We start from the raw sequence: 452,573 nt of genomic DNA, 5'->3' as shown, positions 1-452,573 counted from the left end.
ACAGAACAAGGCCGCAATTAAAAGGAGTTGCGCGTCGTAACGTTATTGCCGAATGCGCCAACCCGTCTTGAAGATCCACCAGACCGCCCCCAAGCACAGCGAAGTGAACACTGCGATGGCCACCAGGGATGTCAGTATCGGCACATCCTCGACACCGAAGAACGCCCAGCGGAAACCCGAGATCAGATAGACAACTGGATTGAACATTGAGATCGTCTGCCAGACCGGCGGCAACATCGAGATGGAATAAAACGACCCGCCAAGGAACACGAGTGGGGTCACGATCAGCAGCGGCACCAGTTGTAACTGCTCGAAGTTGCCCGCCCAGATGCCGATGATAAAGCCAAACAGCGCAAAGCTGACGCAAGTCAGGATCAGAAATGCGATCATGGCCGCGGGGTTTTGTATCTGGATATCTACGAAGAAAAACGACGTGATCAGGATAATAATCCCGATAAACATCGCCTTGGTGGCGGCCGCCCCGACATAGCCCATCACGATCTCAAGAAAGCTGATGGGTGCCGAGAGCAGCTCGTAAATTGTCCCGATGAACTTGGGGAAGTAGATGCCGAAGGACGCGTTGGAAATGCCTTGGGTCATCACCGTCAGCATGATGAGGCCGGGCACGATGAACGCGCCATAGCTGACGCCCTCGACCTGATCTATACGGCTGCCGATGGCGGCGCCGAACACCACAAAGTAGAGGGATGTGGACAGCACAGGCGAAATGAGGGATTGCGCGATGGTTCGGAAAAAGCGCGCCATTTCAAAGACGTAAATAGCACGGATCGCAGTCCAGTTCATGCCATCTCCTCCGGCTGGTTGACCAGTGAGACAAAGATATCTTCAAGGCTGGATTGACGTGTGACAACATCACGAAGCTGTAGGCCCGATGCCTGAACGTCATTCAGCAGTTTGGTGATACCGGTGCGTTCTGCATTCACGTCGTAGCTGTAGATCAACGTCCAACCACCATCACCCAATCTCAGGTCATAGGCCGCCAACACATCGGGCACGGCGTCCAGTTGCGTTGTCAGTTGAACATCCAGTTGCTTCCTACCCATACGGGCCATCAGGGTGTCCTTGTCTTCGACCAACAGGATTTCGCCTTTGCTGATGACACCGACCCGATCCGCGATGGCTTCGGCCTCTTCGATGTAGTGTGTGGTCAGGATCGTGGTGACGCCATCCGCCCGCAATTGCTCGACAATTTCCCACATGTCCTTGCGCAGCTCAACATCGACACCCGCCGTGGGTTCGTCGAGAAACAGCACCCGGGGTTCGTGGGCCAATGCCTTGGCGATCAGTACGCGACGTTTCATGCCACCGGACAATTCGCGGATCTGGTTGTCCCGCTTGTCCCACAAAGACAGGCGTTTCAGGATGTCTTCGACCGCGCTGTCCTTGCGTCCCTTCCCAAACAGGCCACGGGAAAAGCGCACCGTGTTGACAACCTTTTCGAACGGCTCCAACGCGATTTCCTGGGGCACCAAGCCGATCAGGCTACGCGCCTGCCGGTAATTGTTGAGGATGTCATAGCCCGCAACTGTCACCGTCCCCGAGGTCGGCATTGTGATGCCGCAAACCGTTGAAATCAAAGTCGTCTTGCCTGCGCCATTGGGGCCAAGCAGAGCAATGATCTCGCCTTCTTCAATGTCCAGATTGACGCCCTTGAGCGCCTCGAAACCGCCTGCATAGGATTTACGCAGGTTCTGGATACTCAGGATCGTCGCCATGAATACTCCGGCTCATTTCGGATGGATCAAAACTATTGGATGGCGCAGAATTATGCTGCGCGGGAACGCGGCGCCAGCGCGCCCACGCACAGCCGCATGTGCACCGCTATTCTTTGCCCGTCAGGCGGCCAAGCCAACCCTTCTTTGGCGTATCTTCTGCTTCGGCTTCCGCTTCGGGTGCGGCCGGCCCTTCCAATGCGTCCTGCAGGTTGCTGAAGAACTGATCGGCCATCTTCTTGGCAAAACCGTCGATGATGCGACTGCCAAGCTGGGCCAGTTTGCCGCCCACTTTCGCCTCAACATCATAGGACAGCTCTGTTCCGCCATCGACCTCTGTCATGCGCACCTCGGCGCCGCCCTTGGCAAAGCCAGCGGCACCGCCCTTGCCTTCACCAGTGATTGTAAGGCTTTGATTCTCAATCATTTCGGACAAGGTCACTTGACCTTTGAAAGTCGCCTTAACCGGGCCGACCTTTTGGGTCACGGACGCTTCGAACCCGTCTTCGGGGGTCCCTGTCACCTCGGTCGCGCCGGGCACGCATGCCTTGAGCACTTCGGGGTTCAGAAGGGCTGCATAGACCTCGGACGGGGTGGCTGCGATCTGGCGGGTATCGGACATTTGCATGAGGAGGCTCCCTTGCTCTTTGGCCCGTGATACCGCAGCGCATGCATTTGCGCTATGCGCTATTCGCAAGCCATTCGGTTCCATGCTGTGATAGGGCTGGAAATATGGACAATGCACGTCAGAACATCGCTGGGCTGGGCATTTTATGCGTGCTGATCGCTGTATTCTGCATCTCGATAAATGACATGCTTATCAAGCAGTTATCAGGGGACTATCCACTGCATCAGATTGTCTTTGCCCGCTCTGGCATCGGCATTCTGTTCAGCCTGATCATCGTTCAGTACGAAGGTGGCTTTGGCATTCTGCGCACCAACACCCCATGGCAGCACGCGCTGCGGGGCATTTTGATCGTCATTGCCAACATGACTTTTTTCGTGGGGCTGGCGGTGCTGCCACTGGCAGATGTGACGGCCCTGTTCTTTGTCGCGCCCCTGTTTATCACATTGTTATCTATACCAATTCTGGGTGAACGGGTTGGTGTCTTGCGACTGTCGGCGGTGGCCGTTGGATTTGCCGGGGTTGTCATCATGCAACGCCCCTGGGCGGATGCGGGTACGCTTGAGGTGAGCCGGGTTGTGTTGCTGCTGCCGGTGCTGGCGGCCTTGACTTATGCGTTAAATCAAATACTTACGCGGAAACTGGGTGTGGCCAGCAAGGCCAGCGCGATGGCTGTTTATATCCAGGCGACCTTTGTCATCGTATCCTTGGGCTTTTTCGCTGTCGCCGGTGATGGGCGGTATGCCGAAGGCGCGACAAACGGATCGGTGATCTTTCTGCTGCGGGCTTGGGTCTGGCCGCAAGGTGCTGATATATGGGTCTTTTTCGGACTGGGCGTAAACTCGGCCATCATCGGATATTGCCTGAGCCAAGCCTACCGCCTGACCGATGCGGCAACAGTTGCACCCTTCGAATACGTTGGTCTGCCCCTGGCCGTGTTCTGGGGCTGGGCGGTATTTGGGGATTTGCCGGTACTTGAGGTCTGGATCGGCATTCTTCTGATCCTGGGCGCAGGTCTGTTTGTGTTTCTGCGGGAACAACAAAAAGCGCGGGGTGGCGACCGGCGGCCTGTCCGGGGACGCAATGGTTAAGGCACCGCGCGGTGCGCTGATGCCGCAAAACTGCGCATTTTGAGGCGGAAACCGCGTATTTTACACCCCGCGAAAACAGGGGGTTCGAGCTTGTTTCCAGAAAACCGCGCATTTTGCGGCCAAAACTGCGCATTCTCCTCGCGCAGAGTGCAGTCACACCCTGTTAACTTTGCTGCCGCGTTAAGGTTTGCGCGGGTCCGATAACTTTTGGGTAAGATCTAGCCGTCGACCTGGATCACGACCTTGCCCGTCGCCTTGCGTGTCCGCAGCAGGTCGAGCGCTTCGTTCGAGCGGTCCAGCGGCAGCACATGGCTGACATGGGGTTTCAGCTTGCCTTCGGCATACCAGCCAAAGAGCACCTTGAAACTGTCGGTCAGCACCGATGGGTTCACCCGCATGTAGCCGCCCCAATAGAAGCCGAGCACATGCAGGTTCTTGACCAGCAGGTAGTTGGCGGGGATTTGAGGGACGGTGCCAGAGGCGAAGCCAAGGGGCAGAAGGCGCGCCTCGGGGTTGCAGGCGCGCAGCGCCGCATCAAAGAGGTCGCCGCCGACAGGGTCATAGACCACATCCGCACCTCCCAGAGCTTTCACATCCGCCTTCAGATCACAGATGTCGCTGTCGAGCAGGTGGTCGGCCCCTGCATGAGACGCAATTTTCAGTTTGTCGGCGCCCCGGGCGCAGGCGATCACCTCTGCCCCCATCAGCTTGCCCAGCTCGACGGCGGTGAGGCCGACCCCACCCGACGCACCGAGCACGAGCAGCCGTTCACCCGGTTTCAGGTGCGCCTTGTAGTCGAGCGCGACGTGGCTGGTGCCATAGGCCACGAGGAAGGCTGCCGCATCCACCTCGGTCATGTCATCGGGGATGGGCACGCAGATGTTGGCGGGCAGCGCCGCGTATTCGCCCAGCCCGCCAAAGCCCGCATAGGCGGCGATGCGTTGGCCCTTGGTCAAGTGCGTGACGCCCTCGCCCAATGCCTCGACAGTGCCGCACATTTCCATCCCGATGGTGGCGGGGAGTTGCGGTTTTTCCTGATAGGTCCCCTTGACGATCAGCGTGTCGCCGAAGTTGAGACCGCAGGTGTGGATGCGCACCAGCACCTCGCCTGCCTTGGGGGTTGGCGTATCGATCTCGCGCAGTTCGAGCGGCTGCCCGAGGGCGGTGACTTGCATGGCGCGCATTGTGGTTCCCCTAGTCTATTGGTCGTCCCGACCGATTTGCCAGACCACATAGCTGATCTGCACGGCCCCGAACAGGAGGCCATGGAAGAACCAGAGGATGAAGAGGATCAGGAACGCATCGTCACTGCGTGCGGCACGTGTGTGAATGCCCGCAATGTCAAGCAACCAGATGCCCGTGACGAACACGGCCGAAAGCGCAAATCCCACAGCGGTGCTGTTCAGGAACAGGCGGATCAGGGGGTTGGGTTGCTCAGGCTGCATATCCCAATGGTAGCGCGTTTCGTCAAAGACGCCAATCCGGGACACTGCCGCATGGGCGCCGCCTTGCCAATACGCAAGGCGGCCAGGATGTTTCGCCCCCTGCGGGATCAAACCATCATTGGCACCTGTCCCTAGTTCGCTTCACCGTGGGCAGAGCTGAACAGTTTCGGGTTGAAGCCCAGTGTTACTTTGCGACCCAGCGACCACAACGCCATCTGGAACACCCTGTAGGGCTTGTTTACCTTGATCTCGATCGTTCTGACGCCCGCGAAGTTTTTGCCGTAGCGGATGTCATCGATATGTTCGGATGCGATGTGCAGGCCATAGGGCAGCACCTTAATGCCCGCGCGATCAATCCTGATCTCTTTGAAGTTCCGGGCGAGGCTGTAGGTCGTCAACGCCAGGATCGGGCTGAGCAAAAGCGCAATCAGTGCCTTTATGTTTTGCATGTCAGAACTGGACGGATCCGCAAAAACATGGACCGTCGCCAGCGGCGTCAGCATCGCCACGCCGAAAAAACACCAGGATATGAAGGTGAAGACACGGTTGTAGTGATAGCGCCCCGCCTCTTGTTCAAGGAACATATCGGGCGTTGTCTTCGACGTTGGGTCTGTGGCCATCTTGCATTTTTCCAGTCAGCAATGAGCGTGTTGCAGACGTGTTACCGCGGAAAAAAGACAATTGTTTGGCGAAATTTTCCCGTTTGATTAGAAAACTGCGCTGTGGCGCATGGAGCGGTCGGTGGGAAATGACGGGCCGGGCCCCTGAGTCCTTGACGCTTGCTACGCCAACCCCAACTGTGGCTGCATGTTTCCAATCCGTGACCACAACCCTTCCGGACGCACGCCCTATGTCACCTACGCGCTGATGGCGATCAACGTGGTGGTGTTCCTGAGCTATGTCAGCCTGTTTGCCGATGAGCGCGCGCTGAACCGTTTCTTTTTTGACTATGCCGCGATCCCCGCGCGCATCTTGTCCGGGGACGGATTTTCGACGCTGCTCACCTCCATGTTCCTGCATGGCGGTTGGTTGCATCTGGCAGGCAACATGCTGTTTTTGTACATCTTTGGCGACAATGTGGAGGACGAGATGGGGCATATGCCCTTCCTTGGTTTCTACCTGACCACCGGAATCGCGGCGAGTGCGATCCACATCCTGTCTGCCCCGGGGTCGGTGGTGCCAGTTGTGGGTGCGTCGGGGGCCATTGCCGGTGTGATGGGCGGGTATTTGTTGCTTTTTCCCAAGGCGCGTGTCGACATTCTGCTGATCCTGATCATCATCTTTCGCATCTTCCCCATTCCCGCCTGGATCATGTTGGTCATCTGGTTCGGCATGCAGTTTGTGGGTGGCGTCGGCAGTGATCCGAACGGCGGTGGTGTGGCGTATTGGGCGCATGCAGGCGGCTTTGTCGCGGGCATCCTTCTGACCATTCCGGTCTGGCTGAGGCGCGGCGGGCCCGCATTCTGGCAGCGCACGGAGGGGCACCCGCCCCATCCCGAGGCCCGTTATGCCATGTCTCGCATCCCCAAGGTGCGGCGATGAGAGCGTCATGCCATTGCGGTGCCGTCGTGCTTGAGGTCACGTTGAGCGACGGTTTGGCGAGTGCCGGGCGGTGCGATTGTTCCTTCTGCCGCCGCCGGGCCGCGCCCGCCGTCACCGCGCCGAAGGATGGCGTCAGGATCATAAGGGGCGCGGAGAACCTGACGACGTATCAATGGGGTACGAAAACGGCCAAGCATCACTTTTGCAATGTCTGCGGCATATACATGTACCACAACCGCCGCTCGAACCCCGACGAGATCGGGGTGAACATGGGTGCGCTTGACGGGGTGAACCCGGCGGACCACGAACCGATCCCGTGGCATGATGGGGTGAATCACCCGTCGGATGCGGCTCCGGATAAGAAGCCGGAGAGCCGCTAAACTGAGGTCCGATCGACGCGCGACTTTAAAGTCTTAAACGCGAATGATCTTGGCCAGGGGTGCGAACATGTGTTCGTTGGCACAGATGATCTCGCCATCTTCTAGGATGCTGCCGCCTTCGGTCAGAGGCTCGACCAGCCCACCCGCTTCACGCACGATCAGCAAGCCAGCGGCCAAATCCCACGCGTTCAGGCGCCGTTCCCAATAGCCGTCATAGCGACCCGCCGCGACATAGGCCAAATCCAGCGCTGCCGAGCCAAAGCGACGGACCCCGGCGCAAGTGGGCATCAGGCGTGCCAGTTCCTTCAGTGTCTCGGGCAGATCGGACCGCCCGCCAAAGGGCAGCCCGGTGGCAAACACGCTCTCGATCAGCTGTCGCCGCCCCGACACGCGCAACCGGCTGTCGTTCATGAAGGCACCGTTGCCCTTTTCGGCGAAGAACATCTCGTCCTTGGCCGCGTCATAGACGACGCCCGCCACGACCTGACCCTTGTGTTCAAGCGCGATGGATACGGCCCAATGCGGCAGACCGTGCAGGAAGTTCGTGGTGCCATCCAGCGGGTCCACGATCCAGCGGCGCGTAGGGTCTTCGCCGTCTTCCTCGCCGCCCTCTTCGGCCAACCAGCCATAGTTCGGACGTGCGGTGCGCAGCTCTTCCTTCAGGATCTCTTCGGCGGCGAGGTCGGCCTTGGACACAAAATCGCCCGCGCCCTTCATCGACACCTGCAGGTTCTCCACCTCGCGGAAGTCCTTGACCAGCGAACGGCCTGCCTTGCGCGCGGCCTTCATCATGATGTTGAGATTTGCGCTGCCTTGCATCGGGATGCTCCGGAGATGGGAAAGATCAAGGGCGCGCTATACGCCGCGGATACACGGTTGCCAAGGGGGCACGGGACTGATCGACTGATGCCAACAGGAAAGGATACACAATGCCCGACCAAATGCAGCACATCACACTCACCAGCCGCCCCACGGGTGCCCCGACACCAGACAACTTCGCCCTTGAAACTGCCCCCATCCCGGAGCCTGCGCAAGGTGAGGTTCTTGTCCGCGTCCACTACATGTCACTGGATCCGTACATGCGCGGGCGCATGGACGACGCCCAGTCCTACGCGGCGCCTGTACCGATCGGCGGCACGATGGAAGGCGGCGGCGTGGGCGAAGTGCTGACGTCCAACGCTGACGGCTTTACGCCCGGCGACATGGTCTTGGGCATGTTCGGCTGGGCCACACATGCGGTGGCTGACGCCAAGATGCTGCGCAAGTTGGACCCGAACATGGGCCCGCTCACCGCAGCCCTCGGCGTCCTTGGCATGCCGGGCTTCACCGGCTGGCACGGACTGATGGAATACGGGCGGCCCAAACAGGGCGAAACGCTCGTGGTCGCAGCCGCCACAGGCCCCGTCGGCTCCATGGTCGGCCAGCTTGCCAAATCCCTTGGCCTGCGGACCGTCGGCATTGCAGGCGGCGCAAATAAATGCGCACTCGCAACTGACACGTTCGGCTTCGACGCCTGCATCGATCACCGTGCTCACGCAGATGCCCGCTCGCTCCGCGCCGCGATCAAGGACGCAGCCCCCAAGGGCATCGACATCTACTTCGAAAACGTGGGCGGCAAGGTTCTGGAAGCAGTCATGCCACTAATGAACCCACATGGGCGTATCCCAGTCTGCGGTATGATCTCGTGGTACAACGCCGGGGGCTTGGGCGCCGGGGCCGACACACCGCTGTCCGCCCCCGCACTCTGGCGGCCCATCCTTGTCAAATTCCTGTCCGTCAACGGCTTCATCATCTCAAACCATTGGGACCGGCTGCCAAGCTTTTTGAAAGAAGTCGCCCCCAAAGTCCTGAATGGCGAGATCAAGGTTGTTGAAGACATCGCCGAGGGGCTGGAAAACGCGCCTGCGGCTTTCATCGGTCTGCTCGAAGGAAAAAATGTCGGCAAACAGATCGTCAAACTTGTGTGACACGGATTGTTGGGTCGGTGGGTGGGCGCATTTGCGTAGCAAACAGTGCCAGCCCCGACCTCACGCTGCCTGCAGTTTCCGTGCTTCAACACGCGCCAGATCAAGCAACTTGTCCATATAAGGTTTGCCCAGATCATCATCTCTCACCGCTGCATATAGACGCCGGGTCAACCCTTCCCTGGTCAGCGGGCGTGTGACGTAATCGCTCGAATACTTCACCTCGCGCACCACCCAATCGGGCAATACTGACACGCCGCGATTGGAAGCGACCAACAACAAGATAACAGCCGTCAGTTCAGCCTGACGCACAGCCGCCGGTTCGACCTTTGCGGGGATTAGCAATTGACTGAACACATCCAGCCGGGTGCGTTCCACCGGATAGGTGATCAAGGTCTGATCCCGAAAGTCCGCCGCATCAACATATGGTTTCTGTGCCAGCGGGTGGGATGATGCAGCTACAAAAACCGGGGCGTAATCAAAGAGTTCGACAAAGGTCACCCCAGGCAGATTTTCAGGGTCCGAAGACACCACCAGATCCACCTCCTCCTTCATCAGCGCGGGCAGTGCATCAAAGGCAAGGCCCGGGCGAATATCGACATCCACATCCGGCCAGCTTTTGCGAAACATTTCGAGCACCGGGAACAGCCACTCGAAACAGGCGTGACATTCGATGGCGATATGCAAGCGACCCGACGACCCGTCGCGCAAGGAGGAAAACTCCGCTGCCGCTGCCTCGACCTGCGGCAAGACCTGTTCGGCCAACCGCAGCAAGCGCAGTCCGGCCGCTGACAGTTTCAATGGCTTCGAGCGGCGCACGAACAGCTCCACACCGGCCTGATCCTCCAGCCCCTTGATCTGATGGCTCAGCGCTGACTGGGTGATGTGCAACTGATCCGCGGCACGTGCCAAGCCACCGGCTTCGTGAATGGCCTTGATCGTGCGCAGATGGCGAAACTCGATATGCATACGGAACTCATGTTTATCTTGAGAGTTATGAATTTGCCTCAAGATACGCGTCAGGGCATTGTACAACAAGCCCAAAGGAGCCTGCCGCATGCCCACGCCCAATGTCGCCCTGTCGTTCGAGACGTTTCCACCCAAATCCCTCGACGCTTCATTCCACCTGTGGGACACGGTGCAGGCGCTCACCCCCCTGAACCCGCGCTTTGTCTCCGTGACCTATGGCGCGGGTGGAACGACACAGTCGCTGACACAGGAAGCCGCCCGGACCCTGCGCAAGACATCCGGCCTGCCGGTTGCAGCGCACCTGACCTGCACGGGTCAAAGCCGCGACGACGTTCTGCGTACCGCAGAGAAATATGCGGCCAGCGGGGTTAAGGACATCGTGGCCCTGCGCGGCGATGCACAGGGCGGCGGCGCCTTCGCACCGCACCCAGACGGCTTTACGGACAGTGTCGACCTGATCCGCGCCTTGTCGGGTATGGGCCAGTTCACCATCCGCGTGGGCGCCTACCCCGATAGCCACCCGGACGCGGCCTCGGCCCAGCAAAACATTGACTGGCTGAAGGCCAAGATTGAGGCAGGCGCGTCCGAAGCGATCACCCAGTTCTTCTTTGAGGCCGACAGCTTCCTGCGCTTCCGTGATGCCTGCGCGGCTGCCGGCATCACCGCGCCCATCACTCCGGGTATCTTCCCCGTGGCCAACTGGACGCGCGCGCGCAGCTTTGCAGAAAGATGCGGCACGCCCATTCCGGTGGCGACTGCAACCGCGTTTGACCGGGCCGACCGCGAAGACCGGGCACAACTCTTTGCCCTGACCCACTGCGCCGATCTGTGCGATACGCTCATCACCGAAGGTGTGGACAAGCTCCATTTCTACACGCTCAATCGTCCCGACCTCACGCTCAAAGTCTGTCGCGCGCTTGGCCTCGTTCGGCCCAGGCAAATGCGCAACGTCGCCTGATCGACTTCGTCTCGCCAAGTCAACTCCCGTGGCGTCCGCAAAGCGGGGGCTGACCCTTTCCTTCACTTGCCACTAGACCAATCGGTCTGATCGCACTACCGTCTCGGCAAAACAAGCCGGAGACAGACATGCCCCGCCTCGCCCAAAGCATCACGGACCTGCCCAGCCAGGACGAGCTCCTGTCGATGTCTGGCCTCGACTTCATGCAGGGCATTCTGGACGGCACCGTTCCCGGACCACCCATCGGCCACACGTTGGGATATGCCCTACATGAAGTACAGGACGGCCTGGTCACCTTCCGCGGCACGCCGGAATTCGACGTGACCAACCCGATGGGAACTGTCCATGGCGGTTGGTACGGCACGCTTTTGGACAGTGCGATGGCTTGCGCCGTGATGACCAAGGTGCCCGCCGGATCGGTCTACACAACGCTTGAATACAAGATCAATCTGACGCGCGGCATCCCATTGGGCATGGAAATCGCCTGCACCGGGCGTGTCGATCACGCGGGGCGCAGCACAGGTGTCGCGACGGGCGAAATTCGCGGTGTCGACGATGGCAAGCTTTATGCCACGGGCTCCACAACCTGCATCATCATGAAAATGCGCTGACCCACCTGGGACGGTGGGCCGGGCGAATTTGATCCGCTCAGGATCAAAGAGCGTCGGCCCCCGTTCCACGCAGATCGGCCACCCATTCCGACCAGGATCGTGGTGATGGGGCCTGCGTCAAAGAGGGGTGAACACGCTCTGACGGGTCCAGCCCAGCGCGGCGCGGTTTTCGGGTGACAAACCATTTGCCGAAGCCCGCAAAGGTTCCCATGGATGGCGCTTCGGCATCTTGCGGGAACCGCGTGGCCCACCCTTCGGGCAAGGGCAAGCCACAGGCGTCCGCCTGTTCCAGCATCCAGACCAGCGGGATATTGGCCAGCGGGCGCGATGCGCGCCGCCCCGAGAGATGCCCGCCAATGTCGCCATGCACACCGCGAAACCACATCTGGACCAGGTGCCCGTCCCAGTCCCGGGTGGTGTCCCACATCACGGGAGCATAGGCGACGCGGGTTTCGTTCCGGGCCACCGCGTGAAACCCGTGTTTCACGGACCTGCCCAGTTGATGGTCGTGAAACGCATGACGCGGCGCACTCAGCCGCCACAGGAACGGCATGTTCAGGCCAAGGGATTTCACGGTATCCCATACCCCGATCATCTCGATCTCGACCTGCGCATGGCAATTGTTTCGCGCGAAAATACGCGCAGCATCGCCGTCAGGGCTGCACTCGTAGTGGCGGTAGACGTCGCGAATGTTACGCTCCGTTGCCGCCTCTGGCTTCAGCAACCCCACACGATCAATGATGCCCGCCAACGACCGCACGGCATAGGCCCCGCGCGAATATCCAAGCAGGAACACCTTGTCGCCAGGCCGGTAGCGCGAAGAAAGATAGCCATAGGCGCGCCGGATTTGCCGATTGATCCCGCGACCGAAGATCACGTCACCCGCCTTGCGCCAATGCGACCATTGCAGGCCCGGCTCGTAATAGAGCGACACCTCGCTGCCCATCTCTCCGAGCAGCTTGGCCGTCAGTCCGGCGTTGGTTTCATCGCCGGGTTCCAGCGTCGACATGGTGCCATCGATGATGATGACATGGATCGTCTGGCCCCGCGTCGGCGGGGCCACTTTTGGCAAGCCTGCCCCGAACCGGTTCTTCAACCAGTTCGAGATGGCATTATTCAGCCGCGATCCGAGCATCTTTCATCAAGTCCCAAACCTTCATCGGTGTGAATGGCATATCCGCCTGCCGCACGCCGTGCTCCCACAGCGCGTCCTGCACCGCGTTGGACACCGCAGCCAACGCACCGACCGTGCCAGCCTCGCCACATCCTTTCATGCCCATGACATTCGCGGTTGACGGAACCGGCTCTGACGTAAACCCGATGTAAGGAACGTCATCGGCGCGGGGCAAGGCATAATCCATGAACGTTGCCGTGAGCAATTGGCCGTCCTCGTCGAACTGAACATGCTCTGTCAGCGCCTGTCCGATGCCTTGAACAACCCCGCCATGCACTTGACCTTCGGCCAGCATCGGGTTGATAAGATTGCCAAAATCGTCAACGACAGCATAACGGTCCACGGCCACGACACCCGTGTCGGGATCCACAACAACCTCTGTAACATGACAGCCGTTGGGGAAGCTGCGCGCCTCGAGCTTGGTGCGCTGTTCATGCACCAGCATGTCCTCGCGCCCCTTCTCGCGGGCCATCTCGGCCACCTCGAGCATGGTCGGCGTCATGTTCGACCCCTCCATCCGGAACTGCTCATCATCAAAGGAGATATCGGAGGCAGGCACCCCCTCTTCCTCGCTCAGGAACGCGACAAACGCCTCGCGCATCACATCCACCGTCGCCAGTGTCGCGGTGTTCTGCACGGTCACGGACCGGGACCCACCCGTGCCGCCACCCTGCTTGATCCGGTCACTGTCCCCTTGCACCACGTCGATCATGTCCACCGGGATTCCGGTCTGATCAGCAAGGAACTGGGCATAGACCGTCTCGTGCCCCTGCCCGTTCGATTGGGTGCCGACATAGATGTTCACACGGCCCTCTTCTGTGAATTCGACCTTCGCACTTTCGGCAGGATCACCCAGAATACTTTCGATATAGTAACACAGGCCCAGACCGCGCAGGCGTCCCTCTGCCGCATCGGCAGCTTTGCGCGCGGCAAAGCCGGGGATATCCGCCTCTGCCTCGGCGCGGGTCAGCACCTTGTCGAAATCGCCCACGTCATAGGTTTCACCGACCAGCGTGTCATAGGGGAACTGCGCGGGCTTGATGAAGTTGATGCGGCGCAGTTCAAGCGGGTCCACACCCAATTCACGCGCTGCCCGATCCATGGCACGCTCAAGAATATAGATCGCTTCGGGCCGCCCCGCGCCCCGGTAGGCGTCGACCTGTGTGGTGTTGGTGTAGTAGCCGACAGAGCGCAGATACGCGGCGGGCATGTCATAAACCCCGGTCAGCACGCGGCTGAACAGCTGCGTCTGAATGGCTTGCGCATATTGCGAGTTGTAGGCGCCCATATTCGCTTCGGTGAACACGCGGTAGCCGATGATGCGATGGTTTTCGTCAAAGGCCAGTTCGGTCAGCGAAGTCAGATCGCGGCCTGCATTGTCCGACAACATCGCCTCGGTCCGCTCGGACATCCAGCGCACGGGACGCTTCAGGGTGCGGGCGGCATGGGCCACGACGAAATATTCCGGGTACATCATCCCCTTCATCCCGAAACCGCCGCCGGTGTCCGGGTTGGTCACGCGGATATCGTCTGCTGGAACGTTCAGCGCCTTGGCCAATTGGTCTTTCGGCCCCCACACGCCCTGCCCGTTGATGGCCACATGCACGCGGTTCCCTTCGGGCTCTGCATAGCAGCCGCGCGGCTCCATCGAGTTCACGATGACGCGGTTGTCCCCCACATCCAGCGACACGATGCGCGCCGCTGCGTCAAAGGCCGCCTGGGTCGCCGCCTCGTCACCCATATGCCAGTCATAGGCCACATTGTCCGGTGCTTCGGCGTGCACCACCTCGCCACCTGACGCCATATCCATCTTGGCGGGCAGATCATCATAGTCGAGCATAATCATCTCGGCCGCGTCACGGGCCTGTGCCAGCGTATCAGCCACGATGACGGCAACAGGCTCGCCCACAAAGCGCAAATGGCCGCGCGCCAGAATGGGCCGCTCAGGTGCAGCACCATCCGTGCCGTTGCGATTCTTGACCGTCGCACCCTGCATTCCAACGTTCATGCCTGCCGCTTCGAGGTCCACCAGAACATAGACGGCATGCACTCCGTCGGCCTCGCGCGCGTCGCTCACATCCAGTTCGGTAATCACAGCATGCGCGACCGGCGACCGGAACACGAAGGTCTGCAAAGCGTTCGCCGGGGCAATGTCATCCACATAGCGCCCCTCTCCGGTCAAGAACCGCACATCCTCGCGGCGTTTCACGGGCTGGGATTTGCCAAATTTTTCCATGGGGACACTCCTGTCTGCCGAGGGGCATTGTCACGGGCGAACCTATCGCGTGCACGCGCAGTGTCCAGCACCAGTTGCGACGCCGATTTGCCCGCATCCGGCACCGTAGAGGCCCGCGCGCGCCGACATCGCCGACCCAGCCCCCGTGGCCCTTGCTGTCGCGAAACAGCTCGATCTTTGATCTCGGCGGATACCCCAACGCGACATTCGGCTCCGGCACGGTCAAGATCACGGGTACCCACGGCTTCGGCGACTATCAGGTCACCAAACGCAACAACATCCCGATGGGCGCGACGGCGCACATGCCCTCCAACGGCAAGCCCAGTATCAACGAAGCCACCTACGCCCGAGTATTCGACCAATGTCTGATCTTGTTGCACCCGATCACATCCTTAATCATCGAAAACCTGTGACCGCAAAAGGCGCGGTCCAAGCACCTGATCCACGCCAACGGCTCCACCTTCACCGCCGATCTGGTCAACAGTGAAGCCGACAGATAACTCAACTGGGTGATCAAACTGATTGAAGCCATCCGCTTCGCCCCCGCGCAAATTCATGTGCCCGCCAGTGCTAATATTCCTCGCCTACTCAAAGGGTTCGAGCCGCAGATCCAAACCTCCTAAACACGCAAAAAGGCGCGCCGTCAGCGCTTCGCCAGGCTCAAAACGGAGACACAAGTCTCCCCAAAGGCACCATCGCGCTCACCGCCTCCGGCGACACCTTCGGCCTGCCCATCGCTGACGTCATCGACGTGGGCGAAAAAATCACACCTCAAAAACTCCAAGGAGCCCCCACCCGCCTCAAAGAACTCTGATCCTTCTTCATCTTGCCAGACAAACTTCGGGGGTTTGGGGGCAGAGCCCCCATTCAAAAAAAATCGCGTCGCGGCTTGCCCGCGCCCGCAAGAAAATGGGCCGACCCGGGATCACCCCGGATCGGACCTTTGCTTCAGTCCTCCAGCCGGACGATGTCCCGCATCAGCCCCTCGGCCCCGTTGTGTACGGTCAGCCGCTCGACCTTGCCGGCAATCGTTTCCAGCGCTTCCAGCTCTTTCAGTCGCAGCATGACGGGATGTTCCGCCATGACCTTGGCCGTGTTGAGCAGCGACCGTGTTGCGTTCGTTTCCTCGCGCCGCCGGATCACGTTGGCCTCGGCCTCTTTCTGGGCCGCAACCACCTGGTTCAGGATGTCCCGCATCTCGCCGGGCAGAATCACGTCCTTGAGCGCGATCTCACCCACCTCGATGCCCAGGGCCGCCATGTCGGTCCGCACCTGAGCCGCGGCATCCGCGCTGACCGACACCTTGTCGGCCAGCACCTCGTCCAGCGTCAGCGCCCCAAGAGTTTTCCGGAACGCCAGCTGCAGCGACAGGTGCAGCGCACCGACAAAGTCCCGCGCCTCTGCCACCGCCCGCATAGGGTCGGTCACCCGGTAGTCGGCCGACAGGTTCACCCGCAGCGACACCCGGTCCCGGGTCAGGATCTCCTGCCCGCCGACCTCATGAGCCTGCCACCGTGTGTCAACCAGCTTGACCCCGTGCTTCCGGCCCAGCATCCAGAACCAGTGCGTGCCCGAGGGCAGCTGCCGCGTGACAACCCCGTCGATCGACAGGATGCCCACATGACCGGCCGACACCTCGGTCGAGGTCAGCGCCCGGGTCAAACCCGACCGCATGAGCCGCTGCGCCAGCGCAACAGGCACCTCGTGACCCTCAGTCAGGTCAATCCGATCCACCGTCCACGGCCCTGCATCGGTCCAGACAAAGGTCCGCTGATCAGGTGTCACCACCTCGAACGCCCGGCCATCCCGGTTCAGGATTGCCACCTCATCGGTTCCGGTCCGCACCTCAGTCAGGTACGCATGGGCCAGATCGGGCCGCGTTTTCACAAGCGCGTCGATATAGTCCGACTTGAAGTGAGGCTCCGACATGTCGAACCGCAGTATGTCGGTGTTGCGCCATGCAATACCGTGCCGTCCGGGCCCGAGAATGGTGTCAAACCGGCCCTTGCGCATCACCAGCGCCCGCTCGGTTTCCGTCAGGGTCAGCATCCGCCGCCCCATCACAAAATCTATCAATGTCATGTCGTGTCTCCTTCATATCTTTCGGATCATCGTCGTCGCAAAGCGCGAACTCCTTCTTGGTTTCAGAGGGTTGCAGCCATCATGGCTGACAGGTGTGAAGCCCGGTCACGGGCGGGAAAGACCCGGAGCCGCCCCGCGCCAAAACCAAAGGTGGGGCCGCAACGAGAGGACGTCTGAACACCGGTCGGGGCATGGGGTGGATCGAAATCCACCCGGCCTGGACCTGCGCCCGCGCGCCATCAGTCACGTGCCCGACCCGAGGTCAGAGCAGGTGCGGATACCTTGGCGCAATGCCCGAAGCCATCATGCCGCGAGGTCCGCCCTGCTGGGGCAACCCCGGATCCAAAAGTGTGAGAGCCTTTGACAGCCCTTGTGGGAGTCGAACCCAAAGTGTTTCCACTTTACCCATGGTCGTTGTGACGGGAGTCGAACCCAAGACACTCAGATTCGCAGTCTGATGCTCTACCGATTGAGCTACACATCGTGCGTGGACCCAAACCACGTCCCTTGGGTCAACCCGGCCCTGGTATACGAGGTCGGCAGCGCCGCCCGCACCGGAAGAGTGATCACCTCTTGCCGCTAGGGTCCGACCTGAACTGTCGGGAGGCGCTGTATCCATGGGATGCAGGATTCGCTCAACAGTGGAAATGACGCTGCGGAAACCCTGTGGCCGCAGCGCAACAATATTGCGCACTTGCGCAACAAATGAAAAGGAAGGGGTGAGATTGTGGCCTCATAGCCCTGCAAACGCCCCTGACCACAGCACAAGATTTCGTCTTGCTCGACAAGATCCAAAGATCGCGCCGCTCCTCGGTCACACGAGGCGCCTTTGCCCCACCATTCAAAGACAAGGCCGACCGGCAGGCAAATCGCCGCATCGTTTGGTCCTTCCGGGCGGTGCCTTACACACCACGTCCAGAGCGTTTTTGGATGATCCGCCGCAAGGTCAGCCCCTCGCCCATCGTGCTGGAAATGTGGGTACAGTGAACGCCCCGAGACTTTCCATCGCTTGCGTGGTTTCAAAGCGGTAAGGTCGCCTTGCAGCATTCGACATTCGACCACCCCCTGTTTCAGGGCTGAAAGGGCGCAGCATGGCAAAGAGCTTCGATCCACCCAATATCTGGAGCCCGTTCGGGGCCTTCTCACAATCCGTCATCTCGGGTGGCGGAAAGACGATTTACCTCAAAGGACAGGTCGCACTCGACCGTGACGGCGAGATTGTCGGTGACGGTAATATGTCGGCTCAGGTGACACAAGTCTTGCACAACGTGGCCGACATCCTTGGCGCGATGGGTGGACAGATGAGCGACATCGTGTCCCTTCAGCAATTCACGACGGATATTCAGGCGTTCATGCAGTGCGGCGAGATCAGGGCGAACTTCTTTGAAGCGCCCTTTCCTGTGACAACCACTTTGGAAGTGTCGTCCCTTTATGATCACAGACTGCTGATCGAGATCACCGGTATCGCAGAGATCCCTCAGGACCGCTTCATCATGCCTGAAACCACGCAGGAGATGCATCGATAACTCAATTGAAAGCGCGATCCGGCTTTCAGTTTTGCCGAAGTCGAGCGCCACAGCATGTGTCGAACGCACCAAGCGCGTGCTTCATTCAGTTGCTACACGCCTGTGGATCACCCGGCTGACAGGTGCCCAATGATCAGAATGTCTGACAGGCGGCACTTGCATCGCGCCATTCATCCGCATGCAACCAAGGAATATCCGCCCCCGCGCCTCAGGTTTTGAACACAGGTGGCCGTTTCTGCATCTGCGCCGCGACAACCTCCATCTGCTCGGGCGTGCCCATCAGTCCCGCCTGCGCGCGGCTCTCTTCCAACAGGATGTCGTCAGGCGCGTGCGTCTGTGCATATCCGATCAACGCCTTGGCCGCCCGCAAGGCAGCTGGTGATTTCAACGTCAGCGCCTCAGCCAGTGCCATCGCCGCTGCCAACGGATCATCCGCCAGTTCAGTGACCAGGCCCCAAGCCTCTGCCTGCTCGGCTGAAATCGGCTCTGCCGTGTAGGTGAGCTTGCGCATCACATCCGACCGCAACAACCGTGGCATCAACACCATGCCGCCCATATCCGGCACGATGCCCCATTTCATCTCCATCACCGCGAACCGCGCATCGGGTGCCGCGATCCGAATATCCGCGCCAAGCGCCAGCTGCATCCCGGCACCGAAACACACGCCGTGCACAGCGGCAATGACGGGCATGGGCACGCGGGTCCAGACCATGGACACCTCTTGCCACTGGTTGGTGGTTCCGTCCCCATGGGTGCGCGGCATCATCAAATCAACCGGGTCCTTGCCGATCATGGCGCCCAAGCCGCCGATGTCGATGCCTGCGCAGAAGCCTTTGCCCTCGCCTGAGATCACGCAGACGCGGGCGTTGCTGGCCGCCACCTCGTTCCCGGCGGCGATGATCCCGTCAATCATGGCCTGATCCACCGCGTTCATCTTGTCCGCGCGGGTCAGGCGCACATGGGCGATGTGGTTTTCGTAGGTAACGGATACACGATCTGACATGGGCAATCTCCTTTGACAGCGAGAGAAGCGCAAACCGGCATCCCATACCAGCAGAACGTAAGGGCATTGCCCGCCATGGCGTGCCGCGCTACCCCTCTCGATATGACCGATCTTCGCCTGACCCCGCTCGCCGCCAGCCTGCCCTCTACCGTGCCCTTTGTCGGCCCCGAAGCACAGGAGCGCGCACGCGGTGCCGCGTTCGAAGCGCGGCTGGGCGCCAATGAAAGCGTCTTTGGCCCCTCGCCCAAGGTTGCCGAAGCCATGGCGGCAGTGGACCTCTGGAAATACGGCGACCCGGAAAATCACGATCTGCGTCAAGCACTTGCCGCACATCACGGGATCGATGCGCAGCATATCATGGTGGGCGAAGGGATCGATGGCCTGCTGGGCTACCTCGTGCGCCTTTTCGTGGGGCCGGGTGACCATGTCGTGACATCGCTGGGTGCCTACCCGACCTTCAACTACCACGTTGCGGGCTATGGCGGCACGCTGCACACCGTCCCCTACAGCGACGACCATGAAGACCCCGAGGCGCTGTTTGCCAAGGCAGCAGAGACCGGCGCGAAGCTGGTTTACCTTGCCAACCCGGACAACCCCATGGGCACGTGGCATGATGGAAAGACGCTGGAACGGGCGCTGGATCGATTGCCCGATGGCTGTGTTCTTGTTCTGGACGAAGCCTATATCGAATGCGCGCCACCGGGCACGGCGCCGGAGATCGATCCGGGCGACCCGCGCGTGATCCGCATGCGCACCTTTTCCAAGGTCTATGGTCTTGCGGGCGCGCGCGTCGGCTATGCCATCGGGGCAGCCCCCCTGATTGATGCGTTCAACAAGGTGCGCAACCATTTTGGCATGAACCGCGCCGCACAGGCCGGAGCGCTGGCCGCGCTGCAAGATCAATCCTATTTGGGCCATGTCCAGGAGCAGATTGGCGGGGCGCGCGATCGCATTGCCCGGATCGCAAGCGACAACGGGCTGGCCGCCCTGCCCTCGGCCACCAACTTTGTCGCCATTGATTGCGGTGCGGATGGCGCTTTTGCCAAGGCCGTTCTGGACGGGCTGATCGCGCGCGGCATCTTTGTTCGCATGCCCTTTGCCGCGCCCCAGAACCGCTGCATCCGGGTCAGTTGTGGCACGGCTGAAAACCTCGATGCCTTTGCCACGGCGCTCCCGACCGCTCTCAATGACGCGAGAAAGGGCTGACAGGGCGGTTTGCCGTATTATAGTCGATGGGGAGAACCCGGAGGCCGCAGTGGACGATCACAACATCGGAACCGCGCCCAACTACAAAAACGCCTGCATCGTGATGTTCGGGGTGAACATTACGTGGATCCTGGTTGCGATCTGGGCGATCTGGGGCCTGATTGCGGCAATGCTGCTTGGTCTGGGTGTGAACCATCTGATTGAGCGTGGCAAAGTCTGGGCCGCGCAGCGACAGGCGGCGTCCATCCGCAGAGGCAAACAGATCTGAAGACCGCGCAGCGCACGCGCGGTGCTGTCCGGGTTGGCTAGTCCAGCCTTTTTAGTTCTAGAATGATCTCGGGGCTGCGGTCGTCAAATGCTTCCCCGTTCCAGTCCCCGCTTACCGAATGAACGGACAGGCCCGTGCGCGCTGCCAACCCCTTGATGGCAGAGAGAGACAGAAACCGAAGGCAGCTTTGCGTGGACAGCGCCTCGTGCCCGTTTTGGAACGCGTAGCTCTCGGAAAAGGTGACGAACTCACCTTCGACCGATTGGACATCATGGGTAACTTGCAGAATGCGCCCGTCCGCAAGTGTCTTGGGCGGCCCGGCATGTTCCGGGGTCCAGCGCAGCCAGGGCTTTGCCGCCGGGTTCCGGGTTTCGAACCAAAACGAAGCACCCGGTGCCAGACGTTGCGCCATGTTTTGAAACAGGCCCATGATCTGATCGTCGCGCAGCAGACACTGGAACGCATGCCCGGTCATGACGACAGCATCGAAGCGCATGTCTGGATCCAGATCGGACACCTCACCCACAACCCAACGCACATCTTCAGCCCCCGGTTTGGCCCGTGCGGCAGCAATCATCGCGCCGGCCGGATCGATGCCAGTGACAGCGTAGCCTGCAACCGACAGTTCGATCGCGAACGTCCCTGTGCCGCATCCAACATCAAGGATGCGGCTTGGCGGGTCGGGCAACTGCGCGCAGTAGAAATCAAAATCATTCCGCGACGCGTTCACGGTGTCATAAAGCTCTACGAGCGTCTGTTCCTTGTAGTGTTCATCCATATGCTTTGCCTGACCATCGGCCTGTTGCTGTTGTACGCTTTGCCCGGGGCGTCCGCATTCAGACGTCAGCGATCACTCCAGCCGCAGCGTCCAATGCGCCGCGCCCATGTGGAACGCCCAGAGCCGACAACCCGGCCTCGATCCCGCCGAGCAGGCCCATGATCATGTGTCCGTTCACATGCCCCATGTGGCCCAAGCGGAAAAAGCCGTGCCACGCCGGGTCACCGGGAGGTGCCATGCCCAGCCCGATCCCAAGTGTCAGCCCAAGGTTTTGTTCGGTCCAATCACGCAGCGCGGTGGCATGTGGGCTTTCCAGCCGCAGGGCCGTGACGGCACAGCTGCGGTGCGCGCGATCCACGACGTTCAGCTCAAGCAGGCCGTCCTCGCCCCACGCCTCGCATGCGGCCCAGATTGCGCGGGCCAGTTTGGTATGGCGCGCCCATATCGCCTCCATCCCCTCGGCATGGATCATGTCCAAAGCGGTGCGCAGACCGTAGAGGTGATGCGTGGGCGCGGTGCCATTCCAATACATGTAGAATTCTTCGGGATTGGCCCGGGGTGACCAATCCCAGTATTTGCTGACACGTGGCATCGCGCGGCGCATCGCGTCAGCCTTATCATTGAAGAAGACGAAGGCCATGCCCGGCGGGACCATGAGCCCCTTTTGACACCCCGCGACCATCACGTCAGCGCCCCAGGCGTCCATCTCGAATGCGTCGCACCCCAGTGACGCAATGCAGTCGGCCATCAACAGGCCGGGATGCCCGACCTCATCCATCACCCCCCGCAAGGCGGCAACATCGTTGCGCACCGAGGTCGAGGTATCGACATGAACGGCCAGGACCGCCTTGATCTTGTGCGCTGTGTCCGCGCGCAACGCCTCGGCAATCTGATCCATGTTCCACGGCGCGCGCTTGCCGAAATCGAGGATTTGCGCCGTTGCGCCCAGCCCCTCGGCCATTTCAGCCCATCCATGCGCAAAACGGCCCGTTGCGGGCACGAGCACGGTGTCGCCAGGCGCAATCACGTTGGCCAGGGCCGCCTCCCATGCCGCGTGGCCATTGCCGATATACATGGCCAGGTGCCCCTGGGTTCGGGCCACGGCTTTGAGATCTGGGACCAGACTGGCCGCGATATCCACGATCTCGCCCGCGTAAATGTTCGGCGCGGCGCGGTGCATGGCCTGCAAGACCGCGTCGGGCATCACCGAAGGGCCGGGAATGGCCAGATATTCGCGCCCCGAACGACCTTTGGATGGTGATGTCATGAATGCTCTCCGCCATGTAATTGACCGGCGCACCGTAGCGCGCAGCGTCCCGGCGTCAATCGGTCTGCTGCGCTTGCCCCCCAGCGCGCGCCGCGCTAGAGCTTCCATCCAACGTCCCTTACCGGAGCGCGGCGTAACGCCGACAGACACCACGCGTGACAGAGCCCAAAGCCCCCTTCACCCCCACCGAAGATTCCCGCGAGCTTTTGAGCTGGATCTGGCGCGGCTATCTGAAGAAACACAGCGGCCTGATGAGTGTGGCGGTTATGTTCATGCTGATCGAAGGATCCATGTTGGGTGCCCTGAGCTACCTGATGCAGCCCATGTTCGATCAGGTATTTGTTGAGGGTGATTCAGCCATGCTGGTCTGGGTCGGCGCTCTTGTCGTCGGCATCTTTATCGTGCGGGCCACGTCATCGGTTATCCAAAAGCTGATCCTGACCCAGGTGGCGTTAAAAACATCGGCCGCTCTGCGTATGGACCTTCTGGACAGGATCATGCTGCAAGACGGCGCATTTCACCAATCCCATCCACCGGGCTATCTGATCCAGAGGGTACAAGGTGATGTTGGGGCTGTGGGCAATGTGTGGCGTGCGATCATCACCGGCGCGGGGCGTGATTTCCTGGGACTGATCGTCCTTCTTGGCGTAGCAATCAGCGTCGACCCGATCTGGGCGATGCTGGCGCTGATTGGTATCCCGGTTCTGGTGCTTCCAGCCGCGATGGCCCAACGCTATGTGCGTAAACAGGCACGTAAGTCACGTGATCTGGGTGCCGGTCTTTCGACCCGTCTGGACGAAGTTTTCCATGGGATCGTTCAGGTCAAGCTGAACGCCCTTGAAGCCTATCAGGCGCGACAATATCGTGGGCTCACCAATCGGTTCATCAGAACCGAAACACGGACCGCATTTGGTGGGGCCGCCATTCCTGCGATGATTGACATGATTTCGGGCGTCGGGTTCATGGCTGTGATCCTGTACGGCGGGTCCGAGATCATCTCGGGCGACAAGACCATCGGCCAGTTCATGACATTTTTTACAGCAATGGGGTTTGCCTTTGACCCAATGCGGCGACTTGGGGCAATTTCAGGTCTGTGGCAAGCGGCTGCGGCGTCCATTGAACGGGTCAAGGAATTGATGGATACACCGTTGGCGTTGACATCCCCGCCGAACGCCAAACCTGCACCGGCTGGTGTTCCGGAAATCCGCCTTGAGAATGTCGAATTGTCTTATGGTGAGGCACCGGTTTTGCGTGGTGTTTCTTTGATAGCCAAGCCCGGAGAGACAACAGCTCTTGTGGGTGCATCCGGTGCCGGAAAATCCACCGTCTTTAATGTGCTGACGCGGCTAATCGATCCGCAGTCTGGTACCGTCTATGTCGGCGACACTCCGACAACCGAAATGGACCTTGAAGCCCTGCGTAGCCTGTATTCGGTGGTCACGCAGGAAGCACTGCTGTTCGATGAATCCCTGCGGGAAAACATCCTGCTTGGGCGCACCGACGTGAGCGACGAACGCCTCAAGGAAGTATTGGATGCCGCGCATGTCACCGACTTCGTGGAAAAGCTACCTGACGGATTGGAAACACATGTCGGCCCACGCGGATCGGCTTTGTCTGGCGGGCAGCGGCAACGGGTGGTGATTGCGCGCGCCCTGCTGCGCGACACGCCCGTCCTGCTGCTGGACGAAGCAACCTCGGCGCTTGATGCGCAATCTGAAAAAGTGGTTCAGGACGCGCTTGATCGGTTGTCCGCAGGGCGCACGACATTGGTGATCGCTCACCGGCTTTCGACGATCCGCAGCGCGGATCAGATCATCGTCATGGATCGCGGCGAGGTTATGGACACGGGAACCCATCAAGAGCTGCTGGACCGCGGCGGCATCTACGCTGATCTCTACCGCCTGCAATTTAAGGATGGCAAAACAATCATCGACGCACCGCTGTCTGACGTGCTGGGCGATCGGGACGAGAACAACGCATCAAAGGGCCTGTTCATGCGGCTGAGGTCGCGCTTGTTCGGCTAACGTCGATAAGCAGCTGCCAGCACCTCGGGATCAGCACCAGCCAGGTATCGGGTCAGCGTCCAGAGATTGCGTGCCCCGCGGCGCACCCACCCTTGACGGCGGTACTTCTCGGCACTGGTCACGGCTGTCGCGTCAAGCGGGACAAGCTGGCCGCGCAAGGCACGGGCGAGTGCCACATCCTCCATCAGCGGAATGTCGGGATAGCCGCCCACACGGGCGTAGAGATCGCGGCGGATCAACAGGCCCTGATCCCCGTAAGGCAATCCAAATAGGCGTGCGCGCAGGTTGGCCCACGCGGCCACCGCGCGGCCGCCCCGATCAAAGCGCAGCTTGAAGTACGCCGCGTCCCGTTGGCCCAAATGGGCCGACACAACCTCGGACCAGCCAGGCGACAGAACGGTGTCTGCGTGCACCACCAGGAACCATTCTGCCCGGGCAGCCTCGCATCCGCGACGTAGCTGTCCGCCCCGCGACGATGGACCCGTCACGATGTTGCCCCCCCAGGCATCCGCGCGTTTCAGCGTGTCATCGGTTGAACCGCCATCGCTCACAACCAGCTCGGCAATAAGGCCTCCATCCACACCCTCCATCAAGGCGGCAAGGGTTGGACCCAGTGCAGCCTCGGCATTCAGTGTCGGAATGATGACGGAGATCGGCGCAGGCACTTCGGCCCCTTTCGGATGGAGTTCGCGCTGCTATATGACAAGAGGAAGATCGAAAAGGAACACCCATGTCGCGCCGCCATATCTTTCGCCTGTCAGGGCCTGACACGCACAGCTTCCTGCAGGGGCTGGTGACCAATGATGTGGATGGGCTGGCCGACGGATTGGTCTATGCCGCCTTGCTGACGCCGCAGGGCAAATACATCTCTGATTTCTTTCTGGCCGCCGACGGGGACAAGGTGCTCCTGGATGCGCATGAAGATCATGCCGATATGCTGCGTCAGCGGCTGAGCATGTACAAACTGCGCGCGAACGTCACGCTGGAGGATACAGCGCTGCACCTGCACCGCGGGCTTGGGGATACTCCAGAAGACGGGCTCGCAGACCCGCGCCACCCCGATTTGGGTTGGCGCGCCTATCGTGATGCGCCACAGGCCGAGGACGACACGGATTGGACAGCGCTGCGTGTTGCGCACCTGATCCCTGAAACAGACGTGGAGCTCACGTCCAACACATTCATCCTTGAGGTCGGGTTTGAGGCCTTGCACGGCGTGGATTTCCGCAAAGGTTGCTATGTCGGACAAGAGGTGACCGCCCGCATGAAACACAAGACGACCCTGCGCAAAGGTTTGGCACAGGTGGATGTGACCGGGGATGCCGCGCCGGGGACCGAGATTTTGGCGGATGGCAAGGCTGCCGGGACGCTGTTGTCACGGGCCGGAGATCGGGCCATCGCTTATCTGCGTTTTGACCGGGCCAAAGGCACCATGCAGGCCGGGGAAGCCACCGTTACGCGCAGCGACGGCTGAAGCGGCTTCTTTCAAGTCTGGCGTATCTGCTGCAATGAACCAAGCCTGCGGGTCAGAAACGCGTCGATCTGCACTCGCACGGTCTCTGGCATTTCCAGTGGCAGGTTATGCCCTCCATCAAGCTCTAGCAATTCTGAATCGACGATCCCTGTTGCAAGCGCGTTCATACCCCGACGGGTGGCGCGGTTGCGCGTGCCGCGGACCAGAAGTGTTGGAGCCGCGATTTTACTGAGCCGACCCCGCCCGTCATAGGCCGCAGCGGCGCGCATCTGATCGGCAATCGCATCAGCGCCCCAATGCGGGATTTGCGCACGCAATTCCCGAGCGACGGTTTTTGGCTCACCTACCCCGGTCAGACCGGCGAGATGGCGCGGCGGGATGCGTTTTAGGACCGCCGGAAGGACACGCCCTGCAAGTCGACCCGCAAACGTATCGACAACCGTTGGGACAGCTTCGATCAGGATCAATGCCGCAGGCCGGGTGCGCGCGGCCAGTTCCAAGGCGACCATCCCCCCGAGAGAGTGCCCAACGAGTACAGCTCCGTCGGGTGCGAGGGGCTGCAACATGTCGGCATATGCTTCGACGCGCGCATCCGTTTCGACTGCGGGCAAGTTCGGTGTCTGGGCCAGAGGCAAACCATCAATGACCTTCCGCCAGGTTGCACAGGTCAGGCTGGCACCATGTAACCAGAGGCTTGGCCGTATCATGAGAGGGGAGTGCGCTGCGTGCGTCATGGACTGTTTTCGGGACACCGTTCTGAAATGGCCAGGCTCATGTTGGTGATGCGTGCCCCGCAACTGCATTGCGTGCAGCTATTGCAGGCTTTTCGGGATGATCAACGACCTTGAGCAGCTGTGGCAGATACCCGCGCAGTGAGTTGTCAAAGCGACCGCGTCTGGAAACGAACGGCACAAACAGAAGGCGGGGCGCAATGCGCCCCGCCGAACCGTCTATAAAGACTGATGCAAACGCCTCAGGCGCGTTCCGCGTATTCCATCGTTTCGGTGTTCACGATAATGTCTTCGTCCTGTCCGACAAAGGGCGGCACCATCACCTTGACCCCGTTGTCGAGGATTGCGGGCTTGAACGAGTTCGCCGCAGTCTGGCCTTTCACAACCGGCTCCGTCTCGACGATCTTGCAGGTGACTTTCTGCGGTACGGTCGCGTTCAGCGCTTCTTCCTCGTAGAATTCGACCACGATGGTCATGCCGTCCTGCAAGAACGGGCGCCGGTCGCCAAGAAGTTCGGCAGGCAGTTCGATCTGTTCGTAGGTGTCGGCATCCATGAACACCAGCATCCCGTCATTCTCGTACAGGAATTGCTGGTCCTTCTGCTCCAGCCGGACCCGTTCAACCTTGTCGGCGCTGCGGAAGCGTTCGTTCAATTTCGATCCGTTGCGCAGGTTGCGCAGTTCGACCTGGGCAAAGGCCCCACCCTTGCCGGGCTTGACATGATCCACCTTTACCGCGGCCCATAGACCATCGTTGTGCTCAAGCACGTTTCCGGGGCGGATCTCGTTTCCGTTGATTTTTGGCATGTGGCAAAACCTTGACGAAAGGTTGATGAAAAGTTGTTGGTCCCTATATCTCGCGTAGTGGGTCCCGGCAAGACAACGAAATACTGTGCTGCGTCAGCAGCTAGGCATGCATTTCATGCAGGGCAGCCATGCAAAAACAGGGTATCCGAATCGGAGCAGTTCGTCCATAACGGGCGCCACGCCGGAAAGACAAGAGCAAGAATAAAGGAAGGACGACGAATGAAAGATTTCGTTGACGGCACTGCCTTTAACAATGAGCAAGGCAACCGTGCACGCAAACTATTCGCAGCCGTTGTGTTGGCTGCACTCGACGATGCAATCGCCGACGACAAGAAATATGGCAACGGGCCAGAGCAGATCGCCCGCTGGGCACGCTCGCGCGACGGGCGCGAAGTGCTGAGCTGTGCGGGTATCGACCCGAACGAACGGGTTGTGGAAGGCCTGATGGAATTCGTGGGCAAAGGCGTCCGCACATCTGTCGCCCTGAGCCGCGAAGAATCAGAGCGCCGCAATGCGGCACAACAGGCCGAAGCGGCCTGATCGCAGCCATCGCTGCTATAAAGAGAGCGCGCCCTACGGGGCGCGTTTTCTTTTGCTCATCCGTTTGAAAAGAAGAACAGCCACTGGCGTACAACCCAAAGCTCGGCGAGCAACAGGAGTACGACACACGCAATGCCCCACGCTGGCAGCCCCCGACGCCAAAGGATCACGGCAGAAAATGTGGCAAGCGCGGCTTCGATCGGCGCAATCCATGCGGCACCGTGGCCACGGTCCCAGTAGCTGATGGGGCTTTCGAACACCCACCAACTGAATGGCCAGAAATGCGGTCGACCATCGTCGTGGTGCAGTGGGAAATCCAGGAACACATGCAGCAAGGCCGCACCGGTCAAAGCGACAGCCCATGGTGTCCGATGCCAGCAGGCCAAACCGAACAATACCCCCCAAACGACAAACGAATTGTCGACGGCAAACACAGTTTGCCACGTGTTCGAGAAGTAGAGATCGTTAAAGACAATCGTTGGCGGAATCCCCAGCACGAACAGGGATATACCTGCCATAACATAGAGCGACAGGTCCGGCAGGATTGCCCCAACAAAGGCAGCGACAAGGATTTTGTGGTGCGTGCGTCCACCAAATACAGCAGCGCCAACAAGTAAATGAGCTGGCGTATTCACGACCGCTCCGGACAGCGAAATAGGCTGAACGCTGGCAACTCTATTCCAGGTCTTGCGCGGCAAGTGCCCTGTGAATCTCACGCCGAACCAGTTTGCGCACATTGCGTGTGATGCGTTCGCCCAATGCGCCCTGCAGCTCTTCGCGCACAATGTCACTCACCAAGTCACGAAGTGCCTCTTCATCCAGCACATCTTCGTCGCTGGAGAATATCTGCGCGCCCTCGACATTGGCAGTCTCTGTATCCGGTTCAACGTCAACATGCGGAGACGGATCCGGGTTGCTCACCTCTTCATCCGCATCTTCCCAAGCAAGAGCGGGTGGCTCCGTGCCCGCATTCTCTCCATCCCCAGCCATGTCCGGCTCGAATTCGTCAGTCTGTCCGGCAATCAGCGTCTCGAGCGCTGCAATCTTTGCGCTGAGTGTCGTCGCCTCATCGTTCAATGTCGGCTCGGCCTCTGCTGTCGCAAGTGCATCCTCGTCATCGACATCGTCAAATGCATCCTGAATGGACATGAGCGTGTCCTGATCCAGATTGACCGCATCAAGTGCTATGGGATGTTCTTCGGGCGCAGAGGTGTCTTCGTGCTTGTCCTCAACGTCATCAAGAGTGGTTTCATCGCCATCATCACTGCCCTCGTCAGGGGCCTCATGCGTCAGTTCGAACGCAGGCGTTTCGTCCTCAGGCAGATCATCCTGTTGGGCTTCCGAAACCTCTTGGTCAGCGATATCGGTGACATCATCGGCCGCGGCCTCGTCCACACTGTCGCGTTCCTCTTCGACATCGTCGGTCACGCGCAGCGCAGGCGTCAGGACCAGCCTGTCGGATGACGCTGCCGCTTCGCTCTCCGGCGCTTGCCGGTTGTCATCGGACACCAGACGACGAATAGACGCCAAGACGTCCTCCACCTCGGTGTTGGTCATTGGATCAGACATGTCAAAGTACCACTCTCAACCTCGGCCTCAGCTTACCCCGCGGGTGAGAGTCGCACAATACTATGCTGAAAACCTTAATCGTCTACTTGAAGTGCCCGAAGTACCCGGTCCAGTTGCCTACCCTGCCTCGATCGCTTTGCAGGACCGTCTTTGACCAGGTTGTAGTAGGCCGCCGGATCATACAGCTGCACCGGAAGCTGCAGACGTTGCGCTGTCAACAGCCCCATCGATTCCAAAACCGAATATGCAGCGATGTATTGATCAGCCTGCGCCGCGATGCGGTTGGTTTCCGCATCAAGCAGGTCCTGTTCGGCGTCCAGAACGTCAAGCGTTGTCCGGGCCCCCAATGTTGCCTCTTCGCGCACACCTTGGAATGCGATGCGGGCCGCGCGAATTTGGCGTTCGGATGCGGCCAGGCTGGCCCGTGCCGCTTCCAGATCCGAAATGGCATTTACAACGTCCTGCTGCACGCCATGACGCACATTGTGGAGGTTCCCGCGGGATGCATCCCGTGATGCCATTGCCTGTCTCTCGAGCGCCGAAAGACTACCGCCCTGATAGATTGGACCGGTCACCTCAACCCCAATCGATCCGGTTCTGCCACTGTCCGGATTGCCGAAATCTTCTTGAACCCCCAAAGCTCCCTCTAACGACACGACCGGCAATGTATCTTTGACGGCCGCTGTGACGAGCAACTCACTCGCAGACACTTGCCGACGCGCGGTCTCCATGTCCGGGTGGTTGCGCACGGCCACAGCTTGGGCTGAAGCAACGTTTGTCTCGGTACGCGGCAGTCCAGGCAGTGGCGATAGCTGTGACGGGCGCCGCCCAACAACATTGGTGTATTCTGCCTGCGCCTGGATCAGATTGCGCTGTGCATCCGCTAGGTTGCTGCGTGCCTGTGCCACGGCAGCCTCGGCCAAGGACACATCGGTACGCGTCACTTCGCCCACTTCGAAACGGTCATTCGCAGCACGCAGTTCTTCCTGCAAAAGGCGCAGGTTGTTCTGGCTCAGAGCGACGAAATTCTGCTGTCGTCCAACGTTGATGAAGGCGGTCGCCGCGCGCAAAAGCAGCCCCTGTTCGACATTCAACAAGGATGCGCGGGTGGCAAGTACTGTCTCTTTTGTCGCCTCGACCCGCGCCCGGTCGGCACCGCCGTCGTACAATTGCAATGATGCACTCAATGCCAGAATGACATCTGTGGATTCCGCACTTCCCGAGATGCCGGCCTGGCTGGTCACATCCCCAAATTCCTGCGTGATGCTGCCGGTCCAATTTATGATGGGACGCAGTGCCGACAGTGCGATCGGCACATCCTCGTCCGCCGCACGCAGCAAGGCACGGTTCTGATCAAGCAACCCGCTGTGCGTGTATGCACCAACCATGGCGTCCGCAAGCGTATCGGCGGTCACCTGTGCAGAACCAAGACCCAGAACAAGTGTTCCTGTCACCGCTGTTGTACTCAGAAATCTCCGCGCCAACTTGCCTATCATCTCAACCTGCCTCTTGGTGATCCAACTGCCCGATGTTTTTCGGACTAGAGCGTAAATGCGTCTTGTTTTTCAAACCCCGGTAGAACCGGAGCCCCTGCGTTAAATGCCCGGCGCCACGACATCGCACCGTCTATCTTGTATCCGATCCGAACCTCTCCCAACGGACCGTCCATGAACAGGGCCGCAATGCGTCCACCGTCTTTCAGTTGAGAGAGTAGTTCACCCGGCACTTGGGTCACCCCCCCTTCAACAACAATTACGTCGTAGGGACCGTGTTCTGCTGCGCCAACTTCCAACGCCTCGACATGCGTGATGACGTTGTCGATACCCGCAGACATCAGCGCATCTTGCGCCTCCGTCGCCATGGCTTCGTTGTCTTCCAGCGCGACAACGGCCTGCGCCATATGGGCAATAACGGCAGCCGAGTAGCCAAGCGCGGATCCAACATCCAGCACCAGCTCGTCAGGAGCAATATCCAGCGCATCCAGTATCTTAGCCAAAGTGCGCGGCTCAAGCAGAACACGCCCTTCCCCAAGATCAATGTTTTCACCCATATACGCGGTCTCGCGCTGCGCGACCGGAACAAAGTCCTCGCGCTGGACAGTCAGCATTGCGTCAATGATCGGAAACTTCGTCACATCAGAGGGACGGACTTGCGTGTCTACCATCATGGTGCGCCGGGTCGAGAAGTCGGGCATTACAGCTAAACTCATTCGTTCAGGTTCTTTTGCTTACATGTGCCACAGTCAGCGCGCGTGGGCAACGCAGCAGGTGGCCAATGGCGTAGAATTCCGGCGCATCGTGGCCAGACAGCCTTGCACGGCCCGTTTTAATGGTCTATCGCCGCTCACACACCATGGACGGCGAGTTGGCGGAGTGGTGACGCAGCGGATTGCAAATCCGTGTACACCGGTTCGATTCCGGTACTCGCCTCCATTTATTTTCAAGCACTTAGCTTTCTCCTATGTTGTGCCGCTGCAGGGCGTTTACAGTTGCGTTTACAAGTTCACAGAACTCTTACGTCCCATTGCCGCTTGCAACTTAGGCAAAACGGCCATCGACTCACTCGGCGAGACAGTTGCACAGTATTCAATAACTTGAGCGGCATAGCGAACGGACCACCCCATGTAGTTTGCGATCTCAGCCAGCGTCAGGCCTGCGTTGAGCAACCGTGTCGCGGCAGTCCCGCGAGTATCGCTTAGGGTTTTTTCACGACCATCTTCCGCCGGTAAGACCCCAGCGATGCATCGCCACTCAGTGATCTTGTTAGATGCCCACCGTGCCGACAAGGGCCGTCCAGTTTCTAATACCAATAGGAATTGCTGACCTTGATGCCCAGCCGATCCTGCAGCTCCTGCTCCCCCGAGTGAAAGGGTGACGTTTCGCGATCCCAACCTGCCAGTTCCATTGGCTCATCCTCTTTTCTGAAACCTGACACGACGGTGCCAGGGTTATCCAAAAGGTATGAGATGGCGGTTGTCAGCTAAATAGAGTTTGTACGGAATAAGTGTCAGCCAAATGCGAACGATCTAAACGCGCTATACTGAGATGTTCTGATGCGCCAACTCCAAGAAACGCTTAAGCGCATTTGAGCGCACGCGGTTTGGCGGTGTCACGGTGTACACGCCACCCTTCATCAAAGACCAATCCGGCAGCAGACGTTTCAACCGCCCTTGTCGCAAGTCGTCTTTCAGCAAAAAGTCCGGAAGCACGGTATAGCAATACCCGTTCATGACATGGGCAACCATTGCCAGTGTGATGTTGATCTCAGAAATGACGTTCGGAGATACAGCTTTGGATTGAGTGTCTTTCTCGAACACCCATTCTGTTCTTCCGGACATGACGCTGCTCTGGACGAAGGGAATCTCTGATAGGTCCTCCGGTTCGCGGATATTGGCACGCGCGGCTGTTGTGGGCGAACAGATGGCGATCACTTCAAAGTCCAGCAATTTGCGCGCCAAGTTGCTAGAGTCGGTTAACCAACCAATTCGAAAGGCAAGATCGAAACGGTCTTCAATGATGTCGACAAGACCATCTGACAAATGCAGATCCACCATGACTTCGGGATAGGTGTCCTGGAATTTGGCCAGAAACGGAGCAACATAAGAGACCCCAAAATCCACTGGGGCCGTAATGCGTAAAGTGCCCTTCGGTACCCTGTCCCTGTCTTGAACACGTTCAAAGGCATTGTTGGCCTGTGTCAACGCTGATTTTGCATCCTCATAGAACTGCCGCCCCGCCGCGGTCGGTTGAAGGTGACGTGTATTGCGCAAGAGCAGTGGTGTTCCGACATCCTCTTCGAGCCGCTGAAGCTGTTTGCTGACCACAGCTTTGCTGATCCCAAGCGCCTCAGCGGCACCGGTGATTGTGCCAGCATCTACAGTGGCTACGAAGTGACTTAGGCGATTCAGGTTATATCGACGGCTCATACCAAACTGTTAGCTTTTCACTGACAGTGCTTCAATTCACTTTGCCTTATGTTGACGAAAGCAGCGGGTTACCTGTGGTGAGAACCAGACAGGAGGCTCCGATGCCAGACGAAAAACTCATAGTGATTTACGACACATTCTGCGGCTGGTGCTACGGCGCATCCCCCGTTTTCGACGCCTTGATCGAGACGGATGCTGAGGTGGAAGTTTTGCACCGTCATCTTTTTCAAGGTGCGTCTGCTCCCAAGATGAGCGAAGGAAAAGGCGCGCAGATCCTGCAAACCATTCCTCATGTCCAGGCACTGACCGGACAGGTGTTTTCGGAAGCGTTCAAATCAAAGATCGCTCTTTCAGAGACCGAAATACTGGAATCCGGGCTGCCAGCACAGGCAGCTGCCTTGATCCATGACCAAGGTCCGCAAAGAGAATTTGCCCTTAGGCGCCGCTTGGAAAATCTGCACTTTGGCGAAGGCATGTCCTCGTCCAATCGGCAGGCCATCGTGGATGCCTTGATCGCAGAAGGTGTTCCAGCCGATCAGGCCGAGCGTGTCGGTACACCAGAACTCGCCGCCGAAGCCGCTAAGATTTCTGCCCAAGCGCAAGCATGGATGAGCGCGGTTGGCTCACGCGGCGTCCCGACAGTCCTCAGAGTAGCAGATGATGACGTCACACAGGTTGACCATCAATCGTTTTACGGCCGGGCAAAGGCCGTCCCCTCAAACCCCAAAGAACTAGAAACCGTCTAGCGACAATCGAAAGGAGCAAGATATGACTTCGTCAACCACCAAAACCGTCGCCATCTTCGGTGCAACCGGCGCTCAAGGTGCCCCCGTTGTCCGCGAAGCTTTGGCCAAAGGCCACACCGTCCGTGCGATTGCGCGAGATGCGGAAAAGATCAAGGCCACCCACCCCGATGCCATCGCCGTTGCCGCAGATCTGGCTGATGAAAATGCTGTTGCAGAAGCCCTTCAAGGTGTTGATGCGGCATTCCTGCATTTCCCAATGCCCAGCGGTCCAGACGACAGCCAAAATTGGGCTGCGGCGTTTTTTGGCGCAGCGCACAAGGTTGGGCTGCCCCTGCTGGTCTTCGTAACCGGTGGTCCGTCGGGCGACCGCTTCCCCTCTTCGGTCATTGTCGATGCCACAACCCAAGGAATGGGTGCGGTATTGAACTCCGGCATTCCTTCAATTGTGCTTCAATCCGCAGTGTATCTGGAGAACCTCCAGCCCGAGATCTTCCTGCCGCTCCTCCGCTCAGAAGGCAAATTGGATTATCCGCCCGTCGGCCCCAACATGAAGATGCAGTGGACCTCTCAAAAGGACCAGGCGACTTTGGCTGTGGCGGCCCTTTCCCGTCCTGATCTGGCCGGACAATCGTTCGAGATCGGCACACCCGATGCGTTGACCGGTACCGAGCTGGCAGGCCTGATGGGGAACTGGCTGGCGCGCGACGTCACATTCGACCCCATGACCCCGGAGGAGTTTGGCCAGCGTGTTGGCGACGCATTAGGCAGCCCAGGCGCTGCATTTGCCCTTGGCGATCTTTATGGAGCAATTGCGAAACTCGACGGTGACACAATGGCCATCGATACGAAGGCACTGGAAGCCACCTTTGACGTGAAACTCACCAGCGTCGCGGATCACATCAAAAGTTGGGGCTGAGCGGCGGCCGCTTCCAAATTGTTTCGAAAGTCTGCGAAGACTGACGGCGCAGGCTCCCCCCTGCCCCGTCACACGCCCAGCGGATGTGCCTCCCCCAAGTTCTGAATTCGCGATCTCTCGTAAGCGAGCCAGCCAGAATGCGGCCAAAACTCCGCAAATAACAGTCACACGGCGAAATAAAGCAGTTCACGAGCCGCATATTATTTTGCCGTCAAGCTTCATTATCTCGAACTCGAACCGCGCGATCTGCGCAAATGATACTAAGAAAGGAAGTCCCAATGTCACGCATACCTACCCCCGCAACCATCGAAGATGCTCCCGCAGGCAGCCAGGAGCTGCTGAACGGTGTCAAGCAAATGCTCGGCTCTGCACCGAATGGATTTCGCCTGATTTCCAACAGTCCCGCTGCGCTGGAGGGATACCTTGGCCTTAACGGCGCTCTTGGTAAGGGTGAACTTGACGCAGCGACGCGTGAGCGCATCGCCCTCGCAATCGCGAACCACAATGGCTGTGACTACTGCAACAGCGCGCACACATATCTGGGCAAGAACCTTGTCAAATTGGATGAAGACGAGCTTGCAGCAAACCGGAAAGGTTCATCCAACGATGCGAAAGCCGACGTGGCTGTGCGTTTCGCGCTGAAGGTCGCGCAAAACCGAGGTCAGGTTGACGCACGCGACGTCGATGCTGTTCGCGCGGCCGGATATTCCGATGGCCAACTCGTCGAGATTGTCTCTCATGTCGCGATCAACGTCCTGACCAACTACATGTTCGAGGTTTTCGACGTCGAAGTCGACTTCCCGCACGTGAAAGCGTCTCGGGCAGCCTGACGCGCATGCACTTGCGTCTATGAAAAAGTGTACGCGGCCAGATCAAATTGACCGCGTACACATTCCACTCGGCCCAAGCTCGATTTGAGACAAGCCATGAAACGTTGCATTGTCCCCGGGGTCCGTACATCGTTCGTCAAAGCGGGTGCAGAATTTGCAACCCAAAACTCCCCCCCGCTGTCGATCCCCGTTTTGCAGGCCATGGCGCAGGGTGCGACACCCGACTTCGTCGCTTGGGGTCAAATGATCCCAAGCGCGTCTGTGTCAAATATCGCACGGGAAGCATGGCTCGAAGCCGGGCTTGATCCAAGTGTACTCGGCTTCTCTTCCGTGCTGGTTTGCGCTGCCTCGATGATGGCAGAAGCCCCGGGTTCTCATGCCATCGTATCGGTCTGCGCGGATGGCGGCCAAGGGTCGGTCATCCTGCTTCGCAAGCCGGATCTTTGATACTTTGTCCACATACCCAAACCGAGGGTTCCTCATACAAGGGAGTACCAGACATGTCTGACCTGAAGACTGAAAATACGCCGCGTGCGGTACAAGTCCAAGCTTTGGAAGAAACCGTCATAGCGCAGCGCAAGGAGATTGCCTTTCTCAAAGACCAGATCGAGACACTCGAACGCGGTCATTGGGTCAATGAGGCATGTGGAGATGATTTGTGGGATCTTTGATGCTGCGGGAATGAGCGGCTCAGATCGCCATTTGAATCTGTGAGGCTCCAGAGATTGCAGACGCTTTGCCTCTAACCTCGCGGCACGCTCCGAACACAACGAGATATGCAGCCAAATCGAGATTTGGCTGCATCAGATCATGACACCAGGCAGTGCGCACGGTCGAGAAAAGCTATTCGATGCCGCGTGCTTTCAGAAATTCGATGGTTGTCTCGGCGATGAAAGGTCCATCTTCTTCCAATGGAAAATGTCCGGTGTCCAGCATGTGTATCTCGATGTCTTTCACATCACGTGCGTACCCTTCGGCACCGGGAGGCGTGAAGAACGGATCATTTTTGCCCCAAGTCACCAGAACTGGCGGTTGGTGTTCCCTGAGATACGCTTGCCATGCCGGATAGGCCTCGATGTTGGAGGTGTAGTTCGTCAGCAAGTCCAACTGGACCTTATACTGCCCCGGGCGCTGAACACGCTCGTAATCCATCAGCCAATTGTCGGGGAGGATGCTCTCGGGGTTACGCGTGCCATGGGTGTATTGCCACTGTAGCGCCTCGACCGTGAACAGATTGGCCGCGACCATTGCGTCAGCCTCGTCGGTCCGGTTTTCCCACAGCGCCTGCAAAGGTTCTGTTGCAGCCTGGCTTACGCCCTCGATGTAGGCATTGCCGTTTTGAACCAGCAGAGCGGAAACTCTCTCGGGGTGTTCTAAGGCGATCCGGAACCCAACAGGCGCGCCATAGTCGTGCATGACAAGTGAGTATTCTTCGATGCCACGTTGCTCAATGAACGTATCCATGACGTCAGCAAGGTTGTCGAAGGTGTAGGTAAAAGTGTCGGGCGTTGGGAAGTCGCTTGAACCAAAGCCCGGATAATCAGGTGCGATGACATGATAGTCGTCGCTGAGGTCTGTGATCAGATCCCGGTATTGGTGAGACGAACTTGGGAAGCCATGCAACATGACGATGCTGGGTTTCGAAGGATCGCCTGCCTCACGATAGAAGATCTTGATGCCCTCCACGTTCTCATAGCCATAGCTTGTCGGAGCCGCATGTGCAGACCCGGCGGTGATCATCATGGTAAAGGCGAGTGCAGCGCCCGTCATGCCCCACCCTGCGATGGGCAGCGTCTGGAGCACGGTGGCGGTCTTACTGTGTGAAGCGATGGATTTCATGGTCTGTCTCCTCGTTGGATCTGTGTATTGAGCCCAAGGATAAAAGCCCCTATTGAATGGGTATATAGAACATACTGAAACATAATGATCGGATTTCAGATCAATGAAGCGGAACGAAATGAGCGACATCTCGATCTTTGTGGAGGTCGCTCAAGCGAATGGGTTTCGTGCGGCTGCTGAACGACTTAACCTCGGTGCCGGTTCGGTAAGCGAGGCGGTCCAGCGCCTTGAAGATCGCCTTGGTGTCCGCCTGTTCGATCGTACCACTCGGAAAATCTCCCTAACCACCCTAGGTCAGCAACTGTTTGAGGACAGTTTGCCAGCGATCAACGATCTGGAAAGCGCCCTTCGCTCACTTGATGATGCGAAAGGAACGGTTGGAGGTGTCCTGCGCCTCAATGCGCCCAAGAGCAGTGGGCCGTTTTTCCTCGACAAGCTGGTGTGCGAATACTGTGCCCTCTATCCCGATGCGAGTGTTGAACTCACATATGATGACCGGAAAGTGGATCTTGTCACATCCGGGATCGATGCAGTCATCCGCTTTGAGCATATGCTGGAACTTGACACTCATGCCGTGCCAATCGGACCTGACCTCGACATGACCGTGGTTGGAGCCCCTGAATATCTCAACACACGTGGCACGCCGCACGTCCCTGATGAATTGCTGGAGCATGACGGGCTTTACTTTGCGATCGGGAGCGCACGAAATCCGGCACCATGGGTTTTCGGTAACGAAGGAGAAACTTATTCGGTTGCGCCGAAACGACGGGTTGTTGTGAACAACATCAACACGCTCATAGACTACGCCAAGTCAGGCATCGGACTTGCCTACACTTACACATTCCCCGCCAGGCCTTTGATTGAAACAGGACAGCTTGTTGAGGTTCTGAAAGGCATGGTACCTCCCCGCCCAAGACACACGATCAACTACCTTACAAAGCGTAATATGCCGATGAGGCTCCGGGCGTTCATCGATCTGGCAAAGAACGCAAAGTAGTTCAGTACAAAAATATTGTCAGACCTTTCGGAAACTCGGCTCAGACTGATGGTCCAAACGTTTCGAAGTGAATGTTTGAAGCTGGCACGCCGCCGGCCTCCAAATCGCGTTTGATCTCGGACAGGAAGCGCGCTGGACCGCACAGCATGTAGTGCGCGTCAGATCCAACTCCCAATTCCAGCAGCGAACGACCGGTGATACGGCCCCGCTTGTCAAAGCTGTCTCCATCCTCTGGTCGGCTGTAGAACACCTGTTGTTGCGCCGCCGGGTAGTCCGCGAGAAGCGCATCGACATCCTCGCGCAGGGCATGTTCTTTGCCATTCCGGGACCCATGGACAAACCAGACAGGGCGCGACCCGTTTGCCGCTTTGGCGGCGTGCAGCATCGCAATCATCGGCGTCACACCAACACCGGCGCTGACAAGAACCAAAGGACATTTGCCGCACGGAATGACAAAATCACCCGCAGGTTGTGAGGCCTGAATGAAACTTCCCTCCCGGATCTGCTCGTGGAAGAAACGGGATACGAGCCCCTTGTCCTCGCGCTTGATACTCAGGCGATACCCGTCGCCCGCGCCGGGCTCACCGGACAGCGAATAGCTGCGTTTCGAAACGCCGACCTGACCGGGGACTTGAACTTCGATAGGCAGATGCTGTCCGGCCTCAAACGGAGGCAGGCGTTGGCCGTCGGCAGAGCTCAAATAGAACGACGTGATGTCATTTGATTCCGCCACACGCTTCTTGACCCTCAGGCGGTGGAGCAGATGATCCTGCTTCGTCCACCTCAGCGCAACGGCTCCAGGGCGCTCGACGACTGCATCAATCTCGACATTGATCATGCGCCACGCGTCGAAATCATGTGAATTTCGAGGTTGCCAATCGACGGTCGCGCGACCCGTGACGTGCAAGAGGGTCCCGGTTTCGAAATCGACGAAGACAAGGCCGATCCGTGGATCGATCAACAGATTGCCGATTGTATTGAAGAAGTTGTTGCCCGCGTAGTCAGGGATATGCAGGTGACCCGAGTCAGAGACACGTACGAAACCCGGCGCACCGCCACGGTGCGAGGCGTCATAGCCGCGCGAAGGGACGTCGTCGCCACTTTGATGACCAGATCCAATGAACAACGTATCCGCGCTTTGAATCAAGGCGACCTGCGAAGGGGTCAGTGTCGTGCCTGCAATCGAAAGTCCGGGCGCGCCGCGCTCGACACGGGTCCAGGCCCGTTCATGGATGTACTGAGGGCAATTACCAAAGGTCTGACTGATGTCGATCTTGTAACCACTCTCCGATTTTCGGGCACGCCCGCTGAACCGGTTCCGGCGGCGCGTCGCAAGCTCAATCCCGATCACACCGATATCCGTTCCCGCCTCAAGCGCTGCTGCCAGCGGATCGCCGTCGTCCACGTCGGTCGCCAGGGTCAGTGACTTTGCATCGGGCGATTGGATGAACCCATCCTCACCGTCAACCAGTGTTACCCAGGTCCGACCTTCGGTATCCGCCCCTGCCATGACCAGAAAAGGCAGTGACGTGTGGAACGCGCGATGTTGCTCGGGCAGGTGGTCACGGATAAACCCGCCTGCCCATTGGGCGACGTCCTCTACCCCGGCCCTCGATTGGGCCTCTATCTCACCTGCGTGAAATGGATTTTCAGAGATGATTTCAACCATGACACAGACCTTTCTCGTGAAGGATGGCAGCTGGCGTAGGACACGCCAGCCAGCGGCGGTTACGCCAGTTCGGGAATGGGCGATGTCGCCATGCTGACGAACTTCGGCTCCGCCTCAACCCGTGCCAGCCAGGCACGTACGTTCGGATAAGGTGCCAGGTCAACGCCCCCTTCAGGGGCATGCGCGATATAGCTATAGCCTGCCACATCCGCGATGGTGATCGCCTCCGTCACCAGCCAATTTCGACCGTCCAGATGGGCGTCCATCATTTTGAACAGGTCGTGCGCTTTCGTCACGGCTGCGGAGTGATCCAGATCCACGCCAAAGACCTTGACCAGACGGGCCGCGCAAGGTCCGGAATAGATATTGTCCGCAGCTACCGTAAGCCAACGCTGCACCTCGGCCGCCTGTTTCGGACCCTGCGGCATCCACTTTGACTCCTTTGCATAGGTCTGCACGAGGTAGACCAGGATCGCGTTGGAGTCGGCCATCGTGTAACCACCATCATCGATGGCAGGGACAAGCCCGAACGGGCTGATCTTGAGATATTCCGGAGCCTTGTGGGCGCCGTTAGCCATGTCCAGATCGATGGTTTCATAGGGCAGGTCCAGAAGCGCCAGCATCAGTTCGACGCGATGGCAATGACCGGATTTCGGATTGCGATAGAGTTTGATGGGGGTCATTTTCTTTCCAGTTCTTCTTCAAGACTAAAGGCCAAGGTCGCTCAGACCCGGGTGATCATCGGGGCGACGGCCAAGCTGCCAACGAAACTTTCGCTCTTCTTCGGTGATAGGCTTTTCGTTGATCGAGGCGTGACGACTGGCCATGTAGCCGTCCTCGTCAAACTCCCAATTCTCGTTGCCATAGGCACGAAACCAGTTGCCGCTGTCGTCGTGATATTCGTAGGCGTAGCGCACAGCGATGCGGTTGTCGGTATAGGCCCACAGCTCTTTGATCAGGCGGTAGTCCAGTTCCTTGTTCCACTTGCGGGTCAGGAACTCTTCGATCTCAGCGCGCCCTTGCGGAAATTCCGCCCGGTTTCGCCATTTACTGTCAGGTGTGTAGGCCAAAGCGACCTTCGATGGATTGCGTCCGTTCCAACCGTCTTCGGCCAGTCGAACCTTTTCGATTGCCGTCGTTTTGCTGAACGGTGGAAGCGGATGGCGGGGTGGTTCCTGCGTCATGGGGTGATCTCTCTATCTCAAATGCTCATAGCGCTGAGCTGCGCTTACACTCTTGATAAAACATGCCAACTGTCGAATTAATGCGTTAAATGTGAAACTCATTATTTCGCAAAATGACATATATCTGTAGGAGCCTTGCCCCATGGATCGCATCCAAAGTCTTGAGGTCTTCATTGCTGTCGCGGAGGCAGAAAGCTTTGCGGAGGGTGCACGGCGTGTCGGGCTCAGCGCCCCATCGGCGACTCGTGGCATTAACTCATTGGAAGCCCGGCTCGGCGCGCGGCTCTTTACCCGCACGACACGCCGGGTCCGGCTGACAGAGGTTGGACAAGCCTATCTTGAAGATGCGCGGCATATCCTTGACCAGATGCAGGCCGCAGACGATGCAGCAAAAGGGGCCGCCACGAATCCGGTGGGCAAGCTCCGGATCACTTGTTCCAACGAGTTTGGTCGCATCTACGTCGCACCAATCCTTACCGAGTTTCTAGACACCCATCCGGGGGTCAGCGCGGATGTTCTCATGGTCGACAGGATTGTGAACATGGTCGAAGAAGGGTTTGATTTGGCCGTGAGGATCGGCGAGTTGCCCTCGTCCGGACTTGCAGCCGTGCGTGTTGGCCAGGTGCGGCGGATCGTCTGCGGAACACCAGGCTATTTTGAAGCGAACGGCATCCCTCAAACGCCTGCGGATCTGCAAAAGCATCAGATCGTTGCAGCCTCGCCTGTCAGCCCGACGAATGAATGGCGCTTTGGCCAAGACATGCAGGACGGCGTTCGGATCAGTCCGCGCCTGACAGTCAGCAGTGTCGCCACAGCCATATCGGTGACCAAACGGAGCTGGGGGATATGCCGTGTCCTGTCCTACCAGGTCGGCCCGGATCTGCAGGACGGCACATTACAAACCGTGCTGGAAGAATTCGAACCCGCGCCCCTCCCGATCCACCTTGTGCATGTCGAAGGGCGTCGGGCGCCTGCCAAGATCCGCACTTTCATCGAACTCGCGAAAGATCGCTTACGGGCGACCTCAGTACTGAACTGACTATCGTGCGTGTTGGACCACCCTCACAATAAGGTTCCCGTCTTCCCAATGTTCAACACCCCGCCGGCGGCAACTTCGACATAGACACCCATATCCATATGGCCGAGCTCTTTGCGGAGCAGATAGGGAACCTTCACGTCGCGTTCAGCTGTCTTTGGATTCACCTCGGTCGCCGCGCAGCGCTTTGTTCGGGACAGGATACGAAACGTCACATCTCCAAACGCCAATGTTCTGTCGACAGCGTCCAGTTCCGCATAGGGTGGCAATCCATCAATCACAACATTTGCCCGGAAGCGGTCCGGGTGCAGCTCCGTGCTGATCCGTTTTTCCATGTCGCGCAAAGAGTTGAGGTTCAAGACAGAGATCGCGTTCATCATCTGCGGAGAGACAACGGATACGTCCGTAAATCGATGCGGGGCGGACGATACGAATGTGGGCGGTTCTGCGTCGGGCAAAGCCAAGTGATCGTGCAAAAAACGGGCAGCGGCCTCCGCCTGTGCCGGATCTCTCATGTCGAACGTCTTAGGTGATTGTCCGTCGGAAACATCCAGTACTTCGTTCTCATCGTCGAAGGCGGTCTTCAATCCCGCAAGTCCCGCGACCTTTAGCAGAACGATGAAGCGATCTTTGGGCAGGGGCTTGGGGTGTTTGGGATCAAAACCGGAATTGAACCGAGCAAACCCAAACAGGCGATCACCAGGGAACCCTTCACCCGCACTTAGCGTGACGGTTTGCAGTCGCTCCGCCGACAGACCTTTGACCGGATATCTGTTCAATTCTTTGATCGTTACATCTGCGTCGGGCATCGTGCTCTCCATCGTATGAGGCGCAGGCACCCAAAGCGCCTGCGCCTGAAAACCCTATGAGATCATAGTTCAGTTCCGGTCTGCCTGTGACAAGCGCTTCGACAAGAAGTTCCGAATGCGCAGGGCGATGACGTCACCATCCTCTTCGAGCGCGAAGTGCCCTGTATCAAGGATATTGTAGTCCACATCGACAAGGTCGCGCTGATAGCCTTCGGCACCGGCAACCGGGAAATACGCGTCATTCTTGGCCCAAACGATCAGCGCAGGCGGCTGGTGTTCGCGCATGTATGCCTGCCATTCAGGATATTTGGCGACGTTGTTACGGTAGTCGTAAATCAGTCCAAGCTGGACGTCATGCATTCCGGGCCGACTCATGGCCTGGTGATCCAGCAACCAGTTGTCCGGCAGGATTCCATCGGGATTGCGAGTGCCGTGGGTATACTGCCAGCGCAACCCTTCAACACTGAAAATGTTCGGGATCAGCGTTTGCTCGTATTCCGCATCGCGCCCGTTTTCCCAAAGGTAGGTCACAGGCGCCCATGTCTCCGGGTTCACACCCTCTTCATAGGCGTTCCCGTTCTGAATGATCAGAGTCTCGATCCGTTCGGGATGGACGGTCGCGATGCGAAAACCGACCGGAGCACCGTAGTCCTGAAGATACATCGAAAAGGTGTCGATACCCTTTTGCTCCAGGAATGTGTCTACTGTTTCGGCAATGTTGTCGAACGTGTAGGTGTAGCTGTCAGGTGACGGAAAATCGCTCGCGCCGAAACCGGGATAGTCGGGCGCAATCAGGTAGTAGTCATCAGACAGTTCGTCCAACAAATGGCGGTACTGGTGTGAAGAGCTTGGAAAGCCGTGCAAGAGGACAATCGCAGGGTTTTCCGGGTTTCCCGCTTCACGATAGAAGATCTTGACGCCGTCCACCGTCTCGTAGCCGACCTGCACGTCGCCGGCGAAAGCGGGCGACGTCATCAAGCTTGCAAGCGCGAGGCCCGCTGCCGTGAGTGTATGTTTCATAATATTCTCCTTTGGCTGGCTCGTTTTCCGTACCCAACGCAATGGGGTTGGCAGTCAGAAGAACGAGCGGTTCTGTCATGCCAAAGAAGATATTCTTATTGCTTTTAGAAACTATCGGGATAATTCGAATTTCATTATTTTGCATTTTGCTAGTATTTGGTCACCACCTTATCAGCTTGGCTTTTCTAAATTGCGCTACGCCTCGACATCACAACATCAGTCGGTTCGCGGGACGTGGCCCTGCCAGATATCTTGGCGGTGCCACATGCTGCCTGAAGTAACGGGCCGTACCAGAATGGTCCGCTGTCACTCCAGCCCACATGTCTGGACTTCGATCTAGGTCATGAGCGCACGAATATGATCTACCGTCTTGGACATCACAATCTGTTTGAATTCTGCCTCAAAGGTCTTGAGATCGTACACGGAGTCGATTTGACCCAATAGCTTCCCCTCATTCGTTAGGACGAGAATTGTCGGATAGGATTGAATGCCAAGCGACGCGGATAGCGCGTAACTCTCCGCGACCAGAGAAGTGTCTTCGGTGGCGCCGACGATTGCATCGGTATCCAGCCTGGGAAACCCGTGTGTTGCGCAAATCTGGTCATAGGTTTCTGCGACATTGAGGTCCCTACCCTCCAGGAAATGCACATCCTGAATGGCATGTGCAAATTCCAGCGTCCGATCGGGCGCCAACGCTTTCATTTGAAGGATGGCATGGCTGGGGGGCGCCGAAATGCTCAGCGGAGCATCCTCACGGTGCAACATATCCCGGAACGGTTGCCCGATGGCGCGTCCCGTGACCCGGGTCATATCAACCTCGGCTTGGGCGATGTAATCGGCCATGTCGGCATAGCTGCCCACACGTTCCCCTTTGACCAACCCACCCGGAACAACGTCGATATCAACATCCGGGTGTGCCGCAGCAAAGGCATCCAACGTTGGCGTGAAACCAAAGCACCAACCACACAGGGTGTCGTGCCCATAGATGATCTTGATCTTGCTCACGAGAATCTGCTCCGCTCTGGAACAGCCTTAGGCGGCTGTTCCCATGATTTCGGCAACGGACTGGATTTTCGGGAAACCTTCCAAGGCTTCCAGACGTGCCAGCCATGCTTTGACATTGGGGTAATCCGCCAATGAAACACCTGCTTCCTCGACAGCAGCAATGTAGCCATAGTTCGCCACATCCGCGATGGTCGGCGCGTCTCCTACCAGCCAGTCATGCTGGGCCAGGCGCGGCTCGAACATGGTTTTCATCAGGCTATTTGTCTTCTGAACGGCGCCGTCATAGTCGATTGGCACACCAAAGAATTTCGAGATGCGGGCGCCACAGGGCCCTTCGAACACTTCCTTAACGCTTGTGGCCAGCCACTCCTGGATCAGGGCAGCTGTGACCGGATCAGTCGGTAGCCATGTGCGGTCCGCGTCGTATTTCATGGCAAGATAGGTCAGGATCGATGTGGAGTCGCGCAAGATGACATCGCCATCGACCAGCGCGGGCACCTGACCCAGCGGGCTGATTTTCAGGTAGTCGGGTTGCTTATGGGCGCCGCTTTGCAGGTCCATGATGACGACGTCGTGCGCGACATTCAGCAGTGAAAGCATCGCAGTAGCCCGGTGGGCGTGGCCGGACAGAGGGTGAGTATAGAGCTTCATGAAACTATCCTTGTTGGGTGAAGTGAAGGCGATGATCTGACACCCAGTCGGCAAAGGATGTCAGTTTGAGATCGAAGCGGGCCTCGATCTCCGAGGGGTCGGTCAGAAAACCGGGTTGGAACTGATCCGGGTTGGCCTGCACGCCGCCATACATGCCCGCGATCATGCCAGCGACACGCGCTCCGGCCATAATCGAAAGCTGGGCCTCGAACGCAGCGGGCGTCATGACGTCATAGGTCAGGTCCCGCCGCAGCGCCTCGCCCATGATGCGGGCCAGATCATCGCCGTCCAATGCAGCAGGCCCGCCAAGGCGCAAAACCTCGTTGGGCAGGTCGCCTTGCAATGCTTTATCCGCGACGCGGCCAAAGTCGGCGGCAGCACCCCATTGCATCTTAAAAGGCTCCGGGGTCGGATAGAGCAGCTTGCCCTGCCTCAGCCCTTCCATGGTCCAGGGCCCCAGCAGGTTTTCCATATAGGTGATCGGCACCAGCCCGAGGAAGGAAAACCCATCCTCTTGCAATGTGCGCCACAGCACAGCCCCGGGATCGGTGGTCGAGGACGGATCCATGATCGGCCCGCCGGTATTCCAGACAACCCGCGTGATCCCTGCGTCCTTGGCGGCCCGCAGCGCATTCAGACCATAGGCGTTGCGGTCATCATTTGGGTCGGTGATCAGGGGTACGTGCATAAACAGAGCGTCCTGCCCTTCGCTGGCGCGGCGCAGCGCATCCAGATCGGCCATGTCGCCCGTGAACGCATCAACCCCTGCGGCTTGCCAACGCTCTGCCCCCTTGGGGGAGCGTGTGAATGCGCGGACCGCATGGCCTGCGTCGACCAGCGCTTGGGTGCCTGCGGACATCTGGGCGCCGTTCGCGCCGTAAGCGAGGATTTTGAGAGGCATTGCTCGGCTCCTAGTGCTGGCTCAGGTCGGGACTGACGGGCGATGTTTCGATGAATTGCCACCTCAGCCCTGTGGCGGCCTTGCGGCGGGTCACACTCGTGATTGTGACCTGCAACAGACGCAAGGCACCGGGATGGGCTGCGGCTGCGTCAGAATCTTCGATCAGCGCAGCCGTGCCGTGCATGTGCAGCTGGTCGCCCGTTTCAAAATCGATGAACAACAGGGCCGCATCCGGGTTCAGCAGCAGGTTGCCAAAGGTGTTGTAGAGATCGTTGCCGCGGTAGTCGGGGATCGTGATCTGGGTGGCACTGTCCACGGACACAAAGCCCGGCTGCCCGCCACGGTGATTGACATCGACCCCCTCATAGGGCGCGCCAGAGCCGTCCTGCACATAGGATGCGATGAAGAAGGTGTCCGACTTCCCGATCAAGTCGATATCGGCGGCTTCCAACAGAGGCCGCGGCGTCGCAGTGGCCGGTGCAGGGGCCAGGTTACGGACAGAGATATCCCGCAGACTGATGTATTTCGGACAATTGCCATAGCTCTGAACAACCGTGATGCTGATCTGCCCATCATCTATCGCTGACACGCGCCCGTGCATCCGGTTGCGCCGCCGGTTCGACAAATCCAGCCCCAAGACACCGACCGGCTGGCCGATGGCAAGCCCATCAAAGGCAGGCAAGCCAGTGCGGTCGTCTGTCCTGATGGTCAACGTCTTGGGGTCAGGGGAGGATGCAAACCCTTGGGGTCCAGTCAGGATCGTGGCGTGGGGCAGGCCCGCCTGATCCACCGTGCCCAGAAAGATATATTCCAGCCCTTCGAAAAATTCGCGGTGTTGATCCGGCATGTGATCCCACATCAGGTGCTTGGTCAGCACATCGATCTTTTCGCGCATGCCAACCTGGTTTTGCAGGCGCAGCTCACCTTCGTGGAAATGTTTGACGGTCATGGCAATCCTCCGGTCGTGTTGTGATCAGGACAATGCGGGCGGGCCGTTCGGGCAATCGATCAGGTAGCCCCAGCCGCCGTTTTCGAGCTTTTTGGCGACTTCTGTGGACTGCCCTTCGGCCATGAGCGAGCCATCTGGCGCAACAACACTCCAATTGGCGCGCAGCAGGGCGACGTCGCCATTGATCACCTCGCAGAACACATCGCTTTTGATGGCCGGCTTGAGCTCAATGAACTCCTCAAACGCTTTGCGTGCACCGCTCAGCCCCGTGAGTGGTGGTTGATCAGGCGGAAAGAAGATCTGGCAGTCGGGGTGAAACATGGTGGTGATACCGTCAAGATCGCCTTCCTGGAGATAGGCGCTGACGCAATCCGCGATGTCGCGGGGACGTTTTGCGATATATTGGGACATGGGGAAGCCTCTGGTTGGTTTGGATTAAAAGTCGAAGGAACCGGTGTCGCGCACGTTATCGGGCAACCAGGTTTCCTGAATGTGCAGCCACGTGACAGGGCTGGTCATTTTCATCAGAACGCTGGTGACGCGGGCATTCTTGTGGGCCGACTGCGTGGCGCCGACCTGCCATTCGGTATAGGTCGCCATGACCAGATCCCCGATTTCCTGCCGGATGGTGACATCGCAGATCTGGATGCGGAAATCGGTGTTCGAGCCATAGCCGCTGTCGAACCCGCCCTTGAGCATCTCACCCGTCAGGATGTGTCCTTCTGGCGGGATGAAGATGACGTTGTCATCCAGATGCGACAGGAACTTGGGGGCAAGCTGTGCACGGTCCACGGTGCCGTTGAACCACCGGGTGAAGAAATCATGCAAATCGACGATTTCCTTGGTGACGATCTCAAGCGCAGACATCTCGAACTCCTGTGAAATTCCGGCTGGGCGGAGAGAGGCGGCCGCGCCTTGTCTGGCGCGGCCAGCGCGGTTCATTGGGGACCGTTGTTGTCCATGTCGAGGATCATCTTCCACGCACCGTTTTCATCCCGCTGGTAAACCAGAGCCAGACGGCCTTCGGGGCTGCGCACATCGCTGGTGTCGCGCATCTTCATGGTGCCATAGAAGCGGCCCACGACGACAACGGTGTCGCCAAATTCGGTCAGGGTTTCGATGTCGAAACCGGATGTGATTTCCGCCGCCGCGATGCGGGGGTTGTATTTGTCACGGATGGCTTGTGCACCGACAGTGACGGGTTGGCGTTCATTCACGGTCACGGTGTCGGGGTGAACAGTGCTGACCATCTGCTCGATGTCGCCGCCGTCCAGGCCGCCGTTCCAGGTGTTGATGACGGCTTCGATTTCTGTACGTACGCTCATGGGTCTACTCCGTTGTCTGAGGGTTGTGAGCTTTGAAAAACTGGCCAACGATGATTTCGTCAATTTCGGCCAGAAAGGCTTGGGTTGCGGACCGCTCTGCGAATTGAGGGGTCACGTGTTTGGCGGTTTCATGATCCGGGAACGTGAAGATGTCGGTGTAAAGCGTCGGTTTGTTCGGATCGACGGACACCAGCGTTTCCCAAGACGTGACACCGTCCAATGCCACAAAATCCGTGCGCGCAGCCTCGCGGACCGCATCAACATGCGCGCCGTCCTTCATCTTCAAAACGAAAATCTCAGTAGTGGCTGTCATGGCAAGCTCCTTGTTTCTGTGGCTTGCCATGAAGTTAGGGGACTGGTAGCGTAAGGATAACCCGCCCTTTTCCTTACATAGTGATCGGAAAAACAAACAATGAGTCGGAACAGCTTCGGAGATATCCGCGTATTTGTCGAAGTTGCTCGTCGTGGTGGTTTCCGCGCCGCCGCAGAACATCTGAACCAAGCCCCCGCGTCCGTTAGCGAGGCCATTCAGCGTTTTGAAGACCGGCTAGGTGTCCGGTTGTTCGAACGATCCACGCGCGCGGTCGCGCTGACGCCAATCGGCGAACAGTTCTATAAACGCAGCCTGCCCGCCGTTACCGATCTTGAAGGGGCGATCAACGCCTTGGACGAAGAAAAGGGCAAGGTGAGTGGGACATTGCGGATTTCAGCCCCCTATAGTGCGGGGCCGTTTTTCCTCGACGATCTGATTGCCCGTTTTGCAGCGGCCTATCCGACCGTTCAGACAGAGGTCATCTACGATGACAAAAAGGTGGACCTGCTGACATCCGGCATTGATGCGGCGATCCGATCCCAAACCATGATGGCCCCGGATACGCACGCGGTACCCGTTGGACCAGAATTGAACATGACAATTTTGGCCGCCCGCAGCTATTTGGAGCAACGCGGGACCCCGATGCATCCGAGCGATGTGATGGAACACGACACCATCTGTTACGCCTTTGGACAAGGTGATCGGTTGGCTCCATGGGGCTTCAAGGGACCGGATGGATCATTCGTTGTTCAGCCAAAGCCAAGGCTTGTCGCAAACGATATGCGCTCACTTCTGCACTATGCCTCACAAGGATTGGGGCTGGCTTATGTTTACCGCGAAATTGCTGCGCCTTACATGGCGAACCATGACTTGATCGAGGTGCTCAGATCTCATCTCGCACCGATGCCTCGCTATTCGATCAACTACCAAAGCAAGCGACATATGACGCGTCGATTGCGGGCATTTATCGATTTGGCAAAGGCTGGAACGTCTTAGCCCGAAAAGCAGATGACGCAAATCAGTGCGCGTCAATATGTGGGCGGTGACCTTACCTCAATTGGCTCAGCAGAGCGCGGGAAACCGGGCAACTGGCGCAAAACGCAACTCTGCTAACCAGGCACTCGATAGAAGAAAATTTCTTCGAATGGTCCGACAAGCCTGCCCTGTTTTGCATGGGTTGGCGTCGGCCGGAGTTGCGTATCCATTTCACTGTCGGCCTGCGGTATTACTATTGAAAATACTGCGGCATCTCTCTGGGAATACGCAGCGCCGGATAGCGACGATCGTAACGATGCATGCGTGCGCAGCAGAAAACTCGAATTCACAGGTTGGGTTCAACGCCGACCTTGGTGGCATAGCAGGATACCAGCCGCCGACTATCTCCAACGATGTCATTCTTCGGCCCCAGGACGACCTTGAACACTGCGTCAGATTGCTGCGATGCGGCCCGTCACACCGGACATTCGCTGCGTCCGCAAAGCCGAATACCAAACGAACCTGCCAAATGCGGACGAAGTGCCAATTCGCTGCGCTTGCGCCAATGGCCGCAAAGGGAAGCGAAAGACAGATGTACTAGTTGTGTGAAGCCACAACAACGGTCGGCCTTATACCCCAGGCACAAGGCTATCTCGGTTCACTTTCTGACCTTTTAAACATCTTGATCATTGCAGGAGCGATTGATCCCAACATGATCGGCAAAAGCTCAAGTCGTAAATATCCGTAATACCAGACCCAGCTAGACAGCGAAAAGTTGTGCCGCACATACTCGCTGATCAATAGAGCGACAAGACTAGCACTGATTATGCCCCAACGTGCCAACTTTGTTTCATCTTCTGAAAAAACCGTTTCGCCACTGTCACCAGCGAACAGGTGGACTTTCTTTAGCACTAATCCGACGCATTGCTCCAAACCGGACAGCACACACCAAGCACTCGGAATAAGTTGAAAGTAGATGAAGTTCCCGGTGCACAACGTTAATATCGCTCCGATCGGTAAAACGGATAGTCGCAAATCCGCGCTTGACCGGGTTTTCCCTGTGTAAAGCCCGAAGCAACGAAGGATCAACCATATAGCTAGCGCAAAGAGGACAGCCGCCTCAAATCCGAACTGATAAAAGGCGAAGATCACCGGAACAGGCCGAAGCAACAGGCTTGCCAGTGTCAAAAGACAACCGCGACGTGCTGGTTCAGAATCCTGACCCTCACTTTGGTGGGTGGATGCGAATTTGAAACTGAAAAAAGCTAAGCCACTCAAAATGAAAAACATGACGATAGGAATAATGAGATAGATCATTTTTTGTGTTCTACAGCCCTGACCGTTTGAGTGTCCCCAACCTTTAGTGGCACATCAATATCTTTGCCAGTTCCAACACAATGCTGACATTTATGGGTATCGCAGCATCGGTGAGTTTGGGCTCAAAGCCGCCGTTCAAGCATTTCGTAGCCAGCGCTCCCTAGAGCCCAAATCACTCCCAAATTCTGCATCGCAAGGACTATCAGATGCGTTAGCGTGCTTTGCCTGAACTAAGCGCCTTGAGATCCTCACCAAGCATGTCGATAAAACGACGGACACGCGGCTCCAGCAGACGCTTGTGGGGATAGAGTGCGAGGATTGGAATCTGGCCATGGCTGAGCCGAGGCAGAACCCGCTCAAGACGGCCCTCTGCAATGTCGGACCCAACCAGAAGCCGCGGTAGCAAAGCGATACCGAGACCATCCAAAGCCGTGGCACGCAGCGCTTCGGCACTGTCGAGTCGTAGGCGGACCTGACCCTGGGCGCGGACGCAGGTGCCGTCTTCCTCTTGCAGATGCCAGCCCTGCCGCTCGCCGCGGCTGGCAAACTGAAGCAGATCGTGACGCGTGAGCTGTTCGATGTTCAAGGGACGGTCACGCCCATCAAAATAGTCCGGGGCCGCACATAAGATCGCTTCATCCCGCATGAGTGTCCGCGCAATGAACCCTTGGTCGGGCGCGCTCACACCGATCCGGATCGCAAGATCAAAGCCCTTCTCGATGATGTTGTCGACCCGATCCGACAGCGCCATCTCGATCTGTGTCTCAGGCCAGGTTTCCAGATACCGGCGCACCGTCGGCAGCAACAGTCTGCGTCCCAAAGCGTCAGGCGCCGTAATGCGCAAAACACCGCGCGGGACCCCACTGTCACTGGCGATACTGTCGTCAGCGGCCTCGATCGCCTCACGAATGGCCTGCCCATGTTCGTAGAGGCGCTTTCCCTCCTCGGTGAGATCCAGCGCGCGTGTATTCCTGTTCAAAAGCCGGGCGCCATATCCTTCTTCAAGACGTGCTATGGCCTTCCCGGCAGTCGAGCGCGATAGCCCGAACATCTTGCCCGCTCCAACGAAGCTTCCGGTCTCAACCACCGAAAGAAAGAGGAGGATGTCATTCACCTTCGATCCGATCATGTTCAATTGTAGCATTTTGATCGGGACTGGGGCGAACACAATTCGCCACTCGCAATGTCTAAGTCTTTTGCCATGACAACCAGCAAAGGAGGCAGATATGTCCGCTTCAATTGATCGTATGAACCCACCAGCCCTGCCGGACACCGGGAAGGTCGGGTACTCGCAAATCTCGATTGTGCGTCCGGGCGCGCTGGCCTTCGTGTCAGGTCAGGTGGCCTGGCGACCTGACGGAACACCCCCACCGGCGTCTTTGGCCGAACAGACCGCTATCGTCGTCGAGAACCTGAAAGGAGCGCTCGAAGCCCTTCAGGCATCGACCGACGACATCGTCCAGATGCACATCTATTTGACCGATCTGCGGGACGATACCCAAGACAGCGCCATGGGTGGCATCCTGCGGTTCCTCGACGGCGCACAACCAAGCCTGACCGGCATCGGCGTGGCCGCCTTGGCAGGTCCGGATCTTCAGATCGAGGTGGAAATGGTGGTGCAAGTCGCGGCATGATCAGAGCCTGGGAAACGCGTACCCCTGACATCCCGTACACGCGACCAGCCCGTCATCGAAGTGACGCGGGTTTGGCCTGAGCCGATATGCGCTTTTGGAAGGGTGTGATGATCCATAGCCCGCCAACGACTGCATCAAAAGGGAGCTGTCACGTACTTGTAAATTCAGTGAGCGGCCAAGCTAGTGCGGCGGGTTACGGTTGGCATGCATCTCTTGCACCCGCTCAGGCCATGTTGATCTGATGTAAGCCAAAATGTCCCAAATCTCGTCGTCAGAAATGACACCTTTAAAGGCGGGCATACCGCTGTTGAAATCAGTCACGCCCCGGGTTGCCAGAGCACCTCGACCTCCAAGCTTTGTGTATTCAAACAGAAGCTGATTGTCGTGGTGCCAGGTATGCCCTGTCTCGTCATGAGGCGGGGCCGGCAATACGCCATCATCATTCGGTGATCGCCAATTTGGCTGCCCTTCAAGGTTCGCTCCATGGCACGCGGCGCATTGCGCTTGGTAGAGCGTTTGACCCGCGATGATATCGCGGTCCAACAACTCATGATCGGCAAATCCCGGAGTTCCCAACACCAAAAAAATTGCCGCCAGCCGTCTCATACGACCTCCACCCATGTTCGCATGCCCCCGACTGCGTGACTGAGCATATGACAGTGCAGCATCCACTTGCCCGGGTTGTCGAAGGTACAAAGGATGTCGCGGCTCTGGTTGGGAAATACCAGCGTAGTGTCTCTGAGATCTCCTGAGCTGCCGTCTTCACCCAACTCATAGAAATGGTGACCATGTAGATGGATGCCGTGCGGGAAGGACGTGTCGTTCACCAATGTGAACTTTGCCGTCTCGCCTCGTTTGAATGCCCCAAAAGGCGCAGATTGGAGATCAGAAACATCGTTGAAAGCCCAGATGTTGTCACCGCCGTGACGCCCACCCATCGCACCGCCCATCATGCGCAACGTCAGATGCTTGCTGGGATCAGCGGCCACGGGAATTGCATGTGAAGGCAAAGCAGCGATGGGTGCAGGTTGACGGGCCGCATTCATTCCTTCGGCTTCAATAGTGCCAAGCTCATAGGGGCCTTGCCTGCTCATCATGTCCAGCTTCACCGCACCTGACACATCGAGAACAAGATCGACCCGCTGCGCGGGCGCCATCATGATTTGGTCGAACGCGCGTGGTTCAGGCAGGGCCATACCGTCCAAGGCAACGATGCGGCCCGTGGCCCCGGTCACCGCAAGTGGAAAGATCCGGTTCGTTGCTGCATTGATGAGGCGAAGTCTGATCCGATCGCCAACCCTGACGTCGCTGGGCGAGAAGAACGCCCGGGCAAATGTGCCCAGAAGCCCCGCATGGGCGACACTGTGGCGGTCTGCATATTCCTCGATCAGAGCACCGTCCCGCTCTATCAACCAGTCAGAGAGTATGGCCGTGATGTCATGATCCACATCGACCGGTTCATCGTCTTCAACGATCAGCGGCCCCATCATCCCCCGGGCGACTTGTTCGTGAGAGATGTAGTGAGAGTGATACCAGAACGTGCCAGCATCAGGCGGCACGAAGCTGTAGGTTTTGGTATCGCCTGGATCAATGATGTTCTGGGTGAGGACCGGCACCCCGTCCATGCTGTTTTCAAGCCGTATGCCGTGCCAATGAACAGCGGTGCCTTCGTCCAGGCCATTTTCGACATCGATGGTCACCCGTTCGCCACGTCGCACACGAAGTTCCGGACCCGGCATTGAGCCGTTGAAGCCCAACATGCGTGTTGTTCCGTCGCCGGCTGGCAGGACCTGACTTGTGACCTCCTCGGCCCGCAGGCGATACATCGACGATCCCGCAATGGCTTGACGCGGCAGCAGCCCAATGGCGGCGGAACTTGCAAGAAATTGGCGGCGGTTCATGGCAATCCTCACGATGGCAACGTCAGTACAGATGTCAGAATGGCGGTCGTCAGCAGGATAGCAACGACCGCAATCCACTCAAAAGAGATGGAGCGGGATAGATGTTCAGAGGCCTGGGCTTCACCCGCCATCAACTTGGGAACAAAGCGCACCTTGTTTAGGGCTGCGAGGCTGAGCAGAACACCCACCAGCAACACTTTCACGATCAGGGCCTGCCCATATCCCGTGCCGAGAAGCGCATTGATTGATCCAACGAGGATATAGCTCATCACCAGCCCCATCAGAATGAGCAGGGGGACAAAAAGCATAGCCAGACGGCCAAAGCGTTGGCCGAGGTCAGCAGTCTCTGATGTAGCCCCGACATTTGCCAGCCGTCTCAACGGTGTCAGGATGCCAACCCACATTGCCATGGCGATCAGATGGATCAGCAGGAGGGCATCCAACCAAAGCAGTTCGCGGTCGGGAATATGCCCAACAATGGCGAATGACCAAAGTGCGAGTAGACCACCCAGCGCCGACGCCCAAAGGCCGGGATGACCAAGCGGAAGTCCGACGATCAAGAGTGCCAAGCCAACGAAACGATAGGCCAGCGCCGTTCCTACAGGGGTCGCCCAGAGCAATCCCAGCATCTCTGGATCGGTCATGCCACTGGCATCACCCGTCAGTGCGGCTCCGCCCAGCAAAAACCCAAGCACCGCTGCGACCAGACCAACAGCAGCAAAGATGCTGGCAAAGGCCCTGACGCCCGAAATTTTGAACATGATAACAGCAAAGACTGTCCCTGCGGATGTCAGCACCCCAAGGTACAGCAGAAACTTCGTGGCCATCGCGGCCAAACCCCAGATGTCCGGCACTATTCCTCTACCGTAAAGCTGAAGGTCCCATTCATGGTATGACCATCGTCACCAAGGCCACGCCATTCGATCTGATAGGTTCCTGCACCCATGGATTGCATCGGGATTGTGTAGTCAGAAACGAACCCGTTGAAGCCATCCAGGTCGAGGTCAGCTTCATGCGCTGCGTGGGTCAGCGTTACACGGGTGAGACGAACGTTGCCTTTGAAGTCCAGGACGATCTCACTTGGGACTTCTTCAACAACGGCCTCATTCACTGGGACGGTAGATTCCAATGGTGAATGCGCAGCCGCTGCAGTTGCCCAGATCAATGTGATACTGGTCAGGAAGGTCTTCTTCATTCTTGTTCCTTTCAGAGCCATCAGTTGATGCCGTTGGCCCGTTGTACTTCACGAATATACGCTGTGATCATCGTAACGTCTCCACGGTTGAGACCTTCGATCGGAGGCATGCTTCCGAAGGGCCAATGATGCCCTCTAACGCCCATGGCGACGGCCCGTTGAAAGCTCTCATCACCGTGGTGGCTTGGTTCATAGATGATGTGAATCAATGGAGGCGCGACGCCATCCTGACCAACTGCATTGGTGCCATGACAGGCCGCACAGTTCGCGTCGAAGCCACGTTTGCCGATCTGTGCATTCACAGAGAGAGTGTCTGGGAGGACGATGTCCGCCAACGCCTTGTCAGCGACAGCAACTTCGACTTCTTGCGATGACGTGGGTTGGTCGGTGCCAGGCCAAAGCACGTATCCCACGACACTGATGGCGATAGCTGCTGTGATTGAGAGGGTTGTCTTCATTATTTTTCTTGCTTCTTGCTCGTCTTCCCATGGCTACACCTTCCAGTCAGTGGAGGGTCAAACGGTATCAGATCACAGTTTTGAGAGCATCCAGAGTGCCATGCCGACCTTCATCAATGCAGCGACAGAGAAAAGCGCCACAGGTTTATGAATTGTGGCATCTTTCGCTTTGGGCGGCTTGCCCACATCCGCACTCAGATCATCGAAACCACCAATGCGTTCCCCATCGAGGACTATCTGCGGCCTAGTCTTGATCCCATGTTGTGGGAACCCAATCCTTCCAGTAACTGGAATGTCAAGCATCGCCCCGAATGAACATTTCCGCAGCATCCAAGCAACTTGAAGAGATCAAAGAGAAGCAACGGGAATTACAGCCATTGCACGACAAGCTCACGTATCTGGTCGCGTCATGCCAAGGTGATCACCGACCAGATTGCCCGATAATCGACGACTTGGGATAATTCCCTGAGAGACAAAAATGTATTTTGCATCAATCATTTGAATGTTCGCTCTCAGGGCCCAATGGCTGCCACTTCCCCTCGTCCGAATGCGATGTAAACCACTTCACGACGTCCAACACAGCCCCGTTGTGTTTGGCCGTGCGCTGCATGAGGAGGTAAAAGTCGTTTCCTCCGGCGGTCCACGCCTCTCCAACTTCTAACAAACGACCCGCCTCAAGGTCATGCGCCACCAGAAAACGGCTCACCAAGGCCACGCCTTGCCCAGCGATGGCAGCATCAACCGCAAGCGACGTTTGGCTTAGTCGAAGACCTCGGGACGCCGCGTCGTGAAGACCCATACTGGCAAGATACCTCGGCCAAAGATCATGGGTATCATGTATCTTCGGTTGTCCTGAGAGGATATCGGGATCAAGCGGCTCCTGTCCGTCGCCCGCAAGCTGAGGCGCGGCAACTGCAACCAGTTCCTGTTTGAACAGCCTGGTAACCTGCAGCGCAGCACCAAATGGTGGCGATCCTTGGCGAATGGCCAAGTCTATCCCATCACTGTGGAAACTGGAGACTTTCTCGGTCGCCATGATCCGCAGGTCGATATTTGGATGGGCTTCGGTGAAGCGCGGCAAATTTGGGATCAACCACTTGGCTGCAAAGGTCGGCGTGACACTGATCAGAACTTTATCCGGCTCCGGCTTCAGGTCAGCCGTTGTCGCGCGGAGCTCTGCAAAGACGGCTGCAATGCGGGCGTGATAGACACGACCGATTGTCGTGAAAGCCAAACCCTTTGGCACCCTGTCAAACAAGGTGACACCAAGATGCGCTTCGAGGTGACGGACGTGCTGCGCCACAGCGCCTTGCGTAACGCCAAGCTCGTCAGCAGCTGCACGAAAGCTGAGCCGGCGTCCGGCAGCATCAAAGGCGCGCAAACCATTCAGCGGGGGAAGTTCGGACATGTGGCAATAGTATTTCTACTGCTACGAAATATCAAATCTAATTCGATCTCCCTTTTCCGCCGAAGTAGATATCGCAAGGCGAAACAGAGGAGCACGAGATGTCTGTAGTAAAAGTAGCGCTGGTCACGGCAGGCGGGAGCGGCATGGGCGCGGATGCCGCACGCAAACTCGCGGCAGACGGCTTCATGGTCGGCATCCTTTCTTCTTCCGGCAAGGGGGAAGCGCTTGGTATCGAACTTGGCGGCTTTGGTGTCACAGGCTCCAATCTCGATAGTGATGCGCTCACCCAGTTGGTCGAGGGTGCCATGGACCGTTGGGGGCGCATTGATGTGTTGGTCAACTCTGCTGGTCACGGTCCGAAAGGCCCGGTCTTGGAAATCAGCGACGAAGATTGGCATCACGGGATGGAAGTCTATCTGATGAATGCGATCCGACCGACCAGGCTCGTCACGCCGGTGATGCAGGCACAAGGCGGCGGTGCGATTATCAACATCTCGACATTTGCGGCGTTCGAACCCGATCCGCTTTTTCCCACATCAGGAGTGTTCCGGGCCGGACTGGCAGCATTTACGAAGCTCTATTCCGACAAGTACGCTCCAGACAATATCCGCATGAACAATGTCCTTCCGGGCTTCATCGACAGCTTGCCGGAAACCGAAGATCGCAAGGCGCGTATTCCCATGGGACGATACGGGCATGCGGCTGAAGTTTCCTCTTTGATCTCGTGGCTTGCCTCTGAGAACGGGACCTACATGACAGGGCAAAACCTGCGCATCGACGGCGGGCTGACCCGTGCCGTCTGAAGCCGTTGTCATTGGTTTGTCCCGGGATCGGCTTGTTTTTGCAGTCAAATGGGGGGCATCCGCTGTTCAGATCATGGGCTACACTGCCACCGGGTTCGGTTGGACGCCTTGGAATCTGTATCTGTTCCTCGTTGGTGTCATCGGCTGGTTTGCTGTCGGAGCACTGTGGAATGACAAAGCGCTCATGCTCGTCCACCTCGTTGCACTTGGTGCAATGATCGCGGGCATGACAAGCGGCTAGAACGCAAAAGCGGCCATTCGACCCAAGCACAGCATTCAACACTTTGGGATGCTATGCGGCCCAGCACCTAAGCGGCGCAAAACTGGCGTTCTGCACTCAACCTGAAATGTGGTTCAGGAACGCAAGCACCTCCCCCAACAAACGCCACGAAACCGCCGATAGACCCACGCGGTCTTTGCACAACCTCCTCCACAGGCTACCCTCTGCTCAGCAGTCAATAAAAAAACAGGCAACCCATGCATCTCACCCGCAGAACTGCCCTTCTCGGTCTTGGCGCCGTGACCCTCTCCGCCTGCGCCACAACCACCACGGCGACACGCATCGGCAGCAGCAGCACGGGCCTACCAGCAGACCTGCGCCCCACCCCCAACGCCGCCTACGACGCATGGGTCGCCAGCTTCCGCGGCAGGGCCGCGAGCGCAGGCATTTCGCAGTCCACGCTCAACGCAGCGTTCCGTGGCACCGGCTATCTCCCGGGCGTTGTGCGGCGCGACCGCAACCAGACCGAATTTACCCGCACGCTCGAAGACTACCTGTCCATCGCCGCCTCGGACGAACGCGTGTCCAAGGGCCGTGCCGCCTATGCCCGCCACCGCAGCACTCTGAACGCGGTCGAGGCGCGCTATGGCGTACCCGCCAACATCGTGACCGCGATCTGGGGGTTGGAGAGCTTCTATGGCGAACGGCGCGGCGATGTGCCGGTGATCTCGGCCACGTCCACCCTCGCGTTTGATGGGCGCCGTGGGGCCTTCTTTGAAAAGCAATTGATCGAGGCGCTGCGCATCCTGCAATCGGGGGATGTGAGCCCGGCCAACATGACCGGCTCCTGGGCCGGAGCCATGGGGCACACACAATTCATCCCCACGTCTTACCAGGCCTTTGCGGTGGATTTCACTGGCGACGGGCGGCGCGATATCTGGTCGGATGATCCAAGCGACAGCCTTGCTTCCACCGCTGCGTATTTGTCGCGCAACGGTTGGCAATCGGGCCAAAGCTGGGGACGCGAAGTGACCGGCGACGCTGCGGGCACCGTGATCCAGCCCCAACCCGGTGGACCACGCTTTGCCGTCACGCGCAATTTCCGGGTCATCAAGACTTACAACAACTCCGACAGCTATGCGATTGGCGTGGGCCATTTGGCTGACCGCATCGCTGGCGGCGGTCCCTTGCGTGGCAGTTTCCCGCCCGACCGTTACGGGCTGACCAAGGATGACCGCGTCGATCTGCAACGCCGCTTGACGGCACAAGGGTTTGACACGGACGGTGCAGATGGGGTTTTGGGGCCAAAGTCCCGTGCGGCAATCACCGCCTACCAGACCAGCCGCGGTTTGCCGGCCACAGGCGATCCATCGGTTGAGTTGCTGCGGTCATTGGGCGGCTAAACCGCGCCGCCCGTCCTCGGCACCAGCATGGGCCGCGCGTGGTTAATTTCTGCTTGTGCGACAGTGCGTTACCACAAGCCCTTGAAAGGGCGCGTGGATCACGGACCGATTGAAATCCCGTGGATTGACCGAACAGGCTGTCCCCGCGGGGACAGATCAACTTGCTGTTGTAACGCGCGCACTCAACCGCAACGCATGGGATGCGTCATTGGCCGCAACTGGCATCACCGGGTCATAGGCCGCCCGGATCAACGTCGCGATGTCGGGCCGCAACACCGTCGCCTCCCCCGCCACAGCCAGCGGCGATCGGTCCCGGAAGGCCAAATCGGACCACAGCAGCATCGACTGCACCACCTGGCTCAGGGCCAGCGTCTCCGCGGGGACCTTGCTCAGATTCTGGTCCATCCGCAGGAACACAAAGCAGGCCTTGATCGCCCCCGCCTCATCAAACCGGAAGATTCGATATTGGTTCGCGTCGGCCCGTTGCAGCCGCGCCACCAACGGCTCAAGATCGGGTACAAGCCTGTCCAACCCCGGAACCTCGGGCAACTCGGCCCAGTCGGAAAAGAAGAACCACATGAAGTTCGACCCCAGTTCGGGATCCGTCTCAGCCGTCTCGTGCCCGGCCAGCTGGCACACCGCCTCAACCGCGCCCTTGATCGTGCCAAGGGTTTCGTCCTGCACCCCAAACACCACAGGTGCAATCGGACGACCCCAGCGGGCAAAGGCATAATCACCGCTTTCCCGCCTGAACAGCGCTTCAATATCATCTGCTTTCATATGCATATCCTAGTCGAACAGGTCGCCCGATGATTTCGGCGCCTCAAGCCCCAGATGCCGCCACGCCCGCTGCGCCAGCATCCGTCCCCGCGGGGTCCGTTGGATCAGACCCTGCTGGAGAAGATAGGGTTCGATGACCTCTTCCAAAGCATCGCGGCTCTCACTCAGCGCAGCACTCAGGGTTTCGACGCCTACAGGGCCACCGCCATAGTGGTCCGCCATGAGTTGCAAGTACCGACGATCCGCACCATCCAAACCAAGATGATCTACCCCAAGACGCGTCAGCGCGGCATCCGCCAACTCCCGCGTCACCCGACCATCCCCGTCTACCACGGCAAAATCCACGACCCGGCGCAGCAAGCGTCCAGCAATCCGCGGCGTGCCGCGCGCACGACGGGCGATCTCGCGGGCGCCGCCTTCATCGGCAGGGGCACCGAGGGTGCGGGCGTTGCGTTCAACAATCGTGAACAATTCGTCTTCGGTGTAGAACTGCAACCGAGTCGGAATGCCGAACCTGTCCCGCAAGGGCGTCGTCAGCAGACCCATGCGGGTGGTGGCCCCCACCAAGGTAAAGGGCTGCAACTCAATCCGAACCGTCCGGGCGGCCGGGCCTTCACCGATCACGAGGTCTAGCTCGAAATCCTCCATCGCGGGATAGAGGACCTCTTCGACCGCCGGGTTCAGACGATGAATCTCGTCGATGAACAACACATCACGCGCTTCGAGATTGGTCAGGATGGCAGCCAGATCACCGGCTCTGGCCAGCACCGGGCCGGAGGTCATCCGAAAGTTGACGCCCAACTCGCGCGCCATGATCTGCGCCAACGTCGTCTTGCCCAGACCGGGCGGGCCGTGAAACAGTGTGTGATCCATCGCCTCGCCCCGCTGCTTGGCGGACTGGATAAAGACACGCAGGTTGGCGCGGGCCTCGGCCTGCCCCACGAAATCCTCAAGAAGCTGTGGACGCAGTGCACGGTCGAAACCACCCGCATCATCGTCAGGCAAAGGCGCTCCGCGCAGGGTGGGATCAGAGGCGTCGGTCATCATCTTCCTTCGTAAGGCGGACGTGTCGTCCGCCCACCCCTACCCTTTCGGTGCCAGAAGTTTCAACGCCGCACGGATCAGGGCGGGCGTGTCCGCGCCCGGGTCCTCTCCGGCAGCTTGGGCCACGGCGGCGGCCGCATCGGACGGGCCGTAGCCAAGATTGCCCAGAGCCGAAAGCGCATCCGCCTGTGCAGAGGAGGGCGGAGCAGAAGCTGGCATGGGTTCAATCACCTCGGCGGCAGCTTCGGCAACGGCATCGCCGGTTGCTTCGGCCACCGTGCCGCCCATAGCCATGACCGACGGAGCCTTGTCCTTGAGATCCAATACAATCCGTTGCGCAATCTTGGGGCCGATCCCCTTGGCCGCTTTCACCGCGTTCCAGTCGCCCAAGGCGATGGCACGGCTGGTACCGTCCGTCCCAAGCGTGCCGAGGATGGCGAGCGACGCCTTGGCCCCCACACCCTGCACGGACATGAGCAGGCGGTGCCATTCCTTTTCCGCAAGCGTCGGGAAGCCAAAAAGCTGCATCAAGTCCTCGCGCACCACGAGGTCTGTGAACAGCGCACAGGCCTGACCTACCGGTGGCAGCGCCGCCAGCGTCCGGTCCGAGCAATAGACTATGTAGCCCACGCCGCGCACGTCGATCAGGATGTGATCACTGGCTTTGTAGTCAATCCGACCCGAGAGTTTTCCGATCATGCACGCGCCCTCGCAACGGCAGCGGCTAGCCCCTGCCCCGCACCGTGATGAGCGTGACAGATGGCAATGGCCAGCGCGTCGGCTGCATCCGGGCCCGCAATGTCGACGCCGGGCAGTTGCACCCGAACCATATGTGCCACCTGCCGCTTATCGGCATGGCCCACGCCCACAACCGTTTTCTTGACCGCGTTCGGGGCGTATTCGCCCACCGACAACCCTGCACGCGCCGGGGCCAGCATGGCGATGCCCCGCGCCTGCCCCAGCTTCAAGGTGCCTGCGCCATCCTTGTTCACAAAGGTCTGTTCGACGGCTGCCGCCTGCGGGGCATGGTCGGCGATCACGGCGCTGAGTTGGTCAAACAGACTGAGCAGGCGCAAGGACAGGTCATCGCCCGTCGAATGGCAGATGCCGTTGGCAACGTGGCGCAAGCGCGGACCGTCGCAATCGATGATCCCCCAACCCATGTGGCGCAAGCCAGGGTCGATCCCCAAGATTCGCATGATGTGCTGCCCTCGCCCGATTTGTTTTGGCTTTTGCCTGTCAGTAGCACGAAACGCGAACATCCGCCAAGAGGTAAGGCGCACGTGCCGTGCGCCGTGTCCGTCAGTAAAAGCTTTGCGGATCGATATCGACAGCCAGCCGCAAGTCACCCCTGAGCCGCAGCTGCCCCACCCATTGCGCAATCGCCCCTTGCAGCGCGACACCCTTGCCCGCTTTGACCAGCAGCCGCACCCGGTGCCGTCCACGAACGCGGGCAATGGGCGCAGGCGCAGGGCCAAAGACCTGCGCGCCCACTCGGGTCAACGGGCTTGTGTTCCGTGCCAATGCGTTTGCGGCGTCGAACACTTGTGCGACGTCCGGACCGCTGAGGATGATCCCCGCCATCCGGCCATAAGGCGGCACGCCTGCCGCCTCGCGTTGCGCGGCCTCAGCCCGCCAGAACCCTTCCTCGTCCCCCGCCAGAATGGCGCTTATCACCGGGTGTTCCGGTTGATAGGTCTGCAACAGTGCCGTGCCCGGCTTTTCTGCACGGCCCGCCCGGCCAGCCACTTGCCGCATCAGTTGGAATGTCCGTTCCGCGGCACGTAGGTCTGACCCTTGCAGGCCAAGGTCTGCATCGATCACACCCACCAGTGTCAGGTTCGGAAAGTTGTGCCCCTTTGCCACCAGTTGCGTGCCGATAACAACATCAGCAGCGCCTTCGGCGATCCCTTCGATCTCGGCCTTGAGCGCGCGGGCCGAGCCGTACATGTCCGAGCTGAGCACCGCCACGCGGGCGTCTGGAAACAATTCGACCGCTTCCTCACCCAGTCTTTCGACACCCGGGCCGACGGGGGCCATCCGATCCTCGGCCTCGCAGGAGGGGCAGACAGTTGGCATCGGTTTCGTCTCGCCACATTGGTGGCACATCAGACGCTTGAGAAACCGGTGTTCGACCATGCGCGCATCGCATTGATCACAGCCCACCTGATGTCCGCAGGCACGGCACAGCGTGATCGGGGCGTAGCCGCGCCGGTTCAGAAACAGCATGGCCTGTTCGCCTGCCGCCAGCCGCGCCTCGACCGCGCGTTTCAGTTCTTCGGAGACCCATCGGTTCGAGGGTAGTTTTTCAGCCCGCATATCGATGGTTTGCATCGTCGGCATGACCGCGGGCCCAAAGCGCGCTTCGAGGTCCAGCCGCGTGTACTTGCCACTTTCAGCGTTCGCCCAGCTTTCGAGCGACGGCGTGGCCGAGGCCAGCACCACCTGCGCCCCGAGCAGCGAGGCCCGCAGCACGGCCATGTCGCGCGCGTTGTAGAGTACCCCGTCTTCCTGCTTGTAAGAGGTGTCGTGTTCCTCATCCACGACGATCAAGCCGAGGTTCTGATAGGGCAGGAACAGGGCTGAACGCGCGCCGATCACCAGTTGCGCATTGCCCTGGCCCACCATGCGCCAGATACGCCGCCTTTCGGTCATGGTCGCACCCGAGTGCCATTCGGCGGGGCGCGCACCGAACCGTTCCTCGACCCGTTTGAGGAATTCGGCAGTCAGGGCGATTTCCGGCAGGAGGACAAGCGCTTGCCGTCCTGCGCTCAGGCAGGCGGCGACAGCTTCGAGGTAAACCTCGGTCTTGCCCGATCCGGTGACACCTCGCAGGAGCGTTGTTCCGTAAGCACCGGATTGCACGGCCTTGGCGATATGCCCTGCTGCCCTTGCTTGATCCTCCGTCAACTCTTTGCCCGGTCGGGCGGGGTCCATGGGCGGGAATGGCAGATCACGGGGGCTGTCTTCCTCGGCGACAGCGCCTTGCTTCACCAGCCCCTTGATGACGGAGGATGTGACGCCCGACAGCTCTGCGAGCTCTTTAAGTGTGAATGACAAATCACCGTATTCGCTAAGGAATTCTAGCACGCGGCGGCGAGCATCCGTCATCCGATCGGGTTCGGATGGACCGCGGCGGTAGACCTTGCGCATCGACGGCGGATCGCCCAGCCCCGGTGCGCGGGTGGCGAGCCGCAGCATGGCGGGCATGGGTGTGAGCGTGTAAGCTGCGGCCTTTTCCAGAAAAGCGCGCATCTCGTCCCGCATGGGGGCGGCGTCCAGCACCCGCAGGACTGACCGCACCTTGTTGTAGTCATAGTCGCCCTTGCCGGGTCCCCACACCACGCCCAGCACTTTGCGCGGGCCAAGTGGCACTTCGACGAAGGCGCCCAGGTGACAGCCACCTTCGGGCGCCTTGTAGTCAAGCGCCCGGTCCAGCGGCTGCGTGGTCATCACGGCCAGCAACGCGCCTTCGTCATAAAACGAGGGCGTCATGTTAGCGCCAACATATGAGGGGTTCAGTCTTCACCCGCCATGAGGTAAAGCCATCACAAGCAAACGCCAAGCCATCAAGGGGACCGCACATGAAATTCTTCGTAGATACTGCCGAGATTGATGCCATCGCAGAACTCAACGACCTTGGAATGGTCGACGGTGTCACCACGAACCCTTCGCTGATCCTGAAATCAGGGCGCGACATTCTGGAAGTGACCAAGGAAATCTGTGACCTGGTCGATGGCCCTGTCAGCGCGGAAGTGGTCGCGCTGGAAGCCGACGCGATGATCGCTGAGGGGCGCAAATTGGCCGAGATCGCTGAAAACATCACCGTCAAGCTGCCGCTGACATGGGACGGGCTGAAGGCCTGCAAAGTACTGTCGGGCGAAGGCAAGATGGTCAATGTCACGCTCTGCTTCTCGGCCAACCAGGCGCTGCTGGCGGCTAAGGCCGGGGCAAGCTTCATTTCACCCTTCATCGGACGGCTGGATGACATCCATATCGACGGTCTTGAGCTGATTGAGGACATCCGCACCATCTATGACAATTACGGGTTCGAGACGGAAATCCTTGCCGCATCGATCCGGTCCGTAAACCATATTCAGGATTGCGCCAAGATCGGTGCCGATGTCATCACCTCGCCCCCGGATGTCATCAAGAAGCTGGCGAACCACGTTCTGACGGACAAGGGCCTTGATGCCTTTATGAAGGATTGGGCCAAGACGGGTCAGAAGATCCTTTAACTCAGATCTCTCTGGCCCGTCTCAGCATCACCCGAAGCGCATCCGGTCCCAAGGGAAAAATCTCGGGTCCGGATCCGTGAGTGGTGGCTTCGCGTGTGTGTTCCATGGGGCGGATATGGACGGACAAAAATTCCCGTTCACGGGGAGAAAATCATGCCCCTTCCCCGGTCGTAGCGTCACTTGGCAACATCACGCTGCCTTCTGAACAATTATTCCAAGTTCAGGGCAGATTTCGCGAATCCGCTGTGTTATGGAAGCGGCCAAGAAAAAGAACAGGTACGGTATGAGCAGCCAGCCCAAGATTGACGACGCCCTGCGAGAGGCGATCATTACGCGTCCGGACGTCATTCTGGACGACAAGGATTTGATGCATGCCCTGATCGCCGCGAACGAACGTGCGATGGGTGGCAACATTGTCGATCTGCGTGGACTGGCGATGGAACGGCTTGAGGCGCGATTGGACCGTCTTGAGGATACGCACCGTTCGGTCATTGCTGCCGCCTATGAAAACCTGGCCGGAACCAATCAGATCCACCGCGCGATCCTGCGGATGCTGGACCCGATGGAATTCGAACCCTTCCTGCGCGATCTGGGTGGGGAAGTGGCGGAAATTCTGCGCGTGGACGCCGTCAAACTGGTGCTCGAATCCGTGCAGAACGACAACGACCCTGCCGTTCAGCGCCTGGGCGAAGTCCTGAGCGTAGCGGAACCCGGTTTCATCGACGACTACCTGACCGATGGGCGTGGCGGCAATGTGCGGCAAGTCACCCTGCGCCAAGTGCAGGACGCGGATCCCGAAATTTATGGCGACGACGCAACCTGGATCCGATCTGAAGCGTGCTTGAAGCTCGATTTTGGCGATGGCCGCCTGCCCGGCCTTTTGGTCATGGGTGCCGAAGACCCGCACATGTTTGGCCCGCAACAAGGCACCGACCTTCTAGCCTTTTTCACCGGGGTCTTCGAACGGGCCATGCGGCGCTGGTTGGGATGAGCCTGATTTCCCCCGCCGCCCGCGACGCGCTGGAAGGTTTTCTGGCGCATCAACGTGCGATCAAGGGGGCGGCCGAAAACACCGTCACGGCCTATGGCAATGACATCACCGAATTCCTTGCTTTCATGACCGAGCATTCGGGCCAGACACAGGGCCTTGGGGCCTTGGCGCGCATTGATACGCGCGACATGCGCGCATGGATGGCCCGCACACGCGCGGGCGGGGTCGGCGCGCGGTCGCTGGCGCGCAAGCTGTCTGCGGTCAAGGCGTTCTACAAGTGGTTGGCTGCGCGGGAAGGGTTTGAACCCACTGCGGTACTCAGTACGCGGGCTCCGAAATTTACCAAAAAGCTGCCGCGCCCACTGGACGAGTCGGCGGCGCGCGAGTTGTTGGACATCACCCCACTGCAATCGGACAAGCCGTGGATCGGAACACGAGATACCGCTGTTCTGACCCTGCTTTGGGGCTGTGGATTGCGCATATCCGAGGCCTTGTCCCTGACGGCGGGTCAAGCGCCCCTGCCCCAAGTCCTGCGCATTGTGGGTAAAGGCGGCAAAGAACGGATTGTGCCGGTGATTGATGCGGCCCGTGACGCTGTTGAGGCGTACATGTCCGCCTGTCCTTATGACCTGCCCGCTGACGGACCACTTTTTCGCGCTGTTCGCGGGGGTGCACTGGCCCCGCGCGCCATTCAGAAGGTGATGGCCAATGCCCGCATGCAATTGGGTCTGCCAGCCAGTGCGACACCTCACGCCATGCGCCACAGCTTTGCCACGCATCTGTTGAATGCGGGCGGCGATTTAAGGGCCATTCAGGAACTTCTGGGCCATGCGTCGCTCTCGACCACGCAAGCATACACGGCGGTCGATACGGTTCGGCTGATGGAAGTCTACGCCAAGGCCCATCCGAAGGCGTAGGCGCCCCACCCTCACGGTAATGTGCATAAAAGGTGATCGCCCCTAGGCTATGCGCGGGGCCGTCCTTCCGTCAGCATGCCGTGGCATACAAAATCAACACGGAGGGGACGCGGAACATGCTACGCAAGCTAACATACGCAGCCGTTTTTGCGATAACTGCTGGAGCCGCCAGCGCAGAAGAATGTACAGCCATTACCGTTGAGGACGCTTTTGACCTGACCGAGGATCAGATCGGCGTTCTTTACGACTGCCTTCAGGAAAAGATGGCAACCGGCTATGCCAAGGAAGGTGACGAGATCGGTTCGAACTACCGCAGTTGGGCCGCAACGGCATCGCGCCCAGCCGTGGCTGGACCGCATGGCAACCGCCTTCTGAACACATATGCCAATGACGTGGCCGCCGAACAGTATCTGAAGTTCGAGGAAGAAGGCTTTGAAATGCCGGTGGGGTCGATCCTGGCCAAGGAGTCGATCACGGTTTCGATCAAGAAGAAGGCCGCGCGCCCTGGTCCGCTGTTCATCATGACCAAGGTGGGTACTGACGAAGCGCCCGACACCGCCGGATGGCTTTATGCCGGGCTGCAACCAAATGGCAAGGTGATGAAGGTCAAGCAGAGCTTCTGCCATGACTGTCACGCAGGCTGGGAAGCGCAGGACTATCTGGGTTACCCCCTCGAAGAAGTGCGCCTGGGCCAGTAGCCGGCACACGGGCTATTTTTTGGCCTTGCACCTGACCGCGCCGACCCCTTCGGCGCGGTTTTGCATTTGCAACCCTGCGCATCATGCAGCATGACAGGCAAATGACACTGCAAATGCGCGCGTTGAGCGTTCACCTTCTGACGGCCACCGGCGCCGTGTTCGCAATGCTGGCCATGCTGGCTGCCGTCGAGGCGAAATGGGACCTAATGTTCCTGTGGCTTGTCGTGGCCTTTTTCGTGGATGGTATCGACGGCCCCCTTGCCCGGAAATACAATGTAAAGACCAATGCGCCCGAGTTCGACGGCGTCTTGCTTGATCTGATCATTGACTATCTGACCTATGTTTTCATCCCGGCATTTGCGCTTTTTGCCTCGGGCCTTATGGCAGGTTGGACGGGCTGGGTGGCCATCATCCTGATCACCTTTGCTTCGGCCATGTATTTCGCCGACACCCGCATGAAAACAAAGGACAATTCGTTCTCGGGCTTTCCGGGGTGCTGGAACATGGTTGTGCTGGTCATCTTTGCCCTTGAGCCGAATTTCTGGGTCTCGCTGGCCCTTGTGAGCGTGCTGGCTGTCGGGATGTTCCTGCCGATCAAGTTCATCCACCCGGTGCGGACCGAACGCTGGCGTTGGTTGAGCTTGCCGATGGCGCTGGCGTGGACCTTCTTTGCCGGTTGGGCGGCGTGGGTCGACTTCCACCCCGAAAGCTGGGCGCATTGGGGTCTGGTGATCACGTCACTGTATCTGGTCTTTGCCGGTATGGCGCAGCAGTTAATCCCGCAACGCTAGATCAAGTACCCGCCTTCGTGGCGCAGAAGGGCCACCTTGGTTTCAACCCCTCCTGCCCCGGAAAACCCGGTCAGCCCCTTCGCCCCCATCACCCGGTGGCAGGGAATGATGACGGGAATGGGATTGCCACCGCAGGCCTGACCGATGGCCTGAGCAGGCACCCCGAGCGTCTTGGCAATGTCACCATAGGTCATGGTCTGGCCAAAGGGGATCTTGGACATCTCGGCGCAGACATCCCGCTGCAGTTGCGAGCCGCGCACGGCGATTGGCAGATCGAATGTCTCCAACTCACCGGCATCATAGGCTTGCAGTTGCGCGACCGCGGCGTCCAGCGCCTCTGAGCGATCGGCACAGCCGGACACGCCCCATGAGACGCGAATGATGGCGCCCTGATCCTCGGTTACTGTCAGGTCCCCGAATTGGGTATGCACGTCCGCCTGTTTCATGCGTGTAATGTGGTGCAGTCAGGGACGTCTCGCAATCCGAAGCTTGCGGAAACCTCACGTTAGAGGGCACTGACCCTGGTACGTTGAGAGTAGGTAGGCGGAGATGCGCCCTATGGGCCACACGCCGTCAACGTGAAATGTGCGCGCCACCCCGAGAAGGGATGGCGCAGAGACTTGTTATCGCTTGAGCGCGCCGACACCCGAGAAACGGAACGCTTCCTGTTCCAGCGCGTCGATCTCTTCCGCGCTCATCTGATCATGGGCCACGGTGATCCGGCCCAGGAAGACGAAGGGCAGCTCATCCGCGCGATCCTCAAGATCAGCCTTGATGGCTTCGGCCGTTGCGGCGCCCACGTCGTCCCCCATACGCATCGGTGTCGCATCCAGCTCGCCACGGCGAATGGCGTCCAGCTCAAGGCCCGTGCCGCCCCAACCGGTCGAGAAGATCTCCTTCTCTTTGCCAACTGAAACCTGCGCCTCAACCGAGCCCATCGCCATCGCGGTGTTCGCGTTGTGGATGATCGTGGCTTCCGGATAGGATTGCAGGATCAGCGATGTGCCGGCAAAACCACCTTCGCGCTGATACTCGCCATAGTGTTCATACACCGTGGTCCAGCCCGCCTTTTCTTCGACGCAGGCTTTGAAATCACCTGAACGCTGGTTGTCGGTGATTCCGGGGATGCCGCGGTTCATCGCCATGGTCACGCCTTCGCCCAAGCGCCCGATCATGTAGTCGCACATGGTCAGGGCACCGGCAGCAGACGAGAAATCGAACCATGCTGCAGGTTGATGCGCGAGGTCTTTCAGCGGGGTGTGGAACGCCCAGACATAGGTCGTCAGGTCGTCTTTTTCCGCCGCCAGTTTCGCGATGTTGTCGCCCTGAATGGCCAGTTCCGACGGGCCAAAGACGACATAGTCATAGATGTCTTTGTCCAGCACCACCTGGTTGGCATAGGTCGTTTGCAGCGAGTGTTCGATCTGGCGTGACGCAAACTCGGTTGTTTCGTACTGAATGCCCAGCTGGTCGAGACGCTTGGTCATCGCCAGATAGTTGCGCGCCCAGAAGTCAGAAGTGTCCGACGAAGGGTAGATCAGGGCGATCTGAATGGGCGCTTCTTGCGTCCCGCTGAACTTCACCGCTTCGCCGCCAACGACGGCTTGCATGGCTTCCAGCTTGCCTTCGGCGTTCACCTCGTCAGGCACCCAGTGGTCGCGCTCTGCGATATCCGGCAGTTCCTTCAGCGGCAGGGTTGCGTGGCCGTCGGCCAGTGCCATTCCGGTCATCGCTGTTGCCACGAGGGCTGTGGTTGCTAAAAATCTCATCTTGGTTCCTCCCTTTGCAATGAGAGCGGGGCCATCGGCCAGGTCGGGGCTGCACCCTCGGCCTGGCCACCCCGCATTGGCCGGTTTATCCGCTTGGTGCGATATCCCCGGCAAAGACGCCTCCGATAGCCAAAAGGGCTATCAGTGCGCCGATCAGTAGCGCAGAAAAGCGCACCAATTTCTGACCTTCGGCTGTTTTGAGATCGGCAAACCAGCCGCCTGCACCATCGCGGTCCTTCTTCTGGATCCAGGCATAGAGCGCGACCGAACTGATAATCACAAAGCCCGACGCTACCGGCTGCCAGAAAAACTCGATGCGCAGCGTCACCAAAGCGTTCAGCATCATGGCAAGCAGCAGCACCCCCGAGAACGATCCGATGATGGACGCGCGGCCACCGAACAGGGATGTGCCCCCCACAACCACCGCCGCGATGACGTGCAGATTGAAGAACGGTGCCATCGTCGCCTGAATGGCGTTCTGTTTGCCGGTCAGCATCAGACCCGCAAGCGCGGCGCAGGCTCCGCACAACACATAGGCATAGACCTTGTGACGCTTCACGCCGATGCCTGTCAGTTCCGCCGATTCCGGGCTGGAGCCGATGGCGACCGTGTAGCGGCCAAAATGCGTGCGTTGCAGGATGTAGTAACCCGCCACCATGGTCAGAATGCCGATCACCGCCGGTGTGGGGATGAAGAACGGCGTCTGACCACGACCCATTTCCGTCAGGATGTCGGGGAAACGTGCCAGAACCAGACCTTTGGCCAACAGCAGCGCAAGACCTTTGTAGACAAGGTCCATTGCCAGTGTGCCGATCAAATCAGGCACGTTGAAGCGCGTGATCACAAGACCGTTGATCAGGCCCAGAAGGGCCCCGATGGTCAGGGCAATCGGAATGCCGACATAGATCGAAAAGCCGTATTGCTTGACCAGAAACGCCATGATGATGGCCGAAAGCACGGCCACCGACCCAACGGAAAGGTCAATGCCGCGTTGGGTGATGACAAAGGTCATCGCCATCGCCATCGGCATATAGAGGGCCGCGTCCTGTAGGATCAGCTCAAGATTGCTGATCCGATAGAACCGATCGGGCGAGGCTACGGCCATGAACAGAAAGATGGCGGCAATCATTGCCATCGGCGCGATGACCGCCATGTACGGCTCAAGCCGTTCGCTCAGCGGTGGCTTGTAGTCTGTGTCAACTGCGGTGTTCATGCGGCGTCCTCCTTGGCACCAACGATCATGCCCAACACTTCCTGGGTCGAGCTTTCAGCGGTGAGTGCCACGCCCACGCATTGGCCGCGGCGCTGCACGTGAACACGGTCCGCAACCTCGAACACATCATCCAGCGAGTGGCTGATCAGGATCACCGCCAAGCCTTGGGCTTTCAGTGCCTTGATCAATTTCAGGGTCCGCGCGGTTTCCTGCGGACCCAAAGCGGCGGTGGGTTCGTCCATGACCAGAACCCGCAGCCCCTCGTGATAGACGGCGCGCGCAATGGCAACGGCCTGACGTTGGCCGCCCGACAGGCTGTCGGTGGGCGCATCCAGCGACTTCAGGCGCACGCCCAGACGTTCCATCAAAACGCGCTCGGTCTCCGATCGCATCTTCTTGTTGTCGAGCACGGTGACGCCCAACACCTTCTTGGTCAGTTCATTGCCCAGGAACATGTTGGCGGCGGGATCAAGGTGGTCGGCCAGGGCCAGCGTTTGATAGACGGCGTCGATCCCTGCCCTAGCTGCGTCTGCGTGGTTGGAGAACTCGACTTTTTCGCCGTCGATATAGATGTCGCCCTCGGTCGGCTGGTAGACGCCTGTCAGCACCTTTATCAGGGTCGACTTCCCGGCGCCGTTGTCGCCGACGATCGCCAGCACTTCGCCCGCATAGGCGCTCAGGTCGACATTCTGCAGCGCGGTCACGCCGCCGAACCGTTTGGTTATTCCGCGCATCTGCACGAGTGGCGTATCAGCCATATCTCTTTCCTCCGGTGGCTCGGATAGATCGGGCTGCGCACGCGCCCAAAATATTCGGATTAAGGTGCGGGGCCAGACCTTGCCGTCCGACCCCGCGGGGGAGAACTATTTGCCCCAGATCGTGGCGTAAGCGTCCCGGTAGGGGATGTCGGGGTCGAACTGGTTGCTGTCGCCCAACTTGGCCAGACCTTCCGGCGTCACAAGCGCAGGTGAGGTGACATAGCCCGAGCACGCCTCGCCCTGGATGGCGCGGTTCAGCTCGTCCACCAGTTGCCAGCCTTGCAGGTTCAGAGGCTCGGCCACGGTGATGGCTTGATAGCCGTTGGACCGGATACGCTGGAACGCAGCCTCTGATCCGTCACCGGCGGAACCGGCTTGCGGGCCTGCATCAGGCGCAAGGCCCGCAGCGGCCAGCGATGGTCCCATGAAGTCAAAATACAGGTCATTGATCGCCAGCGCGTGGGTCCAGCTTTCACCGTATTTCTGCAGCAGCGACGTGGTCAGGGGGCCCATGCGGGTCGATGTGTCCGCAATCGGCGTGTCCACGTATTCCAGCACCTTGCCGCCCGCTGCTTCGACCGTCTCTTTCAGCCGGTCGGCCTTGTCGATAGCGATCTGGTACGTGCTGTCGGTGAAGATCACCACGCCAATCTCTTCGCCCGCAGCCTTGGCATCATCGATGGCCCATTCGGCGGCCACTTCGGACACCGTCATGGCGTCGGTCGATACGTTGGCAAAGATACCGCCAGGCGCGTCACATCCGATAACGGGGCCGGAGTGCCAAGCAACCATGGGTACATCTGCAGATACCACGCCTTCCAAGGCGGCCTGCTGTTCCACGGCGTCAAAGCCGTTGATGATGATGCCGTCGGCCTTCAGCGCCAGCGCTTGACCAATCGCGGCTGTACGACCCTGAATAGAACCGGCGCCGTCCAGCACGCGAACTTCCCAACCGATTTTCGCTGCGGCCTCTTCAACACCTGTGGTCACGCCCAGGATACCGCCGTTTTTCAAATCACCTGCAACGACAACGATGGATTTGCCGTCCGCCGCTGCGGGTCCGGTGGTTGGGCCATCCCAATCTGCTGCCAGTACCGGCACGGCAGTCATCATTGTCGTGGCCATCAATCCGGCCATGAATGTACGTTTTTGCATAGTTTCCTCCCTTTGCAATTTTGTGCTCAGCGCTTGTCTGCACCTTTTTTGCGCTGAGCGTATCCTGCGATGCCGATGGCAACCAGCAGGGTAACTCCGTTAAAAAGCGGCTCGACCCAGAAGGAGCCGCCGAATTGTTGAATGCCTGAAATACCCACGGCCAGAATGACGACACCCACAACGGTGCCCCAGACATTGACCCGTCCGGGTTTGATCGTGGTTGAGCCCAGGAAGGCCCCAACGAGCGCGGGCAGCAGGAACTCGAGCCCCACCGACGCCTGTCCGATCCGCAGTTTCGCGGCCAGCAGCACACCGGCCAGAGCGGTCATGGAGCCGGACGCGACAAAGGCGCCAATCACGTATTTCCGCGTGGGAATGCCGTTCAGCTGTGCTGCCCGCTGGTTCGCACCAATGGCATAAAGGTACCGACCCACAGGCGTGTATTCGAGGACGATCCACATCACGACCGTGATCACGACCAGGTAGTATGCGGTGATGGGCAGGCCAAAGACGAAGGTGGTGTTCAGGGCATAGAACCCGTCGGGCAACAGCCCCACCATCTGCCGACCGCCCGTGTGCCACAGCGCCAGCGCATAAAGCACTGTACCGGTGCCCAGCGTGGCGATGAAACTGTCAATCTTGGCGACCTCAACCAGCAGCCCATTCAGGAACCCGGTCAATGCCCCCAGCAGAAGCACAATCGCAACGGCTATGGGCCACGGAAGGCCCAGCATGGTTTGCAGGCTGATGGCAAGGATGTGCCACAGAACGATACCGTAGCCCACGGTCAGGTCGATCCGCCCCGCTGCCATGGGGATCATCGCCCCAAGCGACAAAAGCGCGATGATTGCTTTGTCCGAGATGATGGACCGCAGGTTCAGCATCGTCGGGAACGTATTGGGCAACAGGACCGAGAACAGGCCAATCAGGAACACTGTCAGAATGACCAGACCGTAGACCGGCAGGAACCGCATCAGACGCTTGCCCATGGGCAGTCCTTTGAGTTCGGCCTTGGTCGGCTCGAGTGCGCTGGATTCAAGCGACTGCATTCGCACCGCCCCCTTCTGTCTTGATATTCCCGGCCGAAGCCGACTGGATCAGGTTTTCAGTTGTCAGCCGTGTGCCGCTGAGTTCATCGACAATCGCCCCTTGGCTAAACACGATGGCCCGGTGGCAAATTGAGGCGATCTCTTCGAAATCGGTGGACATGATCAGGATCGCGACCCCGTCACCAAGCGCACGGTTAAGAAGTGCATAAATCTCGGATTTGGCCCCCACGTCCACACCCGCCGTCGGATCCTCGCAGATCAGAAGTTTGCGCTTGGTGGCAAGCCAGCGGCCAATGACGACCTTCTGTTGGTTGCCGCCAGACAGCGCCTCGATCGCGAGGGTCGGATCATTCGGTGACAGGCCCAACTCGGCCCCGATGATGGCGGCCTGTTCGGCTTCGACCCTCGGGGACAGCATGTTGAGCAGTTTGCGGCCAATCCCATCGGGGTTGAGAAAGGTGTTTTCCCGGATCGAAAGGCTCATGGCCACGGACTCTTCGGTCCGGTCCTTGGCGACCAGCCCGACACCGGAATGCAGCGCTTTCTGCGGGTTCGACAGGTCGGGTTGCACCCCACCCAGCGTCACCTCTCCATCGAAGGGCACAAGTCCAAAGAGCGCACGCGAGATGGCCTCGTGCCCTGCACCACGCAGGCCCACAAGGCCCAACACTTCGTTCTTTTGCAGATCGAAATCCAGTTTCTGCATCCCCGCCACTTCGAAGTTGCGCAGGGACAGCACCGCTTCGCCAATCGCATCCGTCGCCTTGACTGTTTCACGGGTCTTGCGGCCTACAATTTTCTGCACCAGCTCTTCGGGCGTGGTGTGGTCGATGCTGCGCACGCCCACCATCGCACCGTCGCGCAACACGGCCACGCGATCTGCGATCTGAAAAATCTCGTCCAAGCGGTGGGACACATAAATCATCCCGACGCCCTTTTCACGCAGGGGCCGGATGGCCGCGAACAGCCGCTCCACCTCATCCGCGGGCAGCGATGCGGTGGGCTCGTCCAAAACCAGAAATTCGCTGTCTACAGCCAGCGCACGGGCAATCGCCACCAGCGATTTCTCGGTCCGTGTCAGGTCTTCGACCCGCGCGGTCGGATCAAATTCGGCGTCCACCTTGAGGAGCGCTTCCACGGCAAAGTGTTCGACATCCTTCCAACGGATCAGCCCATTCTTGCGAGAGAAGCCCAGAGCGAGGCCGATGTTTTCGGCCACCGTCATCCACTCGATCAGGCCAAGATCCTGGTGGATGAAGGCCACCTTCTGCCGCTCGCCAAACCCTGCCGGTTTGTGCTGGTACGGCTCACCATCAATCAACACGCGGCCAGCGTCTGCCGTATGGATGCCACCAAGCACTTTGATCAGGGTCGACTTGCCTGCACCGTTCTCACCCAGAAGGGCAACGATTTCGCCTCGCCCCACCGTCAACGAAACATCCTTGAGCGCATAGGTGCCGCCAAAATGCTTGTCGATGCTGTCAAAAAACAAACCTGACTGCAGGTCTGGCATGGCGTCTCCTCCGGGATGCCGGGCCCCAACCTCCCCGTTGAGTTACCCGTAACATTCCGCTAGCATCAGGTCAGAGCACACGCTCTGTCAAGGCTTAAGTTACCCGTAACGTAAGATGGCGTGAAACGTGGAAAAGAGCAGTAAAAACAATAAAGTAAGCCTGTCTGAGGTCGCACAGGCTGCAGGTGTGTCGAAGATGACTGCCAGCCGGGTTTTGCGTGGTGAAGGTGGGTATTCGGAAAAAACGCGTGTCAAGGTGATGGAGCAGGTCGACGTCCTTGGCTACCTACCGAATCGTTTGGCAACCGTGTTTGCGGGCGATCAGAACTCGACCTTTATCGGCGTGTCGATCCCGGATCTGGGAAACGAGGTTTTTGCCCAGGTCCTCGAAGGGATCGACCGCAAGTTGGGCACCTTTGGATACCAATCCGTTCTGGGGCTCACGCAGCACACCCAGCAAGAGGAAGAAAACTGGATCAGGACGGTTTTGTCGTGGCAACCGGCGGGCCTCATTCTGACCGGTCGCTACCACTCGCCCCGCGCGACGGACATGTTGCGGAACGCGGGTATTCCTGTGGTCGAGATTTGGGATTTGAACTCCAGCCCCCTCGACATGAGCGTGGGCATCAACCACTTCGACAGCGGTTTTGATATGGGGCGCTACCTGACATCGCTTGGCTATCAGAATATCGGTTATGTGGGGACGTCGCATGACACCGCGAACGCGGCAACTGAGCGACTGAATGGCTTCTGCAAGGCGGTCGAGGGTGCCGGCGGAGCAGTGGTAAAGCAGCTTTGCCTGCATGATACAGCCACCTACTACCCGGGCTTTTACGGAACAGAGCAGTTGCTGGCCGCCGCCCGCGATATCGAGTGCATCTTTTATCAGAATGACGCGATGGCCTTTGGCGGTTTGCAGTATTGCGCGGCCAAGGGGCTATCGGTGCCGGATGACATTGGTATTGCCGGATGGGGTGACCTGCCGATTGCATCGGTGATGAACCGGCGCCTCACCTCGTGCCACGTGTCACATCTGAAGCTCGGCCAGAAAGCGGCCGAGATGATGATGGGGCGCCTGACGGACGAACCCGTACCGACCTGCACCGATATTGGCTTTCGCCTGATCCCCGGATCGACGGTTCGCAACAGCGGGGTTTAGCGCCACATTGGACGGCACGGGTATTCGCTGAATGCCCGCACCGCCCCTTGCGGTTCGACTACGCGGCCCGATCAACCTGAACCTTACCATTGTGCAGGAAGCAGACTTTGTCGAAGGCCGACAGATTAAGTGGGTTGGGCAAACGTACATCTGATGCGTCCGGCATGGGTTTGCCGCTCAGGTCGAACGATCGGTCGATTTGTGAGATCACCACGCAAATCGCACCGGTGGCCTTCACATAAGTCCGCAGTGAAGCGATCTGGTCCGGCAGGTTTGGATTGGTGCGCCTTTGATCAAGGAGTTGAAGGTAGTCAATTACGGCCACAACAGGTGTGTGGCAGCGCTCAAGCCGGCTGACGACATAGCCGCCCGATATTTCATCCGACGTATCAACTTCCACGGTCTTCTGCGCAGATACCTGGTCAATGCCTAAATCTGCAAACCGATCTGCAACGGCTGGCTCGTGGTAATCGAGGGTAAAGAAAAACCCCTTCCGGCCCAGAGTTGCTGCCATTGATGCCAATTCCAGGCCAAGAAGCGTTTTGCCGTGTCCGGGCCGCGCACCCAGGAGCATGAGGTCGCCTGCGTGGAGCTGGGGCAAGACGATTTCGGCGGCACGCCCTTTTGGCAAGGATGAAGTCAGATGCCCCCAGCTTTGGAAGCCTTCGGAAGTTGCGATCTGGTCCAGCGCTTTGTTCAACGGCGTACCAGTCTGGCGGGCCAACAGTTTGGCCTGTCGCTTCAAATGATAGACAGGAGCGGAAATGTGCATCTTTAGTCCTCCTCTTTCGAGCTGCTTCCGCAATCCCTCCTTATGCACGCGCTCGAACGAGACAGGTTAAAATGACTTCGCTCTACATGACAAATGCTTCCCAGATGGAGGGTGGAGGCCCGAGCAAGGCCTGATCCAACTGTGTCCCAACAGATCGCAGAATTCAACATCGTAAGGGTGCTCGACTGGGACATCATGCAGCGCATGAGGCAGACCTTGGGGTTGCTGCGGCCAAGTCCGTTCTGATCACTGTTGCGCGCGCAAAAAACCCACCGGACCTTTCCGCGCAGATTGCTTACAAGCAATGCTCAAGGATTTGATCCACCACCTCATCAAGCGCTGCGGTGCCATCGATGACGGTACCAAACGCGGGGATGTCCTGTTTCGTTTTGTGCAGTGTCAGGATGTACTCTTGCTCCTCCGTCCGCCCGCCGAACGCGTCGCGATCGCGTAGCGCAAGCCGTCGTTGCAAGGTTTCTTGATCCACGTCCAGCACAAAGACAGCATCAAACAAATGGATGACATCGGCGTAGTTCCGGGAGCCACCGCAGAAAAATGACATTTCAGAACCTTTGGATGCCGCTTGAGATCTGACCTTGTCCACATCCCATACATGCTGGCCATGTATCCATGCCGCGCGCTCGACACTGCCCTCGGGACCGGCTTCGGCCAACGACGACTGTTGTAAGCGTGTTTCGTCAGGGATCAACTCTCTGTCGCCGTCAAGCGCATGATATCCGCGCCTGCGCAGTTCGTGGCACACAGACGTTTTGCCGCTGCCCGAGACACCTTCGATCAGATAGTTACGTTTCCCCATGCCTACGACATATCCTGTGATGCGGGGATGAAAAACACATGTGCTCCCGCGCACATACCATGCCCTCGCCAAGGCCGTGCAAAAGGCGTAATGGCAGGTTATGGCCCAGCACATTACCCTTGACGACGCAAGCAGTCTGCCCGCTTGGCGTCGGCCCATTGCGCTTTTGTTCCTGATGGCTTTTGCCATGCCCATCGGGTTCTCTGTCTGGCTGGCGCTGCTGAACAACTTTGTTGTGGATGCAGCCAACTTTGACGGGGCCGATATCGGTCTGTTGCATGCGATCCGGGAGATTCCGGGCTTTCTGGCCGTCGGTGTCATCGTCGTCATCATGTTCATGCGCGAACAGGTACTTGGGCTGATGTCACTCGTGATGCTGGGCGTTGCCACCGCCCTGACGGCGCAGTTCCCGCAAATGGGTGGTATTCTGGCACTGACCTTTATCAGTTCGATTGGCTTCCATTACTACGAAACGGTGAACCAGTCGCTGCAATTGCAGTGGCTGCCCAAGGATCGCGCCCCGCAGATGTTAGGCTGGCTGCTCGCTGCCGGATCAACGGCCACGTTCCTCGTTTACTTCGTCATCATGGTTCTGTGGGAGCCTCTTGGGCTGACCTACAGCGTTGTCTACATGGTTGGTGGCGGGATCACGGCGGCCATCGCAGTCTTTGCCATGCTGGCCTATCCCCAGTTCGAAGCCCCTACTCCGCAACTGAAAACCTTCGTGTTGCGCAAGCGATATTGGCTGTACTACGCCCTGCAATTCATGTCGGGCGCACGGCGGCAGATCTTCATGGTCTTTGCAGGTTTCATGATGGTCGAGAAATTCGGCTTCCAGGTGCATGAGCTGACAGCGCTCTACCTTATCAACCTGATGGTCAACATCCTGGTTGCACCGGTTCTGGGGCGCATTGTGGCACGCTTTGGCGAGCAAAAGGCGCTGGTGTTTGAGTATACCGGGCTTGTGTGCGTGTTTCTGGCTTACGGCGGTGTCTACTTCATGGGGTGGGGGTTGATGATCGCTGCCGCCCTCTATGTTCTGGACCACATCTTTTTTGGGTTGGCGCTGGCGCTCAAAACCTATTTCCAGAAGATCGCGGACCCGGCAGACATCGCGCCGACGGCGGCCGTGGCCTTTACGATCAACCATATCGCTGCCGTGGGCCTGCCGGTACCATTGGGCCTTTTGTGGCTATTGTCGCCCGGGGCGGTGTTTCTGCTGGCTGCAGGCATGGCCGCAACGTCGTTGTGCCTCGCCCTGCTCATTCCGCGCCACCCGGTGCCTGGCCATGAAACCCGACTGGGCGTCAAACTGCCCGCCCCTGCAGAGTAGCGCGCCACTTGCCGCCTGCCATGGTCGGCGCTAAGGCTCCGGCAACAGACGGAGACTGACATGACCACATGGACCGCCCTCACAACGCTTGAAGGCAAGGCACAGGCGGACGCGCTTGGCGCGGCCCTTGAGAACATGGCACCGGAACCAACCGGCGTCGGTGTGTTCGAGGTCGAAGATGGCAGCGGACTTTGGGAAGTGGGTGCCTATTTCAAGGACCAGCCGGATGACACCGCCCTTTTACTGCTCACCACCGCCCTCGGCGCAAAGCCGTTCACAGTTTCGGAACTGCCGGAAACCGATTGGGTGGCCCATGTGAAGCGCGAGTTGGCGCCAGTCGAGGCTGGTCGCTTCTTCGTCTATGGCTCGCACGATGCCGACCAGGTGCCCGCAGGCAAGCACGCCCTGTTGATCGAGGCGGCGATGGCCTTTGGCACCGGACACCACGGCACAACGCTGGGCTGCCTGAAAGCGCTGGATCGGTTGGCAGATGGCGGATTTCGGGCAGAACGCGCGGCCGATATCGGCTGTGGCACCGCTGTCCTCGCCATGGGCGCTGCAGCGATCTGGGATGCGGACATCATTGCCAGCGACATTGATGCACAGGCCGTCGACGTGGCGCGGGCCAACCTGAAAGCCAACGGGATGGAAGCCAAGGTCAAACTGGCCGAAGCGGCAGGCTTTGATCACGCGGACCTTTCTGGTCCATTTGATCTGGTCTTTGCCAATATCCTCAAAGGGCCGCTGATCGCATTGGCACCAGAGTTGAGTGCCCGCCTCACCACAGGTGGATATGCGATTCTGTCCGGAATCCTCAACGAACAGGCTGACGAGGTCGCTGCGCACTATATCGATCACGGAAACAGTCTGGCGCACAGGGAAGAGATTGGAGAGTGGACGACCCTCACCCTTCACAAAAAGCCATGATTTGTCAGAATTTTTAGCGGCTTTTGACGCATTTGCCCAGATTTCGCCACAATTGAGGCGCACCGTCTACGCCGAAATCGGTGGGGGCCATTTCGATGTACGAGGCTGCCATGGTTGAAACTCGCCAAAACTTTGAAGAGCGCTTGACCATACTTGGCCGCAAACACGCGGCCTTGGGAAATGGGTATACGACAACACTGCGGGGCGATGGGCTGATTGTTCTCAAGCCCAAGCGCCGTCTGGGTCGCGGTTTTCCGATCAGAGGGCTGCTCGCGCTTGTGACAGGGTTCTTCGTGTTCAAGGGACTGATGCTCGCCTCTTTGGGCGACATCACGTACAACGAGCGCGTTGCAAAGCTGCAGCAGGGCGGTCATCTGGAACAGTTCAGCTCTCATTTGATGCAGATAGACCCGGTGACACAGTTTGCTGCAGGCTTTCTTGAACCCTTCGTAGACTGAATTAAAAGCCCCTCCAAAAGAAAAGCCGCGGTGCCTGCTCTCAGGCCCGCGGCTTTCGCTCTTGTCAGAGCGCGTCCAAAGGGGAGGATTGGAACGTCTTAGTGGCGGTTTGCCACGTCATCGATGTCGCCACGGACCAGACCGATGTCTTCAAGCTCACGGTCAGTCAGGGCGTTCAGGGCGTTGCGGGTCAAGCGGGCATGGTTCCAGGCGGCCACTTGGGCAACCAATTTGGAAAACAAGCCGGAGAATTGGCCTGCAACAGGTGCAGCGCCATATGCGGGGCGGGTGGTGTCGAAAGCAGCCATTGCAGCAGTCCTTTTTTCGATAGATTGTGCTGATCTTGTCAGCGTTGTGCTGCTCATTTAGGCGCGAAAAAAACACCGTTCAAGCGGTGAAAAGTCATATGTGGTTTGCGTTTTTTGCATGTCGAAGATTTAGACGTAACACATTGAAAGTATTTCCAATAAAATAACACTGCAGCCAAACATGGGAAGCTGACGACGGAATCGGGCTGCAAAAAGGCCGTCCGATGGAGTTGCACAGCTCCTTGGAACAGTCGGCTTCGCGAGTTGGTATGTGGAAAATCCAATCTGCGATCCCGAGGGATGCTTCATCCAATCACGGCGTAGTTGCAGATGTGCAAATCAATGTGCCTGTCGCCGCGACCATCCTTCATTGCCGATCCAGACAGTTGAAAAACTCGTTGCGAACTCGTAGATTTATGGCATCGAATTGGAGAGTTTATGTCCCGGTAAGGCGGGGAGGCAGCAGTCCTCCCAATGCAAAATCAGCGACCATCTTGTTTCGCCAACCTCTGGCGGACCGATGTTGATGTTTGCCCGCATTTTTCCCTTACCGCTTAAAATCATGCCCCGGCATGATCGAGACATGGAACTCCTTCACAATGACACGCGACTATTCACAGTTTTTTCCCCCATCGTCCGACCTGAAAGCCGAAAAACGGCCTCAGTCCCCCCTCGCCTTGCTTGGCTGGCGACACTTTTTCGCCCAACAAACAGATGTTGACGAATTGACGCAAAGCCCCCCTGTTCGGGTCGTCGAAGTCCATCGAAATGCGCTGCATGTTGTCGGGGACGGCCTTGATGAGGTCATACCGCCCACCGAAGGCATCACCGTCGGCGACTGGTTGATGTTTGATCACGATCATCCGAAATCCAGTCGGGTCTTGCGACGCAAGAGCTTGATCAAGCGGCGTGCGCCCGGCACGGATCGGCGCGAACAGTTGATCGCGGCCAATGTCGATACGGCCTTTGTTGTCACGTCCTGCAATCAGGATTTCAATGTCGCGAGGCTTGAACGATACATCGCGCTTGCCTTTGAGGCGCAGATCACGCCGGTCATCCTCCTCACAAAATCCGATCTCACGTCCGATCATCAACACTACATCGACGCGGCGCGCGCAATTTCCCCTGACGTGGCAGTTGTCGCGCTGGACGCGAGAGGCGACGCGCCGCGATCCAAACTGGCGGACTGGTGCAAACCGGGGGCGACTGTCGCGTTTCTGGGATCATCCGGTGTTGGCAAATCGACCTTGACCAATGCGCTTTTGGGAACCGAAACGATCGAAACGCAATCCATTCGGGAAGATGATGCGAAGGGGCGGCACACGACGACACGGCGGCAACTTTTTGCGACGCAAGATGGATGTCTGGTTCTGGACACCCCGGGCATGCGAGAGCTGCAACTGACCGACGCCGCGTCGGGTATTCAGGACGTGTTCTCGGACATCAACAATCTGTCCACCCAATGCCGATTCAACGATTGCAAACACGAAACGGAACCCGGATGCGCTGTGCTGCAAGCGATGGAAAACAATGAGATCGACGCCGCGCGGCTTGGACGGTGGCGCAAACTCGTGGCCGAAGACGCATTCAATTCGGCCACCCTGTCCGAGCGCCGCGCCAAGGACAAGGCATTCGGAAAGATGGTGCGCGAGATCACGAAGCAGATAAGCAAGAGGAGGTAGTCGGATGCCACAAGACAAGTCTGGTCAGATCGTCTGGCACGATCTCTTTTCGACTGACCGACAACGTTCAATGACTTTTTATGAACGTGTCGCCGGGTGGTCCTTTGCCGTCGAACATGCCACCGATTTTGCATGGGGTGGCGGTCAGGTGGACTTCGTTTTGGCGATGTTGGCAAACGAAGCCGGGGCTGGCTTTATTGAAACCCCCAAAGGAATGTCAGGCGGCTGGCTTGCCTATGCAGAGGTTCCGAATGTGGATTCTGCCAGCAAGTACGTGGAATCACTTGGCGGTGAAGTTGTCCGCGCCCCGTTTGACGTTCCCGGTGTTGGACGAAATGCGCTTGTGCGTGATCCGTTGGGCGCCGTGGTCGGGATCTCACAGTCTCAACATGCGTTTCCGATACCTGCGCGACAGTTCGGCAACGAAATCTATCTAACTGGCACGTCCGAGTTCCCAACGCAGTTCTATTCGGAAGTTTTTGGTTGGTCAGTGAGCCAACCGCGCGATCCGCAAAGGGGCGGCGCGGTGATCTCTAGTCTGTCAGGCAAAGCTGTTGCACATCATCTGCCGGGACTGTCCCAGACGGATGTGCAGGCATCGTGGGTGCCTTGCATCAACGTGGTCGACACGGCCACTGCGCTGCAAGCGGCCGAGGCGTTGGATGCCAGCCAGCTTTCAAAATCGGTATTAGAAAGCACGGGGGAGTGTCGCTATCTAATACGTGACCCAGACGGCGCTTTATTTTGTCTGTCGGCAGGTGGATAGGACCTCAAGCATCACGAGCCGCCAAAATCTGCGAGGACTTTCGCAAGGTTGTACGGACACAGGGGCCTTTCCCTGTGTCCGCAAAAGGTCGTCGGTGTCCAACGTGGATCTGCGAAGATCCATCGCGCACAAGGCAAAGCGCTTTTCGCCTATCCCAGAGCGTCCTCGCACCGCCCACAGACACCTTCGTGCCCATGCGTGCCCACGTCGGGCAGCACTTTCCAGCAACGGGCGCATTTCGCGCCGTCTGCCTTGGCAAAGACCACCGCCACGTCGGGCACTTCGGGCAAACGGAATGCGTCTGACGGCGCGGGATCCGTTATCACGTTGATCTGCGACGTGATGCAGATATCTGCAAAGGGCAACGCGGTCAGAGACGCCGCGAGATTCGCATCCTCGACATAGACAACCGGGGCAGCTTCGAGCGATGCGCCGATGACTTTGTCCGTGCGCTGGATTTCCAGAGCCGCCGTCACCACACGCCGCGCGCTGCGCACGCCCGTCCATTTCACGGCCAGCGCATCGTCGCGCCATGCGGTCGGCGTTTCCGGGATATCGGTCAGGTGGACCGAGCTATCATCGCCGGGATAACGCTCCAGCCAGACCTCCTCCATCGTGAACACGAGGATTGGGGCCAGCCATGTTGTCAGCCGGTGATAGAGCAGATCAAGCACCGTGCGCGCCGCACGCCGTTCGGCCGTATCACCGTCGCAGTACAGCGCATCCTTGCGGATGTCGAAGTAGAAGGCCGACAGGTCCACGGTGGCAAAGGTGAAGACGGCGGAGAAAACGCGCTGGAAGTCGAAGGCCGCGTAGCCCTCGCGCACCGTCTGGTCCAGTTCGGCCAAGCGGTGCAGCACCCAGCGTTCGAGTTCCGGCATATCGGCGGCGTCGGTCCGGTCCGCTTCGGTAAAGTCCGAGAGCGAGCCCAGCATGAACCGCATCGTGTTGCGCAGGCGGCGGTAGCTGTCGGCCACACCTTTCAGGATCTCCGGCCCGATCCGCTGGTCGGCGGTGTAGTCGGTCTGCGCCACCCAAAGCCGCAGGATGTCGGCGCCGTACTGTTTGACCACCTCGTCCGGCACGATCGTGTTGCCGATGGACTTCGACATCTTGAAGCCCTTCTCGTCCAGCGTCATGCCGTGTGTGACCACGTTGCGGTAAGGCGCATGGCCCGTGGTGCCAACCGATTGCAGCAGGGACGAGTGGAACCAGCCACGGTGTTGGTCGGTGCCTTCCATATAGACATCGGCCACGCCGTCCTCTGTGCCGTCCTTGCGATCACGCAGGACAAAGGCGTGGGTGGACCCTGAATCAAACCACACATCAAGGATATCTGTCACCTGCTCGTAGTCGTCGGGGTTCACGACGCCTTCGAGGAAACGCTGCTTGGCATCTTCGTCGTACCAGGCGTCGGCCCCTTCCGCTTCGAATGCCGACGTGATGCGGCGGTTGACTTGCGGGTTGCGCAGCAGGAAGTCTTCATCCGTCGGCAGCGCGCCCTTCTTGGTGAAGCAGGTGAGCGGTACGCCCCATGCCCGTTGACGCGACAGCACCCAATCCGGGCGCGCCTCCATCATGGAGTGCAGACGGTTGCGGCCCGAACGGGGCGTCCAGTTCACATTGTCGATCTCGGTCAGCGCGCGTTCACGGATCGTGGTCCCGTGCGTGTCCTGCCCGTCGCCCACAGGCTTGTCGATGGCCGCGAACCATTGCGGCGTGTTGCGGTAGATCACCGGCGCTTTCGAACGCCAGGAATGCGGGTAGCTGTGCTTGATCTTCCCACGCGCCAGCAGCCCGCCCACTTCGGCCAGCTTGTCGATGACGGCGGCGTTGGCGTTACCCTCTTTACCGTTGGGTTTCAGGATCGCCTTGCCGCCAAAGAACGGCAGGTCGTCCCGGAACCGCCCATCGGGGTTCACGTTGTAGGTGATGACCTGTTCGAGCATGCCCAGTTCACGATAGAGTTCGTACTCATCCATCCCGTGGGACGGCGCGCAATGTACAAATCCGGTGCCTTCCGTGTCAGTAACGAAGTCGGCAGCCCGGAAGTCGCGGATGTCGTCCCATTCGCCATTTGCATCCTCGGCGCCCTTTAATGGGTGGGTCAGGCGCACTTGGCTCATCTCGTCGGCCGTGACATCGCGCAGGCGGCGATACATGGTCTCATCAAGCCGCGCGCGACCCAGCACATCCGACGCGAGGTTGTCGGCAAGGATGTAGCGATCACCGATGTTTGCCCAGCATTCCTCGGGCCGACCCGTGACTTCGTACAGGCCGTAAGAGATGTCGGGACCATAAACGACCGCCTTGTTCGATGGCATGGTCCAAGGAGTCGTGGTCCAGATCACGACATGCGCACCTTCCAGATCGCCCAAAGGTGCGACGTGACCCTTGGTGTCGTCCAGCGTGACCGCTGGCAGGTCTTGTCCCGCCACCACCTTGAACTTCACCCAGATCGTGAAGCTGTCTTTGTCGTGGTACTCGACTTCTGCCTCGGCTAGGGCCGTTTGTTCGACAGGCGACCACATAACGGGCTTCGATCCCTGATAAAGCGTTCCGTTCATCAGGAACTTCATGAACTCCTCGGCAATCACCCGCTCGGCATGGAAATCCATGGTCAGATAGGGTTCGTCCCAGTTGCCGGTGATGCCCAGCCGCTTGAACTCTTCGCGCTGGATGTCGACCCAACCGGCGGCGAAATCGCGGCACTCGGCGCGGAATTCGTTGATCGGCACCTCGTCCTTGTCGCGGCCCTTCTTGCGGTACTGTTCCTCGATCTTCCACTCGATGGGCAGGCCGTGGCAGTCCCAGCCGGGGATGTAGCGTGCGTCGCGGCCCATCATCTGGTGAGACCGCACGATCATGTCCTTGATCGTCTTGTTCAGGGCGTGGCCGATATGCAGGTGGCCGTTCGCATAGGGCGGACCATCGTGCAGGGTGAACGGTTCCCGTCCCTCCTTCTCCCGCAGACGGTCATAGACACCGATCCGCGCCCACCGCTCCAGCCATCCGGGCTCGCGCTTGGGCAGACCCGCACGCATCGGAAAGTCGGTCTTGGGCAGGTTAAGGGTGTGTTTGTATTCAGGCGTGTCGGCGCACATGGGTGGCGTCCTTTATCGGTCGTATATCGTGCAAAGCGGAGAGGTGCGGTGCGAGTGGCCTCAAGCACCTTTACCCGGCGTCTCAATGGTTGGTCAGAGCGCCGGGGATATAATTCGCTGAATGATGATCTTCCGCATCATAGCGGCCTTATAGGCGGGGTCTGCGGAAGCGTCCAGTGGGCCAAGATGCCTCATTTCCTGCAAAGCGCAAATCCCTAGGGTGACGCAAACAGGCGTCAAAACGGAACCGGAAATGAAGATCGCAATTGCAGGGGCGGGCATCGGAGGCCTGGCTACGGCAATCCTGCTGCGTCAGCGCGGCGCCGAGGTGTCCGTGTTCGACCAGTTTATTGCACCCGAGCCTGTGGGATCAGGGCTGGTCATTCAACCTGTCGGACAAACCGTTCTGGAGGCTTGCGGCGTGCTCGACCGGGTCATGGCGACCGGCAACCGGGTGAGCCGGATGCTGGGTCATGAGGCCGAAAATGGGCGGCGCGTGCTGGATGTCTGGTATGATCGGCGCAATGGCAAAGATGTGGGGCTGGCCCTTCATCGCAATGCTCTGTTTTCGGCGCTGTGGGAAGGGGCCGCTGCCGCAGGTACCACGATGCACCTGAACGCCAAGGTAACGGGTGCAGGCGGCGGATGTCTGGAGCTTGAGGGTCGGGAGAATGCCGCAGGTTTCGATCTGGTTATTGATGCGCTTGGTGCACGTTCGCCCCTGACGCCGATACGCTCGACCCAGCTGCCCTACGGCGCATTGTGCGCAAACGTGCCATGGGCGGATGGTACCGATCTACCAATGGATCAGTTGCGCCAAACCTATCGCAAGGCCAGCAACATGGTTGGTGTGCTGCCCATTGGCACACCACCCGATGCGACCGGACCGATGGCTGCCATCTTCTGGTCCTTGCCCAGCGACGGATACGCCGCATGGCGTGCCACGGGTCTGGATGCATGGAAAGAACAGGCGTCCGGGCTTTGGCCAGCTTTTGCTGCCTTTGCCGATCAGATCACTGATCCCGATCAGTTCACCATGGCGCGGTACGCGCATGGCACACTCAGGGTGCCTTATGGGCGTGGCGTGGTGCATATCGGGGATGCGGCGCATCGCGCCAGCCCGCAACTGGGCCAAGGCGCAAACATGGCGTTGCTCGACGCCTATGCACTCGCCCAAGCCATTGAGGCGCACGGGCCGGAAGCCGCCCTGCCCGTCTATGCCAAGGCGCGGCGCTGGCATGTGCGCGCTTACCAGACGATGAGTTGGGCCTTCACCCCGCAATACCAATCCGACAGCCGGTGGTTGCCGGTCTTGCGTGACCGAGTGTTGTTTCCGGTGTCGATGATCCCGCCAGTACCGCGCATCCTGTCCCACCTGGTGTGCGGCACGTTGCTGCCTGCATTCTCAAAGGGTGATCCGCTGCGCTAATCCGCTGGTTCGGATTTGCCCTGTGCCCAACGATTGAGCCACGCGAGCCCGGACAGCGACAGGCCCAGAACCACAAGGGACAACACGCGGGTCAGCCCCTCAAGCCCGGAAATGTCGATCAGGAACACCTTGGCCACCGCCAGTCCAATCACGGCCAAACCCGCGCGACGCAGGGCCGTCGCATTACGGGCAAGCGATTGATAGAACAGCACGGCGCCCGTCAGCAAGATCGCAACCGTGTAGCTGTAAAGTTCCGGCTGCAGGAAGCCTTTGTCCAAATCCATCCCCTGCGCGCCCTGCCAAAGATGGCGCACGGTCGCAAAGGCCCAATACACGGCGACACCGACCGCCACGGTTCCAAGCCCCCAGCGCAACACCCGATGCCGCAAGCGCCACGCGCCAAAGGCCAGCACAAGTGCGGGAAGCAGGTAGGCCGGGATCAACGTGTTCAATACCGGTGGCCCCGCCACATCATCACCCCATGTATTCAGAAGTGGCGACAAAACGGTCAAGCCAAGCGCCAATGCACCAAAGCCGATCACACCAAACACAAGCGCCAACCCACCGCGAACCAACGCCAACACCCCGCCCAAACCTTCGACGCGCAGAAGCTGCACCAGCATCAGGCCCAACCAGATCACTGCAAACAGACCCAACGCCCAATGGGTGTCGGTGTTGTGGCCGGGCAGCACATCATCGAGGAAGCGGATGAGCAGCAATGACACCAGCATCCCTCCGGTCGACCATGCCGCCGTGTCCAGGATGAGGGTTGCGGTTTTTCGTTCCATCCCGCGCAAAAACACCATGGCCGCGACAAAGGCAGCCAGTGAACCGGCATAGGCCAACACCATTTCCCAAAGCGGGGCGTCCAGCGCCCAGAACAGCCCCGGATCGCCGACCAACCGCGCACCGACCGCCGCAACGCCAATTGCGATGAAAACTTGCATGAGTGGCAATTTGAACTGCCGATCCAGCCAGGCGGCGACCAGCACAGTCACTGCCAGCGCAACGGTCAGCGCGGCCAGCGACAGGATCAAGACAATAGCGAAGGTGATCGAAGCCAGCGCGGACAACACAAATATGGAGGTCCGTGTGCGATCCGGTGCGTCAGCACGGGCAAAGCGCAAGGCAAAGCTTACCATCATGGCCGCCATAACAATGGCATGAAGGGCCCAGGCATATGCCCCAATTGTCTCGGCGGGCCTCCATGTCAGTTCCAGTACAACCGCAAGAACCGGCGCGACCAACGCACCTCCCATCCCCCAGGCGAGGGACAGGCCCGGGCGCATGGCTCTTTGCGCTGCAACCGCACTCAGCACCATTCCAACACCCCACAGAAGCGAGACCGCGAGCGGGAAATCAGCCTCTGGGTTCGTGTCATAAGTGGCTAGGAACGCGGTGATGACTGGCCCCAATTCGATCCCTTCAATCGCGATCACGGCAATGACTGCCGCAACCGGAAGCAGCACCAACTCCTGCAGCGCAGGTGCAGACAACGTCCAGTAGACAATCGCGATCGCAAAGATCGTGAGGATGACGACAGCCATCCAGAATGGTTCGGTACCCGCGCTCGCGCTCCAACCCACAGAGCCGGATGTGACAAGCACGGCTGCAAGCGCAAGCAATGTTGGGAACTCTGGGCGGTCACCTTTGGGGTCCAGCAGGAATGCCGAAACAAGGGTGCCGCCGTGATCGGGCCGGAACGACCGCGCCGGGACCAGGATCGCCAACACGGCGAGGATCGCGACATAGGCCTGAAAACCCAGCACCATGGACTCGTCACCGCTCAAAACGGTCAGCCACCCCATTGCAAAGCCAAGGCCGACACTCAGCACCGATACCCAAGCCCAGCGCCGGATCGTATCAATCCCAAGCCCGACCGCAGCAGTGACACAAAAGTAAACGTAGAGCCAGGGGGTCGCAGGCACGGTGCTGCCCACCAGAAGCGGGGCCGTGAACGCACCGATTACACCAACCGCTGCCAAAAGCGGACCGTTCAGCCAGCCCAGTCCAACACCCAGAAGCCCAACCGCGGCCATACCCGCAAATGCAACCTCGACCCCGATCAGTTCATAAAGCAACCGCGCGGCGGCAATGCCGCCGAACAGGGACACAAGCCCCGCCCCGGAGAACACTGATGGAATATAGGCCGTGGCAACATCCGGGCTGTCCCCGAACCGTCGGCGGATCACCTCGCCCCCGGCGATCAACGCCCCGCCGAACGCAAGGGCCGCAAGCACGCGGGCGGTTGGCGGGAACAGGTCGTTTTCAATCCCGTATTGCACCAGAAACAGCCCCGCCAACGCCAGCGAAACCGCAGATACGGCGTAGAACCAGTTGGCGATCAGCCACGATCCGAACAGTTGCAGAGGCGTCGGCCCTGCAGGTTCCACAGGTTTAGAGGCCATCTGGGCCTTCCGTTCTGCGACAACCCGCGCGGCGGCTGGTTCCGCTGATTTCGGTTCGGGCTCAGTGGTCTCGGCGGTGTCCACGTCGGACTGGTCAGCGCCCTTCTCGGGTGCCTCCCAAGGCGATGGCCCGGTCTGTGCCGTGCCCGCTCTGGCCGGGATTGGAGCTTCGGGTGACCGACCTGCCAGCGCACTCTCAAGATCAACGATCCGGCTGCGCAGGCCGCTGACGGCGACCAAGAGATAGATAACCGCAATTGGAATCGCGAGGATTATCAACCCTCCGAGGACAAGCATCCCTTCCATATCCATCCCTCACACCCATTTTGGCATGAGGATAGACCACAGTCGCCCGACACAAAAGGCAAGGTTTTCCAGACCTTTGCAGGTCGGCCTTGCATCACCATGGAACGCTGTTGCGTCAGTCGTCCGCGATATGGGCCCAAACAGCAGACATCACCACAGATCCTTCACCCACGGCGCTCGCCACCCGCTTGACAGAGCCTGCACGCACATCGCCGACCGCGAAAATGCCAGGGCGCGAAGTTTCATAACCGGTGACAGCGCCCACATCCGATCCGGTTTTGACAAAACCTCTGTCGTCCAACTCGACCAGATCAGACAGCCAATTGGTGTTGGGCGCGGCCCCGACCATGATAAACAGCGCCTTGGTGTTCAATTGCCAGCTTTGACCACCGCGCCGGTCATGGATGGTGATGGAATCCAGCCGATCATTGCCATGCAACTCCTTGACCTCGGTGCACAAGTGGATGGTGATCCTCGGGTGGCTTTCCAAACGTTGCAGGAGGTAATCCGACATTGAGGATGACAGGGTTTCACCACGCACAAGCACATGAACGTGCTTGGCCGTCCGCGCCAGGAACATGGCGGCCTGACCCGCTGAATTGCCGCCACCGATCACGGCCACTTCGGCGTCCTTGCAATAGCGTGCTTCCACATCGGTGGCCGCGTAGTAGACGCCATTGCCTTCCATCTCTTCAAGCCGCTCAAGCGGGAGACGGCGGTATTGCACACCCGTCGCCACAACGAGCGACTTGGCCGATACCCAGTCGTCATTGTCTAACTTGATGTGGAACAGATGCTTTTCACACTGCATCAGCTCGGTCGCACGGACGGGCACGGCAAAGCGTGTGCCGAACTTCATCGCCTGCACCTCGCCCCGGCCCACAAGGTCACCGCCCGAGATGCCGGTGGGAAAGCCCATGTAATTCTCGATCCGCGACGAGGTGCCTGCCTGACCCCCGATTGCGAGGTCTTCCAGCACGACGGCGCACAGCCCTTCGGCCCCGGCATAGACCCCGGCCGCCACGCCAGCGGGCCCACCGCCCACAATGGCCACGTCATAGACGTCTTCCTTGCGCAGCGACATATCAAGGCCCAGTGTGGCGGCGACCCCACGGGGTGTGGGCGGATCAATCACCTGATGCTTGGCAAAAACCACCGCCGGATGGGCGCGATTTATACTGCATGTGTTGGCAAGATCGTTACCCTCGGTGCTGTCAATCTCGACCTCAACAAACGGAATGCGATTGCGCGAGGCGAAGCTGGCAATGCGTCGCACATCGCGGTTCACCTCGCCACCGATCAAGGTCAGCCCGCCTTCGGACATGTCCAGCATGCGGCGGCGCCGCGCGGCAAAGACAGTAATGACGATGTCCGACATCTCGGGAACGTCCGACATGAGTTTCAGCATCTCGTCGCGCGGAACACAGAGCAACTGCGTGTCTTGCACCGCGCGCGCGCCCATGAAAGCATGACCGCCGTTCAGAAACGCCAGTTCGCCAAAGAACTGACCGGGACCAAGCGTTGCATTCCCATACCGTTTGCCACTGGACGAATTTACCGCCTCCGTTTCTCCAGACAAAAGATAGTGGAAAGTGTCGATACGCTCACCTGCCCGTTGGAAGTATTCGCCCGCCTTGACCTCCATCACGGTTCCAACACGGCGCAGCGCATCCACATGCTCATCGGTCAGTGGTGTGCGCACCATTGTGGCAAGGTCGGGGGCAAAAGTTTCCATTGTCAGTCGTTTCCTTTGTCTCTCTGGCTCTGAAATAGACCACCAAGCGCCTGTTTCACGAGGCGGCGTGCCTTGGGCCTGTCACCGGGGAGATAGGTCAGTGGCCGGCACACTTCCATGGCGGCCACACCGACACGGGCTGTCAAAGCGCCGTTTACCAGGCCTTCGCCAAATCGGCGGGACAATTTGCCTAAAATTGAACCACCTAAAACGGGTTCCAGCATATCATCGCCCACAGCAACGGCCCCCGTTGCAACCAGATGCGCCATCACGGCACGGGTCAGGCGCCAACTGCCCAACACCCCCCCGCGCCCGCCGTAAATCTCGGCAATGCGCCGGATCATGCGCAGGTTGGCGGTCAGCGCCGCGACCACGTCGGCGAGTGCCAACGGCACCAAGGCTGTGACCGTGGCAACCTGACGTGCAGCAGCTTCAACTTCCCGCTCAGCAGCCTTGTCCAACGGGGCCACAAGCGTGTCTTCGGCCAATTTGAGCAACCCGGTCGCATCCATCTGGTCGCCACGCAACTCGGCCAGACGCGCGCGTCCCCATTCCGTATCCGGCCGCGCGCGATACAGCCCATCAAGCCGGTCGACCACCACGCGGGCGGCGGCAAGATCGTTCTGTTCGGTTGCCTGCGCGGCCGCGTGGCGCAAACCGTCCAGCCGTGCAAGCCGCCGAAGTGCCGCCAGCTCCCGCAAGCAGATGATAAGTAGGGTTAGGACAAAGGCCCCCAACAGCCCGGTAAAGGCCCAGCCCACAATTGGCGCGCGGGCAATCCAACCCGTCACGAACTCCCAAGCCGCGGCGCTCAGAACCGCCGTCAGCACTGCGCCCGCCAACCCCCAGAACAAACGACCAAGCCGCGAAGGTTTGCGCGCTGCGACACGGGCGGCCATTTGCATCGCCTCGCCCCGCGGAGTGGCGACGGGGATGGGGTCGGGCACAGGTGGCGCCTCTGCCACTTTCGGAACAGGCTCCTCATCGATCTCGATCAGTACCGGACCTTTGGCCATCACGTATTCCTTTTGTGCCAGTCGTAGCGAATGTCGGGCAAACCTTCGTCGTTGCGTGCGCCGTCGGTGCGTTCCGTCTCGGCAAAGCCGTGCCGCAGATAAAACCGTTGCGCACCCGTGTTGGCCTGAAAGGTCCAGAGCGTCAGATGATCCGCGTCGGCTTGCATCCGCGCCAGTAGATCAGCACCAATGCCCTGCCCTTGTGCACTCACATCAACATACAGTGCATGCACATCGGCCCCGTTGCGCGCCGAAAAGGCGTGGACCTGCCCACCGCCTTCAGCCACTGTGACCCAACCCTGTTCGATCATATGTCCGGCAAAAGAAAGGTCCTCGGCCCGCGTATGAATGCGTGGCATCCAATCTGTACCATCGATGAAGCCCGACAGGATCGCCCCAACCGCGCCTGCATCCGTTGGCTGGGCCGCCCTGAGCAACACACTCACAGCCTGTCCCCGAACAGGAACTGTGCGGCGCGGTCGAGCCGGATGTGCGGCGGGCCATCGCCCGGGCGCAAAGTCAGAGGCGCCGGGGCAAACCGCATCACCTTGTAATCACCATCCAGCCAATCCTGCGCCCCATTCGCTGCCGGCGAAAGGATATGCGCCGGGTCATCCGGCAACGCACCGGGGTAGAAGGCTGCCTGTTTTCCGTTTTCGAGCAAGGTACCCCGCACAACGTCGAGAGGGCTGCCATCATGTTGCACGGTCTCTTCCGTCGTGGCACGCAGCGCAGCAAGTGCCAATGCCTGCGTGTCTGCCCCGGCAAAGCGCGCACGGTCGCGCGCCTCGCGGGTCAACGCCTCCATGATGGCCGTCAGGCGGGCGTGTTGGCTGTGATGCAAATGATCGGCCTTGGTCGCGGCAAACAGGATTTTCTCCACCCGTTTGCCCCGAAACAGTTGGCTCAGGAACGCATTTCTGCCGGGGCGGAAGGCAGCCAGGATTTCGGACATGGCGGCCCGCATGTCTTCGACCGCAGCTGGTCCGTTGTGGATGGCACCAAGCGCATCCACCAGCACGACCTGGCGGTCGATGCGAGCAAAGTGATCACGGAAGAATGGGCGCACCACCTGCGACTTGTACGCCTCAAAGCGCCGTGCCATTTCACGCCGCAAGGACCGCCGGGGCGCATCCCCGGGCGGCAGCGGCGCAAAGGTCAGGACCGGAGACCCGGCCAGATCGCCAGGCAGCAAGAAGCGACCGGGCGTGCAATCGTAGTACCCTGCGGCGCGGGCCGCGTGCAGGTATTCTGTGAAGGCGGCGGCAAGTGTTTTGGCCTGCACCTCGTCCAGTTTGCCCCCGCCATCCACAGGGGCAAGAACCGCGCGAAAGTCGGCGGCGCTGTCGCGTTTTTCAAGGCGAGACAACACGGACGCGGACCATTCGTCATAGCTTTGATCCAGAAGCCCAAGATCCAGAAGCCATTCGCCCGGGTAGTCGATGATATCGAGATGCACGGTCCGGGGGCCCTGCAACCCCGCCAGCAAACCGTTTGGCTTGACCCTCAGCGACACCCGCAACTCGCTGACAGCACGCGTACTATCGGGCCAGCTGGGCGGATTGCCGGTCAGCGCGCCCATGTGCGCCTCGTAATCGAAGCGCGGCACCGTGTCGTCGGGTTGCGGTTGCAGATAGGCGGCGGCGATCCGTCCTTCGCTGGCGGCCAGCAAGTGCGGCATCCGCCCCTGATCCAACAGGTTCGCAACGAGCGACGTGATGAATACCGTCTTGCCTGAGCGTGCTAGCCCGGTCACCCCCAGCCGGATGGTCGTGTCACCAAACAGGTTCGCCCCAGTATCGTAAATGCCCTGGGCCACATCTAGCACGCCATCGGCAATTGTCGTCAGAACCACGTGCGGCCCCCTTCATGTCTTGGAGCCTATGTAAGGTGTTGCACGGTCCTGCACCAGTTCAGTGTCGCTAGGGGTGTGAGTTCGGGAGCCTCCGGCGGGGATTTTTTGGAAACAGGGAAGGCAGGACCAGATGCGCGCCGTTGCAGGAGACTGTGTTTGGAGTTAGGTGGGCTTTCATGCCGCGCTATGCCCTCAAAGTCGAATATCATGGTGGTCCTTTTGCCGGGTGGCAGCGACAGGCGGATCAACCGTCTGTGCAGGGCGCGATTGAAAGCGCGCTGGCTCGGCTGGAACCCCGGGATCACACCATTGCCGCTGCCGGGCGTACCGATGCGGGCGTCCATGGGCTGGCGCAGGTCGCACATTGCGACATGGAAAAGGACTGGGAACCGTTTCGCCTGTCCGAAGCGCTGAACCACCATTTGAAACCGCACCCGGTTGCGATTGTCGCCTGCGCCCTTGTGGCGGATGATTGGCACGCACGCTTTTCTGCCGTTGAACGCCGCTACCTGTTCCGCATCCTGATGCGCCGCGCGCCTGCAACGCATCTGCGGGGGCTGGTCTGGCGTGTCAACAACCGTTTGGACGCAGATGCCATGCAGGCCGGAGCGGACCACCTGGTCGGGCGGCATGACTTTACCACCTTCCGCTCGTCCATTTGTCAGGCAGACAGCCCGCTGAAAACGCTGGATCGGTTGGATGTCACCAAGGTGGACGGCGTACATGGGCCCGAGGTTCATTTTGATGTGCGGGCGCGATCCTTTCTCCACAACCAGGTGCGCAGCTTTGTTGGCACGTTGGAGCGTGTGGGGGCCGGAGCGTGGCGTCCCGATGACGTCAAGGATGCACTTGAGGCATGTGACCGCGCCGCGTGTGGACCGGTCTGCCCGCCGGATGGGCTGTATCTGGCCGGGGTCGGCTATCCGGACGATCCGTTCGCCTAGTCCAGTTCCATCAGCCCGGCACCCGCACCGCCAGATCGCGACGCATCACTGTCAGGCACATACGTCTTGGCGGCCAGAACATCCAACTGCTTCGAAAGAGATGGATCGAGGTGAAGCCGTTCCGGGCGCGTCCGTGCACTGGGTTCGGACAGCGAAAGACTGATCCGCACCTTTGGCCCCGCGATATCCAGTTCAGCCTTGCAGGGCAAAGCAGCCAGCCAGCTGACCAGCATGGCGCGGGTTCCGGCATCCTCTTCCATTGCGTCGACGGGTCTGGCCGTCACTGACGCCGCTTCGACGATCGTTTCAACCCGGTGTGCCAAGGCAACGATTTTCTCGGGCTTGGACAAAGCCGCAGCGACAGCGCCCTGCGGACCTTCATCAGCGATATGGCGGGCCAGCATTGCGCCAAAGGCCAGCGCCTGGGCGGGCGGCACCCCTGCTCCGCTGGCGGCTTTGACCCCCAGCGTCTGTACTTCGGTCCATGACATGTTCATCGCTCCATCGCCGGAAGCCACCAATCATCCATCTCGGGACGTAGTTCATCCCCAAGGGGTGCGCCCTGTGCCAGCGTGATGCGGGTCCACAGGTCGGACTTGGGATCGAACTTTGTCGCACCAAAGAAACTGAGCTTGCAACGCAGCATATCAATGGGGCGACAGGTCGCAGCAATCAGATTATCGTGGATTTCTGCGTAAGAGTAGCGGTTTAGAAGGGCGACCCGATTGATGGCATGGGCGTGATCAGGATGTTGTGCCGTGAATTCCGACACCGGCAGCGCGGCAGTTGGAAGATCGGCATAAAGCTGTGCAACACGGCGCGCGATATCCAAAGGCGTTTCCAACTCGGCTCCGGGTTCGGCAAAACGGTCGCCCAGTCGCGGTTCCAGCTTGGCCTCGCTCACGTACCAAAACCGCCGGCATTGGTCGGCGTCCTCATAGTCATGGGCAAGCGCCCAGCCCCATTTGGCTTCGATGGCAGACTTGAGTGCTTCAGTATCCGCAAAAGGCACGATCAGAGGCCCGAACCTATCCCCCATATCTTGCGCCAGGTCATCCACATCTTCCGGGCAGACTTCGATCAATAGCGCGGCTAGAAGTTCTTGTAGCGTGTCACTTTCACCTGCCGCTGCGTTCCAAAGCGCGGCAAAGGATCGCTCTGCATGCACCGCATCAAAATGATGGGCAAACAATGCCCAATCCTCTTCCAGCTGCCGCAGAATGCGATTGTGATCCTCGGCCGGGACAATCCAATCCGCCAGATGGTGCTGCGCCCGCATCGCGAGCATTCTCAGCCGCGTGGCCTGCGCTTCGGTCATCGTCTCGCGCGCCAACACGCGGGCCAGAGCCGTTTCACGCGCTTGCATCCAATTGTGCAGCAGGACCGGGTGGTTAACCAGGAAAGGTGCCATGCCCAGCCCGGTCGCATTGCCGATACCGATGTGCCGCGCAAGGTTCGGATCAAGCGTTCCGCCGCCCACATGCTGCACCAGATCAAGCGTGAAGTGCCGGATCAGGTAGACGGTCAGCATTTCGGCGGCAAATGGGCCCTCAAGCCCGGGGCGATCCGCAACCAACGTGCGATCTGCAATGCCGAACTTGCCATTGCCATAAACCGCCGTCGTGCGCATCAGGTAGCCGATGTCACAAATCATCTGGGGGTCGGGTTGTTCCCCTGCCCGCAGGGCTGCAACCGTTGAGTCCCACATGCGGACAGATTTGTTGGCCCGGCTGAGTACAAGGTCACGCGGGCTGAAACGTCCCGCCTCTTGCTTTGGGGCCTGTATGGCAATGCGCGCGATGTCATCCGATGAAGCGATCCCGTCAAAGAGGACAAAGGCGGCATCCCATGCCGTTGCGATCACCCGATCACTGCGTTGGTCTGCAGGCAGGTCGTTCGAGATTGCGACCAACGAATAGGTGCTACCACCCAAATCAACGGCATAGGCGGCCTGACCATGGCCTTCATCCGACACATTCCAATGAATGCGCCGAACAGCAGCGCGCTCTGTGCACAACCGCCGGACTAGCACGCGCAAAAAGCTGAGCCTTGTGGGCATCATTTGTCCCATGCGCGCAAGGCGCATCACCGTTTCAGGTGGGCGCAACGGCTCTGTATGTGGGACATGATCTTTCATGCCTTCAATAGGGCCAAGAGTCGGCCTTGTGGCAAGTCATTTTGCGCAATTCGGCCCGTTCATGCAGGCCGCGGCATGGCTCTGACAATCACATCGCCTGTTGCGTGTATTTCTTCAGCTCGGCCCGGGCCACCTGACGGCGGTGCACAGCATCCGGCCCATCAGCCAGACGCAACGTGCGTTGGTGCGTCCATGCAATGGCCAGCGGTGTGTCCTGACTGATCCCCTGCCCGCCATGCATCTGCACCGCTTCATCGATGACCTTAAGCGAGACACGCGGCGCAATCACCTTGATCTGGCTGATCCATGGGGCGGCGGCACGCGCATCGCCCTGGTCCATCATCCACGCGGCCTTGAGGCACAGAAGCCGGGCCATTTCGATCTCCATCCGGCACTCGGCAATGATGTCGTAGTTGGCACCCAGCTGGGCCAGTGGCTTGCCGAACGCCTCCTTGGACAGCGACCGTCTGCACATCAGCTCAAGTGCTCCTTCGGCCTGACCGATGGCACGCATGCAGTGGTGGATGCGACCCGGCCCAAGGCGGCCTTGTGCAATCTCGAACCCCCGCCCTTCACCGAGAAGGATGTTTTCGGCAGGCACGCGCACATTCGTGAACCTGATATGCATATGCCCGTGCGGTGCATCGTCATGGCCGTAAACCATCATGGGGCGCAGCACCTCGATCCCTTCTGTCCCCGCGGGGACAACGATCATGGACTGGCGCTTGTGCTTGGGCAGGTCATCACCGCCGGTTTTCACCATGACGATATAGACCTTGCAGCGCGGGTCCCCCGCACCGGAGGCCCAATACTTTTCGCCGTTCAGCACGTAATCGTCGCCATCACGCACGCAGGACATCGAGATGTTGGTGGCATCGGACGAAGCCACATCGGGTTCCGTCATTAAGTAAGCCGAGCGGATTTTCCCTTCCAGCAGGGGCGCCAACCAGTCGGATTTCATCTTGTCGGTGCCGTAGCGCTCGAACACCTCCATGTTGCCGGTGTCGGGGGCGGAGCAGTTGAAGACCTCGGCGCCAAGCGGTGTCTTGCCCATCTCCTCGGCGAAGTGGGCGTATTCGACGGTCGAAAGCCCAAACCCCTTGTCGCTGTCGGTCAGCCAGAAATTCCAAAGCCCTGCGGCCTTGGCCTTGGCTTTCAACCCTTCCAGGATCTCAGTCTGCCGGTCGGTGTATTGCCACCGATCCCCCTTGGCGACTTCGGCTGCGTATTCTTCTTCGAGCGGCATGATCTCATCCCGGATCATGGCGGCCACCCTGTCCAGGAGGTCACGGTTCTCGGGGCGTAGCGTGAATGACATATCCATGATGATCTCCTCCTGATGACTGGCAGGGTGGCGGATCAACCGGACCGTGTCCACCGGATCATGGACGTGACGCTAGGGCAATTTGATCACGCGGCCCGCAAACCAAGGATCGCACGGGCCTGCGTTGGGGTCGCGACGGGGCGGTCATGCTTGGCGCAAACATCAACCAACCGGTCGACCAACGCCGCATTCGAGGGCGCGAGGGTCTGCTTGTCGAGACGCACATTGTCCTCAAGTCCCGTGCGCGCATGTCCACCCGCGGCAACGGCCCATTCATTCAACACGATCTGGTTCGCCCCGATCCCCGCCGCACACCACGGCGCGTCCGGAAACAGGCGCTGAACGGTTTGCACATAAAAATCAAAGACATGCCGATCTGCAGGCATCGCATTCTTAACCCCCATCACGAACTGGACGTAAGGCGTATCCTTGATCTGACCCTTGGCATGCATCTCTGCCGCCTTGAGAATATGGCTCAGATCAAACGCCTCGATCTCGGGCTTTACATCATAGGTGATCATCTCGGCCGCCAGCCAATCGACAAGGTCCGGCGGGTTCTCGTAAACCCGCGTCGGAAAATTGTTCGACCCCACAGACAGCGATGCCATGTCCGGGCGCAGCGGCAGCATTCCGCCACGCACCTGTCCCGCACCAGACCGCCCCCCGGTCGACAATTGTACGATCATACCGGGACAGTGCTTTTCCACGCCCTCTTTCAAAAGCGCGAACTTGTCGGGATCGGATGTTGTGGAGCCATCGTCATTCCGCACATGCGCGTGACAGATGCTCGCCCCCGCCTCAAACGCGGCATGGGTGCTTTCGACCTGTTCCGGCACCGTGATCGGCACTGCCGGGTTGTCCGATTTCTGGGGGACCGAGCCCGTGATAGCGACACAGATAATGCAGGGGTCGGACATGAGGCGCCTCGTTCGGAATGCTTCGCAACATCGTCCCTGAAACCCGGCGAAACGTCCAGTGCGTGCGCGCACTGAAACTGTGTGCCAAGTGTGGCCCACTCTGGCGTGAGAAGCACAGTTGGCACAGCAAACGCCTGATTATTCGACAGGATTTCACATGAAACCCGCCAATTGCGTCGTTTTTGTTGCGACATTGCGTGGAATATGCAGGCTAAAGGTCATGTCTGGAAGACCCACGTATTTCGACGAGATGTTTGGCCACGGCACAGCCGCACGTGCCCCCTATGCCGATTACTCCAAATGGTTCGCGGACGAAGACACCGCCCGCCTACTCTCCAAGTCAGAGGAAGCCGAAGCGCTGTTCCGATTGATCGGCGTGACCTTCAACGTCTACGGCGATCCAGACGCCACCGAACGGTTGATCCCTTTCGATCTGGTGCCGCGCATCATCGCCGCCCGCGAATGGGCCAAGGTGGCCAAGGGCATCGAACAACGCGTGCGCGCGCTCAACGCCTTTCTGCACGACATCTACCACCGACAAGAGATCGTGCGCGCAGGCCGCCTGCCTGCCGAAATGATCGCGCGCAACGATGCTTTCCTGCCTGAGATGATCGGCGTCTCGCCCCCCGGCGACATCTATACCCATATCGTCGGCACCGATCTGGTGCGCACCGGAGACGACGAGTTCTTTGTTTTGGAAGACAACGCGCGCACCCCTTCGGGTGTGAGCTACATGCTCGAAAACCGCGAGACGATGCTGCACATGTTCCCGGAGCTGTTCAGCAAGATCAAAGTGCAATCTGTCGGCCAGTACCCACGATCATTGCGCAAATCGCTTTCAGCCTGCGCACCGGATGCCTGCAATGGTCGCCCGACCATTGCCGTCCTGACACCGGGCATCCACAACTCGGCCTATTACGAGCACGCGTTCCTTGCCGATCAAATGAGCGCCGAGCTGGTTGAAGGGCATGATTTGCGCGTCGTGGACGGGCGTGTGGCGATGCGGACCACACGGGGCTACAAACCTATCGATGTGCTTTATCGCAGGGTGGATGATGAATATCTCGATCCGATGAACTTCAACCCGGACAGCGTTTTGGGTGTACCCGGCATCATGGACGTCTATCGCGCCGGCGGGATCACGATTGCCAACGCACCCGGCACGGGGATCGCGGACGACAAGGCGATCTACAGCTACATGCCGGACATCGTCGAATTCTACACCGGCGAAAAGGCAATCCTGCAAAACGTCCCGACGCATCGCTGTTCGGAACCGCAGGCCCTGAAATACGTGCTCGATAACCTTGCCGATCTGGTGGTGAAGGAAGTGCATGGCTCGGGCGGCTACGGGATGCTTGTCGGCCCTGCGGCATCCAAGAAAGAGATCGAGGACTTCCGCGCCAAGCTGGAGGCCGCCCCCGGCAACTACATCGCCCAACCAACCTTGGCCTTGTCCACAGTGCCTATCCTGACGGATGCGGGCCTTGCGCCGCGCCACGTGGATTTGCGCCCCTTTGTCCTTGTCTCGCCTGACCGGATCGACATCACGCCCGGTGGGCTGACACGTGTGGCCCTTACCGAAGGGTCGCTTGTCGTGAACTCATCGCAGGGTGGCGGGACCAAGGACACTTGGGTGCTGGAGGAGTAGCGCGATGCTGGGCAAGACCGCAGGCGGGCTCTTCTGGATGTTCCGCTATCTCGAACGGGCCGAGAACACCGCACGTATGATCGACGCGGGGCTGCGCATTTCGCTGACGCGATCGAGCGCTGCGGAAAGCGAATGGACGTCAATCCTGTCCTCAACCGGCCTGAGCGCAGCATATTCCGAGATACACGGCGCGCCCGATGGCCCAAAGGTGATCGACTTCCTGCTGCGCGACCCGAACAACCCCGGCTCGATCATGGCAGGGATCGAAGCCGCGCGCATGAATGCCCGGGTTGTGCGCACTGCGCTCACCCGAGAAGTGTGGGAGGCGGTGAACGAGTGCTACATGGTGCTGAAGCGACTGTTGGCTCAGCAAGTCCAAGACCGCGATCTGCCGCGGGTGCTGCAAGTGATCCGTCAACGCAGCGCTTTTGTGCGCGGGGCGCTGCACGGCACGATGGTGCGCAACCACATCTACAACTTTGCCCGGATCGGCACCTTTTTCGAACGGGCTGACAACACGGCGCGCATCCTTGATCAGAAATACTATATCCTGCTGCCCTCGGTCCGGCTGGTGGGCAGCCCATCCGACAACGTGCAGTGGGACACGATCCTGCGCGCCACATCAACGACACGGGCCTACCAAACCCTGCACGACGGAGAGGTAGACCCCAAAGCGATCGCAAAGTTCCTGATCCTTGACGGTCGTCTGCCGCGCAGCCTCGCCTTTTGCTATGGCAAGATCGGCGACAACCTCGGCTACCTCGAGCAGGAATACGCGACCCGGCACACCTGCCAATCCCTCGCCGACGCGCTTTGTTCGAAATTCAAGGCGCACGACATGAACGCCATCTTTGACTATGGTCTGCACGAATTCATCACGGATTTCCTGCGGGACAGCGCGGCCCTGGGTCGCCAGATCGAAATTGACTACCGATTTATTGAATGACTCCATGCGCCTGAACGTTCTTCACAAAACCCACTACACCTACGACGCGCCTGTTCCATACGGGCTGCAGCAGGTCCGCCTGCGTCCCAAGTCCCGCCTTGGTCAATTGGTCGAAGAATGGCGTATCGATGTGACCGGGGGGCAGGTAGAGGTGTCGTTCGAAGATGAGCACGCAAATGCAGTTGATCTGGTCAGCTTCGCGTCGGGCCAGACCGAGATTGAGATCACTTGTGCCGGCATTGTCGACGTCGAAGACAAGGCGGGCATTGTAGGACCGCAAGGCGGATATGTTCCCTTGTGGCTGTTCCGGCGCAGTACGGTGCTGACCAAACCGGGTGAGCACGTGCAGGCGTTGGCAGACAGCGCGCCCGCAAACTGCAGCGATCTGGATCGGCTGCACGCCCTGTCCGCCCATGTTCTTGAACAGGTGCCTTACTCAACTGATCAGACGGCCTCTGACCTCACGGCGGAAGCCGTGATGGAGGCAGGTCATGGTGTATGCCAGGACCATGCCCATGTGTTCATCACGGCGGCCCGCCTACTCGGGTTTCCTGCCCGCTATGTCTCGGGATACCTGATGATGGATGATCGGGTCGATCAGGACGCCAGCCATGCCTGGGCAGAAGCGTATGTGGAAGGCTTGGGTTGGGTGGGGTTCGACATTTCCAACGGCATCTCGCCCGACGCACGTTACGTGCGTGTCGCCACGGGCCTTGACTATCGCGGGGCCGCCCCGATTTCCGGTTTACGCTATGGTAACGCCGGGGAAGATATGTCTGTGACCTTGCAGGTGCAGCAGCAATAGCGCAGATTTGCCGCGACTCGGGGCGGGGACACACAAGATATGACCTATTGCGTAGGGATGCGGTTGGATGCCGGACTGATTTTTATGTCCGACACACGCACCAATGCGGGCGTCGACAACATCTCGACCGTGAAGAAGATGCACACTTGGGAAATGCCTGGTGAGCGCGTCATCGTGATCATGACAGCCGGAAACCTTGCGACCACGCAATCGGTGATCTCGCTGCTGGACGAACGGTCAAAGGCTCCCGAAGATCGCAAGCCATCGATCCTCGAAGCGCCATCTATGTTCCAGGTTGCACGCGAAGTGGGCCGGACGCTGAAAGAGGTGATCCAGTCCAATGCCACAACAGGAATGGAGGCCGACGGCGCCTTTGGCGCAACGATGATCATCGGTGGACAGATCGCAGGGTCAGAGCCGCGTCTGTTTCTGGTGTATCCAGAGGGAAATTTCATCGAAGCTTCTGAGGACACGCCCTTTTTCCAGATCGGTGAGGCAAAATACGGCAAGCCCATCATCGTGCGTGCCCACGATCCCGCCATGCGGTTCGAAGAGGCGATAAAGTTGTTAATGGTCAGTTTCGATTCGACCATCAAATCCAACCTGTCGGTTGGCCTGCCACTTGATTTTGTGACCTATGATATGGACAGTCTGTCCATCAGCCATGCAGAACGGATCGAAGCGGACGATCCTTATTTTCAGACGGTGTCGAATGGCTGGGGTCATGCACTGAAAGTTGCCTTCGATCAGCTTCCTGAGTTCGCCTTCGAATGATCCCACGGACGCTGCGCGACGACATTTTCTAGGGGGCGCTGCCCCCGTCCTGCGGACTCCCCCGTCGTATTTTCAGTCAAAAGAAATCTCTAGTGCATCTCCGGCGGCAGGTAGTTGCGGATCGAACTGGTTTTGCGGCTATGGTTCGGGTCGATCTCTCGAAGTTCAAGTGACAGCATGAAAGGGTGATGCGCCATGTGATCCGCGGTAAAGGTCTTGGCCGCCTCAAAGACAGTATCTGCTGTCAGGGTCTTCTGGTCCTCGGTCCGCCCCGCAGCCAACCGGATCACAATGTCGATGAAGCCGTGTTTCTTGTCGCCATCCGCGATCACACTGTGATGTGCAGCATGTGCGCGCACCCGAATGCCCGCCGCGGGAAACACACCTGTCGCCGCCGCTGCATCCTTTAGCGCAAGGCAAAGGCCGTGCATGTCCAGTTGATCATCAAGATTGGCGGAATAGTCGATCACGATATGAGGCATGTGCGAACTCTGTGCCCCCGCCCTATCGTGCGCAAGCCAAAAGCGCGTCGATATCAAGATGGGTTTCGAGATGGTCCGCCAATGCATCGAGCGTGACCTCCACGGTATCAGCGTAGGATGCGTTGCCGTGGTTCAGTCCGAACCTCGCAAGCCAAGCCCGCCGAAAGCCATCGTCGCGAAACATACCGTGCAGATAGCTGCCCGCAATCCGTCCATCCGCACTGATCGCACCTTCGTTCTGACCAGCAACCTGCGCAAAGGGACGCGCGCGGTCAGGTCCTTCGCTGCGTCCGATGTGAATTTCGTATCCTTGAAAAGCTTGCCCTGTTGGCACATGGACCGCCTCGATGGTGGTCAAACGCTTGTCATCGGTCATCATGGTCTGGACATCCAGCAATCCGATCCCATCCGTGGCGCCGGCCGGCCCTTCAATGCCTTCGGGGTCATCTACCACGCGACCCAGCATCTGGAACCCGCCACAGATCCCTAAGACAGCCCCACCGCGCCGCGCGTGGGCACGGATATCCTCGTCCCAGCCCTGGTCCCGCAGAAATTGTAGATCGCCCCGCGTTGACTTGCTACCCGGGATGATCACCACATCCGTGTCCGCAGGCAACGGTTGGCCCGCATGCAGCATGGTCAACCGCACCCCCGGCTCCTGTGCCAACGGGTCAAGATCATCGAAATTCGCGATACGGGACAGCTTGAGGCACACGATGTGCAGGCCATCCGGGCGGCGCGGTGTCGCGATATCCAGCGCATCCTCTGCTGGCAGTTTCCAGGCATCCGAAAACCAAGGCACCACGCCAAAGCCACGCCATCCCGTGTGCTGTTCGATCAAGGTATAACCATCGTCAAACAGGCGCGGATCACCACGAAAGCGGTTGATCAGGAACCCCTGGATCAACGCGGCATCTTCGGGGTCAATAACCGCCTGCGTACCAACAACCTGCGCGATCACACCACCCCGGTCGATGTCACCGGCCAGGATCACCGGGCAGTCGGCGGCGCGGGCAAAGCCCATATTGGCGATGTCGCCCCGGCGCAGGTTCACCTCGGCCGGGCTGCCCGCCCCTTCGACGAGCACTAGATCGTGTTCCTGCTTCAACCGACCAAAGCTGTCTAGAACATGCTCCATGAGCTGCGGCTTCAACGCCGCGTATTCGCGGGCCTGTACGGTGGTCACGCGCTTGCCCTGAACCACGACCTGGCTGCCCACATCCGTCTCAGGCTTCAGAAGCACCGGGTTCATGTCGGTATGCGGCTCAAGCCCACAGGCCATGGCTTGCAGCGCCTGGGCGCGACCAATCTCGCCCCCATCGGTCGTCACGGCGGCATTGTTCGACATGTTTTGCGGCTTGAAAGGGGCGACGGACAGGCCTCGGCGCTTTGCCGCGCGGCACATACCCGACACCAGCATCGACTTGCCGACATTCGAGCCCGTGCCTTGAAACATGAGGGCTTTCGCCATGATACCTCCATCCTGACAACCCAGAAATGCCAGATTCGTCGCGCATGCTGATGCGACGATCACTTACATGACACCACACAAACGAAACGGAAAGATCATGTTGGATTTCACAAACACACCCGAACGCCGCAAGCGCGCGGCCAAGGCGCGGGCACGCAAAACGATGATCCTGATGGGGCTGGCTATTGCAGTGCCAGCCGCTGCTTGGGCCATTGACCTTGATACCGTGGCAGCACTTTTGAGCTAAGCCCTTGCTGTCCGATGGGCAGCATCAGAATTCCACCCCTTTCTGCGCTTTGACGCCCAGATCCTTGAAGGGGTGTTTCACCAGCGTCATCTCGGTCACGAGGTCCGCCGCCTCGATCAACTCAGGCTTCGCGTTCCGGCCCGTCAGCACCACATGCGTCATCTCGGGCTTTTCTGTCATCAGGAAATCCACAACCTCGTCGATATCCAGATAATCGTAGCGCAACGCGATATTGATCTCGTCCAGCAAGACAAACTGGATCTCGGGATCGAGGATCTGCTCCTTGGCAATCTTCCACCCATTCTGCGCCGCCGCGATATCCCGCTCCCGGTCCTGGGTTTCCCATGTGAACCCTTCTCCGGATACAAAGAACCGGCACTCATCGGCAAAGCGATCCCGTAGGAACGTCTTTTCCCCGGTGTCCCAATTGCCCTTGATGAACTGAACCACCGCACACGGCATACCATGCGAAATGCAGCGCATGATCATCCCGAACCCGGACGAGGATTTGCCCTTGCCCGGTCCGGTATGGACCATGATCAGGCCCTTTTCCTCGGTCTTGGTCGCCATCATCTTGTCACGGGCGGCCTTGATCTTTTTCATCTTGGCATTGTGGCGTTCGGTGATGTCGTCCATGGCGTCCTCCGGTATATGTCGGCCAAGTGGTGCCACTATTTGACCGGCGCGACCAGAGGCGTTTGTGCAGACCAGGTCAAGCGATCCAGAAACGGCCCAAGACCAGCACGCGTGTTATCGGCAAAATGGTAGGCGCGCCAGCCACGCGCTTGTGCTGCGTCAGCATTCCGTTTCGAATCGTCCACCAGAACATGGGACGCAGCAGGTGCGCCCGTCCAATCCTCGATCTGCGCAAAATAGGCATCCTCGGGTTTCGCACAGCCCATGCGACCGGAGGCAAAGACCCGTTCAACCCGATCGGCAAACCCCATCTCTGTCTCGATATACGCTGCCCGGCGCGCCTCGTTATTTGTGCCGATCACGTGGCGAAACGCCAAACGCTCCAAGTGCGGCAGGACAGCCGGGTCAGGACGGGCATCCTTGGCAAACCAGTAGGCAAGAAAGGCGTCCACGTCGACCTCTTGCTCCAACCCGGCGATCCACTCGGACAGGGCGTCGCGCAGGTCTCGCTCGCCTCGCATGATAGAGCGCATGCGCTCGGGCCGGAACAGATGCGATTGCAAGGCGTCCAGCCGCACACCCCAATCGTCAAACAGAGCATCCGCCCAGACAAATCGTCCGTCCACAATGTTGCCGTTCAGAACACCATCGAAATCCCAAACAATGACCTGTTCCATCATGGCAAGCTCCGCTCACTCAAACGAGCCCCACCGTAACGCAACGCCCCATTGTTCACCATTGCGTTCCCGCTTGACTCTGTATCGCCGCCCGCGCACTACGGTTCTGCTGGTGCCCGGGGTCCGCTTCGGGTGAAAAGGGAATGCCGCGCAGGAATTTTCGAGTGAAAATTCTTGTCAAAGCAGCCGCCCCCGCGACCGTGACCGGAGAGGTCCCCCCACGCCACTGGCCAAGCGCCGGGAAGGCAGGGTGGCCGATGAGGCCCGCTCTCAATGGAGAGGCGCCTCGAAATCCGCAAGCCGGGAGACCTGCCAGCGAGAGAAGACGAAACCGGACGGGGTGTGCCGGGTGTCGGGAACCAACGGCCCCCTCGCCGCCCGCCATCTGCCATGCTGTCCTCTGACAGGGAAAGAACATGGCCGATTTGCCCCCCGTGGAACTCTTGGTCTGCGTGAAATGCCGCCGCGAGTTGGAGGTGCCTGAGGACGGCACCCGCCCTGGCGAAGCGCTACATGCCGAGCTTGCCAATCGCACCATGCCCGAAGGCGTGACCCTGAAGGCCGTTGAATGCCTGTCCAACTGCTCCTCCGGCTGTTCGGTCGCCGTGCGCGGCGGGGCACAGCGCTGGACCTATGTCTACGGCAACCTGATGGAAGACCGCGACGCCGACATGGTGGTTGAAGGCATCGGCAAATATGCCGCCACCTCCGATGGCATCGTGCCGTGGCGCGAGCGCCCCGAACATTTCCGCAAAAACTGCATCGCCCGCATCCCACCGCAGGAGTTTTGATCCATGGCAAACCTGAATAAAGTCCCCGTCACCGTCATCACCGGCTTTCTCGGCTCGGGTAAAACGACCCTTGTACGCCACCTGATGCAGAACCCGCAGGGCAAGCGCCTTGCCGTCGTGGTCAACGAGTTTGGCGACGTGGGCGTCGATGGCGAGATCCTCAAAAGCTGCGCCATTCCCGACTGCCCGGCCGAGAACATCATGGAGTTGGCCAACGGCTGCATCTGCTGCACCGTGGCCGACGACTTCATCCCGACAATCGAGGCACTGATGGCACTCGACCCGCAGCCCGAACACATCCTGATCGAAACCTCCGGCCTCGCTCTGCCCAAACCGCTGCTCAAGGCGTTCGACTGGCCCGATATCCGCAGCCGCATCACGGTGGACGGTGTTATCGCTTTGGCCGATGCCGAAGCGGTGGCCGCGGGCCGCTTCGCCCCGGATGTGGCGGCCGTCGACGCCCAGCGCGAAGCCGATGACAGCCTTGATCACGAAACTCCCCTTTCGGAAGTGTTCGAGGATCAGATCAGCTGCGCCGACATCATCCTGCTGACGAAACCCGACCTTGCGGGCCCCGACGGCATCGCCAAGGCCAAAGAGGTGATCGCCGCCGAAGCGCCCCGCACCTTGCCTGTTGTGGAAGTCGCCGAAGGGGCAGTCGATCCCCGCGTGATCCTTGGGCTGGAAGCGGCTGCCGAAGACGACATGGACGCGCGCCCGTCCCACCACGACGGGCATGACGACCACGAACATGACGACTTTGAAAGCGTCATCATCGACATCCCCGAAGCCAGCGATCCGGCGGAACTGGTTGCCCGCATCGAAGCGATGGCCAAGACGCAGAACATCCTGCGGGTCAAAGGCTACGCCGCCGTCGCTGGCAAGCCCATGCGCCTACTGGTCCAGGCCGTCGGTGCCCGTGTCCGCCACCAGTTCGACCGCCCGTGGGGGCCGGACGAGGCGCGGCAGGGCCGTTTGGTCGTGATTGCCGAACATGACGACGTGAACGAAGCAGCCATTCGCGCCGCCCTGGTCCAAGTCACCGAAGCCGCCGAGTAACGAAACCGCCCCAAGGCCCCAGCCATGCATGTCGTCTTCCGCGAAAGCCACGGGCTCGAAGAGACCGAGACACCCACCGATCTGGGGCAGACGCCTGCGGATCTGGTGGTGCTGTCGTTCTCGGACAGCGACCTTGGCGCCTTCGCGGCGGCATGGCACCGGGCGGACGGCAAGCTGCCCACGGTACGGCTCGCCAATTTGGTGGGCCTCAAGCACCCTCTGTCCGTCGACACCTATGTCGAACAGACACTTGAAGGGGCCAAGGGCATCCTGATCCGCCTGATCGGGGGTGTGCCCTATTGGTCCTACGGGTTGCAACAGGTCGAAGCACTGTGTCGCGCCAAGGGCATCGCGCTGGCTGTCCTGCCCGCCGATGGGCGGCCCGATACGCGGCTGGATGAAATCTCGACCCTCCCCGTATCCACTCTCCGACGCCTCGCGCATCTCTGTGACACTGGCGGCGCAGTCGCGGCGCAAGCAGCACTTGCACAAATGGCGTTGGCCTCCGGTCTATACGCGGGTCCCGTCAAAGGCTCCAAGGCACTGCCAACCGTCGGCGCATGGACACCCGAAGATGGCGTGACCTGTCCGCTGGTGCATGGCGCCGATACCCGCCCCCTGATCATCGCGACTTTCTACCGCGCCTATCTGTCCGCTGCGGACCTGTCACCGATCAAGGCGACGTTCCAAGCCCTGCGTGCCCGTGGCTTCCGCGTGCTCGGCCTCTTCGCGCCTTCGCTCAAAACCCCGGACGCGGCAGCTTGGATGGCCCGCCAGATCGCACATCAGAAACCCACCGCCATTGTCAACGCCACCGCCTTCTCCGGCATCGGCGCAAACGGCGCGTCACCCCTTGATGCGGGCGATGTCCCGGTTTTCCAGATCGCACTCGCCACGTCCACCCGAGAGGCCTGGGACGAGGCAGAGCGCGGCCTTTCCCCCACCGACCTCGCCATGCACGTGGTTCTGCCCGAGGTGGATGGCCGCCTGTTTGCCGGTGTTGCATCGTTCAAAGAACCGCAGCCGCGCGACGACGACCTGCAATTCGCCCGCTATGCGCACAAGGCCGACACCAAACGCATAGAGATGGTTGCGGACCGGGTAAAAGCGTGGACAGACCTTGCCACGACCCCGGCAAAGGAACGCACCCTCGCGCTTGTGCTCAGCACTTACCCGGGCAAGGACTGGAACATGGCTCATGCCGTGGGTCTGGATGCGCTCGCCTCGACCGATGCGATCCTTGCCGACTTGCAAAACACGGGCCACAATACCGACCTGACACCCGTCACAAGCGCACTCGAAACTGAGACGATCACTTGGCCGCTCACCGACTACAAGGCAGCGCTGTCAACTCTACCCCAATCACTACGAGACGATCTCTATGCTGCATGGGGCGGCCCCGACGATGACGCTGACAAGGGACACTTCCACTTCCCCGCCACCCGCCGGGGCAACGTCCTGGTCGCCCTGCAACCAGAACGCGGCACACCCGACGCGCGGGACGACGACTACCACGATCTCAGCCGCGTCCCCCGCCACGCCTATGTCGCTTTCTACCTCTGGCTCCAAAGCCAAACCCAAGCCCTGATCCACATTGGCGCACACGGCACTCTCGAATGGCTGCCCGGCAAATCCGTCGCCCTATCAGAAGAATGCTGGCCCGAGGCGCTGACCGGCACCCTGCCTGTCATCTACCCCTTCATCGTGAACGACCCGGGCGAGGCTGCCCAAGCCAAACGCCGCATCGGGGCTGTCACACTTGGCCACCTGCCCCCTCCGATGAAGGACAGCGCCACACCCGACAGGTTCATCCGGCTCGAAACCCTGCTCGACGAATTCTCGAACGCGGACGGCCTCGACCCCAAGCGCCGCGACCGTCTGCAAGACGACATCCGGGCTGAGGCGCAGGCCATTGGGGTCGAAAATGACCTTGGCCTCCACCGCGCCAGCTGTTCGGCAGAGGCGATCACCCGCATTGACCGCTTCGTCTGTGACATCAAGGAAAGCCAGTTCGGCGACGGTTTACACATCTGGGGTCAAGGGGCTGACACCGAGCGCAGCGCCTTGATCGACGCGCTCAATGGCAAACGCATCGCCGGTGGCCCCTCCGGCTCCCCCCACCGCGGGCGGAGCGACGTGCTGCCCACGGGCCGCAATCTCTACACCACCGACCCCCGTTCGGTCCCAACCCGCGCCGCATATGCCCAAGGCGTCAAGCTGGCCGAGGAGTTGGTCCGCCGCCACTTGCAGGAAGAAGGCGACTGGCCCCGGGGCCTGATCGTCGACCTTTGGGGCTCCGCAACGATGCGCACGGCGGGTGAGGAATTCGCGATGGCCCTGCACCTTCTGGGCGTGAAACCAGTCTGGGACCAGGGTTCCGAACGCGTCTCCGGCATAGAAGTGCTGCCCATTACCGACCTTGACCGTCCCCGGATCGACGTCACCCTGCGCGTCTCCGGCCTCTTCCGCGACGTATTCCCCACGCTCTCGGCCCTCTTTGCCCAAGCCGTCCGCGCGCTCAGCCAACGCGACGAGGCTCCCGACTGGAACCCCTACGCCGGCACGGTACCGGATGCCCGCGTCTACGGCCCCGCCCCCGGTAGCTTTGGCCTTGGTATGGGCGGAGACATAGAGACGTTCACCGAAGACGCCCGGGCTGCCGCAGGGCAAGCGTGGCTCGCAGCCAGCGCCTATGCCCTTGACGGCTCAACCGCGACGAAGGACGAAGATGGCATCCGTGCCCGCGTCGCCGCAGCCGACAGCTTTGTCCACCTGCAAGACTTGCCAGAGACAGATGTCCTGCTCGCCTCGGACTACGCCGCGCATGAAGCCGGGTTCGCTGCTGCCCAAGCGGTGACCGGAGGCAAGGCAGCCCTCTACCACCTCGACACGACGCAACCCGACCGCCCGCGCGCGCGCACCCTGCCCGAGGAAATCGCCCGCGTCGTTCAGGCCCGCGCGACGCAGGCCCAGTGGCTGCGCGGCATGATGCGTCACGGCTTCCGCGGCGGAGCAGAGATCGCCGCCACGCTCGACCACATGGCCGCCTTTGCCCATCTCGCGGGGGTCGTCGGCCCCCACCTCTTCGACGTGTACCATGACGCCACCCTCGGTGACCCCGAGGTGGCAGCCTTCCTGCAAGACGCCAACCCCGGCGCATACCAGGCGATGCAGGACCAGTTCGCAGCACTCGACGCCGCAGGCCTCTGGCACACCCGCCGCAACTCGATCCGCGCTTCGCTCGAGGCGGCACAATGACCGTCAAAGGCTGGTGCCCCGGCGCATGGCGCCCGATGATGTCAGGTGACGGGCTGATCATCCGTATCCGCCCTCGTTTGGCACGCCTTACCCGTGAGCAGGTCCTCGGCCTCTGCGCCCTGTCGCTAAGCCATGGAAACGGCATCATCGACCTCACCAGCCGTGCCAACTTGCAGATGCGCGGTATTGCGGAAGACCAGCACGGCAACGTCCTGACAGCCCTCCAACACCTCAACCTGCTCGATGCCACGGCCGAAGACGAATCCCGGCGCAACATCGTCGTCACGCCCATGTGGCAAGCGGGCGACCTTACCACACGTTTGCACGCGGCCTTGCTCAATGCCCTGCCCGACCTGCCCGACTTACCTCCCAAGATGGGCGTTGCCATCGATGCGGGAACGGGCCCCGTTCTGTCCGACACGTCCGCCGATTTCCGGTTTGAACGGGCGGACACAGGCGATCTCATCCTGCGCGCTGACGGTGCACACAAAGGCAAGCGCGTCTCGGAACAGAACGCCCCGACAGCGCTGATCGAACTGGCGAAATGGTTCGTCGCATCCGACGGTTTCGCCGCGGGCCGGATGTCCAAGCATCTGAAAACAAAAACGTTTCCAGACACGTGGCAGGATACTAAACCATCGCCCGCCACGGGTTCCATCACCCCCGGCGCGGTAACCGGCGGATTTGTCTATGGCGCGCCTTTTGGCAGCATCGACGCGCGTGCCATGACCAGACTAATCCAGGACAGCCAAGCGACCGCCCTTCGCGTCACCCCCTGGCGCACCTTCCTGTTGGAAGACGCACTGCCCTGCGATACGCACGGATTTGTCACCAGCCGCACCGATCCGCTCCTGCGCATCCACGCCTGCCCCGGCGCGCCCGCCTGCAGTGCCGCGACAGTCGATACACGCGCCCTTGCCAGACAACTCGCGCCGCATCACAGCGGAACATTCCACATCTCGGGCTGCTCAAAAGGCTGCGCCCACCCGCGCCCCGCCACCACTACGCTCGTAGGTCGCGACGGCGCGTTCGACCTTGTAGAGAACGGCCATCCATGGGATGCCCCCCGCCAACGCGGCCTCACGCCAAATGACCTCCTGACCACGGCGAGCTAATATGCCCTACGAATACGAAACCGATGGCGCGGCCATCTACCTGCAATCCTTCGCCACGATCCGGGCCGAGGCCGACCTCGCCCACTTCGACAAGGACGAGGAACAGGTCGCTGTCCGCATGATCCACGCCGCAGGCATGGTTGGCCTCGAACAGCACTGCCGCTTTTCGCCCGGTTTCGTCCCTGCCGCCCGCGCGGCATTGGAAAACGGCGCACCGATCCTTTGTGACGCGCGCATGGTCAGCGAAGGGATCACACGCCCGCGCCTGCCCGCTCACAACGAGGTGATCTGCACACTGCACAATGACGGCGTCCGCGAACTGGCCGCAGAAATGAGCAACACCCGTTCCGCCGCCGCCCTCGAGCTTTGGCGCCCCCATCTGGCAGGCGCAGTTGTCGCCATTGGCAACGCCCCCACTGCGCTGTTTCATCTGCTGAACATGCTCGAAGCCCCCAACTGCCCGCGCCCCGCCGCCATCATTGGCTGCCCCGTGGGCTTTGTCGGCGCGGTGGAATCCAAAGATGCCCTCTGGGCCGATCAACCCGTTCCCTGTTGCATCGTGCAGGGACGGCTGGGCGGCAGTGCCATCACCGTCGCCGCCGTCAATGCCATCGCGAGCCGGAAAGAATAATGGCCGCCGCCCCCGGAACCGTTCACGGCGTGGGCCTTGGCCCCGGCGCGCAGGACCTGCTCAGCGTCCGCGCGGACCGGCTGGTGCGAAACGCCCAACACGTGGCATTCTTCCGCAAGGCAGGCCGTCCGGGTCAGGCACGCACCATTGTCAACGGCATGCTCGCCAACCATGCCGTCGAGTTCCCCATGGAGTACCCGGTCACCACCGAAATCCCGCTGAACGACCCACGCTACAACGAAATCCTCAGCGCATTCTACGCAGACTGTACCGCCCACCTGCGCCAACTCGCCGAACAAGGCGAGGATGTGGTCGTGCTGTGCGAGGGCGACCCGTTCTTCTACGGCTCCTTCATGCACCTCTACACGCGGCTCGAACCACATGTGCCAGTGCAGGTCGTGCCCGCCATCACCGGCATGTCTGGCGCTTGGACAGCCACCGGTGCGCCGATCACATGGGGCGACGACATCCTCACGGTGCTGATGGGTACGCTGGACGAAGACACTCTTGTATCTGGCATGGAACAGGCTGATGCCCTGGTGGTGATGAAGATCGGGCGCAATATCGACAAGGTCTGTACCGCTCTGCGCCGTGCTGGCAAATACGAAGATGCCTACCTCGTCGAGTACGCCGCCATGCCCGAGCAAAACGTTCAAAAACTGTGCGAGGCCGAGGGGAAAGTGACCCCTTATTTCTCGATCATCGTTGTGCATGGACAGGGCCGCCGGCCATGACAGGCTGGGTGCGCATCGCGGGCCTTGGGCCGGGGGATGACGCCCTGATCACGCCCGAAGTCACGGATGTGCTGGCCAAGGCTACAGATGTGGTGGGCTACATCCCGTATGTTGCGCGTGTCGCGGAACGGCCCGGCCTCACCCTACATGCCACTGACAACCGCGTCGAAATCGACCGCTCTCGCCACGCGCTTGAAATGGCGAGCGAAGGCAAGAACGTCGTTGTCGTCTCTTCAGGTGATCCCGGCGTTTTCGCCATGGCCGCCGCCGTTTTTGAGGCGGTCGAGGACGGGCCCGAACACTGGCGCAATCTCGACATCTCGGTGCTCCCTGGCATCACCGCCATGCTCGCGGCCTCCGCCCGCTGCGGCGCGCCGCTGGGCCACGACTTCTGCGCGATCAACCTGTCCGACAACCTCAAACCATGGAGCTTGATCGAAAAGCGCCTGCGCCTCGCTGCCGAAGGTGACTTTGCCATGGCCTTCTACAATCCCCGGTCCAAATCCCGACCGGAAGGGTTCGTACGCACGCTCGACGTTTTAAAAGAGGCATGTGGCGATGACCGTCCGGTGATCTTCGCCCGCAACGTAACGCGCCCCGATGAAGAGATCAAAATCGTGCCTCTGTCCCTAACCACGCCCGATATGGCGGACATGCGGACCATGGTCATTGTGGGCTCTTCCCGCACCCGGATCATCCCGCGCGATGGGGCACCTATCGTCTACACGCCCAGGTCGACGCCCGAATGACGCAGCCAATCCATCACCTGCGCCACGGAATGCGCCTCTTGTCGGTCCGGCACAGCCGGTCGGTCGATCATGATGACCGGCAGGCCCAAGGCGCGCGCGGCAGCGATCTTGGCGTAAGCGCCTGTCCCGCCTGCGTTCTTGGACACAACCAGATCAATGCGATGCTCCTGCATCAGTGCTCGGTCGTCAGCTTCGGTGAACGGTCCACGCGACACCAGCACGCGGTGATCGGGAAAGGGCGGCAGGTCTTTGGGCGGATCGACCAGACGCAGAAGATAGAAATGCTGCGGATTCGGCGCGAACTCCGCCAGATGCATCCGACCGACGGCCAGCATGACGCGGACGGCGGGTTGGTCCAGGGCGGCCACAGCACCCGGAATGTCAGGCACACGGGTCCAGGCATCTCCGGCCTGCGCACTCCACGGCTTGCGGGTCAGTGCGATCAGCGGAACGTCAGCCTTAGCGCAAGCCTCCACCGCATTCCGACTCATCTGCGCGGCAAAGGGGTGGGTCGCATCAATCACATGGGTGATCTGTTCATCGCGCATGTGCGCAACCAATCCGTCGACCCCGCCAAATCCGCCGATACGCTGGGGCAAAGGTTGGCGCTTGGGCCTCTCGACACGGCCCGCAAAGCTGACCATACCGGCCAGCCCCGCTTTTGCGGCAGCGTTGGCAAAGGCGGTGGCTTCGGTCGTACCGGCAAGGATCAGGAGGTTGGCGCGCATGTCTGACCCTTGGTTGACGATCATAGGAATAGGCGAGGATGGGGTTGCCGGTCTGAGTTCCGCAAGTCAAGCCGCACTGACTGAGGCGGAGGTTATCATGGGACCTCAACGACACCTCGATCTTGTGGTTAACAACCCCTTAAGCACAAGTGTCCCCGCGGGGACAGATCTCATCCCATGGCCCGTTCCTTTCGCGGATGGCATAGCCATCCTTGCATCCCTGCTTGGAAAACAAGTGGTCGTGCTGGCCTCGGGTGATCCATTCTGGTTCGGCGCAGGCTCCGTCATCGCACGCAGCTTCGGCCCTGACGAATGGATCGCCCTGCCCGGCCCCTCCTGCTTTTCCCTCGCTGCTGCACGGCTCGGCTGGCCGTTGGAGAACACCGCGTGTCTCGGCCTGCATGCCGCGCCGATGGCCCGGATGCGACCACATCTCGCCCGGCGCGCACGCCTGATCGTGACGCTGCGCGATGGGGATGCCGTGCCAGCGCTTGGCAACTACCTGGACACGCAAGGCTTTGGCGACAGTATTCTGCATGTGATGGAGCATTTGGGCGGGCCACAGGACCGCCTTACGCAACACCGCGCCGACACGATCACCGGCACATTCGAACACCCGCTCTGCGCTGCTGTCGAAGTGGCGGGCGATGGCCCTGCTCTTACAGCCGCATCCGGCCAACCCGACGATACGTTCCAAAGCGACGGGCAAATCACCAAGCGCCCGGTGCGCGCCATTACCCTGTCCACACTGGCCCCGAAACCCGGCGAACATCTGTGGGACATCGGCGGCGGCTCGGGGTCCATCGCGCTGGAGTGGCTGCTCGCGCACCCAACAACCACCGCGACCACTGTAGAACCCCGCGCCGATCGCGCCGCGCGGATTGCACAGAACGCACTGGACCTTGGTCTCGATCACCGGCTGACGGTGATTGAGGGCGCCGCACCCGACGCGCTCCCGGGTCTGAAGGAAGCACACGCAATCTTCATTGGTGGGGGTCTGTCCAAACCCGTGCTCGATGCCGCCGTTGCCACCCCGGCCCGCATAGTCGTCAACGCTGTGACACTCGAGGGCGAGGCCCTGCTGAGCGCGGCGCAGGCTATCCACGGCGGCGACCTGATGCGCATCGCGCTCGGCCACGCCGCACCTTTGGGCCCGAAACGGGGTTGGGCGTCCGCCTACCCCGTTGTGCAATGGAGCCTCGACCGATGATTGTTGCAGGGTTCGGGTTCAGCACACAGGCGACCACAGACAGCTTTGCCGACGCGTTGGCACAACACGCGGATGCCCCCGATGCGCTGGCGACTCTGGCAGAAAAGGCGGACAGCCTGACCGCATTTGCGAAATCTATGAACCTGACCGTCATCGCAGTCACCCAACACCAGGCCGCAGGCCAGACAACGCGCACCCAGTCGGTTCGCAGCAGCGCCGAGAAAGGTACGCCCAGCGTGGCCGAGGCCACCGCCCTTGCCGCCGCAGGCCCCGGCGCGCGGTTGATCAGCACCCGCTCCATATCCCAAGATCGCATGGCCACCTGTGCCATAGCCGAAGGACCAGACACATGACCGTACATTTTATTGGCGCAGGCCCTGGTGCCCCCGACCTTCTGACCCTGCGGGGACGCGACCTGATCGCGTCCTGCCCGGTGTGCCTCTATGCCGGGTCGCTGGTGCCGGAGGCGATCCTCGGTCACTGTCCCGAGGGCGCAAAGATCGTGAACACGGCCTCCATGGACCTTGATGCCATCATGGCCGAAATCGAAGCCGCACATGCGGCAGGGCAGGACATCGCGCGGCTGCATTCGGGTGACCTGTCGGTCTGGTCTGCCATGGGGGAACAGCTGCGGCGGATCAAGGCGGCGGGCATCCCGTTCACGGTGACGCCAGGCGTGCCCTCTTTCTCTGCGGCGGCGGCAGCATTGGGCGCGGAACTGACACTGCCTGGCGTCGCCCAATCCGTTGTGCTGACCCGAACACCGGGGCGGGCGACATCCATGCCAGACGGAGAGACGCTGACAAACTTCGCCGCCACCGGTGCAACACTGGCCATCCACCTAAGCATTGGCAATCTGGATCAGGTCATCACCGACCTGACGCCAGCGTATGGCGCAGACTGTCCTGTCGCGGTGGTTTACCGCGCAAGCTGGCCGGACGAGCAGATCATCCATGCCACGCTGTCCACCTTGAAAGACGCCATGAACGACGGCATCAGCCGCACTGCCCTGATCCTTGTAGGCCATGCCATCGGGGCTGAGTGGTTTGACGAAAGCTGTTTGTATTCAACGGACTACGACCGCCGCTACCGCCCACAAAGCGCGGACAGTCCATGGGCCAGCTGGAGTCACGGCGATGACTAAGGGGCTCATGATATCAGCCCCGGCCTCAGGCACGGGCAAGACGACTGTGATGCTGGGCCTGCTGCGGGCCCTGCGGGATGATGGCATGGTCGTGCAGCCCTACAAGAGCGGGCCAGACTACATCGACCCGGCATTCCATCTTGCAGCCGCCGGGCGTGCCTCGTTCAACTTCGATACATGGGCGATGGACGGCAACCTGCTGGGCGGCGTCGCGGCGCAATCGCAGGGGGCCGATATCTGCGTGGCCGAAGGATCCATGGGCCTGTTCGACGGTGTAGCCACACGCGGTCAGTCGGGCTTTGGGTCCAGCGCGGAAACCGCACTTGCCATGGGCTGGCCCGTCATTCTGGTCATCGACGTGGGCGGACAGGCACAATCGGCGGCGGCCACAGCGCTGGGGTTCAAAAGCTACAACCCAGACCTGCCTTTTGCCGGTGTGATCCTGAACCGGGTCGCCAGTCCCCGGCACGAACGGCTGACCCGGTTGGGAATGGAACGCGCAGGGGTGAAGGTGCTGGGCTGTCTGCCCCGGCGCGGCGATCTGAAGCTGCCCGAGCGCCACCTTGGACTTATTCAAGCGGTTGAGCATCCCGATCTTGAAGCAGCGATCGCGGGATACGCCGACTTCCTGCGCGAAAACGTGGACCTTGATGCGATCAAGGCCGTGGCGCAAGCCGGTCCAGCCCTTGATACGCATCCGCTGCCAACACCACCCGCGCAACGGATCGCATTGGCCCGCGATGCCGCGTTTTCCTTTACCTACCCGCATCTGCTGGAAGGGTGGCGCGCAGCGGGGGCCGAAGTGCTGCCCTTCTCTCCGCTAGCCGATGAAGCGCCTGCGCCAGACGCCGATCTGGTCTGGCTGCCCGGCGGCTACCCCGAATTGCATGGTGGCACACTGGCGACGGCACACACGTTCCTTTCAGGATTGCGCAAGCACGCCAAGACCAAGCCGGTTCACGGTGAGTGTGGTGGTTATATGGTTCTGGGGGCCGGTCTGACCGACAAGGACGGCACGCGGCACGAGATGGCAGGTCTGTTTGGCCTTGAAACCAGCTTTGCAAAGCGGAAGTTCCACTTGGGCTACCGCCGCGCGGTGCTGGACGCGCCCATGCCTGGCTTTGCCGCCGGTGCAGCGCTGCGCGGGCACGAGTTTCACTACACCACGATCCTTGACGAACCCGATGAGCCATTGGCGCAGGTGTCTGATGCGGACGGCAACCCGGTGCCTGAGACCGGGTCGCGGCGTGGCCATGTCACCGGCACGTTCTTTCACCTGATCACCGGGGAAACGGCATGACCGGGTTTGTCAGCTTTGTGGGATCCGGTCCCGGCGACCCCGAGCTTTTGACGCTCAAGGCCGTGGATCGGCTGAAGCGCGCGGATGCTGTGCTGTTCGATGACCTGAGTGCGGGTCCCATCCTCGGCCATGCGCGCAGCGGTGCAGACCTTGTGGGTGTGGGCAAACGGGCCGGACGCCCATCGCCCAAGCAGCACCATGTCAGCCAGTTGCTCGTTGACTACGCAACCGAGGGTCAGCGCATCGTCCGGCTGAAATCCGGCGATGGCGGCACGTTCGGGCGGTTGGAAGAAGAAACAGAGGCTCTGAAGGCCGCAGGCATCCCATTCGAGATCATTCCCGGTGTGCCGTCAGCCTGTGCGGCTGCGGCGGCAGCAGGCATTCCGCTGACCCGGCGGCTGACAGCGCGTAGAGTTCAATTTGTCACCGGCCACGATGTGCGCGGCGCCTTGCCCGAGGACCTGAACATGGCGGCCCTTGCCGACGCGCAGGCCACAACGGTTGTGTTCATGGGTCAGCGCACCTTTCCCAATTTTGCGGAAATGTTGATGCAGGCTGGGCTGCCCGCTGATACACCCGCGCTTCTGGCCGAGGGTGTGTCCACCGACGCGCAGAAGCTGCACCGCACAACGGTTTCGGAACTGGCCGAGGAACTGGGCCGGGGTGTTAGTGATGCCCCTGCCCTGATCCTGTACGGCGCGCTTGCGGAAAGCTGAGCGCGCCCTTTCCGCGTCGTCAAATGCCGCTTCCGGACTTGTCCCGCTGGGGAATCATTGTAAACGTGGATTGACGATGGTGGCCCCGAAAGGGGTCTGAAAAGGGAACCGGGTGAAAGTCCCGGACTGCCCCCGCAACTGTGACCGGCGAGCGGCCCGGCATGAACCACTGGCCCCAAGATGGGGTTGGGAAGGTCCGGCCCCGCAGCGACCCGGCAGTCAGGAGACCTGCCATCGACAAATGAAACTTGCCGGGTCACCGGCCATAATGCCGCCGGGGTTGGTGGCGAGGAGACAGAGAGATGCATATCGAACCGGGCGTCGTGGATGGCGCGAAAATGGCACTGGCCTACGGCACTGCCGCAGCTGCCGCGGGCTATTCCTTCAAACTGGCCGCCGAGGACCTGAAACAGCACAGCGTGCCGTCCTTCATTTTGCGCGCCGTAATGGCGACCGTGGGCACGTTCGTGTTCTTCGAAGTGCTGCCGCATTTCGCTGTTGGCGTCTCTGAGGTGCACTTCATCCTTGGCACAACCCTGTTCCTGCTGCTCGGCCCTGCCGCCGCTGCCTTCGGCCTTGTGTTCGGCCTGCTGATGCAGGGCACGTTCTTTGCCCCGTCCGACATGCCCATGTTCTTTGTCAACATGACCACCCTGCTGTTCCCGCTGTTCGCTGTACACGCGCTGGCCAAGCGCATTGTACCGAACGCCACGGCCTATGTGGATCTCGACTATGCCCAAGTGCTGAAGATGTCCGCCGTGTACCAAGGCGGTGTTGTGGCCTGGGTCGCGTTCTGGGCGATCTACGGCCAAGGCGTCGGTGCCGAGAACATCCAATCTGTACTGGCCTTCGGTGGTGCCTATCTGCTGGTCATCCTGATCGAGCCCATCGCCGATCTGGCCGTTCTGGCGGGCGCCAAGGCGCTGCGCGGCACGCAAGGCAGTGGCATCTTCACCAACCGACTGCATGACGCGGCTTGATCCCGCAACATAGGAATAAGGAAGGGGCCGCCACCGCGCGGCCCTTTTTACACCATGACCCAGCTTTTCTTGATTGGCATCGGCACCGGCAATCCCGATCACCTGACGGGAGAGGCCCGGCGCGTGATGGCTGAGGCCGATCTGTTTTTAATTCCGCACAAGGGGGACGGCAAATCCGATCTGGCCGATCTGCGGACACAGATCATTGCCGATCTGCGCGATGACGCGCCTATCGCTCTCTTTGACATGCCTGTTCGGGATGACAGCCTACCCTACATCGCCCGCGTCGACGCTTGGCATGATGAGATTGCAGCGCTTTGGACCGCCACTATGGCGCAATATCCCGCCGCCCGGAAGGTCGCGCTGCTGGTCTGGGGTGACCCTTCGCTTTATGACAGCACCCTGCGCATCGCTGCCCGATTGGACCCAATGCCGGAGGTCCGTGTGGTGGCCGGGATCACATCGATACAGGCCCTGACAGCGGCTCATGCCATTCCGCTTAATACCCTGAACGCGCCTGTCACGATCTCGACCGGGCGGCGTCTGCGCGACCATGGCTGGCCTGACGGGTGCGAAACGCTGGTGGTGATGCTGGATGGCGATTGCACCTTCCAGACCCTCGACGGCGACGCCTATGATATCTGGTGGGGGGCCTACCTGGGCATGCCGGAACAGATCCTTGATCATGGGCGATTGGCCGATGCCTCGGATCGCATTGTGGAGCGCCGCGCCACGGCCCGCGCGGCCCACGGCTGGATCATGGATACCTATCTGCTGCGAAAACTGCCCGAAAAATAGGCGATCCGCACAGGAATAGAACGCAGGTCGGGGTCAGAGGCTGGCCGAACACGTTTCGCAATGGTCATATCGAAGGGTATGAACGACCACGAAACCGAATGACTGCCCACCTGCCCCTGACTGCTGCCACAACCTGCGCGCAACCACGCGCCATCGGGTCAGTGCGCCTATCGACCAAGCCGGTGGGAGGGCAAACGGTCATTGACGGACTGTACCAGAAAGGCGCGGCCAAGGTGGTCTTTCCGCGCGCCACCCGCGGTTTGACGGCGGTGCTGTTGAACACCTCCGGTGGTGTGACGGGCGGGGACAGGTTTGACTACGCAGCCACTGCCGGGGCGGGCACGCATCTTACGATGACCACGCAGGCCTGCGAACGCGCCTACCGCGCGCAACCGGGCGAGGTCGGGCGGGTCGAGACCCGCCTTACCGCCGAAGACGACGCAACGCTTTGGTGGTTGCCGCAGGAAACGCTTGTGTTCGACGGCTGCGCGATTACCCGGCGGCTGTCCTGCGACCTTGCCCCAACCGCCCGCGCGCTGATCGTGGAACCGATGTGCCTGGGCCGTATCGCCATGGGCGAAGACGCAGTGCAAGGCCATTTCGCGGACCGCATCTCGATCACCCGCGATGGCACGCCTCTGGTGCTGGATGCGTGGACCCTATCCGGGGATATGACCGCGCAGATGTCCCGGTCCGCCATCGGCGGTAACGCTACGGCGATGGTCAGCCTGACCTACATCGCGCCGGATGCCGAGGCGCACCTGGCCACTATTCGAGCCCATTTGCCCGACACCGGTGGGGCCAGCCTGCTGACCGACGACACGCTTGTTCTGCGCGCCCTCGCCCTCTCGGGTTATCACCTGCGCAAGGCGCTTCTGCCCATTCTGGACCACCTCACCGGTGGTCACCTGCCCATCTGCTGGAGACTGTAATCCAATGCAACTCACCCCCCGTGAAAAGGACAAGCTGCTGATTTCCATGGCTGCCGAAGTGGCGCGCAAGCGGCTGGCGCGCGGCGTCAAGCTGAACCACCCGGAGGCCATCGCGTTGATCACCGATGCGGTAGTGGAAGGTGCACGCGACGGGCGCAGTGTGGCCGACATGATGGAAGCCGGTGCACAGGTCATCACCCGCGACCAGTGCATGGACGGCGTGCCAGAGATGATCCACGACGTGCAGGTCGAAGCCACCTTTCCCGATGGCACCAAGCTGGTCACCGTCCATAATCCCATCCGCTGACAATCCCCAAAGGAAAATCCATGAAGACTCCGCTTGCCCCCCTCGCCGCCCTGCTGCCCATGGCCACACCGGCCTTGGCGCACTCAGGCGCTCACGCGCACCCGCATGGATCGGAGCCCTGGATCGTTGCCATGGGCCTCGCGCTGATCGTCGGGGCGGCATTGGCGGCATGGAGGCGCAAATGATCCCCGGCGAAATCATCACGGCAGACGGGAATATCGAACTGAACACCGGTGCACAGGCCATCACGCTGCATGTGGCCAACACCGGCGACCGTCCCGTGCAGGTCGGCAGCCACTACCATTTTGGCGAGGCCAACAGCGCGCTGGAGTTTGACCGCGAGGCCGCACGCGGTATGCGCCTGGATATCGCGGCGGGCACCGCAGTGCGGTTCGAGCCGGGACAGGCCCGTGACGTACAGTTGATCCCGATCGGCGGTGCGCGCAAGGTATACGGGTTTAACCAGCAGGTGATGGGCGACCTTTGAGCAGGGCAAACCCTTAGGGAGGAAAAGACGATGTGTGATGTATGTGTGATGAAAGCGGTGAAAGAGCGGATGCTCTCGCGCCGGGACTTTTTCAAGACCAGCGCCGCAGTGGGCGCGGCAGCGACAGTGGGCATGACCGCCGCACCAGCGGCCATGGCTGCGGGCCATGGCGGTGTGGTCGATATGTCCCACAAGCTAAGCCCGGACTTTCCCACCTTCTTCGGCGTGCCCGGCATTTCGATGGAGCAGCAATTCAACTTTGCAGAACACGGCTTCAACCTGATGAACCTGGCCATCAACGAACACACGGCGACCCATATAGACGCGCCGCTGCACTTTTCCGCAGATGGCACATCGGTGGACGAGATACCGGTGAGCGATCTGGTCATCCCACTCTGTGTCGTGGATATCGCGGCCAAAGCGGCAGAGGATGCCGATGCCCAGGTGACACCCGATGATCTGAAGGCATGGATAGCGGCCAATGGCGACATCCCGGACAAGGCATGCATCGCCATGCATTCAGGCTGGGCGGCCAAATCCGGTGATGCCACGGCCTATGTCGGAAACGACGCCGATGACGTCAAACATTTCCCCGGCTTCCATATCGAGGCCACGCAAATGCTGCTTGAGGAGACCACGGCTGTGGCCATGGCTGTGGACACCCTTTCGCTTGACCATGGGCCGTCTCCTGATTTTGCCACCCATTATGCGTGGTTGCCGTCAGGCCGTTACGGGATCGAGAACCTGGCCGGTCTGGACAACGTGCCCGCTGCCGGAGCGACGCTTGTGGTGGGTGCGCCCAATCACGTGGGTGGCACAGGTGGTCCCGCCCGCATCTTTGCGATGGTCTGATGGCAACCCTGCCACTCATATCGGACGAGGAGGCCAGCGCCGAGGTGCTGGCCGTTTTCGACGACATTCGTGCAACCCGTGGCACGGATTACATCAATAACTTCTGGCGGGCGTTGGCCAATGATCCGGCGCTGCTGGCGTCCACTTGGGCGCGGTTGAAAGAGGTGATGGGTCCGGGCGAGCTGGATCCGCTGGTCAAGGAGATGCTGTATATCGCCGTGTCCGTGGCGAACGGGTGTGAATATTGCATCCACTCCCACACGGCTGCGGCCAATGGAAAGGGGATGACGCTGGCGCAGCACGGCGAGTTGCTGAGCGTGATCGGCATGGCGATGCAGACCAACGGGCTGGTGACAGCGATGCAGGTGCCGGTGGATGAGGTTTTCCAAGTATGATCTGTCACACACCGAACAGAGGATCACGCCCGGCCCGAGGGTGGGCGTATCACGCCCGCCCTGGGGGGCGGGTCGGGCGTGATCCGGTCCGCTGCGCGGCCCGGGCGTCTGCATTGCTTGCCATTCCTTTGATCGCTGCATGCACTCCAAGCACAACTGTTCAAGGCCCGTCAGGCATGGCCTTGCTCGAAGTGCGGCGCGGCACTTGCTTTGTTGGATGCAATGTACGCGCGCAACTGCCCGACGGCACAAAGTGCGGCGGTTATACAATTGCAATGGAGTATGGGCGCTCATTGTTGGCCGATATCTATTGTCCGGGCAAGCCAACAGCCACACTGCTTGTTGAAGACGTCAAACGAGACGGCGTCTCTATCGGAACGCTAACACCTGACACATCCCTTTTTGCGAGCGAGCCAGTCGACATAGACGCGATCATCGCAAAACATGTCCCAAGCTCGGAGACCTGACATGCCCACATCCATCTCCCGCCGCGACTACGCCGCCATGTTCGGCCCCACCACGGGCGACAAGGTGCGGCTTGCCGACACGGACCTGATCATTGAGGTTGAGCGTGACCTGACCGCCGAGGCAGCGGGCCAAGCCTCCACCGGCGGCAGCGGTGACAACGCCATGCTCTATGGCGAAGAGGTCAAGTTCGGCGGTGGCAAGGTCATCCGTGACGGGATGGGGCAGTCTCAAGTCACACGGGCGGACGGCGCTGTCGATACCGTCATCACCAACGCGCTGATCGTGGACTGGACGGGTATCTACAAAGCGGATGTGGGCTTGAAAGACGGGCGCATCGCTGCCGTGGGCAAGGCGGGCAATCCCGACACGCAGCCGGGCGTCAACATCATTATCGGGCCGGGAACCGAAGCCATCGCGGGCGAGGGCAAGATCCTGACGGCCGGGGGCTTTGACAGCCACATCCACTTCATTTGCCCGCAGCAGATCGAGGATGCGCTGCATTCCGGCCTCACCACCATGCTAGGCGGCGGCACCGGCCCAGCGCACGGTACACTCGCGACGACAGTGACCCCCGGGCCTTGGCACTTGGGCCGTATGTTGCAGGCCGCTGATGCCTTCCCCATGAACCTCGCATTTGCGGGCAAAGGCAACGCCTCCCTCCCCGCCGCCTTGGAAGAACAGGTCAAGGCAGGCGCCTGTGCGATGAAACTACACGAGGATTGGGGCACCACCCCTGGCGCCATCGACTGCTGCCTGTCAGTCGCAGACGACATGGACGTACAGGTGATGATCCATACCGATACATTGAACGAAAGCGGCTTTGTCGAAAACACCGTCGCCGCCATGAAAGGCCGCACCATCCACGCCTTCCACACCGAGGGCGCAGGTGGCGGGCACGCGCCGGACATTATCAAAATCTGCGGGGAGGAACACGTCCTCCCCTCCTCCACCAACCCAACGCGCCCATTCACCGTGAACACGCTCGAAGAGCATCTAGACATGCTCATGGTCTGCCATCACCTCGACAAATCCATCCCAGAGGATGTAGCCTTTGCCGAAAGCCGCATCCGGCGCGAGACCATCGCCGCCGAAGACATTCTGCACGACATGGGCGCGTTCTCGATCATCGCATCCGACAGTCAAGCCATGGGCCGCGTGGGCGAGGTGCTGATCCGCACCTGGCAAACGGCTGACAAGATGAAGAAACAGCGCGGGCCGCTGCCCGAAGAAACCGGCGACAACGACAATATGCGCGTGCGCCGCTACATCGCCAAATACACGATCAACCCGGCGATTGCGCACGGGATCAGCCACGAGATCGGGTCGATCGAAGTCGGCAAACGCGCGGACCTGTGCCTGTGGAACACCGCGTTCTTCGGGGTGAAGCCCGAGATGGTGCTGCTGGGCGGCACCATCGCATGCGCCCAGATGGGGGATCCGAACGCATCCATCCCGACGCCGCAGCCGGTCTATACCCGTCCCATGTTCGGGGCCTATGGCCGGTCGGTCGAACGCTCCGCCGTTACGTTCGTGTCCGCCGCCGCGCAAGCCGAAGGGATTGGCGCTTCGCTGGGTTTGGCGAAGGACACGGTTGCGGTCCAGAACACCCGGAACATCGGTAAGAAGGACCTCAAGCTGAACGATGCGACACCGCATGTCGAGGTACATCCTGAGACTTACGAGGTGCGGGCGGATGGCGAATTGCTAACCTGTCAACCGGCAGAAGTTTTGCCGATGGCGCAGCGGTATTTCTTGTTTTGAGGCGAACCAGCCCTTATCCGTCACGCCCGCCCATGGGGGCAGCCCCCGACCGCCCCCATGGGCGGGAGCTACTCTGCTACCCGCGGCCGGGGGCTACCCTCGCCACGCTGAAGAAATCTGAAATCATGCGCCTCACGAAATGCGGCTATGCGTGCGCGCATCTGACCGCGCAGCAAAACATCGCCTACATGCCAGAAGGAGAAACAAAACAGGTGCCCCATGACCCTCTTTCAGCGACTCGCCGCATTCCTAAGTTCCATCAGCCTGCCGCACGGCGCGCTGGCGCAAACACAGGCGGTCTACGCCCTGACGGATGCGGAACTGAAAGCCCGTGGAATAAAGCGACGCGATGCGGCGCATCAGATCATGATCAACGGGGATTGGTCGTAAGCACGGGGGCCACCCCATGCTGACAGCCCAACACTACCACAGTCACACTCACGGTCAGGTGAGCGACCACGTGTCGCTCACCTACGAAGACCGCTTTCTGCGGCGCAAAGTCCTGACACTTGCCTCCGGTGCTCAGCTCTTGGTTGACCTGCCCCAGACCACATCGCTCGACCATGGCGGTGCGCTCATCGCCACGGACAAATCCGAGATCATGATCGAGGCCGCCCCTGAGCCTCTTCTGGAAGTCACCGGCGAAAGCCTGCACCGTATCGCGTGGCACATCGGCAATCGCCACACCCCTTGCCAGATCGAAGCGGATCGCCTGCTGATCCGGCGCGATCACGTCATGGCCGACATGTTGGCCAAGATCGGGGCAACCACACGCGAAGTGGTGGAACCGTTCACCCCCGAGGGCGGTGCCTATGGCCACGGGCGCACCCACGGGCACGATCATTCACACAGCCATACATGAGCCACGCGCTGACACTCATGCAATGGCTGTCGCCCGCCTTCCCGGTGGGCGCATTTGCTTATTCGCATGGGTTGGAACAGGTCATCGCGGATGAGACGGTCACGGACGCCGAAACACTGCAAGACTGGCTGGAGGCGCTGCTCACCCATGGCTCTGGCCGTGCGGATGCGATCCTGCTGTCCGCAGCTTATGACGCGGACACACCGGCACATGTCGATGCAACGGCCCGCGCTTTTGCCGCCAGTGCAGAACGGCTCAAGGAAACCGACCTGCAGGGCGCGGCTTTCTGTGACACCGCCCGCACCGTCTGGGGGATCAAGATCACGGGCCTCACTTATCCCGTTGCCGTCGGCACTGCCGCCCACGCCATGGACATCCCGCTGGCCGATGCCCTGCCGCTTTATCTGCACGCCTTCGCATCGAACCTCGTTTCGGTCACCCAACGCGCCCTGCCCCTCGGCCAAACTGACGGCCAGCGGGTGCTGGCAGCCCTTGCCCCCACCATCGCTGCCACCGCAAGAGACGCGCAAGTGACGCCGCTTGACGCGATCTCCTCCACCAGCTTCGCCGCCGACATCGCGGCCATGCGCCACGAAACCCTCCAGCCTCGGATCTTTCGCACATGACACAACTCAACGGCCCCCTTCGCATTGGCATCGGCGGTCCCGTGGGCGCGGGCAAGACAACGCTGACCGCCGCCCTTGCCGCCGCCCTCAAGGACCAGCATTCCATTGGTGTGATCACCAATGACATCTACACACAGGAAGATGCCGAGGAACTGATGCGTCGCCAAATCCTGCCACAAGACCGGATCATCGGCGTTGAGACCGGAGGCTGTCCGCACACGGCCATCCGCGAGGATGCATCGATCAACCTTGCCGCCGTGGCGGAGATGCGGGACCGGCACTCGGACGTCGAAGCGATCCTGATCGAAAGCGGTGGCGACAACCTCTCGGCCACCTTCTCGCCAGAGCTGGCCGACATCACGCTCTATGTCATCGACACTGCAGCGGGCGAGGAAATCCCACGCAAAGGCGGGCCTGCGATCACCAAATCCGACCTGTTGATCATCAACAAGACGGATCTTGCACCCCATGTGGGGGCCTCGCTTGAGGTTATGGAACGGGACGCAAAGCGGATGCGGGGCACGCGGCCTTTCGTCTTTGCCGCCCTACGCCATGGCAAGGGGGTGGAGGATATCATCACGCATATTCGCGCCCTGTCAGGCTTGGGGCTGACGCCAGCGTAACGTGCACTGTTTCGGCGCGGGACATGCTGACAATGCCCAACCGCTCACCTGAGTGAGCCGTAGAAGGCACTGACGCTTCGAGGCGATCAGTGCCTTCGGGTGTCAGGACAGCTTCGACAGTTTGTCCTGCAACTCGGCCAGTTGTTTCTTGATGGCGTCAAGGTCTTCGCCACCATCCTTGTCCTCGGCTTCAGGTGCAGGTCCGGACGCGCCCCAGCCAGTGCCCAACCCACCTGTCATGGCCTTCATGAATGCCTCCTGCTGCGCCTGCATCAAATCGAAGCCAGGCATCTTGGCCATGGGGTTCATGGCATTCATGTTTTCCATGACCTTGCTTTGCCCATCGCGCAGCATTTCAAACGAGGCTTGCAGGAACTGCGGCACCACGGACGCCCCACCGCCCATGTAGCTGCGCACCAGGTCGTTCAACACATCCACCGGCAGAACGCTCTCGCCCCGGCTCTCGTGTTCGGCGATGATCTGCAGCAAGTATTGGCGGGTCAGGTCATCCCCGGTCTTGAGGTCCACAATCTGCACCTCGCGTCCGTCGCGGATGAATCCCGAGATATCCTCGAGCGTCACGTAGTCGCTTGTTTCAGTGTTGTAGAGCCGCCGACTGGCATAGCGCTTGATCAACAGTGGTGCTGGTTTGTCTGTCACGTGCCTGTTCTCCCCGGTGCCGCGTGCTGCAACGCAGCTTAGGCGCGGCATCGGAAAAAAGAAAGGGTGTGTGCACCTGCGGCAATTCAGGCAGTGAAAAGCCCCTAAACATACGGATCCGTACTTTCAGTCAGATACACAGCAAGGGCCTTCTCAACCGGGGTCGCCTGAAACTCCGGCAACGCAGCATGCAGCTTGGACCCATCGATCGCATGCGGCCTGCGCCACAGGTATCTCATTTCGAACACTTCCCGCATCAACGGAGACCAGAGGCCCATCACCCAAACCCCGATCCACGGCAATCGAGACACGCGCATCGGTTTGCACATAATTCTTTCAACATGCGCGATCAGCGCATCGCCCGTCAGCGCGTATCCTTCAAAGGAGAATTCCTCGAACGGGCTGAACTGATCCCGTTTCTCCGCAAGGCCCACCATGGCCCGCGCCATGTCCGGCAAAAACGCCCAGGCATGTACGCAGTCCCGCGGGCCGGGATAGGTCAGCTTGCCCTGCGACGCCTTGGGCGCAATGTAGCTTTCGAACCAATTCCCCGACTGCTGGGTATCGATGAAATCGCCGCCGCGCAGCACGATGGTCCGGACCCCACTGTCACGATAGGTCTGCTCCATACGAATGCGAATCCCGCCCTTTCGCGTATTTGCGATCCACGGCGTGTCCTCCCGCAGCACAGGCGGCAAGAGACGTCCGTAGTTATAAATGTTGCCCGGGATCATCACGGTCGCCCCAACAGCACGGGCCGCCGCAATCACCGCATCGGTCAGCTTAGGAATGGTCCGCATCCATTGATCATAGGGCGGGTTCACCGCGTTCACGATCACATCCTGCCCCACGCAGGCCTCCTGCAGTGCCTGTGCGTCCGTCGCGTCCACCTCAACACAATCCGCGCCGCTGAGACCGCGACCGGCCCGTGTTACTGTCCACCCCGCCTCTGCAAAGGCCTGCGCAGCCGCGCGCCCGAACCGACCCTTTGCACCCAAAATAATGACTGATGCCATGTGTTCGTCCTCTCGATTTCTGAACTGGACCCTATCTAGAGGAACGAAATTCGAATATGATCCACGTCAATTCAAAACAAACCATCCATAAATGAATAGATGACCCAACCAGACTGGTCCCAGATCCAATCCTTCGCCGCGGTCGCTGAACATGGCTCACTCTCCGCCGCAGCAAGGGCACAGAACAGCAGCCAACCCACGCTCAGCCGCCACATCGCCCAGCTCGAAGCGACCTTGGGCACCCGCCTTTTCGATCGCTCAAGCGGCGGTATGGTCCTGACGGATGAGGGCACCGACCTGCTGGCACATGCCACAACGATGGCCGATGCCGCCGCCCGCTTTGGGACGGATCGCGATGGACATGGAAAAGAGATTGCAGGCACCGTCCGACTGACGGCCAGCCATGTTGTCGCCAACTTCATCCTTCCCCCGATCCTGTGCGAATTGCACGCCACCTATCCTGGGATCGAGATCGAGGTGATTGCGTCCGATACAACCGAGAACCTGCTGCGACGCGAGGCGGATATCGCATTGCGCATGTACCGCCCCACCCAGCCCGACGTGATCGCCAAACACATCGCGGACCTGCCGCTTGGCGCATATGCCGCCCCCAGCTACATCGAAAGACACGGCGCGCCAGACACGCTCGACGACCTGATGCACCACAGCATGATCGGCTATGACCGCAGCTCCCTGATCATCGATGGCTTTGCCCAGCGTGGGTTCAAGGTAGGCCGCGACTTCTTTGCCTTCCGCAGCGATGACCAGGTCCTGTGCTGGCACATGGTGGTGGCCGGATACGGCATTGGGTTTGGTCAACGCCGCGTGGGCGACGCGGATCCACGCGTGGTTCGAGTATCAAAGGATATGGATGTGGGCAGCATGCCGCTCTGGCTCACAGCCCACCCGGACCTGCGGCGCATCCCGCGTGTGCGGCGGGTCTATGATTGGCTGGCGCGCGTATTGCCCACCTGATCCAGATGGGCGCACACCACGTTCAGGACGGGGTGAAAGAGCGGATGGAACACGTCCAGCGCATCGCCCATCCGCACCCAGATCACGTCAAAGACATGGCGGCGTTCCTCGTCACTGCCCGTGGGCGCGTGCCTCCACGTAGGGGGCAACCCGGGCGGCGCATCGGCAACAAAGACATGCCAGATCGAGGTAGGGTCGGGACAGATCCATTGACCCAGCGCAAGCAAGGGCTCCGACAGCACCACCCCCACCTCTTCGAACACCTCACGCCGCGCCGTCTCCTCCGGAGACTCGCCAAGCTCACGCGTGCCCTTGGGCAATTGTACCCCCGCCTGCGGATGGCGAAATGCAAGCACGGTAAATTCGCGCACAATCGCAACAACCGATTTTTCAACTGTGCAGGGGACGGTCATCGCAGCAGCATGGCACGGGCCAGGGCAAAGAAAAAGGCGGGCCACTTGGGGCCCGCCATAGTCACCGCGCCTTTCAGGGAGGAAAGTTGGCGCGATATATCGTGTGCGACTTACTTCGCAGCAGCAGCTTTCTTGGCAGCGGCGGTCATGTCACCGGTCGCTTTTTTCACTACGGCTTGCGCGTCTTCGCTGATGTCTTTGCCTGCGGCCATCATCAGTTCAACCGTGTCCATTTGGACTTTCTTGGCAACCTCAGCGAAAGCGGCCATGTGCTCGGCTGTCACTTCAGCGTAGGACGACGCGAAGTCGGTCATCGCTTTGGCGTAGTCGGCAGGCTCTGCTTTGGCTTTGGACATGTCGCCCAGTTTCGCCAGAGTTTCTTTGGTCCACTTCGAGGATATTTCGGTGGATTTTTCGGCCGCGTCGATGGCGACGTGGCTCAGTTTTTCGTTCAGCGTGGTCGCTGTTTTGAATGCGTCTTCCATTGCCGCTGTGTCGACGGGGAATGCACCCATCATGTCTTTGAACATCGCGGTCATGTCTTGTGCTTGCTTGGCCATTGTCTTCAATCCTTGTGAGCGCTGCGGGCCCATCCCCACGTTTCTGCGTCTGCACAAGATATACATGCTGCAGTGCAGCAAATCAACCCTTTTGCTGCACTGCAGCAAAAATAGCTTTCCGTTGCGGAAAGGACGTGGGAAATCAGGGTCTTGCTTTGACAGTCACATAGGATCCGGGGGCATCTTCCAGCACGGGATGGGCAGAATCACCCGGCTTACGTGCATTCACCATCGCCCCACCCCGCTTTTTCAGCCAGGCGCCCCAACGCGGCCACCACGACCCTTCGTGGAAATCCGCAGCCTTCAACCACGCCTCGTGATCCAGGCTCATATCTTCATTGGTGTAGTGCCCGTACTTGTTCTTGCTGGGCGGGTTCACGATCCCCGCGATGTGACCCGATTGGGTCATTATGAACGTCTTGTCCTTGGACCCCATCTGCTGCACGCCGCGATAGCTGTCTTTCCAGGGTGCGATGTGATCCGTCTCGCACGCGATGGCGCAAAGCGGCACATCAACATCGCCCAGTTCAAGGTGATGCCCCATCAGGTCGAACCCGCCCTCAGCCAGCTCATTGCGCTGACATAGACCGCGCAAATACTGCATGGCCATCTTGGCTGGCAGGTTGGCCCCGTCCCCGTTCCAATAGAGCAGATCAAATGCAGGTGGCGTTTGGCCCATCATGTAGCTCTTGATCGCGGGCGTATAGACGAGGTCGGTGGACCGCAGGAAAGTGAATGTTCGCGCCATGATGACCGAGGGCAAAATACCCTTGTCCTTTGTCTCCGCTTCGATCCCGTCAATAAAGTCATCGGTCAGGAACGGCGTGAACTCTCCCTGATCACCGAAATCAGTCAGCGCAGTAAAGAACGTGGCGGACTTGATCGACTTGTCCTTGCGCTGTTTCAGCAGGCTGAGGGTCAGGGACAGTGTGGTGCCAGCGATGCAATAGCCAATGGCATTGACCTGCTTCTGGCCGGTGATGCCCTTGGCCTCGCGGATCGCGGCCAGATATCCGTCCTCGATGTAGTCTTCCATCCCGACCCCGGCATAGGTCGCGTCGGGGTTCACCCAGGACACGACAAACAGCGTGTGCCCCTGTTCGACAATCCACTTCACCAGCGAATTCTGCTGTTTGAGGTCCAGGATGTAGAACTTGTTGATCCATGGCGGGAACAGCACCACCGGTGTCTTGTGCACCTTCTCGGTGGTGGGCGTGTACTGGATCAGCTCCATCATCCGGTTGCGGTAGATGACCTTGCCGGGCGTGGTGGCGATGTTGCCGCCCAGCTCGAACGCCTTGTCGTCAGCCAATTTCACGATCAGTTCGCCGTTATTGGCCTCCAGATCGGAAATCAGGTTCTCAAGCCCGTCGATCAGGCTTTGACCCTCGGTGGCCACTGCCTTTTCCAGCGCATCCGGGTTGGTCGCCAGAAAATTCGTGGGCGCCATCATGTCAACGATCTGACGCGAGAAATAGGCGAGGCGCTGCTTCTCCTTCGGATCGAGGTCCGACACGCCCTCGACCGCTTGGGTAACGGCGTCTGCGTTGATCAGGTATTGCTGCTTGACGTAGTTGAAGTAGGGATGCGTGTCCCACAGCGGATTGGCAAAGCGGCGATCCTTGGGGCCGGGATCGACCGGGGCTTGCAACTTGCCCGATGCCAGCGCTTGCTGCGCCTCGACAAAATGGGTCACGGATTTCGACCAGAACTGCAACTGGTGCTCCAGCACCTTGGCTGGATCGCGGAAGGCTTCGTGCCAGTACGCGGTGGCCGCCTTTGTGAACAGCTCCTGATTCGGCCCGTCGAGTGCAGCATTATGCGTGCTGCGGTGCGTCAAAACCTGGGTGAGTCGTTGCGTCAACTCCTCAACCTTACGGAGATTACTATTCAATTTATCGAGGTTTTCCCCCGAGACAGCACCACCGGTTGTGTCGTTGGTTGTCATGTTAAGGTCTTCCCCGTAGTGTTCGCACGTGCAGCAATGTTTGCACGCGGCAGTCGCCGCTTATCTATGGTCGCATGTTTCAGGGGGCAAAGCGACAAACCGTCCGACGCGGGATCGTGCGTACCCGCCCCAAAGTGAAGGAAAGCGCCATGCGCTACATGATCAGCTACGACTTCATGGAAACCATGCGGAACACGAACCAGTGGCTGGGCGCCACGGCCCGTGCAATTGGTGCCTACCCCGCCTTTGCCGCCCTGCCCAACCCGGCGCTGCAAATGATGTCTGCCTGGGGTGAGGTGACGGAACGTACTTTTGAACGAATGGTCGCCAAACCCGACTGGGGCATTCGCACCTTCACATGCGAAGATGGCCGCGATCACCTTGTGAGTATCGACAAGGTGGTTGAAAAGCCCTTTGGCGATCTGATCCACTTCAACGTGTCCGGTCGCGAGACCCAGCCGCGGAAGATCCTGCTCGTGGCCCCCATGTCAGGCCACTACGCCACGCTGCTGCGCTCGACCGTCAAATCGCTGCTGGTCAATTGCGAGGTGTATATCACCGACTGGCACAACGCCCGCGACATCCCGGTCAGCGCCGGCAAGTTCGATGTCGAGGATTATACGCTCTACCTTGTCGACTTCATGCGCGAACTTGGCCCCGACACGCACGTGATCGCCGTCTGCCAGCCCGCACCGCTGACGCTCGCCGCCACCGCTTACCTGGCCGAGGAAGACCCAAAGGCGCAACCGCGTTCCCTGACCCTAATCGGCGGTCCCATCGACCCCGACGCCACGCCGACGGAGGTGACCGACTTTGGCCGCCGCGTCACCATGGGCCAGCTTGAGGAAACGATGATCCAGCGCGTGGGCTTCAAATACCCGGGCGTCGGACGAATGGTCTATCCGGGCCTTCTACAGCTGGCCTCGTTCATGTCGATGAACGCCGAAAAACACTCCAAAGCCTTTACAGACCAAATCGGGCGCGCCGCGCGGGGCGAAACAAGCGACCACGACAAGCACAATCGCTTCTACGACGAATACCTTGCCGTGATGGACATGACGGCCGAGTTCTACCTGTCCACCGTCAACCGCATCTTCAAACGCTGCGAGATTGCCAAGAACATCTTTTCCGTAAACGGCAAGCAGATCGACATCGGCAAGATCACAACTGTCGCGGTCAAAACCGTCGAAGGCGCGAACGACGACATCTCGGCCCCCGGCCAATGCGTTGCCGCGCTCGACCTTTGCACGGGCCTGCCGGACGAGAAGAAGGCGAGCCATGTGGAACCCGGCGCAGGCCACTACGGCATCTTCGCGGGTAAAAGCTGGCGCAACAACATCCGCCCCCTTGTGCTTGAGTTCATCGACGCGAACTCCCCCAAGACACCTCCGAAGAAGGCGGCCAACAAAAACAAAGCAGCGTAAGCCATGGCAGGCGCGGATATTCCCTTCGCCTGTGACTGTGGGACATTGCGGGGCACTCTTCTGGGCGTGTCCCCCACAAACGGCACCCGCGTCGAATGCTATTGCCACGATTGCCGTGCGACCGAACTTTATGCCGGTCAGCCCGACCCGGCACCGGGCGGTGTACAACTGTATCAAACCGTGCCGGACCGTGTGCGGTTCGACGCGGGCAAAGACCAGCTCGCCGTCTTCTCCCTCTCTGACAAGGGGCTCCTGCAGTGGCAAGCCCGCTGCTGCGGCGCCATCCTGTTCAAAACGATGCGCACCCCCAAGATGCCCTTTGCCTCGTTCCGCACAGATCGGCTTGAGGATGACAGCGCACTTGGGCCAGTCGTGGCCCGGGCATTTGTCCGCAAACCAAACGGCAAACGCGGGAATGAAGGTGGTCTGAAATTCATGTTCGGTTTCGCCAAACGTGCGCTATCGCGGCGGATCACGGGCCTATGGAAACAGACACCGTTTTTTAATGCAGACGGAACGCCCGTCCGGAACATCCACGTGGTGTCGGATAAGGAACGTGCCGGACTTTATCCCAACCGGGGTTAACTCTTTCTAGAAACCCCTCATGCGTGGCCATGATTGGTGCACCGCAGACATGAATTTGAGGTTCTGCTTGTCGCCTCCGCGGCGGCTCCCCTTGTCGGATAACAGCCTAAAACCACAATTCAATCACTGAACCACATTGTGGTAAGCAGGCGCCAAACTGCCCGTCAAACTCTTCTGCTGTCGAAGAGTAAGGGGGCGGCCAAACATCCACTGACGTTAAGCTGTGTTACGGGTCAACGGGTCACGCCGGACTGCTCGACGCAAAAGGCACACCACGATAGGCGCAGCGGCCGGCCACCCATGTCCCCTGCACGGCCGGAACAGACGCTTCCGGCCAGTCGACCAGAACAAGGTCGGCACGCTTGCCGATTGCGATCTCGCCGCGGTCGTTCAACTTCATCGCTCGTGCCGGACCGGTTGAGATCAACGACCAAAGCGCGTGGCGATCCGCACGGCGCTCTTCATCAAGCTTTGCAATGGCGGCCAGCATGGCAGGGTAAAAGTAATCCGAGGCCAGTGCATCACACAGACCCGCCTCGACCATATCGCCGGCACTGAGAGAGCCGATATGGCTGCCGCCCCGCGCCGCGTTGGGTGCGCCAAAGATGATCGGGTCGCCGCCTGCGCGTGCGGCTTCTGCGGCTTCCAACACCATCGGAAATTCGGCCACATCGGCGCCAAGTGTCCGGAAATAAGCACGGGTTTCGTCGCGCGTGTCGTCATGGCTCAGCATCGGTGCGCCCACCGCGCGGCCCATCTCGGCCACCTTGGCGATCATATCGGGAACCGCGCTGCGCCGGGTCCAAACCTCGCCCAGAAGCGCGATGTAGTCGTCCTCGCCCAACCCTGCACGACGGGCCTTTGCAACGGTGCGCACCTTCATGCGGTCATCATCCAACGCGGCAACCGAGAATTCGGGGGACAGTTCGAACGCCCGTTCCTGGATCGGGACATCATAGCCGCGCATCACCATTGATGTGTGATCGTTGAAGGCGATCGATGGCAACAGCGGTCCCGCAAGTGCCCATTCGATCACGTCCAGCGCCTCGAACGCAAAGGTTTCCCACCGCAACTGCACCCGGTTTTCCACCGTCAGCCGGGGGGCCAGATCGCGCATGGCTTGCATCAGATCGCGTCCACGATGCACATCGCGCAGGCCGGGTTCCCACCCAAGGGTGATTGCGTGGTAAGCCGTCGCGATGCCATTCGTGGCCAGCTGCCGGTCGGTATCAATCACCGCGGTTGCGGTCGGAAAGTACACACCCGGGCGCGGCATCAACTGCCGCTCGAACGCATCGCCATGCACGTCGATCAAGGCAGGCGCAAGGATCAGGCTGCGCGCATCAATCACCGCGCCTTGCGCGGGGCCGCCGATCTCGGCAATCCGCCCTTCGTCGATTGTTACACTGGTTTCCGCGATACCATCCGGCAGATAGACCTGCGCGCCTTCAAAGGTGATCATCTACAGCCGTTCCATAGTCAGGTGCCAATGGTATGAACCCAGTTTCTCGGGCTCGCGGTCTTCCAGCTTGCGGCACGCAAGGCCCAAGAACAAGCTCTCCCGCCCCTCCTGTCCCCGCCCTGCTTGGCGCGGCCGCCGGATTATTGAGCATATGAGGTGTGCCGGACGCAGTACGCGTCCAGACAAATTAGGTTCTGCACAAAATGCACGCAGAATTTGGCCGATACTGCACCGTCTTGAATACAACCAGTTGGAGAAAAAATCGGCCTCCGATACTGTCGCTCTATTGTTCAAAAACTTTCACAGTTTGATGCGAACACAACACCCAAGAGTCTTCCTAAAGGGGAATCGATATGAGCCGCCACTATCGTAACTTTGAATTCGGATCCTGGAGAGATGATGTCCTGACAGGCACCGATGGACGAGACTACATCTTCGCATTTGGCGGAAGCGATACCATCACGTCGGGCGCTGGAAACGACCGGATCTTTGCCGGTTTCGGAAATGATGTCATTGACGGCGGCGCCGGAAACGATCGGATCTTTGGTGGCCTTGGGTTTGATACGGCACAGTATGCCGGATCAATCGACGACTACTCCATCAACGTACGCAGTTGGTGGGGCCCAACCACCGTAACCTCCATCAACCCGAGTGTTGAGGATGCGGGCCGCGACACGCTTTACAGTGTCGAGGCCCTCTATTTTGCGGCAGACGACTATACCCTTTTCCTGAACGGCGAGAACAACGCCGTTCTTGCAGGCGACGACGAAGTTGCGACTTTGGAAAACACGACCTTGACCATCACGGCCAACGCGCTCTTGGACAACGATCGCGAGTTCGACGGCGATATGATCGAGATCACCTCCGTTTCGGCCGTCAGCGCAGCCGGTGCGCAGGTCACGTTCAACGATGGCGAAATCAGCTATGATCCGGGCACAGTCTTTGACTATTTGGGCGCAGGTGAAACGGCCACGGACACGTTTACTTATGTCGTCGATGATGGAAATGGCGGAACGGACATGGCCACCGTCACAGTTACAATCACCGGCGAAAATGATCCGGTCATCGCAGGTGATGACACAGCAACCGTCAGCGAAAGCGGCGTCCTGACCATAACGACGGCTGCCTTGCTAGCCAATGATACGGACGCGGACGGTGATGCGCTTGAAATTACGGCTGTTTCGGAAACCAGCGCCTCCGGCGCCACGGTCAGCCTCGTTGACGGCGAGGTGACGTATGATCCGGGTTCGGTGTTTGACAGCCTCGGTGCCGGAGAAACCGCAACCGACACATTCACCTACATGGTCACTGATGGCAACGGCAGCACAGTAACGGCGACAGTCACCGTCACCATCGAAGGTGAAGGCGAAGCGCCAAACCTGCTGGCCGTCGACCAGATCTGCTTGATCGAAGGCAACAGCACGTTCCAAGCCGTCATAAGCGCGGACGATCCCGACGGCGACACGCTGAGTTTTTCGCTGTCAGGCGACGATGCCGAGTTGTTCACAATCGATGCAGAGACCGGAGCCATCAGCTTTGTCGCACCGCCAGAGGTGGACAATCCGCTCGACGCAGGCGGGGACAACATCTACGACCTTGATCTGACAGTGTCCGATGGCACCGAAACCACCACCCGCAGCGTCGCAGTGCAAGTCATCCCCGCCCCTCAAACGGGCGGCAGTGGAACCAGCACGATTGCATTTGACATGGTCGGCAGCGCATCGCTGGGCCTGCTCGATTTCGTCAGCTCCGCGCCGACTTTCACTAGCGCCGGAGACGGGTTTGGCTTCTTTGAAGCAGGGTCAGGCTCTGTACCTTTCAGCCTTGTTGATGACAGCGCCGGCAGCTTCCCAAGCGACAGCCTCGGCATCATCGACAGCAACAGCAACACCGATGTCTTCTTTGGCGCCACCGATACGCAAAACAACGACAATGATGGGGATGTCACAGCCACATGGTCGTTCAACATCGCCGGCGAAAGCGATCTCAGCCTGAGTGTCGACGCGGGCGCCATGGGCGACTTCGAAAGCTCCGACAGCTTTGTCATCAGCTACAACATCGATGGCGGCGCAGATGTCGTGCTGTTCGAATTCGTCGCGGATGAGGATGCTACGCTGGATTACACGCTAGCGAACGGCAACGTCGAAACGCTGGATGACCCGCTGACCGTGGCCGGAACGGGTGAGGTACTGTCCAATGTTCTGCAAACGCTCAGCGCCGATCTGGCCGGCACAGGGTCCGTTCTCAACGTCACTCTGACGGCCAACACGGATGGCGGATCAGAAGCGTTTGCCATCCAGAACCTCGTGATCGAAGCGGCGACACCCGCTGGCCCCCAAGTGGTTGCGTCGACCCTGACGGGTGGTGCGGATGTGAACCTGATTTCCTTCACAAACAACGCGCCAGACTTTTCCAGCGCCGGGGACGGATTCGGGATCTTCCAGGTGGGCACAAGCGGGTCCATACCGTTCAGCCTTGTGGATGACAGCGCCGGAAGCTTCCCAAGCGACAGCCTCGGCATCATCGACAGCAGCACCAACACCGACCCGTTCTTTGGCGCAACAGATACGGTCAACAGCGACACATCCGGTCCGGTGTCCGCCACATGGGCCTTTGACATTTCCGGCTTCAGCGACCTGATGCTGTCGATTGACGCGGGCGCCATGGGCGATTTCGAAAGCTCCGACAGCTTCACCTTCACCTACAATATCGACGGCGGCACCGAGATGTCTCTGTTCGACTTCGTCGCCGACGAAGCAGCGTCACTCGACTACACCCTCGCGGGCGGAAGCGTCGAAACGCTAAGCGACCCTCTGACCCTTGCCGGATCGGGCGAGGTTCTGTCCAACATGTTGCAAACCCTGACCGGATCGATCGAAGGCACCGGGTCCACCCTGAACCTGACCTTCACCGCCGAAACCGACGGCGGGTCCGAGGCGTTTGCCTTTCAAAACCTCGTCATCGAGGGGACCGGCGGAACAGGAGAGCCCGAAGCCCCCACCTATTCCATTGCCGCGCTGAGCGGCGACGTGTTTGAAGGCGACGACGGCGTGACCGAAGTCAGCTTTGAAATCACACGCGACGGCGACGTGTCCGAGGCAGGCAGCGTTGAGTTCACCATCGGCGGCGATGTCGATGCAGAGGATTTTGGCGGCACCCTCCCGACCGGCACCGTGGAGTTTGCGGAAGGCCAAACCTGCGCCACGGTCACATTTGAAGTGACGGGCGACACGGTGATCGAAGACGATGAAACCTTCACCGTGACCCTCACCAACCCAGTGGGCGGTGACATCGTGATCCCAACGGCGTCGGTCGAAGTGTTGGACGATGACGACCGGGTGCTGATTTCCGACATTCAGGGTGAAGGCGCTGAAAGCGAATTGGTGGATCAGGTCGTCACGGTCGAAGCGATCGTCACCTACGTGACCGAGAACGGGTACTTCCTGCAGGAAGAGGACGCTGATGATGACGGCAACGCCCTGACCTCGGAGGGGATATTCGTTTTCACCGGGGGAGAGAACCAACCGGCTGTTGGCGATCTGGTCGTGACACGCGGCGTGGTTGACGAATTCTTTGGCCAGACACAACTGTCCCAGGATCGGATACAAGTCGTGTCATCGGGCAATGCGCTTCCAACCGCAGCCACCGTCTTGCTCAGCGGTGCCGCGCAGAACTTTGAGGCCATCGAAGGCATGCGCTTTACACTCGACAGCGGTGTCGAAGGCGAAAACATCACGGTGATCGAGAACTTCAACCTTGACCGCTTTGGTGAAATCACCGTCTCGGCGGGCATACAGACCCAACCAACCCAGATTTTCGATGCGCAAACCGAAGCGGCAGACGTTGCGGCCCTGGCTGAAGAGAATGCTAATAACCGGCTGCTGATCGACGACGGTGTGTCAGAGCAGAACCCGGACGAGTTCCAGTACATTGCCAACACGACAGATGGCGACAATGGCAATGGTTTCCTTGATTCAGGCGACACCTTTACCGAGGATGGACCGACTTTGCGCCTTGGCGCAGAGCTTGACGGGCCGACCACCGGCGTCATGAGTTTTGGCTTTGGCGAATACCGCATGCTGGTCGAAGGGACGCTGGATATCGACGAAAGCACCAATTCCGGCGCGCGTGAAGAAACAGCACCGGACGTTGGCGGAAACATCCAGGTCGCATCGGTCAACGTGCTGAACTACTTCTCTACCTTGCGTGGCGAAGGCGGCTCTGGCCCGAATGGTCTGGACCCGCGCGGGGCCTCAACCGAGGCCGATCTTGAACGGCAGACCGACAAGCTGGTGGACGCCATCACAGGGACCGGGGCAGAGGTTTTCGCCCTGCAAGAGATCGAGAACGGCGGTTTCGGAGCGGACTCGGCCATCGCGACCCTGGTCGATGCGCTGAACGTGGAAGCGACGGACACCGGATCAGGCGCCAACTACGCCTTTGTCGATCCAACAACCGACGCAGGCTTTATCGGAACCGATGCTATTACAACCGGCATCGTCTATGACGCCAACGCTGTGTCGGTTGTGCATTCCGAATTCCTCGCGTTCGACGAAAGTTCAGCCGCGACAACCTTTGCCCTGGCAGAGGTTCTGAACGCTGTGGTGCCGTCAGATGCTCAAGTTGGTGATTTCCAACGGAACCGCCCTGCGGTCGCGGCCACGTTCGAAGACAATGAGACTGGCGAGACGTTCACCATCGTTTCAAACCACTTCAAATCGAAAGGCCCAAGCGGGTTGGACGATCTGGTCGAAGCCGCGCAAGACTATCTGGACGGCGGTGGCACGGACATCACGCAGGCCGATATCGATGCGCTGATCAACGACCCCAATTACGACCAGGGGGACGGTCAGGCGTTCTGGAACCAGGTTCGCGCCGACGCCGCGGCCGAGGTCCAGACCTGGATCGAAAATGACTACATGGGCGGTGGTGTGTCCAACTTCATCATCATGGGCGATCTCAACGCCTATGCACAGGAAGATCCGGTGCAATCGCTTGCCGATGATCCCGGTCTGGTGGACCTGATTGATCAGTTCATCGGCCAAGACGAGGCATACAGTTTTGTCTTTGACGGTCAGCGGGGTTCTCTTGATCATGCCATCGCCTCGGATGACATGGCCGGATGGATCACCGGTGCAGCCGAGTGGCACATCAACGCCGACGAACCAGACCTCTTGAACTACAACTCGGCATTCAACAACGCGAACTTCTTCGAAGACAGCCTGTTTGCGTCGTCCGATCACGATCCGCTGATTATTGGTATCAACACCAATCCGGATGACATTCTGGTTGGGTGAGCCAACACTTTGACGCGTGCGCCTTGCAGTCTTGGCGCACGCGCTTGCTAGACCACGAAGTTTGGCAACGGTCTTAAAGTAAAGTGCGATGCCTCTTCGACGGATTTGAGCAGAAGAGGCATCGCTTCTGCGCATTGGCATTTGATGTGCGATCACCCGCACCTGCAGCAGTCATTTGCGCTGCGAGGGCACGCAATGCAAAGCCGCAATGATTCAGATGGGCTCGGAGAGACACTCAGCCGGATTGCACAAAACCCGCGTCTGGGCATACCAACTTAACAGTCCAATGTGGGGTCTTTGCGACAGACTTAATTCCAGCCGTCACAATGCCGCCCCCCCTCCGAGGGTCAGTCTGCCTCGCCACCGGTTAACATGCACATATCACACCGTGCGCAGGGCCAACCCTCTCTTTCTCCACGACAATCCCGAAGTCATTGAGAATTCGTCTCTGAACCGAACAGCTTGTCCCCGCGGGGACAAACCCGTTCTCACCGCAAGATCAGCGGCTGTTTCAACCAGTCTCGCAGCGCTTGTGTCGTCTCCGCTGGCATCTCCAGCGTCGGCAAATGCCCCGCGTCGTCCAACACTTTCAGCTCGGCTCCCGGGATCAGCTCTGCCATGAACGTATGCCGTTTGACCGGGCACAATTCATCATGCGCACCACACAGAACCAAGGTCGGGACCTTACATTTCCGCAGCGTGCCCTGCTGGTCCCGGCGGCGTTGCAAGGCGCGGGATTGGCGCATGAAAACCTCCGGCCCAAGGGCAGACGCCATGTCCATCACGAGATCGAGGATCTCGTTCACATAAGGTCCGGGCGCGAGGTAGTTGGGCTTCATCTCATCCCGCATCACCTCTTGCATCCGCCCCGTCCGGACCTTCACGATCTGAGGCTCGCGGGCCGCCGCGACCTGCGGCGTTTCAGCCAGCGGGTTGGTGTCCATCAGCGCCAGTCGGGTGACGCGATCCGGAGCGCGGCGCAGGATTTCCATTGCGACGATCCCGCCCATGGATAGACCTGCCAGCGCGAAACGTTGGGGAAGTTCGTCGAGCAGGCCGCTTGCGATCTCCTCGATCCGTTCCCCGCGGGTTACAGGCGACACCATCACCGAAAATTCGGAAGACAATTCAGCAATCTGCGGACCAAAGAGCCGCGCGTCGCACATCATTCCGGGAAGAAAAACAAGGGGCTCAGCCATGCCCCTGCCCTGCCATTCGCGCCATCTGCTGCCTGCTGATTAACGTTTTGTTTACCATGGCCTGCCGCGCGGGCGGCGGCAAGCCCTGCCGGTCGATCAACTCTTGATCTGATCCCAAAAGAGCGCAAGGTGTCGGCTGACAATCTCGTTGTAGCGGTCGCTTTGCTTGAGTTTCGCCAGCCCTGCGTTGAAGCGATAAAGATGCGCTGTTCCCCGCCAGTGCTTCTTGGAAATCAACACATGCAACCCCTCGATCGACACGGGCCGGGACAAAGGTGCCACCTTGTCCGTCAGCCCCATCTCGAACATCTTTTGCACGCCAAGAAATTCATTCAAGGCCACGGCGTCCACGTCACCCGCCACAAGCATCTTGAAGCAATCGTCAGGTGTGGCGGGTTGCGCCAGCGTGACCAACCCATCGCTCAGCCAACGCCGGTCGGCGCGATCCAGATCATGGGTAAAATACCCGGCAGGCCGACACAGGGTTTTCCCGTGCAAGTCCGTGTCCTGCGCAAACGTGAACCGGTCCTCGGCTCGAGCAAACAGCAGGATGACCAGATCGACAAGCGGTTCGGAGAAATGGAAATTGGCGCAGCGTTCGTTTGACGGATTGCCCGCGCAGTCCGGTTTGAACCACGGGAACCCCATGTCAAACTCCTTGCTGTCGAGCATTGGAAAGAGATGCTTGGACCAGTCATTTTCCCATTCGATGGAATAAGTCAGCGGGTTCGGCGTGGTTTCAAACGCAGCGTTGACCAATTCGGTCAGCATCCCCTGCCCCGGCCAATCCAGATCGGTGAATGGCGCATAGTTCGAGGCGGTAACCAGCTTGATCTCGGCTTCGACCTCTTGCTGCAAGGGTTTGGGGTCCGCCTGCACTGTCGGTGTTGGTGCTTGGGGTTGTGCAACCACATCCGGGCACGGAATGGACAACACGGTGCCCGCAGGCAGGTCCAGCAGGCTGCCCCCCTGAATGTCCGGGTTGTTGTAGAAGATCAGCGACCAGCGTGACAGATCGCCAAGCTGCTCTTCGGCAATCGAAAACAGCGTATCACCCGGCGCCACGACCAGAGAAGGCTGGCATGCCATGGCCGCCGAGCCAAACCCGAGGCACGCAGCCGTCGAGAGAACGAGACGACGCAACATCAGAAATCAGCCCAGATCTTTGACATATGCCGGTCAATCACCTGCTGGTATTCGCCGGAAAGCTTGATCGCATCCAGCCCACCGTTGATGGTCGACAAGAGCGCGTCTGCATTGGGGTGATCCTTGTGGACAAGGACGTGCAACCCTTCGATAGACACCGGGCGGCCCTGCACCACTTCGACCTGATCCTTTAGGCCCAGATCCTTGATCGCGGCGCGGCCCGTGAATTCGTTCATCGCAACGGCGTCCACCTCACCTGCGACCAGCATATCAAAGCATCCCTTCACGGTCTGAGGCTGCTTCAAAGTGATTTTGCCATCGGTGATCCAACGCCGGTCAGCGCGGTCGAGATCATGGGTGAAATACCCTGCCGGACGGCAAAGTGTGCGCCCCTCGATATCGCTGTCCTGCGCAAAGGGGATGGGCCGGGTTTTGTCCACAAAGAGCAGGATCAGCATCTCGAACATCGGGTCCGAGAAGTGGAAATTCGTACAGCGGTAATTGTCCGGGGAGCCTGCGCAATCGGGTTTGTACCAGGGAAAAGCCATGTCCATCATGGCGTTGGTCATCAGCGGATCGAGGTGCGATGACCAGTCGTTGACCCAATGCACACGGTAGTTGTCATTCGATTGCGAGCTGCGCATCGCCGTGTGGACGACATCCGTAATGAGCCCTTCGTTTTCAAGGGCTTGGTCGGTGAAAGGGGCAAAGTCACCTGCCGTTACGATATTGATCGACTGTTCGAGTTTGCGCCGTGTGGGGGCTGTCGTCGCCGTCTGTATGACGGGTGCAGTGGTTGTCGTCGCGCCGGGCAGTCCGACCGGCAGACCGTCGATACAGCCCAGGCGCAACTCCATTCCGACCAGTAGGGCATTGGGGTTCTCTCCAATGACAGACAGGTTATTGCGGTGCACCTCTGTCCACTTGGTCGCGTTTTTGTATTGCTGGTCAGCGATCACGGACAGGCTGTCGCCCCGTTCTACCGTGTAGACGCCGCCGCATGCCTGTGCCGCAGCCGTCGTGGCCGACGCAGCCAATGCCAGCGCCGCCGCTCCCAAGAATCGTTTCATTGCCTGTCCCCCCAGGTGTATTGGGGCGCAAAATCCCTTATTTTGCTGGGCTACGTCAACTCACAAACCAGATATTGGTGTAAAGTATACAGGTTGACACATATTGCATCGCACCCACTGCATCAAGGGTAGGCGATTCCGCGAAATGGTGGGAAATCGGCATAGCGACGCTGTCTTTGCTCCAACGGCTCGGCGGGGTCGTCCCCGCGGCGCAGGAGCAGACCCTTGGGCGCGATATAGCTGCCAATCATGCGGTGTGGTGTTGGGCGCCAATCAAGGTTGAAGGCGCAGAGTTTTGGAAAGAACCACATGCCGGAATAGGGCAAATGGTCGTGAACCCACCATGCCAGATCGCGCCAGTCACGCCCCTGTTCGTATTGGTCGGTGAACCATGGGATCGCGAGTGATGTGCCCGCGATAGCCGCATCCCGCTGCCCCCAATCCCAGATGTGGCATTCAATGGGATTGTCGTTACGGGCGCAGTTCAGCCTGTTTTCATTGCCGTACCGGTTGAGTTCAGGCGAGCGGTAGCCGGAGCGTATGGCAAGCCTGCCAAAGGTTTCTTCGAGCGGGTCGAGCAGTTGGGTGCAGAGCTGCTTTCCATTGGCGATGGCGAGGTCCGGGTCGCGCGGAAGGTTCTGGATTTCGTGGTAGTTGCCGATTTCCGAATAGAGGAAGTCGCGCATGTAGAAGTGCTTGGACAGTCGCACGCGGCCAAGGTTTTCAAGGCTCCACATGCTGCCGGGGCGGCGCATTCAAGCTGCCCCGTTCCATTGGAATTCGCCGTTTGGCCCAAGCGGGGAGAACGGGTTGTGGGCGACTTCCCAAATGTTTCCTTCGGGGTCGGCAAAGTAGCCGTGATGCCCACCCCAGAACACGTCCTGGGCCGGTTTCAGGATGTTGGCCCCAGCGGCCGCGGCCTGCGCAAGGAGCGGAGCGACATCGGACTTGTCCGGGACATTGTGCGCGAGGGTTATGGCCCCGCGCCCCAGTTGATCGATGGGCAGTCCGATCTCGTCCGCGAGGGCCTGAAGCGGGTAGAGCCCAAGCGTCTGCCCGATCAGGTCAAAGGCGATGACCCCATCGGGGCTGTCGACCCGTTGCCAGCCCAGCGCCTCGTAGAACGCCGCCAGCTTGTCCATGTCGCGGGCACCGAGCGTGATGAGCGAGACGCGTTGGTCCATGTCAGTTCTCCAGCGTGGCAATCCAGTCGAGCATACCCTGAACTGTCGCGTCTGTCTGGCCGGGAGACATGATGTTGCCCGAGATGACGTGGGATTGCGGGTCGTCCTGCGCACCCATGGTCGGGTTGACTATGTGGGTGGGGGCGCCCCATGCCTGTACGACTTGGGCTGTCAGGTCCGGGCGGACGACTTCGTCGGCTTGCGCGTACCAGAAGAGCGCCGGGATCGTTTGGGTACTGTGATCCATGTCAGCGACCGCGTCAATCAGGGCCGCCATCGGCATGACGGCGACGCTTGGATACTCGGTTGTCCAGTATAGCCCATGTTCTTCGCTTCGGGGTTTGAAGCTGCGCCGGTCTCCGGCCAGTGGCGGCAGCCAATAGCGGGCAGCGGGCCAGCTGAGCAGTTTGGCGAGCGGGTTGCTGAGCCCGTAATTGGGTGAAACGAGGATGATGCCCGCAACGTTTTCCATGAGGTCTGCGTCTTGGGCCGTGGCGGTGACGAGTGTGGCCCCGGTGGAGGTGGAGAGGATCAGTACCTTGGTCCCAGCGGCGCGCGCGGCGGTCAGCCCTTCGGCGAGATCGTTGACCCAGCCTTGGACCGTTCCTTCGGCAAGCGCGTCGCTGCTGCGTCCGTGGCCTTGAAGCCGTGTGTAGATCAGGTTTGCGCCAAGAGTTTCAGCGATGCGGTCGGGGACGGGGCGGATTTCTTCGGAGGTGGCGGAGAAGCCGTGGATATAGAGAATGGACCAGTCGGTTTGAGCGCCTGCGTCACCGGCCCAGACGATCCGCTTTTTCGTGCCGGGGGTGATATCGTCGAACCGGCTTTCGACAGTTGCGAAATGTGCGTCGAGGTCCTCACCTATCTCGGTGATCGTGGGGGTCAGCGGCGCCTTTTCGTAGGGGCCGAAAAGCCAGAGGCCCGCGATCAGCAGGACGAGGATGAGGAGGATGCGGCCGAGCGCCTTGCCGAAGGTTTTCATGCGCTCTCCAGAATGTCAGTGATGGCGTCTTCGATCAGGCCGAGGCAGGGACCGTCGGAAAAGCGGTGATCGGCGCCTTTGACCAGGTTCAGCCGCATGTCGGGGCTGTCGGCATGGTTCAGAAGGCGGACAGCGGTTTCGGTGGAGACGGCGGTGTCGGCGGTGCCCTGGAGGCAGCGCACGGGGAACGGCAGCGGCAGCGGGTCGCGCAAAACGAGGTTGTTAAGCCCGTCTTCGATCAGGCGCTTGGTGATGATGTAAGGCTCCATGTAATCCGACGGCATAGCGATCTGGCCTTCGGCTTCCAGCGTTGCTTTTTGCGCGTCGGTGAAGGAGGCCCAATAGCCATCTTCGGTGAAGTCGGGGGCGGCGGCAATGGTCACCAGCCCCGCCACCCGATCCGGGTGCGTGCGGGCAAAAAGTAACGATTGCCAGCCGCCCATGGAACTGCCCACCACGATCAACTTGCCGTCGGTCAGGGTGTGCATGGCGTAAGCAGTGTCTTCGGCCCAGTCGCCAATACACCCCTCTTCGAAGGTGCCGGAGCTGATCCCGTGACCGGAATAGTCGAACCGCAGGAACGCGCGGCCCTGGGCACGGCACCAGGCTTCGAGGTGGATGGCCTTGGTCCCTTCCATGTCGGATTTCAGTCCGCCAAGGAACACGACCCATGGCCCCGTTCCTTCGCTCCGATGATAGGCGAGCCGCCGCCCTTGTGGCGTGTCGAGATAGTCTGGTCCGCTCATGTCCCCTCCTCTTCGTTTGGCGGATCATCTGCAAGCACGCCGCATCTGTCCATCCTGACGCTGGGGGATTTTTATACGTGACCATCTTGTCACGTGACTAAATAATCACATATAGGACTCCCATGGATGATCTGTTCAAAGCCTTGTCAGACCCCGCCCGCCGCACGCTGCTGGACAGCCTGCGCGACCGCGACGGTCAGACCCTGCAGGATTTGCAGGGGCTGCTCGACATGACCCGGTTCGGTGTCATGAAGCATCTGGGTGTTCTGGAAGAGGCTGGACTGATCACCACGAAAAAGGTGGGGCGCTTCAAGCACCACTACCTCAACGCCCTGCCCCTGCAGGAAGCGATTGACCGCTGGATCGACCCCTATCGGGTCAAACCTGCGGCCCGAGCGGTACTCGACCTCAAATATCAGCTTGAAGACGAAGGAGACCCCGAGATGTCGAAACCCGATTTCGTGATGGAGACGTATATCAAGACCACGCAGGACCGTTTGTGGGATGTGCTGCTGGATGAAGATGCGATCCCGCATTACCACTTCATCTGCAGCAAGGCGACACGCAACGGTGATGCGATCACCATGCACCTTCCCGATGGATCGCCCATGCTGACCAACCGGCTGCTGTCATCCGACCCGAAAAGCCGCCAGGAATGGACATTCGAGCCGCATTGGGACCCCACCGCAGACATTCCCGCCAGCCGCGTCATCTATCTGCTGCGGAACGAAGGGGAGTTCATCCGTCTGACCATCGAGCATTATGATCTGGGTGTACCTGCCGTGCCCGGCGAGGGTGTCGCGGATGGATGGGTGCGCTGGGCGGCTGGCCTGAAAACCTGGCTTGAGACAGGCGAGGATGCCCATATCGGCCCCATGGACGCGGCGGAGGCGTAGGAGATGGCAACCGAGCTTATCATCCTGGGCGTGCTGGCCGTGATGGCAGCGTCCCTGTGGATTCCGTACATCATCGGGGTCAATACAGCGCCCGAAGGGTCAATCCCGGCAGATGCGCCCGATGGCTTCATCATCCCACCGGATCCGAATGTACACCGCCCCTGGGTCCGCCGTGCGTACCGAGCTCATCTGAACCTGCTTGAGCAATCGGTTCCCTTTGCCATCCTGGTGCTTCTGCTAGATCGGGTTGACGGCTTCACCGCCCTGACAGTGTGGACAAGCGTGGCATTCCTGCTGCTGCGCGTGGCCCATGCGGTGGGATACATCACCGGAACGGCCGGTTTCCCGGCCCGACCGCTGATCTTTACCGGCGGCTGGCTGTGTTGCCTAGTGATGGCCTGGGCATTTTTTGCCGCTTAATGCCGGTCCGCGCCCTTGACGGGCGCGGATTTGCCGGTTTCAGTGCCCCCATGATCAACCGCATTGCACATCAGTATTACTATGGCACGCATTCCCTGCGTGCTTTTGGTGTGCCTGCTTAGCCCACCCAAAGCCGCGTTCGAGCGGCTTTTCCCCTGCCTTCCCGAACGCGGCGCGTTTGAAAGGAAGGAGGCAGAGATGCCCATCACCATACGAAAGATGACCGAGGACGACGTGCCGGAGGTCGTGACCATGATCAACGGCTTGGCCACGTGCCACGACGATGTGCCGGATATTGACGCGGAACGCTTGGCCCGCGATGCGCTGGGACCACACCCATGGGCCACAGTTCTGGTGGCCGATGGCGGATCGCAATTATTGGGTTATGCCGCTCTTTTGCCCATGGCGCAATTGCAATTCGGCGTGCGCGGAATGGACATGCACCACCTGTTTGTTTGCCGAGATGCACGGGGCAACGGTGTCGGCGCAGCGCTTGTGCGCGCCTGTCAGGCAGAAGCGCGAGAGCAAGATTGCAGTTTCATGACCGTGGGCACGCATCCCGACAATCGCAAGGCCGGACGCTTCTATGAACGCGAGGGGTTCCTGCGCCGCAGTGGCACAGGCCCACGTTTCAGCCTGCGGCTGGATCAGCCGCCGACATAAGGCCCTTTGGCGGGGCGGTAGAATGTCTTTTGATTGTGCAACCGCCCCAACAGATCATGGATCTGGCGGACGTTGTCATTGGCGGCCTTTTCGGCAAGGTCGTCATTGATAGAAGCGTTTTTGGACGCGCGCAACGCATCCTCGATCAGGTCCAGGTCTTCAACGGACAACTCAAACGTCTTGTTGTACTTGGGCACTGCGCGTTCCTCTCGCGATCAGAAGTTTCCGATAGTGAACACCCTTGTAATTAAGGATTCGCGTCCGCGCGTCCAGTGCAAACCGTCGCAAATCGACAGTTTTTTGTCGTTTTCTCGGCATGCCTTTGTATGCCGGACAAATGGCGCCTCAAAATGTGGCGGCGCTTGCGCCATGAACCTTGACGACATCGGCCCACCCTGTCACATCGCCTTATGACATAACCTAGCAACCGGGCGTTCCGTGGGCGCCAAACTGACGAGGATGCCGATATGGCCAAAGATCAGCACCAGATTTCCCTTACCTTTCCCGATGGCAATGCGCGCGCCTATGACGCGGGCGTAACCCCTGCCGCCGTGGCCGAGAGTATTTCCAAGAGCCTGTCCAAGAAAGCCATCAGTGCGACCGTCGATGGTCAGCACTGGGACTTGCAATGGCCCATTGATGCCGATGCACAGGTCGCCATCCACACCATGCAGGATGAAGCGCAGGCCAATGAGCTGGTCCGCCACGATCTGGCGCACATCATGGCACGTGCCGTGCAGGAAATCTGGCCCGACACCAAGGTCACCATCGGGCCAGTGATCGAGAACGGCTGGTACTACGATTTTGACCGGGAAGAGCCGTTTACCCCGGATGACCTCGGCCTCATCGAGAAGAAGATGAAGGAGATCATCAACAAGCGCGATCTCGTCACCACCGAGGTTTGGGACCGCGATGTGGCGATCAAGTATTACGAGGACCGGGGCGAGCCCTACAAGGTCGAGCTGATCGAGAGCATTCCGGGTGATGAACCGCTGCGCATGTACTGGCATGGCGACTGGCAGGACCTGTGTCGCGGGCCGCACTTGCAGCACACCGGTCAGGTGCCGGGTGATGCATTCAAGCTGATGTCCATCGCAGGTGCCTATTGGCGCGGGGATTCCGACCGTGCGATGTTGCAGCGCATCTATGGCGTGGCCTTTACCGGCAAGGAAAAGCTGCGTGCCCATCTGAACATGCTGGAGGAAGCCGCCAAGCGCGATCACCGCAAGCTGGGCCGCGAGATGGACCTGTTCCACATGCAGGAAGAAGCCCCCGGCCAGGTTTTCTGGCACCCAAACGGCTGGACGATCTATACCGAGTTGCAGGACTACATGCGCCGCAAACAACGCGCAGGTGGCTATAGAGAGATCAACACGCCCCAAGTCGTTGACCGCAAGCTCTGGGAAGCTTCGGGGCACTGGGACAAGTACCAAGAGCACATGTTTATCGTCGAGGTCGAAGAGGAACATGCCAAGGAAAAGGCGGTCAACGCGCTCAAGCCGATGAACTGCCCCTGCCATGTGCAGGTGTTTAATCAAGGTCTCAAATCCTATCGCGACCTGCCGCTGCGGTTGGCCGAATTCGGATCATGTTCACGCTATGAACCTTCGGGTGCGCTGCATGGCATCATGCGCGTGCGCGGTTTCACGCAGGATGATGGCCACATCTTCTGCACCGAAGATCAGATCGAAGATGAATGCGCCAAGTTCATCAATTACCTCGCCGAGGTCTATGCCGATCTGGGTTTCGAGAAGTTCGAGATCAAATTCGCCACACGCCCCGAAAAGCGCGTTGGCAGCGATGAAAGCTGGGATCACGTCGAAGGCGCGCTTGAAGGTGCGATCAAGGCGACCGGTCGCGAGTTTACGCCGGAGCCGGGTGACGGGGCTTTTTATGGCCCCAAGCTGGATTTCTACCTTACTGACGCCATCGGACGGGTCTGGCAGTGCGGCACGTTCCAGGTCGACCCGAACTTGCCCGAGCGACTAGGAGCCACCTATATCGCCGCCGATGGCAGCAAGCAGCGCCCCTATATGCTGCACCGCGCCTGCCTTGGATCCTTCGAACGGTTCGTGGGCATCATGATTGAGGAACACGCGGGCAAGCTGCCCTTCTGGCTGGCCCCGCGCCAAGTCGTCGTTGCGTCGATCACGTCTGAGGCGGACGATTACGTGGCAGAGGTTGTCGAGACCTTGCGCGCGGCGGGCGTGCGGGCCGAAGCCGATATTCGCAACGAAAAGATCAACTACAAGGTCCGCGAACACTCTGTCGGCAAGGTGCCGGTCATTCTTGCTGTCGGTGCGCGCGAGGTCGAGGAAAAGACCGTGTCCGTCAGACGCCTAGGCGAGAAGCGGACAAGTGTGCATCCTTTGGCAGAGGTTGCGGCGCAACTTGGCGTCGATGCCACGCCACCGGACATGCGCTGACACCTGCGTCTGCAACATCTGCACACCGCATTGCAACAATTGGGCCGAAATCTGCGTGGATTTCGGCCCTTTTTCTAACAAGTGATAACGGCTCTGTGACACACCGGCTCGTGAGTGGTAACTTCCATCCAAGCCGACCTATGTAAGGCTCACGACCGTACTGTAACCGATATCCGAAAGGGACGTTGAAGATGTCGAAGACGATGAAATCCGTTGCGATTGTTGGCGCAGTTGCTGCCGCAATGACCGCACATTCCACAACCACTGCATCCGCTGCAGGCAAAGAGAAATGCTATGGCATTTCGCTGGCTGGCGAAAATGACTGTGCCGCAGGCGCTGGAACCACCTGCGCCGGCACGTCGACTGTAGATTACCAGGGCAACGCCTGGACACTTGTTGACGCAGGCACATGTGCCGAAATCGAGCTGCCCGCACTGGCCGACGGCACACCGCGTCAAGGTTCGCTGGAAGAACTCAGCCGCGACCTGCCCGCATAAGGCGACGTCACACGCCTTCGCCGGACCTAAACAGGTCCGGCGCATCTGTTTCCAACGACGTTCTGGAGGCTCAGACATGCTGGATGCGACATTGACACCGCCTCGCCTGCCATCCGCCCCCGGCGTTGGCTACAAAGCCCAGCATTTCACCGAACTGCGCACCGCCCCCGGCCCCGTCAAGTGGCTCGAAGTGCACGCAGAAAACTACATGGGCGACGGTGGACGCCCACATGCTCAATTGCGCGCACTACGTGATGACTTTGCTATCTCTGTGCATGGCGTGGGTCTGTCGATCGGTGGCGAAGGCCGCCTTGATCCGGATCACCTTGCCCGTTTGAAACATCTTGTCGGCTGGCTGGAACCCGCCAGCTTTTCCGAGCATCTGGCGTGGTCCACCCATGGTGCCGAGTTTCTGGATGACCTGCTGCCCCTGCCCTATACCGACGCGACCCTGACCCGCGTTGCGGATCACATCGACGAGGTGCAAGAGGCACTGGGCCGCCGGATGCTGCTTGAGAATCCGTCGAGCTATCTTGCCTTTGCCGAAAGCACGTGGTCCGAGACGGATTTCCTTGCTGAACTGGTGCGCCGCACAGGCTGTGGCCTGCTGCTGGATGTGAACAACGTGTTCATCTCGGCCACCAATCTGGGTTACACGCCGCAGTCATATCTGGATGCCTATCCCCTGTCAGCTGCCGGCGAAATCCATATTGGCGGCCATGACGAAGACGAGGATGATCATGGCGCGCCACTGTTGATCGACAGTCATGGGCGCGAGGCCGCAGAGCCTGTTTGGGCCCTGCTGGATCATGCACTGTCAGGCACGGGTCCTGCCCCTGTTCTTGTTGAATGGGACAATGACGTGCCAGAATGGCCCATCCTGCGCGCCGAAGCCGACCGTGCCGCGGCCGCGCTGGCCACGATCAACGCCGGGTAGCGCCATGGCATCCTCGCAAACCGACTTTCGCGCGGCCATCCTTGATCCGGACCGTCCGGTGCCAGATGGCCTGACTGACGGAGATGGGCGCCCAACGACCCGCCGCTTTTCGGTGTATCGCAACAACGTGACGGTCGCCCTGATCGATGCAATGCGCACTGGTTTTCCGGTTCTGGTGAAGCTGGTGGGCGATCAGAATTTTGACCAGCTGGCCCGTCTGTTTGCGCGTGCACATCCGCCTGCGTCCCCGCTGATGATGTACTATGGAGATGTGTTGCCTGCGTTTCTCGACAGGTTCGAGCCGCTGGCCCATATCGGGTATCTTTCGGATGTCGCAAGATTGGAGTTGGCGGTGCGCCAATCCTATCACGCGGCGGACAGTACACCGCTGGACGCGGCCCGACTGGGGGCAATCGCCCCCGATGTCTTGATGCGCACCCGCCTTAGGCTGGCCCCAGCCGTGCAGGTGTTGTCGTCCCGCTGGCCGATCCTTGATATCTGGCGCTACAATATGGAAGACGGCGCACAGAAGCCGCGCGGGATTGCCCAGTCTGTATTGGTGACCCGCACGGAATTCGACCCGGAACGCCATGCTATCTCGGACGCGCAATTCGCATGGCTGAGTGCCATCCGTGCAAATACCACATTGGAAGAGGCCGTAGATGCGGCCACGGAAATGGACCCCGAATTCGACCTTGGCCCGCTGCTGACCCTTCTGATCCAGCACAACGCCCTTACTGACATGATCACCCCAAAGGAATGACCCAATGACCGCCCTTTCCCGTCTACATACTGCGATCTTTGGCCCGCTTGAACGCGCTGACTGGTTGCTGCCGACGTTGGCCCGTTTCCTGTTTGCCGCAGTGCTTGCTGTGTATTTCTGGGTCTCCGGGATGACAAAACTGGGCGACGGGATCTTTGGCATCTTCCAGCCTTCGCTGGGCGCCTATGCACAGATCTTTCCCAAGGTAATGGAGAATGTGGGCTACGACGTGACCCAGCTGAGCCTGTATCACTGGGCTGTGGTCACGGCAGGCACGGTTGCAGAATTCGTATTGCCCTTGCTGATCATCGCGGGTTTGCTGACGCGCCTCGCGTCGCTTGGGATGATTGGCTTCATCGTGGTGCAATCGCTGACCGACCTGAATGGCCATGACAAATGGGGCGACGGGCTGGTTTTGGGGGCGTGGTTCGATGCGCCATCAAACAGCCTGATCATGGACCAGCGTTCATTGTGGGTGTTCCTGCTGCTGGTGCTGGTGGTCAAGGGGGCCGGGCCGCTGTCCTTTGACCGCGCCCTTGCCCCGAAACCTGCGCTTGCCGAAGCCTAGGCCACGCCGAGCGCCGCCTGCACATCTTTGGTCCATCCAAGGTGCAGAGTGTCGCCATCAGCGACCAACGGCCGTTTCATCAATGTAGGGTGTGCTCCAAGCAAGTCTTGCGGCGTACCCTGGCGTTCAGCATCCGACAGACCGCGCCATGTGGTGGACCGCGTATTCACCAACTTGTCGCCAAACGTGGCGAAGGCCGCAGCCATCACATCGGTCGGTACGCCATCGGCCCGCACGTCCACAAAACGCGCCTCTGGAAGCGCCTTGATCACCTTGCGACAGGTGTCGCATGTTTTCAATCCGTATATTTCCATATCCACCTCTGCCCTTTGCGTTGAATTAAGCGGCAACCCGCGCGGATTACACCCCTCAACCTTGAATTTCGCGCCATAAGTGCAATCTCATTAAGTGGCGGCAGCGTCTGGATATTGCTGGCGCGATGACGGCCCCTGGCACGATGTTCCGCGTTTGGGGGAGACTGCAAGGTAAAGGAGGCACGGGAACATGCCAACTGGCACCGTGAAGTGGTTCAACACCACGAAAGGCTACGGATTTATTGCTCCGGATGAGGGCGGCAAAGACGTTTTTGTACATATTTCAGCCGTCGAACGGTCCGGGCTTACCGGGCTGGCCGACAACCAAAAAGTCAGTTTCGAACTGCTGGAAGGCAGGGATGGGCGCCAGATGGCTGGCGAGCTGAAACTGCTCTGACCCCCTGATACACACGACAAAGCGGCGCACGAGCCTATCCTGCGCCGCTTGCATTGATGTACGCGGTGATCAGTTGAACGTGCAGCCCTTGGTGCCAACCGGGCAGCTGCTTTGACGGACGCGATGCCGTTTCTTGGCCGCTGCGTGGGCCAGTGCCTGTTGGTAGCTGATGTCCTGATTTGGACGGCCACAGCAGATGGTGCCATCGATTGTCACGGGTTGCAGACCGGTTGGGCAGTAATTGTGCTGGCTGTGAAAGGCGTAAATCTTGGGGCCGGCTTGATCCTGCGCCAGAGCCGCCCCTGCCCCGAGAAGCACAAAGGCCGCAGCGGCTGTCATCACTTTGGTGAATGGCATATCTTCCCTCGTTCCTTCAACACACCACGAAATCTATGCAAACGATGCCGTTTGGCTGATCACAAGTCCAGTTTTTTTGCGGATCACACCACCGCACGCATGATTTACTCGGAATTTGCCGGTTTGTGGCTAGGCTGGCAACAGTCACTACAACCTGCGGGTATCCCGATGACCGAATTGATGCGGCTGCTGTCCCTCTACTACGCGTGCCAAGTGTCGGCCGAGACGCAATTCCCGTCGCCCACCGAATGGGCACGCTGCATGAGCCATTACCATGCGGTTAAGGCGCATTTTGCAGGTGACCTCACCGGACCCCGGGCGCAGATCGAAGGGTATCGGGCATGGAAAATGTGGGAAGAGGACAACGGCGCGCTGGTGGCCCAATTGAGGGATCGTGCTGCACCCTAGGCCGGGTTTTTCACCTCGGACCAGTGTTCGCCCATGGCCACGATGCAGGACGTGCCGCTGGCATACCGCACCACCATGGTCCAGTCGCCACGGCTGTCCGTCCACACCTCCATCATCTCTTCGGGACTGCGCATGCCGGTTGCGGTGCGCGTAGTGCCGAATTGCTGTTTCAGCCTGGCTTGCATCTGGTTGGTGGGGGCGCAGATCACCTCGGCTATCGGGTTGGCCGCGAGGGGTGTACCGAGCAGGAGAAAAGGGATGAATTTCCACATATCCCAAAGATAGCAGCTTTCAGGCCATGTGACAGTTTTATGACGCGCTGTGGATAAACCGCTTCTAACCGCGCGTGCAATCGAGACAGCGGGGAATGGTCGGGTCCGCCATCAGGCGTTTAGCTTCGACGGGCTCACCACAATCAGTGCAATAGCCATATTCATCGTCATCGAGCCGCTTGAGGGCAGCGTGGATGCGCTGGCGTTCGGCATTGCGCATCCGGGCCTGGGCCTGCGCCATGGCCTGGTTCTGGAGGGCGTCCATGCGGGAGAGACGGCCCACGGCTTGCTGATCAAGTTCCACGGTGGCCTGGGCGTGTGCGCCTGCTGCATCCTCGGCATCGAGGGTTCCGAGGCGGGCGTGGAGTTGGGTGCGCGGGTCCATGGGGGAGCGTAGGCTTTGGAGGGTCCATGGCGCAAGGCCGTCCCCGGTGAGGCGATGCGCGGCGCAATTGGTCGAGGTTTCGGCGGGGTGAGCACCGGTCCGGGCAATGCCCGGCAAACGATCCGGGGGATCGTTTGAGTTGCGAACGGGCGGAGCCCCGGGGCGCGTTTCAATTAGGCGCTGAGCCGCGGCAGCGCCGGACCGCGGGTTGGCGCAGCACCGGTGATACGGCGCGGTTTATGGTTGTGGTGTGAGTAAGTTTGGTGGGGCGGTGCGTTGGTGGTCATGTAGCGCCGGCCCGAGTGGGGTGATTGCCGATTCACGCAGTGACAAACGATCCGGGGGATCGTTTGAGGCCATCACGGGCGGAGCCCCGGGGTCGGCGCTGGCACGGCGGCCTTTGGCGTTGATTCCGCGCTGTTACATGTTCATCCTGAACCGAAGAATTCGGTTCACCGCCGAGAAAAAAGCCTGTTCGTCTAACCCCAAACGGCAGCCGTACCAGTATCATAAAACGCCACCTCCAGAGGAGGTCGATTTCTCATATCCGCGATCGCCCGGGCTTTTTTGACGATTGCTTGATTGGAACTCGAGCTGGGATCCCCGTGTAGTCCGACAAAGAGTCTTGGATACTTTCCCGCTCCCAGAAGCCTCAAGAAGTGATCATCGCTTTCCGCCAACGAATGCCCGTGAACAAAAAACGAAGCGCGAGTTTGCGTTACGGCACTTTTGAAGGCTCGATATGCTTGATGCAGATAACCACTATGCATAATCTTATTTTTCTTTGATTCTGAAGTGCCTTCAGCAACAAATAATGGTAAAGCGCCCTGCTCTATTGCCTGCCAGGATTGGTCTTTCAATCTCTTGTCTGTACGCACCCATGTAAACTTTTTTAATTGAGAACCATCGTCAAATAGATGGAGGGCGCCGTGCAAGTAATAAATCGACGCCCGAGCACGCGATCCTGCCTCACTTTGCCAAACCACATAGTCTTCTTTGACATCTGGGTCGTCATCACCAAATCCATCACGCGCAATGAGTTCAACATAGTCGCCATCTGAGAACTCAGTATGCATTACTGTCCAATACAACAGAAGATCATAGTTAAGCGTAAAAACCTTTCCTTTATCTGTACCAATGAAGTTCGCTAAAAATTGACGACAAGCAAAGTATTCCTCTTCGCTAATGTCAAAAGGACCATCTGGATGATTTTTTGTAACGGTAGAAATGAGAATTTTCTTGAGAGCTTTGGCGTCTGCCTGCATTTCTTGTGACGCGGTGATGGAGTCTTCGTCGTAAATGGGTATTAGACGACTGGAGCGCTCAAGAGCATTGATTACAAGCTCGAAGTCCTGTGTTTCAAGTTTCTTAAATACTTCTGGCAGCTTTGGGTTTTGGCTAAAGTCCGCTTTGCTGTACAGTGAACCATAGGTGAAAATCTTCGGTTTGCACGCGATACTAAAACCATTTCCCAGAAGTAAGTGGCGTGGATGGCCTTCGCTCGCATCGAGCGCTTCCTCAAAAGTCAACAATCTACTCATTACTCAACCTTTACTACTAATCAATTACAGAACAAAACTCCCGCCATTCCCCCTTGGACATGCCGGAATTCTCCTGCGTTACCTCTTCACCTTTCAACATTCTCTGAATACACGCAAGAGCTGTAGCGCTTAATGTTGCACCACCCATGCGATAGTCCTCGAAAGCTTTATACGCCGCAGGCACCCAATCCTTGACCATCTCGCAGATCGCATCCGCATAAACGCGGATTTCGTATTGCGCGTGCGCATCCGCCCGCAGCCGCAGGAAATGGAACAGGTTGTGCAGGTCCACTTTCCAATACCATTGGGTATAGATGTTCGCGGGCAGGTTCATGCGGGCGAGTTCGCGGGCGAGGCCGGACTGCCCCTCCTGACTGATCATCGCCTCGTAATTGTCATAGGCGCGGGTGCTGTCGGCCTTGAGGATTTCGAGGACGCGGGCGGCTTCTTGGCCCTGCAGCATCTCGCCCCTGCCCTGGTTGTTGACGACCGATTGGGCGGCAAGCGCGTCGGGTTCGGGGATGTAGAATTCGCGGTCGAGGATCGAGTAGCGGGCCGAGTATTCGTTCACGTTGGCCGTGCGGTGGCGGATCCACTGGCGGGCGACGAAGACGGGCAGTTTGACGTGCAGCTTGATCTCGCACATCTCGAAGGGCGTCGAGTGCCAGTGGCGCATGAGGTAGCGGATCAGCCCTTCGTCATTCTGGACGGATTTGGTGCCCTTGCCATAGCTGACGCGTGCGGCCTGGCAGATGGCGCTGTCGTCGCCCATGTAGTCGATGACGCGGACAAAGCCGTGGTCGAGCACAGGCTGGGCTTTGTAGAGATGCGCCTCCATCCCCGGGACGGTGGCACGGAGCGTGGGCTGCGTGTGGCTGCGCAGCTCTTCGATTTCGGCAAGCTGTTCGGGGCTGAGCGGCATGGGGCGCGTCCTTTATCCACAGAATCTATCAGGCCTACACCTTATATTGTGGATTGGCTGATGAGAACCGCTAGATCGGGGTCGTTTTTTGGCAACGGTTCACGGGCGGTGCGAATCAGTACGACCACGAAACCGTTGACTTCTGGGGGGTTACGGCGCTTTCTTGCCACAAAAGAGGCAGGACATAGACCGCAAAGGTTTTCAGGCATGAAACGGATAGTAGCAGTGTGCGCACTGACCGCTCTGGTGGCGGCATGTGGCAATGGCCCTCGAGAAGAGAGTGATACGGACGGAGGTGGCGGCACGCCAACCGATCCGCCAACCGACACTGGCGTTCCTGACGCCATCGCTGGCGATCTGGGCTCTATTAATTTCAACGCAGCGACAAATACGCTGACCGTCACCGGTCTGTCCCAAGACGGTACGCCCGTGGTGAACGAATACACACGCGTCGCGACGAGCTTTGTGGATGGATATGAGACCTTTACAGGTCAGAATGACCCGCTGGGCCGCCACGCAACGGCTTTTGTCGCCAGCCGGGATGGTGTTCAGGCAGGCGTGGTTATGACCGGGCCGCAGTTCAACACCTTCTTTGGCGGTTCGTTCTTTGAACGTACCGGCGCATACGTGGCCCCTACGGCACCGGAAAGCCGCTTTGACGTTACCTATTATGGCAACTACGCCGCTGGTCTGAATGGGGCGGGTCCTGTTACTGACCTACTCCCGACGCCCGGTGTGGACCCGAGCGTGGATACACCCAGCCAGACTGCGTATATCCGCGGGTTGATGTTTGTGAACGTTGACCTGAACGACCTGTCGGTTGAGGGGGAGATTTACAATCGGCTTGCAACCACCGCTGGCGGCGACATTGATCTACCGGACCTCGTCTTAGTCGATGGCACTTTGACCGACGATGGCACGTTCAGCGGCAACATTGAGCAAGATGAAAGCGACCCGGATTTCCCGATCAGCGACGCAAGCGACATCGGTGATTTTGCCGGTGTAATTGGTGGGCCATCGGGTGAATTTGTCGCCGGCGGCACTCGCGTCACCGACTTCACCGACAGCTTTGAGGGTGAAATCGAGCACGGCGTTTTTGTCCTCGACTTGTGTGTCGCGGGGAACACTGATCCGATCTGTGTAAACGCTCTGCAGCCATAAGGCCAATGAAACGAGCGCTTTTTGCAACTGCGCTGTCGCTGTGGGCGTCGGTGGGGCTGACGGCCCCCGAAACCCAAGACAGTCAGACGCTTACCATGGAACAGGCGCGCGTTCTTGCGCGCCAAGCGCTTTACGCGGGCCGCTTCGATCTGGCGCGAGATGTAGCCGCAGTGCTTGTGCGTGCGGATCCCGAGGATGCCTACGCCTATGGCGTGTTGGCCGCTGCGCATTCGCGACTGAATGACCCCAAGGAGGCTCGTTCAGCGGCCCGCCTGTCCTACAAACACAGTGAAACGTCCGCGCAAAAATTTGGCGCGGCCCGCACGGCTGCGAGTATCGCCTTTCAGCAGGAACGTCCAACGGCATCGCAGATCTGGTTGCGACTGGCCGCGACGCATGCCGAAACGCCCAGACAGGACGAGGTGCTTTCGCGCGACTATTCCAGAGTGCGCGGGGCCAATCCGCTGCGGTTCAACATCAATCTGTCGGTGGCCCCGTCGAACAATGTGAACGGCGGAACCGACAATGTGCTGGAAGTCAACAATGGCATTCCGACAGGCTCGGGCATTCAAGCGGGTTCACGTGCCCTTGATGGCACTGTTGGAACACTTGACGTCCAATTGCGTTATCGCCTGGCCCAGAGCCAGAAAAGCAGAACGACAGCGTCAGGACGCCTGTATGTCAGACGGGTCAAACTGTCTGCAGAATCAGAACGGGAATTGCAGGAGGACGCGGCAAGTCGCCGGGACACACCGCTGACAAATTCAAACTTCGACGAGACCTATGCAGACGTCGGTCTAGAACATACGTTTGCTCTAGGCGCGCCCGGCAACTCGGTGAGCGTGGGTGCGACACTTGGGGCAAAGTGGGCGAACGACACGCGGATTTACGATTCGACGAAGCTTACGGTTTCCCGGGGTCTGAAGCTGTCCGAGGCAACTCACTTGCGGCTACACAGTGGGTTCGAAAGACGGTTTGGGGTCATCAGTGACGCCAGAGACGCCAATATCCTGTCCATTGGCGGCACGATCAGCCACAATCTACGAGGCGGTGACAAACTGAGTGTAGGCCTGAGGGCCCAGGAGCAAAGCTCGGACTTCGTAAACGGTAACTCCACGACTGCGAGTCTTCGCGCCAATTACGTCTTTGGCAAACAACTTGGTCCGGTTCAGATTTCGACCGGTCTGACCCTTGGCTATACAGACTATGATGAGTTCTTCGTTTCAAATGGTTTGATACCGGGGCGCCAAGACGAAAGCCTTTACGGCGACGTTTCCTTTTTCTTTGCCGATTACGACTTCGCGGGCTTTGCCCCCAATCTGCGCATTCGTACGGGCCGCAAGGCGTCCAATGTGAACCGGTTCGAGACCGACGAAACCACAATCACCCTGGGTATCCAATCAAAGTTCTGAGAGGCTCTGGCCCCTTTTGGGCCGTATGCTAGGTTAGGCGCGACACCAACCCCTGACGGAGACCCCGCACATGGCACTGACCTATCTGCATACAATGGTCCGGGTGAAAGACCTGGACGCCTCGATGGCATTTTACAAACTGTTGGGCCTTGAGGAGACGCGGCGCCATGACAGCAAAGGCGGTCGGTTTTCGCTGATCTTCATGGCCCCACCCGAACAGCCGGAATGCCCTGTCGAGTTGACCCACAACTGGGATGGCGATAAAGGCTTGCCCGATGACAGTCGTCATTTCGGACACCTCGCCTACCGCGTCGATAATATCTACGAGACGTGCCAGCACCTGATGGACAATGGTGTGACCATCAACCGGCCGCCGCGCGATGGGCACATGGCCTTTGTCCGGTCGCCTGACAACGTGTCGGTCGAGCTGTTGCAGGCCGGCGATCCCCTACCCCCGGCCGAGCCATGGGCCAGCATGGAAAACACAGGCCATTGGTAAGAATTTCGGCCGTTTTGGCCATCTGCGTCGCCGCATCCCCCGCGGCGGCGTGTCGGCTGGCGTTGCTGTTGGCCCTTGATGTGTCATCATCCGTCGACGCGACCGAGGACCAGTTGCAGCGGGGTGGCCTGGTGGCTGCCCTGACGGCCCCCGAGGTGCGCGCAGCTTTCTTTGCCGTTGATGCGCCCGTGGCACTGGCCGTGTACGAATGGTCGGGGCGGTACAATCAGGAGGTTGTGCTGGACTGGACCCTGATCGACAGTCCCTCGGCGCTGCTGAGCGCTGCCGAAACCGTCGCCGCGAGCAAGCGGTCCCACAACGAGTTCCCTACGGCGATGGGCTATGCTCTTGGTTTCGGGGCCGAGATGCTGGGGCGTGCGCCGTCCTGCCTGTACCGCACCATTGATATGGCCGGAGACGGGCAGAACAACGAAGGCTTTGGCCCCCAACTTGCCTATCGCGAGTTTGCCTTTGACGAAGTGACGGTGAATGGTTTGGTTGTGAATGCAGCCGAATTTACATCGGAGACCATGTTGATCGAGTTCTACAAGCGTGAGGTGTTGCGTGGCCCCGGTGCCTTTCTGGAGGTGGCGCAGGGCTTTGAGGACTACGAGCGTGCGATGCGCCGGAAACTTGAGCGCGAGCTGACGCCGCCCGTGATCGGTGTGCTTGACCTGCACCGCAGCGACGGATGATCCGCGCGGCACTTATCTGGGCCGCGTGCATGGCCGCAACAAGTGCCGGGGCCGAGACGGCCTGTCGTCAGGCACTGGCGTTGGGGCTGGATGTGTCGGGATCGGTCGATGCCCTGGAGTATCGTTTGCAGATGGATGGGTTGGCGGCTGCTCTGGACAGCAGCAAGGTGCGCCAGGCCCTGTTGCAGGTGCCGTCCGCGCCTGTGCATCTGCTGGTCTATGAATGGAGTGGGCCGGAAGACCCGGAAGTGATCCTGCCCTGGACAGCGATTGACAATACGGCAGTTCTGAATGCTGTGATCGGTCAGTTGCGGGCGACCGAGCGGCGACAGGCCAGCCCCGGCACGGCGCTTGGTCTGGCCATGCGCGAGGGCGCGGCGCATCTGGCGGAACGTCCGGACTGCTGGAAGCGTACGTTGGACTTGTCGGGGGATGGCAAGTCGAACCTTGGTATCCGCCCCGTGGATGTGAAACCTGAATTGGAAGATACAGGCATTACCATCAATGCCCTGGTGATCGGGGTGGATGCGCCGGGCATGGGCGATGTGCAGCAAGGCGAAATCTCAGCGCTTTCCACCTACTTCCAGAACAATGTGATTGTCGGATCGGACAGCTTCGTCGAAACCGCGCTGGGTTTCGAGGATTACGCCGCTGCCATGGCCCGCAAGCTGGAACGGGAACTGGAAACGCTGATCCTTGGGGCAGCGTCCCCACCGTCAGGGCCCGGTATTCCGGGCCAAGACGATCAATAGATATAGCGGATCTGGTCTGTCCAATACCGTTCCATGCGCTTGAGCGACGCGGTGATATCAATAATCCCTTCGGGGCCAAGCACGCCCTTGGATTGCAGGCCATCTGCATGGCGCAGGAACAGTTCGTTCACCACGTCCCGGATCTTGCGCCCCTTTTCTGTCAGGCGCACCCGGACAGACCGGCGGTCAATCTCGCACCGCTGGTGGTGCATGTAGCCCATTTCGACCAGCTTCTTGAGGTTGTAGCTGACATTCGAGCCCTGGTAATAACCGCGGCTTTTCAATTCGCCTGCTGTCACCTCGTTGTCGCCGATATTGAACAGCAGCAGCGCTTGGACCGCGTTGATTTCGAGCACACCGACCCGTTCGAATTCGTCCTTGATCACATCAAGCAGCAAACGGTGCAGCCGTTCGACCAGCGATAGCGCCTCAAGGTAACCCACCATGAAGCCTGCGTTGGAAGCCGTTTTGTCGGCCATGCCTGGGACCTGGCCGATAGGGTCCTGAATGCTCATCCGTTTTTCTCCGACATCATCTGCTCTGGCCAGAAGATGCGGTTGATTCGGAAATATTCAGTTAAATGCGCCGGGGCCCTTATTTTTCGGGCTGAAACGTGCGTGACACCGCACCGACCAGATCAGCGAGATGTGTTGGCGCAGCCTCTTGCCCGGTCACCCACCGATACAGATCCTGATCGTTCTCGTTCAGCAGGGTGTCATACACGTCCAGTTCGGCATCCGTCATACCCGCCAGATGGCGCCCGGCATAGGTTGACAGGATCAGGTCCATTTCCTTGATCCCGCGGCGCATCGATCGCATGTGCAGCCGCTTCAAGCGATGTTCACGCGGCTCGTCAGACATCGGTTGGGGTCTGCATCGCGACGCGCAGCTTTTTCTCAAGCCGACCCAGTTGTTCGGCGCGCGCCAGCATGTCCGAACGCATGTCGCGCACCTCGGTCAGAAGATCACGCATATCGGCGGTCAGCGGCTCTTCGACCACGGGCGCATCGAGGCCTTCGCCTTCGCCATTGATCAGCCACATCATCGAAACATTCAGCAAGCCCGCCATCATCGACAGACGGTTGGCGCGCGGCTCACTCAGATCGTCTTCCCAAGCACGCAGTGTCGCCAGCCGCACGCCAAGACGCTTGGCAAGCTGCTTTTGGGTCATGCCGGCCTGCTCGCGTGCGCCGGCCACTCGGTCACCGAATGTTGCCGCTTCGGCGCTGTACCAGTCCTGCTGATCGTCCATGGGATTGCTCTCCTTCTCGGCGCTGGCGCTTGATCGCGCGGGGTACGCCGCCTATGAGGGTCTCGATAACCTCCTAACGCCCCGAGGCCAACATGACATTCCTTTCCGCGACACTCGACCGCGTTAAACCGTCCCCGACTGTCGCCCTGACAGGCCAGGTGGCTGCGCTGAAAGCGCAGGGCAAGGATATCATCGGCCTTGGTGCTGGTGAGCCGGATTTTGACACGCCGCAGAACATCAAGGATGCGGCCGTGGTGGCCATCGCGCTTGGCAAGACGAAGTATACTCCGGTTGACGGCATTCCAGAGCTGAAGCAGGCGATTGTCGAAAAATTCAAGCGCGACAATGGTTTGGACTATAGCTCGGCACAAGTGACCGTTGGTACGGGTGGCAAACAGATCCTGTATAACGCGCTGATGGCGACGCTGAACGAGGGCGATGAGGTGGTAATCCCTGCCCCTTACTGGGTCAGCTACCCAGACATGGTTCTGTTGGCAGGTGGCACGCCGGTCATCGCCGAGGCATCGCTTCAGACCGGGTTCAAGCTGACCGCCGATCAGCTGGAATCCGCCATCACCGACAAGACAAAGTGGCTGATTTTCAACTCGCCCTCTAACCCGACCGGTGCGGGCTATACCCGTGAGGAGTTGAAAGAGATCACCGACGTGCTGATGCGTCACCCCCATGTCTGGGTGATGACGGACGACATGTACGAACACCTTGTCTATGACGACTTCGAGTTCACGACCCCAGCCCAGATCGAACCGCGCCTCTATGACCGCACTCTGACCGTCAACGGGGTCAGCAAAGCCTATGCCATGACCGGCTGGCGCATCGGTTATGCCGCGGGACCCGAAGAGCTGATCAAGGCGATGCGCAAGGTGCAGTCGCAATCCACGTCGAACCCCTGTTCGGTCAGCCAATACGCCGCAGTCGAGGCCCTGAACGGCACGCAAGAGTTCATTGCGCCCAACAACGACGTGTTCAAGCGCCGTCGGGATCTGGTGGTCGAGATGCTGAACGCCGCAGAGGGCATCGCCTGTCCGGTTCCGGACGGTGCGTTCTATGTCTATCCGTCCATCGCGGGCTGCATCGGCAAGACATCGGCCGCAGGCGCGAAGATTGTCGATGACGAGGCGTTTTGCACAGCGCTGCTAGAAGAGACCGGCGTTGCGGTCGTGTTTGGTGCCGCCTTTGGGCTATCGCCAAACTTCCGCGTCAGCTACGCTACGTCGGACGAGGCCCTGAAAGAGGCCTGCACCCGCATCCAGACCTTCTGTGCGGGGCTGAGATAACGAGGGTTGGCATATGGGCGCGGAGCTTCCTGACTATTACTTCCGTGTACGCGAGAACGGAGCGGCGGTGTTTCGGGTGGATACCGAGAACCGGCAACGCCGGATTGAGATGGACCAGATCGCGGTGGTCAACATCCGCAATGGCGAGATCAAGCCCCATGGCGATCGCACCCTGTCGTCCGACGACCTGGCGCGGATCGAGGCATGGATGAAAAACCGGGCCCAGGTGCTGGCCCATCGCGACATTGACGACATTCACCGCGCGATTGATTACCTGAACCTGACCACCCATTGGGCGCAAAGCCGCGCGACAGAGGATCAGTTGGAAGACGTGACTGACGCCCTGCTGCTGGCGATGCACGATCTGAGATCCGTACTGGTGCGCAAGAAGGCAGACCGCCTGATGAAAGGGACGAAAGGCTGACACAGTCCGTCGCATCCGCTCGGCGGATAGGCACTGAAATTATGTAATTTTTTAGGATAAATTTGATCACTTTCCGCCGACGATATGCGGCGGTGTAGGTGATGCTAGGCAATGGAACGGCTTGGCGGCACTGGCTGGATCGATCAATCAGCCAGGAGACATGCAAATGCCCCAGCCACCCATCGCGCCGATCACACCCAACGGTCTGGAGACCATTGCAGAGCTTGTTGAGACAGAACCGGGCCTGATCGTAAACATTTATCCCGAGGACATCCAAGGCGGCGCAGACGCCGCGCGTCAAATGAACGAAGTGTTCGAAACGGCGATGACCGCCACCGACGTCAATACCGATGGCATTTTGACACCTGAAGATTTGTACATCCTGTCCGCATACATTCAGAACAACGCTGCCCTTTATGCGGCGTTCATTGAGGGGCACGGCGACGACGAGGGCAACGAGGAAACCGGGTTTCACCTTGTTCAAGGTGATGGCGGTGCCTTGGAGTTCCGGGGGCGCGACTTCATCGATACAGTGGCTGACGCGATCTACCACCTCGGTTTCGACATCGTTGATGGCCGGTTCGAAAATGAAGACGGCAATGAGAACGAGCGCGTCACCGATGTTGCGGGGTGGATGAATTATTTCGTCAACGGCGAAAGCCGGGTGTACGGCACGGACGCCGCCGAAACCCTGCGATCCGGCGACTACAGCTTTGCCTTGGCAGATGCGGCACATGAAATTTTTACCGCGGGCGCTGGAAACGACCAGATTTGGGCAGGGGCTGGCGATGACACGGTGTTTGGCGGCGGTGGCAACGACACCTCGGCCGGTGGTGACGGCGACGACTATCTTAATGGTCAGGTCGGATTTGATGAGATGTGGGGTGAAGGTGGCAACGACACCCTGCTTGGTCAAAACGGCGAAGACAGGCTTGGCGGCGGTGAAGGCGATGATTTCGTCAACGGCGGTGCGGGTAATGATCGCTTGTATGGCAACGAAGGTGACGACACGATCTGGGCCGGCATAGGCAATGACGTGCTGTCTGGCGACATAGGCAATGACAGTCTGCGTGCGGATGGCGGCAACGACACCCTATGGGGCGATGAAGGCAACGATGTGCTGTTCGCTGGCCGCGGCGCGGACAATGCCCATGGTGGCAGCGGCAACGACACTGTTCTGGCTGGCGCGGGGAACGATAGTGTCACTGGCGGTGATGGAAATGACGCGTTGCGGGGTGCAGGCGGTTTCGACACCTTGCGCGGAGGCGAAGGCGACGACGACATCAACGGCAATGGTGGCAATGACTCTATCAGCGGCGATGAAGGCAATGACCTGCTGAGAGGAGAAGCCGGGCAGGACACGCTGCACGGCGGAGAAGGTAACGACACAATTTACGGTCAGGGCGGCGATGACAGCATCCGCGGCAACGACGGGAACGACCGGTTGATCGGGTCCGGCGGCAACGATGACATGCACGGCGGCGATGGGATCGATGTTTTGTCGGGTGGCACAGGCAACGACACCGTATCTGGCGGCGATGGAGCAGATCGCGTCGCGGGAGGCGCCGGGGCTGACCTGATCCTTGACTACGAAGACGTCGAGGCACGCGATGTATTTGTCTTCAACCCGGGCGACAGCGGCACGACAGATGGCACGATGGATGAGATCAGGGGTTTTACCTCCATCATCGACAAGATCGACCTGACCGCCTTTGGGGGTCTGACATTCGTTGAGGGTAACACGTTCTCGGGCACACGGGCCGAGGTGCTGTTTGACGGCGATTTTGTGCAGATCGACAGTGATGGTGATGGCGCAGTCGACGAGATGATCGAATTGGTCTGGGTCAATGCGGTCGAAGCGGCGGATTTCATTCTTTAGACACAGTGGAATTGAGAGAGGAACGGGGCTTGCTCACCGCCCTGTCCTTTTTCATTGGGCTGAGACAGATCTCTGTCCGGTAATGCGTCCCAGTCGCGGCACGGACACCGTCCAGAACCGCAGCATGAGCGCCACGCCGGCGCAGGCCAGCCCAAGCACAAGGCCCAGCCAGATGCCCGGACCACCCCAATCCAGTACGAACCCAAGAATGTACGAGGCAGGCATCCCAACCAGCCAATAAGACACCCCGGCAAGCACCATGGGCACCGTTGTATCCTGCACTCCGCGCAACAGGCCCAGCGCGATCACCTGCGCCCCATCCACCAGCTGGAACAGTGCAGCAAGGGCCAGCAGCAGCACTCCGATTTCGAGAATCTGGTTCCGCGCGGGTTCATCACGGTTCATGAACAGTGAGATCAGCGGTTCAGGCAGCGCGATGAACAGGACGATCGTGGCAACGGCCATTCCAAGGCTCATCACGATGACGGTGCGGGCGCCGCGCAGCATGTGGTCCAGATCGCCGCGGCCATAGGCGTTGCCCGCCCGGATCGTTGCAACATTGCTGAGCCCGAGATGCACCATGAAGGTGATGGATGCCAGCTGCAGGGCGATGTTGTGCGCGGCGAGCGGAATGGTTCCGAGCCAACCCATCATGAAAGCAGAGGCGGCGAACAGCCCGACCTCGCTGAGGTTGGTGAGACCGATGGGCAGCCCAAGGCGAAACACTTTGCCCAACATCTCCCAATCTGGACGCCAGAGCCGTTTGAGCAGTTGGTGTTCGGGAAGCACGATCAGCGCATAGCCGATAACACCGATCACCATGACGAATTGCGTCACCAGCGATGCCACCGCCGCTCCTGCGATCCCCCATGCCGGGGCACCCCAGTTTCCGAAGATGAACGCATAATTTGCCAACGCGTTGGTCAGCGCAGCCGCCAGGGTGATCCAAAGGACAATCTGGGTCCGTTCGAGCGCGGCCAGATAGCTTTTGAACGTCATGACGAGCAGGGCCGGAATGATCCCCCAGCCCGCGATGCTCAGGTATTCGGCCCCGAGGGCCGCCACCTGTTCGGTTTGTCCCAGCGCCAGCAACACGCTTTCGGCCATGACCATGACCGGCAAGGCCAGCACCGCAAAGCCCAAGCTCAACCACAGCCCCATGCGCGTGGCACGGCGCAAGTTGGTTTCGTCCCGCTCGGCATGGAACGATGCGACCATGGGCATCACGGCCCAGGCAAAGCCTGAGCCCATGAGGAACAAAACAAAAAACAGGCTGCCTGCAACGCCCTGGGCCGCGAGTTCCTCGACCCCGTACCAGCCCAACATGACCGTGTCGGTCACGCCGATTGCAATCTGTCCGAGGTGCCCACCGATCAACGGCAGGCCAAGGGCAAGGATTGCACGCGCGTGCGCGCCATATGACATCTTTTGGGTGGACATGTCCCACCCTTACGCCTGCTTTTTGTGCAAGAAAAGCCCCAGCGTCACACGGGTGACGGGATGCCGCCCTTCCCCCTTAGAGCAACGGCCAAACGAGCGTTGTCGCAACGAGTGCGATCAATGCGCCGGCCATGATCTCGATCACACCCATGGCGCGGATGCTGCCTGCACCCGACCAGCCCGAAAACGCCGATTCCCGTGCGCTGACCGCGACAAGTGCCACAAGGACCGTGACGCTGGCCGTCCCCAACCCCATGACCAAAGCCCCCGCGACCCCTGCCCACGGGATGCCGAGACCAAAGCATAGGATCAACAGGAACACGGCCCCGGTGCAGGGCCGTATGGCGATAGAGCCGATGATGGCAATCGCATCCCGCCATGAAGACACCGAAGCCGCCTGATCGACGCTGGGTCCATGTGCGTGACCGCAACTGCTGCAATGCCCATTCTCGTCAATGGAATGCACAACGACACTGCGCGCACGGCGCATGCCGCGCACCATCAGCCAGAGCCCGACGAGCGCAATCGCCATGTAACTGGCGGGGGCCAGCACTTTTTCGGCCGCGTCCGTCAATTCGCTGCGGCCCCATCCCAGAACCCATGCCCCGAGCGCCACCAGCAGCACCGCCATCAGCGCCTGCGCCAGGGAAGATGCCACCGCCAGCCATGACAAGCGCCACGCGGTCACCTGCTCGGCAGCGCCGTAGCCCCCGATTACCAGCTTGCCATGTCCCGGCCCGGCCGCATGAAAGAAACCGTAGGCTGCGCAAACGCCCATCAGGGCAAACCATGCGCCCGGCTCCCCTGCCCGGACGGCGCGCAGACCACCCGCAAGCGCCGTTTGCGTTTCACGCTGCTGGGCGGCGGCCCATTGACCGATATCTGCCATGCCGCCAAAGCCAAAGAGCCAGAGAAGCGCTGCGGCACAGGCCAGAAGAACGCCGATCCTTAGCCCGCGCATGACAGCGTGACCGTGTCAGCAAAGGACTCACCGACTTCCGGATAAGACTCTTCGGCCTGAGCCGTTGGCGTGGCGTACAACAGCTCTTCCACCAGCGTATACGCCGCATCAAGGTCAGCGGGCTGGATTGTTGCGGTACACGGGCCATCCATGGCGACCGGACCGATCAAGTGATACGCCGTGTAGAATGTCGGATCATATGCCTTGAGGATGACCCCCTCGGCCGGACCTCGGGCGGGTCGAAAATGCGCGGACGTGATCCGCCCATCGCTGACCGAGACGCCCCGTCCGGACGGCTTTCCAAGCGCCACGGAGGTTCCGTTGCGCGTCGCGTAGCTGTCCCCTTCAAATCCTTCGATCCATTGCAGGTCGAAACCATTCAATCGGGCCAGCTCTGCATCCGTGAGTTCGGCATCACCATCTGGATCCAGTCCAAGATCTGCCATCAGAAGCAGAGAATAGAACTCGTCATAGGTCCAATGCACCTCGACGCCTTCCAAAGTGCCATCGGCACTGACCACAACTTTCAGTTTGGTATCGACGAACACGTGCGGATGGGTCGACGCCGCATTGGCGGACAAGACCAAAGCCGCGGCAACGGCAAGAGATCGACGAAATGACATTGCCCAGATTTAGGCAAGGCGGTGCGCCGCCTCAACCCCGATTTGCATATTGCGCGACAGCCCGCCCGGAGAAGAGGCATTGCGACACAGATCACCACTTGCACCTGCGAGTGGCTCTGTCACAGTAGGAAAAGCATTACCATAGGTTGAATCTATCCAAAGGATGCCTCCATGACTCTCTCACGCGCAATAGGTCCGGCGCTGGCCGCAACCCTGACCACGGCTGGCGCTTGGGCGAACTCGATTGATCAAATTCGCCCGGACGCACCTGCATTGGCGCAGTACGGTGCCTTCCCAATCGGTGTGCAAACCCTTGACGTGACAATTCCCGACAGCATCGATGTCGTGAATGTTAAGGGCAAGACCATGCCCACCTATGATCGCCCCCTGACACTGGAAGTCTGGTATCCGGCAGCGGAGGGGACAGAGCAAGGCGGCACATACACCGCCATCCTGCGTGACGGAGCAACCGAGGTCACGTTGAACGGTCGCGCCGCGCGAGATGCACAACCTGCAAGCGGCGCCCGTTTTCCCCTGGTGATCATCAGCCATGGGTATCCCGGGAACCGTTTCCTGATGAGCCATTTGGGCGAAAACCTTGCATCCAAGGGGTATGTCACTGTGTCGATTGATCACACGGACAGCACCTATTCCGACCAAGCCGCCTTTGGATCGACCCTGTACAACCGCCCGTTGGACCAAGCCTTTGTGCTGGATCACATGGCTGAATTGCAGGGGCCGTTGGGCGACATCATTGATGCCGATCATACAGGCGTCGTGGGCTATTCCATGGGTGGCTATGGTGCGTTGATCTTTGGGGGTGCGGGTGTCACCCAAGCCTCGACCGAGTTCAGCTGGGGGGCGCCGAATGATCTGCTGGAGGCGCATCTGGCCATGTCCGACAGTCACGAGGCCCTGATGGATGACCGCGTCAAAGCGATCATCGCCATTGGGCCTTGGGGCAACAACGCGGGGTTCTGGGATACAAGCGGGACGGCTGGCCTGCGCGTGCCCACGATGTTCATGGCAGGCGGGGATGACGATGTTTCCGTCTATGACGCCATGCGTGAGCTGTTTACCGGCGCGGTGGGCGCGGATCGTCATCTGTTGACGTTTGACTATGCCAATCACAACGCCGCGGCCCCGATCCCGGCCCCCATAGAAAGCTGGGAGCCTGTTGAGGGTCTCGATTTCCTTCCCTTCGAGCACTATGCCGATGCGGTGTGGGATACGACGCGAATGAATAACATCGCCCAGCACTTCGCCACGGTGTTCTTCGATCTGCACCTCAAGGGTGATGCGGCCAAGGCCGAGTATCTTGAGCTGGTGCCCGATTCCCGCAACGGGCTGGTTGACCTTGATGATGCGGGCAACCCGACCGAGGATCACACCTATTGGCAGGGATTTGCGCCGCGCACGGCCAAGGGTCTGCGGTTCGAAACGCTGCCAAAGGGTCAGTGATGGACGTCACCACACGCGAACTTGGCGGGCACACGTTCACGGTGAGGACATGGGGGGACTCGGCGCATCCGATGATTTTGATGCTGCATGGGTTTCCCGAATATGGCGGCGCGTGGGATGAGATCGCGACACGTCTGTCTGACCGCTATTATTGCGTCGCCCCCGACCAGCGTGGGTACGGTGCGAGCTATGCGCCCGACGATGTCGGCGAATATGCGACGTCGAAACTGGTTGGTGACATGGTGCACCTTATCGCCGATCGCGGTCCCGTGATTGTCATGGGCCATGACTGGGGCGCCTCTGTCGCCTATGGCCTGGCCATGTTCCGACCCGAACTGGTGTCGCACCTGATCATTGCCAACGGTGTGCACCCGGTCCCCTTTCAGCGCGAGATGGCGGCGGGTGGAGCACAATCCGAGGCATCCCAGTACATCAACTTCCTGCGCAGCGAGGGGTCCGAGGATACGCTTGCCGCAGATGATTTCGGGAAGCTTCTCAAGCTGTTCTCGGCCAAGATGGACATGAGCTGGCTCGCAGGCGACCGGCTGAACGCTTACAAGGCCGTGTGGCGACAATCGGGGCTGCGCGGCATGATCAACTGGTACCGCGCCTCGCCTCTGATCGTGGCTGACCCCGGCGTGCCCGTAGAAATGCCCGACCTTCCCTTGGATCGGTTGCAGGTGGGCTGTCCGCATTTGCTGATCTGGGCCGATGGCGACACGGCGTTGTTACCTGTTTCGACGGAAGGCTTGGAGGATTTTGCGCCGTCACTGACCCGTGCGCATGTTTCGGATGCCGACCACTGGTTGCTGCACCAGCAGCCCGATGCCATTGTGGAGATCATGAACAACTGGCTTGGCTGATGTCTTCCCAAGTGGCTTTGAGCGCGTCATAGTTGTCGCATTTCAAAGCACGGAGATATTTTCATGAGCCATAGATACGATATCAAGCTGGCCGCGCAGATGGCCGAAGCCTCTTACGCGGGCAGAAGCAATGCCTCATTGGCCAACGCGTGGCGGGACGGTCTGGACGAAAATGACGTTCAGGCGATCTTCCTCAAAGGAGACATTCTGCTGATCCCCGGATCGAATTCTGTGATGGATTACCTCAAGTACAACCTGCGCGTTCTGAACATCGGCGGCAAGCGATACCGGCTGGCGGATGATGACACGGAAAAGGGCGCGTCCGGCACCGTGTGGCATCAGGGATTTCTGGCCCATGCCAAGGGGATCTTTGACTGGCTGCAAAAGAAGAACCACCGCCCGAAATACATCATCGGTCATTCGCTTGGGGCGGCTGCGACACAAATCCTTGTGCGCACCTATGGTGTGCCCGGTATCGGGTTCGCCGCCCCACGCCCGCGCCGCAGCCCCGGTGCCATCAAGCATTCGAACCTGTGCCTGTGCATCAACCGCGACGATGACGCCGTGTGCGATCTGCCGGGGTCGTTTCACCATATGGGGCACGTGCATAAGGCCCGCGCACGCCGGTCCGTCTTTGGCCCGGATCACAGTATGAAGCACTACCGTAAGGTTATCGACGAACAGCAGACGTCGGGGCATCTACGGGCACACTGGCCGGGTTGATACGCTCTTCCCCCGTCTGACCGGCTCTGGCATAGTGCGCTGCAACCAACAAAGAGCAGCAGCCATGTCCGATCTTCTTGCCGGGGCCAGTGGGCCTTCTGACTACGATGCCTCCTCCATTCAGGTGCTGGAGGATATGGAGCACGTGCGCCTGCGCCCAGGCATGTATATCGGGGGCAAGGACGACCGCGCACTGCACCACATGGTGGCCGAGATCATCGACAACTCGATGGACGAGGCGGTCGCCGGACACGCCACGTGGATCGAGGTGGAGCTGCACGAAAACGGCCATGTGTCCGTGCGTGACAACGGCCGCGGCATTCCAACCGATCCGCATCCCAAGGACCCGTCCAAAAGCGCGTTGGAAATCATTTTTTGCACGCTAAACGCGGGCGGCAAATTCTCGGGCGACAGTTACGAGACATCGGGTGGTCTGCATGGGGTCGGGTCCTCCGTCGTCAACGCCCTGTCCGACCATCTGCGCGTTGAAGTGGCGCGCAATCGCGAGCTGTTTGCCATGGAGTTTTCCAGGGGCGCCCCACAAGCGCCATTGGCAAAGATCGGTGCCGCCCCCAATCGGCGCGGCACGTCCGTTACCTTCCATCCCGATCCGGAAATCTTTGGGTCGCTGAAACTGAAACCCGCCCGCCTGTTCAAGATGGCGCGGTCCAAGGCCTACCTGTTCTCAGGCGTGGAAATCCGCTGGAAGTCGGCGATCGCCGATGGCGACACGCCGCAAGAGGCGACATTCCACTTTCCCGGCGGGCTGTCCGACTATTTGACCGAAGCGTTGGGTGGGGCCACCACCTATTCCGACGCCCCTTTTGCCGGGTCGGTGTCCTTTGAGAAGTTCAAGGTGCCGGGCAAGGTCGAATGGGCGATCAACTGGACGCCCAGCCGCGACGGTTTCATCCAATCCTACTGTAACACCGTGCCCACGCCCGAGGGCGGTACGCACGAAGCCGGGTTCTGGGCTGCGATCCTGAAGGGGATCAAGGCCTATGGCGAGCTGGTGAACAACAAGAAAGCCAACACAATCACGCGCGAGGACCTGATCACAGGCGCGGGCGCGCTGGTGTCCTGCTTTATCCGCGAACCTGAGTTCGTGGGACAAACCAAGGACCGCCTTGCCACGGTCGAGGCACAACGGATGGTCGAAAACTCGGTCCGCGACCATTTTGACAACTGGCTGGCCGCCGACACGAAATCCGCCGGCGCCATCCTTGATTTTCTGGTCCTGCGCGCCGAGGAACGGCTGCGCAGGAGGGCCGAGAAAGAAACACAACGCAAATCCGCCACTAAGAAACTTCGGCTTCCCGGCAAATTGGTGGACTGCTCTTCATCAACACGCGATGGCACGGAATTGTTCATTGTCGAGGGCGACTCGGCTGGCGGGTCGGCCAAGATGGCGCGGGACCGCAAGACCCAGGCCCTGCTGCCCCTGCGCGGCAAAATCCTGAACGTGCTGGGCGCGGCTTCGTCCAAGCTGGGCTCGAATGCCGAGATTTCGGACCTGACGCAGGCGCTTGGCGTGAGCCTTGGGGCCAAGTTCAACATCGATGATCTGCGCTACGACAAGGTCATCATAATGACGGATGCGGATGTCGATGGCGCGCATATCGCGGCGCTGCTGATGACGTTCTTCTACACCCAGATGCGGCCCATGATCGATGCCGGTCACCTGTATCTGGCCTGCCCGCCCCTGTTCCGGCTGACCCAAGGAGCCAAACGGGTCTATTGCCTGGACGAGGTTGAGAAAAACACGCTGATGGAGAGCGGTCTGGGCGGCAAGGGCAAGATCGACGTGTCCCGCTTCAAAGGTCTGGGCGAGATGGACGCGAAGGACCTGAAAGACACCACCATGAACCCCGCGACGCGCAAGCTGATCCGCGTGTCGATTGACGAGGATGAACCGGGCGAGACCGGAGACCTTGTGGAGCGCCTGATGGGCAAGAAGCCGGAGATGCGGTTTCAGTATATTCAGGAGAATGCGCGGTTTGTGGAGGAGTTGGATGTTTGAGGCACTGGGCATCGCCTCGGATCTAAGGCCCGCGCTGGTTGGTGCGGCCTTTGGCACACTGGCCACGATTCTGGTTCAGTACATCACCCACCGCTATAGACTTTTTATGTCATTCAAGCGCTTCAAACATGACCTGCGCAATCTTGATCGGCACATCCACGCATCCATCGAAAGCCTTAAAGTTCCTGATGGCAGTCCCCGCTACCTCATTGCAGCGCGCTTGCGATTTTGCAAATTCATGGACGGAATGCGTTCAATCGAACAGCTGGAATGGCTGACCCAGCGCCGCGATTCTGATCGCATATTGCCAACCTTGCTTGCGATCCGAAACAGCGACACGTTTATGGAAGAAATCGCCCGCCGCATCGACAGTATGACCGATGACGAGGTTGATGAAGCGCTGCGCCAAGGACAAATCAATATGTCTTTTCTGCATAAGGCCGCGGAGAAGCTGGGTTACGCCAATAGTATGAGTCAGAACTCGGCATACAAGGTTCCCGTTAAAGAGATACTGGACGAGTTGAACGACAAATAGATGAGTTGAGAAGCACATTTCAACAACGGCGAATTCGACAAAGGGGTAGGCCACCTCATCGACGTGCCGCGGAGCGGTGATCTGACCTCTCCGCAGCAGTGCGTTATGACTGCCACGTACATCTTCGATCTGAACGACGCGCATACGCCAACCATATCGCCGTGCCGGGGGGCGGCCCGGCCCCTCTCGCGCATTGCTACGCAATACGCTGCCGGTCTACGCGCCTGCCTTGCAGGCGCATGGATGGGGCGGCGCCTGCGGCTTGATTCCGCCCTTTGGTGCGCTGTTCGGACGGCCGCGTGGGGCAATCCTATTGTGCTTCACAGAACGATGCTCTGCTGGACGACGTGACGAATCCATAAACCCGGCTCCTCTCGGCATCTTTTCTTCGAAAAGAGCCTGCCGGGCGACGCGCCCGCTGTGCGGGCGCTGGGAAAAAGCGGAGGCTTTCGCCTCCGCCACCACTCGATACGCGAAGCGGGATACATCTCGATCCGCTTCCTCCTTGATATGCCTCGGGTCGGGTTAACGAGCGCTTACTCAACCAAGGCGCTTTCTGGGCGTTGTAACGGCGGCGGAGGGCCGACTTGTTAAAAGGGGGAACCAAAAGGGCCCTCCGCCGCGCTGATCCACCCCCGGGACGTCCAGATCACCGGGGGCAGGAACGTCTTAGACCGTGGCGCCGACGATGACCCACAAGCTCATCATGGCGGCAAAGCCAAACACGGTCGGAATGATAACCTTTTCCATCACTACTCTCCTTTCCAGGCAGGCCGGGAACACGTGAGTGGTGGCCTGCGGTGCGATCCGCGGAGAAGGCCCCCGCGATGATAGGAAAGAGGTGGGCGCGGAGGTTTGACACAAAAACCCCCTGCCCCATCACCTCTGATCACGGAGATGCGACAGCGGCGCGAGGCATCGCGTGGTTTCAAGCCTTGATCCCGGCCCCTTTCTGCCCCCTACTGCGGGCATGATCCTGCGCCTGTTTCTGATCCTGAGCCTGCTGGCCGCCTGTGGCCGTACGCTGACCGATGCCGAACGTGCTTTCGCAGACAGCATCCATGGCGATCAGCTGAACCATCAGCGGGTGCGCCTGATTGACGGGGCGCCGACCCGCGCCGTTACGTTCAAGCGCAAAGCCCGGCCCCGGACCACCTGCCGTGAGCGTATCCTACCGCCCCCGACCAGCGACACGATCACCGCAAAACCGGCGGCTGTTGCCCTGTGGCAGAACGTTCTGTTCGACAAGGACTGGTATCTGGACGATTACGTCCCCGCCTATCCGCAAGAGATCAACCTGATCGCAGCCATGCTGTTGGCCCATGAGTTGACCCATGTGTGGCAGTGGCAGAACCGGGAGATCACTGGATACTCCCCTCTCAAGGCCGCGCGCGAGCATCGGTTCAGTGACGATCCCTACCTCTTTGACGTGTCGGCGGAGCGGAAGTTCCTCGACTTTGGATTTGAACAGCAAGGGTCCATTGTCGAGGAATTCGTATGCTGCCGGGCGCTGGACCCTCAAGGCGGGCGGACACAGCGCCTGCACGCCCTGATCTCACAAGCGATGCCCGTCTCCCCCCTGCCGCAATCCCGGCAACATGACGTGCGCTTGCCTTGGGATGGCGTGCAGGTGAACGGGATTTGTGCGTAATCCAAATCAGAAAGATGGAGGTGCCGGAATGGCCCAATATGCCGTGATCATGCTGCTGGCCGGTATCGGCATCCCAGTCTTGGCTGCGCTGAATGCTGCGCTTGGCACGCGATTGGGCAGTCCGGCGGCCGCCGCAACGGTTCTGTTTGTCATCGCCTTCGGGACGGCAGCGGTCGTGTTCGTCCTGACGGGCGCGCAGGGGCTGTCCAAGTTGTCCACGGCGCCAAAACACCTCTTTCTAGCGGGTGTTCTGATCGCCTTCTACGTGCTTAGCATTACCTACATCGCCCCACATTTTGGCATTGGGAACGCCGTATTCTTCGTGCTGCTGGGCCAATTGATCTCAGCCGCGGCGATTGACCATTTCGGGTTGTTTGGCGCGCAGGCGACGTCCCTTGGCATGGCCCGCATGGGGGGCATCGCCCTTATGGCCCTGGGCGTCTGGTTGACCCAGCTCGCCTGATTCAGTCCGTGATACCAGCCAGTTCTTGCGCTTGGGCCCATGCGACCGGATCCACGTCCACGGGATCAGCCAAAACGCGGTTCTGGCCGGGCAGACGACCGGCGCTGTCTTCGGCGAGAAGCCCTTCGAGCTGCGCAAGGCGGTCCATAAAGGCGCCCGATGTGCTGGGATCGATCAGGATGTAGTACTGCCCAAGATCATGCGGTGGCCCTTCGGGCGCTTTAAGCGGCTTCACATCCCGGCTGAGCACACCACCCGTCAGACCGGCAGTCAGCAGTTCAGCCATCAGCCCAAACCCCCAACCTTTGTATCCGCCGGTCGACACAAGCGAACCGGCCAGTGCAGCCTCAGGGTCGGTCGTAGGATTGCCATCCGCATCGACGGCCCATCCCTCGGGAATGGCCTCACCGGCGGCCTTGGCCATGGTGATCTTGCCCAGGGCAACCGTTGTGGTCGATTGATCGAACTGCATGGCCAGGCCGCCCTGCCCGTCCGGTACAGAAAAGGCAATCGGGTTGGTCCCGATCATGCGCGTCTTGCCCCCGGGCGGTGCCACGATGGGGGAGGCATTTGTCATGCCCAAGCCGATAAATCCGGCGCGGGCGATCTGTTCGGTGAAGTATCCCAGCGCGGTGCAGGTGTGGGCATGGCCGACCGCAAGGCTCGCAATCCCGAATTGGCGCGCTGCGTCCAGCGCAGGGGCCAACCCGTATGCAAAAGCGGGTTGGGCAAATCCCATCAGTGCGTCAACGTAGATGGCGGCCGGGCGCGGTGCACTCACCACTGGCACGACGTCGCCTTTGACGCGCCCGGTGCGCAATTGCTGGCAATAGCTCTCCAAATAATAGAGGCCACAGATCCGGTTCCCTGCCGCTTCGGCTTGTGCAACAGCACGTGCCACCTCTGCCGCCGGAAAGGCCCCGGCGCCATGCGCCACCAGTGCCGCTTGCACGGTGCGCTCAATCTCTGCCGTCGAAACTCCCGGCATCTTTCTTTTTCCCCCACGGTCATTGCCGCGGGATCAAGACAGAGCAAACCCGAACGCAGCCGTCAAGCTACGGTTTTCATTCCGGCTTTCTGAAACCGTTTTGAAAAGAAACAATTGGTCGCTGTTTAGAGAAACACGGTCATGATGGCGTAGCCAAGTGCCCGGCGTCCAGCCGAACCGTGCGGTCCATACGTGAGGCCAATTCCAGATTGTGCGTTGCGATCAAGGCAGACAGCCCCGTGTCCCGCACCAGCGTCATCAGCGCATCAAAGACCTGATCCGATGTGGCCGGATCAAGGTTGCCCGTGGGTTCATCCGCCAGCAGCAGGGCCGGACCATTGGCAAGCGCCCGGCAAAACGCAACGCGCTGTTGTTCGCCCCCGGACAACTCGGCCGGACGGTGCGTGGCGCGCTCGGCGATGCCGACCTTGTCCAACAGCGACAACGCGCGCACCTCTGCATCCGTTCTGGACGTTCCCGCCGCCAATTGGGGCAACGTGATGTTTTCAATGGCCGAGAATTCAGGCAGCAGATGGTGGAACTGGTAGATGAACCCGACCTCGGCCCGCCGGGCCAGCGTTCTGCGCCGGTCCGATTGCCCGGTCATGTTCTGGCCGTTCAGAGTCACAGTACCGGTATCGGGCGTGTCCAGCATGCCCGCGATGTGCAGCAGTGTGGATTTCCCGGCCCCCGAGGGGGCGACAAGGGCAACCACTTCGCCTCGCTGCAGATCAAGGTCCACACCGCGCAAGACATCGACCTGACCCGGAAGGCCAGCATTGTAGGTCTTGGTGATACCGTTCAGCGACAGGACTTGATCACTCATAACGCAACGCCTCGACCGGGTTCATGCGGGCGGCACGCCGCGCCGGGAACAGCGTCACAAGCCAGCTCAGCGTCAGGCTCAGCACCGCTGCTGACAGCACATCACCCGCCGATAGAACCGCAGAGGGAAAGATGAACCCCCGGCCTTCCAGATCTGTGACCCCATTGCCGGTCAACATGTTCACCAAGCGGTAGACATGTTCGATGTTGGCAGAAAAGAGTGCCCCCAGCGCGATACCCAGCACCGTGCCAACCGTGCCGACCCATGCCCCACACAGAAAGAAGATACGCAGGATTGATCCCTGGCTTAGCCCCATTGTGCGCAGAATACCGATGTCGCGCCCCTTGTTCTTGACCAGCATGATCAGGCCCGAGACGATGTTGAGCGCGGCAATCAGCACGACGATGGCAAGCACGATGAAGATCGCGTTGTTCTGCAGTTCAAGCGCGCGCAGCATCCCGCCAAAGCGGTCCTGCCAGGTCCAGCTGTAGGCGCGGTCACCGGCCACCTCACGCAAGGCATCCACTACAGGTGTCAGGTTTTCCGGCTCAGCAAGGCGCAGGTCGATCTGGTCCACCACACCTTCCCGATTGAAAAAGCTCTGTGCCTCGGCCAGCGGCAGGTACATACGCGACTGGTCCATGAAGGGCTGCCCGGTCGAAAAGATGTAGACAACCTCATACGCCGAAATGCGCGGCGTGATGCCAAGCGCGGTCCGCGCACCGTCAGGCGAGATCAGTTTGACACGGTCGCCGATGCCTATGCGCAGCTGTGCGGCAAGCTGCGACCCGACGGCCACCCCTTCGTCAAAGCGGTCGAGCGTGCCCTGTTGTCCTTCCGCATTTGCCACAAGCGGGTATTCGAGCAGGTCAGCGCGGCTGATCCCATAGACATCCGCCGGCGCATTGCTGCCCCGAAAGCTGCCCATGACCTGCGCGCGGACCAGCGGCGCCACATCGTCGACACCTTGCAGCGCCTCGATGCCGGGCAGGATGTCACTATAGTTGGGGATCGTTGTATCCGGCGCACGCCCGTCTTCTTGTACAGCGACATAGCGCAGTTCGATATGGGCGTTTCCGCCCAGCATCGCATCCACGAAATCTGCGCGCAGGCCCGCGCGCACCGCAAGGGTCGCAACAAGCGCAAAGACGGCGAGCGTGATGCCGATCAGGCTGATCCAAGTCATGGTGCTGACCCCGCCTTCGGCGCGCCGGGCACGCAGGTAGCGCCAGGCGATCATCCACTCGAATGGGGCAAAGGGGGCTGTGGGTTTGGCCATTTACGGCTCCTGCTCGGGTTGGGACGAGATGTGGCGGGGTCCGCCCCCAAGGTCAAGTCCCGCGCGCAGGTTGCCGCCGTCCGAAGGGCCACAGCAAGAGCTTGAGCGCCGCCCAAACGGTCACGAGTCCGGTGAGAAGGCCGGTTGCAGCAAAGATCCCCCCGGCCGCCGTCAACGGCACCGCAGGTTCGAAACTGGACAGGGCAGCCGTGGCTACTTCGGTATCTGTTGATCGGGCCACATGATAGGTGCGCAACAAAGGTCCGGCCCCGTTCAGCACAACCAAATCCGACCGCAGTTGGTCATAGCGCGCAAATGTGCGGGTCATGTCCGCCCTACGGCGATCCAGAAACGCGGTGCCATGCATCTGTGCAAGCGCCGCCGTTCGGGTCAGTCCCTCGGCTTGGGCAGAGGCATCGAAATCTGCCACCACTTGGGCCAGTGCATCCACTGCTCCGCCAAGACGTTGGCGGTATTGCTGTGAAAACTCGGGCAATTGCGACGCGAGCGTACCGCCTACTACGCCGCCCGCCAGCACAAGCACGCGCAGGATCATGGACGCTTGCCATAGACAGCGGCACTGAGCGCCATGTCCAAGCTCCCCATGGCGTCCCCGTCCAAACAGGCGTCATAGAGAGCGATCACGCTGACCTTACCCTCCCAAATGACGGCAAAGCTGCCGATGTTGAGACGTCCGGGAAAGCACAAAGCCCCAAAGTGCCAGAAGTTGTGACCATCCTGGAAGGGCCGGAACACCATGCCCATGCCGTAATAGGCACCGCCGCCCAGCGCGACATGTGGCAGGGCAAAGGGATCGTTGGCAACGCGGCTGCCCGGTCCGAAATGCGTCTGGAGGAATGTCAGGTATCCGTTGGGGTCCGACGCCAGACCACCCCAAGGCTGGAACACGCCGGCACGGTCTCCGGGTTGAATGCTTGCGGGCAAGCCCAACAGGTCGCGACACGCGTCGAAATAGGACATGCCCGTGACGCCTTCGATCACCAGCCCCAGCAGCGCGTAGTTCTCGTTGTTGTATTCGTATGCGCCACGGGTTCCGGTCTGCGTGGGCCGGGCATTCACCAAATCCAAAACTTGCGCGCTGAAATGGCCATTCTGCGCCGCGGTCTGACCAAGCCACCCGAGCATGGCCAATTGGGTAACATCAGGAGCCAGGCCCGACGTGTGCGTGAGCAACTCTGCCACCGTCACATCCGGCGCGGGACTGACGAAATCCCGCAGGGAGTCGGACCATTCCAGACGTCCCTCATCCACCAGATGCATAACGCATATGGCAGTTATGGACTTGGATACGCTTGCCAAGTCGCCCGAACGGATCACGCCGTCAGCAGTGTCGTTGTACAGATCGACGTTCCAGGTGCCGTCTGCCCCGACCACGCCAGATGCCATCATGCCGGACGTACCCTGCGCGGTCAGCCAGTCTGCAAAGGCGGACTCAAGTTTGCGGTGAACGGAAGCGGGTGTGGCGTCATCGCTGCTGGCAAGCGTGGGCAGTGCCAGCAGCGCCGCATATAAGACCAACCTGAAAAGAGCCTGCATTTGCATCAGGTTATCACAACCCCGCGTAAATCTCCGCCACTTTCTTCACGGCTTCTTCTGGCGGCAACTCTTCGCTTTCGCCGGTCCGCCGCGAGGTCAACTCGACCACGCCGTTCTTGAGACCACGCGGCCCAACAGTGATCCGCCACGGCAGACCGATCAGGTCCATGGTGGCAAACTTGCCGCCTGCCCGCTCATTCCGGTCATCATAGAGCGGCTCAAGCCCCAGTGCCGTCAGGCTTGCATACAACGCATCACAGGCAGCGTCCGCTTCAGCGTCACCCTGTTTCAGGTTCACAATCCCGCAGTGATAGGGCGTCACGCCTTCGGGCCAGATGATGCCGTTGTCATCATGGCTGGCTTCGATGATGGCGCCCACCAAGCGGCTCACACCAATTCCATGGCTGCCCATATGCACCGGTACCTGCTTGCCATCCGGGCCTTGAACAACCGCATTCATTGCTTCGGAATACTTGGTGCCGAAGTAGAAGATCTGCCCAACCTCGATGCCCCGTGCCACGCGTCGGCGGTCTTCGGGGATTGCATTGAACAGCGCTTCGTCATGGGTTTCGTCCGTGCGCGCGTATTTCGAGGTGAACTCCTCCAGCACCGATTGGCACTGTTCCACGCTGTCATAGTCGATCTCTCGATCACCAAAGGTCAGGTCAGTGACAGCGCTGTCATAAAAGACCTCACTCTCGCCCGTATCAGCCAGAACAAGGAACTCATGCGTGTTGTCACCGCCGATGGGGCCGCTGTCTGCGCGCATGGGTATGGCTTGCAGGCCCATGCGTTCATAGGTGCGCAGGTATGTGACCAAGTGACGGTTATAGGCGTGCAGCGCATCCTCTTTCGTCAGGTCGAAGTTGTAGCCGTCTTTCATAAAGAACTCGCGACCCCGCATCACGCCGAAACGCGGGCGGATCTCGTCGCGGAACTTCCACTGGATGTGGTAGAGCGTCAGCGGCAGGTCTTTGTAGCTGCCGATATGCGAGCGGAAGATGTCTGTGATCAGCTCTTCGTTCGTGGGACCATAGAGCATGTCGCGGTCGTGCCGGTCCTTGATGCGCAGCATTTCCTGACCGTAGTCATCATACCGTCCGCTTTCGCGCCACAGATCCGCCGATTGCAGCGTGGGCATCAGCATGGGGATGTGACCCGCGCGCACTTGTTCCTCGTGCACGATGTTTTCCAGCTTGCGCAGCACCTTGAAGCCCATAGGCAGCCAGGAATAGATACCTGCGCTTGATTGCTTGATCATCCCTGCGCGCAGCATCAGGCGGTGGCTGACGATCTGCGCCTCGCTGGGGTTTTCCTTCAGCACGGGCAGAAAATAACGGCTCAAACGCATATGCGCGCTCCCTCACAAGATTTCGACCTGATTAGGACAAAGGCGGCACACCCGCAACGGCCCCTTGGACCGTTTGGGAAAATCCTGACGCGTCGCGCCATTCCATCGCATGCATCAAAGCACGCAACCGCCCCCTTGAAGAAACGCGCAAAACCCCGCATCTGTTAGCACAACTCAAGGAACGGAACACACTATGGCACTGCCCGTCCGCGAACAATTCAAGTATTGGGGGATCGCGGCGGCGATCTTCTTTTTTCTGCTTTATGCGCTTGGGGACCAACTGTTGCCGTTCTTCCTGGGGGCGGCCATCGCGTATTTTCTGGATCCGGTGGCGGATTGGCTTGAAGCGCACGGGTTCAGTCGCGCCATCGCAACGGGCATCATTACCATCAGCGCCATTATCATCTTTGTGGTTCTGGCCTTGCTGGTGATCCCAACACTGATCGAACAGGCAATCCAACTGTTCAATGCTGTGCCGCAGCTGGCCCGAGACCTTGGTACATTCCTGACCGAACGTTTCCCAAGCCTGTTGGACGAAACCTCGACCGTGCGGCAAAGCCTGAATTCACTGGGTCAGACGATCTCGGAACGAGGAGGGCAATTGCTGGAAACGGCGCTTACGTCCGCGGCCAGTCTGATCAATGTCATCGTTCTTTTTGTCATCGTTCCGGTTGTCGCGGTGTATCTGCTGCTGGATTGGGATCGGATGATTGCCCGTGTGGACGAATTGCTGCCGCGCGACCACGCGCCGGTCATCCGTCGCCTCGCTGGTGACGTGGATAAGACTCTTGCCGGGTTTATCCGGGGGATGGGAACCGTCTGTCTGATCCTTGGCGCCTATTATGCAATAGCGCTGATGCTGATCGGATTGCAGTTTGGTCTGGTCGTGGGGTTCGTTGCAGGCTTGCTGACGTTCATTCCCTATGTCGGTGCTATCGTTGGTGGCTGCCTTGCGGTTGGGCTGGCCCTGTTCCAGTTCTGGGGCGAATGGTGGTGGATCGTGGCTGTGGCCGTGGTGTTCCAGATCGGCCAGATCGCCGAGGGCAACTTTCTGACCCCGAAACTCGTGGGCAACAGTGTGGGCCTGCATCCCGTCTGGCTGATCCTGTCGCTGTCTGTTTTCGGAGCGTTGTTTGGCTTCGTCGGCATGCTGGTTGCTGTCCCGATGGCCGCGGCCCTTGGCGTGCTGGTCCGCTTCCTGATTGAGCAATATCGAAACAGCAGGCTTTACACCGGCGTAAGTGGTACATCCGAACCAGAGGCCGAGGAATAGTCCAATGGCCCGACAACTTGGGTTTGACCTGCCGGTGCGTGTCGCACTGGGGCGTGACGATTTCCTGGTTGCGCCGTCCAATGCCATTGCCTTGTCCATGGTCGACGCGTGGCGCAACTGGCCGCTGAACAAGCTCGTCCTGACAGGACCCGAAGGGGCAGGTAAAACGCATCTCACACATGTGTGGGCCGCGGATAGTGGCGCGCAGATTGTTGCAGCCGCAGCATTGGAAAATGCCACCGTTGACGCACTCTTTGACGGCCCCGTCGCCGTCGAAGATGTCGATCAGATTGCACAAGACATCGACCGGCAGACTGCTCTGTTTCATTTGCATAATGCACTCCAGGCATCGGGCCATCCGCTGCTGATGACCGGGGTGACCGCCCCCAACCTGTGGCGTTTGTCCCTGCCCGATCTGCAAAGCCGCGTGGACGCGGCAGGACACGCAGCGCTTGATGCGCCGGACGACAGCCTTCTGGGTGCAGTTCTGGCAAAGCTCTTTTCTGACCGTCAGCTCACACCTCGACCGGACGTGATCCCCTATCTGGTCACACATATGGAACGCAGCTTTGCCGCTGCCCGCCAAATCGTTGCAGACCTAGACACAGCCAGTCTTGCGGAGAAAAAGCCCATTACGCGAAACCTCGCCGCTGCGTGTCTGGACAATCGGGGGTGATCCGGCGGATAGTGTCACTCATCCTTTACACCCCGTCGACATAACCCGCGCATGACCAACGCCGATTTTCTCGGTTCGGACTTTCCCGAGCCGGTTTCCCTGCCAGACCTTGATACAACCGGCCCCGGCCGCTTCTTCAACCGTGAGCTCAGCTGGCTTGGCTTCAACTGGCGGGTCTTGGAAGAGGCTGAAAACCCGCGCGTCCCGCTTCTGGAGCGGCTGCGTTTCGTGTCGATCAGTGCGGGTAACCTCGACGAGTTCTATACCGTGCGTGTTGCGGGCCTGCGCGAGTTGGCCATCGCGGGCAGCACGACGCCCGCGGCCGATGGTCTTACGCCCGCTGAACAGTTGGTTCTCATCAACGAAAACGCGCGTCAGCTGATCCTGCATCAAACCAAGGTTCTGGCCGGCCTCACGGCCGAGATGGAAGAGCGCGGTATTTCAATTCTCACGCGCGATGACCTGACCGAAGATGACACTGAATACCTGTCAGAGGTGTTTCTGAACCGGGTCTTTGCTGTTCTGTCCCCGCTGGCGATTGACCCTGCACACCCGTTTCCGTTCATCCCCAACACCGGACACGCCCTTGCCCTGCAACTTGAGCGCGCCAAGGACAAGCGTGCCCTGCAGGCGCTGCTGCCCATTCCCGGACAGATTGACCGTTTTGTGGCGCTGCCGGGTCAGGGTCATCGGTTTCTGCCCCTTGAGGAACTGCTTGTTCTGAACATCCCAAGCCTGTTTCCCGGCTACAAACTGAAATCCCACTTTGGGTTCCGGGTGCTGCGCGACAGTGATCTTGAGGTCGAGGAAGAAGCCGAAGATCTTGTCCGTGAATTCGAAGTCGCGCTCAAACGCCGTCGTCGCGGCGAAGTTGTGCGTCTGACCCATTCGGCTGGCGCACCCGAAGCCCTCAAAGCGGTCATCATGGAAGAGCTTGGCGTCAGCGACGCCGAAGTGATTGAGGTTGAGGGTATGCTGGGCATGTCCGACCTCAGCGAGCTGGTGCTTGATGATCGGCCGGACCTGCTCTGGCCCTCGTTTACCCCCCGCGTGCCCGAACGGGTCACTGATTTCGAAGGCGATATGCTGACGGCCATCCGGCAAAAGGACATGCTGCTGCATCATCCGTATGAAACCTTCGACATGGTGGTGCGCTTTCTTCAGCAGGCGGCGCGTGACCCAAATGTCGTGGCGATCAAGCAGACCCTTTATCGCACGTCCAAGAAATCACCCATCGTCGAAGCCCTGTGCGAAGCAGCGGAGGACGGCAAATCCGTCACTGCACTTGTGGAACTGAAGGCCCGCTTTGACGAAGCGGCCAACATTCGCCAGTCGCGCCGCCTGGAACGTGCGGGCGCTCATGTCGTCTATGGGTTTCTCGACCTCAAAACCCATGCAAAGATCAGCACAGTCGTTCGGCGGGAAGGCAAGGAGCTGGTCACCTACACCCACTACGGAACCGGCAACTATCACCCGATCACGGCACGCATCTATACCGACCTTTCACTGTTCACCTGCGATGCCAAGCTGGGGCGCGATGCAACCAAGGTGTTCAACTATCTCAGCGGCTATGCCCCGCCCGAAGGACTGGACAACCTCGCGATTTCACCGACGACGCTGAAGCCACGCCTTTTGGAGATGATCGCCGCCGAAGCTGAGTATGCACGCGCAGGCAAACCGGCTGAAATATGGGCCAAGATGAATTCGCTGATCGACAGTGAAGTGATTGACGCGCTTTACGCCGCCAGCCAGGCGGGCGTGAAGATCAGCCTTGTCATCCGGGGCATCTGCGGGCTACGTCCAGGCATCAAAGGGTTTTCCGAAAACATCCGGGTAAAATCCATTGTCGGTCGCTTCCTCGAACACAGCCGTATCGTGTGCTTTGGCAATGGTCGTGGACTGCCATCAAAGAAGGCCCGGGTGTTCATTTCCTCCGCGGATTGGATGGGGCGCAACCTGAACCGGCGTGTAGAAACTCTGGTCGAGATCGAGAACAACACCGTCAAGGCACAGATCGTGAGCCAAGTGATGGCGGCCAACCTTGCCGATGTCGCGCAAAGTTGGGTGATGGCACCTGACGGCACGTTCAAACGCCCAGACTTGCCCGCTGGCACCTTCGCGTTCAATTGTCACCGGTTTTTCATGGAAAACCCGTCGCTCTCCGGACGGGGATCAGCGGGTGCCGCGGACGTGCCAAAGCTGACCCACACCGAAGATTAACGCTCCCAAGGGTCGGTGGGTGGGCGCTTTTCGGCGCAAGCCGAAACAGAGTCACCCAGCCGACCAGATCATTGACGCACGTAGCAAGCTGGTCCATCAACGGGCGTAAACAGATGCCACGGGGGGGCCATGAACGTTTCTGTTTCGCCAGACGCAGGCGACGGTGGCCTTTTTGGTCGCCCGCTGTTTGACGACCCGTCCGCTCGCGCCCTGTCCCGAGTCGGTGTAGTTGATGTCGGATCAAACTCTGTCCGCCTTGTGGTTTTTGACGGGGCAGCCCGGTCCCCTGCCTATTTCTACAATGAAAAGATCATGTGTGCCCTCGGCGCTGGACTGTCCGACACCGGGCACCTGAACCCCGAAGGACGGGTGCGCGCCCTCGAATCCCTCAGACGCTTCCAGCGCCTTGCCGAAGGTATGGGCCTGTCCGACCTGTCTGTCGTTGCAACTGCCGCGGTGCGCGATGCCACCGACGGTCCTGACTTCTGTGCGGATGTACTGCGCGAAACCGGATTGAATGTCCGCGTCATCGACGGACGCGAAGAAGCTCGATTGTCGGCACAAGGCGTCCTTTTGGGATGGCCAGGCTCCTATGGCCTTGTCTGCGATATCGGCGGCTCTTCCATGGAACTGGCAGAAATCTCGGACGGGATCGTGGGCAAGCGTGTCACCTCTGACCTCGGCCCCTTGAAACTGCAAACAGTCAAGGGCGGAAAGAAAGGGCGGCGTAACCATATCAAGGCCGTCATGGAACATCTGCAAACCGAGATGGGTCCGCAACGCGACCGCCTGTTCCTTGTGGGAGGCTCATGGCGGGCGATCGCGCGGATCGATATGCATCGGCGCGGCTACCTTTTGAACGTACTGCACGAATACCGGATGTCACCGCAATCCGTGCAGCGCACGGTGAAATACATCAAGGAACACGACAATCACGATGCGCTGCGGGGCGCATGTGGCATCTCCTCTGCCCGGATGACCCTGGTGCCATTGGCCGCCGAAGTGCTCGCCCGGCTGGTCAAAGCGTTCCACCCCAAGGACATCGCCGTTTCAAGCTACGGCATCCGCGAAGGGATGCTATATGAACAGATGCCGCAGCGTCTGCGCGACCGTGACCCCTTGATCGAAGCGTGCCGCTTTGCCGAGGCCAAGGATGCGCGCATGCCGGGTTTTGGCAAGCTGCTCTACCAGTTCATCGAGCCGATCTTCAAATCAGCCCCCCTGCCCCGCAAACGCCTGATCAAGGCCGCGTGCCTTCTGCACGACGTCAGTTGGCGGGCGCATCCTGACTATCGGGCCGAGGTCTGTTTCGACAATGCCACACGCGCCAATCTTGGTGGGCTCAAACATTCGGAACGCATTTTCCTCGGTCTCGCCCTCCTGCACCGATACACCAACAAGCGCGAAGGCACCCATTTCGAGGGGCTTTACGATCTGATCGACGAAAAGATGCAGCGTGACGCAGAGATACTGGGCAAGGCCATGCGCTTTGGTGCCATGCTGTGGATGGAGAAAGACGCCGAGCGGGGCGAGTTTCGGTGGTTTCCCAAGAAACGGGAATTGGAGCTACGCCTGTCCCCCGACGCCATGCCCCTGTTTGGCGAAGTGGCCGAGGCCCGGCTGAATTCGCTGGCTTCGTCACTAAGTGCCAATGTCACGGTGAAAAAAAGACGGCAGCCCTAAATGTCGATCTGGGCGTCGGGGTCGGGTTCAACCTTCAGTTCCTGCGGCGTTTTGCGACGGATGATGATATCGCCGTTCTCCAGTATCTCGGGCGGGTGATAGACGCTCCAGTCTTCGACCTCTTCAAGAAGATCGCGCAAGGCGGGTCCCATCTGGGCCGTGAAGTCACGCAAGGCAGGGCCAAACTCTTCGGCCATATCCTGCAGCCCTTCCATCGCAGGCTCCATCTCGCGCATCAGCCCTTCCATCAGCATCTGTGCGCCGCGTTCCATCAGCGATAGACCACGGTCCTCTTCGGTTTCCTGGGCAGAAACGGAAGTGGCGGAGATGACCAGACAAAGGGCAACACTGATGTGTTTCATAGGCCTCATATGGGCACTATAGCACGATATCCAAACTCACCGGAAAATGATCAGAGGCGGTGACAAGCGCATCCCGGAGTGCTGAGTGTGCCCAACAATCCGGGTCATCAAGCGGATGCCAGATACGCCAAACCGGCTCGTGCCCCGCGAGATCGGGCGAAACCATGATATAATCCAGCAGCGCCTGAAGATACCGCTGCTCGGGTCTGATCCAGAAACGGGCCGTTGTCGGCATTGCCCCCAAACGGCGTTGCAATGCTTGACGCGCGTGGGGGTCAAAAAGAGCGGTATCACCCGTTCCCATGATGATTTCTACCGACGAACGGCCAAACAGGTTCTCGTATTCGTCCAACCCTGGCCCGTCGTTCAGATCACCCATCAAGACCACCGGATGCCCATCCGCGAGCAGTCCATTGATCCGCGCGCGTAACCAGATTGCTTGCGCCAGCTGTTTGCGCCTGTTGGCGATCGATATGCGCATGACCTCATCGCGATTGTTCGCACCATGCGGGGCCTTGGACTTCAGATGTGCACCGATCATACGCAGCGACAGACCTTGCGCCGTTTCAACCTCGAGCTCAAGCGGCGGTTTGGAAAACACAACGTCGTCCTGTGTCGCGTCGATATCCAGATCGATCCTGAAGCGCTCATCGAACCGGGGTGCATCCTGATGGATCAATGGATCATGAAGCACAGTCAGCACATCAGGATCATAGAGCAGCGCAATCTCCTGCTGCGTGTCATTCGAAAAGCCAATGACTGCCTCGCGGGCGCGTAAATCCGCAAACCGGGCAAAGGTCTGGAGCGCTTTGATCGTATCCCTGTTGCGGCTGTTGTCAGGCGCCTCAATGACCATGACGGCATCCGCATCAAGGGCACGGAACACAGTGCGCAACGCATCCGTTTGGGCCGCCCGCGTTACATCATGGCGCGACGACCAACCGTCATCGTTGAGAAGCTGCCCATCCTCATCGAACAGGCTGTTCATCCACTCAACATTGTAGGTCGCGAAACGCATCAATCACTGCTGCCCAAAATCTCTTCCCAGGCACGATTGATATCCATCATACGCTTTTCGGCCAAGCGCACCGCTTCTTCGGGCACTCCACGGGCCATCATGGCGTCGGGATGGTTTTCGCGGACCAGCTTGCGCCATGCCTTGCGGATATCTTCAAGTGCCCAACCGGGATCAACCCCAAGGACCGAGTAAGGATCAGGCGTCGCATCCGGCACAAATCGCGCCCGAAGTGCACGAAAATCAGAGTCCGAAATGTTAAAGATATGCGCCACTTCTTCCAGAAACGCATCTTCGTTCGGATGATAGAAGCCATCCGCCATAGCAATGTGAAACAGACCTTCGATCAGGTCGGTCAGCGTTTCGGGTTGGCTTGAGAACATCGCGTGGATGCGCGTGGCGTAGTCTTCGAACCCGGCCACGTCCTGCCGGGCAAGGTTGAAGACCTTTGCAGCCCCCGCTTCGTCCTTGTCAGCGATGTGGAACACTTCGCGAAAGGCAGTGACCTCGTCCCGCGTCACCTGGCCGTCCGCCTTGGCCATCTTTGCGCCAAGCGCAATCACCGCAATGGCAAAGGCCACGCTGCGTTCGGGTGGCGCGCGCAGCTTGTCAAAAACCTCCGCCAGACCTTCGCCTGCGGTCAGCGCTGCCAGCGCGTCTGATATGCGAGCCCATAGAGACATTGGGCGAGCCTATACCCTATCCTGCGGCTTGGCGCTGGCACTCACGGTCGCACCCAGTTGCTTTTGCATCAGGATCAAATCCAGCCAGATACCGTCCTTGCGGCCGACCTCGGGCATTCTGGCAACCGTGTCGTATCCCATGGCTTTGTGGAATGCGACGGCCGCCGGGTTTACGCTGCTGATCGCAGCCACCGTCACATGATGACCAGCATCGCACGCGCGGCCTTCCAAGGCCGACAGCAATGCCCTGCCCCATCCCTTGCCACGCGTGTGCTTTGCCAAAAAGACGGTGTGTTCAACCGTCGCGGCGTATCCGGGACCACCGCGAAACTCACCATAGGTGGCAAATCCGCCCTTCTCCGGCAGCACCAGCACCACGCGATCCCGGATCATGGCTTCGATCTCGGCCACGGTTTTCAGTGTCGTGGTGAACGTGATGTGCGTGTGCGCGATCACGTCATTCCAGATGTCCGTGATCCAGCGTGCATCGTCTGGTGTTGCATCTCGGATCACAGCGAACGTGGCCCATTCGGCGTATCAAAGGCCGCATGCAAAGCAACCGGTCCAACCTCTACCGCAACCCGATCATCGCTCAGGTGCCGGGCAAGCGCAGCTGCCAAAGCTTCACCATCAGGATGCACCAATGTGAACCGGCGCAGACGCACACCCGTTGGTTTCAGGTTGGCGGCGGGATGTACGCCCTCGGGCCATTCGATCAGGGCAGGCCACAGATTGTCGAATGGGGTTGTGCCATCCGCCGACACTGCCATGCGCCACGACAGTGCGTCGCGGCTGACCGGCACCGGCGCCCCTGCCCCGTCCGGCATGTCGGCAAGGGCCGCGTCCATATCCTGCACGGCACAGGCCCAGTTGGACAGGGCGGCATCACCCACATACCGATCCAGATCATACCACCGTGGACGGATGGGTGCGGACACCGCCGGGTTCGGCGCGATGGCTTCAAGATAGAGCCCGTCTTGCAACCCCATCAGCGCGTTATGCGTCTGAAACACCGCATGCGCACCGCCGGGCTGCATGCAAACACCCAGCGCATCCTCCACATGGGCACGCGCGGCGCCCAGATCAGTTGATCCGACAACAAGATGGTCAAACAGCATCAGGGCCTCCTGCTCCGCATTGGCGGACCGCATATCGGGTTCCAAGAGTCGATGTATTGCAGCCCTGGAAACGGAAATGAAGGGGCTTCGCCGTTCGATGGTGAGTGGTTTACATATGCCTCGAACAATCGGCCCGGTGCCGAGGTTATCAGCGCCCGCTCAGAAAACAGAAGCAACGGCCGCCTCGTGCGAGGCGGCCCTCATAGATCAGGCGGCAGCCTCACCACCCTGCAGGATGTTCAGGATATGTTGCGCGGCATCCGGGATGTTGGTGCCCGGACCAAAAATCGCCTTGACGCCTGCGTCATAGAGATACTGGTAGTCCTGCTGTGGGATCACCCCGCCGCAGATCACGATGATATCCTCGGCGCCCGCGTCCTTCAGCGCCTGCACCAGTTGCGGGGCCAGCGTCTTGTGCCCGGCGGCCTGCGAGGAAATCCCAACAACGTGCACGTCGTTGTCGACTGCATCCTGCGCCGCTTCAGCCGGGGTCTGGAACAGCGGGCCGACATCCACGTCAAAGCCGATATCGGCAAAGGCCGTCGCGATCACCTTGGCGCCACGGTCATGCCCGTCCTGACCCATCTTGACCACCAACATGCGCGGGCGGCGGCCTTCGACCTCCGCGAAGTCCTCCACCGATTTCTGGATGGCAGCGAACCCTTCGTCGCCCTCGTAGGCAGCACCATATACACCAGCGAGTGTTTTCACCTCGGCCCGGTGGCGCCCGAATTCTTTTTCCATCGCCATACTGATTTCTCCCACCGTTGCACGTGCCCGCGCCGCGTTGACTGCGGCCTCTAAAAGGTTGCCGTCTGCTGCAGCCACGGCGCTCAGCGCATCAAGCGCGGCTTGGCATGCCTCTTCGTCCCGCTCCGCCCGGATGCGCGTCAGACGCGCGATCTGGCTGTCCCGCACGGCGGCGTTGTCGATATCGAGGATGTCGATCTCGTCCTCTTTCTCGAGGCGGAACTTGTTAACGCCCACGATCACCTCGTCACCGCGGTCGATCATTGCCTGACGCTTGGCCGCGGCTTCTTCGATCCGCAGCTTGGGCATGCCGGAGCCCACGGCCTTGGTCATGCCGCCCATCTCCTCGACCTCTTCGATCAGCTTCCAGGCCTCCTCCGCCAGATCGTGGGTCAGTTTTTCGACATAGTAGGACCCGGCAAGCGGATCGACGACATTGGTTACGCCCGTCTCGTTCTGCAGGATCAACTGCGTGTTCCGCGCAATCCGGCTGGAAAACTGCGTGGGCAGTGCGATGGCTTCGTCAAAGCTGTTGGTGTGTAGCGACTGTGTGCCGCCCAACACGGCACTCATCGCCTCGAACGCGGTACGCACCACGTTGTTGTACGGGTCCTGTTCCTGCAAGCTGACGCCGCTGGTCTGGCAGTGGGTGCGCAGCATGGAGGACTTGGGATTCTTCGGTTCAAACTCGGACATGATGCGGTGCCACAGCAGTCGCGCGGCGCGCAGCTTGGCCGCTTCCATGAAGAAGTTCATGCCGATCGCAAAGAAGAACGACAGACGGCCCGCGAACTTGTCAACGTCCATGCCACGGGCGATGGCGGCGCGCACGTATTCACGGCCGTCGGCAAGGGTGAAGGCCAGCTCCTGCACGAGGTTCGCGCCAGCCTCTTGCATGTGGTAGCCCGAGATGCTGATCGAGTTGAACTTGGGCATGTCGTTCGAGGTGTATTCGATGATGTCCGCGATGATCCGCATGCTTGGTTCGGGCGGATAGATATATGTGTTGCGGACCATGAACTCTTTCAGAATATCGTTCTGAATGGTCCCGGACAGGGCCGCACGGTCCACGCCCTGCTCCTCGCCCGCAACGATGAAGTTGGCGAGGATCGGAATAACCGCGCCGTTCATGGTCATCGACACCGACACCTTGTCAAGCGGGATACCGTCAAACAGGATCTTCATATCCTCAACGCTATCGATGGCCACACCGGCCTTGCCGACGTCGCCCACAACCCGTTCGTGATCGCTGTCATAGCCGCGGTGGGTAGCAAGATCGAAGGCAACCGACACCCCTTGCTGACCCGCATCCAGAGCGCGACGGTAAAAGGCGTTGGATTCCTCGGCCGTGGAAAAGCCCGCGTATTGCCGGATGGTCCACGGACGACCCGCATACATCGTGGCCTTGACCCCACGGGTGAACGGGGCCTGACCGGGAATGGTGCCAAGGTGATCGACATCGGTCAGATCATCCTCGGTATAGATCGGGGCGACATTGATGCCTTCGAGCGTCTCCCACGTCAGATCATCGACCGGACGGCCGCGCAGCTCGCCCTCAGCCAGGTTCTGCCATTCGTCTTTCTTGGTCGTCATGTCCTTGTCCTCTTGTCAGCGGGCCATGCGGCAGGGTTTGCCCTGCTCCTCTGTGGCCCAAATCCTCTGTCAGTGTTGCTAGTCCGTCGGCACCGGCGGTGAGCCAGTGGATGTCATCCATATATGCCTCGCGCAGTGCTGCTGCGGCGGCGGGATCAAAGGGTGTCCATCGGGGTGACAACCCACTGATCCAGTCCGGGTTGTCGCCCCGGTCTGCAAGTATGCTGCGCAGTTCCGGCGCAGTGGGCGACCGGTTCAACCACGTCTCTGCCGCGTTGCGCGGACCGTACAGGCCGGTTGCAGCACGGAACATGGCATCCGGTCGACCTGCCGTGCGTTCAAACGGCACGACGACAATTTTTGCGCCCGGTACTGCGCAGGCAACGTCAGCGATCACATCACGCCACGTGCGCGGGCCGAACGCCACACGAACCAATTGATCAGGCGCCGGCACGGAATGACCCCGAGCGACGCAGTAGGACGCGGCGGAACGCCAATAATGGTTCAATGCGCGCACCGACAAAACGACGGTGTCTATCTGTCCGTCAAAGGCAGCAGCATAGCGGGACATGCGCTCACCGACATCGTTGTACAACGACCGAGCACGCATATTGCGGCGCATCGTGCCGAGCATGTTTTCATCGGAAACGATGAGTGTCGTGGTCCCATTGCATTCAGCTTTGTTCATCTGCAGCAAGACGCGCCCGCGTGCCCGACGTGCCGACCGCGTTCCAACGCCGGCACCGGGCTGAATACCTGAAAACAACCCCTTACGAGTGCGCAACGGGCCCCAGAAACCGATATGACGGGTGCGCATGAAGTCGCAATTTCGGCGGACATAAGCCTGGAAAGAGGTGGTTCCGGTGCGATGTGCACCGATATGCAAGATGACCTTCATGCCGTTCGTGTCCTTTTCCATGGCCGCACATCGCCCGGCAAAACCCCGGCGATCATGGTTAAGGCGTCGCACGCAAAGGCTTGCCGAGCGATTAAAGCTAAAATTGACGCGAGCAGCCGTCGTAATTGCCGAAAAAGCCGCTACATTGGGGAAGGCAGGAGGGCAGATGAAACACGTATTACCCATTGTTCTGGTTGGTCTTTTCGGCGGCTCGGCTGTCATTGCGGAAAGCGGAGATACGGCCGCATCTTCCATCTTCATCACAACAGATGTGCAGGATTTGAACGAATTCGTCTGGGAAAACCGGCCTATCGTCGTGTTCGCGGACAGCCCAAATGACCCGAACTTCCGGCAACAGATAGAGTTTCTGGAAGAACGCGCCGACGAGTTGGCTGAGCGCGATGTGGTTGTACTCACGGACACCGATCCGTCGAAAGACAGCGCCTTGCGCCAGAAATTGCGCCCGCGTGGTTTCATGATGGTGCTTGTCAGCAAGGATGGCAGCGTGTTGCTACGCAAACCTTTCCCCTGGAGTGTACGCGAACTGATGCGCAGCATTGATCGATTACCGAGTCGGCAACGCGAAATCCGCGAAAGACGGGAGTCTGACGGCTGAGCGATTTGGCCCGGTGCTGTGAGGTTTCGAATGTCACAATCAACAGGCCTGCGGAAAGCACATGCATCCCACGGCTTGGCTGAAGACCAGCCAGTTATGTGGGACGCACAATTCACTCGAATTCCATGATCACATCATCAACGGCCAGGCTGTCGCCCGCGCCCGCGTTGATCTTGGACACGATGCCCTTCTTCTCGGCGCGCAGGATATTCTCCATCTTCATCGCCTCGATGGTGCAGAGGGCCTGCCCTTCCTGCACTTCGTCGCCCTCGGCCACATCGACCTTCACAACAAGGCCCGGCATGGGACAGAGCAGCATCTTGGATGTGTCCGGCGGCGTTTTCTCCGGCATCAGGCGAGCCAATTCAGCCTGGCGTGGCGAGCGCACGTGAACCTTCAGGTCCGCACCGCGGGTGCGGATGCGGAAGCCCCCCGACACCTTTCCGACTTTCAAAACCAAAGGCGCGCCATCCACCGTCATCTCGGCCAATTGATCACCTGGTGTCCATGCACCGGACACACGCAGGGCCGACCCGCCCTCGAAGGCCACCGTTGCACCCTCGTGGTCTGCGTCGATAACGACGTCATAGGACAGACCTTGGAGGCTGACATTCCAGTCCTTGCCCACCTTGCGCTCGTGATTGTCCATGCGGCCCGACACGCGTGCGCGCCGGATCTCGGCCACGCGGTGCATGGCAGCACAGGCAGCCGCGACACGGCGCAGGTTCTCTTCACCCAGTTCGACCCCTTCGAAACCATCGGGATACTCTTCGGCAATGAAGGCGGTTGTAATGTCACCCGATACAAACTTCGGATGGTCCATGACAGCGCTCAGGAATGGCAGGTTATGGCCAATGCCCTCAACCTCGAAGCTATCTAGCGCAACGCGCATTGCTTCGATCGCTGTGGCCCGGTCCGGACCCCATGTGCACAGCTTGGCGATCATGGGGTCGTAATACATGCTGATCTCGCCGCCTTCGTAGACGCCGGTATCGTTGCGCACCACGATGCTGTCCGGCGTTACACCGGGAGTGTAGCTTTCGGTCTCGGCGGGCGGACGATAGCGCGTCAAACGGCCAATCGAGGGCAGGAACCCGCGATAGGGATCCTCGGCATACAGCCGATTTTCGATGGCCCAACCGTGCAGCTTGACGTCATCCTGTGTGATCGACAGCTTTTCGCCAGCCGCGACGCGGATCATCTGTTCCACAAGGTCAACGCCAGTGATCAGCTCGGTCACCGGGTGCTCCACCTGCAAGCGCGTGTTCATCTCAAGGAAGTAGAAGTTCTTGCTGCCATCCACGATGAACTCGACTGTGCCCGCACTGGCATAGCCCACGGCATTGGCCAGAGCCACGGACTGTTCGCCCATGGCCTTGCGTGTGGCTTCATCCAGGAAAGGCGACGGGGCCTCTTCGACCACCTTCTGGTTCCGGCGCTGGATCGAACATTCGCGCTCTCCCAGATAGATGCCGTTCCCGTGGCTGTCGCACAGCACCTGAATTTCAATGTGACGTGGCTGGGTCACGAACTTTTCGATAAAGATACGGTCGTCACCAAAGCTGTTGGCCGCCTCGTTCTTGGACGACTGGAACCCTTCGCGGGCCTCCTCATCGTTCCACGCGATCCGCATCCCCTTGCCGCCGCCCCCGGCCGAAGCCTTGAGCATCACGGGATAGCCAACCTCGTTCGAGATCTTCACAGCTTCGTCGGCATCTTTGATCAGCCCCATGTAGCCTGGCACCGTGCTGACACCGGCCTCCTGCGCGATCTTCTTCGAGGTAATCTTGTCGCCCATTGACTCGATCGCACCTTTGGGTGGGCCAACAAAGGCGACACCAGCAGCATCCAAGGCCTCGGCGAACTTGGCGTTCTCGGACAGGAACCCATAGCCGGGGTGCACAGCCTCAGCGCCCGACTGCTGGATCGCATCCATGACTTTGTCGATGACAATATAGGACTGGTTCGCAGGCGGCGGACCGATATGGATGGCTTCGTCGGCCATCTGGACATGCAGCGCCTGCGCATCCGCGTCGGAATAGATCGCAACGGTGGGAATACCCATCTTGCGCGCAGTCTTGATCACGCGGCAGGCGATCTCGCCCCGGTTGGCTATCAGGAGTTTCTTGAACATGGGGCCTCACTTCTTTGGGTCCTGGAACGCAAAACACCGCCCTGCCCGAAGACAGGACGGCGTTCCGCGTGTGATCTGAAACCGCGCGTCAGACGCGGGAAAAACTTAGCAGCGGCTTGGGTATCGGTCGCAATAAAGCACGTTTGCACCGGCACCAACGGCTGCGCCTGCAATCGCGTTGCCTCCGAGCACTGCGCTTCCGACGCCACCGGCGGCACCGCCGAAAACAGCCTGCTCGCCGACTGTGTCACCACAGGCCGCCAGCCCAAGGGCCGCGGCAGTGACAAGAACAAGGGCTTTGATACGCATGTTGGTCTTCCTTTGTTTGACACCTTCTTGGTGTGACAAACGCCATATGGGATCAACGATCCCGGACAAGACTCGGAAGAATGCGCATCGCATTGCCGAAACGCGCGGGTGTTGGCGCGGGGTTGCCGACGATCACGTGCACTTGCGTTGCACGTCGTGATATCACGCCCCGTGTCCGCGCGATGCAGCAAAAAAAAGGTGGGCAGCATAATGTCTTGCGACATTCGCTGCCCACCAGGGGAAGGGGTACGGAAATGGTACACGTCGCCGCAGATAACCTGGGGAAGCAGCTCCGTAACTGTACGGTTGCATGGTTTTTTATCACGTAGGAAGGGCGAGGATGGCTCTGGGCGGAAATGAGCCGGGTTTCGCCAATAACGGGAACTAGATGGCGAAAAAGCGCCGACAGTTGCACGATTACCCATCGCAATGCTCCCCGAATGCGTCAGGAAATGAAGCACGAGCAATACCTTCGTCGATCTGCAAAAGCGCTTCATAATCAGCGGGATCAAACGGATCTGTGGCCGGAATCACCTCGCGACCAAACAGCCACGACAGCCGACCGGCATCCAGATTTCCGCGCTCGAACGGTTCAGCCCCAAAGTGCGTCCAAAGGGCAGCCATAAACGCCACATCGGCCCGCCGATCAGCGGGTTTGCGATCGGCAAAGCGCTCGCGCCGCTGAAGCGGTGTCACACCCTTGGGGTTCGGACGACGAATGGTGAATTGGAAATCAGTGCCCGTCAAACGACCGGGAAAACCGCGATGTTTCAGCATGTGCTGCCCCCCGCGGCAAAGGGGTATGTCAGGGCGGGCTGAAACGCCCGCCCTGTAGAATTACTTGAACTTGCCGGTGTGGACAGGTTCTTGGCTGATGGGCTCAGGCTCGACAACCACGAAATCGTCGTCGTTGTTGTTGCGGCCGCAGGCTGCAACCAGAACCATGAGGCTAACCATGCCCAAAACTTTGATGCTCTTCGACATCTGTCTCTCCTGTAGTCAACTTCCAGGCACGCGAAAAAACGCACCCGATGCGAGGTAAGGCGATCATAAAGACCGCTTGTTCCGCCTATACGTGATTTTCCGGGCGAATGATATGGTGGCACACAGGCTTGCGCGGGTTGTGGCCTCAATGCCGCATATGCAAAAATCCGCCGGTGCATCAAAAAGCCTCCCAAACACATCCATCCGCCCCGGGACGGAACGCTTCGAAAAACTGAGTCGCGTCTGGATCAGACGTTCCAAACGGCACCGGACGGTCCATCAGCGAAATGACCACTACGTCAGCCGTCAACTCGAAATCGGTCATGTAAGTGAGAGCAAAGCCATCGCACAATGCCTGAAAGTCATCCTCGGCTTTTGCGTAGCTGACCGTGCCCACATCCTTGGCAATCTCCGGTGCGATGAACCGGAACCGCACCCAGCTTTCCGCTCCTACAGCATCCAGCAGAACCTCGGACAACGACACGGGCTGGCCCGACGGCACATCTTGGGCAGAAGCAGATGTTACAGACAAACACACGGCGTATACGCAGCCCCGGACCCATCCCCGATTGCGGGTCCGGGCTCCTCCCTCCGGGGCTGCTGTGCGTGCGGTGATAACCCGTCGCACTGTGCTATTCAGCGGCCGTCCGCGCATCATCGTGCATCTTCTTCTTGCGTTGTAAAGTCTGCAGGCGACGTGATTTCAATCAATTCAAGGTCGTCGGAGTGCCGAACTTCACGATGCACGATGCCCGGGGGTTGCAAAACGCAAGAGCCTTCGCGCAGCACATGCTCGCCCTGCCCTTCATATTCAAAAACCACCCAGCCGCGTGTGACATAGACCATCTGAAAGTCCAGCTCATGGCTGTGCCACGTTCCCGGACTTTCCATACTCGGCACGGCTCGGATGACATGGGCACCGTAGGCGCCCTTGGTCGCCTCAGCGATACCAAGCTGACGATACTCAAAGAACGGACGCAGCCCAGCGCCTTCGAACGCACTGTTATCTGCATGACTGATGGCAAACGCCTGGTTTTTCCAGAGACTCATTTTGCACACCCTGCGGAACGCACCCACCGGGCACGGTTACTTGGGTCATCCAGAACGGCTTGGGCACGCGCGGTGACCGCTGTGGTGACAGGAACAGCAACACGCCCACCCGCTATAACCTGCCAACCCTCGGCGATCTGCTCCAAGCGCACCACAGGCGAAAATCCTCGCAGCATCTGAAGCGCTCGCCACAGATCTTGTCGAATCTGATGCGCCAGTCGAACGGCTCGACCACTCGGCAGCACCGTACTCACCGTAAAATCAAACCGCGGCGGAAGATGACGACACAGGGTCACGCCCGCATCGGCCTTCAGGATATGCCAACCAGACCGAGCCATCAGAGCGGGATGTTATCGTGTTTCTTCCACGGCATTGGCGTCTTTTTGTTGCGCAATGACGCAAAGGCGCGGCTGACACGTTTGCGCGTGCTGCGCGGCTGGATCACCTCGTCGATGAAACCGCGTTCGGCTGCCACAAAGGGGTTGGCAAAACGATCTTCGTAATCCGCTGTATGCTGCGCAGTCTTCTCCGCATCCCCCAGATCGGCGCGGTGAATAATCTCGGTCGCGCCTTTCGCGCCCATCACCGCAATCTCGGCCGTGGGCCAGGCATAGTTGAAGTCGGCCTGCAAATGCTTGGACGCCATCACCACATAGGCGCCACCATAGGCCTTGCGCGTGATGACCGTCACCTTGGGCACTGTCGCCTCACCGTAAGCAAAGAGCAGTTTCGCACCGTGCTTGATCACGCCACCATATTCCTGCGTGGTGCCGGGCAGGAAGCCGGGCACGTCGATCAGCGTCAGGATCGGAATGTCAAAGCAATCACAGAACCGGACAAAACGGGCCGCCTTGCGGGCGCTGTCAATGTCCAGCACACCCGCCAGCACCATCGGCTGGTTCGCAACGACACCCACGGTGCGCCCCTCAAGGCGGATGAAGCCTGTGATGATGTTCTTGGCAAACTCTTCCTGCAACTCGTAGAAATCGCCCTCATCGGCCATCTTCACGATCAGCTCTTTCATGTCGTACGGCATGTTCGGATTGTCCGGCACCAGCGTGTCGAGACTGCTTTCGATCCGGTCAGGCTCGTCAAAGAATGGACGTACCGGCGGCTTTTCCCGATTGTTCAGCGGCAGGAAGTCAACGAGGCGGCGCACCTCGGCAAGTGCTTCAACGTCGTTGTCAAAGGCCGCGTCAGCCACCGACGACTTCTTGGTATGGGTCGAGGCGCCACCCAACTCTTCTGCTGTGACCTGTTCGTTGGTCACGGTCTTGACCACATCAGGGCCCGTCACGAACATGTAAGAGCTGTCTTTGACCATGAAGATAAAGTCGGTCATCGCCGGGGAATACACCGCGCCACCCGCACACGGCCCCATGATCACGCTGATTTGCGGCACCACGCCCGAGGCCATGATGTTGCGCTGGAACACCTCGCCGTAGCCAGCCAGACTATCCACGCCTTCCTGAATACGCGCACCACCCGAGTCGTTGATGCCGATGACCGGCGCGCCATTCTCAACCGCTTTGTCCATGATCTTGCATATCTTGGCCGCGTGGGTGGCCGAAACAGAGCCGCCCAGAACAGTGAAGTCCTGCGAGAACACATAGACCTGCCGCCCGTTGATGGTGCCCCAGCCGGTCACAACGCCGTCGCCTGCGGGTTTTTGGTTTTCCATACCGAAATCGGTGCAGCGGTGGCTGACAAACATGTCGAACTCTTCGAACGAGCCCTCGTCCAGCAGCAAATCAATCCGCTCGCGCGCCGTCAGCTTGCCACGCCCGTGCTGGGCATCGATGCGCTTTTGTCCGCCGCCAAGACGCGCGTCCGCGCGCCGTGCTTCCAATTCGGTCAGAATATCTTTCATGCTGTCCCCGCTGGTGATTTCGGGCCTTATACAAGTGCAATAGCCGTCGGTTGAAGCGTCAATCAGAATATTTGCAAACTTTTCGCAATAGCCTTTGTGCAAATTGCAAATCAGCAAATCACATCACCCTGTGCGCAGCTGCACTGGACAGTTCACTTTCCCGCGCATACCTCAACCGACATGCAAGCGCCGCCCAAGGTCCGCTTTCTGGACCGCACAACCCCGCCTCATATCGCAACGCTGATCCTGCTGGCCGGGGTCTCGGCCATGGTCATGAACATGTTCCTGCCCAGCTTGCCAAATATGACAGCGTATTTCGACACCGAATATCGGCTGATGCAGCTGTCGGTCGCGCTGTATCTTGCCGTGTCCGCAATCATGCAAACCATCATTGGACCCATCTCGGACAACCTTGGTCGGCGCAAGGTGCTTATGTGGGGCATCGGACTGTTCATGCTGGCAACACTGGGCTGCATCTTTGCCCCGAATGCCGAGGTTTTTCTGTTCTTCCGTATGTGTCAGGCCATCATCGCCGTCGCCATGGTGCTCAGCCGCGCCATTATCCGCGATCTCTATGACCAGGATCACTCCGCCTCGATGATCGGATACGTCACCATGGGTATGGCAGTTGTGCCAATGATTTCGCCGGGAATAGGTGGCGTTCTGGACGAGGTGTTCGGTTGGAAATCCGTCTTCTGGTTCTTCTTCCTGACCGGCGGCCTGCTCTTTTGGCTGGTGCACTCTGATGTGGGCGAAACGGCTCAACCCTCTTCGAAATCTCTCGTCGGTCAGTTCAAGGAATACCCCGAGCTTCTGCGCTCACCCCGCTTCTGGGGCTATTCACTGGCGGCTGCCTTCTGCTCGGGATCGTTCTTTGCCTATCTGGGCGGCGCCCCCTTTGTCGGAACCGAAGTGTTCGGGATGTCACCGGCACAGCTTGGCTTCTTCTTTGGCGCACCCGCCATCGGCTACTTTATTGGCAACGGGCTCAGCGGCCGGTTCGCCACACGGTTCGGCGTGAATCGACTGGTCCTGTGGGGGACGCTGGCCAACGCAGTGGGTACATTCCTGTCACTGGCCATTTTCCTCGCTGGTGCAGGCACGCCCGTGTCATTCTTCGGGATGATGACCTTTGTGGGCCTCGGCAACGGCCTGGTGATCCCCAACGCAACCGCGGGCATGCTCTCTGTCCGCCCGCATCTGGCGGGCACAGCATCAGGTCTCGGCGGGGCGATCATGATCGGCGGCGGGGCCGCGCTGTCTGCGCTCGCCGGTTTCCTGCTAACGCCTGAAACCGGAGCATACCCGTTGCTCTACATCATGTGTATCACGGGCATCTGCGCCCTGATCGCCATCGGCGCAGTCTATCGTCGCGAGCGTCGTTTGACCCACGCATAGTGGTTGCGCTGAGCACTTTGCAAAACTAGCCTACGCCCACTGCAAAACTGCAAAACGGACACATCATGGCCGCCCCCAAACTCTATGCCGGAGCAAAACTGCGCGAGGTACGCACGCGCGTTGGACTCACGCAAAAGGATTTTGCAGCCAAGTTGGGCGTGTCCCTGCCCTATCTCAACCAGATGGAAAACAACAACCGGCCCGTCAGCACCACGGTCCTGCTGAACCTCGCGCAGGAATTCGGGCTCGATGTGACCGAGCTCAGCTCGGGTGACGGCGAACGTCTGGTGTCGGACATGCGTGAGGCATTGGCAGACCCTGTGTTCTCCGGCGACATGCCGCCCCTGGCCGACCTGCGGCTTGCGGCGTCCAACGCACCAGCCCTAGCGCACGCCTTCCTCGATCTGCACCGCGCCTACCGGCAAACCCACGAACGGCTTGCGTCACTGGACGAGGCACTGGGCCGCGAGGACGCCCGCGCCCGCCCGTCGCCCTGGGAAGAGGTGCGCGACTTTTTCCACTATTGCGACAACTACATCGACGCCGTGGACCGGGCGGCCGAGCATTTTGCCAATGCCGAAGGCACGGATCACAGCATTCGACAAGTTGCCGTGGCCGCACTGGCCCATATCGGGGCCGACGTCACCTTTGACGACACGGACACCCTGCGCCACTACGATACCGACAGCAAAACGCTGACCATCTCGAACCGTGCCAACCAGGAAAGCCAGACCTTCCAAATGCTGTTGCAGGTCGCCCTGCTGCAACAGGACAAGCTGCTCGAAGCAACGCTCGACTTCGCCCGTTTCCAAACGGACGAGGCACGCTCCATCGCCAAGATCGGCCTCGCCAACTACTTCGCGGGGGCCGCGCTCATGCCCTACACCCGCTTCCTGCAGGCGGCACAGGACACGCGGCATGACCTGGAACAACTTGCAACCCGGTTCGGAGCCTCCATCGAACAGGTCTGCCACCGGCTGTCGACCTTGCAGCGCCCGGGGGCCAAGGGCCTGCCCTTCTTCTTCGTACGGGTCGATCAGGCAGGTACGATCACCAAACGCCACTCTGCCACGCGCCTGCAATTTGCACGTTTCGGCGGCGCCTGCCCGCTCTGGAACGTGCACCGCGCTTTTGAACAGCCGGGGCACTTCCTGCGCCAATTGGCCGAAACACCGGATGGGGTGCGCTACATCAGCCTCGCGCGCGACGTATCCAAGACCGGAGGACGGTTTGGAGCGCCCACACGCCGTTACGCAATTGCACTGGGTTGCGAGGTCAAGCACGCGGGACAACTGGTCTATGCGGACGGGATGGACATCACCCGCACCGAAGCTTTTGAGCCCATCGGCATCTCATGCCGGATCTGCGAGCGCAAGACCTGCCACCAGCGCTCCGTCCCGCCTCTGGAACGGCAATTGTCCGTCGATCCCGATACCCGCGGTCTGCTGCCCTACACAGTGAACTAGGGGCGGTTGGCCTCAACCCTCAGTACGACGCTGCGCGCCACCCGGCCCGCAATGCCGCCGCTTCGGAACAGAACCACCGCTCCCCGCTGGCTTCGTGGATCTCTGTCTGCTGATAAAACCTCTGGCCCGGCATATGGAAAACACGCCCATTGTCGGAAATGTTGCCCTTGATCGCACAGGACGGGTGCGGCGGCACACGGCCTTTCGCCTGTGCCTGCCGAAACTGCGTGGGCGATTGCAACTGGAACGCATGCAATCCCCGGCCCGCGACATACGCGACCTTTTCGTCCAGATCGTAGTCCAGACCGTAGGCACGCGCGGCAAAGGCCCATCCCTCGCGTACGATATGCCGGCCCATATCCACGCCTTGCATCGAACATCTGGCCACCACCCGTCCGTAGCGATCCCTGTCCACATGATCACACGTGGCGCGCCGCCCCTCAAAGGCTTCCACAACCCGCGCCGTGGCCCAAGCACCGCAAGCAAAATCGGCACCTTGATCGGTCTGGCAAAGCTGTTCCTGCTCCGGCGCATCAATGGCGTGAAGCCGGACCCGGGTCTCTCCCACATCCACGGTGTCCGCATCAATGACACGCACCGCACCACGCAGATCGGCCCACGTCAACGCGGGCCATACCAAGAGAACAAGCACCGAACAAAGTCTTAACATTCCCTTTACTTGGAGATGTCACGCCCAGACTTCAAACGGTTTGTTCAGCAATACTTAACGCTGCGCAGTCTCCCACTCGGGATGCACCCAAGGCACGTCATTGCTGCGCGGCAGATGACGCCCAAGGATATGGTCACTCATCTTTTCACCGGTCACGATCGACGGCCCGTTCAGATTGCCATTGGTGATGCGCGGAAAGACCGAGCTGTCGACAACGCGCAGGGCATCGACACCAATGACGCGCCCCTCGGGATCGACCACGCTCATCGGATCATCGGCGCGCCCCATCCGGCACGTCCCGCAGGGGTGATAGGCGCTCTCGGCATGTTCCCGGATCGCGTCGTCCAGCTCGTCATCACTCTGATACGCAGCACCCGGCTGAATCTCGTGTTTCACGAACGGCGCAAAAGCGTCCTGAGCGAAGATCTCGCGCGTGAGGCGGATGCAGGTGCGAAACTCGTCCCAATCCTGCTCCGTGCTCATGTAGTTGAACCGGATCACCGGATCGTCGGCAGGGTTGGCAGACCGCAAGGTCACAGCCCCGCGCGACGGCGACCGCATCGGCCCCACATGGGCTTGGAATCCGTGCCCCTCGGCCGCCGCCTGCCCGTCATAGCGCACGGCCATGGGCAGAAAGTGGTACTGGATATCCGGATACGCGATGCCTGCCTTGCTGCGGATGAAAGCAGCACTTTCAAACTGGTTCGACGCGCCCAGCCCCGTGCCGGTGAATAGCCACTGCGCGCCAATGAACGCTTTGGAAAACAGGTTCCAGTGCTTGTAGAGCGTGATCGGCTGTTTGGAGGCGTACTGAATGTACATCTCCAGATGATCTTGCAGGTTTGCCCCGACACCCGGGCGATCCGCCACAACGTCAATCCCATGCTCGGCCAGATGGGCAGCCGGACCAATCCCCGACAGCATCAGGATCTTGGGCGAGTTGATAGACGACGCAGCCAGGATCACCTCGCGCCGGGCCCGTACCACCTTGCCACTCGCAAGGGCAACGCCCACGGCCCGTTCGTCTTCCATGACCACACGTTCGACCAGCCCACGCACCAGATCGCAGTTGGGCCGCTTCAGCGCGGGCTTGAGATACGCATTCGCCGCCGACCAGCGACGCCCCTTGTGCACCGTCTGCTCCATGGGACCAAAGCCTTCCTGCTTTTGCCCGTTGTAATCATCGGTGACCTCGTAGCCGGCCTGCCGCCCTGCCTCGACAAAGGCGCGGAACAGGGGGTTCTTGCGCGGCCCCCGTGTGACATGCAGCGGCCCCTCGGCGCCGCGCCATCCCGCATCGCCGCCATGACCATTGCCGTTCCAGCTCTCCATGCGTTTGAAATACGGCAGCACATCGGCATAGGCCCAGCCATCGGCCCCGCTCTCCGCCCAATGATCATAGTCCAGCGCATGCCCGCGCACATAGACCATGCCGTTGATGGACGAAGACCCACCGACCACCTTGCCCCGCGGACAGACCAGCTGGCGTCCACCCAAATGCGGCTCCGGTTCCGACTTGTAGCCCCAATCGTACCGCTTCATGTTCATCGGATAAGACAGCGCCGCAGGCATCTGAATGAAGGGCCCGGCGTCAGTACCACCATGCTCGATCACAAGCACCGATTTTCCGGCCTCCGCCAGCCGGTAGGCCACAGCACAGCCGGCCGACCCGGCACCTATAATGACATAATCTGCTTCCATGTCTCACCTTCCGTGATTCCGCGGTGGGTCAAGGATGCGCAGCACCGCGCATGCGCGCGGCTTGTCCTTGAGGCATCGGGGAATCGCATCTCATCATCGAACAGGTGTCTTGAGGCGCAGATCGCGCCCTCAAGCACCTCTCAGCAAAAATCCTTCACATAAACACGCATGCCCAGGTCACCCCCTGCCCACCCTTTTTCGGCAAGACGGGGTGGGTGGGTGGGCGGCTTGCCGAAAAAGGGCGTTCTCAAAACGGCGCCTCGAGATCGCCCATGCGCACATAGACAGATTTCACCTGGCTATAGTGCTCAATGGCCGCTTTGGAATTTTCGCGCCCCACACCCGACGCCTTCACCCCGCCGAATGGCGCTTCGACCGGCGCGTCATTGTACGTGTTGATGTAACAGGTGCCCGCCTCGAACCCGGCAGCCACACGGTGCGCGCGCGCCAGATCACGGGTAAAGACGCCTGCGGCAAGACCAAACTCGGTGTCATTGGCACGGGCCATCACATCACCCTCATCCTCGAAATCCAGCACCGCCATGACGGGGCCAAATATCTCTTCGCGAGCAATGGTCATGCCATCGGTCACGTCGGCAAACACCGTTGGTTCCAGAAAGAAGCCATCACGCTGCAGCCGATTGCCACCGCAGACCAGCCGTGCGCCTTCATCCTGCCCCTTGGCGATGTAGCCCTGCACGATCTCCATCTGGCGTGCGCTGACCATCGGACCAAAACTTGTCGCAGGGTCCTGCGGATCGCCAATCACCGCCTGCCCCAACCGCTCGGACAGCCGCGCCAGAAATGCCTCCTTGATGCCTTTCTGAACAAACACCCGCGTTCCGTTGGAACAGACCTGCCCCGAGGAATAGAAGTTGCCAAGGATCGCCCCCGATACCGCATTCTCAATATCGGCATCGTCAAAGACGATCATCGGGGACTTGCCCCCCAACTCCATGGTGACATGCTTCATCTCGGCCGCCGCAGCAGCGTAGACCTTACGCCCAGTCGGCACCGAACCGGTCAGCGACACCTTGTCGACACGGGCGTCAGATACCAGCGCCGCGCCCACGTCGCCCAAGCCCTGCACCACGTTGTACACACCCGCAGGTGCACCCGCTTCATGCAGGATCTCGGCGACCTTCAAGGCACAGAGCGGCGTCGTTTCCGAAGGCTTGAACACCATCGTGTTGCCGCAAGCCAGCGCAGGCGCGCCTTTCCAGCTCGCAATCTGGGTGGGATAGTTCCACGCCCCGATGCCCACACACACACCCAAAGGTTCGCGACGGGTATAGACCCAGTCCTCACCCAACTGGATGTGCTCGCCGGTCAGGGTCGCGGCCATGCCGCCAAAATACTCAAGCGCATCCGCGCCCGAGGTCGCATCTGCAACGCTCGTCTCCTGATACGGCTTGCCGGTGTCATAGGTCTCCAGCACCGACAGCTCATGGTTGCGTTCGCGCATGATGTCGGCGGCACGGCGCAGAATGCGGCCCCGCTCGGTTCCAGTCATGGCCGCCCATGCTGCCTGTGCGCCGCGTGCAGCCTCCAGCGCGCGATCGACGATGGCCGGTGTCGCGGAATGCACCCGGCCAATCACCTCGCCGGTCGCCGGATAGATCACGTCGATTGGTTTTCCGGCCGTGTCTTCAACATATTCGCCGCCAATGAAATGGCTCGCCGTCGGTTGGGTTTGCATTCAAATCCTCATGTGTTGAATGGGGCGGCGGGACAGGCCCGCCGCCCCCGCGATGTCTATTCTGCCGGGGCCGCGTGCACGCTGCTCAGGTCATCCAGCGTGTCACGGCGCATCAGCACCCAGGCAAGGCACGCCAGGTAGATGCCAATGACGGCGGTGCCGACCCACTGGATCTGCAACCACTGGCCTTGGAACAGCAGGGTCAGCACGAACAGCAGGGCGGCATTGCCCAGCACGTATTGCACCTTGCCAAAGCGGTCGGCGGTAACATTCAGGTTGTCGGTGTAGAGCCGGATCAACGAGTCAAACGAGTTGATCACGAACAGGATACCCACAACGGTCATCGACCAGTTGACCAGCCCGGTCATGTCGATGGCGTTCAGGTGATACCAGTAGGCCACCGTGAACCAAACACCCAGCGGGATCGACGGGAAGATCAACAACGCCCCCAGCAGCTGCCACGTGGTCAGACCGCCTACGAAACGCGACGTGAACTGCCCGATCATGATCGACCATGCGAACCACCAGAACAGATAGAACTCGTGATAATCCGTCAGCGGGATGATGAACTTGTGGATGTTGGCGAAGTAGCCGCCGATGTTGCTGCCCGTGGACAGGAACTCACCAAAACCCATCCGGCCGTTGACCCACATGCCCGCGATCAACGCAAAGAACACAAGGGTCGATGCGACGGACAGAATCTTCACATATTTGATGTCCGTCGATGAATACGATGCAGCAAGGATGACACCAAAGCAGATGATATAAAACGCCGGGATCACCGTTTCGCCGTCGCCAACTTCGGGAATGTAGTAGGGCATGTAGATCAGGAACAGCGCACCGGTGAAGGCACAGGTCGTGATGATGACCAGGTTGTTGATCAGCTTGACCAACCCGTTCTCAAAGAACTTCACCCGCGGCTCGATGGCGCAGAAATAGAATGCCGTCAGGAAGTAGAACGCCCAGATCAGAAAGCCCCAGAACCCGAACTCAAGCGCCAGCGGGTTCGTGAAAGCATAGGCAGGTTCCGTCGCCGTGTCGGCATAAAGCGGGAAGTCAAAGGCAATCGGAAACATGATCAGGCCCACATCAAGGCCCGAGGTGAACAGTATTGCAATGAACACGAACAGGCTGACGGGCTGCGGCCCGGTCAGGCGCACATTCCAGTATTTGATCGTGATGAATGCCACCAGCACAAAGGCCAATAACACCCCGAAAGATATAATCGTCGTGAGCATAGGTAAGGTCCCTCCTTGTTGACCCGTTGGCTTTGGCGCCTTTTTGTTGATCCACCGCCGCCCCGCACCAAGGGCCTTCATGCGGTGGTTTATTCTCCGCGCGGAAAGCGCTGATTTTCCTCTAGAACATTCAAATCCATGTGGTTGCGCATGTAACGCTCAGACGCCTGCTGAAGCGGTTGGTAGTCCCATGGATAGTAGCCACCCTCGCGCAGCGCCTCGTAGACCACCCAGCGGCGGGCCTGACTGGCCCGCACATCTGCGTCGAAACGGTCCAGATCCCAGCGCGCGTCCGCCTTGGCCTGCAACTGGGTCAACGTGCCCTGATGGGCCGGCACATGCGCAAGGTTAGTCAACTCATGCGGATCGGCCTCAAGATCAAACAGTTGATTGGGGTCCAGCGTACAGCGGTTGTACTTCCACTTACCATAGCGCAGCGACACCATAGGGGCGTATGACGCCTCGGCCGCGTATTCCATCGCCACCGGTTCGGTGCGCTCAACACCCTGCCCCTGCGGGACCAGCGATTGCCCGGCGGTCCACGGCATCACCTCGGACATGTCCACGCCCGCCAGATCGCACAAAGTGGGACACACATCGATATTGCTGACTGGATCTGCCACCAGTCCCGGTGCCATCGACGGGGCCGAGATCATCAGCGGCACCCGCGACGATCCTTCGTAGAAGGACATCTTGAACCACAACCCGCGCGCACCCAGCATGTCACCATGATCGGACACGAACAGGATGATCGCCTCCTGCCGTGTACCCTCCAGCGCCTCCAGAACCTCACCGATCTTGTCATCGAGATAAGAGATGTTAGCGAAATAGGCGCGGCGCGACCGACGGATATCCTCGTCCGAGATGTTGAAGTTGTCGCGATCATTGGCATCAAGGATGCGCTGTGAATGCGCGTCCTGATCCTCGTAGGGAATCGCGCCGACCTCGGGCATCAGATGCGCGCAGTCTTCGTAGAGATCCCAATACTTCTTGCGCGCCACATAAGGGTCGTGCGGGTGTGTGAAGCTGACAGTCAGACACCATGGGCGCGGATCGTGCCCACGGCCCAGATCATAGATCTTGCGGGTCGCGTGATAGGCAACCTCGTCATCATATTCGAGCTGGTTGGTGATCTCGGCCACACCCGCACCAGTGACCGATCCCATGTTGTGATACCACCAGTCGATCCGCTCGCCCGGCTTGCGATAGTCCGGCGTCCAGCCAAAGTCGGGCGGATAGACATCGGTGGTCAGCCGTTCCTCAAACCCGTGCAGCTGGTCGGGACCGACAAAGTGCATCTTGCCGGACAGGCATGTCTGGTAGCCCGCGCGGCGCAGATGATGCGCATAGGTCGGGATTGACGACGGAAACTCGGCCGCATTGTCGTAGACGCCCGTGGCACTTGGCAACTGGCCAGACATAAATGCAGCACGTCCCGGCGCACAAAGCGGCGAGGCGGTGTAAGCATTGCGAAAGCGGGTCGACCGGGCGGCCAATTTCTTAAGGTTGGGCGCATGCAACCAATCCGCAGGGCCATCTGGGAAAAGTGTGCCGTTCAGCTGGTCGACCATGAAAATCAGAATGTTAGGCCGAGTCATTGATGTGGTCCCGTCAGCGTATCAAGGGCCCGCAGCGCTGTCGCCTTGGCAGAGTCGCCCGTCTCATCCTTGGCCAGTGCCGCCCGCAGGTACAGACCATCAATCAGCGCCCCCAACATCTCTGCATCATTGCATGGGTCCGCGCCGATCCCGCGCAACGCATGGGTCAGGTTCGACCGCAGGCGCTTCTGATACAGCATCAAAAGGCGATACGTCTCGGGATGCGTGGTGGCATGAGCGTACAGCGTCATCCACGCAACAACGGTGGCCGGCGCAAAACTGGATGGGGCAAAGCTGGCTTCAATCAGCGCTTCGGCCCGCGCACGCGGCGTGCGAGCTTTGGACAGGGCTTCCAGCACCTCGGCTCTATAGTCGAGTAGGATCTGCCCCATGGCAGCAAGGAAAATCTGGTGCTTGCCGCCGAAATAGTGATGCGCCAGCGCCGACGACATGCCCGCCCGTTTGGCGATTTGGCTCACGGTCACATCCAGCGACCCGGCCTCTCCGATCTCGGCGATCGTTGCCTCTACCAGCGCCGCACGGCGGATCGGTTCCATCCCCAGTTTCGGCACGCGCATCCCCTTTTCCAAAGATGCGACGCAAGTTGCAAGTTTTTTATTGATCAGTCAATCAATAAAAATATCAGAGCTTGGTTGCGGGGCTAGGCGGGGTGATCGGGCGGCGCTTCAACACGGCCTCACGCCACGTGATGAATGACACAGCCGCCAGGATCAGCGTCCCGCCAAGGATCACCCAAATGTCCACCGGCTCGGCAAAAACCACAGCCCCCAGCAACACGGCCCACACAAGCTGCAGGAAGGTCACAGGCTGCGTCACGGTCACAGGTGCCGCGGCAAAGGCCATGGTCATCGTGTAGTGCCCCGCAGTCGCAAAACAAGCGACCAGAAACAGCAGGCCCAACTCGGTCGCCGTGGGCATGACCCAATTGGTCAAAGCGAAAGGCGCCAGACATACGGTCACCACGATCGAGAGCATGGCAACTACCACCGCAGGCTTCGCCTCATCCGCCATTATCTTGGCCAACAGATATGAGCCCGCAAAGCTCACCGCGCAAAACAGCATGGCGATGTGGCCCGGCGCGACCTCGCGAAATCCGGGGCGCAGGATTACCGCCGTCCCGATCAGGGCTACGACGATGGCCGCGATCCGGCGCAGGGCGAGGCGTTCGCCCAGAAACAGCGCCGCACCGATGCTGACATAGACGGGGGCAAGGTAGTTCATAGCCGTCACCTCGGCGATGGGAATGCGCGTCATGGCAAAGAACCACAGGATCACGCCGCCGGTGTGAAAAACACCCCGCAAGGAAAACAACCGCCACTGCCGGGCCGTCAACCGCGCCTCGCGCAAGGAGGGCAGCATGGGCAGCAGAAACACAAGACCCAGCAGATAGCGCAGAAACGCCGCCTCAGCCGGTGGAATACGGTCGCCCATATATTTGACCAACGCGGTCACAGCGACAAAGCAGAACCCGGTCACCAGCATCCAGAAGATGCCAACCAGCGGACGAGAGGGGGCAGAGGTCATTCGCGCATGAACCCCGAAACCCGCGCCAAGGGCAAGCCGCTAAAGCAGCAGAAGCTTGAGCGCGATGGCCCACATGGTCAGAGCGATGATTCCGTCCAACACCTGCCACGCGCGCGGGTTTGCAAAAAGCGGCGCCAGCAGCCGCGCGCCATAGCCCAGAGAGAAGAAAAACGTAAAGCTGGCCAGAACCGCCCCGACGCCAAAGATCAACCGGTCCGGGTACTGGGACGAGATCGACCCGATCAGAACAACGGTGTCCAGATAGACATGCGGGTTCAACCAGGTCAGGGCCAGCACGGTCAGAATCGCGGCACTCAGGCTCTGGGTGTTTTCGCCTGCAACGTCCAACACTGCGCCCCCTTTCCATGCAGACCGCGCATTTTGCCAGCCATACCAGATCAGGAACGTCGCTCCGCCATATCGCATCAACGGTTCGAACCACGGCACCGCCTCTGCCAAGGCACCAAAACCCGCCACCCCGGCAACAATCAGAACCGCATCACAGGTCGCGCAGGTCAGACACACCCAGAACACGTGCAGGCGGCGCAAACCCTGCCGCAGCACAAACGCATTCTGTGCTCCGATCGCTAGGATCAACGACAAAGACAGAAAAAAACCGGGGAGGAAGGACGCCATGTGACTGCTCAAATTGCAAGACGTCCAGACGTAGCCAAATCAACTGCAGTGCGCAAGCCTGCCCGAGCTATACACTTTTTGCACATCAGCCTTGCAAAAATGTGCAGAGCATATTGCGGAAACAGTCCCTATGTCACTCCGACCGGCGTGCAACGACATGCCTTACTACTGCCAGCAGGTGTCAACTGATGCGGGTATCACGTTGATCTGATCTTTGATGATTGGCGTATGACCTTACAGACCCCATATGCTGGTCAACGATAACAAGGATGAAATCCGATGCTTGACGATACACATACCGTCGATCTGACCAAGCAGGACCTCGAGTTGATCGAGGCCGCGCTCCAAACACAGGAAAAGATCCTGTCGGTGCAAAGCCGCGCCGGCGGTGCCGCTGCGCGTACGCGCTTGAATGATCTCAAAGGGCTGATGCGCCGCCTGCGCCGTCAGACCCCGGCCCCACACGCCGACAGCTCCCAAAGCTGGAGCCAGGTCGCCCGCCAGCTGTTTTTCTGATCCTCAGAAGAAAAGCCCAAAAGGCACACGAACAACGCCGCCCCAGCGACTGGGCGGCGTTTTGCTTTTCTGCAGGGCCGTAACCCTCCAAACAATCGGGTACGCCATATTGATCTATTGCATGTAGTAAACGACCGTGGCGACCAGCAAACAACACACTGTCCGAAGGGTTTAGAATTGACCGTCACGATCCGCCCGCCAAAATCTTGCGACAAATCCGCGTGGCAGGATCTATGGCGCCAATATAATGCCTTCTACGGACGGGACGGCGACACGGCCCTTTCCGAGGCCGTCATCAACTGCACCTGGGCACGTCTACTAGATCCCGACGAGCCGGTGATTGGGTGTTTCGCTGAACAGGATCATGACGTTGTTGGGTTGGCACACATAGTCTTTCATCGCAACCTGATTCAGATCGCTGACACGTGCTACCTGCAGGACCTCTTCACCGTGCCTGAGGCGCGCGGTGGTGGGGTTGCACAGGCCCTTATTCACGCCGTGGGCGACCTGTGCCAGGCGCGGGGCGTGTCAGATATCTATTGGCATACGCACAGGGACAACAGCGCTGCACGAACGCTCTATGACCGATTGGCAACGAATACGGAATTCATAGTCTACCGAACGCATGCGTGAATCGCGCAAAAGAACCGAGGCCACCTGTCAGCACACCGATTAGCCGTCCAGCTGCGCCATCACCTCGTCATTGGCTTCGAAGTTGGTCGTGACGTTCTGCACGTCATCATCATCTTCCAGCGCATCAATCAGCTTCATCAGCTTCTGCATGCCTTCCAGATCCATCTCGGTCGTGGTGGTCGGGCGCCAGATCAGCTTGCTGGACTCGGACTCGCCCAGATCCCCCTCCAGCGCGTTCGACACCTCATTGAGGTCGGTATCCGCACACCAGATCACGTGACCGTCCTCGGTGCTCTCTACATCCTCGGCTCCAGCCTCGATGGCAGCCATCATGACTGTATCCGCGTCGCCCGCCTCAACCGGATAGCTCACAGCACCCTTGCGCTCGAACATGAAGCCCACGCTCCCGGTCTCGCCCAGGTTCCCGCCATTCTTGGTAAAGGTCGAGCGCACGGTCGATGCCGTCCGGTTTCGGTTGTCGGTCATCGCTTCGACAATGACAGCCACGCCGTTTGGACCATAGCCCTCATAGCGGATTTCTTCGTAATCCTCGCCCTCGCCCGCAATCGACTTCTTAATCGCGCGGTCGATGTTGTCCTTGGGCATCGACTGCGACTTGGCCTCTTTCACCGCCAGACGCAGGCGCGGGTTCTTGTCGGGATCGGGATCGCCCATTTTGGCAGCGATGGTGATCTCTTTCGACAGTTTCGAAAACAGCTTGGCGCGCAGCTTGTCCTGACGCCCCTTGCGGTGCTGGATGTTTGCCCATTTTGAGTGGCCGGCCATGCGCGCCTCCTGTCTCGCAAATTCGGTGGTCCGAGCGTCTATAGGACATTGCCCGAGGGCGGGGCAAGGCCACCCTGTGCACCCGCGCAGCCCACCCGTGCGTGGCGCCCCTTCTGAGCCATGCTAGCTTACGATCAAACAGGACGGAGACGACAATGGGCGTGATGATCGAAGGCGTGTACGCGGCCGAAGACCCCGGCCCCGGCACCACAAAAAACGGCGCCTATGAACGCGCGAAAAGCACGCTGCGGAACTGGATCACGACAGACGGCCCCTTCACCCCGGACGCGGGCCGCTATCACCTCTTTGTCGCGTGGAATTGCCCATGGGCACACCGGACCTTGCTGGTCCGGGCCGTGCTGGGCCTGCAGGACGCAATCAGCATCAGCATCGCAAAACCGCGCCGCACCGATCAGGGTTGGGTGTTTGATAGTGAAGGAGAATACGCCGACACCGAACTAGACGCACAAGCGGTGCATCAGGTCTACGCCCGCCAGCGTCCGGCCTACACGGGCCGCATAACGGTGCCAGTGCTCTGGGACAAAGACACGCAACAGATCGTCTCGAACGAAAGCGCGGACATTGTGCGCATGCTCGCAACGACGTTCGACACCAACCGCCAACTGTGCCCGCCACAACATGTGGCCGAGATCGACCGCTGGAACACCCTGATCCACGCAAAGATCAACAACGGTGTCTACCGCGCGGGTTTCGCCCGCACGCAAGAGGCTTACGACATAACCGTGACTGACCTCTTCAACACGCTGGATGATCTGGAACAGCACCTCTCAGCGCACCCCACGCTCGTGGGCAACAAACTGACCGAAGCTGACCTGCGCCTCTTCCCCACCCTCACCCGCTTTGACGTCGCCTACCACTATGCGTTCAAATGCAACCTCGCCAAACTCAGCGACTACCCCGCGCTCTGGGACTATGCCCGCGCCCTCTACACCCTGCCCGGCGTGGCCGAGACGGTCAAACCGGACATCTACAAGGCGGGCTACTTCTCTCAGTCCGAACTGCGAAACCCGCTCGGCATTGTCCCCGCGGGGCCAAAGGTCGACTGGTCAGAACCAGCAACACGCAAAATCACCCTTGGCCGCCCCACATAGCAATACGTCATAATCAAACTGCTTCATCTTGCCAGATAAACTTCGGGAAGTTTGAGGGGCAGAGCCCCTCATTCAGTTAATCGCGTCGCGCAGCATCCTTTGGATCACCGAACGTTGCGTTAACCCGTGCCCCACCGCCCGATGGGGGTGTACAGGGGGTGTACGGATGCTGCACGCAGGGTGACACCCGGTCTATGACGTCAATCTCCATGAAAACAAAGTAAATGCGCGCACTGAATCGCGCCCCTCAGAAACAACTGGCACCCCCGCCCCCGCGCCCCTAACGTGCCCTGCATGACCACAGACCAGATTATCCTCTTCTCCCTCTTCGGTGCCGTCTTCGGCCTGCTGCTCTGGGGCCGCTTCCGCTATGACATCGTCGCCTTCTCCGCGCTCATGCTGGGCGTGGTACTCGGGGTGGTCCCAAGCGATGATGCCTTCTCCGGCTTCGGCCACCCGGCCACTCTGGTGGTGGCTCTGGTTCTCGTTGTCTCCGCTGGCCTGGTCCGCTCCGGCGCGGTCTTCCTGATCACCCGCACCCTCGTCGATGCCAGCCGCTCGCTGGGGGCGCATATCACGCTCATGGGCGCCATCGGCGGCGTGCTCTCGGCCTTCATGAACAACGTCGCAGCGCTCGCCCTGCTCATGCCTGTGGATATCCAGACCGCGCGTAAAGCCGGGCGTTCCCCCGGCCTTAGCCTCATGCCTTTAAGCTTCGCTACAATCCTTGGCGGCATGGTCACACTGATCGGAACACCGCCCAACATCATCATCGCCTCCATCCGCGAAGACAGCCTTGGCGAGCCTTTCCGCATGTTCGATTTCGCCCCGGTGGGCGGCGTTGCTGCCATCGCTGGGCTTGCCTTTGTGGCCCTGATCGGATGGCGCCTGATCCCCGCCCGGGCCGATGCCACCGCCGAACTTGAGGATATCGGAAGCTACATCGCCGAACTGGTTGTGCCAGAGGACAGCAAGCATATCGGCAAGCGGTTGGCTGAATTAGAAACAGATGCGGACAAGGCCGACGTGGCCCTTGTTGGCCTCTTGCGCGACGGCAAGCGCCGCTACGGTCGCGCCCGCAACTCCGAACTGCGCGCAGGCGACGTACTGGTGATCGAGGCCACGCCAGACGCGCTGGATGAATTTCGCGCCGCCATCGGCCTTGCAGTGGCAGATGCGGATCGGGAAGAGAAGTTGAATGCCGCAGGTGAAGGTGTTGAAATTATTGAAGTTGTCGTGACCGACAGCAGCCGTCTGGTGGGCCGCACTGCGCAATCCGTGGGCCTCGCCTGGCGACACAATACCGTGCTGCTCGGCTTGTCGCGGGCAGGTGTGCGTGTAACCCGGCAGATCCGCCAGACCGAAATCCGAACCGGCGATATCCTACTCCTGCTGGTCCCGCGCGACACCGGAAATGATGTCACCAACTGGCTGGGCTGCCTGCCGCTCGCAGAGCGGGGCTTGTCGGTCACGGCAGATGACAAGGTTTGGCTCGCTATCGGGCTCTTTGTCGGCGCGGTGGCCGCCGCCAGCGTCGGCCTGCTCTACCTGCCCATCGCCCTTGGACTTGTTGTGGTCGCCTATGTGCTGTCGCGCATCGTGCCCCTGTCAGAACTCTATACCCATATCGAATGGCCCGTCGTCGTGCTGCTGGGGTCCATGATCCCACTGGGGGCGGCCCTTGAAAGCTCGGGCGGAACGGAACTGATCGCAGGGTGGCTGGTTAATCTGACCGAAGGTCTGCCCGCATGGGCCGTCCTGACAGTGCTGATGGTGGTCACGATGAGCCTGTCGGACGTACTCAACAACACCGCAACCACCATCGTGGCTGCCCCCGTGGGCATTCAGATGGCGCAGACCCTCGGTGTGTCCCCCGACCCCTTCCTGATGGCGGTCGCGGTCGCAGCCTCGTCGGCTTTCCTGACCCCAATCGGACACAAGAACAACACGCTGATCCTTGGCCCCGGTGGTTACCAGTTCGGCGATTACTGGCGTATCGGCCTGCCGCTCGAAGTGATCGTGGTGGCTGTATCTATCCCGGCCATCCTCGTGTTTTGGCCGCTTTGAACACACGCCTGACAACGGCTGACCAAGGGTCAACGTTGCACGCTGCGGACGCACGCGTCTAACGTGTCCCGCAGGGAGAAAGACTATGGACATATTGATTAACGTGGTGCTGCCACTGTCGCTCGCCATCATCATGCTGAGCCTCGGCATCGGCCTGACCTTTGGCGACTTTGGACGTGTGTTGCGCACCCCAAAAGCCTTTACAATCGGTGCGGTGGCGCAAGTCATTTTGTTGCCCGTGGTGACCTATATCACCGTCCGTGCCTTTGGCCTGCCCCCCGAAATTGCCGTGGGATTCATGCTGCTGAGTTTCTGCCCCGGCGGGGTGACATCAAACATGATCTCGCGTCTGGCCAAGGGGGATGTCGCCCTATCGGTATCTCTGACCGCCGTGATCAGCCTCCTCAGCATCATAACCGTACCTGTGCTGGCAGCATGGTCCGTCGTGCACTTCATGGGTGACGATGCGCCCGACGTGTCCGTCACGTCGCTGGCCATTGCCATGTTCCTGATCACAACCCTGCCGGTTCTGATTGGGGTTCTCATCCGCCACTTCGCCACCAGTTTTGCCACGCGCATAGAACCGCTGCTGACCCGGATCGCAACCGTCTTGTTTGTTGTCATCGTCCTCGCTGCCCTCGCAGGCAACTGGCAGCTGTTCGTCGATAACCTCGGCACGTTGGGCCCGGCCCTGATCATCCTGAACGCCCTCCTGTTGGCCTTGGGTCTTGTCCTGGCGCGCGCAGGCGCCTTGCCGTGGGGCCAGTCCAAGACCATCTCGATTGAAACAGGTATCCAGAACGCCACGCTGGGCATCACTCTGGCCGCCCTGATCTCTGGCCAGTCTGAAGGGTTCAGCGCCATGGCTTTGCCCTCAGCCGTGTATGGCATCACAATGTACATTGTCGCCGCGCCGTTCGTGGCGTGGTTCCGCAGCCGCTAAGGGAGAGAGTGATGGATCAGGCAGACGCCATTGTTGTGGGATCGGGCCTTGCCGGTTTGGCCGCCGCTGCCGAGTTGGGCGACCGGGGCAAGCGGGTCATCATCGTGGATCAGGAGCCCCGCAGCTTTCTGGGCGGTCAGGCCTTCTGGTCCCTTGGTGGTCTCTTTATGGTCGACACCCCCGAACAACGGCGCATGGGCATCCGCGACAGCCGCGAACTGGCCCTGAACGACTGGATGGGCAGCGCCCAGTTCGACCGGGACGAAGACGCAATGCCCCGCAAATGGGCCGAGGCATATATCGACTTTGCGGCAGGAGAGATGCGGCCCTGGCTGCATTCCATGGGCCTGCGCTGGTTTCCCATTGTGGGCTGGGCCGAACGGGGCGGCAGCTATGCCGACGGACATGGCAACTCGGTCCCCCGCTTTCACATCACGTGGGGCACGGGCCCCGGCATCATCGAACATTTCGTGCGTCGTTGCGAAGAGCATGAGAAATCGGGCCTGATCCAATTCAACTTTCGACACCAGGTCGACCGGATCGACATGGAAAACGGCACGGCCAAGGGGGTCAGCGGCACAGTTCTGGCCGAAGACGGTGCGGAGCGTGGGCAGAAGACCAACCGCGATGCGGTGGGCGAGTTTGCCCTACGGGCACCGTCGGTCATTGTCACTTCGGGTGGGATTGGCGGCAATTTCGACATGGTGCGCAAGGTATGGCCCACCGACCGTTTGGGACCCGCGCCCGAAGACATGGTAGCCGGAGTCCCCGCCCACGTGGACGGCCGCATGATCGGCATTTCCGAGGCCGCAGGCGGGCATGTGATCAACGGCGATCGCATGTGGCACTACACCGAAGGGGTCAAGAACTGGGACCCGATATGGCCCAGCCACGGCATCCGCATTCTGCCCGGTCCCTCATCGATGTGGTTTGACGCGGAAGGCAACCGGTTCGCGCCCCCCGCCCTACCCGGTTTCGACAGCATGTCGACCCTGCGCGATATCCTGGCAACGGGCTATGACTACAGCTGGTTCGTGCTGACCCAGAAGGTGATCAAGAAAGAATTCGCGCTGTCGGGCTCTGAACAGAACCCGGATCTGACGTCCAAGAAGTGGTCCGAGGTGATCAAGCAACGCGTGCTGTCCGGCAAGAACGCGACAGCTCAGGTTGAGGCGTTCAAGGAGCGCGGCGAGGATTTCGTTGTCGGCAATGACCTTGCGACCCTCGTGCGTGGTATGAACCAGGTGGCAGGCGGCAACCTGATTGACGAGGCGAAACTGCGCGGCCAGATCGAAGCGCGGGATGCGCAGATCGACAACCCGTTTTCCAAGGACGCCCAGATGATGGCGATCCACGCCGCGCGGAACTACCGCGGTGATCGGTTACTGCGGACGGCCAAACCCCACAAGTTCCTTGATCCCGCCAATGGTCCCCTGATTGCCGTCAAACTGCACGTTCTGACACGCAAGACGCTGGGTGGGCTGCATACCACGCTCGACAGCCAGATGATCGGGGCCAATGGGCAGCCCGTGCCCGGCCTGTTCGCCGCGGGTGAAGTGGCGGGCTTTGGCGGTGGTGGCTATCACGGCTACAATGCACTTGAAGGCACGTTCCTTGGCGGCTGCATCTTCTCGGGTCGCAACGCCGGCAGGTCGCAGTCAATCGCCTGACGGCCCACCAACCCTTGCTCTGTGTGCGGGGTGCAAATGCACCGGCGCTTCGCCAAAGAGATGCGCAACGCCAGCGTCATCGAACATGGCCCAGCGGGCCGCGACAAGTTGAAAATACCGCGTCTCGCACCCCCATGCATCGCGTGAAAAGCGCGACCGCCAAACCCCTTCTACCCGCATGGGCAACTGGATCGTATCGATCCCCTCTTCACGCCAACCAGGGGTTTTCGACCGCGCCTGAAACAACATCGACCGCAGCCGCGCCTCAAGCCCCTTGGCCTGTTTGGCCCTCCGCCCGGCAAATAGCACCTGAATGGCAGCCCCATCGCGCACAAAACCACGCACGACCAGATCCTGCCGGTTGTTGCGGTGAATCTGTGGCACAAGCCCAACGGTGATCCGACGCACAGGCGAGCGGAACAGCCCGTTATCCTCGTAAGCGGGGGTGATGAGATTTGAGGGTCGGCGAAGGTCAGGCATGCGGCACCTATGGTGGGGTCCACAGGTCATAACGCCCGTGGCTTAACAGCGTCTTTCCGGAGTTCATGTAGAGCCGATATCAGCCCTGCCGGTCACACCGCTTCTGCAATCGCTTGCGGTTCCATCTGCGCAGCAGCTGTACGATGCCACCGCGTTGGAGGTCGACGCGGGCGCGCAGGGCATCTTTGACGGATTGCGTACCTACGGCAGAATAACGCACTGCATGTTCGTTCCACACCTGACGCAACAGACCTGTGCGTATGCTACGACAGGACGCGGCGGCGTCCGGAATCGGACGTGTTTCGGAGCGCACCAGACGCACGCAGAATTCGACACCGTGTGTTTCGCCCACTTCGGCAACCTCGAATGCAGTCAATCCCAAGGCACGGCACTCTGCGATCAGCAAGTGGAACGAGGATGGCGTAAACACGGAACAGTGTGTATCGACATAGGCCGCTTCTGCCTTGCCGGCGCACCAATCATCCCATTGTTTGGAAATCTCACGCTCGATTTCGATGGCGTTGGTCGGGGTCGTTTCGCTGACTGCCGTGGGACCCGAGATGCCGGCATGCTCAGTAGTGGCAATAGACGCATAAAAGGCAAACACCTGGCGTCCATTCGGCTGAACACGGTCTTCCAGATAGGCCTCCAGCCACTCGCTGATATCCGTATGGGCGCGAAAGTAATCAAAGCAGCTGCGCCCATCCGGCAGGACCATGATCAGCTGCCCTCCGGGCTTCAACAACGCCTCGCAGCCTTGAAGAAACTTAATCGGGTTTGGAAGGTGTTCGAAATTGTGCGAACTGACCACGTAGTCAAAGGCCCCGTGGTCTGACGCGTCGACAAGTGACGCAATCTCGGTCGCGCTGCCGACATAGTCAACAGCTTCCAGACGATCATAGGTTTCGGGCAGGACGGTTGGGTCAGACTTCGCACGTGCCATCAGCTGCTGATCATCGAACACGTCGAGGGTGCGCACGTTAAAGCCGGCCTTGCGCGGGGCGATAGGGTTGAACCATGGCGCGACTTCCAGACCAAGCATATCTTTGGTCACGGATGCAAGCAGGCTATCTCTGACTAGGGTCATCAGGTGTTTCCGTATTGAGGTGTGTCGAACATCGTATGCCGTGCCATCACAGTGGCCAGATCAACGGAATAACCGCCGAAGCAAGCAACCCAACGCTCAGGTTCAGTGGAATCCCGACGCGCATGAAATCCGTAAATTTATAACCACCGGGGCCATAGACCAACATGTTGGTCTGATAGCCAATGGGCGTTGCGAACGACGCGGACGCGGCCACCATCACAGCCACAACCAATGGACGTGGATCAATCCCGAGGGCCGAAGCGAGCCCAATCGCAATCGGCGTGACGACAACGGCAACGGCATTGTTGCTGACAAGCTCGGTCAGAACCGAGGTCAAAAGGTACACGGCCCATACAATCAGGAAGGGCGGCAGAACCATCAGGCCGGGCGCAATGGCATCGACAATCAAAGAAACCGCCCCCGTCGCCTCGAGCGCCGCCCCTATTGCCAGCATGGCAAAGATCAGCGCCAGCAAGCGGCCATCGACAAAGGAAAACGCCTCGTCCGCGTCAATGCAACGGGTGATCAGGACGACAGCCACCGCCAGAACCGACAACATCAGGATTGGTGCCACGCCAAACGCGGCAAGCACGACGATACCAAGCAAGGCCAGAAGCGCGATGGGCGCATGGCTCCGCCGAAACTCGCGCTGCGAGGGTTTGGAGACATCCACCATGTCCATGTCTGCCGCCAAACGCTGAATGTCTTCGGGCGCCCCTTCCAGCAGCAGCGTGTCGCCCACCTTGACCACCAATTCATCCAGCTGCCGCCCGATGTTCTGGTTCCGGCGATGCACGGCCAAGGGATAGACGCCATAGCGGCGGCGCAAACGCAATGTTCCCAGCGACCGACCCACCATTCTGCACCCCGGCGTAATCAACACCTCAACCGTTGTGGTTTCGACCGCACCAACCTGATCAATGCGCTTGAGTTCCTTGTTGCGTTGCAAGCTCAGAAGCTCGGTCATTTGCGTGCGCAGAACCACGCGATCCCCAACCCGCAACTCCACCCCCTGCAGGTTGCGACGCAAGGATTCGTCCCCGCGGATCACATCGACCAGACGCACGCCATCGCGCTTGAACAGCTGAACGCCCGTGACCTCGCGCCCCACAAGGTTGGAGTCCGGCGGGATCACCGCCTCGGTAAAGAACTTCATTCGGCTGCGGTCACTCAATAACCCCGCCATACTGTCCCGATCCGGCAGCAGCATGGGACCAAAGAACCGAAGATAGATCATGCCCCAGATCACCAGAATAATGCCCAGCGGGGTCACTTCGAAAATCGTAAAGGGCTCCATTCCCTGGGTCCGGGCCACCCCGTCCACCAGCAAGTTGGTCGAGGTGCCGATCAGAGTAAGCGTGCCCCCGAGTATCGCCGCATAGCTGAGCGGAATCAGCATCTTGGACGGGTTCAGCCCCATTGTCTTGGCCAGCTGGATGATGACCGGAATCATGACCACAACCACCGGCGTGTTCGACACGATGGCCGAACTGAAGACCACAAAGGTCATCAACAGGACGACGGCAATCGCCGGGTTGGTGCGGGCCTTCCGATCTGCCAGCCCTGTAAAAGCATCAAGCGCACCCGTGCGCACAAGCGCACCCATGATGATGAACATGGACGCAATGGTCCAAGGTGCCGGGTTCGACAGCACCGCAAGCGCATCATCGTAAGGCAACGCACCCGTCGCCAGCATCAGGGCCGCCCCCCCAATGGCCACGACTTCTGTTGGAAAGACTTCGCGCAAAAACAGCACGAACATCACGCCGACGACCACCAGTGTCAGAATGGCATTGCCTGTTTGCGAAAGCTCGATCAGCCCCATAGGCACGGCCCCTGTTCTTGCGCATGTCAGCGCGCACTGTCCCCCAAGGGACCAGCCTCTGCAACCCGTGCGCGACGTGGTTGGACCAGAAACATACCCACCATCATCAAAGCGAGCGCGCCCCACACTGTCGGGGCATAGGCTTCGCCAAGGATCAAGCGCGCCCAGAACACGCCGAAAAGCGTCACGAGAAAGCTGACCTGAACCGCAAAGACGGGTCCTGCGCGCCCCACCAGCCAGACATATCCGGCATAGACCAGCACATGCGTCGTTGCACTGATGGCAAGCGCGATATCCGCGGCTGCAAAGGGTGGGCGCGGATCAATCCACTGCCCGCTGAACAGGGCCAGCGGCAAGGCGATGATGGCACCGACAATAGACGCGCCCCACAAAACCTGTATGGCGTCGAGGCCCGCAGTGCCCCAGCGCGCGACATAGTTGCCCTCGAACGCGTAAAACAGACCTGCGATCAGCCCTACTCCGACCCAAATGACAGGGATCGCACCCGTCATCGCGGCGTTGGGCAGCACGATCACAAGCACAGCGGTCAAACCGATCAGCAACCCGGCAAATCGCCGCCACTCAAACCGGTCCAGCCCAAGGGTCAGCGCGATGGGAAAAGCCCAGATCGGAATCATCGACAGCAGGATTGACATGATGCCCGATGGCAGGTGCACCGCAGCCTGGTAGCTGGCCGAGTTCGGCAACACGGATCCAATCAAGGCGATGACAAGATAGACGCGAAGATGCGCGCGACCCCGCGGCAGCCGCACACCGCGAAGTAGCCCCAGCATCGTCATGACCACGACGCCAATCGCCAATTGCCAGAACAAGAGGCCAAAATGCTGGTAGTCGGTGCTCACCGCGATCTTGGTCAGCGGCATGGTCAGGCCCCACCCTGCCCCTAACAGGATCAGGACGGCGGTAAAGCCCAGCGCGGCCTCGCGTGTCATGGACGGCTGGTTTGCAGCAGACCACCCTCGCGCACCATTTCGATACGCGTGGCCCGGCCGTCATTCCCGGTTTCGACATACACACCCGACAGGGTCGCGGAGCCAAGGGCGGGCTGAAACCGTTCCTTGGGCATGCCGGTGATGAAACGGCGCAGCGGCTCGTCCCGTTGCATGCCTATGACCGAATTGTAATCGCCACACATGCCTGCATCGGTCAGATAGGCGCAGCCTTTGGACAGGATCATGGCATCAGCGGTGGGCACATGCGTATGGGTACCAACCATCAGGCTCGCGCGCCCGTCGCACCAATGGCCCATCGCCATCTTCTCGGACGTTGCCTCGCAATGGAAATCTATGATGATCGCGTCCGCCTGCCCGCCCAGCGGATGAGTGCGGAAGACGGTCTCGAGCGCTGAAAACGGATCATCAAATGGGCGCTTCATAAAAACCTGCCCCAAGGCCTGCGCCACCAGAACCTTCTTTCCGTTCCGCGCCGTGAACAGGCGCGCGCCCTTGCCCGGTGCCGCCTTGGAAAAGTTGAGGGGCCGGATGATGCGCGGCTCTTCCTCGATGAAGCGCAACATGTCCTTCTGGTCAAAGGCATGATCGCCCAGGGTCACGCAATCTGCACCGGCTTCGAGCAGCAGCTTGGCATGGGCACCCGACAGGCCCATGCCAGAGGTCGCGTTCTCTCCGTTCACCACGACAAAATCGAGGTTCCAATCGGTGCGCAAGCGCGGCAGATGGTCGGTGATCGCCTGTCGGCCAGCCCGGCCCATGACGTCACCCAAGAAAAGCAAATTCATACGGCCCCATATGCCTCCATATGGCAGAACGGCAAGTCCAAAGGCACGACCTGTCCCATTCCCTGTTTCCCCAAAATCCCGGGGGGCGGCGCATCAGCGCCGGGGGGCTGGCCCCCTCCCCACCTCAATCACTTCCGTCTCCGTTACGATCATGTCGAGCGTTTGGTCCGTAGGCTCCAATGGCAGGTTTATCATTTCCTGCGCACCATAGGCGAAACCGATGGCCAGGATTGCCCGTGTCGCACGCAAGCCTTCAAGTGTGCGGTCATAGAACCCGCCACCATATCCCAACCGCCCGCCCGCGCGGGTAAAGGCCACCAAAGGCACAATGACAATCTCAGGCTCGAACATGTCTTCGACCGCAGGGATCTGTGCCCCGAACGGCCCCTCCGTCATGGCACACCCGGGCGTCCACTTCGAAAACACCAACGGCAGTCCCGCGCCCCGAATGACCGGCACAGCCACAGGGCCATGCGCAGCCGCCTCCGCCATCACGGGCAGCGGGTCAATCTCGGATCGGATCGGCATGTAACCGGACAAAGGCACTCCGCGATACCCCGCCAACACGGATGACAACAGGCCCGACGCCCCCCCGGCGTCGAGGTCAAAGGCCGCCTTGCGCGCAGCAAACGCCTGTTTCCGGATCGCGGCCTTGTCCTCGGTCAACGACATGAAGGGCCTCCATCGGGACGGTGGGCGGGGGGTCTTTGCCGCAGGCAAACAGCGTCCGCCCCCGTCACAACAACACCAAAGCAGCAAGCCCAAGGAAGGCAAAGAACCCGACCACGTCCGTCACGGTGGTCACGAACGCACCCGATGCCAATGCCGGATCGATACCCACGCGGTCCAGGACGATCGGAATGCCGGTCCCGGCCAGACCCGCCACCACCATGTTCACCACCATGGCCGCTGCAATCACATAGCCCAGCGCAGGTGAGCCGAACCAGATCACCCCGACAATCCCCATCACAACGGCAAAAACAGCGCCGTTGATCAACCCCACCAGCACCTCGCGTCGGATCACGCGCCACACGTTCGCACCGGTCAAATCTTTGGTGGCAATGGCCCGAACCGCAACCGTCAAGGATTGCGTCCCCGCATTCCCACCCATGGACGCCACTATGGGCATCAACACGGCCAGCGCCACGATCTGGGCAATCGCCATCTCGAATTGAGCAATGACCATCGACGCAAGGATCGACGTGACAAGGTTCACAGCCAACCACGGGATACGCCGTTTCGTAGTCTCGCGCACACGGTCAGACAAAGCGGACTCTTCGCCCACCCCTGCCAGACGCAGAATATCTTCCTCATGCTCTTCGTCCAGCACGGCCATCGCATCGTCGATCGTGATCAAACCAACCAGCCGCCCCTCGTCATCGACAACCGGGGCCGAGATCAGGTGATACTGGTTGAAAGCATAAGCCACGTCGCTTTCATCCTGACTGGCCGGGATCACCTGAAAGGTCTCTTCCACCAAATCGGCCAGTGGTACCTCCCGGCGCGACCGCATCAACTTGCCGAGGGTCACATTGCCCACCGGATGCAGGCGCGGGTCAATCAGCACGATGTGATAGAACTGCTTGGGCAATTCCTCTTCGTTCGCACTGCGCAACCGATCAATGGCCTCGCCGACCGTCCAATGCTCGGGCGCCATGACAACCTCCCGCTGCATGAGACGACCGGCGGAATATTCGGGAAAGGCCAGCGACTGCTCAACCAGCGCCCGATCCGTGTCTTCCAGCACATCCAGGATCTGTTCCTGCTGCGCGTCGTCCAGATCTTCGATCAGGTCGACCACGTCGTCACTGTCCAGATCGCGCACAGCGTCAGCCAGAACAGTGGGCTTCAGGACGGCAATCACCTCTTCCCGGATCGACTCGTCAAGCTCGGACAGGATGTCACCATCGAACTCGCGGTCATACAGACGGATCAGGCGCGACCGGTCAAAGGCGTTGATCTGTTCCAGAAGGTCGGCGATGTCCGCCGCATGCAGCGGCTCCATCAACTTGGTCAGTTGGTCGCGGTCCTCGATGTCGACGGCGTAAAGGATCGCAGAAACATCCTTGCGTTCAAGGACATAGGCATTGTCGTCTGCTGCGGGATCGATCACGTCGGTCTGATCTGACATGGCGTGCGTCTCCCTTTCCGTCGCGTCGTGGGCGACCATAGGGGGCGGCCCTTGTACTGACAATGGCCCGGATTTCGCTTTGCGCCCTCAGCAAGCCCCCGGCATAAGACAGCCATGACAGATGCATATCTTTTGACCGGCCATGTGCTGACCTTCGACGGCGATCCCTTTGTTCAACCATGGGTCGAAGCCGTCCACGTTCTTGAAGACAGTGCCTTACTGATTGAGGGTGGCAAGATTGCTGCCGTCGGCAGCGCGGCACTGACGCAAGGCGCGCAGGCAACACGCCATGACTATCCCGGTCACCTGATCTGCCCCGGTTTCATCGATGCTCATGCGCACTATCCCCAGACCGCCATCATCGCATCATGGGGCAAGCGCCTGATTGATTGGCTGAACACCTATACGTTCCCCGAAGAGATGCGGTTTGGCGATGCCACCTATGCCAATGAAACTGCGGATCGCTATCTGGACCTGCTGCTTGATCACGGCACCACATCAGTCGCAAGCTTCTGCACGATCCACCCTGAAAGCGTCGATGCCCTGTTCACCGCTGCCGCCGCGCGCAACATTGCCGTGGTCGCGGGCAAGACCTGCATGGACCGCAATGCCCCGGACGGGCTGCGGGATACGGCGCAGACAGCCTATGACGACAGCAAGGCATTGCTGCAGAAATGGCATGGTCAGGGCCGCGCCCGCTATGCGATCACACCGCGCTTCTCTCCCACCTCGACCGAGGATCAACTGGCCGCCCTCGGCGCCTTATGGGCCGAACACCCCGACGCGTTGATGCAAACCCATCTGAGCGAACAGGTCGACGAGATCGAGTGGGTGCGTGGCCTCTACCCGCAGGCGCGCGACTACCTCGACACCTATGAACAGCACGGGCTTTTGGGCGAACGTGGCCTCTACGGTCACGCGATCCATCTTGAGACGCGTGAGGTTGACCGACTGCGCGAGGTGGGGGCGGGTCTCGTTCACTGCCCGACGTCCAACACCTTTATCGGCTCAAGCCTGTTCGATCTCATGGGCCTTGCCTCTGGCGGCGTGCGCACGGGCCTCGCGACGGACACAGGCGGTGGTTCATCCTTCTCAGTGCTGCGGTCCATGGCCGCTGCATATGAGATCGCACAGTTGCGCGGGACCGCCGTGCATGCTGCACAGCTTCTGTGGCTGGCGACAGCAGGATCGGCCCGCGTGCTGCACCGCACGGACGAGATTGGCAGCATCTCCCCCGGACTGGCCGGTGACCTGTGTATCCTCGACCTCGCCTCGACCCCAGCCATTGCGCAGCGTCATACACGGGCCGAGAGCATTTGGGACGCAGTGTTCCCGACGCTCATGATGGGCGATGACCGCGCTATCGCGGATGTCTGGGTGGGCGGCACGCGCCGCAGCTAGCAGGGCGCTGCCAGCACCATAACCCACAGGTTGCCCGGTCCGCGGGCCAGGCCGACTGCCTGCGCTTTGCGATGCAGGATGTTGCGCCGGTGCCCGCGTGACCCCATCCATGACGTCATCACCTCGGCCAAACTGCGTTGACCCGCAGCAATGTTCTCCGCGCCAAAGCAATAGCGATAGCCGACACGATCCAACCGCTGACCAATGTCTGATCCATCCGAACCTGTATGCGCAAAGAAACCAGCGGTCGCCATGTCTTGTGCATGTGCACGGGCCGCGGCCTCAAGCGTGCTGTCATAGATAAGTGGCGCGCGGTTTTGGGCGTCACGCTCGGCGTTGATGGCGGCCAGCGCTGTCGGATCGGCAGCTGCGGCGGCAGCCATCAGGATCAGGGCAATGAACAGCAAAACATGTTTCATAAGGTGGCGCTCAGGTTTCGGGCCATCTCATTCTGCCGCGCGATGACCTGTGACAGATCAATCGTCGTCATCTGACCATCCCGCACAACCTGTCTCCCTTCAACAAACAGATCACGCACCGTCGTTGGCCCGGCCAGCAGCAAAGCCGCCGGGTCCCAACTGCCCGCCGCTTCGATCCCGCTGACATCCCAGACGGCGACATCCGCGCGACACCCAACCTGCAGCCGCCCGCACTCAGGCCGTCCCAGAATGTCGGCCCCGCCCCGCGTCGCAATCTCCAGCGCTTCCTGCGCGCTCATCGCATCCGCACCCTTTGCCACCCGTTGCAACAACATCGCCTGCCGCGCCTCGGCCACCAGATTGCCCGCATCGTTGCTGGCCGATCCATCAACACCCAGACCCACGGGCACGCCCGCATCCCGCATCGCCCGTACCGGCGCAATACCGGACCCAAGGCGGCAGTTCGAACACGGGCAATGCGCAACACCCGTACCCGTCCGGGCAAACAGGTCGATTTCTTCGGCATCCAGCTTCACGCAATGCGCATGCCACACGTCCGGGCCGACCCAGCCCAGATCCTCGGCATATTGCCCGGGCCGACAACCGAATTGCGCGAGCGAATAGGCAATATCTTCGTCATTCTCGGCCAGATGGGTGTGCATCATCACGCCCTTGTCACGCGCCAACAGCGCCGCATCGCGCATCAGCTCGCGGCTGACAGAGAACGGTGAACACGGGGCGACGCCCACCCGGCACATGGACCCCGGCGCGGCGTCGTGAAAGCTGTCGATCACCCGCATCATGTCGTCCAGAATGGCTACTTCATCCTCGACGAGCATATCCGGCGGCAACCCTCCCGCACTCTCACCAATGCTCATGGCACCGCGTGTCGGATGGAAGCGCAACCCGACTTCACGCGCCGCGGCGATCGTGTCTTCGAGCCGAACGCCATTTGGATAGAGGTACAGATGGTCAGACGACAATGTGCAGCCGGACAGGGCCAATTCGGCCAACCCGATCTGCGCTGACGTGAACATATGGTCAGGCGTGAAGCGCGCCCATATGGGATAAAGGGCCTGCAACCAGCCGAATAAAAGCGCGTCCTGCGCCTGCGGCACCGCACGGGTCAGGGTCTGATAGAGGTGATGATGCGTATTGACCAGGCCAGGGGCGACAACACAGCCCGCCCCGTCAACGATCTCGGCCGCTGCCTGAAGTCCATGCCCGATCTCGGCCACCTGCCCGTCCTGCAACAACACATCGGCATCGCGCAGAATGCGACGGTCATTGTCCATGGTCACGACATATGCCGCGCACCTGATCAGGGTTGCCGTCACAGGTGTCCCGCCAGAATGTCCAGCGCCGCGCGGTGAATATTGGCATTCGCTGCAGCAACCACGCGGCCACCCTCATGCACAGGCTGACCGGACCAATCCGTGACAATCCCCCCGGCCGCCTCAATAAGACCGATGGGCGCCTGAATATCATAGCTGTTCAATCCGGCCTCGATCACCAGATCGATCTGACCCGCCGCCAGAAGAGCGTAAGCGTAACAGTCCATCCCGTAGCGCACCAGCTTGATGCCCCGCGCCACGGCCTCGAACCCGGCACGTTCCGCTTCGGTACCAACCTCGGGGAACGTTGTGAACAGAACCGCATCGGTCAACGGACGTGACGCCCGCGTCGCAAGCGCGTGTTCCCCCAGCGGGCCGCGCATCTGCGCACGTCCGTCAGCCCCCCAGAACCTTTCTCGAATGTAGGGCTGGTCGATCATGCCAAGAAAAGGGCCGGTCACGTCCCCAACAGCAATCAGAACCCCCCAAGTCGGCGTCCCCGATACAAACCCGCGGGTGCCATCAATCGGGTCTAACACCCATGTCAGACCACTAGAACCGGAATGCGCACCAAACTCTTCACCTAGAATAGCATCGTCCGGACGTCTGTCCGCCAACACCGCGCGCATCGCCTGCTCTGCAGCGCGATCGGCAATCGTCACCGGATCATACCCATCAGACGCTTTGTTTTCGTCATCAAGGTCGCGTGCCCGAAAGTGCGGCAGAATGGCATCGCCGGCCGCATCAGCCATGGCATGGGCCACTTCAGTTAAGTCAGAAATCAGAATGCTCATGCCAATCGGGTGCCAGAGTGGCACCCGTGACGCAAGCCCGGACTACAATTGAAGGGGTCAGGCGACGTCGCTCAGAACCCGTGCAAGCTCGAACAGGCGGCGGCGCTGTGCTTCGGGGATCGCGTAGTATGTACGGACCAACTCCATTGCCTCTTTGTCGCTGAGCATATCGGCGGGAACAGCCCCGGTCGCCGCAGCCTGGCTGACATCTTCCTTCAGACCTTCGAAGAAAAAGGCAGCAGGAACGCCCATCGCTTCTCCGATATCCCACAGACGGGACGCGCTGACGCGGTTTGCACCGGTCTCGTACTTCTGAATCTGCTGAAATTTGATGCCAACCATGTCAGCCAGCTTTTGCTGGGTCATCCCGATCAGCCACCTGCGCTGCCGGATACGCTTGCCGACATGTACGTCAACCAAATGTGCCATAATGTTCCCAACCCTGTGATGTCGCTATGGGCGCGCTTTGCGCCCATCAGAATGGCGCATGTTGTTCTCTCGCGCCGTGTTCAGTGGCAGTATACTACGTATCACGCACGCAATTTTCAATGAAAGATACCCGCTTGACGGGAATTTCGTGCGCGGCTTTCAGCCATAAGGCGTGTCGCCATAAGTGAAATGCTGACCAAGGAGTGCATGCGCATCGAGGGATGCCAAACGGTGCCAACGTCAAAATGAAAATCAAATTCTCTTTACTTTTCAAAACACTAAACCAAAATACTTACAGTTTCCGTCGATCCGGCAGCGCGGTAACGCGTGATGATTGCCAAAGTAACCACAATTTTATCTACGTCAGCAGGAACGACAGACATGCGCTTCGATGGGCCGAATTCCGCCCAATCGCCCCCGATACGCCCCGATGTCAGCGGTTCGCGACCGCGCGCAAGGCCGTGGCATCTGGTGCCGCAAAAGCGCGACGCAGGAAACCGACAAGCGCGTCATGCACCTCGTTCACAGCCCCACCTGCACCATACAGATTGATGCTGTGCATCGGCAGGTCAGGCAACGCCCCCCCGTGTTCGATCCGATCCAGATGCGGCGGTTCAGTCCCTTCGATCATGGTATGCACGGCAAGATCCGCGCTGACTGTGGCCTCGATCGTGCGGTCACTTTCAGTTTCGACAACGACGTCCCAGGGGATGTCCGCGGCGTCCAATCCTTCAACGACCCGCGGGCGGAACGTGCATTGCCGCCCAAACGCCAATTTCAACGGCCGTTGCCGCCACGCGGACCCCCCCGGGGCCCCGACCCAGCACAATGGCTTTGTGCACAGCTGTTCCCCTCCGGCATCCATACCCGTTTCCGTCGTCAGGATGATGTCACAGGCACCCTTGGCGAACTCGGCTTTCAAACGTCGTGTATAAGAGCTGTCCAATTGCACCTTCACACGCGGGAAAGCCGCATGGAACTGCTTCAACACGCGGGGAATGGCCGGGTAGACGATGTCGTGCGGCACACCCAGTGTGATCTCACCTTCATAGGCCTGATCGGTCAGACGGGTGATCACCTCGTCGTTCAACGCCACCATGCGGCGGGCAAAGACCAGCAACTGCTCGCCCGAGGCGGTCAGCGCGATGGTCCGACCGGATCGGTCGAACAGGTCAAGGCCCAACAATTCCTCCAACCGCTTCAACTGCATCGAAACCGCCGATTGGGTCAGATGCAAAAACCCCGCAGCACGGGTTACACCGCCGCTTTCGGCAACGGCGACAAACGACCGAAGCGTCGTGATGTCCAAGTTTCTCACATCACACTCCTTGATACTTTATATCAAAAACATTCGCTTTAAGAATGTGCCATATTCCCCCATATACATCAAGACACTTGATTTGACCCTGGTCATTCATCACGGAATTAGAAAGGACAGCCCGATGGCATTTACCGACATCACCACCCGTCACACCAATATGAAGCCTGCGGCACGTCGCCTTCCGACGCTGAGGATGATCCTTGATGTTTGGAAATCCCGCCGCGCCCTTGCCCGCCTGGATGCACAACGCCTGGACGATATCGGCATCAATTCAGAGCGCGCCACACGCGAAAGCGCAAAGCCGATCTGGGACGTTCCTGCCACATGGCGGGACTGATCAATTGACGCGGTACACGTGAAGTGTGCGGCATTTATGACAAAATTGGTCGGAATGTCGCATCCAACCAGCAGGAAAGCCCTTAAAAACCCTTGAATGAAAGGGAAACTGACCCGATATTTAGCACAACGCGGGCGTAAATCCGCGACCGGCGGATCAGCCGCCGGAATTGGTATCAATTTGGAGGTCAGTCATGGCTGAGTTGAATACGATCCGGTCCGCGGCCGGTACACGCGCCGCCCAGATCGATGCGGGCCTACGCGCGCATATGAACAAAGTGTATGGGACCATGTCGGTCGGCATGCTCATCACCGCATTGGCGGCATGGGCCATTGCTGGCCTCGCTGTCACATCCGACCCGACAGGTGCAACCGTTGCCCTGCGAGAAGGCCAGTACCTGACAGGCCTCGGCACAGTGCTGTACACCACCCCGCTGCGCTGGGTCGTCATGTTTGCACCACTCGCCTTCCTGCTGTTCGGCTGGGGCGCGCTGATGCGTCGTGGCTCTGCAGCCGCCGTGCAGCTTGGCTTCTTCATCTTCGCCGCCGTCATGGGCGTGTCGATGAGCTCCATCTTCCTGGTCTTCACGCCGTTCTCGATCACCCAGACCTTCCTGGTCACCGCGATCGCTTTTGCCGGTCTGAGCCTCTATGGCTACACCACCAAGAAAGACCTGAGCGGCATGGGCACCTTCCTGATGATGGGTGTGATCGGCCTGATCGTGGCGATGATCATCAACCTGTTCCTGCAATCGGGCGTTATGATGATGGCAATCTCAGCCATCGGCGTTCTGATCTTTGCCGGTCTGACAGCGTTCTATACCCAGGACATCAAGAACACCTATGTGGCACATGCCGCACATGGTGATCAGGATTGGCTGGACAAAGCCGCCATTGATGGCGCGCTCAGCCTCTATATCTCGTTCCTGAACATGTTCCAGTTCTTGCTCATGTTCATGGGGCAGCAGGAATAACCTGCATGCACAGACAGACGAAAAGGCCGGTCCAAGCGACCGGCCTTTTTTATTTCGGAAGGGGGATACATGACAGTGATCAAGCGCGGCACAGCCCGCACGGACCGTGGCAAAGCCGACGACCCGCTGGGGCCTTACACCGCCGAGTTGATCAGCGATACGGGCGGCCTTACACAGTTCGGGGCGTTCATCGAGACGCTGCCACCGGGCTCGTCCTCGTCCTACAACCATTGGCACGCGACCGAGGACGAGATGATTCTCATGTTATCAGGCACCGTCACGTTGATCGAGGACGACACCGAAACCACGCTCACGGAAGGGGACGCCGCGACATGGGCCGCAGGCACGCCCGTGGGCCACAACCTGCGCAACGACAGTCGCGCCGACGCGCGCTATGTCGTGATTGGCACGCGCGCGCCACAGGACCGTGTCACATATCCCACGCTGGACCGTGTCCTGATCAATGACCGGACAAGTAACAGCCGCCGCTACGAAACGCTCGATGGCACGCCAAGCACCAAACCAGGCTAGGCGGCTACAAATCGCGCAGCATTCGCACAGACGGAAACACGATCCCGCTCTGCAACTGCACGTCGATGGGTCCAGCTTCCACGAACCCGACGGCTGCATAGAACGGCACCGCCGTCCGCGTGGCCCAGCATTCCATCCGTTTGACCCCGGCGGCGCGCGCTACATCAAAGCAATGTGACATCAGCCGCCGCCCCACCCCACGGCGCAGCGCCCGATCATCGGTCACAACGTGGCGGATATGGCCCAGGCGCCGATCACGTTTGTCGCGCGTCCATCCACCGGCCCCAAGGACCGCTCCGTCCTCCTCGACCACGTAATACGTGCCGCACACCAACAGCTCTGGCCGCGCGCGGCTGATGATGGGCAAGGCTGTCACAAGCACAGAGGGCGGATAGTCCGCCTTGAGCAGCTTTGGATAGGTCCGCGCCAACAGCGCATCGACAGCAGCCATGTCCGCCTTGGTCGTGGGTCGGATAATCACGTGAGCCTCCAGAAAAGAAAAAGGCCGCGTCCTTGCGGCGCGGCTTTGGAAATCACGAAGGATGGGGCGATCTTACTTGATCTTGCCTTCCTTGTATTCCACGTGCTTGCGCGCCACGGGATCGTACTTCCGTACGACCATTTTCTCGGTCATGGTGCGCGCGTTTTTCTTGGTCACATAGAAGTGGCCGGTGCCTGCGGTCGAGTTCAGGCGGATCTTGATCGTGGTTGGCTTGGCCATCTGGTGTCTCCTGCATCGCCAAATAAGCCAAGTCGGCCCGCTGGCGGGAAATTCGTCTAGAGGTGGGCTTTTACCCGCGTGCCCCCCCGAGTCAACCCCGCGCAGGCCGGGAACGTAGGGCGAGGTCCGATTTTTCCGTATCCCCCCATCTCACGGGCAATATCCCGGTTGATTCCACTCCGAAAACCCGCCCGCGCATTCACTTTAGTGTGCCGATCGTTCCAACTGCTGGACAGGTGGGTCGCTGCATGCCCATCTCAGAACCATGCTTGACCCACTCAGCGATATCCTGACCCGACTCACGCTCAAGGGCACCTTGTACTTTCGGACGTCCTTCACCCCACCCTGGGGTGTGGCCGTGCCCACGCACGAGAAGGTCGCGCGCTTTCACTTCGCCCATCGCGGGGAGTGTCGCGTCCGGATCAAACCGTCTGGCACGACTGTCTCGCTGGCCCAAGGCGACCTGATCATCATTCCGCACGGTGCGGCCCATGATCTTTTCAGCGGGCGGCATGACAAGGATACCGTTCTGCCACTGGAAACGGTGCTGGAAAGCTCGGGCTACAGTGGTGAAGGTGTCCTGGTCTATGGCGGCGTCGAGGATGACAGGGACACACAACTCATCTGCGGCCACTTTTCGCTGGCGGATCACGCATCGCATATGTTGCTGAACCAATTGCCGGACTACATCCTGATCCCCAATTACGGGGAAAGCGCCGGGCGCTGGATGGAAACATCGCTGCGGCTGATTGCCGACGAAACCGGGCAGGACAAGCTGGGCAGTGACTTGATCGCCCAAAAAATCTCCGAGGTGATCTTTGCCCAAGCCCTGCGTACCTTCATCGAAACAGATGCCGCCACGCAAACGGGCCTCGCCGGGTTTGCCGATCCGCACATCTCGCGCGCACTCATGGCGTTTCACAAGCAACCCGCCGAAGGGTGGAGCGTCGAAAGCCTCGCCCGCGCTGCCGGACAGTCGCGCACCGGGTTCGCGGTGCACTTCGCGCAAAAGATGGGCGTGACGCCGCTGCAATACCTGACGGACTGGCGGATGCAGATCGCACAGCAGGACCTGATCACGCAGAACAAACCCATCGCCGAGATTGCGCGGGATGTCGGGTACGCTTCGGATTCCGCATTCGCACGTGTCTTCAAACGCGAAGTTGGACAAAGCCCAGCCGCATTTCGGAACGAACACATCGAAAAAGCGCGCCAGATCGCCAGCTAGTCCAGAAATCCGAACGATTGGTCAAGAAAGCTGAACGTTCGAAAATGGAATTCAGGGGCAGAAACGCACATTTTTCTTTCATCACAGCGGCACAGATCGCCGCATCGATTTCGAAAGGAAAACTCATGTCATTGCGTTTTGTCAGCAAGGAAATCCACGCCTATCTCGACTATCCCGTGGCCATTGGCCTGATGGCCATGCCGGGTCTTGTGGGCTTGGGTCAATCGCACCCTATGGCCTTCTGGCTCTCTGTCATCACCGGTGTCGCGGCCTTTGTCCTGACGGTGCTGACCGATCATCACCTCGGCCTGATCCGGGTCCTGCCCTACAAACTGCACCTCACCGTCGATGGTGTCGTTGGTGGCGCATTCCTCGCTGCACCGTTCCTCTTCGGGTTCTCCGGTCTCGACGCCGCTTACTACTGGGTCTTGGGCGCAACCGTGGCTGTGGTGGTGTCTCTGCACAAGGCTGATACCGCCGAGCCGGGCCTGCTCTAAGGCCTCACCCCAAAAACCTTCTCTCCCTCTCAGAAACCTCCTCTTTGGCATGGCAGCTGCTGCGCCAAACCAACCGGGCTATGCCCAACACCCCTCGAAACGAAAGGAAAACCCATGTTTCGCACTCTCACACTTGCCACCATCATCGCAGGCGCCGCAGCGCTGTCCTTCACCTCGCAAGCCATGGCCGCAGATGAATACAATGTCTCGACCGGTATCACGGCTGCCGGTGCTCCCCTTGGCCTGCACGGTGTCGATCCCGTAGCCTTCATCGCATCGGGTGATCCCATCGAAGGTGTTGCCGCACACACGGTCGTCCATGACGGCGTTGCCTACCGCTTTGCATCCGAAGCCAACCTGAAGACATTCAAGGCCGCACCGGCAGAGTACCTGCCGCAAAACGGGGGCTTCTGCACCTTCGGCGTGTCCGTGGGCAAAAAGTTCGACGGCGATCCCGACTATGCCGCCGTGATCGACAACAAGCTCTACGTTTTCCTGAACGCCGACATCTTCGAAGCATTCAACAAGGACCGCGCCGGAACGATCTCCAAGGCGGCAACGCAGTGGACGGACATCCGCAGCACGCCGGTCGAAGAACTCTGACAGAGCGTTCAATTCCAGTCGGACCCGGTCGTGTTCGGATTGGATTGAATACCGAGGGCAAGTGCGCAGGCGCTTGCCCTTTCTTCGTGGCAGATGATCGTGCGCGGAGGGGCTGTAAGCCGGATTCTGTCTAGGCAGGTTACCCTGCCCGAGATGACCATTCATCTTGGGATGCTGTTGCCAACATCCCTCTAGCTGCCAACCCGGACCTGCTGGGGCAGAAGCGGCCCCGCTGGTTGCCCAGCGCGCGGTCCCTATTTGGCATTGCTCCCGGTGGGGCTTGCCGTGCCCGGTCTGTTGCCAGCCCGGCGGTGGGCTCTTACCCCACCGTTTCACCCTTACCCCGCATGTGGGGCGGTTTGTTTTCTGTGGCGCTGTCCGTCGGGTTGCCCCGCCCGGGTGTTACCCGGCACCGTTGCTTCTGGGAGTCCGGACTTTCCTCGACATCTCTGCCGCGGCCATCCGCCCCTCCGCGCCGGTTGCCCTTACGTGCGGGAGCGGGGGCGCGTCAATGGGGTCCTTGGCCCATGTTGTCGGTGTGGGAGCCTCCGGCGGTGGTATTTTCAGTCAGAAGAAACATGGAGCTCAAGTCCACATAGCCCTGTGTCCGATCGGAGTGAAGTCTTCCGGCTCGATTGGGCCAGCCTTGAAGGGCCTGAAGCGCAAGCGCACAGCCGCCAGCAGTGTTTCGGGATCGGTATCAGCGGTGTAACCGGCCAATCTGGCCAGCTTTGCAAAACTCTCAAGGTCTGGATCGCCAGGGCCACGATCATGTCCCCGCCGTGCGGCAAGCCCCTGTGTCTCAAGGCGCGCCCAATCGAACCAGGGGCCGGGGTCGAACTTGCGGCCCGGCGCCATATCCGAATGACCGATGACATTGGCGCATGGGATATGCCAACCTTGCAAGATCATGCGCAACAGCACCTCAAGGCTTTGCATCAGCGGTTCGGAAAATGGCCCCCGCCCGTCATTGTCGAGTTCAATACCGATGGAGCGCGAGTTCATGTCAGAAAGGCCCTGCCACTCCCCTTCCCCCGCATGCCACGCGCGCAACCCTTCCGGCACCAGCTGAGTGACACGCCCAGACTCGCAAATCACGTAATGCGCCGACACCTCGGCTTCGGGGTCGCACAGGCGTTCAATTGCAGTCTCCGCCGTTTCCATCGCCGTATAGTGCAACACGACAAAGCGCGGCGTCAGACCGTCACGCCGCGGGCCGCAATTCGGCGAAAACTGCCAGTGGCGGATCAGTTGCCAGCCGCCCGGCGGAACGGCGCCGGGTCCCAACCGCAGGCATAGCCATCCCCATCGGGATCAATGCCGCGGCGGTCACGCTCGGGTCCACCACGGGCCAGAAAGTCAATCTGCGCCTCGTCGGCAGAGCTGTATTCGGCACAATTGCGCTGGAACTTCGCAGCAGAGCCGACGCTGAACCGGCGATGCACACGGGTGCCTTTGGGGTGCCGGGTCTGCAACGCGTATTGCACCACATTGGGCTGCGCGCTGCTCGCACGTGACGGCAACGCGGTTGGTTGCACCACCTGGTACTGTTGGCGGTTCGCCTCCAGACGCGCAGCATCGCTTTCGATACTTTCGCGCGATGCCACGGCATCAAAACTGTTCTCGTCCGAGATACCGGGATTGTTCAGGATCACGGGTGCCGCATTCGACGGGCTGGCATTGAGTACCGCCTGTCCAGAGTTGCCACGTGCCGCTGCCGCATCATTCTGCGCTGCGATCTGCGCCAATTCCGCATCCAGGCTCGCCGGGTTTGACACCGCGCGTGGCGTTGTGCGCCCTTGCGCTGTGGTTGCAGGCGCAGGGCGTGTAGCCGCCGCAGACGGCGTACCAGATGCTGGCGGCAGCGATTGAGTGCCCACTGCCGGGGCCGCGGGCACCGCTGCCGACGTCAATTGCGCATCACGTGCCTCGCGCGCCGCCAAGGTGTTGGGATTGTCGAAACCAACGCCGCGGCCTGGATCAACAACGCCGCCCCCGCTGTCGGGGACAACAGGCTGACAGGCCGATACAGCGACTGCGGCGCCGAGGATCAGGAAACTGCGAAATAGTATCATCTGCTCTACACTTCTTTGGTACAGTCGAAGTGGACTACCACCATTTCTGCGGTTTTGCCACAAACCCGGCTCGGGCCTCCAGCGCATAAGCGGTGTTCAGCAAATCACCCTCTTCCCATGGGCGGCCAATCAGCTGCAGGCCCAGGGGCAGCCCTTGGGCATCTGTCCCCGCGGGGACAGCGATGCCCGGCAGGCCCGCCATGTTGACTGTGACAGTGAAAACATCGTTCAGATACATCTGCACAGGATCATCCGACACCTCGCCCAAACCAAAGGCCGCCGACGGCGTCGCAGGGGTCAGGATCGCGTCGATCCCTTGGGCGAACACATCCTCGAAATCCTTCTTGATCAGGGTCCGCACCTTGCGCGCGCGGTTGTAATAGGCGTCATAGAAGCCTGCCGACAGCACGTAAGTGCCTATCATCACACGGCGTTTCACCTCGTCACCAAACCCTTCCGCACGGGTCTTCTCATACATCTCGGTGATGCCATCGCCCTGGTCCAGCTTGGCACGATGCCCATAGCGCACCCCGTCATAACGGGCGAGGTTCGAGGACGCCTCGGCCGGGGCAATCACATAGTAGGCAGGCAGCGCATACTTTGTGTGGGGCAGCGAGATATCAATAATCTCCGCCCCAGCATCGGCCAGCATCTCGCGACCCTGCGTCCACAGCGTCTCGATCTCTTCGGGCATCCCGTCCATGCGGTATTCCGCCGGTATGCCAATCTTCTTGCCCTTGATGTCGCCGGTCAGCATCGCTTCGAAATTCGGCACCGGCAGATCTGCGCTGGTCGAATCCTTTGGGTCATGGCTGCACATGGCCTCCAGCATGATGGCCGCATCACGCACCGACTTGGTCATCGGCCCCGCCTGATCGAGGGACGAGGCAAAGGCCACCACCCCCCAGCGTGAACACCGCCCATAGGTCGGTTTGATGCCCGTGATGCCAGTAAGGGCAGCAGGCTGGCGGATGGATCCGCCCGTGTCCGTACCGGTCGCAGCAAGGCACAGGTCGGCTGCCACGGCGCTGGCCGACCCACCCGACGACCCACCGGGGGTCAAGGCTGCATCATCATTGCCGCGACGCCACGGATTCACCGCGTTGCCATAAACGGACGTCTCGTTGGACGAGCCCATGGCAAACTCGTCCATGTTCAGCTTGCCCAGCATCACCGCACCCGCATCCAACAGGTTGCCGCTTACAGTGCTTTCGTACTCAGGCAGGAACCCTTCCAGAATGCGCGACCCGGCCTGGCTCGGCACACCTTTGGTGCAGAACAAGTCCTTGATGCCAATGGGCAACCCGCACATATCCGGCGCATCGCCCGCCTTGATCCGCACGTCCGCCGCCTTGGCCTGATCCCGCGCAATCTCGGGCGTGTTGTGGACAAAGGCGTTCAGCGCACCCGCGCCGTCGATCTCGGTCAGGCATGCCTCGGTCAACTCGACAGACGTTACATCGCCGTTGCGCAGCGCGTCACGGGCTTCGGCCAGCCCCAGCTTGTTCAATTCAGCCATTACTCAACCACCTTCGGCACAGCAAAGAACCCCTCACGCGCATCAGGCGCGTTGGCCAGCACCTTGTCCTGCTGCCCGCCATCGGTCACCTCGTCCACACGGCGCTTCAGGCGCTGCGGGGTCACGGATGTCATGGGCTCCACGCCCTCCACATCGACCTCGCTCAGCTGCTCGATAAAGCCAAGGATGGTGTTGAATTCGGACGCCAGCGCCGGAAGCTGGTCTTCCTCGACCTTGATCCGGGCCAGTTTCGCCACGCGGGCGGCGGTGCTTTGATCAATGGACATGAAACCCCTCGTGTTCTCGTCTTGTCGGGCAATAGCGAAGGGATGGACCACCTTCAAGCCTTGGCCCTTGCCCCACCGGACCAATCACCTCAGATTTGAACAGGAAGGAGGCCCCATGAAGCTCAAACTACACCATGTGAACCTTGTGACAGACGATGTGGCGCGGATGGACGCGTTCTATCGCGACATCCTCGGGCTGGACCGGGAAACCGACGGCCTGCCCACGCTGGAAAAGAAAAAGGGATATGCGGGCGACGTTGCCTTTGTCACCGACGGGGCCATCCAGACGCATCTTGCGCAAAAGGATCCGCTGGCGGGGTTCCGGTCAGGGCAGATGGTCAACCCGGTCAGCCACGGCCACATCGCCTACCGCACCGACGATCTCGCGGCGTTCAAGGCGCATCTAGACGCACAGGGCATTCCCTATGCCGATTGGGGCCATCAAGCCGTGGAAGGCTGGGACCAGATCTTTTTCTATGACCCGGACGGCAACGTCATCGAAGTGCATCAGGTGTCGGACACGACTTGATTGCGTCCAGCTATGGACGACACGTAACGGCGGTACACCTCGATCATCCAGCCCAACATGATCCCGTTCAGGATATGCCACAGGAAATGGGTGCCCAGCGGGATCTGAGCACATAGCATTTCATCCACAGACCGTGCCGTCAGGGACAGGAACAGGATCACAGCGCCGATGACAAAACCCCGCGCCAAGACCGGGGCACGCCGCCACAACAATACGGCGTAGATCAGGATCAGCACCGGAACAGGGATGTATCCCGCCGACACGCCCAGCACAGGCAACCCCTGGAACACCGGCACGGTCAGCGCGGCATAGGGGATGAACGCCGCCGTGGCCGCTCCGGCCACCCAAGGCCGCATCCCCCAGACATCCCGGTTCACGGCAAACAGATAGACCAGAATGAACACACCGATCGGCGCCACATCTGCAATCGCCGCCCAGACCTGCGCATGGGTGTGAAACAGGTAACTGCCGATCCCGATCAGGCCCAGAACAACCGACAAAGCCCGGGCCATCGGCACACCCGCACTGCGCCGCCACATCCAAAGCGCCGCAATGACAAAGGCCGCATTGGTCACCGCGTTCACCGGTTCAGCCCAATACCCCGGACCCAACCGCTCGCAATACCCGTCGATCTCACGCAACAATTCCATGACCCGTCACCTACGATGCCCCGCCAGCAGGTCAAGAGACAAAGCAGGAGAGCACGGCAATTGGTTATGCCTCATAATCAATGCCCGCGTTCTTGAAACGGTGTGGCCGTTCAAGGCACCGTGCGTTGCGTTAACCCTACCCCTACCGCACGTTGGGGGTGTACAGGGGGTGTACGGATGCTGCACGCAGGGTGACACCCTGCCATACGTCCTTAACCTCCATGAATACCGGGTAAACCCCGGCGCGAATCGGCCCCATCTTCCCTGTTTCAAAAAAATCCCCGCCGGAGGCTCCCGCACTCTCAATTCGGCGCTAAACTCGCCCCAAAGGGAGGACACGTTATGAACATCATCTGGCTTGGCCACGGCAGCTTCCGGATCGAGATTGGGGATCAGATCCTGCTGATCGACCCATGGTTCAACGGCAACCCCATGCTGACCGAAGACCAACATGAGGCTGCCATCGACGGCGCAACCCATATCCTCGTGACACATGGCCATTTCGATCATACGGCAGATATCGTCGGGATCAGTCAGAAGACGGGCGCGCCGGTGTCAGCGGTCTACGAGTTGGGCAAGCTGCTCTTTGCCCAGGGTGCGATCGAAGGGCACGCCTTTGGCCGTGGCGGAACAATCAGTATCGGAGATGTCACGGCAACCCTCGTTCCGGCATCGCACTCCTCCTCCATCGGCACGGACGACACCATGCGGTATGCGGGCCAGGAATGCGGGTTCATCCTGCGCGGAGAAGGCAAGACCATCTACGTCTCGGGTGACACCGACATCCACGCCGACATGAGCTGGATCGGGGACTACCACAAACCCGATATCGGCATCCTGTCTGCGGGCGGATACTTCACCATGGACATGGCCGGGGCCGCCTATGCCGCGCGCAAATACTTCCACTTCGACACTGTAATTCCCTGTCACTACAAGACTTTCCCACTTCTCGAACAATCCGCAGAGGTGCTGCGCAACGGCCTGCCGGGTGTGAAGGTAATCGAACCCGAGGTGATGCAGCCCATCACACTCTGAGCCGGAAAACACCTAGCGGCGCATTGCAAAGAAGTCCTTCAGCAAGGCTTCGGCCTCCGGCGCTCCGATGCCGTCATAGACCTCGGGTGCATGGTGCGCCTGCGGATGTGAGAACACCCGCGCACCATGGGCGACCCCACCCGACTTGGGATCAGAAGCCGCATAATACACACGCCCTATCCGCGCCGCAGCAATGGCCGCCGCACACATCGCACAGGGCTCAAGCGTGACATACAGGTCATAGCCCACCAGACGCTCTGACCCTGCTTCAGCGCAGGCCGCGCGGATGGCCAGTATCTCAGCATGCGCAGTTGGGTCCGACATTTCACGCGTCCGGTTCCCAGCCCGCGCCAAGACCTGTCCCCGCGGGGACACCACGACGGCGCCCACGGGCACCTCGCCCCGCGCACCTGCCGCGCGCGCCTCCTCCAGCGCCTGATCCATGAACGACCGAAACTCCATGCCTTCCCCTGCCACGCCGCTTGCCCCGCGCGCAACCCACCGCTATGGCCTGCCCATGACCCAAGACACCCCCAAAGGCGATCGCATCGCCAAGGTTCTGGCCCGCGCGGGCATTGCCAGCCGCCGTGGCGCGGAAGAGATCATCACTGCCGGACGCGTCAGCGTAAACGGCAACCGCATCGATAGCCCGGCCCTGAATGTCACGCCTTCCGACAAGATCACCGTGGACGGCAAGCCGCTGAGCGCGCCCGAGCCCGAGCGGCTGTGGCTCTACCACAAACCTGCGGGCCTCGTGACCACCACGAAAGACGAACAGGGCCGCAAGACCATCTTTGACGCCCTGCCCGAGGACATGCCCCGGGTGATGAGTGTCGGTCGGCTCGACCTCAATTCCGAAGGCCTCTTGCTGCTGACCAATGACGGCGGGATCAAGCGCAAGCTGGAACTGCCCTCAACCGGTTGGATGCGCCGCTACCGCGTGCGGGTGAATGGCCGTCCCACCGACCCGCAGCTTGAACCACTGCGCAAGGGCATCACGGTTGACGGCGAACGCTTTCAGCCCATGCAGGTGACGCTCGACCGGCAACAAGGCGCCAATGCATGGCTGACCGTGGGCCTGCGCGAAGGCAAGAATCGCGAGATTCGCCGTGCCATGGACAGCATTGGCCTTGCCGTGAACCGCCTGATCAGGGTCAGCTATGGCCCGTTCCAGTTGGGCGAACTGAAACAAGGGACTGTCGAAGAAGTGCGCCGCCGGGTGATGCGCGACCAATTGGGCATGGAACCGGAACCGGCCGCGCAACCGGCCAAACCACGCGGCAAACCGCGCCGGACACGCAAGCCGCGGTAGACGTCCACCATTTGCCGCTCCCCATTTGTGACGCGAGACTCAAATAATTCCCCTTGCGCCTGTCATTTGCGCGTCACACCCCTGTTGCAATGATGGACATGCGCGCGCCCCTAGTGCTGCATCCGCAAACCGGCTATATGTCTCATAGCCAACAGGGACTTACGGGATGGAGCCAACCGCTTTTCAAAAGATCGCATTCGCGGTTCTGATCGCGCTGATGTTCGGCGTGACAACAGGCTTGCTTGGGGGGCTTTGACGATATGGCGCAGCGCTATGGCGGCAAATTCAGCCCCGATCCCAAAGACACGCCCACATCCAAAGACCGTCCCGCCTTTGACAAGGCGCGCGTTGACCCCGTCGGTGCCCGCGCGAACCTGATGTTTCTGCCCGCCGTCCCCATGGTTTTCCTGGCTCTGAATGACGGGGCGACCGGGCTGATAACGGCCCTTACCTCTGCCGCCGTGCTGACCGGCGGCGCGTTCATGCTGCGCGAGGGTCTCAAGGCCGAAGCGGCGTATGTCGCCCGCAAGGTGGCGCGCCGCCCTGCCCTGCCCCGCAAAATCCTTGCCGCCCTCCTCGTGGGCCTCGGAATCGCGCTGGCCGCCTACCGGTCGGAGCCAGGGATTGTCGCGCCTGTGCTCTATGGCCTCGCAGCCCTTGGGCTGCATCTGGCGGCTTTCGGCATCGATCCCTTGAAATCAAAGGGTATGGAAGGTGTCGACACCTTCCAGCAAGACCGCGTGGCGCGTGTCGTCGATGGCGCCGAGGAGCTGTTGACCGACATGCGCGATGCGATGAAACGTGCACAGGACCGCAAGATGGAACTGCGCCTTGACCAGTTCCAGACCACCGTTCGCGACCTCATCCAGACGGTCGAGGAAGACCCCCGCGACCTGACCGCCGCCCGCAAGTATCTGGGCGTCTACCTGATCGGCGCACGCGACGCGACGGTCAAGTTTGCCGATATCTACGGCCGCAGCCGCGACACGCAGGCCCGCGTCGACTATGCGGCCCTGCTGGACGATCTCGAGGAAAATTTCGCAGCGCGCACGCGCAAGCTGCTCACCGAGGATCGCACCGACCTCACGATCGAAATCGACGTGCTGCGCGACCGATTGCAGCGCGAAGGCGTGCGCGTGTCGCCCGCCGATGACATATAAAACCAAAGGGGGCATAAATGTCCGAAACAGTTCGTCAAAAAGCCGAAGCCGCACTTGCGCAGGTTGAAGAGGTGACAGCCGTCGTGCTGCCTGAACCGGCCGAGGCCACCGCCATCGTACCGCTGGAACAGGCCGACGCGCCCGTGGGCGCAGAAATCCGCGCCCGTATGGACGAGATCGACATGGAGGACACGCAATCCATCGTGTCCTTCGGGTCCGCCGCCCAAGCCGAGTTGCAGGAAATCAGCCAGGCCATGTTGCAGGACGTCCGCAACAAGGATGTCGGTCCGGCAGGCGACAGCTTGCGCACCATCGTCACCACTATCCGTGGCTTCTCGGTCTCTGAACTGGATGTGCGCCGGGAACGCAGTTTCTGGGAAAAACTGATCGGTCGCGCTGCACCTTTCGCCAAGTTCACTGCCAAGTTCGAAACTGTGCAGGACCAGATCGACCGCATCACTGACGACCTGCTGGCCCATGAACATACGCTCCTGAAGGACATCAAGTCCCTCGACCTGCTCTATGAAAAGACGCTGCAATTCTATGACGAGCTGGCGCTTTACATCGCGGCGGGCGAAGAGAAGATCAAGGAACTGGACGACACGATCATCCCCGCGAAAGAAGCCGATGTGCAGGCCGCAGCCGAGGATGATCAGGTCATGGTAGCACAGGAACTGCGCGACCTGCGCGCCGCCCGAGACGATCTGGAGCGCCGAGTGCATGACCTCAAGCTGACGCGGCAAGTGACGATGCAATCCCTGCCCTCGATCCGGTTGGTGCAGGAAAACGACAAGTCGCTGGTGACCAAGATCAACTCGACCCTCGTCAACACCGTACCGCTGTGGGAAACGCAGCTGGCACAGGCCGTCACGATCCAGCGCAGCGCCGAAGCGGCCGCCGCCGTGCGCGATGCCAACGACCTGACCAACGAATTGCTGACCGCCAACGCGGCCAACCTGCGCGAAAGCAACAAGATGATCCGCAAAGAGATGGAGCGCGGCGTCTTTGACATCGAAGCCGTCAAGCAGGCCAACGCGGACCTGATCGGCACCATCGAAGAGTCGCTGCAGATCGCTGACGAAGGCAAGGCCAAGCGCGCTGCAGCCGAAGAAGAGCTGAAGAAGATGGAAACCGAACTGCGCGACACGCTGGCCTCGGCCAAGGCCCGCAAAGACGGGGTTGGCGACAACGCTGGCACCGCCGTTCCGGGCTGATTTCGCCACGATGGCAGGGGCACAGACCAAAAGCAGGATCAAAGCATGGGGCGGCCTTGTCGCCCTGGGCCTGCTTGCGGCTTGCGATGTGTTCATGCCGGTGGAACCCGTGCTGACGCCCAAGGTGCGGCCAGCCGGTCTGGTGCCCCCGCCGGTACCCGACGTGCAGGCCACATCACAGGAAAGTGCCGCTTTGCGCGCCTACCTCGCACAGGTGCAATCCAGCCAGTTGACGGCTGGATTGCTACGACAGGATGGCGGCGGGCCCGACACGCCCTTTACCTCTGACATGCTGGCCCGCAACTTCGAAGAGATCGTGTTCTTCAACGAATACGCCGGACCCGGCATACGCCCTGGATCGTCCAGCGCCCTGCGCCGCTGGTCTGAGCCCGTGCGCATCGGGATCGAGTTTGGCGCATCAGTGCCACCCAGCCAACGCACGCGCGACACCAATGACGTGATCGCCTATGCACGCAGGCTGTCGCGGGCGACGGGCCACCCGGTGTCGGTCTCCAACAACCCCAACTTCCTCGTGTTCTTCGTCTCGGAAGATGATCGAACCGAGACACTGAACGCACGGGCAACAGACCTGTCGGGTGTGAACCGGATCAACCTTGGCCCAGTGCGTGACCTGCCGACCGACGCCTATTGCGCAGTGGCTGCTTATGCCAGCGGGCCGGAACGGTCGACCTATACGGCTGCGGTCGCCGTGATCCGGTCCGAGAACCCCGATCTGCTGCGCCTGTCCTGCATTCATGAGGAACTTGCTCAAGGGCTGGGCCTCGCCAATGACAGCCCGGACGCGCGCCCCTCGATCTTCAACGACGACGACGAATTTGCGCTGCTCACCGACCACGATGTGCACCTGTTGGGGATGCTCTACGACGACCGCCTGCGCCCCGGCATCGGCCTGACCGAGGCGCGCCCGATCGTGCGCACCCTCGCCCGTGAGGTAACGGAGCCTGGGCTGTGACAATCCGAACCGCTGCCCTTTTCATCCTTCTACCCTTTGCCACCCAAGCGGGCCCGGGCGCTGTGGACTGGATCACGACACATACGCAACAGCCCCTGAAAGAAGCACGGATCGGAAGCTACGATCCGGATGGTCCGATCATCGGAGTGGACAGCCTGACTTACGAACCAAGCTATTCCTGGCCATACATCGATGTGCCCGACGGGCCTGCGGATTTTCACGTCTTTTATGATGACGAAACCGGACGCGTGTCCAAGGCCGCCCTGATTTTTTCGGATGCGGATCCCAGCTGCGGCAAGGATCTGGCAACCATGCCAGTGGACACAGGTACAGGTGCCTTTCTGGATCGCAAGGCCGCCGAAGCACTCGACAGGATCGCAACAGAAACAGGTGACCTCTATGGCGGCTTCATGGAGCCGCAAATCGACGGCACTCACAGCTTTGCCAAATTCCTGAAATTGCCCGGTGGCCATGTTTTTCCGGCCTTTCAGACCGGGTGGGGTGACGGCGGTTATCCAGTGGCCAGCTTGCGCGGATCGGATGGTGCGATGGTTGCGATTTACGCAGATTTCATGGGCAAGGATGCGGATGGCAACTGGTTGCTGCCCACCCCTTGCGCCCCAACAGAGGGCAGCGAATGAGCTGGCCTCGTTTCACCAATCACCCCCTCAAGGCCACGTATCCTTGTGGGCAACACAGGCAGGAGTAATCCAATGGGCATTTTCGACTTCCTCTCCGGCGAATTCATCGACGTCATCCACTGGGTGGACGACAGCCGCGACACCATGGTCTGGCGGTTCGAGCGTGAGGGCCACGAGATCAAGTACGGCGCAAAGCTGACCGTGCGCGAAGGGCAATCGGCGGTCTTTGTCCACGAGGGGCAACTGGCCGATGTGTTCACCCCCGGTCTCTACATGCTTGAGACCAACAACATGCCCATCATGACGACGCTGCAGCACTGGGATCACGGTTTCAAAAGCCCGTTCAAATCCGAGGTGTATTTCGTCAACACAACCCGGTTCAACGATCTGAAATGGGGCACCAAGAACCCGATCATCTGCCGTGATCCTGAATTTGGCCCCGTGCGTTTGCGCGCCTTCGGCACCTATTCGGTCAAGGTGGCTGACCCCGCCCGCTTCCTGGTCGAGATCGTCGGCACCGATGGTGAGTTCACCATGGACGAGATCAGCTTCCAGATCCGCAACATCATCGTGCAGGAAATGTCGCGCAGCCTTGCCAAATCGGGCATTCCGGTGCTCGACATGGCCGCCAACACCCGCGAGCTGGGGCAACTGGTCGCCAAGGAAATCAGCGCACAGATCGCTGAATATGGCCTGACCCTGCCCGAGCTCTACATCGAAAACATCTCGCTCCCCCCGGCGGTCGAAGAGGTGATGGACAAACGGTCCTCCATGGGGGTGATCGGAAATCTGAACGAATACATGCAGTTCCAGGCCGCCGAGGCGTTGGGCCGTGAAGGTGGCGATGCCAGCGGTGCAATGCAGGCCGGTCTTGGGGCGGCGATGGGGATGCAGATGGGCCAGATGGCGTCCAGCGGTCCGTGGGGCGCACGTCAACCTGCGGCAGCCACACCACCCCCTCCGCCGGTCGAACATGTCTGGCACGTGGCCGAAAACGGCGAAACCAAGGGGCCGTTTTCCAAGGCGCAGTTGGGACGCATGGCAGCCGCAGGTGAGCTGAGCCGTGAGACGTATGTCTGGACGGCGGGTCAGGACGGCTGGATGAAAGCCGAGGACGTGACCGAGCTTGCCCAGCTCTTCACCATTCTGCCCCCGCCCCCTCCGCCCGGCGCGTAAGAAACGATCCTAGCCGCGGTCGGCAACGCGCGCTTGATACGAATCAAGTTCGCGGATCAAACCCAGACCGGTTGGGCGGTCGCTGCGACGACAGAATTCGGACCAGATATCGCCAAATGGCAGGTCCTTGAATTCCTCGGTCATGGTCAGCCGCGTCGTGAAGTCGAGCGCGGTCTCTGCCTGACGCAAGCGGTCCATGGGCGTCAACAAAGCCCGCAACAGCGCCTTTTGCATGTTGCGTGTGCCAATGACCCAAGCCGCCGTCCGGCTGATCGTGGCATCAAAGAAATCCAGCCCGATACGCGTCCGACCCAGCAGGTCGGCACTGACCAATTCATGCGCCATGGTCAGGATATCGTCGTTCAGCAGGATCACATGGTCACTATCCCACCGCATTGGGCGCGACACATGCAGCAGGATTTTATCCAGCGACAGTGCCACCGCACTCAGCTTGTCGGCTATGTTCTCGGTCGGATGAAAGTGCCCCATATCAAGGCACAAGAGCGTGCCCTTGCGTATCGCATAGCCCAGATAGAATTCGTGACTGCCCACGGTACAAGCCTCGACCCCGATCCCGAACAGCTTTGATTCCACCGCGTCGCGCATACCTGACAGCGGCTGCGCCAACATCTCATCCAGCGACGTCTCGAGCCGTGCCCGCGCAGCCATGCGATCAACCGGAACATCCTTGTACCCGTCAGGCACCCAGATGTTGTTGATGCACGGTGTCCCAAGAGCCGCGCCAATCTGCGCTGCGATCTCTCGCGTGCGGCGCCCATGTTCGATCCAGAAATCGCGGATACCCTGATCGGGGTGCGAGAGGGTCAGGTTATCGTCCGCCTTCTCATGCGCAAAAAAGGTCGGATTGAAGTCGAGGCCAACCCCCTGCTCCATTGCCCAATCAACCCAGGGCGCGAAATGACGGTATTCAATCGCGTCCCGGTCGGGTGCCTCATCCGTGTCCATATACATGGCATGCAGGTTCAGACGGTGCTTGCCGGGGATCATCGCATAGGCAAATTCCAGATCGGCCCGTAACTCGTCGGGCGTACGCGCGCGACCGGGGTGATTGCCCGTGGCCTGAATGCCGCCACCGGATGTGCCTGTCTTGGGTTCGAACCCAACCACATCATCCCCCTGCCAGCAGTGCATGGAAATCGGGATGGTCGTGAGCTGGCGGATCGCCGCTTCGGTATCAACACCCCACTCGGCAAAGGCGTCCCTTGCGCTGTCGTACCCCATCTGCCCCTCCTACCGCGTGAACGCCTGCACGTTGCCCGCATCCACGTTCAGGATGTTACCCGTGGATTTCGACGACGTATCGCTGGCAAAGAAATAGCACGCCTCGGCAATGTCCTCGGGCAGAACCGAGAGTTTGAGCATGGAGCGTTGCCGGTACATCTTCTCAAGCCCCTCCTTGTCGGTACCATAGGTATCCGCCCGCTGCTCCAACCACTCGCCTTCCCAGATTTTCGAGCCGCGCAATACAGCATCGGGATTGACGACATTGACCCGGATACCGGCCTCCGCCCCTTCCAGCGCAAGACATCGCGCCAGATGGATTTCCGCCGCCTTCGCCGTGCAATAGGCCGAGGCGTTGGGCGACGCGGCCAAGCCATTCTTGGACGCGACAAAGACGATTGAGCCCCCCATGTCCTGCACGCGCATGAGCTTGAACGCTTCACGGCTGACCAGAAAGTAACCGGTGCTCAGGATATCCATGTTCTTGTTCCACAGTGCGAGTGTCGTCTCTTCCACCGGTGCGGATGACGCTATGCCTGCGTTTGATACCAGAATGTCGATACCACCGAATTCCACGGCAGCGTCCGCCATGGCGCGGATCACGGCCGCCTCGTCCGTGACATCCATGATCGTCGCGCGCACCACATCCGCACCGTGGGATTGGACAAGCCGGTCCTTGACCGCCTCCACCCCGTCGGCATTGATATCGGCCAGCATCACGCACGCGCCCGCGCGCAGATACCGCTCAGCCGTGGCTGCCCCAATACCGCCCGCACCGCCGGTGACCAGTGCCACACGTCCCGCCAGCGATTTCGGCTTCGGCATACGCTGCAGTTTGGCCTCTTCCAAAAGCCAGTATTCGATGTCGAACGCTTCCTGCTCAGGCAGACCCTGATAGGTGCTGACCGCCGACGCGCCCCGCATCACGTTGATCGCGTTGATATAAAACTCACCCGAAATGCGGGCCGTGGCCTTGTTGTTGGCAAAGGTGATCATGCCAACCCCGGGGACCAGGTAGACAACCGCATTGGGATCGCGCATGGCCGGACTGTCGGGACGTTTGCACCGGTCATAATAGGCAGAATAGTCATCGCGGTAGGCTGCGATTTGTGCAGGCAGGCCCGCCAACACCTCGTCCACATTCCCCTTTGCCGGATCGAAATCGATCACCAGTGGGCGGATCTTGGTGCGCAGAAAGTGGTCAGGACAGGATGTGCCAAGCGCCGCAAGTGATGGCGTGTCATGTGCGTTGACTAAGTCCAACACGGCATCACTGTCGTCGAAATGCCCAACCATATGCTGATTACCGCTGACGAAACCGCGGATCGCGGGCATCAACTGCGCGGCGACGGCATGGCGTTCCAGCGCGGGCAGACTGTCATGCCACGCGCCACCAAAGGCTTGCACGCCTTGCATCTTTTTGTTCAACCAAGTCGTCGCGACATTGATGATATCAATGGTCGTGTCGTAGCAGGCCCGCGCCGTATCGCCCCAGGTAAAAAGCCCGTGGCTCTCAAGCACAACGCCATCAGCCTCCGGGTTGTCCTTGCAAAACGCCTCAAGCCACAACCCAAGCTCATATCCCGGCCGCTTCCACGGCAGCCAACCAATCCGGTCGCTAAAAATATCCTGCGTCAGCGCCTTCGAATTCTCGGACGCGGCAATCGCAATGATGGCGTCCGCATGTACGTGATCGACATGCGTGCGCGGCACATAGGCGTGCAGCGGCGTGTCGATCGAAGCAGTGCGCGGGTTCAGGCGGAACGTGCAATGGGGCAAGTAGCCAACCATTTCGTCCTCGAAATCAACCCCGCGATATAACGACTTCAAGGCGTGCAGCTTGTCCATATACAGGGTCGCAAAATCGTCGCGCGTCATCGACCCGATGTCACCGCCCGATCCCTTGACCCAAAGAACCTCAACTTCCTGCCCGGTCAGCGGGTCCGTTTCCATGACCTTCGCCGAGGTGTTTCCGCCGCCGTAATTCGTCACGCGCTTGTCTGCGCCAAGGATATTCGACCGATACAGCAGCAGCTCGGATTCGCTCAGCCCCGCCGCCGCATTGTTGTCCCAACGGTTTTCAAGCAGCTGATCTTCGAAGGTTTTCAGCACGACATCCTCCCGGTTCTGCGGCCTGCAGGCAGATCACCACCCATAGCGTGTGTGATCAGGTTGCGACAGTATGTCAATCATTTTCAATCATTATCAATCTCAAAATGCACATTAATGACTGCTATTGATTGTTTGTGATTGACAGAATCTTCGAATCTGCACAGGCTTTGTCAACGGGAGGCATCATGCACGAAAAAGAACGGCATAGGATCATTCTGTCCGCAGTGCAGGACAGGCCCGTCGCAACGGTTGTTGAACTCTGTAACCTGACGGGCGCGTCCGAGGCGACCATCCGCCGGGACATCGCCACGCTTCACATTCAACAGAAGCTGCGACGCGTGCGCGGCGGCGCCGAGGCGATCAATCCGCCACAGTTTGTCGGGCTGGCCGGGCGCACCTTTGCCGTCAACGAAACCATGCGGACCTCGGAAAAGCAGGCCATTGCCCGGGCGGCGGTGGACCTGTGCGAAGACGGCGATTCCATCATTATTAATGGCGGCACGACCACCTTTCAGATGGTGCACCCGCTCGCGACGCGCCGCTGTCAGGTGTTCACCAACTCGTTTCCGATTGCCGAACATCTGCTAAAGCATTCGAAAAACACGATCATGCTGTCCGGCGGAACGATCTACCGCGAGCAAAACATCATCCTGTCCCCCTTCGACAATGATGTGACGCGCAATTTCTATGCCAAGCGGATGTTCATGGGTGCGCAGGGGCTTGGTCCGCTTGGCCTGATGGAAGCCGACCCGCTGCTGATCCAGGCGGAACAGAAACTGATTGGGCAAGCGGACGAGTTGGTCGTGCTTGCCGACAGCTCGAAATTTGAACGGCGGTCAAGCCTCGTGCTCTGTCCGCTCAACCGCATCACCACGGTCATTACGGACGAAGGCATCTCGGACAAGGCGGCAGCCATGCTGGACGCTGCGGACGTGACGTTGGTCGTCGCCCAACCGGGCAACGGTCAGGAGGAGGTCTCTTAATCGGCCTCGTGCAAAAGACAATTTGGGAGGATTGAAATGAAACGTAGGACATTTACGTCGCTGGTTGCGGGCCTGAGCTTGGGCGCAAGCCTGTTGGGCACAAGCGCCATGGCGCAAGACAACATGCGTATTGCTTTGGTGGTCAAAGCGCTTGGCATTGGGTTCTTCGAAGCCGCTGCCGAAGGCGCGGAAGAGGCCGCAACCGAACTCGGCAATGTCGAGATCATCTATACCGGCCCCACCGACACAACGGCCGAAGGCCAGATTGAGGTGATCAATTCCCTGATCGCGCAAGGCGTCGATGCCATCGCGATCTCAGCCAATGACCCCGATGCACTTGTGCCCGCCCTCAAACGCGCCATGCAGCGCGGGATCACCGTGATCTCTTGGGACTCCGGTGTGGCCGAGGACGGGCGGCAGATGCATCTCAACCCGTCATCGAACGCCCTGATCGGCAACATGATCATCAAGCTGGCCGCCGATCACCTGCCCGATGGCGGTGAAGTGGCTGTGCTGTCAGCCTCTGCCACGGCAACGAACCAAAACATCTGGATCGAAGAGATGACCAAGGTGATGGGCAACTATCCCGGCATCAACGTGGTGAGCACTGTCTACGGCGACGACCTGGCCGACAAATCCTATCGCGAGGCGCAGGGCCTGATGCAGTCCCACCCCGATCTGGATGCCATCATCGCACCCACAAGCGTCGGGATCGTCGCCGCCGCGCAAGCCGTCGCCGATGCTGGCAAGGCGGGTGAGATCAACGTGACGGGCCTCGGCCTGCCCTCGGAGATGGCGGGCGCCATCGAGTCAGGCGCGTCCAAATCGTTCGCGATCTGGAACCCGATCGACCTGGGCTACTCGGCCACGATGATCGCCCACGCGCTTGCCACCGAAGCGGCAACCGCCGAACCGGGGTCCGAGATCCCAATGGGGCGCATGGGATCGGTCACGCTGGACGACACAAACGCGGCCGCCATGGCGGATCCGTTTGTCTATGACGCCTCGAATATCGACCAGTTCAAGTCGATCTTCTGATACTCCCCCTGGTCCCGGCCCGGTGCAGCACGCATCGCGCCGGGGCATTTTCCGGCGGACCCCAGACCCGATGCTGATGCAATCAGAAACCGATCTTTCCGGTCCATCGAAGGGCAACGCCATTCCGGTCATCGCACTTGAGGGCGTGACCAAGCTGTTTCCCGGTGTCAAAGCCCTGTCCGACGTATCGTTGCGCCTCTATCCGGGGCAAGTGACGGCCCTCGTTGGCGAAAACGGCGCGGGCAAATCCACGGTGGTCAAGATCCTGACGGGCATCTATCAGCCCGATGGGGGCAGCATCACGCTGGATGGCACGGCCATCGCCTTTCCAACACCGCAGGCCGCCGGGGCGGCAGGCGTCACCGCCATCCACCAGGAAACTGTCCTGTTTGACGAATTGTCGGTGGCCGAAAACATCTTTCTCGGCCATGCGCCGCGCGGCCGGTTCGGCCTGATCGACACCGCCGCCATGATGGATCAGGCGGCGGATATCCTGCGCGGCATCGGCGCTGCAATTGATCCGACGCACAAGCTCAAGGATCTGGGCATCGCCAACAAGCACCTTGTGGCCATCGCACGCGCCCTGTCCATCGACGCCCGTGTGGTGATCATGGACGAACCCACCGCCGCCCTTAGCCAGAACGAGATCGAAGAACTCTACGCCCTTGTCGAAACGCTCAAGGCGCAGGGCAAGGCGATCCTCTTCATCAGCCACAAATTCGATGAGATTTTCCGCATCGCAGATCGCTACACGGTCTTCCGCGACGGTGAGCTGGTTGGAGACGGCATGATCAGCGCTGTCACCGAAGCCGAACTGGTCAAGATGATGGTGGGCCGGGATGTCAGCCAGATCTTCCCGACCCGGACACCGAATATCGGAGACGAGGTTCTCGCGGTCAAAGGATACGCGCACCCGACTGAATTCGCTGACATAACCTTCACCCTGCATCGCGGTGAAATTCTTGGGTTTTACGGCCTTGTCGGGGCCGGGCGGTCCGAGTTCATGCAGGCGCTGTTCGGGATCACCCGCCGCTCTGGCGGAACTACAACAATCGACGGTACGACCATCGACATCCGCTCACCCGCTGATGCGGTCGCAAACGGCATCGTCTACGTCCCCGAGGATCGCGGCAGGCAAGGCACCATCGGTGCGCTGCCCATTTTTCAGAACGTCACCCTTCCCTCTTTGGGCCGTACATCCCACTCCGGATTTCTGCGCCTTGCCGAAGAGTTCAAACTGGCGCGCGACTACACCGAACGGCTCGACCTGCGCGCGGCCTCCCTCGACACGCCCGTGGGCAACCTGTCGGGCGGCAACCAGCAAAAGGTCGTGATCGCCAAATGGCTCGCCACCCAGCCCAAGGTCATCATTCTGGACGAACCGACCAAGGGCATCGACATCGGATCGAAGGCGGCGGTGCACGCCTTCATGGCTGAACTGGCCGCTCAAGGGCTTGCCGTCATCATGGTCAGTTCCGAAATCCCCGAAGTCCTTGGTATGTCGGATCGCGTGATCGTCATGCGCGAGGGTCGGATGGCCGCAGAGCTCGACGCCGATGATATGACCCCCGAAACGCTGGTGCGCCACGCGGCCGGGATCAAAGAGGCGCCGCCATGCTGAAACGTCTACTCATGTCGCGCGAAGCGCTCTTGGCCGGGGCCATCCTTCTGTTGCTCGCGGTCATCTCCACACGGTTCCCCGCCTTCGTGACACCGCAGAACCTGGGCAACGTGTTCAACGACACATCCCCGCTGATCCTGCTGGCCATCGGGCAAATGATCGTCATCCTGACAAAATGCATCGACCTCAGCGTAGCGGCCAATCTGGCTTTGACGGGGATGTTTGTGGCCATGCTCAACGTGGCCATGCCCGGCCTGCCCGTCCCGATCATCATCACCATCGCCATTTCACTGGGGGCAGTCTTGGGCATGGTGAACGGCATCCTTGTCTGGAAACTCGCCATTCCACCCATCGTCGTCACGCTGGGGACAATGACGATTTTCCGTGGTCTGATCTTCGTGATTTCCGACGGGAAATGGGTGAACAGTCACGAGATCGGCGACGGGTTCAAAGCCTTCACCCGCGCCACATTCCTCGGCCTGCCGACCATGAGCTGGATCGCCATCCTCGCCGTTCTCCTGTTTTCGATTGTGATGGCACGCACGACGCTGGGCCGGGCATTCCATGCCGCTGGGGGCAATCCCCATGCCGCGACCTATGCAGGCATCGACGTTGGGCGGACGCAGTTCTGGGCCTTCACCATCTCGGGCGCTCTTGCCGGGCTGACCGGCTATCTCTGGGTGTCCCGCTACGCGGTGGCCTATGTCGATCTTGCAGGCGGATTTGAACTGGACGTTGTCGCCGCCTGCGTGATCGGTGGCGTTGCAATTATGGGCGGGATCGGCACCGTGATGGGGGCCATGCTGGGGGCACTGTTCCTCGGGGTCATCAAGAACGCGCTGCCCGTCGTTGATATCTCGCCCTTCTGGCAGCTCGCCATCTCGGGTGGCGCGATCATCATCGCGGTGGCGCTCAATGCGCAGGCCAACCGGGAAAAGGGGCGCATCATCCTGAAACGCGCCGAACACGCCACATGACCGACAGAACACGTTTCATACCGGACCGGCTGCAATCGCCGCTCGAACGGCACCTGAAAAGCTGGGAAAGCCTGCTGATCCTTGTGGCCGTCGCGGTGTTCATCGCCAACAGCTTTGCCTCCCCCTATTTCCTCAACGCCTGGAACCTCAGCGACGCGACCTTCAACTTCACCGAAAAGGCGATGATCGCCCTTGCCATGGCGCTGCTGATCATCTCGGGCGAGATTGATCTGAGCGTTGCATCCATCATCGCGCTCGCCTCGACCGCCATGGGAGCGGCCGTGCAGTTCGGGGTGGATACGCCGGGTCTTGTGCTGATCGGGCTGGGGGTCGGGCTGATCTGCGGGGCCTTCAACGGTTTCCTAGTGACGGTGATGGGCCTGCCCTCCATCGTTGTGACCATCGGCACGATGAGCCTGTTTCGCGGCATCAGCTATATCATGTTGGGCGATCAGGCCTATCGCGGCTATCCACCCGATTTTGCCTTTTTCGGGCAGGGCTACGTGTTCTGGGTGATCTCTTTTGAATTTGTGCTGTTCGCCATCCTCGCCGTGATCCACGCCATCCTGCTGCACAAGACGAATTTCGGGCGGGCCGTCTATGCCATCGGCAACAACCCAACCGGCGCGCTGTTTTCCGGTATTCGCGTGGCCCGCGTGAAATTCATCCTGTTCCTACTGGCCGGTCTGATGGCCGGCATCGCCGCAATCTGCCTGACCTCCCGGCTTGGCTCGACCCGTCCCTCCATCGCCTTCGGGTGGGAGCTTGAGATTGTCACCATGGTGGTCTTGGGCGGCGTCAGCATCCTTGGCGGTTCAGGTTCCATCCTCGGCGTGGTGATCGCAGCCTTTGTCATGGGATTGGTGACCTTTGGTCTGGGTCTGCTGAACGTGCCGGGTATCGTGATGTCCATCGTGATCGGCGCGCTCCTGATCTCGGTCATCGCGCTGCCACGGCTCTGGCAGACATGGAGAGGGTGAATGGAGAAATACGCCTTCAGAATGCGCCTGAACACCGGTTGTCGGGATGAATACATCAAGCGACATGACGAGATCTGGCCGGAACTTGTCACCCTGCTGAAACAGGCAGGCATCTCGGATTATTCGATCCATCTGGATGAAGAAACGAACTGCCTTTTCGGCGTGCTCTGGCGCAGGGATGATCACCGAATGGATGCCCTGCCTACCCATGACATCATGCAACGATGGTGGGCGCATATGGCCGATATCATGGACACCCATCCCGACAACGCGCCGGTCGCAGTGCCCCTGACGCCCATGTTTCATATGCCATGACCCGCACCCACGTCGCCGTCATCGACATCGGCAAGACCAACGCTAAGCTGGCCCTTGTCGATCTGGACACATTGACAGAACTGGCCGTGGTCACCCGCCCAAACACGGTGATCCCCGGACCGCCCTGGCCGCATTTCGACGTGGACGGACATTGGGGTTTCCTGCTGGACGCGCTTGCCCGGTTTCACGCGACGCACCGCGTTGACGCGATTTCGATAACGACCCACGGCGCGTCCATCGCCCTGATCGGACAGGACGGCGGGCTCGCTGCCCCGATCCTCGACTACGAACATACCGGCCCGGACGCCCTGAACGAGGCGTATAATGCAATTCGTCCCCCCTTCGCAGAAACCGGCACCCCAAGGCTCAGCGGTGGTCTGAACATCGGCGCACAACTGTTCTGGCAGTTCGATACAGATCCCGGACTGAAGGCAAGGACACGCCACATCGTGACCTATCCACAGTATTGGGGCTATCGGCTGACAGGCATTGCCGCAACGGATGTCACGTCACTTGGGTGCCACACCGACCTATGGAACCCGTTCAAAGGACAGCCATCATCCCTGGTCGCAAGGCTTGGGATCGAACGGCAGCTCGCCCCCACCCGCAAACCAAACGCGGTGCTTGGGCCCATTCTGCCTTCCATCGCACAACGGACCGACCTGCCGCAAGACACCCCAGTCTATTGCGGCATCCACGATTCCAACGCCTCGCTTCTTGCACATCTGGTGGCACGCACCCCACCGTTCAACGTTGTGTCAACCGGTACATGGGTGATCTGCATGACCATCGGCGGGGACACGGTCACACTCGACCCCACCAAGGACACGCTGGTCAACGTGAACGCCCTTGGTGACCCTGTGCCGTCGGCCCGGTTCATGGGGGGGCGCGAACACGACATCCTGATGCAAGGCAACAGCGTTGAGCCGGATGACACAGACATCGCGACCGCACTCAACGAAGGCCCCATGCTGCTGCCTGCCATCGTCTCCGACACCGGCCCGTTCCAGGGCATGTCGGCCCGCTGGGTCGGCACAGAGCCTGCGCCCGGAACAGGCCTGCGCAGCGCCTGTGTCAGCTTCTACCTGGCACTGATCACCTCCCACTGCCTGACACTGACCGGACACCAAGGGCCGGTGTTCGTGGAAGGACCGTTCGCAAGAAACACAAGCTACCTGAAAATGCTGACCTCGGCGACCGGAACGACCGTGCAAGCCATGACCAGCATCACCGGCACTAGCGAAGGGGCGGCCTTGCTGGCCCGCATGACGGACAGCCCGACCGAAGCGTTGCAGGAAGAACCAACCATTTCCGCCTCCAAAGACCACGCTGCCTACGGGCGCAGATGGTCCGACCTAGTCGGCGGGCACTAGGTCCGGAACACAGGCCCCACGCCCAAAGACCCCACATCAACTTTCACGGAGAGAACGCCGCTTGCATGTAGCGTTCCTGATCCGGCAGCATTACGCTGGCCGTGAAACACCGAACGGTCGATGGCGCAGCCCACGCACCGTTCCACTTGAAGGAACAGACATGCGCCGAAAGGCCACGATTGCGCTTCACTGGCTCACCTTGGTGCTGCTGATCCTGCTGGTGGCGGGCGGGCCAATCCCCGTCGTGGCATGGGCCTTTGCCCTGTCCGGTCTGGCCATGTGCCTGCTGGCCGTGGCGCAGGGAGTGATGAACGGTCCAGGCCCAAAACTCGAAGGGGCCCTGCGCCGCGCACATCCATGGCTCAGCCGCGCCATGTACGCCGCCCTTGGCGTCGTGGCTGCGCTCACCGCGTGGTCGCAACTGGGCGGCACATGGTCAGGTCCATCCCTGCCCAACCTCTATTTCTACCTCATGTCGGCCTCTGCCCTGCACGCCATCTTTCACCTCTGGCGGCACACGGCGCTTGGCGATGGGGCCTTGCGCCGGATGACACCAACTTCAATGCACAAACTGCTATGACCGATCTTCACGACCTGGGCGGCCCCGCCGGACTCGCCGACCACCGCTTTCCCTGTGACAATTGCGGCGCGGACTTCCGCTTTGATCCCGGCGCGGGGCAGCTGGTCTGCGACCATTGCGGCAACACTGCACATATGGACAGCAACGCCCCCCGAACAATCGCGCCCATTGCCGAACTGGACTACCGTGCCGCCCTGAACGCCGACCTGCCCGCGGCAGAGATTGAGGAAACGCGCGTCTCGAAATGCCCCAACTGCGCGGCACAGGTCGAATTCAACGCCGACATCCACGCCACCGAATGCCCGTTCTGCGCCACGCCGGTGGTGACGGACACCGGCGCACACCGGCATATCAAACCACGCGGCGTTCTGCCCTTTGCCATGACCGAAGCGCAGGCGCGCAAGGCCATGACCGACTGGCTGGGTGGGCTGTGGTTTGCCCCGAACGGGCTGCAGAACTATGCCCGCAAGGGCCGCGCGATGCAGGGCATCTACGTGCCCTACTGGACCTTCGACGCCGACACGCGCAGCGCCTATACAGGCGAACGCGGCACCGTCTATCACGAGACCAAAACCGTGATGCGGGACGGCAAGCGCCAACAGGTGCGCGTGACCAAGGTGCGCTGGCGGCGCACACGGGGCAAGGTTGCCCGCTTCTTCGACGACGTGCTTGTGCTGGCGTCCAAATCGCTGCCCAAACGGTTCACCGACGCGCTTGAGCCATGGGACCTGAGCGCGCTTGAACCCTATGCGCCCGAATTCCTGGCCGGGTTCCGCGCGGAAGGCTACGCCATTGAGTTGGAAGAAGGGTTTGAAGAGGCACTCGCGCGGATGGACCGGGTGATCGCCCGGGATGTGAAGTTTGACATTGGGGGCGACCGCCAACGCATCCATTCCATCGACACGAAACTGGGAGCCGTGACCTTTAAGCATATCCTGCTGCCCGTCTGGCTCGCCGCGTACAAGTACCGCGGCGAAACCTACCGCTTCGTCGTCAACGGGCGCACGGGGCGCGTGCAGGGTGAAAGGCCATGGTCCGCGGGCAAGATCGCCGTCGCGGTGATCGTGGGCCTGATCGTGGCCGCAGCCATCGGCGCAATTGTGGCTCTTCAACAATGACCCAATACGACACCCTGAACGACATTCTGTCGGACCGCTTTTCGTGCCGCGGCTTTCTGATGGACCCTGTCCCGCAAGACACAGTTGCCCGGATCATCTCTGCCGCGCAAAAGGTGCCAAGCTGGTGCAACGCGCAACCCTGGCAGCTGATCGTCACGTCAGGCGCCGAAACAGACCGGTTCCGCGATGCGCTCTATGCAACCGCCAGCACAACCGCCCCGGCCCCCGACATGCCGTGGCCCGAAGGATACCCGAACATCTATGGCGACCGCCGCCGCGCCTGTGGCTTCCAGCTTTATGATGCGGTCGGGATCGAAAAGGGGGACCGCGCCGCCTCTACCAAACAGATGATGGAAAACTACCGGCTGTTCGGCGCGCCGCATGTCGCCATTGTGACCAGCCCCAAGGTGCTCGGCCCCTATGGCGCCATGGACACGGGCGGCTTCGTCACAGCCTTTTGCCTTGCCGCGCAGGCCTTGGGCATTGCCACGATCCCGCAAGCGGCGATTGCCGCACAGGCCCCCTTTGTCCGCAGCCATTTCGACATTCCCGAAGATCGCCAGATCCTCTGCGCCATCTCCTTCGGCTATGCCGATCAGAACCACCCGGCCAACAGCTTCCGCACAGACCGTGCGGACGTGGCTGACGTCATGGAGTGGAAGGAATGAGGGCGCTTCTGCAACGTGTGTCCGAAGCCTCCGTCACCGTGGACGGCGAAACGGTTGGCAGGTGCGGCCCAGGTCTCCTGATCCTTGTCTGCGCGATGCCGGGCGACACCTATGACACGGCCAAGGCGCTTGCGGCCAAAGTGTCCAAACTACGCCTGTTCAAGGACGAGGCAGGCAAGATGAACCTGTCGATCCTCCAATCAGGGGGCAGTGCCCTTGTGGTCAGCCAGTTCACGCTGGCCGCCGACACGTCACGCGGCAACCGCCCCGGGTTCTCGGGCGCGGCGAAACCGGATGAGGCGGAAACGCTCTACCTGCAATTTGCCCACGCGCTGCGTGACCTTGGGGTCGAAACGGAAACGGGGCAGTTCGGCGCAGATATGTCCGTGGGTTTAACAAATGACGGGCCCGTGACAATTTGGCTGGACACTAAGGCTGGTTAGCTTGAAATCGTCCGCGGTGCGGGACAGAGCGCTATTTCACCGCGTTCACTCGAAGGTCTGCTCCGGCAGAATTCGCAATTGCGGCAAGGCAATATCTCCTAGTTCCAATGGGGGTTCTGCCATTCCATGATCAGTTGGCAGGGAGCGTTGTTGTAGGCGGCTTCCTTTGGGTCCGCCGGTTGCAGAACTGCTGGCTCATCGAAGTATCTGAGCGTCATGCCTCGCTCCAATAGCTGGGTCATGTAGAAGGACAGCGGCCGATGCCAGTTAGTGACGGCGATACCTTTCCACTCTACGACTAAAGAGTGAGGCTCTAAAAAGCGGTGCATGACGAATTCACGGCTGCCGTCAGGCAAGATGCGTCAACCACCACCCTTGATGTCACCGGCGGTTGCGAAACCTGTCAGGTTTGCAATCTGAAACTGCCCACTAAGGCGTAAGACACGGACAACCTCGTCGAGCGCGGTTTCGATGCCCTAGATGTCCAGAAGGCTGAGATAACTCACAACCAAGTCGAAGGTATCTGCGTCGAAACGCAATGCCTCTGCGGCATCCTGCGATACGATTGACCAGCAACACCGGGGTTTGGTTGCGGGAGCCCATGGCGGATTGCAGGATTAGTTGTGGAAACATCAAACTTATCTGCCATTCATGCGCTCGGCCCAGCTTTGAACAAGGATCATCGGCCAGACACGACCGCTGAATCCGAAGCACACGTGGACAATTCGGGTTCGACTTGAGCTAGCCGACAATCATCGCGATCTGGCGCTGTTCAAAGTGGCAATCGACAGCAAGCTCCGAGCCAGTGATTTGGTCATACAAGAATGGACAGCATGGTCCGGTATCTCGGTGCTGAGCTTGGTGTGACGTTACCTGATGCGTGTCCTTGCTATTGATCGAGAAGAGAAGGCCCACATTTGTAACTTCGATGGCCGATACGGAGCGTATTGCAACCCAAATGCCGGCAAAGGATGTCTTAGCAACCGCTTAACAGTACCCACGCCTTGCTTACTTTGCCCGCCGTTTCGGAACAGCATTCCCTCCTTTTGATGCTTTCGCCGCTGTGGCGCGTGCCCGGTTCTTCTTGCTGCTGGGCTTGCCCTTCGGAGGAGGAGGCCCTTTTGGTGCATCGCCCCGTGATTTGGCACCGCTATCTTTGCGTTTGTCGCCACGGGTTTTCTTGCCAGGGTCAGTTGCTGCATTGTCGGTTGCCGCTGTGGGTCCACGTCGCCGTGCCGGTCCGTGAGCCGAGGTGTTTGAACCGTCAGCCTTGGTTTGCTGGTTCGCCGGTTTTGCAGGCTTGCGATCTTCGGGCTTGGGTTTCCGACGGCGCGGCGTTGGCGCGTCATTCCAATCTACTGGCGCAGCGTCGTTTTCGGCAGGTCGTGGTTTGTTCTTGAACGAGCGGTTGGATTTTGGCCGTTCAAAGGTGGGCAGGTCCGGTGCGCCATCCAGGCGTACAACGTCCTTGGAACCTTCGATTTTCATGTCGGGGCCAATGGCCGCCAAGAAGCCCGCAACACTGCTGTCCCGGATTTCGACATAAGACACATCATCGGCAATGCGGATTGCGCCGATGTCGTCCTTGGTGATGTCGCCCGCCTTGCACAGCATGGGCAGCAAATGCCGCGGCGATGCGTTTTGATTGCGCCCTTCAGAGACCGAGAACCAGATGCTGGGGCCAAAGGCAGCGCGCGGTTTCGGTGCCTCAGCTTTCACATCTCCCAGCTCTTCGGGGGCGGAGTGGCGTGTTTTGTACTGGCGCAAGTAAGCCGCCGCGATCTGTTCGGGTGTGAACTTTTCGACCAGTTGATCGACTGATGTACGTTCGCTGTCCGCAATCTCTGCGTGCCAGTCATCAGCGGCAAACATGCGTGCCATGTCGCGCTCAGTGACCTCTTCGGCAGACGGGGCGGTGCCCCAATCCGCGGTCAGCTTGGCAAGCTTCAAAATACGCTCTGCTTTCTTCCGCGAGGAAGGCACCACGACCAGTGCACTGACCCCCTTGCGCCCCGCACGTCCTGTCCGGCCAGAACGGTGCAGAAGGGTTTCGTGAGTCTTGGGCAGCTCTGCGTGGACCACCAGATCAAGGTTTGGCAGGTCGATCCCGCGCGCGGCGACATCAGTGGCGACGCACACCCGGGCGCGTCCGTCGCGCATGGCTTGCAAGGCGTTCGAGCGTTCGCCCTGGCTCAACTCTCCGGATAGGGCGACAACTAAAAACCCGCGGTTGGACAGACGTGCCGTCAGACGTGCCACCATGGCCCTCGTGTTGCAAAACACGATCGCATTTGGTGCCTCATAATAGCGCAGGACGTTTATGATCGCGTTTTCGCCATCACGCGGGGCTACCATCATTGCGCGGTATTCAATGTCGGCGTGTTGGGTCCGTTCGCCAACGGTGCTGATCCGTTCCGCGTCCCGTTGATAGCGTGTTGCGAGGTTGGCAATCGCGCGCGGCACGGTGGCCGAAAACAGGAGGGTTTGGCGCTCTGCCGGTGTCTCATCCAGAATGAATTCCAGATCCTCGCGAAACCCGAGGTCCAACATCTCGTCGGCCTCGTCCAGAACCACGGCGCGGATGGCAGACAAATCAATGGAGCCACGCATGATATGATCGCGCAACCGCCCCGGTGTCGCCACAACGATATGTGCACCCCGCGCCAATGCGCGTCTTTCGTCACGCATGTCCATGCCGCCAACACAGGATGTCAGGAAGGCGCCTGCGTCTGCGTAGAGCCAACCAAGCTCCCGTTTCACCTGCAGTGCAAGTTCCCGCGTCGGGGCAATCACCAAGGCCACCGGCGCGCCAGATGGCCCGAATGTGTCCTCTGGCCCCAGCAGTTCAGGCGCAATGGCAAGACCAAACCCGATGGTTTTTCCCGAACCGGTTTGCGCCGAAACCAAAAGGTCGCGACCAGCCAATTCAGGTTCTGTGACGGCCTGCTGGACCGGGGTAAGCGTGTCGTAACCCTTGCGGGCCAGCGCGTCGGCGATGGTTTGTTTCACGGCGGCGTTTTCTTTGTCTCGGCCCGGCGATGTGAGTGCTGCGGTATTGCAGGCGGTGCATCAGCCAAGGTTAAAGACCGCCCCTTATCGGGTGTCCGTTCCATTGTATAGACGCGCGGACCCGATTGCGATGGATTGACGCCACGTGCCGATGTCGTACGTCTCCGGCCCATTTTGTCGGGCCGGAGACAAGTCATCTGGATTTCGGGACAGCTAGGTCCATGCCCCGACGGTCAACGCGACCGTGCCAGAGCTGATATTGTATGTGGTCTTTGATGGCACCTGTGGACCGGAATATGTACCCATCGGGGCTTCATCCATGGAAAAGCCATAGGCTGCACCGCCCAGCATGATGGGTTCTGTGCCCTTCGTCCGATGATCGTCACCGTTCACGTCACTGCAATGAAGGAATTTTGCATAAAGGTGACTGGGGGCAGAATCGCCATACCACGTGGTAGGATTATTCCAGGCCGTGGTGCTGAATTGCGCGTCCTCTGTAAGGAAGGCGTCGGCATATGTGCCATTCATAACGACGCCGCGACAGATGGCTTCCCAAATCGTATCCTGAACCAGCATCGCTTCGCTTTCGCCGATGATGCCGGGCGTCAGCGTATCGGTGAAGGCCTGTTGGAACACGTACTGCGCGCCCTGAAGGTCATTGGGGGAATTGATAGGCTCGGCGCCCAGCGGGTTGTAGAAGTAGTATGTCTTGTCACCTTTGGAATTGGTCAGTTTGTAGGCCAACATCTCTGTGTTTGTGTGCGGGTTGGTGTGGGTGACGCAGGAGCCAGAGTAGATATTGCCGGGATCGCCGGCGACCGGGACGCTGATGGCCAGTGTGTTCCCTGCGGCAAAGAAGGCTTGCAGCGTAGAGGTCCAATAAGTTTGCAAGCCGCTTGTGGTGGAATTAACATAGTTCCCGGTGCTCGCTGCCAGAAAATCGTTGGGATCTGCAATGGCAAAGAATTGGCTGTCCATCATGGGCGGTGTGTATGTGCTGTTTGGCATCGCGCCATCGTACAGCAGATCGGAAAACGCAGAAGCCCCCGGAATGCCGGATTGATTGGCAAGAAATGCGGCGAATGCCTCTCCCATCTGTTTGCGAGTTACACCGCTTTGTGCGCCATAGCTTTGTGCCGGGTTGTTGCCATTCGCAGGTACGGAGAAGCGCAAGTTCAACCCAAAGCCATTTACAGACGAAAGGTCAAAGGCTGCGTTCATTCCGAATTCGAACACGTCATACGGACCCCCGGGGGCGACGCCGGGTGCCGGAAGATAGGGGTACTGCGTGTACATCATGACGTCGTCATAGACGCCACTGCTGTTAGCGATGAGGTCCAGCGCGGCCGGAGCGTTTGGGCAGGCTGTGAACAATAGCCGATCATTGCCGTTGGTGCTGTCAGTCAACACAACGGAAGGGATACTGGAAACTTCGTAAAACGATAGTGTCGTGGCACCGGACGTGAGCGGAGCGAATGTGCCGTCGCTGCCCAGAACCTTGAAATCTGCGCTGCCGCCATTGATCCAGCCAGCGACATAAACAGTGCCGGTTGGCGCGGTCAGGCCAGAGTTATCTGTAAGGGTGATTGTGATACTCGACATAATATCCTCGGAACTTGTTAACAAAGAAGCCTGTTAAAGACATCTTGGATACGTGGATCACACTGGCGGACAGCACGTCAATCTGAAGTTGAATTGCATGTTTAAAAGTGGAGCAATGGACATTGCCAATTGCAGGAATGTATGCCGCTGCTGGAAGTCCCCCTAAATCTGAAGCTGGCGTGCCAACCAATCAATGGGCCAGTGTGATAAGGATACACATTGGTCAGCGGTTGCTTGCGTCATTGCCGCCGAAGCGAATGACTGCTTTCCGCCCATTCTGCAGAAAAACAACGTGTTGCTGGCGCAAAAAAAGAGGCGCATCTGTAGCAAAGTGGGTGGCACGCGTTGGTCAAAACCGGCGCGATACTTGAAGCCTCCGCGCTTCTGGCCAAGACTGTGTTGCTGAGTAGAGATGATCGTCGAAATCTGCTGCAAACTCAGAAAATCCAAGTGCTTTGTATCGGCAGGCAACGAATTCTGAAATTGGCACTGCTGCGTTGTTCTTAGCGGGGATGCCAGTCGCTACCATAGTAAGCAAATGAAGCTGGCAGTGCCAAACAGCCATACAAGAAAAAGGTCAGATTGACCCGCGCTAGCGTTGCAATTGCGAGAACAACCAACTTGTTTCCCGTTGAACCAAGCGGAAATGTTGGAACCAGAATGGCTGGGAATCCCGCGTTACAACAAAGGTCAGCTGCAGAAAGCTCGGGACTGCAGTGGCACCGGTCGCCTAAGCAAGTTGCGGCACACCGAGAGGTAAATGACCAGATCTGATTGAACCTCTTGTGTGACCTACCACATCTTACTGAGTTGCCTGTTCAACCCTCCCTTCATGCTGCACATGGCTTTGAGTCTGCAAAGCCAATGGACAAGCGCGGACTGCACTTCAAGCGTATCCATCAAATCGCGAACACGGATGGACAAAGGTTTCGAGACAAACTCATGCGCGCTAAGCAGATCACAAAACCCTACGCCGGCTGACAGCGTCGCATCGTGTCCTCTGGTCTCCAAACTGCTTCCGATGGCGACGTAGGGTTGGACATTACCTCAGGTTCCGAAAGTCAGGATCAAGACTTTCGCCACTGCTTGCACCTCAAATGAAACTGCTCGTTCGACCGGCACGCTACGATTGTCAGCTGGGGTCGTTCCACTCGATCTCAACTGGTAGTGAGGACGCGGTTTGCAATCCTGTGGCGTCGCCATCCTCCCCAACGACTGTAACACTTACAGTGCCCATAGAGGCGGACACATAGGTGATCTGCTCGTCAGGTTGGAGAAACCTCTTGGATTCCAACTCATCGCGAATAAAGGAATTGACCACACCTTCGTATCCTGAAGTTCCGTTCAGAAACGCACCGGACCAAAGGTATCGAATGATCCCCCGGGTCATCTGCCGCCAGCTCGGAGGCATGAAAATAACTCCTTCGGGTGTACCTGACATCAAAACCTGACCCCGGGCTATCCTGCGATCCTCTATCAGAGTATTAGCGCGTCCCTGATAGACGAACCGGGTCGACGTCGCATCTGCCAGCACCCGTTCGGTCAGTTGACGAAAGTCGAGGATCATTTCGCCTCCGCGTGCATCCTGACGTAGTTGACCGTTGCGGAAGGTGACGATCCGTTCGTTGTCGACAAAGCTTTTCCAATCATTGGGCACCACCAGAAAGCCGCCGGTGGGAAAGAAATCAGGCCCGCTTTTGGCATCGCTGAACCCCGAACCTGAATCGAAGTTGTCGACGTCGATCATCCGGGACAACACCGCGCGATCGGTAAAATCACCGCAAAGAAACAGACCCTTTTCCGCCTCGTCAAAGTCATCAATGGTGGCAATGCTGCGGTCGAATAGCATGCACAGCTCAACCTCGTAATCGAGCAGCACTCCGGAGGCGTGTGTCACTTCCGTGACTGGCGGGGTCGGTTGGCCGAACTTTGGAAAGTTAAAGACGGATTGGCTTTGGGTTTCCTCCGCGTGCTCTACAAAATTGGTGCCTGACGCCACATGCCGGTTCTCGGAACCGGCAACAGACAAAAGCCCGTCGAACCCATAGGATTTTGTCAGATCGGCGTTATTGGGTTCTTGCGCCTGACGAAACAGGATTGCGAGCTGCCGCTCTCCAACGTCCCGCATCGCACCAAGTAGATCTTTGGTGTTTTCTGCACCGTGCTCGGTCAGATCAATCGCGGAAATCTCTGCTCCGGACAGGCTCGTGACCAAAAGCGGAGCGGGCCTCCCTGCCTCGTCTTGTGTAAGCGCAAGTGTAAAGCCTTGGGTCACGGGCAAAATGGCGGGCTTCAACATCTCTGCTTCCGCCGAGATAGGGTTGGTGCGCTCAGGGTCGTCCTGGATGCCGAAGACAAGCGCGATCGGGATTAGAGCTGCCAAAACAGGGATGTACAGAACAGGTCTCATGTCGAACCTCGATGTATGTCATGGAATAATTGGCGTCGGATGCGGCGACCGTTTGACCCGCCGCACCAACCAGTGATCAAAAGCGAAAGAAAACGCCGGTCGAGATCCCTGTCTGAGCGTTGTCGAAGGAAATCGGGCTGTCCTTTGCGTCGCCCAGCAGTTGAGAGTGCTCCACACTCACAAAAAGCCCGGTTCGGGATGTCAGGCTATAGGAGGCTTGCAGTTCAATCCCGACGCGCTCAAAACCCGACCCGGCATCATAGGCGGTAAATGAGGATGCCGCAGCCTCTTGCCCGCTGACACCATAAAATGCGCTGGCATATGATGAATCGGACCAAACCAGAAACGGTTTGGCCGAGAGCTGCAAGCGCTCTCCAAGTGTCCGGCCAAACTCTGCTCCAACGATGGCGCGGGTTCCTTCATGTCCGTCGCTGCTGATCCCATGGTTGATTTCCAGTTCAACAGCAGCAACACCCACTTGGAATTCCATGTGCGCCGATATGAACGCGCCAGCTTCCACATCCCGCAGACCTGTCAAGCGAGCGTCGTCCTCTGCCAATCGTTCGTTGAAATCGTAGCCAACGGAAAAGCCAAGCGACAAATTCTGTGGCCCCGAATTCCTGAGCGCATAGAACCCAAGCCCACGTTCGTTCAGAAAGTAGCGGTCACGCCAGGTCAGATCGATGATCGGAATGATGCTCGTCTCGTCTTCGTCCGATCCAGAAAACTCCGGTGCCGAGCTTAACCCGATACCGATCACACCTGACAGGTCACGTCCAGTTTCATCTGCAAAAACCTGCTGCCCGTACAGTGCTGCCAACACCAGCGCGCTGTAAAACGGCAGCGAAATTTTGTAAGGTCCCGACATGGGAGCATCCTCTTCTTAGTGTTTGATTTGTCTTGCGATACGTCCAAGCAATTGGCGCGCGCTCAAACAGCGAAAGATGGAGGGGCTTGAGAACAACAAGTTCTCGAAGTCGGCCGAAAAATGCGTCAGCGGTCGGCAGCCATTCACGAACGGTCGTTTTGTTACCGTTCGCGAATTTGCCATTCTAGCTTGCGTGGCGACTCCGTACGTTGGGCGAATTGAACCGCCAGATGAGAACCAAGTGCGATGCAAAACAGCGACAACCAAATTGATAGGGACGTACGCCAGCTTTCAGCAGTGTTGCTGACGCTTTTCGGCTCGCAAGACACCTCGTGGCGGCAGCTCACCAAATACTGCGTGGCGTTTTCAGCCATTGGTGGGCTTGTGATTACAAGCCTTGATCCTCTTGTAACCGCACAATTTCCGCTTTGGCTGTCGGCGGTGCATTGGTTCACCCATCTTTTTGTGGCTGCTTGCTTGCTTGCAGGTACGACGGCGCTCGGCGTTCTGTTGGGTGCAAAGATGCCATGGCCACTGATCCTTGCCGTTTGCATTTTGCCATTTCTACTCGTGCCGTTTTCCTTGGCTGCCGAGGCCCTGCTTGAAGGTGTGCGCTTTACTGGTATCACGGCGGCTGGTGCTGGTCGCCTCTACCTGTCGGAACTCGTGGCTTTGGCTCCGCCGTCTCTGGGACTCTCCGCCCTGGTCGCAATATTTGCCTATCGCGCAGCGGACATTGCTGAGCGATACCGGAAAGTCCTGCGATCCCGACATCTTCCCGAGCCCACATTGCGCAGCGTCTTGCCCTCTGTTCCCCACCAACTGGGTGATGACATCATGCAGGCCGAAGCCCAGGATCACTATGTCACCATCACAACCACCCAAGGAACTGCGACACTGAAACTGGCCTTTGCTGATTGCGTGAACGCACTCAGTACCTTCCGAGGGATACAATGCCATCGGTCGCATTGGGTCAGGTTCAAGCACATCAGAAAAGTTCGTCGCTCTGGCAGCGCTTATGTCTGCACCCTCGACGATGGCACCGAAATCCCGGTCAGTAGGCGCCGCTACGGAAATCTAAAGAAGATGCTATAGAGGGAACCACTCTTTACAAAGGATGAGTGACCGTGGATCAAGGATCACTCCGGCGAGCGGTATCAAACAACAAGGCGTTTGCCGCGGACATCCGACAAACACCCTTTCAAAACTTGTGATCTGCTACAAACGCCCTGAAACTTGTCACTTTCAGATCGGATTTGCGGTTGTAAGGAATGCACATATGGAGCGCGTTGGAGGCAAATGCCGCGTTTGGGAAAAGCTCAACAAGTCTGCCCGAATGAATGTCCTCATCCACGAGTTGATTGGGAAGCTGAGCGATACCTTCTCCGGCCAGGGCGGCGCTGTGAATTTCTGCAACATCCGTCGAGATGAAATTCCCGTTGAAGTTCTGAAAAACGGCTTCGCTTTCCATCATGTGTCGCCACTGAAAGATCGAGTGATCAGATGGAAACCGGAAGTTGAGGCAGTTGTGATCTGCCAATGATGCGATCGTGTTAGGTACTCCAAACATCTCGATGTATTCAGGTGACGCCACGGTTCGAAAATATATATCCATCAGTTTTATCGCGATCATGTCCAGATGCTTGATCCGTCCGGTGCGAAAATACAGATCAACCTCGCCTGTTGTGACGTCCGGCGCGCTGTCATTCAAACGCAGATCAACGCTCATCTTGGGATATGCGCGCAGGTACTTGCGCACCATTTCGGCCAGATAAAGCCGCCCGAACAGGATCGTCGACTCGATAGACAACACGCCAGACGGTTCCGCGCGATACTGCGAGACCGCGCTTTCGGCGCTTTCGATCTGGTCAAGTGCGGACTTGACGCCCTGCACATACGTCTCGCCCGCTTCGGTCAAAGACATGTTGCGCGCGTTTCTATTCAAGAGCTTTACACCCAAGGCGCTTTCCAGAGCGGCGATATTCTTGCTGGCCCCACTTCGCGTGATGTTCAGCGCTCGTGCCCCGTTGGCGATGCTACCACCTTCGACAGCAGCAATCAGGGTACGCGCAAGGTACACTTTCGTTTTCAGCGCCATTTCCAGCCCCTTTGTCAACCAAATCGATACCTTTGAGTGAACAACCCGCGTCTTCTTTGTCAACGTTCGCCGATCTACTTTTCTGCAGCAGCAAAGTGAGAAGGGAACCTTGCCATGCGGTACTACGCACTTGCGCCGGTCGGTAGCATCAGAAACCTGACGATGCGGCATGGGGACATTCCAGCTCCCAAAGACGAAACTGATGTGATCGTTAAGATCGAAGCCGCAACTTTGAACTACAAAGACCTTGTCTTAGCGCGCGGTGTACTGCCTCTCGACAACGGCGGTGCCGAGCATGTGCCGCTGTCCGATGGCGCCGGGCGTATCGTTGCAAAAGGCCCTGGCGCAATCGGACTGGAGATTGGTGAACGGGTTGTAGCAGCGTTCTTTCCAGATTGGCGCGATGGAGACCCAAATGGCGATGAGAGATCGCTTGGGCACCAACGCCCCGGCATGCTGAGTGAATTTGTCAGGCTGCCCGCGCATGCTGTTGTCAGAATCCCGTCAACTCTCAACTTCGCCGAGGCAGCGTCGTTCCCATGTGCCGGGGCAACCGCCTGGAATGCGTTGGTTGAAAAGGCAGCATTGCAGCAGGGCGATACTGTATTGACCATGGGCACCGGCGGCGTTTCGATGTTTGCGTTGCAAATCGCGAAAGCCATGGGTGCCACCGTTGTATCGTTGACCGGCAGCAAGATGAAGGAAACCGTTCTGAAAGAAACCGGAGCGGATCACGTCATCAACTACAGACAGGTCAAAGACTGGGACCGTGCAGTGCTCGAACTAACGGGAGGGGTGGGTGTGGATGTCGTTGTCGAAGTCGGTGGCGCTCCGACGTTTCAACGGTCCCTAAACGCAGTTGCCTTCGGGGGGCGTATCTCGGCAGTCGGGGTTCTTGCCGGCGTCGAAGGTGCGGTAGATCCGACAAGCATCATCTTCAAATCCGTCACGTTGAACGGCATTTATGTTGGAAGCGCGCGCATGCTCAGAGACACAATGGCCTTCTTCGACAGCAATGGCTTACACCCCGTTCTGGACAAGCAACGATTTGATTTCGAGGACGCGCGAGCCGCATTTTCGCGGCTCGACGCTCAACAGCATATCGGCAAGGTTGTCATTGACGTTGCTGGTTCAAACACGGCCAAAAAAGAAACCATTGCAAAACACCCAACTGAAGTTTGAGCCGAACCGGGAAGCCTGAGGAAGCAAAGCTCACGAAAATAGTCGAGACCCAATCACATGATCAAGGAGCATGATCTCATGACGACCGGACACATAATGATGGCGATGACCCTAGACGGCTTTGTGGCTCGCAAAGACCATTCACTCGACTGGTTGATGAAGCAGAAAACTGACGGAGAAGATCACGGCTTTGCAGAGTTTCAGAGAAGTATCGACGTCATTGTCATGGGCAGCGGTTCGTTCAGAACCGTTCTGGATTTTGAGCAGTGGCCATACGAAAAACGGGTCATCGTGCTCAGCAAAACACTTGATCAGCGGGATATTCCCTCGCCACTAGCAGAAAAGGTCGAGATCAGTAGCCATACGCCCCAAACACTTATGAGCTCCTTGTCCGCGCGGAATTTCAAACGTGCCTACGTCGATGGCGGCGCCGTGATCCAATCCTTTCTCAAGGAGGGGCTCATTTGCGACATGAAGATTACGATCGTCCCAATCTTGATTGGCGAAGGGATCCGAATTTTCGGCGACCTCCTGCACGATATCGATTTGACTCTCGAGGGTTCAAAGCAATTTCAGTCCGGTTTGGTGGATCTGACCTACAGCATACAAGACCGCAGAACATGACGGATAGCGCTTGAGCGCTTCAATCGGCTACACGGCCGAGATCAAAGAGCTGATTGTTACAGTTCAATCGAAGCCTGCAATGATCGTGCCGCGGACAAAACAGGACGTTCGACCTTGGTCAATCTTAAATGCGTGGCGTGCGGTTTGACGAAACAGCAACGTCGACCGCAGTGAATGCGGTTCACATCGCGAGATGGTTATTCTCCCTCGTCCCTTGACCGCCTTTGCTTCCAAACTCCGAAACGATTGCCGATGACCAACCCCAACCCGAGGCCAAGCGCGATCCACGTGCTGGCGTCGCCGAAAGCAGCGCCGCCGAGGATGCCGAAACACGCCCCGAAGGCAACTTCGAGGCGTGTGTAGTAGGATATCTCTTTCCTAGGGCCGCAACTGTTCATCGTGCATTTCCTTAGCTGGCCTGAGCAGTTTACTTGGGCCAAACGCCGGGCCTGATGATCGGAGCCATGCCCGCATCAATTTGTTTTTTCCTGATCAAGTGCATTAAGATCCTGCAAAATCGCCCGTGTGATGCCCTTGCGCTTGAAAGCGTCGTCACCCCCCTGGGGCATTTCAATGTTGAGCGCGAAGAACACCGCCCCTCTGGGCGTTTCAACCCAACCGACCCACCAGCCGAGGTTCCCACTCGATCGTACACCCCAACCTGTTTTGGCGCGCAGGACCCAGTTCAAACCAGCCTCATTGATCATCAGAGCCTTAACAAGACGCTGATCAGCCACCGAAAACGGCAGTTCGTTGTGGTAAAGATTGCGCAGGAATGCCACCTGCTCCAAGGCCGAGATACGCAGCGTGTCATCGATCCAGAATTCATCCACCTTGCTGCCGATGGTTGCATTGCCATACGCCGCGCGCTGTAGGTATTTGCGCTCCTGTTCTGCTCCGATGTCTCTGGCAAATTCCTGATATAGCCACAGGGCGGAATGCCGCATCGCAGACCTCAGATCTTGATCGGCATTCCACGCGTCATACCACCGCTCTATGCCATCCCAGGGAAAAGTCTGAAACTCATCCTCGATGACACCGGCATCCAGAGCAAAGAGCGTATGGGCGATCTTAAAGGTCGACGCCGGTAAGAATTGCTGCTTCGCGCGGTCTGCATTGTGAACAAAAACAGCTCCTTCCTCCCGCTCGTCAATGACGGCAATGGTTCCGGTGACACCTGCATCCGAAAAGAAGGCTGCCCAATCGTCGCGTTCTTCTATCACCTCTGACGCAGCGGCGCTGGCAGCCTGGAAGACCAGAATGACCATGGCCAATACCTGTAATCGCATATCAATCTCTCCTTTTTCTGACATAGTTAATTCGTTGGATCGCTGTGACGGTATCTTGCGAGGACGACGGCTATCCTGATGTCATCGTGCATCCATGATGGCGGTATGAACGATCTGCCAACCCTGCCTGTCGAGGTTGAGTACGAGGTGAATATGCGTGCGACGCAGATCTTCGCCCGGATTGCGCGATGCGCCGCGCCTGCTATCGGCATAGAGATGCAAGACCGCTGCGTATTCGCCGAGATAGCGGATGGAAATGGGTTTCAGCGTCTGCATCTCGGTTTGGGAAACCTCTGACCCGAAGGTTGGAAAGAGACTGTCGCGCAGGAAATTCATGAGAGGCGCGCGTCCCTGAAAAATGCGCGCATAAGCGTTGGTCCACTCAGTATCGGAGGCATGCAGCCTGGTGAGCGCATCGATATCCTGACCAGCCCAAGCGGTCCTGAACGCCGCAAGGAACTGGACGATACTGTCCGCATGGGCCTGATCCGACACCGCACCATATGTCCGAAACGGCGGGACCTCATGCCGATCCTGTGCAAGCGATGTATCTTGACCGACAAACGGGATGGCGCAGGCAATAGCTGCAGCGAGGGCGATGGGTTTCATGTTGAGCAGGCTTCTATTGACCCTTTGAGGGTGCGCGCAAAGGCACTGATCCGTGAGGCGGAAATCTATCGATGCTGGCGACTAACCCGCCCAATGCGAGTTGCGAAAGCCCGAGGGGCGCCAAATGTCATCTCATGTCGCGAACGGTCACCGCGGGCGGGGCGGTACGCGCTCTTTGGTGCGGTGACCTAATCGCTCCCGGGGCTGTCTGGCTTGGGTAGAAGTCCGTGATCTTCAAACAGCGCCCGCAAATAGCTTTCGTCTTCGGTGACATTAATCAGTTCTTTGGGCTGAACCCCGGCCGCATGGGCCAAAGCAGCCACCCGCCCCTGGTTGTGGAACAGCGTGTCGGGCTGCTGATTTGCAATGTCGTCCTCGTAAGCGTCGTCCACGGAAATGATGGTCCAACCCAATTCCCTTAGGCGGATCACGAGGTCATCGACAAAAAGCGCTGCCAGATCGTTTTCATGTAGGAGAAGAATGTGCCGTGGCGATCGACCCAGAACGCGCTTTGCGACAGCATCGTAGAACTCGACGGCATCAACAAGGACATCCACGTAGAGCTGTCCCAGAGCCGCGCGATCCAGCGGGTGCCCTGCGCTGACCGCCTCGTCGACCAAGGCCTGCAGATACCAGTCATAGTTATCAACGGTCACATAGGCATTCCGTAGCCCCCTGTCCGCAAGCCCGTCGCGCACTGCTACGTGTTTTTCCGTCGTGTCACCTTCGCGCAGATAGGGAAAGCGGAACAGGTCAATAGAACCACCGAACTCCGACAGCACCTCCGCGGCCAAGTCGACATCCGCCAGGAATGCGTCGGCCTCCGTCCTGTTGAGGGACGGATGTGTGTGCGTGTGATTGGCTAGCACATGGCCCGCCGCTTGATAGGCTGCGATACGTTCTGATCCGCCGTCGGTCTCAGCAATTTGCCCCGTCAGAACGAAAAACCCCGCTCCCTCGACACCCGCTCTCTCCAGCGCCTGGATGAGCATGACGGTTCTTGTACGCCCGTCCAGCAACTGGCCGTCGCCTCGTGGTGCATCATCAAAGCTCAGCGCAATCTCGCGTTGAGGTAGAGGCGTCTCAGCTACATCTTTTGACAAGAGCGGCTGCGGTGTGGTGCTGAATAAGACCAGCGCGGCGGCGATCGGGCGGATAACCAACGACGGGCTGGCGAAATATCTTCGAAATGCGATCAACAATGACACGGCTCCATTTTGGGTGATGTGTCTCGGGACGCAGGCGTCCGTGTTTTTCGCACATGGACGACTGGAGGCCGGAGACGCGAGGTATAATGACGCAAGCTATCGCTAGAGGACGCGCAGAGAGAACATCAAAGGCGTGAAGTGTCTGCAATTGTCGTGACATGCCCGGCACGGGATGGGCAGTTTGTCGCCAGGCCGGTGGCGACCACCCCATCTTCCGGACAAACTGTTGCGACGCGCCCTTCGAGAATCAGGATGGGCAGATGTCATAGCCCCCGTCATGGATGACCGCCCGCGCGTCTTGCATCCGAGCCAGTAGCGAGTTTTTCGCGTCGTTGATGTGCTGTTCCAACAGCGAACAGGCTTGATCTGCATTGCGCGCAAAACATGCTTGCAAGAGCTCGCGATGCTCGTCATGGGACCGCGCAACGTAATCCAATGTCGTCACGGCATACGACAAGTAACGCTCGTTGAGATCACTAAGGCTGGCAAGATGCGCCAGCAGCCGGGGCCGGTTGCATGGCGCAACAAGGCTGGCGTGAAATGCCTTGTTCAGGTCCGAAAATGTCTCGACCGAGGCCGTCTCCGCTTTGGCCTGAATTCTCTCTGCCACCTCAAGGTGCCGGTTCGTAAGGTTGGGAATGGCGTGCCGCAGTGCCAAAGGTTCGGCGAGCGCCCGCATCTCCGAAATCTCCGCAAAATCATCTGCGTTCAGTAGGGTGACCTCCGCGCCCTTGTTCGTGGGCACAGAGACAAGGCCCTGCCGTTCCAGCAGACGCAGGCTGTCCCGGATCGGCGTTCTGCTTGTTTCAAACCTCTTGGCCAGGTCTTCCTGTCTAAGGACCGTACCGGGCGCCAACTCGCCACGGACAATGCTTTGCCTGAGTTCCTCTGCGATCTGGAGCGTGCGCGCTCCATTGCGTGTGCTTGTTTTGGCCATGATCCGCTCACTAAGTCATTTCGCAGCCTTGCACGAGGGATAAAATGTCTTCAATAAATATTTTTGTATACAAAAATTAAAATAGGATTCTTATGTCAAAAAGTATCAAACGCGTTCACGATGCCGCCCACTCCCTCGGTCTCGATCTGACTGTGCGACGAATGGCAGAGACAACACGAAGTGCTGCGGATGCAGCTCTGGCTTGTGACTGCGAAGTCGGACAGATCGTAAAGTCGCTGGTCTTCGAGGGGACACAAAGCTCAGCACTCAAGTTGGTCCTTGTCAGTGGTTGCCATGATCTCGATCTGAACCGATCCACCGCAGACTTCGGCGAACCGCTCAAGCGGGCAGATCCAAAGCGAGTGCGGTCCGAGACCGGGTTTGCCATTGGCGGAGTTGCACCGATTGGGCATCTGTGTGCGTTGGACACTTGGATGGACAGTGCGCTCCTAAAGTACAACGAAGTATGGGCGGCGGCCGGAGCACCAAACGCTGTCTTTCGTGTCGATCCAAAGAGCCTCGCGCGCCTGCCGGGTGTCAGGCTTTTTACCAACAACACGCGTTAACGCAGAAGCCGCGCCAACGCGCGGAACATGTTACACGCTGTTCCCGCTCGAAAGGATGGACGATTTGGGCCGACATACTCACTTGTCAGAGCAACCAGTCGGCGACGTGCACTATGCCGATCATCCGGACCTTCGGGAGATCCCTCGCTCGCGTGCAGCTGCGCGAAACTGTGTAGTGCTGTGCAGTTTGATGGCGTTGTCGCTTGCGCTTTTGTTCTCGGTGGCAGGTGCCTATGACACCGGTGAGCTTGGCCTCGATCATCGCCTGATCCTATGGACGACAATCAAGGTGCTTGTCGTGGCACAGGCGATCCTGTTCAGAGCTCTCATTTTATGGGCCATGTCGGATGGATGGATTTCCCAGACACTGGCTGCACTCGGTTCGATGCTGGCGACAAACATCGTTGCCGGATTTGAAATTCATGGCATGAAGGTTATCGGTCTGCTGCCAAAAGACCCTGATCCCATGCTGGAATTCATCGTTTTTCTTTCTCCAGCGGTGCTGCCATTGGCTGGTGTGACGGTCTTGATCTGGATCTTGTTCGATCAGAGGCGTGACAGCCCCGAAAGACTTGGCAATGAACGGCAAGTCGAGGCTCATATCAGCATAGACAAGAATTTGGGTGCATCAGCCACGTCGGACTGGCCAAAATCGGGGGTGATGGCTGTCAGGGCTTACGATCATTATCTGGAGTTCAGATTGGAAGAGGGGTGCTGTCTTGTCAGAGGGCGGATGAAAGACGCCGTTGCTCTCCTGGCGCACACGTCCGGCCTGCAGGTTCATCGGTCATGGTGGGTTTCGCCAGAGGCAGTTGTGCACATCAAGACGAGAGGACGCGACAAGGTAATAGTTCTGTCAGATGGCGAACAAGTTCCAATTGCCAGGTCTCGTTTGTCCGTGCTGCGTGAAAACGGTTGGATCTGATATGATCGCTAGACAACAACCTCGCATGTTTGCTCGGGCCTGGATTGCAAGACGTTCTGGGCGTGTTGAGGGCCGATCTGCGTTGATTGGATGTGGCCTGCAAATCGCATTCATCGACCAGTTCGCGCCGCAGCTTGTACAAAAGCGGGACGAAGTTAGCTTTCGCTGCAGCTACCCCAATGTCGATTGTTCGGCGGCAAGCTTGTTAAGAAGAGCTTTGCTGTCATTGCTGGACCTAAGTTCAACACAGTTTGCGATGTCTTTTGCAGATCGTAGGATCGCCTGATCCTTATCCCCAAAGACTTTGTCGTATCTAAATGTCCAAAAAAGCAGGGAAAACTTCGGACCATCTCGGCGCAAAACTCTTATGAAACGACGCAAGACTGGAGGGTGCAGCCTTATGATGAGGTGTGATCTCAACGCCCGTTCTTCATATGTACGTGTGTTGCCACCCTCAATGATCCACCGCTCTTTAGAGATCTGTGAGCGGACCAGTGCATCTATTGTCGTTTCCGGTCTCAAATTGCCGTCGCAATCCCAGACCGCGTCATCAACAGAGTAGACAGGCAGATCCAGTTGGCTGCTCATTCGCTTAGCTAACCAGGTTTTGCCTGAACCTGGCCCACCAATGATCATCACTCTGGAAACAGACATGATCGATCATACAATACAAGAAAGCCTAGGTGAAAGCAGACCTTCATGCGTCGCACAGCATTCGCCACCTTAGGTTCTAAGCTGACCCGACCCTACGGCTCCCGGAACGCCTCGCGTGACTTGTAAAGCGGCTTCATCAGGTATTGCAGCACCGTCTTCGACCCCGTGTGCAACTCGACCTCGGCCTGCATGCCCGGACGGATAGACACAGATTTCTGCCGCTCCGTCAGGGCCGACATATCCACGCGCACTGTCACCTTGTAATGCGGATCACCATCCGGCTTGCGCTCGTCTTTGAACGTGTCGGCCGAGATCAGCTTCACCTCACCCTTGAGCGCACCATAGATCGTGTAGTCATAGGCGCTCAGCTTCACGCTGGCCTCCTGCCCCGGACGCACCCCTGCAATATCCTTGGGCGATACACGTGCCTCCACAAACAATTCTTCATCCAGTGGAATGATCTGCAAAATTTCCTCGCCCGGACGCACGACACCACCGATGGTCGTCACACTCAGATTGTTCACGATGCCCCGCATCGGGCTGACCAACACGGTCCGGTTCAACTGGTCCTGCGCCGATTTGTAGGTCTGGCGCAATGTGCCCAGCTCTTTCAGTGTGTCCGAATAAGTCTGCGCGCGTTCCAGTTCAGTCTGAGTGATGATCTCATCCAGTTTGATCCGGGCATCCGCATGGGCCTTGCGGGCGCGGGTCACTTCGATCAGAGCCACGATCTTGCGCTCCAGCAGGTCCTCCAGCAGCGCACGTTCCTTGGCCGCCTGATCCAGCACGCGTTGCGCCCCTTCGCGGCGGCTCAAAAAGTCAGTCTGGCGGGCGTTCAGAAGCGACCGTTCAGACGCAACTAACCCCGGCATCTGTCGTTCCAGCCCGCCGGGCACGGCGAAGTCGAACTGCCCCGCCAACTCGGCCTCAAGGCGCAACTGACGCACGGCCAGTGCCGTGATCTGGTCCTGCAGATCATCCGCCTGGCTCTGAAACTGGGTGCCCTGCAAACGGGCCAACACATCGCCGCGCTCGACGATATCGCCCTCGGCCACGGCCAGTTCAGCCAGAATACCCCCTTCGAGGTTCTGAATGATCTGCGGACGCGAAGATGAAATCATCTCGCCCGACCCGCGCACGATCTCGTCCACCCACGCAACGGCTGCCCAAAGCACAAACACCAAAACGGCGCCCGCGCTCAGCCACACCACCAGCGACGGGCCGCGCATATCGGCCTCAAGCTGACCACTCAGATTGGTGCCCGCGATGCTCATGCGATCTTGCCCCTCAGTGGACCGGTCTTGCCGATATGGCTCAGCACCTCGTCACGCGGGCCGTCCACGGTCATGCGTCCGTTCTGCAGGATCAATGTGCGGTTGGTCAGCGACAGGATCGGCACCCGGTGCGTGGCGATGATGGCCGTGCGGCCATTCATCCATGTCTCCAACCGACTGACCAGAGTGCTCTCAAGCATCTGATCCAGCGCGGCGGTGGGTTCGTCCAGCAGGCAAATGGCCGGGTCCTGCAACCACAGCCGTGCCCAACCAATGGACTGTCGCTGCCCGATGCTCAGGCCCTGCCCACCATCAAGGATCTCCAGATCAAGCCCCTTGTGGTGCGCCTTCACAAATGGACCAAGTCCCGCAAAGTCCAGTGCGGCATAGAGGCGGTCATCGTCGCGCTCCAGCAAAGTCAGGTTCAGGTTGTCGCGCAGCGTGCCCGAGAACAGGCGCACATCCTGCCCCAGATAGCCGATCAACCGACGCAGGTCGCGCGGCTCGATCTGGCTCATATCCGTGCCGTCGATCAGAACACGGCCCTTGGTCGGCGCATAGACCCCAGACAGGATCTTCAAAAGCGATGACTTGCCCGCCCCGTTCGATCCCAGAACGGCCACACGCTGCCCCGGCATGACCTGCACGCCCGGAATATCCAGCGTCGGCGCGCCGTCGTCTTCGTACTGAAACTGCACCTCGCGCAGCTCGAAATGGCCTTTCAGGCTGTCCCGGCGCAGATAGGTCCGGCTTTCATCCACATCCTGCGGCGCCTCGGCAATGGCATCCAGCCCATCCAGTGCTGCCTTCACGTTGCCCCAGCGGGCCATGGTCCCCGCCAATTGGGTCAGCGGCGCCAGTGTACGCGAGGTCAGAATGCCCACGGCAATGATCGACCCCACAGTGAACTGCCCTGCAAAAACCAGATAAGTGCCCGCAATCACCGCAGCCACATAGGTCATCTGCTGCATGCCCTGTGACCAGAACGTCAGAACGGACGCCAGCCGCCGCTGTTCGGACGACTTCATGGCCGACAGCGTCGTCAACTCTTGCCACAGACGCATCACACGGTCCTCGGCGCGCTGCGTCTTGACCGTATCCCGCTCAAAGATCGCCTCGTGCAACAGGCGCGACGACTTGGCAGAGGCCCCTTGCGTCTCTTGTGTCAACCGCAGCATCCGCTTTTGCAGGAAGAAACCCGGCACCACCATCAGGATGCCACCCAGGATCAGCACCCACACAACCGGCCCGGCGATGGACGCCACCAGCAGCAAGAAAACAAAGATAAACGGAATGTCGGCAATGGTGCCGATGGTCGACGCGGTAAAGAATTCGCGCACGGAGCCAAACTCGCGCATGGCCGAAAAGGTCATCGAGGGCGACTGCCCGCGCACATCCGACCGCATGCCCATCACACGCCGCATCAGCAACGTCAGCACCGACCGCTCGATCTGCCGCCCCGCCCCGTCCATCAACCGAGCACGGGCAATCTTGATGAACGCCTCAAGCAGCAGCGCCAGACATGCGCCCGCGGCCAGAACCCACAATGTCGCCTCGGACTGATGCGGGATCACGCGGTCATAGACCTGCAAGGAAAACAGCGCCACGGCGACGGCCAGCAGGTTCGCGACAAAGGATCCCAGCGCGATCTCGGCCAGCGCCTTGCGAAAGCGCGGGAACTGCCCCCAGAACCAGTGGTTTGTCACCTTGAAGGTCTTGTGCACCTCGGCCACACGTTCAAGCGGTGCCTCAGCTTTGACCAGCAAACCCTTGAAAAAAGGTGTAAATTCCGTCAGCGGCACATGCGCCCGGTTGTCCGGGCAGGTCTTGTCAAAAATGACCAGATCATCCCGGTCCTGGCCGACGACAAGCACGACCTGACCACTGGTCATATAGGCCAGCGCGGGCCAGTGATCAGACCCAGGCGTCTGGACCGATTGGACCTGAGCCCGCAATCCAGCGGCCTGCAAACAGGTTGCAATGGCGCTGGCCTCGACCTTGTCGCTGGCCCCTTCTCGCGATTGCAGCGACAGCGTCTCCACCATGTCGGACCGGGCCGAGGACACGCCAAGCAACCCCGCATAGGCGACCGCCATATCCGCCCGCGCATTCAGTCGATCGGCTATCCGGTTGGTGTTGTCCGCACGCGGTGCCTCCTTGACCGGGGCTGCCTTGATCTGCGCGCGGTTGCCATTGGTGACGGTCAGGGTAAAGGGCCGCTTGTCGGTCAAATCTGCTCTCCATCGGCAAGGACACCCTGCACGCGGGCCAGTTCGACCTGCAGCCTGATGGCCTCGTATTTCAGCAGCACTTCCGACACCTGGCGCGCGGCAAAGGTTTCATAGACGCCCACCACGTCCATGACCTGCCGCTGCCCGGCCTGATATTGTTCCTGGAACAGGTCCAGGTTCGCCTTGGCCTGCGCGGTCAACCCGCGCGCCTCACCTGCTTGACGGGCGGTCGCAGCAACCTCTCCTTCAAGCCGTCGCAATGTGCGGTTGGCATCCTCATTCGCCTGCGCGACCTGTCGGCCAGCGGCTTCCTTGGCGGCCTCGATCGCCCGCAGGCGCGCGCCGGTGCCAAGGCCAAGCGACATGCCCCCCGCCGTGATCCCCGCCCCGCTGTTTTCGCCAACGGTGGCCTGCGCGTTGATGCCCGGCAATTGGCTGGCGCGATCAATCTGGGCCTGCGCGATGCTGCGCTCTTTCTCAGCTTCGGCGCGGGTGACGGACAGGGGTTGAGAGGCTGTGCCGCTGACGGTCAACGCTTCCAGCCCGCGCACATCATCAAGCGGCTGGATCGACATCGCGTTCAACTCTGCAATGGCCGTGTTCGCCGCTTCATCGCTGGCAGCGATAGCGGCCCGGATCTCAGCCAATTTCTGGCGGATCACGTTCAGGTCCGACATGTCGGACACGCCACCCCGGACGCGCTCAGACATGATGTATTCGAAATGCTCCATCTCGCGCAGGGTCGCGCGGTGGACGGCTGCACTCTCGCGCGCTTCTACGGCGTCCAGATACAGACCAAGCCCGGTGGCCACCCGGGCGTTGGTGTCTTCGGCCAGTGCCACAGCCGCCACTTCGACATCGGCTTTGGCAAAGGCGCGTTCACCCTTCTTGCGGCCATTGTCGAAAATCACCTGATCCACAACGATCTGCGTGATCACATCGCCCAACGAATTCAGCGACACGCGCGGTCCAATGGTTGGCAACCAGTTCTTCGACGCCGCCGACGCACGCAGGCGCGCGGCCCGCAGCTCTGTTTCAGCCGCCCGTGCATTGACGGCCAAGACTGACGTGGCAACTGTTTCATAGGCACTGCCCACAGGCAGCACGGACTGGCGCTCCAGCAAGCCCTGAATGACAGGGCTTTCGGTATTCAGTGTTTCATCATGTTTCGTGGGTGTCGCCCGCAACGCGGCCTGGGATACGGGCGCCGCAGTGTCAGCCACGCCCGTGTTCAATCGGGAAACAAAGGGCACGTCGCCCATATACTCTGTACACCCCGCAGTCAGCGAGACGGCGGCGAAAAACGCCGCAAACTTGATACCACCTTGCCCCATAGTCCTGTCCCGTTTCGGGTTTTTATCGTTGGGTTGTGTGGGCGCGGTTACGGAACCCGGTCCGCGCCTCATATCGTTCTGGAGTGTGCTCGATTGTTTTTTGTAGTTGCTCTTGCCCAGTGAAAATTTCGTTTTGTCAGTGTCCTAGACGACGCCCGTGTTGACTGCGATATCGTCGTCCAGAATAATCGTGCCTTCGGTCCCAAGGCTGTAGATGTCGTAGGCCTGCCCATCCACGGTGGTCGATCCCGTGCGCGTGGCCCCTGCGATGGTCACCGTGTCGTCGCTGCCGCCATGAATGGTCAGCGTGTTGGTGCTGTCCGACAGCCCAAGCAGCTGCGCTTCGGTGATCGTCAGGTTGGCCTCTTCCGCGAATTGCAGCTCAACCGCTTCGATCTGGTAGTTGCCCAAAGCCGGGTTGCCCAGATTGACGGTGGAATTGGCACTTTCATCGTCCAGCACCACGTAGGTGCCAACGGTGTTGCCCGCCGCATCCGCGCTGCTCACCACAAGGTGCGAGCCATCTGGTACATCGGTCTGGAACTGGAAGTTCGTTTCGCCCAGCACATCAATATCGATCTGCGTCGCAGCCACGTCAGTGATCGACCCGTCCGCGTTGACCTGCGCCACGGCCAGATCCCCATCGCTTTGCTCGGTCGAGATGCCGCGGATACCGTCCGCATCACGGGTAAAGCTGGCGATGACAGGACCATCAGGGGCGTCTGTATCGATGCGGACCGTGTCGCTGAGGGTTTCGGTGTTGCCTACAGCGTCTGTCGCCATGACAGTGATCGCCGCGTCATATTCCCCGCTGGGGATGGCCGATGGCGGAATATCCAGTGACCAGTTTCCAGCCACATCTACGGTTGCCGCCAGAACAGTGCCATTGAAATCAACCATGACGGTCGAGCCGGGCTCGACCTGTCCGCCAAGGTTGATGCCCTCGCGGGCCTCAGCCCCGCTGACCACATCGTCAGCGGTCACGTTGTCCTGGATATCAAGCTGGTTGACCAGCGTGTCGACCCGCACGGTGTCCGACACCGTGGCCACGTTGCCCGCAAGGTCGGTCGCGGTGACAGATACGCTTGTCGTGTATTCGCCCTCGGGAATTTGCGAGGCCGCGAAGGGCGCGTGCCAGTTCCCGTTGGCATCCACGATGGCCTGCACCGTCTGGCTGCCCAAGGTGACTGTTACGGTCGATCCGGGCTCTGTCGTTCCATTGACGACAACCCCGTCGGCCCGTTCAGCCCCGGAAATCACGTTGTCGCCTTCGATCACATCCGCCGCGACAGACAGGTTGTCGACGCGCGTATCCACGTGCACCGTATCCGTCACCGTGGCCGTGTTTCCGGCGGCATCGGTTGTGGTTGCAGTGACCTGCGCATCGTAGGTGCCTTGCTGCACTTCGGTCGCATTGAAGAACGCCTGCCAAACACCGTTGGTGCCTGCAACGGCCTGATGCGTGACACCGTGCAACGTCACGTTGACCAGCGCACCGGGATCAGCGGTGCCCGACAGGACCACCCCGTCGCTCGCCTCGGCCCCGTTGATGATGTCATCCCCCTCAACCGGACCGTCGAGCGTCAGAACGCTTGCCTGCGTGTCGACATTCACCGATTGGGTCACGCTGCTGGTATTGCCCGCAGCGTCGGTGGCTGTTGCCACCATGTCTGTCGTGTAGGTCCCGGTCGGCACCTGCCCCGGCGCAAAACTTGCGGTCCATGTGCCATCCGCAGCAACCACGGCATTCGCAGTGACACCGCCCAGAGCTACGACAACAGTCGATCCAGGCTCGACGATGCCCGTGACCACCAGGCCCGACGCCGCCTCAGCCGCGTTGATTGTCCCGTCTCCGCCCGCGGTGGAGGTGTAGCCCAGCGCATTGACCAACGTATCCACAGTGACCGCCCCGGTTGCCGTTGCACTGTTCCCAGCGGCATCCGTTGCCACAGCCGTCACGGCAACCTCAGTCTCACCCGCCGGAATTTCAGAGGCAACGAAGACCGCCGACCAGTTGCCCGCAGCATCCACCGCTGCGCTACGCGTCACGCTGCCAAAGGTCACCTCGACCGTCGATCCGGGCTGCGCCGTGCCGGTCAGTGTCACGCCATCCGAGGCTTCTGCCGCGTTGACAACACCGTCCGTCTCGACCGTCGCAGTCTCCATCGTTACCGAAGCAACAGTGTCAACGACCAGCGTATCGCTGACGGTCGTGCTGTTGCCAAAGGCATCCGTCGCCACGATGGCAATATCGGTTGAATATTCCCCGTCGGCAATCGTGCCAGGCTGCCAAGTGGCCTCCCAAGTGCCGTCCTCGGCCACAGTCACCGTGCGCGTGACACCCGCAACGGTGATGGCGACGGTTGCACCTGCTTCGCCGGTGCCTTCAAGTGTCACACCACCCGACAGCTCCGTGCCGTTCACGATATGACCGACCGAGTCGACCCCTTCGGTCACGGCCACTTCGGGCGGGGTTGTGTCGATGACAAACGCCGGACCGGCAATTGTGGTCGTCCCGCCACCCGCATGGGTAAAGAGCGCCGACGTCTCCACTGTTCCATCCGCCGGGAACGTGCCATCGGCAAACTCGACCGACCATGTGCCGTCATCGGCGATGGTAACAGTTTGAACCTGCCCACCAGCCGTCACCTGAACGGTATCACCGGGTTCACCAGTGCCGGACACGGTAAAGCGGTGGGTTGACGTGTCGTCGCCACCCACATTCGTAGATGTGCCCACATTGTCTACGGTCGGGTCCGCCGGAGTGTCAGCTGGCGTACCAACACCGCCGCCGCCGCCTCCACCGCCGCCGATGACGGCAGCACCGCCAATCACAGCGGCAGCCGCCGCAGCGCCACCCCCCAAAAGACCACCACCAAGAAGGGTCGCGCCCAACATCGACACACTTTCTTCGTCAGCGACAGCGGCCTGAGCCACCTCCGTGCGGCCCAGATAGATCAGGTCGTCCGACGGGCTCCACTTGCCCCACTGCTCAGTCGGCCCGAACTGGGCAAACAGCTCACCGTCAGCGGTCTCGACAAACGCAACCTCGTTCAGGTAGCCATCGGCAGAGATGAACAGCCGGTTCGCATCGCCAGCATCATTGAAATAGTTTTCCAGAGTGATCTGGCGCCCATCAACAAGGGTGATGATCAGATCGTCGCCGCTGCGCTGCTGACCTGCCAGATCTACTTGCCGCAGGTTGAACGAAATCTCCTGCCCGCTTGCCAGTGAAACCGTTGTAGCGCCATCAATGGGCACGACTCCACGCTGCAATGCGCCCGCGCCATCGCGGACGACGAAATCAATCGCCTTCATCTCAGTACCACCACTCTCGCCCCAGACCGCTTTGGTGCAGTCCCTTCAGGTAACGCGCCGCCGACATTGTTTGCCGTGCTGACCACTTGTTCTGCAGGCAGTGATAAGCGAATCATGATTCTAGGGCTAGAGTCTTTTTTTCAACCGATCACAATTTCCAGCGTTTCCAGGTACATATTGTGTTGATTCGGACTCACTTACTGCCGCAACGAGGTCACCCCATGCCCAAGTCACCTGATCTTCTCAACCTCTGGTATACGGGTGTGAATGCCGTCGGGGGGGATGCCGCCGTCAGCCGAACAATTGCCGCCGGAGACGTGCAGGCACCTGATAGGATCATAGCTGTCGGCAAGGCCGCCGCCGCCATGGCGACCGCCGCGGCACGAACCTGGCCTGATACGCCTTGCCTGATCGTCACAAAATACGGCCACGCCGAAACAACACCGACCGGGGCGCAAGTGATCGAGGCCGCCCATCCGGTGCCGGATGCGGCCTCCGTAACGGCGGGACAGGCCCTGATCGATGCGGTTCAGTCCTGCAAACCCGGCAGTCATCTCCTCATGCTTGTTTCAGGCGGGGCGTCCTCATTGGCAGAGGTTCCGACAGGCGACATGACACTGGACGCACTCAAGGCCGAAACGCAGGCACTTCTGGCCTCCGGCGCGCCGATCGGAGACATGAACGCGCACCGCACGTCCCGGTCACAGATCAAGGGCGGCAAACTGCTGGCCCGCTTCAAAGGGGCACATGTCACAACGCTGGCGCTGTCGGATGTAGAGGGCGACAGCCTGGGCACCATCGGCTCCGGCATCGGGGACGCGCCATCCGATCCTAGCTTTACCTTCGCACCGCACATCATCGCCAGCAACGCCATCGCGCGGGAGGCGGTGGCAAAGGCCAGCCCCGTGGCCGTGCTGACAAACAGCGAAACACTCTATGCCGATGTCACGGACCTCGCGCCGCGCCTCGGCCGGATGTTGCGAGATGCCGCACCCGGCCTGCATATTTTCGGCGGTGAGCCCGTCGTTCAACTGCCCGACAATCCGGGACAAGGCGGGCGCAACATGGCACTGGGTCTCGCGCTTGCCCGAGAGATCGCCGGGACCCAAGGGTTGCGCATCCTCGTGGCGGGCACAGATGGCACGGACGGCCCCACCGACGCGGCAGGTGCCCTGATCGACGGCACCACATGGGCAGACAGCGGCGCAGACGCACTTGCGCGCGCCGACGCCTATCCCTGGCTGAAAGACCGCGGCGGCCTTGTCATCACTGGCCCTACGGGCACGAATGTCATGGACCTGCTCATCGCATACAAGGCGTGATCCAAAGGCCGCTGCGCGACGACATATTTTCAGGGGGCGCTGCCCCCGGCCTATGGCCTCCCCCGAGGTATTTTGGGCCAGAAGAAGAAAGGGGAAGGCGCCCGGCCCTCCCCTCATGAAGAAAGGTAACCCCTTCTCCTGGCACGGCCATCGGCGCCTCCGCCTGTACCGTATGCGCTACATGACCTGTTCAGGTTAACAATCTCTTTCTTCTGGCCCAAAATACCTCGGGGGTGAGCGCGTGAGCGCGAGGGGGCTGGCCCCCTCTGCCGCTTGACAGTCTCGCAAGGCGCGGCTCACCGTGCGTCCATGAAAAACACACTCCGCGAGATCGAAGAGCAGCCTGATCTGGGCATCACCCTCGCCGACGGGACCCGCTTGTCCGCCCGAATGCGGTGCCCGATTGATGCCGTTGACGATCCGGTCCCGGTGATCCTCGAATACCTGCCCTACCGCAAACGCGATGGGACCTGCGCCCGCGACGCGCTCACACATCCCTACTTCGCCCAGCGCGGCTATGCCTGTCTGCGCGTCGATATGCGAGGCAATGGCGACAGCCACGGGGTGATGGAAGATGAATATACGCAACAGGAGCTTGACGACGCGGTCGAGGTAATCAGGTGGGCGGCGGCCCAGCCGTGGTGCAATGGCAATGTTGGCATGATGGGGATCAGTTGGGGCGGCTTCAACAGCCTTCAGGTCGCAGCGATGGCGCCGGAGCCGCTGAAGGCCATCATCACGCTGTGTTCCACTGTCGACCGTTTTGCAGATGACATCCATTACAAGGGCGGCTGTCTGCTCAACGAAAACCTCGGCTGGGGCGCCACGATGTGGAGCTATTCGTCCCGCGCCCCCGACCCGGCCCTGCGGCCCGACTGGCGCGAGATGTGGCTGGAGCGGCTCGAAAACGAACCCTTCCTGCCCAGCACATGGCTACGTCACCAGACACGGGACGACTATTGGAAACACGGCTCGGTCTGCGAGAGCTACGACACGATCAAGGCCAAGGTGCTGGCCGTTGGCGGTTGGGGCGACGCTTACAAGAACGCCGTGCCGCAGATCGTGCAGAACCTGCCCGGCGCGAAGGGCATCATCGGTCCATGGGTGCACAAGTACCCACATTTCGCCGTCCCCGAACCGCGCATCGGCTTTCTGCAAGAGGCGCTGCGGTGGTGGGATCGCTGGCTGAAAGACGCGGACACCGGGGTCGAAGATGACCCGGACCTGCGCACTTACCTCATGGACGGCATTCGACCGGCCACTTGGTATACCAACCGGCCTGGACGATGGCTTGCAGATGCGCAAACTGAAACACAGCATTGGTACATGACCGACACCGGCCTCGGCCCGGAGCAAGGCACAATCCAGCGCGAGATCGCATCGCCCCAAGACACCGGCGCCGATGCTGGGGAATACTGCGCCATCTGGCTGGGTCCGGAATTGCCCGGAGATCAGAGGCGCGACGATGCACTGAGCGCAAGCTTTGACAGCGCGCCGCTGGGTGCAGAACTCGCAATTACAGGCGCCCCGGTCATTCGCCTGAACCTGAGCGCTGACAAGCCCGTTGCCCATATCGCCGTGCGGCTGAACCACATACATCCCGACGGCGCCTCTACGCGCATCACTTATGGCCTTCTCAACCTCGCAGACCACCTGGGCAGAGCATTGGCGCCCGGACAGCGAGAAGCCGTTTACCTTCATCTGGATCACATTGCGTATTCTGTACCGGCAGGCCACCGCATGCGCGTTTCTGTGTCCACGGCCTATTGGCCCCTGATTTGGCCTGCGCCCGAAGCGGCCACCGTCACGCTGCACGCGGGTTCACTGTCGATTGACGCATTGACTGACGCTGACACCTGCCACTTCGAACCACCGGACGCTGCAGCACCTTGGCAAACCGAAGAACTTCGCCTCGAAGCTCACACCCGCCGTCAGGAAACCGACATGGTCACAGGCGTCACCTCCCTGATCATCGAAGACGACTTCGGCAAGGTTCGCGATCTGGACCACGGCCTGGTCCACGGCTCTATCGCCCGCGAACGGTGGGACATCCATCCCGATGATCCCTTGTCTGCAAGGGGTACTTGCCACTGGACGGACGAAATCGAACGCGATGATATTCGCCTGCGCACCGAGGCGCAGTGTGCAATGTGGTCCGACACCACCCACTTCCACCTCAACGCAAAACTGGACGCGTTCGAGAACGATATACGTGTTTACGAACGCGAGATAACCGACAGGGTTCCGCGGCGGAACCTATAGGCGCTGCATGCCGCTGACGCTCACAATGCTGAAAACATTCCCGGATTACCCCTTGCGGGGTGTCATCAAATGGGTACGCTAACGGCGCAAACAAGAAACGCGCCGCCAAGGCGCAGGGGACCAACCGGGAGAAATTGATGTCAAATGAACTGGAACACCTGTCAGCCAAGGTGGCGGCAGGCAAGATGACGCGACGTGAATTCATGGCGCGCGCCGCAGCCCTTGGTGTCACGGCGGCCGTTGCATCCTCGATGCTCGCCACCGAAGCCAAGGCCGCACCGGTCGCGGGCGGTACATTCAAGATGGGTATTCAGGGTGGTGAATCCACCAACAGCCAGGACCCGGCCACGTGGGCCTCCGATGTCCCGCTTGCTGGCGGTTTCCTGTGGGGTGAACCCCTGGTCGAACTGGTCGCCGACGGCAGCCTCAAGGGGCTGGTCGCCGAAAGCTGGGAAGGTTCGGACGACGCCACAGTCTGGCGGTTCAAGATCCGCAGCGGCGTCGCGTTTTCGAACGGCGCGGCGGTCACCGCCGACGACGTGCTCAAGACAATGGAACGCCACTCGAACGAGGAATCGAAATCGGGCGCACTTGGTATCGTGCAGGGCATCGAAAGCATGCGCACCGACGGCGACGTGTTCGAAGTGACGCTGGGCGTCGGCAACGCCGACCTGCCCTACCTCATGGCGGACTATCACCTGATCATCCAACCCGGCGGCGGCTTTGACGACCCGGCAGCGGCCATCGGCACAGGCCCCTACACGCTGGAAACGGATGAGCCCGGCGTGCGCATGACCTTCGCCCGCAAAGCGGACTACTGGGGCGGCGACCAGACGCAAGTGGCCCACTACGACGCAGTCGAAATCATCGTGCTGAACGATGCCACCGCGCGCACGGCAGCCCTGCAATCGGGTCAGGTCGACGCAATCAACCGCGTGGAACCCAAGATCGCCAAGCTGCTGGACCGTGCCCCGACCGTCAACGTGCTGTCGACCCAAGGACGCGGCCACTACGTCTTTATCATGCACGTGGACACCGCGCCGTTCGACGAAAACGAACTGCGGCTGGCCCTGAAACACGCGCTCAACCGCGAGGAAATGGTCGAAAAGATCCTGCAAGGCTATGGATCCGTCGGAAACGACATGCCGATCAATGCGGCTTATCCTTTCTTTGACGAAACGATCCCGCAGCGCAGCTTTGATCTGGAAAAAGCGGCAGAGCACTACAAGAAGTCCGGCCACGATGGGTCGCCCATCATCCTGCGCACCGCCGATGGCGCCTTTCCCGGCGCGGTCGATGCCGCAGCCCTCTTCCAGCAGTCCTGCCAGGCGGCAGGCATCCCGCTGGAAATCAAGCGCGAGCCCAATGACGGCTACTGGTCCGAGGTCTGGAACGTGCAACCATTCTGCTGCTCCTACTGGGGTGGTCGCCCCGTGCAGGACCAGATGTACACCACGGCCTACCTGTCCACGGCAGACTGGAACGACACACGCTGGAAGCGCCCTGAATTCGACGCCATGCTCCTGGAAGCCCGCGCCGAGATCGACGAAGGCAAGCGGAAAGAGATCTATTCCCAGATGGGTCGCATGATGAACGAAGAGGGCGGCGTGATGGTGCCCATGTTCAACGATTTCGTGGATGCGGTCTCCGCATCGGTCCAGGGATGGGAACCGAACCCGAACGGCCCGCAGATGTACTGGAAAACCGGCAAGTACACCTGGAAAGCCTAAGCCCACATCACACCGCGCCCGCACACAAACGGGCGCGGTTTTTCAATTCACGGCCCTACGCACGCCCTTAGCCGGGCGGCATCGGTCCCATCAGGACCCGACCATATGCACCCCATTCTAAAACTTGTCGCAGAGCGCCTCGCCCTTGGTGTGTTGTTGCTGTTCGCGGCCTCTGCCCTGATCTTCGGCCTGACCGAGATCCTGCCCGGCGATGCGGCACAGGCCATTCTGGGCCAATCCGCCACGCCCGAAAGCCTCGCCAACCTGCGCGAGGAAATGGGGCTGAACCGCCCCGCCGTCACCCGTTACGTCGAATGGCTGGGCGGCATCGTCACCGGGGATATGGGTGTGGCGCTGACCAACAAACTGCCCATCGGTGAACAGATCGCGCGCCGCATGTCCTCCACCCTGTTCCTTGCCTTCTGGGCGGCCATCATCTCGGTCCCGCTGGCCATCCTGCTGGGCCTCATCGCCGTGCGCTTCCAGAACCGCTGGCCGGACAAGCTGATCTCGGGCATCACGCTCGCCTCGATCTCGCTGCCCGAATTCATGATCGCCTACATCCTGGTGTTCTTCTTCGCGGTGAAACTCTTCTGGGCGCCATCGTTCGCCTCAGTATCGCCGGGCATGCCGCTGCTGGATCAGTTGCACGCCATCTCACTGCCCGTCGCAGTGCTGACGATGGTGGTTCTGGCGCACATGATGCGCATGACACGCGCAGCCATCCTGAACGTGATGCAATCGGCCTATATCGAAACGGCTGAACTGAAGGGCCTGACCACGTTCAAGGTCATCTACCGCCACGCTTTCCCCAACGCCATCGCCCCCATCGTCAACGTGGTGATGATCAATCTCGCCTACCTTGTGGTGGGTGTCGTCGTGGTCGAAGTGGTCTTTGCCTATCCCGGCATGGGCCAATACCTTGTGGACGCGGTGGTCAAACGGGACGTACCGGTCGTGCTGGCCTGCGGTGTGATCTTCGCCGCCGTCTACATCATCCTGAACATTGTCGCTGACGTGGTGAGTATTCTCGCCAACCCGCGTTTGAGGCACCCAAAATGAGTTTTTCACCGAGAAAACTCATTTCGTGCGACCAAGCGTCTTTGCAAGGCAAAGGCGCGGGGAGGCACCCGGTCGCTATTCTGGGAACATAACATGCTAAAAAACATCCCCCTCTCCGCCGCCATCGGCCTTCTGATCACCGGCACCTACTTCCTCGCAGCCCTCTTCGCGCCGCTCATCGCCCCCTACGGCATGGCCGAAACCGTGGGTGACGTGTGGGAGCCCTCCTCCGCCGCCCACTGGCTTGGTACCGACCAGATCGGACGCGACCTGCTCACCCGCATGATATTCGGCGGCCAAACGACGATCTTCATCGCCACCGCCGCCACGATCCTCAGCTTCACGACCGGCTCTGTTCTGGGCTTCCTCGCTGCTGTTTCGGGCGGGTGGGTCGATCAGGTGATGAGCCGCCTCGTCGACCTCTTCATGTCGATCCCGTCGCTCATCCTCGCGCTGGTGATCCTGTCGAGTATCGAGGCCACGGTGCTGACCCTGATCGTCATCATGGGCCTTCTGGACTCCACACGGGTCTACCGCCTCGCCCGCGCGGTGGCCGTAGACATCAGCGTCATGGACTACGTGGAAGCTGCCCGGCTCAGGGGCGAAAAACTCGGCTGGATCATCTTCCGCGAAATTCTGCCCAACGCGCTCTCACCGCTTGTGGCCGAAATGGGCCTGCGCTTCATCTTCATGGTGCTCTTCATCTCTACACTGTCCTTCCTCGGCATCGGCGTGCAGCCTCCGCTCGCGGACTGGGGCGGCATCGTGAAAGAGAACAAGGAAGGGATCAATTTCGGCATCGGCGCCGCGCTCTACCCGGCGGTGGCCATCGCCACGCTTGCCATCAGCGTGAACCTCATTGCCGACTGGATCCTGAACCGCACCACCTCACTCAAAGGGGGCCGCGGATGACCCAAACCCTTCCTTTCTTCTGGCCCAAAATACCTCGGGGTCCGGGGCAGAGCCCCGGAGATATGCCAACATGACAACACCACTGCTCAAAGTCCGCGGCCTCAAGATCGGCGCCACCGTCTATCCGCCCGGCGAAAAACCCCACGACATCGAAATCGTGCACGGCGTCGACTTCGATGTCGAAGCGGGCAAGGTGCTTGGCCTGATCGGAGAGTCGGGCGCAGGCAAATCCACCATCGGCCTTGCCTCCATGGCCTATGGAAGAGGTGGCGTAAAACTCACCGCAGGCTCTGTCGAAGTGAACGGGCGCGACGTACTGAAGGCACCGCTCAAGGACATCCGCAAGCTGCGCGGGGCCGAGGTGACATATGTCAGCCAGTCGGCCGCTGCCTCGTTCAACCCGGCCAAGCAGATCATGGAACAGGTGATTGAGGCGTCCGTGGGTCAGGGCAAGTTCTCCAAGGCCAAGGCACAGGCCCGCGCCGTTGAACTCTTCACCAAGCTGGGCCTGCCCGACCCCGACACCATCGGTAACCGCTACCCGCACCAGGTCTCGGGCGGACAACTGCAACGCTGCATGACGGCGCTCGCGCTCTGCCCCGAACCCGACCTCGTCGTGTTCGACGAACCCACCACGGCCCTCGACGTCACGACCCAGATCGACGTGCTGAAAGCGATCAAGGACGCGATCCGCGACACCGGCGTCGCCGCCCTCTACATCACCCACGACCTCGCGGTCGTAGCGCAAGTCAGCGACCACATCATGGTGCTGCGACATGGGGAAAAGGTCGAATACGGAACAACAGACCAGATTATCAACACCCCCCAGGAAGAGTACACCAAGGCTCTCGTCTCCGTCCGCTCTATCGAACACGAGGAAAAGCAACCCACCGAACCGGTCCTGCGGGTGGAAAACATCACCGCCCGCTACAAAGGCACCAATTTCGACGTCCTGCACGATGTCAGCGTCGACATCAGCCCGGGACAAACGCTGGCGGTGGTGGGCGAATCCGGCTCCGGCAAATCCACCCTCGCCCGCGTGATCACCGGCCTCTTGCCGCCCACGGCAGGCAAGATCACCTTTGCCGGCCGCACGCTCAGCCCCGACCTCCCCTCGCGCAGCATCGAAGACATGCGCGAGTTGCAGATGATCTACCAGATGGCGGATACCGCCATGAACCCGCGCCAGACTGTGGGCACGATCATCGGGCGTCCACTCGAATTCTATTTCGGCCTCAAAGGCGCAGAGAAACAAAAACGCATCCAGGAACTTCTGGACGAGATTGAACTCGGTCAAGGCTTTCAGGACCGCTACCCGGCAGAACTCTCCGGTGGACAGAAACAACGGGTCTGCATCGCCCGCGCCCTCGCGGCGAAGCCCAAGCTGATCATCTGTGACGAGGTGACATCGGCACTCGACCCGCTGGTGGCCGACGGCATTCTCAAACTGCTGCTCGACCTGCAAAGGATCGAGGATGTCGCCTACCTCTTCATCACCCACGATCTGGCCACGGTGCGCGCCATCTCGGACAGCATCGCCGTGATGTATCAGGGCAAGGTCCAGCGCTACGGCACCAAGTCCGAAGTGCTGACGCCCCCGTTCGACGACTACACCGACCTCCTGCTCAGCTCTGTGCCGGAAATGAAACTGGGCTGGCTCGAAGACGTCATTGCCAATCGCAAGATGGAAAGCGCAGGCAACTGAAGGACACCCCAAAATGGATGGTGGGCGGGGCGTCTTTGCCATTGGCAAAGCGCGTCCGATCCGGCCCATCTTTCAATTCTGCAACCTGACCTGCGCAACAACGTCTTGGTGCCGACATATCCCTATGCCTACAGTGCCCCGACACGAAGGGACCGGCCATGACACACAAACTCCTGCTCATCATTCTTGACGGCGTACCGCTCAGAAACTTCCGCCGCCTCTTCGGCAATCTCGAAGGCTGGGTGGACAGCGGCGACGCGCAGACGTGGACACACCGCAGCGTCATCCCGTCAATCTCCGCCTCCTGCTATGCGTCGATCCACACCGGGGTCACGCCCGCCGAACATGGCTGCACCGGCAACGGCAACGTGTCCCGCCTGACCCACCCTGACGTGTTCGGGCAGGTCCGCAAGGCAGGCGGCACCACGGGGGCCGTCGCCCATTCCTTCTGGTCCGAGTTTTTCAACCGCGCGCCCTTCGATTTTGTCCGCGACATCGAATATGACGAACCAGCCAGCGACACGATCAACCACGGTCGCTTTCACACAATGACAGGCTACGGCGCCAACAACCAGATGACACCGTCCGACGTGGACCTCTTCGGCACACTCACCAGCCTCTGCACCCGGTTCGACCTGACCTACGGCATGCTGCACACATGTACGCTCGACAGTATGGGGCACCGGTTCTTCCACGATTGTCAGGAAATGGATCAGGCCTGTTTTGTCATGGACGAGATGCTGGCCCCCTTCATCCCGCGCTGGCGCGACATGGGATACCAGGTGATCGTGACCGCCGATCACGGGCAGGATGACCGCGGGCACCATGGCGGGCGTGGCGCATTGCAACAGGAAACAGCGCTCTACTATTTCGGAGAGGCTAAGGGCCCCGACACAGGCACCGTGATCGACCAGTTGCAACTGGCCCCCACGATCCTGAACCGCCTCGGTGCCGACATCCCCGACACGATGAAGGGCAAAACTTTCCTGAGTTGAATCCAAGCCGTGCAAGTGGTGGCCCGTGGGGTGCCGCTCTATCGCTCTTTCAGCGCACTTTATCGTGGTCATTTGCCTATGACAGGTCCACAGCGCGCCAACGGAAACGTAGCGGCAGCCCGCCGGGACGGGCCGCCACTGGCACGGCGCCTTCGGCTTGATTCCGTGCCCAGGTCCTCAGCTCAGGCCGTCGCCTTGTAATCTGCAAACACCTCGACCAAAGCCGAGGCTTGCTGCATCCCCTGCACCCTGCGCTGCAATTCACCCTGCCCGTCAAACAGCAACAGCGTCACATGCGGTGAATTGAACCGCCGGGCAAAGGCAGCGCCCTCGGGCGTCTTGATATCGGCAACAAGGTACACCAATCCGCAATCGTCAAAATCGCGCAGCGCCTTGCGTGTTTGTTTTTGTAAAGCCGTGCAAGTGGGACATTGCGGGTCATGGACCTGCACGATCGCCAGGTCGCCTTTGCCCACGCGGGTCAGATCATGCTCAGCCGCATAGCTCCGGAACGAACTCACCCCCCAAAACCCACCACCCAGAACCACGGCCGAGGCAGCCGCGCCACCGCCCATCACCGACCGGCGTGACAACCCACTTTTCTCCGACTTCGATGGTGCCGCCTTCACACGTTTTTTCGACTTCGGCATCTTGTCCCCTTTTCCGACATCTCTTGGCAGAACGATAGGACAGAACAAACAGACATGCGGTCACGTCTCCGTCAGGTCTGAGCGACCCATGAACGCATCGTTAACGCGGGTCACCAAAGGTTAACTGTACGGCGTTGGTAAAGCGCAGATTAACAGGCGTTCGGGGGCAAAATGCGCAGTTTCCCGGCAAAAATGCGCGGAATGCCTCGAACATCCCGAAATCAATGCAAATACAGGGGTCCAAAGATCGCAAAAGGCGCGGCAAACTTCGCAGTTCCGCGCCTTTCACGTTGTCAAACCGCACCGCACGGTGCGTTAGGATTTACTGGGCTGCCATCGCCTCGGACGCCATGTCCCACGGACGGACAAAGTCACCCAAAACGGTCTGGATCGCTGTCTCGCCCTCGCCATTGGCGGCGACCTGCGCGACCAAACCACGCTTCTTGTCATCCGTCACGGCCACAACCTGCGCCTTCAGCCCTGCCTCGCTCAGCGCCGCGTTGTAGACACGCGTGATCGCCTCCTTGCGCAGATCGGGTTTGAAGATTTTTCCGACAGCGGTCTTTGGCAGCTCGTCCATGATGGTCATGTGTTTGGGCTGTGCCGCCCGCTCGTGGACATGTTCCTTGCAAAACGCCATCAACTCATCCGGTGTCACCGTCGCACCGTCGACCAGCTCGACATAAGCGCACGGCAGCTCACCCGAATGCTGGTCAGGCTGACCAATCGCACCGGCAAAGGCGACGGCCTCATGACCCAGCAGCGCCTCTTCGATCTCGGCCGGATCGATGTTGTGACCGCCACGAATGATCAGGTCCTTGGCGCGGCCCGTGATCCACAAATACCCGTCTTCGTCAAAGCGGCCCAGATCGCCCGTCCGCAGGTATTTCTCGTTGTAATACAAGTCTTTGTTCTTGTCGGCCTCGGTATAGGTGTTGCCCGCCCAGACGCCCGGATTGCTCACACAAATCTCGCCAATCTCATCCACACCGGCCTCAATCGGACCATCCGGTGTACCCTTGTAGATTTTGACGTCCGTATAGGGGAACGGGATGCCAACAGAGCCGATTTTCTTTTCGCCGTCGATGGGGTTGCCGGACACAAGGCAGGTTGCCTCGGTCATGCCGTAGCCCTCAACGATCTCCACGCCTGCAGCGCTCTCATAGCGTTTGAACAGCTCTTGCGGCAGCGGGGCCGAACCCGAGAATGTCGATTTCACGGTGCCGATATCCGCATCAATCGGACGCTGCATCATGGCCGCAATGGCCGTGGGCACCGACGCGATAAAGGTGATTTTCCACCGCTCGGTCAGCTTCCAGATATTGTCGAAAACGCCCTCACCCCGGTAACCCTGCGGCGTGGGGAAGATGCAATGCGCACCGGACGCAACCGCGCCTAGCAGCAACACATGAGCCGCCATGACGTGGAAAAGTGGCAATGGTGCCAATATGTTATCTTCAGCCGACAGCAGAACGGTCGCACCAACCCATCCGTTGTAGACCATGCCGGAATACTTGTGCTGCGCGACTTTCGGCATGCCGGTTGTGCCGCCGGTGTGGAAGTAGCACGCGACGCGATCTTCCTGCACATCCTCGAACTGCAGCGTTGTCGGATGCTTGGCGCATTCTGCGTTGAAGTTCAGATAGGTGACACCCGAAGCCTTCTCGAACTTCGGACGGATCAGCGGGATGATAAAGGATTTCAGACCGGACACATGGCCCAGCAGATCAACCTCGAACACGGTTTTGACATTGGGGGCCAGCTTCACCGCTTCAGTGGTCTTCTCGGCCACGTCCGTCTTCGGAAACGCGCGCAAGGTAACCACGGCCTTGGCATCCGTTTCGCGCAGGATGGCACCGATCTGTTCGGCGTCCAGAAGCGGGTTGATCGGGTTCACAATGCCCGCAGTCGCACCACCCAGAAGCGTGATAACCGTCTCGGTTGCGTTGGGCAGGATGTAGGCAACAACGTCGGTCGGGCCGATGCCATGCTTGCGGAACATGTTGGCGCATTGCGCCGTGCGGCCCTGAAGCTGTGCCCATGTCAGCGTCTCGGCTTTGGACTTTGGGTCCGAAAAGATCTGGTAGCTGATGGCGTTGTGACTGGGGTATTTCTCGGCCGTTCTGCTCAACATACCGAATAGGGTTTTGGCGACATCACGCTCTTCCCAGGGCATCTCGTTCTGAATGGCGTCGCGGTCCGCGATCCCGGCAAATGGCATGGTCATCCTCCCTGTAGCGCCATGTATTTTTTGTTACGGCGCAATAATTCCTCCGCAACAAGATGCGGTGGATTGCCGCAATGTTCAAGCATTGCAAGGGGCTGGGACCTGCCGGGACGCCGCGTCAGATACAGTAACCTAGGGTCACAAAGCGCCCGCGCTATTCTGCGGCGACGCCGTCTGTGAATTGCAGACGTGCCAACCGGGCATAGAGACCATCTTCGGACACCAATTGATGATGAGGACCCTGCGCCACAACACGACCTTGATCCAGAACGACGATACGGTCTGCTTTTTTGACCGTTGCGAGCCGGTGCGCCACAATCAGCGTGGTCCGTCCCTGCGCCAGCGTATCCACCGCCTCTTGAACCGCGCGTTCACTTTCGGCATCCAATGCGCTGGTTGCCTCGTCCAGCAGCAAGACCGGGGCATCCCGCAAAATGGCCCGCGCAATGGCAATGCGCTGCTTCTGACCGCCTGAAAGCATGACACCACGCTCGCCCAACGGGCTGTCATATCCCTGCGGCAAGGCCGAGATGAAATCGTGCGCCGCAGCGGCCTGTGCTGCCGCGACAATCTCGGCTTGCGTTGCGCCGGGACGTCCGAAGGCGATGTTTTCAGCGGCAGATGCTGCAAAGATGATCGGGTCTTGCGGCACAAGGGCGATGTGTTGACGGAACGCTTCCCGCTCCATCTGCGCCACATCAGTTCCGTCCAGTAAAATGCGTCCTTCCTGCGGATCATAGAAGCGCAGGAGCATCTGGATGATGGTGGTTTTCCCGGCACCTGAAGGACCAACAAAGGCAACGGTTTCGCCGGGTCGAATATCCAATGACACGCCATCCAGCGCGTTGATCGCCGGACGTGCCGGGTAGGCAAAGCGTACGTCATCGAAGGTGATGTGCCCAGACACGGGCTGAGGCAGTTGCAAGGGTTGCTCGACATCCTGAACTGCATCTGTGGTCTGCAGCAGTTCCACCAAGCGCTCGGTCGCACCGGCGGCACGCTGCAACTCGCCTATGATCTCGGACAAGGCGGCAACCCCACCCGCAACCATGACCGCATAGATGACGAACTGGATCAGGGCGCCCATGGTCATCGTGTCAGAGCGCACATCATTGGCCCCGATCCAGAGCACGCCAACGATCCCGACAAAGACTAGGAAAATGACAATTGCCGTCATCAAGGCGCGCGTCGCAATCCGCCTGCGCGCCGACCCAAAGCTTTGCTCGGTCACTTCGGAAAACATGTCCCGGCTGGCCGCTTCATGGGTAAAGGCCTGAACAGTCTGCACCGCGCTCAACTGCTCGGACGCCCGACCCGAGGACGCGGCGATCCAGTCTTGGTTCTCACGGCTCAGCACCCGCAAACGGCGCCCTAACACAAGGATCGGAACGATGACAGCAGGCACGATCAACAACACAAGCCCGGTCAACTTGGCCGAGGTCAGTAACATCAAGACAAGCCCACCGATAAAGATTAGAAGATTGCGCAGGGCAATTGAAACCGATGATCCGATTACGCTCAATATCAAGGTAGTGTCGGTGGTGATCCTGCTCAGCACCTCGCCTGTCATGATATTTTCGTAGAAACTGGGCGACATGCCGATGACGCGGTTGAACACCGCTTTGCGGATGTCTGCCACCACGCGCTCTCCCAGGCGCGTCACCAGCATATAGCGCACGGCTGTGCCCACGGCCAAAAGGCCGGCGATTCCGATAGCTGCGAGGAAGTAAAGGTCGAGAATCTCGGACTGTTCAGTGTTGAAATTGTCCACCACGCGACGCACGGCCAAAGGCAGGGCCAATGATACAATCGCCGTGGACACCAGCGCCGCAATGGCGGCCAACATTAGCTTCCAATAGGGCTGAACAAAAGGCCAAAGCGCACGTAAAGCGCTAAGCTGTTTGGACTTTTCGCGCTCTGGCGTGCCTGTCTTGGGGGGCACTGGTGTGGTCGTATGGTCGGCCATGCGGTCTCCGGCAACATATGCAGTGCGCACATGCCCGCACCCGAGCGGTCAGGTCAAGTGGACAGGGCAGCGCATGGGAGGGGGTTGGAGCGGGCGGCGGGAATCGAACCCGCGTCATTAGCTTGGAAGGCTAAGGTCTTACCACTACACAACGCCCGCAGCTCCGGGTGTTGAGATATGCCAAGGGCCGGGGCGGGTCAAGCCGCCCCTGTACCCGTTTTGTCAGTGGTCCAGTTTCACCCATGCCGCATTGCGTGCCGAGGATTTGACACAGGCCGATACGAACTGCACGCCTTTCAGTCCATCATGTATCGTCGGATACATTACATCCTCCGGCACCGCCTCGCCCGCCTTGACAGCGGCGATGGCAGTAGCAGCCTCGGTATAGATATTGGCGAACCCTTCCAGATAGCCTTCTGGATGCCCGGGCGGGATGCGTGAGACGCGCCCGGCGGCATCCCCTGCCCCAGCCCCATTGCGTGTGATAAGGCGCTTGGGCTCTCCAAACGGCGTGTGCCACAGGTAGTTCGGATCTTCCTGCGCCCATTCGAGACCACCCTTGTCGCCATAGACCCGAATGCGCAGTGCGTTTTCATTGCCCGGCGCCACTTGGCTACACCACAGCATCCCCTTGGCACCGCCGTTGAATCGCAACATCACGTGGCCGTTGTCATCCACCTGACGACCGGGCACGAACGCTTCCAGATCTGCAGCCAGACTGTCGACCTCCAAACCTGTGACAAAGCAAGCAAGGTTGAATGCGTGGGTGCCGATGTCACCCGTAGACCCGCCAGCACCGGACCGTGCCGGATCGGTGCGCCATTCGGCTTGCTTGAAATCCTGCTCGACGGTCAGCCAGTCCTGCGGATACTCGACCTGCACCACACGGATGGTCCCAATGTCCCCATTCGCCACAATCTGCCGCGCCTGCCGCACCATGGGATAGCCCGTGTAGTTGTGAGTCAGGATGAACAGCGCCTCACTGTCCTCGGCCGCTTTCACCAGCTTCTTGGCATCGGCAAGGGTCGATGTCAGCGGCTTGTCACAGATCACGTGAATACCGCGCTTCAAAAACTCACGCGCCGCTGCATAGTGCACGTGGTTGGGTGTCACGATACTGACCGCGTCAATTCCGTCCTTCCGCCGCGCCTCACGCTGCGCCATCTGTTTGTAGTCGTCATAGATGCGCGGCAGGCCAAGAGCCGCACCGCTGGCCTGAGACTTTTCCGGCGTCGAACTCAGCGCACCGGCCACAAGTTCGAACCGGTCGTCAATCCGACTGGCGATGCGGTGTACCCCGCCAATAAAGGCGTCGTTGCCGCCGCCAACCATACCCAGCTTGATACGGTCTGCCATCAGTCGATCCCCAGCATCTTGCGGTTGGCTGCCTGGTCTGTGCCACCATCGGCAAAGTCGTCAAAAGCACGTTCGGTTACGCGGATAATATGATCGGACACGAACTGGGCACCCTCGCGCGCCCCGTCCTCGGGATGCTTCAGGCAGCATTCCCATTCCACCACAGCCCAACCATCAAAGTCGTTGGCTGCCATCTTGGAAAACACTGCTGCGAAGTCGACCTGCCCGTCACCGAGCGACCGGAATCGACCCGCGCGGTCGACCCAGCTTTGATATCCGGAATACACGCCCTGCCGTCCCGTCGGATTGAACTCGGCATCCTTGACATGGAACATCCGGATACGATCTTTGTAAATGTCTATATTATTAAGGTAATCAAGGCACTGCAGGACATAGTGGCTCGGGTCATAGAGCATGTTGCAACGTGCGTGATTGTCCACACGCTCAAGGAACATCTCGAAGGTCACCCCGTCGTGAAGATCTTCACCCGGGTGGATTTCATAGCAGATATCGACCCCGTTTTCCTCGGCATGATCAAGGATCGGACGCCAACGGGCTGCAAGCTCGTCAAAGGCGGTCTCGACCAGACCTGCCGGGCGCTGAGGCCACGGATAGATATAGGGCCATGCCAACGCGCCCGAGAACGTTGCGTGCGCACCGATGCCCATATTGGCCGAGGCCGAGATCGCCTGTTTCACCTGATCCACGGCCCATGCCTGCCGCGCCTTGGGATTGCCGCGCACAGATTCAGCAGCGAACCCGTCAAACGCTTCGTCATAAGCCGGGTGCACTGCAACCAACTGCCCCTGAAGGTGGGTGGACAGCTCGGTCACCTCAACCCCGTTTTCGGCGGCCTGCCCCTTGAACGTGTCGCAATAATCCTTGCTTTCTGCCGCCGTGGCCAAATCGATCAAACGCCCGTCCCAACTGGGAACTTGCACGCCTTTGTAGCCGCAATCGGCGGCCCACTTGGTGATGGCATCCCAAGAATTAAACGGCGCGTCATCGCCTGCAAACTGCGCCAGAAACAGCGCCGGACCCTTGATAGTTTTCATGGTGTCTCCTCCCATCATGCCGATCAGGGGGTCGGCATGTTTTCCCTCAGATAGATATCGATGCGAATGCGTTCTTGCGTGTGATCAATGGGCTGACGGTCTGCCGTGGCTTTCATCAGCCGTATGGCAGATCGCACAAGGTGACCGGTATCCTGCGATATGATGGCATCGAACACGTCATTGTTCAAAGCGATGCGCGAAGTGGGTGTAAGTTCGTGCGCAATGACGGTCAGACCGGGGTGCGGATTATCGCTCAGGTACTGGATCAGGCCGGGATTGCCAGCAGCTGAGGAATATATCCCGCAAAGATCAGGGTAGGACGCAAAGACGTCTGGCAGCATCTTGCGGATCAGCTCTGGATCATCCCGTCCCTCGATCGAAGCAACAACATCCAACTCCGGGAAATGTTCGGACATGACGGCATCAAAGCCCTTGCGCCGCTCAAGATGATCGCGGGCCAGCCGTGATCCCGTGATGACCAGCACACGCCCGCTTTGTCTGGCAAAGCGCCCCATCAGGTGTGCCGCGGTTCTGCCAGCGGCCACGTTGTCAACGCCGATAAAGTGGTCACGCTCGGAACTGGGCAAATCCGCGACCAGGGCGACGACAACGATCCCGCGGGCGCGGGCGCGCTTGACCGCATCGCGAACCGATGGCGTTTCTGGCCCGAACACCGCCACCCCGTCTGTTCGGCTTGCATCCACATTGTCCAGCATCTGAACGATAGATTGCGGGTCGAAGGGGGGGACCCGCACTGTGTCCAGCGTTGTCCTCTGGTGGCGTAGCTTGATGGCCTGTTCGGTCACGTGATGATCCAGCGCCACCACAAATTCATTGGCCGTATCCGGCAAGATAAACAGCAGGTTATAGACCCGACCGCGCGCCAGATTTGCAGCAGCCGTGTCACGAACGTAACCCAACTCGGCAATGGCCTTGTTGACCTTTTCGATAGTCACGGATCGAACGCCAGGCCGTGCATTCAACACTCGATCAACCGTCGCAAGCGACACGCCCGCCACGCGCGCAATGTCATTGACGGTTGGTTTGATACCGGTCTTGGCGTCCTGCTTGTTCAACCGCGCCTACCCTTTCATGGCTTTGGCCAACCCTTCAAAGACCATCGCTACTGCCTCGGCCCCTGGGTCATTGTGCCCCTTCAAATTCTCCGAGGGCACATACGCCGCACGTCCGGCTTTTGCACGGTGAATATGCGCCGTGCTGTCGGCCCCTTTGCGGGCCGCAGCCGCCGACGCATCTATCCCGTCTGAAAGTGCCTCCAGCGCCGGAGCAAGCGCGTCGATCATCGTCCGATCACCCACCTGCGCCCCGCCCACGTCACTCACGCGCTTCAGGCCTCCGGCCAACGCCTTGTGCACTGGTGCGCCACCAGCACAAGCATCCCCTGCCGCGTTGAAGTAGATGGCGAGGATGACACCAGATGATCCGCCCATCGTCTGGCTCAACTCATTGCCAAGTGCCGGGAAAAGCTGCGTAAGATCAGCAAGTGGCATTGCATCCAGCCGGTCTTTGAGCGCGCGCGCGGCTGTCGCGAGGGTGCTGCCCGTGTCTCCATCACCGGACTTGGCATCTAACTCGTTCAAGGTGCTTTCCGCCGCGATAAGGACGTCAGCGACTTGAGCAATCGTATTCCGGGTCTGCGCGTTGGCAGAGGGGATGGGTTCGATGGGGGTCAACCCATCCGGCAAAGCGGTCACAGGCACATCCACCAGTGCCTGCATTCCCGGCCATGCCGCCATCGGGACGGGTTCAGCCAGCGCGTTCAAATCCTCTTGTGTTGTGGGCAAAACCGATACGGAGAACCCGTGCATATCAAGCGATGTCATCATCAAGGCCGGGCCAATGACATGGCTGGCAATGCCCGCTTGTGCCAGCCTATGGCACAGCACGGACATCTCGAGGGGTGTGGTCGATCCAAGATTATTGACCAATGCAACACATGGACCATCGGGCGCATGGTCGCGCAGTTTGGTCAGGACCAGATCCATCGCCTCTGCCGCGCCCGAAAAGTCGACCTGTTCCACACCCGGTTCACCATGGATTCCAAGGCCCAGCTCTGCCTTGCCGGTGGGAATGCGGTTTTCCTTGGGCGACCCCGGAACCGTGCAGGTGTCGAGGCTGGTGCCGATGGACGCCACATTCTTTATGATCCGACGCGCAGCAGCCGCCACATCCTCAAGCTGTTTGCCCGCTTCGGCCATGGCACCCGCAATCTTGTGGACAAAGAGCGTGCCCGCAACTCCACGCGGTTGCGGTAGATCGGGCAGCGCAATGTCATCATCGACCACCACCATCTCGACCTTGCGCCCCAGCGCGCGGGCGCGCTCTGCCGCGAGGCCGAAATTCAACCGGTCTCCGGTGTAATTCTTGACGATCAATAGGCAGCCCGCCCCTCCAGTCACGGCAAGAATACCAGCCAGCACAGCCTCGACCGAAGGTGAGGCAAACACCTCTCCACAGACCGCGGCGGTCAACATGCCGGGACCCACAAAGCCCGCATGTGCCGGTTCATGGCCCGAGCCGCCGCCAGAGATCAACGCCACCCGATCACGGCTCCAGTCAGACCGGTAAACCACCTTGATATGCGGATACCCGTCGAGCCTTGTCAAAGCCCCGCCCGAGCAGGCCAGCAGCCCGTCAATGGCTTCCTTGACCAAATCCTCTTTCGCATTGACGAATTGTGTCATGTGCTTGTCCTTTCTCAGGTGATCCGCGCGCCTGCGGCGTCAAAGAAGACGGGGTTTTCCGGTGCAATCTGGATCGTTTCGCCCGCGTTCAACGACGTATGTGGATCCGTCAAAGTGATGACATCATGGTCCGCAACTTTCAGGTGCAACCGTGTCTGGTCCCCCAGGTGTTCCACGCGCACAACCTGAGCATCACGGCCCGATCCATGCCGGATGTTTTCAGGTCGCAATCCAACTTGATGCGCGCCCGCAGGCGCGTCCTCTCCCAACAAACCAACAGGAAGGAGGTTGATGCGGGGCTGGCCTAGACGCGCGGCTACATAGGCCGTGCGCGGGTTTTCGTAGATGTCGCGCGGGGTGCCGAACTGCACCAAACGGCCTTCGTCCAGCACGCCCACATAGGTGGCCATGGTCATCGCCTCGATCTGGTCGTGTGTGACATAAAGCAGTGTCGCCGCAAGCTCTGCATGGATACGTTTCAACTCGACCCGCAAGTCGGCGCGCAGCTTGGCATCGAGCGAGCTAAGCGGCTCATCCATCAGATAAACCTGCGGATCGCGCACAAGCGCGCGCCCGATGGACACACGCTGCATTTCGCCCCCCGACAGTTCGGTTGCCTTATTGTCGAGCTTGTGCGGGATGTGCAGCACGTCGGCCACCTCTTGCACCTTACGCGCAATCTCGTCCTCGGGTGTTTTCAGAATGGGCGAGCGCAACGGAAAGGCCAAATTGTCCCGCACGGACATGTGCGGATAGAGCGAGTATTGCTGGAAAACCATCGCCACGTCGCGTTGCGCCGGCGTCAGATCCGTTACAGAGGTGCCGCCAATGTGAATGTCCCCCGTGTCCGGCTTTTCCAGCCCTGCGATCAGGCGCAGGGTCGTGGTCTTACCCGCCCCTGTTGGCCCAAGCAGCACGACAAACGCGCCATCGGGAATGGTCAGGTCCATGTCAATCACGGCCTTTGTCGACTTAAAAGATTTGGAGACGCCGCTCAGTTGCACCTCAGCCATGGGCGAGCACTCCTTCATTGAGTTCCGACCGCAGCGCGCGGCCGGATGCCTTGTCGAACAACGTCACTGTTCGGCCATTGAAGCCAAGGCCGACCGTTTCGCCGACGCTTGCGGGTTGGTCGGACGCGATACGTGCTTTGATCTCACCATTGGGCGTGTCGAGTGTCACGATTTGAGTGGTGCCAAGGTATTCGGTGGCCAGCACTTTGCTGCGGTAATCGCCGTCTGATGACAGGTGGATATGCTCGGGGCGGACGCCAAAAACCAGATCGCCTTCCGCACCCTCGCGCAGTTGAGGGACAGCCATGGGCTGATTGTTCAGCTGTATCTGCGCCTGTCCTTTACCTACTTTTCCATTGAAATTCAGGAAGTTCATGGAGGGCGACCCGATGAAGTCAGCGACAAACATCGTGGCGGGCATGTCGTAGATGTCTTGTGGTTTGCCAAACTGTTCGACCACGGCGTTGTTCATCACCACAATCTTGTCGCCCATCTGCATGGCCTCTAGCTGGTCATGGGTGACATAGACGGTGGTGGCGCCCATGCGGTCGTGCAGGGCGCGCAGTTCTTCGGCCATGTGTTCGCGGAATTCAGCGTCAAGTGCACCCAGTGGTTCGTCCATCATGAAGGCTTTGGGCTCGCGTACGATGGCGCGGCCCAGTGCTACGCGTTGGCGGTCGCCGCCCGACAACCCGCCCACGGGTTTCTTGAGAATGTCCTTGATCCCGAGGATTGTCGCGACCTCGTCAACCTTCGCCCGCACCTGCGCGCGCGGCATGCCCTGGCTGACCAGCGGGTAGCTGAGGTTCTTGTAGACATTCATGTGCGGATAGAGCGCAAACATCTGGAAAACAAAGGCGATGTCGCGCTCCGATGGCGGTCGCTGCCCAATCTCTTCGCCGTCGAGATAAATCTCTCCGCTTGTTGGCAGTTCGAGGCCCGCAATCATGCGCAGGGTCGTGGTCTTGCCGCAGCCTGACGGGCCCAGCAGCATGAAGAACTCTCCGTCTTCGATGGTGAAGGAGCTTTCCCGAACCGCGACGAAATCGCCGAATTCCTTACGGACATTTTTTATAACGATTTCAGCCATCTGAGATCACCTCGCCAATCCGCAAGAGGTTGCCGTCGGGGTCCCACAGCGCGGCTTCCCGCATGCCCCAGGGTTTGTCTTCCACGGGCATGAACTTGGGAAACGCGCCCGCGCGCGGCAGATCCAGCTTGACCAGTTCATCCGAAAACGCATCGACGTCTTTGGGCCGGATGTAGACCCCATGGTCGCAGGTTTCAGGCGCATGATCCGCCTTCGAGAAGAAGTGGAGTTCCACCTTGTCGCGGTTCATCAGAAGGTACCCATCATCCTTGTACCACGTGTCAAAATCGAGTTGAGCGTAGAAGGCTTGGGTCGCGTCGAAGTCACGCGAGGGCAGGATCGGGCAGGCTTGTTCCCACATGTCATTCACCCTCCGGAAAGTGGCTGACGACGATGAACATAACCGTGCCCACCAGCGTTGTGATGAAGGAATAGGTGAAGGCCCAGAGGACGAAGGGCTGCATCAGCATGAATACGCCAAGGGCGATGATGATGGTCGCCAGCGCCTCCCACGGGCCGCGGCGCAGGCGCATGAGGCCTGTGAAGAACCCTCTCATGATGTGCCCTCCGATTGGTTTAAAACGGGGGGGTGACATCCGTACAGCATCCGTACACCCCCTGTGCACCCCACCGGCACCCCCCCGGTGCACCAAGATGTTGTGGTCCGACATAAACGGGTCATTTGCGCACCGCTCCGAATGTGATCCCGCGCAGCAGGTGTTTGCGCAGCAGGATGGTGAAGATCATCACGGGCAGCAGGAAGATCGTGGCCCCCGCTGCGACCGCGGGCCAGTCGAGGCCGCCAACGCCGATGATGGTTGGAATGAAGGGCGGGGCTGTCTGGGCTGTGGCAGATGTCAGCAGCACCGCGAAGGCGTATTCGTTCCAGGCAAAGATCAGGCAGAAGATGGCAGTGGAGGCGATGCCCGTGGCCGCTTGGGGCAGCACCACTTTGTAGAACGCCTGGAACCTTGTGTAGCCGTCGATTAGCGCCGCCTCTTCGTACTCGCGCGGGATTTCGTCGATGAACCCTTTGAGCAGCCAGACAGCGAGCGAGATGTTCACGGCCGTGTAGAGCAGGATCATGCCCAGATGCGTGTCGCTGAGGCCGAGGTTGCGGTACATCAGGAAGATCGGGATCGCGACGGCGATGGGCGGCATCATCCTGGTACTGAGGATGAAGAATAGAAGGTCGTCTGCCAGCGGGATCTTGAACCGGCTGAAGGCGTAGGCCGCGAGTGTGCCGAGGAAGATGCTGAGGAAGGTCGAACCGAAGCCGATAATGACCGAGTTCAGGAACCGTTCGCCGAATTTCGAGGGGCCGACAATGACCATGTCGTATTCGCGCACGATCTCGTCCGCCCAGTTTTGCGGCGGGTTGGCCTCAAGGAAGTCCTGCGTCTGCCGCGTGCGGGTGGTGAACAGGTTCACATAGCCTTCGAGCGTGGGTTCGAACACGACCTTGGGCGGGTAGCTGATGGCATCGGATGGCGATTTGAACCCGGTGAGCATGATCCAGGCCAGCGGGATCATCGTGATCAGCGCGTAGAGGATGACCAGCGATCCGGCGAACCATTTGGACCGCGTGCTGGGTTCGGTGACGGAATAGGCGCTCATTTGAGTGCTCCGGTTGGCATCAGCGGGATAAGAAAATTCTGCGAATTTTCTTGGACGGCGAAGGATGTGATCATGCTCAGCGCTCCTTCACCTTGTTGAGGGCTTTGACGTAGATGCTGGCGAGGCCGAACACCGTGACGAAGAGGATGATGGCGTAGGCGGAGGCATAGCCTGTGCGCCACTTCTCGAACGCTTCGCGTTTGAGATTGATCGAGGTGAGTTCGGTTGTCGAACCTGGGCCGCCGCCGGTGAGTTGCACCACCAGATCGAACATCTTGAAGTTCTCGATGCCCCGGAACAGGACGGCCAACATCAGGAAGGGCAGCACCATGGGGATGGTGATCGTGAAGAACTGACGGAGTTTACTGGCGCGGTCGACCTCGGCCGCTTCGTATATGTAGTCGGGGATTGACCTTAGCCCGGCGAGGCAAATCAGCATCACGAAGGGCGTCCACATCCACGTATCGACGATGACGATAGACCATGGGGCCAGTTGGACCGAGCCGAGCATTTCGAAGCTTGACGGTTCCTTGCCCGTGAAGAAGGCGATGATGTAATTGAAGAGCCCGATTTGCGGCTGGTAGAGGAATTTCCAGAAGTTCCCGACCACCGCAGGCGACAGCATCATGGGCAGCACGATGATCGTGGTCCAAAGGTCATTGCCCTTGAACTTCTTGTTGATCAGCCACGCCAGCGTGAACCCGATCAGCACCTGCAGCGCGATCGTCCAGAACAGGAAATGCGCGGTGGCCTGCATGTTCAGCCAGATGTCGCTGTCGGTCAGGATCCGCTCGTAGTTGCGCAGGCCGATGAATTCCGGTTCGCGGTTCAGGCGGTTGGCCTTGTAGTTGGTAAAGCTGAGCTGGATCGTCCAGATCAAAGGAAAGATGTTGATTGCCAACAGCAGGAAGATCGTGGGGGCGACAAAGATCCACGCGATGGCGCGGTCGCTCAGGCCCTTGATCTTGCGCGCCACTTTCTGGGGTGTGGCCTTGGCCGCGCGATTGGCGATGGTGTCTGTCATCTGGCAAACCTGTCCTGTGGGGTGGGCCCGTGGGCCCACCCGTGGAAGTGTCAAAGACTACGGGAAGAGAGAGGGTGGGCTGTGTCGCCCACCCGGGGTTGGCTTAAAGTTTGCCTTCGTCTTCGAACACTTCGGTCCAATCCTCGATCAGCTTGTCGAGGGCTTCTTGCGCCGTGCCCTGATCGGCAACAACGTAGTCGTGGACGCGCTTCTGCATAGCCAGCAGCAGTTCGGCATAGGCCGGCTCTTGCCAGAAATCCTGTACCGCGCCCATCGCTTCGAGGAAGTCACCAGCAAAGGGTGCGCTGTCCTTGAAGCCCGGGTCGTTCAAGACCGAGTTATGGGCTGAGTAGCCGCCCAGCTCCCACCACTTGGCCTGCACATCGGGGTTGGCGAACCACTTGATGTATTCAAGCGCTGCGTCCTGTTTGTCCGAGTAGGCCACGACCGAGATGCCCTGCCCGCCCAATGTCGAACCGGCTTGGTTCTGGGGTGGGTTTACGAAGAAGTCGATCTTGTCCCCGCCGGTGTTCGGGTCAGCGTAGAGGCCGGGGAAGAACGCAAACCAGTTCATCGCCATGGCGACCTGACCGGATTTGAACGCGTCGAGCGATTCACCCATGTAGGAGTTGGTGTAGCCCGGCGGCGTCGCGGTTTCGTAGAATTCTTTGTAGAATTCCAGCGCCTCAACGGCTTCGGGAGAGTTCACCGCCCCTTCCATATCGTAGGAGCCGGGGGTGTTTTCATATTTGAAACCCCATGGATAGAGCGCAGAGGTCACACCCATGGTGATCCCTTCGGACCCGCGTTCGGTGAAGATGGAGGCACCGTAGACGGTCTTGCCATCAATCTCGCGGCCCTGGAAGAACTGGGCGATTTCCAGCATTTCCTTTTGGCTTTGCGGCTCACCCAGATCGCGACCTGTCGCCTCTTTGAAGGCGGCCTGGATTTCTGGGTCAGCAAACCAGTCCTTGCGATAGAACCAGCCGTTGGCGTCGCCCATGGCAGGCAGCGCGTAGTAGTTCGGCGTGCCCTTGGGCCATGTGGAATAGGCGTATACGGTCGCAGGCGCGAAGTCGTCCATGCTGATGCTTTCGGCATCGAAGAAGTCGTTCAGCTTGACGTAGTGGCCGTTCTCAGCCCCGCCGCCGATCCACTGACTGTCGCCGATCAGCAGGTCGCAAAGCTTGCCGCCCGAGTTCAGTTCGTTCAACATCCGGTCGGCAAAATTGGGCCACGGGATGAATTCGAAATTCATGCTGTGGCCGGATTGGGCCTCGAATTCCTTGCTCAGTTCTACCAATGCGTTGGCTGGATCCCAGGCGGCCCAGCACAGTGTCAAATCCTCTGCCATGGCCATGGTTGGCACGCTGACAGACGTCATTAGGGCCGCACCCACGGCGGCTGAAGTCATTTTTTTCATATGATCCTCCCTATGGGTCATCGTTGAGCGTTGACCCTGCGGAAACGCTATTTGAGGAACGTACATCATGTCAATAAATTTTTGAGGTGCGTTCATCATTTGAAGTCGTTGACGATATTAAGTATTTGATTTTAAGATAAATATACCATCAGAACTGGTGCTTACTCCCTCATACGTCCACGGCTTACTTTCAGAATGCGCAGATGGGCGAGTCGCCGCAGTACTCGAAGTGCATACTTGTACAATCAGGAACGGGGGGATGTTTGACCAGTCCGTATCACGAGGTTCTATCCAACTTTGGAGCGCCTTCCTCGTGTTGGTAGAGCAAGAAAGCCCGTTGATATTATTAATTGGGCCAATTCGAAAAACGGATACGTGGCGTCGATCAAGGCTACTCAGGTAAACTTTCGAAACAGCTTGGTCTGATCGAACATGTCTTCCAGGTTTTCAACGCGTTCTTTTGTGGCTTCCCAATTCAGCGACTGTATGGCCGAGATCATGGTTTCCACCAGCAACATGATGGTCGTGGCCGAATCCCATGCCGACGGAACAACAATCCTGTTGCTCAAACATATGTGCGCCAGTTGATGCACCGGCGAGCGCCATTGATCTGTCAGGAGGACAATCTTCGCACCGCGTTTGTCCGCCATTTCGGCAAGCTTGAGCGTGTTGTTTTCGTAGCGACGCACATCGAAAACAACAATGACATCTCCCTCTTGCACGTTGAGCAAATAGTGCGGCCACGTATTCGACGTTGTTTGTACATGTGTCAGATTTGGGCGGATGACCTGCATGTGCATGAACAGGTATTCGGCCAGCGTGTGTGTGATGCGCCCCCCGACAATGTAAAGATGCCGGGTCTCGTCGCCAATCAAACGGCACGCTTGATCAAACGCGTCTGGATCAATCTGGCTCAAGGTCAGGCGGATATTCTCGATCACGGCGTCGGTAAATCGGTTGAGAATATGCTCCGAAGGTGCGGCCTCTGCCCACGTCTCGTGCTTTGCGATCGGGGTTTTTACCTTCGCCTTCAGCTCTTCGCGTAGCGCCGCCTGAAACTCGGGATACCCCTTGTATCCAAGCTTTTGCACCATGCGCGCAACGGTTGGAACAGACACGCCCGCGTTCTGTGCCAGCGCTGTCAGGGTACCAAGGCCCGATGCCGGATAGTTTTGCAAGACGGACAGCGCCAACTGCCGTTCGGCACGGGTCAGGTCATCAAGCTTGCTCTGGATCAGATCCGAGATTGTTTGGGTCGCCTCCCCCATGTGCCCTCCTATTGTTCAATAATTTATCAGGTCATCTCTGCTTGTGATAAATTTTTCACAACTGTGTTGACAGATGCGCCTTTTGGCAACCAGTTTGTTCGCAGGGGACCGAATGGCACACAGCAACCAGACCGAAAATGTGGTTCAGATCACGCGGGGCGATGCGGCCTCGTCGGTCGTATTGGTTTGCGAACATGCCAATCACCATATCCCGGCTAAGTTTGATGATCTGGGCCTGCCCGAACCCGCAAGACGCAGCCATGTCGCTTGGGATCCTGGCGCACGAGGCGTTGCATTGGGCATGTCGCAGTATCTAGAGGCTGCACTGGTCGAGGCGAAGGTCTCTAGACTGGTTTATGACTGCAACCGCCCGCCAGAAGCCAACGATGCCATGCCAGCAAGGAGCGAGGCTTTTGCCATTCCCGGCAATGAAGGTCTAACGACGCAGGATCGCGCCCAGCGCGCGCAATCCTATTACTATCCGTTCCACCGCGCGTTGGCAGAACAGATACAGGCGCGCACGTCCCCCATCATCATCACGATCCATAGTTTCACACCGGTCTACAACGGCTCCGCCCGCGATGTTGAAGTTGGAATCCTGCACGATGCAGACGCGCGACTGGCGGACGCCTTCCTGACAACGGCGCCGAACCACACAGACTTGCAGGTTCAGCGAAACGCGCCCTATGGCCCCGAGCATGGTGTCACCCACACGCTCAAGACACACGCAGTGCCACATGGTCATTTGAATGTAATGATCGAGATCCGCAACGATCTGATCTCAAGTGAAGCTGCGCAGCTTGGCATGGCAAAAACACTGAGCAGCTGGACGGTCAACGCCCTTGCCACGCTTGGTGTCAGCTTGGAGCAAACATCATGCAAGGCTTGATGCGCAGCTACATCAAGGGCGTGGACGCGGTGAATTATCGCATTGGCCGCGTGGCCATGTACGGCATCTTTGCCCTGATGGGTATTTTGCTGTGGTCATCCATCAGCAAGACGTTTTTCCTACCGTCGCTGTGGACGCTGGAAATGGCACAGTTCGTCATGGTCGGCTACTATATCCTGGGCGGGCCGTACTCGCTGCAACTCGGCTCGAATGTCAGGATGGACCTGCTCTACGGCAGCTGGTCGGTTCGGCGCAAAGCGTGGTTCGACGCCATCACCGTCCTGCTGCTGATCTTCTATCTTTGTGTCCTACTCTATGGTGCTGTCAGCTCCACCGCCTATTCGTTGGGATACTGGAAAGATGCGCCGTTCTCCTACCTGCTTGGCGTTTTAATCGGCACCGAGGAGGTTGGGCGGCTTGAACAATCCTCCTCGGCCTGGCGTCCCTACATGTGGCCCATTAAGGCCGTTATGATTGTCGGCTTTCTGCTGATGATCCTGCAGTGCCTGTCAGAATTCTTCAAAGACATCCTGCGTCTCAAAGGGGCCGAGATCTGATGCCCTACGAGATGATCGCCACGCTCATGTTCTCGTCCATGATGCTCATGCTGCTGACGGGGCAGCGTGTCTTTGGTGCCATCGGGTTCATCGCGGTTGTAGCAGCCCTGCTGCTGTGGGGCGACCGCGGGGGGTATGACATCGGCTTTGCCGCTGCCATGAAATTGATGAAGTGGTACCCGCTTCTGACGCTGCCGATGTTCATCTTCATGGGGTATGTGCTGAGCGAGTCCAAGATCGCGGACGACCTCTACCGCATGTTCCATGTCTGGATGGGCGGTTTGCGCGGCGGGTTGGCCATCGGCACCATCGGGTTGATGGTGTTGATCTCGGCCATGAACGGTTTGAGCGTTGCCGGCATGGCAATCGGTGCAACCATCGCCCTGCCCGAGCTTCTGAAACGCGGCTACGACAAGCGGATGGTGACAGGGGTGATTCAGGCTGGGTCATCCCTCGGCATTCTTGTGCCGCCTTCGGTGGTGCTGGTTCTTTATGCGATGATTGCGCGGCAACCGGTCGGACAGCTCTGGCTGGCGGGCATCGTACCGGGGTTGATGATGGCCGCGATGTTCATCGCATACATTGCGATCCGTTGCCGTTTGAACCCTGCCCTTGGTCCGGTTCTGAGTGACGCGGATCGTGCAATGCCCCGCGCCGAAAAGCTGAGGCTGTTGCGCGCCGGGCTGCTGCCGTTGATCATCTTTGCCGTGATGATGGTACCCTTTGTCAACGGATGGACATCGCTGGTCGAAAGCTCGGCCATCGGCGCTCTGGCCGCCTTTGCGGCAGCAGTCCTCAAGGGGCGCATGACGCGAGAAGTCTTTGAAAACTCGGTCCGCAACACGTTGGGCATCACCTGCATGTTCATGTGGATCATCCTTGCCGCACTGGCGTTTGGCGCGGTCTTTGACGGTCTGGGTGCGGTCAAGGCCATCGAAAGCCTGTTCACCGAGCGGCTGAACCTGAACCCCTGGATGATCCTGATCCTCATGCAGCTCAGCTTTATCCTGATGGGTACATTCCTGGATGATACGGCGATGCTTGTGATTGTTGCACCGCTCTATGTCCCGTTGGTCGGCGCGCTTGGGTTCGACCTGATCTGGTACGGCATCCTCTACACGATCACGACCCAGATCGCGTACATGACACCGCCCTTCGGCTATAACCTTTTCCTCATGCGCGCGATGGCCCCGCCCGAGATTTCCCTGCGCGACATCTACGCCTCGATTACCCCATTTGTGCTTGTGATGGCCCTCGCGCTCGCGCTGGTCATGAGCTTCCCAGAGCTCGCCACATGGCTTCCAAATTACGTTTACGGAAAATGAATTCATAAGCCGGGCCAACCGGCACCAACCAACTAGGAGTAGAACTATGACAACAAGACGTAAATTTATCCAAGGGGCTGCCATCGCAGCACCGGCGGCGACATTGGCGGCCCCAGCGCTGGCGCAAAGCACAATCAAGTGGCGGATGCAGACCTATGCCGGCGCCGCCCTCGCGGCCGAGGTGATCGACCCGGCGATCAAGATGTTCAACGACATCGCGGGCGACCGCATGCAGATCGAGTTGTTCTATGCCGACCAGCTGGTGCCCACGGGCGAGCTGTTCCAGGCCATGCAACGCGGCACCATTGATGCGGTGCAGTCTGACGATGACTCGATGGCCTCGCCCACCGAAGTCACGGTGTTCGGAGGCTACTTCCCCTTTGGCTCGCGCTATTCGCTTGACGTACCGGTGCTGTTCAACCGCTACGGGCTGAACGACATCTGGGCCGAGGAATACGCCGCCGTTGGTGTCAAACACGTCAGCGCAGGCGCGTGGGATCCCTGCCACTTTGCCACCAAGGACCCGATCCGCAGCCTTGAGGACCTGAAGGGCAAACGTATCTTCACGTTCCCAACCGCTGGGCGCTTCCTCAGCCAGTTTGGTGTCGTGCCCGTGAACCTGCCATGGGAAGACATCGAGGTTGCCGTGCAGACCGGCGAGCTGGATGGCATCGCATGGTCGGGCATCACCGAAGACTACACCGTGGGCTGGGCAGACGTGACCAACTACTTCCTGACCAACAACATCTCCGGTGCATGGATCGGTCACTTCTTTGCCAATATGGACCGCTGGAACGAACTGCCGGAAGATCTGCAGAAACTGTTCCAGGTGTGCTGTGAACAGTCCCACTACTACCGCCAGCACTGGTACTGGGGGGGTGAAGCCGATCTGCGCGTGAACGGCACCAAAATGGAGCTAACCACGATCCCGGACGAAGAATGGGCGCAGGTCGAGAATGCAGCGCAGGACTTCTGGGAGGAGATCGCCGCCGAAAGCGAAACGAAGCGCAAGGTGGTCGACATCTTCAAGAAGTACAACGCCGACATGGTCAAAGCCGGACGGCCATACCGCTACGGATAAACAGATCGCACGGGGGCGGTCCGACACCGCCCCCTTCACCATTACGAAAGAGACGCGCATGCCGGGATTGTTGAGTTTTGATGACCTCAAGTCGAAAGTCAAAGACGGGTCCATCGACACCGTTCTGACCTGCTTTCCGGACATGCAGGGCCGCCTGATGGGCAAACGGTTCCACGCGGTGAACTTCGTGGAAACGTCATTCAAGGAAACCCACTGCTGCAACTACTTGCTGGCCACAGACCTCGAAATGGCCACGCCCGACGGTTACGCCGCATCCAGCTGGGAAGGCGGGTATGGCGATTATGTCATGGCGCCGGACCTTACCACCCTGCGCGTCGTTCCGTGGCTGGAAGGCACCGCTATGGTTCTGTGTGACATTCTTGATCACCACACCCACGCGCCGGTTCCCCACGCGCCGCGTCAGGTCCTGAAACGTCAGATCGAGCGGCTGAAAGCCCTTGGCTATAACGCGATGATGGCGACCGAACTGGAGTTTTTCCTGTTCGAACAGAGTTTCGATGACATCCGCAAGGACGGCTTCCGAGATCTGACCCCGATCAGCGGCTACAACGAAGATTACAACATCCTTCAAACCACCAAGGAAGAGGGCGTCATGCGCCCCATCCGCAACAATCTATTCGCCGCCGGACTGCCCATCGAGAACTCGAAGGGAGAGGCGGAGGCCGGTCAGGAAGAGCTGAACATCCGCTATGCGGACGCACTTGACTGCGCCGATCACCACACGATTGCCAAGAATGCGATCAAGGAAATCGCGTGGCAAAAGGGACATGCGGCGACCTTCCTGCCCAAATGGGACCACACCAAGGTGGGCAGCTCCTCTCATGTGCATCAGTCACTGTGGAAGGATGGCGAACCTGCATTCTATGACGCGGACGCCGACTTGGGAAAATCCACGCTAATGGATCACTACATGGCGGGACTGATCACCTATGCACCCGACTACACGTTTTTCATGGCGCCCTACATCAACAGCTACAAACGCTTTGCCAAAGGTACGTTCGCACCGACCAAGACCGTCTGGTCCGTAGACAACCGCACCGCCGGGTTCCGTCTGTGCGGGGACGGCACCAAGGGCGTGCGCGTGGAATGCCGCATCGGCGGCAGCGATTTGAACCCTTATCTTGCACAAGCGGCCATGCTTGCGGCGGGCGTCAAGGGCATCAAAGACAAGATGACCTTGGCACCGCCAACCACCGGTGATGTGTACGACGCGGATGGCGCACAGGACATCCCGCAAACGTTGCGCGCTGCGACCGAAACACTGCGCAACTCGGCCTTTCTCAAGGAGGCGTTTGGCGAAGATGTCGTCGCGCACTACACCCGGTGTGCCGAGTGGGAACAGGAAGAATACGACCGCGTGGTGACCGATTGGGAAATCGCCCGTGGCTTTGAAAGGGCCTGACGCATGATCCGTTGCATTTCGCCGATTGATGGCGCGGTCTATGCCGAGCGCCCTACCCTCTCCGCTGATGGCGCGCACGCCGCCATGGCGCGTGCCAAGGCGGCGCAAGCGGACTGGGTGGCGCGACCGTTGGAAGATCGCATTGCCCTTGTGCAAGCCGGGGTCGCGAATGTGGGCAAGATGAACGATCAGATCGTACCCGAACTGGCCCATCAGATGGGCCGCCCGATCCGCTACGGCGGCGAGTTTGGCGGCTTTGATGAGCGCGCCAGTTACATGGCCAATATCGCGAAGGACGCGCTCGCAGATATCGAGGTTGAGGACAGCAACAGCTTCCGCCGTGTCATCAAGCGGGTGCCGCATGGGGTGGTTCTGGTTGTTGCCCCCTGGAACTACCCTTACATGACCGCGATCAACACAGTTGCACCAGCGTTGATTGCGGGCAACACGGTGATGTTGAAACATGCCAGCCAGACGCCCTTGGTCGGCGAACGCATGGCACAGGCCTTCCATGCTGCGGGCATTCCCGAGGACGTGTTCCAAAACATCTTTCTCGACCATCAAACGACATCCGACCTGATCGCGGCACGATCCTTCGGCTTCGTGAACTTCACTGGCTCGGTCAGCGGCGGGCAAGCGATCGAACGGGCGGCGGCAGGCACATTCACCGGCATCGGTCTGGAATTAGGTGGTAAGGACCCCGGCTATGTCTGTGACGATGCGGATCTGGATGCAGCTGCGGACACGCTTATCGACGGTGCCATGTTCAACTCTGGCCAGTGCTGTTGCGGGATTGAACGCATCTATGTGGCTGAACAACATTTCGACGCCTTTGTTGAAAAGGCTGTCACGATTGTGCGTGGTTACAAGCTGGGCAATCCGCTTGACCCGGACACCACGCTGGGTCCGATGGCGCACAAACGCTTTGCGGACGAAGTGCGCGCCCAGACCACCGAAGCGATTGCCGATGGCGCAACGGCCCATATCGAACCCTTTCCAGAGGATGATGGCGGCGCCTACCTCACACCGCAGATTCTGACCAACGTGACCCATGACATGCGCGTCATGCGCGACGAAAGCTTTGGCCCGGTAGTCGGCATCATGCCGGTCAGGGACGATGCCGAGGCGATCAAACTGATGAATGACAGCAATTTCGGTCTGACTGCATCCATCTGGACCCGCGAAACCGCGCGCGCCGAAGCCATCGCAGACCAGATTGAAACCGGAACCGTCTTCATGAACCGGGCGGACTACCTTGACCCCGGACTGTGCTGGACCGGCTGCAAAGATACCGGACGCGGAGGGGGATTGTCGGTCATCGGCTACCACAACCTCACACGTCCAAAATCCTTCCACCTGAAAAAGGCCTGAACGCCATGGCTCTGACTGCAAACTGGTCCTATCCCACCGCAATACGTTTCGGCGCGGGGCGCATTTCGGAAATCGCTGAGGCGTGTTCCGCCGCGAATATCCACAAACCGCTGCTCATCACGGATCGCGGCCTTGCGGACATGGAAATCACGACCAGAACGTTGGATCTGCTTGAGGCCGCAGGTCTGGGCCGGGCGATCTTTGCAGATGTCGATCCGAACCCCAATGAAAAGAACGCAGCCGCCGGGGTGAAGGCCTTCAAGGATGGCGGGCACGACGGCGTTGTCGCTTTTGGTGGCGGCTCTGGCCTTGATCTGGGCAAGCTCGTCGCCTTCCTGGCAGGTCAAACCAGACCACTATGGGATTTTGAGGATATCGGTGACTGGTGGACCCGTGCCGATGCAGATGCGATTGCCCCGATCGTGGCGGTTCCCACCACCGCAGGCACCGGGTCAGAGGTTGGTCGTGCTTCCGTCATCACCAATTCCGAAACCGAAGAGAAGAAGATCATCTTCCACCCGAAATTCCTCCCGACCGTGGTGATTTGCGACCCTGAACTGACGGTTGGAATGCCCAAGTTCATCACGGCGGGCACCGGTCTGGATGCCTTTGCCCATTGCGTCGAAGCGTTCTGCTCACCTCACTACCATCCGATGTCACAGGGTATGGCGCTGGAAGGTATGCGTCTGGTCAAAGACTACCTGCCGCGCGCCTATGCAGATGGCACTGATCTTGAGGCGCGTGCCCACATGATGTCAGCGGCGGCCATGGGGGCGACGGCGTTCCAGAAGGGTTTGGGGGCCATTCACGCTCTCTCTCACCCGATTGGCGCCATGTACCACACGCATCACGGCACCACCAATGCCGTGTGCATGCCCGCCGTCTTGCAATTCAACAAGCCCGCAATCTCTGGCGTCATCGAACAGGCCGCGAACTACCTGAACATTGAGGGCCGCTTCGACGGCTTCTGCACCTTTGTCGATGAGTTCAATGCATCGCTTGGAATTCCCAAAACCCTCACCGAAATGGGGATCAACAGCATTGATATTGATCGAGTCGTCGCCGGGGCGCTGAGCGACCCCAGTACCGGTGGAAATCCGGTCGAGATGACAGCTGACAACACACGACGGCTGTTGTTGGCTTGTATATAGGCAATGCGAAAAGCGTTGTTGAAATCCCCGTCTGACGGCCGGACGCGAAGCTCAGGGCTCATGGCCAAAAGATGACGAGTGCAGCGAGAAGATTTGTGGAAACGAAGACCTTTGGACAGCGGTCATAACGGGTTGCCCAACGCAGCCAATCCTTGAGTTTTCCGAACATGATCTCGACCCGAGAGCGTCATTTGCAACTGGGTTTGTAGTATATCACCGTCTTTTTGCGCCGTTTCCCCGGGATGCAGAGACGTATGCCCTTGTCGCCCCACAGCTTCCGACGCAAGCGGATCAGATGCATACGACCAAAACCGTCACGCTCAGTTCAAATGAAATTCTCTTTGCCACTCGCAGCATTTGCCCATTTGCGCTCTCTTTCCCTTTTGCCGCCTCGAGCACCACTCGACCGTCTGAGGCATGTTCCTGACAAGTCCTGACGCGATGCAAGGATAGGCTCTGACCGAAAACAAGGCAGAAGGTCAGTATGCATATCATTCTCGGTGGAACCGGAAGGGTCGGCTCGGCGACGGCACGCGCTTTGTTGGACGCAGATCAAAAAGTCACGATTGTCTCGCGCGATAGGGATCATGGCGCCGCATTGAAGCAGGCCGGCGCGCAGATCGCCGAGGTCAACATTCGCAATGTCGATGCTTTGCGAGACGTTTTTCGAACCGGCACGCGTGCTTTTCTGCTCAACCCGCCAGCGGAACCTTCGGGCGATACCGATGAAGAAGAACGCGAGAACATGGCCGCCATCATTTCGGCACTCGAGGGCTCAGAGCTTGAAAAAGTCGTGGCGCAATCAACTTACGGGGCTTTTGAAGGCGAGCGCTGCGGCGATCTCACCGTCCTTCACGCGTTTGAGAATGCGTTGCGGGAGCAGCCGATCCCAGCCGCAATCAACAGGGGGGGATACTATATGAGTAACTGGGCCGGGATGGTCGAGCCCGTGAGAGAGTCCGGCGCGTTGCTCAGTTTTTTCCCAGCCAATCTTTCCATCCCCATGGTTGCGCCTCGCGATCTGGGAAAGGCCGCCGCGCGGCGCCTCTTGTCGGGAACCGAAGACGTGGGCATCAAGCATATCGAAGGACCGGAGCGATATACGGCGAACGAAGTCGCCGCCGCGCTTGCAAAAGTAATAGGCCGTGATGTTCAGGTTCAGGAAATTCCGCGCGAGGCTCTGGAAGAGACATTCCGCAGCTTCGGGTTTTCGGAAGAGGCGGCGGCTTCTTATGCCTGCATGACTCGCCGGATGATCGATGGAAAGACGAATACGGCAGATAAGCCGGTTCGCGGTAAGACCAAGCTTCAGAACTATATGGCTTCGATATTGGGCTAAAGAGCCGCCACTCGTTGCGACTTGACCAATGGGTGTCATGTACTGAAACTGGACTGCGGCGGCACAGCAGCATCATAGCGCTGGAGTGGTGGACCGGCGGGTCAATCATAGCAATATTTTGCCGACCGCCATTCACGCTCTGCGCCCTGCTCAAGATGCAAGTGGTCGATATCATGGCATCGAGCCTGGCTAAGGAACGGACATCCATCTTGACCATGCCTCACCACCCGCCCTTAGGGCTGTCATGCGGGCGAATACGGGGGCATGACGTCGGACGGAGTCGCGCTGCCGAGACGGGCCGCCCCGAAATCAAGTCATTTGCGCACGGTGTTTTTAATAATCGGGGTCTGTCCATGAACCGCAACCGGTGCACCCAAACGAATATCCGGTTGCCAATTTCAAGCCACTCGGGAATCCTAATCGGTACTGTTTCTGGGAGGATACAATGTTTCACAGAGCCATAATCGCTGCCGCCGGCCTGTCTTTGCTGGGCACTGCCGCCATCGCACAAGAGAAGATGCGGGTTTCGTTACAACTTCCACTCAGCAGCCACCTCGGTGAAAACCTCATCCTTTTTGAAAAGGAGGTGGAGGAACGCACAGGCGGTGCGATCGACGTAGAAATCTATGACAGCGCCACGCTTTACAAGGACAAGGAAGTGCCTGCTGCTGTTGGCTCTGGCGCGATCGAGGCCGGCGTCGCGTCGCTGACCCGCTATGTGGGCGATGCGCCGGTGGTCGATGTGTTCTACATGCCATTCCTGTTCAACACAGAGGAAAAGGTGCGCGCCGCGGTTGCCGAAGGCTCGCCTGTGCGGAACATCCTGGAAACGGAAATCGCCAAGACCGGGGGCTCTGTCCTTTATTGGCAAGCATATGGCGGGGCGATCTTGCTGTCGCAGGATGAACCGATCCGCACGCCTGCCGACATGCAGGGCAAAAAGGCCCGTGTATTTGGCAAAACACTGGGTGATTTTGTGACGGCTGCTGGCGGTGCGCCGACACTGATTTCCGGCTCCGAGCAATACCTTGCCTATCAGCGTGGCACGGTTGATGTCGGTATGACCGGGGTTTCCGGCGTGAAATCCCGCAAACTTTGGGAGGTGATGGACACCATCACCAAGACCAACCACGCCAACATCGAATTCGTCGTTGTGGTCAACAATGACTGGTGGGCCGGTCTTGATGCGGAAACGCAAGGTCATATCCGCGATGCGGCCAACGTGGCGCAAAGCGATGTGCGTGACCGTATGAGCCAGATCGAGGCGGATGCCTACGCGGCTGCAGAAGAGAACGGCATGAATATCGTGGAGCTTACCGACGAGGAACTCACGGCATGGCAGGCAGTTTCCCAGCCGGTGATCGACGGCTATCTGGCCGCCACGGGTGAGGCCGGGCAGCAGGTGCTGGACGCGCTTGGTGTGAATTCGGGATCCTGATCCAGATGACACAGCACAATGTTACAGGCGACCTTTGGGCCGCCTGTTTGTCCGCGACATGAAAGTCATAACATCGCTGTCACAGGGGGCCTGTGCCCTCGGGGCGGTCATGCTGGCGGCCACCGGCGTCATGCTGACCTACGAGGTCATCGCACGTTATTTCTTCATCCGCCCTACGATCTGGGCCGCGGAGTTGAGCCAGCTATGCCTGATCTGGGGCTGCTTGCTGGCCATGGCACATTTGCTGACCTTGCGGCGGCACATCACCGTGAATGCGATCACGACCCTCCTGCCACCCATGGCGCAAAAGGTTTGCGCGTCTGTTGCGCTGGTGATCGTCGTCGTCTTTTCTATGATTGTCGCCTTCTGGGGCTTCGACATCTTTCTTGAGAGTTTCGTTCGCGGTCGCACAACCGGCTCGCTTCTGAACCTGCCTGTGTGGATCGCGGAGGCATCTGTTCCAATCGGGTTCGGGCTTCTGGCGCTGCAGGGCGTCGTGGAACTGATCAAGTTGCGCGGCTCCGATACCGCGCATCTCGGAGCGACGCACGAATGACCATCCTTCTGATCCTCGCCTGCCTGTTTGCTTTGCTGCTTCTGGGTGTGCCGGTGGCCTTTGCACTGGGTGGCATGGGGCTGGGCATGTTGCTGTTGGGCGGCTTTTCCCCGCTGATGGCACCGCAATCCATCCTGTCCACACTGGACGGTTTCATCCTGTTGGCCGTGCCCCTTTTCCTTTTGATGTCGAACCTGCTGTTGAAAGGCGGCGTCGGGCGCGATCTCTTTGCTGCCGTTCAAGCCTGGGTCGGGCACTGGCCCGGTGGCCTCGCTGTGGCCACGATCATCAGTTGCGGGCTGTTTGCCGCGATTTCAGGGTCTTCGGTGGCCACAGCCGCCACCATCGGTACGGTGGCGATCCCGGAAATGATCAACCGTGGCTATGAAAAGCGCTTCGTCTACGGGTTGCTGGCCGCAGGCGGCACGCTGGGCATTCTGATCCCGCCCTCGATTCCGATGATCGTTTACGGTTTCGTAACCGAACAATCCGTTCTTGCGCTGTTTCTCGCGGGCATCGGGCCGGGGCTTGTGCTGGTTATGCTTTTCATCGTGTTTGCGATGCTGCACGCGAAGCTGTCAGGCAACTTTGAAAATGTCCCCAAGGCCAGCATGTCCGAGCGGATAGAAGCCTCAAAACGTGCTTTGCCCTCGGTGTCCTTGGCTGCATTGGTGATCATCGGGCTATACTCCGGCGCCTTCACCCCGACAGAGGCTGCGGCGGTCGGATCGGCGGCGGCCTTGTGTATCGTGGCCTTCTGGCTGCGCACGCTGACCTGGGCGACACTGTGGGAAGCCGTGCGCGAATCCGCCATTACCACGGCGGCAATCCTGCTGATCGTGGCGGGCGCCAAGGTCTTTGGCAAAGCCATCGCGCTATACCGCATACCCCAGGATATCTCGGCCTTCCTGACGCAAACCATCGACGGGCCAATCATGTTCATCCTCGTGGTGTCCATAGTGCTTCTGCTGATGGGACTGGTGTTCGAGGCGCTCTCAATGATCCTCATCATGACACCGGTTCTGTTGCCTGCGGCCCTCGGTATGGGCTTCGATCCGATCTGGTTCGGAATCTACATGGTCATTATGGTGGAATGCGCGCTTATTACACCGCCCGTGGGTTTGAACCTCTATGTCATTCAATCGGTGGCCCGAACCAGCCTTTCGAATGTCGCGCGGGGCGTCTGGCCATTTCTGGCTTTGATGCTTTTCACGGTTGTGTTGCTGTATGTCCTGCCGGACCTCGCCCTCTACATCCCCTTCAAATGGTAACCAGCCCGATGACCCCAACCGAAACCCTGCGCCACCTGCTTAAGCAGGATACGTGCCACATCATGCCTTGCTGTTTCGACGCACTGTCCGCCAAATTGATCGCGCAGGAAGGTTATGCGCTGACGTTCATGTCTGGCTTTGCCGCGTCGGCCAGCCGCATTGGTGCCCCCGACTTGGGCCTCATGAGCTACGCCGAGGTGCTTGATCAGGTGCGCAACATCACGGATGCAACCACCATTCCGCTGATCGGTGACGGGGATACCGGGTACGGCAACGCCATGAACGTGCGCCGCACCGTGGCGGGCTTTGCCAAGGCCGGGGCCGCCGCGATCATGATCGAGGATCAACTGGCACCCAAACGATGCGGACACACACCGGGTAAGGCGGTGGTGTCCCGTGATGAGGCTTTCGACCGTGTGCGCGCAGCGGTGGACGAACGCGACGCGCTACGCGCTCAAGGCAGTGATATCCTGATCCTTGCTCGGACGGATGCGCGGCATGAACACGGTCTTGGGGAAGCGATTGAGCGCGCTGCCACATTCGCTGAGCTTGGCGCAGATATCCTGTTTGTAGAAGCCCCCCGGTCCGAACAGGAAATGCGCGAGGTTTGTACCTCTTTACCGGGTCCAAAGATGGCCAACATAGTTGAGGGCGGCGAGACTCCTGATCTGCCAAACGCTATCTTGCACGACATCGGATACAGCATTGCGGCCTATCCCCTGTCGCTCATGGCGGCGGCAATGCAAGCAATGGTCACGACCCTGCGTGCCATGCGTGATGACGAGCGCCCGGCCCAGATGGACTTTGCCGACCTGCGCGCACGGATCGGGTTTGATGATTACTATGCCACTTCCGGACGCTACCGGTCTTCACAACGTTAGCTTTTGGAGTCCACGCCCAGCACGGTTTCATGCTTTCGAACGGCCCTGAGCCGACCTTAAGCATGTCGTAAGAACGCCGCGTCTGCAGCCCGCATTCCGGACACTTGCCACGACTGCGAAATTTCGAACCAGGTGAACGCGCGCAATGCGGACAAACCGGTTTCCAACATGTTTGACTAAATGTTTGCTTCGGCGAGAATCCGTATTGATGTCTGTCAATGGTCGCCAAAGTCTTGTTCTGTGCGCGCAGAATCTGTCTCAGCTCTTTTGGCATCTTGAAGCGAAGGGCTTTGTGTCCATCAAGTAATCGCAATTCTGACGGTTTTTCCTCATCATCCCGGTCCCACTGCCTTTCCGAATGGCGTGGCATCCATTGAAATGTCACGCCCAGCAATGTCGATACGCCGCTTGGTCCGAATGAACTGATCCTGATGCCGGCGGTGTCTGGGTCATCCCAAAGATGATAGTACGCCTTACCTAACCAGATTAGCTTGTTTGCGATTTCTTCTGTCCATTCTCTAACGGTCTCTTGGACCCCATGTGGACTGTATCGAGTGTCTACGGATTCGAGCAGTCGTTCAGTCAAGTCTCGATTGCTGGTGGCCACATCGAAGAGAGCGCCGCTTCGCCGGTTGGAGTAGTGGAAAATCTAAGAGAAATCTTCGTCAAACATCCTCCGATTAAAACCGGGTTTTTGCCTTCATTGCGAACGAAAACACGATCCAACAAACCAATCTGCGCCTCTCTGTTGTGGAAGTGGAGAATCGGTCTGGACCTAGAGAATTTCATGCTCGACCTCCTCATCCTCTTGTCCAAGACGGCGAAGTAGACTGGTGATTTCGTGTTCGACATCAATGTCAGACGAGGCAATGTCCGGCATGATGTGCTTTGCGAAAAAGAGATGGGACGCGTCTGCGTGACTGTCTAAGAACGCCCGCACTGTCTTGTTCGGGTGTGGTCGTCCACGGCTCATACCCATGCGAATTCCGAAACCGTCTTGGCACGCCAATCCTTCAAACGACATTTTCCAGTTAATACGGATCAACCCTCGAGGAGACGCACTCCAACTAAAGCTACGGGTATTTGAGATGAGTAACATCCTCCTAAGGTAAAGCTGCTTGTCTACAGCCCGCCCTATCCACTCATCAAACCGTGTCAGCGCAGCCTTACCCAACTCTTCGTTCTCGAAATAGGCGCAATACAGGATGGCAAAAACGACCCCAAAACAGATCACGAAAACCAGACCCGCAGACTCTCGTTATGAAAGAGGAAACCTTGGGTGTGGAACAGGTCAGAACCATTCCGCGCTTGCATGCACGTCTATAGCCGAATGAACGTTTGATCCTCGCTCAGTCGTTTAATTGCTTAGACAAAAGGGGCGCGGACGAAGACTGACGGGGCAATCCTATGAACTACCGCACGCTGCCAGCCACTGGAAACCTTCACATTTTCAAGCGCCCTTACTCAGCGCCTGATCGACAAACGCTCTGCGAAGCATACTTGGTAAGCTTGAAGCAAAAACAAGCCACACGAAATTTTAATATGATACAACCGGCCAACGCTGCAAAGTTTTAGAAAGCACTTGACCAGTCAGTTCAGCCTGAAAGCAAACACTGTTGACGCTGCGTTGCGACGTAAGCTTGTGGAGATCGACGAGTGAACACTGAAGACTCCAATGCACGAGAAATCCCTCTCTCATGGTTCACTCGATCTCTCTGGAAGTACACTCCTCTTTATGTCGAACTGGTCTTTCTTGCGATCTGCCTTCGCCTGATTGGCCTAGTCGAACCGTTTATTTTTCAAGTTATCATTGATCGTATCCTGCCGTTCCAGCGAGAGGCGTCGCTTGTTGTCGTCGTGGCAATCTTTGCGGCGGTGAGCTTGTTTCAGATGGGGTTTGAAATCCTTTCCAACCTCTTGGGGGTGCTGACAGCCAACAAGGTGACGCGAGACTTTGGAGCCCGCATTTTCGATCACCTTTTCAAATTGCCGCTCAGCCACTTCCGAAAATGGTCCGTCGGAGAGACTATCGCCCGGGTGAGAGAGACGGAGACGATCCGCAACTTTCTAGTTGGCACAACAACTGGTGTCTTTCTCGACCTCCTTTTTGTCGTCATCTACATCAGTGTTCTGCTGGCATTGTCTGTCCCCTTGACGATGATTGTGCTGATCGCTCTGCCGCTTCAGGCACTTGTTTACTTTGTTTTGGGCCCCTTTTTGCGACAGCGCCTCAGAGTCCAGTTCGATGCTGGCGCGCGCCATCAGACACAGATGGTCGAAAACATCTCTGGGATAGCCGCCGTGAAGGCTCTCAGTGCTGAAGACAAGATGTTAGAGCGTCTCGATCAAACGCTCTATGACAGTCTAAACGCGCGCTACCGGGTAAGCCTGCTCAACATAGTAAGCGACAAGTTGACATTTATTGTTGAACGCAGCGTCACCATCGCGATCATTTATGTCGGCGCGAACCTCGTTTTTGCCGGAGAACTGACACTAGGACAGCTCATTGCGTTTCACCTTCTGGCCGGGAAGGTGACCGATCCAATTGCCAACTTTTCGCAGCTTTGGGAAGGTTGGCAAAACATCAAGGTATCGAGGCAACGCCTGGGTGACATCGTAAGCTCACCGATGGAGCCTTTCGATGCACAACCCCGACTTCTATCCGTAATCGAGCCGCGCCTCACCTTTGAAGAGGTCTCTTTCGGTTACACGAAGGGTACACTCGTTCTGCGCCATTTCTCATTTGTGGCCCAACCAAACACTCTTACGCTTGTGGTCGGGCCGTCGGGCATAGGTAAGTCCACCTTCGGACGGCTGGCAGCAGGGATCGATGTCCCTGCCGAAGGTGTCGTTCGGCTGGGCGGGGAGGACATAACCAAGTTCGAACCACACGATGTGAGATCCAAGATCGCTTATATCCCACAAGAGCCCTACCTGTTCGCTGGCACGCTCAGGGAAAACCTATTGATCAGTGAACAGGATGTCAGTGAAGAGGATCTTCAAACGGCCCTGCGCATTGCGGCGGCCGACACTCTTGTGGCGCGCCTTCCATTGGGGTTGGAGACACAAGTCGGGGAGCGTGGGTCCGCCCTCTCAGGTGGCCAACGCCAAAGGATCGCAATTGCACGCTCTCTCATCAAGAAACCCAAGGTTCTGGTCCTGGACGAACCGACAAATGCACTGGACGATGCAGCACAGCGAAAAATGGCCAAAGAGCTGGCACGCCTGAAGCCGACAACCACGTTGATTGTCATTACGCATCGACCTGAGATTTTCGAAGATCCAGACCAAATCGTTGATTTCGAGGCCCTCGCATGAAACGCGTTGCCGAGCCGATGAGCATCAAATCGCCGACCCTGCATGGCACAATATTGTTCACGATGGCGGTATTTACCGCGGTCATTGCCATGGCGTTCATATTCAAAGTTGAAGTCGTCGCAAGAGGCCAGGGCAAAGTCGTCCCGCTAAGCCGTGTTCAAGTCCTCCAGCCAGAATTCGACGGAAAGATCGTGGCGATCCATACAGCCAACGGCGCGAGAGTGCAGCGAGATCAGGTGCTGATCGAGTTTGATACAACCGACGCCGCGGCTGAGGTGAATACGGTGACGGCGGACATGGATCGACTTTTGATCGAACGTGCGCGCATCTCTCATTTGGTGTCCAGTATCGACGCAGGCGTCATTGATCACGCCGACGCCAGCGAAACAGTGATGAGCAATTTCACCTTGCCGGAGTTTAACACCCGTCCTTTTTACAAAGAACAACGCAGGTTACTGGCGGCCGAGATCGACAGCCTACAGGCGCTGATGAACCAAATAACTGCACGGACTGAAGCCAATAGGAAATCGGTTGCGGTCACCCACGCCAACATTGACCGGGTGGAGGCGGCCATGAAGATCCAAAGCGAGCGACTTGAGATCGCCCAGGGGCTGCTGGACAGAGAAATTGCAAGCCGCGCAAGCTTTCTGGACATTCAAGAAGCCTTCACCGCATTAGAGAAAGAGCGCGACGTCTACCTGCGGGAGTTGGCCAAAAAACAGACTGACGAAAGCGCCATTCTCGCTGAGCGCCAGAGCATTGTTGCCTCTCAACGCAGCTCCCTTCTAAATCGACGTTCCGAAATCGAAGCGCAGCTTACGACGCTCAGCGAACAGCTGACGACAGCCAATCGGCGTATAGAAGCGGCCAAGTTGCGCGCGCCGAAAACGGGGGTGGTGGACCAACTTGATATTCACACCATCGGAGCAGTGATCCAGTCCGGCGACGATATCTTGCGTGTTGTTCCCGAAGATCAAGTCGTCGAAATCGAAGCGGCTTTTACCAACGTCGACATTGGATTTCTGGAGGTAGGCCAACAGGCCAATATCAAATTGGATGCTTATCCTTCGGCCCGCTTCGGCTTTGTCAAAGGTGAGGTTTCAAATGTCGCTGCAGACTCCACCGAAAGCACAGAAGGCGAGTGGACTTACGCCGTGCGCATCAAACCCGCCCGAAACACTTTGGAAAACGGCAGTGATGCCTTCACGATAAGGCCCGGCATGACCGCGACCGTGGATGTGACGACAGATAGCCGCCGGTTGATAAGCTACTTCTTTGCCCCTATAGTTGAGGCGGCGCAATCTGCCCTTGGTGAAAGGTAAGATGCCGACAAATGATCGAGTTTTTTCAGTCTCTGGGGCTCTTCGGTTACGCAATTCTTGCTTTTTTGGCGGTGTTGATCTGGAACCTAAAGAAATTGATCAAGCTGCGCACACCCCTTGACTCACAGCAGCACAAGATCTGGCGCGCCACTGGCGGGACAACAAAGCCCGACCATCTTGAAAACCGCGACTCTACCACTTCTGAACAAAACAAAAATCGCGGTGTAGACAGTGCTGAGAGGTAGTGTTCGACCAATTCTGACGGCAGGTCGCTACACAAACATACGCAGCCTCGCGGTTGCAATTTTCTGCGCCCCGCTTCCACTGCTGGCCGATGGCGTTGTTGATCACGAGACGCAGCACTTCAGTGTCAAGGTTGTTCAAGAGTTGGAAGCGTTTGCCAGCCCTCTCCTGAACGAAACTCTCGATCAGTGCGCGGAAGAAACAGGTCTGCTCAAGTTTCGTACATCCCAGGCCCGAATTCCATTTTTCGTGGCCCGTGACAAGCGCACGTTAGATGCATTGATCGAAGATCACTATGCTGGCCAAATTACTTTGACTGAAGACACCTATGTTGATGACACATTTTGTGGTGACCCCGCGAGTGGCACCCTGTTTGTTACCGGCGAAACAATCAGCCTATGTGTCGGCGATGAAGCGTACTGGTCAAAGCGAATTCAATACAACGAAATCTGTTCTGACATCACGCACGAGATGGTGCATATCGTGCAAAATGATTTGACAGACGGCGGACTCCGCGCCCCCGGACAATCGTTGACGGAGGTTGTTGGACCTGCTTGGCTTTTTGAAGGCGTTGCAGTTCTGTTCAGCCAGATATCCAGCTTCGGCAAGGATCGGCTAGACCGCGTGGTCCAGCTTTCCCGCAATCAAATTCCGCCAAACAGCTTTACACTTGCAGAAATGGAACGCTTCGACAGACGTGCGGAATATGGCCGGCTACACTATCAGAAAGGCTTTATTGCGGCAAAATATCTTCTGGATCGAACTGATGAAGACGCCATCTTTGATTTCTATCGATGCGTGGGGCCTTCTGAAGAGTGGGAAATCTGTTTTGAACGGGCGTTTGATATGTCAGTAGACCGATTTTACACCACCCAATCATCGCAGTAGCGCCACCCAGACAATGACTGGGTGGCACAATGAGCGTTCAGCGACCGTCCCAATCGCCGCCAGCGTGGCCTGAATAGGCGTCGCCGTTTGGGTGTCCCACAGCATTCGCCTCGGGGTGTTCAGCCAGTGCATCAACCTCCGGAACACTATAGGTCGGATGGTTTTCAGCAATATCATTGAGCACGCCTCTGATCGCGCCACCTGCTCCGCGGTATGAGCCAAAGCGGTTGCCTCCGCCTCCGCCGCCACCTCCGCCACCACCACCGCCAAAACTGATCGGAGCGAAGAGTTCATTTGTGCAAACATCATCTTTAGTAAACATAACCTGTTCCTTTAGAATGCAGGCAGCGACCTTTTAGGTTCCACCTGTTGCTGTTTGCCAGGCATGTCGCCCGGCGGCTCACTTGGGTGTTGGTCTGGTCGGCAACCGTCACCCGTTTCACGATCAAAAAGCCGGCCGGCTTCCAATCGCAATCTGACTTAGGCGCTTTCCCTTGTTTAGTAGCGCCAGAAGTAACTTACTGACATCGTTGGACTATCCAGAGCGTAGACCTGATGAAACCATCCTGCAGGCTGGATAAGCAACTCTCCGGGGTGCAGTTCCACAGATGTGCATGTGGCTGCTTTTGCTTCGGGGTACTTGTCAAAGTCGGGCTTGTCAGGTTGAAACCAGCACTTTTGATACGTGTTGTAGGACTTGTAGGGGTACAACAACTCGGCTTGATCGGCCGAGTATAGATCGAGGCGTTTACGCCCGATCACTTGAAACAGAAAGCCGGTCAATGGATCGCGGTGTAGCGGCGTTGCCGGAACGTCAGTCGCAACGGCACCAAACCAAAGCTGCGGCGGCACGAAGTCTTCGGTTTCAAAGTACATCGTGCCGAAATTGCCCGCCATCTCATCGGGAAGACGTGACCCTTCGGTATAGCTCTTGAATTCCAGCGATGATCCACCCTTGACCTGACCCTCGCCAGGATTACGCAGTTCTGCAACAAAGCGCTTCATAGTGACGTGGTCGGAGGCAGATCTCATGAAGACAACTGCTTCCCCATATTCCTGTTCGAGACGGTCAAGCGACCAATCATCGCAAGGCGGCGTGGGTTCAAGCCCGGTGATAATGATGGGCAGGCTCTCTTCCATAGCTTCCAGGAGTTGATATTGGCTTGGGGTTTCGAGGCGCTGGATCACAACTCCGTCCCGGTAGCCCTTTTGCTTGTGCTTTCGCGCGACCTTGGCAAAACGTTCCCGGGTCCAGTCGCTTGGTCGCAAGCAGGAAAACGCCAGAAGAAATGCGAGGCTTTGATCGCCTTTGAGTTCAGTGCTGCCTATGACTTCAGGGCTGCGCCAGTCCACGACTTCGAACTCTCTAAAAATCAACTCAAGGGTTGAGAGTGAGAATCTTATTTCAGTATCCGCTTCGTAGTATTCTTGTGGTCGATCGACGCGCAAATCATCGAAAAAGCGCGCACGAAACCCCAAGTGGGGATACCCATCGACAACAACGCGCACTGTGCCGCGGCGCCCTTCCGGATTTTCGAACCCAGCTTGTACCAGTTGGATGAATCCATCAAGTGTCTGGTCAGGCGTTGTGTAACCAGACTTGGGGTAAGCCACGTTCATAACGCGAGGTCCTCTTTCACGCAGCGTGCATTAATACCGGTCCAGCGACAGATGCGCCGTACAGAGCCGTCCATATTTCGTCTAATGCTCGTGGCGGACTTTTCATCTGGAAAGAGGTTGCGCAGCACGTCATGCAACACTTCGCGCACATTGCCGTAAGGTGTGATCCAGTCATTAAAGAACAGTCTCCGACCACAGTTCCACTCCTCGTGCTTCAGCGTTCGGCCCGAGCCATGCACATCGCGTTCGACATCTTCGTTGAGCCACGCCCACGTCACCATCGCGGTCGGGATATAATTCTTGGTTACGTAAAACTTGACCTGGTTTTCCCAAAGCGGAGGAAGAATTTCCGTGCGGAAATAGTGCCCCAGCTGCTGTTGCTTGTGGTAGGGCGACCTTGCGAGCAAATCGAGCGCATAGCCGGTCGATAAATAGTAATCGAGGTTCACCATGCCGTCTGCACCTCTCGCGCGCTGCGAGCATGGCGCGACGTGACCGTCCTATGCTTCTCCAAGTGAGATTTCAGGTGCTTCTGAAGGGCCAAATGATCGCCAAACGGCGCCGCTTGCCGTGTGATCTGGATCGCTTCATCGTCGTCTGGGCACCGGCTCCACGTGGCATATCCGATAGGTATCATTTCTTCCGAAAACGCGATGAACGCAGACCTATCCTGCACGTGCCGAAGCAATGATGCATGGTAGTCACCAATCGGCATCTCTGATTGACCCTGCCAGTAATCAATGTCCAGCTGCGCCATCATTCCCAGCGAACGATAGCCGTTTATGGCAGGATGCTCTTTGTCTGGTTTGGGAACTGCGGGCAGGTAGTTCTCATTTGTATTCAACATGTTCCCTCCACCGACGAGATCGGTCAATTCTAGCAAGGCAGTTTGACCCAAAAAAGTGGACCAAAGCTCTTTTGGCTGCTGATGTCTGAACGCTCGGGCGGCCAGCATGCGCGCCACCGGATAATTCCAACGATAGTTGTAAACTGCATTTGGATCCTGCTGCGCTACTGCAAGTTCCACCGCGTCATTACCAAGGTAAATCGCATCATCGTCTCGATGGGCCGTTTGTAAGATGCCCGCAATCGCACTGCCCGGCATGTCTGCATAGACCAGCAAAGCCCGCTCGCTTAAGAATGCAGCAATCTCTCGGTGAATTGGTGGAATGAATTGGCCTGGATTGGCGGCAAGTTGTACCGCATGTCCGAATTCATGTGCTACGGCAAGCAGATCGGCACCGTAACCTGAATACCGGATAGAAACGAACGGCATATCACCAGCACACCGATGTAGAGTAAAGGGTCGCTGGACTCCATCATCTTCCGTAACGAATTCGACCTGCGTCTTGCGCGCAACGTCTAGAATGAACTCGGCATGATCGGGAAACTGATGAGCCATGGCGTTCGCTGCGAACGACCACGCTTCGTATTCCGATAGGCCTATCGAAACAGGGGTAGTAGGCACGCGCACCTTTAAATTACCGATACGCGTCAGTATGTTAGAGATGCACTGGACTGGAAGAGCATGTGCACCCAACCAAGTGCTAAAATCGCTTGCTTTAATTTCAGCCGCGACTTTCAAAGCTGTATTGTCGGCATAAGAACGCGGTCCAACTCAACACCTTTCCTTGTACACAGGCAATCCTAGCAAAGGCACCGCACGAGGTGTCAACTGCAGGAGACACAGCTGAGTGTCAATTCGCTTAGCGCAGGCTGGTTCTTGCCAGTTTAGTAACGCTGCAAAGCAATTCACGCAGCTCGCACAAAAGATTTCGGTTTTTTGGCTCGAAAAGAGTCCCCCAGACCGTCCAAATTGCCGCAAATGACGCTGCATTATCAGTAAAGGCGACTCGCAGTACTCTTGGACGCACAGGGAATAAAGACAGGATTGGCAAGCGTCCTGGATCTACGCATTCAATCCCAAAGCCAGCCGAACGAAGTGTCGATCAACGGATCATACTTTCGATATGGCCCGGCTCTGGGTGTCCCAAGACAGTCAATAACTGGACGAGATTGCCCCTGCTGCAACACTCGATGGAGGAGATGCGCAACCGTTTCTGAACATGGTGAATTGAGACGAGATACACCACTTCGAAACTCCTGCAATGGCTGCACCTGCTGCGGTTCGACTTTCTTACGGACCGTGCCTCGACACTGCCAGACCGCTCAATTATGCGAACGGATAAGCTTACGGTAATTGAGAATGATGACATCAAGGAATGGGCGTGTGTTGTAGTGGCCTGATGGCTGCAGAGAAGTCACAAGTCCTTCGCTCATCCCCAACCAGAGGCTGCGATGGCGAAGCTCAGAAGACTTTTGGCTACGGCCTACGATAAACTCGTCGATCCATCAGAAGAACGACTGTGGACGCCAATTCTGGATCAAGAAAGGACAAATCGTTTGACAGCGAGGAGGAATACCATCCAAGCAAGCCAAGATGCAACGTAAACAGATGATTTATTGAAAGCGGGGTCTAGTCGAACGTCCGTGTTGGAGATCGTCCGAAGACTGCCTATGCAATGCAGCGAAAGTCCGCTTTCCGCCCCCCCCTGGATCGAAACGAAACCTTAAGAAACATGATCCGCTCCAATTTTCATTTTTCGTCGCGATAGCCAAGTTTCGCTTCGCTTCCGTCCGGCGCCACTCGGACCCACTCTCTATCCACGCGTCGTTGGATCAAGTATGCGCCGTCGGCTTGCAATTGGCGAAGGTGTCTTTCTTGGATTTCGGCAAACCACGGCCTTCCGTCCAACTTTCCGCTGCCAGTCTCTCGCATCATCCGCATCCTCTTAGTGGTCTGCCAGAACCTTGCATTCATCTTGCCCCAAAAATCCCGGGGATGAGACGCGTCAGCGGCGAAGGGGCAGAGCCCCTTTCCAGAGGCTGCAGGTGCACCTGGTCCTGAGCATTTGCACCCAAAGGAATGCAAACGTCAGCTTGACGAGCCAAATTCCATATACCGCTCACAAGAGACGATCACAAAGTCACCGCGCATTTTTTCTCTGACAAAGACGGGTCCAGCTTCCACCAAGGCCAGAATATCGTCAGTGCACGCCTGGAGCAGGACACTGGGAAAAGGACCATCTTCCGAAGATCTGTTCACTCCAACGCGTAGGGTTATCAACTGGCGGGTAAGGTCTTCTGCATCAAGGCCAGCCTCATCGGCTATTGTAGCGCGGATTGATGCCCTGCTTTGCGAGCCGCCGATACTCCAAGGCCCGGTCTCGTGCTTCATTCAGAGTCACAACGTCTGCTCCGCCGAGGCCAAAGTCGGTGCACAGCGGCTTGCCTTCGCGGTTGCGCTGACCTTTGACAGTGACCCTTACGATCCAGCGTCGAGCACCGGACGGATCGACCACAAGGTACAACCCGCTCCCGTCGCCGTGGCGACCAGGACCGAGGGTCCTCACCAGATTCTTCGTCAACTTTCCGTTCAGAGCAGCCACAAAATACCACGGTTTCTACCACGTAGTGAATAGAAACGAGTCTAGTCGAAGAAAACCAATAGCAACAACGAATGCGGATAAACCAACAAAAACAGCCTCATAAGGGGATAAACAGCATCGAACGCGATTGAATGAAAATGGTGGATGGCGGAGACGAAGGGATTCGAACCCTCGAGACCCTTCCGGGCCTACTCCCTTAGCAGGGGAGCGCCTTCGACCACTCGGCCACGTCTCCGCTGACCTGAATACGTTTCAAGATACTGAATAACAACCACTTTTTTCACGACAGAATCACAAAATGCTAACTTGCTGTTTTCGTTGGTTTTCGTTGAAATTCTGGGCGTTTGTGTCACGTTTTGGCACAAATCTGACACAGCACAGTTCCAGATAAGTTCTGTTTTTTGCACTCGCAAACCCAGCAACGGCGAACGGCTATGACGGCCGGAGCCGTTCGTACGAGTGCTGTGCAGCTATGTATGCGATATGAAACAATACACGAACAAAGGTATCATCGGCATCCACTCAACCTGCCCTTGGTGGGCGAGATGGCAAAGTGTCGAATTGCTAAAATTGCGAGCCGTCAAGATACAATCCAGTGACCTTCCGACCAGGTGGCAAGTGGTCGTATTGGCACCCTCCTTTGGGCAGCGGCACAATGATCGTTGATGGCAACCCTTACTGCATTGGTTCGGGCCCGGTACCTATCGTAAGTCAGGACAAGCGCAGGTACTGTGCCGAGCAATTGATGCGATTGGTTGGCAAAGACCCGGCTCATCTCGTATGTCGCGGCCGCGTCTCTTACGCTGAGTCGCTCGAAGAAAGTTAGCTGCCGAAATGGAGCTTCACTTCCCAGATGCGTCGAGTGGTACCGGGGGATCGGTTTGATCCGTAAAGCCCTGGCTGCGCAATGTAGCTACAGATCCTGTGGAGAATAGATCGTGAGGACCCGCCTTGTCTTGCCCAGATCGGCGGGGGCTGCAGAGCGGTTTTTGCAGGTCTCGTCCAAGAGCGATATCTCAAAGCAGACTGTTTCGCCTTCTACCTTGAACGCGCCGGTACGATGTGTGCCCTGTAGATCAGTGTCCAGAGTGAAATTGTCGTAGTGTCGGACGGCCTCAAGGCAGGCCAATTGAAATTCGCCTGATCGAGCGGCGATGTCACTTGCCATCTTGAAACGGCCCAGCATTGGTGCGAGCGGCCAAACCCTTCGGAACAAATCATTCTGGTCCGCGATCAGCTGTCGTTCGACCGGGCAATTGATGTATTCAGGCTGGCGTGTATCCGTCCTCGCAGTTGCTCTCATTGCTCCTCCATCCATCCATGGGCGCCCTACAGTTCTGACTCGCTTGCGTTTAGGGTGTTGTAATTCCCTAAGGTTTGAGCGCTCTTTCATAAGGCACTGTGCTTTTGGTGTCGTTAGCGCGGCGTCTCAGTTTTGCGGACACAAGGTCTCGCTAGTTGTCTAAACAATCTTGCGCATCCAGAATTTCCCTTACAGGTGCTTTGTCTGCGAAGCGGACATGATGCAGACCTTTGTCGACGCCCAGATACCGGCCGCAGGCGGTGCCAATCATTGCCGCCTCGAGCCGCAGCTCGATCTCGCGTAGCGGTTCTTTCCAACACGAATGCCAGTAGTACCCGACCGATACGCAGGCAGGCTATCACATTACCTCTGGTCAGGATTTGGGCGCATCAGACCAAAACGTGGCACTTCACACTGTCCTGTCGTGGAAAGGATCTAGCGATCTGAAACAAACCAACTGTCAATTTGCGTCGCCGACGGCGACAACCAGCCCTTGTTGAATTCCTTTTGAAGTGCCCTTGAACCATCCACCTGGCCAACATAATCGCTTGGCGCCGCGCCGAACTGATCCCGAAACGCCCGTGTGAAGCTGCTGGTTTCCTGAAAACCATACTTCCGCGCGACCTCGGAAATCACACCGCGGGCGCCCGCCGTCATAGCGAGATCCAACATCGCCCTCTGGAGCCTTTGGCGTTTGACATAGCGGGCGATGCCGCCGACCGGCTCGAATTCGCGATAGACCGTGGCCCGCGACGCACCAAAGGCACTGCATATCAAGTCTATAGTCAAGTCGCGGTCACACAGGTGGTCGTGAATGAAGGACCGCAGTGCAGCCCCCCTCGCGCGCTCGAAGACTTCGCGCCTGCTAAGCCCTCCGTGACACTTGTCGATAATGCTGCGCACGAGTCCTGTAAAGGACTCACCCAACGCACGTGCTTCACTAGCGGTGGCGTCGTCGATGATGTCAAACGTCGAGCACAAAGTAGCATTGAGAATGCGTGCGACAGGCGAATTCGATTTAAATACAATGTGCTCTGATGATTTGGACAAGTCGTAGCCGACCATGGCGAACGGAATGTAGGCCGTCACATGGTCCACATGGCTCGTAATGAAGCGACCTTCTCGGCCAAATGGGTAAATGTGCACTTCGCCGGATCTGAAGGCTACTTCTTCGTTGCCAAGAAGCCCAATTTGGTTCGAGTGCCGAAATGCGCGGACCGCCAAGACCTCGCGATTGAGCCGTCCAAGTTCGAATACGTAAGGGCGCTTGCCGTCAGTTCTGAACCGAATATCAGAAAAGGCAACTTCGCCCGTATGCCACCAGTCAAGCGACGCATTGAGGCCGTCCGCTCGTCCGTCAGTCGGCCACAGCGAAAAGGCGGGTTGTTGAATCCAGTTCCAGTAATCCAATCGGTCCTTGGCATCCACGCTAGCCGTTGTTGCCGTGAACTTGACCGGCCGACATTGTTGTCGGATCTCACGTTGCGCGTCGGGCGCAGCATTTTGGGGGACACCGAGGATTGAATTCGACATTGTGGTACGATCCGCAGAGTATTTGATGGCTTCGCATCACCGGATTTGCTTTAGCCCGCACGGTCATCCCAACGACACTTTCGCGGTCCCCATTCTTGCTCAGGGGCCATACTCAGCCACCGTTTTGCCCAGGGGGTTTCGACACTATGGCAAAATTCCCAGCGCGCAGTTGCAGCTCGGTCGGTTGTCGAATGATAGTCCAATCTGTCCATTTTGTCTGCATCAATGTCAGGTCGACCTAACCAGACTCAAATGACACCTCGGACCCGACCAATCAGCTTAAGCTGAAGTTCTCACAGGACCGTCAACCAGAGAGGCCGGCTGGTCATGGGGAAGTCTACCCCGTCCACTCACCCCTTTATCTGGGAACGCTCTGCGAAGCGCTAGAAAGAATTAACGGCCTGCGGCGCCCGCGTCTCACGGGCAAATTCGTTGCACTGTGGAAATCTGGCGCGCCAGAGATCGAGCTCCCGATGACACTGATCGGAGTTGTGCCCGTGAACTTGCGAAACGCCCGATTGAATTGCCGTCTGTCATGAAAACCGAATTTCTCGGCAACACTTCGAACGTTACCACGTCGAGCAGGTGATCGGCACAGTTCGGCCATGGCAAGTTGCGTCCTGCGTCTTGCGATGTATGCCTTCACACCATCCGCTTCGTCGAACAAGCGATATAGCGACGCGCGCGACACTCCAAACCGTTCGCAAAGCAGGCTGGGGTCCAACGACGGGTTATTGATGTTCATCTCGATGTAACGCTGGATCGCTGCGCGCCGCATTTCGGATGCAGCTGCGGCATTAAGATCAGCAACGTCACGCAACACAGGTTCGAGAAAAGCGCAGATTCCGTCCGCCAACATGCCGCCATCCTCGAGCATGCATTCATCCAAGGTCTCCCTTAACCTAAGCAACATCGAGAGCAGCACTGCCCCAACAGGTGTCGCTATTGGGAAAATGCGGCTCGGCAGCGGCTCACCGGGGAACAGGCCAAGCCTGCTGTTGGGTACGTAGAGAATGATGATTTCACTGTCGGTATGGCAGCGTCGGAGCATCTGATCGCGATGACTGCTGACGTGCACGGCATCTGGAGTCTGACGTCGCAAAGCGTCGCCAGCGAAATAGTCCTGTGTGCCACACCTAAGGAAAGAAATAGAAATCAAGGCTTCTTCTTCGGGTGGAGGCGGTCGAAGACATGTCATCGGTGCGGCAAGGGAATGAACCAGAGCGCAGTCGCTTATCCACCAAACATTCGTATTCAAAAAAAAGTCATTCCGACCAGGATCGAACTTGAACGATAGATAGTTTCGCCAGAGGTCGACCACAGCATCCAAACGGTCCTCCACCGCAAACGTGGCAGTGTCGAATTCCGTATGGGGCAGCATCGTCATAGGGGCAAAAATACTCCGCTCGTGACGCAATGCCAACTACGGTTTGCCGGCATTCATCCGAGTGACAAGTCATCAGCGCGCACGCCTCGAGCGTCGCACTAGAAAATTACCATCTGATTCAGATAGTTATCCCTTCCGGTCTTGCCTGAACAATCCCTGCTTATGACTGAGACCAGGCGAGTGAAAACAAGACAAGTGAAGCGAAGCAGCCCAGGGCGAGAACGGAAATTGCGCTCAAGCGCCTACTCAGTCCCCTTGGGCACGCTGGATGGGTGTTGGAGTCCAGGACGCTCAATTGGAGGTCAAACTTGCCTCGGCATCGAAAGGCTTCTAGCTTAATTTCTCATTTTGACCAATTATGGACGAGGCCGATAGTCGTCCATTGTACGGCGCGGTCTAGCTGAAATTGATTGGCACCTGACAGTACATTCCGGCTTCGCGCCTGCGGACAAATACGAGAGCGGATACCTGTTGCTACCGATACGATGGTCGTTGTTAATCCAAGCGGCCGAGAAACAAGGAGCCAACCTACCGATGAAGAGAACCGGTAAGAGAGGTGGCGCACACGCATCAAAACCTATTGATAAAATCGAACCGTTTCAGCGATGCCATACGCCCAAGCACGATGATCCCGAGGCTGGCAACGGCAATTGCGAGAGAGAGGCTCTGATGGAGCCTTTTGTCTGAGAAAGGAGTTAACACCGATGCTAAACGAAACTGATCGGCGATTGTTACGGATTGCCTATGAGGAGGCACTGTCTGGTTTCAAGGAAGGAGGCTGCCCTATTGGATCTGTCCTTGCGCACGGGAACCATCTCGTAAGCCGTGGGCGCAATCAGCGCGTCCAGAAAGGGGACCCGATCGCGCACGGAGAGATGGATGCACTGCGGAAAGCAGGGCGGCAGAAAACCTATCGGCACATGACCCTGTATACGTCGCTTAGCCCATGCATGATGTGCTCCGGTACGATCATCCAGTTCGGGATCCCTCGAGTAGTCATTGGCGAGAACAAGAACTTCGGTGGCAATGAGAGCTTTCTTCGCTCGAAAGGTGTTGAGGTCGTTATTGCAGACGATCCGGATTGCATCGCGCTGATGGAACGCTTCATCTTCGAAAAACCCGCGCTTTGGAACGAAGATATTGCCGTTCACGAGGAGTAGGCAGCCTGTGGGGCGAGACCTATTGCGGCGTTTCGATCAACAGTGCTCCTCGATGCATCCTCTGCTCGCGGGCCAAGTCCGCGACCCCAAACTCCGTCGAAGACTGATCAGAAGCCTCCGGCACGAGATCAACCTTGAGTGCAGCGGGACGGGATGAATAAAAATTCATTTTGAATTTTTTTATTGCAATGGCATGAGAGTGCTCACACTATTGGCGAGACCTTTGATCCTGTTCGGGACAGAGTTCGGCAGATACCCCGCGCAACTCTGAAGAGTACCAGAGCTGCGGCTCCATCACATCCATTCGCTTTTGCGTAAACCGCGAAAAGGGAACCAAATGTATAGATATCTATTGATCGTTTTTCTTGCTCTATTGCCGATCGCTGCGGGCGCCGGACCCAGTTTGGAGCGCGGTGAATACCTGGTACGAGGTCCTGCGGCCTGTGGAAATTGCCATACGCCACAAGGGACCGACGGGCCGGACATGTCAAAAGAACTTGCGGGCTTCCTTGTAGTAAAATCTGACGCGTTCGAGGCGTGGGCAGGAAACATCACACCCGGCAGCCGGATTGCAAATTGGACAGATGAAGAGCTGGCGCGCGCAATTCGCGAAGGCATTCGACCTGACGGCAGCGTCATCGGGCCACCAATGCCGGTCGCTATCTATCGCGGGCTTTCGGACGATGATCTGATGTCCATTGTGATGTTTCTACGGACGGTTCCAGCGAGTAACATCGAAACACCGCCTTCCGTTTACAACATCCCGCTCCCGCAGAACTATGGCCCAGCCATCGTCAGCGTTCGTTCCATCCCAGAGGGCGTCACAGTCGAGTACGGAGAGTACCTCGCCGGCCCCGTTGCCCATTGTGTTGACTGTCACACAACACTTGGAGCCGAGGGCCCCATGCTGGACACTCACCTTGGGGCAGGTGGACATGAGTTTCATGGGCCTTGGGGAACATCCCGCGCGCCCAACCTCACTCCCCACAATGACGGTGTGTCCAACTACACAGATGATGAGCTCAAAGTCATGATAACCTTGGGCCAGCGTCCCGACGGTAGCAGGATGCTGCCACCGATGGGTTACAAATACTTCGCACGAATCTCCCCGGATGACCTGGATGCAATCATCCTATACCTGAGGCAATTGCCACCACTTCCCGACCCCGACTAGGTGATCGTCCCAAGCTGAAATGGCCCCGGGCATGAAAAGAGAGCGGCCCCCTCCGCCTTGCATGCAAGACTGAAGCAGTTGGCTGAGGATGATCTGGGCCCCGCGATGGCCCGTTCGACAACACGACATGCTCACGTCTCCGATGGGTTTGAGCCGGGTTGGACAAAGCGCAGAAGTGCGCTCGGTCTTGCCTTCACGTTCAACCAATACTGGAGAGCCTTAAGACAATTTACGCCTTGGCACACGCCGCCCCAGGCCACTCAAACTCATGAACTTCGGACAGCAACCAAAAACACAAGACCGTCATTCCTTTGACTAATCTACTTAGATCTCAGCGGCGCTCGGACCCAATCTGTAGCGCTTCGCTTTGTAGTTAGGTGCCGTTTCAAGATACCCTTTTTCGATAAGCGCTCTCACTGTCCGACTGAGAGTTGGTTGGCTCATGTGCCGTGTGATCGCGTGTGCACGTATGTCGGCAGCTTCGGCCACGGACGATGTTTTCTCATCACAAAGCAGCCTGACCACATACAGAACATCCAACTCATTGGCGCTGAGTGTCTCAAGGCCAAGGTCCTGTTCCATAGTGGCAAGCAGTTCACGGAGACGCGCAACCGTTGTTATTTTACTGCTATCGTTCATAAAATGTCTTAGACCTTGCCCCGAACCTCAACACACTATTCTGATCGCATAGTAGAAAAGTAGTCTGGGTAATTTGATTGTCAGCAACCTACGCATCAGGCTGCAACAACCTGCTTATTCTTTGGACAGCTAAGTCTTACAAGTCGGTCTTGGCGGCTGGCCATCGCAAGTTCTGTCCCCTTGTCGTCCTAATAATATTCCTTACCACCGCCGGTGTCTCAATTTTTGATGCATTTACTCTCAAAAAGCATGGCGGTCAGTGTGTCAATCGCTACATTTCTGACTGAAAAAAGTCAATCTGATCAAATGCTGACCTCGCGTCAAATTCATTTGTCCTGCAAGCCCAACTTCTGTCTACGGCAAGGAAACAGCTACATCAACGCGTATCGGCGTCTTGACGCCGGCGGCGAAGCTATTTGATACTGTTCGAGGATAGACAAGGTTTCGCACGCGGGAGAGTTAAGCCCTGCCGTCCGCTAAGTGCTATCTTGGGGGTAGATTCAGCGGACGGCAGGAACTCGCCCCTTCGCATTGGATTTGCATTCGGCCAGTCAAAGAGGGGCTAGGCTGGACCGTTGCCTTTTTTGCGAAGAGGGCTGAATGGAGCCACGAACTTTTCAACGAAGTTGTTGCTTGCAGCAGATACTCCGGCATCAATGGCACGCTCCGTGAGTGGTGATTTCAGCGTTGCATCACAGATAGCCGCTCGTTCCGCCGTTAGATCGTGGCCCCGCACCTCGCTCGAAATTAGAATAAGATGTACCTCAGGAGCGCAGTTCCTCAGCCTTAGGCAAAGATCCACTGTATCTTCGAGATCGCCCATCGCGTCAGAGTCCACGAAGCACAAGCTTGTCTCATCAAGCAAACTTTGGATGACATTCCAGTTTGCCTCTCCCGGTGACAGCGTAACAAGAGCTTCGCGGTTTTGATTTGCCCAGCTTGAGATGTCCGGAAAGTTGTCAAGGCCTGGCCCACCGAAGTAGGCAACGGCTGTGTCAGCCGTCCAAAATGATCTTTGGCTCGCGTGCCGCTTGGGATCAAACAACTTGTCGGACAAAGACACGCTTGGCGAAGGTTTGACAAATGTCTCTTCGGCGTCGTTGTCGGACCTGTCACCGATTGAAGCATCACAAAGGTTGGCACCAAGGCGTTTGGCCAATTTTTCATCATAATGAATTTTTTGTGAAGCGATGACGCGCCGCCGGGGTCCATCATGACCGTTGCCGCCGACCATGCACAAACTTCCGCGGTCCGTCGACGCGCGTCTGTCACCGGAAAGGTTCTGACGAGAGGCAACTGAAGAGTCGTCAACCGCTCCCGCTCTGTATGCGATCAGCAGAGACGTGGCCAAAGCGCCGACTGCCCCAAACGCCATGTACAGAGGAAAGGCAATCCAAAAGGGCTTGGAATACACGAATACACCGATAAACAGCCACAAGACCATCGCCGTGAACCCGACAACTACACCAATGAAACAGATCGCGACAAATGCTCCGTCTGCTGGGGGTTCATCATGCTCGACCATCGCGTCACGTCCTAAATCCGGTTTTCGCTGTCAAGACGATTTATCGACTGGACGACAGCGTATTGCATTACTCTGACAATCCTTCAAAAAAAGTCAATATGATTATTTTAAAATCCACACCCGTTTGTGCAGTCGACGAACCAGAGCCTAACAACCGCAGATGTGGCGCCAGTCACGCATGATTGAAACAATTCTGGACAGCGCCGTCGCGTTTGTCATGACAACGGATGGCGCCTAGTCGCGAAAAGCTCGATCTTTGACGCGCACGACAGGCTGAAAGATATAGTCTAGGACTGACTTCTGACCCGAAACCAACTCGACTTCTGCCACCATGCCAGGAACAATCGGCAGCGGTTGATCGGCTGCGTCTTTCAATTGGTTTTTCGTCGATACATCCACGACGAATACACTCTCGTCGCGTTCAGGATGTATTGAAGGCCCTGCGCTAATCCTATCCACTTGCCCCTCAAGTGCTCCGTATCTCGAGAAATCGTAAGCCGTGATCTTTACGTTCACGCGCTGCCCGACGTGCAAGAAGGCGATATCAGATGGCTGCACGTATGCCTGAACCAACAGGCTGTCTTCGATCGGGACAATTTCGAGAAGTTCTGCGCCTGCGGCCACGATGCCACCGTGCGGGGAAACGAACACCTGGTTGATTATTCCCGGTATAGGCGACCGGATCTCGGTTTCACGCAATCTCTGTTCGAGGATGGCAAACATCGGGTTGAGACCAGCCAGTTCGCTCGTTGTGCGGTTCAGGTCTTCCAGTGCTTCCGACTGGTACCGCACGTCCATGGCAGCGATCCTCTGATCAATCTCCTCGATCCGCGCCCTTTCTTGCACCACTTGTGACGAAGCTTGAGCGAGCCGCCCCTCCCACTCACTCATTTGAATCTGAAGCTGCAAAAGCGATGTTTGTGGCTCAAGACCGCTTTCAACCAATGGCTCAATGGTGCGAAGTTGCTGATTGACCAAACGCATTGTGTTCCGCGCTGAAAAAAGAAGATTTTCCGCTTCCTCCAAGGCCTCCAGTTGCAGTAACCGCTGGACACCGAGCACATCGATCTCTGCGGCGAGTTCAATCTGTCTGGCATCGTAGAGGGCGCGTTCCGAGGCAATCAATTCTGGTGCGTATCGCTCAAGCTCTTCGGGGAAAACCAGGTCGCGTCGTTCAACTTCACTCCGCAATCGAACAAGGCGCGCTCTGAGTGCAAAGGCCTGTTGACGCTCTTGATCCAAGTGTCCCGCAAACTGAGTTTGGTCCATCTTCATGAGCAGAACATCGGTTTCGACCAAATCGCCCTCGCGTACCAGAACAGCGTTCACCGCGCCGCCGTCCGGTGCCTGAACAACCTGGAGAGTGCTGCTTGGAACTACCCGACCGTCTGTTCGCGTGACATCGTCAATTTCCGTTCTTGCCGCCCAAAAAAAGGCGAAGACGAAGAAAAGCAGGATGGAAAACAAAAGTACGGAACCGCGAAAACTGCGATTGTACCGCCTCTGTTTCATAAGGTTTATGAACGTGTCGTCACCCCGCATTTGACAACACAACAGGTCCATTCCTCGAGCGCATTTTCTGGCGCAACAAAGCTTCCTTCGGGCCATCAAAGACTATATGCCCGTTTTCAAGAACAAGCACGCGGTCGACCGCTTCCAACATGGCGGTTCGGTGTGTCACCAGGACCAGCGTGCAATCTGCTGCAGTATCGGCAAGGCGAGAGATAAAAGTGGCCTCAGACTGAACGTCCATGGCGCTTGTCGGCTCATCCAAGAACAGGATTGGCTTGCGTCCCACAAGCGCGCGCGCCAATGCGATGGACTGACGCTGCCCGCCAGAAAGCTTATCCCCACGTTCGGAAATCCGCAGGTCGAAACCAAGCGGATGACGCGATACAAAGTCGCTCACCCCAGCTTGTCTTGCTGCTTCGAGTATCGCGTCATCGCTGGCACGAATGGCCCCGACGGCGATGTTTTCCCTGACTGTACCACTGAACAGCCAGATGTCTTGCAAGAGTGATCCAATACCGTTTCGGAGGTCGTGCGGCGCGATATGTGTAACATCCGTGTCATCAATCAGAACCTGACCTTCATCCGCTGAATAAAGACCGGTGATCAGTCGTCCAATTGTGCTCTTGCCGGACCCCACCTTACCCATGATGGCAATCTTCTCACCGGCTTCGATCTGAAACGACAACTTGTTCAGGCTGGGTATTTTTTCCTCCGGATAGCGAAACAAGACGTCGCGAAACTCGATCTTGCCTGCAAGACGCGGACGAGAAAGCCAGTTCCGCGCGGGATGGTTTTCGGTGGGTTGCTGCATCAGCTCATTTATGGAGCGGAAGGATGCCTTGGCTTGACTGAAACGCGACATGATTTGAGCGAGCTGGGCGAGCGGTGCAAGCGTGCGACCTGTCAGGATTACGCACGCTATGAGCGCACCCATGCTCACTTCACCGGCGGTGATGAGAAAGACGCCATAAAACACGATCAAGACTTGCGCTGCTTGCTGAGCGAACGCCGTTGCGTTCAACGCAAACTGGGAAACAGCACGGGATTTGGAAGAGTAACCAGACTGATGGGTCAGTGCTCGATCCCATCGCTGTCGCATAACTGCCGCCGCACCTACCGTTTTGATTGTCTCCAAACCGGACACAGTTTCAACCAAAACCGATTGTTTTGTTTGGTTCTCCGAATGGCTCCGATCCGCCATTCGGCTCATGACGGGTTGCACGGCAACCCCGATGACCAAGACAAGCGGCACAGCAATCGCCGGAACCAGCGCAAGTGGTCCACCGACCAGACTGATGACGAAAATGAACAGGGCGATGAACGGTAAGTCTATGACGCCAACAAGTGTGGCGGATGTCGTGAATTCGCGCAGCGTTTCGAATTCACGCATCGCATTGGCTATCGCCCCGGTCGATCCACGCTTGGCGCGCATCTGCATGTCCAAAAGTTGCTCGAAGATCAGGCGACCGATCACGAGATCCGCCTTTTGCCCTGCACGATCGATAAAGCCCGCGCGCAGAGACTTTATGGAGAAGTCAAAGAGTAACGCAACACCGATACCGACCGTGAGCGCTATGAGCGAGTCAAACGCCTCATTTGGCAAAACTCGGTCGTAGACGACCATAATGAAGATGGACGTGGCTAACCCAAGCACGTTTGAGATAGCCGCTGCCATTAGCACTTGAGTATAAGCCCATTTGTTATCAAAAATGGTTGACCAAAACCAATGAAACGCTCGGTCGCTAACGCTTTCGACGTTGTTGACGCCATTGCGTCGCCTAAGAAACAGGACGTTGTTCCCATAAGCGGATGCAAGACGCTCACGTGTGACAAGGCCCGCTTCGCTATCCGAAATTGTCGGGTCCAATACGACAAAGTCATCCTTGCGAAGGTCTGTTACCAGAACCGCTCGGCCGGACTGGCCGAACAGGACTGCCGGGAACAGATCCTTGTCCAAGCGTTCTGGCGCCAACTCGCCAAGGCCTGCGACAAACCCCAATCGTTCTGCCAAATCGACTATGTCTTCCAACGTAAATTCGGGATTCAAACCGGCACGATACGCGTGAACTGACGCTGGCGACAAGGATTGGCCAAACTCCCGAGCCGCTGCCACAAGGCAGTTCACCAGTGAATCTGCGTCCAGAAGCGTTATGGCTTTCTTCTTGGATTGCGGCTCTGACACTGACATGATTTTGCCTTCGCTAGCTTATTGATCAATGGACAGTGGTGGCCCGACGGTCAGATCATTTCCGTTCAGAACTGCCGAATACGGATCGTAGTCGATCCCAAACACAGGGGCCAAATCGCCGGTGAGTGTCAGTATCTCAAGTTCGATTTCCACCTGCCGAGCCCGCGCGGTCACTTCGTTGGACAAGGCCTGGCTAAGATCTCGCTGTGCATCGAGGATTTCAACTATGCTGCGACGACCGATTGCGAATTGCTCCCGAACAACGTCGAGGTTTTCCCTGTTTGAACGGGCGGCGGTAGCTGAAGCATCAACTTCTACCCGTGCCGCTTCGCGGTTTGCCAGCGCGGTTTCAAGCGATTGACCAAGTTGAAGTTCCGCTTCTTCGACGACAGCTCGTGCCGAAGAAATGCCACTCTGCGCTTCACGTTCTCGCGCACTCTGCTGCCCGCCTGTCGAAAAATCATGCTCGACCGAAAACCCGATAGAAACATCATGGTCTGGCCCCCCTCCCAAGATGCCGTCCCGGGAACCCGTCAAATCCACAAAAACCTCTGGGTAGCGCTGCGACACAACCACGTCCCGTTGACTGATTGCGCGCGACAACTGCAATCGAACCATCGTGAGCTGGCTGCTTTGCGGAACTTTTTTTCGCGCGGCATCAGCACTTAAGTGGGGCAACGTCGGCGGGAAGGCAATTGTCGCCGGCGCGGGCCCAATCAACACTGTGAAGTTCGCCACGGCTTGCCCGACTGCAGCCTGCGTCCGGGCCAACCTGACGTTGGCATCGGCCAAACGGCTGCGGGCTGGCAGCACGTCGCTTGGAGCAACAACACCACCGGACGCACGCGCTTGGGTGCGATCAAGGAACTCTTGATGGGCACTGACGTCCTCTTTCGCCAAGCGCTCTAGCTGTGTCTGTTGCCACAGGTTCAACCACGCTAACACCATTTGCTGTGAAAGGCTGGACAGCAGGCCATCCAACGCAAAACTTTGCCGAAGCTGATTGATACGCGCCTGAGCGATCTGTCTTTTTGTTGTCGCCCCGTCAAAGACAAGCTGCCGCGCAGTCAGAGATACACCTGCGACAGCTTCGTCATCGCCGCCAACCAAAGTTTGCCCTGCATCAAGCTCTGAAATCAGTTGTGGACGCAAATTTCCAACGACCGCATCCATCTGCGCGACGGCTGACTGTATTCCGGCCTGCTGGCCGGAAAGTGAGGGAAAGCTCAGTACCGCATCACGGATCGTCTGGCGGAACGCGCTGTTTTGAAACGACACACTCATCGGAACATCCGCCGCCGGCCTGGACACCCCTGACGCAGGTTCGACACCAATATCCGCTACGATTTGTTCCGCTGCGGCCAAACCTTGATCGTAAGTCGACTGGCACGCGGCAAGTAAAACGATCAAAGGCAACATCAGTCTGGAGATCGTCATCATTTCAGCTCTCCAACTCCAGCGCATCGCCAAGCGCAGAGAGAAACCCGCTGACATCTTTCGGAGCGGTGATATGTCCACGGCCCGCGGCCGCGCGGTTGGCTTCGGCAGCATGTAATCGGTTCACCTGCGCCAGCGAAATGGCGTGCGCTTGAAGCAGCCCATGCACCGATACATCTTTCGAAATAAACTCCTGTATTTCTTTGTTTTCATGTACCTTTTTGAAGTCCACAATGAAAAGCTGGTTGCGGTCGTTTCGTGTGAAAGTTCGGTGTTCGTAGGGTTTCAGAAGCCCCATTCGTGCGACCTTCATCACCAGCCGCTGCGTCTTTTCTGTTTCTTCCTCAAGCTGCTTCAAGAAACGAAAAACCTGTCTGATCGGGGGCGTCAGGTTTCCGGTTTCGGTCAGAAACGGCAGATTTTCGGACGCGCCATTGGAGTGCTTCAGAACGGCGTCGTTTCGAACCGATATTATCGCCGCATAGCCGCGCCCCATCAGATAGAAGGGATCGCTGCGCATTCGGGCGGGAACATAGGTACCTTTCCAAACGCCATCCGGTGAGACAAAGGCATTGCCCGTCCCTGACAGCGAGAACAGCGCATAAGGTATGTATTCATCGCCGGTGCGCTGGAAAAGAAACGGAGCAAAGCTCGCAACCAATCCCGCTTCCGCCGCGACAATCGCTTTGCCCAGATCATCTTTTGCAAAGCTGTAATCCTTAAACCTTTGCCAACACATGCCTTGCAGATGAGCATCAACGGGCACTAACTTTTCAAATGGCATCAATATGCGTCCTTCAAACCGGGCCAAGCACACATGTGCTTGGCCCTTGCCGCAGTTCGATTAGGTGTTGGCTGCTACTGAACTGAAGTCGAAAAGGTTATCAGCTGTCAGGTCTTGGGTTGCGACGTTTTCCAGATAGGCCAAATCCACGACCCGATCGGCATCGGGTGCGCTTTCGTCAAGATCGACGCCGAACACGAGCGTATCGTCACCGTTCGAAACCGCCATAACAACCAAACCGTCGTCGCCGCCCTCCAAAGCGTCTGCGGCCGTCAGTAGTTCGGACAATTCATCGGCTTGAAGACCCGAACTTGCGATCTCTTCGTATGATGATGTGATTGCCAACTCGGTCGTGAATATGACGAAACCGGTATCGGCCCCAAGGGCAGCGCCTTCTGCAAGGGTTTCCACGCCCTGACCGCGCGGACCGCTTTCGATTCCGTCTTCGTACCGGAATGCCAGTATGTCGCTTCCTTCGGCTGAGCCCGCTGTGAAATTCAAGATTTGATTGTAACCGTCGCTCGCCCCATCCAAAGTCAAAAGAACGAAGTCCGAACCACCGGCCGACAGATCGATTACGGTTTCAGATGGATTGTCGACGATGACATCGGCCCCATCCGTTCCAACAACAACTGCTAGATCCTCTTTGGTATCGGTTTCGACGGTTTGGACAATTGTCGCATCCTGAAGCTCGCCTGGGATTGCGACGGGGTCTTCCCGCGCGAAGTATACCAGCACCTGATCTGTTCCGGTCACATAGTCGTTGTTGCTGAGCGTGACGTTAGAGTTGTCGTGATCACCGCTGATCCCAATGGCTTCTTCATTGCCGTCAAACGTCGAGTTTGTAATGTTCAGTGCCGCCGGGTCATCCGTGCCAATACCCGCCGTGTTCCCGGCAATGTACGCACCATCAATGTTCAGTGTTGCGCCTGGGTTCAGATAGGACCCCGATTGCAAATTGGTCAGTGAGCCACCGCTGACGTTAATGATTGGGTCAGCTCCAGACTGGTTGATGATGCCGCGCGACGTTGAACTGCCCCCACCATCAATATCCACGTTCGTGACATTGAGCGTAAGATCAGTGCCATTGAGGTAGATACCGTAGTTCGTGCCAGCCATATCGATGTCCAGTCCGGTGACACTGACAACACTTTCGGATGCGCCGGTTTCAGCACGCAAGCCGCCTTCAAGAACCGCGCCATCCTCGGCAAAGATGGTGATCGAGCCGTCGATTACGACGCTTTGGTTCTCGGTGTAGGTTCCGCTACCAACGACGACATAGGCACCCTCCCCCGCGGCAGCAAGCGCTTCGGAAAAGTCTGTAAAGGGCTGGATTCCCAGAACACCATCATCTGCGTCAGCGACTGTATCGCCGTTCAGGACATAGATTTCGCCTTCGTCAACGTCAAAGTCGCTGCGCGCGTGCCCGTTTGCGAGATCCCAGATTTGGGTGGCAAGCAGGTCGCTGCTCGAACCGTCAACATAACTCAATGTGCCGCCATCAAGCTGTGGGTCAAGCGCGACTGAATCGTCGTAGTCCTGCGTGGGTGCGTCGGCAGGCGGAAACAAACTGGATTCGACGAGCGAATAGGTTTCTCCCCCGTCATCAGACGTAAAGAGATCCACGGTTTGCCCAGCCGCCAGTTCTGGGTCCAGACCTAAAAACAGGTTCGTTTCAGCATCGACTGATCCAGCCGCAATGACGCTGCCGTCGATTTGGAGCAGGAATTGGAGATCACCGTCCGTGCCATTGCCGATTTGGTAAAGCCACCCACCCCAGTCAGGGTCCACTTGTATACCTGTTTCATCCTGATCGTTCACAAAGGTGACTGCCGAACTCGTCAGCAGTCCTCCATCATCGGCTGCCTCACCAAAAACACGCACATCGGCAAGCGAACCATCGTGGTAAGGTCGATCCCCGAACTCCAGTCCGGCGTCGTTACGATTGTCACTGTCGAGCGCATTCGAATTCAGCCTGCTCAACACCGCGCTATCGTTGATGTTTCCGAGCAGATTGTCGTGCAACGATTGTTGTCTTTCAGCGTAGTTCGGTTCGCCTGATACCTTGGTTTGGACGACATCAAGGATCGGCGCGCCGCCGTCCAAAAGGTACTGCGCATACAGATTGCCAAGCTCGATGTTTGCCGCATTGATTTCAGGCGTACCGCCCGGCAGCACATCGTAATATGCGTTGTCTCCATAGCTCCACAGCAGCTTGAAAGTGTCTTCGATACTGCCCGCATCAAGCACGTTGAACAGGCCAATTGGACCGCTGGAGCCGTTCACCGAAATCCCCGAGAGGTCGATTTCGGGCACAAGAGACTGGTTATCAAGGCTGAGATCAGCATAGTCCACATCGACAATAATAGATGCGTCTTCTGCGACATCGATAGCCAGGGCGTTGGCCTGCGCAGCGTTCACCGTCAGTTCGAACTGCGAGACTTCGGTCGCGTCAATCTGCGTGGCAATTCCTGACAGATCGACGCTCGCGTCAAAGGCACCCACCAACTTGACCGTACCTTCGCCGGTTATGACCAGGCCATCCGCCTGAGCCATGGTCAGAGCAAACTCGACACCCGAAGTCACCTCATAGCTGTCCAGCGTGAAATTGATCTCCACACCGAAAACGGAAAGATCTGTGTCGGAGCCAATAACATCGGTGTCAAACGTCACGGCACCGTCAACGACATCAATCGCCTCATCTGCTGCCTGTTCGATGTCTTCCTGCGTGATCGCTTCAGATACCGTTCCGTCTTCGACCTCGTCGGCAATCTGGCCAACCACCACCTGTTGCACATCCGCAATTTCATCAATGTCACTGTCGTCGATTGCATTGTTGGCGTTTGCGAGCGTTCCAGCAACGGCCGCCAGGTCGCTGTTGCCTTGCTCGCCATCCAGCGCATCCGTCATAACATCTTCAATGATTGCTTCATCATTGAGCGGTTCTTCGTCGTCTTCCGCATCGACAATTGCCTGGGCAAGAGCTTCGACAACAGATGCTTCGTCCGCACCGTTCGCAACGCCTACTGAGACGATGTTTGCGACCTTGGCACCGGCGGCAAATAACTCTTGGTTTTCATCGGCTACTGGGTCTGCGTTCAGAAGATCTGTATCTTCGGGCAGGCCGAGCGCGGCATTGACGGTTGCGATCGCGCTTTCAATCGAAGTCTCACCGGTATCATCTGCCTCGATGATCTCTTGAACAAGCGTGGTCACCGGAGAAACCACCGTTGAACCCGCAGGCGCTTTCAGTGTTCCTTCAAAGATCAACCCAGTCGAAACGTCTGTCCCGCCCACCGCGACAATTGGAATGCTCGTATCGCCACCGAGAGAGAAGTTGCCCTGTTGATCGGTGGTTGTCGACGTCTCACCATCATCGAAGACGCCATTGCCGTTTGCATCTCTGAACACGGTTGCGCCCGAGATGTAACCATCAAGAACGACGCCCGTCGTGGTCGCTGCCGCAGCCGCGGCACCACCACCTCCGCCCAGGCCCCCTGCGACACCAACTGCGCCTACCACGCCGGCCAATGCGCCGGGTCCGGCTGCCGCTGCTCCGCCCACTGAAGCTTCGGCACCGGGCAGAAGACTGGCATCGATGACATACTGACCGTCCGCGGACACTGTATAAGATTCCTCTGGCACGACCACAGTGGATCCATCTTCAAACGTGACGAGTAATGTGCCGTCCGGTTGAACGACTGCCGATACAATGCCATCGCCAGCCTCGCTTTGCGCCATCGCCGCGCTGGCAAATACGGGCAGGATCAGCAAGCTCCAGATGCCACCGTTGCGGGCGCGCCGACGTTGTTCTCTTGCCCATTTCTTCAAGAACCGGACTCGCGCGGTTTTTTGGGTTGGTATTTCCAATTCGCGCGCATTCGCGCAGGTCGACGCTACTCCAAGCGTATCTATGTCGGTCGAAACGACAATCGCTCCCAACTGATGCTCGCCCAAGGTAGCGGCACATGCCATGATCGAGCGCTGCTCGGTTGGGATGTTCAATGATTTTCCACGATGCGGCTTGTTCATGAGGGCCCCTGTCTCATCTGCTTAAAATTATCATTTTGATATTTTAAGAATATAAATTCGTCAACTTTTTTATCAATTTGATAATTTTTAACTCATTTGCATAGCATTGTGTTAAGTGGCACTCAGCGATCACCCCACAAACCACTCATGTCGACTTTTTTGACCTTTGGTTTAGTCGGCAGACAAGCCTTGTGCTCGATTGTGCAGCTTTCACGCGTTACGCTGAACGGCTCCGTCGCTTGCAAACGACAACCAATGATCCGCCAACGTCTGTCCAGAAGGGCGGACTGGCACCAGCCGAACAGTGTTGTAGCGGACGAAAGCCCGCTCAGATTTCCCGGCGCACGCCAGCAGTACGCAGACGGCGCTCTTTGAACCTGACCGCAAACACCAGAGCGACCAGAACAAATGCAGATCCTGCAATGTCTCCCAGAACAAACAACGCGAGAAAAAGTCCGGCCTCCTGCAGCGAAAGGTTTTGCGCATACAGAATCAGAAACACAGCCGCCAGCATCACTGATGACAGCACCACAATCACAATCAGAAAGCGCCACGTATGCAATGAGCGACACTTCGAAGGATCGAGACCAATACGCGCCAGGCAACTCCGCACAACAGGTGCCGAAATCAAGTAAGCTGCCAGTTTCATGAACTGCATCTGATCGAATGGCTGCCCGACGATGGCGTACTGCAACAGTGCTGTCGGCATGATGTATAGCACGGCCCACCACCCGTACATCCAAGCAGCCAGCGCCTTTATCACCGTCGGCAAGAAAAGGAGCGCAGGAACCAGGAACAGTTTCTCACCTAACCAACCTCCCAAGAGTGCTGATTGCAGTGGAACGACAACAAACCAGGTTAAGAAAACAGCGACTCCATGAAGGACGGTGAATTCGCACGTCCGTCGATAGTGGTCAGCACAATTGGTCCAGCCCATTCGGGTCCAGCCCATTCCGTTACCCATAATTTTTCCCCAACTAGTCTAAAAAATTCATAATGATTTTTTTTAACGGAGAGTTGTTGGCACTGCAAGGCTATGCACATGGCGGAGAAAGTGAAGACTCTCCACTCGCGGTTTTCGCCAGTATCCACGACTTGATGGTGTTTCAAGCCCTGCAAGCAACGCCATAATTCTCATTCTACAGAGTTAATTAACTAGTACGCGGACTTGTTTCGACGCTGAAAAGGTTCCGGCTCAACTAACCCTACGTAAGTTCGCGGACCGCATGAAGGGCACCGGGCACATCGTTACATCATTCATCAAACAATCTGACTACACTTGTACAAAACAGTCGATTCGACCACTTTACGACACCGCGCATTACACGCCGTTGAAACCAAAGAGGGTCACTCGTTATGCAATGCAGGGCCGTCACCGAACAACGCAGAAACCAGAAACCAGCTGTGATAGACGGACCTGTTGGGCGCAGGTCATCAAGCGATGCGCCAATTGCTATTATTCAGGCCAAACCCCATTTTTTACGGTCGGTTATCTTGCGCGACACGACCACACAGCGTGCTGCCCCGGCCCGGTTGTAAACGCACAGATCCAGCATCCGGAAAATGTGATGCGACCTTGATCCTCCATTTTTGCAAACGTGCCTACGGACCACGTCATTGGAGGAGGATCACTAGGGTCAGGACTCATAGCCAGTAAATGACGAGTGCGGCGAGAGCGATCGCGGACAGGAAGACCTTCGGGCATCTGTCATATCGGGTTCACGTCTCCGCTGACCCGCCTATCCTCCCACTCCAGCCAGAGCAAGCAGAAAGCAGAGCGTCCAACAAGGAGCAGCGCTGATGCAATTTGATGCAGTTTGATTGGCGCTTCAGGCCGCGAAACATAGAATCCTTGCACAAGCAAGAAATTCAACCTTGGATTGAAATTGCACCATCCGATGCAACACTTCAACCCGGGAAAAGATTATGTCTAAACATACAGCGATCTCTTGGTTTTTTAACGAGCGCCCCAGCGATGTATTTACGACAGAAACCCTCACCCTACGGGAACATACTTTGACTGACCTGTTGGAAGGTCAGTTCAGAGTGAAGACCCACTACCTATCCCTCGACGCCACGAACCGTGTGTGGGTGTCGGACTGGGATATCTACATGGATCCCGTACGCATCGGCGATCCAATGCGCGGCTTCGTCGTCGGAAAGGTCATAGAAAGCAGAAACGCCAAATTTCCAGTTGGAAGTTTTGCTTCTGGCATGGGCTCGTGGTCAAACCAGGTGGTTGGCGATGAGACAAGTTTTACGCCTTTCCCAGCGCAAGAAAATCTGGGGCAGGCCTTCGCCGTCACGAGCATCGCGGGTCCCACGGCACATGTCGGCCTGCACCACATCGGTGAGCTGCAAGACAACGAGACAGTTGTTGTCAGTGGAGCGGCAGGAGCCGTGGGGTTGATGGTCTGCCAAATGGCAAAGAGGAAGGGGTGTCGGGTGATTGGCATTGCCGGTTCCGATGACAAATGCCGGATGCTCACAGAAGACTTCGGGATCGACGCGGCGATCAACTACAAAACCCAGGATGTGACGGAGGCCCTTGGCGAGGCTTGTTCAGACGGCATCGACCTGTGCTTCGAGAATGTCGGCGGTGACATTCTTGACGCTTCGCTCACGCATATGCGCGACTTCGGGCGTGTCGTGATTTGCGGGCTGATCTCAAGTTACACTGAAAAGGACCCGGTGCCCGGTCCCTACATGTTCCGCAACATTATCATGCGACGGTTGAGCATGCGCGGCTTCGTGATCCTCGATTACATGGATCTCATGCCGAAAGTGCAGGCCGATCTGGGCGCATGGGTAAAGGCGGGTGAGCTGAGACTGCCGCTTCATGTGGTGGATGGGCTGGAGAACGCGGTGGACGCCGTCAACCTGCTCTATACCGGCGGTAACACCGGTAAGGTGCTTGTGCGCATGGTATAAAACGCTTGGCCGGGTGTGCTGCAGATCACCGCGCTCCTCGGCCTTTCACGAGTGCAGGAAATGCAGGACATCCCCGTCTTTCACCTGATATCCCTTGCCTTCGGCGCGCATCTTCCCAGCGTCCTTGGCCGCCTGCTCTCCTCCCAAGGTGACAAAATCGTCATAGGCAATGGTTTCTGCACGAATGAAACCTTTCTCGAAATCGCCGTGAATGACACCAGCCGCCTTGGGCGCAGACGTCCCAGCCTTGATCGTCCAGGCTCGTGCTTCTTTGGGGCCGACAGTAAAGTATGTTTCGAGATGTAGCAGGTCGTAGCCTGCGCGGATCAACCGATCGAGCCCCGCTTCGCACAGTCCCATTTCCTCAAGGAACATCTGTGCTTCGTCATCCTCAAGCTGGCTGATTTCTTCCTCGATCTGGGCCGAAATCACGACATGGCTGTTACCCTGTGCCGCCGCCATATCAGCCACTTTGACAGAATGGGCATTGCCCTCCGCCGCTTCGGCCTCTCCGACGTTGCAGACATATAGAACAGGCTTGCTGGTGAGCAGTTGCAGCATGGCCCACGCCTTGGCGTCTTCGTCATCCACCTCGACCACGCGGGCCGGTTGACCATCTTCCAGGGCACCAAGCGCTGTTTTCATCAAACGCTCCTGTTGGACTGCTTCCTTGTCGCCACCGCGCACTTTGCGCACGATGTTTTGCAACCGCTTTTCCAGGCTCTCGATATCGGCAAGCATCAACTCCGTCTCGATGGTCTCGGCATCGGCAACTGGATCGACACGCCCCTCAACATGGGTGACATCTCCATCCTCGAAACAGCGCAAGACGTGCGCGATCGCATCAACCTCGCGGATGTTTGCCAGAAACTGGTTGCCCAGCCCCTCGCCCTTCGATGCGCCTTTGACCAGGCCAGCGATGTCTACAAAAGTCATCCGGGTCGGTATGATCTGCTTGGATGCCGCGATTGCCGCCAGCTTGTCCAAGCGGGCGTCAGGAACAGCAACTTCGCCTACATTTGGCTCGATCGTGCAGAAAGGAAAATTTGCCGCCTGCGCGGCCGCTGTCTTGGTCAACGCATTAAAAAGTGTCGACTTGCCCACGTTCGGCAAACCCACAATTCCCATCTTGAAACCCATCTCATCGTCCTTTCAGCCGTTGCGCTGCTTCTAGCAGGACAGTGAACAGGTGCAAGGCGGTGACAGGTTCAGACAAAGTGATCGCGTTTTCTTGAAAGAAATTGAATTGATGCAGCCGCATTGGCCATGGTGGTTCGGGCCGCGGATAGATATTAGCTGCGGCGGAAATTTGGAATTAGGAAGAACAACATGAACCGTATTTATGTTGCCATCATTTCACTGCTGCTCAGCATCACTGCCGCATCCGCACAAGAATTGACCTTTGCGCTTGGGACATCAGACTTTGGCGAAGGCGGACGGGACGGTGCGGCCTTTGATCTTGAGTATCGCCACACACCATTTGTGCAAAAGCGCATTCTTTCCGTCGCTTGGGGCGCAAGCCTTAGCCTCACTGGCGAAGGTGATGCGTTCATAGGCGGTGGTGTCTGGTCACGCTGGCAGTGGAACAGTGGCTGGTTCATCGATAACAGCATCATGCCCGGCCTCTACGAAGAAGGCACGTTTCAGAATTTCCTTGGGTCCACGTTTCAAATCCGATCTCTTCTCGGGGTCGGATACCAGTTCGAAAACGGGCACGCGATCTCTGCGGTAATTTCACACAAATCAAATGCCGACCTGGCAGATGTCAATCCGGGCATGAATGCCTATTCCATCCGGTATCATTTCAAATTCTGACAGTGCTTGCCTTTCCTGCATCGCTTTGGCAGGTGGGACAGGACGGACAGGAGACTGAGATGACAACCCGGATCGACGCCAAATTCGCGGCCCTGGCAGCCGAAGGACGCAAGGCTTTTGTGTCGTACATCATGGCGGGTGACCCCGACTACGATACATCCCTCGAGGTCGTCCGGGGATTGCCGGCAGCGGGCGTGGACATCATTGAGCTTGGTCTGCCCTTCACGGACCCGATGGCCGATGGACCAACCATTCAACTTGCCGGGCAGCGTGCGCTCGAAGCCGGTATGACGCTTGACCGCACACTCGACCTGGCGCGCAGCTTTCGGGAAACAGATGACACGACGCCCATCGTTCTCATGGGCTACTACAATCCGATCTACTCCTGTGGCGTCGACGCCTTTCTGACAAAGGCAAAGGACGCAGGAATCGACGGCCTGATCGTCGTTGACCTCCCGCCCGAAGAAGACAGCGAATTGTGCATCCCGGCGCAAGACGCGGGCCTGAACTTTATCCGGCTGGCCACGCCCACAACCGATGACAAGCGCCTGCCGCGCGTGCTGCAAAACACGTCCGGCTTTGTGTACTACGTATCAATCACCGGCATCACCGGTGCCGCCGAAGCCGAGGCAGGCGATGTGGGTCCCGAAGTGGCACGGATCAAATCCGCCACCGACCTGCCGGTGATTGTTGGCTTTGGCATCAACACGCCTGAGAAGTCCAAGGCCATCGCATCGGTGGCAGACGGCGCAGTTGTGGGCTCGGCCATCGTGAGCCGGATCGCAGCCGGTGACAGCGTCGATACGGTGCTGGCCTTTGTCAAAACGCTGGCGGATGGTGCACACGCCGCCTGACCCACTCAAGAAACAGACTTCCCGCCTTGCGGGAAATTTCTGAAATCATTGAGTTTTTTTACAAATGTGGCACAGTTGTACGAGTACCTGAACAGTGGTTAACGATGTCGAACGACTTACGATCCCCATCTGAAGTTTCAGAGCATCTGCTTGCGCGCACCGGGACTGCATTGATGTCGGGAGATTTTGAAAGCTTTGCCCAGTGCTTCTCTTTTCCCTACGATCTGGAAACGCTTGAAGGGCAGCGCCAGATACACACCCGTGCAGATCTGAAGACCACATTCGACGCGGTACACGCTCACCTGGTCAAACAGCAGGTGACCATAATGGCCCGCCATTGCGTGTCAGCAAGCTTCCGAAGCGATAACGAAGTTGCAGCGACACATGAAACCCGGCTGCTCAGTCGGGATATTCTGGTGCAGCAACCTTATCCTGCATTCTCGCTCCTGAAACGGGGCGCGGATGGGGAGTGGCGGATCACCTGCACGTCCTATGTCATCGTCGATTCGGCAGAATTGAACTGCGCATTGCAAGCCGGCTAGGTGGCGGTTGCCCCTCGGCACATCTCAACATGTGATATGGCCGCGGCGACTGCCTCTTCAATCGACATATCAGAGGTATCAATGACGCGCGCACCCACTGCAGGCTTCATCGGGGCCGCATCTCGCTCGCTGTCCCGCGCATCCCGAATACGCACATCTTCCAGCACCTGCTCCAGGGTGCGGTCATCGCCCTTTCCGGACAATTCCTTCCATCGGCGCTCCGCCCGCACCTCGGCGCTCGCGGTGACGAACAGCTGCGCTTCGGCATCGGGGTAGATCACCGTACAGATGTCCCGCCCATCCAGAACCGCACCACCGGGACGGCGGGCAAAATCCCGTTGAAAGTCCAGTAGGGCGGCGCGCACCTCTGGTATGACAGCAACACGGCTGGCCGCCTGCGCCACCTCTGCCGTGCGCAGCCGATCATCCTCAAGCGCCTCAGGCAACAACGCCCGCGCCGCCTCAATCGGGTCCGCCCCGTCCAGCGCCAACGCCCCAACCGCCCGGTACAACAACCCGGTGTCCAGATGCGCAAATCCGAAATGCGCGGCAATCGCGCGGCTGATTGTCCCCTTGCCTGCCGCCGCAGGCCCATCAATCGCAACGGTGAAAGGCGCGGAACTCATGGATCAATCGCGACGCAACTGCGCGCCAAGCCCACCCATCAGCGGCTCGAAAATCGGAAAAGACGTGGCAATCGGCCCACCATCATCCACCGACATCGGCTGCTGCGTGGCCATCCCCATGACAAGGAACGACATGGCAATCCGGTGATCCAGATGGCTGGCACAGGTCACGCCGCCCGGTACATTGCCATGACCCAGGCCAGTCACCGTCCACCAATCCGGCCCATCCTCAACGGTCACACCTGCGGCACGCAAACCGGTCGCCATCGCGTCGATCCGGTCACTTTCCTTGACGCGCAGTTCCTTCACCCCGGGCATGTGCGTTCGACCTTTGGCAAAGGACGCCACAACCGACAGCACAGGATATTCATCAATCATGCTGGCTGCACGCTCCGCAGGCACCTCAATGCCCACCAGATCGGGCGAGAACCGGACGCGCAGATCGGCCACTGGCTCCCCGCCCTCTTCCCGCTCATTCTCATAGACCAGATCCGCACCCATCTCGCGCAGCGTGGTGAACAGCCCGGCCCGAGTCGGGTTCAACCCAATATTCGGCACCAAAACATCCGATCCGGGCACAATCAGCGCCGCACAGACCGGAAACGCGGCCGAGGACGGATCGCGCGGCACATCAATATGCAGCGGCTTCAGCTCCGGCTGCCCTTTCAAGGTGATGACACGGCCCGCGTCTGTCACCTCGGTCGAAATCTCGGCCCCGAACCCCGCCAGCATCCGCTCGGTATGATCGCGGGTGGCCTCGGCCTCGATCACCACCGTCTGCCCGGGCGCATTCAACCCCGCCAGCAGCACGGCGGACTTCACCTGCGCCGAAGGCACCGGCACGGTGTACTCCACAGGCACCGGGTCTGCGGCCCCCACCAAGGTCATGGGCAAACGCCCCCCAGACCGGCCCACAGCCTCACAACCAAACAGCGCCAGCGGATCGGTCACACGCGCCATCGGGCGACCGTTCAAGCTGGCATCGCCGGTAAACGTCACGGAAATGGGGGATGTCGCCATCGCCCCCATGATCAGGCGCACCCCGGTGCCGGAATTGCCGCAATCAATGACCTGATCAGGCTCGGCAAAGCCCCCCACACCAACACCATGCACAGACCACGACCCGCCGCCATGGTTGATCACCTCGGCGCCAAAGGCCTGCATGGCCCGGCCCGTGTCCAACACATCCTGCCCTTCCAGCAACCCGGTGATCGTGGTCTCCCCCACGGCCATAGCCCCCAGGATCAGGGACCGATGCGAAATGGACTTGTCGCCCGGCACGTCTGCAGTCCCCGACAAGGGCCCACAGGCAGAAGAGGTCATGGGTATCGGATCACCGTGGCTGGACATGTTTGCGCTCGCATCAATTCTTTCGGCGCAGACCTACCCCGCCCGCACAAGCCCGTCCAGACCGCGCACGCGCCTGTCTCTTCTTCTGGCTGAAAATACCTCGGGGGAGCGCGGAACGCGCAGGGGGCAGCGCCCCCAAGATCTCCCTAGGAAACCCGCCGAAAGGTCAGATAATGCGGCACCCGCCCCTCGCGCAGCGCCTTCTGCTCATAGCGCGTGCTGATCCAGTCGTCCCACGGCACCCGCCAATCAGCAGGACGCTCGGCCAGCCATTCAAAACCGGCCTTGGGCACCTCTTCCAACGTCTGGCGTACATAGTCCGGGATATCCGTCGCCACACGAAAGATCGCCCCGGGCTTCAACAGGCGGGCCAAGGGCTCCAGATGCTCCGGCGTCACGAAACGGCGGCGGTGATGGCGCGCCTTGGGCCACGGATCGGGATAAAGCAGAAAGGCCCGGTCAATCGACGCCTCGGGCAGCACATCCATCAGCTCCCGCGCATCTCCGGGATGCACCGCCAGATTGTCCACCCCGGCCCGCCGGATCTTGCCCAGCAGCATCGCGACACCGTTGATGTACGGCTCCGCGCCAATGATGCCCACATCCGGGTTCTGAGCGGCCTGATGCACAAGATGTTCGCCACCGCCAAAGCCAACCTCAAGCCAGACGGGCTTCCCCCCAAACAGCGCATCCAGATCAAGCGGATCACGCGCCGGATTGTCCTCCCAGGACACGGGCCCCGGGGACAAGGCGGCAAGGTCCTCATCCAGATAACGTTTCTGACTGTCCTTCAGGGCCTTGCCCTTCAGACGTCCATAGAAGTTGCGGTGTGGGCGTTCTGTCATGGGCGCGCATGTATCGCGCCACCCGCGCCGGGGCAATGGCGTAAGGCGCAGGTGTCCTGCGCCACCCCGGCATCAATCGCGTGCGGCGTCCAAATATGCACGCAGATCGCTCAACACCGGTCGGATCTCGACCAACCGCGCCACGTCAAACTCTCGGGTGAGCTTCGCGAAGTCAGGCCCAAGGGCAGCAATCACCTCGGCGCGCAGATCGCGGCCTGCCTGCGTCAGCCAAACGCGCTTTGATCGCCCATCCTCGGGATTGGGCCGTGTTTCCACCAACCCATGTGCCTCCAGCCCCTTCAAAGTGTGGGTCATAGATGTCTTGGGCACTTGAAAGGCGCGCGCCATCTCCATCGGCGTGCGCCCATCCGACACACGGGTAAGATGGTTCAACACGGAAAAATGCGGGGCAATCAGCCCATACGGAAGCCGCGCCTCAAGGATGGCGCGGCTCAACTGTTCGATGATGCCGATCTCGTTGAATACTTCGAAAAAGACCGACGGGTCAGTGTCATGCATGCACGATCTTGCTTTCCAAATCCCAACGCGGGCTGTGCGGCACAGCCGCGCCATAGCCCAATCGCCCCAACATTTGCACGGTTTCGCCCCCCTGCGCCAGCATCCCATGCGCTTCGTCGTAAAGGGCAGCCATCTCCGGGAATTCCTGCAACGCCTGGCTCATCGGCTGCATGCCCAACCCGGCGGCTGTGGCGGCAAGGTTCAGGCGCAACCAATCGCGCCCCGCCGTGATCTGATCGGCGCGGCTGTTGCCCGCCGTCGTCAGCCAGACATAGGCCATGCCGATCATCGCCGTGGCCTTCACCATCTCAAGCCCCCGCCTGTAAGACAGCCCATCCCGGTCCATCGCCGCCTCGCGATTGAACAGACCAGCCAGGCGCAGGGCCTCGAATTGCGGCCCGGAAAAGTCGATGCCATCTGGGTTCGCATCCACCTCGCGATGCCCGATCCGGAACAGGTCCACGCTTTCCTTGTAAGTGCGCGGCGTCTCGAACTCGATGTCAAAGGCGCGGGCGGTCAGCAGGCGCAGGGCCGCAACGCGGTCCGGATCATTGCCGGTCTCAACGCCCGACCCCCGGATGACCGGTGCCATGATGCTCTGCAACACCGCCTGCGCCACGGGCTGCGCGGTGTCATATGGCTCTTTCAACGATCGCCGATCCATCACATGCGCAAACAAAGGCGACGGCTCTGCCGCGCCAGGCGTGAACCGCGCCACGGCCACCCGGCGATTGTCCAGCGCGGTCGTGTCCTCTCCATCCGGAAACACATCCAGCTCCACCCCAATCCCATCCTGCGCCGCGGCCAGCACCATCAGCTCCAGGAAACAGCCCAGGCCCACCACAATCTGACGGCTGAACGGGTCGGTATGGGGCAACAAGCGATCCGTATCGACACGCAGCGTGACCTCGCCTGCGGTGCGCAGATCAACCTGCCAGGGCTGCCGGTTGTGCGGGTTCGGGGCGAGGATGGCATAGGACAGCGCCCGCATCCGGGGCTCGGTATAGGTGCCCGCAAGCGACCACGGTTTCAGGGCGGTCTGCGGCGTGCGGGTCACGGCAAACGCCCCGGCACCAGAGGCGGCGAGGATCGATCCACCTCCAATCAGGGCAAGCGTTTTACGACGGGATAGGGGCATTGGCGTCTCCATTGGTGCGATTTCGAACTATATAGCTGATATAATGCGATATCGCACAAAACAAGTCCCATTTCGTACTACACCCTAAACGCCACATCATCTCTTGTCTGAAATGCACCAAATTGGTAAGCAAACCTAACCAATACCGAAGGTTCGCCATGCCCGTCATCACCAATATCGAAGATCTCAAGCGCCTCTACGAACGCCGCGTGCCCCGGATGTTCTATGACTATTGCGAATCCGGAAGCTGGACCGAGCAGACATTCCGCGACAATTCCTCCGATTTTGATGACATTCGCCTGCGCCAGCGCGTGGCCGTCGACATGTCCGGGCGCAGCACCGCTTCCCAGATGATCGGGCAGGACGTCGCGATGCCCGTGGCCCTCGCCCCCGTTGGCCTTACCGGCATGCAGCACGCCGACGGAGAGATGAAGGCGGCGCGGGCGGCAGAAAAATTCGGCGTTCCCTTCACCCTGTCGACGATGTCCATCAACTCGATCGAGGATGTGGCAGGCTTCACCAACGCCCCCTTCTGGTTCCAGCTTTATACGATGAAGGATCAGGACTATGTCAGCCGCCTGATCCAGCGGGCCAAGGATGCGAACTGTTCGGCCCTCGTCATCACGCTCGATCTGCAGATCCTTGGACAGCGGCACAAGGATCTGAAAAACGGCCTCTCCGCCCCGCCCAAGCTGACGGCCAGGACACTTGCGAACCTCGCCACCAAATGGGCCTGGGGCATCGAAATGCTGTCAGCCAAACAGCGCGAGTTCGGCAACATCGTGGGCCACGTGGACGGGATCAGCGATGCTTCATCCCTGGGCGCGTGGACGGCAGAGCAGTTCGACCCGACCCTCGATTGGGACAAGGTCGCCAAGCTGAAAGAGCAATGGGGCGGCAAGGTCATCCTCAAGGGCATTCTGGATGCGGATGACGCGAAAATGGCGCTCAAGGTCGGTGCCGACGCCATCATCGTGTCAAACCACGGCGGGCGACAACTTGATGGTGCGCTGTCCTCCATCCGCGCCCTGCCCCCGATCCTCGACGCCGTGGGCGATCAGATCGAAGTGCATCTCGACAGCGGGATCCGCTCCGGTCAGGACGTGCTCAAGGCGTTGGCGATGGGTGCAAAAGGCACCTATATCGGCCGTGCCTTTGTCTATGGGCTGGGCGCCATGGGGCAGGCTGGCGTGACGGAAGCACTAAACGTGATTCACCGCGAGCTGGAAACGACAATGGCCCTGTGTGGCGAGACGAACGTGGCCAATCTCGGGCGGCATAATCTTCTGGTGCCCAAAGGCTTCGAAGGCCAGTGGCAGTAAGGGATTTCGCCTCATTATACTGAGGCGACCGGCTGGGGCTCTGCCCCAGACCCCGCGGTATTTTCAGCCAGAAGAAGACATGGACGTGGTGCGCGCCGTCAGCATCCGGCTCCATGCAGGCAACAGGATGGCCGCGACCGCAAACATGATGCCCGCGATGACATAGAAGGATACGCGCAAGCCAAACCCTTCGGCCACGAAGCCCATGATGACCGGCCCAAGGAAGAACGCAGCGTATCCCAGTGCTGCCGCCTGGCTAATCGCCGCCAGACGATATTTTGGACGCACGGCCTGCCCCACAAGGCCAAGCGCCAGTGGGCCGACAACCGAAACCCCCAAGCCCCCCAGCAGGAAGCCAAGGTAGGCCGTGCTCAACCCCGGTGCCATACCCGCCAGCGCAAGCCCGAAGCCTGCGATGCAGGACGCCAGCATCATGACGCGCAGTGGCGGCCAACCTGCCCCGAACACATGCCCGCCAAGGCGGCCAACAGCCATGCCAACCGCCAGCAAGGCCGGGCCCATCGCGCCCTCTGCCGGGCCACCGCCCAGCGTGCGTTCGACATGCAGCGCGGACCAGCCTTCGGATGCCGCTTCGCCCAGGAAGGCTGCCAGAACCACAAGTCCACCGACCCACACAAGGGCACGGGGCATGCCCGTCGCGTCCTGTGCGTCTTCCTCGGCCTGCGCGCGCATGGGCAGCACCATCCACGGGAACAGGACGGCGACGGCCAAGCCCATGGCAGCAAAGACCGCGACGGGGCCAAACCCGCCCTCACGCGCAATCCCAACCCCGATCGCGGCCACCGCATAGGCAACCGAGAACAAGCCGTGGTTCAGATTCATCAGACTGCGGCCCGTATCCGCCTCGGCCTCGCTGACCTCGGCATTGGCCAACACATCCGCAATGCCGGAGCCCCCGGCCGCAAAGAAAAGCGCGATGCCAATGACAATGGGCGTATGCGCAGCACCGGCCAACACGAACCCCGCCACCATGCAGGCCGCCCCCACGATCATCGCCCACCGCCCGAACAGACGATAGAACAATGGTGCGAGCCACATCGCCATCAATGCACCGGTCGACCCGATCAGGATCAGCGTGCCCCAGGCCCCGTCGCCCACGCCCACCTGCGCCTTGATCACAGGCATCTGCGCCGAAAACGCGGCCCAGCCAAAGCCAACGACAACAAAGCCCGCCAAAGCGCGGCGAGACGCAAAGAGATCGCTCAATATCCGCATGACCAAGCGGTGACACGGGCCGCTGCCATGGTCCAGCCCCAGACTGCGCATTTTGCATCTTTTCAAGCGGCGGGAACCGGTCTAAGACGCAGCCTTCACGCGGGGTGACAGCCTTGGAGGCACCCTGCCCTAACTTTGGAGAAATACTATGGCTGGAGAGATTCCTGATCTCGAAGCCCTGGAACGTACGGGGACAGGCAAGGGCGCCGCTCGTCAGGCCCGCCGCGACGGCATGGTTCCAGGGATTGTTTTTGGTGGTGACAACGATCCGCTGCCAATCAATCTGCCCTTCAACAAGCTGCTGAAAATGTTGAAAGCCGGTCGCTTCAAGTCGACCCTGTTCAACATGAAGGTCGACGGCCACGACGACGTGCGCGTGATCTGCCGCGACGTGCAGCGCGACGTGGTCAAGGACCTGCCGACGCACGTGGACTTCATGCGCCTGCGCCGCACCACCAAGATCAACCTGTTCATCGGTGTTGATGTGGAAGGTGAAGACGTCTCGCCCGGCCTGAAAAAAGGCGGCGTGCTGTCGCTGGTCCGCCCCGAGGTGGAACTGGTCGTGACAGCCGGTGATATCCCTGAAAGCATCAGCATCGACGTCAGCGAAGCCGAAGTCGGCGACAGCATCACCATCTCGTCGGTGACACTGCCCGCAGGCGCCAAGCCGACCATCGACCGTGACTTTGTGATCGCGACGATCACCGCGCCGTCCGGCCTGCGGTCTTCCGAGAACGAAGAAGGTGCTGAGGACGAAGCCGAAGAGGCCACCACCGAAGAGGGTGGTGAAGAATAAAGCGTCCTGCCACGGACCAATAGTACGAGGGCCGCTCCTGATCGGGGCGGCCCTTTTGTTTTGGGGTCAGGCCACCGATCCTTAACAAAACGTAACCCCCTCGGCGCAAAGGTTAATGCATACCAATGCGTTAACGGCCATGGGACGGGCAATGTGCGCAATTTGGTGGTGAAACTGTGCAGTTTGCGGAAAACCGGTCGAAACCCGGGGATTTCAGACCGGCCGAATATCGCGGTTTAAGCCTGAAACTGTGCAGTTTCATCCGCCACATCGCGTAAACCCCCATCGCACGGTGCGTTTAGACTTGGCTGGACCACCCATGCCCCCTTCCCTATGCTGCGCTGCAATATCAAGTGAGGACCGCAATGAAACTCATCGTCGGACTGGGAAACCCAGGCGCGAAATATGCCCGGAACCGACACAATATCGGGTTCATGGTTCTGGACCGGATTGCCACGGATCATGGCTTCCCGGCGTGGAAATCCAAGCATCAGGGCGTCGTGTCCGAAGGCCGATTCGGGTCCGACCGCGCGGTCCTTCTGAAGCCCGAAACCTACATGAACAAGTCGGGTGACAGTGTGGGGGCCGCGATGCGGTTCTACAAGTTAGATGCAGAGGATGTCATTGTTTTACATGACGAAATCGATCTTGCCCCCGGCAAGGTACGCTGGAAAGTGGGCGGTGGTCACGCCGGTCACAACGGGCTGCGATCCCTGCATGCACATATCGGTGCCGATTATGCTCGCGTCCGTCTGGGGGTCGGCCACCCGGGCCATAAGGATGCCGTGCCCGGCTATGTGCTGCGCGACTTTCCCAAGGCTGATGAGGCATGGCTTGATGACGTGATCCGCGGATGTTCAGACGGCGCGCCGCATCTGGCGACCGGGGATGGGCCAAAGTTCATGAATGCCGTTGCCCTGCGCACCGCCCCACCACGGTCGGGGTCAGGCAGGGAAAAGCCTGAAAAACCAAAGACTTCGGAAGATATTCAAACCAAGGAGGCAGACACACGATCCGCTCTTCAGAAACTGATGGACCGTTTTTCATGACGTTGACCCAAGCCTTCCTCGATCAATCCGAAACCTGCACCCGTATGGGCTCCCCCCTCATGGGACGTGTGTTGAAAATCCTCGCAAATCGATGGGACGCAACCAGCGCATTGGGTCAGAAAATGGAGGGATATCAGGGGGATATTGGCCCGGCCGGCCATTCCCTGCCTCTACGGATCGGAGGCGGTCTGCACGCACTTGTGCTGCAGGCCAAGGACCCCGCCCTCGTGGCCGCCTATCCTCCGAATATAGCAGATGATGCAACCCTTGAGACAGCTGTCGTTAATGCCCTGAAAACAAGTGAGGATTTCCTCCTCGACTGGACACTGAACGCACCCCAGACAAATGAAGTCCGGCGCAGCGCTGCGCTGATTGCCATGGCCCGGGTAGCGACGTCTTACTTCGATCGACCAATCGTTCTGTCCGAGCTGGGCGCAAGCGGTGGTTTGAACCTGATGTGGGATCATTTCGCGCTCCAAGCAAACGGTGACCGCTTCGGCCCGCAAGATGCTGTGCTGACACTGGAACCAGAATGGTCAGGCCCCACACCACCAACCAGTCACCCACACGTCGTCGACAGGTCAGGCGTGGACCTCAATCCGTTGAATCTCAATAATAAAAATGACACGTTGCGTCTGCTATCCTACCTCTGGGCAGACCAGCCACACCGGGTGGAACTGACGCGCGGCGCCATGTCGATCCTGTCAGCACAGGTGGACAAAGGGGACGCCATTGACTGGCTCGAAACCCGCCTCGCTTCCGCGCCCGAAGGGCATATGCACATGATCCAACACACGGTCGCCTGGCAGTATTTTCCCAAAGAAAAACAAGATTATGGCACAGTATTGATCGAAGCGGCGGGCGCAAATGCAACGCCGGAAACACCTCTTGCCTGGATGCAAATGGAGACCGATGGTGACACCACTGGCGCGATTGGCGCGGCTCTGACCTTGCGGCTCTGGCCCGGTGACGTCACCTTGAACCTCGGTCGTGCCGACTTTCACGGTCGCTGGATCAACTGGACAGGCTGACGCAGGGGCACAATTGCCTGACGATGCGGCCCTGTGAATAAATGCGCGGGGTGGAGGATAAAGATGCGAATTGTTTTAAAATGGATAGTCCGTGCAATCATTGCGTTGATTATTGCAGTTGCGTTGGTTGGTTTTTGGAAGCGAGAGGAGATCATGCGATTGCTCGCAGTCAACTCGTTATTCAACGAAGATCGGATCGTGTCGAATTTCTCCAACATGGATGGGGCATTTCTCCACAGAGAAATCTCCAACGGCTCGGGACCAGTCAGCCCGTTGCTCGTGGGCGCGGCCATGGATATGCCCACCACCTATGAAACCTGGGTCACCGACAGGACAGTCACATCGACGCTGGTGCTTAAAGACGGTCAAATCGTGCACGAGGCGTACTACCAAGGCACGAAACCCGATGACCGGCGGATCAGCTGGTCCGTCGCAAAAAGCTATCTCTCAGCCCTGTTCGGCATTCTGGTTGATGAAGGTGCCATCACATCACTGGATGCCCCGGTCACAGACTACGCGCCCATGCTCAAAGGTGGAGCCTATGATGGCGCCACGATCCGTAATGTCCTGCAAATGACGAGCGGCGTCACATTTGACGAGGACTACCTTGATTATGACAGCGATATCAATCGGATGGGCCGTGTTCTAGCCTTGGGCGGCAGGATGGATGACTTCGCAGCCGGGCTGACCGAAACCTTCGTCCAGCCGGGCGAGACGTGGCAATACACGTCAATCGACACCCATATTGTTGGAATGGTTGCGCGCGGCGCCACGGGGCGCGATATCCCCGATCTGATGGCGAAAAAGCTGATTGAGCCGCTCGGGCTTGAACACTCCCCCCTCTACCTGACAGACGGCGTCGGTGTCGCCTTTGTGCTTGGCGGTCTGAATATCACCACGCGGGACTACGCCCGTTTTGGGCAGATGATCCTGCAGAACGGCTTGTGGCAAGGCCAACAGATCGTGCCCGCAGACTGGATCGCTGCCTCGACCCACGCCAGCGCGCCGACAGAACCGGGTCGCATCGGTTACGGGTATCAATGGTGGATTCCAGCTGGCGCAACCGAGGGTCAGTTCATGGGGCGTGGTATCTACGGGCAATACCTCTATATCGATCAGCAGGCAGGTGTCGTAATCGTCACGACTGCGGCTGATCGCCAGTTTCGCGAAGCGGGCGTGAATGATGCCAACATCGACATGTTCCGCGAGATCGTGGTCGCAACGGAGTGAGAGATGGAACCGGATGAAAGCGTCAACGTGCTGGGCACTGCACTGCAAGCCTGCGGCATGGACCCTGTCACCGGCTTCTTCCGGGATGGGCATTGCAATACCTGCGCCGCAGACCAAGGCAGTCACACAGTATGTGCGGTGATGACGGCCGAATTCCTCGCGTATTCAAAATATGTTGGCAATGACCTGAGCACACCGCGCCCTGAATTCCGCTTTGCAGGGCTAAAGCCCGGCGACAGCTGGTGCTTGTGTGCCTCCCGCTTTCTACAGGCCCACGACGAAGGCTGCGCACCAAAAGTGTCGCTCGCCGCGACACACCAACGCGCGCTAGACATCGTGCCATTGGATGTTCTGCAGCAACACGCAGCCTGAATAGCATGAGCGCTACCTTTTCTGCATAAAATCAATATCTTTCCGGAAGTCCGGGCAACCTTACCAAAGGAACGCAACGTCATCGCCAAGTTGACGTTTGGTCCGCCTGCCCCTTCGATTGACGTAAAAAACCTGCCTCTCGCACGCTGCAACTACACGCATTGGTAGCGTGCCCAGGGAGGAAAACATGGGACTATTTGACTATCGCGGTCAGGATGGCCGCACACTTGTGCAAGACGCAATGGCACTGATCGACTACTCGTATCACGGTCTGTTCGCGGGGGAGCGTGAACGGTATCTCGAAGATGGGTATAATCCGTTCAGTGTCGCTGGCACCGGCATTGAGGTGTTGTTCGGCGCCGACAGTGGCGCCCGCAATGACCTTGCCGTTTCGAATGTGACAACCGCTGGATGGACAGTATTGACGGCGGCAGATTTGGGTTTGCCAAACAGCCGCACCGATGCGTTCCACACCTTTTCGGGCGTGACTCCTCAATTCAAGAATGCTCAGGCCGATGTGCTCGGAAAATACGATGCCGCAGGGAATCTGGCGGAAATCGGATTTGTTATTCGCGGCACATCGGGCCCGATTGACAGTCTCATCGGCGACACTGCGGGCGACGTAGTCGACTATCTCGAGTTTCTAAGCGCTAATCCAAATTACACGCAAGAAGCGTTCTCAGACGTGCTAACGGCGATCCATGATCTTGCGCAGACCAATGGACTGGATGCGAATGATATCCTGGTGACAGGTCATTCGCTTGGTGGCGGAGCGGCCGTGAACTTGGCCGAGACCAGCGACAGCTTTCTCGACGGCTTCTTTGTCGATGCCAACTACATCGGCGCCGCCGCACACTACGTGGTTGAAAATGGCGCAGCCATCCTATCAAACGGGGCCGAGGTTTTCACGTTCGACTTCGAAAACGACCCGATTGGCGGAGCCATTGTCGACGGCATCCCGCAGCTTTTGGGCAATTCCAACGACTACGCGTTCAGCACGAACAACGTCGTATTGTTCAACGACCTCTATGATACGCCGGTTTTCTCGGCAGGGGCGTCGCCTGTTAACCTTCTGGCGTGGACAGCTCATCTCGATCACGCCTATCTCAATGCGTTCAATACCATTCTGCGGTCCGAGTTCTATGACGAGCTTGACCGTGACAGCGTGATCGTGATCGCAGATCTGTCGGACCAACGCCGTGACACCACATGGGTCGAGGACATCAACCTGTTCTTCACCTCGACCGGTCACCACGGCGGCGACGCCTATGTTCTCGGCTCACTCTTTGACGACCGTTTGCGCGGACAGGAAGGCGACGATGCGCTGGAAGGGTTCGCTGGCGATGACTGGCTTAAAGGCGGGCGTGGCAACGACCGTTTGCAGGGCGGCACCGGAAACGACAAACTGGAAGGCGGACGCGGAAATGACGTTCTTACAGATGGAGACGGTCAGGATACGTTGAATGGTGGCTCGGGCGCGGACGTATTTGTGCTCAGCTACGACGGGGACACAGACCGCATCGAGTCGTTCGAACAGGGACAAGACCTGATCGATGTGTCAGATTGGGGTGCGACCTCATTCAGTCAACTCGACATACGGCAAACCGGGTGGGACAACGTGACAGTGCGTTTCGGGTCCGAAACGCTGATTGTGGATGATGCAAGCAACCGGTTCTGGTTCGACCTGGGCGAAAACGACTTTGTTTTGGCCTAAACCATCATGGTTTGAGGGGCTCCGCGCCCCTCAAACCCCTGCGTGGATTCACTCGACGTTGCGCCCTTCCGGCCCAGACATATCAAAGCCCAGGTGGCGCGCGACCGTGAAGATATCCTTGTCTCCGCGCCCACACATGTTCATGCAGATGATGTGATCGGACGGAAGCTCCGGAGCGATTTTCATCACATGGGCCAGCGCGTGGCTGGGTTCGAGTGCTGGAATGATCCCTTCGGTCGTGCAGCACAGCTGAAACGCTTCTAGCGCCTCAACATCGGTGATCGACACGTACTCTGCCCGCCCGATGTCATGTAGCCAAGCGTGTTCGGGCCCGATACCGGGATAGTCAAGGCCAGCCGAGATCGAGAAGCCTTCGAGGATCTGTCCATCGTCGTCTTGCAGCAGATAGGTACGGTTGCCATGCAAGACGCCGGGGCGTCCGCCGGTCAGCGACGCACAATGCTCCATCTTGGCATTCACGCCCTTGCCGCCCGCTTCGACGCCGATGATCCCAACCTCTTTCTCATCGAGGAACGGGAAGAACAGACCCATTGCGTTTGATCCGCCGCCGATGGCTGCGATGAGCGTGTCGGGGAAGCGCCCCTCGGCCTCAACCATCTGTTCACGCACTTCCTTGCCGATGATGCTTTGGAAATCACGGACCATGGCCGGATACGGATGCGGACCTGCCACGGTGCCGATGCAGTAGAACGTATCACGGACGTTGGTCACCCAGTCGCGCAGGGCGTCATTCATCGCGTCCTTGAGCGTGCCGCGGCCCGACGTCACCGGGATCACTTCCGCGCCCAGCAACTTCATGCGGAACACGTTGGGGGCCTGACGTTCAACGTCGTGCGCGCCCATGTAAACAACGCATTTCAGACCGAACTTCGCACAGACGGTGGCCGTGGCAACACCGTGCTGCCCTGCCCCGGTTTCGGCGATGATCCGGGTCTTGCCCATACGGCGGGCCAGGATGATCTGGCCCAGCACGTTGTTGATTTTGTGCGCGCCGGTGTGGTTCAGCTCGTCCCGTTTCATATAGATCTTGGCACCGCCTAGATGTTCGGTCAGGCGTTCGGAAAAATACAGAGGGCTGGGACGACCCACATAGTGCTTCCACAAATGGTCCATCTCAGCCCAGAAACTATCGTCAGTCTTGGCCTTTTCATATTCCTCTTCCAAGGACAGGATCAGCGGCATCAGCGTCTCGGACACGAACCGTCCGCCAAAATCGCCAAAGCGCCCGTTTTCATCCGGGCCGGTCATGAAGGAGTTGAAAAGATCGTTGGCCATCGCGCACCTCACTTGCAGAGCCTTTGACCTAGCGGGGTTAGTGGGCCGGGTAAAGGGTCAGCTGACGGCCTTTGCGACCGCCATAAAGTCGCGGATCAGGCCCGCATCCTTCTGACCGGGCGCCGTTTCCACGGCAGAGCTTAGATCAATCTGCCGCGCACCCGTCGCAGCCACTGCTTGCGCAACGTTTTCCTGGGTCAATCCGCCGGCCAACATCCACGGTACGGGCCAGCGCCGACCGGCAATCAGGCTCCAGTCAAATGTCTGCCCATTCCCACCGGGTCGATCAGCTCCCTTGGGGGCTTTGGTGTCGACCAGTATCTGGTCCGCCACCCGGCCATATAAGTCCAGAGCCTCAATATCAGAAGCATCCGCCACCCCTACTGCCTTCATGACGGGCAGACCGTAGCGTTTCTTGATCTCTGACACACGTTCGGGTGTTTCCTGACCATGCAATTGCAGCATGTCCAGCGGCACAGTCGCGGTCAACTCGTCCAGGAATGTGTCATCAGGATCGACAACAAGTGCAACCTTCGCAACGCCTGGCGGGACAGCCAGTGCAAGCGTTCGAGCCGTTTCCAATGTTACGTTGCGCGGAGACTTCGGGAAGAAGACAAAGCCAATGTACTTGGCGCCCGCGTCCACCGCTGTAGACACGTGCTCGGGGCGGCTCAGGCCGCAAATTTTGACAGACACGCCGGGCATATTGAGTGCTTAGCTGGCTTCGTCCAAAAGCGCCAGCACCTCGTCCTTGCCTTCGTGCTTCTCGGATTTAAGGCGCTTGACCTCACGGTCCAGCCGCCGCACTTCGCGTGCGTTGCGGGAATTCTCAGCGCGGACGGTGTGTTCGCGCATCCACTCCCACACGAAACCAACCAACAAGCCCGCAACTATCCCGCCAAAGATCACGACGAACAACGGCAGTTCAACAGTCGGAGCGACTGCAAAGAGACCCGCAATCTCGGTCGGAAGCAACTTGAGCGTCACCATACCGCGATTGGCCAGCGCAACGGCAATCAAAGCCACGGCAAAAATGGCAATGCAGGCATAGCGAATGTAGCGCATCAAGCTTTCCCGTTCAGACGATCACGCAGCAACTTGCCCGTCTTGAAGAAGGGTACGTGCTTTTCTTCGACTTCCACGGTTTCGCCGGTGCGGGGGTTCCGACCAGTACGCGCATCCCGCTTCTTGACGGAAAAAGCACCAAAGCCGCGCAACTCGACGCGATCCCCGCGCGACATCGCGTTTGTCACTTCGTCAAATATGGTGTTCACGATCCGCTCCACGTCTCTCTGATACAGGTGTGGATTTTCATCTGCGATCTTCTGGATCAACTCTGACCGGATCATCTTTAATTCCTCCCGAGGGACTCGGTTTTTTGTCTTTATGCGTCCGGTAACTATAGGAACAAACGGGCCTTTCGGGAATAGCCCCATTTTGGGCGAAGTCAGTTTTTTTGATGTCTGAACAGGACCATGGCACGAAAATCAGCATTGATCCGCTGCCGTGTCCAGCGATGCAGCATTGTGCACAGCCAAACCGATACGTGATTCGATACCATGTTCCGGACAGCAAAAGGGGCCCCGCAGGGCCCCTCGCGAACTTGTCAGTTGGACAAAGTCTTATTCGTCGCCCTTCAGGGCTGCGCCAAGGATGTCACCCAGCGATGCGCCGCTGTCGGACGAACCATACTGTTCCACGGCTTCTTTCTCTTCGGCAATTTCACGTGCCTTGATCGAGACGCCCAGACGGCGCGTCTTGCTGTCGATGTTGGTGATGCGGACATCAACCTTGTCACCGACCGAGAACCGCTCGGGGCGCTGTTCGGCGCGGTCACGCGACAGGTCGGAGCGGCGGATGAAGGATTTCATGCCTTCGTATTCCACTTCGACACCGCCATCTTCGATAGCTGTCACTTCCACGGTCACGATCGAGCCGCGCTTCACGCCGCCCACGGCTTCGGCAAACTTGTCACCGCCAACCGCTTTGATCGAAAGCGAGATGCGCTCTTTCTCGACATCCACCTCGGACACAACCGCGTGGACCATGTCGCCCTTGCGGTAATCCTGAATGGCTTCCTCGCCACGCTGGTCCCATGACAGGTCGCTGAGGTGAACCATGCCGTCGATGTCGCCTTCGAGGCCAACGAACAGACCGAATTCGGTGATGTTCTTGACTTCGCCTTCGACCTCGGTGCCCTCGGGGTGCGTTTCTGCAAACACTTCCCATGGGTTGCGCATGGTCTGTTTAAGGCCCAGGGACACGCGGCGCTTGGAACCGTCGATTTCCAGAACCATGACTTCGACTTCTTGCGAGGTCGAAACGATCTTGCCGGGATGCACGTTCTTCTTGGTCCAGGACATTTCGGACACGTGAACGAGGCCCTCGACACCGGGCTCCAGCTCGACGAACGCACCGTAGTCGGTGATGTTGGTCACGCGGCCAGTGTGGGTCGATTCCAGCGGGTACTTCGCGGCCACCAGATCCCATGGATCTTCCTGCAACTGCTTCATGCCCAGGCTGATGCGGTGGGTTTCTTTGTTGATCTTGATGACCTGCACCTTGATCGTCTCACCGATCGTGAGGATCTCGGACGGGTGGTTCACCCGGCGCCATGCCATGTCTGTGACGTGCAGCAGACCGTCAACACCGCCCAGATCAACGAACGCACCGTATTCAGTGATGTTCTTGACCACACCATCGACGTTCTGACCTTCGGTCAGGTTGCCGATAACTTCAGCACGCTGCTCGGCACGCGATTCTTCGAGGATCGCACGACGCGACACAACGATGTTGCCACGACGACGGTCCATTTTCAGGATCTGGAACGGCTGCTTCAGACCCATCAGCGGGCCTGCGTCACGCACGGGGCGGACGTCAACCTGAGAGCCGGGCAAGAAGGCCACGGCACCGCCGAGGTCGACAGTGAAGCCACCCTTGACGCGGCCAAAGATGGCCCCTTCGACGCGGGCGTCGTCGGCATATGCTTTTTCCAGGCGGTCCCAGGCTTCTTCGCGGCGGGCCATCTCGCGCGAGATGACGGCTTCGCCACGGGCGTTCTCGGCGGCGCGCAGGTAGACTTCTACCTCGTCACCAACGGAGATTTCTGGTGCTTCGCCGGGATTTGCGAATTCTTTGAGCTCGACGCGGCCTTCCATCTTGTAGCCTACGTCGATGATGGCTTGGCCTGCCTCGATGGCGAGAACCTTGCCTTTGACAACAGAACCCTCTTCGGGCGTGTCCATTTCGAAGCTTTCTTGCAGGAGGGCTTCGAATTCCTCCATCAATTTATCAGCCATGTGGCGTCGTTTTCCTAACTATGTTCAGTTTTACGGGCCGCGCGGTTGTCTCCGCCGGTCTTGTCAAGTTGAGCTATTGGCCAACACGTCGCGTTGGGACAAACGAGTTAAGGGCCACCGATGAACCGGGGCCCTGCATTTCCTCGTGACTCGTCACGCCGCGTCAACGGGCGCGGTATAGATCAGCTCGGTCAAAGTGACAAGACGCATCGCGGTCAAGCCATTCGAACGCTCAGCATCATAACCTCCGCCACCATGCAACTTTGTCGGTCAGTCGAAGGGTCGGTAAGTCACGGGGCGACCGAAATTAGCATGCGCTTAAGACACAAGACCGAATTGACAACCCGAGACCAAAGTCATAATGACTACCACTGGGGGTAGCACGCAACTCTAACCCCCAAAAAACAGGGGAAAATTCACGACCCCTCCCGAACAACAATTCTCACTTGGACTATCCTGGGGAAGAAGATGGACTATTACGAATCGGGATTTGAACCGGATAATAACGACTTTTCAAGCAATTACAGCTACGATGCCGTTTCCAAGAACGGCTCGACTACTGCAAGACTGGATGTACGCCCTCGAAGTAACGTGGTGCCTTTCCCGCTTATTACCCAGCGAAATGATCAGCCCGAGAACAATACCGCCAGCGGACCAAATGATGCATTCGCCCCGCATACGGGTGATGATCTGTGGGCACGGGACGTTTTTCTGATTTGTCCAAGCGGCTCCAACGCAACGTCTATGCTGACTGAGTTGTCTGACAGCATGCAGTCCCTCACGATCCTGAACCAGTTTCGATCAGCACTACAATTGGCTGCGCGCTGCGACGGATCCGAAACCCTGCTCGCTGTTGATCTGGATATGATCCCGGACCTCGATGGTACAATCGCCGATCTCGCCAAGCTTCGGCATGCCAACAGCACACTGGCAATTCTGATCATGTCACGCTCCTTCGTTGAAACGGATTTGCACCCGCATCACTCCTACATCGCGGATGCAAGTCTGCGCCTGCCAGCTTCGAAATATGAGACGTCGGTTGCCCTGCATTTTGCAGTGACAAACGCGTTTTTCCGAACGTGCTACGATGATGGGGCATAGAGAACTGGAAAACTTACTGAATAGCGGCAGGAGACGCGGTTTCCTGCCGATTTGTTGTTGTCGAAATGACTATGCGTTGATTACAACGTCTGGATGCGATGGTGTGGCGTTAAAGGTGTAAAGTGGATACAAAAATACTAGGGCAGATCGCACAACTGCGCTCACTGCTCGAAGAGATGGAGAAGGATTTCGGAATGCATGAGTTGTCGCGCAATGAGCGTGACATCGTCTTAGCGTTCTGTGCATGTATCAAAGAGAATAAAGCTGGCGACGAGATGTGTTCGACGGATGTGGTTCGAGCCAACCCGATCGTGAAAGAGATTTCGCAGCCAACTTTTCACAGAACTCTCAAACAGTTGATCAAACGGGGATTGATCGAGCGGTGCGAGGGGTTTCCAATGGGTCTTTATCGGCTCTCTGATCGCGCGTCAGGCCAGTTTTAGAGGGCTGGCCGCCCAAACAGCAAAGCAAAGTGCTTGTCAAACCCCGTAAATCAACCCATTCGCCTTACGAACGATTTCGTTGTGAAAACCGCTTTGCACAGCGGCGCTCTTGTGATCGCGTATGTCGTGACTTGGGAACTGATCATGCCCGGGCAGAAGCTTTTCATGACGATGCTGCCCACTCTGGCAACGCTGTTCTACCTGCCCTTCGGAATAAAAGTCATATCAGCCTTTTTTGAAGGATGGCGCTCAATCATCTACATGACGCCCGGCATTGCAATTGGCAACATGTACTGGGTGAACATGCCTTTTGACGCACTCACCACTTACGCGGCATGGGCTGCCAGCTATGGAACAGCACCCGCCATATTCGCCATGCTCGACTGGACCATTCGTAACGATCGCCGAAACGTAACAGCCGGGCAGGCATGGCGCACGATGATTGTGGGCGGGGCCGCCTCGTCCGTTATCATCTCGGTCCTGGTGCACGTCATTAGGCACCGGAACATCCCGCAGGATGACTTTATCGTAAGCATGCTCAAATACATGATCGGCGACATGCTTGGGCTGTTGGCCATCCTTGCGTTGCTCATGTGCGTCTTCCGCTACATGCGAAAAGCGCGGCACTAGAAAACGTAGATCTCAAATCTCTTCACCAAGTTCCTGAAGCTCTTTCAGAAGCTCTTGATAGATTCCGTTGCTATCGCCACCCCCGAACACGGTGGCGCCTCCAGAATAGGTTTGACCATATGTTCGCGCCACATTGATCGTTTGGACAAATGCCGACAACAGCTGATCTTTCTCCAGGGGGCTAAGCGGATGGATGAACACGCCCCAAAGCCGCCCTTGCGCCACGGCATAGCGCGCATCAAGCGCACTATCGAAATTGGCCTGCATCAAACGCATCAAGTCTTCCGCGCTCAGTCCGTCAGCAGACCGAATAGGCACCATGGCGCGCATCCGGTCTGCGGCCGGATCTGCAATCACAATGACTGGTATATCGTCGATGGTGAACTGAATGGCGTTGCCGGCAGGCTGCGCTTCCGGATCAATGGCGCGAATGATCTCTGCCATGCGCAGCATCGTCATTGGCGGTTCCACCGGTGCGCTGGGAAGTGCATCGGAATCCGGAAGCACTTCGGCCTCGGATCCGGTCTGCGGCGTTGTTTGCGCGTGCACCGCACCAAAGATAGCCATTCCACCTAGTATGGCCGCCATGCAAGTCGTGCGAAAAAGTCCCATAAGCCAATGCCTTCTATCTGCGAACAGGTAAAAGCTAGGTCAGGTCGGGCTCAAATACCAACCACCGTTTGGTGATAGATTGAAACAGACGCAGCTGAAAGCCGCGCCTGCTATGTCTTAGACAGCCGCCTTCAGGGCGTCGGTCAAGTCGGTTCGCTCCCAGCTAAAACCACCATCAGCATCTGGCGCGCGGCCAAAGTGGCCATACGCTGCGGTGCGCTCGTAGATAGGCTTGTTCAGAGACAGATGTTCGCGAATACCACGCGGGGTCAGATCCATGGCCTGTGCCACGGCAGCTTCGATTACGGCATCTGCAACCTCGCCCGTACCGAACGTGTCGCAATAGATCGACAGCGGTTTCGACACACCGATGGCGTAACTCAGCTGAATGGTGCATTTGTCGGCCAGTCCCGCAGCAACCACGTTTTTAGCCAGATAGCGGGCGGCATATGCGGCCGAGCGGTCCACCTTGGTCGGGTCCTTGCCGGAGAATGCGCCGCCGCCATGCGGAGCGGCCCCGCCATATGTATCCACAATGATTTTGCGACCAGTCAAACCGGCATCACCATCCGGACCACCAATGACAAACTTACCAGTGGGATTCACGTGCCATTCGGTTGCATCCGTCAACCAGCCATCAGGCAGCACCTCTTCGATGTAAGGAGCTACGGTGGCACGGATATCTTCACTGCTCAGAGTTTCGTCCAAGTGTTGTGTCGACAGGACCAACGAGCCGATCCCAACGGGCTTGCCATCGCGGTAGATCACCGACAGCTGCGACTTGGCATCTGGCCCCAACACGGGCTCCGTACCGTTTTTGCGGACCTCGGCCAATCTGCGCAGGATCGCATGTGCATATTGGATCGGTGCAGGCATCAGATCAGGTGTTTCATTCGTGGCATAGCCAAACATGATCCCCTGATCTCCTGCGCCTTCGTCCTTGTCCGCTGCAGCGTCTACACCTTGCGCGATATGCGCAGATTGTTCATGCAGCAGGTTCGTTACCTCGCAGGTGGCGTGGTGAAACTTGTCCTGCTCGTAACCAATGTCTTTTATGCAGGCGCGGGCAATTTCATCGATCTTGCCCATGTAGTCATGAAGTTTACCCTGATCGCTCAGCCCGACCTCACCGCCAATGACGACGCGATTGGTTGTGGCAAATGTCTCGCAAGCAACACGGGCTTCGGGTTCTTCGGCAAGAAATGCATCCAGCACTGCATCTGAAATTCGGTCGCAAACCTTATCTGGGTGGCCCTCGGAAACGGACTCCGAGGTAAAAATGTAATTCTGACGGGACATAAGCGCTCCATTGGGTTAATCCGCGTCACGTCAGGAAGCCGTTGTGACGGGGTCGGACGGATTTACGCCCGAAGTGCTGGCGCGTCAATGGGGGGCGTGCGACGCGTTCGGGCGCGATGCAACACTGATACAATCAGACTGAACAAGACCAACAGAATCCAAGGCCAATCACCCGTCATACTGTACAATGTTGGGGCAGCTGGCGCCGGTAGTTTGGCATCAAGATAGCCCGCCTCGTTGAGAGCAAGTGAAGCGGTGATGCGCCCCTTCGGATCGATCACTGCAGAGATGCCGGTATTGGCCGCTCGGATCAGCGGCAGTCCCTGCTCTATAGCCCGCATCTGTGCTTGTGCAAGATGCTGCTGTGGCCCCGACCGCATTCCAAACCAAGCATCATTGGTCAGTTGCATAAGAAACGTCGGGCGTTCGGACGCGCCACCAACATCATGTGCAAAAACGGCCTCATAACAGATCAGCGGCAAGGCCGATCCGAGAGGACCCATATCCATTATCTGAGGTCCCGGCCCGCGCCCGTACCCGCTGTCCGCCCTTTCGGCCAGTGCACGAATGCCCAAGCCTCGAAACAGCCCTGGCAAAGGCATGTATTCTCCAAAGGGTACTAGATGGTGCTTGTCGTACGTCTGTGTGACCTGCGCCGCTGCATCCAGCATCACAAGGCTGTTGAAATATGCGTCCTCGCTGCGGCGTTGAATGCCCAGAACAACCGGTGCGCCCCGCGCTGCATCGGCGATAACGTCAAAGGCAGGTTGTGCATTTTCAACAAGGTAAGGAAGGGCCGTCTCGGGCCAGACAATTAGATCAGGAACCGACCCAGCAGCGGTGTAGTCGATCTGACGGTTGATGAAGACAGGAATGCGTGTGGGATCCCACTTTTCGTCCTGTGGCGCATTGGGTTGAACCAAACGCACCGTATGATCGGTCAGTGGCGCCTGGCCTCCTGCGGTTGGCAAAAGGACTGGTACCAAAACGGCCATCAACAGAACCGCTTGCAACCAGACACGCTGAACAGCGAATATCAATGCCATCGACGCGAGCAACGCAAGCATCATCCCATGCGGCCCACCAAATGCGAGAGCTTGTCCGGCGAGGCTGCCCACAAGGGCCTGCGGTGGCGTAGCCCAAGGGAATCCCGTCAATAGATAAGCCCGCAAGATTTCCGCCCCAGCCCAACTGAACACCAGAATCCAAAGCTGCCCCCCGCACCACTTTGCCAGAGCAAGAGCTGCAGACCAGAACAGCCCAAGCAGGATCGACAACAGAACAAGCGCAAAAGGCGCCATCCAACCGGTATCGGCAGCGTCGACTTGAAACGGTTCGGTGATCCAATTCAGCGTCGCACCAAAGTAACCAACGCCGACAGCGAGGCCCAGCAGGGCCGCATGGCGCGCGCTGCGCGCCACCTGCAAAAGCGGGAACATGGCCATGACCGGAACAGTTATCGCAGGAGCGAAATCAACAGGCGCGTGGGACAATGCCCCGAAACCGCCCGCCGCTAGGGCCAGCAGAACCTGCGCCCAGATCGGCCATGCCGATACATGGACGCGGGATCGGTTCATTCGGCAGGCTCCGGGCCCTTCAGGCGCACACGCATCCGTTTAATGCGACGCGGATCGGCATCAATCACCTCAAACTGCGGACCGTCAGGGTGCAACACCACCTCTCCACGCGCAGGCACGCGCCCCGCCAACATGAAGACCAAGCCGCCAAGCGTATCGATATCTTCCTCATCCACATCGTCATGCGTCGTCAGGGATATCCCAATCTCAGCCTCGAACTCCTTCAGTGGTGTCTTGGCAAGCGCAAGGTAGCATCCGGACTTTTCGCGCGTGAACAAAGCGCCTTCATCGACGTCATGTTCGTCCTCGATTTCGCCAACTACCTGCTCGATCAGATCCTCGATCGTGACGAGCCCGTCAACACCGCCATATTCATCAATGACAAGCGCCATGTGTCGCCGTTCGGTCTGCATCTTTGTCAGCAGAACACCGATGGTCATCGAAGGCGGAACAAACAGCAGCGGGCGCAACCTTGCACGCAGATCATAGTTGGCTGCACCTCCGTTGAAACCGTGTTGCAGCGCCACGTCTTTGAGGTGGGCAAAACCGACGGGCGTGTCCAGCGTCCCCTCGAATACCGGCAATCGGGTGTAACCGCTTTCTTTGAAAACCTGCACCAGTTCGTCCAACGAGACGGTATCCGGCACAGCAGTGATGTCAGCCTTGGGCACGGCAACATCCTCGACCCGCAAACGGCGCAGGTTGATCATGCCATGAGACTGTGGCCGCGGGCTTGGGACCTCGGACATATTGGGGGTGTTGTCCGATGGGCTGAGAGCGCCAATCACGCGCGCCAGAAATCCACCACCTTGGGAAGGTTCGGTCCTGTCATTATCTGACTGCGCGCGTCGCGCCGCGTCAGACGATCCGTCGATGTCGCCCATTGGCTCCTATCCAGTTCGTTTGGGCCACGTGGCCCTGAATGCGACCTAATATGGGTCAGGCACCCCCAGTTTGCCAAGTATTTCGACCTCAAGTGCTTCCATCCGCGTGGCATCATGGTCACGGATATGGTCATAACCAAGCAAATGTAACACTCCGTGAACAAGTAAATGGGTCACATGAGCGGCCAAGGGCTTGCTTTGCTCGGCGGCCTCCCGCGCGCATGTGTCATAGGCGATGGCGATATCGCCAAGGCTGATTGAACCGCTCGGATCGGGTTGAGGTGGTACAGGTACCGCGCCATCCACTTCAGGCGACAAGTCCTCTTCCGGCCAGCTCAGAACATTGGTCGGCGTCGCCTTGCCACGAAAATCATCGTTCAAAACGGAAATGCGCGCATCATCGCAGGCCAGCACCGATAGCTCAGCCCGCGCCAAGCCCAGCGCTGACAAGGTTTCGACAATCGCAGTGTCAGCTAACGCCTCAAGACCGACATCCTGCCAGCGGCTATCTTCCATCAGGATGTCGATATGGTATGGCAATTGTCAGCACCTGGGGCCAGCCCCCGGATCCCCAGAGTTTACTAAGCAAGATAAAAGCGTATCAGGACGCTTCTGCATCTGCCTCGTACGCTTCAATGATCGCGGCGACAAGCGGATGGCGCACGACATCCTTTGACGTGAAGTAGTTGAAGCTGATGTTCGGAATGGTTCTGAGCAACCGTTCAGCATCGGCCAAGCCGGAGGAAACGCCGCGCGGCAAGTCGATCTGAGTGCGGTCGCCGGTGATAACCATGCGCGACCCTTCGCCCAGGCGGGTTAGAAACATCTTCATCTGCATAGTCGTGGCGTTCTGTGCCTCGTCCAGCACCACGAAAGCGCGGGACAGGGTCCGCCCGCGCATAAAGGCAAGCGGCGCAATCTCGATTGTCTTTTCCTCTTTCAGCTTGGCAAGCTGCTTGCCGGGCAGAAAGTCGTTCAGCGCATCATAAAGGGGCTGCATGTAGGGGTCGACTTTTTCTTCCTGCGTGCCCGGCAGAAACCCCAGCCTCTCGCCCGCCTCTACTGCGGGGCGGCACAAAATGATCCGGTCCACGTGGCCCGATATGAACATAGACACGCCGACTGCGACAGCCAGATACGTCTTGCCAGTGCCGGCAGGACCAATGCCAAACGCCATTTCATTCTCGAACAGTGCCTGAACATAGGCCTTTTGCGCATCGGTGCGCGGTTCGACCAGTTTCTTTCGCGTCTTGATCTCGATCCGGGTGCCAACGGGCATCTCCAATTGATCGCCTTGCCGGGTGCCTGTGCCTTCTTCGGACTGGCCCATGCGCAACTCACGATCCACATCGGCAGGTTCAACATCCTTGCCTGTCTCCAGCCTCAGATAAAGCGCATTCAAAACATCAGCAGCCCGCTTCTGTGCGCCCTCTTCGCCCAGCACAGCCAACACGTTTCCCCGTCTCACGATCTGCACCTCAAGGGCGGACTCGATGGCCGTCAAATGGCTGTCATAAGGACCGCACAGGTCAATCAGCAAACGGTTGTCGGGAAATTCCAGGACCATTTCCTGGGACGGTTGGTCTAGGGTCAAATGTCACTCCTTGAGTCTGTGTTTCACCCAGCGTTGCAAGTTCAGCTTGGGTGCGCAACGGGATGTTGGCCCTTTTCACACATTTGAAACAAAAAAGGCCGGAGCGCTAGGTTCGCTCCGGCCTCGAAATGTGTGTCACTGTCGGTCAATTGGGGTCGTTGATTTTCGATCCGCCTTTGAAATCGCCAACAGTTTGAGTTGGCGGCGCAACCCCGGAACAAACAGGCTTCCCATATTTATCAAGCCGTGCCGACAGGTATCCCTCGATCCCATCATCGATGATCCAGTGGTCACAGCCATTCGGGTCCACCCAGATGCCCGCCTGAAGTTGGCTTAGGCTCTTTCGATCTGTCCCGCGGTCGATTGTCTTGTCTGGTGACAAGCCGTCTCCCAAACCATCGGAGCAAGCTGCAATAGACAGACAGACAATGGAAAGCGTGACGAGTTTCAGTTTTGTCATGATGCGTCCCCTATTGAATGCAAATGATTTCGACGCGGCGGTTTGCAGCCATGCCTTTTGCAGTGTTGTTGGGCTGCGCTGGCAGACGTTCACCGTAACCACGCACATCCGCAATGCGCGCGCCCGACTGCTGTGCAACGGCCGCAACCGCATTCGCGCGGTTGAGTGACAGACGCAGGTTGTACGCATCACTGGCCCGACTGTCTGTGTGACCTGTGATGATAAACGCTTGTGCAGTGGAACCCTGGAAGAATTGAGCAAGGCGCTCGCGCCCCGCTTTGTGGATGCGGAAGCTGTCGGTCTTGAAGAACTGATCGGTGTTCATGACGCCACATAGATTGCCACGGCGGCAGACCGGTATGCCCTTACGGGTGACGTGGGGCGTCATATAGCCTTCCGCTCCGTCATCCATGACCCAGTGTTCGCACCCATCGGGATCGACCCAGATACCCGGAATGTATTGGCCTTTGTCACGCCCTTCCTGCGACCGTGTTTGACCAAAAGCCTGTGCAGACACATCGGCGGCCATCAGTGATGTCAGCGCCACAGCGGTGGCAGCCACTGTGGTTATAAGCTTATCAACTGTTTTCGAAAAGATTTTCGCCACAGTCCTGTCCCTTTATGTTGATCCCCCGCAAAGATCCCCAACATGCTTGAAACAAGCTGACCCTCGCTACTCTGAGCAAAAGCGTAGGCAATTATTAACAATCTGTGAACCCGCTTTTCACCACATATTGTGCCATAATTGGGCCGGCTTACAATTGAACCGAGCAATTTGTGCACAAATTTTTGGCAGTAACCCGGATCAGTCGATCACCCCCGCAAGAGAGTTCACTCCGGCTTCAACGATTCTCACGGGTGCAATGTCACCCGCTTTCACGTTGGCATTTGCGACATGGACAGCATGTAGATAATCGCTTTTGCCGCCCATTTGTCCCGGCAGGCGACCAGGCTTTTCAAACAGCACATTCACAGTCTGACCCACCATACCCTCCTGTATGGATCGCTGTTGGCGCGTGATCAGGGCTTGCAGCCTTTGCAACCGGTCGTCCGCCTCTGCTGGCTCCACCTGCGATCGTTCTGCGGCGGGTGTGCCGGGGCGGGTCGAGTATTTGAAGCTATAGGCGTAGCCATAGTTCACCGCTTCCACCAGATCGAGCGTCGCTTGAAAATCAGCCTCAGTTTCTTCGGGGAAGCCAACAATGAAATCACCAGACATCAGGATGTCAGGCCGCGCTGCACGGATGCGTTCGATCAGCCGCAGATAGCTGTCGGCGGTGTGGCTGCGGTTCATGCGCTTCAGTATGCGGTCGCTGCCCGATTGCACAGGCAGGTGTAGGTAGGGCATCAGCTTCGCGCAGGTGCCATGCGCTTCGATCAGGTCATCCGTCATATCGTTGGGGTGGCTGGTCGTAAAGCGGATACGCTCAAGCCCGTCCACCCTGTCCAGGTCCCAGATCAGCTTGGCCAGCGTATAGTCGGACCCATCTGGACCAACCCCATGGTACGCGTTCACATTCTGACCCAGCAACGTGATCTCGCGTACACCGCGTTCCACGAGATTGCGCGCCTCGGTCAGGATGCGATCCACTGGACGGCTCACCTCGGCCCCGCGGGTATACGGCACCACGCAGAAGGCGCAAAACTTGTCACAGCCTTCCTGCACGGTCAGGAACGCGGTCGGACCGCGTTGAGCCCTTGGACGGCTCTTGAGTTTCTCGAACTTGTCCTCTTTCGGGAAGTCCGTGTCGAGCGCTTTTTCCCCGGCTTGCGTCTTTGCTTCCATCTCGGGCAGTCGGTGGTAGCTTTGAGGGCCCACAACCAGATCCACCAAAGGCTGACGTCGCATGATCTCTTGGCCTTCCGCTTGTGCGACACAGCCTGCCACGCCTATCTTGAGGTCTGGCTTCTCCGCCTTCAGCCCCTTGAACCGACCCAGCTCGGAATAGACCTTTTCCGCTGCCTTCTCGCGGATGTGACAGGTGTTCAGCAGGATCATGTCCGCATCATCAGGCGTCTGCGTCTCGACATAACCCTGACCGCCCAGCGCCTCGGCCATCCGTTCGCTGTCATAGACGTTCATCTGGCAGCCATAGGTCTTGATAAAGAGCTTCTTCTGCGTCGTCATGGGCTTCGATCCCGGATCATGCGGATGGAGTGGGGGCTGTACCAGCCTGCCAGACATCTTGCAATGCGGCGCGGATTAACCGAAATTTGATCTCAACCGCGCCAAAAGACGCCAACCGAGGCACGCAAATGCAATTCGACAGTCTAAGCAACTTCATTCGTGACAAGGACGCCGTTCCACAAAAGGGACCGATAGCGGTTGTTGTGGTTGAGGACGACATTGAGGTGGACACGACCCTGCGCCACCATCAGCAAGCCGGTTTCAAGCAGGTCATCGCGTTCATGCCGAAACGGTTCAAACTTGCCCGGGACCTATCAGAGACGCTGATACGGATAGATTTTGACACCTCGGCGCCGGATGCGCTTGAGACGGCCGTGAACGGCGTGATTGTTGCGGTGCCCGCGGGGACATGGATGTACTACTGCTATAATGCAGAATTCCTGTTCCACCCGTTTTGCGAAACAAGGTCAGTCGGCGAGATGCTGACATTTCATACCGAAGAACGACGCGATGCGATGTTAACCTATGTGGTGGATCTGTATGCAGATGACCTTTGGTCTTGCCCCAACGCGGTGTCACTAGATCGTGCACATCTGGATCGATCCGGGTATTACGCGCTCGCCCGTCCCGATGAAAAAGGGCATCCGAAGGAACGGCAACTTAACTTCTACGGTGGTTTGCGTTGGAGATTTGAAGAACACGTACCCGAAGTACGGCGCAAGATCGATCGTATTTCCCTTTTTAAAGCCAAACCCGGCCTAAAACTGCGGAACGATCACACGTTCAACGACGAGGAATACAACACCTATGCCTGCGAATGGCACCACAACCTGACCGCAGCGATCTGTTCGTTCCGAACTGCAAAGGCGTTGAAACTGAATCCTGGAAGCACCTATGACATCGAGACATTCAAATGGCACAACTCTGCCCCGTTCGAATGGCATTCGCGGCAGTTGCTGGACCTTGGATTAATGGAACCGGGGCAATGGTTCTAACGGCTGGAACGTTACGCGCGATCGACCCTTCGATTTAGTTAAGCACCGCGACCAGGCAGCCAGTGCGGCTAGCGCTCTTCGGATTTGCTTGAAGGGGGTTAATGCTTTTGGCGTTGCTCCGGCGCAGGGTGAGCAGTGCTGTCACTACAACCAAAAAACCAAAACCTTACTATGCGCAGCTTCGCGTAGGCGGCCCGAGTGCTCTTGTGCCCGGGACCCATGCAGCCGAAGGTGCACAAATGGATTCCGGTATCGAGTTTTCATTCCGCAAGCTTACACCCGCCGCGCAGCGGCATATTCGTGTGTTTCAGGTTCACCAATTCCTGGACCGGTTCGCAATGGGTCTCACCGTATCCGTGGTCGCCTTGGCATTGATCGACCGAGGAATGGATCTGTTCCAGATTTCGCTGCTGTTTGGCGCCTATTCAGTCACAACGTTGACCATGGAGTTGCCGTTTGGAGGACTGGCAGACAACGTTGGACGCAAGCCAGTCTTTCTCGCGGCTGTGGGCGCAAGCCTGATGTCCCTTGCGCTGTTCCTGTCATCAAGCGACTTCTACGTTCTCGCACTGTCATTTGCTTTCATCGGTTTCGGGCGTGCGCTGCGCTCCGGCACATTGGATGCCTGGTTTGTCGAAAACTTCCGGACCAAGGCACAAAACGTGGACGTGCAGCCAGCGCTTGCAAAGGCGCAATGGGCCAACGGGATGGGATTGGCGTTTGGCGCGATTGTTGGGGGGTGGCTGCCAGACGCCTTTGGCGAGGTAGCGACCCCGCTTGGCTTCAGTGCCTATGACGTCGCTTACGCGGCAAGTTTTGTAATGATGACGGCGGTACTGATCTACACGATTGTTGCCATCACCGAAGAACCACGACCGCTGCATCCAAGGGCGCTTGCTCAGGGATTTGCAAACGTTCCGGTTGTTGTCCGGGACGCCGGTCTGCTCGCCCTGAGGCACCCCACCCTTTCACTGCTTCTAGCGGCCTTGGCGCTTTTGCTTATGGCAACGAACCCGGTCGAAGTGCTTTGGCCCACCCACGTAAAGCCAATGCTGGAAGAGGGTTATGCCAACACCGTGGTTGGCATGTTGACGGCAGCCTGTTTTTTCTCGATCGCCATCGGCGCATCGCTGTCGCCACATATCAACCGAGTATTCAGGCGCCAGAACGCGATGACACTTGCAGCTGCTGTGGGATGCCTTGCTGTCCTGCAGATTGCATTGGCTCTGCAAGGTGGTGTGGTGGGTTTTGTGATTGTCCTGATCATCTATTTCGTGATCCTCGGCGTTGGGGAAACACCTGCCAGCAGCATTCTGCATTCCAGTGTGGAGAACCATCAACGGTCTACCATGCTGTCGTTGCGTTCGCTGGTGCAGCAATTGGGGGCAACCATTGGTCTGATCCTTGTTGGTGCTATCGCCGAAGGATATTCGACCCCAATTGGTTGGATGGTAGGAGCGCTGTTCACTTTTGGCGCTGCGCTCCTGACAAGTATTTTGGCCAGAAGACTGAAGGACCGCTTGTAGAAGCGAATTATAGGATACGCCGGGTTGCGTCCTCCAGCGGTGTCCGTCGGCTTTTTGCTGAAATCAATCCTTGCGGCGCAACCGGATCACAACGTCTACAGATGCGATTTCCGCCCCGTCAGGCGCATCGGGCAGCTGCGCAATAACCAGTTGATCCGACGGCGCATCGGTCAGTTTCGCATCATCTTCCCAGAAGAAATGGGGGTGATCGTGCGTGTTGGTATCGAAGTAGCTTTTCGAGCCGTCAACCGTCACCTCTTGCATCAGTCCAGCATCACAGAACGCACGCAAGGTGTTGTAGACGGTGGCAAGCGATACCGCTTCGCCCTGGTCCTTGGCCGCTTCAAACAGGCTTTCAGCCGTGACGTGGCGGTGTTGACCATCACCGATCAACAGCGCCGCCAGCGTTACGCGTTGCCGTGTCGGGCGTAGCCCGGCCCCTGCAAGCCATTCGCTTCCTACTTTGTGCTGTGTTTCGGTCATCTGGTCCTCTTACCCTTGCCTTACATATAAAGGGCCATCGTTCTGCAATTCAATCGCAAAAGGGTTTATGGCATTATGCCACACGCCCGAAAAACCCCATCTGCTCTTGCTTTGAAAAGGATCTGCCCGGTGTGTCATAATGCGACAGCACCGCAACAATTCGGGATGTCCCAGAACCAACAGTAGAGACGCGATGCGACGTGTTGACACCCAAAAACACGTTCAGCGTGCCAGCATCCTGGGTCAGTTGGGTCGGTGTGATCCGCCCAGCCAAAAGTGCGGCGATGCCCGCGTGATTGGGGTCGTCATCGCTGCGCAAGTCCTTGGCATATTCAAAAAGCCCGCCTTTCGTGGCCTCTTGCAACAGCAGTGTCGTGGTGAAGATCGAGCGATCAAAATGCCAGTTCAGTGCCTCGCCTGAGCGGTATTCCAGCACGTTCAGTCCTGCCAGCGCATCGTCCATCGTGTAGAGTTGCGACTTGTCCATCACGGCCGCCAGAAAGACCGCAAAGGCTGGCCATTGGTAGATTTCGTCCAACGCTGTGCCCCGCATCTGGTCGTGACAGAGCGTGTGGTTGGCCGTCTCAACCTTGGTCAGCGCCGGATCGTCGTCGGCAAGCCCGTCAACCGCATCCTGGAAGTAGATGTTGTGCAAGCGGCTGTGATGAAAGCTCTCTACCTGCATTCGCGGGTGCACGTGGTCGAGGACCGCAGCGAGTGCCGCGGGCTGCATGAAACCGGGCAGATTGAACAGGCCGTCGCTCGCAAGCCCGTCCTTCGCATGAGCTACCAGTGCGTCCCATTCCGGCGAATGCGGGCGATGCAGCGGGTAGCGGTCGAGATCGATAATGTCTTTCATCGTTTGACCCTGCCCCACATTCCAAGACCAGACAAGTCGCCGCTCTTGCGCCCTTTGCCCGGCCGGTGCTAGACGAACCGGACCCAATAACGGGACCAGACCCGAGACAAACAAGAGGCCCGAATGGCAGACTACCCCACCAGCTTCGACAAGGATGATTTGTTGAAATGCGCACGCGGAGAGCTGTTCGGCCCCGGCAATGCGCAACTGCCAGAGCCGCCCATGCTGATGATGGACCGGATCACGGATGTGTCCGCCGATGGTGGCGCACATGGCAAGGGCCATATCGTAGCGGAGTTCGATATTGCACCTGACTTGTGGTTCTTTGACTGCCATTTCCCCGGTAACCCGATCATGCCCGGGTGCCTTGGCCTTGATGGTTTGTGGCAGCTGACCGGCTTCAATCTGGGTTGGCGCGGCTGGACAGGCCGCGGTTATGCGTTGGGTGTGGGCGAAGTGAGGCTCAGAGGGATGGTGCGCCCTGACCGCAAGATGCTGACCTACAAGATCGACTTTACCAAGGCCATACAGACCCGTCGGCTGACCATGGGCGTCGCGGATGGCATTGTGGAAGCCGACGGCGACGTCATCTACGAGGTCAAGGACATGAGGGTTGCGTTGAGCGAAAGTTGATCGCGCCATGCCAGCATCCCGACTGATGACGGAACGGCTGGCACTTGATCCCCTGACCGTTGATGACAGTGGGTTTGTGAAGCGATTGGTTCAGAATCTGCGTGTTCGCGCCTATCTTGGCGGTGTTGTCCCAGCAGACCAGCTTGACGGCATTGTTAGAAAATATCTCGAATTGCGGCGTGACGAACATGTCTGGCTTGCCAAATTCGGCGGAAACATCGCTGTTGGATCGGTCTTTGTCACCCCGCATCATGACGGGGCGGCGCCAGAATTGTCCTTCCAGTTCGATCCCCGCTACTGGGGCAACGGCTAGCATATGAAGCTTGTCAACGCGTGCTGAACCGCTGGGCAGACGATGAGCGCCTACGACCTATCATGGCAGAAACTCAGGAACGCAACGCGCCAGCCCATCGTCTTTTGCGACGCCTTGGCTTTCAAGAAGTCACGCGACTGCACAGATTTGGTGCCAATCAAGTCGTTTTTTCACACTATCCGAACACGGGCGGCAATTGACTTGCGAAGCAAGGCGGTTGCACCCACCTGCCCCCCCGTCCTACATACCCCCTGACTAGAACGAAGGAGTGCGCACATGCGACGCGTCGTGGTGACGGGACTTGGGATTGTCTCATCCATCGGAAACAACACCGATGAGGTGCTGGCGTCGCTCAAGGCGGGCCGTTCGGGAATCGAAGCCAGCCCAGAGATGGCGGAACATGGCTTTCGCAGCCAGATCGCTGGTACGCTCAAGCTAGAAGTCAAGGAACATGTAGACAAGCGCGCCCTGCGGTTCATGGGGCCGGGAGCAGCCTATGCCCACATCGCAATGACCCAAGCCATTGCAGACGCTGGTCTGGAAGAAAGCGATATCGTAAATCCCCGCACCGGGCTTGTCGCAGGATCGGGCGGGCCGTCCACATCGGCGATGTTGGTTGCACATCAGACGGTGTTGAAGACGGGTGCGACCAAGCGCATTGGTCCATTCGCCGTGCCCAAATGCATGTCCTCAACCATCAGCGCGAACCTTGCGACAGGCTTCAGGATCAAAGGGATCAACTATTCGATCACCAGCGCATGCTCGACGTCGCTGCACTGCATCGGCAATGCGGCCGAACAAATCATGTTGGGCAAGCAAGACGTGATGTTTGCCGGTGGCGCAGAGGAACTGGACTGGACACTGTCCTGTCTGTTCGACGCGATGGGCGCGATGTCATCCAAATACAACGACACCCCTGCACGGGCGAGCCGTGCTTTTGACGCGGATCGCGACGGGTTCGTCATTTCCGGCGGTGGTGGCATGGTTGTGCTGGAAGAGTTGGAGCACGCCCGCGCACGTGGTGCGAAAATCTATGCCGAGGTGACAGGGTATGCTGCAACGTCTGACGGCCATGACATGGTGGCCCCCTCGGGCGAAGGTGGTGAGCGGGCGATGCGCGCTGCGTTGGAGACACTGCCGCAAGACCGGTCCGTCAGCTACATCAATGCCCACGGCACCTCGACCCCTGTCGGTGATGTGGGTGAGATCGAAGCCGTACGCCGCGTCTTTGGCGAGGGCACCACGCCGCCCGTCAGCTCAACCAAGTCGATGACCGGCCACGCGCAGGGTGCTGCGGGCGCGCTCGAGGCCATCTTCAGCTTGTTGATGCTCGACAACGATTTCATCACGCCGTCCATCAATGTCGAAACACTCGATCCGGGCCTGAACGCATCCGAGATCGCAACCGAGATGCGCGCGGATGCGGGTCTTGATTCGGTGATGACCAACTCGTTTGGATTCGGCGGCACCAACGGATCGATGATCCTTTCAAAGTTTCACGGGTAAGAATTCACTATGACAGGATTGCTTGACGGAAAACGCGGCCTTGTGATGGGCGTCGCAAACGACCGGTCCATTGCCTGGGGCATTGCCAAGGCGATGCATGAGGCTGGGGCAGAGCTGGCATTCAGCTATCAAGGCGAGGCATTTGGTAAAAGGCTTGCCCCGTTGGCCGAGAGTGTCGGGTCGGATTTCATGGTCGACGTCGATGTCACAAACGATACGTCCCTAGATGCTGCATTTGAAGCATTGGAAGCCCGCTGGCCAACAATCGACTTCCTGGTCCATGCCGTTGCCTACTCTGACAAATCCGAGCTGACTGGCCGGTTCCTGAATACAAGCCGTGCGAATTTCAAGCATTCGATGGACATCTCGGCCTATTCCTTCATCGAGGTTGCGCGCCGTGCACATCCAATGATGATTGAGAATGGCGGCACGTTGCTGACCTTGACCTACCAAGGATCGAACCGGGTCGTGCCTAACTATAACGTGATGGGTGTGGCCAAGGCCGCGCTTGAATCCGCGACACGGTACCTGGCCAACGATCTGGGCCCCGAGGGCATCCGTGTGAACGCCATTTCGCCCGGTCCGATGAAGACCTTGGCAGGTTCGGCCATTGCCGGAGCGCGTAAGACCTACAAACACACGGATCAGAACGCTCCGATGCGTTCGAACGCCACGCTTGAGGCCGTGGGCGGCACCGCAGTGTATTTGTGTTCAGACGCCGGGGCCTGCACAACGGGCGAGATCATTCGCGTCGATGGCGGCTTTCATGTGCTGGGTATGCCACAGCCGGATCACCTGTGAGCAGTTGGAACTACATCCACGATAGTTTGCGGCCCAGAAACTGTTCAAGCCGCGCGTCGGACCGGGCATAAAGCTCACGAAGACGCCCTTTCTGCGCCGATGGCAACGTGCCCCTTGGATGCGCGTTTTCCCTGAGCACAGGGTCAATCAGCAGGCCCGGCACCCCAAGAAAGTTTGTCACGGTATCGACCACTGATTGCGGGTTTTCACACAGGTCAAGGAAATCCAACACCAGAAATCGATCCACCGGAAAGGCTTGGACCCATGCTTCCAATTGATCGATGTAGTAACCCCGCCGCACATAGCTGAACCAATTCAGTTGCGGACTGTGCACCAGTTCCCGATTTTTGACCCCCTCGTAGGCATCGCGCGTGCGTTCCATTTCCAATGATAACGCGACATCGAAGCTCTCTTTCTCCCGGCCTGCACGCAGCATGTGATGGTAGTGTGACACACATCTTTCCACCGGGTCACGGAGGATGACAATGAATTTCGCATCTGGCAGCGCGGCCTTTACGCGGTGCTGCGTGTCAGGCTCGAACAGGTAGGCAGGTGTTGTTTCGAAGCACATCCTGTCACCGGCATCGCTGAATTGATCTGCGTACCAAGAGAGTCCCTTTAGAAAGTTTTGATTGAAGAAGTGCACTTCTTTTCGTTGCGGTGCAAAAACGTCTGGGTGCGAAGCGAGATGTGCGTGCAGAGTAGATGTGCCGCATTTCATCGCGCCAATCGTCAGAAAGGTTGGCAAAGTCCGTCCCGGCAACTGAGTTCGGCAGCTTTCGATTTCCTGCTCTATCTGCAAGTGATCACTCATGGCGCCTCCTCTGCCATTGCAGTGTTTAGTGCAAATGACTGGGCGCGGCGAGTAGGTTGAATGGGCTCTACCCGAGGATTCACATAGGCTGTCTGGGACCGATTAGGTCTCATTTAACGGATTTACCCCACAATTTGCCGCAAAATCGCCAATTTGAATTGCGAGGTTGTTCCCCATGGCAAAAGATCGTCACGACCCCGCGCGTCAAGCGCGCATATTGAACCGCAGGGCGGCACGCACCCGGCGATCCAAATGGTTGGGACGATTGTTGTTTTCGCTGACTGGAATGGGGCTTCTCTTGGCGTTGCGGTTAAATCCCGGGATCGTGGAAGAAGTTGTGGCAATGGCCCACGATGTCCCAAAGCGGTCGCAACCTGCAAATTTTGAAGCGCCAGAACCTGTGCACGTACGTCATATGCCGAGGGACGTGGTGCCGGTGCGCCGCGCAGGCACATTGCCACAAACGAAAATGGCAAGCGATGACACTCAGCAAAAGGCGGACGCCCTTGCGAACACCTTGCGCGGTCTAAACCCGGGCGGTTGATAGGACAATGGCGCGGCGGCGTTGCACCGCAGCGGCAACACAGGTCATCCAGCGTCGATAGACACCACTTCGAAATCGAAGGTCAGGTCCTTGCCTGCCAGCGGGTGGTTGGCATCGAGCGTGACCTCAGCTTCACCCACTTCGACCACGGTCACAGGCATCGGTTGACCCTGCGGTGTTTGCATCTGCAGTTGCAGACCAATCTCAAGCGGGATTTCGTCGGGGATCGCATCACGCGGCACGCCCTGCCGCAACGCCGGGTTGATCGGACCATAGGCTTGATCACAAGAAATATTGACCTTCTTCTTCTCACCCTCGGTCATGCCCGGCAGAGCTACGTCAAGTCCAGGAATGATCTGACCGGACCCAACAACAAACTCCAGCGGGTCGCGCCCGTCCGAGCTGTCAAAGACGGTGCCATCCAGCAAAGTCCCGGTGTAGTGGATGCGCACGGTGTCGCCGTCCTTGATCGCGGTCATGACCCATCTCCCAACATGTCTGTCCATTTAACAGATGGCACACACTGCCCGCCCATGGCAGTAGGGTAAACCCCACCTCGCCCCTTTTCGTTCGCGTGCCTCCGTGCCAGTCTGCGCCCAAAGGAGTGCCACCAATGCCTATCACGACTTGTATTTTTGACGCCTACGGCACGCTTTTTGATGTGGCGGCAGCCGCACGCATTGCCGCAGCAGAGCCAGCCTTTCCGCAGCTGGCCGACACATGGCCTGCGGTGGCCGAGCACTGGCGGCAGAAGCAATTGCAATACACATGGCTCCGCGCCATCACTGATGCGCATACCGATTTCTGGCAGGTCACGCAGGAGGGGCTTGATTGGGCATTGGAGCGCAACGGCCTTGCAGGCGACGCAGCCCTACGCGAGCGTTTGCTGGCACTGTACTGGGAATTGCAAGCCTATCCTGAAGTGCCAGCGATGCTGCATGCTTTGAAAGATGCCGGGATGAACACCGCTATCTTGTCCAACGGATCGCCAGATATGCTGAACGGGGCTGTTCAATCGGCTGGGATTGGCGATGTGCTGGACGATTGCCTGTCCGTGGAAAGCGTCGGCATCTTCAAACCGGACAGCCGGGTATATGACCTAGTCGGCCAACGTTTTGGATGTGCCGCGAACGAAGTGCTTTTTGTGTCCTCAAACGGATGGGATGCCGCAGGCGCGTCCGGTTATGGGTTCAACACGGCTTGGGTGAACCGCGCAGGTGAGCCTGTGGACCGTTTACCGTGGGCGCCGCAGCACATGTTGAATGACCTGACTGGCATCCCGCAGCTGGCCCGCGCATGAGCACGTTTCAAACGTCGGATGGCCTGTCACTGTATTTCGAGGATCATGGCGAAGGGCTGCCGCTGCTGTGCCTGCCCGGCTTGACCCGCACCACGCAAGATTTCCAGTACATCGCACCACATCTTCCGCCCTGCCGCCTGATCAAGATGGACTATCGCGGGCGCGGGCAATCGCAGTGGGATGACAAGTGGCAGAACTATACCTTGCCGGTCGAGGTGCGAGATGTGATGGAATTGATGGATCATCTGTCGTTGTCAGGGGTCGCCATCCTTGGCACCTCACGCGGCGGACTGAATGCCATGGGATTAGCGGCAAGTGCGCCGGATCGCCTGCTGGGTGCTGCCTTGAACGACGTTGGACCGGAATTCGACCCATTGGGGCTGTCCGGCATCATGGCGTATCTGGGGCGCCGCCCGGCCGCCCGCACTTTGACAGAGGCGGCGACAGCTTTGCCCCATGTCCTAAAGGGCTTCGAAGGCGTACCCGCAGAGCGTTGGGTGCAGGAAGCAAACACGCATTTTGTCGAAACGAAAGACGGCCTCGACATCACCTACGATCCGCGTCTGCGTGATGCGGTCGAGGCAGGTGGCGAGATGCCGGACCTGTGGCCATTCTTCGATGCATTGGCGGGCAAGCCGCTGGCCCTGATCCGCGGTGCAGGATCTGACTTGTTGAGCGCGCAGACAGCGCAGAAAATGCAGGATCGTCGCCCCGACATGATCCTTGCCGAGGTCCCGGGGCGCGGTCATGTCCCGTTTCTGGATGAGCCCGAAGCCTTGGCGGCAGTACGGACATGGATGGAGAAGCTGCTTTGAATATTGAAATGATCCGCGCGGCGGCAGCGCGGCTGGAAGGGCACGCGCGCAAGACCCCTCTCCTGAGTTCCCCATTTATTGACGAGATCGCGGACCGCCGTGTCTGGATCAAGCCAGAGTGCCTGCAACATACCGGCAGCTTCAAGTTCCGTGGGGCGTGGTCGGCCCTGTCAGCCTTGGACGAGGCCACGCGGGCCGCAGGTGTCATCGCCTTTTCCAGTGGCAATCATGCGCAAGGCGTGGCGCTTGCGGCGCAGATGCATGGCGTGCCGTCTGTCATCGTCATGCCTAGCGATGCGCCTGCTCTTAAGATTGCGAATACCAAGGCGCTTGGCGCTGAGGTGGTGTTATATGAGCGTGGGTCAGGTGATCGCGACGCGATCGGTACACAACTAGCCCAGGAGCGCGGCCTGACACTGATCAAACCTTTCGATGAGCCGCAGGTGATTGCGGGCCAGGGCACGACCGGGCTGGAGATCGCGGAACAGGCGGCGGCTGTCGGGGTGACGACTGCTGACGTGATTGTCTGTTGCGGCGGCGGCGGTTTTACCAGCGGTATTGCCCTTGCGCTTGAGGCTGAGGCGCCGGGCTTGCGTGTGCGCCCAGCGGAACCTGAAGGGTTCGACGATGTGGCTCGTTCGCTGCGCTCAGGCGGGATCGAGCGGAACAACGCGGTATCGGGCAACATATGTGACGCCATCATCACCCCACAGCCCGGCGACCTGACTTTTCCCATCATGAAGCGTTTGTGCGGCCCCGGCCTTGTCGTCGGCGAGGACGAGGCTTTGCACGCTGTCGCACAGGCTTTTTTGCGGTTGAAAGTCGTCGCTGAACCCGGCGGGGCCGTGGCCCTTGCTGCCGCCTTGTGTCGGCAGGACCAGATAGACGGGGACGACGTGATCGTCACAATCTCTGGCGGGAACGTGGACCCTGACATTTTCAAACGCGCATTGGACACGCTTGCATGACCGAATTCACCATCGCCAGTTTCAACGTCAAGAACCTGATCGGACCGGATCAGGAATACTACCAGTTTCAGCAATACACGCCCGAAGAATACGCTTGGAAAGTCGATTGGTTGTCCGAGCAGGTGCAGACGATGGATGCCGACATCGTGGGATTTCAAGAGATTTTTGAGGAGCGCGCGCTGCGCGAGGTAATTGATGCCGCGGACATTGAAGGCATGGCCGACAATGCCCAGCATATCCCCGGTCCCAACAAACGCTATCGGCGCAAGGCAATCTTTCGCAAGCTGGCCTATCGTCCTTATACCAACGCAGCGCTGGCCGTGGCCCCGAATGTGAACGACGGCGGGCCGGGGCAGCGCCGTCCAGGTGTCGCGATCCTGTCGCGGTTCGGTTTTGAAGGTCAACCAGAGATCATTCAGGATCTGCCTGAACCCTTGGACATCGACTTTGGCCCGATGGGACCGGATGGCGGCGGCAGCTTTCGCCTGACCCGGCTGAGCCGCCCGATCCTTAAGGTGCGCATCCCTGTCGGCAATCATATCATCACCGTTTTCAACTGCCATCTGAAGTCGAAACTGGGTGAGTTTGTTCCGCCCGAAGGTTCCGACTTTCCCCCCGAAGTGGATTTGACCAGTTATGATCCGGTGGGTCGCGCCTTGGGGGGGCTGCGCGCATCCCTGCGCCGGATGGCAGAGGCGTGGGTGCTGCGCCGTGCCATTGTCGAAGAATTACGGGCCGGACACCCGGTGATGGCCATGGGCGATTTCAACGATGGTGAGCATGCCGTCAGTTCGGAAATCATCAGCGGCGAGCATCCTTTCAAGAACTACGCATGGATGCTGCGGCACGATGCCGAAACCCCGCGCGACCGGTATTCAGAGGAAGAAGACGCGCAAATACGCGAGGATATTGAGACGGTGCGCCTGCATTCGGCGGAAAAACAGTTCATCCGCAAGTCGTCCCGCGACATGGTGTATACGGCAGCGTTTGGCGGCGTGTACGAGAGCATCGACCAGATCTACATGTCCCGCCATTTTCTACCTGACGCAAAGGGAAGCATCGGGCAGATGGACTATTTCAGCGTGTTGAACGATCATCTGACCGATGGCAGCCACGCCGAGGCTCCGTACAACAAGCTGGCCTCGGATCACGGGCAGATCATCGCGCATATGCGGTTGAAGGATTAATACCATGCACATGGCGGATTTGGGCGACGTACGCCTGCATTACCGCATCGACGGACCGGACGATGGCGCGCCGATTGTTTTCGTGAACTCGCTGGGGACAGACATGCGGTTGTGGGACCCCATTTTGCCTTTGTTGCCCGATGGCCTGCGCATCCTTCGGTTCGACAAGCGGGGACATGGCCTGTCGACCTGCCCGCCTGCGCCCTACGCCATGGGTCAGCTTGTCAGTGACTGTGAACAGTTGATGGATTTGCATGGCTTCAAGGACGTAATGTTCGTGGGCCTCTCTATCGGCGGCATGATTGCCCAAGGGCTGGCCGTGAAACGGCTGGACCTGATGCGCGCCATGGTTCTGTCGAACACCGGGGCCAAGATCGGCACCAAAGAGATGTGGGCGGACCGCATTCAGGATGTGAAGACCGGCGGGATCGAGGCGCTCGCCGATGCGGTCATGGATCGCTGGTTTTCAAAGGAATTTCATCGGAACACGGACCTGGAGTTGTGGCGCAACATGCTGGTCCGGCAAGAGGACGCAGGGTACGCAGGATGCTCGGCTGCGATCTCGGGCACGGATTTCTATGCGACGACGGCCACGCTACGCTTGCCCACGTTGGGCATAGCGGGGTCAGAAGACGGCTCGACCCCGCCCGACCTGGTGCGCGAAACCGTCGATCTGATCCCCGGCAGTCAGTTCCACCTGATCCGCAAGGCAGGCCATTTGCCGTGCGTCGAGCGACCTGAAGAATTCGCCCGCGTGCTGACAGACTTCATGCGTGCGACGGGGCACATCTGATACATGGCGGCATCGGTCTTTTCGTCAGCCCTGTATGGGAAATTGTTCCCCACGGGTGAGGTTGGGCGGTTGTGGTCCGACAGCGCCGAAGTGCGGGCAATGCTGCTGGTAGAGGGCGCATTGGCCAAAGTTCAGGGTGCACAGGGCGTCATCCCGGAGTTAAGTGCGGCCTTTATCCATCGCTCGTCTTTGGAGGTCCAAATTGATCCTGCGGGCCTTGCTGACGCTACGGGACAGAACGGGGTCAGCGTCCCTGCCCTCGTGGCCGAATTCCGCAAGGCCATGGAAGCGCCCGAGCATGCGCAATACGCTCATTGGGGGGCGACCAGTCAGGATATTATCGACACTGCGTTGATGTTGCGCCTGCGCCAGACGCTAAGCACGCAGCAAGATGTATTTGGCGATGTGCTTAGAGCGATGGCGCTTCAGGCGGAGATGCATGCCGAGACACCGATGGTCGCCCGAACCTATGGGCAGCATGCGACGCCCACCAGCTGGGGCGCGGTGCTGGCGCAATGGGGGCAACCCTTGACCGATGCGATGCTGGAACTGCCGGCCTTGCGGGATGACTCTTTGTGGGTGTCGCTCAGCGGCGCAGCAGGGACGGCTTCCGCATTGGGGCCGAAGGCGAATGAAACACGGGCAGAGCTGGCCGATACGCTAAAACTGCACGATCCCCGCCGCAGTTGGCATACTGACCGTGGGCCAGTTATGCGTATTGCGGATTGGATGGGACGGATCGTGGCAACCCTTTCCTCCATGGGGCAGACTGCTGTCGCGCTTGCAGCCACGGAGTCTCAGGAGATTGCACTGGATGCGGCGGGATCATCCTCGACCATGCCACAGAAGCAAAACCCGGTTGGGCCATCAACGCTGGTGGCTCTCGGCCATCAGATGACGGGTTTGCGGGCATCGTTGCAGGCAGCAGCAGCACACCAGCACCAGCGTGACGGCGCGGCTTGGTTCACAGAATGGATGGTGGTGCCTCAGATTGCATTGTGCTGGGCAGCGTCAATTAACGTCGCGCACGCGCTTGTAAAAAACTGGAACCCCAATACAGCAGCCATGGCATCCAAGTTTGACGGCCTTGGCGGCGTTCATGCAGAGGCGCTGAGTTTTGCCTTGGCACAGCAGATGGCCCGGCCTGACGCGCAGGCAGCGACCAAGGCTTTGATTGCTGACGCCATCGCATCAAAGCAGTCATTGGAGAGCGTCGCACGCATCGCACATCCTGATTTACCCGACAGCATTTTTGACCCATCCACCCAACTGGGCACGGCCCCCGCAGACGCACGCGCCTTTGCCAATCGGGTGAAAACCCTGTGAAGCTGCCCGTCATTTTCATCCTGCTGACGGTCATGATCGACGCGATGGGCATCGGCCTGATCGTGCCGGTCATGCCGGACCTCATCCAAGAGGTGCAGGGGATGGGGCTGGGCACCGCAGCCCTGTGGGGCGGAGTGCTGTCGACCATCTTTGCCGCCATGCAGTTCCTCTTTGGTCCACTTCTGGGCGCGTTGTCTGACCGTTACGGACGCCGCCCAATTCTACTTGTGTCACTGGTTGTGCTGGCGCTCGATTATTTGGTCATGGCCGTCGCGGGCACCATTTGGTTGTTGTTTTTAGGTCGGATTGTCGGAGGCATCACCGCTGCCACCCAATCCACGGCTAACGCCTATATGGCCGACATCTCGAAACCCGAACAGAAGGCCGCCAATTTCGGATTGATCGGAGCCGCCTTTGGCATTGGCTTTGTGCTGGGCCCCGCAATGGGTGGATTTCTGGCTGAATATGGTACCCGTGCACCATTCTACGCGGCGGCGGGCCTCGCCGCTGCAAATGCGGTGTTCGGCTATATCGTTCTGAAAGAAACCGTTGATGACCGTATTCGGCGCCCGTTCGCCTGGTCGCGCGCAAATCCTTTTGGGCTGTTCAAACACTTGGGTAAACTACCCGGTCTTGGACCACTCTTGCTGGTGTTCTTCATCTACCAGATCGCGTTCATCGTCTATCCGGCGATCTGGGCCTACTACACGGCAGAGCGTTTCGACTGGTCGCCTGGTATGGTCGGCCTATCACTCAGCCTGTTTGGCATCTCGATGGCCGTGGTGCAGGGCGGATTGATCCGCCCCATGCTGCGCGTTTTTGGGGAGCGCGGCGCGGTCGTCTACGGCCACATTGCAGATGTCGCCGTGTTCCTGCTTATCGGCTTTGTCAGCTCCGGGACATGGCTGCTGATCCTGACCCCATTGGCCGCCCTGCCAGCAGTCATTACGCCCGCGTTGCAAAGCATCATGTCGCAGGCCGTGGGCGACGATGAGCAGGGTGAATTGCAAGGCGCGCTTGTCTCGATTGCGGCTCTCGCAATGATAGTATCACCACTGCTGATGACTTCAGTCTTCTATACTTTCACAACGCCGGAGACAGGCGTGTACCTGCCGGGCGCACCGTTCCTATTGGCTGCTGTTTTGATGGCGGTGGCGCTGATGGTTTTTGTTCGGAAAGCGGGAACAACGGCCTCACACAACGTCAGTGGTTCAACTGCGCCCTAGATCGGTCGTTTTCCGACTTGCCTGCGAAACGCCGCTGCGTCACCGTCTCCGGAAAGGGAGACAAAGGGACGACATGCAAAAAATCAAAGCCGCTGTGTGCCACGCGTTTGGCGCCCCGCTTGTAGTCGAAGATATCCTGATACGTGCCCCCGAGATGGGCGAGGTCGAGGTTACGCTCGACGCGGTCGCAATCTGCCATTCCGACATCTCCTATGCCGATGGCGCGTGGGGCGGCAGTCTGCCTGCCGTTTACGGACACGAGGCGGCCGGTGTGGTCAGCGCGGTTGGTCCCGGTGTGACGGGCCTGTCAGAAGGGGACAGTGTGATTGTCACGCTGATCCGGGCTTGTGGCACGTGCCCCTCTTGTGCAAGCGGCAAACCCACCGTGTGTGAAACACCGTATGATGGCGACAAGGGGCCAATTCGCACCACCGATGATGGCAAGCTGCATCAGGCAATGGCCTGCGGCGCCTTTGCTGAGAAGGTTGTGGTGGATCAGAAGCAGCTCGTGAAGATTTCTGGCGACATCTCGAAAGAGGCGGCGAGCCTGATCGCGTGCGGGGTCATCACCGGTGTCGGCGCCGTTGTGAACGCCGCCGGCCTTCGCGCGGGGCAGGATGTGGTTGTCATTGGTGCGGGCGGCGTCGGTCTGAATGCCATTCAGGGTGCCCGCATCGCGGGGGCCCGCCGCATCGTCGCGGTCGACATGACCGAAGAAAAGCTGGACGACGCCAGGGCGTTTGGTGCGACCCACGGCATTTTGGCAACGCGCAAATCGCCATGGCGCGCCAGCTACAAAGCCCTTGGTGGCAAGGGGGCCGAGGCGGTGATCGTCACGGTGGGCGCTATCCCCGCCTATGAGCAGGCACCCAAGTATCTGGGCCGTGGTGGCAAGGTTGTCATGGTGGGTATGCCGCACTCGGGCGACACCGCCACGTACGAACCCGTCATTCTGGCCGCGATCGGACAAGGCATGGTTGGGTCCAAGATGGGCGATGTCGTCATCCAACGCGACATCCCCTGGATGGTGGATCTTTATAAACAGGGCCGACTACAGCTCGACAGCCTGATATCCGGCCGGTGGTCGCTGGATCAGATCAATGAAGCGATTGCAGATACGAAATCGGGCACGGCAAGGCGAAACGTGATTCTGTTTGACAGGTCGTAAGGGGGCCCAGCCCCCTCGGCCTTTGGCCTCACCCCCGGGATTTTTTGGAACAAAGAAGAGGGGCTTTCGGATGAAACTCAAGGACCTGGATATTATCGTTACGGCACCCCCAGCGCCCGGTTGGGGCGGCAGGTACTGGATTTTGGTCAAGGTTACGACCGATGACGGAATTGTCGGATGGGGGGAATGCTATGCGTCGTCCGTTGGGCCGGACGCGATGCGGGCCGTCATTGAGGATGTCTTTGACCGACATATGCGTGGGGAAAACCCGGAAAACATCGAACTGATGTTTCGCCGCGCTTACTCCTCGGGCTTTACCCAACGCCCAGACCTGACCATCATGGGGGCGTTCTCGGGTCTTGAGATTGCGTGCTGGGACATCCTGGGCAAGGCCCGCGGGCGGCCTGTCGGGGCGCTGTTGGGCGGTCGGATAAATGACCGTATCCGCGCCTATACCTACCTGTATCCCCTGCCCCATCACGGGTTGGATACGTTTTGGACCTCACCCGAGATGGCAGCAGAGTCGGCACTGGACTGTGTGGACCGGGGATACACAGCGGTGAAATTCGATCCCGCTGGTCCCTACACCATGCGCGGTGGGCATATGCCGGGGATGCGTGACATCTCGCAATCCGTGGCGTTCTGCAAGGCCATCCGCGAGGCCGTGGGCGACCGGGCCGATCTGCTGTTTGGGACTCATGGCCAATTCACCACCGCCGGGGCAATTCGGCTTGGGCAGGCGCTGGAGCCTTACAACCCGCTGTGGTTCGAAGAGCCAATCCCACCGGATGCCGTTGAAGAGATGGCCAAAGTGGCGCGCGCCGTGCGCATCCCGGTTGCCACTGGCGAGCGGCTGACAACAAAGGCGGAGTTCGCCTCAGTTCTGCGCAGCGGCGCCGCCACAATCCTACAACCGGCGTTGGGCCGCGCGGGAGGCATATGGGAGATGAAGAAGGTCGCGGCCATCGCCGAGGTCTACAACGCACAAATGGCACCGCATCTCTATGCCGGACCCGTGGAATGGGCCGCCAACATCCATTTTGCGACGTCAATTCCGAATCTACTGATGTGCGAGACAATCGAAACGCCGTTCCACGATCAATTGATCAAAGGAAGCATTCGCGTCGAACAGGGGTTCATAACGCCACCCAGCGCCCCTGGTTTGGGCATTGAGGTCGATGAGGCACTGGCCCGCGCGCACCCATATACTGGAGACGGGTTGCATCTGCAGATGCAAGACGCTCTGTGCGACTACGAGAAGGGCAATAACTTCGAAGGCGGTGCGCCGGCCCCGCGCGACTAGCGATAAAAGCGCACAGCCGACACCGAGATATCAGCCTGCATCTCGCGCCCGATGGCAAGGATGCCAACGCGGCGCAGGCGTCGTGGATCAAAGGCCGCGTCCGTTCGGTGTGCTGTGAACGCGGTGAATGGAATTTCAATTGTTGTCCATTTGACAGGTGCAGTGAACTCGGTTCGGAACGATTGCCAGGGCCGCGTCAGCGCGTCGGTCCGTAAGCGCAAGTCGTAGGTTTCGCCATTGCCAAGCACGTCCAGAGCGATGCCCGTAAACGCACTCGCATCAAACGTGTCGCCCCCGGCAAGGTCGAATGCGATCTGGACGAAACCACCATTGTTGTCGAGCGAAACCAAACCCGACAGACGCGTTGCGTCGCGGGCCTGAACAACCTCTTGCGTTGCCTGCCCTCTCGAGACGCCGCCCATAACCGTATCGGCCACATATTCCCATTGCGGGTCCAGATCGAGGGTTTGCGCCTGTGCCATTGCTCCGCAACATAGCAGCACAGTGGCTGCCGCCCAGCAGATCATGTGCGCGCCGCTTCGAATGCGGCCCACACGGCTTCAAACTCGTCAAAGCCGATGCGTTTGCCTTTGACCGCATCAAAAACGATGGTCTCGGAGCGCACGAGCGTGGCGATGGCCTCGGCCAGCTTGGGCGCCACATCTCCGGGTATGACAACCGCACCGTGCCGGTCGGCGTGCACCAAATCACCGGGACAAATGTCGAGGCCGTGAATACGTACCGGCTGATCATAGTCGACAACGTGAACAAAACCGTGGCTTGGCCCAATTGAACCGGCGACGACAGGATAGCCATCCGCCAGATCACCGAGGTCACGCATCACACCATCGGTCAATGTGCCGGACAGGCCAAAAGCCTTGTGGATGTTCGTATTCACCTCGCCCCAATAGGCCCCAATCGCATTTGGCACGTCCAGATCCTGCACGACACAGACCGAAGGGCGATCCTCTTCTGACATGTACTTGTAGTATGCCATGCGCCGCGCCTTGATCACGTCCGCGGGTTCAGTTGGCGGGGCCAGTGCCCGAATGCGCGCGGTGCGAGCGTAACCAACGATGACCCCGTCAGGGTCAGAGGCTAGCATCGTACCCCGCGTGAACGCGTTGAACCCCCGTCTGCCTTGAGCCACTTCAATGGCGTTACAAACTGTTGGTGTGTCGACCGATTTCAGCAGGTCATGCAGCGCGTCATCCATGGCTTACCCGTTCGCAAGTGCTGCGCCTTCGGACAGCGCGGTCAGTTTGGCAAAGGCAATTTCCGGATCAACCGATCCGAAGCCCGCAAACGTGCCAAAACCGCAATCGCTGCCTGCAATAACCCGGTCGAGCCCAACAATGCCGGTGAACCGTTCGATGCGCTGGCGCACCACTTCAGGGTGCTCAACAAAATTGGTGGTTGTATCGACAACGCCCGGAACCAGCACCTTGTCGTCTGGAATTTCCGATTTGCGATCACGGAACACGGTCCATTCGTGTGCATGGCGGGGGTTCGACGTCTCAAAAAGCACATAGCGCGCCTTGGTCGCCATCAGTGTCGAGAAAACTGTGTCCATGGCAATGTCGCATGTGTGCGGCCCCTCGTAGTTGCCCCAGCAGATATGTACCCGGACCTTCTCGGCAGGAACATCGGCCAGCGCATGGTTCAGCGCCTCAACATGCGCATCGGCGATCTTGAGGAACTCCGCATCGCTCAGCTCGTTGAACAGCATGTGCCTTGACAGAGCGAGGTCCGGACAATCCAGTTGCAGATCCAGACCTGCCCCAACGATGGTTTCGTATTCGGTCTTCATCGCATCCGCGAGGGCGGCGAGATAAGCGTCGCGGGTTGGATAGAAATCATTCTGTAGAAAAAGCGAGATCACACCGGGCGAGGCTGCGTTCATGAACCCGCGCTCAACCCCATGTTTGGACATCGCAGCCTTGAGGTTGAAAATATCCTTTTCCAGCTCGCCCTGTCCCTTGCTCTTCACCTCACCCGTGCACATAGGGCGGGCGTATTTCGGCGTACCGCCATCATCTGCCAAGCGTTTGAGAAAACTGGGGAACTGTTTGAGATCAGCGGGTGCATTACGCGGGCTGTCCCCGGAAAAACCTGAGTAGCGATCCTTGACATAGGTGGCATAGCTGATTTTGGACGTCTCGCCATCGCTGACGATATCCACGCCCGCAGCCACCTGCTTGGCGACGGTGTCATCCACCGCTTCCGCCATGGCCGCATCGAATGCCGCCTGGTCAAACACCTCCTCCCGCTCGCGGGCAAAGATGAAGTCGACAACCTTCTGCGTACGGGGAAGTGATCCCACGTGGGTGGTGGTAACAGGCATGGTACTCTCCTTCAAATCTTGCGCGCCATCAGAACGGAATGGCGATTGGTCTCGGGGTCTTCGGCCAAAAAACCGGTCAAACGCAAACCATTTGCCTCAAGGCATGTGGCATATTCAGCAGGAGACAGTGACGCGTGATAGACGGGCTCACCGCCAACGGCGCCGTGCGCCTCGCCCGCGTCAGGGCCGACGGTGAGCATCAGAATGCCATCCGGTTCAAGGTGGCCAGCGATCCGTCCAATGCAACCGCGCTGCGCATCTTCGGTCAGGTGGAAGAAACTGTTCCACCCGATAATGCCATCAAAGGTTTCGCCGAGATCAAGGAGGCGCATATCGGCCTGCCGCCAATCCCCGTCGGGCCAGCGGCGGCGTGCGATGTCGAGCATCGGCTCAGAGAAGTCGACGCCTGTAACGTGGAACTCCTCGGCCTTGAACCAGCGTGCTATGGGCTCGCCAGTGCCACAGCCCAGATCGAGTACCCGCGCGCCCGACGCCAGCCCGGCGGCAAAGCGCGCAAGCCAGCGCGCCTCGAACAACGCGCGGGATCGTTGGGCATCGTAGACCGCAGCCTGGCGGTCATAGACGCCGCGTATATCATCAGGACCCGCTGTCATCCTGTCCACGTGGGGCCAGCGGGATCGTCCGTACCGACGATATGATACAGTGATGCTTCACCCGTCATGGAAGGCACTGCGCTGTGTGGCAGATTTTCCGGCATACTCATCGTATCGCCTGGGGCGAGCGTGGTGGCGCCCCCCTCCCACGTGATGCGCCAATGCCCCCGCATCGGCATCAGCACAGCGGGTTTTTCATGCGTGTGCATGGCGTCACTGGCGCTGCTGCGGGTAATCAGGTCCACTTCGAATCCCGGCTTGTCGCGGATGATTCCTGTCTCACCGATCACCTTGCAGGGCGCATCCTTGGCAAGGCACATCATGTCCCAATAGCGGCGCACGCCCATGCCCACGACCTGCATGGGGGCCATTTCGGGGTAGTCCTTAAGTTCCTCCTCGGTCAGCAAAGGCATGGGGTTCACCCCGTCGGGCAGGCTCTCACCCTTCTTTGTGTCGTAGAGGCTGCCATTCTCACCCAGCACCAGTCCGTGATCCGCAGCGTCCTCAATCACCTGCGGGGCCCAGATCACACCGCCACCAGCATCATCCCCGCCAAGGATCGCCATGATCATCCCGTAATCGGTGCCGATGTTTTCGAACCCGCGGAAGATGCCCGTGGGAATGTTGATTATGTCACCCTCTTCCAAAACCACTTCGCCCGCGGTTCCCCAGCGTCCCCAGAAGAACCGCCAACGGCCCGACAAGACAAAAAAGACCTCGGCCGTGCGGTGGCTGTGCAGGGAGTTGCGGCATTTCGGCGGCTGTCCCGCTGCCCCGATGTTGAACCCATGCGGTATTGAAATATGGACATGCTGATCCGGGCTCTCCGACACGCCGCCGCCGATGATGGTGAAGTTTTCCTTTTGGTCCGAACCCGGCGTGTGCGCGTCAATGAACGCAGTTTTGCACGGCATCAGGTCGCCATAGCGCACGATGCGCGGCTCCATCTCGGCGGGGGTCATGTAGGGGTCCTTTCATGTGGGAGGGGTGGGTCGGGCAACGGATCACCCGGTAGAGTCTTGGTGATGTCAGAGTGAAGCCAGACCATACGGTCAACGAACCAGACCTTGGGCAGGATGGTCGCGACAATACCGAGGGCCGTTGCCCACGGTTTCAAAAAGATCAGGCCGTAAATGAGTGGCAACACCCCCAAAGCGGCCAACGTCGTCAGCACATTGGCCGCACGCATGTGATGGGCTGGAACCTCATATTGGTCGCGGGCCAGAAAGATGCGTTCGCCCAAAGTGCCACGCGACGCCCAAGATCCGAAATCGACGGGTGGCGGAAAGGCGCGCGGATTGATCCATGTCCAGGCCATCGCGAGCAAGATCAGCGGTACGCACCACCAGCCGATCCACTGGCGGGCGTAGATGGCCAGAACAATCAGCGGCAGGCACGAGAACCGCGTCCAAACGCTCCACGGGTTCGCGTGACGCCGCCAATCGGCATCCTGCATCCCCATCAGGCGTTCGGCGGCGCGGTACAGATCGGTCATCCTTGCCCTTTCAGCTTCGCGTTCTCGATTTCCAACTCAGCAATTCGCGCGGTTAGCTTGTCCATCTCCGGGCCAACCAATTGCGCGATCTCGGAAGCATCGAAACGCGGTGTGATGAACTGGGGACAATTCCAGTCGAAGGCTTCAAGCCGGATGGTTACCAGACGCTCAACACGACCTTGCCCGTCCACTGCCAGTTGCTCCGCAAGGTCGGGATTGTCTTGTGCTTGTGCAAACGTCGCGCGCCCTTGCAGCTTCATCCGCGCCTTGCGAGGGTAGTCCATCAGGAACATTGAAACACGATCGTCGCCAGCCAAATTGCCCTCGCTGATATGCTGTTTGTTCCCGCGATAGTCCGCAAAAGCGAGCGTGTGATCATCAAGCACCTTCAGAAACCCAGCAGGCCCACCCCGATGTTGGATGTAGGGCCATCCGGTTTCAGAGACCGTCGCCATGTAGAATGACGTGCGCGAGGCAACGAACGCGACCTCATCCGCTGACAGGGCATGCGTGCGCGCGCCGTAGCTGCGCGCATACATTTCGGCCGAGCCATCTGCCTCTTGCAGCGCCTTCACGGCATCAGTGAACATCAGATGATCGTAGCGATCCATGGGTCACCCCGTCTGCAGCAGGATCTGTTTCCAGATCGCCGTTTCATCAAATAACGCATATTCGCGGCGCAAACCCCATGGCCCGAACTCAGCATGGGAAATGCCCAGCACATAGACTTCTGCTCCTGTGGGCGTACCGAAATAGCCCCAACCGTCATGCTTGCCATGCAACGCCCAGCGGATGGCAGCACGGGGCGGCATCATATCGTCATCTCGCCCAATCTGATGGTCGATGGTGAATGTGGCGTCGGGAAAGGACGCACGCAGGCCCATCCAGAACCGATCCACCGGACCGGTGCCATGACCTGTCACTCCGCCGGGATACTCGGATTGTACGGCACGATCATACTCAGAGGGAATTGCCGCCATATCCGCACCCATGATCCGGGTCAGGATGTCAGCGTATTTCGCACCCCACTCGTTGTCATTGCCCCGCCCCTTGTAGGGTCCGGGCTGGTCCGTCACAGGTGTCAACGGACGCACCGCATTCTCCATCCCGCCCTCGCGCTCGATCAGGTCAGCGGCATAGGCTTTCGCCTCCCACCCAATCTGGTTCACAATGGCGGTCTGGTCGCGGATCAACCATTCGTCGTTGATCTGGTCGTTGATGGCGTGGCAGTCCGCGATGATGCGGTACTGCAGGGTCTTGCCACTGGCCTTGCCATAAACCCCGTCCGCCATGTGGGTCGCGGTCGAGAAGATGCGGTGCGAGGACAGCATGCCCTCCTCCGGCGTTCCGCTCCAAATCACGTCCTCACCCAGCAGCGTCCGGTCGGGAAACTCGGCCAGGGTCGCCATGGTGGCCCCAATCACCTTCTCACTGCCGATCACAACGGACCCGGGCGACCGCACAACGATGTCGGGGCTGTAGTAGTGATGCAGGGTCGCGATGCCGCGGTCTTCCCAGATCTCTTTGGTGATGCCGATGATGTAGTCGGGGAAATCCTTCCACCGGTTCGAAAAACCCTTCATGAGGTCCATCCTTTGGGAATACGAGCCGACCCGCGCAGGACCAGCGGTCCATCCAGCGCGACGCGGCGGGGTTTGGTGTCGGGATCGGCGAGCCGGTCCATCAGAATATCGACCGTGGCTTCGGCCATCTGACCGGCGGGCTGGCGCACGGTGGTCAGATCGTAGCTGGGCCACGCCGCAAGGGTGACATCGTCATAGCCAACGACGGAGACATCCCCCGGCACGCTCAGCCCCAATTCGAACCGTAAAACATCCATGACCGCAAAGGCCATGTGGTCATTGGCGCAAAAGACAGCATCGGGACGGTCGGGCCCTGCAAACATCTCGCGCGCAACATCCTTTGCCTGTTCGAAATTGAAGTCACTTACCCCACGGGCAAAGAGCGTCTGACCGGCGGCTTGAAGCCCCGCGACAAACCCCGCCTCGCGGTCGCGCTGGGTCGAAGCGCCCTCCCACCCCGCGACATGGGCGATACGCGTATGACCTCCCGCCACCAAAAACTCGGCCAGCTTGCGGCCACCATGGTAGTTGTCAGAGGTCACGGCAGATAACCGATCATCATCCTGCGCCCGATTGAACAGAACGATGGGAATCCCCGCCGCCTCGCACCGCTGCGTAAGATCGTTAGACATTCCGACACTGGCGGCAATGATGCCGTCCACCTGATAGTCGAGCAATTCAGCCATAACCTCATCCGCCTCTTCACCACTGTTGGAAGAGAGGAAAACAAGAACGTGATAGCCCTGTTCCTGCAGCTTGCGGCTAAGCCGTTCGATAGCTTCGGGGTAGAAGTGGTTTTCCAGATAGGCGACGACGAGACCGATGATACGACTGCGCCCCGTGATCAGACTGCGCGCAAGCACATTGGGACGATAGCCCAGCGCATCTGCCGCCTGCCGCACCTTGTCAGCCGTGCGCTTGGACACCGACGCCCCCGGTGTGAACACACGAGAGACCGCCGACCTGGAGACCCCGGCCCGCGCGGCCACATCAAGTGCTGTCACCTTGTCGGGCATCAGTCCGCTGTCCACCCGCCATCGATCAACATGGATGTGCCGGTCACCATCGCCGACGCGTCAGATGCCAGGAACAGGGCTGCCCCCATGATATCCTCGACCTCTGCCACGCGTGGCAACTTGATCTTGTCCATGATCCACGCATAGCGCTCGGGGTCCTGAAACGACTTTTCGGTGAATGCTGTGCGGACGAAAGTCGGACAGATGGTATTGATCCGAATATTTGCCTTGCCCCACTCGATGGCCATGGCCTTCACCATCCCCTCGACCCCGTGTTTCGTGGCGCAATAGACGGCGCGATCAATGCCCCCCACATGGCCCATTTGAGATGAGATATGGATGATCGAACCCGGCTTGTCCGCCTTTGTGAGCGCCCGCGCAGCCGCCGTGGACAGGAAGTAAGCCCCCTTGAGGTTGATACCAACCACTGCGTCGAACTCGTCGGGGCTCGTCTCCATTGACGGGCCATGGCGCGCCAGCCCCGCAGAGTTCAGGACGATATCGTATGGTTCATCAAAGGCTACGTTGACCGCTTCGATACTTGACTGATCAAGCGGCATGGCTTCAGCACTCCACCCCTGATCAGCCATGGCAGAAACCACATCGGCCAAGGCATCTGCACGGCGCGCGGCGCACACGACATGCGCGCCCGCCTCTGCCAAAGCCACAGCGCATCCAAGGCCGATGCCGGACGACGCACCGGTCACAAGCGCGCGCTTGCCAGACAGATCAAAGGATGGGGTACGGGGCAGTTCGGTCAAAACGACAGCCTCCCTTTCAATTCAGAATAATCCACCATCACATGCGTCCGATACGCAGGCCGCGCGGTCAAGGCGTCGAAGTAGTCCTGCGCGCCCGTCGGCACCTGCCGGTCAAGACCCAGCGTGAAGTAGCGATAGAGAACATGACCAACCCAGATGTCCGCAAGCCCGAGGTCTTCTCCCGACATCCAAGCACGCTTGCCCCTTTCCGACATGGCCACGGCAAGGTGGGCTTCGAACTGGCGCAAAGCGCGATCCACGGCTGCCATGTCCCGCTCTGCCTCGGGGGTGCGGTAGTAGGCCCAGAACAGCGGCACGGTAAAGGACCGACACAGCGTATGCTTGGCCCATTCGGCCCACATGTCATCGCGCGGGGATGCCACAAGGCCGCCTGCACCATATCTTGCCAAAAGATACCGCAGGATAGCGGCGCTTTCGAACATCACCGTGTCACCATCTTCCAGTACGGGAACCAGCCCCATTGGGTTCATACATCGGAAGGTCGCCGTTTCAGTGCCGCCAAACCGACCGCCAACGTCCTTCCGCATGACAGTAAGGCCCAATTCGGCAGCCCCCCACATCACCGCCTGCACATTGGACGACGTCGCACGCCCATGAACGATCAGGGTCATATCGCTCGTCCCGTTTCAGGATCGAAACCCGCGCGCGCTTTGTTGAATTCGCGCATCCGGGCCAGAACATCGACACCGATCTGATCATACATGTGCAACAGATCGACCATCACCCAGTTCTCTCGGATCAATCCCTTTTCGATGCGCCAGAAGTCCAGACTGCGCATTTCGATCCGCTTGTTCACGGGCGGGATGCCCAACCATCCATCATGGGTGATGGTTTGGTACATGTCCGGCCAGCCCGTCACCGCCGCAAAAGGCCCATCACCGAAGAAGTGGTAGGTGATCTCGTCAACGTATTTCCCGCGATCCGGCATGCCATTCAGGAACGGAATCTGATGCCAGTCGCGGAACCCCGAGATGCCGCGCCCCGACCCGATACCGCTTGGCCCATACCACATCATCTTGGGGTGCCAAAACCGCTCCATCTCCATCACTTCAGGCCCACCCTGGCTTGGGTGCTTCTTGAGATGATCCAACATGTCGATGATGTGCTGGCAGGATGCGTCACTGGTCACATCATCACGTGGTCCTTGAACAAAACCGTCGCAAGTGGCGGGCCCCGGCACATGCCATTCGCGACCCAATGATGGCACCATCGGCCAGGCGTTCGCCTGCATCATCACCTCTGGAATGTCCCAAAGGGCCTGCATCTCGACGATCTTGTCATTCTCGAAACGGTAGAATTCGTGGAACCGCATGTGCACAATGTGGCCCGTCGGCGGGATATCGAGCCACGGGGCCGCGAATGTGCCGGTGTAGTAGCCACCGCAGCCGACCCAATCCGCACCGTCCGGTGTCGGCCCGGCAATCACGATGGTGTCCCGCCGCTCAAGGTCAGGCCATGCCGTGGCCAACGCACCATAGGCCCGGTCCACATGCGCATCCACACCCGTCACATTTTCGAACGGAAAAGCGAGGCGGAACACAGCGTCAAGCGCGCATAGGGTATGCAACTGCGCCCGCACAGCGCCCCGGTCAAAGTCGTACAAAGCCTGTCGGAGAGGTGCGATCAGGGCCTTGTGCCGCGAGTGAGGATCCATCTTATCCCTGCCTGTCCAGAATTGTTGCGAGGCGCGTGCCTACTCCGCCGCATCACGTGCCGGTGCGCCCTCGCCGTACGGTACGTTGATCCCGCCATAGCGACGAACCCGCAGATTGCACTGCTCGGCATGTCCCACGAACCCTTCGAGCATGCATAGCCGTGAACCGTAGGCCCCGATCTCTGCCGCTGCCTCGTCCGTGGTGACCTTCTGGTAGCTGTGCGTCTTGAGGTATTTGCCGACCCAGAGGCCACCCGTATACCGGCCTGCCTTCTTGGTCGGCAGGGTGTGGTTGGTGCCTATCACCTTGTCGCCATTCGCCACATTGGTGCGAGGGCCAAGGAACAGCGCGCCATAGCAGGTCATGTGTTCGAGGAACCAGTCGTCGCGGTCTGTCATCACCTGCACGTGTTCCGAGGCGACGTCATCCGCCACCTGCAGCATCTCCTCATACGTGTCGCAGAGGATGATCTCACCATAATCGTCCCAACTTTTTCGGGCGGTATCGGCGGTGGGCAGAATGCCGAGTATGCGCTCGATCTCTGCTGCTGTCTCATCGGCCAGCTTGCGCGAACTAGTCAGCAGCACGGCGGGCGAATTGTAACCGTGCTCCGCCTGACCCAGAAGGTCGGTGGCACACATCTCGGCATCTACGGTTTCGTCCGCAATGACCATTGTTTCGGTTGGGCCCGCGAACAGGTCAATGCCGACACGGCCAAAAAGCTGCCGCTTGGCTTCCGCTACAAAGGCGTTGCCCGGGCCGACCAGCATGTGCACCGGGTCAATGGTTTTGGTCCCGATAGCCATGGCGCCCACGGCCTGAATACCACCCATGACATAGATTTCATGCGCGCCACCCAGATGCATGGCGGCAATCACAGCCGGGTTCGGTTTCCCCTGCCACGGCGGCGTGCAGGCGATGATACGGGGCACACCGGCGACAGACGCCGTAGCCACTGACATATGAGCGGACGCCACCATGGGGAACTTGCCCCCCGGCACATAGCAGCCCACTGATTGAACAGGGATGTTCTTGTGGCCCAAGATCACGCCCGGCATCGTCTCGACCTCGATATCCAGCATCGAATCCCGCTGTGCTTGCGCAAAGTCGCGGACCTGTTGCTGCGCGAACTTGATGTCCTCCATCTCGCGCGGGGTCAGCTCTGCCATCAGCGCGTCGATCTCGGATTGCGTCAGGCGAAAACTGCCAGGGCTGTAGCTGTCAAACTTCTCCGACAGATCCCGCACCGCCGCATCCCCGCGCGCCTCGATATCGGCCAGCGTCGCCTCCACGATGGCCCGTGTCTTGGCGTCGTCTTCAGCCCGCTCCGCCTCGGGCTTGCCGCGTTTCAAATATTCGATTGTCATCTCGTCACCTCATACATCCGGGCGCGGCGGTGTCTTGTCGCCACGATCGAAGGCTTCCCAGCCTTCACCATCAAATACGTCCCGCCCCAGTTGGGCGAGGACGTGGGGAAAATCGACCATCACGTAGTTGTCGGTGATGCGGCCATCTTCGACCTTCCAGAAATCCATGTACCGGATCTCGATCCGCTTGCCGGTGGGCGCAATTCCCATAAACTCACCAGCATGCGTGGCCTCCTGCCGACCGAAAGCTGCAGCCCATTCCCCCATATAAAGCCGCGCTTCATCCACGCAGACCTTGTCGGCAAAGGCCACTTGGAACGGGCGCTGCCAGTTGTCCTGGAATTCTTGCAGCCCGGTCTTGGTGCCGCAGCCTGTGTTGCCCATCCAGCGGAAGGACTGGGCAAAGAACTGGCCGATATCATCGATGCGGTGGTCGTTCAGACCATCTACCATACCCTCAATGACCGCGCGCGTTTCGTCGGTCTTGGTCATGTCTGTGTCGCGGGTCAGTACCGCTTGTTCCGGTCGGGAACCTTTCATCAGTGTTTTTCCTTTGTGATAGGGCCGAACCGGGGCTCTGCCCCGAACCCCGTCGTATTTTCAGTCAGAAGAAATCATCACCCCTTCACCGCGCCCGCTGTCAGTCCCGACACGATCTGACGCTGGAACACCATGACCAGAAGGAACAGGGGTGCCGTGATGGACACGGCAGCGGCAACGGCCTCGACCTGATCGGTCGTGGTCGTCTCGCGGTTGAAGTAGCCCGCGATGGCCGGAACCATGGTCTGGTTCTGCGCATCAAGCAGCAGCGCCGTCACCAGGAAATCGTTATAGCCCAAGAGGAAGCTGAACAGCCCCGTGGTGATAACTCCTGGCCACATGACCGGCATAATCACTCGACGAAACGCCTGGAAGTGAGAGCAGCCGTCCACTCGCGCTGCTTCGTCCAGCTCACTCGGGATGTTCTGGAAGAACGACCGAAGCATCCAGATGGTGAAGGGCTGATTGATAGACACCAGCACCGCGATGACGGCCCAAGGCTGGCCATACAGCGTTGGACTCAGGTCTCCAAAAATCGGTCTAAGGATCTCTGCCGAGTTGATGAACCAAGGCAAGTAACCGGCCACCAGCACCGAGTGTGGCAGCGCGCGGAAGACAAGCGCGAGGATCAGCAGCCAGAAGGCCAGGTTAGATCCCGATCGTGCCAGCCCGTACCCTGCAAGGGTGCCCACGGTCAGCGAGATTGTGACAACACCGGCCGTCACAATCATTGAGTTCATGAAGTTGCGGTAGAACTGGTTCTCAGCCCAAACCGCCACGTAATGTTCGGTCGTGAGGCCCAAGATCGGCGTACCCAGCGGCCCTGCAATACTGTTGAGCGCACCAAAAACGGAAGGCAGCACACCAAAGAAGATCAGAACGAACAGAATGCCGTACACAGCCGATCCGACAAGCCATCCAAGCACGATGAAACCGGGGGGCGAGAATTGCTCGACCATCCTGGGCAGGCGCGTAAAGGCCCAGCGCACCGCAAAAAACAGGAACGTCAGGCCAAGCGCGATATCAATGAAACTCAACCCATTGCCGCTGTCCCGTGTAACCGGTCCGGTAATCACATCCCACGCACTCGCAGCAAAGGCGTCGCGCGGGGACTTCACGCTCATGACGGCGATCCACGCGATTGGGAAAGCAGCCAGCACGCACCAGAAAGCGAGGAACGCACCAGACGCAATCTTGAGCGAAAGCGGCTGTGCAGTAGCTTTCGAGGCCATCAGTGCGCCCCTCCCTTGTGGTCGCGCCATGTGCGGCGCAGCGGCAGGATCAGCAGGAACACGATCCCGATCATCGTGAGCATGGCGCTGGCTGCCGCACGGCTGATCGCCCGGTTGCCCGCATCGTCAGGTGTGAGGAAATCGAAGGTCAGCCATTGCAGCGACGTCACGTAGGCCTCGCTACGGAAGCCGATGATTTCATCGAACGCACGGTAGCAATCCATTAGGTGTATCAACGCGATGAAGATGATCAGCGGCATCAGGTGCGGCACAATCACGTAGCGCAGCCGCTCGAACCTGTTGGCCCCGTCAATGATCGCACTTTCCAGCGTGTCCATGTTCACGGTCTGTAGACCGGCATAGAAGATCACGAAGGCAAACGGGGCCACGTGCCAGACCCTGTAGAAATATATGAGCAGCTCAATGGTCCATGCCTGCGCAAACATGGCGATGTCGCGGTCAAGCCAACGCTCAAGCATTGCTGTCAGAATGCCATCCCCGACAAACAGCCAATAGATCGACAGTGCCCCGATAACCGGCGTGATGATGAACGGCAGAAGCGACACAAAGATCACCGGCCCGCGCAGCACCTTGGCCGCGTTGTTGACCGCCAGCGCGATCATCAAACCGACCCCCACCACAAGTGGCAGGGTGACCAGCGTGTACATCAGCGTGAACCGCAGCGCCTTCCAGAAGTCGATCTGAAGGATGTCACCCCAGTTCCCGGACCCGATGGCGGCCCAGAATTTGTCCATCTGCAAGACGTTTTTGTAGCTCTGCAAACCCACCCATGCCGTTGTCGTCTGCGTCCTGCCCGTTTCCCCATCGATCACGGGAACCGTCTTGATTTCCGTCGTGCAGGTTTGGGTCAAAAAGCCAGGAGTACAGGTTTCGACCTCAATCTGCTGCATGACAGGTTGGGTGATCTGGAATGACTGTATGAAGACCGAAACCAGAGGCGCCGCGATGAAAAGCAGCATCATGAACACCGATGGTGCCACGAACCAGAAGAAGGTTTTGAACTTCATGCTGCTGTCCTTTCCACCCTGCGCAAGGCAACACCGACCTCGCGTTCGATCATCATGGTCACGGCACCGGAGTGTGTATCCGGTCGTTCAGCAAGACGCGCGATACATACGCATCCGGCAGAGCCACCGCTCACATCGATATGGTTGAACTCAACGGTCATCTGTTCCCATCAAAGAAGTGGCTGGCCGAGGATGCACCACGGCCAGCCCAAGTTGCTTACTGCAACACGCCAGCCTCTTTGGCCGACGTGGTGTAGGCTTCTTCCACAGCGGCAAGCGTCGCCGCCGCATCACGGTCACCCGTCAGGAACGCGGGCAACTCGTTGCCCAACGCCGTGTGCAGCAGACCCATTTGAGTGGTCGAAGGGTATGCGGGCGGTGCCGGGTTTGCGGTTGCTGTCGCAATCGCGCCTTCGGCCAGCGGACCGGGCTGGTAACCGTTCACGAGCCAAATGGCGGCCTCGTTTGCGCCCTGCACCATCTCGGTGTCCAGCCCTTCCATCGCCAGACGGAAGGCCGCGTCCGCCTCCTCGTCCGTGATGTTGGCGGCGATCACAATACCGTCCCACCACAGGGTCGTGGCAGGCGCGCCGCCATCCATCGCCATGGGTGCCGCAGCCATCGATACTTTGCCGACAACCTGACTTTCATTCTCGTCATCCATCGCACCGGCCCGCGATGCCCACAGGTTCGCCATAGCGATCTTGCCCTGCTGGAACTGCTGCTGAACGTAAGTAGAGTCGCTGACCAGAACCTCTGGATCGGTGTAATCCAGCGTCTTCTTCATGGCTGCCAGCGCCTTCATCCCGGCGTCCGAATTCACTGCAGCAGTGTTGTCGTCGTTAAAGAACGCCCCACCAAAGCCCGGATACATGTTCACGAATTCCTGGGCGAGGTTCCAGCCCGACTTCATGGTCGCGCCAATGGCGTGATCGACGACACCCGCTTCCTTGATCTTATCGGCGGCAGCGAACACTTCGTCCCACGTGGTAGGGGTGTCGATGCCCAGATCCGCCAGAATGTCGCTGCGATACATCAGGTGCTGCGTGTTCACCATCATCGCCACGGCCATGATCTTGCCATCCACGCGGATCAACTGATTGGGGGACAGGTTCTGACCATACTTCGCCACCAGATCGTCCAGCGGCCGAATGGTGCCCGCGTTCAAGAGCGGCGTGATCGTGCCGTTTGACACACCGCCGATTTGATACAGCGACGGGTTCGCTTCAAATGCGGCGGGCTGCTTGGTGCGGAATTCCTGATCCAGCTCGGCCTGGAAGTTGCCACACTCGGCCATGGCATCGGTCACGGCCTTCCACGCTTCGAACCCGGCGGTCAGCGACTTGAGCGGCACCTCGTTTTCATAGGAACACGCGGCGAAGGCCGTGGTGCCCAGAAGCGAGACAGCGCCCGCCAGTGCCAGTTTCTTCAAATACATTTACAGACTCCCTGTTTTGTTTGACGCCAGTGCATCTTGCAAGGCTGCACTGGCCGGATTGGTCCGCCCGGGTGCCCCCGGACAAACAAGTTCCTCAGGCAAGACGTTCGCCGGAAGAAGAATCAAATGCGTGGCAAATGCCCGCAGGAACCGAGAAGGACACCGTGTCGCCAATCTCGGCTCGGAACTCTTTGTGCGCCTTGATCGACACAAGCTGCCCGCCCGCGCGGACGGTCAGCATGGTGGCATCGCCAAGCAATTCGATCGTGTAGATGGGCGCGGTGATCTGACCGTCACTTTCGGCCAGCGCCGCGTCCTCGGCCCGAAAGCCAAGTGTGGTCGGACCATCGGGCGCGGTCAGACCGCTGATCGTGACATTGTCACCCGTAAACGTGCCCCCACTGATCGTACCGTCCATCAGGTTCATGGCGGGCGAACCGATGAAGCTCGCCACAAAGGTGTTTGCGGGCCGATCGTAAATCTCGGTCGGCGTGCCAACCTGTTGGACCTTGCCCTGCTTCATCACGACGACACGGTCGGCCAGCGTCATCGCCTCGATCTGGTCGTGGGTCACGTAGACGGTCGTGACCTTTAACTCGTGGCTCAGGTTCTTGATCTGGGCACGGGTCGACACGCGCAGCTTGGCATCCAGGTTCGATAGCGGTTCGTCCATGAGGAACACGTTGGGTTCGCGCACGATTGCGCGGGCAAGTGCCACACGCTGACGCTGACCGCCCGACAACTCGGCAGGCTTGCGGTGCAGAAATTCGTCCAGCTCAACCATGGCAGAGGCGCGGCGCACCTTTTCGTCGTGCGAGGCCGGATCGACCTTGCGCACCTTCAGTGGGAAGCGGATGTTTTCATAGACGTTGAGGTGCGGATAAAGACCATAGGACTGGAACACCATGGCCACGTCCCGGTCCTTGGGGTCCAGATCGTTGACACGCTTGCCATCGATCATGATGTCGCCTTCGGTGGCATCTTCAAGCCCTGCAATCATCCGCATCGTCGTCGTCTTGCCGCAGCCTGATGGGCCGAGCAGAACCAGAAATTCCTCATCTGCGATGGTCAGGTCAAAGTTATCGACCCCCACGAAAGTGCCCCACCGCTTATTGATGTTACGCAGCTGGATTTCTGCCATAAGACCCCCCGGCCAAAAGGTTGTTGTTTTAGGCTAGACACCGGGCTGGGGACTTGGCAACAGTTTTTTGCACACGTGTGCAAAACCGTCTGAAAACCTGTTTGCAACCACCCGACCGGGTCTTTCGAAAAGGCGAATGCACGGCTTTTGGGCAATCGGGCATGCTGCGACGCAGCAAGCCTGCGAAAGGCGCAGTGCAGATCAGAAGGCCTTCATTTCATGAGCTTTGCTACGGCTTTGTTGTCTCACGATCCGGGCATTCCAGCCTGCACACTGCTGCATCGCAGCGCGCGCCTAGCGCGCGATGAAACTTTCATCATCGGTCGCCAATGTGGCGACGCGCAGCCACCAGAGACCCACGCTTGTCCGCTCAACCGAAAGCGTTGCCACACCGCGCGCCCGTACCGTTCCGGCGAATCGGCCATGGTTTCAAGGACCGATCGAACCCCAAGGATAGGGACCGGCCCAGACTGTCGCAGTCCGCCCGATCCTTACCGGGATGCGCGAGGATCGGCATGTTTATGACCCGAGCGACGGATCATGATGACCTTCGGTCGCGTTTCAGACAGTGAATGAAAATACCTACACCAGGCGGCAGGCCATGCAGTTCCCCCAAGATCGCGTCACGCATCAGTCCCTCAAGGTGTCTGAGCGCATCCCGGGAGGCGGCATATCAGGCCCTGCACGCCACCCAGTTATGAAAGTCAAACCGTATGAAAACCGACGACACCACACCCAACCCATACACTGTAAACTACATCGGGACGTATCTCCGGAACTACGCGATTTTTGGATCGCTGGCAGCGGTCGGTGCGCAAATGATGCGTGCCGCCGTCAAAAACGAGGCGCCTCTTTCGGCAATTGATTTGGGGCGCTTGGCGGGCTTGCCGGAAGGGATCATGATTTGGGGCGTGGGGTTTTTGACCCTGCTGACCGGGCTTGGGTTGTGCTTCGGGAATGCAGGCAGCACGATTATGGACATCCTGAACTTTCACAAGGTGCCGCCCAACGCCAAAGATATGCGACTCGTGAAAGCCGCCGGTGTTTTCGCGTTCATTGTCTTGGGTGTAGCGGTTCCATTCTACGCGGGCGTCACGATCTTCGGCTTCTATCTTCGTGCGCTCTAAACAACTGAAACCACGCTATCGCAGGGCGTGGGGCAGCACAGCGATGTGCCCCCAGCCCTGTTCGAAATCGTCTGCCAGTCACCTTCAGAAAAATGCCTGCAAACCTGTCTGTGCACGCCCAAGGATCAGGGCATGTACGTCATGGGTGCCCTCATAGGTGTTCACTGTCTCAAGGTTCACCATGTGGCGCATCACCTGGAACTCCCCGGAAATCCCGTTCCCGCCATGCATGTCTCGGGCCGCACGCGCAATCTCAAGCGCCTTGCCGCAGTTGTTGCGTTTGACGATCGAGATCATCTCGGGCGCGGCCTGTGCTGCATCCATCAAACGTCCCACCTGCAATGAGGCTTGCAAACCCAGTGTGATCTCGGTTTGCATATCGGCCAGCTTCTTTTGGAACAGTTGCGTTTGCGCCAGTGGTTTGCCGAACTGTTTGCGATCCAGTCCGTATTGACGCGCGGCGTGCCAGCAGAACTCGGCCGCGCCCATCGCCCCCCAAGAAATACCATAACGGGCCCGGTTCAAACAACCAAACGGCCCTTTGAGCCCCTGAACATCGGGAAGCAGCGCATCCTCACCCACCTCCACATTCTCCATAACGATCTCACCGGTGATCGAGGCGCGCAAGGAAAGCTTGTTTTCGATTTTGGGGGCGGACAGGCCCGCCATGCCTTTCTCAAGGACAAAGCCACGGATCTTGCCGCCGTGTTCGTCGGACTTGGCCCAAACCACAAAGACATCGGCAATCGGCGCATTCGAAATCCACATCTTGGCCCCGTTCAACACATAGCCGCCTTCGGTTTTCCTGGCCGTGGTCTTCATACCAGCCGGGTCACTGCCTGCGTCAGGTTCCGTCAGGCCAAAACACCCAATCCACTCGCCCGACGCCAGTTTGGGCAGGTATTTCTTGCGCTGTTCTTCTGATCCGTAGGCATAGATCGGATAGATGACGAGCGAGGATTGTACCGACATCATGGACCGATACCCGCTGTCGACCCGCTCGACCTCGCGCGCGACCAGACCGTACGAGACATACGAGCCGCCAAGCCCGCCATACTCTTCGGGCAGTGTCACCCCCAAAAGACCCATGTCCCCCATCTCGCGGAAGATACCCGCATCCGTCGTCTCATCGGCAAAAGCACTGACCACACGGGGCGCCAGTTTTTCCTGGGCGTAGGCGTGGGCCGAGGCCTGAATCATGCGTTCGTCTTCGCTCAACTGATCGGCCAGGCGCAGCGGATCGGCCCAGTCAAAGGACCCGAGGTCCGGCGCATCCTTGGCCTTCAGGATCTTTGTCTCGACGTTCATAGGGTCCTCCATCCATCTGCGTGTGCCGGATCGGCATGTCTTTCAATCGGTATGTAGTGCGACGCGGCTGGCAACACCATGCGTCATCGGCACTTGGGGCCAGACCAATTCGGGTGACATGCCCCAGGCTGGACGCAAGCCTGCCCCAATTCGGCCTCATTCTCCACTCATAGACAACAGATACGATTCTGTCTTCCGGGTGGGGCCGAAGCAAAAGGAGTGCTGGCATGAAGCGCGCGATGCAAATTGGGGCCGTTCTGGCCACGCTGACGGCTGCGACCGCGGTCTCTGCAGCTGAACACGAGGTTCTGATCCTACCGGACGCTTATTTCCCGTCGGTTGTGTATCTTGACGAGGGCGACACGGTGAAATTCACCAACCTCACCGGCTCGGAACACAACATCATCTCGAAACATGAGAGCTGGGCACTTGGTCCGATCGCGGATCAGGGATCCATGACCATGGTCGTTGAACAGGGCGTTCAAACCACGTTCTACGACGCCAATGCCATTTCAGAGGAGGATGGATCCTTCCTCGTCGAGGGCAATCTGAGTTTTGCAGACGCACCACTCGACTAAGTGCCAATTGGGTTGATGAGGTCCGGACCAGACGCTCGGTTCGAATTGACCGCTGCATCAACCCGATGCCACTTCAGAGCATCATGAGGGGCGGCGCGCATAAGCGTGGCGGCCCCTTTGCCCTTTTCGCCTAACCAAAGTGCGACATCCTCAGGCTCCAGAACCACCGGCATGCGGTGGTGGATGGCCGACATGGGTGCGTTGGCAGCAGTGGTCACAATGGCCGCTGTACGGATTCGATCACCATTGGGGTCCTTTGGCGCCCACTCCTGCCAAACTGCTGCAAATACGAGCGGCGCACCATCGCTGCGGGTGATGTACCAAGGCAAGCGCGTATCACCCTCCCGGGTCCATTCATAGAAGCCAGAGGCCGGGATCACGGCGCGCCGTTCCCGACAAGCGGCCCGGAAAGCGGGTTTTTCGGCAATGGTTTCGGCCCGCGCATTGATCAGCAGCGGACCGTCGGTGGGTGTCTTGTACCAATGCGGGATGAACCCCCACCGCATTGGGGTCAGCCATCGCTGCCCACGCTGGAGGGTAACGGTGTGTACGGCGTCGGTCGGGCAGACATTAAAGTTGGGTATGTCGGGCATGTCATTCGCAGCAACCGCAGCAAACATCTCGGACATGTCTTCAGGGGCCAGCGATATAGAAAAACGTCCACACATGCAGATGACGCTATCTCGTATATCCCAAAACCGTAAGGCGGATCTTGATCCGCCAGCGCGGCGGAGGACACCTCCGCCTTACGATTGGGTACAAAAAAAATAAGGCGGAGCATCAGCTCCGCCTTACTCTTGATACTGTAAGGCGCAGGTGTCCTGCGCCCTGCCAGATTACTTGGCCGTGATCCGACCGTCGATGTAGGGCGTGAACGGCCCTTGCGCGGCCAGATACTCAGCTGTCACGTCTGCGAGATCCGGGCCGAAATCATAGGCATTTTCCGCATCCACGAACATCGCATATCCGTCGCCGCCGTTGCGCACGTAGTTGTTGCTGACCACGCCATAGAGTTTGTCCATGTCGATGGGCGCGCCGCCGACCATGACATCACTAACCCGCTCACCGGCGGGCTTTGCCGCGTCAAAGGCATAGCTCATTCCCGCAACCTGCGGGAAACGTCCGGCGCCATCCTCAATCTGGCCTACACCGTTCTCAAGAGCAGCCACGATAGCAGCACCAGACACCTGGAAGGTCGACAGCGTGTTCTGGAACGGCAGCACGGTCAGCACCTCACCCATGGTCACTTCGCCCGCGTCAATGGACGCACGAATGCCTCCACCGTTCTGGATCGCAATCTCGATCCCCTGATCCTTCACCCGATCCAACATTGCATCGGCAATGAGCGAGCCCATGGGGCATTCCATCGCACGACATGTGTCGCGACCGCCTTCGATGGCTTCCGCCGCCTCGGCCACGACCCGCGTTTTCATCTCTTCGATGGGCGCGCCCATCTCTGCGATCCGTGCAAGGAAATCAGTGTTGGGCTCAACGGAAGCGTCCAGCAGCATCGGATCACCCGAGGCTGCAGTCAAGTTGCCGTCGTCATCAAAAGTCACCGTCAGGTGACCCAGGTACTTGGTATAGGCATAGGCCTGCGCCACTGCCGCATCGCCCACCATTGTGGGATAGGCCGGTGTTTCTGCATCGTCATTGGACATCAGCGTATGGCTGTGACCGCCGATCACCACGTCGATGCCATCGACCGCCTCGGCAATCGCGAGGTCTTTGTTCAGGCCCACGTGATTGAGTGCGATGATAATGTCGACGCCTTCGCCTTGCAGGGTGGCGACGTCCGCTTGCAGCGCCTCGATTTCGTCCTGGAAAACGACGTTGGGGCCGGGCGAGGATGTCTCGACCGTGTCAGTGGCCAGCGCGGAGATCACGCCGATCTTCTTGCCGCCGACTTCGAGCACCACGTGATTTTCGACCTTGCCGCTCAGCGTTTCTTCGGCAGACAGATCAAGGTTGCCGGAGATCACCGGGAAGCTGACCTTCTCGATGAAATCGGCTAGGCCCTGCGGGCCATCGTCGAACTCGTGGTTGCCCACGGCCATGGCATCATAGCCCATCTGCTCCATGAACTCGGCCTCGGCCGCGCCCTTGTAGGTGGTGTAGAAGAGCGAGCCCTGAAACGGATCGCCTGCGTCCAGTACGACGACGTTCTGGTTGTCGAGCGATGCCTTCTTGGCGTCGATGGCCGTCTTGACCCGCGCCACACCCCCAAAGCATTCGCCTTCGGCTTCGCCCTCGGCATTGCAGGTCGAATCGAAACGGTTGATCGATTCAATGCGGCTGTGCATGTCATTGGTGTGCAAAATATGCAGCGTATATTCGGCGGATGCCATGCCCGCGCTCAGCGCCAGCGCAGCAGTGCCCATCAGAAGTCGGATCATCTGGTGTCTCCCTCATTGGTTATGACAGTATCGTGACAACAATCTGCACCACGAGTCAAAGCGGTTCCTTAGGGAAAGCGCGCAACAAATCCATGACAGCGCGCACTTGACCACTGCGTAAGCAAGCTGCATCACGCACCCATGCTGATTTACAAGATTTTCCGCGCCCCCGAATGGGCGCATCTGCGCGAAAACGGCAGCACGCCCGGCGCGCCGATTGATGTGCAGGACGGCTATGTCCATTTCTCGACCGCCACACAGGCCGCCGAAACCGCCGCCAAGCATTTTGCAGGCGAAGACAACCTGTTCCTGATCGCGGTCGATACAGGCGCCCTGGGTGATAACCTGAAATGGGAAGTGTCCCGCGGCGGGGCCGAGTTCCCGCATCTGTACCGCGAGATGTGGCTGGCAGATGTCCACTGGGCCCAACCCTTGCCACTGGAAAACGGACATCACCAGTTCCCGCCGGGCGCAGGGTTCGACACATGACCCATATAGATCCCACAGCAGAACAGTTTCAGGCCTTCAAGGACCTGCCACGCGACACACCGATCGAGATGCTCAACCTCGTCCGTTTCAACGATCTCGCCAACTACCCCGGCGACCACGAATTGGCGCGCGACGGACTGACCGGCGCGCAAGCCTATGGGCTTTATGGCAAGCAGTCGGCCCCGGTTCTCAACAAGGTCGGTGGCTGGATTGCATGGCGCGGCGGGTTTGAAACCACATTGATCGGACCCGCGGACGAGGCATGGGACGCCGTGTTCATCGCCCGCTACCCGACTGCAGGTGCCTTCCTCGCCATGGTCACAGATCCTGAATACAGGCGCGCTGTGGTGCACCGACAGGCAGCAGTTAAAACCTCGCGCCTGATCCGGTGCAAACCAGCAGACAAGGGCGCGTCGTTCGGATGAAACAAGCACTGGAACGCATCGGAACCCAAGCCCTGCGCCGGCTGGATCCGGAAACGGCGCACGGATTGGCCCTCAAGGCGCTGCACACACCGCTTGCGCCGCTCCCAGGCCCGATCACAAGCGACCGTCTGCGCACATCGCTGGCCGGTATGGATCTGCCCAACCCCGTGGGCCTTGCTGCGGGCTTCGACAAGAACGCCACGGCCATCGCCCCCCTCAGCCGGGCCGGTTTCGGCTGGATCGAGGTCGGCGCCGCCACCCCACTGCCCCAACCCGGTAACCCCAAACCGCGGCTTTTCCGGCTGACCGAAGATGCAGCGGCCATCAACCGTTTCGGATTTAACAATGACGGGATGGAGGCGATTGCCGCCCGCCTGGCGAAACGCCCCAAAGGTGTGCCCGTGGGCCTGAACCTTGGCGCCAACAAGGACAGCGCCAACCGGGCCGAAGACTTTGCCAAGGTGCTGCAACACTGCGCATCGCACATCGACTTCGCCACGGTCAATGTCTCCAGCCCCAACACGGAAAAACTGCGGGACCTGCAAGGACCAATGGCGCTGGCGGCGCTGTTGGACGGCGTGATGCAGGTGCGCGGTGACATCCCGGTCTTCCTTAAAATCGCTCCGGATCTGACCGATCAGGACCTCGCCGACATCGCCAAAGTGGCCGAAGACGCCCGGGTGGCCGCGATCATTGCAACGAATACCACACTGGACCGCACCGGCCTGCGCAGCGCGCATGCTCAGGAAAAGGGTGGCCTGTCCGGTGCTCCGCTGTTCGAAAAATCCACTCGCGTCCTCGCCAAACTGCACAACCTGACCAAGGTTCCTCTGATAGGGGTCGGTGGCGTGGCATCCGCCGAACAAGCCTACGCCAAGATCAAGGCCGGGGCGTCAGCGGTGCAGCTCTACACAGGCCTCGTTTATGGCGGTCTCAGCCTCGCAGCTCGCATCGCGGAAGGGTTGGACGCCCAACTGCAACAAGACAGCTTCCAATCCGTGGCGGAAGCGGTCGGCACGGAAACAAAGAACTGGCTCTAAGCTTCTTCTGACTGAAAATACCACGGGGTCTGGGGCAGCGCCCCAGTCCTTCACCCGGCCGCCCGCTCCAGCGCCGGATAACGTAGCCCCAGCGTCACCCCCCGCGCGACAAATGAAATAAGGATCGCAGCCCACAGCCCGTGATTGCCCATAAGCGGCAGCAGGATCAGCACGGCCAGCCAATACAGCACAAAGGATATCGCCATCATGTTGCGCATGTCCCTCCCCCGGCCAGCGCCAATGAATATGCCATCGAACATCCATGCCGCGCACCCCACCAACGGGGCGGCAACCATCCACCACAGGTACTCTCGCGCCACCATCTGCACCTCGATATCCTTGGCCATCACATCAATGAGCCACGGACCGACAAAAAGAAACGCACCCGCGGTGATGCAGCAAATAGCCATGCCCCACATGGATGTCATCAACGCCGACCGGCGCACGCGCATGGGATCGCGGCGACCATAGGCACGCGCAATCAGGGTCTCAGCGGCAAAGGCAAAGCCGTCCATGGCGTAGGCCGTGATATACATGAACTGGATCAACACCTCGTTTGCCGCCAGCGTCACATCACCGAACCGCGCGCCCAGAAACACGAAGCTGGAAAAGATGATCATCAGCATCAGCGACCGCAGCAGAATATCCGTGTTCAAAAGCGCCATCTTGATCAGTTGCGCCCGGCGCAGCACGCGCGGCCAGTCACGCCACGCGGGGCGATCAAAGGCGGCTCGGCAGAACCATAGCCCCAGACCCGCGCCAAGCACCTCGGCGATGACGGTAGCAATGGCAACACCGCTCACCCCCCAGCCAAAGCCCAGCACGAAGACAAAGTTCAGGATGATGTTCACCCCGTTCATCACCAGCTGGACCCAGAACACGCCACCCGTCCGCTCCATCGCCACAAGCCAGCCGGTCAGCGCATAAACGGCAATGGCCGCCGGGGCGGTCCATATGCGGATGAACAAGTAGTCGCGGGCCAGGCTCTCGACCTCGGCGCTGGCAGGCGACAGCTGGAAAGCCAGCCAGACGATCGGGAATTGCAGCAGGATCAGACCCGCCCCGCCCATGCCAGCCACCAACAAGGCGCGGGTCAACCAGGCTGATACCTCGTCATCATCCCCTGCGCCTGCCGCTTGTCCGGCAAGGCTGACGGTGCCCATGCGCAGGAACCCGAAAATCCAATAAACGGTGCTGAGGATAATGGCACCCATAGCCACGGCGCCAATAGGCGCGGCCTCTCCCATTTGCCCCACGACACCGACATCCACAGCCCCCAGGATCGGTACGGTGGCGTTGGACAACACAATGGGAAGCGCAATCCTGAGCACCCGCTTGTGGGTCAGCGGCGCTGGTGGTTCGGTGGTGGCTGCCGCCTCCATCTAGCGCCGTTGCGGCATGACAAAATGCCCGGTGGCCTGCGCAAACAGCCGGTCTCGATTGTCCTGCCAGCCTTCCACATGGACCGAGGCATAGCGCCGCCCCGACCGGTTGATGCGCGCACGGGCGTAGGCGTCACGCGGCAAGCCTGAGCGCAGATAGTCGACCGAAAAATCGACCGTCTTGGGCAAACGGGGCAGTTTGGGTGCGGTACTCGGATCAAAGTCCAGCGCACCGCTTTCGATGTCTTCCCACAGGTAGGACCAGGACAAGGTGATCACCGCCGTCGCTTCAAGGAACGCAGCCGTCACCCCGCCATGCAGCGCGGGCAACAGCGGGTTGCCGATCAGCTTTTCATCAAAGGGCAGCACGCCGGTCAACTCGTCCCCGCGCCGATCAAAGGTCAGTCCAAGATACTGGATATAGGGCACACCGCTGACCAGCGCCGATAGCGCAGCATCTCGCCGTTGCTTGACGACCTGCACGGGCTCGGGACGCTTCATCGCTTGCCCTCCACCGTGAAAGCGCCCGTGGCCGTGGCCACAGGATTGTCGCTGTCATCATCACAGGCGGTGGCCCGCACGAAAGCCACCGATCGCGTGACATGGTAACAGGTCGCGCGGGCGGTGATGGCCTGGCCGGGCGTGGCCGCCCGCATGTAATCGATGCGCAGATCAAGCGTGGCCGTCCCGCCAAGGTTTTCCGGGTGGCTCATCACTGCGGCCCCGCAACAGGTGTCCATTAATGCGGATACAGCGCCGCCGCTGATCACGCCCGTCTCAGGATCGCCGATCAACCGGTCATCATAGGGCATGGTGATTACCGCAACACCATCCTCCATCTCAGTCAGCTTCATCCCCAAATCTCGGGAATGTGGAATGGCTTCAATGAATTGTCGGGCAAGCTTGAGTTTGTCTGGATCGGACATATGGCCTCGTCACACGGTCGTGGATGCAAGTTATGGGTCTTGCGCGCAGATTGGGCAAGGCACCTGTTGCGTGCCGCGCGCACGCGCCTTAGGCTTGAAGTCCAGGGATGGAGACAAAGGAAGTCATGGCAGACGACCGCTTGAGCTTTAAAGAGATGTGCGCGGAATTTGATGTGACGCCGCGCACGCTGCGCTACTACGAATACATCGAATTGCTGCAACCGGACCGCGAAGGCAGATCGCGCTTTTACGGCCCCCGGGAAAGCGCGCGCATGAAACTAATCCTGCGCGGACGCAAGTTTGGCTTCCAACTGGAAGACATTCGGCAGTGGCTACTCATCTACGAACACGAAGGCACCGAGGCCCAAATGCGTGCCTGGATCGAACTTGCCGACGGGCAGCTCAAAGAACTGGACGAGCAGCGTAAACAACTGGACGAAGCGCGGGACGAATTACAGGGCCTGCGCGACAGCGTTGCCGGGGAACTCAAGGGTTAAACCGACCGCAGCGCACATCGCCGCACCCGGTCATCTTTTCAAAGCACCCTAGATAACGGACAGGGTCGCGCATTTCGCCAGATGATTGACCTGCTGGCTGGTGCTTCCCTGGACCAGCGACCCAATGCTGCCCAAACCACGCCGTCCCGTGACGATCAAATCGGCACCCACATCCTGTGCGCATGCCGTGATCTTCTGGGCGGGATCCCCCTGATCCGTACGTGCTTCGACGATCTCGTTGCCGCATTCGTTCGCGATTGCGGTGGCGCCCTCCACAATCTTGCTTGCCGCTTCCTCCACCTCTTCGAGGCTCGGCATCGTGGTGACGGCGTGGTATCCTGCTACGGCCCCCAGCGCAAAAGCAACCGTTTGCGGCTGTGGGGTGTGCACCAGATAGAGCGCACTGTCGTACTTGCCGGCCAGATCGCAGGCAATGCGCACCGCATTGTCCGATGTACTCGAGCCATCGACCCCAACTACAATTCTCTTGAACATATCATGCACTCCCTTCTTTGACTGCATACGCAGCGTAGCGAGGCGATGAACGCGCCACCTTGATATGCATCAAGGTGCAAAAACCCGGCGCGTCGGCGGTTGACGTTGCAAAAAATCACGTCAACTTCCTTCGTGACGCAACGTACAGTTTACGTCAACGTCATCTGCCGGTTGCATCGAATCCGCGTCTCCACCATGTGATGACCGCAACAGGATATGCGAGTGATCCGATGAGTGATAAAACCATGACCATCCGCGAAATGTGTGACGCCTTCGAGGTCACGCCGCGGACCCTGCGCTTCTACGAAGCCAAGGAATTGCTGTTCCCGATCCGCGAAGGCCAAAAGCGCCTGTTCACAAAACGCGACCGGGCCCGCCTGAAGCTGATCCTGCGCGGCAAGCGCTTTGGCTTCAGCCTCGAAGAAATCCGCCAGCTTCTGGACCTCTACGACATGGGTGACCAGCAACAGACGCAACTGGCGCGCACCTATGACATCGCCCGTGACCGCCTGGCCGACATGGAGCACCAACGCGCTGAATTGACCGAAGCCATCGATGACCTTCGGAACCAGTTGAAGTGGGGCGAAAAGATGATCGCCTCGATGAATACCACGAAGAAGGCCGCTGAATAAGCGCCGCCGCACTAGGGAGAGAGACTTATGCCAAGCTACACGCCCCCCACCAAAGACATGCAATTCATCCTGCACGACGTTCTGAACGTCACAGGCTCCGACATCCCGGGCTACGATGAGCTGGAGGCCGACTTTACCTCCGCGATCCTCGACGAAGCAGGCAAGCTGACCTCCG

At 59.1% G+C, this 452,573-nt stretch carries 455 protein-coding genes, 4 tRNA genes, 1 other RNA gene, 3 pseudogenes and 3 riboswitches (1 of these 466 only partly in view); of the genes and pseudogenes, 207 read left to right on the top strand and 256 right to left on the bottom strand.

Annotation, left to right across the window (positions count from 1 at the left end; genetic code table 11):
- Positions 1-42: 42 nt before the first annotated feature.
- The 3 genes from Q1A51_RS07295 to Q1A51_RS07285 form a co-directional block, all read right to left on the bottom strand.
- A complete protein-coding gene (locus Q1A51_RS07295; RefSeq protein ID WP_299598097.1) occupies positions 43-804 on the bottom strand; it encodes an ABC transporter permease in 762 nt (253 codons plus the stop codon).
- Entirely contained in the window at positions 801-1,736 is a 936-nt protein-coding gene (locus tag Q1A51_RS07290; protein WP_299598100.1) for an ABC transporter ATP-binding protein, read from the bottom strand. The genes Q1A51_RS07295 and Q1A51_RS07290 overlap by 4 nt, the downstream gene beginning before the upstream one ends.
- 106 nt (positions 1,737-1,842) lie before the next feature.
- Positions 1,843-2,361, bottom strand: a complete 519-nt coding sequence (locus tag Q1A51_RS07285) for a CoxG family protein (RefSeq protein WP_299598103.1) — start codon at positions 2,359-2,361, stop codon at positions 1,843-1,845.
- A gap of 104 nt (positions 2,362-2,465) precedes the next feature.
- Here Q1A51_RS07285 and Q1A51_RS07280 point away from each other — a divergent pair, with 104 nt between their 5' ends.
- Positions 2,466-3,449, top strand: coding sequence for a DMT family transporter (locus tag Q1A51_RS07280; protein WP_299598107.1), 984 nt, complete (start codon positions 2,466-2,468; stop codon positions 3,447-3,449).
- A 218-nt stretch (positions 3,450-3,667) separates the two neighbouring features.
- On the opposite strand, the gene Q1A51_RS07275 is transcribed toward Q1A51_RS07280, so the two are convergent.
- The 3 genes from Q1A51_RS07275 to Q1A51_RS07265 form a co-directional block, all read right to left on the bottom strand.
- The gene (locus tag Q1A51_RS07275) at positions 3,668-4,633 is read right to left on the bottom strand and encodes an NADPH:quinone oxidoreductase family protein (protein WP_299598110.1); all 966 of its coding nucleotides are present in this window, start codon (positions 4,631-4,633) and stop codon (positions 3,668-3,670) included.
- Positions 4,634-4,648: 15 nt separating this feature from the next.
- Positions 4,649-4,939: a hypothetical protein gene (locus tag Q1A51_RS07270; protein ID WP_299598113.1), complete on the bottom strand. Its 291-nt coding sequence runs from the start codon at positions 4,937-4,939 to the stop codon at positions 4,649-4,651.
- Positions 4,940-5,025: 86 nt separating this feature from the next.
- Positions 5,026-5,514, bottom strand: coding sequence for a hypothetical protein (locus Q1A51_RS07265; protein ID WP_299598116.1), 489 nt, complete (start codon positions 5,512-5,514; stop codon positions 5,026-5,028).
- Positions 5,515-5,701: 187 nt separating this feature from the next.
- Between Q1A51_RS07265 and Q1A51_RS07260 the strand changes: the two genes are divergently transcribed.
- Positions 5,702-6,436, top strand: a complete 735-nt coding sequence (locus Q1A51_RS07260; RefSeq protein ID WP_299598119.1) for a rhomboid family intramembrane serine protease — start codon at positions 5,702-5,704, stop codon at positions 6,434-6,436.
- Positions 6,433-6,816 carry a GFA family protein gene (locus Q1A51_RS07255; RefSeq protein ID WP_299210500.1) on the top strand — a complete coding sequence of 128 codons (384 nt, stop codon included), beginning with the start codon at positions 6,433-6,435 and terminating at the stop codon, positions 6,814-6,816. The genes Q1A51_RS07260 and Q1A51_RS07255 overlap by 4 nt, the downstream gene beginning before the upstream one ends.
- Positions 6,817-6,849: 33 nt before the next feature.
- Here the strand turns inward: Q1A51_RS07255 and Q1A51_RS07250 are convergent, their stop codons facing one another.
- On the bottom strand, positions 6,850-7,635 hold the full coding sequence (locus Q1A51_RS07250; RefSeq protein WP_299598125.1) for an inositol monophosphatase family protein: 786 nt from the start codon (positions 7,633-7,635) through the stop codon (positions 6,850-6,852).
- Between the two features lie 110 nt (positions 7,636-7,745).
- Between Q1A51_RS07250 and Q1A51_RS07245 the strand changes: the two genes are divergently transcribed.
- Positions 7,746-8,783: an NADP-dependent oxidoreductase gene (locus tag Q1A51_RS07245; protein WP_299598128.1), complete on the top strand. Its 1,038-nt coding sequence runs from the start codon at positions 7,746-7,748 to the stop codon at positions 8,781-8,783.
- 60 nt (positions 8,784-8,843) lie between these two features.
- Here Q1A51_RS07245 and Q1A51_RS07240 read toward each other — a convergent pair whose 3' ends face one another.
- A complete protein-coding gene (locus Q1A51_RS07240; RefSeq protein WP_299598132.1) occupies positions 8,844-9,749 on the bottom strand; it encodes a LysR family transcriptional regulator in 906 nt (301 codons plus the stop codon).
- Between the two features lie 88 nt (positions 9,750-9,837).
- Between Q1A51_RS07240 and Q1A51_RS07235 the strand changes: the two genes are divergently transcribed.
- Entirely contained in the window at positions 9,838-10,707 is an 870-nt protein-coding gene (locus Q1A51_RS07235; RefSeq protein ID WP_299598135.1) for a methylenetetrahydrofolate reductase, read from the top strand.
- 128 nt (positions 10,708-10,835) lie between these two features.
- Positions 10,836-11,318, top strand: a complete 483-nt coding sequence (locus Q1A51_RS07230; RefSeq protein ID WP_299598137.1) for a PaaI family thioesterase — start codon at positions 10,836-10,838, stop codon at positions 11,316-11,318.
- 43 nt (positions 11,319-11,361) lie between these two features.
- Here Q1A51_RS07230 and Q1A51_RS07225 read toward each other — a convergent pair whose 3' ends face one another.
- Together Q1A51_RS07225 and Q1A51_RS07220 are read right to left on the bottom strand one after the other, a co-directional pair.
- A complete protein-coding gene (locus Q1A51_RS07225; RefSeq protein ID WP_299598139.1) occupies positions 11,362-12,453 on the bottom strand; it encodes a DUF2235 domain-containing protein in 1,092 nt (363 codons plus the stop codon).
- A complete protein-coding gene (locus Q1A51_RS07220; RefSeq protein ID WP_299598142.1) occupies positions 12,431-14,728 on the bottom strand; it encodes a xanthine dehydrogenase family protein molybdopterin-binding subunit in 2,298 nt (765 codons plus the stop codon). The genes Q1A51_RS07225 and Q1A51_RS07220 overlap by 23 nt, the downstream gene beginning before the upstream one ends.
- A 152-nt stretch (positions 14,729-14,880) precedes the next feature.
- On the opposite strand from Q1A51_RS07220, the gene Q1A51_RS07215 reads away from it, so the two are divergent.
- Positions 14,881-15,141 (top strand): class I tRNA ligase family protein, encoded by a 261-nt coding sequence (locus Q1A51_RS07215; protein ID WP_299598145.1) that lies wholly within the window; start codon positions 14,881-14,883, stop codon positions 15,139-15,141.
- Here Q1A51_RS07215 and Q1A51_RS07210 read toward each other — a convergent pair.
- The 3 genes from Q1A51_RS07210 to Q1A51_RS07200 form a co-directional block, all read right to left on the bottom strand.
- The gene (locus tag Q1A51_RS07210; RefSeq protein ID WP_299598148.1) at positions 15,121-15,285 is read right to left on the bottom strand and encodes a hypothetical protein; all 165 of its coding nucleotides are present in this window, start codon (positions 15,283-15,285) and stop codon (positions 15,121-15,123) included. The two genes, Q1A51_RS07215 and Q1A51_RS07210, sit on opposite strands and share 21 nt — an antisense overlap.
- Before the next feature lie 391 nt (positions 15,286-15,676).
- Positions 15,677-16,810 (bottom strand): slipin family protein, encoded by a 1,134-nt coding sequence (locus Q1A51_RS07205; RefSeq protein ID WP_299598151.1) that lies wholly within the window; start codon positions 16,808-16,810, stop codon positions 15,677-15,679.
- Between the two features lie 408 nt (positions 16,811-17,218).
- Positions 17,219-17,294, bottom strand: a tRNA-Arg gene (locus Q1A51_RS07200).
- 293 nt (positions 17,295-17,587) lie between these two features.
- Between Q1A51_RS07200 and Q1A51_RS07195 the strand changes: the two genes are divergently transcribed.
- A complete protein-coding gene (locus tag Q1A51_RS07195; RefSeq protein WP_299598154.1) occupies positions 17,588-17,797 on the top strand; it encodes a hypothetical protein in 210 nt (69 codons plus the stop codon).
- Positions 17,798-17,901: 104 nt separating this feature from the next.
- The gene (locus Q1A51_RS07190) at positions 17,902-18,336 is read left to right on the top strand and encodes a RidA family protein (RefSeq protein WP_299598157.1); all 435 of its coding nucleotides are present in this window, start codon (positions 17,902-17,904) and stop codon (positions 18,334-18,336) included.
- A 208-nt stretch (positions 18,337-18,544) separates the two neighbouring features.
- Here the strand turns inward: Q1A51_RS07190 and Q1A51_RS07185 are convergent, their stop codons facing one another.
- A complete protein-coding gene (locus Q1A51_RS07185; protein WP_299598160.1) occupies positions 18,545-19,339 on the bottom strand; it encodes a crotonase/enoyl-CoA hydratase family protein in 795 nt (264 codons plus the stop codon).
- A gap of 102 nt (positions 19,340-19,441) precedes the next feature.
- Here Q1A51_RS07185 and Q1A51_RS07180 point away from each other — a divergent pair, with 102 nt between their 5' ends.
- Both Q1A51_RS07180 and Q1A51_RS07175 read left to right on the top strand, forming a co-directional pair.
- A complete protein-coding gene (locus Q1A51_RS07180; protein ID WP_299598163.1) occupies positions 19,442-20,545 on the top strand; it encodes a pyridoxal phosphate-dependent aminotransferase in 1,104 nt (367 codons plus the stop codon).
- The gene (locus Q1A51_RS07175) at positions 20,526-20,813 is read left to right on the top strand and encodes a hypothetical protein (RefSeq protein WP_299671221.1); all 288 of its coding nucleotides are present in this window, start codon (positions 20,526-20,528) and stop codon (positions 20,811-20,813) included. Before Q1A51_RS07180 ends, Q1A51_RS07175 begins: the two co-directional genes overlap by 20 nt.
- Before the next feature lie 37 nt (positions 20,814-20,850).
- On the opposite strand, the gene Q1A51_RS07170 is transcribed toward Q1A51_RS07175, so the two are convergent.
- Together Q1A51_RS07170 and Q1A51_RS07165 are read right to left on the bottom strand one after the other, a co-directional pair.
- Positions 20,851-21,591 carry a class I SAM-dependent methyltransferase gene (locus Q1A51_RS07170; protein WP_299598167.1) on the bottom strand — a complete coding sequence of 247 codons (741 nt, stop codon included), beginning with the start codon at positions 21,589-21,591 and terminating at the stop codon, positions 20,851-20,853.
- Between the two features lie 58 nt (positions 21,592-21,649).
- The gene (locus Q1A51_RS07165) at positions 21,650-22,858 is read right to left on the bottom strand and encodes an aminotransferase class V-fold PLP-dependent enzyme (RefSeq protein WP_299598170.1); all 1,209 of its coding nucleotides are present in this window, start codon (positions 22,856-22,858) and stop codon (positions 21,650-21,652) included.
- Between the two features lie 155 nt (positions 22,859-23,013).
- On the opposite strand from Q1A51_RS07165, the gene Q1A51_RS07160 reads away from it, so the two are divergent.
- Entirely contained in the window at positions 23,014-24,882 is a 1,869-nt protein-coding gene (locus Q1A51_RS07160) for an ABC transporter ATP-binding protein (RefSeq protein WP_299598173.1), read from the top strand.
- Here Q1A51_RS07160 and Q1A51_RS07155 read toward each other — a convergent pair.
- Positions 24,879-25,547, bottom strand: coding sequence for a TIGR04283 family arsenosugar biosynthesis glycosyltransferase (locus Q1A51_RS07155; RefSeq protein WP_299598178.1), 669 nt, complete (start codon positions 25,545-25,547; stop codon positions 24,879-24,881). The two genes, Q1A51_RS07160 and Q1A51_RS07155, sit on opposite strands and share 4 nt — an antisense overlap.
- A gap of 65 nt (positions 25,548-25,612) precedes the next feature.
- Here Q1A51_RS07155 and Q1A51_RS07150 point away from each other — a divergent pair, with 65 nt between their 5' ends.
- Positions 25,613-26,353 carry a folate-binding protein gene (locus Q1A51_RS07150; RefSeq protein ID WP_299598181.1) on the top strand — a complete coding sequence of 247 codons (741 nt, stop codon included), beginning with the start codon at positions 25,613-25,615 and terminating at the stop codon, positions 26,351-26,353.
- A gap of 11 nt (positions 26,354-26,364) precedes the next feature.
- Here Q1A51_RS07150 and Q1A51_RS07145 read toward each other — a convergent pair whose 3' ends face one another.
- Together Q1A51_RS07145 and efp are read right to left on the bottom strand one after the other, a co-directional pair.
- A complete protein-coding gene (locus tag Q1A51_RS07145; protein WP_299598184.1) occupies positions 26,365-27,060 on the bottom strand; it encodes an alpha/beta hydrolase in 696 nt (231 codons plus the stop codon).
- 266 nt (positions 27,061-27,326) lie between these two features.
- Positions 27,327-27,890, bottom strand: coding sequence for an elongation factor P (gene efp / locus Q1A51_RS07140; RefSeq protein ID WP_189369669.1), 564 nt, complete (start codon positions 27,888-27,890; stop codon positions 27,327-27,329).
- Between the two features lie 219 nt (positions 27,891-28,109).
- Here efp and Q1A51_RS07135 point away from each other — a divergent pair, with 219 nt between their 5' ends.
- Positions 28,110-28,430 carry a DUF6280 family protein gene (locus Q1A51_RS07135; protein WP_039684470.1) on the top strand — a complete coding sequence of 107 codons (321 nt, stop codon included), beginning with the start codon at positions 28,110-28,112 and terminating at the stop codon, positions 28,428-28,430.
- Positions 28,431-28,486: 56 nt separating this feature from the next.
- Here Q1A51_RS07135 and Q1A51_RS07130 read toward each other — a convergent pair whose 3' ends face one another.
- From Q1A51_RS07130 to Q1A51_RS07115, 4 genes are all read right to left on the bottom strand, one after another.
- Entirely contained in the window at positions 28,487-29,065 is a 579-nt protein-coding gene (locus Q1A51_RS07130) for a cobalamin biosynthesis protein CobQ (RefSeq protein ID WP_299598189.1), read from the bottom strand.
- A 40-nt stretch (positions 29,066-29,105) separates the two neighbouring features.
- Complete coding sequence (locus tag Q1A51_RS07125; RefSeq protein ID WP_299671218.1) at positions 29,106-29,987, bottom strand: hypothetical protein; 882 nt, start codon at positions 29,985-29,987, stop codon at positions 29,106-29,108.
- A gap of 86 nt (positions 29,988-30,073) precedes the next feature.
- Complete coding sequence (locus tag Q1A51_RS07120) at positions 30,074-31,453, bottom strand: TolC family outer membrane protein (RefSeq protein WP_299598195.1); 1,380 nt, start codon at positions 31,451-31,453, stop codon at positions 30,074-30,076.
- A gap of 86 nt (positions 31,454-31,539) precedes the next feature.
- On the bottom strand, positions 31,540-32,193 hold the full coding sequence (locus tag Q1A51_RS07115; RefSeq protein WP_299599661.1) for a protein-L-isoaspartate O-methyltransferase: 654 nt from the start codon (positions 32,191-32,193) through the stop codon (positions 31,540-31,542).
- 164 nt (positions 32,194-32,357) lie between these two features.
- On the opposite strand from Q1A51_RS07115, the gene Q1A51_RS07110 reads away from it, so the two are divergent.
- Positions 32,358-32,431: transfer RNA gene (locus tag Q1A51_RS07110), tRNA-Cys, on the top strand.
- Positions 32,432-33,033: 602 nt separating this feature from the next.
- Here Q1A51_RS07110 and Q1A51_RS07105 read toward each other — a convergent pair.
- Positions 33,034-33,924, bottom strand: a complete 891-nt coding sequence (locus Q1A51_RS07105) for a LysR family transcriptional regulator (protein WP_299598198.1) — start codon at positions 33,922-33,924, stop codon at positions 33,034-33,036.
- 26 nt (positions 33,925-33,950) lie between these two features.
- Between Q1A51_RS07105 and Q1A51_RS07100 the strand changes: the two genes are divergently transcribed.
- The 5 genes from Q1A51_RS07100 (at position 33,951) to Q1A51_RS07080 (ending at position 37,087) form a co-directional block, all read left to right on the top strand.
- Positions 33,951-34,670, top strand: coding sequence for a DsbA family protein (locus Q1A51_RS07100; protein ID WP_299598201.1), 720 nt, complete (start codon positions 33,951-33,953; stop codon positions 34,668-34,670).
- A gap of 22 nt (positions 34,671-34,692) precedes the next feature.
- The gene (locus Q1A51_RS07095; RefSeq protein ID WP_299598204.1) at positions 34,693-35,586 is read left to right on the top strand and encodes an NmrA family NAD(P)-binding protein; all 894 of its coding nucleotides are present in this window, start codon (positions 34,693-34,695) and stop codon (positions 35,584-35,586) included.
- A 278-nt stretch (positions 35,587-35,864) separates the two neighbouring features.
- Positions 35,865-36,416, top strand: coding sequence for a carboxymuconolactone decarboxylase family protein (locus tag Q1A51_RS07090; protein WP_299598207.1), 552 nt, complete (start codon positions 35,865-35,867; stop codon positions 36,414-36,416).
- Positions 36,417-36,512: 96 nt separating this feature from the next.
- Positions 36,513-36,863, top strand: a complete 351-nt coding sequence (locus Q1A51_RS07085; protein WP_299598210.1) for a hypothetical protein — start codon at positions 36,513-36,515, stop codon at positions 36,861-36,863.
- Positions 36,864-36,916: 53 nt separating this feature from the next.
- Positions 36,917-37,087 carry a hypothetical protein gene (locus tag Q1A51_RS07080; protein WP_299211716.1) on the top strand — a complete coding sequence of 57 codons (171 nt, stop codon included), beginning with the start codon at positions 36,917-36,919 and terminating at the stop codon, positions 37,085-37,087.
- Between the two features lie 172 nt (positions 37,088-37,259).
- Here Q1A51_RS07080 and Q1A51_RS07075 read toward each other — a convergent pair whose 3' ends face one another.
- The gene (locus Q1A51_RS07075) at positions 37,260-38,255 is read right to left on the bottom strand and encodes an alpha/beta hydrolase (RefSeq protein WP_299598214.1); all 996 of its coding nucleotides are present in this window, start codon (positions 38,253-38,255) and stop codon (positions 37,260-37,262) included.
- 103 nt (positions 38,256-38,358) lie between these two features.
- Here Q1A51_RS07075 and Q1A51_RS07070 point away from each other — a divergent pair, with 103 nt between their 5' ends.
- Complete coding sequence (locus Q1A51_RS07070; protein WP_299598217.1) at positions 38,359-39,252, top strand: LysR family transcriptional regulator; 894 nt, start codon at positions 38,359-38,361, stop codon at positions 39,250-39,252.
- A gap of 40 nt (positions 39,253-39,292) precedes the next feature.
- Here the strand turns inward: Q1A51_RS07070 and Q1A51_RS07065 are convergent, their stop codons facing one another.
- Genes Q1A51_RS07065 through Q1A51_RS07055 form a run of 3 tightly spaced genes read right to left on the bottom strand, consistent with a single transcriptional unit; the run spans position 39,293 to position 42,105 of the window.
- Complete coding sequence (locus tag Q1A51_RS07065) at positions 39,293-40,921, bottom strand: pyridoxamine 5'-phosphate oxidase family protein (protein ID WP_299598220.1); 1,629 nt, start codon at positions 40,919-40,921, stop codon at positions 39,293-39,295.
- Positions 40,922-40,980: 59 nt separating this feature from the next.
- Positions 40,981-41,604 carry a glutathione S-transferase family protein gene (locus Q1A51_RS07060; protein WP_299598223.1) on the bottom strand — a complete coding sequence of 208 codons (624 nt, stop codon included), beginning with the start codon at positions 41,602-41,604 and terminating at the stop codon, positions 40,981-40,983.
- A 24-nt stretch (positions 41,605-41,628) separates the two neighbouring features.
- A complete protein-coding gene (locus Q1A51_RS07055; RefSeq protein WP_299598226.1) occupies positions 41,629-42,105 on the bottom strand; it encodes a nuclear transport factor 2 family protein in 477 nt (158 codons plus the stop codon).
- Positions 42,106-42,247: 142 nt separating this feature from the next.
- Here Q1A51_RS07055 and Q1A51_RS07050 point away from each other — a divergent pair, with 142 nt between their 5' ends.
- Positions 42,248-43,144: a LysR family transcriptional regulator gene (locus Q1A51_RS07050; RefSeq protein ID WP_299598230.1), complete on the top strand. Its 897-nt coding sequence runs from the start codon at positions 42,248-42,250 to the stop codon at positions 43,142-43,144.
- 23 nt (positions 43,145-43,167) lie between these two features.
- Here Q1A51_RS07050 and Q1A51_RS07045 read toward each other — a convergent pair whose 3' ends face one another.
- The 10 genes from Q1A51_RS07045 to Q1A51_RS07000 form a co-directional block, all read right to left on the bottom strand.
- Positions 43,168-43,950 carry an MOSC domain-containing protein gene (locus Q1A51_RS07045; protein WP_299598233.1) on the bottom strand — a complete coding sequence of 261 codons (783 nt, stop codon included), beginning with the start codon at positions 43,948-43,950 and terminating at the stop codon, positions 43,168-43,170.
- 69 nt (positions 43,951-44,019) lie between these two features.
- Entirely contained in the window at positions 44,020-44,970 is a 951-nt protein-coding gene (locus Q1A51_RS07040; protein WP_299598236.1) for an alpha/beta hydrolase, read from the bottom strand.
- A gap of 336 nt (positions 44,971-45,306) precedes the next feature.
- Entirely contained in the window at positions 45,307-45,975 is a 669-nt protein-coding gene (locus Q1A51_RS07035) for a hypothetical protein (protein ID WP_299598239.1), read from the bottom strand.
- A gap of 27 nt (positions 45,976-46,002) precedes the next feature.
- The gene (locus Q1A51_RS07030) at positions 46,003-46,626 is read right to left on the bottom strand and encodes a glutathione S-transferase family protein (protein ID WP_299598243.1); all 624 of its coding nucleotides are present in this window, start codon (positions 46,624-46,626) and stop codon (positions 46,003-46,005) included.
- A 4-nt stretch (positions 46,627-46,630) separates the two neighbouring features.
- Positions 46,631-47,527, bottom strand: coding sequence for an NmrA family NAD(P)-binding protein (locus Q1A51_RS07025; protein WP_299598246.1), 897 nt, complete (start codon positions 47,525-47,527; stop codon positions 46,631-46,633).
- A 10-nt stretch (positions 47,528-47,537) separates the two neighbouring features.
- Positions 47,538-48,476, bottom strand: a complete 939-nt coding sequence (locus Q1A51_RS07020) for a pyridoxamine 5'-phosphate oxidase family protein (RefSeq protein WP_299598249.1) — start codon at positions 48,474-48,476, stop codon at positions 47,538-47,540.
- Positions 48,477-48,500: 24 nt separating this feature from the next.
- On the bottom strand, positions 48,501-48,887 hold the full coding sequence (locus Q1A51_RS07015) for a nuclear transport factor 2 family protein (RefSeq protein WP_299598252.1): 387 nt from the start codon (positions 48,885-48,887) through the stop codon (positions 48,501-48,503).
- Positions 48,888-48,911: 24 nt separating this feature from the next.
- Positions 48,912-49,343 (bottom strand): hypothetical protein, encoded by a 432-nt coding sequence (locus Q1A51_RS07010; protein ID WP_299598257.1) that lies wholly within the window; start codon positions 49,341-49,343, stop codon positions 48,912-48,914.
- A gap of 71 nt (positions 49,344-49,414) precedes the next feature.
- A complete protein-coding gene (locus Q1A51_RS07005) occupies positions 49,415-49,801 on the bottom strand; it encodes a DUF4440 domain-containing protein (protein WP_299598260.1) in 387 nt (128 codons plus the stop codon).
- 4 nt (positions 49,802-49,805) lie between these two features.
- Positions 49,806-50,114, bottom strand: a complete 309-nt coding sequence (locus Q1A51_RS07000; protein ID WP_299598263.1) for a hypothetical protein — start codon at positions 50,112-50,114, stop codon at positions 49,806-49,808.
- 99 nt (positions 50,115-50,213) lie between these two features.
- Here Q1A51_RS07000 and Q1A51_RS06995 point away from each other — a divergent pair, with 99 nt between their 5' ends.
- On the top strand, positions 50,214-51,110 hold the full coding sequence (locus tag Q1A51_RS06995; RefSeq protein ID WP_299598266.1) for a LysR family transcriptional regulator: 897 nt from the start codon (positions 50,214-50,216) through the stop codon (positions 51,108-51,110).
- A 627-nt stretch (positions 51,111-51,737) separates the two neighbouring features.
- Here Q1A51_RS06995 and Q1A51_RS06990 read toward each other — a convergent pair.
- Both Q1A51_RS06990 and Q1A51_RS06985 read right to left on the bottom strand, forming a co-directional pair.
- A complete protein-coding gene (locus tag Q1A51_RS06990; protein ID WP_299598269.1) occupies positions 51,738-52,406 on the bottom strand; it encodes a hypothetical protein in 669 nt (222 codons plus the stop codon).
- A 211-nt stretch (positions 52,407-52,617) separates the two neighbouring features.
- Positions 52,618-53,535 (bottom strand): LysR family transcriptional regulator, encoded by a 918-nt coding sequence (locus Q1A51_RS06985; protein WP_299598272.1) that lies wholly within the window; start codon positions 53,533-53,535, stop codon positions 52,618-52,620.
- A 97-nt stretch (positions 53,536-53,632) separates the two neighbouring features.
- Between Q1A51_RS06985 and Q1A51_RS06980 the strand changes: the two genes are divergently transcribed.
- Entirely contained in the window at positions 53,633-54,040 is a 408-nt protein-coding gene (locus tag Q1A51_RS06980) for a RidA family protein (RefSeq protein ID WP_299598275.1), read from the top strand.
- 180 nt (positions 54,041-54,220) lie between these two features.
- Here the strand turns inward: Q1A51_RS06980 and Q1A51_RS06975 are convergent, their stop codons facing one another.
- The 7 genes from Q1A51_RS06975 to Q1A51_RS06945 form a co-directional block, all read right to left on the bottom strand.
- The gene (locus Q1A51_RS06975; RefSeq protein ID WP_299598278.1) at positions 54,221-54,646 is read right to left on the bottom strand and encodes a cytochrome c; all 426 of its coding nucleotides are present in this window, start codon (positions 54,644-54,646) and stop codon (positions 54,221-54,223) included.
- Complete coding sequence (locus Q1A51_RS06970) at positions 54,643-55,941, bottom strand: multicopper oxidase family protein (RefSeq protein ID WP_299598281.1); 1,299 nt, start codon at positions 55,939-55,941, stop codon at positions 54,643-54,645. The genes Q1A51_RS06975 and Q1A51_RS06970 overlap by 4 nt, the downstream gene beginning before the upstream one ends.
- 8 nt (positions 55,942-55,949) lie before the next feature.
- Positions 55,950-56,795, bottom strand: a complete 846-nt coding sequence (locus Q1A51_RS06965) for a CopD family protein (RefSeq protein ID WP_299598284.1) — start codon at positions 56,793-56,795, stop codon at positions 55,950-55,952.
- Positions 56,795-57,136 carry a copper resistance CopC family protein gene (locus Q1A51_RS06960; RefSeq protein WP_299598286.1) on the bottom strand — a complete coding sequence of 114 codons (342 nt, stop codon included), beginning with the start codon at positions 57,134-57,136 and terminating at the stop codon, positions 56,795-56,797. The genes Q1A51_RS06965 and Q1A51_RS06960 overlap by 1 nt, the downstream gene beginning before the upstream one ends.
- Positions 57,137-57,156: 20 nt before the next feature.
- Positions 57,157-57,594 (bottom strand): cytochrome c, encoded by a 438-nt coding sequence (locus Q1A51_RS06955; protein ID WP_299598290.1) that lies wholly within the window; start codon positions 57,592-57,594, stop codon positions 57,157-57,159.
- Between the two features lie 72 nt (positions 57,595-57,666).
- Positions 57,667-57,897: a hypothetical protein gene (locus Q1A51_RS06950; RefSeq protein ID WP_299598293.1), complete on the bottom strand. Its 231-nt coding sequence runs from the start codon at positions 57,895-57,897 to the stop codon at positions 57,667-57,669.
- Positions 57,898-58,084: 187 nt separating this feature from the next.
- Positions 58,085-59,002, bottom strand: coding sequence for a LysR substrate-binding domain-containing protein (locus tag Q1A51_RS06945; RefSeq protein WP_299598296.1), 918 nt, complete (start codon positions 59,000-59,002; stop codon positions 58,085-58,087).
- A 98-nt stretch (positions 59,003-59,100) separates the two neighbouring features.
- On the opposite strand from Q1A51_RS06945, the gene Q1A51_RS06940 reads away from it, so the two are divergent.
- From Q1A51_RS06940 to Q1A51_RS06930, 3 genes are all read left to right on the top strand, one after another.
- Positions 59,101-59,805 carry an SDR family oxidoreductase gene (locus Q1A51_RS06940; RefSeq protein WP_299598299.1) on the top strand — a complete coding sequence of 235 codons (705 nt, stop codon included), beginning with the start codon at positions 59,101-59,103 and terminating at the stop codon, positions 59,803-59,805.
- On the top strand, positions 59,795-60,046 hold the full coding sequence (locus tag Q1A51_RS06935) for a DUF6552 family protein (protein WP_299598302.1): 252 nt from the start codon (positions 59,795-59,797) through the stop codon (positions 60,044-60,046). The genes Q1A51_RS06940 and Q1A51_RS06935 overlap by 11 nt, the downstream gene beginning before the upstream one ends.
- Before the next feature lie 236 nt (positions 60,047-60,282).
- On the top strand, positions 60,283-61,428 hold the full coding sequence (locus Q1A51_RS06930; RefSeq protein ID WP_299598305.1) for a lytic murein transglycosylase: 1,146 nt from the start codon (positions 60,283-60,285) through the stop codon (positions 61,426-61,428).
- A gap of 156 nt (positions 61,429-61,584) precedes the next feature.
- On the opposite strand, the gene Q1A51_RS06925 is transcribed toward Q1A51_RS06930, so the two are convergent.
- The 5 genes from Q1A51_RS06925 to Q1A51_RS06905 form a co-directional block, all read right to left on the bottom strand.
- Positions 61,585-62,208 carry a hypothetical protein gene (locus Q1A51_RS06925; RefSeq protein WP_299598307.1) on the bottom strand — a complete coding sequence of 208 codons (624 nt, stop codon included), beginning with the start codon at positions 62,206-62,208 and terminating at the stop codon, positions 61,585-61,587.
- 9 nt (positions 62,209-62,217) lie between these two features.
- Positions 62,218-63,252 (bottom strand): Holliday junction branch migration DNA helicase RuvB, encoded by a 1,035-nt coding sequence (gene ruvB / locus Q1A51_RS06920; protein ID WP_299599663.1) that lies wholly within the window; start codon positions 63,250-63,252, stop codon positions 62,218-62,220.
- A gap of 39 nt (positions 63,253-63,291) precedes the next feature.
- Positions 63,292-63,951 (bottom strand): Holliday junction branch migration protein RuvA, encoded by a 660-nt coding sequence (ruvA, locus tag Q1A51_RS06915; RefSeq protein WP_299598310.1) that lies wholly within the window; start codon positions 63,949-63,951, stop codon positions 63,292-63,294.
- Positions 63,948-64,451: a crossover junction endodeoxyribonuclease RuvC gene (ruvC, locus tag Q1A51_RS06910; RefSeq protein WP_299598313.1), complete on the bottom strand. Its 504-nt coding sequence runs from the start codon at positions 64,449-64,451 to the stop codon at positions 63,948-63,950. Before ruvC ends, ruvA begins: the two co-directional genes overlap by 4 nt.
- Positions 64,452-64,554: 103 nt before the next feature.
- A complete protein-coding gene (locus Q1A51_RS06905; RefSeq protein WP_299598317.1) occupies positions 64,555-66,747 on the bottom strand; it encodes a primosomal protein N' in 2,193 nt (730 codons plus the stop codon).
- Between the two features lie 89 nt (positions 66,748-66,836).
- Between Q1A51_RS06905 and fsa the strand changes: the two genes are divergently transcribed.
- From fsa to Q1A51_RS06880, 5 genes are all read left to right on the top strand, one after another.
- Positions 66,837-67,490: a fructose-6-phosphate aldolase gene (fsa, locus tag Q1A51_RS06900; RefSeq protein WP_299598320.1), complete on the top strand. Its 654-nt coding sequence runs from the start codon at positions 66,837-66,839 to the stop codon at positions 67,488-67,490.
- Between the two features lie 283 nt (positions 67,491-67,773).
- Positions 67,774-68,481 carry a DUF484 family protein gene (locus Q1A51_RS06895; RefSeq protein WP_299207583.1) on the top strand — a complete coding sequence of 236 codons (708 nt, stop codon included), beginning with the start codon at positions 67,774-67,776 and terminating at the stop codon, positions 68,479-68,481.
- The gene (locus Q1A51_RS06890; RefSeq protein WP_299598324.1) at positions 68,478-69,398 is read left to right on the top strand and encodes a tyrosine recombinase XerC; all 921 of its coding nucleotides are present in this window, start codon (positions 68,478-68,480) and stop codon (positions 69,396-69,398) included. Before Q1A51_RS06895 ends, Q1A51_RS06890 begins: the two co-directional genes overlap by 4 nt.
- Positions 69,399-69,514: 116 nt before the next feature.
- A complete protein-coding gene (locus tag Q1A51_RS06885; RefSeq protein ID WP_299598327.1) occupies positions 69,515-70,096 on the top strand; it encodes a cytochrome P460 family protein in 582 nt (193 codons plus the stop codon).
- 101 nt (positions 70,097-70,197) lie between these two features.
- The gene (locus tag Q1A51_RS06880; RefSeq protein WP_299207575.1) at positions 70,198-70,887 is read left to right on the top strand and encodes a CDP-alcohol phosphatidyltransferase family protein; all 690 of its coding nucleotides are present in this window, start codon (positions 70,198-70,200) and stop codon (positions 70,885-70,887) included.
- Here Q1A51_RS06880 and Q1A51_RS06875 read toward each other — a convergent pair.
- The 7 genes from Q1A51_RS06875 to Q1A51_RS06845 all read right to left on the bottom strand — a co-directional run bounded on the left by Q1A51_RS06875 (position 70,884) and on the right by Q1A51_RS06845 (position 78,344).
- A complete protein-coding gene (locus Q1A51_RS06875; protein ID WP_299598331.1) occupies positions 70,884-71,333 on the bottom strand; it encodes a methylated-DNA--[protein]-cysteine S-methyltransferase in 450 nt (149 codons plus the stop codon). The genes Q1A51_RS06880 and Q1A51_RS06875 overlap by 4 nt on opposite strands.
- A 177-nt stretch (positions 71,334-71,510) precedes the next feature.
- Positions 71,511-72,656, bottom strand: a complete 1,146-nt coding sequence (locus Q1A51_RS06870; RefSeq protein WP_299598334.1) for a substrate-binding domain-containing protein — start codon at positions 72,654-72,656, stop codon at positions 71,511-71,513.
- 85 nt (positions 72,657-72,741) lie between these two features.
- Positions 72,742-73,869, bottom strand: a complete 1,128-nt coding sequence (locus Q1A51_RS06865; RefSeq protein ID WP_299598337.1) for an ABC transporter permease — start codon at positions 73,867-73,869, stop codon at positions 72,742-72,744.
- The gene (locus Q1A51_RS06860) at positions 73,866-74,627 is read right to left on the bottom strand and encodes an ATP-binding cassette domain-containing protein (RefSeq protein WP_299598341.1); all 762 of its coding nucleotides are present in this window, start codon (positions 74,625-74,627) and stop codon (positions 73,866-73,868) included. Before Q1A51_RS06860 ends, Q1A51_RS06865 begins: the two co-directional genes overlap by 4 nt.
- Before the next feature lie 105 nt (positions 74,628-74,732).
- Entirely contained in the window at positions 74,733-75,782 is a 1,050-nt protein-coding gene (locus tag Q1A51_RS06855; protein WP_299598344.1) for a substrate-binding domain-containing protein, read from the bottom strand.
- A 26-nt stretch (positions 75,783-75,808) separates the two neighbouring features.
- On the bottom strand, positions 75,809-76,831 hold the full coding sequence (locus tag Q1A51_RS06850) for an ABC transporter permease (RefSeq protein WP_299598347.1): 1,023 nt from the start codon (positions 76,829-76,831) through the stop codon (positions 75,809-75,811).
- Positions 76,818-78,344: a sugar ABC transporter ATP-binding protein gene (locus Q1A51_RS06845; RefSeq protein ID WP_299598350.1), complete on the bottom strand. Its 1,527-nt coding sequence runs from the start codon at positions 78,342-78,344 to the stop codon at positions 76,818-76,820. The genes Q1A51_RS06850 and Q1A51_RS06845 overlap by 14 nt, the downstream gene beginning before the upstream one ends.
- Before the next feature lie 127 nt (positions 78,345-78,471).
- On the opposite strand from Q1A51_RS06845, the gene Q1A51_RS06840 reads away from it, so the two are divergent.
- The gene (locus tag Q1A51_RS06840; protein WP_299598353.1) at positions 78,472-79,503 is read left to right on the top strand and encodes a LacI family DNA-binding transcriptional regulator; all 1,032 of its coding nucleotides are present in this window, start codon (positions 78,472-78,474) and stop codon (positions 79,501-79,503) included.
- Positions 79,504-79,561: 58 nt separating this feature from the next.
- Here the strand turns inward: Q1A51_RS06840 and Q1A51_RS06835 are convergent, their stop codons facing one another.
- Together Q1A51_RS06835 and Q1A51_RS06830 are read right to left on the bottom strand one after the other, a co-directional pair.
- Positions 79,562-80,275, bottom strand: a complete 714-nt coding sequence (locus Q1A51_RS06835) for a DNA helicase (RefSeq protein ID WP_299598356.1) — start codon at positions 80,273-80,275, stop codon at positions 79,562-79,564.
- A gap of 295 nt (positions 80,276-80,570) precedes the next feature.
- Positions 80,571-81,092 (bottom strand): AAA family ATPase, encoded by a 522-nt coding sequence (locus Q1A51_RS06830; RefSeq protein WP_299598359.1) that lies wholly within the window; start codon positions 81,090-81,092, stop codon positions 80,571-80,573.
- Positions 81,093-81,192: 100 nt separating this feature from the next.
- On the opposite strand from Q1A51_RS06830, the gene Q1A51_RS06825 reads away from it, so the two are divergent.
- From Q1A51_RS06825 to Q1A51_RS06815, 3 genes are all read left to right on the top strand, one after another.
- A complete protein-coding gene (locus Q1A51_RS06825) occupies positions 81,193-82,425 on the top strand; it encodes an MFS transporter (RefSeq protein ID WP_299598362.1) in 1,233 nt (410 codons plus the stop codon).
- A gap of 15 nt (positions 82,426-82,440) precedes the next feature.
- Positions 82,441-83,352 carry a 50S ribosomal protein L11 methyltransferase gene (locus Q1A51_RS06820; RefSeq protein ID WP_299599665.1) on the top strand — a complete coding sequence of 304 codons (912 nt, stop codon included), beginning with the start codon at positions 82,441-82,443 and terminating at the stop codon, positions 83,350-83,352.
- 110 nt (positions 83,353-83,462) lie between these two features.
- Entirely contained in the window at positions 83,463-83,810 is a 348-nt protein-coding gene (locus Q1A51_RS06815) for a hypothetical protein (RefSeq protein ID WP_299598365.1), read from the top strand.
- Positions 83,811-83,908: 98 nt separating this feature from the next.
- Here Q1A51_RS06815 and Q1A51_RS06810 read toward each other — a convergent pair whose 3' ends face one another.
- Entirely contained in the window at positions 83,909-84,118 is a 210-nt protein-coding gene (locus tag Q1A51_RS06810; RefSeq protein WP_189368907.1) for a DUF1127 domain-containing protein, read from the bottom strand.
- A 599-nt stretch (positions 84,119-84,717) separates the two neighbouring features.
- Between Q1A51_RS06810 and rsgA the strand changes: the two genes are divergently transcribed.
- Positions 84,718-85,800, top strand: coding sequence for a ribosome small subunit-dependent GTPase A (gene rsgA, locus Q1A51_RS06805; RefSeq protein ID WP_299598369.1), 1,083 nt, complete (start codon positions 84,718-84,720; stop codon positions 85,798-85,800).
- A gap of 4 nt (positions 85,801-85,804) precedes the next feature.
- A complete protein-coding gene (locus Q1A51_RS06800; protein WP_299598372.1) occupies positions 85,805-86,566 on the top strand; it encodes a VOC family protein in 762 nt (253 codons plus the stop codon).
- Between the two features lie 149 nt (positions 86,567-86,715).
- Here the strand turns inward: Q1A51_RS06800 and ileS are convergent, their stop codons facing one another.
- Positions 86,716-89,670 (bottom strand): isoleucine--tRNA ligase, encoded by a 2,955-nt coding sequence (ileS, locus tag Q1A51_RS06795; protein ID WP_299598375.1) that lies wholly within the window; start codon positions 89,668-89,670, stop codon positions 86,716-86,718.
- Positions 89,671-89,923: 253 nt separating this feature from the next.
- Between ileS and Q1A51_RS06790 the strand changes: the two genes are divergently transcribed.
- Entirely contained in the window at positions 89,924-91,099 is a 1,176-nt protein-coding gene (locus tag Q1A51_RS06790) for an NAD(P)/FAD-dependent oxidoreductase (protein WP_299598379.1), read from the top strand.
- Here the strand turns inward: Q1A51_RS06790 and Q1A51_RS06785 are convergent.
- From Q1A51_RS06785 to Q1A51_RS06765, 5 genes are all read right to left on the bottom strand, one after another.
- Positions 91,096-93,804 (bottom strand): DUF2339 domain-containing protein, encoded by a 2,709-nt coding sequence (locus Q1A51_RS06785; protein WP_299671213.1) that lies wholly within the window; start codon positions 93,802-93,804, stop codon positions 91,096-91,098. The genes Q1A51_RS06790 and Q1A51_RS06785 overlap by 4 nt on opposite strands.
- A 124-nt stretch (positions 93,805-93,928) precedes the next feature.
- Positions 93,929-95,548, bottom strand: coding sequence for an FAD-dependent oxidoreductase (locus tag Q1A51_RS06780; RefSeq protein WP_299598385.1), 1,620 nt, complete (start codon positions 95,546-95,548; stop codon positions 93,929-93,931).
- Between the two features lie 2 nt (positions 95,549-95,550).
- Positions 95,551-96,564: a YcjF family protein gene (locus tag Q1A51_RS06775; protein WP_299598388.1), complete on the bottom strand. Its 1,014-nt coding sequence runs from the start codon at positions 96,562-96,564 to the stop codon at positions 95,551-95,553.
- Complete coding sequence (locus tag Q1A51_RS06770) at positions 96,564-97,010, bottom strand: GNAT family N-acetyltransferase (protein ID WP_299598392.1); 447 nt, start codon at positions 97,008-97,010, stop codon at positions 96,564-96,566. The genes Q1A51_RS06775 and Q1A51_RS06770 overlap by 1 nt, the downstream gene beginning before the upstream one ends.
- Positions 97,007-98,419 (bottom strand): YcjX family protein, encoded by a 1,413-nt coding sequence (locus Q1A51_RS06765; protein WP_299598395.1) that lies wholly within the window; start codon positions 98,417-98,419, stop codon positions 97,007-97,009. Before Q1A51_RS06765 ends, Q1A51_RS06770 begins: the two co-directional genes overlap by 4 nt.
- Positions 98,420-98,595: 176 nt before the next feature.
- Here Q1A51_RS06765 and truA point away from each other — a divergent pair, with 176 nt between their 5' ends.
- Positions 98,596-99,363 carry a tRNA pseudouridine(38-40) synthase TruA gene (truA, locus tag Q1A51_RS06760; protein WP_299598399.1) on the top strand — a complete coding sequence of 256 codons (768 nt, stop codon included), beginning with the start codon at positions 98,596-98,598 and terminating at the stop codon, positions 99,361-99,363.
- Here truA and Q1A51_RS06755 read toward each other — a convergent pair.
- From Q1A51_RS06755 to Q1A51_RS06740, 4 genes are all read right to left on the bottom strand, one after another.
- Positions 99,360-99,854: a hypothetical protein gene (locus Q1A51_RS06755; protein WP_299207500.1), complete on the bottom strand. Its 495-nt coding sequence runs from the start codon at positions 99,852-99,854 to the stop codon at positions 99,360-99,362. The two genes, truA and Q1A51_RS06755, sit on opposite strands and share 4 nt — an antisense overlap.
- Before the next feature lie 2 nt (positions 99,855-99,856).
- On the bottom strand, positions 99,857-101,500 hold the full coding sequence (locus tag Q1A51_RS06750; protein WP_299598404.1) for a hypothetical protein: 1,644 nt from the start codon (positions 101,498-101,500) through the stop codon (positions 99,857-99,859).
- An 88-nt stretch (positions 101,501-101,588) separates the two neighbouring features.
- Entirely contained in the window at positions 101,589-102,824 is a 1,236-nt protein-coding gene (locus tag Q1A51_RS06745; protein ID WP_299598407.1) for an acyl-CoA dehydrogenase family protein, read from the bottom strand.
- Between the two features lie 86 nt (positions 102,825-102,910).
- Entirely contained in the window at positions 102,911-103,741 is an 831-nt protein-coding gene (locus Q1A51_RS06740; protein WP_299598410.1) for a 3-keto-5-aminohexanoate cleavage protein, read from the bottom strand.
- A 220-nt stretch (positions 103,742-103,961) separates the two neighbouring features.
- Here Q1A51_RS06740 and Q1A51_RS06735 point away from each other — a divergent pair, with 220 nt between their 5' ends.
- The 4 genes from Q1A51_RS06735 to Q1A51_RS06720 are packed head-to-tail and all read left to right on the top strand — an operon-like array spanning position 103,962 to position 107,914.
- Positions 103,962-105,389 (top strand): circularly permuted type 2 ATP-grasp protein, encoded by a 1,428-nt coding sequence (locus Q1A51_RS06735; RefSeq protein WP_299207488.1) that lies wholly within the window; start codon positions 103,962-103,964, stop codon positions 105,387-105,389.
- Positions 105,390-105,393: 4 nt separating this feature from the next.
- On the top strand, positions 105,394-106,335 hold the full coding sequence (locus tag Q1A51_RS06730) for an alpha-E domain-containing protein (RefSeq protein ID WP_299207485.1): 942 nt from the start codon (positions 105,394-105,396) through the stop codon (positions 106,333-106,335).
- Positions 106,336-106,339: 4 nt separating this feature from the next.
- Positions 106,340-107,140, top strand: coding sequence for a transglutaminase family protein (locus Q1A51_RS06725; protein WP_299207482.1), 801 nt, complete (start codon positions 106,340-106,342; stop codon positions 107,138-107,140).
- A gap of 39 nt (positions 107,141-107,179) precedes the next feature.
- Positions 107,180-107,914, top strand: a complete 735-nt coding sequence (locus Q1A51_RS06720; RefSeq protein ID WP_299598414.1) for a proteasome-type protease — start codon at positions 107,180-107,182, stop codon at positions 107,912-107,914.
- Between the two features lie 89 nt (positions 107,915-108,003).
- Here the strand turns inward: Q1A51_RS06720 and Q1A51_RS06715 are convergent, their stop codons facing one another.
- Together Q1A51_RS06715 and Q1A51_RS06710 are read right to left on the bottom strand one after the other, a co-directional pair.
- Positions 108,004-108,396 carry a 5-carboxymethyl-2-hydroxymuconate isomerase gene (locus Q1A51_RS06715; protein ID WP_299598416.1) on the bottom strand — a complete coding sequence of 131 codons (393 nt, stop codon included), beginning with the start codon at positions 108,394-108,396 and terminating at the stop codon, positions 108,004-108,006.
- A 22-nt stretch (positions 108,397-108,418) separates the two neighbouring features.
- On the bottom strand, positions 108,419-109,867 hold the full coding sequence (locus Q1A51_RS06710) for a cobyric acid synthase (RefSeq protein WP_299598418.1): 1,449 nt from the start codon (positions 109,865-109,867) through the stop codon (positions 108,419-108,421).
- 97 nt (positions 109,868-109,964) lie between these two features.
- On the opposite strand from Q1A51_RS06710, the gene Q1A51_RS06705 reads away from it, so the two are divergent.
- Complete coding sequence (locus Q1A51_RS06705) at positions 109,965-110,114, top strand: hypothetical protein (RefSeq protein WP_299207471.1); 150 nt, start codon at positions 109,965-109,967, stop codon at positions 110,112-110,114.
- A 24-nt stretch (positions 110,115-110,138) separates the two neighbouring features.
- Here the strand turns inward: Q1A51_RS06705 and cobO are convergent, their stop codons facing one another.
- Together cobO and Q1A51_RS06695 are read right to left on the bottom strand one after the other, a co-directional pair.
- Entirely contained in the window at positions 110,139-110,750 is a 612-nt protein-coding gene (cobO, locus tag Q1A51_RS06700) for a cob(I)yrinic acid a,c-diamide adenosyltransferase (RefSeq protein WP_299598421.1), read from the bottom strand.
- Positions 110,751-110,785: 35 nt separating this feature from the next.
- The gene (locus Q1A51_RS06695) at positions 110,786-111,430 is read right to left on the bottom strand and encodes an HAD family hydrolase (RefSeq protein ID WP_299598423.1); all 645 of its coding nucleotides are present in this window, start codon (positions 111,428-111,430) and stop codon (positions 110,786-110,788) included.
- 90 nt (positions 111,431-111,520) lie between these two features.
- A riboswitch (cobalamin riboswitch) is annotated at positions 111,521-111,759 on the top strand.
- A gap of 84 nt (positions 111,760-111,843) precedes the next feature.
- On the opposite strand from Q1A51_RS06695, the gene Q1A51_RS06690 reads away from it, so the two are divergent.
- Genes Q1A51_RS06690 through cobJ form a run of 7 tightly spaced genes read left to right on the top strand, consistent with a single transcriptional unit; the run spans position 111,844 to position 119,764 of the window.
- A complete protein-coding gene (locus tag Q1A51_RS06690) occupies positions 111,844-112,218 on the top strand; it encodes a DUF1636 domain-containing protein (RefSeq protein ID WP_299207462.1) in 375 nt (124 codons plus the stop codon).
- Positions 112,219-112,221: 3 nt separating this feature from the next.
- A complete protein-coding gene (gene cobW, locus Q1A51_RS06685; RefSeq protein ID WP_299598425.1) occupies positions 112,222-113,277 on the top strand; it encodes a cobalamin biosynthesis protein CobW in 1,056 nt (351 codons plus the stop codon).
- Between the two features lie 24 nt (positions 113,278-113,301).
- Complete coding sequence (cobN, locus tag Q1A51_RS06680) at positions 113,302-116,535, top strand: cobaltochelatase subunit CobN (RefSeq protein WP_299598427.1); 3,234 nt, start codon at positions 113,302-113,304, stop codon at positions 116,533-116,535.
- Positions 116,532-117,650, top strand: a complete 1,119-nt coding sequence (cobG, locus tag Q1A51_RS06675) for a precorrin-3B synthase (protein ID WP_299598430.1) — start codon at positions 116,532-116,534, stop codon at positions 117,648-117,650. Before cobN ends, cobG begins: the two co-directional genes overlap by 4 nt.
- A 1-nt stretch (position 117,651) precedes the next feature.
- Entirely contained in the window at positions 117,652-118,281 is a 630-nt protein-coding gene (locus tag Q1A51_RS06670) for a precorrin-8X methylmutase (RefSeq protein WP_299598433.1), read from the top strand.
- Positions 118,281-119,015, top strand: a complete 735-nt coding sequence (cobI, locus tag Q1A51_RS06665) for a precorrin-2 C(20)-methyltransferase (RefSeq protein ID WP_299598435.1) — start codon at positions 118,281-118,283, stop codon at positions 119,013-119,015. Before Q1A51_RS06670 ends, cobI begins: the two co-directional genes overlap by 1 nt.
- The gene (cobJ, locus tag Q1A51_RS06660) at positions 119,012-119,764 is read left to right on the top strand and encodes a precorrin-3B C(17)-methyltransferase (protein ID WP_299598437.1); all 753 of its coding nucleotides are present in this window, start codon (positions 119,012-119,014) and stop codon (positions 119,762-119,764) included. Before cobI ends, cobJ begins: the two co-directional genes overlap by 4 nt.
- Here cobJ and Q1A51_RS06655 read toward each other — a convergent pair.
- Positions 119,737-120,492: a cobalt-precorrin-6A reductase gene (locus Q1A51_RS06655; protein ID WP_299598440.1), complete on the bottom strand. Its 756-nt coding sequence runs from the start codon at positions 120,490-120,492 to the stop codon at positions 119,737-119,739. The two genes, cobJ and Q1A51_RS06655, sit on opposite strands and share 28 nt — an antisense overlap.
- On the opposite strand from Q1A51_RS06655, the gene cbiE reads away from it, so the two are divergent.
- The 18 genes from cbiE (at position 120,491) to ureG (ending at position 133,953) form a co-directional block, all read left to right on the top strand.
- Positions 120,491-121,702 (top strand): precorrin-6y C5,15-methyltransferase (decarboxylating) subunit CbiE, encoded by a 1,212-nt coding sequence (gene cbiE, locus Q1A51_RS06650; RefSeq protein WP_299598443.1) that lies wholly within the window; start codon positions 120,491-120,493, stop codon positions 121,700-121,702. The two genes, Q1A51_RS06655 and cbiE, sit on opposite strands and share 2 nt — an antisense overlap.
- Positions 121,699-122,055 (top strand): cobalamin biosynthesis protein, encoded by a 357-nt coding sequence (locus Q1A51_RS06645; RefSeq protein WP_299598446.1) that lies wholly within the window; start codon positions 121,699-121,701, stop codon positions 122,053-122,055. Before cbiE ends, Q1A51_RS06645 begins: the two co-directional genes overlap by 4 nt.
- The gene (gene cobM / locus Q1A51_RS06640) at positions 122,052-122,846 is read left to right on the top strand and encodes a precorrin-4 C(11)-methyltransferase (RefSeq protein WP_299598449.1); all 795 of its coding nucleotides are present in this window, start codon (positions 122,052-122,054) and stop codon (positions 122,844-122,846) included. The genes Q1A51_RS06645 and cobM overlap by 4 nt, the downstream gene beginning before the upstream one ends.
- On the top strand, positions 122,839-124,146 hold the full coding sequence (locus tag Q1A51_RS06635; RefSeq protein WP_299598452.1) for a cobyrinate a,c-diamide synthase: 1,308 nt from the start codon (positions 122,839-122,841) through the stop codon (positions 124,144-124,146). The genes cobM and Q1A51_RS06635 overlap by 8 nt, the downstream gene beginning before the upstream one ends.
- The gene (cobA, locus tag Q1A51_RS06630; RefSeq protein ID WP_299598455.1) at positions 124,143-124,862 is read left to right on the top strand and encodes a uroporphyrinogen-III C-methyltransferase; all 720 of its coding nucleotides are present in this window, start codon (positions 124,143-124,145) and stop codon (positions 124,860-124,862) included. The genes Q1A51_RS06635 and cobA overlap by 4 nt, the downstream gene beginning before the upstream one ends.
- Before the next feature lie 60 nt (positions 124,863-124,922).
- Positions 124,923-125,113: riboswitch (cobalamin riboswitch) on the top strand.
- Positions 125,114-125,164: 51 nt separating this feature from the next.
- Entirely contained in the window at positions 125,165-125,842 is a 678-nt protein-coding gene (locus Q1A51_RS06625; protein WP_299598458.1) for an energy-coupling factor ABC transporter permease, read from the top strand.
- Positions 125,843-125,896: 54 nt separating this feature from the next.
- The gene (gene cobF / locus Q1A51_RS06620) at positions 125,897-126,640 is read left to right on the top strand and encodes a precorrin-6A synthase (deacetylating) (protein WP_299550163.1); all 744 of its coding nucleotides are present in this window, start codon (positions 125,897-125,899) and stop codon (positions 126,638-126,640) included.
- 98 nt (positions 126,641-126,738) lie between these two features.
- Positions 126,739-127,572 (top strand): urease accessory protein UreD, encoded by an 834-nt coding sequence (locus Q1A51_RS06615; RefSeq protein WP_299598461.1) that lies wholly within the window; start codon positions 126,739-126,741, stop codon positions 127,570-127,572.
- A 4-nt stretch (positions 127,573-127,576) separates the two neighbouring features.
- A complete protein-coding gene (locus Q1A51_RS06610; RefSeq protein ID WP_299598464.1) occupies positions 127,577-127,879 on the top strand; it encodes an urease subunit gamma in 303 nt (100 codons plus the stop codon).
- Between the two features lie 20 nt (positions 127,880-127,899).
- The gene (locus Q1A51_RS06605) at positions 127,900-128,064 is read left to right on the top strand and encodes an LPXTG cell wall anchor domain-containing protein (protein ID WP_299598467.1); all 165 of its coding nucleotides are present in this window, start codon (positions 127,900-127,902) and stop codon (positions 128,062-128,064) included.
- A complete protein-coding gene (locus Q1A51_RS06600; protein WP_299598470.1) occupies positions 128,061-128,366 on the top strand; it encodes an urease subunit beta in 306 nt (101 codons plus the stop codon). Before Q1A51_RS06605 ends, Q1A51_RS06600 begins: the two co-directional genes overlap by 4 nt.
- 30 nt (positions 128,367-128,396) lie before the next feature.
- A complete protein-coding gene (locus tag Q1A51_RS06595) occupies positions 128,397-129,218 on the top strand; it encodes a cyclase family protein (protein ID WP_299598473.1) in 822 nt (273 codons plus the stop codon).
- Entirely contained in the window at positions 129,218-129,613 is a 396-nt protein-coding gene (locus tag Q1A51_RS06590; RefSeq protein WP_299598476.1) for a carboxymuconolactone decarboxylase family protein, read from the top strand. The genes Q1A51_RS06595 and Q1A51_RS06590 overlap by 1 nt, the downstream gene beginning before the upstream one ends.
- A gap of 468 nt (positions 129,614-130,081) precedes the next feature.
- Positions 130,082-131,842: an urease subunit alpha gene (gene ureC, locus Q1A51_RS06585; RefSeq protein WP_299598479.1), complete on the top strand. Its 1,761-nt coding sequence runs from the start codon at positions 130,082-130,084 to the stop codon at positions 131,840-131,842.
- A gap of 219 nt (positions 131,843-132,061) precedes the next feature.
- A complete protein-coding gene (locus Q1A51_RS06580) occupies positions 132,062-132,232 on the top strand; it encodes a hypothetical protein (protein WP_299207394.1) in 171 nt (56 codons plus the stop codon).
- Between the two features lie 16 nt (positions 132,233-132,248).
- Positions 132,249-132,704 carry an urease accessory protein UreE gene (gene ureE / locus Q1A51_RS06575; protein ID WP_299598482.1) on the top strand — a complete coding sequence of 152 codons (456 nt, stop codon included), beginning with the start codon at positions 132,249-132,251 and terminating at the stop codon, positions 132,702-132,704.
- Positions 132,701-133,330 (top strand): urease accessory protein UreF, encoded by a 630-nt coding sequence (locus tag Q1A51_RS06570; RefSeq protein WP_299598485.1) that lies wholly within the window; start codon positions 132,701-132,703, stop codon positions 133,328-133,330. The genes ureE and Q1A51_RS06570 overlap by 4 nt, the downstream gene beginning before the upstream one ends.
- A complete protein-coding gene (ureG, locus tag Q1A51_RS06565; RefSeq protein ID WP_299598487.1) occupies positions 133,327-133,953 on the top strand; it encodes an urease accessory protein UreG in 627 nt (208 codons plus the stop codon). The genes Q1A51_RS06570 and ureG overlap by 4 nt, the downstream gene beginning before the upstream one ends.
- Positions 133,954-134,055: 102 nt before the next feature.
- On the opposite strand, the gene phaR is transcribed toward ureG, so the two are convergent.
- The gene (gene phaR, locus Q1A51_RS06560; protein ID WP_299598490.1) at positions 134,056-134,613 is read right to left on the bottom strand and encodes a polyhydroxyalkanoate synthesis repressor PhaR; all 558 of its coding nucleotides are present in this window, start codon (positions 134,611-134,613) and stop codon (positions 134,056-134,058) included.
- A gap of 104 nt (positions 134,614-134,717) precedes the next feature.
- The gene (locus tag Q1A51_RS06555) at positions 134,718-135,629 is read right to left on the bottom strand and encodes an NAD(P)H-binding protein (protein ID WP_299598493.1); all 912 of its coding nucleotides are present in this window, start codon (positions 135,627-135,629) and stop codon (positions 134,718-134,720) included.
- 99 nt (positions 135,630-135,728) lie between these two features.
- Here Q1A51_RS06555 and Q1A51_RS06550 point away from each other — a divergent pair, with 99 nt between their 5' ends.
- A complete protein-coding gene (locus Q1A51_RS06550) occupies positions 135,729-136,604 on the top strand; it encodes a LysR family transcriptional regulator (RefSeq protein ID WP_299598496.1) in 876 nt (291 codons plus the stop codon).
- On the opposite strand, the gene Q1A51_RS06545 is transcribed toward Q1A51_RS06550, so the two are convergent.
- The 3 genes from Q1A51_RS06545 to phaC all read right to left on the bottom strand — a co-directional run bounded on the left by Q1A51_RS06545 (position 136,571) and on the right by phaC (position 139,525).
- Complete coding sequence (locus Q1A51_RS06545; RefSeq protein ID WP_299207374.1) at positions 136,571-137,017, bottom strand: NUDIX domain-containing protein; 447 nt, start codon at positions 137,015-137,017, stop codon at positions 136,571-136,573. The two genes, Q1A51_RS06550 and Q1A51_RS06545, sit on opposite strands and share 34 nt — an antisense overlap.
- 110 nt (positions 137,018-137,127) lie before the next feature.
- Entirely contained in the window at positions 137,128-137,577 is a 450-nt protein-coding gene (locus Q1A51_RS06540) for a phasin family protein (RefSeq protein WP_299598500.1), read from the bottom strand.
- A 142-nt stretch (positions 137,578-137,719) separates the two neighbouring features.
- Entirely contained in the window at positions 137,720-139,525 is a 1,806-nt protein-coding gene (phaC, locus tag Q1A51_RS06535) for a class I poly(R)-hydroxyalkanoic acid synthase (protein ID WP_299598503.1), read from the bottom strand.
- 149 nt (positions 139,526-139,674) lie between these two features.
- Between phaC and phaZ the strand changes: the two genes are divergently transcribed.
- A complete protein-coding gene (gene phaZ / locus Q1A51_RS06530) occupies positions 139,675-140,949 on the top strand; it encodes a polyhydroxyalkanoate depolymerase (RefSeq protein WP_299598506.1) in 1,275 nt (424 codons plus the stop codon).
- Between the two features lie 3 nt (positions 140,950-140,952).
- Entirely contained in the window at positions 140,953-141,534 is a 582-nt protein-coding gene (locus Q1A51_RS06525) for a DUF6151 family protein (RefSeq protein WP_299598509.1), read from the top strand.
- A gap of 241 nt (positions 141,535-141,775) precedes the next feature.
- Here Q1A51_RS06525 and Q1A51_RS06520 read toward each other — a convergent pair whose 3' ends face one another.
- Positions 141,776-142,996, bottom strand: coding sequence for an alpha-D-ribose 1-methylphosphonate 5-triphosphate diphosphatase (locus Q1A51_RS06520; protein ID WP_299598512.1), 1,221 nt, complete (start codon positions 142,994-142,996; stop codon positions 141,776-141,778).
- 353 nt (positions 142,997-143,349) lie between these two features.
- Here Q1A51_RS06520 and Q1A51_RS06515 point away from each other — a divergent pair, with 353 nt between their 5' ends.
- Positions 143,350-148,293 (top strand): ExeM/NucH family extracellular endonuclease, encoded by a 4,944-nt coding sequence (locus Q1A51_RS06515; RefSeq protein ID WP_299598515.1) that lies wholly within the window; start codon positions 143,350-143,352, stop codon positions 148,291-148,293.
- A gap of 488 nt (positions 148,294-148,781) precedes the next feature.
- On the opposite strand, the gene Q1A51_RS06510 is transcribed toward Q1A51_RS06515, so the two are convergent.
- The 7 genes from Q1A51_RS06510 to Q1A51_RS06480 form a co-directional block, all read right to left on the bottom strand.
- Positions 148,782-149,492, bottom strand: coding sequence for an alpha/beta fold hydrolase (locus tag Q1A51_RS06510; protein ID WP_299598520.1), 711 nt, complete (start codon positions 149,490-149,492; stop codon positions 148,782-148,784).
- Between the two features lie 96 nt (positions 149,493-149,588).
- Positions 149,589-150,638, bottom strand: coding sequence for a transporter substrate-binding domain-containing protein (locus tag Q1A51_RS06505; protein WP_299598523.1), 1,050 nt, complete (start codon positions 150,636-150,638; stop codon positions 149,589-149,591).
- Positions 150,638-151,708: a transporter substrate-binding domain-containing protein gene (locus Q1A51_RS06500; protein ID WP_299598526.1), complete on the bottom strand. Its 1,071-nt coding sequence runs from the start codon at positions 151,706-151,708 to the stop codon at positions 150,638-150,640. The genes Q1A51_RS06505 and Q1A51_RS06500 overlap by 1 nt, the downstream gene beginning before the upstream one ends.
- A 122-nt stretch (positions 151,709-151,830) precedes the next feature.
- Entirely contained in the window at positions 151,831-152,445 is a 615-nt protein-coding gene (locus Q1A51_RS06495; RefSeq protein WP_299599667.1) for a hypothetical protein, read from the bottom strand.
- 18 nt (positions 152,446-152,463) lie between these two features.
- Positions 152,464-152,892 carry a VOC family protein gene (locus tag Q1A51_RS06490; RefSeq protein WP_299598528.1) on the bottom strand — a complete coding sequence of 143 codons (429 nt, stop codon included), beginning with the start codon at positions 152,890-152,892 and terminating at the stop codon, positions 152,464-152,466.
- A gap of 1 nt (position 152,893) precedes the next feature.
- Entirely contained in the window at positions 152,894-153,874 is a 981-nt protein-coding gene (locus Q1A51_RS06485; protein WP_299598530.1) for an alpha/beta fold hydrolase, read from the bottom strand.
- Positions 153,871-154,620 (bottom strand): alpha/beta hydrolase, encoded by a 750-nt coding sequence (locus Q1A51_RS06480; protein ID WP_299598533.1) that lies wholly within the window; start codon positions 154,618-154,620, stop codon positions 153,871-153,873. The genes Q1A51_RS06485 and Q1A51_RS06480 overlap by 4 nt, the downstream gene beginning before the upstream one ends.
- Positions 154,621-154,742: 122 nt before the next feature.
- On the opposite strand from Q1A51_RS06480, the gene Q1A51_RS06475 reads away from it, so the two are divergent.
- The 3 genes from Q1A51_RS06475 (at position 154,743) to Q1A51_RS06465 (ending at position 156,599) form a co-directional block, all read left to right on the top strand.
- Entirely contained in the window at positions 154,743-155,516 is a 774-nt protein-coding gene (locus tag Q1A51_RS06475; RefSeq protein WP_299598536.1) for a helix-turn-helix domain-containing protein, read from the top strand.
- Between the two features lie 3 nt (positions 155,517-155,519).
- Complete coding sequence (locus Q1A51_RS06470) at positions 155,520-155,936, top strand: MAPEG family protein (RefSeq protein ID WP_299598539.1); 417 nt, start codon at positions 155,520-155,522, stop codon at positions 155,934-155,936.
- Between the two features lie 81 nt (positions 155,937-156,017).
- Positions 156,018-156,599: a GNAT family N-acetyltransferase gene (locus Q1A51_RS06465; protein WP_299671208.1), complete on the top strand. Its 582-nt coding sequence runs from the start codon at positions 156,018-156,020 to the stop codon at positions 156,597-156,599.
- On the opposite strand, the gene Q1A51_RS06460 is transcribed toward Q1A51_RS06465, so the two are convergent.
- Positions 156,584-156,796 (bottom strand): hypothetical protein, encoded by a 213-nt coding sequence (locus Q1A51_RS06460; RefSeq protein WP_299598548.1) that lies wholly within the window; start codon positions 156,794-156,796, stop codon positions 156,584-156,586. The two genes, Q1A51_RS06465 and Q1A51_RS06460, sit on opposite strands and share 16 nt — an antisense overlap.
- Positions 156,797-157,066: 270 nt before the next feature.
- On the opposite strand from Q1A51_RS06460, the gene thrS reads away from it, so the two are divergent.
- From thrS to Q1A51_RS06435, 5 genes are all read left to right on the top strand, one after another.
- On the top strand, positions 157,067-159,025 hold the full coding sequence (thrS, locus tag Q1A51_RS06455) for a threonine--tRNA ligase (RefSeq protein WP_299598551.1): 1,959 nt from the start codon (positions 157,067-157,069) through the stop codon (positions 159,023-159,025).
- A 191-nt stretch (positions 159,026-159,216) separates the two neighbouring features.
- Positions 159,217-159,522: a DUF2282 domain-containing protein gene (locus Q1A51_RS06450; protein ID WP_299207321.1), complete on the top strand. Its 306-nt coding sequence runs from the start codon at positions 159,217-159,219 to the stop codon at positions 159,520-159,522.
- 76 nt (positions 159,523-159,598) lie between these two features.
- Positions 159,599-160,459: a DUF692 domain-containing protein gene (locus Q1A51_RS06445; protein WP_299598555.1), complete on the top strand. Its 861-nt coding sequence runs from the start codon at positions 159,599-159,601 to the stop codon at positions 160,457-160,459.
- A gap of 4 nt (positions 160,460-160,463) precedes the next feature.
- Positions 160,464-161,222 carry a DUF2063 domain-containing protein gene (locus tag Q1A51_RS06440; RefSeq protein ID WP_299598559.1) on the top strand — a complete coding sequence of 253 codons (759 nt, stop codon included), beginning with the start codon at positions 160,464-160,466 and terminating at the stop codon, positions 161,220-161,222.
- A gap of 4 nt (positions 161,223-161,226) precedes the next feature.
- On the top strand, positions 161,227-161,790 hold the full coding sequence (locus tag Q1A51_RS06435; protein WP_299598562.1) for a DoxX family protein: 564 nt from the start codon (positions 161,227-161,229) through the stop codon (positions 161,788-161,790).
- On the opposite strand, the gene Q1A51_RS06430 is transcribed toward Q1A51_RS06435, so the two are convergent.
- Positions 161,787-162,104, bottom strand: a complete 318-nt coding sequence (locus tag Q1A51_RS06430; protein WP_299598565.1) for an ArsC/Spx/MgsR family protein — start codon at positions 162,102-162,104, stop codon at positions 161,787-161,789. The two genes, Q1A51_RS06435 and Q1A51_RS06430, sit on opposite strands and share 4 nt — an antisense overlap.
- Positions 162,105-162,294: 190 nt before the next feature.
- Between Q1A51_RS06430 and Q1A51_RS06425 the strand changes: the two genes are divergently transcribed.
- On the top strand, positions 162,295-162,501 hold the full coding sequence (locus Q1A51_RS06425; RefSeq protein ID WP_039682550.1) for a cold-shock protein: 207 nt from the start codon (positions 162,295-162,297) through the stop codon (positions 162,499-162,501).
- Between the two features lie 69 nt (positions 162,502-162,570).
- Here Q1A51_RS06425 and Q1A51_RS06420 read toward each other — a convergent pair whose 3' ends face one another.
- Positions 162,571-162,858, bottom strand: a complete 288-nt coding sequence (locus tag Q1A51_RS06420; RefSeq protein ID WP_299598569.1) for a hypothetical protein — start codon at positions 162,856-162,858, stop codon at positions 162,571-162,573.
- Positions 162,859-162,957: 99 nt separating this feature from the next.
- On the opposite strand from Q1A51_RS06420, the gene Q1A51_RS06415 reads away from it, so the two are divergent.
- Positions 162,958-163,266: a hypothetical protein gene (locus Q1A51_RS06415; RefSeq protein ID WP_299598572.1), complete on the top strand. Its 309-nt coding sequence runs from the start codon at positions 162,958-162,960 to the stop codon at positions 163,264-163,266.
- Here the strand turns inward: Q1A51_RS06415 and Q1A51_RS06410 are convergent.
- The 4 genes from Q1A51_RS06410 to thyX all read right to left on the bottom strand — a co-directional run bounded on the left by Q1A51_RS06410 (position 163,263) and on the right by thyX (position 166,386).
- Positions 163,263-163,538, bottom strand: a complete 276-nt coding sequence (locus tag Q1A51_RS06410; RefSeq protein ID WP_299598575.1) for a hypothetical protein — start codon at positions 163,536-163,538, stop codon at positions 163,263-163,265. The genes Q1A51_RS06415 and Q1A51_RS06410 overlap by 4 nt on opposite strands.
- Before the next feature lie 64 nt (positions 163,539-163,602).
- Entirely contained in the window at positions 163,603-163,923 is a 321-nt protein-coding gene (locus Q1A51_RS06405) for a TraR/DksA C4-type zinc finger protein (protein ID WP_299599669.1), read from the bottom strand.
- Between the two features lie 479 nt (positions 163,924-164,402).
- Positions 164,403-165,464, bottom strand: a complete 1,062-nt coding sequence (locus tag Q1A51_RS06400) for a DUF4917 family protein (protein ID WP_299598578.1) — start codon at positions 165,462-165,464, stop codon at positions 164,403-164,405.
- A 16-nt stretch (positions 165,465-165,480) separates the two neighbouring features.
- Positions 165,481-166,386, bottom strand: a complete 906-nt coding sequence (gene thyX, locus Q1A51_RS06395) for an FAD-dependent thymidylate synthase (RefSeq protein ID WP_299598581.1) — start codon at positions 166,384-166,386, stop codon at positions 165,481-165,483.
- Positions 166,387-166,593: 207 nt separating this feature from the next.
- Between thyX and Q1A51_RS06390 the strand changes: the two genes are divergently transcribed.
- From Q1A51_RS06390 to Q1A51_RS06370, 5 genes are all read left to right on the top strand, one after another.
- Complete coding sequence (locus Q1A51_RS06390) at positions 166,594-167,547, top strand: hypothetical protein (RefSeq protein WP_299598584.1); 954 nt, start codon at positions 166,594-166,596, stop codon at positions 167,545-167,547.
- A gap of 5 nt (positions 167,548-167,552) precedes the next feature.
- Entirely contained in the window at positions 167,553-168,959 is a 1,407-nt protein-coding gene (locus Q1A51_RS06385; RefSeq protein WP_299598587.1) for a hypothetical protein, read from the top strand.
- 70 nt (positions 168,960-169,029) lie between these two features.
- Positions 169,030-169,458: a VOC family protein gene (locus Q1A51_RS06380; RefSeq protein ID WP_299598590.1), complete on the top strand. Its 429-nt coding sequence runs from the start codon at positions 169,030-169,032 to the stop codon at positions 169,456-169,458.
- Positions 169,425-170,153: a DUF1194 domain-containing protein gene (locus Q1A51_RS06375; RefSeq protein ID WP_299598594.1), complete on the top strand. Its 729-nt coding sequence runs from the start codon at positions 169,425-169,427 to the stop codon at positions 170,151-170,153. The genes Q1A51_RS06380 and Q1A51_RS06375 overlap by 34 nt, the downstream gene beginning before the upstream one ends.
- Positions 170,150-170,905 (top strand): DUF1194 domain-containing protein, encoded by a 756-nt coding sequence (locus tag Q1A51_RS06370; protein WP_299598597.1) that lies wholly within the window; start codon positions 170,150-170,152, stop codon positions 170,903-170,905. The genes Q1A51_RS06375 and Q1A51_RS06370 overlap by 4 nt, the downstream gene beginning before the upstream one ends.
- Here the strand turns inward: Q1A51_RS06370 and Q1A51_RS06365 are convergent.
- From Q1A51_RS06365 to Q1A51_RS06355, 3 genes are all read right to left on the bottom strand, one after another.
- Positions 170,899-171,384, bottom strand: a complete 486-nt coding sequence (locus tag Q1A51_RS06365; RefSeq protein WP_299207645.1) for a winged helix DNA-binding protein — start codon at positions 171,382-171,384, stop codon at positions 170,899-170,901. The genes Q1A51_RS06370 and Q1A51_RS06365 overlap by 7 nt on opposite strands.
- 115 nt (positions 171,385-171,499) lie before the next feature.
- Entirely contained in the window at positions 171,500-171,766 is a 267-nt protein-coding gene (locus Q1A51_RS06360) for a succinate dehydrogenase assembly factor 2 (protein WP_299598600.1), read from the bottom strand.
- A complete protein-coding gene (locus Q1A51_RS06355) occupies positions 171,759-172,157 on the bottom strand; it encodes a helix-turn-helix domain-containing protein (protein ID WP_299598603.1) in 399 nt (132 codons plus the stop codon). The genes Q1A51_RS06360 and Q1A51_RS06355 overlap by 8 nt, the downstream gene beginning before the upstream one ends.
- A 92-nt stretch (positions 172,158-172,249) precedes the next feature.
- On the opposite strand from Q1A51_RS06355, the gene Q1A51_RS06350 reads away from it, so the two are divergent.
- From Q1A51_RS06350 to Q1A51_RS06340, 3 genes are all read left to right on the top strand, one after another.
- Positions 172,250-173,452: a pyridoxal phosphate-dependent aminotransferase gene (locus Q1A51_RS06350; RefSeq protein ID WP_299598606.1), complete on the top strand. Its 1,203-nt coding sequence runs from the start codon at positions 172,250-172,252 to the stop codon at positions 173,450-173,452.
- Between the two features lie 13 nt (positions 173,453-173,465).
- Positions 173,466-173,876, top strand: coding sequence for a hypothetical protein (locus Q1A51_RS06345; RefSeq protein WP_299598608.1), 411 nt, complete (start codon positions 173,466-173,468; stop codon positions 173,874-173,876).
- A gap of 166 nt (positions 173,877-174,042) precedes the next feature.
- Entirely contained in the window at positions 174,043-175,755 is a 1,713-nt protein-coding gene (locus Q1A51_RS06340) for a calcium-binding protein (protein ID WP_299598611.1), read from the top strand.
- Between the two features lie 51 nt (positions 175,756-175,806).
- Here Q1A51_RS06340 and Q1A51_RS06335 read toward each other — a convergent pair whose 3' ends face one another.
- The 3 genes from Q1A51_RS06335 to Q1A51_RS06325 form a co-directional block, all read right to left on the bottom strand.
- Positions 175,807-177,195 carry an MATE family efflux transporter gene (locus tag Q1A51_RS06335; RefSeq protein ID WP_299598613.1) on the bottom strand — a complete coding sequence of 463 codons (1,389 nt, stop codon included), beginning with the start codon at positions 177,193-177,195 and terminating at the stop codon, positions 175,807-175,809.
- A gap of 76 nt (positions 177,196-177,271) precedes the next feature.
- A complete protein-coding gene (locus tag Q1A51_RS06330; protein WP_299598616.1) occupies positions 177,272-178,156 on the bottom strand; it encodes a hypothetical protein in 885 nt (294 codons plus the stop codon).
- Positions 178,144-178,779 (bottom strand): DUF1007 family protein, encoded by a 636-nt coding sequence (locus Q1A51_RS06325; protein WP_299207255.1) that lies wholly within the window; start codon positions 178,777-178,779, stop codon positions 178,144-178,146. The genes Q1A51_RS06330 and Q1A51_RS06325 overlap by 13 nt, the downstream gene beginning before the upstream one ends.
- A gap of 171 nt (positions 178,780-178,950) precedes the next feature.
- Between Q1A51_RS06325 and Q1A51_RS06320 the strand changes: the two genes are divergently transcribed.
- The 7 genes from Q1A51_RS06320 to Q1A51_RS06290 all read left to right on the top strand — a co-directional run bounded on the left by Q1A51_RS06320 (position 178,951) and on the right by Q1A51_RS06290 (position 186,495).
- The gene (locus Q1A51_RS06320; RefSeq protein ID WP_299207253.1) at positions 178,951-180,240 is read left to right on the top strand and encodes an alpha/beta fold hydrolase; all 1,290 of its coding nucleotides are present in this window, start codon (positions 178,951-178,953) and stop codon (positions 180,238-180,240) included.
- Entirely contained in the window at positions 180,240-181,103 is an 864-nt protein-coding gene (locus Q1A51_RS06315; protein ID WP_299598620.1) for an alpha/beta hydrolase, read from the top strand. The genes Q1A51_RS06320 and Q1A51_RS06315 overlap by 1 nt, the downstream gene beginning before the upstream one ends.
- A 63-nt stretch (positions 181,104-181,166) precedes the next feature.
- Entirely contained in the window at positions 181,167-181,826 is a 660-nt protein-coding gene (locus Q1A51_RS06310) for a hypothetical protein (RefSeq protein WP_299598622.1), read from the top strand.
- 64 nt (positions 181,827-181,890) lie between these two features.
- On the top strand, positions 181,891-183,846 hold the full coding sequence (locus Q1A51_RS06305) for a DNA topoisomerase IV subunit B (protein WP_299598625.1): 1,956 nt from the start codon (positions 181,891-181,893) through the stop codon (positions 183,844-183,846).
- Positions 183,839-184,381 carry a hypothetical protein gene (locus Q1A51_RS06300; protein ID WP_299598628.1) on the top strand — a complete coding sequence of 181 codons (543 nt, stop codon included), beginning with the start codon at positions 183,839-183,841 and terminating at the stop codon, positions 184,379-184,381. The genes Q1A51_RS06305 and Q1A51_RS06300 overlap by 8 nt, the downstream gene beginning before the upstream one ends.
- Before the next feature lie 970 nt (positions 184,382-185,351).
- Positions 185,352-186,032, top strand: coding sequence for a hypothetical protein (locus Q1A51_RS06295; RefSeq protein ID WP_299598631.1), 681 nt, complete (start codon positions 185,352-185,354; stop codon positions 186,030-186,032).
- Between the two features lie 28 nt (positions 186,033-186,060).
- Positions 186,061-186,495 carry a DMT family transporter gene (locus Q1A51_RS06290; RefSeq protein ID WP_299598634.1) on the top strand — a complete coding sequence of 145 codons (435 nt, stop codon included), beginning with the start codon at positions 186,061-186,063 and terminating at the stop codon, positions 186,493-186,495.
- 1 nt (position 186,496) lies between these two features.
- Here Q1A51_RS06290 and Q1A51_RS06285 read toward each other — a convergent pair whose 3' ends face one another.
- The 6 genes from Q1A51_RS06285 to proS form a co-directional block, all read right to left on the bottom strand.
- Positions 186,497-187,483 (bottom strand): Ldh family oxidoreductase, encoded by a 987-nt coding sequence (locus tag Q1A51_RS06285; RefSeq protein ID WP_299598636.1) that lies wholly within the window; start codon positions 187,481-187,483, stop codon positions 186,497-186,499.
- A gap of 139 nt (positions 187,484-187,622) precedes the next feature.
- The gene (locus Q1A51_RS06280) at positions 187,623-188,309 is read right to left on the bottom strand and encodes an ABC transporter ATP-binding protein (RefSeq protein ID WP_299598639.1); all 687 of its coding nucleotides are present in this window, start codon (positions 188,307-188,309) and stop codon (positions 187,623-187,625) included.
- The gene (locus Q1A51_RS06275; protein WP_299598641.1) at positions 188,302-189,588 is read right to left on the bottom strand and encodes an ABC transporter permease; all 1,287 of its coding nucleotides are present in this window, start codon (positions 189,586-189,588) and stop codon (positions 188,302-188,304) included. Before Q1A51_RS06275 ends, Q1A51_RS06280 begins: the two co-directional genes overlap by 8 nt.
- A gap of 52 nt (positions 189,589-189,640) precedes the next feature.
- Positions 189,641-190,144, bottom strand: coding sequence for a DUF2937 family protein (locus tag Q1A51_RS06270; protein ID WP_299598644.1), 504 nt, complete (start codon positions 190,142-190,144; stop codon positions 189,641-189,643).
- Positions 190,141-191,127, bottom strand: a complete 987-nt coding sequence (locus tag Q1A51_RS06265; protein WP_299598646.1) for a serine hydrolase domain-containing protein — start codon at positions 191,125-191,127, stop codon at positions 190,141-190,143. The genes Q1A51_RS06270 and Q1A51_RS06265 overlap by 4 nt, the downstream gene beginning before the upstream one ends.
- A gap of 31 nt (positions 191,128-191,158) precedes the next feature.
- The gene (proS, locus tag Q1A51_RS06260; protein WP_299598649.1) at positions 191,159-192,496 is read right to left on the bottom strand and encodes a proline--tRNA ligase; all 1,338 of its coding nucleotides are present in this window, start codon (positions 192,494-192,496) and stop codon (positions 191,159-191,161) included.
- Between the two features lie 193 nt (positions 192,497-192,689).
- Here proS and Q1A51_RS06255 point away from each other — a divergent pair, with 193 nt between their 5' ends.
- The 4 genes from Q1A51_RS06255 (at position 192,690) to Q1A51_RS06240 (ending at position 198,348) form a co-directional block, all read left to right on the top strand.
- Positions 192,690-193,769 (top strand): AI-2E family transporter, encoded by a 1,080-nt coding sequence (locus tag Q1A51_RS06255; protein WP_299207226.1) that lies wholly within the window; start codon positions 192,690-192,692, stop codon positions 193,767-193,769.
- A gap of 4 nt (positions 193,770-193,773) precedes the next feature.
- Positions 193,774-194,445 carry a chromosomal replication initiator DnaA gene (locus Q1A51_RS06250; protein WP_299598653.1) on the top strand — a complete coding sequence of 224 codons (672 nt, stop codon included), beginning with the start codon at positions 193,774-193,776 and terminating at the stop codon, positions 194,443-194,445.
- 51 nt (positions 194,446-194,496) lie between these two features.
- Entirely contained in the window at positions 194,497-196,665 is a 2,169-nt protein-coding gene (locus Q1A51_RS06245; RefSeq protein ID WP_299207222.1) for an RNA degradosome polyphosphate kinase, read from the top strand.
- Between the two features lie 129 nt (positions 196,666-196,794).
- Positions 196,795-198,348 carry a Ppx/GppA family phosphatase gene (locus Q1A51_RS06240; protein ID WP_299598656.1) on the top strand — a complete coding sequence of 518 codons (1,554 nt, stop codon included), beginning with the start codon at positions 196,795-196,797 and terminating at the stop codon, positions 198,346-198,348.
- On the opposite strand, the gene Q1A51_RS06235 is transcribed toward Q1A51_RS06240, so the two are convergent.
- From Q1A51_RS06235 to Q1A51_RS06205, 7 genes are all read right to left on the bottom strand, one after another.
- Complete coding sequence (locus Q1A51_RS06235) at positions 198,345-198,710, bottom strand: hypothetical protein (protein ID WP_299207218.1); 366 nt, start codon at positions 198,708-198,710, stop codon at positions 198,345-198,347. The genes Q1A51_RS06240 and Q1A51_RS06235 overlap by 4 nt on opposite strands.
- Before the next feature lie 16 nt (positions 198,711-198,726).
- The gene (locus Q1A51_RS06230) at positions 198,727-199,728 is read right to left on the bottom strand and encodes an endonuclease/exonuclease/phosphatase family protein (RefSeq protein WP_299598659.1); all 1,002 of its coding nucleotides are present in this window, start codon (positions 199,726-199,728) and stop codon (positions 198,727-198,729) included.
- The gene (locus tag Q1A51_RS06225; protein WP_299207214.1) at positions 199,728-200,408 is read right to left on the bottom strand and encodes a molecular chaperone DjiA; all 681 of its coding nucleotides are present in this window, start codon (positions 200,406-200,408) and stop codon (positions 199,728-199,730) included. The genes Q1A51_RS06230 and Q1A51_RS06225 overlap by 1 nt, the downstream gene beginning before the upstream one ends.
- A gap of 9 nt (positions 200,409-200,417) precedes the next feature.
- Entirely contained in the window at positions 200,418-200,921 is a 504-nt protein-coding gene (locus Q1A51_RS06220; protein WP_299598663.1) for a GNAT family N-acetyltransferase, read from the bottom strand.
- Entirely contained in the window at positions 200,918-201,559 is a 642-nt protein-coding gene (locus Q1A51_RS06215; RefSeq protein ID WP_299598666.1) for a VOC family protein, read from the bottom strand. The genes Q1A51_RS06220 and Q1A51_RS06215 overlap by 4 nt, the downstream gene beginning before the upstream one ends.
- A gap of 174 nt (positions 201,560-201,733) precedes the next feature.
- Complete coding sequence (scpA, locus tag Q1A51_RS06210; protein ID WP_299598669.1) at positions 201,734-203,869, bottom strand: methylmalonyl-CoA mutase; 2,136 nt, start codon at positions 203,867-203,869, stop codon at positions 201,734-201,736.
- Positions 203,832-204,767: a hypothetical protein gene (locus tag Q1A51_RS06205; RefSeq protein ID WP_299671203.1), complete on the bottom strand. Its 936-nt coding sequence runs from the start codon at positions 204,765-204,767 to the stop codon at positions 203,832-203,834. The genes scpA and Q1A51_RS06205 overlap by 38 nt, the downstream gene beginning before the upstream one ends.
- Between Q1A51_RS06205 and Q1A51_RS06200 the strand changes: the two genes are divergently transcribed.
- Positions 204,757-205,383 (top strand): DUF4174 domain-containing protein, encoded by a 627-nt coding sequence (locus Q1A51_RS06200; protein ID WP_366869748.1) that lies wholly within the window; start codon positions 204,757-204,759, stop codon positions 205,381-205,383. The genes Q1A51_RS06205 and Q1A51_RS06200 overlap by 11 nt on opposite strands.
- Before the next feature lie 112 nt (positions 205,384-205,495).
- Here Q1A51_RS06200 and Q1A51_RS06195 read toward each other — a convergent pair whose 3' ends face one another.
- The 7 genes from Q1A51_RS06195 to Q1A51_RS06160 all read right to left on the bottom strand — a co-directional run bounded on the left by Q1A51_RS06195 (position 205,496) and on the right by Q1A51_RS06160 (position 211,730).
- On the bottom strand, positions 205,496-207,517 hold the full coding sequence (locus tag Q1A51_RS06195; protein ID WP_299598675.1) for an acetyl/propionyl/methylcrotonyl-CoA carboxylase subunit alpha: 2,022 nt from the start codon (positions 207,515-207,517) through the stop codon (positions 205,496-205,498).
- 105 nt (positions 207,518-207,622) lie between these two features.
- Positions 207,623-207,826: a hypothetical protein gene (locus Q1A51_RS06190; RefSeq protein WP_299207201.1), complete on the bottom strand. Its 204-nt coding sequence runs from the start codon at positions 207,824-207,826 to the stop codon at positions 207,623-207,625.
- 417 nt (positions 207,827-208,243) lie between these two features.
- Complete coding sequence (locus tag Q1A51_RS06185) at positions 208,244-208,603, bottom strand: hypothetical protein (RefSeq protein WP_299207199.1); 360 nt, start codon at positions 208,601-208,603, stop codon at positions 208,244-208,246.
- Between the two features lie 60 nt (positions 208,604-208,663).
- The gene (locus tag Q1A51_RS06180) at positions 208,664-208,810 is read right to left on the bottom strand and encodes a hypothetical protein (RefSeq protein WP_189369029.1); all 147 of its coding nucleotides are present in this window, start codon (positions 208,808-208,810) and stop codon (positions 208,664-208,666) included.
- A gap of 178 nt (positions 208,811-208,988) precedes the next feature.
- Positions 208,989-209,348, bottom strand: coding sequence for a DUF6497 family protein (locus Q1A51_RS06175; RefSeq protein ID WP_299598680.1), 360 nt, complete (start codon positions 209,346-209,348; stop codon positions 208,989-208,991).
- A gap of 116 nt (positions 209,349-209,464) precedes the next feature.
- Positions 209,465-209,860: a cupin domain-containing protein gene (locus Q1A51_RS06170; RefSeq protein WP_299598683.1), complete on the bottom strand. Its 396-nt coding sequence runs from the start codon at positions 209,858-209,860 to the stop codon at positions 209,465-209,467.
- 337 nt (positions 209,861-210,197) lie between these two features.
- Positions 210,198-211,730, bottom strand: coding sequence for an acyl-CoA carboxylase subunit beta (locus Q1A51_RS06160; RefSeq protein WP_299207189.1), 1,533 nt, complete (start codon positions 211,728-211,730; stop codon positions 210,198-210,200).
- Between the two features lie 180 nt (positions 211,731-211,910).
- Here Q1A51_RS06160 and Q1A51_RS06155 point away from each other — a divergent pair, with 180 nt between their 5' ends.
- Both Q1A51_RS06155 and Q1A51_RS06150 read left to right on the top strand, forming a co-directional pair.
- Positions 211,911-213,128: a multidrug effflux MFS transporter gene (locus Q1A51_RS06155; protein ID WP_299598690.1), complete on the top strand. Its 1,218-nt coding sequence runs from the start codon at positions 211,911-211,913 to the stop codon at positions 213,126-213,128.
- Between the two features lie 65 nt (positions 213,129-213,193).
- Complete coding sequence (locus Q1A51_RS06150) at positions 213,194-214,594, top strand: short-chain fatty acyl-CoA regulator family protein (protein ID WP_299598693.1); 1,401 nt, start codon at positions 213,194-213,196, stop codon at positions 214,592-214,594.
- A 19-nt stretch (positions 214,595-214,613) separates the two neighbouring features.
- Here the strand turns inward: Q1A51_RS06150 and Q1A51_RS06145 are convergent, their stop codons facing one another.
- The 8 genes from Q1A51_RS06145 to Q1A51_RS06110 all read right to left on the bottom strand — a co-directional run bounded on the left by Q1A51_RS06145 (position 214,614) and on the right by Q1A51_RS06110 (position 223,681).
- Complete coding sequence (locus tag Q1A51_RS06145; RefSeq protein ID WP_299598696.1) at positions 214,614-215,264, bottom strand: thermonuclease family protein; 651 nt, start codon at positions 215,262-215,264, stop codon at positions 214,614-214,616.
- Between the two features lie 54 nt (positions 215,265-215,318).
- On the bottom strand, positions 215,319-216,965 hold the full coding sequence (betA, locus tag Q1A51_RS06140; RefSeq protein ID WP_299598699.1) for a choline dehydrogenase: 1,647 nt from the start codon (positions 216,963-216,965) through the stop codon (positions 215,319-215,321).
- A gap of 247 nt (positions 216,966-217,212) precedes the next feature.
- Positions 217,213-218,664, bottom strand: coding sequence for a betaine-aldehyde dehydrogenase (gene betB / locus Q1A51_RS06135; RefSeq protein ID WP_299598702.1), 1,452 nt, complete (start codon positions 218,662-218,664; stop codon positions 217,213-217,215).
- Between the two features lie 56 nt (positions 218,665-218,720).
- Positions 218,721-219,902 (bottom strand): BCCT family transporter, encoded by a 1,182-nt coding sequence (locus tag Q1A51_RS06130; protein WP_299207177.1) that lies wholly within the window; start codon positions 219,900-219,902, stop codon positions 218,721-218,723.
- Between the two features lie 89 nt (positions 219,903-219,991).
- Positions 219,992-221,500, bottom strand: coding sequence for a choline-sulfatase (betC, locus tag Q1A51_RS06125; RefSeq protein ID WP_299598706.1), 1,509 nt, complete (start codon positions 221,498-221,500; stop codon positions 219,992-219,994).
- Positions 221,497-222,072, bottom strand: a complete 576-nt coding sequence (gene betI / locus Q1A51_RS06120; RefSeq protein ID WP_299598709.1) for a transcriptional regulator BetI — start codon at positions 222,070-222,072, stop codon at positions 221,497-221,499. Before betI ends, betC begins: the two co-directional genes overlap by 4 nt.
- A gap of 70 nt (positions 222,073-222,142) precedes the next feature.
- On the bottom strand, positions 222,143-223,045 hold the full coding sequence (locus Q1A51_RS06115; RefSeq protein WP_299598712.1) for a DMT family transporter: 903 nt from the start codon (positions 223,043-223,045) through the stop codon (positions 222,143-222,145).
- A gap of 39 nt (positions 223,046-223,084) precedes the next feature.
- The gene (locus Q1A51_RS06110) at positions 223,085-223,681 is read right to left on the bottom strand and encodes a LysE/ArgO family amino acid transporter (RefSeq protein ID WP_299598715.1); all 597 of its coding nucleotides are present in this window, start codon (positions 223,679-223,681) and stop codon (positions 223,085-223,087) included.
- Positions 223,682-223,960: 279 nt separating this feature from the next.
- Between Q1A51_RS06110 and Q1A51_RS06105 the strand changes: the two genes are divergently transcribed.
- Together Q1A51_RS06105 and Q1A51_RS06100 are read left to right on the top strand one after the other, a co-directional pair.
- Positions 223,961-224,197, top strand: a complete 237-nt coding sequence (locus Q1A51_RS06105) for a hypothetical protein (protein WP_189369043.1) — start codon at positions 223,961-223,963, stop codon at positions 224,195-224,197.
- Positions 224,198-224,374: 177 nt separating this feature from the next.
- Entirely contained in the window at positions 224,375-224,830 is a 456-nt protein-coding gene (locus tag Q1A51_RS06100; protein WP_299598719.1) for a GNAT family N-acetyltransferase, read from the top strand.
- Between the two features lie 39 nt (positions 224,831-224,869).
- Here the strand turns inward: Q1A51_RS06100 and Q1A51_RS06095 are convergent, their stop codons facing one another.
- On the bottom strand, positions 224,870-225,616 hold the full coding sequence (locus Q1A51_RS06095; RefSeq protein ID WP_299598722.1) for a YebC/PmpR family DNA-binding transcriptional regulator: 747 nt from the start codon (positions 225,614-225,616) through the stop codon (positions 224,870-224,872).
- 155 nt (positions 225,617-225,771) lie between these two features.
- On the opposite strand from Q1A51_RS06095, the gene Q1A51_RS06090 reads away from it, so the two are divergent.
- From Q1A51_RS06090 to Q1A51_RS06075, 4 genes are all read left to right on the top strand, one after another.
- Complete coding sequence (locus tag Q1A51_RS06090; protein ID WP_299598724.1) at positions 225,772-226,728, top strand: glutathione S-transferase C-terminal domain-containing protein; 957 nt, start codon at positions 225,772-225,774, stop codon at positions 226,726-226,728.
- Between the two features lie 294 nt (positions 226,729-227,022).
- Positions 227,023-228,795, top strand: a complete 1,773-nt coding sequence (locus Q1A51_RS06085) for an SLC13 family permease (RefSeq protein WP_299598727.1) — start codon at positions 227,023-227,025, stop codon at positions 228,793-228,795.
- A gap of 85 nt (positions 228,796-228,880) precedes the next feature.
- A complete protein-coding gene (locus Q1A51_RS06080; protein WP_299598730.1) occupies positions 228,881-229,738 on the top strand; it encodes a bile acid:sodium symporter family protein in 858 nt (285 codons plus the stop codon).
- Between the two features lie 11 nt (positions 229,739-229,749).
- Positions 229,750-231,408, top strand: coding sequence for an FAD-binding dehydrogenase (locus Q1A51_RS06075; RefSeq protein ID WP_299598733.1), 1,659 nt, complete (start codon positions 229,750-229,752; stop codon positions 231,406-231,408).
- On the opposite strand, the gene Q1A51_RS06070 is transcribed toward Q1A51_RS06075, so the two are convergent.
- The 7 genes from Q1A51_RS06070 to mgtE all read right to left on the bottom strand — a co-directional run bounded on the left by Q1A51_RS06070 (position 231,397) and on the right by mgtE (position 238,690).
- Entirely contained in the window at positions 231,397-231,888 is a 492-nt protein-coding gene (locus Q1A51_RS06070) for a hypothetical protein (protein WP_299598736.1), read from the bottom strand. The two genes, Q1A51_RS06075 and Q1A51_RS06070, sit on opposite strands and share 12 nt — an antisense overlap.
- Positions 231,889-231,967: 79 nt before the next feature.
- Positions 231,968-232,975 (bottom strand): methyltransferase domain-containing protein, encoded by a 1,008-nt coding sequence (locus Q1A51_RS06065; RefSeq protein ID WP_299598738.1) that lies wholly within the window; start codon positions 232,973-232,975, stop codon positions 231,968-231,970.
- Between the two features lie 46 nt (positions 232,976-233,021).
- Positions 233,022-234,800, bottom strand: a complete 1,779-nt coding sequence (locus tag Q1A51_RS06060; RefSeq protein WP_299598740.1) for an SLC13 family permease — start codon at positions 234,798-234,800, stop codon at positions 233,022-233,024.
- 26 nt (positions 234,801-234,826) lie between these two features.
- Entirely contained in the window at positions 234,827-235,753 is a 927-nt protein-coding gene (locus Q1A51_RS06055) for a DMT family transporter (protein ID WP_299598743.1), read from the bottom strand.
- Positions 235,750-236,559: a TIGR00282 family metallophosphoesterase gene (locus tag Q1A51_RS06050; RefSeq protein ID WP_299598746.1), complete on the bottom strand. Its 810-nt coding sequence runs from the start codon at positions 236,557-236,559 to the stop codon at positions 235,750-235,752. Before Q1A51_RS06050 ends, Q1A51_RS06055 begins: the two co-directional genes overlap by 4 nt.
- Before the next feature lie 93 nt (positions 236,560-236,652).
- Positions 236,653-237,231: a 5-formyltetrahydrofolate cyclo-ligase gene (locus Q1A51_RS06045; RefSeq protein ID WP_299598749.1), complete on the bottom strand. Its 579-nt coding sequence runs from the start codon at positions 237,229-237,231 to the stop codon at positions 236,653-236,655.
- 64 nt (positions 237,232-237,295) lie between these two features.
- Complete coding sequence (mgtE, locus tag Q1A51_RS06040; RefSeq protein ID WP_299598752.1) at positions 237,296-238,690, bottom strand: magnesium transporter; 1,395 nt, start codon at positions 238,688-238,690, stop codon at positions 237,296-237,298.
- 114 nt (positions 238,691-238,804) lie between these two features.
- Here mgtE and guaD point away from each other — a divergent pair, with 114 nt between their 5' ends.
- Positions 238,805-240,091 carry a guanine deaminase gene (guaD, locus tag Q1A51_RS06035; RefSeq protein ID WP_299598755.1) on the top strand — a complete coding sequence of 429 codons (1,287 nt, stop codon included), beginning with the start codon at positions 238,805-238,807 and terminating at the stop codon, positions 240,089-240,091.
- Here guaD and Q1A51_RS06030 read toward each other — a convergent pair.
- The 5 genes from Q1A51_RS06030 to Q1A51_RS06010 form a co-directional block, all read right to left on the bottom strand.
- Entirely contained in the window at positions 240,088-240,510 is a 423-nt protein-coding gene (locus Q1A51_RS06030; protein WP_299202473.1) for a CAP domain-containing protein, read from the bottom strand. The two genes, guaD and Q1A51_RS06030, sit on opposite strands and share 4 nt — an antisense overlap.
- Positions 240,507-241,847, bottom strand: a complete 1,341-nt coding sequence (locus Q1A51_RS06025) for an 8-oxoguanine deaminase (protein ID WP_299598759.1) — start codon at positions 241,845-241,847, stop codon at positions 240,507-240,509. Before Q1A51_RS06025 ends, Q1A51_RS06030 begins: the two co-directional genes overlap by 4 nt.
- Positions 241,844-242,638 carry a histidinol-phosphatase gene (gene hisN, locus Q1A51_RS06020; protein ID WP_299598762.1) on the bottom strand — a complete coding sequence of 265 codons (795 nt, stop codon included), beginning with the start codon at positions 242,636-242,638 and terminating at the stop codon, positions 241,844-241,846. The genes Q1A51_RS06025 and hisN overlap by 4 nt, the downstream gene beginning before the upstream one ends.
- 57 nt (positions 242,639-242,695) lie before the next feature.
- Positions 242,696-243,067: a helix-turn-helix transcriptional regulator gene (locus Q1A51_RS06015; RefSeq protein WP_299202464.1), complete on the bottom strand. Its 372-nt coding sequence runs from the start codon at positions 243,065-243,067 to the stop codon at positions 242,696-242,698.
- Between the two features lie 433 nt (positions 243,068-243,500).
- The gene (locus Q1A51_RS06010; protein ID WP_299598766.1) at positions 243,501-244,385 is read right to left on the bottom strand and encodes a LysR family transcriptional regulator; all 885 of its coding nucleotides are present in this window, start codon (positions 244,383-244,385) and stop codon (positions 243,501-243,503) included.
- A 124-nt stretch (positions 244,386-244,509) separates the two neighbouring features.
- Here Q1A51_RS06010 and Q1A51_RS06005 point away from each other — a divergent pair, with 124 nt between their 5' ends.
- The 3 genes from Q1A51_RS06005 to Q1A51_RS05995 all read left to right on the top strand — a co-directional run bounded on the left by Q1A51_RS06005 (position 244,510) and on the right by Q1A51_RS05995 (position 246,229).
- A complete protein-coding gene (locus tag Q1A51_RS06005) occupies positions 244,510-244,725 on the top strand; it encodes a hypothetical protein (protein WP_299598769.1) in 216 nt (71 codons plus the stop codon).
- Positions 244,726-244,918: 193 nt separating this feature from the next.
- Positions 244,919-245,698, top strand: coding sequence for a Bax inhibitor-1/YccA family protein (locus Q1A51_RS06000; protein ID WP_299598772.1), 780 nt, complete (start codon positions 244,919-244,921; stop codon positions 245,696-245,698).
- Positions 245,699-245,767: 69 nt separating this feature from the next.
- Positions 245,768-246,229: a cupin domain-containing protein gene (locus Q1A51_RS05995; protein ID WP_299598775.1), complete on the top strand. Its 462-nt coding sequence runs from the start codon at positions 245,768-245,770 to the stop codon at positions 246,227-246,229.
- Positions 246,230-246,233: 4 nt separating this feature from the next.
- Here the strand turns inward: Q1A51_RS05995 and Q1A51_RS05990 are convergent, their stop codons facing one another.
- Together Q1A51_RS05990 and rpmG are read right to left on the bottom strand one after the other, a co-directional pair.
- Positions 246,234-246,710, bottom strand: a complete 477-nt coding sequence (locus Q1A51_RS05990; RefSeq protein ID WP_299598778.1) for a GNAT family N-acetyltransferase — start codon at positions 246,708-246,710, stop codon at positions 246,234-246,236.
- A gap of 72 nt (positions 246,711-246,782) precedes the next feature.
- Positions 246,783-246,950 (bottom strand): 50S ribosomal protein L33, encoded by a 168-nt coding sequence (gene rpmG / locus Q1A51_RS05985; RefSeq protein WP_039682682.1) that lies wholly within the window; start codon positions 246,948-246,950, stop codon positions 246,783-246,785.
- Between the two features lie 265 nt (positions 246,951-247,215).
- Between rpmG and Q1A51_RS05980 the strand changes: the two genes are divergently transcribed.
- The 3 genes from Q1A51_RS05980 to Q1A51_RS05970 all read left to right on the top strand — a co-directional run bounded on the left by Q1A51_RS05980 (position 247,216) and on the right by Q1A51_RS05970 (position 249,278).
- Complete coding sequence (locus Q1A51_RS05980) at positions 247,216-248,178, top strand: AraC family transcriptional regulator (protein WP_299598781.1); 963 nt, start codon at positions 247,216-247,218, stop codon at positions 248,176-248,178.
- 125 nt (positions 248,179-248,303) lie between these two features.
- Positions 248,304-248,675, top strand: a complete 372-nt coding sequence (locus Q1A51_RS05975) for a hypothetical protein (protein WP_299598784.1) — start codon at positions 248,304-248,306, stop codon at positions 248,673-248,675.
- A 114-nt stretch (positions 248,676-248,789) separates the two neighbouring features.
- On the top strand, positions 248,790-249,278 hold the full coding sequence (locus Q1A51_RS05970) for a YHS domain-containing (seleno)protein (protein WP_299598787.1): 489 nt from the start codon (positions 248,790-248,792) through the stop codon (positions 249,276-249,278).
- A 99-nt stretch (positions 249,279-249,377) separates the two neighbouring features.
- Here the strand turns inward: Q1A51_RS05970 and rnpB are convergent.
- The 5 genes from rnpB to gatC all read right to left on the bottom strand — a co-directional run bounded on the left by rnpB (position 249,378) and on the right by gatC (position 253,159).
- An RNA gene (rnpB, locus tag Q1A51_RS05965) (RNase P RNA component class A) lies at positions 249,378-249,752 on the bottom strand.
- 111 nt (positions 249,753-249,863) lie between these two features.
- Positions 249,864-250,529: an N-acetylmuramoyl-L-alanine amidase gene (locus Q1A51_RS05960; protein WP_299671287.1), complete on the bottom strand. Its 666-nt coding sequence runs from the start codon at positions 250,527-250,529 to the stop codon at positions 249,864-249,866.
- Positions 250,526-251,353, bottom strand: coding sequence for a hypothetical protein (locus Q1A51_RS05955; protein WP_299598793.1), 828 nt, complete (start codon positions 251,351-251,353; stop codon positions 250,526-250,528). The genes Q1A51_RS05960 and Q1A51_RS05955 overlap by 4 nt, the downstream gene beginning before the upstream one ends.
- Before the next feature lie 34 nt (positions 251,354-251,387).
- Positions 251,388-252,872, bottom strand: coding sequence for an Asp-tRNA(Asn)/Glu-tRNA(Gln) amidotransferase subunit GatA (gene gatA, locus Q1A51_RS05950; RefSeq protein ID WP_299598796.1), 1,485 nt, complete (start codon positions 252,870-252,872; stop codon positions 251,388-251,390).
- The gene (gatC, locus tag Q1A51_RS05945) at positions 252,872-253,159 is read right to left on the bottom strand and encodes an Asp-tRNA(Asn)/Glu-tRNA(Gln) amidotransferase subunit GatC (RefSeq protein WP_189369072.1); all 288 of its coding nucleotides are present in this window, start codon (positions 253,157-253,159) and stop codon (positions 252,872-252,874) included. The genes gatA and gatC overlap by 1 nt, the downstream gene beginning before the upstream one ends.
- Positions 253,160-253,274: 115 nt before the next feature.
- Here gatC and Q1A51_RS05940 point away from each other — a divergent pair, with 115 nt between their 5' ends.
- Positions 253,275-253,688, top strand: a complete 414-nt coding sequence (locus Q1A51_RS05940; RefSeq protein ID WP_299598799.1) for a VOC family protein — start codon at positions 253,275-253,277, stop codon at positions 253,686-253,688.
- Here the strand turns inward: Q1A51_RS05940 and Q1A51_RS05935 are convergent.
- Positions 253,667-254,338: a ceramidase domain-containing protein gene (locus Q1A51_RS05935; RefSeq protein WP_299598802.1), complete on the bottom strand. Its 672-nt coding sequence runs from the start codon at positions 254,336-254,338 to the stop codon at positions 253,667-253,669. The genes Q1A51_RS05940 and Q1A51_RS05935 overlap by 22 nt on opposite strands.
- A 342-nt stretch (positions 254,339-254,680) precedes the next feature.
- Between Q1A51_RS05935 and Q1A51_RS05930 the strand changes: the two genes are divergently transcribed.
- The gene (locus Q1A51_RS05930) at positions 254,681-255,373 is read left to right on the top strand and encodes a metal-dependent hydrolase (RefSeq protein ID WP_299598805.1); all 693 of its coding nucleotides are present in this window, start codon (positions 254,681-254,683) and stop codon (positions 255,371-255,373) included.
- Positions 255,374-255,385: 12 nt separating this feature from the next.
- On the opposite strand, the gene Q1A51_RS05925 is transcribed toward Q1A51_RS05930, so the two are convergent.
- The gene (locus Q1A51_RS05925) at positions 255,386-255,835 is read right to left on the bottom strand and encodes a nucleoside deaminase (RefSeq protein WP_299598808.1); all 450 of its coding nucleotides are present in this window, start codon (positions 255,833-255,835) and stop codon (positions 255,386-255,388) included.
- Positions 255,836-255,890: 55 nt separating this feature from the next.
- On the opposite strand from Q1A51_RS05925, the gene Q1A51_RS05920 reads away from it, so the two are divergent.
- The 6 genes from Q1A51_RS05920 (at position 255,891) to Q1A51_RS05895 (ending at position 261,849) form a co-directional block, all read left to right on the top strand.
- On the top strand, positions 255,891-256,685 hold the full coding sequence (locus Q1A51_RS05920) for a pseudouridine synthase (protein WP_299598811.1): 795 nt from the start codon (positions 255,891-255,893) through the stop codon (positions 256,683-256,685).
- Positions 256,686-256,945: 260 nt separating this feature from the next.
- Positions 256,946-257,845 carry a 5-bromo-4-chloroindolyl phosphate hydrolysis family protein gene (locus Q1A51_RS05915; RefSeq protein WP_299202410.1) on the top strand — a complete coding sequence of 300 codons (900 nt, stop codon included), beginning with the start codon at positions 256,946-256,948 and terminating at the stop codon, positions 257,843-257,845.
- A 17-nt stretch (positions 257,846-257,862) separates the two neighbouring features.
- The gene (locus Q1A51_RS05910; RefSeq protein WP_299202408.1) at positions 257,863-259,059 is read left to right on the top strand and encodes a toxic anion resistance protein; all 1,197 of its coding nucleotides are present in this window, start codon (positions 257,863-257,865) and stop codon (positions 259,057-259,059) included.
- The gene (locus tag Q1A51_RS05905; protein WP_366869747.1) at positions 259,025-260,032 is read left to right on the top strand and encodes a DUF2927 domain-containing protein; all 1,008 of its coding nucleotides are present in this window, start codon (positions 259,025-259,027) and stop codon (positions 260,030-260,032) included. Before Q1A51_RS05910 ends, Q1A51_RS05905 begins: the two co-directional genes overlap by 35 nt.
- Positions 260,029-260,673, top strand: coding sequence for a DUF4241 domain-containing protein (locus Q1A51_RS05900; RefSeq protein ID WP_299598816.1), 645 nt, complete (start codon positions 260,029-260,031; stop codon positions 260,671-260,673). The genes Q1A51_RS05905 and Q1A51_RS05900 overlap by 4 nt, the downstream gene beginning before the upstream one ends.
- A gap of 72 nt (positions 260,674-260,745) precedes the next feature.
- Positions 260,746-261,849 carry an SPFH domain-containing protein gene (locus tag Q1A51_RS05895; protein ID WP_299598819.1) on the top strand — a complete coding sequence of 368 codons (1,104 nt, stop codon included), beginning with the start codon at positions 260,746-260,748 and terminating at the stop codon, positions 261,847-261,849.
- A 9-nt stretch (positions 261,850-261,858) separates the two neighbouring features.
- Here the strand turns inward: Q1A51_RS05895 and Q1A51_RS05890 are convergent, their stop codons facing one another.
- Together Q1A51_RS05890 and Q1A51_RS05885 are read right to left on the bottom strand one after the other, a co-directional pair.
- Complete coding sequence (locus Q1A51_RS05890; RefSeq protein WP_299598822.1) at positions 261,859-263,091, bottom strand: L-rhamnose isomerase; 1,233 nt, start codon at positions 263,089-263,091, stop codon at positions 261,859-261,861.
- A gap of 9 nt (positions 263,092-263,100) precedes the next feature.
- Positions 263,101-265,203, bottom strand: a complete 2,103-nt coding sequence (locus Q1A51_RS05885) for a bifunctional rhamnulose-1-phosphate aldolase/short-chain dehydrogenase (protein ID WP_299598825.1) — start codon at positions 265,201-265,203, stop codon at positions 263,101-263,103.
- Between the two features lie 185 nt (positions 265,204-265,388).
- Here Q1A51_RS05885 and Q1A51_RS05880 point away from each other — a divergent pair, with 185 nt between their 5' ends.
- From Q1A51_RS05880 to Q1A51_RS05825, 12 genes and pseudogenes are all read left to right on the top strand, one after another.
- On the top strand, positions 265,389-266,186 hold the full coding sequence (locus tag Q1A51_RS05880; protein WP_299598828.1) for a DeoR/GlpR family DNA-binding transcription regulator: 798 nt from the start codon (positions 265,389-265,391) through the stop codon (positions 266,184-266,186).
- A gap of 36 nt (positions 266,187-266,222) precedes the next feature.
- A complete protein-coding gene (rhaS, locus tag Q1A51_RS05875) occupies positions 266,223-267,224 on the top strand; it encodes a rhamnose ABC transporter substrate-binding protein (RefSeq protein WP_299598831.1) in 1,002 nt (333 codons plus the stop codon).
- 70 nt (positions 267,225-267,294) lie between these two features.
- A complete protein-coding gene (locus Q1A51_RS05870; protein WP_299598834.1) occupies positions 267,295-268,845 on the top strand; it encodes a sugar ABC transporter ATP-binding protein in 1,551 nt (516 codons plus the stop codon).
- Positions 268,839-269,822 carry an ABC transporter permease gene (locus tag Q1A51_RS05865; protein ID WP_299598837.1) on the top strand — a complete coding sequence of 328 codons (984 nt, stop codon included), beginning with the start codon at positions 268,839-268,841 and terminating at the stop codon, positions 269,820-269,822. Before Q1A51_RS05870 ends, Q1A51_RS05865 begins: the two co-directional genes overlap by 7 nt.
- Entirely contained in the window at positions 269,819-270,802 is a 984-nt protein-coding gene (locus Q1A51_RS05860; RefSeq protein WP_299598841.1) for an ABC transporter permease, read from the top strand. Before Q1A51_RS05865 ends, Q1A51_RS05860 begins: the two co-directional genes overlap by 4 nt.
- Positions 270,803-271,117: an L-rhamnose mutarotase gene (gene rhaM, locus Q1A51_RS05855; RefSeq protein ID WP_299598844.1), complete on the top strand. Its 315-nt coding sequence runs from the start codon at positions 270,803-270,805 to the stop codon at positions 271,115-271,117.
- Positions 271,114-272,490 carry an FGGY-family carbohydrate kinase gene (locus Q1A51_RS05850; protein WP_299598847.1) on the top strand — a complete coding sequence of 459 codons (1,377 nt, stop codon included), beginning with the start codon at positions 271,114-271,116 and terminating at the stop codon, positions 272,488-272,490. Before rhaM ends, Q1A51_RS05850 begins: the two co-directional genes overlap by 4 nt.
- 160 nt (positions 272,491-272,650) lie before the next feature.
- Entirely contained in the window at positions 272,651-273,070 is a 420-nt protein-coding gene (locus Q1A51_RS05845; protein WP_299598850.1) for a hypothetical protein, read from the top strand.
- The gene (locus tag Q1A51_RS05840; protein ID WP_299598853.1) at positions 273,067-274,188 is read left to right on the top strand and encodes a TFIIB-type zinc finger domain-containing protein; all 1,122 of its coding nucleotides are present in this window, start codon (positions 273,067-273,069) and stop codon (positions 274,186-274,188) included. The genes Q1A51_RS05845 and Q1A51_RS05840 overlap by 4 nt, the downstream gene beginning before the upstream one ends.
- A complete protein-coding gene (locus tag Q1A51_RS05835; RefSeq protein WP_299598856.1) occupies positions 274,185-274,856 on the top strand; it encodes a nitroreductase in 672 nt (223 codons plus the stop codon). Before Q1A51_RS05840 ends, Q1A51_RS05835 begins: the two co-directional genes overlap by 4 nt.
- The gene (gene dtd / locus Q1A51_RS05830; RefSeq protein WP_299598859.1) at positions 274,853-275,299 is read left to right on the top strand and encodes a D-aminoacyl-tRNA deacylase; all 447 of its coding nucleotides are present in this window, start codon (positions 274,853-274,855) and stop codon (positions 275,297-275,299) included. Before Q1A51_RS05835 ends, dtd begins: the two co-directional genes overlap by 4 nt.
- 623 nt (positions 275,300-275,922) lie before the next feature.
- Positions 275,923-276,115 (top strand): annotated as a pseudogene (locus tag Q1A51_RS05825) (integrase); the annotation flags it as partial.
- 192 nt (positions 276,116-276,307) lie between these two features.
- On the opposite strand, the gene Q1A51_RS05820 reads toward Q1A51_RS05825, so the two are convergent.
- From Q1A51_RS05820 to Q1A51_RS05805, 4 genes are all read right to left on the bottom strand, one after another.
- Complete coding sequence (locus tag Q1A51_RS05820; RefSeq protein WP_299598863.1) at positions 276,308-278,308, bottom strand: DEAD/DEAH box helicase; 2,001 nt, start codon at positions 278,306-278,308, stop codon at positions 276,308-276,310.
- 213 nt (positions 278,309-278,521) lie between these two features.
- The gene (locus Q1A51_RS05815) at positions 278,522-279,910 is read right to left on the bottom strand and encodes a hypothetical protein (protein WP_299598866.1); all 1,389 of its coding nucleotides are present in this window, start codon (positions 279,908-279,910) and stop codon (positions 278,522-278,524) included.
- 1,132 nt (positions 279,911-281,042) lie between these two features.
- A complete protein-coding gene (locus Q1A51_RS05810; protein WP_299598869.1) occupies positions 281,043-282,320 on the bottom strand; it encodes a fumarylacetoacetate hydrolase family protein in 1,278 nt (425 codons plus the stop codon).
- A 76-nt stretch (positions 282,321-282,396) separates the two neighbouring features.
- Positions 282,397-283,188, bottom strand: coding sequence for a MipA/OmpV family protein (locus tag Q1A51_RS05805; RefSeq protein WP_299598872.1), 792 nt, complete (start codon positions 283,186-283,188; stop codon positions 282,397-282,399).
- 246 nt (positions 283,189-283,434) lie between these two features.
- Here Q1A51_RS05805 and Q1A51_RS05800 point away from each other — a divergent pair, with 246 nt between their 5' ends.
- Positions 283,435-284,283 carry a LytTR family DNA-binding domain-containing protein gene (locus Q1A51_RS05800; RefSeq protein WP_299202343.1) on the top strand — a complete coding sequence of 283 codons (849 nt, stop codon included), beginning with the start codon at positions 283,435-283,437 and terminating at the stop codon, positions 284,281-284,283.
- Positions 284,284-284,389: 106 nt separating this feature from the next.
- Here Q1A51_RS05800 and Q1A51_RS05795 read toward each other — a convergent pair whose 3' ends face one another.
- Positions 284,390-285,286 carry a LysR family transcriptional regulator gene (locus tag Q1A51_RS05795; RefSeq protein WP_299598876.1) on the bottom strand — a complete coding sequence of 299 codons (897 nt, stop codon included), beginning with the start codon at positions 285,284-285,286 and terminating at the stop codon, positions 284,390-284,392.
- A gap of 114 nt (positions 285,287-285,400) precedes the next feature.
- On the opposite strand from Q1A51_RS05795, the gene Q1A51_RS05790 reads away from it, so the two are divergent.
- Positions 285,401-286,468 (top strand): NAD(P)-dependent alcohol dehydrogenase, encoded by a 1,068-nt coding sequence (locus tag Q1A51_RS05790; RefSeq protein WP_299598879.1) that lies wholly within the window; start codon positions 285,401-285,403, stop codon positions 286,466-286,468.
- Between the two features lie 78 nt (positions 286,469-286,546).
- Complete coding sequence (locus Q1A51_RS05785; RefSeq protein ID WP_299598882.1) at positions 286,547-287,092, top strand: dihydrofolate reductase family protein; 546 nt, start codon at positions 286,547-286,549, stop codon at positions 287,090-287,092.
- Between the two features lie 197 nt (positions 287,093-287,289).
- Here the strand turns inward: Q1A51_RS05785 and Q1A51_RS05780 are convergent, their stop codons facing one another.
- The 5 genes from Q1A51_RS05780 to Q1A51_RS05760 form a co-directional block, all read right to left on the bottom strand.
- Complete coding sequence (locus Q1A51_RS05780; protein ID WP_299598885.1) at positions 287,290-287,490, bottom strand: hypothetical protein; 201 nt, start codon at positions 287,488-287,490, stop codon at positions 287,290-287,292.
- A 75-nt stretch (positions 287,491-287,565) separates the two neighbouring features.
- On the bottom strand, positions 287,566-288,360 hold the full coding sequence (blaOXA, locus tag Q1A51_RS05775) for a class D beta-lactamase (protein ID WP_299599675.1): 795 nt from the start codon (positions 288,358-288,360) through the stop codon (positions 287,566-287,568).
- 102 nt (positions 288,361-288,462) lie between these two features.
- Complete coding sequence (locus tag Q1A51_RS05770; protein WP_299598888.1) at positions 288,463-288,990, bottom strand: DUF4440 domain-containing protein; 528 nt, start codon at positions 288,988-288,990, stop codon at positions 288,463-288,465.
- A 188-nt stretch (positions 288,991-289,178) separates the two neighbouring features.
- The gene (locus tag Q1A51_RS05765; protein WP_299671197.1) at positions 289,179-290,153 is read right to left on the bottom strand and encodes a polysaccharide deacetylase family protein; all 975 of its coding nucleotides are present in this window, start codon (positions 290,151-290,153) and stop codon (positions 289,179-289,181) included.
- A 292-nt stretch (positions 290,154-290,445) separates the two neighbouring features.
- The gene (locus Q1A51_RS05760) at positions 290,446-291,135 is read right to left on the bottom strand and encodes a GntR family transcriptional regulator (RefSeq protein ID WP_299598894.1); all 690 of its coding nucleotides are present in this window, start codon (positions 291,133-291,135) and stop codon (positions 290,446-290,448) included.
- 161 nt (positions 291,136-291,296) lie between these two features.
- Between Q1A51_RS05760 and Q1A51_RS05755 the strand changes: the two genes are divergently transcribed.
- Positions 291,297-291,701 carry a YbaK/EbsC family protein gene (locus Q1A51_RS05755; RefSeq protein ID WP_299202314.1) on the top strand — a complete coding sequence of 135 codons (405 nt, stop codon included), beginning with the start codon at positions 291,297-291,299 and terminating at the stop codon, positions 291,699-291,701.
- Positions 291,702-291,999: 298 nt separating this feature from the next.
- Positions 292,000-292,626: a LytTR family DNA-binding domain-containing protein gene (locus Q1A51_RS05750; RefSeq protein ID WP_299598897.1), complete on the top strand. Its 627-nt coding sequence runs from the start codon at positions 292,000-292,002 to the stop codon at positions 292,624-292,626.
- 171 nt (positions 292,627-292,797) lie between these two features.
- Here the strand turns inward: Q1A51_RS05750 and Q1A51_RS05745 are convergent, their stop codons facing one another.
- The 5 genes from Q1A51_RS05745 to Q1A51_RS05725 all read right to left on the bottom strand — a co-directional run bounded on the left by Q1A51_RS05745 (position 292,798) and on the right by Q1A51_RS05725 (position 301,437).
- Positions 292,798-293,280 carry a hypothetical protein gene (locus Q1A51_RS05745; protein ID WP_299598900.1) on the bottom strand — a complete coding sequence of 161 codons (483 nt, stop codon included), beginning with the start codon at positions 293,278-293,280 and terminating at the stop codon, positions 292,798-292,800.
- Between the two features lie 92 nt (positions 293,281-293,372).
- Positions 293,373-294,554 carry an HlyD family type I secretion periplasmic adaptor subunit gene (locus Q1A51_RS05740; RefSeq protein WP_299598903.1) on the bottom strand — a complete coding sequence of 394 codons (1,182 nt, stop codon included), beginning with the start codon at positions 294,552-294,554 and terminating at the stop codon, positions 293,373-293,375.
- Positions 294,551-296,785, bottom strand: coding sequence for an ATP-binding cassette domain-containing protein (locus Q1A51_RS05735; protein WP_299598906.1), 2,235 nt, complete (start codon positions 296,783-296,785; stop codon positions 294,551-294,553). The genes Q1A51_RS05740 and Q1A51_RS05735 overlap by 4 nt, the downstream gene beginning before the upstream one ends.
- Positions 296,782-298,119, bottom strand: a complete 1,338-nt coding sequence (locus Q1A51_RS05730; RefSeq protein ID WP_299598909.1) for a TolC family protein — start codon at positions 298,117-298,119, stop codon at positions 296,782-296,784. The genes Q1A51_RS05735 and Q1A51_RS05730 overlap by 4 nt, the downstream gene beginning before the upstream one ends.
- Before the next feature lie 144 nt (positions 298,120-298,263).
- Positions 298,264-301,437 (bottom strand): Ig-like domain-containing protein, encoded by a 3,174-nt coding sequence (locus Q1A51_RS05725; RefSeq protein WP_299598913.1) that lies wholly within the window; start codon positions 301,435-301,437, stop codon positions 298,264-298,266.
- Between the two features lie 221 nt (positions 301,438-301,658).
- Between Q1A51_RS05725 and Q1A51_RS05720 the strand changes: the two genes are divergently transcribed.
- From Q1A51_RS05720 to Q1A51_RS05690, 7 genes are all read left to right on the top strand, one after another.
- Entirely contained in the window at positions 301,659-302,759 is a 1,101-nt protein-coding gene (locus Q1A51_RS05720; RefSeq protein WP_299598916.1) for a DUF4147 domain-containing protein, read from the top strand.
- Positions 302,760-303,068: 309 nt separating this feature from the next.
- Complete coding sequence (locus tag Q1A51_RS05715) at positions 303,069-305,021, top strand: CocE/NonD family hydrolase (RefSeq protein WP_299598920.1); 1,953 nt, start codon at positions 303,069-303,071, stop codon at positions 305,019-305,021.
- A gap of 137 nt (positions 305,022-305,158) precedes the next feature.
- Entirely contained in the window at positions 305,159-306,751 is a 1,593-nt protein-coding gene (locus tag Q1A51_RS05710; protein WP_299598923.1) for an ABC transporter substrate-binding protein, read from the top strand.
- Between the two features lie 105 nt (positions 306,752-306,856).
- Positions 306,857-307,813, top strand: a complete 957-nt coding sequence (locus Q1A51_RS05705; protein ID WP_299598925.1) for an ABC transporter permease — start codon at positions 306,857-306,859, stop codon at positions 307,811-307,813.
- A gap of 93 nt (positions 307,814-307,906) precedes the next feature.
- Positions 307,907-308,725, top strand: coding sequence for an ABC transporter permease (locus Q1A51_RS05700; protein WP_299202281.1), 819 nt, complete (start codon positions 307,907-307,909; stop codon positions 308,723-308,725).
- Between the two features lie 70 nt (positions 308,726-308,795).
- Complete coding sequence (locus Q1A51_RS05695; RefSeq protein WP_299598927.1) at positions 308,796-310,430, top strand: ABC transporter ATP-binding protein; 1,635 nt, start codon at positions 308,796-308,798, stop codon at positions 310,428-310,430.
- Positions 310,431-310,588: 158 nt separating this feature from the next.
- Complete coding sequence (locus Q1A51_RS05690; protein WP_299598930.1) at positions 310,589-311,425, top strand: alkaline phosphatase family protein; 837 nt, start codon at positions 310,589-310,591, stop codon at positions 311,423-311,425.
- Between the two features lie 182 nt (positions 311,426-311,607).
- On the opposite strand, the gene Q1A51_RS05685 is transcribed toward Q1A51_RS05690, so the two are convergent.
- The 16 genes from Q1A51_RS05685 to Q1A51_RS05610 form a co-directional block, all read right to left on the bottom strand.
- A complete protein-coding gene (locus Q1A51_RS05685; protein WP_299598933.1) occupies positions 311,608-312,075 on the bottom strand; it encodes a hypothetical protein in 468 nt (155 codons plus the stop codon).
- Between the two features lie 322 nt (positions 312,076-312,397).
- Positions 312,398-314,296 carry an acyl-CoA synthetase gene (locus tag Q1A51_RS05680; RefSeq protein ID WP_299598935.1) on the bottom strand — a complete coding sequence of 633 codons (1,899 nt, stop codon included), beginning with the start codon at positions 314,294-314,296 and terminating at the stop codon, positions 312,398-312,400.
- Between the two features lie 160 nt (positions 314,297-314,456).
- The gene (locus Q1A51_RS05675) at positions 314,457-316,268 is read right to left on the bottom strand and encodes an ABC transporter transmembrane domain-containing protein (RefSeq protein WP_299598938.1); all 1,812 of its coding nucleotides are present in this window, start codon (positions 316,266-316,268) and stop codon (positions 314,457-314,459) included.
- 85 nt (positions 316,269-316,353) lie between these two features.
- Positions 316,354-316,427, bottom strand: a tRNA-Gly gene (locus Q1A51_RS05670).
- Between the two features lie 63 nt (positions 316,428-316,490).
- Entirely contained in the window at positions 316,491-317,624 is a 1,134-nt protein-coding gene (locus tag Q1A51_RS05665) for a Gfo/Idh/MocA family oxidoreductase (RefSeq protein ID WP_299598941.1), read from the bottom strand.
- Positions 317,624-318,679: a sugar phosphate isomerase/epimerase gene (locus tag Q1A51_RS05660; protein ID WP_299598944.1), complete on the bottom strand. Its 1,056-nt coding sequence runs from the start codon at positions 318,677-318,679 to the stop codon at positions 317,624-317,626. The genes Q1A51_RS05665 and Q1A51_RS05660 overlap by 1 nt, the downstream gene beginning before the upstream one ends.
- A gap of 23 nt (positions 318,680-318,702) precedes the next feature.
- Positions 318,703-319,755 (bottom strand): LacI family DNA-binding transcriptional regulator, encoded by a 1,053-nt coding sequence (locus tag Q1A51_RS05655; RefSeq protein WP_299598947.1) that lies wholly within the window; start codon positions 319,753-319,755, stop codon positions 318,703-318,705.
- Between the two features lie 6 nt (positions 319,756-319,761).
- Entirely contained in the window at positions 319,762-321,384 is a 1,623-nt protein-coding gene (locus Q1A51_RS05650) for a dihydroxyacetone kinase subunit DhaK (RefSeq protein ID WP_299598950.1), read from the bottom strand.
- A 14-nt stretch (positions 321,385-321,398) separates the two neighbouring features.
- The gene (locus Q1A51_RS05645) at positions 321,399-322,397 is read right to left on the bottom strand and encodes an ABC transporter ATP-binding protein (RefSeq protein WP_299598953.1); all 999 of its coding nucleotides are present in this window, start codon (positions 322,395-322,397) and stop codon (positions 321,399-321,401) included.
- Positions 322,390-323,487 (bottom strand): ABC transporter ATP-binding protein, encoded by a 1,098-nt coding sequence (locus Q1A51_RS05640; RefSeq protein ID WP_299598956.1) that lies wholly within the window; start codon positions 323,485-323,487, stop codon positions 322,390-322,392. The genes Q1A51_RS05645 and Q1A51_RS05640 overlap by 8 nt, the downstream gene beginning before the upstream one ends.
- The gene (locus tag Q1A51_RS05635) at positions 323,480-323,848 is read right to left on the bottom strand and encodes a VOC family protein (protein ID WP_299598959.1); all 369 of its coding nucleotides are present in this window, start codon (positions 323,846-323,848) and stop codon (positions 323,480-323,482) included. Before Q1A51_RS05635 ends, Q1A51_RS05640 begins: the two co-directional genes overlap by 8 nt.
- Before the next feature lies 1 nt (position 323,849).
- Positions 323,850-324,044, bottom strand: a complete 195-nt coding sequence (locus tag Q1A51_RS05630; protein ID WP_299202240.1) for a hypothetical protein — start codon at positions 324,042-324,044, stop codon at positions 323,850-323,852.
- A 121-nt stretch (positions 324,045-324,165) separates the two neighbouring features.
- Positions 324,166-325,104, bottom strand: coding sequence for a carbohydrate ABC transporter permease (locus Q1A51_RS05625; RefSeq protein WP_299598963.1), 939 nt, complete (start codon positions 325,102-325,104; stop codon positions 324,166-324,168).
- 76 nt (positions 325,105-325,180) lie between these two features.
- On the bottom strand, positions 325,181-326,128 hold the full coding sequence (locus Q1A51_RS05620; protein ID WP_299598966.1) for a sugar ABC transporter permease: 948 nt from the start codon (positions 326,126-326,128) through the stop codon (positions 325,181-325,183).
- Positions 326,129-326,231: 103 nt separating this feature from the next.
- Complete coding sequence (locus tag Q1A51_RS05615) at positions 326,232-327,512, bottom strand: extracellular solute-binding protein (protein WP_299554894.1); 1,281 nt, start codon at positions 327,510-327,512, stop codon at positions 326,232-326,234.
- Positions 327,513-327,946: 434 nt separating this feature from the next.
- On the bottom strand, positions 327,947-328,819 hold the full coding sequence (locus Q1A51_RS05610) for a MurR/RpiR family transcriptional regulator (protein WP_299598970.1): 873 nt from the start codon (positions 328,817-328,819) through the stop codon (positions 327,947-327,949).
- Positions 328,820-328,931: 112 nt separating this feature from the next.
- Here Q1A51_RS05610 and Q1A51_RS05605 point away from each other — a divergent pair, with 112 nt between their 5' ends.
- From Q1A51_RS05605 to Q1A51_RS05575, 7 genes are read left to right on the top strand one after another with little or no spacing between them, the layout of a single operon-like run.
- Positions 328,932-329,708: an N-formylglutamate amidohydrolase gene (locus Q1A51_RS05605; protein WP_299598973.1), complete on the top strand. Its 777-nt coding sequence runs from the start codon at positions 328,932-328,934 to the stop codon at positions 329,706-329,708.
- Positions 329,696-330,265, top strand: coding sequence for a TRAP transporter small permease subunit (locus Q1A51_RS05600; RefSeq protein ID WP_299202226.1), 570 nt, complete (start codon positions 329,696-329,698; stop codon positions 330,263-330,265). The genes Q1A51_RS05605 and Q1A51_RS05600 overlap by 13 nt, the downstream gene beginning before the upstream one ends.
- A complete protein-coding gene (locus Q1A51_RS05595) occupies positions 330,265-331,590 on the top strand; it encodes a TRAP transporter large permease subunit (RefSeq protein WP_299598978.1) in 1,326 nt (441 codons plus the stop codon). The genes Q1A51_RS05600 and Q1A51_RS05595 overlap by 1 nt, the downstream gene beginning before the upstream one ends.
- Positions 331,591-331,636: 46 nt before the next feature.
- Positions 331,637-332,671: a TRAP transporter substrate-binding protein gene (locus Q1A51_RS05590; protein ID WP_299598982.1), complete on the top strand. Its 1,035-nt coding sequence runs from the start codon at positions 331,637-331,639 to the stop codon at positions 332,669-332,671.
- A 58-nt stretch (positions 332,672-332,729) separates the two neighbouring features.
- Positions 332,730-334,094: a glutamine synthetase family protein gene (locus Q1A51_RS05585; RefSeq protein ID WP_299598985.1), complete on the top strand. Its 1,365-nt coding sequence runs from the start codon at positions 332,730-332,732 to the stop codon at positions 334,092-334,094.
- Between the two features lie 3 nt (positions 334,095-334,097).
- The gene (locus tag Q1A51_RS05580; RefSeq protein ID WP_299598988.1) at positions 334,098-335,465 is read left to right on the top strand and encodes an aldehyde dehydrogenase family protein; all 1,368 of its coding nucleotides are present in this window, start codon (positions 334,098-334,100) and stop codon (positions 335,463-335,465) included.
- A 5-nt stretch (positions 335,466-335,470) separates the two neighbouring features.
- On the top strand, positions 335,471-336,616 hold the full coding sequence (locus tag Q1A51_RS05575) for an iron-containing alcohol dehydrogenase (RefSeq protein WP_299598991.1): 1,146 nt from the start codon (positions 335,471-335,473) through the stop codon (positions 336,614-336,616).
- Positions 336,617-336,674: 58 nt separating this feature from the next.
- On the opposite strand, the pseudogene Q1A51_RS05570 reads toward Q1A51_RS05575, so the two are convergent.
- Positions 336,675-336,881 (bottom strand): annotated as a pseudogene (locus tag Q1A51_RS05570) (IS5/IS1182 family transposase); the annotation flags it as partial.
- Between the two features lie 219 nt (positions 336,882-337,100).
- On the opposite strand from Q1A51_RS05570, the gene Q1A51_RS05565 reads away from it, so the two are divergent.
- The 5 genes from Q1A51_RS05565 to Q1A51_RS05545 all read left to right on the top strand — a co-directional run bounded on the left by Q1A51_RS05565 (position 337,101) and on the right by Q1A51_RS05545 (position 342,101).
- On the top strand, positions 337,101-337,955 hold the full coding sequence (locus Q1A51_RS05565; RefSeq protein WP_299598995.1) for an NmrA family NAD(P)-binding protein: 855 nt from the start codon (positions 337,101-337,103) through the stop codon (positions 337,953-337,955).
- A 445-nt stretch (positions 337,956-338,400) separates the two neighbouring features.
- Positions 338,401-339,393, top strand: coding sequence for a TRAP transporter substrate-binding protein DctP (gene dctP, locus Q1A51_RS05560; protein WP_299598998.1), 993 nt, complete (start codon positions 338,401-338,403; stop codon positions 339,391-339,393).
- A 58-nt stretch (positions 339,394-339,451) separates the two neighbouring features.
- A complete protein-coding gene (locus Q1A51_RS05555; RefSeq protein WP_299599001.1) occupies positions 339,452-339,949 on the top strand; it encodes a TRAP transporter small permease in 498 nt (165 codons plus the stop codon).
- A complete protein-coding gene (locus Q1A51_RS05550) occupies positions 339,946-341,220 on the top strand; it encodes a TRAP transporter large permease (RefSeq protein WP_299599004.1) in 1,275 nt (424 codons plus the stop codon). Before Q1A51_RS05555 ends, Q1A51_RS05550 begins: the two co-directional genes overlap by 4 nt.
- A gap of 8 nt (positions 341,221-341,228) precedes the next feature.
- Entirely contained in the window at positions 341,229-342,101 is an 873-nt protein-coding gene (locus Q1A51_RS05545) for an isocitrate lyase/PEP mutase family protein (protein WP_299599007.1), read from the top strand.
- Between the two features lie 775 nt (positions 342,102-342,876).
- Here Q1A51_RS05545 and Q1A51_RS05540 read toward each other — a convergent pair.
- Positions 342,877-343,074 (bottom strand): hypothetical protein, encoded by a 198-nt coding sequence (locus Q1A51_RS05540; protein WP_299599010.1) that lies wholly within the window; start codon positions 343,072-343,074, stop codon positions 342,877-342,879.
- A gap of 683 nt (positions 343,075-343,757) precedes the next feature.
- Between Q1A51_RS05540 and Q1A51_RS05535 the strand changes: the two genes are divergently transcribed.
- From Q1A51_RS05535 to Q1A51_RS05520, 4 genes are read left to right on the top strand one after another with little or no spacing between them, the layout of a single operon-like run.
- Positions 343,758-345,419 carry a peptidase domain-containing ABC transporter gene (locus Q1A51_RS05535; RefSeq protein WP_299599013.1) on the top strand — a complete coding sequence of 554 codons (1,662 nt, stop codon included), beginning with the start codon at positions 343,758-343,760 and terminating at the stop codon, positions 345,417-345,419.
- A complete protein-coding gene (locus tag Q1A51_RS05530) occupies positions 345,416-346,741 on the top strand; it encodes an HlyD family type I secretion periplasmic adaptor subunit (protein WP_299599017.1) in 1,326 nt (441 codons plus the stop codon). Before Q1A51_RS05535 ends, Q1A51_RS05530 begins: the two co-directional genes overlap by 4 nt.
- Before the next feature lie 11 nt (positions 346,742-346,752).
- Positions 346,753-346,986, top strand: coding sequence for a hypothetical protein (locus Q1A51_RS05525; RefSeq protein ID WP_299599021.1), 234 nt, complete (start codon positions 346,753-346,755; stop codon positions 346,984-346,986).
- Positions 346,973-347,872, top strand: coding sequence for a hypothetical protein (locus Q1A51_RS05520; RefSeq protein ID WP_299599024.1), 900 nt, complete (start codon positions 346,973-346,975; stop codon positions 347,870-347,872). The genes Q1A51_RS05525 and Q1A51_RS05520 overlap by 14 nt, the downstream gene beginning before the upstream one ends.
- Before the next feature lie 37 nt (positions 347,873-347,909).
- On the opposite strand, the gene Q1A51_RS05515 is transcribed toward Q1A51_RS05520, so the two are convergent.
- From Q1A51_RS05515 to Q1A51_RS05500, 4 genes are all read right to left on the bottom strand, one after another.
- The gene (locus tag Q1A51_RS05515; protein ID WP_299202182.1) at positions 347,910-348,194 is read right to left on the bottom strand and encodes a hypothetical protein; all 285 of its coding nucleotides are present in this window, start codon (positions 348,192-348,194) and stop codon (positions 347,910-347,912) included.
- A 176-nt stretch (positions 348,195-348,370) separates the two neighbouring features.
- The gene (locus tag Q1A51_RS05510; protein WP_299599027.1) at positions 348,371-349,381 is read right to left on the bottom strand and encodes a cupin-like domain-containing protein; all 1,011 of its coding nucleotides are present in this window, start codon (positions 349,379-349,381) and stop codon (positions 348,371-348,373) included.
- A gap of 107 nt (positions 349,382-349,488) precedes the next feature.
- Entirely contained in the window at positions 349,489-349,944 is a 456-nt protein-coding gene (locus tag Q1A51_RS05505) for a toxin-activating lysine-acyltransferase (RefSeq protein ID WP_299599030.1), read from the bottom strand.
- Complete coding sequence (locus Q1A51_RS05500; RefSeq protein ID WP_299599033.1) at positions 349,938-350,894, bottom strand: hypothetical protein; 957 nt, start codon at positions 350,892-350,894, stop codon at positions 349,938-349,940. The genes Q1A51_RS05505 and Q1A51_RS05500 overlap by 7 nt, the downstream gene beginning before the upstream one ends.
- 876 nt (positions 350,895-351,770) lie before the next feature.
- Here Q1A51_RS05500 and Q1A51_RS24330 point away from each other — a divergent pair.
- On the top strand, positions 351,771-351,899 hold the full coding sequence (locus tag Q1A51_RS24330) for a DUF6527 family protein (protein WP_366523078.1): 129 nt from the start codon (positions 351,771-351,773) through the stop codon (positions 351,897-351,899).
- 754 nt (positions 351,900-352,653) lie between these two features.
- Here Q1A51_RS24330 and Q1A51_RS05495 read toward each other — a convergent pair.
- From Q1A51_RS05495 to Q1A51_RS05475, 5 genes are all read right to left on the bottom strand, one after another.
- Complete coding sequence (locus tag Q1A51_RS05495) at positions 352,654-352,941, bottom strand: Arm DNA-binding domain-containing protein (RefSeq protein ID WP_299599036.1); 288 nt, start codon at positions 352,939-352,941, stop codon at positions 352,654-352,656.
- 145 nt (positions 352,942-353,086) lie between these two features.
- Positions 353,087-353,176, bottom strand: a tRNA-Ser gene (locus Q1A51_RS05490).
- Between the two features lie 678 nt (positions 353,177-353,854).
- A complete protein-coding gene (locus Q1A51_RS05485; protein ID WP_299599039.1) occupies positions 353,855-354,244 on the bottom strand; it encodes a DUF3768 domain-containing protein in 390 nt (129 codons plus the stop codon).
- Positions 354,245-354,679: 435 nt separating this feature from the next.
- The gene (locus Q1A51_RS05480) at positions 354,680-355,777 is read right to left on the bottom strand and encodes an AraC family transcriptional regulator (protein ID WP_299599041.1); all 1,098 of its coding nucleotides are present in this window, start codon (positions 355,775-355,777) and stop codon (positions 354,680-354,682) included.
- Positions 355,778-356,135: 358 nt separating this feature from the next.
- Complete coding sequence (locus Q1A51_RS05475) at positions 356,136-357,164, bottom strand: helix-turn-helix domain-containing protein (RefSeq protein WP_299599044.1); 1,029 nt, start codon at positions 357,162-357,164, stop codon at positions 356,136-356,138.
- A 704-nt stretch (positions 357,165-357,868) separates the two neighbouring features.
- Between Q1A51_RS05475 and Q1A51_RS05470 the strand changes: the two genes are divergently transcribed.
- Positions 357,869-358,324 carry a nucleoside deaminase gene (locus tag Q1A51_RS05470; protein WP_299202146.1) on the top strand — a complete coding sequence of 152 codons (456 nt, stop codon included), beginning with the start codon at positions 357,869-357,871 and terminating at the stop codon, positions 358,322-358,324.
- A gap of 484 nt (positions 358,325-358,808) precedes the next feature.
- Positions 358,809-359,498 carry a c-type cytochrome gene (locus Q1A51_RS05465; RefSeq protein ID WP_299599048.1) on the top strand — a complete coding sequence of 230 codons (690 nt, stop codon included), beginning with the start codon at positions 358,809-358,811 and terminating at the stop codon, positions 359,496-359,498.
- 324 nt (positions 359,499-359,822) lie between these two features.
- Here Q1A51_RS05465 and Q1A51_RS05460 read toward each other — a convergent pair whose 3' ends face one another.
- From Q1A51_RS05460 to Q1A51_RS05425, 8 genes are all read right to left on the bottom strand, one after another.
- Positions 359,823-360,080 (bottom strand): helix-turn-helix domain-containing protein, encoded by a 258-nt coding sequence (locus Q1A51_RS05460; RefSeq protein ID WP_299671192.1) that lies wholly within the window; start codon positions 360,078-360,080, stop codon positions 359,823-359,825.
- A gap of 619 nt (positions 360,081-360,699) precedes the next feature.
- A complete protein-coding gene (locus Q1A51_RS05455; RefSeq protein WP_299599054.1) occupies positions 360,700-361,662 on the bottom strand; it encodes a hypothetical protein in 963 nt (320 codons plus the stop codon).
- Positions 361,663-361,896: 234 nt separating this feature from the next.
- Positions 361,897-363,204 (bottom strand): HlyD family type I secretion periplasmic adaptor subunit, encoded by a 1,308-nt coding sequence (locus tag Q1A51_RS05450; RefSeq protein WP_299599057.1) that lies wholly within the window; start codon positions 363,202-363,204, stop codon positions 361,897-361,899.
- Positions 363,194-365,362 carry a type I secretion system permease/ATPase gene (locus Q1A51_RS05445; protein ID WP_299599060.1) on the bottom strand — a complete coding sequence of 723 codons (2,169 nt, stop codon included), beginning with the start codon at positions 365,360-365,362 and terminating at the stop codon, positions 363,194-363,196. The genes Q1A51_RS05450 and Q1A51_RS05445 overlap by 11 nt, the downstream gene beginning before the upstream one ends.
- 18 nt (positions 365,363-365,380) lie before the next feature.
- A complete protein-coding gene (locus Q1A51_RS05440; RefSeq protein ID WP_299599064.1) occupies positions 365,381-366,802 on the bottom strand; it encodes a TolC family protein in 1,422 nt (473 codons plus the stop codon).
- 1 nt (position 366,803) lies between these two features.
- Positions 366,804-367,583, bottom strand: coding sequence for a SapC family protein (locus tag Q1A51_RS05435; protein WP_299599068.1), 780 nt, complete (start codon positions 367,581-367,583; stop codon positions 366,804-366,806).
- A 60-nt stretch (positions 367,584-367,643) separates the two neighbouring features.
- Entirely contained in the window at positions 367,644-371,615 is a 3,972-nt protein-coding gene (locus Q1A51_RS05430) for a hypothetical protein (RefSeq protein ID WP_299599073.1), read from the bottom strand.
- A 328-nt stretch (positions 371,616-371,943) separates the two neighbouring features.
- Positions 371,944-372,567, bottom strand: coding sequence for a hypothetical protein (locus Q1A51_RS05425; RefSeq protein ID WP_299599076.1), 624 nt, complete (start codon positions 372,565-372,567; stop codon positions 371,944-371,946).
- Between the two features lie 974 nt (positions 372,568-373,541).
- Between Q1A51_RS05425 and Q1A51_RS05420 the strand changes: the two genes are divergently transcribed.
- Positions 373,542-374,546, top strand: coding sequence for an NADP-dependent oxidoreductase (locus Q1A51_RS05420; protein WP_299599079.1), 1,005 nt, complete (start codon positions 373,542-373,544; stop codon positions 374,544-374,546).
- A gap of 45 nt (positions 374,547-374,591) precedes the next feature.
- Here Q1A51_RS05420 and ychF read toward each other — a convergent pair whose 3' ends face one another.
- Positions 374,592-375,686 carry a redox-regulated ATPase YchF gene (gene ychF, locus Q1A51_RS05415; RefSeq protein WP_299599082.1) on the bottom strand — a complete coding sequence of 365 codons (1,095 nt, stop codon included), beginning with the start codon at positions 375,684-375,686 and terminating at the stop codon, positions 374,592-374,594.
- Positions 375,687-375,875: 189 nt separating this feature from the next.
- Between ychF and Q1A51_RS05410 the strand changes: the two genes are divergently transcribed.
- Genes Q1A51_RS05410 through Q1A51_RS05400 form a run of 3 tightly spaced genes read left to right on the top strand, consistent with a single transcriptional unit; the run spans position 375,876 to position 377,757 of the window.
- The gene (locus tag Q1A51_RS05410; RefSeq protein WP_299599085.1) at positions 375,876-376,361 is read left to right on the top strand and encodes an acyloxyacyl hydrolase; all 486 of its coding nucleotides are present in this window, start codon (positions 375,876-375,878) and stop codon (positions 376,359-376,361) included.
- Between the two features lie 59 nt (positions 376,362-376,420).
- Positions 376,421-377,215, top strand: coding sequence for a tryptophan synthase subunit alpha (trpA, locus tag Q1A51_RS05405; RefSeq protein WP_299599088.1), 795 nt, complete (start codon positions 376,421-376,423; stop codon positions 377,213-377,215).
- 26 nt (positions 377,216-377,241) lie between these two features.
- Positions 377,242-377,757, top strand: a complete 516-nt coding sequence (locus tag Q1A51_RS05400) for a hypothetical protein (RefSeq protein WP_299202065.1) — start codon at positions 377,242-377,244, stop codon at positions 377,755-377,757.
- Here Q1A51_RS05400 and Q1A51_RS05395 read toward each other — a convergent pair.
- From Q1A51_RS05395 to Q1A51_RS05375, 5 genes are all read right to left on the bottom strand, one after another.
- Positions 377,754-378,383 carry a d(CMP) kinase gene (locus tag Q1A51_RS05395; protein WP_299599092.1) on the bottom strand — a complete coding sequence of 210 codons (630 nt, stop codon included), beginning with the start codon at positions 378,381-378,383 and terminating at the stop codon, positions 377,754-377,756. The two genes, Q1A51_RS05400 and Q1A51_RS05395, sit on opposite strands and share 4 nt — an antisense overlap.
- Positions 378,384-378,386: 3 nt before the next feature.
- Positions 378,387-379,733, bottom strand: a complete 1,347-nt coding sequence (gene aroA, locus Q1A51_RS05390; protein ID WP_299599095.1) for a 3-phosphoshikimate 1-carboxyvinyltransferase — start codon at positions 379,731-379,733, stop codon at positions 378,387-378,389.
- A gap of 146 nt (positions 379,734-379,879) precedes the next feature.
- A complete protein-coding gene (trmB, locus tag Q1A51_RS05385; protein ID WP_299599098.1) occupies positions 379,880-380,578 on the bottom strand; it encodes a tRNA (guanosine(46)-N7)-methyltransferase TrmB in 699 nt (232 codons plus the stop codon).
- A 72-nt stretch (positions 380,579-380,650) separates the two neighbouring features.
- Entirely contained in the window at positions 380,651-381,097 is a 447-nt protein-coding gene (locus Q1A51_RS05380; RefSeq protein WP_299599101.1) for a MarR family transcriptional regulator, read from the bottom strand.
- Complete coding sequence (locus tag Q1A51_RS05375) at positions 381,090-382,235, bottom strand: twin-arginine translocation pathway signal protein (protein ID WP_299599103.1); 1,146 nt, start codon at positions 382,233-382,235, stop codon at positions 381,090-381,092. The genes Q1A51_RS05380 and Q1A51_RS05375 overlap by 8 nt, the downstream gene beginning before the upstream one ends.
- Positions 382,236-382,393: 158 nt before the next feature.
- On the opposite strand from Q1A51_RS05375, the gene Q1A51_RS05370 reads away from it, so the two are divergent.
- On the top strand, positions 382,394-383,557 hold the full coding sequence (locus tag Q1A51_RS05370) for an alpha-hydroxy acid oxidase (protein ID WP_299599105.1): 1,164 nt from the start codon (positions 382,394-382,396) through the stop codon (positions 383,555-383,557).
- Positions 383,558-383,620: 63 nt separating this feature from the next.
- Here the strand turns inward: Q1A51_RS05370 and Q1A51_RS05365 are convergent, their stop codons facing one another.
- A complete protein-coding gene (locus tag Q1A51_RS05365; protein WP_299599107.1) occupies positions 383,621-384,793 on the bottom strand; it encodes an MFS transporter in 1,173 nt (390 codons plus the stop codon).
- A gap of 148 nt (positions 384,794-384,941) precedes the next feature.
- On the opposite strand from Q1A51_RS05365, the gene Q1A51_RS05360 reads away from it, so the two are divergent.
- The 6 genes from Q1A51_RS05360 (at position 384,942) to Q1A51_RS05335 (ending at position 390,985) form a co-directional block, all read left to right on the top strand.
- On the top strand, positions 384,942-385,589 hold the full coding sequence (locus Q1A51_RS05360) for a 50S ribosomal protein L25/general stress protein Ctc (protein ID WP_299599109.1): 648 nt from the start codon (positions 384,942-384,944) through the stop codon (positions 385,587-385,589).
- Between the two features lie 365 nt (positions 385,590-385,954).
- Positions 385,955-386,638 carry an aminoacyl-tRNA hydrolase gene (gene pth / locus Q1A51_RS05355; protein ID WP_299599112.1) on the top strand — a complete coding sequence of 228 codons (684 nt, stop codon included), beginning with the start codon at positions 385,955-385,957 and terminating at the stop codon, positions 386,636-386,638.
- The gene (locus Q1A51_RS05350; protein ID WP_299599116.1) at positions 386,635-387,669 is read left to right on the top strand and encodes a DUF2332 family protein; all 1,035 of its coding nucleotides are present in this window, start codon (positions 386,635-386,637) and stop codon (positions 387,667-387,669) included. The genes pth and Q1A51_RS05350 overlap by 4 nt, the downstream gene beginning before the upstream one ends.
- Positions 387,670-387,732: 63 nt before the next feature.
- Complete coding sequence (locus Q1A51_RS05345) at positions 387,733-388,899, top strand: serine hydrolase (RefSeq protein ID WP_299599119.1); 1,167 nt, start codon at positions 387,733-387,735, stop codon at positions 388,897-388,899.
- 3 nt (positions 388,900-388,902) lie between these two features.
- Positions 388,903-389,271 carry a DUF2237 domain-containing protein gene (locus tag Q1A51_RS05340; RefSeq protein ID WP_299202032.1) on the top strand — a complete coding sequence of 123 codons (369 nt, stop codon included), beginning with the start codon at positions 388,903-388,905 and terminating at the stop codon, positions 389,269-389,271.
- A 187-nt stretch (positions 389,272-389,458) separates the two neighbouring features.
- Positions 389,459-390,985: a hypothetical protein gene (locus Q1A51_RS05335; protein ID WP_299599124.1), complete on the top strand. Its 1,527-nt coding sequence runs from the start codon at positions 389,459-389,461 to the stop codon at positions 390,983-390,985.
- Positions 390,986-391,033: 48 nt separating this feature from the next.
- On the opposite strand, the gene trpB is transcribed toward Q1A51_RS05335, so the two are convergent.
- The 5 genes from trpB to rpsA all read right to left on the bottom strand — a co-directional run bounded on the left by trpB (position 391,034) and on the right by rpsA (position 395,580).
- Positions 391,034-392,281 carry a tryptophan synthase subunit beta gene (trpB, locus tag Q1A51_RS05330; RefSeq protein WP_299202027.1) on the bottom strand — a complete coding sequence of 416 codons (1,248 nt, stop codon included), beginning with the start codon at positions 392,279-392,281 and terminating at the stop codon, positions 391,034-391,036.
- A gap of 57 nt (positions 392,282-392,338) precedes the next feature.
- Positions 392,339-392,986, bottom strand: coding sequence for a phosphoribosylanthranilate isomerase (locus Q1A51_RS05325; protein ID WP_299599128.1), 648 nt, complete (start codon positions 392,984-392,986; stop codon positions 392,339-392,341).
- 9 nt (positions 392,987-392,995) lie between these two features.
- On the bottom strand, positions 392,996-393,346 hold the full coding sequence (locus Q1A51_RS05320) for a LapA family protein (RefSeq protein WP_299202021.1): 351 nt from the start codon (positions 393,344-393,346) through the stop codon (positions 392,996-392,998).
- Entirely contained in the window at positions 393,346-393,630 is a 285-nt protein-coding gene (gene ihfB / locus Q1A51_RS05315) for an integration host factor subunit beta (RefSeq protein WP_076626727.1), read from the bottom strand. The genes Q1A51_RS05320 and ihfB overlap by 1 nt, the downstream gene beginning before the upstream one ends.
- A gap of 273 nt (positions 393,631-393,903) precedes the next feature.
- Positions 393,904-395,580 (bottom strand): 30S ribosomal protein S1, encoded by a 1,677-nt coding sequence (gene rpsA / locus Q1A51_RS05310; RefSeq protein WP_299202017.1) that lies wholly within the window; start codon positions 395,578-395,580, stop codon positions 393,904-393,906.
- Positions 395,581-396,048: 468 nt separating this feature from the next.
- On the opposite strand from rpsA, the gene Q1A51_RS05305 reads away from it, so the two are divergent.
- The 3 genes from Q1A51_RS05305 to Q1A51_RS05295 all read left to right on the top strand — a co-directional run bounded on the left by Q1A51_RS05305 (position 396,049) and on the right by Q1A51_RS05295 (position 397,754).
- Positions 396,049-396,681: a hypothetical protein gene (locus Q1A51_RS05305; protein ID WP_299202013.1), complete on the top strand. Its 633-nt coding sequence runs from the start codon at positions 396,049-396,051 to the stop codon at positions 396,679-396,681.
- A gap of 122 nt (positions 396,682-396,803) precedes the next feature.
- The gene (locus Q1A51_RS05300) at positions 396,804-397,124 is read left to right on the top strand and encodes a hypothetical protein (RefSeq protein WP_299202010.1); all 321 of its coding nucleotides are present in this window, start codon (positions 396,804-396,806) and stop codon (positions 397,122-397,124) included.
- 126 nt (positions 397,125-397,250) lie between these two features.
- Positions 397,251-397,754, top strand: coding sequence for a hypothetical protein (locus Q1A51_RS05295; RefSeq protein ID WP_299202005.1), 504 nt, complete (start codon positions 397,251-397,253; stop codon positions 397,752-397,754).
- 12 nt (positions 397,755-397,766) lie between these two features.
- Here Q1A51_RS05295 and Q1A51_RS05290 read toward each other — a convergent pair whose 3' ends face one another.
- The 9 genes from Q1A51_RS05290 to miaB form a co-directional block, all read right to left on the bottom strand.
- Positions 397,767-398,321 (bottom strand): hypothetical protein, encoded by a 555-nt coding sequence (locus Q1A51_RS05290; protein ID WP_299202002.1) that lies wholly within the window; start codon positions 398,319-398,321, stop codon positions 397,767-397,769.
- A gap of 162 nt (positions 398,322-398,483) precedes the next feature.
- On the bottom strand, positions 398,484-399,665 hold the full coding sequence (metK, locus tag Q1A51_RS05285) for a methionine adenosyltransferase (RefSeq protein ID WP_299599139.1): 1,182 nt from the start codon (positions 399,663-399,665) through the stop codon (positions 398,484-398,486).
- 3 nt (positions 399,666-399,668) lie between these two features.
- Positions 399,669-399,718: riboswitch (SAM-SAH riboswitch) on the bottom strand.
- 9 nt (positions 399,719-399,727) lie between these two features.
- Positions 399,728-401,242, bottom strand: a complete 1,515-nt coding sequence (gene lnt / locus Q1A51_RS05280) for an apolipoprotein N-acyltransferase (protein ID WP_299599142.1) — start codon at positions 401,240-401,242, stop codon at positions 399,728-399,730.
- Entirely contained in the window at positions 401,239-402,126 is an 888-nt protein-coding gene (locus Q1A51_RS05275; RefSeq protein WP_299599145.1) for a hemolysin family protein, read from the bottom strand. The genes lnt and Q1A51_RS05275 overlap by 4 nt, the downstream gene beginning before the upstream one ends.
- Before the next feature lie 45 nt (positions 402,127-402,171).
- The gene (gene ybeY / locus Q1A51_RS05270; RefSeq protein ID WP_299599677.1) at positions 402,172-402,642 is read right to left on the bottom strand and encodes an rRNA maturation RNase YbeY; all 471 of its coding nucleotides are present in this window, start codon (positions 402,640-402,642) and stop codon (positions 402,172-402,174) included.
- Positions 402,643-402,727: 85 nt separating this feature from the next.
- Complete coding sequence (locus Q1A51_RS05265; protein WP_299202556.1) at positions 402,728-403,693, bottom strand: PhoH family protein; 966 nt, start codon at positions 403,691-403,693, stop codon at positions 402,728-402,730.
- A gap of 172 nt (positions 403,694-403,865) precedes the next feature.
- Positions 403,866-404,180 (bottom strand): hypothetical protein, encoded by a 315-nt coding sequence (locus Q1A51_RS05260; RefSeq protein WP_299201990.1) that lies wholly within the window; start codon positions 404,178-404,180, stop codon positions 403,866-403,868.
- A 10-nt stretch (positions 404,181-404,190) separates the two neighbouring features.
- Positions 404,191-404,709: an OmpA family protein gene (locus tag Q1A51_RS05255; protein ID WP_299599679.1), complete on the bottom strand. Its 519-nt coding sequence runs from the start codon at positions 404,707-404,709 to the stop codon at positions 404,191-404,193.
- Positions 404,710-404,985: 276 nt separating this feature from the next.
- Positions 404,986-406,308 (bottom strand): tRNA (N6-isopentenyl adenosine(37)-C2)-methylthiotransferase MiaB, encoded by a 1,323-nt coding sequence (gene miaB / locus Q1A51_RS05250; RefSeq protein ID WP_299599150.1) that lies wholly within the window; start codon positions 406,306-406,308, stop codon positions 404,986-404,988.
- Positions 406,309-406,436: 128 nt separating this feature from the next.
- On the opposite strand from miaB, the gene Q1A51_RS05245 reads away from it, so the two are divergent.
- Together Q1A51_RS05245 and Q1A51_RS05240 are read left to right on the top strand one after the other, a co-directional pair.
- Positions 406,437-407,303 carry a hypothetical protein gene (locus Q1A51_RS05245; RefSeq protein ID WP_299599153.1) on the top strand — a complete coding sequence of 289 codons (867 nt, stop codon included), beginning with the start codon at positions 406,437-406,439 and terminating at the stop codon, positions 407,301-407,303.
- A 239-nt stretch (positions 407,304-407,542) separates the two neighbouring features.
- The gene (locus Q1A51_RS05240) at positions 407,543-408,829 is read left to right on the top strand and encodes an MFS transporter (RefSeq protein WP_299599156.1); all 1,287 of its coding nucleotides are present in this window, start codon (positions 407,543-407,545) and stop codon (positions 408,827-408,829) included.
- A gap of 63 nt (positions 408,830-408,892) precedes the next feature.
- Here Q1A51_RS05240 and irrA read toward each other — a convergent pair whose 3' ends face one another.
- Both irrA and Q1A51_RS05230 read right to left on the bottom strand, forming a co-directional pair.
- The gene (gene irrA / locus Q1A51_RS05235) at positions 408,893-409,312 is read right to left on the bottom strand and encodes an iron response transcriptional regulator IrrA (protein ID WP_299599159.1); all 420 of its coding nucleotides are present in this window, start codon (positions 409,310-409,312) and stop codon (positions 408,893-408,895) included.
- A gap of 73 nt (positions 409,313-409,385) precedes the next feature.
- Positions 409,386-410,171, bottom strand: a complete 786-nt coding sequence (locus Q1A51_RS05230; protein WP_299599162.1) for a 2OG-Fe(II) oxygenase — start codon at positions 410,169-410,171, stop codon at positions 409,386-409,388.
- Between the two features lie 123 nt (positions 410,172-410,294).
- Between Q1A51_RS05230 and fabA the strand changes: the two genes are divergently transcribed.
- From fabA to Q1A51_RS05210, 4 genes and pseudogenes are all read left to right on the top strand, one after another.
- Complete coding sequence (gene fabA, locus Q1A51_RS05225; RefSeq protein ID WP_299599165.1) at positions 410,295-410,804, top strand: bifunctional 3-hydroxydecanoyl-ACP dehydratase/trans-2-decenoyl-ACP isomerase; 510 nt, start codon at positions 410,295-410,297, stop codon at positions 410,802-410,804.
- Positions 410,805-410,811: 7 nt separating this feature from the next.
- A pseudogene (locus tag Q1A51_RS24325) lies at positions 410,812-411,317 on the top strand (GNAT family N-acetyltransferase).
- Positions 411,318-411,393: 76 nt separating this feature from the next.
- Positions 411,394-412,623, top strand: a complete 1,230-nt coding sequence (gene fabB / locus Q1A51_RS05215) for a beta-ketoacyl-ACP synthase I (RefSeq protein WP_299599173.1) — start codon at positions 411,394-411,396, stop codon at positions 412,621-412,623.
- 9 nt (positions 412,624-412,632) lie between these two features.
- On the top strand, positions 412,633-413,424 hold the full coding sequence (locus Q1A51_RS05210; protein ID WP_299201964.1) for an enoyl-ACP reductase: 792 nt from the start codon (positions 412,633-412,635) through the stop codon (positions 413,422-413,424).
- Positions 413,425-413,434: 10 nt separating this feature from the next.
- Here Q1A51_RS05210 and Q1A51_RS05205 read toward each other — a convergent pair whose 3' ends face one another.
- Both Q1A51_RS05205 and Q1A51_RS05200 read right to left on the bottom strand, forming a co-directional pair.
- Entirely contained in the window at positions 413,435-414,238 is an 804-nt protein-coding gene (locus tag Q1A51_RS05205; protein ID WP_299599177.1) for a sulfotransferase, read from the bottom strand.
- A 588-nt stretch (positions 414,239-414,826) separates the two neighbouring features.
- Positions 414,827-415,261, bottom strand: coding sequence for a peptidylprolyl isomerase (locus Q1A51_RS05200; RefSeq protein WP_299599180.1), 435 nt, complete (start codon positions 415,259-415,261; stop codon positions 414,827-414,829).
- Between the two features lie 134 nt (positions 415,262-415,395).
- On the opposite strand from Q1A51_RS05200, the gene Q1A51_RS05195 reads away from it, so the two are divergent.
- The 9 genes from Q1A51_RS05195 to Q1A51_RS05155 all read left to right on the top strand — a co-directional run bounded on the left by Q1A51_RS05195 (position 415,396) and on the right by Q1A51_RS05155 (position 424,868).
- Positions 415,396-416,082, top strand: a complete 687-nt coding sequence (locus Q1A51_RS05195) for a haloacid dehalogenase type II (RefSeq protein WP_299599183.1) — start codon at positions 415,396-415,398, stop codon at positions 416,080-416,082.
- A complete protein-coding gene (locus tag Q1A51_RS05190; RefSeq protein WP_299599186.1) occupies positions 416,079-416,897 on the top strand; it encodes an alpha/beta hydrolase in 819 nt (272 codons plus the stop codon). Before Q1A51_RS05195 ends, Q1A51_RS05190 begins: the two co-directional genes overlap by 4 nt.
- Positions 416,876-417,865, top strand: coding sequence for a threonine/serine dehydratase (locus Q1A51_RS05185; protein ID WP_299599189.1), 990 nt, complete (start codon positions 416,876-416,878; stop codon positions 417,863-417,865). Before Q1A51_RS05190 ends, Q1A51_RS05185 begins: the two co-directional genes overlap by 22 nt.
- Complete coding sequence (locus Q1A51_RS05180) at positions 417,862-419,052, top strand: endonuclease/exonuclease/phosphatase family protein (RefSeq protein WP_299599192.1); 1,191 nt, start codon at positions 417,862-417,864, stop codon at positions 419,050-419,052. The genes Q1A51_RS05185 and Q1A51_RS05180 overlap by 4 nt, the downstream gene beginning before the upstream one ends.
- Positions 419,053-419,056: 4 nt before the next feature.
- A complete protein-coding gene (gene pcaD, locus Q1A51_RS05175) occupies positions 419,057-419,845 on the top strand; it encodes a 3-oxoadipate enol-lactonase (protein ID WP_299599196.1) in 789 nt (262 codons plus the stop codon).
- A gap of 3 nt (positions 419,846-419,848) precedes the next feature.
- Positions 419,849-421,171: a lyase family protein gene (locus Q1A51_RS05170; protein WP_299599199.1), complete on the top strand. Its 1,323-nt coding sequence runs from the start codon at positions 419,849-419,851 to the stop codon at positions 421,169-421,171.
- Positions 421,168-422,397 (top strand): TCR/Tet family MFS transporter, encoded by a 1,230-nt coding sequence (locus Q1A51_RS05165; protein ID WP_299599202.1) that lies wholly within the window; start codon positions 421,168-421,170, stop codon positions 422,395-422,397. Before Q1A51_RS05170 ends, Q1A51_RS05165 begins: the two co-directional genes overlap by 4 nt.
- Before the next feature lie 73 nt (positions 422,398-422,470).
- Positions 422,471-423,565, top strand: coding sequence for a Zn-dependent alcohol dehydrogenase (locus Q1A51_RS05160; protein ID WP_299599205.1), 1,095 nt, complete (start codon positions 422,471-422,473; stop codon positions 423,563-423,565).
- A 70-nt stretch (positions 423,566-423,635) separates the two neighbouring features.
- On the top strand, positions 423,636-424,868 hold the full coding sequence (locus tag Q1A51_RS05155; RefSeq protein WP_299599208.1) for a mandelate racemase/muconate lactonizing enzyme family protein: 1,233 nt from the start codon (positions 423,636-423,638) through the stop codon (positions 424,866-424,868).
- Here the strand turns inward: Q1A51_RS05155 and Q1A51_RS05150 are convergent.
- From Q1A51_RS05150 to Q1A51_RS05060, 19 genes are all read right to left on the bottom strand, one after another.
- Entirely contained in the window at positions 424,865-425,350 is a 486-nt protein-coding gene (locus Q1A51_RS05150; protein WP_299599211.1) for a CIA30 family protein, read from the bottom strand. The two genes, Q1A51_RS05155 and Q1A51_RS05150, sit on opposite strands and share 4 nt — an antisense overlap.
- Before the next feature lie 41 nt (positions 425,351-425,391).
- Positions 425,392-426,084, bottom strand: coding sequence for an RraA family protein (locus tag Q1A51_RS05145; RefSeq protein ID WP_299599214.1), 693 nt, complete (start codon positions 426,082-426,084; stop codon positions 425,392-425,394).
- 3 nt (positions 426,085-426,087) lie between these two features.
- On the bottom strand, positions 426,088-427,212 hold the full coding sequence (locus tag Q1A51_RS05140) for a cobalamin-independent methionine synthase II family protein (protein ID WP_299599217.1): 1,125 nt from the start codon (positions 427,210-427,212) through the stop codon (positions 426,088-426,090).
- 11 nt (positions 427,213-427,223) lie between these two features.
- Complete coding sequence (locus Q1A51_RS05135; RefSeq protein ID WP_299599220.1) at positions 427,224-427,826, bottom strand: class I SAM-dependent methyltransferase; 603 nt, start codon at positions 427,824-427,826, stop codon at positions 427,224-427,226.
- Positions 427,823-428,788: a cupin domain-containing protein gene (locus Q1A51_RS05130; protein WP_299599224.1), complete on the bottom strand. Its 966-nt coding sequence runs from the start codon at positions 428,786-428,788 to the stop codon at positions 427,823-427,825. Before Q1A51_RS05130 ends, Q1A51_RS05135 begins: the two co-directional genes overlap by 4 nt.
- Positions 428,785-429,321, bottom strand: coding sequence for a DUF6653 family protein (locus Q1A51_RS05125; protein WP_299599227.1), 537 nt, complete (start codon positions 429,319-429,321; stop codon positions 428,785-428,787). Before Q1A51_RS05125 ends, Q1A51_RS05130 begins: the two co-directional genes overlap by 4 nt.
- The gene (locus tag Q1A51_RS05120; RefSeq protein WP_299599230.1) at positions 429,318-429,932 is read right to left on the bottom strand and encodes a pyridoxamine 5'-phosphate oxidase family protein; all 615 of its coding nucleotides are present in this window, start codon (positions 429,930-429,932) and stop codon (positions 429,318-429,320) included. The genes Q1A51_RS05125 and Q1A51_RS05120 overlap by 4 nt, the downstream gene beginning before the upstream one ends.
- Positions 429,933-429,935: 3 nt before the next feature.
- A complete protein-coding gene (locus tag Q1A51_RS05115; RefSeq protein WP_299599233.1) occupies positions 429,936-430,904 on the bottom strand; it encodes a nuclear transport factor 2 family protein in 969 nt (322 codons plus the stop codon).
- Positions 430,901-431,920, bottom strand: a complete 1,020-nt coding sequence (locus Q1A51_RS05110) for a LacI family DNA-binding transcriptional regulator (RefSeq protein WP_299599236.1) — start codon at positions 431,918-431,920, stop codon at positions 430,901-430,903. The genes Q1A51_RS05115 and Q1A51_RS05110 overlap by 4 nt, the downstream gene beginning before the upstream one ends.
- The gene (locus Q1A51_RS05105) at positions 431,920-432,681 is read right to left on the bottom strand and encodes an SDR family oxidoreductase (RefSeq protein ID WP_299599239.1); all 762 of its coding nucleotides are present in this window, start codon (positions 432,679-432,681) and stop codon (positions 431,920-431,922) included. Before Q1A51_RS05105 ends, Q1A51_RS05110 begins: the two co-directional genes overlap by 1 nt.
- Positions 432,678-433,313, bottom strand: a complete 636-nt coding sequence (locus Q1A51_RS05100) for a glutathione S-transferase family protein (RefSeq protein ID WP_299599241.1) — start codon at positions 433,311-433,313, stop codon at positions 432,678-432,680. Before Q1A51_RS05100 ends, Q1A51_RS05105 begins: the two co-directional genes overlap by 4 nt.
- Complete coding sequence (locus tag Q1A51_RS05095; RefSeq protein ID WP_299599243.1) at positions 433,310-434,356, bottom strand: ester cyclase; 1,047 nt, start codon at positions 434,354-434,356, stop codon at positions 433,310-433,312. The genes Q1A51_RS05100 and Q1A51_RS05095 overlap by 4 nt, the downstream gene beginning before the upstream one ends.
- 39 nt (positions 434,357-434,395) lie before the next feature.
- Positions 434,396-435,724, bottom strand: coding sequence for a histidinol dehydrogenase (hisD, locus tag Q1A51_RS05090; protein ID WP_299599245.1), 1,329 nt, complete (start codon positions 435,722-435,724; stop codon positions 434,396-434,398).
- A 9-nt stretch (positions 435,725-435,733) separates the two neighbouring features.
- Complete coding sequence (locus Q1A51_RS05085; protein ID WP_299599247.1) at positions 435,734-436,264, bottom strand: ester cyclase; 531 nt, start codon at positions 436,262-436,264, stop codon at positions 435,734-435,736.
- A gap of 77 nt (positions 436,265-436,341) precedes the next feature.
- Positions 436,342-437,499, bottom strand: coding sequence for a carbohydrate ABC transporter permease (locus tag Q1A51_RS05080; protein ID WP_299599681.1), 1,158 nt, complete (start codon positions 437,497-437,499; stop codon positions 436,342-436,344).
- A complete protein-coding gene (locus Q1A51_RS05075) occupies positions 437,496-438,524 on the bottom strand; it encodes a sugar ABC transporter permease (RefSeq protein WP_299599249.1) in 1,029 nt (342 codons plus the stop codon). Before Q1A51_RS05075 ends, Q1A51_RS05080 begins: the two co-directional genes overlap by 4 nt.
- Positions 438,521-438,685 (bottom strand): hypothetical protein, encoded by a 165-nt coding sequence (locus Q1A51_RS05070; protein WP_299599251.1) that lies wholly within the window; start codon positions 438,683-438,685, stop codon positions 438,521-438,523. Before Q1A51_RS05070 ends, Q1A51_RS05075 begins: the two co-directional genes overlap by 4 nt.
- A 56-nt stretch (positions 438,686-438,741) precedes the next feature.
- Positions 438,742-439,962 (bottom strand): extracellular solute-binding protein, encoded by a 1,221-nt coding sequence (locus tag Q1A51_RS05065; protein ID WP_299599253.1) that lies wholly within the window; start codon positions 439,960-439,962, stop codon positions 438,742-438,744.
- Positions 439,963-440,056: 94 nt separating this feature from the next.
- Positions 440,057-441,103, bottom strand: coding sequence for an ABC transporter ATP-binding protein (locus Q1A51_RS05060; RefSeq protein ID WP_299599255.1), 1,047 nt, complete (start codon positions 441,101-441,103; stop codon positions 440,057-440,059).
- Between the two features lie 713 nt (positions 441,104-441,816).
- Between Q1A51_RS05060 and Q1A51_RS05055 the strand changes: the two genes are divergently transcribed.
- Complete coding sequence (locus Q1A51_RS05055; RefSeq protein WP_299599257.1) at positions 441,817-442,230, top strand: hypothetical protein; 414 nt, start codon at positions 441,817-441,819, stop codon at positions 442,228-442,230.
- Between the two features lie 84 nt (positions 442,231-442,314).
- Here Q1A51_RS05055 and Q1A51_RS05050 read toward each other — a convergent pair whose 3' ends face one another.
- The gene (locus Q1A51_RS05050) at positions 442,315-443,538 is read right to left on the bottom strand and encodes an acyl-CoA dehydrogenase (protein ID WP_299599259.1); all 1,224 of its coding nucleotides are present in this window, start codon (positions 443,536-443,538) and stop codon (positions 442,315-442,317) included.
- A 227-nt stretch (positions 443,539-443,765) separates the two neighbouring features.
- Between Q1A51_RS05050 and Q1A51_RS05045 the strand changes: the two genes are divergently transcribed.
- Complete coding sequence (locus Q1A51_RS05045) at positions 443,766-444,116, top strand: hypothetical protein (RefSeq protein ID WP_299201867.1); 351 nt, start codon at positions 443,766-443,768, stop codon at positions 444,114-444,116.
- Here the strand turns inward: Q1A51_RS05045 and Q1A51_RS05040 are convergent.
- Together Q1A51_RS05040 and Q1A51_RS05035 are read right to left on the bottom strand one after the other, a co-directional pair.
- The gene (locus Q1A51_RS05040) at positions 444,113-444,784 is read right to left on the bottom strand and encodes an SOS response-associated peptidase (protein WP_299599261.1); all 672 of its coding nucleotides are present in this window, start codon (positions 444,782-444,784) and stop codon (positions 444,113-444,115) included. The genes Q1A51_RS05045 and Q1A51_RS05040 overlap by 4 nt on opposite strands.
- Positions 444,785-444,952: 168 nt before the next feature.
- Positions 444,953-446,512 (bottom strand): 5'-nucleotidase C-terminal domain-containing protein, encoded by a 1,560-nt coding sequence (locus tag Q1A51_RS05035; protein ID WP_299599263.1) that lies wholly within the window; start codon positions 446,510-446,512, stop codon positions 444,953-444,955.
- Between the two features lie 141 nt (positions 446,513-446,653).
- Between Q1A51_RS05035 and Q1A51_RS05030 the strand changes: the two genes are divergently transcribed.
- The 3 genes from Q1A51_RS05030 to Q1A51_RS05020 are packed head-to-tail and all read left to right on the top strand — an operon-like array spanning position 446,654 to position 448,466.
- On the top strand, positions 446,654-447,001 hold the full coding sequence (locus Q1A51_RS05030) for a DUF952 domain-containing protein (RefSeq protein WP_299599264.1): 348 nt from the start codon (positions 446,654-446,656) through the stop codon (positions 446,999-447,001).
- Positions 446,998-447,426 (top strand): DUF1330 domain-containing protein, encoded by a 429-nt coding sequence (locus tag Q1A51_RS05025; RefSeq protein WP_299599265.1) that lies wholly within the window; start codon positions 446,998-447,000, stop codon positions 447,424-447,426. The genes Q1A51_RS05030 and Q1A51_RS05025 overlap by 4 nt, the downstream gene beginning before the upstream one ends.
- Positions 447,423-448,466, top strand: coding sequence for a quinone-dependent dihydroorotate dehydrogenase (locus Q1A51_RS05020; RefSeq protein ID WP_299599266.1), 1,044 nt, complete (start codon positions 447,423-447,425; stop codon positions 448,464-448,466). Before Q1A51_RS05025 ends, Q1A51_RS05020 begins: the two co-directional genes overlap by 4 nt.
- 50 nt (positions 448,467-448,516) lie before the next feature.
- Here the strand turns inward: Q1A51_RS05020 and Q1A51_RS05015 are convergent, their stop codons facing one another.
- From Q1A51_RS05015 to Q1A51_RS05005, 3 genes are read right to left on the bottom strand one after another with little or no spacing between them, the layout of a single operon-like run.
- Positions 448,517-449,848 (bottom strand): MATE family efflux transporter, encoded by a 1,332-nt coding sequence (locus Q1A51_RS05015; protein WP_299599267.1) that lies wholly within the window; start codon positions 449,846-449,848, stop codon positions 448,517-448,519.
- Positions 449,849-450,349, bottom strand: a complete 501-nt coding sequence (locus Q1A51_RS05010; RefSeq protein ID WP_189369240.1) for a PaaI family thioesterase — start codon at positions 450,347-450,349, stop codon at positions 449,849-449,851. It abuts the gene before it with no gap.
- Positions 450,346-450,774 (bottom strand): PaaI family thioesterase, encoded by a 429-nt coding sequence (locus Q1A51_RS05005; RefSeq protein WP_299201845.1) that lies wholly within the window; start codon positions 450,772-450,774, stop codon positions 450,346-450,348. Before Q1A51_RS05005 ends, Q1A51_RS05010 begins: the two co-directional genes overlap by 4 nt.
- A gap of 125 nt (positions 450,775-450,899) precedes the next feature.
- On the opposite strand from Q1A51_RS05005, the gene Q1A51_RS05000 reads away from it, so the two are divergent.
- Positions 450,900-451,271 carry a MerR family DNA-binding transcriptional regulator gene (locus Q1A51_RS05000; RefSeq protein WP_299201842.1) on the top strand — a complete coding sequence of 124 codons (372 nt, stop codon included), beginning with the start codon at positions 450,900-450,902 and terminating at the stop codon, positions 451,269-451,271.
- 48 nt (positions 451,272-451,319) lie between these two features.
- Here the strand turns inward: Q1A51_RS05000 and Q1A51_RS04995 are convergent, their stop codons facing one another.
- Entirely contained in the window at positions 451,320-451,766 is a 447-nt protein-coding gene (locus tag Q1A51_RS04995; RefSeq protein ID WP_299599268.1) for a universal stress protein, read from the bottom strand.
- Between the two features lie 230 nt (positions 451,767-451,996).
- Here Q1A51_RS04995 and Q1A51_RS04990 point away from each other — a divergent pair, with 230 nt between their 5' ends.
- Together Q1A51_RS04990 and Q1A51_RS04985 are read left to right on the top strand one after the other, a co-directional pair.
- Positions 451,997-452,398 carry a MerR family DNA-binding transcriptional regulator gene (locus tag Q1A51_RS04990; protein ID WP_299599683.1) on the top strand — a complete coding sequence of 134 codons (402 nt, stop codon included), beginning with the start codon at positions 451,997-451,999 and terminating at the stop codon, positions 452,396-452,398.
- A gap of 27 nt (positions 452,399-452,425) precedes the next feature.
- Positions 452,426-452,573 carry the 5' end (the start) of an acyl-CoA dehydrogenase C-terminal domain-containing protein gene (locus tag Q1A51_RS04985; protein ID WP_299599270.1) on the top strand. It continues 1,634 nt past the right edge of the window, so 148 of the gene's 1,782 nt are visible here — the first part of the coding sequence; its start codon is at positions 452,426-452,428; its stop codon lies beyond the right edge, outside the window.

It is taken from the genome of uncultured Tateyamaria sp. (assembly GCF_947496075.1).
Taxonomy (GTDB): domain Bacteria; phylum Pseudomonadota; class Alphaproteobacteria; order Rhodobacterales; family Rhodobacteraceae; genus Tateyamaria.
Note: the sequence above shows the minus strand (reverse complement) of the source record. Positions and strands in the feature narration are given on the sequence as shown.

Excerpts from the sequence above, each read along its gene's own strand:
- Q1A51_RS07295 (WP_299598097.1), bottom strand. The coding sequence starts at position 804 with ATGAACTGGACTGCGATCCGTGCTATTTACGTCTTTGAAATGGCGCGC.
- Q1A51_RS07290 (WP_299598100.1), bottom strand. The coding sequence starts at position 1,736 with ATGGCGACGATCCTGAGTATCCAGAACCTGCGTAAATCCTATGCAGGC.
- Q1A51_RS07285 (WP_299598103.1), bottom strand. The coding sequence starts at position 2,361 with ATGCAAATGTCCGATACCCGCCAGATCGCAGCCACCCCGTCCGAGGTC.
- Q1A51_RS07280 (WP_299598107.1), top strand. The coding sequence starts at position 2,466 with ATGGACAATGCACGTCAGAACATCGCTGGGCTGGGCATTTTATGCGTG.
- Q1A51_RS07275 (WP_299598110.1), bottom strand. The coding sequence starts at position 4,633 with ATGCGCGCCATGCAAGTCACCGCCCTCGGGCAGCCGCTCGAACTGCGC.
- Q1A51_RS07265 (WP_299598116.1), bottom strand. The coding sequence starts at position 5,514 with ATGGCCACAGACCCAACGTCGAAGACAACGCCCGATATGTTCCTTGAA.
- Q1A51_RS07260 (WP_299598119.1), top strand. The coding sequence starts at position 5,702 with ATGTTTCCAATCCGTGACCACAACCCTTCCGGACGCACGCCCTATGTC.
- Q1A51_RS07255 (WP_299210500.1), top strand. The coding sequence starts at position 6,433 with ATGAGAGCGTCATGCCATTGCGGTGCCGTCGTGCTTGAGGTCACGTTG.
- Q1A51_RS07250 (WP_299598125.1), bottom strand. The coding sequence starts at position 7,635 with ATGCAAGGCAGCGCAAATCTCAACATCATGATGAAGGCCGCGCGCAAG.
- Q1A51_RS07245 (WP_299598128.1), top strand. The coding sequence starts at position 7,746 with ATGCCCGACCAAATGCAGCACATCACACTCACCAGCCGCCCCACGGGT.
- Q1A51_RS07240 (WP_299598132.1), bottom strand. The coding sequence starts at position 9,749 with ATGCATATCGAGTTTCGCCATCTGCGCACGATCAAGGCCATTCACGAA.
- Q1A51_RS07235 (WP_299598135.1), top strand. The coding sequence starts at position 9,838 with ATGCCCACGCCCAATGTCGCCCTGTCGTTCGAGACGTTTCCACCCAAA.
- Q1A51_RS07230 (WP_299598137.1), top strand. The coding sequence starts at position 10,836 with ATGCCCCGCCTCGCCCAAAGCATCACGGACCTGCCCAGCCAGGACGAG.
- Q1A51_RS07225 (WP_299598139.1), bottom strand. The coding sequence starts at position 12,453 with ATGCTCGGATCGCGGCTGAATAATGCCATCTCGAACTGGTTGAAGAAC.
- Q1A51_RS07220 (WP_299598142.1), bottom strand. The coding sequence starts at position 14,728 with ATGGAAAAATTTGGCAAATCCCAGCCCGTGAAACGCCGCGAGGATGTG.
- Q1A51_RS07210 (WP_299598148.1), bottom strand. The coding sequence starts at position 15,285 with ATGAATTTGCGCGGGGGCGAAGCGGATGGCTTCAATCAGTTTGATCAC.
- Q1A51_RS07205 (WP_299598151.1), bottom strand. The coding sequence starts at position 16,810 with ATGACATTGATAGATTTTGTGATGGGGCGGCGGATGCTGACCCTGACG.
- Q1A51_RS07190 (WP_299598157.1), top strand. The coding sequence starts at position 17,902 with ATGGCAAAGAGCTTCGATCCACCCAATATCTGGAGCCCGTTCGGGGCC.
- Q1A51_RS07185 (WP_299598160.1), bottom strand. The coding sequence starts at position 19,339 with ATGTCAGATCGTGTATCCGTTACCTACGAAAACCACATCGCCCATGTG.
- Q1A51_RS07180 (WP_299598163.1), top strand. The coding sequence starts at position 19,442 with ATGACCGATCTTCGCCTGACCCCGCTCGCCGCCAGCCTGCCCTCTACC.
- Q1A51_RS07175 (WP_299671221.1), top strand. The coding sequence starts at position 20,526 with ATGACGCGAGAAAGGGCTGACAGGGCGGTTTGCCGTATTATAGTCGAT.
- Q1A51_RS07170 (WP_299598167.1), bottom strand. The coding sequence starts at position 21,591 with ATGGATGAACACTACAAGGAACAGACGCTCGTAGAGCTTTATGACACC.
- Q1A51_RS07165 (WP_299598170.1), bottom strand. The coding sequence starts at position 22,858 with ATGACATCACCATCCAAAGGTCGTTCGGGGCGCGAATATCTGGCCATT.
- Q1A51_RS07150 (WP_299598181.1), top strand. The coding sequence starts at position 25,613 with ATGTCGCGCCGCCATATCTTTCGCCTGTCAGGGCCTGACACGCACAGC.
- Q1A51_RS07145 (WP_299598184.1), bottom strand. The coding sequence starts at position 27,060 with ATGATACGGCCAAGCCTCTGGTTACATGGTGCCAGCCTGACCTGTGCA.
- efp (WP_189369669.1), bottom strand. The coding sequence starts at position 27,890 with ATGCCAAAAATCAACGGAAACGAGATCCGCCCCGGAAACGTGCTTGAG.
- Q1A51_RS07135 (WP_039684470.1), top strand. The coding sequence starts at position 28,110 with ATGAAAGATTTCGTTGACGGCACTGCCTTTAACAATGAGCAAGGCAAC.
- Q1A51_RS07125 (WP_299671218.1), bottom strand. The coding sequence starts at position 29,987 with ATGACCAACACCGAGGTGGAGGACGTCTTGGCGTCTATTCGTCGTCTG.
- Q1A51_RS07115 (WP_299599661.1), bottom strand. The coding sequence starts at position 32,193 with ATGCCCGACTTCTCGACCCGGCGCACCATGATGGTAGACACGCAAGTC.
- Q1A51_RS07105 (WP_299598198.1), bottom strand. The coding sequence starts at position 33,924 with ATGAGCCGTCGATATAACCTGAATCGCCTAAGTCACTTCGTAGCCACT.
- Q1A51_RS07095 (WP_299598204.1), top strand. The coding sequence starts at position 34,693 with ATGACTTCGTCAACCACCAAAACCGTCGCCATCTTCGGTGCAACCGGC.
- Q1A51_RS07090 (WP_299598207.1), top strand. The coding sequence starts at position 35,865 with ATGTCACGCATACCTACCCCCGCAACCATCGAAGATGCTCCCGCAGGC.
- Q1A51_RS07085 (WP_299598210.1), top strand. The coding sequence starts at position 36,513 with ATGAAACGTTGCATTGTCCCCGGGGTCCGTACATCGTTCGTCAAAGCG.
- Q1A51_RS07080 (WP_299211716.1), top strand. The coding sequence starts at position 36,917 with ATGTCTGACCTGAAGACTGAAAATACGCCGCGTGCGGTACAAGTCCAA.
- Q1A51_RS07075 (WP_299598214.1), bottom strand. The coding sequence starts at position 38,255 with ATGAAATCCATCGCTTCACACAGTAAGACCGCCACCGTGCTCCAGACG.
- Q1A51_RS07070 (WP_299598217.1), top strand. The coding sequence starts at position 38,359 with ATGAAGCGGAACGAAATGAGCGACATCTCGATCTTTGTGGAGGTCGCT.
- Q1A51_RS07065 (WP_299598220.1), bottom strand. The coding sequence starts at position 40,921 with ATGGTTGAAATCATCTCTGAAAATCCATTTCACGCAGGTGAGATAGAG.
- Q1A51_RS07060 (WP_299598223.1), bottom strand. The coding sequence starts at position 41,604 with ATGACCCCCATCAAACTCTATCGCAATCCGAAATCCGGTCATTGCCAT.
- Q1A51_RS07055 (WP_299598226.1), bottom strand. The coding sequence starts at position 42,105 with ATGACGCAGGAACCACCCCGCCATCCGCTTCCACCGTTCAGCAAAACG.
- Q1A51_RS07050 (WP_299598230.1), top strand. The coding sequence starts at position 42,248 with ATGGATCGCATCCAAAGTCTTGAGGTCTTCATTGCTGTCGCGGAGGCA.
- Q1A51_RS07045 (WP_299598233.1), bottom strand. The coding sequence starts at position 43,950 with ATGCCCGACGCAGATGTAACGATCAAAGAATTGAACAGATATCCGGTC.
- Q1A51_RS07040 (WP_299598236.1), bottom strand. The coding sequence starts at position 44,970 with ATGAAACATACACTCACGGCAGCGGGCCTCGCGCTTGCAAGCTTGATG.
- Q1A51_RS07030 (WP_299598243.1), bottom strand. The coding sequence starts at position 46,626 with ATGAAGCTCTATACTCACCCTCTGTCCGGCCACGCCCACCGGGCTACT.
- Q1A51_RS07025 (WP_299598246.1), bottom strand. The coding sequence starts at position 47,527 with ATGCCTCTCAAAATCCTCGCTTACGGCGCGAACGGCGCCCAGATGTCC.
- Q1A51_RS07020 (WP_299598249.1), bottom strand. The coding sequence starts at position 48,476 with ATGACCGTCAAACATTTCCACGAAGGTGAGCTGCGCCTGCAAAACCAG.
- Q1A51_RS07015 (WP_299598252.1), bottom strand. The coding sequence starts at position 48,887 with ATGTCCCAATATATCGCAAAACGTCCCCGCGACATCGCGGATTGCGTC.
- Q1A51_RS07010 (WP_299598257.1), bottom strand. The coding sequence starts at position 49,343 with ATGTCTGCGCTTGAGATCGTCACCAAGGAAATCGTCGATTTGCATGAT.
- Q1A51_RS07005 (WP_299598260.1), bottom strand. The coding sequence starts at position 49,801 with ATGAGCGTACGTACAGAAATCGAAGCCGTCATCAACACCTGGAACGGC.
- Q1A51_RS07000 (WP_299598263.1), bottom strand. The coding sequence starts at position 50,114 with ATGACAGCCACTACTGAGATTTTCGTTTTGAAGATGAAGGACGGCGCG.
- Q1A51_RS06995 (WP_299598266.1), top strand. The coding sequence starts at position 50,214 with ATGAGTCGGAACAGCTTCGGAGATATCCGCGTATTTGTCGAAGTTGCT.
- Q1A51_RS06990 (WP_299598269.1), bottom strand. The coding sequence starts at position 52,406 with ATGATCTATCTCATTATTCCTATCGTCATGTTTTTCATTTTGAGTGGC.
- Q1A51_RS06985 (WP_299598272.1), bottom strand. The coding sequence starts at position 53,535 with ATGATCGGATCGAAGGTGAATGACATCCTCCTCTTTCTTTCGGTGGTT.
- Q1A51_RS06980 (WP_299598275.1), top strand. The coding sequence starts at position 53,633 with ATGTCCGCTTCAATTGATCGTATGAACCCACCAGCCCTGCCGGACACC.
- Q1A51_RS06975 (WP_299598278.1), bottom strand. The coding sequence starts at position 54,646 with ATGAGACGGCTGGCGGCAATTTTTTTGGTGTTGGGAACTCCGGGATTT.
- Q1A51_RS06970 (WP_299598281.1), bottom strand. The coding sequence starts at position 55,941 with ATGAACCGCCGCCAATTTCTTGCAAGTTCCGCCGCCATTGGGCTGCTG.
- Q1A51_RS06960 (WP_299598286.1), bottom strand. The coding sequence starts at position 57,136 with ATGAAGAAGACCTTCCTGACCAGTATCACATTGATCTGGGCAACTGCA.
- Q1A51_RS06955 (WP_299598290.1), bottom strand. The coding sequence starts at position 57,594 with ATGAAGACAACCCTCTCAATCACAGCAGCTATCGCCATCAGTGTCGTG.
- Q1A51_RS06950 (WP_299598293.1), bottom strand. The coding sequence starts at position 57,897 with ATGCTTGACATTCCAGTTACTGGAAGGATTGGGTTCCCACAACATGGG.
- Q1A51_RS06945 (WP_299598296.1), bottom strand. The coding sequence starts at position 59,002 with ATGTCCGAACTTCCCCCGCTGAATGGTTTGCGCGCCTTTGATGCTGCC.
- Q1A51_RS06940 (WP_299598299.1), top strand. The coding sequence starts at position 59,101 with ATGTCTGTAGTAAAAGTAGCGCTGGTCACGGCAGGCGGGAGCGGCATG.
- Q1A51_RS06930 (WP_299598305.1), top strand. The coding sequence starts at position 60,283 with ATGCATCTCACCCGCAGAACTGCCCTTCTCGGTCTTGGCGCCGTGACC.
- Q1A51_RS06925 (WP_299598307.1), bottom strand. The coding sequence starts at position 62,208 with ATGAAAGCAGATGATATTGAAGCGCTGTTCAGGCGGGAAAGCGGTGAT.
- ruvB (WP_299599663.1), bottom strand. The coding sequence starts at position 63,252 with ATGACCGACGCCTCTGATCCCACCCTGCGCGGAGCGCCTTTGCCTGAC.
- ruvA (WP_299598310.1), bottom strand. The coding sequence starts at position 63,951 with ATGATCGGAAAACTCTCGGGTCGGATTGACTACAAAGCCAGTGATCAC.
- ruvC (WP_299598313.1), bottom strand. The coding sequence starts at position 64,451 with ATGCGAATCTTGGGGATCGACCCTGGCTTGCGCCACATGGGTTGGGGG.
- Q1A51_RS06905 (WP_299598317.1), bottom strand. The coding sequence starts at position 66,747 with ATGACGCCCTCGTTTTATGACGAAGGCGCGTTGCTGGCCGTGATGACC.
- fsa (WP_299598320.1), top strand. The coding sequence starts at position 66,837 with ATGAAATTCTTCGTAGATACTGCCGAGATTGATGCCATCGCAGAACTC.
- Q1A51_RS06895 (WP_299207583.1), top strand. The coding sequence starts at position 67,774 with ATGAGCAGCCAGCCCAAGATTGACGACGCCCTGCGAGAGGCGATCATT.
- Q1A51_RS06890 (WP_299598324.1), top strand. The coding sequence starts at position 68,478 with ATGAGCCTGATTTCCCCCGCCGCCCGCGACGCGCTGGAAGGTTTTCTG.
- Q1A51_RS06885 (WP_299598327.1), top strand. The coding sequence starts at position 69,515 with ATGCTACGCAAGCTAACATACGCAGCCGTTTTTGCGATAACTGCTGGA.
- Q1A51_RS06880 (WP_299207575.1), top strand. The coding sequence starts at position 70,198 with ATGACACTGCAAATGCGCGCGTTGAGCGTTCACCTTCTGACGGCCACC.
- Q1A51_RS06875 (WP_299598331.1), bottom strand. The coding sequence starts at position 71,333 with ATGAAACAGGCGGACGTGCATACCCAATTCGGGGACCTGACAGTAACC.
- Q1A51_RS06870 (WP_299598334.1), bottom strand. The coding sequence starts at position 72,656 with ATGAGATTTTTAGCAACCACAGCCCTCGTGGCAACAGCGATGACCGGA.
- Q1A51_RS06865 (WP_299598337.1), bottom strand. The coding sequence starts at position 73,869 with ATGAACACCGCAGTTGACACAGACTACAAGCCACCGCTGAGCGAACGG.
- Q1A51_RS06860 (WP_299598341.1), bottom strand. The coding sequence starts at position 74,627 with ATGGCTGATACGCCACTCGTGCAGATGCGCGGAATAACCAAACGGTTC.
- Q1A51_RS06855 (WP_299598344.1), bottom strand. The coding sequence starts at position 75,782 with ATGCAAAAACGTACATTCATGGCCGGATTGATGGCCACGACAATGATG.
- Q1A51_RS06850 (WP_299598347.1), bottom strand. The coding sequence starts at position 76,831 with ATGCAGTCGCTTGAATCCAGCGCACTCGAGCCGACCAAGGCCGAACTC.
- Q1A51_RS06845 (WP_299598350.1), bottom strand. The coding sequence starts at position 78,344 with ATGCCAGACCTGCAGTCAGGTTTGTTTTTTGACAGCATCGACAAGCAT.
- Q1A51_RS06835 (WP_299598356.1), bottom strand. The coding sequence starts at position 80,275 with ATGCACATTTCCGCTCCTGTCTATCATTTGAAGCGACAGGCCAAACTG.
- Q1A51_RS06830 (WP_299598359.1), bottom strand. The coding sequence starts at position 81,092 with ATGGGGAAACGTAACTATCTGATCGAAGGTGTCTCGGGCAGCGGCAAA.
- Q1A51_RS06825 (WP_299598362.1), top strand. The coding sequence starts at position 81,193 with ATGGCCCAGCACATTACCCTTGACGACGCAAGCAGTCTGCCCGCTTGG.
- Q1A51_RS06815 (WP_299598365.1), top strand. The coding sequence starts at position 83,463 with ATGGTTGAAACTCGCCAAAACTTTGAAGAGCGCTTGACCATACTTGGC.
- Q1A51_RS06810 (WP_189368907.1), bottom strand. The coding sequence starts at position 84,118 with ATGGCTGCTTTCGACACCACCCGCCCCGCATATGGCGCTGCACCTGTT.
- rsgA (WP_299598369.1), top strand. The coding sequence starts at position 84,718 with ATGACACGCGACTATTCACAGTTTTTTCCCCCATCGTCCGACCTGAAA.
- Q1A51_RS06800 (WP_299598372.1), top strand. The coding sequence starts at position 85,805 with ATGCCACAAGACAAGTCTGGTCAGATCGTCTGGCACGATCTCTTTTCG.
- ileS (WP_299598375.1), bottom strand. The coding sequence starts at position 89,670 with ATGTGCGCCGACACGCCTGAATACAAACACACCCTTAACCTGCCCAAG.
- Q1A51_RS06790 (WP_299598379.1), top strand. The coding sequence starts at position 89,924 with ATGAAGATCGCAATTGCAGGGGCGGGCATCGGAGGCCTGGCTACGGCA.
- Q1A51_RS06785 (WP_299671213.1), bottom strand. The coding sequence starts at position 93,804 with ATGCTTGTCCTCGGAGGGTTGATAATCCTCGCGATTCCAATTGCGGTT.
- Q1A51_RS06780 (WP_299598385.1), bottom strand. The coding sequence starts at position 95,548 with ATGGAAACTTTTGCCCCCGACCTTGCCACAATGGTGCGCACACCACTG.
- Q1A51_RS06775 (WP_299598388.1), bottom strand. The coding sequence starts at position 96,564 with ATGGCCAAAGGTCCGGTACTGATCGAGATCGATGAGGAGCCTGTTCCG.
- truA (WP_299598399.1), top strand. The coding sequence starts at position 98,596 with ATGCCGCGCTATGCCCTCAAAGTCGAATATCATGGTGGTCCTTTTGCC.
- Q1A51_RS06755 (WP_299207500.1), bottom strand. The coding sequence starts at position 99,854 with ATGTCATGGACCGAAGTACAGACGCTGGGGGTCAAAGCCGCCAGCGGA.
- Q1A51_RS06750 (WP_299598404.1), bottom strand. The coding sequence starts at position 101,500 with ATGAAAGATCATGTCCCACATACAGAGCCGTTGCGCCCACCTGAAACG.
- Q1A51_RS06745 (WP_299598407.1), bottom strand. The coding sequence starts at position 102,824 with ATGGATATGTCATTCACGCTACGCCCCGAGAACCGTGACCTCCTGGAC.
- Q1A51_RS06740 (WP_299598410.1), bottom strand. The coding sequence starts at position 103,741 with ATGTCCGACCCCTGCATTATCTGTGTCGCTATCACGGGCTCGGTCCCC.
- Q1A51_RS06735 (WP_299207488.1), top strand. The coding sequence starts at position 103,962 with ATGTCTGGAAGACCCACGTATTTCGACGAGATGTTTGGCCACGGCACA.
- Q1A51_RS06730 (WP_299207485.1), top strand. The coding sequence starts at position 105,394 with ATGCTGGGCAAGACCGCAGGCGGGCTCTTCTGGATGTTCCGCTATCTC.
- Q1A51_RS06725 (WP_299207482.1), top strand. The coding sequence starts at position 106,340 with ATGCGCCTGAACGTTCTTCACAAAACCCACTACACCTACGACGCGCCT.
- Q1A51_RS06720 (WP_299598414.1), top strand. The coding sequence starts at position 107,180 with ATGACCTATTGCGTAGGGATGCGGTTGGATGCCGGACTGATTTTTATG.
- Q1A51_RS06715 (WP_299598416.1), bottom strand. The coding sequence starts at position 108,396 with ATGCCTCATATCGTGATCGACTATTCCGCCAATCTTGATGATCAACTG.
- Q1A51_RS06710 (WP_299598418.1), bottom strand. The coding sequence starts at position 109,867 with ATGGCGAAAGCCCTCATGTTTCAAGGCACGGGCTCGAATGTCGGCAAG.
- Q1A51_RS06705 (WP_299207471.1), top strand. The coding sequence starts at position 109,965 with ATGTTGGATTTCACAAACACACCCGAACGCCGCAAGCGCGCGGCCAAG.
- cobO (WP_299598421.1), bottom strand. The coding sequence starts at position 110,750 with ATGGACGACATCACCGAACGCCACAATGCCAAGATGAAAAAGATCAAG.
- Q1A51_RS06695 (WP_299598423.1), bottom strand. The coding sequence starts at position 111,430 with ATGATGGAACAGGTCATTGTTTGGGATTTCGATGGTGTTCTGAACGGC.
- Q1A51_RS06690 (WP_299207462.1), top strand. The coding sequence starts at position 111,844 with ATGGCCGATTTGCCCCCCGTGGAACTCTTGGTCTGCGTGAAATGCCGC.
- cobW (WP_299598425.1), top strand. The coding sequence starts at position 112,222 with ATGGCAAACCTGAATAAAGTCCCCGTCACCGTCATCACCGGCTTTCTC.
- cobN (WP_299598427.1), top strand. The coding sequence starts at position 113,302 with ATGCATGTCGTCTTCCGCGAAAGCCACGGGCTCGAAGAGACCGAGACA.
- cobG (WP_299598430.1), top strand. The coding sequence starts at position 116,532 with ATGACCGTCAAAGGCTGGTGCCCCGGCGCATGGCGCCCGATGATGTCA.
- Q1A51_RS06670 (WP_299598433.1), top strand. The coding sequence starts at position 117,652 with ATGCCCTACGAATACGAAACCGATGGCGCGGCCATCTACCTGCAATCC.
- cobI (WP_299598435.1), top strand. The coding sequence starts at position 118,281 with ATGGCCGCCGCCCCCGGAACCGTTCACGGCGTGGGCCTTGGCCCCGGC.
- cobJ (WP_299598437.1), top strand. The coding sequence starts at position 119,012 with ATGACAGGCTGGGTGCGCATCGCGGGCCTTGGGCCGGGGGATGACGCC.
- cbiE (WP_299598443.1), top strand. The coding sequence starts at position 120,491 with ATGTCTGACCCTTGGTTGACGATCATAGGAATAGGCGAGGATGGGGTT.
- Q1A51_RS06655 (WP_299598440.1), bottom strand. The coding sequence starts at position 120,492 with ATGCGCGCCAACCTCCTGATCCTTGCCGGTACGACCGAAGCCACCGCC.
- Q1A51_RS06645 (WP_299598446.1), top strand. The coding sequence starts at position 121,699 with ATGATTGTTGCAGGGTTCGGGTTCAGCACACAGGCGACCACAGACAGC.
- cobM (WP_299598449.1), top strand. The coding sequence starts at position 122,052 with ATGACCGTACATTTTATTGGCGCAGGCCCTGGTGCCCCCGACCTTCTG.
- Q1A51_RS06635 (WP_299598452.1), top strand. The coding sequence starts at position 122,839 with ATGACTAAGGGGCTCATGATATCAGCCCCGGCCTCAGGCACGGGCAAG.
- cobA (WP_299598455.1), top strand. The coding sequence starts at position 124,143 with ATGACCGGGTTTGTCAGCTTTGTGGGATCCGGTCCCGGCGACCCCGAG.
- Q1A51_RS06625 (WP_299598458.1), top strand. The coding sequence starts at position 125,165 with ATGCATATCGAACCGGGCGTCGTGGATGGCGCGAAAATGGCACTGGCC.
- cobF (WP_299550163.1), top strand. The coding sequence starts at position 125,897 with ATGACCCAGCTTTTCTTGATTGGCATCGGCACCGGCAATCCCGATCAC.
- Q1A51_RS06615 (WP_299598461.1), top strand. The coding sequence starts at position 126,739 with ATGACTGCCCACCTGCCCCTGACTGCTGCCACAACCTGCGCGCAACCA.
- Q1A51_RS06610 (WP_299598464.1), top strand. The coding sequence starts at position 127,577 with ATGCAACTCACCCCCCGTGAAAAGGACAAGCTGCTGATTTCCATGGCT.
- Q1A51_RS06605 (WP_299598467.1), top strand. The coding sequence starts at position 127,900 with ATGAAGACTCCGCTTGCCCCCCTCGCCGCCCTGCTGCCCATGGCCACA.
- Q1A51_RS06600 (WP_299598470.1), top strand. The coding sequence starts at position 128,061 with ATGATCCCCGGCGAAATCATCACGGCAGACGGGAATATCGAACTGAAC.
- Q1A51_RS06595 (WP_299598473.1), top strand. The coding sequence starts at position 128,397 with ATGTGTGATGTATGTGTGATGAAAGCGGTGAAAGAGCGGATGCTCTCG.
- Q1A51_RS06590 (WP_299598476.1), top strand. The coding sequence starts at position 129,218 with ATGGCAACCCTGCCACTCATATCGGACGAGGAGGCCAGCGCCGAGGTG.
- ureC (WP_299598479.1), top strand. The coding sequence starts at position 130,082 with ATGCCCACATCCATCTCCCGCCGCGACTACGCCGCCATGTTCGGCCCC.
- Q1A51_RS06580 (WP_299207394.1), top strand. The coding sequence starts at position 132,062 with ATGACCCTCTTTCAGCGACTCGCCGCATTCCTAAGTTCCATCAGCCTG.
- ureE (WP_299598482.1), top strand. The coding sequence starts at position 132,249 with ATGCTGACAGCCCAACACTACCACAGTCACACTCACGGTCAGGTGAGC.
- Q1A51_RS06570 (WP_299598485.1), top strand. The coding sequence starts at position 132,701 with ATGAGCCACGCGCTGACACTCATGCAATGGCTGTCGCCCGCCTTCCCG.
- ureG (WP_299598487.1), top strand. The coding sequence starts at position 133,327 with ATGACACAACTCAACGGCCCCCTTCGCATTGGCATCGGCGGTCCCGTG.
- Q1A51_RS06555 (WP_299598493.1), bottom strand. The coding sequence starts at position 135,629 with ATGGCATCAGTCATTATTTTGGGTGCAAAGGGTCGGTTCGGGCGCGCG.
- Q1A51_RS06550 (WP_299598496.1), top strand. The coding sequence starts at position 135,729 with ATGACCCAACCAGACTGGTCCCAGATCCAATCCTTCGCCGCGGTCGCT.
- Q1A51_RS06545 (WP_299207374.1), bottom strand. The coding sequence starts at position 137,017 with ATGACCGTCCCCTGCACAGTTGAAAAATCGGTTGTTGCGATTGTGCGC.
- Q1A51_RS06540 (WP_299598500.1), bottom strand. The coding sequence starts at position 137,577 with ATGGCCAAGCAAGCACAAGACATGACCGCGATGTTCAAAGACATGATG.
- phaC (WP_299598503.1), bottom strand. The coding sequence starts at position 139,525 with ATGACAACCAACGACACAACCGGTGGTGCTGTCTCGGGGGAAAACCTC.
- phaZ (WP_299598506.1), top strand. The coding sequence starts at position 139,675 with ATGCGCTACATGATCAGCTACGACTTCATGGAAACCATGCGGAACACG.
- Q1A51_RS06525 (WP_299598509.1), top strand. The coding sequence starts at position 140,953 with ATGGCAGGCGCGGATATTCCCTTCGCCTGTGACTGTGGGACATTGCGG.
- Q1A51_RS06520 (WP_299598512.1), bottom strand. The coding sequence starts at position 142,996 with ATGATCACCTTTGAAGGCGCGCAGGTCTATCTGCCGGATGGTATCGCG.
- Q1A51_RS06515 (WP_299598515.1), top strand. The coding sequence starts at position 143,350 with ATGAGCCGCCACTATCGTAACTTTGAATTCGGATCCTGGAGAGATGAT.
- Q1A51_RS06510 (WP_299598520.1), bottom strand. The coding sequence starts at position 149,492 with ATGGCTGAGCCCCTTGTTTTTCTTCCCGGAATGATGTGCGACGCGCGG.
- Q1A51_RS06505 (WP_299598523.1), bottom strand. The coding sequence starts at position 150,638 with ATGTTGCGTCGTCTCGTTCTCTCGACGGCTGCGTGCCTCGGGTTTGGC.
- Q1A51_RS06500 (WP_299598526.1), bottom strand. The coding sequence starts at position 151,708 with ATGAAACGATTCTTGGGAGCGGCGGCGCTGGCATTGGCTGCGTCGGCC.
- Q1A51_RS06495 (WP_299599667.1), bottom strand. The coding sequence starts at position 152,445 with ATGTGGAGCCTTGAAAACCTTGGCCGCGTGCGACTGTCCAAGCACTTC.
- Q1A51_RS06490 (WP_299598528.1), bottom strand. The coding sequence starts at position 152,892 with ATGGACCAACGCGTCTCGCTCATCACGCTCGGTGCCCGCGACATGGAC.
- Q1A51_RS06485 (WP_299598530.1), bottom strand. The coding sequence starts at position 153,874 with ATGAAAACCTTCGGCAAGGCGCTCGGCCGCATCCTCCTCATCCTCGTC.
- Q1A51_RS06480 (WP_299598533.1), bottom strand. The coding sequence starts at position 154,620 with ATGAGCGGACCAGACTATCTCGACACGCCACAAGGGCGGCGGCTCGCC.
- Q1A51_RS06475 (WP_299598536.1), top strand. The coding sequence starts at position 154,743 with ATGGATGATCTGTTCAAAGCCTTGTCAGACCCCGCCCGCCGCACGCTG.
- Q1A51_RS06470 (WP_299598539.1), top strand. The coding sequence starts at position 155,520 with ATGGCAACCGAGCTTATCATCCTGGGCGTGCTGGCCGTGATGGCAGCG.
- Q1A51_RS06465 (WP_299671208.1), top strand. The coding sequence starts at position 156,018 with ATGGCACGCATTCCCTGCGTGCTTTTGGTGTGCCTGCTTAGCCCACCC.
- thrS (WP_299598551.1), top strand. The coding sequence starts at position 157,067 with ATGGCCAAAGATCAGCACCAGATTTCCCTTACCTTTCCCGATGGCAAT.
- Q1A51_RS06450 (WP_299207321.1), top strand. The coding sequence starts at position 159,217 with ATGTCGAAGACGATGAAATCCGTTGCGATTGTTGGCGCAGTTGCTGCC.
- Q1A51_RS06445 (WP_299598555.1), top strand. The coding sequence starts at position 159,599 with ATGCTGGATGCGACATTGACACCGCCTCGCCTGCCATCCGCCCCCGGC.
- Q1A51_RS06440 (WP_299598559.1), top strand. The coding sequence starts at position 160,464 with ATGGCATCCTCGCAAACCGACTTTCGCGCGGCCATCCTTGATCCGGAC.
- Q1A51_RS06435 (WP_299598562.1), top strand. The coding sequence starts at position 161,227 with ATGACCGCCCTTTCCCGTCTACATACTGCGATCTTTGGCCCGCTTGAA.
- Q1A51_RS06430 (WP_299598565.1), bottom strand. The coding sequence starts at position 162,104 with ATGGAAATATACGGATTGAAAACATGCGACACCTGTCGCAAGGTGATC.
- Q1A51_RS06425 (WP_039682550.1), top strand. The coding sequence starts at position 162,295 with ATGCCAACTGGCACCGTGAAGTGGTTCAACACCACGAAAGGCTACGGA.
- Q1A51_RS06420 (WP_299598569.1), bottom strand. The coding sequence starts at position 162,858 with ATGCCATTCACCAAAGTGATGACAGCCGCTGCGGCCTTTGTGCTTCTC.
- Q1A51_RS06415 (WP_299598572.1), top strand. The coding sequence starts at position 162,958 with ATGATTTACTCGGAATTTGCCGGTTTGTGGCTAGGCTGGCAACAGTCA.
- Q1A51_RS06410 (WP_299598575.1), bottom strand. The coding sequence starts at position 163,538 with ATGTGGAAATTCATCCCTTTTCTCCTGCTCGGTACACCCCTCGCGGCC.
- Q1A51_RS06405 (WP_299599669.1), bottom strand. The coding sequence starts at position 163,923 with ATGGACCCGCGCACCCAACTCCACGCCCGCCTCGGAACCCTCGATGCC.
- Q1A51_RS06400 (WP_299598578.1), bottom strand. The coding sequence starts at position 165,464 with ATGAGTAGATTGTTGACTTTTGAGGAAGCGCTCGATGCGAGCGAAGGC.
- thyX (WP_299598581.1), bottom strand. The coding sequence starts at position 166,386 with ATGCCGCTCAGCCCCGAACAGCTTGCCGAAATCGAAGAGCTGCGCAGC.
- Q1A51_RS06390 (WP_299598584.1), top strand. The coding sequence starts at position 166,594 with ATGAAACGGATAGTAGCAGTGTGCGCACTGACCGCTCTGGTGGCGGCA.
- Q1A51_RS06385 (WP_299598587.1), top strand. The coding sequence starts at position 167,553 with ATGAAACGAGCGCTTTTTGCAACTGCGCTGTCGCTGTGGGCGTCGGTG.
- Q1A51_RS06380 (WP_299598590.1), top strand. The coding sequence starts at position 169,030 with ATGGCACTGACCTATCTGCATACAATGGTCCGGGTGAAAGACCTGGAC.
- Q1A51_RS06375 (WP_299598594.1), top strand. The coding sequence starts at position 169,425 with ATGGGCCAGCATGGAAAACACAGGCCATTGGTAAGAATTTCGGCCGTT.
- Q1A51_RS06370 (WP_299598597.1), top strand. The coding sequence starts at position 170,150 with ATGATCCGCGCGGCACTTATCTGGGCCGCGTGCATGGCCGCAACAAGT.
- Q1A51_RS06365 (WP_299207645.1), bottom strand. The coding sequence starts at position 171,384 with ATGGCCGACAAAACGGCTTCCAACGCAGGCTTCATGGTGGGTTACCTT.
- Q1A51_RS06360 (WP_299598600.1), bottom strand. The coding sequence starts at position 171,766 with ATGTCTGACGAGCCGCGTGAACATCGCTTGAAGCGGCTGCACATGCGA.
- Q1A51_RS06355 (WP_299598603.1), bottom strand. The coding sequence starts at position 172,157 with ATGGACGATCAGCAGGACTGGTACAGCGCCGAAGCGGCAACATTCGGT.
- Q1A51_RS06350 (WP_299598606.1), top strand. The coding sequence starts at position 172,250 with ATGACATTCCTTTCCGCGACACTCGACCGCGTTAAACCGTCCCCGACT.
- Q1A51_RS06345 (WP_299598608.1), top strand. The coding sequence starts at position 173,466 with ATGGGCGCGGAGCTTCCTGACTATTACTTCCGTGTACGCGAGAACGGA.
- Q1A51_RS06340 (WP_299598611.1), top strand. The coding sequence starts at position 174,043 with ATGCCCCAGCCACCCATCGCGCCGATCACACCCAACGGTCTGGAGACC.
- Q1A51_RS06335 (WP_299598613.1), bottom strand. The coding sequence starts at position 177,195 with ATGTCCACCCAAAAGATGTCATATGGCGCGCACGCGCGTGCAATCCTT.
- Q1A51_RS06330 (WP_299598616.1), bottom strand. The coding sequence starts at position 178,156 with ATGCGCGGGCTAAGGATCGGCGTTCTTCTGGCCTGTGCCGCAGCGCTT.
- Q1A51_RS06325 (WP_299207255.1), bottom strand. The coding sequence starts at position 178,779 with ATGTCATTTCGTCGATCTCTTGCCGTTGCCGCGGCTTTGGTCTTGTCC.
- Q1A51_RS06320 (WP_299207253.1), top strand. The coding sequence starts at position 178,951 with ATGACTCTCTCACGCGCAATAGGTCCGGCGCTGGCCGCAACCCTGACC.
- Q1A51_RS06315 (WP_299598620.1), top strand. The coding sequence starts at position 180,240 with ATGGACGTCACCACACGCGAACTTGGCGGGCACACGTTCACGGTGAGG.
- Q1A51_RS06310 (WP_299598622.1), top strand. The coding sequence starts at position 181,167 with ATGAGCCATAGATACGATATCAAGCTGGCCGCGCAGATGGCCGAAGCC.
- Q1A51_RS06305 (WP_299598625.1), top strand. The coding sequence starts at position 181,891 with ATGTCCGATCTTCTTGCCGGGGCCAGTGGGCCTTCTGACTACGATGCC.
- Q1A51_RS06300 (WP_299598628.1), top strand. The coding sequence starts at position 183,839 with ATGTTTGAGGCACTGGGCATCGCCTCGGATCTAAGGCCCGCGCTGGTT.
- Q1A51_RS06295 (WP_299598631.1), top strand. The coding sequence starts at position 185,352 with ATGATCCTGCGCCTGTTTCTGATCCTGAGCCTGCTGGCCGCCTGTGGC.
- Q1A51_RS06290 (WP_299598634.1), top strand. The coding sequence starts at position 186,061 with ATGGCCCAATATGCCGTGATCATGCTGCTGGCCGGTATCGGCATCCCA.
- Q1A51_RS06285 (WP_299598636.1), bottom strand. The coding sequence starts at position 187,483 with ATGCCGGGAGTTTCGACGGCAGAGATTGAGCGCACCGTGCAAGCGGCA.
- Q1A51_RS06280 (WP_299598639.1), bottom strand. The coding sequence starts at position 188,309 with ATGAGTGATCAAGTCCTGTCGCTGAACGGTATCACCAAGACCTACAAT.
- Q1A51_RS06275 (WP_299598641.1), bottom strand. The coding sequence starts at position 189,588 with ATGGCCAAACCCACAGCCCCCTTTGCCCCATTCGAGTGGATGATCGCC.
- Q1A51_RS06270 (WP_299598644.1), bottom strand. The coding sequence starts at position 190,144 with ATGATCCTGCGCGTGCTTGTGCTGGCGGGCGGCGTAGTAGGCGGTACG.
- proS (WP_299598649.1), bottom strand. The coding sequence starts at position 192,496 with ATGCGTTTGAGCCGTTATTTTCTGCCCGTGCTGAAGGAAAACCCCAGC.
- Q1A51_RS06255 (WP_299207226.1), top strand. The coding sequence starts at position 192,690 with ATGGCACTGCCCGTCCGCGAACAATTCAAGTATTGGGGGATCGCGGCG.
- Q1A51_RS06250 (WP_299598653.1), top strand. The coding sequence starts at position 193,774 with ATGGCCCGACAACTTGGGTTTGACCTGCCGGTGCGTGTCGCACTGGGG.
- Q1A51_RS06245 (WP_299207222.1), top strand. The coding sequence starts at position 194,497 with ATGACCAACGCCGATTTTCTCGGTTCGGACTTTCCCGAGCCGGTTTCC.
- Q1A51_RS06240 (WP_299598656.1), top strand. The coding sequence starts at position 196,795 with ATGAACGTTTCTGTTTCGCCAGACGCAGGCGACGGTGGCCTTTTTGGT.
- Q1A51_RS06235 (WP_299207218.1), bottom strand. The coding sequence starts at position 198,710 with ATGAAACACATCAGTGTTGCCCTTTGTCTGGTCATCTCCGCCACTTCC.
- Q1A51_RS06230 (WP_299598659.1), bottom strand. The coding sequence starts at position 199,728 with ATGCGTTTCGCGACCTACAATGTTGAGTGGATGAACAGCCTGTTCGAT.
- Q1A51_RS06225 (WP_299207214.1), bottom strand. The coding sequence starts at position 200,408 with ATGTCTCTATGGGCTCGCATATCAGACGCGCTGGCAGCGCTGACCGCA.
- Q1A51_RS06215 (WP_299598666.1), bottom strand. The coding sequence starts at position 201,559 with ATGCGGTCCGCCAATGCGGAGCAGGAGGCCCTGATGCTGTTTGACCAT.
- scpA (WP_299598669.1), bottom strand. The coding sequence starts at position 203,869 with ATGACGACCAAGAAAGACGAATGGCAGAACCTGGCTGAGGGCGAGCTG.
- Q1A51_RS06200 (WP_366869748.1), top strand. The coding sequence starts at position 204,757 with ATGACCTTCATGCCGTTCGTGTCCTTTTCCATGGCCGCACATCGCCCG.
- Q1A51_RS06205 (WP_299671203.1), bottom strand. The coding sequence starts at position 204,767 with ATGAAGGTCATCTTGCATATCGGTGCACATCGCACCGGAACCACCTCT.
- Q1A51_RS06195 (WP_299598675.1), bottom strand. The coding sequence starts at position 207,517 with ATGTTCAAGAAACTCCTGATAGCCAACCGGGGCGAGATCGCCTGCCGC.
- Q1A51_RS06190 (WP_299207201.1), bottom strand. The coding sequence starts at position 207,826 with ATGCGTATCAAAGCCCTTGTTCTTGTCACTGCCGCGGCCCTTGGGCTG.
- Q1A51_RS06185 (WP_299207199.1), bottom strand. The coding sequence starts at position 208,603 with ATGCTGAAACATCGCGGTTTTCCCGGTCGTTTGACGGGCACTGATTTC.
- Q1A51_RS06180 (WP_189369029.1), bottom strand. The coding sequence starts at position 208,810 with ATGTCGAAGAGCATCAAAGTTTTGGGCATGGTTAGCCTCATGGTTCTG.
- Q1A51_RS06170 (WP_299598683.1), bottom strand. The coding sequence starts at position 209,860 with ATGAGTCTCTGGAAAAACCAGGCGTTTGCCATCAGTCATGCAGATAAC.
- Q1A51_RS06160 (WP_299207189.1), bottom strand. The coding sequence starts at position 211,730 with ATGAAAGATATTCTGACCGAATTGGAAGCACGGCGCGCGGACGCGCGT.
- Q1A51_RS06155 (WP_299598690.1), top strand. The coding sequence starts at position 211,911 with ATGCAAGCGCCGCCCAAGGTCCGCTTTCTGGACCGCACAACCCCGCCT.
- Q1A51_RS06150 (WP_299598693.1), top strand. The coding sequence starts at position 213,194 with ATGGCCGCCCCCAAACTCTATGCCGGAGCAAAACTGCGCGAGGTACGC.
- Q1A51_RS06145 (WP_299598696.1), bottom strand. The coding sequence starts at position 215,264 with ATGTTAAGACTTTGTTCGGTGCTTGTTCTCTTGGTATGGCCCGCGTTG.
- betA (WP_299598699.1), bottom strand. The coding sequence starts at position 216,965 with ATGGAAGCAGATTATGTCATTATAGGTGCCGGGTCGGCCGGCTGTGCT.
- betB (WP_299598702.1), bottom strand. The coding sequence starts at position 218,664 with ATGCAAACCCAACCGACGGCGAGCCATTTCATTGGCGGCGAATATGTT.
- Q1A51_RS06130 (WP_299207177.1), bottom strand. The coding sequence starts at position 219,902 with ATGCTCACGACGATTATATCTTTCGGGGTGTTATTGGCCTTTGTGCTG.
- betC (WP_299598706.1), bottom strand. The coding sequence starts at position 221,500 with ATGACTCGGCCTAACATTCTGATTTTCATGGTCGACCAGCTGAACGGC.
- Q1A51_RS06115 (WP_299598712.1), bottom strand. The coding sequence starts at position 223,045 with ATGACCTCTGCCCCCTCTCGTCCGCTGGTTGGCATCTTCTGGATGCTG.
- Q1A51_RS06110 (WP_299598715.1), bottom strand. The coding sequence starts at position 223,681 with ATGGCGTCCTTCCTCCCCGGTTTTTTTCTGTCTTTGTCGTTGATCCTA.
- Q1A51_RS06105 (WP_189369043.1), top strand. The coding sequence starts at position 223,961 with ATGCTTGACGATACACATACCGTCGATCTGACCAAGCAGGACCTCGAG.
- Q1A51_RS06095 (WP_299598722.1), bottom strand. The coding sequence starts at position 225,616 with ATGGCCGGCCACTCAAAATGGGCAAACATCCAGCACCGCAAGGGGCGT.
- Q1A51_RS06090 (WP_299598724.1), top strand. The coding sequence starts at position 225,772 with ATGGGCGTGATGATCGAAGGCGTGTACGCGGCCGAAGACCCCGGCCCC.
- Q1A51_RS06085 (WP_299598727.1), top strand. The coding sequence starts at position 227,023 with ATGACCACAGACCAGATTATCCTCTTCTCCCTCTTCGGTGCCGTCTTC.
- Q1A51_RS06080 (WP_299598730.1), top strand. The coding sequence starts at position 228,881 with ATGGACATATTGATTAACGTGGTGCTGCCACTGTCGCTCGCCATCATC.
- Q1A51_RS06075 (WP_299598733.1), top strand. The coding sequence starts at position 229,750 with ATGGATCAGGCAGACGCCATTGTTGTGGGATCGGGCCTTGCCGGTTTG.
- Q1A51_RS06070 (WP_299598736.1), bottom strand. The coding sequence starts at position 231,888 with ATGCCTGACCTTCGCCGACCCTCAAATCTCATCACCCCCGCTTACGAG.
- Q1A51_RS06065 (WP_299598738.1), bottom strand. The coding sequence starts at position 232,975 with ATGACCCTAGTCAGAGATAGCCTGCTTGCATCCGTGACCAAAGATATG.
- Q1A51_RS06060 (WP_299598740.1), bottom strand. The coding sequence starts at position 234,800 with ATGGGGCTGATCGAGCTTTCGCAAACAGGCAATGCCATTCTGACACTG.
- Q1A51_RS06055 (WP_299598743.1), bottom strand. The coding sequence starts at position 235,753 with ATGACACGCGAGGCCGCGCTGGGCTTTACCGCCGTCCTGATCCTGTTA.
- Q1A51_RS06050 (WP_299598746.1), bottom strand. The coding sequence starts at position 236,559 with ATGAATTTGCTTTTCTTGGGTGACGTCATGGGCCGGGCTGGCCGACAG.
- Q1A51_RS06045 (WP_299598749.1), bottom strand. The coding sequence starts at position 237,231 with ATGTCGTTGACCGAGGACAAGGCCGCGATCCGGAAACAGGCGTTTGCT.
- mgtE (WP_299598752.1), bottom strand. The coding sequence starts at position 238,690 with ATGTCAGATCAGACCGACGTGATCGATCCCGCAGCAGACGACAATGCC.
- guaD (WP_299598755.1), top strand. The coding sequence starts at position 238,805 with ATGACAGATGCATATCTTTTGACCGGCCATGTGCTGACCTTCGACGGC.
- Q1A51_RS06030 (WP_299202473.1), bottom strand. The coding sequence starts at position 240,510 with ATGAAACATGTTTTGCTGTTCATTGCCCTGATCCTGATGGCTGCCGCC.
- hisN (WP_299598762.1), bottom strand. The coding sequence starts at position 242,638 with ATGAGCATTCTGATTTCTGACTTAACTGAAGTGGCCCATGCCATGGCT.
- Q1A51_RS06015 (WP_299202464.1), bottom strand. The coding sequence starts at position 243,067 with ATGGCACATTTGGTTGACGTACATGTCGGCAAGCGTATCCGGCAGCGC.
- Q1A51_RS06005 (WP_299598769.1), top strand. The coding sequence starts at position 244,510 with ATGGCATTTACCGACATCACCACCCGTCACACCAATATGAAGCCTGCG.
- Q1A51_RS06000 (WP_299598772.1), top strand. The coding sequence starts at position 244,919 with ATGGCTGAGTTGAATACGATCCGGTCCGCGGCCGGTACACGCGCCGCC.
- Q1A51_RS05995 (WP_299598775.1), top strand. The coding sequence starts at position 245,768 with ATGACAGTGATCAAGCGCGGCACAGCCCGCACGGACCGTGGCAAAGCC.
- rpmG (WP_039682682.1), bottom strand. The coding sequence starts at position 246,950 with ATGGCCAAGCCAACCACGATCAAGATCCGCCTGAACTCGACCGCAGGC.
- Q1A51_RS05980 (WP_299598781.1), top strand. The coding sequence starts at position 247,216 with ATGCTTGACCCACTCAGCGATATCCTGACCCGACTCACGCTCAAGGGC.
- Q1A51_RS05975 (WP_299598784.1), top strand. The coding sequence starts at position 248,304 with ATGTCATTGCGTTTTGTCAGCAAGGAAATCCACGCCTATCTCGACTAT.
- Q1A51_RS05970 (WP_299598787.1), top strand. The coding sequence starts at position 248,790 with ATGTTTCGCACTCTCACACTTGCCACCATCATCGCAGGCGCCGCAGCG.
- Q1A51_RS05955 (WP_299598793.1), bottom strand. The coding sequence starts at position 251,353 with ATGATACTATTTCGCAGTTTCCTGATCCTCGGCGCCGCAGTCGCTGTA.
- gatA (WP_299598796.1), bottom strand. The coding sequence starts at position 252,872 with ATGGCTGAATTGAACAAGCTGGGGCTGGCCGAAGCCCGTGACGCGCTG.
- gatC (WP_189369072.1), bottom strand. The coding sequence starts at position 253,159 with ATGTCCATTGATCAAAGCACCGCCGCCCGCGTGGCGAAACTGGCCCGG.
- Q1A51_RS05940 (WP_299598799.1), top strand. The coding sequence starts at position 253,275 with ATGAAGCTCAAACTACACCATGTGAACCTTGTGACAGACGATGTGGCG.
- Q1A51_RS05935 (WP_299598802.1), bottom strand. The coding sequence starts at position 254,338 with ATGGAATTGTTGCGTGAGATCGACGGGTATTGCGAGCGGTTGGGTCCG.
- Q1A51_RS05930 (WP_299598805.1), top strand. The coding sequence starts at position 254,681 with ATGAACATCATCTGGCTTGGCCACGGCAGCTTCCGGATCGAGATTGGG.
- Q1A51_RS05925 (WP_299598808.1), bottom strand. The coding sequence starts at position 255,835 with ATGGAGTTTCGGTCGTTCATGGATCAGGCGCTGGAGGAGGCGCGCGCG.
- Q1A51_RS05920 (WP_299598811.1), top strand. The coding sequence starts at position 255,891 with ATGACCCAAGACACCCCCAAAGGCGATCGCATCGCCAAGGTTCTGGCC.
- Q1A51_RS05915 (WP_299202410.1), top strand. The coding sequence starts at position 256,946 with ATGGCGCAGCGCTATGGCGGCAAATTCAGCCCCGATCCCAAAGACACG.
- Q1A51_RS05910 (WP_299202408.1), top strand. The coding sequence starts at position 257,863 with ATGTCCGAAACAGTTCGTCAAAAAGCCGAAGCCGCACTTGCGCAGGTT.
- Q1A51_RS05895 (WP_299598819.1), top strand. The coding sequence starts at position 260,746 with ATGGGCATTTTCGACTTCCTCTCCGGCGAATTCATCGACGTCATCCAC.
- Q1A51_RS05890 (WP_299598822.1), bottom strand. The coding sequence starts at position 263,091 with ATGGGGTACGACAGCGCAAGGGACGCCTTTGCCGAGTGGGGTGTTGAT.
- Q1A51_RS05880 (WP_299598828.1), top strand. The coding sequence starts at position 265,389 with ATGCACGAAAAAGAACGGCATAGGATCATTCTGTCCGCAGTGCAGGAC.
- rhaS (WP_299598831.1), top strand. The coding sequence starts at position 266,223 with ATGAAACGTAGGACATTTACGTCGCTGGTTGCGGGCCTGAGCTTGGGC.
- Q1A51_RS05870 (WP_299598834.1), top strand. The coding sequence starts at position 267,295 with ATGCTGATGCAATCAGAAACCGATCTTTCCGGTCCATCGAAGGGCAAC.
- Q1A51_RS05865 (WP_299598837.1), top strand. The coding sequence starts at position 268,839 with ATGCTGAAACGTCTACTCATGTCGCGCGAAGCGCTCTTGGCCGGGGCC.
- Q1A51_RS05860 (WP_299598841.1), top strand. The coding sequence starts at position 269,819 with ATGACCGACAGAACACGTTTCATACCGGACCGGCTGCAATCGCCGCTC.
- rhaM (WP_299598844.1), top strand. The coding sequence starts at position 270,803 with ATGGAGAAATACGCCTTCAGAATGCGCCTGAACACCGGTTGTCGGGAT.
- Q1A51_RS05850 (WP_299598847.1), top strand. The coding sequence starts at position 271,114 with ATGACCCGCACCCACGTCGCCGTCATCGACATCGGCAAGACCAACGCT.
- Q1A51_RS05845 (WP_299598850.1), top strand. The coding sequence starts at position 272,651 with ATGCGCCGAAAGGCCACGATTGCGCTTCACTGGCTCACCTTGGTGCTG.
- Q1A51_RS05840 (WP_299598853.1), top strand. The coding sequence starts at position 273,067 with ATGACCGATCTTCACGACCTGGGCGGCCCCGCCGGACTCGCCGACCAC.
- Q1A51_RS05835 (WP_299598856.1), top strand. The coding sequence starts at position 274,185 with ATGACCCAATACGACACCCTGAACGACATTCTGTCGGACCGCTTTTCG.
- dtd (WP_299598859.1), top strand. The coding sequence starts at position 274,853 with ATGAGGGCGCTTCTGCAACGTGTGTCCGAAGCCTCCGTCACCGTGGAC.
- Q1A51_RS05815 (WP_299598866.1), bottom strand. The coding sequence starts at position 279,910 with ATGTCGAGTATCACAATCACCCTTACAGATAACTCTGGCCTGACCGCG.
- Q1A51_RS05810 (WP_299598869.1), bottom strand. The coding sequence starts at position 282,320 with ATGAGACCTGTTCTGTACATCCCTGTTTTGGCAGCTCTAATCCCGATC.
- Q1A51_RS05805 (WP_299598872.1), bottom strand. The coding sequence starts at position 283,188 with ATGTCGGGACCTTACAAAATTTCGCTGCCGTTTTACAGCGCGCTGGTG.
- Q1A51_RS05800 (WP_299202343.1), top strand. The coding sequence starts at position 283,435 with ATGCAAAACAGCGACAACCAAATTGATAGGGACGTACGCCAGCTTTCA.
- Q1A51_RS05795 (WP_299598876.1), bottom strand. The coding sequence starts at position 285,286 with ATGGCGCTGAAAACGAAAGTGTACCTTGCGCGTACCCTGATTGCTGCT.
- Q1A51_RS05790 (WP_299598879.1), top strand. The coding sequence starts at position 285,401 with ATGCGGTACTACGCACTTGCGCCGGTCGGTAGCATCAGAAACCTGACG.
- Q1A51_RS05785 (WP_299598882.1), top strand. The coding sequence starts at position 286,547 with ATGACGACCGGACACATAATGATGGCGATGACCCTAGACGGCTTTGTG.
- Q1A51_RS05780 (WP_299598885.1), bottom strand. The coding sequence starts at position 287,490 with ATGAACAGTTGCGGCCCTAGGAAAGAGATATCCTACTACACACGCCTC.
- blaOXA (WP_299599675.1), bottom strand. The coding sequence starts at position 288,360 with ATGGTCATTCTGGTCTTCCAGGCTGCCAGCGCCGCTGCGTCAGAGGTG.
- Q1A51_RS05770 (WP_299598888.1), bottom strand. The coding sequence starts at position 288,990 with ATGAAACCCATCGCCCTCGCTGCAGCTATTGCCTGCGCCATCCCGTTT.
- Q1A51_RS05760 (WP_299598894.1), bottom strand. The coding sequence starts at position 291,135 with ATGGCCAAAACAAGCACACGCAATGGAGCGCGCACGCTCCAGATCGCA.
- Q1A51_RS05755 (WP_299202314.1), top strand. The coding sequence starts at position 291,297 with ATGGCAGAGACAACACGAAGTGCTGCGGATGCAGCTCTGGCTTGTGAC.
- Q1A51_RS05745 (WP_299598900.1), bottom strand. The coding sequence starts at position 293,280 with ATGTCTGTTTCCAGAGTGATGATCATTGGTGGGCCAGGTTCAGGCAAA.
- Q1A51_RS05740 (WP_299598903.1), bottom strand. The coding sequence starts at position 294,554 with ATGAGCATCGCGGGCACCAATCTGAGTGGTCAGCTTGAGGCCGATATG.
- Q1A51_RS05730 (WP_299598909.1), bottom strand. The coding sequence starts at position 298,119 with ATGGGGCAAGGTGGTATCAAGTTTGCGGCGTTTTTCGCCGCCGTCTCG.
- Q1A51_RS05725 (WP_299598913.1), bottom strand. The coding sequence starts at position 301,437 with ATGAAGGCGATTGATTTCGTCGTCCGCGATGGCGCGGGCGCATTGCAG.
- Q1A51_RS05720 (WP_299598916.1), top strand. The coding sequence starts at position 301,659 with ATGCCCAAGTCACCTGATCTTCTCAACCTCTGGTATACGGGTGTGAAT.
- Q1A51_RS05715 (WP_299598920.1), top strand. The coding sequence starts at position 303,069 with ATGAAAAACACACTCCGCGAGATCGAAGAGCAGCCTGATCTGGGCATC.
- Q1A51_RS05710 (WP_299598923.1), top strand. The coding sequence starts at position 305,159 with ATGTCAAATGAACTGGAACACCTGTCAGCCAAGGTGGCGGCAGGCAAG.
- Q1A51_RS05705 (WP_299598925.1), top strand. The coding sequence starts at position 306,857 with ATGCACCCCATTCTAAAACTTGTCGCAGAGCGCCTCGCCCTTGGTGTG.
- Q1A51_RS05700 (WP_299202281.1), top strand. The coding sequence starts at position 307,907 with ATGCTAAAAAACATCCCCCTCTCCGCCGCCATCGGCCTTCTGATCACC.
- Q1A51_RS05695 (WP_299598927.1), top strand. The coding sequence starts at position 308,796 with ATGACAACACCACTGCTCAAAGTCCGCGGCCTCAAGATCGGCGCCACC.
- Q1A51_RS05690 (WP_299598930.1), top strand. The coding sequence starts at position 310,589 with ATGACACACAAACTCCTGCTCATCATTCTTGACGGCGTACCGCTCAGA.
- Q1A51_RS05685 (WP_299598933.1), bottom strand. The coding sequence starts at position 312,075 with ATGCCGAAGTCGAAAAAACGTGTGAAGGCGGCACCATCGAAGTCGGAG.
- Q1A51_RS05680 (WP_299598935.1), bottom strand. The coding sequence starts at position 314,296 with ATGCCATTTGCCGGGATCGCGGACCGCGACGCCATTCAGAACGAGATG.
- Q1A51_RS05675 (WP_299598938.1), bottom strand. The coding sequence starts at position 316,268 with ATGGCCGACCATACGACCACACCAGTGCCCCCCAAGACAGGCACGCCA.
- Q1A51_RS05665 (WP_299598941.1), bottom strand. The coding sequence starts at position 317,624 with ATGGCAGACCGTATCAAGCTGGGTATGGTTGGCGGCGGCAACGACGCC.
- Q1A51_RS05660 (WP_299598944.1), bottom strand. The coding sequence starts at position 318,679 with ATGAAAACTATCAAGGGTCCGGCGCTGTTTCTGGCGCAGTTTGCAGGC.
- Q1A51_RS05650 (WP_299598950.1), bottom strand. The coding sequence starts at position 321,384 with ATGACACAATTCGTCAATGCGAAAGAGGATTTGGTCAAGGAAGCCATT.
- Q1A51_RS05645 (WP_299598953.1), bottom strand. The coding sequence starts at position 322,397 with ATGGCTGAGGTGCAACTGAGCGGCGTCTCCAAATCTTTTAAGTCGACA.
- Q1A51_RS05640 (WP_299598956.1), bottom strand. The coding sequence starts at position 323,487 with ATGGCTGAAATCGTTATAAAAAATGTCCGTAAGGAATTCGGCGATTTC.
- Q1A51_RS05635 (WP_299598959.1), bottom strand. The coding sequence starts at position 323,848 with ATGTGGGAACAAGCCTGCCCGATCCTGCCCTCGCGTGACTTCGACGCG.
- Q1A51_RS05630 (WP_299202240.1), bottom strand. The coding sequence starts at position 324,044 with ATGAGAGGGTTCTTCACAGGCCTCATGCGCCTGCGCCGCGGCCCGTGG.
- Q1A51_RS05625 (WP_299598963.1), bottom strand. The coding sequence starts at position 325,104 with ATGAGCGCCTATTCCGTCACCGAACCCAGCACGCGGTCCAAATGGTTC.
- Q1A51_RS05620 (WP_299598966.1), bottom strand. The coding sequence starts at position 326,128 with ATGACAGACACCATCGCCAATCGCGCGGCCAAGGCCACACCCCAGAAA.
- Q1A51_RS05615 (WP_299554894.1), bottom strand. The coding sequence starts at position 327,512 with ATGACGTCTGTCAGCGTGCCAACCATGGCCATGGCAGAGGATTTGACA.
- Q1A51_RS05610 (WP_299598970.1), bottom strand. The coding sequence starts at position 328,819 with ATGGGGGAGGCGACCCAAACAATCTCGGATCTGATCCAGAGCAAGCTT.
- Q1A51_RS05605 (WP_299598973.1), top strand. The coding sequence starts at position 328,932 with ATGGCACACAGCAACCAGACCGAAAATGTGGTTCAGATCACGCGGGGC.
- Q1A51_RS05600 (WP_299202226.1), top strand. The coding sequence starts at position 329,696 with ATGCAAGGCTTGATGCGCAGCTACATCAAGGGCGTGGACGCGGTGAAT.
- Q1A51_RS05595 (WP_299598978.1), top strand. The coding sequence starts at position 330,265 with ATGCCCTACGAGATGATCGCCACGCTCATGTTCTCGTCCATGATGCTC.
- Q1A51_RS05590 (WP_299598982.1), top strand. The coding sequence starts at position 331,637 with ATGACAACAAGACGTAAATTTATCCAAGGGGCTGCCATCGCAGCACCG.
- Q1A51_RS05585 (WP_299598985.1), top strand. The coding sequence starts at position 332,730 with ATGCCGGGATTGTTGAGTTTTGATGACCTCAAGTCGAAAGTCAAAGAC.
- Q1A51_RS05580 (WP_299598988.1), top strand. The coding sequence starts at position 334,098 with ATGATCCGTTGCATTTCGCCGATTGATGGCGCGGTCTATGCCGAGCGC.
- Q1A51_RS05575 (WP_299598991.1), top strand. The coding sequence starts at position 335,471 with ATGGCTCTGACTGCAAACTGGTCCTATCCCACCGCAATACGTTTCGGC.
- Q1A51_RS05565 (WP_299598995.1), top strand. The coding sequence starts at position 337,101 with ATGCATATCATTCTCGGTGGAACCGGAAGGGTCGGCTCGGCGACGGCA.
- dctP (WP_299598998.1), top strand. The coding sequence starts at position 338,401 with ATGTTTCACAGAGCCATAATCGCTGCCGCCGGCCTGTCTTTGCTGGGC.
- Q1A51_RS05555 (WP_299599001.1), top strand. The coding sequence starts at position 339,452 with ATGAAAGTCATAACATCGCTGTCACAGGGGGCCTGTGCCCTCGGGGCG.
- Q1A51_RS05550 (WP_299599004.1), top strand. The coding sequence starts at position 339,946 with ATGACCATCCTTCTGATCCTCGCCTGCCTGTTTGCTTTGCTGCTTCTG.
- Q1A51_RS05545 (WP_299599007.1), top strand. The coding sequence starts at position 341,229 with ATGACCCCAACCGAAACCCTGCGCCACCTGCTTAAGCAGGATACGTGC.
- Q1A51_RS05540 (WP_299599010.1), bottom strand. The coding sequence starts at position 343,074 with ATGAGCCGTGGACGACCACACCCGAACAAGACAGTGCGGGCGTTCTTA.
- Q1A51_RS05530 (WP_299599017.1), top strand. The coding sequence starts at position 345,416 with ATGAAACGCGTTGCCGAGCCGATGAGCATCAAATCGCCGACCCTGCAT.
- Q1A51_RS05525 (WP_299599021.1), top strand. The coding sequence starts at position 346,753 with ATGATCGAGTTTTTTCAGTCTCTGGGGCTCTTCGGTTACGCAATTCTT.
- Q1A51_RS05515 (WP_299202182.1), bottom strand. The coding sequence starts at position 348,194 with ATGTTTACTAAAGATGATGTTTGCACAAATGAACTCTTCGCTCCGATC.
- Q1A51_RS05505 (WP_299599030.1), bottom strand. The coding sequence starts at position 349,944 with ATGGTGAACCTCGATTACTATTTATCGACCGGCTATGCGCTCGATTTG.
- Q1A51_RS05500 (WP_299599033.1), bottom strand. The coding sequence starts at position 350,894 with ATGGCTCATCAGTTTCCCGATCATGCCGAGTTCATTCTAGACGTTGCG.
- Q1A51_RS05485 (WP_299599039.1), bottom strand. The coding sequence starts at position 354,244 with ATGAGAGCAACTGCGAGGACGGATACACGCCAGCCTGAATACATCAAT.
- Q1A51_RS05480 (WP_299599041.1), bottom strand. The coding sequence starts at position 355,777 with ATGTCGAATTCAATCCTCGGTGTCCCCCAAAATGCTGCGCCCGACGCG.
- Q1A51_RS05475 (WP_299599044.1), bottom strand. The coding sequence starts at position 357,164 with ATGACGATGCTGCCCCATACGGAATTCGACACTGCCACGTTTGCGGTG.
- Q1A51_RS05470 (WP_299202146.1), top strand. The coding sequence starts at position 357,869 with ATGCTAAACGAAACTGATCGGCGATTGTTACGGATTGCCTATGAGGAG.
- Q1A51_RS05465 (WP_299599048.1), top strand. The coding sequence starts at position 358,809 with ATGTCAAAAGAACTTGCGGGCTTCCTTGTAGTAAAATCTGACGCGTTC.
- Q1A51_RS05460 (WP_299671192.1), bottom strand. The coding sequence starts at position 360,080 with ATGGAACAGGACCTTGGCCTTGAGACACTCAGCGCCAATGAGTTGGAT.
- Q1A51_RS05455 (WP_299599054.1), bottom strand. The coding sequence starts at position 361,662 with ATGGTCGAGCATGATGAACCCCCAGCAGACGGAGCATTTGTCGCGATC.
- Q1A51_RS05450 (WP_299599057.1), bottom strand. The coding sequence starts at position 363,204 with ATGCGGGGTGACGACACGTTCATAAACCTTATGAAACAGAGGCGGTAC.
- Q1A51_RS05445 (WP_299599060.1), bottom strand. The coding sequence starts at position 365,362 with ATGTCAGTGTCAGAGCCGCAATCCAAGAAGAAAGCCATAACGCTTCTG.
- Q1A51_RS05440 (WP_299599064.1), bottom strand. The coding sequence starts at position 366,802 with ATGATGACGATCTCCAGACTGATGTTGCCTTTGATCGTTTTACTTGCC.
- Q1A51_RS05435 (WP_299599068.1), bottom strand. The coding sequence starts at position 367,583 with ATGCCATTTGAAAAGTTAGTGCCCGTTGATGCTCATCTGCAAGGCATG.
- Q1A51_RS05430 (WP_299599073.1), bottom strand. The coding sequence starts at position 371,615 with ATGAACAAGCCGCATCGTGGAAAATCATTGAACATCCCAACCGAGCAG.
- Q1A51_RS05425 (WP_299599076.1), bottom strand. The coding sequence starts at position 372,567 with ATGGGCTGGACCCGAATGGGCTGGACCAATTGTGCTGACCACTATCGA.
- Q1A51_RS05420 (WP_299599079.1), top strand. The coding sequence starts at position 373,542 with ATGTCTAAACATACAGCGATCTCTTGGTTTTTTAACGAGCGCCCCAGC.
- ychF (WP_299599082.1), bottom strand. The coding sequence starts at position 375,686 with ATGGGTTTCAAGATGGGAATTGTGGGTTTGCCGAACGTGGGCAAGTCG.
- Q1A51_RS05410 (WP_299599085.1), top strand. The coding sequence starts at position 375,876 with ATGAACCGTATTTATGTTGCCATCATTTCACTGCTGCTCAGCATCACT.
- trpA (WP_299599088.1), top strand. The coding sequence starts at position 376,421 with ATGACAACCCGGATCGACGCCAAATTCGCGGCCCTGGCAGCCGAAGGA.
- Q1A51_RS05395 (WP_299599092.1), bottom strand. The coding sequence starts at position 378,383 with ATGAGTTCCGCGCCTTTCACCGTTGCGATTGATGGGCCTGCGGCGGCA.
- aroA (WP_299599095.1), bottom strand. The coding sequence starts at position 379,733 with ATGTCCAGCCACGGTGATCCGATACCCATGACCTCTTCTGCCTGTGGG.
- trmB (WP_299599098.1), bottom strand. The coding sequence starts at position 380,578 with ATGACAGAACGCCCACACCGCAACTTCTATGGACGTCTGAAGGGCAAG.
- Q1A51_RS05380 (WP_299599101.1), bottom strand. The coding sequence starts at position 381,097 with ATGCATGACACTGACCCGTCGGTCTTTTTCGAAGTATTCAACGAGATC.
- Q1A51_RS05375 (WP_299599103.1), bottom strand. The coding sequence starts at position 382,235 with ATGCCCCTATCCCGTCGTAAAACGCTTGCCCTGATTGGAGGTGGATCG.
- Q1A51_RS05370 (WP_299599105.1), top strand. The coding sequence starts at position 382,394 with ATGCCCGTCATCACCAATATCGAAGATCTCAAGCGCCTCTACGAACGC.
- Q1A51_RS05365 (WP_299599107.1), bottom strand. The coding sequence starts at position 384,793 with ATGCGGATATTGAGCGATCTCTTTGCGTCTCGCCGCGCTTTGGCGGGC.
- Q1A51_RS05360 (WP_299599109.1), top strand. The coding sequence starts at position 384,942 with ATGGCTGGAGAGATTCCTGATCTCGAAGCCCTGGAACGTACGGGGACA.
- pth (WP_299599112.1), top strand. The coding sequence starts at position 385,955 with ATGAAACTCATCGTCGGACTGGGAAACCCAGGCGCGAAATATGCCCGG.
- Q1A51_RS05350 (WP_299599116.1), top strand. The coding sequence starts at position 386,635 with ATGACGTTGACCCAAGCCTTCCTCGATCAATCCGAAACCTGCACCCGT.
- Q1A51_RS05345 (WP_299599119.1), top strand. The coding sequence starts at position 387,733 with ATGCGAATTGTTTTAAAATGGATAGTCCGTGCAATCATTGCGTTGATT.
- Q1A51_RS05340 (WP_299202032.1), top strand. The coding sequence starts at position 388,903 with ATGGAACCGGATGAAAGCGTCAACGTGCTGGGCACTGCACTGCAAGCC.
- Q1A51_RS05335 (WP_299599124.1), top strand. The coding sequence starts at position 389,459 with ATGGGACTATTTGACTATCGCGGTCAGGATGGCCGCACACTTGTGCAA.
- trpB (WP_299202027.1), bottom strand. The coding sequence starts at position 392,281 with ATGGCCAACGATCTTTTCAACTCCTTCATGACCGGCCCGGATGAAAAC.
- Q1A51_RS05325 (WP_299599128.1), bottom strand. The coding sequence starts at position 392,986 with ATGCCCGGCGTGTCTGTCAAAATTTGCGGCCTGAGCCGCCCCGAGCAC.
- Q1A51_RS05320 (WP_299202021.1), bottom strand. The coding sequence starts at position 393,346 with ATGCGCTACATTCGCTATGCCTGCATTGCCATTTTTGCCGTGGCTTTG.
- ihfB (WP_076626727.1), bottom strand. The coding sequence starts at position 393,630 with ATGATCCGGTCAGAGTTGATCCAGAAGATCGCAGATGAAAATCCACAC.
- rpsA (WP_299202017.1), bottom strand. The coding sequence starts at position 395,580 with ATGGCTGATAAATTGATGGAGGAATTCGAAGCCCTCCTGCAAGAAAGC.
- Q1A51_RS05305 (WP_299202013.1), top strand. The coding sequence starts at position 396,049 with ATGGACTATTACGAATCGGGATTTGAACCGGATAATAACGACTTTTCA.
- Q1A51_RS05290 (WP_299202002.1), bottom strand. The coding sequence starts at position 398,321 with ATGGCTATCTTTGGTGCGGTGCACGCGCAAACAACGCCGCAGACCGGA.
- metK (WP_299599139.1), bottom strand. The coding sequence starts at position 399,665 with ATGTCCCGTCAGAATTACATTTTTACCTCGGAGTCCGTTTCCGAGGGC.
- lnt (WP_299599142.1), bottom strand. The coding sequence starts at position 401,242 with ATGAACCGATCCCGCGTCCATGTATCGGCATGGCCGATCTGGGCGCAG.
- Q1A51_RS05275 (WP_299599145.1), bottom strand. The coding sequence starts at position 402,126 with ATGGGCGACATCGACGGATCGTCTGACGCGGCGCGACGCGCGCAGTCA.
- ybeY (WP_299599677.1), bottom strand. The coding sequence starts at position 402,642 with ATGGAAGATAGCCGCTGGCAGGATGTCGGTCTTGAGGCGTTAGCTGAC.
- Q1A51_RS05265 (WP_299202556.1), bottom strand. The coding sequence starts at position 403,693 with ATGGTCCTGGAATTTCCCGACAACCGTTTGCTGATTGACCTGTGCGGT.
- Q1A51_RS05260 (WP_299201990.1), bottom strand. The coding sequence starts at position 404,180 with ATGACAAAACTGAAACTCGTCACGCTTTCCATTGTCTGTCTGTCTATT.
- Q1A51_RS05255 (WP_299599679.1), bottom strand. The coding sequence starts at position 404,709 with ATGGCCGCCGATGTGTCTGCACAGGCTTTTGGTCAAACACGGTCGCAG.
- miaB (WP_299599150.1), bottom strand. The coding sequence starts at position 406,308 with ATGACGACGCAGAAGAAGCTCTTTATCAAGACCTATGGCTGCCAGATG.
- Q1A51_RS05245 (WP_299599153.1), top strand. The coding sequence starts at position 406,437 with ATGCAATTCGACAGTCTAAGCAACTTCATTCGTGACAAGGACGCCGTT.
- Q1A51_RS05240 (WP_299599156.1), top strand. The coding sequence starts at position 407,543 with ATGGATTCCGGTATCGAGTTTTCATTCCGCAAGCTTACACCCGCCGCG.
- irrA (WP_299599159.1), bottom strand. The coding sequence starts at position 409,312 with ATGACCGAAACACAGCACAAAGTAGGAAGCGAATGGCTTGCAGGGGCC.
- Q1A51_RS05230 (WP_299599162.1), bottom strand. The coding sequence starts at position 410,171 with ATGAAAGACATTATCGATCTCGACCGCTACCCGCTGCATCGCCCGCAT.
- fabA (WP_299599165.1), top strand. The coding sequence starts at position 410,295 with ATGGCAGACTACCCCACCAGCTTCGACAAGGATGATTTGTTGAAATGC.
- fabB (WP_299599173.1), top strand. The coding sequence starts at position 411,394 with ATGCGACGCGTCGTGGTGACGGGACTTGGGATTGTCTCATCCATCGGA.
- Q1A51_RS05210 (WP_299201964.1), top strand. The coding sequence starts at position 412,633 with ATGACAGGATTGCTTGACGGAAAACGCGGCCTTGTGATGGGCGTCGCA.
- Q1A51_RS05205 (WP_299599177.1), bottom strand. The coding sequence starts at position 414,238 with ATGAGTGATCACTTGCAGATAGAGCAGGAAATCGAAAGCTGCCGAACT.
- Q1A51_RS05200 (WP_299599180.1), bottom strand. The coding sequence starts at position 415,261 with ATGACCGCGATCAAGGACGGCGACACCGTGCGCATCCACTACACCGGG.
- Q1A51_RS05195 (WP_299599183.1), top strand. The coding sequence starts at position 415,396 with ATGCCTATCACGACTTGTATTTTTGACGCCTACGGCACGCTTTTTGAT.
- Q1A51_RS05190 (WP_299599186.1), top strand. The coding sequence starts at position 416,079 with ATGAGCACGTTTCAAACGTCGGATGGCCTGTCACTGTATTTCGAGGAT.
- Q1A51_RS05185 (WP_299599189.1), top strand. The coding sequence starts at position 416,876 with ATGGATGGAGAAGCTGCTTTGAATATTGAAATGATCCGCGCGGCGGCA.
- Q1A51_RS05180 (WP_299599192.1), top strand. The coding sequence starts at position 417,862 with ATGACCGAATTCACCATCGCCAGTTTCAACGTCAAGAACCTGATCGGA.
- pcaD (WP_299599196.1), top strand. The coding sequence starts at position 419,057 with ATGCACATGGCGGATTTGGGCGACGTACGCCTGCATTACCGCATCGAC.
- Q1A51_RS05170 (WP_299599199.1), top strand. The coding sequence starts at position 419,849 with ATGGCGGCATCGGTCTTTTCGTCAGCCCTGTATGGGAAATTGTTCCCC.
- Q1A51_RS05160 (WP_299599205.1), top strand. The coding sequence starts at position 422,471 with ATGCAAAAAATCAAAGCCGCTGTGTGCCACGCGTTTGGCGCCCCGCTT.
- Q1A51_RS05155 (WP_299599208.1), top strand. The coding sequence starts at position 423,636 with ATGAAACTCAAGGACCTGGATATTATCGTTACGGCACCCCCAGCGCCC.
- Q1A51_RS05150 (WP_299599211.1), bottom strand. The coding sequence starts at position 425,350 with ATGGCACAGGCGCAAACCCTCGATCTGGACCCGCAATGGGAATATGTG.
- Q1A51_RS05145 (WP_299599214.1), bottom strand. The coding sequence starts at position 426,084 with ATGGATGACGCGCTGCATGACCTGCTGAAATCGGTCGACACACCAACA.
- Q1A51_RS05140 (WP_299599217.1), bottom strand. The coding sequence starts at position 427,212 with ATGCCTGTTACCACCACCCACGTGGGATCACTTCCCCGTACGCAGAAG.
- Q1A51_RS05135 (WP_299599220.1), bottom strand. The coding sequence starts at position 427,826 with ATGACAGCGGGTCCTGATGATATACGCGGCGTCTATGACCGCCAGGCT.
- Q1A51_RS05130 (WP_299599224.1), bottom strand. The coding sequence starts at position 428,788 with ATGACCCCCGCCGAGATGGAGCCGCGCATCGTGCGCTATGGCGACCTG.
- Q1A51_RS05125 (WP_299599227.1), bottom strand. The coding sequence starts at position 429,321 with ATGACCGATCTGTACCGCGCCGCCGAACGCCTGATGGGGATGCAGGAT.
- Q1A51_RS05120 (WP_299599230.1), bottom strand. The coding sequence starts at position 429,932 with ATGGATCGCTACGATCATCTGATGTTCACTGATGCCGTGAAGGCGCTG.
- Q1A51_RS05115 (WP_299599233.1), bottom strand. The coding sequence starts at position 430,904 with ATGAAGGGTTTTTCGAACCGGTGGAAGGATTTCCCCGACTACATCATC.
- Q1A51_RS05110 (WP_299599236.1), bottom strand. The coding sequence starts at position 431,920 with ATGCCCGACAAGGTGACAGCACTTGATGTGGCCGCGCGGGCCGGGGTC.
- Q1A51_RS05100 (WP_299599241.1), bottom strand. The coding sequence starts at position 433,313 with ATGACCCTGATCGTTCATGGGCGTGCGACGTCGTCCAATGTGCAGGCG.
- Q1A51_RS05095 (WP_299599243.1), bottom strand. The coding sequence starts at position 434,356 with ATGGATCCTCACTCGCGGCACAAGGCCCTGATCGCACCTCTCCGACAG.
- hisD (WP_299599245.1), bottom strand. The coding sequence starts at position 435,724 with ATGACAATCGAATATTTGAAACGCGGCAAGCCCGAGGCGGAGCGGGCT.
- Q1A51_RS05085 (WP_299599247.1), bottom strand. The coding sequence starts at position 436,264 with ATGAAAGGTTCCCGACCGGAACAAGCGGTACTGACCCGCGACACAGAC.
- Q1A51_RS05075 (WP_299599249.1), bottom strand. The coding sequence starts at position 438,524 with ATGAAGTTCAAAACCTTCTTCTGGTTCGTGGCACCATCGGTGTTCATG.
- Q1A51_RS05070 (WP_299599251.1), bottom strand. The coding sequence starts at position 438,685 with ATGACCGTTGAGTTCAACCATATCGATGTGAGCGGTGGCTCTGCCGGA.
- Q1A51_RS05065 (WP_299599253.1), bottom strand. The coding sequence starts at position 439,962 with ATGTATTTGAAGAAACTGGCACTGGCGGGCGCTGTCTCGCTTCTGGGC.
- Q1A51_RS05060 (WP_299599255.1), bottom strand. The coding sequence starts at position 441,103 with ATGGCAGAAATCCAGCTGCGTAACATCAATAAGCGGTGGGGCACTTTC.
- Q1A51_RS05055 (WP_299599257.1), top strand. The coding sequence starts at position 441,817 with ATGAAAACCGACGACACCACACCCAACCCATACACTGTAAACTACATC.
- Q1A51_RS05050 (WP_299599259.1), bottom strand. The coding sequence starts at position 443,538 with ATGAACGTCGAGACAAAGATCCTGAAGGCCAAGGATGCGCCGGACCTC.
- Q1A51_RS05045 (WP_299201867.1), top strand. The coding sequence starts at position 443,766 with ATGAAGCGCGCGATGCAAATTGGGGCCGTTCTGGCCACGCTGACGGCT.
- Q1A51_RS05040 (WP_299599261.1), bottom strand. The coding sequence starts at position 444,784 with ATGTGTGGACGTTTTTCTATATCGCTGGCCCCTGAAGACATGTCCGAG.
- Q1A51_RS05035 (WP_299599263.1), bottom strand. The coding sequence starts at position 446,512 with ATGATCCGACTTCTGATGGGCACTGCTGCGCTGGCGCTGAGCGCGGGC.
- Q1A51_RS05030 (WP_299599264.1), top strand. The coding sequence starts at position 446,654 with ATGCTGATTTACAAGATTTTCCGCGCCCCCGAATGGGCGCATCTGCGC.
- Q1A51_RS05025 (WP_299599265.1), top strand. The coding sequence starts at position 446,998 with ATGACCCATATAGATCCCACAGCAGAACAGTTTCAGGCCTTCAAGGAC.
- Q1A51_RS05020 (WP_299599266.1), top strand. The coding sequence starts at position 447,423 with ATGAAACAAGCACTGGAACGCATCGGAACCCAAGCCCTGCGCCGGCTG.
- Q1A51_RS05015 (WP_299599267.1), bottom strand. The coding sequence starts at position 449,848 with ATGGAGGCGGCAGCCACCACCGAACCACCAGCGCCGCTGACCCACAAG.
- Q1A51_RS05010 (WP_189369240.1), bottom strand. The coding sequence starts at position 450,349 with ATGAAGCGTCCCGAGCCCGTGCAGGTCGTCAAGCAACGGCGAGATGCT.
- Q1A51_RS05005 (WP_299201845.1), bottom strand. The coding sequence starts at position 450,774 with ATGTCCGATCCAGACAAACTCAAGCTTGCCCGACAATTCATTGAAGCC.
- Q1A51_RS05000 (WP_299201842.1), top strand. The coding sequence starts at position 450,900 with ATGGCAGACGACCGCTTGAGCTTTAAAGAGATGTGCGCGGAATTTGAT.
- Q1A51_RS04995 (WP_299599268.1), bottom strand. The coding sequence starts at position 451,766 with ATGTTCAAGAGAATTGTAGTTGGGGTCGATGGCTCGAGTACATCGGAC.
- Q1A51_RS04990 (WP_299599683.1), top strand. The coding sequence starts at position 451,997 with ATGAGTGATAAAACCATGACCATCCGCGAAATGTGTGACGCCTTCGAG.